447 protein-coding genes, 9 tRNA genes and 3 pseudogenes (2 of these 459 cut by a window edge) are annotated in these 449,958 nt (G+C 64.0%); 216 read left to right on the forward strand and 243 right to left on the reverse strand.

Annotation, left to right across the window (positions count from 1 at the left end):
* The 4 genes from mrdA to EGM87_RS06570 form a co-directional block, all read left to right on the forward strand.
* Positions 1–408, forward strand: partial view of a penicillin-binding protein 2 gene (gene mrdA, locus EGM87_RS06555; RefSeq protein ID WP_044662415.1) — the 3' portion only. It extends 1,662 nt beyond the left edge of the window; 408 of the gene's 2,070 nt are visible here — the last part of the coding sequence; its start codon lies beyond the left edge, outside the window; the stop codon is at positions 406–408.
* A complete protein-coding gene (gene rodA / locus EGM87_RS06560; protein WP_044662416.1) occupies positions 405–1,517 on the forward strand; it encodes a rod shape-determining protein RodA in 1,113 nt (370 codons plus the stop codon). Before mrdA ends, rodA begins: the two co-directional genes overlap by 4 nt.
* Before the next feature lie 124 nt (positions 1,518–1,641).
* Positions 1,642–1,717, forward strand: a tRNA-Lys gene (locus EGM87_RS06565).
* A 38-nt stretch (positions 1,718–1,755) separates the two neighbouring features.
* Positions 1,756–1,831 (forward strand) — tRNA-Lys (locus tag EGM87_RS06570).
* A gap of 566 nt (positions 1,832–2,397) precedes the next feature.
* Here EGM87_RS06570 and EGM87_RS06575 read toward each other — a convergent pair.
* Together EGM87_RS06575 and EGM87_RS06580 are read right to left on the reverse strand one after the other, a co-directional pair.
* A pseudogene (locus EGM87_RS06575) lies at positions 2,398–2,842 on the reverse strand (IS21 family transposase); the annotation flags it as partial.
* 136 nt (positions 2,843–2,978) lie between these two features.
* On the reverse strand, positions 2,979–3,248 hold the full coding sequence (locus tag EGM87_RS06580) for a hypothetical protein (RefSeq protein WP_137710443.1): 270 nt from the start codon (positions 3,246–3,248) through the stop codon (positions 2,979–2,981).
* Positions 3,249–3,634: 386 nt separating this feature from the next.
* Here EGM87_RS06580 and EGM87_RS06585 point away from each other — a divergent pair, with 386 nt between their 5' ends.
* The 4 genes from EGM87_RS06585 to EGM87_RS06600 all read left to right on the forward strand — a co-directional run bounded on the left by EGM87_RS06585 (position 3,635) and on the right by EGM87_RS06600 (position 6,938).
* Entirely contained in the window at positions 3,635–3,964 is a 330-nt protein-coding gene (locus EGM87_RS06585) for a hypothetical protein (protein ID WP_137710442.1), read from the forward strand.
* 10 nt (positions 3,965–3,974) lie between these two features.
* Positions 3,975–5,366, forward strand: coding sequence for an SEL1-like repeat protein (locus EGM87_RS06590; protein WP_171010085.1), 1,392 nt, complete (start codon positions 3,975–3,977; stop codon positions 5,364–5,366).
* Between the two features lie 109 nt (positions 5,367–5,475).
* Positions 5,476–6,432, forward strand: coding sequence for a hypothetical protein (locus EGM87_RS06595; protein ID WP_137710440.1), 957 nt, complete (start codon positions 5,476–5,478; stop codon positions 6,430–6,432).
* A 62-nt stretch (positions 6,433–6,494) separates the two neighbouring features.
* Positions 6,495–6,938, forward strand: a complete 444-nt coding sequence (locus tag EGM87_RS06600) for a hypothetical protein (RefSeq protein ID WP_137710439.1) — start codon at positions 6,495–6,497, stop codon at positions 6,936–6,938.
* A 231-nt stretch (positions 6,939–7,169) separates the two neighbouring features.
* On the opposite strand, the gene EGM87_RS06605 is transcribed toward EGM87_RS06600, so the two are convergent.
* The 4 genes from EGM87_RS06605 to EGM87_RS06620 form a co-directional block, all read right to left on the reverse strand.
* On the reverse strand, positions 7,170–7,664 hold the full coding sequence (locus EGM87_RS06605) for a hypothetical protein (RefSeq protein WP_216614577.1): 495 nt from the start codon (positions 7,662–7,664) through the stop codon (positions 7,170–7,172).
* Positions 7,665–7,837: 173 nt separating this feature from the next.
* Complete coding sequence (locus EGM87_RS06610) at positions 7,838–8,587, reverse strand: hypothetical protein (RefSeq protein WP_137710438.1); 750 nt, start codon at positions 8,585–8,587, stop codon at positions 7,838–7,840.
* A gap of 155 nt (positions 8,588–8,742) precedes the next feature.
* A complete protein-coding gene (locus EGM87_RS06615; protein ID WP_137710437.1) occupies positions 8,743–9,396 on the reverse strand; it encodes a response regulator transcription factor in 654 nt (217 codons plus the stop codon).
* The gene (locus EGM87_RS06620) at positions 9,393–11,510 is read right to left on the reverse strand and encodes a sensor histidine kinase (RefSeq protein WP_253719149.1); all 2,118 of its coding nucleotides are present in this window, start codon (positions 11,508–11,510) and stop codon (positions 9,393–9,395) included. The genes EGM87_RS06615 and EGM87_RS06620 overlap by 4 nt, the downstream gene beginning before the upstream one ends.
* A gap of 140 nt (positions 11,511–11,650) precedes the next feature.
* On the opposite strand from EGM87_RS06620, the pseudogene EGM87_RS06625 reads away from it, so the two are divergent.
* A pseudogene (locus EGM87_RS06625) lies at positions 11,651–11,893 on the forward strand (catalase/peroxidase HPI); the annotation flags it as partial.
* Positions 11,894–12,004: 111 nt separating this feature from the next.
* On the opposite strand, the gene EGM87_RS06630 reads toward EGM87_RS06625, so the two are convergent.
* From EGM87_RS06630 to EGM87_RS06655, 6 genes are all read right to left on the reverse strand, one after another.
* A complete protein-coding gene (locus tag EGM87_RS06630; RefSeq protein ID WP_137710434.1) occupies positions 12,005–13,093 on the reverse strand; it encodes an IS5 family transposase in 1,089 nt (362 codons plus the stop codon).
* Between the two features lie 626 nt (positions 13,094–13,719).
* Positions 13,720–13,956: a hypothetical protein gene (locus tag EGM87_RS06635; RefSeq protein ID WP_006952103.1), complete on the reverse strand. Its 237-nt coding sequence runs from the start codon at positions 13,954–13,956 to the stop codon at positions 13,720–13,722.
* A gap of 30 nt (positions 13,957–13,986) precedes the next feature.
* Positions 13,987–14,388 carry a DUF302 domain-containing protein gene (locus tag EGM87_RS06640; protein ID WP_137710433.1) on the reverse strand — a complete coding sequence of 134 codons (402 nt, stop codon included), beginning with the start codon at positions 14,386–14,388 and terminating at the stop codon, positions 13,987–13,989.
* Positions 14,389–14,421: 33 nt separating this feature from the next.
* A complete protein-coding gene (locus EGM87_RS06645) occupies positions 14,422–14,847 on the reverse strand; it encodes an OsmC family protein (protein ID WP_137710432.1) in 426 nt (141 codons plus the stop codon).
* Positions 14,848–14,958: 111 nt separating this feature from the next.
* Positions 14,959–15,615, reverse strand: a complete 657-nt coding sequence (locus EGM87_RS06650) for a DUF924 family protein (RefSeq protein ID WP_137710431.1) — start codon at positions 15,613–15,615, stop codon at positions 14,959–14,961.
* Positions 15,616–15,635: 20 nt separating this feature from the next.
* Positions 15,636–15,962 (reverse strand): TraR/DksA family transcriptional regulator, encoded by a 327-nt coding sequence (locus EGM87_RS06655; RefSeq protein ID WP_137710430.1) that lies wholly within the window; start codon positions 15,960–15,962, stop codon positions 15,636–15,638.
* Between the two features lie 259 nt (positions 15,963–16,221).
* Here EGM87_RS06655 and EGM87_RS06660 point away from each other — a divergent pair, with 259 nt between their 5' ends.
* The gene (locus EGM87_RS06660) at positions 16,222–16,464 is read left to right on the forward strand and encodes an HP1242/YdcH family protein (RefSeq protein ID WP_137710429.1); all 243 of its coding nucleotides are present in this window, start codon (positions 16,222–16,224) and stop codon (positions 16,462–16,464) included.
* Between the two features lie 147 nt (positions 16,465–16,611).
* On the opposite strand, the gene EGM87_RS06665 is transcribed toward EGM87_RS06660, so the two are convergent.
* Positions 16,612–17,202, reverse strand: coding sequence for a DUF4126 domain-containing protein (locus EGM87_RS06665; protein WP_137710428.1), 591 nt, complete (start codon positions 17,200–17,202; stop codon positions 16,612–16,614).
* Positions 17,203–17,432: 230 nt separating this feature from the next.
* A complete protein-coding gene (locus EGM87_RS06670) occupies positions 17,433–17,771 on the reverse strand; it encodes a hypothetical protein (protein WP_137710427.1) in 339 nt (112 codons plus the stop codon).
* 397 nt (positions 17,772–18,168) lie between these two features.
* Here EGM87_RS06670 and sciP point away from each other — a divergent pair, with 397 nt between their 5' ends.
* The 3 genes from sciP to EGM87_RS06685 all read left to right on the forward strand — a co-directional run bounded on the left by sciP (position 18,169) and on the right by EGM87_RS06685 (position 19,303).
* The gene (gene sciP / locus EGM87_RS06675; protein WP_137710426.1) at positions 18,169–18,468 is read left to right on the forward strand and encodes a CtrA inhibitor SciP; all 300 of its coding nucleotides are present in this window, start codon (positions 18,169–18,171) and stop codon (positions 18,466–18,468) included.
* A gap of 78 nt (positions 18,469–18,546) precedes the next feature.
* On the forward strand, positions 18,547–18,954 hold the full coding sequence (locus EGM87_RS06680) for a DUF4332 domain-containing protein (RefSeq protein ID WP_137710425.1): 408 nt from the start codon (positions 18,547–18,549) through the stop codon (positions 18,952–18,954).
* Positions 18,955–18,997: 43 nt separating this feature from the next.
* On the forward strand, positions 18,998–19,303 hold the full coding sequence (locus EGM87_RS06685; protein WP_137710424.1) for a hypothetical protein: 306 nt from the start codon (positions 18,998–19,000) through the stop codon (positions 19,301–19,303).
* A 134-nt stretch (positions 19,304–19,437) separates the two neighbouring features.
* On the opposite strand, the gene EGM87_RS06690 is transcribed toward EGM87_RS06685, so the two are convergent.
* On the reverse strand, positions 19,438–19,638 hold the full coding sequence (locus tag EGM87_RS06690; RefSeq protein WP_006952117.1) for a dodecin family protein: 201 nt from the start codon (positions 19,636–19,638) through the stop codon (positions 19,438–19,440).
* 48 nt (positions 19,639–19,686) lie between these two features.
* A complete protein-coding gene (locus EGM87_RS06695; protein WP_137710423.1) occupies positions 19,687–20,070 on the reverse strand; it encodes a DUF3597 domain-containing protein in 384 nt (127 codons plus the stop codon).
* A 131-nt stretch (positions 20,071–20,201) separates the two neighbouring features.
* Here EGM87_RS06695 and EGM87_RS06700 point away from each other — a divergent pair, with 131 nt between their 5' ends.
* The 3 genes from EGM87_RS06700 to EGM87_RS06710 are packed head-to-tail and all read left to right on the forward strand — an operon-like array spanning position 20,202 to position 21,900.
* Positions 20,202–20,807 (forward strand): DUF937 domain-containing protein, encoded by a 606-nt coding sequence (locus EGM87_RS06700; protein ID WP_137710422.1) that lies wholly within the window; start codon positions 20,202–20,204, stop codon positions 20,805–20,807.
* Between the two features lie 57 nt (positions 20,808–20,864).
* Positions 20,865–21,620 carry an aquaporin Z gene (aqpZ, locus tag EGM87_RS06705; RefSeq protein ID WP_137710421.1) on the forward strand — a complete coding sequence of 252 codons (756 nt, stop codon included), beginning with the start codon at positions 20,865–20,867 and terminating at the stop codon, positions 21,618–21,620.
* A 13-nt stretch (positions 21,621–21,633) separates the two neighbouring features.
* The gene (locus EGM87_RS06710) at positions 21,634–21,900 is read left to right on the forward strand and encodes a GlsB/YeaQ/YmgE family stress response membrane protein (RefSeq protein WP_006952121.1); all 267 of its coding nucleotides are present in this window, start codon (positions 21,634–21,636) and stop codon (positions 21,898–21,900) included.
* Positions 21,901–22,007: 107 nt separating this feature from the next.
* Here EGM87_RS06710 and rnk read toward each other — a convergent pair whose 3' ends face one another.
* The 4 genes from rnk to EGM87_RS06730 form a co-directional block, all read right to left on the reverse strand.
* Positions 22,008–22,412, reverse strand: a complete 405-nt coding sequence (gene rnk, locus EGM87_RS06715; RefSeq protein WP_137710420.1) for a nucleoside diphosphate kinase regulator — start codon at positions 22,410–22,412, stop codon at positions 22,008–22,010.
* Positions 22,413–22,647: 235 nt separating this feature from the next.
* Positions 22,648–23,652, reverse strand: a complete 1,005-nt coding sequence (locus tag EGM87_RS06720; RefSeq protein WP_137710419.1) for a rod shape-determining protein — start codon at positions 23,650–23,652, stop codon at positions 22,648–22,650.
* A 153-nt stretch (positions 23,653–23,805) separates the two neighbouring features.
* On the reverse strand, positions 23,806–25,401 hold the full coding sequence (locus EGM87_RS06725) for an FMN-binding glutamate synthase family protein (RefSeq protein WP_137710418.1): 1,596 nt from the start codon (positions 25,399–25,401) through the stop codon (positions 23,806–23,808).
* 544 nt (positions 25,402–25,945) lie between these two features.
* A complete protein-coding gene (locus EGM87_RS06730) occupies positions 25,946–26,557 on the reverse strand; it encodes a S24 family peptidase (RefSeq protein WP_137710417.1) in 612 nt (203 codons plus the stop codon).
* Between the two features lie 120 nt (positions 26,558–26,677).
* On the opposite strand from EGM87_RS06730, the gene EGM87_RS06735 reads away from it, so the two are divergent.
* Complete coding sequence (locus EGM87_RS06735; RefSeq protein WP_137710416.1) at positions 26,678–27,790, forward strand: IS110 family RNA-guided transposase; 1,113 nt, start codon at positions 26,678–26,680, stop codon at positions 27,788–27,790.
* A gap of 193 nt (positions 27,791–27,983) precedes the next feature.
* Here the strand turns inward: EGM87_RS06735 and EGM87_RS06740 are convergent, their stop codons facing one another.
* The 5 genes from EGM87_RS06740 to EGM87_RS06760 all read right to left on the reverse strand — a co-directional run bounded on the left by EGM87_RS06740 (position 27,984) and on the right by EGM87_RS06760 (position 34,422).
* Entirely contained in the window at positions 27,984–29,447 is a 1,464-nt protein-coding gene (locus EGM87_RS06740; RefSeq protein WP_137710415.1) for an ADP-ribosylglycohydrolase family protein, read from the reverse strand.
* 92 nt (positions 29,448–29,539) lie between these two features.
* Positions 29,540–30,316: an NYN domain-containing protein gene (locus EGM87_RS06745; protein WP_137710414.1), complete on the reverse strand. Its 777-nt coding sequence runs from the start codon at positions 30,314–30,316 to the stop codon at positions 29,540–29,542.
* Positions 30,317–30,344: 28 nt separating this feature from the next.
* On the reverse strand, positions 30,345–30,842 hold the full coding sequence (locus tag EGM87_RS06750) for a hypothetical protein (protein WP_216614578.1): 498 nt from the start codon (positions 30,840–30,842) through the stop codon (positions 30,345–30,347).
* Positions 30,843–31,126: 284 nt separating this feature from the next.
* Positions 31,127–33,697: a DEAD/DEAH box helicase family protein gene (locus EGM87_RS06755; RefSeq protein ID WP_137710413.1), complete on the reverse strand. Its 2,571-nt coding sequence runs from the start codon at positions 33,695–33,697 to the stop codon at positions 31,127–31,129.
* Positions 33,694–34,422 (reverse strand): hypothetical protein, encoded by a 729-nt coding sequence (locus EGM87_RS06760; RefSeq protein ID WP_171407194.1) that lies wholly within the window; start codon positions 34,420–34,422, stop codon positions 33,694–33,696. Before EGM87_RS06760 ends, EGM87_RS06755 begins: the two co-directional genes overlap by 4 nt.
* A 147-nt stretch (positions 34,423–34,569) precedes the next feature.
* Here EGM87_RS06760 and EGM87_RS06765 point away from each other — a divergent pair.
* Positions 34,570–35,327 (forward strand): IS5 family transposase gene (locus EGM87_RS06765; protein WP_137708757.1). Its coding sequence is split into 2 segments (ribosomal slippage): positions 34,570–34,903 and positions 34,903–35,327, totalling 759 coding nucleotides; the frame shifts between segments, so codons are not numbered across the junction.
* Here the strand turns inward: EGM87_RS06765 and EGM87_RS06770 are convergent.
* From EGM87_RS06770 to EGM87_RS06790, 5 genes are all read right to left on the reverse strand, one after another.
* Complete coding sequence (locus EGM87_RS06770; protein WP_137710411.1) at positions 35,258–36,373, reverse strand: phospholipase D-like domain-containing protein; 1,116 nt, start codon at positions 36,371–36,373, stop codon at positions 35,258–35,260. The two genes, EGM87_RS06765 and EGM87_RS06770, sit on opposite strands and share 70 nt — an antisense overlap.
* Positions 36,374–37,411, reverse strand: a complete 1,038-nt coding sequence (locus EGM87_RS06775; protein WP_137710410.1) for a hypothetical protein — start codon at positions 37,409–37,411, stop codon at positions 36,374–36,376.
* Between the two features lie 131 nt (positions 37,412–37,542).
* Positions 37,543–40,755 (reverse strand): UvrD-helicase domain-containing protein, encoded by a 3,213-nt coding sequence (locus EGM87_RS06780; protein ID WP_137710409.1) that lies wholly within the window; start codon positions 40,753–40,755, stop codon positions 37,543–37,545.
* On the reverse strand, positions 40,748–43,411 hold the full coding sequence (locus tag EGM87_RS06785; RefSeq protein WP_171010083.1) for a PD-(D/E)XK nuclease family protein: 2,664 nt from the start codon (positions 43,409–43,411) through the stop codon (positions 40,748–40,750). Before EGM87_RS06785 ends, EGM87_RS06780 begins: the two co-directional genes overlap by 8 nt.
* A 109-nt stretch (positions 43,412–43,520) precedes the next feature.
* Positions 43,521–44,513: a helix-turn-helix transcriptional regulator gene (locus tag EGM87_RS06790; protein ID WP_137710407.1), complete on the reverse strand. Its 993-nt coding sequence runs from the start codon at positions 44,511–44,513 to the stop codon at positions 43,521–43,523.
* A gap of 104 nt (positions 44,514–44,617) precedes the next feature.
* Between EGM87_RS06790 and EGM87_RS06795 the strand changes: the two genes are divergently transcribed.
* Positions 44,618–46,693, forward strand: a complete 2,076-nt coding sequence (locus EGM87_RS06795) for an AAA family ATPase (RefSeq protein ID WP_137710406.1) — start codon at positions 44,618–44,620, stop codon at positions 46,691–46,693.
* Between the two features lie 21 nt (positions 46,694–46,714).
* Here EGM87_RS06795 and EGM87_RS06800 read toward each other — a convergent pair whose 3' ends face one another.
* From EGM87_RS06800 to EGM87_RS06810, 3 genes are read right to left on the reverse strand one after another with little or no spacing between them, the layout of a single operon-like run.
* Positions 46,715–47,407 (reverse strand): HEPN domain-containing protein, encoded by a 693-nt coding sequence (locus tag EGM87_RS06800; protein ID WP_137710405.1) that lies wholly within the window; start codon positions 47,405–47,407, stop codon positions 46,715–46,717.
* A gap of 48 nt (positions 47,408–47,455) precedes the next feature.
* Positions 47,456–47,695 carry an AlpA family phage regulatory protein gene (locus tag EGM87_RS06805; RefSeq protein WP_410483109.1) on the reverse strand — a complete coding sequence of 80 codons (240 nt, stop codon included), beginning with the start codon at positions 47,693–47,695 and terminating at the stop codon, positions 47,456–47,458.
* A gap of 45 nt (positions 47,696–47,740) precedes the next feature.
* Positions 47,741–48,202 (reverse strand): transcriptional regulator, encoded by a 462-nt coding sequence (locus tag EGM87_RS06810; protein WP_137710404.1) that lies wholly within the window; start codon positions 48,200–48,202, stop codon positions 47,741–47,743.
* A gap of 350 nt (positions 48,203–48,552) precedes the next feature.
* Between EGM87_RS06810 and EGM87_RS06815 the strand changes: the two genes are divergently transcribed.
* Genes EGM87_RS06815 through EGM87_RS06900 form a run of 18 tightly spaced genes read left to right on the forward strand, consistent with a single transcriptional unit; the run spans position 48,553 to position 66,627 of the window.
* Positions 48,553–48,882 (forward strand): hypothetical protein, encoded by a 330-nt coding sequence (locus EGM87_RS06815; protein ID WP_054587209.1) that lies wholly within the window; start codon positions 48,553–48,555, stop codon positions 48,880–48,882.
* Between the two features lie 26 nt (positions 48,883–48,908).
* Complete coding sequence (gene traL / locus EGM87_RS06820) at positions 48,909–49,196, forward strand: type IV conjugative transfer system protein TraL (protein WP_020819170.1); 288 nt, start codon at positions 48,909–48,911, stop codon at positions 49,194–49,196.
* Between the two features lie 11 nt (positions 49,197–49,207).
* Complete coding sequence (locus EGM87_RS06825; RefSeq protein ID WP_137710403.1) at positions 49,208–49,780, forward strand: type IV conjugative transfer system protein TraE; 573 nt, start codon at positions 49,208–49,210, stop codon at positions 49,778–49,780.
* Positions 49,780–50,535, forward strand: a complete 756-nt coding sequence (locus tag EGM87_RS06830) for a type-F conjugative transfer system secretin TraK (protein ID WP_137710402.1) — start codon at positions 49,780–49,782, stop codon at positions 50,533–50,535. Before EGM87_RS06825 ends, EGM87_RS06830 begins: the two co-directional genes overlap by 1 nt.
* Entirely contained in the window at positions 50,528–51,868 is a 1,341-nt protein-coding gene (locus tag EGM87_RS06835; protein WP_137710401.1) for a TraB/TrbI/VirB10 family type IV secretion system protein, read from the forward strand. Before EGM87_RS06830 ends, EGM87_RS06835 begins: the two co-directional genes overlap by 8 nt.
* The gene (locus EGM87_RS06840) at positions 51,865–52,779 is read left to right on the forward strand and encodes a DsbC family protein (RefSeq protein ID WP_137710400.1); all 915 of its coding nucleotides are present in this window, start codon (positions 51,865–51,867) and stop codon (positions 52,777–52,779) included. Before EGM87_RS06835 ends, EGM87_RS06840 begins: the two co-directional genes overlap by 4 nt.
* Positions 52,780–52,783: 4 nt before the next feature.
* Positions 52,784–53,593 carry a conjugal transfer protein TraV gene (locus EGM87_RS06845; RefSeq protein ID WP_137710399.1) on the forward strand — a complete coding sequence of 270 codons (810 nt, stop codon included), beginning with the start codon at positions 52,784–52,786 and terminating at the stop codon, positions 53,591–53,593.
* Complete coding sequence (traC, locus tag EGM87_RS06850; RefSeq protein WP_137710398.1) at positions 53,593–56,136, forward strand: type IV secretion system protein TraC; 2,544 nt, start codon at positions 53,593–53,595, stop codon at positions 56,134–56,136. The genes EGM87_RS06845 and traC overlap by 1 nt, the downstream gene beginning before the upstream one ends.
* Before the next feature lie 29 nt (positions 56,137–56,165).
* Complete coding sequence (locus EGM87_RS06855; RefSeq protein WP_137710397.1) at positions 56,166–56,558, forward strand: hypothetical protein; 393 nt, start codon at positions 56,166–56,168, stop codon at positions 56,556–56,558.
* On the forward strand, positions 56,555–56,962 hold the full coding sequence (locus EGM87_RS06860; RefSeq protein ID WP_137710396.1) for a type-F conjugative transfer system protein TrbI: 408 nt from the start codon (positions 56,555–56,557) through the stop codon (positions 56,960–56,962). The genes EGM87_RS06855 and EGM87_RS06860 overlap by 4 nt, the downstream gene beginning before the upstream one ends.
* Positions 56,949–57,473: a S26 family signal peptidase gene (locus EGM87_RS06865; protein WP_137710395.1), complete on the forward strand. Its 525-nt coding sequence runs from the start codon at positions 56,949–56,951 to the stop codon at positions 57,471–57,473. The genes EGM87_RS06860 and EGM87_RS06865 overlap by 14 nt, the downstream gene beginning before the upstream one ends.
* Positions 57,470–58,117 (forward strand): type-F conjugative transfer system protein TraW, encoded by a 648-nt coding sequence (gene traW, locus EGM87_RS06870; protein ID WP_216614579.1) that lies wholly within the window; start codon positions 57,470–57,472, stop codon positions 58,115–58,117. Before EGM87_RS06865 ends, traW begins: the two co-directional genes overlap by 4 nt.
* Positions 58,114–59,142, forward strand: a complete 1,029-nt coding sequence (gene traU / locus EGM87_RS06875) for a conjugal transfer pilus assembly protein TraU (RefSeq protein ID WP_137710394.1) — start codon at positions 58,114–58,116, stop codon at positions 59,140–59,142. Before traW ends, traU begins: the two co-directional genes overlap by 4 nt.
* Positions 59,139–59,903, forward strand: coding sequence for a type-F conjugative transfer system pilin assembly protein TrbC (gene trbC, locus EGM87_RS06880; RefSeq protein ID WP_137710393.1), 765 nt, complete (start codon positions 59,139–59,141; stop codon positions 59,901–59,903). The genes traU and trbC overlap by 4 nt, the downstream gene beginning before the upstream one ends.
* Positions 59,900–61,627, forward strand: a complete 1,728-nt coding sequence (locus EGM87_RS06885; protein WP_137710392.1) for a conjugal transfer protein TraN — start codon at positions 59,900–59,902, stop codon at positions 61,625–61,627. Before trbC ends, EGM87_RS06885 begins: the two co-directional genes overlap by 4 nt.
* A complete protein-coding gene (locus tag EGM87_RS06890; RefSeq protein WP_137710391.1) occupies positions 61,608–62,453 on the forward strand; it encodes a conjugal transfer protein TraF in 846 nt (281 codons plus the stop codon). Before EGM87_RS06885 ends, EGM87_RS06890 begins: the two co-directional genes overlap by 20 nt.
* 1 nt (position 62,454) lies before the next feature.
* Positions 62,455–63,891, forward strand: a complete 1,437-nt coding sequence (locus tag EGM87_RS06895) for a conjugal transfer protein TraH (protein WP_137710390.1) — start codon at positions 62,455–62,457, stop codon at positions 63,889–63,891.
* A gap of 33 nt (positions 63,892–63,924) precedes the next feature.
* Entirely contained in the window at positions 63,925–66,627 is a 2,703-nt protein-coding gene (locus tag EGM87_RS06900; RefSeq protein WP_137710389.1) for a conjugal transfer protein TraG N-terminal domain-containing protein, read from the forward strand.
* Positions 66,628–66,637: 10 nt separating this feature from the next.
* Here EGM87_RS06900 and EGM87_RS06905 read toward each other — a convergent pair whose 3' ends face one another.
* Positions 66,638–66,868, reverse strand: a complete 231-nt coding sequence (locus EGM87_RS06905) for a hypothetical protein (protein WP_137710388.1) — start codon at positions 66,866–66,868, stop codon at positions 66,638–66,640.
* A gap of 265 nt (positions 66,869–67,133) precedes the next feature.
* Complete coding sequence (locus EGM87_RS06910; RefSeq protein WP_137710387.1) at positions 67,134–68,300, reverse strand: cysteine desulfurase family protein; 1,167 nt, start codon at positions 68,298–68,300, stop codon at positions 67,134–67,136.
* A gap of 95 nt (positions 68,301–68,395) precedes the next feature.
* Here EGM87_RS06910 and EGM87_RS06915 point away from each other — a divergent pair, with 95 nt between their 5' ends.
* The 3 genes from EGM87_RS06915 to EGM87_RS06925 are packed head-to-tail and all read left to right on the forward strand — an operon-like array spanning position 68,396 to position 73,565.
* Positions 68,396–69,391, forward strand: a complete 996-nt coding sequence (locus tag EGM87_RS06915) for a DUF4007 family protein (protein ID WP_137710386.1) — start codon at positions 68,396–68,398, stop codon at positions 69,389–69,391.
* Positions 69,388–72,741, forward strand: a complete 3,354-nt coding sequence (locus tag EGM87_RS06920) for an ATP-binding protein (RefSeq protein WP_137710385.1) — start codon at positions 69,388–69,390, stop codon at positions 72,739–72,741. The genes EGM87_RS06915 and EGM87_RS06920 overlap by 4 nt, the downstream gene beginning before the upstream one ends.
* Positions 72,738–73,565 (forward strand): phosphoadenosine phosphosulfate reductase family protein, encoded by an 828-nt coding sequence (locus EGM87_RS06925; protein WP_137710384.1) that lies wholly within the window; start codon positions 72,738–72,740, stop codon positions 73,563–73,565. The genes EGM87_RS06920 and EGM87_RS06925 overlap by 4 nt, the downstream gene beginning before the upstream one ends.
* A gap of 22 nt (positions 73,566–73,587) precedes the next feature.
* Here the strand turns inward: EGM87_RS06925 and EGM87_RS06930 are convergent.
* The 5 genes from EGM87_RS06930 to EGM87_RS06950 form a co-directional block, all read right to left on the reverse strand.
* Positions 73,588–74,729 (reverse strand): IS3 family transposase gene (locus tag EGM87_RS06930; RefSeq protein ID WP_137710383.1). Its coding sequence is split into 2 segments (ribosomal slippage): positions 73,588–74,489 and positions 74,489–74,729, totalling 1,143 coding nucleotides; the frame shifts between segments, so codons are not numbered across the junction.
* 127 nt (positions 74,730–74,856) lie between these two features.
* On the reverse strand, positions 74,857–77,022 hold the full coding sequence (locus EGM87_RS06935) for a DEAD/DEAH box helicase family protein (RefSeq protein WP_137710382.1): 2,166 nt from the start codon (positions 77,020–77,022) through the stop codon (positions 74,857–74,859).
* Positions 77,022–77,483 carry a DNA phosphorothioation-associated 4-like protein gene (locus EGM87_RS06940; RefSeq protein WP_137710381.1) on the reverse strand — a complete coding sequence of 154 codons (462 nt, stop codon included), beginning with the start codon at positions 77,481–77,483 and terminating at the stop codon, positions 77,022–77,024. Before EGM87_RS06940 ends, EGM87_RS06935 begins: the two co-directional genes overlap by 1 nt.
* A 1-nt stretch (position 77,484) precedes the next feature.
* Entirely contained in the window at positions 77,485–79,515 is a 2,031-nt protein-coding gene (locus EGM87_RS06945) for an AAA family ATPase (protein ID WP_137710380.1), read from the reverse strand.
* 2 nt (positions 79,516–79,517) lie between these two features.
* Positions 79,518–79,703: a hypothetical protein gene (locus EGM87_RS06950; RefSeq protein ID WP_137710379.1), complete on the reverse strand. Its 186-nt coding sequence runs from the start codon at positions 79,701–79,703 to the stop codon at positions 79,518–79,520.
* Positions 79,704–80,463: 760 nt separating this feature from the next.
* Here EGM87_RS06950 and EGM87_RS06955 point away from each other — a divergent pair.
* From EGM87_RS06955 to EGM87_RS06970, 4 genes are read left to right on the forward strand one after another with little or no spacing between them, the layout of a single operon-like run.
* A complete protein-coding gene (locus tag EGM87_RS06955; RefSeq protein WP_137710377.1) occupies positions 80,464–81,105 on the forward strand; it encodes a S24 family peptidase in 642 nt (213 codons plus the stop codon).
* A gap of 11 nt (positions 81,106–81,116) precedes the next feature.
* Entirely contained in the window at positions 81,117–81,542 is a 426-nt protein-coding gene (locus EGM87_RS06960; protein ID WP_137710376.1) for a thermonuclease family protein, read from the forward strand.
* The gene (locus EGM87_RS06965; RefSeq protein WP_253719152.1) at positions 81,533–81,841 is read left to right on the forward strand and encodes a DUF5818 domain-containing protein; all 309 of its coding nucleotides are present in this window, start codon (positions 81,533–81,535) and stop codon (positions 81,839–81,841) included. The genes EGM87_RS06960 and EGM87_RS06965 overlap by 10 nt, the downstream gene beginning before the upstream one ends.
* Positions 81,841–82,038, forward strand: a complete 198-nt coding sequence (locus tag EGM87_RS06970) for a DUF6961 family protein (RefSeq protein WP_137710483.1) — start codon at positions 81,841–81,843, stop codon at positions 82,036–82,038. The genes EGM87_RS06965 and EGM87_RS06970 overlap by 1 nt, the downstream gene beginning before the upstream one ends.
* Positions 82,039–82,062: 24 nt before the next feature.
* Here EGM87_RS06970 and EGM87_RS06975 read toward each other — a convergent pair whose 3' ends face one another.
* From EGM87_RS06975 to EGM87_RS06990, 4 genes are all read right to left on the reverse strand, one after another.
* Positions 82,063–82,302 (reverse strand): hypothetical protein, encoded by a 240-nt coding sequence (locus EGM87_RS06975; RefSeq protein WP_137710374.1) that lies wholly within the window; start codon positions 82,300–82,302, stop codon positions 82,063–82,065.
* Between the two features lie 70 nt (positions 82,303–82,372).
* On the reverse strand, positions 82,373–85,300 hold the full coding sequence (mobF, locus tag EGM87_RS06980) for a MobF family relaxase (RefSeq protein ID WP_137710373.1): 2,928 nt from the start codon (positions 85,298–85,300) through the stop codon (positions 82,373–82,375).
* Positions 85,301–85,337: 37 nt separating this feature from the next.
* Positions 85,338–87,734 (reverse strand): type IV secretion system DNA-binding domain-containing protein, encoded by a 2,397-nt coding sequence (locus EGM87_RS06985; protein ID WP_137710372.1) that lies wholly within the window; start codon positions 87,732–87,734, stop codon positions 85,338–85,340.
* The gene (locus tag EGM87_RS06990; protein WP_137710371.1) at positions 87,724–88,056 is read right to left on the reverse strand and encodes a YlcI/YnfO family protein; all 333 of its coding nucleotides are present in this window, start codon (positions 88,054–88,056) and stop codon (positions 87,724–87,726) included. Before EGM87_RS06990 ends, EGM87_RS06985 begins: the two co-directional genes overlap by 11 nt.
* Positions 88,057–88,495: 439 nt before the next feature.
* Between EGM87_RS06990 and EGM87_RS06995 the strand changes: the two genes are divergently transcribed.
* Complete coding sequence (locus tag EGM87_RS06995; protein ID WP_064566923.1) at positions 88,496–88,690, forward strand: hypothetical protein; 195 nt, start codon at positions 88,496–88,498, stop codon at positions 88,688–88,690.
* Positions 88,691–88,792: 102 nt separating this feature from the next.
* Here the strand turns inward: EGM87_RS06995 and EGM87_RS07000 are convergent, their stop codons facing one another.
* Entirely contained in the window at positions 88,793–89,029 is a 237-nt protein-coding gene (locus EGM87_RS07000; protein ID WP_007688359.1) for a hypothetical protein, read from the reverse strand.
* Between the two features lie 322 nt (positions 89,030–89,351).
* Here EGM87_RS07000 and EGM87_RS07005 point away from each other — a divergent pair, with 322 nt between their 5' ends.
* Positions 89,352–89,582: a DUF6437 family protein gene (locus EGM87_RS07005; RefSeq protein WP_007688360.1), complete on the forward strand. Its 231-nt coding sequence runs from the start codon at positions 89,352–89,354 to the stop codon at positions 89,580–89,582.
* Between the two features lie 114 nt (positions 89,583–89,696).
* Here EGM87_RS07005 and EGM87_RS07010 read toward each other — a convergent pair whose 3' ends face one another.
* The 7 genes from EGM87_RS07010 to EGM87_RS07040 all read right to left on the reverse strand — a co-directional run bounded on the left by EGM87_RS07010 (position 89,697) and on the right by EGM87_RS07040 (position 96,195).
* A complete protein-coding gene (locus EGM87_RS07010; protein ID WP_006966186.1) occupies positions 89,697–90,086 on the reverse strand; it encodes a single-stranded DNA-binding protein in 390 nt (129 codons plus the stop codon).
* Positions 90,087–90,387: 301 nt separating this feature from the next.
* Positions 90,388–90,816, reverse strand: a complete 429-nt coding sequence (locus EGM87_RS07015; RefSeq protein WP_137710370.1) for a DUF6915 family protein — start codon at positions 90,814–90,816, stop codon at positions 90,388–90,390.
* A 10-nt stretch (positions 90,817–90,826) separates the two neighbouring features.
* Positions 90,827–91,288: a DUF6878 family protein gene (locus tag EGM87_RS07020; RefSeq protein WP_137710369.1), complete on the reverse strand. Its 462-nt coding sequence runs from the start codon at positions 91,286–91,288 to the stop codon at positions 90,827–90,829.
* A 121-nt stretch (positions 91,289–91,409) separates the two neighbouring features.
* Complete coding sequence (locus tag EGM87_RS07025; protein ID WP_137710368.1) at positions 91,410–92,363, reverse strand: DUF2493 domain-containing protein; 954 nt, start codon at positions 92,361–92,363, stop codon at positions 91,410–91,412.
* Between the two features lie 300 nt (positions 92,364–92,663).
* Positions 92,664–93,086 carry a hypothetical protein gene (locus EGM87_RS07030; RefSeq protein ID WP_137710367.1) on the reverse strand — a complete coding sequence of 141 codons (423 nt, stop codon included), beginning with the start codon at positions 93,084–93,086 and terminating at the stop codon, positions 92,664–92,666.
* An 11-nt stretch (positions 93,087–93,097) separates the two neighbouring features.
* Positions 93,098–94,039 (reverse strand): ArdC family protein, encoded by a 942-nt coding sequence (locus tag EGM87_RS07035; protein ID WP_137710366.1) that lies wholly within the window; start codon positions 94,037–94,039, stop codon positions 93,098–93,100.
* A gap of 167 nt (positions 94,040–94,206) precedes the next feature.
* Positions 94,207–96,195 (reverse strand): ParB/RepB/Spo0J family partition protein, encoded by a 1,989-nt coding sequence (locus tag EGM87_RS07040; protein WP_137710365.1) that lies wholly within the window; start codon positions 96,193–96,195, stop codon positions 94,207–94,209.
* A 302-nt stretch (positions 96,196–96,497) separates the two neighbouring features.
* On the opposite strand from EGM87_RS07040, the gene EGM87_RS07045 reads away from it, so the two are divergent.
* From EGM87_RS07045 to EGM87_RS07065, 5 genes are all read left to right on the forward strand, one after another.
* The gene (locus tag EGM87_RS07045; protein ID WP_216614580.1) at positions 96,498–97,574 is read left to right on the forward strand and encodes an SMODS domain-containing nucleotidyltransferase; all 1,077 of its coding nucleotides are present in this window, start codon (positions 96,498–96,500) and stop codon (positions 97,572–97,574) included.
* Positions 97,571–99,259, forward strand: coding sequence for a ThiF family adenylyltransferase (locus tag EGM87_RS07050; protein WP_137710364.1), 1,689 nt, complete (start codon positions 97,571–97,573; stop codon positions 99,257–99,259). The genes EGM87_RS07045 and EGM87_RS07050 overlap by 4 nt, the downstream gene beginning before the upstream one ends.
* Positions 99,237–99,701 (forward strand): M67 family metallopeptidase, encoded by a 465-nt coding sequence (locus tag EGM87_RS07055; RefSeq protein ID WP_137710363.1) that lies wholly within the window; start codon positions 99,237–99,239, stop codon positions 99,699–99,701. The genes EGM87_RS07050 and EGM87_RS07055 overlap by 23 nt, the downstream gene beginning before the upstream one ends.
* Positions 99,691–101,115 (forward strand): SAVED domain-containing protein, encoded by a 1,425-nt coding sequence (locus EGM87_RS07060; protein WP_137710362.1) that lies wholly within the window; start codon positions 99,691–99,693, stop codon positions 101,113–101,115. The genes EGM87_RS07055 and EGM87_RS07060 overlap by 11 nt, the downstream gene beginning before the upstream one ends.
* 121 nt (positions 101,116–101,236) lie before the next feature.
* The gene (locus EGM87_RS07065) at positions 101,237–101,851 is read left to right on the forward strand and encodes a DUF6933 domain-containing protein (protein ID WP_262857330.1); all 615 of its coding nucleotides are present in this window, start codon (positions 101,237–101,239) and stop codon (positions 101,849–101,851) included.
* A 65-nt stretch (positions 101,852–101,916) separates the two neighbouring features.
* On the opposite strand, the gene EGM87_RS07070 is transcribed toward EGM87_RS07065, so the two are convergent.
* On the reverse strand, positions 101,917–102,636 hold the full coding sequence (locus tag EGM87_RS07070) for an RES family NAD+ phosphorylase (RefSeq protein ID WP_137710361.1): 720 nt from the start codon (positions 102,634–102,636) through the stop codon (positions 101,917–101,919).
* A 41-nt stretch (positions 102,637–102,677) separates the two neighbouring features.
* Here EGM87_RS07070 and EGM87_RS07075 point away from each other — a divergent pair.
* Positions 102,678–103,429 (forward strand): IS5 family transposase gene (locus EGM87_RS07075; RefSeq protein WP_148564693.1). Its coding sequence is split into 2 segments (ribosomal slippage): positions 102,678–103,008 and positions 103,008–103,429, totalling 753 coding nucleotides; the frame shifts between segments, so codons are not numbered across the junction.
* A 41-nt stretch (positions 103,430–103,470) separates the two neighbouring features.
* On the opposite strand, the gene EGM87_RS07080 is transcribed toward EGM87_RS07075, so the two are convergent.
* Genes EGM87_RS07080 through EGM87_RS07090 form a run of 3 tightly spaced genes read right to left on the reverse strand, consistent with a single transcriptional unit; the run spans position 103,471 to position 109,149 of the window.
* Complete coding sequence (locus EGM87_RS07080) at positions 103,471–103,884, reverse strand: MbcA/ParS/Xre antitoxin family protein (protein WP_137710360.1); 414 nt, start codon at positions 103,882–103,884, stop codon at positions 103,471–103,473.
* A 53-nt stretch (positions 103,885–103,937) separates the two neighbouring features.
* Positions 103,938–108,179: a strawberry notch-like NTP hydrolase domain-containing protein gene (locus EGM87_RS07085; RefSeq protein WP_137710359.1), complete on the reverse strand. Its 4,242-nt coding sequence runs from the start codon at positions 108,177–108,179 to the stop codon at positions 103,938–103,940.
* Positions 108,180–108,219: 40 nt separating this feature from the next.
* Entirely contained in the window at positions 108,220–109,149 is a 930-nt protein-coding gene (locus tag EGM87_RS07090; RefSeq protein ID WP_137710358.1) for a DUF7146 domain-containing protein, read from the reverse strand.
* 124 nt (positions 109,150–109,273) lie between these two features.
* Here EGM87_RS07090 and EGM87_RS07095 point away from each other — a divergent pair, with 124 nt between their 5' ends.
* Complete coding sequence (locus EGM87_RS07095) at positions 109,274–109,933, forward strand: lytic transglycosylase domain-containing protein (protein ID WP_137710357.1); 660 nt, start codon at positions 109,274–109,276, stop codon at positions 109,931–109,933.
* 87 nt (positions 109,934–110,020) lie between these two features.
* Here the strand turns inward: EGM87_RS07095 and EGM87_RS07100 are convergent, their stop codons facing one another.
* Both EGM87_RS07100 and EGM87_RS07105 read right to left on the reverse strand, forming a co-directional pair.
* Positions 110,021–111,292, reverse strand: coding sequence for a tyrosine-type recombinase/integrase (locus tag EGM87_RS07100; protein ID WP_137710356.1), 1,272 nt, complete (start codon positions 111,290–111,292; stop codon positions 110,021–110,023).
* A 247-nt stretch (positions 111,293–111,539) separates the two neighbouring features.
* Positions 111,540–112,010, reverse strand: a complete 471-nt coding sequence (locus tag EGM87_RS07105; protein ID WP_044663163.1) for an Lrp/AsnC family transcriptional regulator — start codon at positions 112,008–112,010, stop codon at positions 111,540–111,542.
* A 161-nt stretch (positions 112,011–112,171) separates the two neighbouring features.
* Here EGM87_RS07105 and EGM87_RS07110 point away from each other — a divergent pair, with 161 nt between their 5' ends.
* The 17 genes from EGM87_RS07110 to EGM87_RS07190 all read left to right on the forward strand — a co-directional run bounded on the left by EGM87_RS07110 (position 112,172) and on the right by EGM87_RS07190 (position 130,012).
* On the forward strand, positions 112,172–112,405 hold the full coding sequence (locus tag EGM87_RS07110) for a hypothetical protein (RefSeq protein ID WP_025548787.1): 234 nt from the start codon (positions 112,172–112,174) through the stop codon (positions 112,403–112,405).
* A 281-nt stretch (positions 112,406–112,686) separates the two neighbouring features.
* Positions 112,687–114,078, forward strand: a complete 1,392-nt coding sequence (locus EGM87_RS07115) for a sugar transferase (protein WP_025548789.1) — start codon at positions 112,687–112,689, stop codon at positions 114,076–114,078.
* A gap of 269 nt (positions 114,079–114,347) precedes the next feature.
* Complete coding sequence (locus tag EGM87_RS07120; protein ID WP_130029976.1) at positions 114,348–114,545, forward strand: hypothetical protein; 198 nt, start codon at positions 114,348–114,350, stop codon at positions 114,543–114,545.
* Between the two features lie 301 nt (positions 114,546–114,846).
* Entirely contained in the window at positions 114,847–116,022 is a 1,176-nt protein-coding gene (locus EGM87_RS07125; protein ID WP_044662417.1) for a hypothetical protein, read from the forward strand.
* Positions 116,023–116,049: 27 nt separating this feature from the next.
* Positions 116,050–116,865, forward strand: a complete 816-nt coding sequence (locus EGM87_RS07130) for a polysaccharide biosynthesis/export family protein (RefSeq protein ID WP_025548792.1) — start codon at positions 116,050–116,052, stop codon at positions 116,863–116,865.
* Positions 116,862–118,289, forward strand: coding sequence for an ATP-binding protein (locus EGM87_RS07135; RefSeq protein WP_044662418.1), 1,428 nt, complete (start codon positions 116,862–116,864; stop codon positions 118,287–118,289). Before EGM87_RS07130 ends, EGM87_RS07135 begins: the two co-directional genes overlap by 4 nt.
* Complete coding sequence (locus EGM87_RS07140) at positions 118,286–119,644, forward strand: GNVR domain-containing protein (RefSeq protein WP_007685675.1); 1,359 nt, start codon at positions 118,286–118,288, stop codon at positions 119,642–119,644. The genes EGM87_RS07135 and EGM87_RS07140 overlap by 4 nt, the downstream gene beginning before the upstream one ends.
* Positions 119,641–120,558 (forward strand): P-loop NTPase family protein, encoded by a 918-nt coding sequence (locus EGM87_RS07145; protein WP_037511814.1) that lies wholly within the window; start codon positions 119,641–119,643, stop codon positions 120,556–120,558. Before EGM87_RS07140 ends, EGM87_RS07145 begins: the two co-directional genes overlap by 4 nt.
* The gene (locus tag EGM87_RS07150; RefSeq protein WP_025548798.1) at positions 120,555–121,379 is read left to right on the forward strand and encodes a WecB/TagA/CpsF family glycosyltransferase; all 825 of its coding nucleotides are present in this window, start codon (positions 120,555–120,557) and stop codon (positions 121,377–121,379) included. Before EGM87_RS07145 ends, EGM87_RS07150 begins: the two co-directional genes overlap by 4 nt.
* The gene (locus tag EGM87_RS07155) at positions 121,372–122,661 is read left to right on the forward strand and encodes a polysaccharide biosynthesis protein (protein ID WP_044662419.1); all 1,290 of its coding nucleotides are present in this window, start codon (positions 121,372–121,374) and stop codon (positions 122,659–122,661) included. Before EGM87_RS07150 ends, EGM87_RS07155 begins: the two co-directional genes overlap by 8 nt.
* On the forward strand, positions 122,631–124,028 hold the full coding sequence (locus EGM87_RS07160; RefSeq protein ID WP_044662420.1) for an O-antigen ligase family protein: 1,398 nt from the start codon (positions 122,631–122,633) through the stop codon (positions 124,026–124,028). The genes EGM87_RS07155 and EGM87_RS07160 overlap by 31 nt, the downstream gene beginning before the upstream one ends.
* Complete coding sequence (locus EGM87_RS07165) at positions 124,021–124,950, forward strand: glycosyltransferase family 2 protein (protein WP_044662421.1); 930 nt, start codon at positions 124,021–124,023, stop codon at positions 124,948–124,950. Before EGM87_RS07160 ends, EGM87_RS07165 begins: the two co-directional genes overlap by 8 nt.
* Positions 124,947–125,903, forward strand: a complete 957-nt coding sequence (locus EGM87_RS07170) for a glycosyltransferase family 2 protein (protein ID WP_044662422.1) — start codon at positions 124,947–124,949, stop codon at positions 125,901–125,903. Before EGM87_RS07165 ends, EGM87_RS07170 begins: the two co-directional genes overlap by 4 nt.
* Entirely contained in the window at positions 125,903–126,871 is a 969-nt protein-coding gene (locus EGM87_RS07175; protein WP_025548804.1) for a glycosyltransferase family 2 protein, read from the forward strand. Before EGM87_RS07170 ends, EGM87_RS07175 begins: the two co-directional genes overlap by 1 nt.
* Entirely contained in the window at positions 126,868–127,995 is a 1,128-nt protein-coding gene (locus tag EGM87_RS07180) for an endo-1,4-beta-xylanase (protein WP_044662423.1), read from the forward strand. The genes EGM87_RS07175 and EGM87_RS07180 overlap by 4 nt, the downstream gene beginning before the upstream one ends.
* Entirely contained in the window at positions 127,992–129,077 is a 1,086-nt protein-coding gene (locus EGM87_RS07185; protein WP_044662424.1) for an acyltransferase family protein, read from the forward strand. Before EGM87_RS07180 ends, EGM87_RS07185 begins: the two co-directional genes overlap by 4 nt.
* Positions 129,077–130,012: a glycosyltransferase family 2 protein gene (locus EGM87_RS07190; protein WP_044662425.1), complete on the forward strand. Its 936-nt coding sequence runs from the start codon at positions 129,077–129,079 to the stop codon at positions 130,010–130,012. The genes EGM87_RS07185 and EGM87_RS07190 overlap by 1 nt, the downstream gene beginning before the upstream one ends.
* Here EGM87_RS07190 and EGM87_RS07195 read toward each other — a convergent pair.
* Positions 129,997–131,142 carry a glycoside hydrolase family 16 protein gene (locus EGM87_RS07195; RefSeq protein WP_044663164.1) on the reverse strand — a complete coding sequence of 382 codons (1,146 nt, stop codon included), beginning with the start codon at positions 131,140–131,142 and terminating at the stop codon, positions 129,997–129,999. The genes EGM87_RS07190 and EGM87_RS07195 overlap by 16 nt on opposite strands.
* A gap of 43 nt (positions 131,143–131,185) precedes the next feature.
* Between EGM87_RS07195 and EGM87_RS07200 the strand changes: the two genes are divergently transcribed.
* Positions 131,186–131,434 (forward strand): hypothetical protein, encoded by a 249-nt coding sequence (locus tag EGM87_RS07200; protein WP_130029977.1) that lies wholly within the window; start codon positions 131,186–131,188, stop codon positions 131,432–131,434.
* Between the two features lie 213 nt (positions 131,435–131,647).
* On the opposite strand, the gene EGM87_RS07205 is transcribed toward EGM87_RS07200, so the two are convergent.
* Positions 131,648–132,991 carry a UDP-glucose dehydrogenase family protein gene (locus EGM87_RS07205; protein ID WP_025548811.1) on the reverse strand — a complete coding sequence of 448 codons (1,344 nt, stop codon included), beginning with the start codon at positions 132,989–132,991 and terminating at the stop codon, positions 131,648–131,650.
* A gap of 318 nt (positions 132,992–133,309) precedes the next feature.
* Complete coding sequence (locus tag EGM87_RS07210) at positions 133,310–136,363, reverse strand: TonB-dependent receptor domain-containing protein (RefSeq protein WP_044662426.1); 3,054 nt, start codon at positions 136,361–136,363, stop codon at positions 133,310–133,312.
* A 390-nt stretch (positions 136,364–136,753) separates the two neighbouring features.
* Here EGM87_RS07210 and EGM87_RS07215 point away from each other — a divergent pair, with 390 nt between their 5' ends.
* Entirely contained in the window at positions 136,754–138,139 is a 1,386-nt protein-coding gene (locus tag EGM87_RS07215) for an MFS transporter (protein WP_044663165.1), read from the forward strand.
* 10 nt (positions 138,140–138,149) lie between these two features.
* Positions 138,150–139,625 carry an aldehyde dehydrogenase family protein gene (locus EGM87_RS07220; protein ID WP_044663166.1) on the forward strand — a complete coding sequence of 492 codons (1,476 nt, stop codon included), beginning with the start codon at positions 138,150–138,152 and terminating at the stop codon, positions 139,623–139,625.
* Between the two features lie 122 nt (positions 139,626–139,747).
* Here the strand turns inward: EGM87_RS07220 and EGM87_RS07225 are convergent, their stop codons facing one another.
* Together EGM87_RS07225 and EGM87_RS07230 are read right to left on the reverse strand one after the other, a co-directional pair.
* A complete protein-coding gene (locus EGM87_RS07225) occupies positions 139,748–139,939 on the reverse strand; it encodes a ferredoxin (protein WP_025548817.1) in 192 nt (63 codons plus the stop codon).
* 13 nt (positions 139,940–139,952) lie between these two features.
* Entirely contained in the window at positions 139,953–141,179 is a 1,227-nt protein-coding gene (locus EGM87_RS07230; RefSeq protein ID WP_044662427.1) for a cytochrome P450, read from the reverse strand.
* Positions 141,180–141,446: 267 nt separating this feature from the next.
* Between EGM87_RS07230 and EGM87_RS07235 the strand changes: the two genes are divergently transcribed.
* From EGM87_RS07235 to EGM87_RS07265, 7 genes are read left to right on the forward strand one after another with little or no spacing between them, the layout of a single operon-like run.
* Positions 141,447–142,628, forward strand: coding sequence for an acyl-CoA dehydrogenase family protein (locus tag EGM87_RS07235; protein ID WP_044662428.1), 1,182 nt, complete (start codon positions 141,447–141,449; stop codon positions 142,626–142,628).
* A 32-nt stretch (positions 142,629–142,660) separates the two neighbouring features.
* On the forward strand, positions 142,661–143,806 hold the full coding sequence (locus EGM87_RS07240; protein WP_044662429.1) for an acyl-CoA dehydrogenase family protein: 1,146 nt from the start codon (positions 142,661–142,663) through the stop codon (positions 143,804–143,806).
* Positions 143,807–143,816: 10 nt separating this feature from the next.
* Positions 143,817–144,833 carry an NADP-dependent oxidoreductase gene (locus tag EGM87_RS07245; RefSeq protein WP_044662430.1) on the forward strand — a complete coding sequence of 339 codons (1,017 nt, stop codon included), beginning with the start codon at positions 143,817–143,819 and terminating at the stop codon, positions 144,831–144,833.
* Between the two features lie 6 nt (positions 144,834–144,839).
* Positions 144,840–146,048, forward strand: a complete 1,209-nt coding sequence (locus tag EGM87_RS07250) for a CoA transferase (RefSeq protein ID WP_044662431.1) — start codon at positions 144,840–144,842, stop codon at positions 146,046–146,048.
* Positions 146,045–146,869, forward strand: a complete 825-nt coding sequence (locus tag EGM87_RS07255) for an HTD2 family dehydratase (RefSeq protein ID WP_044662432.1) — start codon at positions 146,045–146,047, stop codon at positions 146,867–146,869. Before EGM87_RS07250 ends, EGM87_RS07255 begins: the two co-directional genes overlap by 4 nt.
* A gap of 25 nt (positions 146,870–146,894) precedes the next feature.
* On the forward strand, positions 146,895–148,049 hold the full coding sequence (locus EGM87_RS07260; RefSeq protein WP_044662433.1) for an acyl-CoA dehydrogenase family protein: 1,155 nt from the start codon (positions 146,895–146,897) through the stop codon (positions 148,047–148,049).
* Between the two features lie 25 nt (positions 148,050–148,074).
* Positions 148,075–149,271 carry an acetyl-CoA C-acetyltransferase gene (locus EGM87_RS07265; RefSeq protein WP_044662434.1) on the forward strand — a complete coding sequence of 399 codons (1,197 nt, stop codon included), beginning with the start codon at positions 148,075–148,077 and terminating at the stop codon, positions 149,269–149,271.
* Between the two features lie 71 nt (positions 149,272–149,342).
* Here EGM87_RS07265 and EGM87_RS07270 read toward each other — a convergent pair whose 3' ends face one another.
* Positions 149,343–150,104: a competence/damage-inducible protein A gene (locus tag EGM87_RS07270; RefSeq protein ID WP_025548830.1), complete on the reverse strand. Its 762-nt coding sequence runs from the start codon at positions 150,102–150,104 to the stop codon at positions 149,343–149,345.
* 80 nt (positions 150,105–150,184) lie between these two features.
* On the opposite strand from EGM87_RS07270, the gene map reads away from it, so the two are divergent.
* The 4 genes from map (at position 150,185) to EGM87_RS07290 (ending at position 154,453) form a co-directional block, all read left to right on the forward strand.
* Complete coding sequence (gene map, locus EGM87_RS07275) at positions 150,185–151,015, forward strand: type I methionyl aminopeptidase (RefSeq protein WP_025548831.1); 831 nt, start codon at positions 150,185–150,187, stop codon at positions 151,013–151,015.
* Between the two features lie 242 nt (positions 151,016–151,257).
* The gene (locus tag EGM87_RS07280) at positions 151,258–151,596 is read left to right on the forward strand and encodes a P-II family nitrogen regulator (protein WP_007685085.1); all 339 of its coding nucleotides are present in this window, start codon (positions 151,258–151,260) and stop codon (positions 151,594–151,596) included.
* 96 nt (positions 151,597–151,692) lie between these two features.
* Entirely contained in the window at positions 151,693–153,105 is a 1,413-nt protein-coding gene (glnA, locus tag EGM87_RS07285; protein WP_025548834.1) for a type I glutamate--ammonia ligase, read from the forward strand.
* Positions 153,106–153,400: 295 nt separating this feature from the next.
* Positions 153,401–154,453: an NAD(P)H-dependent flavin oxidoreductase gene (locus EGM87_RS07290; protein WP_044662435.1), complete on the forward strand. Its 1,053-nt coding sequence runs from the start codon at positions 153,401–153,403 to the stop codon at positions 154,451–154,453.
* Here EGM87_RS07290 and EGM87_RS07295 read toward each other — a convergent pair.
* Both EGM87_RS07295 and EGM87_RS07300 read right to left on the reverse strand, forming a co-directional pair.
* On the reverse strand, positions 154,450–155,103 hold the full coding sequence (locus EGM87_RS07295; protein ID WP_044662436.1) for a histidine phosphotransferase family protein: 654 nt from the start codon (positions 155,101–155,103) through the stop codon (positions 154,450–154,452). The two genes, EGM87_RS07290 and EGM87_RS07295, sit on opposite strands and share 4 nt — an antisense overlap.
* An 81-nt stretch (positions 155,104–155,184) precedes the next feature.
* The gene (locus tag EGM87_RS07300) at positions 155,185–155,586 is read right to left on the reverse strand and encodes a M67 family metallopeptidase (protein WP_044662437.1); all 402 of its coding nucleotides are present in this window, start codon (positions 155,584–155,586) and stop codon (positions 155,185–155,187) included.
* A 17-nt stretch (positions 155,587–155,603) separates the two neighbouring features.
* On the opposite strand from EGM87_RS07300, the gene EGM87_RS07305 reads away from it, so the two are divergent.
* The 3 genes from EGM87_RS07305 to mtgA all read left to right on the forward strand — a co-directional run bounded on the left by EGM87_RS07305 (position 155,604) and on the right by mtgA (position 158,458).
* The gene (locus EGM87_RS07305; protein ID WP_044662438.1) at positions 155,604–156,569 is read left to right on the forward strand and encodes an RluA family pseudouridine synthase; all 966 of its coding nucleotides are present in this window, start codon (positions 155,604–155,606) and stop codon (positions 156,567–156,569) included.
* A gap of 75 nt (positions 156,570–156,644) precedes the next feature.
* Positions 156,645–157,559, forward strand: coding sequence for an RNA polymerase sigma factor RpoH (rpoH, locus tag EGM87_RS07310; RefSeq protein ID WP_044662439.1), 915 nt, complete (start codon positions 156,645–156,647; stop codon positions 157,557–157,559).
* 203 nt (positions 157,560–157,762) lie between these two features.
* Positions 157,763–158,458 carry a monofunctional biosynthetic peptidoglycan transglycosylase gene (mtgA, locus tag EGM87_RS07315; protein WP_044662440.1) on the forward strand — a complete coding sequence of 232 codons (696 nt, stop codon included), beginning with the start codon at positions 157,763–157,765 and terminating at the stop codon, positions 158,456–158,458.
* Between the two features lie 48 nt (positions 158,459–158,506).
* Here the strand turns inward: mtgA and EGM87_RS07320 are convergent, their stop codons facing one another.
* From EGM87_RS07320 to EGM87_RS07345, 6 genes are all read right to left on the reverse strand, one after another.
* On the reverse strand, positions 158,507–160,993 hold the full coding sequence (locus tag EGM87_RS07320) for a TonB-dependent receptor (protein ID WP_044662441.1): 2,487 nt from the start codon (positions 160,991–160,993) through the stop codon (positions 158,507–158,509).
* Between the two features lie 364 nt (positions 160,994–161,357).
* Complete coding sequence (gene clpX, locus EGM87_RS07325) at positions 161,358–162,626, reverse strand: ATP-dependent Clp protease ATP-binding subunit ClpX (RefSeq protein WP_007685071.1); 1,269 nt, start codon at positions 162,624–162,626, stop codon at positions 161,358–161,360.
* A gap of 135 nt (positions 162,627–162,761) precedes the next feature.
* Positions 162,762–163,397 (reverse strand): ATP-dependent Clp endopeptidase proteolytic subunit ClpP, encoded by a 636-nt coding sequence (clpP, locus tag EGM87_RS07330; RefSeq protein ID WP_007685070.1) that lies wholly within the window; start codon positions 163,395–163,397, stop codon positions 162,762–162,764.
* Positions 163,398–163,510: 113 nt separating this feature from the next.
* On the reverse strand, positions 163,511–164,488 hold the full coding sequence (locus EGM87_RS07335; RefSeq protein ID WP_044662442.1) for a glycosyltransferase family 2 protein: 978 nt from the start codon (positions 164,486–164,488) through the stop codon (positions 163,511–163,513).
* Positions 164,489–164,735: 247 nt separating this feature from the next.
* A complete protein-coding gene (gene tig, locus EGM87_RS07340) occupies positions 164,736–166,349 on the reverse strand; it encodes a trigger factor (protein ID WP_044662443.1) in 1,614 nt (537 codons plus the stop codon).
* A gap of 69 nt (positions 166,350–166,418) precedes the next feature.
* Positions 166,419–166,503, reverse strand: a tRNA-Leu gene (locus EGM87_RS07345).
* A 145-nt stretch (positions 166,504–166,648) separates the two neighbouring features.
* Between EGM87_RS07345 and EGM87_RS07350 the strand changes: the two genes are divergently transcribed.
* From EGM87_RS07350 to EGM87_RS07360, 3 genes are all read left to right on the forward strand, one after another.
* On the forward strand, positions 166,649–166,840 hold the full coding sequence (locus EGM87_RS07350) for a hypothetical protein (protein WP_044662444.1): 192 nt from the start codon (positions 166,649–166,651) through the stop codon (positions 166,838–166,840).
* Positions 166,841–166,986: 146 nt separating this feature from the next.
* Positions 166,987–167,592, forward strand: a complete 606-nt coding sequence (locus EGM87_RS07355) for a sigma-70 family RNA polymerase sigma factor (protein WP_048575718.1) — start codon at positions 166,987–166,989, stop codon at positions 167,590–167,592.
* A complete protein-coding gene (locus EGM87_RS07360) occupies positions 167,510–168,535 on the forward strand; it encodes a FecR family protein (RefSeq protein WP_044662446.1) in 1,026 nt (341 codons plus the stop codon). Before EGM87_RS07355 ends, EGM87_RS07360 begins: the two co-directional genes overlap by 83 nt.
* A 168-nt stretch (positions 168,536–168,703) precedes the next feature.
* Here the strand turns inward: EGM87_RS07360 and EGM87_RS07365 are convergent, their stop codons facing one another.
* Positions 168,704–169,402, reverse strand: coding sequence for an NAD-dependent deacylase (locus EGM87_RS07365; protein WP_044663167.1), 699 nt, complete (start codon positions 169,400–169,402; stop codon positions 168,704–168,706).
* A 187-nt stretch (positions 169,403–169,589) separates the two neighbouring features.
* Here EGM87_RS07365 and dapB point away from each other — a divergent pair, with 187 nt between their 5' ends.
* The 4 genes from dapB to EGM87_RS07385 all read left to right on the forward strand — a co-directional run bounded on the left by dapB (position 169,590) and on the right by EGM87_RS07385 (position 171,641).
* A complete protein-coding gene (gene dapB / locus EGM87_RS07370) occupies positions 169,590–170,354 on the forward strand; it encodes a 4-hydroxy-tetrahydrodipicolinate reductase (RefSeq protein ID WP_044662447.1) in 765 nt (254 codons plus the stop codon).
* Positions 170,355–170,360: 6 nt separating this feature from the next.
* The gene (nth, locus tag EGM87_RS07375; protein ID WP_044662448.1) at positions 170,361–171,011 is read left to right on the forward strand and encodes an endonuclease III; all 651 of its coding nucleotides are present in this window, start codon (positions 170,361–170,363) and stop codon (positions 171,009–171,011) included.
* A 95-nt stretch (positions 171,012–171,106) separates the two neighbouring features.
* Positions 171,107–171,490 carry a hypothetical protein gene (locus tag EGM87_RS07380; protein ID WP_371873082.1) on the forward strand — a complete coding sequence of 128 codons (384 nt, stop codon included), beginning with the start codon at positions 171,107–171,109 and terminating at the stop codon, positions 171,488–171,490.
* A 74-nt stretch (positions 171,491–171,564) separates the two neighbouring features.
* Positions 171,565–171,641, forward strand: a tRNA-Arg gene (locus EGM87_RS07385).
* Between the two features lie 14 nt (positions 171,642–171,655).
* On the opposite strand, the gene EGM87_RS07390 is transcribed toward EGM87_RS07385, so the two are convergent.
* The 4 genes from EGM87_RS07390 to EGM87_RS07405 all read right to left on the reverse strand — a co-directional run bounded on the left by EGM87_RS07390 (position 171,656) and on the right by EGM87_RS07405 (position 177,969).
* On the reverse strand, positions 171,656–172,141 hold the full coding sequence (locus EGM87_RS07390) for a methylated-DNA--[protein]-cysteine S-methyltransferase (protein WP_044663168.1): 486 nt from the start codon (positions 172,139–172,141) through the stop codon (positions 171,656–171,658).
* Positions 172,142–172,222: 81 nt separating this feature from the next.
* Positions 172,223–173,623: an efflux transporter outer membrane subunit gene (locus EGM87_RS07395; protein WP_044662450.1), complete on the reverse strand. Its 1,401-nt coding sequence runs from the start codon at positions 173,621–173,623 to the stop codon at positions 172,223–172,225.
* A 5-nt stretch (positions 173,624–173,628) separates the two neighbouring features.
* Positions 173,629–176,805: an efflux RND transporter permease subunit gene (locus tag EGM87_RS07400; RefSeq protein WP_044662451.1), complete on the reverse strand. Its 3,177-nt coding sequence runs from the start codon at positions 176,803–176,805 to the stop codon at positions 173,629–173,631.
* Positions 176,806–176,808: 3 nt separating this feature from the next.
* Positions 176,809–177,969, reverse strand: coding sequence for an efflux RND transporter periplasmic adaptor subunit (locus tag EGM87_RS07405; protein ID WP_044662452.1), 1,161 nt, complete (start codon positions 177,967–177,969; stop codon positions 176,809–176,811).
* Positions 177,970–178,087: 118 nt separating this feature from the next.
* Between EGM87_RS07405 and EGM87_RS07410 the strand changes: the two genes are divergently transcribed.
* The gene (locus tag EGM87_RS07410) at positions 178,088–178,675 is read left to right on the forward strand and encodes a TetR/AcrR family transcriptional regulator (protein WP_025549192.1); all 588 of its coding nucleotides are present in this window, start codon (positions 178,088–178,090) and stop codon (positions 178,673–178,675) included.
* A 131-nt stretch (positions 178,676–178,806) separates the two neighbouring features.
* Complete coding sequence (locus EGM87_RS07415) at positions 178,807–178,971, forward strand: hypothetical protein (protein WP_165363355.1); 165 nt, start codon at positions 178,807–178,809, stop codon at positions 178,969–178,971.
* A 13-nt stretch (positions 178,972–178,984) separates the two neighbouring features.
* On the opposite strand, the gene EGM87_RS07420 is transcribed toward EGM87_RS07415, so the two are convergent.
* The 3 genes from EGM87_RS07420 to EGM87_RS07430 form a co-directional block, all read right to left on the reverse strand.
* Positions 178,985–181,876, reverse strand: coding sequence for a M16 family metallopeptidase (locus EGM87_RS07420; RefSeq protein ID WP_044662453.1), 2,892 nt, complete (start codon positions 181,874–181,876; stop codon positions 178,985–178,987).
* A gap of 136 nt (positions 181,877–182,012) precedes the next feature.
* The gene (locus EGM87_RS07425) at positions 182,013–183,398 is read right to left on the reverse strand and encodes a DEAD/DEAH box helicase (RefSeq protein WP_025549191.1); all 1,386 of its coding nucleotides are present in this window, start codon (positions 183,396–183,398) and stop codon (positions 182,013–182,015) included.
* A 249-nt stretch (positions 183,399–183,647) separates the two neighbouring features.
* Positions 183,648–184,118 carry a pyridoxamine 5'-phosphate oxidase family protein gene (locus EGM87_RS07430; RefSeq protein WP_025549190.1) on the reverse strand — a complete coding sequence of 157 codons (471 nt, stop codon included), beginning with the start codon at positions 184,116–184,118 and terminating at the stop codon, positions 183,648–183,650.
* 114 nt (positions 184,119–184,232) lie between these two features.
* Between EGM87_RS07430 and EGM87_RS07435 the strand changes: the two genes are divergently transcribed.
* The 10 genes from EGM87_RS07435 (at position 184,233) to EGM87_RS07480 (ending at position 192,038) form a co-directional block, all read left to right on the forward strand.
* On the forward strand, positions 184,233–184,805 hold the full coding sequence (locus EGM87_RS07435) for a NifU family protein (protein WP_025549188.1): 573 nt from the start codon (positions 184,233–184,235) through the stop codon (positions 184,803–184,805).
* Between the two features lie 100 nt (positions 184,806–184,905).
* Positions 184,906–185,535, forward strand: coding sequence for a tRNA (adenosine(37)-N6)-threonylcarbamoyltransferase complex dimerization subunit type 1 TsaB (gene tsaB / locus EGM87_RS07440; protein ID WP_044662454.1), 630 nt, complete (start codon positions 184,906–184,908; stop codon positions 185,533–185,535).
* Positions 185,532–186,011 (forward strand): GNAT family N-acetyltransferase, encoded by a 480-nt coding sequence (locus EGM87_RS07445; protein ID WP_025549186.1) that lies wholly within the window; start codon positions 185,532–185,534, stop codon positions 186,009–186,011. The genes tsaB and EGM87_RS07445 overlap by 4 nt, the downstream gene beginning before the upstream one ends.
* A gap of 112 nt (positions 186,012–186,123) precedes the next feature.
* A complete protein-coding gene (locus EGM87_RS07450) occupies positions 186,124–186,549 on the forward strand; it encodes a Ros/MucR family transcriptional regulator (protein ID WP_025549185.1) in 426 nt (141 codons plus the stop codon).
* Between the two features lie 123 nt (positions 186,550–186,672).
* The gene (locus EGM87_RS07455) at positions 186,673–187,095 is read left to right on the forward strand and encodes a Fur family transcriptional regulator (RefSeq protein WP_025549184.1); all 423 of its coding nucleotides are present in this window, start codon (positions 186,673–186,675) and stop codon (positions 187,093–187,095) included.
* A gap of 6 nt (positions 187,096–187,101) precedes the next feature.
* Positions 187,102–187,860, forward strand: coding sequence for a lysophospholipid acyltransferase family protein (locus EGM87_RS07460; RefSeq protein WP_044662455.1), 759 nt, complete (start codon positions 187,102–187,104; stop codon positions 187,858–187,860).
* Positions 187,861–187,869: 9 nt separating this feature from the next.
* A complete protein-coding gene (miaB, locus tag EGM87_RS07465) occupies positions 187,870–189,219 on the forward strand; it encodes a tRNA (N6-isopentenyl adenosine(37)-C2)-methylthiotransferase MiaB (protein WP_025549182.1) in 1,350 nt (449 codons plus the stop codon).
* Positions 189,220–189,341: 122 nt separating this feature from the next.
* A complete protein-coding gene (locus EGM87_RS07470) occupies positions 189,342–190,346 on the forward strand; it encodes a PhoH family protein (protein WP_025549180.1) in 1,005 nt (334 codons plus the stop codon).
* Positions 190,347–190,486: 140 nt separating this feature from the next.
* A complete protein-coding gene (ybeY, locus tag EGM87_RS07475; protein ID WP_044662456.1) occupies positions 190,487–190,987 on the forward strand; it encodes an rRNA maturation RNase YbeY in 501 nt (166 codons plus the stop codon).
* Between the two features lie 103 nt (positions 190,988–191,090).
* Complete coding sequence (locus EGM87_RS07480; protein ID WP_044662457.1) at positions 191,091–192,038, forward strand: hemolysin family protein; 948 nt, start codon at positions 191,091–191,093, stop codon at positions 192,036–192,038.
* A gap of 72 nt (positions 192,039–192,110) precedes the next feature.
* Here the strand turns inward: EGM87_RS07480 and EGM87_RS07485 are convergent, their stop codons facing one another.
* The gene (locus tag EGM87_RS07485) at positions 192,111–192,485 is read right to left on the reverse strand and encodes a hypothetical protein (RefSeq protein ID WP_025549176.1); all 375 of its coding nucleotides are present in this window, start codon (positions 192,483–192,485) and stop codon (positions 192,111–192,113) included.
* 389 nt (positions 192,486–192,874) lie between these two features.
* Here EGM87_RS07485 and EGM87_RS07490 point away from each other — a divergent pair, with 389 nt between their 5' ends.
* Positions 192,875–194,362 carry a DUF2142 domain-containing protein gene (locus EGM87_RS07490; RefSeq protein WP_044662458.1) on the forward strand — a complete coding sequence of 496 codons (1,488 nt, stop codon included), beginning with the start codon at positions 192,875–192,877 and terminating at the stop codon, positions 194,360–194,362.
* 51 nt (positions 194,363–194,413) lie between these two features.
* Here the strand turns inward: EGM87_RS07490 and EGM87_RS07495 are convergent.
* From EGM87_RS07495 to EGM87_RS07510, 4 genes and pseudogenes are all read right to left on the reverse strand, one after another.
* Positions 194,414–194,995 (reverse strand): annotated as a pseudogene (locus EGM87_RS07495) (phosphatase PAP2 family protein); the annotation flags it as partial.
* Positions 194,952–196,349: a dihydrolipoyl dehydrogenase gene (gene lpdA, locus EGM87_RS07500; RefSeq protein ID WP_044662459.1), complete on the reverse strand. Its 1,398-nt coding sequence runs from the start codon at positions 196,347–196,349 to the stop codon at positions 194,952–194,954. The gene lpdA and the pseudogene EGM87_RS07495, both read right to left, overlap by 44 nt.
* 10 nt (positions 196,350–196,359) lie before the next feature.
* Positions 196,360–196,764: an acyl-CoA thioesterase gene (locus tag EGM87_RS07505; protein WP_025549171.1), complete on the reverse strand. Its 405-nt coding sequence runs from the start codon at positions 196,762–196,764 to the stop codon at positions 196,360–196,362.
* Positions 196,764–198,062 (reverse strand): pyruvate dehydrogenase complex dihydrolipoamide acetyltransferase, encoded by a 1,299-nt coding sequence (locus tag EGM87_RS07510; RefSeq protein WP_044662460.1) that lies wholly within the window; start codon positions 198,060–198,062, stop codon positions 196,764–196,766. Before EGM87_RS07510 ends, EGM87_RS07505 begins: the two co-directional genes overlap by 1 nt.
* 204 nt (positions 198,063–198,266) lie before the next feature.
* Between EGM87_RS07510 and EGM87_RS07515 the strand changes: the two genes are divergently transcribed.
* Positions 198,267–198,722 carry a universal stress protein gene (locus EGM87_RS07515; protein ID WP_025549169.1) on the forward strand — a complete coding sequence of 152 codons (456 nt, stop codon included), beginning with the start codon at positions 198,267–198,269 and terminating at the stop codon, positions 198,720–198,722.
* A 200-nt stretch (positions 198,723–198,922) separates the two neighbouring features.
* Here EGM87_RS07515 and EGM87_RS07520 read toward each other — a convergent pair whose 3' ends face one another.
* The 4 genes from EGM87_RS07520 to EGM87_RS07535 form a co-directional block, all read right to left on the reverse strand.
* Positions 198,923–199,693, reverse strand: coding sequence for an ABC transporter permease (locus EGM87_RS07520; protein ID WP_044662461.1), 771 nt, complete (start codon positions 199,691–199,693; stop codon positions 198,923–198,925).
* Positions 199,690–200,622, reverse strand: coding sequence for an ABC transporter ATP-binding protein (locus EGM87_RS07525; RefSeq protein WP_061938889.1), 933 nt, complete (start codon positions 200,620–200,622; stop codon positions 199,690–199,692). Before EGM87_RS07525 ends, EGM87_RS07520 begins: the two co-directional genes overlap by 4 nt.
* 67 nt (positions 200,623–200,689) lie before the next feature.
* The gene (locus tag EGM87_RS07530; RefSeq protein ID WP_044662463.1) at positions 200,690–201,319 is read right to left on the reverse strand and encodes a class I SAM-dependent methyltransferase; all 630 of its coding nucleotides are present in this window, start codon (positions 201,317–201,319) and stop codon (positions 200,690–200,692) included.
* A 70-nt stretch (positions 201,320–201,389) separates the two neighbouring features.
* Positions 201,390–202,304 (reverse strand): LysR family transcriptional regulator, encoded by a 915-nt coding sequence (locus EGM87_RS07535; RefSeq protein WP_044662464.1) that lies wholly within the window; start codon positions 202,302–202,304, stop codon positions 201,390–201,392.
* A 111-nt stretch (positions 202,305–202,415) separates the two neighbouring features.
* Here EGM87_RS07535 and EGM87_RS07540 point away from each other — a divergent pair, with 111 nt between their 5' ends.
* From EGM87_RS07540 to mmsB, 3 genes are all read left to right on the forward strand, one after another.
* A complete protein-coding gene (locus EGM87_RS07540; RefSeq protein ID WP_137710352.1) occupies positions 202,416–203,558 on the forward strand; it encodes an acyl-CoA dehydrogenase family protein in 1,143 nt (380 codons plus the stop codon).
* Between the two features lie 28 nt (positions 203,559–203,586).
* Positions 203,587–204,645, forward strand: coding sequence for an enoyl-CoA hydratase/isomerase family protein (locus tag EGM87_RS07545; protein ID WP_044662465.1), 1,059 nt, complete (start codon positions 203,587–203,589; stop codon positions 204,643–204,645).
* Positions 204,646–204,722: 77 nt separating this feature from the next.
* On the forward strand, positions 204,723–205,607 hold the full coding sequence (mmsB, locus tag EGM87_RS07550) for a 3-hydroxyisobutyrate dehydrogenase (protein WP_044662466.1): 885 nt from the start codon (positions 204,723–204,725) through the stop codon (positions 205,605–205,607).
* Positions 205,608–205,825: 218 nt separating this feature from the next.
* On the opposite strand, the gene EGM87_RS07555 is transcribed toward mmsB, so the two are convergent.
* The 3 genes from EGM87_RS07555 to folE all read right to left on the reverse strand — a co-directional run bounded on the left by EGM87_RS07555 (position 205,826) and on the right by folE (position 208,139).
* On the reverse strand, positions 205,826–206,602 hold the full coding sequence (locus tag EGM87_RS07555; protein ID WP_044662467.1) for an enoyl-CoA hydratase-related protein: 777 nt from the start codon (positions 206,600–206,602) through the stop codon (positions 205,826–205,828).
* A gap of 89 nt (positions 206,603–206,691) precedes the next feature.
* Positions 206,692–207,534: an SDR family oxidoreductase gene (locus EGM87_RS07560; protein WP_025550996.1), complete on the reverse strand. Its 843-nt coding sequence runs from the start codon at positions 207,532–207,534 to the stop codon at positions 206,692–206,694.
* Positions 207,531–208,139 (reverse strand): GTP cyclohydrolase I FolE, encoded by a 609-nt coding sequence (gene folE, locus EGM87_RS07565; RefSeq protein WP_025550994.1) that lies wholly within the window; start codon positions 208,137–208,139, stop codon positions 207,531–207,533. The genes EGM87_RS07560 and folE overlap by 4 nt, the downstream gene beginning before the upstream one ends.
* 152 nt (positions 208,140–208,291) lie before the next feature.
* Between folE and EGM87_RS07570 the strand changes: the two genes are divergently transcribed.
* On the forward strand, positions 208,292–208,882 hold the full coding sequence (locus tag EGM87_RS07570) for a nucleotidyltransferase family protein (RefSeq protein WP_025550993.1): 591 nt from the start codon (positions 208,292–208,294) through the stop codon (positions 208,880–208,882).
* A 4-nt stretch (positions 208,883–208,886) separates the two neighbouring features.
* Here the strand turns inward: EGM87_RS07570 and EGM87_RS07575 are convergent, their stop codons facing one another.
* Positions 208,887–210,557: an MFS transporter gene (locus EGM87_RS07575; RefSeq protein ID WP_044663170.1), complete on the reverse strand. Its 1,671-nt coding sequence runs from the start codon at positions 210,555–210,557 to the stop codon at positions 208,887–208,889.
* Positions 210,558–210,762: 205 nt separating this feature from the next.
* Between EGM87_RS07575 and EGM87_RS07580 the strand changes: the two genes are divergently transcribed.
* From EGM87_RS07580 to pgl, 5 genes are all read left to right on the forward strand, one after another.
* Positions 210,763–211,971, forward strand: coding sequence for an acetyl-CoA C-acetyltransferase (locus EGM87_RS07580; RefSeq protein ID WP_137710351.1), 1,209 nt, complete (start codon positions 210,763–210,765; stop codon positions 211,969–211,971).
* Between the two features lie 134 nt (positions 211,972–212,105).
* Positions 212,106–214,283, forward strand: a complete 2,178-nt coding sequence (locus EGM87_RS07585) for a 3-hydroxyacyl-CoA dehydrogenase NAD-binding domain-containing protein (RefSeq protein ID WP_044662469.1) — start codon at positions 212,106–212,108, stop codon at positions 214,281–214,283.
* 202 nt (positions 214,284–214,485) lie between these two features.
* The gene (gene galE / locus EGM87_RS07590; protein WP_044662470.1) at positions 214,486–215,505 is read left to right on the forward strand and encodes a UDP-glucose 4-epimerase GalE; all 1,020 of its coding nucleotides are present in this window, start codon (positions 214,486–214,488) and stop codon (positions 215,503–215,505) included.
* A complete protein-coding gene (locus tag EGM87_RS07595) occupies positions 215,502–215,990 on the forward strand; it encodes a YbaK/EbsC family protein (RefSeq protein ID WP_044662471.1) in 489 nt (162 codons plus the stop codon). The genes galE and EGM87_RS07595 overlap by 4 nt, the downstream gene beginning before the upstream one ends.
* 5 nt (positions 215,991–215,995) lie before the next feature.
* The gene (gene pgl, locus EGM87_RS07600; RefSeq protein WP_044662472.1) at positions 215,996–216,685 is read left to right on the forward strand and encodes a 6-phosphogluconolactonase; all 690 of its coding nucleotides are present in this window, start codon (positions 215,996–215,998) and stop codon (positions 216,683–216,685) included.
* 2 nt (positions 216,686–216,687) lie between these two features.
* On the opposite strand, the gene EGM87_RS07605 is transcribed toward pgl, so the two are convergent.
* On the reverse strand, positions 216,688–216,951 hold the full coding sequence (locus EGM87_RS07605; protein ID WP_025550982.1) for a hypothetical protein: 264 nt from the start codon (positions 216,949–216,951) through the stop codon (positions 216,688–216,690).
* Positions 216,952–217,005: 54 nt separating this feature from the next.
* Here EGM87_RS07605 and EGM87_RS07610 point away from each other — a divergent pair, with 54 nt between their 5' ends.
* Positions 217,006–218,151, forward strand: coding sequence for an aminotransferase class I/II-fold pyridoxal phosphate-dependent enzyme (locus EGM87_RS07610; RefSeq protein WP_044662473.1), 1,146 nt, complete (start codon positions 217,006–217,008; stop codon positions 218,149–218,151).
* A gap of 262 nt (positions 218,152–218,413) precedes the next feature.
* On the opposite strand, the gene EGM87_RS07615 is transcribed toward EGM87_RS07610, so the two are convergent.
* Positions 218,414–218,498: transfer RNA gene (locus tag EGM87_RS07615), tRNA-Leu, on the reverse strand.
* Between the two features lie 233 nt (positions 218,499–218,731).
* Between EGM87_RS07615 and zwf the strand changes: the two genes are divergently transcribed.
* The 5 genes from zwf (at position 218,732) to EGM87_RS07640 (ending at position 224,260) form a co-directional block, all read left to right on the forward strand.
* Complete coding sequence (gene zwf, locus EGM87_RS07620) at positions 218,732–220,192, forward strand: glucose-6-phosphate dehydrogenase (protein ID WP_044662474.1); 1,461 nt, start codon at positions 218,732–218,734, stop codon at positions 220,190–220,192.
* Positions 220,185–222,026 (forward strand): phosphogluconate dehydratase, encoded by a 1,842-nt coding sequence (gene edd, locus EGM87_RS07625; RefSeq protein ID WP_044662475.1) that lies wholly within the window; start codon positions 220,185–220,187, stop codon positions 222,024–222,026. The genes zwf and edd overlap by 8 nt, the downstream gene beginning before the upstream one ends.
* Before the next feature lie 101 nt (positions 222,027–222,127).
* On the forward strand, positions 222,128–223,093 hold the full coding sequence (glk, locus tag EGM87_RS07630; RefSeq protein ID WP_044662476.1) for a glucokinase: 966 nt from the start codon (positions 222,128–222,130) through the stop codon (positions 223,091–223,093).
* Positions 223,093–223,710, forward strand: a complete 618-nt coding sequence (gene eda / locus EGM87_RS07635) for a bifunctional 4-hydroxy-2-oxoglutarate aldolase/2-dehydro-3-deoxy-phosphogluconate aldolase (protein WP_044662477.1) — start codon at positions 223,093–223,095, stop codon at positions 223,708–223,710. Before glk ends, eda begins: the two co-directional genes overlap by 1 nt.
* Positions 223,711–223,747: 37 nt before the next feature.
* Complete coding sequence (locus tag EGM87_RS07640) at positions 223,748–224,260, forward strand: hypothetical protein (RefSeq protein WP_025551382.1); 513 nt, start codon at positions 223,748–223,750, stop codon at positions 224,258–224,260.
* 21 nt (positions 224,261–224,281) lie between these two features.
* On the opposite strand, the gene EGM87_RS07645 is transcribed toward EGM87_RS07640, so the two are convergent.
* Genes EGM87_RS07645 through EGM87_RS07655 form a run of 3 tightly spaced genes read right to left on the reverse strand, consistent with a single transcriptional unit; the run spans position 224,282 to position 227,494 of the window.
* Complete coding sequence (locus EGM87_RS07645; protein ID WP_025551384.1) at positions 224,282–224,866, reverse strand: gamma carbonic anhydrase family protein; 585 nt, start codon at positions 224,864–224,866, stop codon at positions 224,282–224,284.
* Between the two features lie 2 nt (positions 224,867–224,868).
* Positions 224,869–225,864 carry a porphobilinogen synthase gene (hemB, locus tag EGM87_RS07650; RefSeq protein WP_025551386.1) on the reverse strand — a complete coding sequence of 332 codons (996 nt, stop codon included), beginning with the start codon at positions 225,862–225,864 and terminating at the stop codon, positions 224,869–224,871.
* Between the two features lie 49 nt (positions 225,865–225,913).
* The gene (locus EGM87_RS07655) at positions 225,914–227,494 is read right to left on the reverse strand and encodes a M28 family metallopeptidase (protein ID WP_044663171.1); all 1,581 of its coding nucleotides are present in this window, start codon (positions 227,492–227,494) and stop codon (positions 225,914–225,916) included.
* A gap of 119 nt (positions 227,495–227,613) precedes the next feature.
* On the opposite strand from EGM87_RS07655, the gene EGM87_RS07660 reads away from it, so the two are divergent.
* From EGM87_RS07660 to EGM87_RS07670, 3 genes are all read left to right on the forward strand, one after another.
* Positions 227,614–228,315, forward strand: coding sequence for a GIN domain-containing protein (locus tag EGM87_RS07660; protein ID WP_044662478.1), 702 nt, complete (start codon positions 227,614–227,616; stop codon positions 228,313–228,315).
* Between the two features lie 392 nt (positions 228,316–228,707).
* Entirely contained in the window at positions 228,708–229,976 is a 1,269-nt protein-coding gene (locus EGM87_RS07665) for an ammonium transporter (protein WP_044662479.1), read from the forward strand.
* Positions 229,977–229,978: 2 nt separating this feature from the next.
* Positions 229,979–230,833: a glycosyltransferase family 2 protein gene (locus tag EGM87_RS07670; protein ID WP_044662480.1), complete on the forward strand. Its 855-nt coding sequence runs from the start codon at positions 229,979–229,981 to the stop codon at positions 230,831–230,833.
* A gap of 110 nt (positions 230,834–230,943) precedes the next feature.
* Here EGM87_RS07670 and EGM87_RS07675 read toward each other — a convergent pair whose 3' ends face one another.
* Entirely contained in the window at positions 230,944–232,275 is a 1,332-nt protein-coding gene (locus tag EGM87_RS07675) for an MFS transporter (RefSeq protein ID WP_044662481.1), read from the reverse strand.
* 187 nt (positions 232,276–232,462) lie between these two features.
* Here EGM87_RS07675 and cyoA point away from each other — a divergent pair, with 187 nt between their 5' ends.
* From cyoA to EGM87_RS07715, 8 genes are read left to right on the forward strand one after another with little or no spacing between them, the layout of a single operon-like run.
* Positions 232,463–233,596, forward strand: a complete 1,134-nt coding sequence (gene cyoA / locus EGM87_RS07680; RefSeq protein WP_044662482.1) for a ubiquinol oxidase subunit II — start codon at positions 232,463–232,465, stop codon at positions 233,594–233,596.
* A gap of 5 nt (positions 233,597–233,601) precedes the next feature.
* Positions 233,602–235,605, forward strand: a complete 2,004-nt coding sequence (gene cyoB, locus EGM87_RS07685; protein ID WP_044662483.1) for a cytochrome o ubiquinol oxidase subunit I — start codon at positions 233,602–233,604, stop codon at positions 235,603–235,605.
* 5 nt (positions 235,606–235,610) lie between these two features.
* Entirely contained in the window at positions 235,611–236,234 is a 624-nt protein-coding gene (gene cyoC, locus EGM87_RS07690) for a cytochrome o ubiquinol oxidase subunit III (RefSeq protein WP_025551291.1), read from the forward strand.
* Complete coding sequence (gene cyoD / locus EGM87_RS07695) at positions 236,231–236,668, forward strand: cytochrome o ubiquinol oxidase subunit IV (protein ID WP_025551292.1); 438 nt, start codon at positions 236,231–236,233, stop codon at positions 236,666–236,668. The genes cyoC and cyoD overlap by 4 nt, the downstream gene beginning before the upstream one ends.
* On the forward strand, positions 236,665–237,390 hold the full coding sequence (locus tag EGM87_RS07700) for an SURF1 family protein (protein WP_044662484.1): 726 nt from the start codon (positions 236,665–236,667) through the stop codon (positions 237,388–237,390). The genes cyoD and EGM87_RS07700 overlap by 4 nt, the downstream gene beginning before the upstream one ends.
* The gene (locus tag EGM87_RS07705) at positions 237,387–238,709 is read left to right on the forward strand and encodes an ATP-binding protein (RefSeq protein WP_044662485.1); all 1,323 of its coding nucleotides are present in this window, start codon (positions 237,387–237,389) and stop codon (positions 238,707–238,709) included. Before EGM87_RS07700 ends, EGM87_RS07705 begins: the two co-directional genes overlap by 4 nt.
* Complete coding sequence (locus EGM87_RS07710) at positions 238,706–239,236, forward strand: response regulator transcription factor (RefSeq protein WP_044662486.1); 531 nt, start codon at positions 238,706–238,708, stop codon at positions 239,234–239,236. Before EGM87_RS07705 ends, EGM87_RS07710 begins: the two co-directional genes overlap by 4 nt.
* Before the next feature lie 51 nt (positions 239,237–239,287).
* Positions 239,288–239,413 (forward strand): hypothetical protein, encoded by a 126-nt coding sequence (locus tag EGM87_RS07715; RefSeq protein WP_262857361.1) that lies wholly within the window; start codon positions 239,288–239,290, stop codon positions 239,411–239,413.
* Here the strand turns inward: EGM87_RS07715 and EGM87_RS07720 are convergent.
* A tRNA-Gly gene (locus EGM87_RS07720) sits at positions 239,402–239,475 on the reverse strand. The two genes, EGM87_RS07715 and EGM87_RS07720, sit on opposite strands and share 12 nt — an antisense overlap.
* A gap of 62 nt (positions 239,476–239,537) precedes the next feature.
* The gene (locus EGM87_RS07725; protein ID WP_044662487.1) at positions 239,538–240,500 is read right to left on the reverse strand and encodes a sugar kinase; all 963 of its coding nucleotides are present in this window, start codon (positions 240,498–240,500) and stop codon (positions 239,538–239,540) included.
* Between the two features lie 174 nt (positions 240,501–240,674).
* On the opposite strand from EGM87_RS07725, the gene EGM87_RS07730 reads away from it, so the two are divergent.
* The 3 genes from EGM87_RS07730 to EGM87_RS07740 all read left to right on the forward strand — a co-directional run bounded on the left by EGM87_RS07730 (position 240,675) and on the right by EGM87_RS07740 (position 244,815).
* Positions 240,675–242,636, forward strand: coding sequence for a hybrid sensor histidine kinase/response regulator (locus EGM87_RS07730; protein WP_044662488.1), 1,962 nt, complete (start codon positions 240,675–240,677; stop codon positions 242,634–242,636).
* Between the two features lie 138 nt (positions 242,637–242,774).
* Positions 242,775–243,647 (forward strand): alpha/beta fold hydrolase, encoded by an 873-nt coding sequence (locus EGM87_RS07735; RefSeq protein ID WP_044662489.1) that lies wholly within the window; start codon positions 242,775–242,777, stop codon positions 243,645–243,647.
* A 407-nt stretch (positions 243,648–244,054) separates the two neighbouring features.
* Positions 244,055–244,815 (forward strand): IS5 family transposase gene (locus EGM87_RS07740; protein ID WP_099185988.1). Its coding sequence is split into 2 segments (ribosomal slippage): positions 244,055–244,379 and positions 244,379–244,815, totalling 762 coding nucleotides; the frame shifts between segments, so codons are not numbered across the junction.
* 18 nt (positions 244,816–244,833) lie between these two features.
* On the opposite strand, the gene EGM87_RS07745 is transcribed toward EGM87_RS07740, so the two are convergent.
* From EGM87_RS07745 to epsC, 3 genes are all read right to left on the reverse strand, one after another.
* Positions 244,834–245,766, reverse strand: coding sequence for an NAD(P)H-dependent flavin oxidoreductase (locus EGM87_RS07745; RefSeq protein WP_044662490.1), 933 nt, complete (start codon positions 245,764–245,766; stop codon positions 244,834–244,836).
* Positions 245,767–246,059: 293 nt separating this feature from the next.
* Complete coding sequence (locus EGM87_RS07750; protein ID WP_044662491.1) at positions 246,060–246,419, reverse strand: DUF2794 domain-containing protein; 360 nt, start codon at positions 246,417–246,419, stop codon at positions 246,060–246,062.
* Positions 246,419–247,129, reverse strand: coding sequence for a serine O-acetyltransferase EpsC (gene epsC / locus EGM87_RS07755; protein WP_044662492.1), 711 nt, complete (start codon positions 247,127–247,129; stop codon positions 246,419–246,421). Before epsC ends, EGM87_RS07750 begins: the two co-directional genes overlap by 1 nt.
* A 160-nt stretch (positions 247,130–247,289) precedes the next feature.
* Between epsC and EGM87_RS07760 the strand changes: the two genes are divergently transcribed.
* Positions 247,290–248,063 carry a sulfite exporter TauE/SafE family protein gene (locus tag EGM87_RS07760; protein ID WP_044662493.1) on the forward strand — a complete coding sequence of 258 codons (774 nt, stop codon included), beginning with the start codon at positions 247,290–247,292 and terminating at the stop codon, positions 248,061–248,063.
* Between the two features lie 39 nt (positions 248,064–248,102).
* Positions 248,103–249,029: a hydrogen peroxide-inducible genes activator gene (locus tag EGM87_RS07765; protein WP_025550038.1), complete on the forward strand. Its 927-nt coding sequence runs from the start codon at positions 248,103–248,105 to the stop codon at positions 249,027–249,029.
* Positions 249,030–249,107: 78 nt separating this feature from the next.
* Here the strand turns inward: EGM87_RS07765 and EGM87_RS07770 are convergent, their stop codons facing one another.
* From EGM87_RS07770 to pgsA, 3 genes are read right to left on the reverse strand one after another with little or no spacing between them, the layout of a single operon-like run.
* Entirely contained in the window at positions 249,108–249,548 is a 441-nt protein-coding gene (locus tag EGM87_RS07770; protein ID WP_044662494.1) for a molybdenum cofactor biosynthesis protein MoaE, read from the reverse strand.
* Positions 249,545–249,805 carry a molybdopterin converting factor subunit 1 gene (moaD, locus tag EGM87_RS07775; protein WP_044662495.1) on the reverse strand — a complete coding sequence of 87 codons (261 nt, stop codon included), beginning with the start codon at positions 249,803–249,805 and terminating at the stop codon, positions 249,545–249,547. Before moaD ends, EGM87_RS07770 begins: the two co-directional genes overlap by 4 nt.
* 3 nt (positions 249,806–249,808) lie before the next feature.
* Positions 249,809–250,372, reverse strand: a complete 564-nt coding sequence (gene pgsA, locus EGM87_RS07780) for a CDP-diacylglycerol--glycerol-3-phosphate 3-phosphatidyltransferase (RefSeq protein ID WP_025550041.1) — start codon at positions 250,370–250,372, stop codon at positions 249,809–249,811.
* A 155-nt stretch (positions 250,373–250,527) separates the two neighbouring features.
* Between pgsA and EGM87_RS07785 the strand changes: the two genes are divergently transcribed.
* Positions 250,528–251,823 (forward strand): MFS transporter, encoded by a 1,296-nt coding sequence (locus EGM87_RS07785; protein WP_044662496.1) that lies wholly within the window; start codon positions 250,528–250,530, stop codon positions 251,821–251,823.
* 24 nt (positions 251,824–251,847) lie between these two features.
* Here EGM87_RS07785 and EGM87_RS07790 read toward each other — a convergent pair whose 3' ends face one another.
* Positions 251,848–252,048 (reverse strand): hypothetical protein, encoded by a 201-nt coding sequence (locus tag EGM87_RS07790; RefSeq protein WP_025550043.1) that lies wholly within the window; start codon positions 252,046–252,048, stop codon positions 251,848–251,850.
* A 109-nt stretch (positions 252,049–252,157) separates the two neighbouring features.
* On the opposite strand from EGM87_RS07790, the gene EGM87_RS07795 reads away from it, so the two are divergent.
* The 8 genes from EGM87_RS07795 to EGM87_RS07830 all read left to right on the forward strand — a co-directional run bounded on the left by EGM87_RS07795 (position 252,158) and on the right by EGM87_RS07830 (position 260,333).
* On the forward strand, positions 252,158–254,248 hold the full coding sequence (locus tag EGM87_RS07795; protein ID WP_044662497.1) for a transglycosylase domain-containing protein: 2,091 nt from the start codon (positions 252,158–252,160) through the stop codon (positions 254,246–254,248).
* A 118-nt stretch (positions 254,249–254,366) separates the two neighbouring features.
* Positions 254,367–254,789 (forward strand): iron-sulfur cluster assembly scaffold protein, encoded by a 423-nt coding sequence (locus EGM87_RS07800; protein WP_025550045.1) that lies wholly within the window; start codon positions 254,367–254,369, stop codon positions 254,787–254,789.
* Complete coding sequence (locus tag EGM87_RS07805; protein WP_044662498.1) at positions 254,789–256,609, forward strand: monovalent cation:proton antiporter-2 (CPA2) family protein; 1,821 nt, start codon at positions 254,789–254,791, stop codon at positions 256,607–256,609. The genes EGM87_RS07800 and EGM87_RS07805 overlap by 1 nt, the downstream gene beginning before the upstream one ends.
* A complete protein-coding gene (locus EGM87_RS07810) occupies positions 256,606–256,932 on the forward strand; it encodes a DUF423 domain-containing protein (protein WP_025550047.1) in 327 nt (108 codons plus the stop codon). The genes EGM87_RS07805 and EGM87_RS07810 overlap by 4 nt, the downstream gene beginning before the upstream one ends.
* A gap of 52 nt (positions 256,933–256,984) precedes the next feature.
* Positions 256,985–257,455, forward strand: coding sequence for a Fur family transcriptional regulator (locus EGM87_RS07815; RefSeq protein WP_025550048.1), 471 nt, complete (start codon positions 256,985–256,987; stop codon positions 257,453–257,455).
* A 106-nt stretch (positions 257,456–257,561) separates the two neighbouring features.
* Positions 257,562–259,496 (forward strand): 1-deoxy-D-xylulose-5-phosphate synthase, encoded by a 1,935-nt coding sequence (gene dxs, locus EGM87_RS07820; protein ID WP_170825588.1) that lies wholly within the window; start codon positions 257,562–257,564, stop codon positions 259,494–259,496.
* A 65-nt stretch (positions 259,497–259,561) separates the two neighbouring features.
* Entirely contained in the window at positions 259,562–260,017 is a 456-nt protein-coding gene (locus EGM87_RS07825) for an SRPBCC family protein (protein WP_044663173.1), read from the forward strand.
* Positions 260,004–260,333 carry an ArsR/SmtB family transcription factor gene (locus EGM87_RS07830; protein WP_044662499.1) on the forward strand — a complete coding sequence of 110 codons (330 nt, stop codon included), beginning with the start codon at positions 260,004–260,006 and terminating at the stop codon, positions 260,331–260,333. Before EGM87_RS07825 ends, EGM87_RS07830 begins: the two co-directional genes overlap by 14 nt.
* A gap of 16 nt (positions 260,334–260,349) precedes the next feature.
* On the opposite strand, the gene EGM87_RS07835 is transcribed toward EGM87_RS07830, so the two are convergent.
* The 8 genes from EGM87_RS07835 to gpmA all read right to left on the reverse strand — a co-directional run bounded on the left by EGM87_RS07835 (position 260,350) and on the right by gpmA (position 268,329).
* Positions 260,350–260,760 (reverse strand): DUF3035 domain-containing protein, encoded by a 411-nt coding sequence (locus tag EGM87_RS07835; protein WP_025550052.1) that lies wholly within the window; start codon positions 260,758–260,760, stop codon positions 260,350–260,352.
* Positions 260,760–261,278 (reverse strand): signal peptidase II, encoded by a 519-nt coding sequence (gene lspA, locus EGM87_RS07840; protein WP_044662500.1) that lies wholly within the window; start codon positions 261,276–261,278, stop codon positions 260,760–260,762. Before lspA ends, EGM87_RS07835 begins: the two co-directional genes overlap by 1 nt.
* A gap of 58 nt (positions 261,279–261,336) precedes the next feature.
* The gene (ileS, locus tag EGM87_RS07845; RefSeq protein WP_044662501.1) at positions 261,337–264,246 is read right to left on the reverse strand and encodes an isoleucine--tRNA ligase; all 2,910 of its coding nucleotides are present in this window, start codon (positions 264,244–264,246) and stop codon (positions 261,337–261,339) included.
* A 122-nt stretch (positions 264,247–264,368) separates the two neighbouring features.
* Positions 264,369–265,307, reverse strand: a complete 939-nt coding sequence (locus EGM87_RS07850) for a bifunctional riboflavin kinase/FAD synthetase (RefSeq protein WP_044662502.1) — start codon at positions 265,305–265,307, stop codon at positions 264,369–264,371.
* A gap of 8 nt (positions 265,308–265,315) precedes the next feature.
* Positions 265,316–265,843 (reverse strand): dihydrofolate reductase, encoded by a 528-nt coding sequence (locus EGM87_RS07855; RefSeq protein ID WP_044662503.1) that lies wholly within the window; start codon positions 265,841–265,843, stop codon positions 265,316–265,318.
* A 131-nt stretch (positions 265,844–265,974) separates the two neighbouring features.
* Entirely contained in the window at positions 265,975–267,045 is a 1,071-nt protein-coding gene (locus tag EGM87_RS07860; RefSeq protein WP_044662504.1) for a 5-(carboxyamino)imidazole ribonucleotide synthase, read from the reverse strand.
* A 1-nt stretch (position 267,046) separates the two neighbouring features.
* Complete coding sequence (gene purE / locus EGM87_RS07865; RefSeq protein ID WP_044662505.1) at positions 267,047–267,541, reverse strand: 5-(carboxyamino)imidazole ribonucleotide mutase; 495 nt, start codon at positions 267,539–267,541, stop codon at positions 267,047–267,049.
* Positions 267,542–267,642: 101 nt separating this feature from the next.
* Entirely contained in the window at positions 267,643–268,329 is a 687-nt protein-coding gene (gpmA, locus tag EGM87_RS07870; protein ID WP_044662506.1) for a 2,3-diphosphoglycerate-dependent phosphoglycerate mutase, read from the reverse strand.
* A 155-nt stretch (positions 268,330–268,484) separates the two neighbouring features.
* Between gpmA and sppA the strand changes: the two genes are divergently transcribed.
* A complete protein-coding gene (sppA, locus tag EGM87_RS07875) occupies positions 268,485–270,386 on the forward strand; it encodes a signal peptide peptidase SppA (protein WP_044662507.1) in 1,902 nt (633 codons plus the stop codon).
* A gap of 364 nt (positions 270,387–270,750) precedes the next feature.
* Complete coding sequence (rnr, locus tag EGM87_RS07880; protein ID WP_025551393.1) at positions 270,751–273,060, forward strand: ribonuclease R; 2,310 nt, start codon at positions 270,751–270,753, stop codon at positions 273,058–273,060.
* Between the two features lie 156 nt (positions 273,061–273,216).
* Here rnr and EGM87_RS07885 read toward each other — a convergent pair whose 3' ends face one another.
* The 5 genes from EGM87_RS07885 to EGM87_RS07905 form a co-directional block, all read right to left on the reverse strand.
* Positions 273,217–273,537: a hypothetical protein gene (locus EGM87_RS07885; RefSeq protein WP_025551395.1), complete on the reverse strand. Its 321-nt coding sequence runs from the start codon at positions 273,535–273,537 to the stop codon at positions 273,217–273,219.
* Between the two features lie 101 nt (positions 273,538–273,638).
* A complete protein-coding gene (locus EGM87_RS07890; protein WP_044662508.1) occupies positions 273,639–275,015 on the reverse strand; it encodes an MATE family efflux transporter in 1,377 nt (458 codons plus the stop codon).
* 3 nt (positions 275,016–275,018) lie between these two features.
* A complete protein-coding gene (locus EGM87_RS07895) occupies positions 275,019–275,948 on the reverse strand; it encodes a DUF808 domain-containing protein (protein ID WP_025551398.1) in 930 nt (309 codons plus the stop codon).
* 118 nt (positions 275,949–276,066) lie between these two features.
* On the reverse strand, positions 276,067–276,315 hold the full coding sequence (locus EGM87_RS07900) for a tellurite resistance TerB family protein (protein WP_044662509.1): 249 nt from the start codon (positions 276,313–276,315) through the stop codon (positions 276,067–276,069).
* Entirely contained in the window at positions 276,312–276,653 is a 342-nt protein-coding gene (locus EGM87_RS07905; protein WP_025551401.1) for a hypothetical protein, read from the reverse strand. Before EGM87_RS07905 ends, EGM87_RS07900 begins: the two co-directional genes overlap by 4 nt.
* 131 nt (positions 276,654–276,784) lie before the next feature.
* Between EGM87_RS07905 and EGM87_RS07910 the strand changes: the two genes are divergently transcribed.
* Positions 276,785–277,090: a hypothetical protein gene (locus EGM87_RS07910; protein ID WP_044662510.1), complete on the forward strand. Its 306-nt coding sequence runs from the start codon at positions 276,785–276,787 to the stop codon at positions 277,088–277,090.
* A gap of 27 nt (positions 277,091–277,117) precedes the next feature.
* On the opposite strand, the gene EGM87_RS07915 is transcribed toward EGM87_RS07910, so the two are convergent.
* The 4 genes from EGM87_RS07915 to EGM87_RS07930 are packed head-to-tail and all read right to left on the reverse strand — an operon-like array spanning position 277,118 to position 280,905.
* Positions 277,118–277,750 carry a trimeric intracellular cation channel family protein gene (locus EGM87_RS07915; RefSeq protein ID WP_044662511.1) on the reverse strand — a complete coding sequence of 211 codons (633 nt, stop codon included), beginning with the start codon at positions 277,748–277,750 and terminating at the stop codon, positions 277,118–277,120.
* A 16-nt stretch (positions 277,751–277,766) separates the two neighbouring features.
* Positions 277,767–278,306: a glutathione peroxidase gene (locus EGM87_RS07920; RefSeq protein WP_044662512.1), complete on the reverse strand. Its 540-nt coding sequence runs from the start codon at positions 278,304–278,306 to the stop codon at positions 277,767–277,769.
* 35 nt (positions 278,307–278,341) lie between these two features.
* A complete protein-coding gene (locus EGM87_RS07925) occupies positions 278,342–279,067 on the reverse strand; it encodes a VIT1/CCC1 transporter family protein (protein ID WP_044662513.1) in 726 nt (241 codons plus the stop codon).
* A gap of 59 nt (positions 279,068–279,126) precedes the next feature.
* On the reverse strand, positions 279,127–280,905 hold the full coding sequence (locus EGM87_RS07930) for an ABC-F family ATP-binding cassette domain-containing protein (protein ID WP_044662514.1): 1,779 nt from the start codon (positions 280,903–280,905) through the stop codon (positions 279,127–279,129).
* Between the two features lie 138 nt (positions 280,906–281,043).
* Here EGM87_RS07930 and EGM87_RS07935 point away from each other — a divergent pair, with 138 nt between their 5' ends.
* Both EGM87_RS07935 and EGM87_RS07940 read left to right on the forward strand, forming a co-directional pair.
* Complete coding sequence (locus EGM87_RS07935; protein ID WP_044662515.1) at positions 281,044–281,784, forward strand: SIMPL domain-containing protein; 741 nt, start codon at positions 281,044–281,046, stop codon at positions 281,782–281,784.
* 100 nt (positions 281,785–281,884) lie between these two features.
* The gene (locus EGM87_RS07940; RefSeq protein ID WP_044662516.1) at positions 281,885–283,150 is read left to right on the forward strand and encodes a DUF445 domain-containing protein; all 1,266 of its coding nucleotides are present in this window, start codon (positions 281,885–281,887) and stop codon (positions 283,148–283,150) included.
* A 226-nt stretch (positions 283,151–283,376) separates the two neighbouring features.
* Here the strand turns inward: EGM87_RS07940 and EGM87_RS07945 are convergent, their stop codons facing one another.
* From EGM87_RS07945 to acnA, 5 genes are all read right to left on the reverse strand, one after another.
* Positions 283,377–283,730: a YbaN family protein gene (locus tag EGM87_RS07945; RefSeq protein ID WP_044662517.1), complete on the reverse strand. Its 354-nt coding sequence runs from the start codon at positions 283,728–283,730 to the stop codon at positions 283,377–283,379.
* Positions 283,730–285,034: a sensor histidine kinase gene (locus EGM87_RS07950; protein ID WP_044662518.1), complete on the reverse strand. Its 1,305-nt coding sequence runs from the start codon at positions 285,032–285,034 to the stop codon at positions 283,730–283,732. The genes EGM87_RS07945 and EGM87_RS07950 overlap by 1 nt, the downstream gene beginning before the upstream one ends.
* 102 nt (positions 285,035–285,136) lie before the next feature.
* On the reverse strand, positions 285,137–285,802 hold the full coding sequence (locus EGM87_RS07955) for a response regulator transcription factor (RefSeq protein ID WP_044662519.1): 666 nt from the start codon (positions 285,800–285,802) through the stop codon (positions 285,137–285,139).
* 38 nt (positions 285,803–285,840) lie between these two features.
* The gene (locus EGM87_RS07960) at positions 285,841–286,179 is read right to left on the reverse strand and encodes a hypothetical protein (RefSeq protein ID WP_025551820.1); all 339 of its coding nucleotides are present in this window, start codon (positions 286,177–286,179) and stop codon (positions 285,841–285,843) included.
* Positions 286,180–286,408: 229 nt separating this feature from the next.
* Positions 286,409–289,078 carry an aconitate hydratase AcnA gene (gene acnA, locus EGM87_RS07965; protein WP_025551821.1) on the reverse strand — a complete coding sequence of 890 codons (2,670 nt, stop codon included), beginning with the start codon at positions 289,076–289,078 and terminating at the stop codon, positions 286,409–286,411.
* A 415-nt stretch (positions 289,079–289,493) separates the two neighbouring features.
* On the opposite strand from acnA, the gene EGM87_RS07970 reads away from it, so the two are divergent.
* The gene (locus tag EGM87_RS07970) at positions 289,494–289,760 is read left to right on the forward strand and encodes a hypothetical protein (RefSeq protein WP_044662520.1); all 267 of its coding nucleotides are present in this window, start codon (positions 289,494–289,496) and stop codon (positions 289,758–289,760) included.
* 21 nt (positions 289,761–289,781) lie between these two features.
* Here the strand turns inward: EGM87_RS07970 and EGM87_RS07975 are convergent, their stop codons facing one another.
* From EGM87_RS07975 to EGM87_RS08005, 7 genes are all read right to left on the reverse strand, one after another.
* Positions 289,782–289,985 carry a DUF5818 domain-containing protein gene (locus EGM87_RS07975; RefSeq protein WP_044662521.1) on the reverse strand — a complete coding sequence of 68 codons (204 nt, stop codon included), beginning with the start codon at positions 289,983–289,985 and terminating at the stop codon, positions 289,782–289,784.
* Between the two features lie 3 nt (positions 289,986–289,988).
* Positions 289,989–290,177, reverse strand: a complete 189-nt coding sequence (locus tag EGM87_RS07980; RefSeq protein WP_025551823.1) for a DUF1328 domain-containing protein — start codon at positions 290,175–290,177, stop codon at positions 289,989–289,991.
* A 77-nt stretch (positions 290,178–290,254) separates the two neighbouring features.
* The gene (locus EGM87_RS07985) at positions 290,255–291,169 is read right to left on the reverse strand and encodes a copper resistance protein B (protein WP_044662522.1); all 915 of its coding nucleotides are present in this window, start codon (positions 291,167–291,169) and stop codon (positions 290,255–290,257) included.
* Entirely contained in the window at positions 291,166–292,932 is a 1,767-nt protein-coding gene (locus EGM87_RS07990; protein WP_044662523.1) for a copper resistance system multicopper oxidase, read from the reverse strand. The genes EGM87_RS07985 and EGM87_RS07990 overlap by 4 nt, the downstream gene beginning before the upstream one ends.
* Before the next feature lie 30 nt (positions 292,933–292,962).
* The gene (locus EGM87_RS07995; protein ID WP_025551829.1) at positions 292,963–293,544 is read right to left on the reverse strand and encodes an RNA polymerase sigma factor; all 582 of its coding nucleotides are present in this window, start codon (positions 293,542–293,544) and stop codon (positions 292,963–292,965) included.
* On the reverse strand, positions 293,541–293,996 hold the full coding sequence (locus EGM87_RS08000) for a periplasmic heavy metal sensor (RefSeq protein ID WP_025551831.1): 456 nt from the start codon (positions 293,994–293,996) through the stop codon (positions 293,541–293,543). The genes EGM87_RS07995 and EGM87_RS08000 overlap by 4 nt, the downstream gene beginning before the upstream one ends.
* A gap of 20 nt (positions 293,997–294,016) precedes the next feature.
* Positions 294,017–294,295, reverse strand: coding sequence for a hypothetical protein (locus EGM87_RS08005; protein WP_044663174.1), 279 nt, complete (start codon positions 294,293–294,295; stop codon positions 294,017–294,019).
* A 201-nt stretch (positions 294,296–294,496) separates the two neighbouring features.
* Here EGM87_RS08005 and copC point away from each other — a divergent pair, with 201 nt between their 5' ends.
* Together copC and copD are read left to right on the forward strand one after the other, a co-directional pair.
* The gene (gene copC, locus EGM87_RS08010) at positions 294,497–294,889 is read left to right on the forward strand and encodes a copper homeostasis periplasmic binding protein CopC (RefSeq protein ID WP_044662524.1); all 393 of its coding nucleotides are present in this window, start codon (positions 294,497–294,499) and stop codon (positions 294,887–294,889) included.
* Between the two features lie 5 nt (positions 294,890–294,894).
* Positions 294,895–295,743, forward strand: a complete 849-nt coding sequence (gene copD / locus EGM87_RS08015) for a copper homeostasis membrane protein CopD (RefSeq protein ID WP_044662525.1) — start codon at positions 294,895–294,897, stop codon at positions 295,741–295,743.
* Between the two features lie 274 nt (positions 295,744–296,017).
* On the opposite strand, the gene EGM87_RS08020 is transcribed toward copD, so the two are convergent.
* Positions 296,018–297,016, reverse strand: coding sequence for a 2-hydroxyacid dehydrogenase (locus EGM87_RS08020; RefSeq protein ID WP_044662526.1), 999 nt, complete (start codon positions 297,014–297,016; stop codon positions 296,018–296,020).
* 118 nt (positions 297,017–297,134) lie between these two features.
* On the opposite strand from EGM87_RS08020, the gene EGM87_RS08025 reads away from it, so the two are divergent.
* A complete protein-coding gene (locus EGM87_RS08025) occupies positions 297,135–297,605 on the forward strand; it encodes an SH3 domain-containing protein (protein WP_044663175.1) in 471 nt (156 codons plus the stop codon).
* 6 nt (positions 297,606–297,611) lie between these two features.
* Here EGM87_RS08025 and EGM87_RS08030 read toward each other — a convergent pair whose 3' ends face one another.
* Positions 297,612–299,132 carry a peptide MFS transporter gene (locus EGM87_RS08030; RefSeq protein ID WP_044662527.1) on the reverse strand — a complete coding sequence of 507 codons (1,521 nt, stop codon included), beginning with the start codon at positions 299,130–299,132 and terminating at the stop codon, positions 297,612–297,614.
* Between the two features lie 138 nt (positions 299,133–299,270).
* Between EGM87_RS08030 and EGM87_RS08035 the strand changes: the two genes are divergently transcribed.
* Together EGM87_RS08035 and EGM87_RS08040 are read left to right on the forward strand one after the other, a co-directional pair.
* Positions 299,271–299,849 carry a nitroreductase family protein gene (locus tag EGM87_RS08035; protein ID WP_044663176.1) on the forward strand — a complete coding sequence of 193 codons (579 nt, stop codon included), beginning with the start codon at positions 299,271–299,273 and terminating at the stop codon, positions 299,847–299,849.
* 72 nt (positions 299,850–299,921) lie between these two features.
* Complete coding sequence (locus EGM87_RS08040) at positions 299,922–300,266, forward strand: GntR family transcriptional regulator (protein WP_044662528.1); 345 nt, start codon at positions 299,922–299,924, stop codon at positions 300,264–300,266.
* A 290-nt stretch (positions 300,267–300,556) separates the two neighbouring features.
* Here the strand turns inward: EGM87_RS08040 and prsR are convergent, their stop codons facing one another.
* From prsR to EGM87_RS08075, 7 genes are all read right to left on the reverse strand, one after another.
* On the reverse strand, positions 300,557–301,921 hold the full coding sequence (gene prsR / locus EGM87_RS08045; RefSeq protein ID WP_044662529.1) for a PEP-CTERM-box response regulator transcription factor: 1,365 nt from the start codon (positions 301,919–301,921) through the stop codon (positions 300,557–300,559).
* A complete protein-coding gene (gene prsK, locus EGM87_RS08050; protein ID WP_044662530.1) occupies positions 301,921–303,990 on the reverse strand; it encodes an XrtA/PEP-CTERM system histidine kinase PrsK in 2,070 nt (689 codons plus the stop codon). The genes prsR and prsK overlap by 1 nt, the downstream gene beginning before the upstream one ends.
* Positions 303,987–305,375: a TIGR03013 family XrtA/PEP-CTERM system glycosyltransferase gene (locus EGM87_RS08055; RefSeq protein ID WP_044662531.1), complete on the reverse strand. Its 1,389-nt coding sequence runs from the start codon at positions 305,373–305,375 to the stop codon at positions 303,987–303,989. Before EGM87_RS08055 ends, prsK begins: the two co-directional genes overlap by 4 nt.
* Before the next feature lie 156 nt (positions 305,376–305,531).
* Positions 305,532–305,783 carry a hypothetical protein gene (locus tag EGM87_RS08060; RefSeq protein WP_044662532.1) on the reverse strand — a complete coding sequence of 84 codons (252 nt, stop codon included), beginning with the start codon at positions 305,781–305,783 and terminating at the stop codon, positions 305,532–305,534.
* Between the two features lie 48 nt (positions 305,784–305,831).
* Complete coding sequence (locus EGM87_RS08065) at positions 305,832–306,488, reverse strand: sigma-70 family RNA polymerase sigma factor (RefSeq protein WP_025549519.1); 657 nt, start codon at positions 306,486–306,488, stop codon at positions 305,832–305,834.
* Positions 306,489–306,604: 116 nt separating this feature from the next.
* Positions 306,605–306,739 carry a hypothetical protein gene (locus tag EGM87_RS08070; RefSeq protein ID WP_025549520.1) on the reverse strand — a complete coding sequence of 45 codons (135 nt, stop codon included), beginning with the start codon at positions 306,737–306,739 and terminating at the stop codon, positions 306,605–306,607.
* A 92-nt stretch (positions 306,740–306,831) separates the two neighbouring features.
* Entirely contained in the window at positions 306,832–307,626 is a 795-nt protein-coding gene (locus EGM87_RS08075; RefSeq protein WP_025549521.1) for a response regulator, read from the reverse strand.
* A 95-nt stretch (positions 307,627–307,721) separates the two neighbouring features.
* On the opposite strand from EGM87_RS08075, the gene EGM87_RS08080 reads away from it, so the two are divergent.
* The 3 genes from EGM87_RS08080 (at position 307,722) to EGM87_RS08090 (ending at position 309,973) form a co-directional block, all read left to right on the forward strand.
* Positions 307,722–307,943: a hypothetical protein gene (locus tag EGM87_RS08080; protein ID WP_130030177.1), complete on the forward strand. Its 222-nt coding sequence runs from the start codon at positions 307,722–307,724 to the stop codon at positions 307,941–307,943.
* A 36-nt stretch (positions 307,944–307,979) separates the two neighbouring features.
* Complete coding sequence (locus EGM87_RS08085) at positions 307,980–308,234, forward strand: NepR family anti-sigma factor (RefSeq protein ID WP_044662533.1); 255 nt, start codon at positions 307,980–307,982, stop codon at positions 308,232–308,234.
* A gap of 230 nt (positions 308,235–308,464) precedes the next feature.
* Positions 308,465–309,973, forward strand: coding sequence for a sensor histidine kinase (locus tag EGM87_RS08090; protein WP_025549522.1), 1,509 nt, complete (start codon positions 308,465–308,467; stop codon positions 309,971–309,973).
* Positions 309,974–309,994: 21 nt separating this feature from the next.
* Here EGM87_RS08090 and tgt read toward each other — a convergent pair whose 3' ends face one another.
* Together tgt and EGM87_RS08100 are read right to left on the reverse strand one after the other, a co-directional pair.
* Positions 309,995–311,125, reverse strand: coding sequence for a tRNA guanosine(34) transglycosylase Tgt (tgt, locus tag EGM87_RS08095; protein ID WP_025549523.1), 1,131 nt, complete (start codon positions 311,123–311,125; stop codon positions 309,995–309,997).
* A gap of 53 nt (positions 311,126–311,178) precedes the next feature.
* The gene (locus tag EGM87_RS08100) at positions 311,179–311,358 is read right to left on the reverse strand and encodes a hypothetical protein (protein ID WP_025549524.1); all 180 of its coding nucleotides are present in this window, start codon (positions 311,356–311,358) and stop codon (positions 311,179–311,181) included.
* Positions 311,359–311,596: 238 nt separating this feature from the next.
* Here EGM87_RS08100 and EGM87_RS08105 point away from each other — a divergent pair, with 238 nt between their 5' ends.
* Complete coding sequence (locus EGM87_RS08105) at positions 311,597–312,553, forward strand: crotonase/enoyl-CoA hydratase family protein (protein WP_025549525.1); 957 nt, start codon at positions 311,597–311,599, stop codon at positions 312,551–312,553.
* Between the two features lie 2 nt (positions 312,554–312,555).
* Here EGM87_RS08105 and EGM87_RS08110 read toward each other — a convergent pair whose 3' ends face one another.
* Positions 312,556–314,499, reverse strand: a complete 1,944-nt coding sequence (locus EGM87_RS08110) for a putative bifunctional diguanylate cyclase/phosphodiesterase (protein ID WP_025549526.1) — start codon at positions 314,497–314,499, stop codon at positions 312,556–312,558.
* Between the two features lie 215 nt (positions 314,500–314,714).
* On the opposite strand from EGM87_RS08110, the gene EGM87_RS08115 reads away from it, so the two are divergent.
* Positions 314,715–315,395 (forward strand): GNAT family N-acetyltransferase, encoded by a 681-nt coding sequence (locus tag EGM87_RS08115; protein ID WP_044662534.1) that lies wholly within the window; start codon positions 314,715–314,717, stop codon positions 315,393–315,395.
* A 259-nt stretch (positions 315,396–315,654) separates the two neighbouring features.
* Here EGM87_RS08115 and EGM87_RS08120 read toward each other — a convergent pair whose 3' ends face one another.
* The 23 genes from EGM87_RS08120 to thiE form a co-directional block, all read right to left on the reverse strand.
* A complete protein-coding gene (locus EGM87_RS08120; RefSeq protein WP_044662535.1) occupies positions 315,655–315,915 on the reverse strand; it encodes a DUF1467 family protein in 261 nt (86 codons plus the stop codon).
* A gap of 11 nt (positions 315,916–315,926) precedes the next feature.
* Positions 315,927–317,564, reverse strand: a complete 1,638-nt coding sequence (locus tag EGM87_RS08125; protein WP_044662536.1) for a ribonuclease J — start codon at positions 317,562–317,564, stop codon at positions 315,927–315,929.
* Complete coding sequence (locus EGM87_RS08130; RefSeq protein ID WP_044662537.1) at positions 317,561–318,343, reverse strand: type III pantothenate kinase; 783 nt, start codon at positions 318,341–318,343, stop codon at positions 317,561–317,563. Before EGM87_RS08130 ends, EGM87_RS08125 begins: the two co-directional genes overlap by 4 nt.
* A gap of 15 nt (positions 318,344–318,358) precedes the next feature.
* Positions 318,359–319,066, reverse strand: a complete 708-nt coding sequence (locus EGM87_RS08135) for a biotin--[acetyl-CoA-carboxylase] ligase (protein WP_262857406.1) — start codon at positions 319,064–319,066, stop codon at positions 318,359–318,361.
* Complete coding sequence (gene nuoN, locus EGM87_RS08140; RefSeq protein ID WP_044662539.1) at positions 319,063–320,499, reverse strand: NADH-quinone oxidoreductase subunit NuoN; 1,437 nt, start codon at positions 320,497–320,499, stop codon at positions 319,063–319,065. Before nuoN ends, EGM87_RS08135 begins: the two co-directional genes overlap by 4 nt.
* Positions 320,499–322,055, reverse strand: a complete 1,557-nt coding sequence (locus tag EGM87_RS08145) for an NADH-quinone oxidoreductase subunit M (RefSeq protein WP_044662540.1) — start codon at positions 322,053–322,055, stop codon at positions 320,499–320,501. The genes nuoN and EGM87_RS08145 overlap by 1 nt, the downstream gene beginning before the upstream one ends.
* Positions 322,055–324,154, reverse strand: a complete 2,100-nt coding sequence (nuoL, locus tag EGM87_RS08150) for an NADH-quinone oxidoreductase subunit L (RefSeq protein WP_044662541.1) — start codon at positions 324,152–324,154, stop codon at positions 322,055–322,057. Before nuoL ends, EGM87_RS08145 begins: the two co-directional genes overlap by 1 nt.
* A 6-nt stretch (positions 324,155–324,160) precedes the next feature.
* Positions 324,161–324,466 carry an NADH-quinone oxidoreductase subunit NuoK gene (gene nuoK / locus EGM87_RS08155; protein WP_004211745.1) on the reverse strand — a complete coding sequence of 102 codons (306 nt, stop codon included), beginning with the start codon at positions 324,464–324,466 and terminating at the stop codon, positions 324,161–324,163.
* Positions 324,463–325,074: an NADH-quinone oxidoreductase subunit J gene (locus tag EGM87_RS08160; protein WP_044662542.1), complete on the reverse strand. Its 612-nt coding sequence runs from the start codon at positions 325,072–325,074 to the stop codon at positions 324,463–324,465. The genes nuoK and EGM87_RS08160 overlap by 4 nt, the downstream gene beginning before the upstream one ends.
* Positions 325,075–325,104: 30 nt before the next feature.
* On the reverse strand, positions 325,105–325,590 hold the full coding sequence (gene nuoI / locus EGM87_RS08165) for an NADH-quinone oxidoreductase subunit NuoI (protein WP_007684868.1): 486 nt from the start codon (positions 325,588–325,590) through the stop codon (positions 325,105–325,107).
* Positions 325,587–326,636 (reverse strand): NADH-quinone oxidoreductase subunit NuoH, encoded by a 1,050-nt coding sequence (gene nuoH, locus EGM87_RS08170; RefSeq protein WP_025549536.1) that lies wholly within the window; start codon positions 326,634–326,636, stop codon positions 325,587–325,589. The genes nuoI and nuoH overlap by 4 nt, the downstream gene beginning before the upstream one ends.
* Positions 326,633–328,639: an NADH-quinone oxidoreductase subunit NuoG gene (nuoG, locus tag EGM87_RS08175; RefSeq protein WP_044662543.1), complete on the reverse strand. Its 2,007-nt coding sequence runs from the start codon at positions 328,637–328,639 to the stop codon at positions 326,633–326,635. Before nuoG ends, nuoH begins: the two co-directional genes overlap by 4 nt.
* Positions 328,640–328,641: 2 nt before the next feature.
* On the reverse strand, positions 328,642–329,958 hold the full coding sequence (nuoF, locus tag EGM87_RS08180) for an NADH-quinone oxidoreductase subunit NuoF (protein ID WP_025549538.1): 1,317 nt from the start codon (positions 329,956–329,958) through the stop codon (positions 328,642–328,644).
* Complete coding sequence (gene nuoE, locus EGM87_RS08185; RefSeq protein ID WP_025549539.1) at positions 329,955–330,623, reverse strand: NADH-quinone oxidoreductase subunit NuoE; 669 nt, start codon at positions 330,621–330,623, stop codon at positions 329,955–329,957. Before nuoE ends, nuoF begins: the two co-directional genes overlap by 4 nt.
* On the reverse strand, positions 330,623–331,858 hold the full coding sequence (locus tag EGM87_RS08190) for an NADH-quinone oxidoreductase subunit D (protein ID WP_025549540.1): 1,236 nt from the start codon (positions 331,856–331,858) through the stop codon (positions 330,623–330,625). The genes nuoE and EGM87_RS08190 overlap by 1 nt, the downstream gene beginning before the upstream one ends.
* Positions 331,858–332,694: an NADH-quinone oxidoreductase subunit C gene (locus EGM87_RS08195; RefSeq protein WP_025549541.1), complete on the reverse strand. Its 837-nt coding sequence runs from the start codon at positions 332,692–332,694 to the stop codon at positions 331,858–331,860. The genes EGM87_RS08190 and EGM87_RS08195 overlap by 1 nt, the downstream gene beginning before the upstream one ends.
* Position 332,695: 1 nt before the next feature.
* Complete coding sequence (locus EGM87_RS08200) at positions 332,696–333,250, reverse strand: NuoB/complex I 20 kDa subunit family protein (RefSeq protein ID WP_013847137.1); 555 nt, start codon at positions 333,248–333,250, stop codon at positions 332,696–332,698.
* Positions 333,241–333,615 carry an NADH-quinone oxidoreductase subunit A gene (locus EGM87_RS08205; RefSeq protein WP_025549542.1) on the reverse strand — a complete coding sequence of 125 codons (375 nt, stop codon included), beginning with the start codon at positions 333,613–333,615 and terminating at the stop codon, positions 333,241–333,243. The genes EGM87_RS08200 and EGM87_RS08205 overlap by 10 nt, the downstream gene beginning before the upstream one ends.
* 130 nt (positions 333,616–333,745) lie before the next feature.
* On the reverse strand, positions 333,746–334,558 hold the full coding sequence (locus EGM87_RS08210) for an inositol monophosphatase family protein (RefSeq protein ID WP_025549543.1): 813 nt from the start codon (positions 334,556–334,558) through the stop codon (positions 333,746–333,748).
* Between the two features lie 151 nt (positions 334,559–334,709).
* Entirely contained in the window at positions 334,710–335,273 is a 564-nt protein-coding gene (efp, locus tag EGM87_RS08215; protein WP_025549544.1) for an elongation factor P, read from the reverse strand.
* 99 nt (positions 335,274–335,372) lie between these two features.
* A complete protein-coding gene (locus EGM87_RS08220; RefSeq protein WP_044662544.1) occupies positions 335,373–335,933 on the reverse strand; it encodes a M23 family metallopeptidase in 561 nt (186 codons plus the stop codon).
* On the reverse strand, positions 335,930–337,009 hold the full coding sequence (locus EGM87_RS08225; RefSeq protein WP_044662545.1) for a L,D-transpeptidase family protein: 1,080 nt from the start codon (positions 337,007–337,009) through the stop codon (positions 335,930–335,932). The genes EGM87_RS08220 and EGM87_RS08225 overlap by 4 nt, the downstream gene beginning before the upstream one ends.
* A gap of 70 nt (positions 337,010–337,079) precedes the next feature.
* Positions 337,080–337,775 carry a thiamine phosphate synthase gene (thiE, locus tag EGM87_RS08230; protein ID WP_044662546.1) on the reverse strand — a complete coding sequence of 232 codons (696 nt, stop codon included), beginning with the start codon at positions 337,773–337,775 and terminating at the stop codon, positions 337,080–337,082.
* Positions 337,776–337,850: 75 nt separating this feature from the next.
* On the opposite strand from thiE, the gene EGM87_RS08235 reads away from it, so the two are divergent.
* Positions 337,851–338,573, forward strand: coding sequence for a DUF72 domain-containing protein (locus EGM87_RS08235; protein ID WP_044662547.1), 723 nt, complete (start codon positions 337,851–337,853; stop codon positions 338,571–338,573).
* Between the two features lie 70 nt (positions 338,574–338,643).
* Positions 338,644–339,404 (forward strand): IS5 family transposase gene (locus tag EGM87_RS08240; RefSeq protein WP_099185988.1). Its coding sequence is split into 2 segments (ribosomal slippage): positions 338,644–338,968 and positions 338,968–339,404, totalling 762 coding nucleotides; the frame shifts between segments, so codons are not numbered across the junction.
* A 119-nt stretch (positions 339,405–339,523) separates the two neighbouring features.
* Here the strand turns inward: EGM87_RS08240 and EGM87_RS08245 are convergent.
* From EGM87_RS08245 to tkt, 4 genes are all read right to left on the reverse strand, one after another.
* The gene (locus tag EGM87_RS08245) at positions 339,524–340,420 is read right to left on the reverse strand and encodes a fructose bisphosphate aldolase (RefSeq protein ID WP_044662548.1); all 897 of its coding nucleotides are present in this window, start codon (positions 340,418–340,420) and stop codon (positions 339,524–339,526) included.
* A 125-nt stretch (positions 340,421–340,545) separates the two neighbouring features.
* The gene (locus EGM87_RS08250; protein WP_044662549.1) at positions 340,546–341,748 is read right to left on the reverse strand and encodes a phosphoglycerate kinase; all 1,203 of its coding nucleotides are present in this window, start codon (positions 341,746–341,748) and stop codon (positions 340,546–340,548) included.
* A gap of 74 nt (positions 341,749–341,822) precedes the next feature.
* Complete coding sequence (gap, locus tag EGM87_RS08255) at positions 341,823–342,833, reverse strand: type I glyceraldehyde-3-phosphate dehydrogenase (protein ID WP_025552063.1); 1,011 nt, start codon at positions 342,831–342,833, stop codon at positions 341,823–341,825.
* 28 nt (positions 342,834–342,861) lie between these two features.
* Positions 342,862–344,829 (reverse strand): transketolase, encoded by a 1,968-nt coding sequence (gene tkt / locus EGM87_RS08260; RefSeq protein ID WP_044662550.1) that lies wholly within the window; start codon positions 344,827–344,829, stop codon positions 342,862–342,864.
* Positions 344,830–345,002: 173 nt separating this feature from the next.
* Between tkt and EGM87_RS08265 the strand changes: the two genes are divergently transcribed.
* From EGM87_RS08265 to EGM87_RS08280, 4 genes are all read left to right on the forward strand, one after another.
* On the forward strand, positions 345,003–345,209 hold the full coding sequence (locus EGM87_RS08265) for a hypothetical protein (protein ID WP_229742433.1): 207 nt from the start codon (positions 345,003–345,005) through the stop codon (positions 345,207–345,209).
* Complete coding sequence (locus EGM87_RS08270; RefSeq protein WP_044662552.1) at positions 345,202–345,537, forward strand: cell division protein ZapA; 336 nt, start codon at positions 345,202–345,204, stop codon at positions 345,535–345,537. Before EGM87_RS08265 ends, EGM87_RS08270 begins: the two co-directional genes overlap by 8 nt.
* Before the next feature lie 197 nt (positions 345,538–345,734).
* Positions 345,735–346,313 (forward strand): 5-formyltetrahydrofolate cyclo-ligase, encoded by a 579-nt coding sequence (locus EGM87_RS08275; protein ID WP_025552056.1) that lies wholly within the window; start codon positions 345,735–345,737, stop codon positions 346,311–346,313.
* Complete coding sequence (locus tag EGM87_RS08280; RefSeq protein ID WP_025552055.1) at positions 346,310–346,552, forward strand: DUF2842 domain-containing protein; 243 nt, start codon at positions 346,310–346,312, stop codon at positions 346,550–346,552. The genes EGM87_RS08275 and EGM87_RS08280 overlap by 4 nt, the downstream gene beginning before the upstream one ends.
* 201 nt (positions 346,553–346,753) lie before the next feature.
* Here EGM87_RS08280 and EGM87_RS08285 read toward each other — a convergent pair.
* The 3 genes from EGM87_RS08285 to EGM87_RS08295 all read right to left on the reverse strand — a co-directional run bounded on the left by EGM87_RS08285 (position 346,754) and on the right by EGM87_RS08295 (position 348,185).
* A tRNA-Asp gene (locus EGM87_RS08285) sits at positions 346,754–346,830 on the reverse strand.
* 82 nt (positions 346,831–346,912) lie between these two features.
* Positions 346,913–346,989, reverse strand: a tRNA-Asp gene (locus tag EGM87_RS08290).
* Between the two features lie 41 nt (positions 346,990–347,030).
* Complete coding sequence (locus tag EGM87_RS08295; protein ID WP_044662553.1) at positions 347,031–348,185, reverse strand: AI-2E family transporter; 1,155 nt, start codon at positions 348,183–348,185, stop codon at positions 347,031–347,033.
* Positions 348,186–348,358: 173 nt separating this feature from the next.
* On the opposite strand from EGM87_RS08295, the gene EGM87_RS08300 reads away from it, so the two are divergent.
* Positions 348,359–348,826, forward strand: a complete 468-nt coding sequence (locus EGM87_RS08300; protein WP_044662554.1) for a hypothetical protein — start codon at positions 348,359–348,361, stop codon at positions 348,824–348,826.
* Between the two features lie 75 nt (positions 348,827–348,901).
* On the opposite strand, the gene EGM87_RS08305 is transcribed toward EGM87_RS08300, so the two are convergent.
* Both EGM87_RS08305 and ygfZ read right to left on the reverse strand, forming a co-directional pair.
* Entirely contained in the window at positions 348,902–349,648 is a 747-nt protein-coding gene (locus EGM87_RS08305) for a glutaminyl-peptide cyclotransferase (RefSeq protein WP_044662555.1), read from the reverse strand.
* A complete protein-coding gene (gene ygfZ / locus EGM87_RS08310) occupies positions 349,645–350,382 on the reverse strand; it encodes a CAF17-like 4Fe-4S cluster assembly/insertion protein YgfZ (protein ID WP_044662556.1) in 738 nt (245 codons plus the stop codon). Before ygfZ ends, EGM87_RS08305 begins: the two co-directional genes overlap by 4 nt.
* 62 nt (positions 350,383–350,444) lie before the next feature.
* Between ygfZ and EGM87_RS08315 the strand changes: the two genes are divergently transcribed.
* Positions 350,445–351,770 carry a dihydroorotase gene (locus EGM87_RS08315; RefSeq protein WP_044662557.1) on the forward strand — a complete coding sequence of 442 codons (1,326 nt, stop codon included), beginning with the start codon at positions 350,445–350,447 and terminating at the stop codon, positions 351,768–351,770.
* Here the strand turns inward: EGM87_RS08315 and rarD are convergent.
* Together rarD and EGM87_RS08325 are read right to left on the reverse strand one after the other, a co-directional pair.
* Positions 351,767–352,633: an EamA family transporter RarD gene (rarD, locus tag EGM87_RS08320; RefSeq protein WP_076605722.1), complete on the reverse strand. Its 867-nt coding sequence runs from the start codon at positions 352,631–352,633 to the stop codon at positions 351,767–351,769. The genes EGM87_RS08315 and rarD overlap by 4 nt on opposite strands.
* 41 nt (positions 352,634–352,674) lie before the next feature.
* Positions 352,675–352,896, reverse strand: coding sequence for a hypothetical protein (locus EGM87_RS08325; protein ID WP_044662558.1), 222 nt, complete (start codon positions 352,894–352,896; stop codon positions 352,675–352,677).
* A 160-nt stretch (positions 352,897–353,056) separates the two neighbouring features.
* Here EGM87_RS08325 and EGM87_RS08330 point away from each other — a divergent pair, with 160 nt between their 5' ends.
* Entirely contained in the window at positions 353,057–353,752 is a 696-nt protein-coding gene (locus EGM87_RS08330; RefSeq protein WP_044662559.1) for a hypothetical protein, read from the forward strand.
* Between the two features lie 57 nt (positions 353,753–353,809).
* Here EGM87_RS08330 and EGM87_RS08335 read toward each other — a convergent pair whose 3' ends face one another.
* From EGM87_RS08335 to thyA, 4 genes are all read right to left on the reverse strand, one after another.
* Positions 353,810–355,096: a dihydrolipoamide acetyltransferase family protein gene (locus EGM87_RS08335; RefSeq protein WP_044662560.1), complete on the reverse strand. Its 1,287-nt coding sequence runs from the start codon at positions 355,094–355,096 to the stop codon at positions 353,810–353,812.
* 9 nt (positions 355,097–355,105) lie between these two features.
* Positions 355,106–356,110, reverse strand: a complete 1,005-nt coding sequence (locus tag EGM87_RS08340; RefSeq protein ID WP_025550931.1) for an alpha-ketoacid dehydrogenase subunit beta — start codon at positions 356,108–356,110, stop codon at positions 355,106–355,108.
* A gap of 50 nt (positions 356,111–356,160) precedes the next feature.
* Entirely contained in the window at positions 356,161–357,456 is a 1,296-nt protein-coding gene (locus EGM87_RS08345; RefSeq protein WP_044662561.1) for a 3-methyl-2-oxobutanoate dehydrogenase (2-methylpropanoyl-transferring) subunit alpha, read from the reverse strand.
* 107 nt (positions 357,457–357,563) lie between these two features.
* Positions 357,564–358,499 carry a thymidylate synthase gene (gene thyA, locus EGM87_RS08350; RefSeq protein ID WP_044662562.1) on the reverse strand — a complete coding sequence of 312 codons (936 nt, stop codon included), beginning with the start codon at positions 358,497–358,499 and terminating at the stop codon, positions 357,564–357,566.
* Positions 358,500–358,655: 156 nt separating this feature from the next.
* Here thyA and EGM87_RS08355 point away from each other — a divergent pair, with 156 nt between their 5' ends.
* From EGM87_RS08355 to EGM87_RS08370, 4 genes are all read left to right on the forward strand, one after another.
* Positions 358,656–358,949 carry a JAB domain-containing protein gene (locus tag EGM87_RS08355; protein ID WP_044662563.1) on the forward strand — a complete coding sequence of 98 codons (294 nt, stop codon included), beginning with the start codon at positions 358,656–358,658 and terminating at the stop codon, positions 358,947–358,949.
* A 104-nt stretch (positions 358,950–359,053) separates the two neighbouring features.
* Positions 359,054–359,130: transfer RNA gene (locus EGM87_RS08360), tRNA-Pro, on the forward strand.
* A gap of 58 nt (positions 359,131–359,188) precedes the next feature.
* Positions 359,189–359,683, forward strand: coding sequence for an Lrp/AsnC family transcriptional regulator (locus tag EGM87_RS08365; RefSeq protein WP_025550938.1), 495 nt, complete (start codon positions 359,189–359,191; stop codon positions 359,681–359,683).
* 66 nt (positions 359,684–359,749) lie between these two features.
* Complete coding sequence (locus EGM87_RS08370) at positions 359,750–360,796, forward strand: LacI family DNA-binding transcriptional regulator (protein WP_025550940.1); 1,047 nt, start codon at positions 359,750–359,752, stop codon at positions 360,794–360,796.
* Positions 360,797–360,921: 125 nt separating this feature from the next.
* Here the strand turns inward: EGM87_RS08370 and purB are convergent, their stop codons facing one another.
* Complete coding sequence (gene purB, locus EGM87_RS08375; protein WP_044662564.1) at positions 360,922–362,235, reverse strand: adenylosuccinate lyase; 1,314 nt, start codon at positions 362,233–362,235, stop codon at positions 360,922–360,924.
* A gap of 255 nt (positions 362,236–362,490) precedes the next feature.
* Between purB and EGM87_RS08380 the strand changes: the two genes are divergently transcribed.
* Positions 362,491–362,880, forward strand: coding sequence for an EF-hand domain-containing protein (locus EGM87_RS08380; protein ID WP_044663177.1), 390 nt, complete (start codon positions 362,491–362,493; stop codon positions 362,878–362,880).
* A 109-nt stretch (positions 362,881–362,989) separates the two neighbouring features.
* On the opposite strand, the gene EGM87_RS08385 is transcribed toward EGM87_RS08380, so the two are convergent.
* From EGM87_RS08385 to ku, 3 genes are all read right to left on the reverse strand, one after another.
* Positions 362,990–363,178 carry a hypothetical protein gene (locus tag EGM87_RS08385; RefSeq protein ID WP_044662565.1) on the reverse strand — a complete coding sequence of 63 codons (189 nt, stop codon included), beginning with the start codon at positions 363,176–363,178 and terminating at the stop codon, positions 362,990–362,992.
* Positions 363,179–363,338: 160 nt separating this feature from the next.
* The gene (ligD, locus tag EGM87_RS08390) at positions 363,339–365,834 is read right to left on the reverse strand and encodes a DNA ligase D (protein ID WP_044662566.1); all 2,496 of its coding nucleotides are present in this window, start codon (positions 365,832–365,834) and stop codon (positions 363,339–363,341) included.
* Between the two features lie 3 nt (positions 365,835–365,837).
* A complete protein-coding gene (gene ku, locus EGM87_RS08395) occupies positions 365,838–366,740 on the reverse strand; it encodes a non-homologous end joining protein Ku (protein ID WP_025548903.1) in 903 nt (300 codons plus the stop codon).
* A gap of 138 nt (positions 366,741–366,878) precedes the next feature.
* On the opposite strand from ku, the gene EGM87_RS08400 reads away from it, so the two are divergent.
* The 7 genes from EGM87_RS08400 to pyrF are packed head-to-tail and all read left to right on the forward strand — an operon-like array spanning position 366,879 to position 372,994.
* Entirely contained in the window at positions 366,879–368,003 is a 1,125-nt protein-coding gene (locus EGM87_RS08400) for a fumarylacetoacetate hydrolase family protein (RefSeq protein ID WP_044663178.1), read from the forward strand.
* Positions 368,000–368,758: a D-xylose 1-dehydrogenase gene (gene xylB / locus EGM87_RS08405; RefSeq protein ID WP_044662567.1), complete on the forward strand. Its 759-nt coding sequence runs from the start codon at positions 368,000–368,002 to the stop codon at positions 368,756–368,758. The genes EGM87_RS08400 and xylB overlap by 4 nt, the downstream gene beginning before the upstream one ends.
* 4 nt (positions 368,759–368,762) lie before the next feature.
* Complete coding sequence (locus tag EGM87_RS08410; protein ID WP_044662568.1) at positions 368,763–369,635, forward strand: SMP-30/gluconolactonase/LRE family protein; 873 nt, start codon at positions 368,763–368,765, stop codon at positions 369,633–369,635.
* A 22-nt stretch (positions 369,636–369,657) separates the two neighbouring features.
* Positions 369,658–371,070 (forward strand): sugar porter family MFS transporter, encoded by a 1,413-nt coding sequence (locus EGM87_RS08415; protein WP_025548897.1) that lies wholly within the window; start codon positions 369,658–369,660, stop codon positions 371,068–371,070.
* A 14-nt stretch (positions 371,071–371,084) separates the two neighbouring features.
* Positions 371,085–371,957 carry an aldose 1-epimerase gene (locus tag EGM87_RS08420; RefSeq protein ID WP_044662569.1) on the forward strand — a complete coding sequence of 291 codons (873 nt, stop codon included), beginning with the start codon at positions 371,085–371,087 and terminating at the stop codon, positions 371,955–371,957.
* 30 nt (positions 371,958–371,987) lie between these two features.
* On the forward strand, positions 371,988–372,323 hold the full coding sequence (locus tag EGM87_RS08425) for a lipopolysaccharide assembly protein LapA domain-containing protein (protein WP_044662570.1): 336 nt from the start codon (positions 371,988–371,990) through the stop codon (positions 372,321–372,323).
* Positions 372,320–372,994 carry an orotidine-5'-phosphate decarboxylase gene (gene pyrF / locus EGM87_RS08430; RefSeq protein WP_044662571.1) on the forward strand — a complete coding sequence of 225 codons (675 nt, stop codon included), beginning with the start codon at positions 372,320–372,322 and terminating at the stop codon, positions 372,992–372,994. Before EGM87_RS08425 ends, pyrF begins: the two co-directional genes overlap by 4 nt.
* A 23-nt stretch (positions 372,995–373,017) precedes the next feature.
* Here pyrF and EGM87_RS08435 read toward each other — a convergent pair whose 3' ends face one another.
* The 7 genes from EGM87_RS08435 to EGM87_RS08465 all read right to left on the reverse strand — a co-directional run bounded on the left by EGM87_RS08435 (position 373,018) and on the right by EGM87_RS08465 (position 382,898).
* On the reverse strand, positions 373,018–373,437 hold the full coding sequence (locus tag EGM87_RS08435; RefSeq protein WP_443216141.1) for an acyl-CoA thioesterase: 420 nt from the start codon (positions 373,435–373,437) through the stop codon (positions 373,018–373,020).
* An 81-nt stretch (positions 373,438–373,518) separates the two neighbouring features.
* Positions 373,519–374,172, reverse strand: a complete 654-nt coding sequence (locus tag EGM87_RS08440; protein ID WP_025548890.1) for an outer membrane protein — start codon at positions 374,170–374,172, stop codon at positions 373,519–373,521.
* 172 nt (positions 374,173–374,344) lie between these two features.
* On the reverse strand, positions 374,345–375,739 hold the full coding sequence (locus EGM87_RS08445; protein WP_044662572.1) for an L-serine ammonia-lyase: 1,395 nt from the start codon (positions 375,737–375,739) through the stop codon (positions 374,345–374,347).
* Between the two features lie 2 nt (positions 375,740–375,741).
* Positions 375,742–379,923: a translocation/assembly module TamB domain-containing protein gene (locus EGM87_RS08450; protein ID WP_044662573.1), complete on the reverse strand. Its 4,182-nt coding sequence runs from the start codon at positions 379,921–379,923 to the stop codon at positions 375,742–375,744.
* On the reverse strand, positions 379,923–381,986 hold the full coding sequence (locus EGM87_RS08455; protein ID WP_083199128.1) for an autotransporter assembly complex protein TamA: 2,064 nt from the start codon (positions 381,984–381,986) through the stop codon (positions 379,923–379,925). The genes EGM87_RS08450 and EGM87_RS08455 overlap by 1 nt, the downstream gene beginning before the upstream one ends.
* Before the next feature lie 146 nt (positions 381,987–382,132).
* On the reverse strand, positions 382,133–382,603 hold the full coding sequence (locus EGM87_RS08460) for a DUF1465 family protein (protein ID WP_025548883.1): 471 nt from the start codon (positions 382,601–382,603) through the stop codon (positions 382,133–382,135).
* Positions 382,604–382,718: 115 nt separating this feature from the next.
* Positions 382,719–382,898 (reverse strand): YdcH family protein, encoded by a 180-nt coding sequence (locus EGM87_RS08465; RefSeq protein ID WP_037482328.1) that lies wholly within the window; start codon positions 382,896–382,898, stop codon positions 382,719–382,721.
* Positions 382,899–383,089: 191 nt separating this feature from the next.
* Here EGM87_RS08465 and EGM87_RS08470 point away from each other — a divergent pair, with 191 nt between their 5' ends.
* Positions 383,090–383,248: a YdcH family protein gene (locus EGM87_RS08470; protein ID WP_007684009.1), complete on the forward strand. Its 159-nt coding sequence runs from the start codon at positions 383,090–383,092 to the stop codon at positions 383,246–383,248.
* Between the two features lie 146 nt (positions 383,249–383,394).
* Here the strand turns inward: EGM87_RS08470 and EGM87_RS08475 are convergent, their stop codons facing one another.
* Together EGM87_RS08475 and dksA are read right to left on the reverse strand one after the other, a co-directional pair.
* The gene (locus tag EGM87_RS08475) at positions 383,395–383,760 is read right to left on the reverse strand and encodes a PilZ domain-containing protein (RefSeq protein WP_025548880.1); all 366 of its coding nucleotides are present in this window, start codon (positions 383,758–383,760) and stop codon (positions 383,395–383,397) included.
* Between the two features lie 65 nt (positions 383,761–383,825).
* Positions 383,826–384,290: an RNA polymerase-binding protein DksA gene (dksA, locus tag EGM87_RS08480; RefSeq protein ID WP_025160963.1), complete on the reverse strand. Its 465-nt coding sequence runs from the start codon at positions 384,288–384,290 to the stop codon at positions 383,826–383,828.
* Between the two features lie 429 nt (positions 384,291–384,719).
* On the opposite strand from dksA, the gene EGM87_RS08485 reads away from it, so the two are divergent.
* A complete protein-coding gene (locus EGM87_RS08485; RefSeq protein WP_044662574.1) occupies positions 384,720–385,550 on the forward strand; it encodes a hypothetical protein in 831 nt (276 codons plus the stop codon).
* Positions 385,551–385,603: 53 nt separating this feature from the next.
* Here the strand turns inward: EGM87_RS08485 and EGM87_RS08490 are convergent, their stop codons facing one another.
* Complete coding sequence (locus tag EGM87_RS08490) at positions 385,604–386,044, reverse strand: host attachment family protein (protein WP_025548877.1); 441 nt, start codon at positions 386,042–386,044, stop codon at positions 385,604–385,606.
* Between the two features lie 97 nt (positions 386,045–386,141).
* Between EGM87_RS08490 and serS the strand changes: the two genes are divergently transcribed.
* The 4 genes from serS (at position 386,142) to rimO (ending at position 390,873) form a co-directional block, all read left to right on the forward strand.
* Entirely contained in the window at positions 386,142–387,419 is a 1,278-nt protein-coding gene (gene serS / locus EGM87_RS08495) for a serine--tRNA ligase (RefSeq protein WP_044662575.1), read from the forward strand.
* A gap of 34 nt (positions 387,420–387,453) precedes the next feature.
* On the forward strand, positions 387,454–388,227 hold the full coding sequence (gene surE, locus EGM87_RS08500; protein WP_044662576.1) for a 5'/3'-nucleotidase SurE: 774 nt from the start codon (positions 387,454–387,456) through the stop codon (positions 388,225–388,227).
* Between the two features lie 168 nt (positions 388,228–388,395).
* Positions 388,396–389,454 (forward strand): potassium channel family protein, encoded by a 1,059-nt coding sequence (locus EGM87_RS08505; RefSeq protein WP_044662577.1) that lies wholly within the window; start codon positions 388,396–388,398, stop codon positions 389,452–389,454.
* A gap of 36 nt (positions 389,455–389,490) precedes the next feature.
* On the forward strand, positions 389,491–390,873 hold the full coding sequence (gene rimO, locus EGM87_RS08510; protein ID WP_171010080.1) for a 30S ribosomal protein S12 methylthiotransferase RimO: 1,383 nt from the start codon (positions 389,491–389,493) through the stop codon (positions 390,871–390,873).
* A gap of 95 nt (positions 390,874–390,968) precedes the next feature.
* Here the strand turns inward: rimO and EGM87_RS08515 are convergent, their stop codons facing one another.
* Together EGM87_RS08515 and EGM87_RS08520 are read right to left on the reverse strand one after the other, a co-directional pair.
* Positions 390,969–391,823: a DUF4163 domain-containing protein gene (locus EGM87_RS08515; protein WP_044662578.1), complete on the reverse strand. Its 855-nt coding sequence runs from the start codon at positions 391,821–391,823 to the stop codon at positions 390,969–390,971.
* The gene (locus EGM87_RS08520; RefSeq protein WP_007684028.1) at positions 391,823–392,026 is read right to left on the reverse strand and encodes a hypothetical protein; all 204 of its coding nucleotides are present in this window, start codon (positions 392,024–392,026) and stop codon (positions 391,823–391,825) included. The genes EGM87_RS08515 and EGM87_RS08520 overlap by 1 nt, the downstream gene beginning before the upstream one ends.
* 139 nt (positions 392,027–392,165) lie before the next feature.
* Here EGM87_RS08520 and EGM87_RS08525 point away from each other — a divergent pair, with 139 nt between their 5' ends.
* The 4 genes from EGM87_RS08525 (at position 392,166) to argC (ending at position 395,841) form a co-directional block, all read left to right on the forward strand.
* Complete coding sequence (locus tag EGM87_RS08525) at positions 392,166–393,563, forward strand: leucyl aminopeptidase family protein (protein ID WP_044662579.1); 1,398 nt, start codon at positions 392,166–392,168, stop codon at positions 393,561–393,563.
* Positions 393,564–393,624: 61 nt separating this feature from the next.
* Positions 393,625–394,032: a MarR family winged helix-turn-helix transcriptional regulator gene (locus EGM87_RS08530; protein WP_025548865.1), complete on the forward strand. Its 408-nt coding sequence runs from the start codon at positions 393,625–393,627 to the stop codon at positions 394,030–394,032.
* The gene (locus EGM87_RS08535) at positions 393,992–394,900 is read left to right on the forward strand and encodes a C40 family peptidase (protein ID WP_044662580.1); all 909 of its coding nucleotides are present in this window, start codon (positions 393,992–393,994) and stop codon (positions 394,898–394,900) included. Before EGM87_RS08530 ends, EGM87_RS08535 begins: the two co-directional genes overlap by 41 nt.
* A complete protein-coding gene (gene argC / locus EGM87_RS08540) occupies positions 394,897–395,841 on the forward strand; it encodes an N-acetyl-gamma-glutamyl-phosphate reductase (protein ID WP_025548862.1) in 945 nt (314 codons plus the stop codon). The genes EGM87_RS08535 and argC overlap by 4 nt, the downstream gene beginning before the upstream one ends.
* Positions 395,842–395,935: 94 nt before the next feature.
* Here argC and EGM87_RS08545 read toward each other — a convergent pair whose 3' ends face one another.
* Positions 395,936–396,139 (reverse strand): hypothetical protein, encoded by a 204-nt coding sequence (locus EGM87_RS08545; protein WP_037482318.1) that lies wholly within the window; start codon positions 396,137–396,139, stop codon positions 395,936–395,938.
* A 227-nt stretch (positions 396,140–396,366) separates the two neighbouring features.
* On the opposite strand from EGM87_RS08545, the gene EGM87_RS08550 reads away from it, so the two are divergent.
* Together EGM87_RS08550 and EGM87_RS08555 are read left to right on the forward strand one after the other, a co-directional pair.
* Complete coding sequence (locus tag EGM87_RS08550; RefSeq protein ID WP_165363299.1) at positions 396,367–396,540, forward strand: hypothetical protein; 174 nt, start codon at positions 396,367–396,369, stop codon at positions 396,538–396,540.
* A gap of 60 nt (positions 396,541–396,600) precedes the next feature.
* Positions 396,601–397,929, forward strand: a complete 1,329-nt coding sequence (locus EGM87_RS08555) for a PQQ-dependent sugar dehydrogenase (RefSeq protein WP_044662581.1) — start codon at positions 396,601–396,603, stop codon at positions 397,927–397,929.
* Positions 397,930–398,157: 228 nt separating this feature from the next.
* On the opposite strand, the gene EGM87_RS08560 is transcribed toward EGM87_RS08555, so the two are convergent.
* Positions 398,158–398,976, reverse strand: a complete 819-nt coding sequence (locus EGM87_RS08560) for an ATP-binding protein (protein ID WP_025548859.1) — start codon at positions 398,974–398,976, stop codon at positions 398,158–398,160.
* Between the two features lie 111 nt (positions 398,977–399,087).
* On the opposite strand from EGM87_RS08560, the gene EGM87_RS08565 reads away from it, so the two are divergent.
* Positions 399,088–400,044 carry an L-threonylcarbamoyladenylate synthase gene (locus tag EGM87_RS08565; RefSeq protein WP_044663182.1) on the forward strand — a complete coding sequence of 319 codons (957 nt, stop codon included), beginning with the start codon at positions 399,088–399,090 and terminating at the stop codon, positions 400,042–400,044.
* A 97-nt stretch (positions 400,045–400,141) separates the two neighbouring features.
* Here EGM87_RS08565 and EGM87_RS08570 read toward each other — a convergent pair whose 3' ends face one another.
* The 7 genes from EGM87_RS08570 to EGM87_RS08600 form a co-directional block, all read right to left on the reverse strand.
* On the reverse strand, positions 400,142–400,408 hold the full coding sequence (locus EGM87_RS08570; RefSeq protein ID WP_025548857.1) for a hypothetical protein: 267 nt from the start codon (positions 400,406–400,408) through the stop codon (positions 400,142–400,144).
* A 74-nt stretch (positions 400,409–400,482) separates the two neighbouring features.
* Positions 400,483–401,019 (reverse strand): peptide-methionine (S)-S-oxide reductase MsrA, encoded by a 537-nt coding sequence (msrA, locus tag EGM87_RS08575; RefSeq protein WP_025548856.1) that lies wholly within the window; start codon positions 401,017–401,019, stop codon positions 400,483–400,485.
* A gap of 43 nt (positions 401,020–401,062) precedes the next feature.
* Positions 401,063–402,769, reverse strand: a complete 1,707-nt coding sequence (locus EGM87_RS08580) for a long-chain-fatty-acid--CoA ligase (protein ID WP_044662582.1) — start codon at positions 402,767–402,769, stop codon at positions 401,063–401,065.
* A gap of 137 nt (positions 402,770–402,906) precedes the next feature.
* A complete protein-coding gene (locus tag EGM87_RS08585) occupies positions 402,907–403,590 on the reverse strand; it encodes a DUF1013 domain-containing protein (RefSeq protein ID WP_025548854.1) in 684 nt (227 codons plus the stop codon).
* 126 nt (positions 403,591–403,716) lie between these two features.
* Positions 403,717–404,745, reverse strand: a complete 1,029-nt coding sequence (locus tag EGM87_RS08590; RefSeq protein WP_044662583.1) for a glycosyltransferase family 4 protein — start codon at positions 404,743–404,745, stop codon at positions 403,717–403,719.
* A gap of 14 nt (positions 404,746–404,759) precedes the next feature.
* The gene (locus EGM87_RS08595; RefSeq protein WP_025548852.1) at positions 404,760–405,623 is read right to left on the reverse strand and encodes a UDP-2,3-diacylglucosamine diphosphatase; all 864 of its coding nucleotides are present in this window, start codon (positions 405,621–405,623) and stop codon (positions 404,760–404,762) included.
* A 333-nt stretch (positions 405,624–405,956) separates the two neighbouring features.
* Positions 405,957–406,973: an NAD(P)H-quinone oxidoreductase gene (locus EGM87_RS08600; protein ID WP_044663183.1), complete on the reverse strand. Its 1,017-nt coding sequence runs from the start codon at positions 406,971–406,973 to the stop codon at positions 405,957–405,959.
* Positions 406,974–407,070: 97 nt separating this feature from the next.
* Here EGM87_RS08600 and EGM87_RS08605 point away from each other — a divergent pair, with 97 nt between their 5' ends.
* From EGM87_RS08605 to EGM87_RS08615, 3 genes are all read left to right on the forward strand, one after another.
* Entirely contained in the window at positions 407,071–407,268 is a 198-nt protein-coding gene (locus EGM87_RS08605; protein WP_044662584.1) for a DUF1192 domain-containing protein, read from the forward strand.
* Between the two features lie 157 nt (positions 407,269–407,425).
* The gene (gene clpA / locus EGM87_RS08610) at positions 407,426–409,744 is read left to right on the forward strand and encodes an ATP-dependent Clp protease ATP-binding subunit ClpA (RefSeq protein WP_044662585.1); all 2,319 of its coding nucleotides are present in this window, start codon (positions 407,426–407,428) and stop codon (positions 409,742–409,744) included.
* Between the two features lie 216 nt (positions 409,745–409,960).
* Positions 409,961–410,590, forward strand: coding sequence for a glutathione S-transferase family protein (locus EGM87_RS08615; protein ID WP_044662586.1), 630 nt, complete (start codon positions 409,961–409,963; stop codon positions 410,588–410,590).
* Between the two features lie 70 nt (positions 410,591–410,660).
* Here the strand turns inward: EGM87_RS08615 and EGM87_RS08620 are convergent, their stop codons facing one another.
* On the reverse strand, positions 410,661–411,398 hold the full coding sequence (locus tag EGM87_RS08620) for a Bax inhibitor-1/YccA family protein (RefSeq protein WP_025548846.1): 738 nt from the start codon (positions 411,396–411,398) through the stop codon (positions 410,661–410,663).
* Positions 411,399–411,518: 120 nt separating this feature from the next.
* On the opposite strand from EGM87_RS08620, the gene thpR reads away from it, so the two are divergent.
* Positions 411,519–412,067, forward strand: a complete 549-nt coding sequence (gene thpR, locus EGM87_RS08625) for an RNA 2',3'-cyclic phosphodiesterase (RefSeq protein WP_044662587.1) — start codon at positions 411,519–411,521, stop codon at positions 412,065–412,067.
* Between the two features lie 31 nt (positions 412,068–412,098).
* Here the strand turns inward: thpR and EGM87_RS08630 are convergent, their stop codons facing one another.
* The 11 genes from EGM87_RS08630 to EGM87_RS08680 form a co-directional block, all read right to left on the reverse strand.
* The gene (locus EGM87_RS08630; RefSeq protein WP_044662588.1) at positions 412,099–412,647 is read right to left on the reverse strand and encodes a superoxide dismutase family protein; all 549 of its coding nucleotides are present in this window, start codon (positions 412,645–412,647) and stop codon (positions 412,099–412,101) included.
* Between the two features lie 363 nt (positions 412,648–413,010).
* Positions 413,011–414,087, reverse strand: coding sequence for an OmpA family protein (locus EGM87_RS08635; RefSeq protein WP_044662589.1), 1,077 nt, complete (start codon positions 414,085–414,087; stop codon positions 413,011–413,013).
* A 190-nt stretch (positions 414,088–414,277) separates the two neighbouring features.
* A complete protein-coding gene (locus EGM87_RS08640) occupies positions 414,278–414,781 on the reverse strand; it encodes a DUF2793 domain-containing protein (protein ID WP_044662590.1) in 504 nt (167 codons plus the stop codon).
* A gap of 33 nt (positions 414,782–414,814) precedes the next feature.
* Complete coding sequence (locus EGM87_RS08645; protein ID WP_137710349.1) at positions 414,815–417,010, reverse strand: phage tail protein; 2,196 nt, start codon at positions 417,008–417,010, stop codon at positions 414,815–414,817.
* An 8-nt stretch (positions 417,011–417,018) separates the two neighbouring features.
* On the reverse strand, positions 417,019–417,378 hold the full coding sequence (locus tag EGM87_RS08650) for a hypothetical protein (RefSeq protein ID WP_013039658.1): 360 nt from the start codon (positions 417,376–417,378) through the stop codon (positions 417,019–417,021).
* Positions 417,379–417,386: 8 nt separating this feature from the next.
* Positions 417,387–418,205 (reverse strand): phage/gene transfer agent baseplate hub protein, encoded by an 819-nt coding sequence (locus EGM87_RS08655; protein ID WP_044662592.1) that lies wholly within the window; start codon positions 418,203–418,205, stop codon positions 417,387–417,389.
* On the reverse strand, positions 418,202–420,529 hold the full coding sequence (locus EGM87_RS08660) for a DUF2460 domain-containing protein (RefSeq protein WP_044662593.1): 2,328 nt from the start codon (positions 420,527–420,529) through the stop codon (positions 418,202–418,204). Before EGM87_RS08660 ends, EGM87_RS08655 begins: the two co-directional genes overlap by 4 nt.
* Positions 420,526–421,068: a hypothetical protein gene (locus EGM87_RS08665; RefSeq protein ID WP_044662594.1), complete on the reverse strand. Its 543-nt coding sequence runs from the start codon at positions 421,066–421,068 to the stop codon at positions 420,526–420,528. Before EGM87_RS08665 ends, EGM87_RS08660 begins: the two co-directional genes overlap by 4 nt.
* An 82-nt stretch (positions 421,069–421,150) precedes the next feature.
* On the reverse strand, positions 421,151–421,348 hold the full coding sequence (locus tag EGM87_RS08670; protein ID WP_044662595.1) for a phage tail assembly chaperone: 198 nt from the start codon (positions 421,346–421,348) through the stop codon (positions 421,151–421,153).
* The gene (locus EGM87_RS08675) at positions 421,345–421,671 is read right to left on the reverse strand and encodes a gene transfer agent family protein (protein WP_229742428.1); all 327 of its coding nucleotides are present in this window, start codon (positions 421,669–421,671) and stop codon (positions 421,345–421,347) included. Before EGM87_RS08675 ends, EGM87_RS08670 begins: the two co-directional genes overlap by 4 nt.
* The gene (locus tag EGM87_RS08680) at positions 421,668–422,075 is read right to left on the reverse strand and encodes a phage tail tube protein (protein WP_025552304.1); all 408 of its coding nucleotides are present in this window, start codon (positions 422,073–422,075) and stop codon (positions 421,668–421,670) included. Before EGM87_RS08680 ends, EGM87_RS08675 begins: the two co-directional genes overlap by 4 nt.
* 58 nt (positions 422,076–422,133) lie before the next feature.
* On the opposite strand from EGM87_RS08680, the gene EGM87_RS08685 reads away from it, so the two are divergent.
* On the forward strand, positions 422,134–422,463 hold the full coding sequence (locus tag EGM87_RS08685) for a hypothetical protein (RefSeq protein WP_025552306.1): 330 nt from the start codon (positions 422,134–422,136) through the stop codon (positions 422,461–422,463).
* Here the strand turns inward: EGM87_RS08685 and gp17 are convergent.
* From gp17 to EGM87_RS08730, 9 genes are all read right to left on the reverse strand, one after another.
* On the reverse strand, positions 422,460–422,855 hold the full coding sequence (gene gp17 / locus EGM87_RS08690; protein ID WP_044662596.1) for a tail completion protein gp17: 396 nt from the start codon (positions 422,853–422,855) through the stop codon (positions 422,460–422,462). The genes EGM87_RS08685 and gp17 overlap by 4 nt on opposite strands.
* On the reverse strand, positions 422,852–423,055 hold the full coding sequence (locus EGM87_RS08695; protein WP_044662597.1) for a hypothetical protein: 204 nt from the start codon (positions 423,053–423,055) through the stop codon (positions 422,852–422,854). Before EGM87_RS08695 ends, gp17 begins: the two co-directional genes overlap by 4 nt.
* Before the next feature lie 19 nt (positions 423,056–423,074).
* The gene (locus EGM87_RS08700) at positions 423,075–423,560 is read right to left on the reverse strand and encodes a head-tail connector protein (protein WP_044662598.1); all 486 of its coding nucleotides are present in this window, start codon (positions 423,558–423,560) and stop codon (positions 423,075–423,077) included.
* A 124-nt stretch (positions 423,561–423,684) separates the two neighbouring features.
* Entirely contained in the window at positions 423,685–424,797 is a 1,113-nt protein-coding gene (locus EGM87_RS08705; RefSeq protein ID WP_044662599.1) for a phage major capsid protein, read from the reverse strand.
* Positions 424,798–424,925: 128 nt separating this feature from the next.
* Positions 424,926–425,318 (reverse strand): HK97 family phage prohead protease, encoded by a 393-nt coding sequence (locus tag EGM87_RS08710; RefSeq protein ID WP_044662600.1) that lies wholly within the window; start codon positions 425,316–425,318, stop codon positions 424,926–424,928.
* Positions 425,311–425,631 carry a DUF6127 family protein gene (locus EGM87_RS08715; RefSeq protein WP_025552246.1) on the reverse strand — a complete coding sequence of 107 codons (321 nt, stop codon included), beginning with the start codon at positions 425,629–425,631 and terminating at the stop codon, positions 425,311–425,313. Before EGM87_RS08715 ends, EGM87_RS08710 begins: the two co-directional genes overlap by 8 nt.
* Positions 425,632–425,654: 23 nt before the next feature.
* On the reverse strand, positions 425,655–426,785 hold the full coding sequence (locus tag EGM87_RS08720; protein ID WP_044662601.1) for a phage portal protein: 1,131 nt from the start codon (positions 426,783–426,785) through the stop codon (positions 425,655–425,657).
* Positions 426,786–426,899: 114 nt separating this feature from the next.
* Positions 426,900–427,238 carry a hypothetical protein gene (locus EGM87_RS08725; RefSeq protein WP_044662602.1) on the reverse strand — a complete coding sequence of 113 codons (339 nt, stop codon included), beginning with the start codon at positions 427,236–427,238 and terminating at the stop codon, positions 426,900–426,902.
* Positions 427,239–427,399: 161 nt separating this feature from the next.
* Positions 427,400–428,725: a DNA-packaging protein gene (locus tag EGM87_RS08730; protein WP_025552161.1), complete on the reverse strand. Its 1,326-nt coding sequence runs from the start codon at positions 428,723–428,725 to the stop codon at positions 427,400–427,402.
* A gap of 65 nt (positions 428,726–428,790) precedes the next feature.
* Between EGM87_RS08730 and EGM87_RS08735 the strand changes: the two genes are divergently transcribed.
* Complete coding sequence (locus EGM87_RS08735) at positions 428,791–429,237, forward strand: acetyltransferase (protein ID WP_044662603.1); 447 nt, start codon at positions 428,791–428,793, stop codon at positions 429,235–429,237.
* 89 nt (positions 429,238–429,326) lie between these two features.
* Here the strand turns inward: EGM87_RS08735 and EGM87_RS08740 are convergent, their stop codons facing one another.
* Both EGM87_RS08740 and EGM87_RS08745 read right to left on the reverse strand, forming a co-directional pair.
* Complete coding sequence (locus EGM87_RS08740; RefSeq protein WP_083199221.1) at positions 429,327–430,436, reverse strand: GGDEF domain-containing protein; 1,110 nt, start codon at positions 430,434–430,436, stop codon at positions 429,327–429,329.
* A gap of 37 nt (positions 430,437–430,473) precedes the next feature.
* Complete coding sequence (locus tag EGM87_RS08745; RefSeq protein ID WP_139111520.1) at positions 430,474–431,361, reverse strand: helix-turn-helix domain-containing protein; 888 nt, start codon at positions 431,359–431,361, stop codon at positions 430,474–430,476.
* Between the two features lie 103 nt (positions 431,362–431,464).
* On the opposite strand from EGM87_RS08745, the gene EGM87_RS08750 reads away from it, so the two are divergent.
* Positions 431,465–432,688: an IS256 family transposase gene (locus tag EGM87_RS08750; protein ID WP_044660505.1), complete on the forward strand. Its 1,224-nt coding sequence runs from the start codon at positions 431,465–431,467 to the stop codon at positions 432,686–432,688.
* A 106-nt stretch (positions 432,689–432,794) separates the two neighbouring features.
* Here EGM87_RS08750 and EGM87_RS08755 read toward each other — a convergent pair whose 3' ends face one another.
* The 3 genes from EGM87_RS08755 to EGM87_RS08765 form a co-directional block, all read right to left on the reverse strand.
* Entirely contained in the window at positions 432,795–433,358 is a 564-nt protein-coding gene (locus tag EGM87_RS08755) for a hypothetical protein (RefSeq protein WP_044663186.1), read from the reverse strand.
* Between the two features lie 161 nt (positions 433,359–433,519).
* Positions 433,520–434,305 carry a hypothetical protein gene (locus EGM87_RS08760; protein WP_170825667.1) on the reverse strand — a complete coding sequence of 262 codons (786 nt, stop codon included), beginning with the start codon at positions 434,303–434,305 and terminating at the stop codon, positions 433,520–433,522.
* A gap of 44 nt (positions 434,306–434,349) precedes the next feature.
* Complete coding sequence (locus tag EGM87_RS08765) at positions 434,350–434,592, reverse strand: reeler domain-containing protein (protein WP_025551538.1); 243 nt, start codon at positions 434,590–434,592, stop codon at positions 434,350–434,352.
* Between the two features lie 90 nt (positions 434,593–434,682).
* Here EGM87_RS08765 and EGM87_RS08770 point away from each other — a divergent pair, with 90 nt between their 5' ends.
* The 8 genes from EGM87_RS08770 (at position 434,683) to EGM87_RS08805 (ending at position 442,750) form a co-directional block, all read left to right on the forward strand.
* On the forward strand, positions 434,683–435,204 hold the full coding sequence (locus EGM87_RS08770; RefSeq protein ID WP_044662605.1) for a GNAT family N-acetyltransferase: 522 nt from the start codon (positions 434,683–434,685) through the stop codon (positions 435,202–435,204).
* A 12-nt stretch (positions 435,205–435,216) separates the two neighbouring features.
* Positions 435,217–435,852 carry a YqaA family protein gene (locus EGM87_RS08775; protein WP_044662606.1) on the forward strand — a complete coding sequence of 212 codons (636 nt, stop codon included), beginning with the start codon at positions 435,217–435,219 and terminating at the stop codon, positions 435,850–435,852.
* An 11-nt stretch (positions 435,853–435,863) separates the two neighbouring features.
* Positions 435,864–437,507: an apolipoprotein N-acyltransferase gene (gene lnt, locus EGM87_RS08780; RefSeq protein ID WP_044663188.1), complete on the forward strand. Its 1,644-nt coding sequence runs from the start codon at positions 435,864–435,866 to the stop codon at positions 437,505–437,507.
* 60 nt (positions 437,508–437,567) lie between these two features.
* On the forward strand, positions 437,568–438,773 hold the full coding sequence (metK, locus tag EGM87_RS08785; protein ID WP_044662607.1) for a methionine adenosyltransferase: 1,206 nt from the start codon (positions 437,568–437,570) through the stop codon (positions 438,771–438,773).
* Between the two features lie 246 nt (positions 438,774–439,019).
* Positions 439,020–439,730 (forward strand): methyl-accepting chemotaxis protein, encoded by a 711-nt coding sequence (locus tag EGM87_RS08790; RefSeq protein WP_044662608.1) that lies wholly within the window; start codon positions 439,020–439,022, stop codon positions 439,728–439,730.
* Between the two features lie 126 nt (positions 439,731–439,856).
* The gene (locus EGM87_RS08795; protein ID WP_025551528.1) at positions 439,857–440,036 is read left to right on the forward strand and encodes a hypothetical protein; all 180 of its coding nucleotides are present in this window, start codon (positions 439,857–439,859) and stop codon (positions 440,034–440,036) included.
* Between the two features lie 219 nt (positions 440,037–440,255).
* On the forward strand, positions 440,256–440,951 hold the full coding sequence (trmB, locus tag EGM87_RS08800; RefSeq protein WP_044662609.1) for a tRNA (guanine(46)-N(7))-methyltransferase TrmB: 696 nt from the start codon (positions 440,256–440,258) through the stop codon (positions 440,949–440,951).
* Between the two features lie 257 nt (positions 440,952–441,208).
* On the forward strand, positions 441,209–442,750 hold the full coding sequence (locus tag EGM87_RS08805; RefSeq protein ID WP_229742426.1) for a right-handed parallel beta-helix repeat-containing protein: 1,542 nt from the start codon (positions 441,209–441,211) through the stop codon (positions 442,748–442,750).
* A 266-nt stretch (positions 442,751–443,016) separates the two neighbouring features.
* Here the strand turns inward: EGM87_RS08805 and EGM87_RS08810 are convergent, their stop codons facing one another.
* From EGM87_RS08810 to EGM87_RS08820, 3 genes are all read right to left on the reverse strand, one after another.
* Entirely contained in the window at positions 443,017–443,565 is a 549-nt protein-coding gene (locus EGM87_RS08810) for a hypothetical protein (RefSeq protein ID WP_025551523.1), read from the reverse strand.
* A gap of 502 nt (positions 443,566–444,067) precedes the next feature.
* Positions 444,068–444,319, reverse strand: coding sequence for a hypothetical protein (locus EGM87_RS08815; protein ID WP_044662611.1), 252 nt, complete (start codon positions 444,317–444,319; stop codon positions 444,068–444,070).
* A 79-nt stretch (positions 444,320–444,398) separates the two neighbouring features.
* A complete protein-coding gene (locus tag EGM87_RS08820; protein ID WP_229742423.1) occupies positions 444,399–444,644 on the reverse strand; it encodes a hypothetical protein in 246 nt (81 codons plus the stop codon).
* 161 nt (positions 444,645–444,805) lie between these two features.
* On the opposite strand from EGM87_RS08820, the gene EGM87_RS08825 reads away from it, so the two are divergent.
* Together EGM87_RS08825 and EGM87_RS08830 are read left to right on the forward strand one after the other, a co-directional pair.
* Entirely contained in the window at positions 444,806–445,915 is a 1,110-nt protein-coding gene (locus EGM87_RS08825) for a sensor histidine kinase (RefSeq protein ID WP_044662612.1), read from the forward strand.
* A 272-nt stretch (positions 445,916–446,187) separates the two neighbouring features.
* The gene (locus EGM87_RS08830; RefSeq protein WP_025552126.1) at positions 446,188–446,931 is read left to right on the forward strand and encodes a LytR/AlgR family response regulator transcription factor; all 744 of its coding nucleotides are present in this window, start codon (positions 446,188–446,190) and stop codon (positions 446,929–446,931) included.
* Positions 446,932–447,113: 182 nt separating this feature from the next.
* Here the strand turns inward: EGM87_RS08830 and EGM87_RS08835 are convergent, their stop codons facing one another.
* Together EGM87_RS08835 and EGM87_RS08840 are read right to left on the reverse strand one after the other, a co-directional pair.
* Positions 447,114–447,434 (reverse strand): UrcA family protein, encoded by a 321-nt coding sequence (locus tag EGM87_RS08835; RefSeq protein WP_044662613.1) that lies wholly within the window; start codon positions 447,432–447,434, stop codon positions 447,114–447,116.
* Between the two features lie 545 nt (positions 447,435–447,979).
* Positions 447,980–448,552 carry a septal ring lytic transglycosylase RlpA family protein gene (locus tag EGM87_RS08840; RefSeq protein ID WP_044662614.1) on the reverse strand — a complete coding sequence of 191 codons (573 nt, stop codon included), beginning with the start codon at positions 448,550–448,552 and terminating at the stop codon, positions 447,980–447,982.
* Between the two features lie 163 nt (positions 448,553–448,715).
* Here EGM87_RS08840 and uvrA point away from each other — a divergent pair, with 163 nt between their 5' ends.
* A protein-coding gene (gene uvrA / locus EGM87_RS08845; protein ID WP_044662615.1) for an excinuclease ABC subunit UvrA crosses the window boundary here: on the forward strand, positions 448,716–449,958 show its 5' end (the start). The gene runs 1,670 nt beyond the window's last position; only the first 1,243 of its 2,913 coding nucleotides appear in the window; the start codon lies at positions 448,716–448,718; its stop codon lies off the right edge, out of view.

Genomic DNA, 449,958 nt, shown 5'->3' on the forward strand with positions numbered 1-449,958 from the left:
CCGTTCAAGCTGCGCGACCATGCGCTGTTCCAGGGCTTCGCGCCGTTCGACAATCCCCGCTATGCCATTGCCTGCATCATCGAGCATGGCGGCCACGTCAACCGCATCGAGGACGCGCCCATGATCGCGGCGGACACCATGACTTTCCTGTTCGACCAGGCGAAGGCGATCGAGAAGCTGGAGACCATCGAAAAGGACTGGGGCGGTCCGCCGGCCGAACGGCTGGCGCGGCAGATGGCGGCCTACAGGCTGGCGAAGGCGATCGAGAAGGGCGAGGCGCCTCTTCCCGAAGCGGCCAATGCGATGAACGCATCCGCCGGCAATGGCGCGACCGCGACCGCCGCCCCGCCTCCGGCACCGGCTGCCGAAGCGGACGACGCCCCGCCCCCGGCGGACAGCGCGCCATGAGCATCGTTCCCGAACCCCTGACCGAATTCCCCTGGCGCGTGCTGGGCATATTGCTCGCCATCGCCGGGTTCGGGACCTTGGTGCTCTACAGCGCCGCCGGCGGCAGCATCACCCCCTGGGCGATCAACCAGGGCGTTCGCTTCGTAATCTTTTCGGGCATGGCGCTGGTGCTGAGCCGGATACCGCTGGAGACCTTCGCGCGCCTTGCCTTCCCGGCCTATGGCGTCGTGCTGACCGCTCTGTTCCTGGTCGAACTGATCGGCGGGGTGGCGGGTGGCAGCCAGCGATGGATCAACCTGGGCTTCATGCAGTTGCAGCCTTCCGAGTTCATGAAGCCGGTGATCGTGCTGGCGGTCGCGCGCTTCTACGCGCTGCTTCCGGTGGGGGAGATCAGGCGCTGGAACGCGATCTGGCCGGCGCTGGTGCTGATCGGCATTCCCTGGGCGCTGGTGCTGGTGCAGCCCGACCTCGGCACCGCGACCATGATCGCCGCGGGCGGGGTGACGGTGATGTTCCTCGCCGGTCTGCCGCTGCGGCTGTTCGTGGGATCGGGACTGACGCTGGCCGCCATCGTGCCCATCGCCTTCAGCTTCCTGCACGATTATCAGAAGAACCGCGTCCTCATCTTCCTGGACCCGGAAAGCGATCCGCTGGGCGCCGGCTATCATATCAGCCAATCGAAGATCGCCATCGGGTCCGGAGGCATTTTCGGCAAGGGATTCCTCAAGGGGACGCAGAGCCATCTGGACTATCTGCCGGAGGGGCATACCGATTTCGTCTTCGCCACCATGGCGGAGGAATGGGGGCTGATGGGCGGCGTGCTGCTGATCGGGGCCTTCATGCTGCTGTTCCGCTGGGGCATCGGCGTGTCTCTCCGCGCGCAGGACAAATATGCGCGGCTGGTGGCGGCGGGGCTGACCACGACGATCTTCTTCTATGTCGCGATCAACCTGATGATGGTCATGGGACTGGCGCCGGTGGTCGGCATTCCCCTGCCCTTCATGTCCTATGGCGGGTCGTCCATGCTGACGGTCATGCTGTGCGTCGGAATCATCATGGCCATTGAGCGTTCGGGCCGGCGGCGCAGCAGGCCGGGAAACTGGGGATGAAACAGGCCTGAGCGCAAAAATTTGCCGGCAGACGCGATTTCCTGTTTGCAAAGTCCGATGCGGCTGCTAACAGCCCGCCCACGCCAAAGCGACGGCCCATCCGGGACTAGCCGAAAGCGGATGTGGACGCATAGCTCAGTTGGTAGAGCAGCTGACTCTTAATCAGCGGGTCCTAGGTTCGAGCCCTAGTGCGTCCACCAAATTCCTGGCGATCGAGGCGCAAGCCGAAAGCGGGCGTGGACGCATAGCTCAGTTGGTAGAGCAGCTGACTCTTAATCAGCGGGTCCTAGGTTCGAGCCCTAGTGCGTCCACCATTTTCACCAGTAAATTCAGTCACTTACAACACTGCCTTCAGCGGGCCCTAGTGGCGTCATTTGCGCTAGGTAGCTATCTAGGTAGCACGCCCTTTATCAACCGATTATCCCCCATCGATTGAGTCCTGGGTGGACTACCGGGAATATTTGGAGAGGTGTCGTATTTCCCGGACGGACCAACCTGCGGTCGAACCGTAGCCGGAAAGCGACTCCTCTCGGTTTCGTTGCGGCGATGAGCAACGTTACTGCCATTATGAATTCGGCCACTGAACATCCGATCCAGAAGATCACCTTTGAGCGCATGCCCATCGCGCCGGCCTCGATCCGGACGACGACGCGGCGCTGGCAGTTGACCAGGTTCTCTGCCTGACCGCGAGCGCAGTAGAGCGTATCATAGATGTGCTCTCAATCTTGCATCTGGAGAACATGTCACGGCTGACCGCGTGCATGAGCGCCTTGAGCGGCGATAGAACGAGTCAGTTGCCGTCAAGGCGCACTTGGGGCCACTCTCCCTGCCGGGTAAGGGCCGTCACCTGCTCGATCGCGGTGTCTGGGCTGGCGCGGCGTCCGGCGATCGAAACTGCCAGATCGTCCATGCACGTAAAATCGGACAGACCGAGCCGCCCCGCCTCGTGCACTTGCCGGAAAATGACTTCGCGATCCTGCCCGTTCATGGCGCGCCAGTCGCGAATGCGCCTCTCCAGCGTTCGCCGGGAGCCGAACACCGTCTCGGGATATCGACGCCGCAGTTCCTCGAAGATCGCTATGGGCCGAAGGCCCGGAGCAGCCTCCAACATCGGCACGACCAATTCATCGAAGATACCGGCAAGGGGATCGGGCCGGCGCCGGCTGCGGTGTTTGCCGCTGGGATGGCAACCGGGCGTCCTGCAGAATCCGATAGCCCGTCGCCGGGCCGAACCCGGCCTTCGCCGCCGCCAAAGCGACGGGGTCATTACGTCTGTTGGTCATGAAAAGTCTCACCTGATGATCGTTGATGTGTCGGCCGGCCACACGCCAGGTCCTCCTCCCGGAAAACCCGATGCATAGCGCCCACCACGACCATCATAGGCACCCCGCAAAGAGCGCCTCCGGTGTGTCGGGAACGGCTACGGGCTACGCCCTCCGCCGTTCCCGACACACCGGGTTCTCATCTTGTTTGTCGCGCTTTCACACCCTGATCGTCGCGCGACACGGTGGGGTAGATCACTGGCCAATCTGTGCGACGGCTAATCCCATACTGCTTTAAATCAGCATGGCACCTTTGGATGCGGGACTTGCGGCCATCGTCCCTGCGCCCATAGACGAAGTCGTAAGACCACACATCGCGGGATATTCCGGTCGCAGGCGGGTAACCACGCTCGGTGATCTGGGGTACCGCACCGCGATTGAACTCATCGCTGAAATTGGGCTTCCCCATGGTCGCCTCCTGTCCTCAAGATTAGGATCGAAGGCGTCCAGAAATCTAGGGGCTACTCACCCCCCTGACGCATCCTCACCTCCGTCAGCAGCGCTGAATCAAATCAAACCGCCATTGGCGAAGGGCTGTTGTAGTGCCCAGATAGCGCCCGATGCGTCGGAGATTATCTTTGCCCTCCCCCGTTCGGGGGGTGTGCGGCGATCAGCGGACAGCTCATAAGGAAGGGGCGACCCGGCCTCCAAGTCGCTCCGGTAATGGAGTTTCTTGAAGGTAACTCTGGCGGTGGGAGTCCGTCTCACCGCCATTTTTTACTTTCGTGTGGCTTTTTCATGTCGGCAAACCCCGGTCTGAAGGGCCACGTAGCATCGCTGATTGGGAGAACTCAAATGCGCGTCCTACTAGCCGCCGCCACCTTCGCGATCGCGCTCGCGGCAACCCCTGCCCAGGCCCGGTCGGGCTACGCCGCGTGCGTGGCGATCCAGCCGAGCAAGAACCGCCTTCTGTGGACGAATCCGGTTGCCGCCGAAGACTCGTCGATGGCGACGCTTGCCGCGAAATTCGCCGCGACGCTGCGAGACAAGAGCTATGCATCCGACCCCGAATTGTCCGAATATTGCAAATTCTTTGTGCAGCAGAAGGACGCGATGGAGTTCATCACGAGTATCCGTCGGAACCACAACGGCCCGGTAGGCCCAGGAGTGCCCTTCAGTGGCTAGCAGTCGATTTTTGCATGCGCTGCTGACAGTCGGCCTACTCGCCGTGTCGCAGGCCGCGCAGGCGCAGTGGAGCGCCGCCAACGACGAGGCCAACCGCCAGCGCATGATGGCATCGATGCGGGCGCAAGATGCTGCCAATGATCGCGCCGCAGCCGACCGGGCCTTCCAGGCCGGGCTGGAGCAGCAGAGTTCGCTGGGCAGCGGCTCGTCCTCCTCGTCTTCCTCGTCAGGATCGGGGGGCATGGGCACCCCATTGGACGGGCTGGCGGCTGCGCTTGGCAGCGGCAGTCAGTCACGCGGGGGACCGCAGTCCGTGGTCGATCGCCGCACGTACATCATCTATCAGCAGGAAACGTCCAAACAAGTGGTGGCTCGGCTGATCGCCGAGGCTGAAGGCGGCAATCCCGTAAGTGCGTGGAACCTCGGCCGACTCTATTACACCGGATATGCCGGCGTCCCACGGGACGATGCCCAGGCGCGCCGATGGTTTGCCACCGCGGGCGAACGCGGCCATGCCGAGGCGCTGGCCAACCTAGGCTACTTTGCGCACGAGGGGATCGCAGGTCCGCAGGACCCGGCGCTGGCACTTGACGCCACGGCCCGGGCTGCGGCTGCAGGCAGCACTTACGGCGCAGGGCTGAACGGGCTCTATCGGCTGAGCGGCCTGGCCGACGGGCAGTTGGATCCTGTTGCCGTCGCCAACCTGGAGCGGGCAGCCGATGCGGGCGAACTGTTTGCTCAGGCAGCTCTCGGTACCATTGTCTACGCACTGGGAGTAGGCACGGCGGAGAACTGGGAACGCGCGGCACACTACGCCCGCCTCGCCGCTGAACAGGGCCACGGTCCGTCGATGACCGAACTGGCGCGGATGATGTTCGTCGGCCGGGGCGTGGCGCAGGACCAGCGGGGGGCCGTTGCCATGTTCCGTCGTGCGGCCGAAGCCGGCGATCCGGGAGGCATGTCGTTCCTGGGGCAACTATACATGACCGGCCAAGGAGTGCCCAACGACATAGCAGCGGGCCTCGAATTATTTCGCCGCGCGGCCGATCTGGGCCATCCCGGAGCGCAGGGCGTGTATGGCCTCTCCCTGATGCTGGGTCAGGGCGTGGCAAAAAACGTCCCCGAAGGTCTGCGTTACATCCGCTTGGGAGCCGCGCGGAACGATCCGCAAGCCTTGACCGTGCTGGGCAAGATGACCTTCGTCGGCGAAGGCGGCATTACCAGCGATGAGCGGCGAGGGATCGAGCTGCTCCAGGCGGCCGCGGCGCTGGGCGACCAGGACGCCATCGAAACTTTAGCCATGGACGAGGTACAGCAGGCCATGCGCCGTCTGGGCATCGCGCAGACGGTTACGCCAGCGTCCGGACCTAAAGTGCGCATGGGCAGCAAGCCCAAGAGGTGACGAACCGATCAGTTGACAATATGGCTGCGGGGGCATCACCCACCCCAGAAACAGACGCGTGTTTAAGGGGATGACGAACTCAATGGTCTTAGGCGTACCGGGAAGGGTTGTGTTCGCAGGCCTCTGGCTTGCCCTGACCCCGGTCGGCGTTCTTTCGCAAGAACCCCCACCCGGCCTCGTTTGGTATGTTCTGGACGAACTGAACCATACCGGCTTCGATATCGAGGACCCCACCAACCGTCCCATCCCGTTGTCGGAACCGCCTGCCGGGGTGCTCCTGCCAGTTGACGTCAGCCGGGACGGGGTCGTGGACTGGCTGATTCGATGGCCGGAAGACCAACGGCTATGCGGAACCGGAGGTTGTCGTCTCAGCCTGTACGTGAGCGACGGCGATCACTACCTGCGCGTGTTCGACCGACAGGCTTGGGATCCGGACATCCGAACAGTTGGCGACGAGGTCCGGGTCGAGGCTTCGTTTCACCACCTGAACTGCTTGCCCCCCCGGGAAGTTTGTCGCCTCGCCTGGGCCTGGGACCCGACAACCCGCAGCCTTTCCGAGCGCCCGAGTTCCGATGGCGAAGCTGTCGTAAGCGGCTTTGGCGAGGGGACCGTGGATCTCGGCGAGGTCGATGGAAGGCCGAAGTTGCCGGATGATATTCCGGCGGCTGTCTTTGACAGGTATCTCGCCGGGCGTCGCGCCTGTGGCAACCCGGATGACGCCGATGCATTCACCGTCTCCTACCCAGCCGTCGCTTCGACACCGGATCTGAACGGCGACGGCCAGCGGGACTGGGTTATCGAGGCGCCCGGCGCCTGTGCGGAGCAGGCGGCTGCCGATTATGGCTACGAAGTCTGGATCTCCGACGAGACGGACGGTGCTTCCCGCGCTTTCGTCGCGGCGCCCGGTCGCTGGCCGGCATTTCAGGTAGACCGCACTCCTGCAGGGCTGCTCGACGCTCGGCCCTGTCTTACTGGCGAGATGTGCGAAACCGCCCCCCTCGAATGGAACCGCGCCGCCCGTGTATTCAGGCCGGCCTCAACGGAGAGCTTGTCGTCCCGCCCTTGACGCCTGTGAAACATGGCTACAGCCGCCCTCGGCGGTCCCGGAGCCGCAGCGTGGAGTGATTTATGAGCCCGGCGGTAGTTCTTGCGACGGCCCTCCTGATTTCCCCCGGGCTGCAGTCGGCGCCGCTCGACGGGCGGGTATTCGTCAGCCAGGATTACCGCTGGGGAGCTTATCTCTCAGCGCCAGACCAGACCGCGCTGAACGTCAGTACGGCTTGGTCATGGTCTGTCTGGTTGACGCTGGACGGTTCCCTGCTGATCGACGCCTTTCTCAATGAGTATGATTGCGATAGGTCGCAATTCCGGAGGCTTCGGCAGGAGCGCTTTCGGGAGGGCGACCTATTCGACACGCGGGACTCTGAAGCAGGGCTCCGGTCCCCACACTGGCTCGAGATGGACGGCCTGGTAATGGAAGAGGTCTGTCGAGATACCTACCTCACCCTGTCCCAGGCGGAAAACTTTCCCGCTGCTGCGGATGAATTGACCTCCGGACGTACTTTATCATGAAGTGTTTGCTCGGAATACTGTCCGTCATTATCGGAATGGAAGGTTTTTGTTCGGCGCTCCGGAACAGGCACCTGCGCGATAAGTCGGGATGGATATACGTCCGAGCGGAAAGACAGCCCCTCTACTTCTGGGTGATGACAGGGGTGTTTGCCTTGATGGTCGTGACGGGCGGTTTTCTCCTGTACTTGGCCATAATGGAAATCTGGTGATTGTTTGGGAGGGTGCTGTCAGTCAAGTCGAGCAAATCATCGCAGGTTGTATACATTCATGCGTAGGCCGCGGCATCAGCCAGGCCGATAGCGCGCTGTAACCCGCAGATAAAAACAGGCGCAGTGAATTCCAACTTTGCCGCCACGCACCTCCCGGCCCGTCTTCGACATCGTGGATCAGGAAATCTGCCTTGGCGCGGTAGAGGTAGTAGCCCAGCGACAACCCCATCTGGCCGCCGCCGATAATGACAATGCCCTGGGTCTCCACGCCCTCATTCCTTGAGCCAGCGCTTGAGATGGCCACGCCATTGGCGGCCAACCATGCCGCAACCGTTTGCGCGTTGGCGCCAGTCCAGCGCACGGCATGGGATTCGTTGATCACAAACGTGCCGATAGGCTGTCCGGGAACAAGAGCTTCACCGACAATCACGCTGCCGTCAGCATTCACCCCGTTTGCGACGGAAGAGACCTGGTTCGTCAGCTTTGGCGGGCGACCATACCGCTCGCCTGGGTCCATTTGCTGGCGATCTGGTTATCGTTCTTGAACAGGTCGTTGCTCATGACGCCGCTCTGTTGCGACCAGCCGACGATCGTTCCGCCATCCGCCGAAAGGTCGTTCGCCCAACTGCTCGCGCCGGCGGCGGAATGGCTGGCAAGAACGCCCAGTTCGACAAAGCCCGTGGCGCGGGTTCACCGCAGCGCCTGGACGTTTGGCCCGACGATGGTTCCATTTGCGCCCCACTGCTGGCCGCGCCCGCCGATAGCGGCGATGACCGAGCCATCCCGCGAGATGCCGGTGATTTCCGCGTTGAAGGTCACGCCGTTCTGCACCGGACTGGTCTTGCCGGCTTGCAGCAGTTGTTCGGGGGCAGCAGTTCCTGTCCACAGAAACGGGATATTAAAGCCCGATATGATTGCCAGACCACCGATCACATTGCCGTCACCGCTGACAGCGACTGTCTTGTAGTTTCCAGCGCCGGTAGGTTGTGCCAGGATCGTGGGCGTGCCGTTCAGCCATTTTACGCCCACCATGCCGGTGAAATCCGTGCGTGCGGTCGGCTTGGCCTCGCCGACGATCACTGAGGCATCATCGGATATGCCATAGCCAACGTAGTGAAGGTAGCCGGTCGGCGCTGCGAGTTTCGTCGCGCCGGTCGGGGTGAATACCCAGGCTTCGAGAACAGACTTGTTGCCGACCACCTTGTTGTGAAAGCCGATGATCGACGTGCCGTCGCCGGAGATGTCCACGAATTCGACGGAAGTGCCGTCGGAGTTCGACCCGTTCTCGGCGCCGTCCGGACTTCCCGGTATCTGCTCCGAACCGGTGACTTGTCCGAACGCAGGTTCAGGCAATCCCACCAGCAGGGCAACAGAACCCAGCGTGCCCACAATGACGGTCGTGGTCTTCAATACAGCGTTGGTCGCAAACGTGCCAGTCATCTCTGAAACTGTCCCCGTTAAACGCCCGCGCGCGCAGTACCGCGAGCGATCCCCGCCTAACTGGCCTTCGGGACATCATGCACCCCCTGTTCAGGGGGCTAACGCGGCGGAGACAATTCCTTGAAAATACATGACACCTGCGATCTTCGAGGCAGTCACTTCCCTTCTTTTCCGCCATAGGACAAACCAAGCTGCGCGGCATGCCACGACGCTTCGGCCCGGCTGGAAATCCCCAGTTTGCGGTAGATCGCCTTGATATAGCCCGAGACCGTATTCTCACTGAGCATGAGCTGCGCGGCGACTTCGGCATTGCGCATGCCGCGTCCGATCAGGGTGAGCACTTCCAGCTCGCGCGCTGTCAGGTTGCCGGTTTCGCCTGCTGCCGGCCCGGTCCGCCGGAAATGCTCCATGATCCGCCGGGCAATCGAGGGCGACAGCGCCGGCACCCCTTCCTTGATCTGCTGCAAATGGCGGATGATCCCTTCGCGCATCTGCTCCTTCAACAGGTAGCCCGAGGCGCCAGCCGAAAGCGCGCCGACGATCGAGCTGTCATCGGCCATCGCGGTGGTGACGACGCAGATCGTATCGGGAGAATTTACTCGTAACTGGCGCAGCACATCCAGCCCCGATCCGTCGGGCAGGCGCAGGTCGATCAAGGCAAGGTCAAACACGTGCCAGTCCATTGCGGCCAGCGCATCGCGCACGGTGGAGGCACCCGTCACCCCGCAACCCGGAAATGCCTCGGCCGCGATCTCGCCCAGCCACTGCAGCGTTTCCGATACATCTTCGAGGATCAGCACGGATTTCACGCCGCGACGCCTTCGCGCGGAAAGCGAACCTCGATCACCGTTCCGCGCATCCCCATGGCAGCGCCCCGCGAAACCGTCATCGTGCCGTGGAGCGCCGTGGCCCGTGAGCGCATGTTGCGCAGGCCGTTGCCCGCTGGCGCGGTTTCGGGATCGAAGCCGTTGCCGTCATCGGCAACCATCAGGACAAGGCCGCTCGCCACGTCACCCAGCCGTATGCCGACCGTGGTGGCCTCCGCATGGCGCAGGGCATTGCCCACGGCCTCGCGCAGGATCGAGCGCATGGCGGCTACCGCTTGCGGCGGAAGTTCGGCCTGGGTGTCCACCTGCCAGACCAGCCCAATACCGACCGATGACAGCAGGTCGGCGATCTCCACCCTGAGATCAGCCATCAGTTCGGCCAGGGTCAGCCGCTCGCCAGCGCTGTTGTTGATGATCTCGCGCAAGTCGGCGAGCGTGTCGCGGATCAGCTCGTCCTTGCGGACCGGGTCGCGGCTGTGCAGCGCGCCGAGCAGTTGCACCCCGATATTGTCGTGCATGTCGCTGGTGATGCGCTGGCGCTCTTCGGCCGCGCCTTGTTCGTGGGCGAAGCGGCTGGCGATGGCTTGGGACAGCATCGCACACAACTCGCTCGCCCTGGCCTGTTCGCGCGAACCGAACAGGCGCCGGCCGTGCATGGCATGTTCCAGGCGCAGCGGTGGCAGCGGTCCGGTAGCGGGGATCGCCAGGGCTGCGCCGTCTTCAATCACCGTAGATGCTTCAACCGCTTGACCGGCTACGATCTTCAGCGGCTGGAACACCCGCTCGAGCAAGCCGCGCCAGCGGTCCATGCGCTCGACCTCGCCCTCTGCAAGCGCAATGGCGAGTATGTCCTGAAAACTTGCCTCGATCTCTCCGTCACGCCGGAACAGCTTGCGCGCGATGATGTCGCGCAGCGGCAGGTAAAGGAAGCCGACCATTACAAGCGCCAGCCCGAAAGCCGGCGCACGCTCAAGCGCGATCCACGAAATCAGCGCCGCGTCCACCGCGATCAGCAGTGCGGCGCCGGTCATGTAGAACAGGATGCGGAAGGCCCAGCGATCGAGATCGAACAGCCGGTAACGCGCGACCCCGATGGCCATGCCGATGTGGATCAGGAGGAAGAAGGCAAAGGCATAACCCTGCGGCAAGCCCGGCGTCAGCCCGACCAGGCTGGGCGCAATGACCGTGAAGACGAATGCCCCTGCCCCGACCGCGACCGACAGGCCAAACCAGCGCACTACCGCCCGCGCCGCCGGATCACCGCGCGAGCGCCAATATTGTCCCGCCGCTGCAAAAAAGATGCCGAGCATCTCCAGCATCGTTGGCAGGTGCGAACCGGCAGGGGGGCCATCGAACACCTGCAGGCTGTCACCCAGCCACCATGCCCCGAACAACGCGAACGGCGCCCATAGCCAACGGGCCGGAACCAGAGGCCTTGGATAACGCAGCAGCAGGGCAATCATCGCTGCGCCGAACAGCAACGCGCCGCCGTGGTTCATCACCGAAAGGGCGCGGAACAGGTCGCCGTCGATGGCGAGTTCGCGGGTGCTGTAAAGCGCGGCGGGAAAGGTGAAAACAAGAATGCCAAGGCTGGCAAGAGCGAACAGGCGCGCCGCCGTATCGCTGCGCCGCAGCGCCCAGACCCAGCCGCCGATGAGGAAACTTGCCAGTCCAACCAGCATCTGCACCCAGAAGGCGGCAGGAAGATTGCTGATGGGCCGCATTCGCGCCGGTGCAAGGGTCGTCTGCTGCGCGGGCCTGGCACCTGCCGTTTCGATCGAAACACTCGGGCCGCTCACCACCCCCGCAAGCATCGACTGTCGCGCAAAGAAGCGCCGCATTTCGGCATAGGTCGCCAGCGTGTCCGGCTCTTCGATCAGATCGCCAGCCTCGATCGCAACTCTTCTGCCGTCGCTCCCGCGGATGGCAGCGATCGGCCCGGAAACGATCGCGGAGCCATCAGCGCCGGGTGCCGGCGCGACATGGATGACGCTGGAATCATCTACGGCAAAGGCAAGGCCAAGCCATGGCCGACTGAGTGCCACTTGAATCAGGACAGCCCCGGCCAGAAGTCCGGCGAGAACCAGCCCGATCATTACAGTCGCTGGCGACAGTCGCGATCTCATGTAAGTTATCTGGCCCCGTATTACTGCCTAGCAAGCAAGACTTAACGCTGGCAAGGATTCGCGCCACCCCCCTGAACAGGGCATTTTCACAAGCCACAATCCCCTGGCATCGTCCTGGCCAACTGACCACCGACTTCTTCGTCAACCTGCTCGACATGACTCATGCCTGGAAGTCGGTCGAAGGCAGCGACGAGGAAGAGTTTGTTGCCACCGATCGCAGCAACGGCGGTGAGAGCTGGCGCGCCACCCGGGCAGACCTAGTTTTCGGCTCCAACTCAGAATTGCGAGCCGTCGCCGAGGTCTATGCCGAGCGCGGCTGCGAAGAGAAATGGACGGTTCGAAGAACCGTCTGATTTCGGCATGATAGGGACGTGATGGCCCGCGAGGGGATGGTGAGCCTCGGTGCTGGTTGGCTGATCCGCTGATTTCCTTGTTGGATCCGACTTCCGACCGAGGTTTTCGCGTTATGCAGGCGCACTACGCCCCTCAAGCCAGGCGAGCCTCTGGAAGTTATAGGCAAGGTTGGCCATGCCGATCTTGATGCGGGCGCGGGCAATGCCAATGGTGCGTACGATCAGGCCCATGCGGTGCTTTTGCCCGGCAAAGACGTGTTCGACTGCCGAGCGGATGGCTGAGCGCTTCGCATTGGCTCTGGCGACACGCTCGGGCATGGCACGGCGGTTCGGCTTGCGCTGGTGGATGTGGCTCTTGAACATGCCCTTCTCAAGGAAGGCCTCGTTCTTCTTCGAACGGTAGGCGGTATCGGCCCAGACGCCCGAGCCGGTGTTGCTCGTGCTGATCAGATTCGGCAACCGGGCACCGTCATGGGCATTGGCGGCGCTGGCATCCCAGGTCCGGATCAACCCGTGAGCCCGGTCGATGCCCACGTGGTTCTTGTAACCGAACATCGGGATGGCGAGATCGACCGGCTTGAAGGCCTTGGGATCGGCACCCTCCTTCACCTTGGCCTTGGTGTACTTCACGCTCCAGCGGGCATCGCGATCCTTCTGACGGAGCCGGGCTGGCTTTGCCTTCCATGCTTCCGGGATCCGGCCGTCCTTGATCGCTGCCTTTTCCTCCTCGGTGTTCCGCTGCTTGGGGGCAGGCACAACGGTAGCATCGATGATCTGGCCGCCCATGGCGAGATAGCCCCGGTCGGTCAGTGCGGCATCGAAGCGGGCGAAGAGCTTGTCGATTGCCTTGGCTTGCACCAGGCGCTCGCGGAACAGCCACACCGTCGTTGCATCCGGCACCGTGCCATCGAGCCCAAGGCCCAGGAAGCGCTGGAACGACAAGCGATCCTTGATCTGGAATTCCGTCGCTTCGTCCGACAGCGAATAGAGCGCCTGCAGCACCAGAATTTTGAACATCATCACCGGGTCAAACGGCGGCCGCCCGCCTTTGCCACGAACACTGCGGCGCAGAGCGGCAATCAATGGCCCCCGGAAAACCTCAAAGTCGACCACCCCGGACAGACGCTCCAACGGATCACCCGCTGCGCTCAAGGCCTCGTACCGGTTCGAAAGATCAAAGAAACCGGGCTGTCCCGCCATCATCGCCTCCGCTCATCCGCAAGGGCAGTGAATCAGGTCAGATCACCAAACTCCAGAGTTTTTCGAACCGTCCAAATTCGTCCGCGACTTCGTCAGGGCCTGGACCAAGGTGATGACCGCCGACCGGTTTGACGTGGCCAAGGGCATCCACGCCTGAACGGGTCTACAATGGCACAAGGCTCCGTCTCCGACACCAGCCGGGGATGAATTTATGTAATAGAGTGGTTTCCGCTCATTCCTGTAATGGCCACATGATTTTAAGTAGTTGGTGCATCCGCCGCACTGGACGATATCGACAAGCCTATGGTCAGCACGGCTGGGCAAGAGTGAGCAATTTTCGCATGGTCTACGCCTATCGTGCTGGAGCGGGCGCCAGTCAATATTGGCGTTCGCGCAGAAAGGATGCATCGATCGCAATCGTCGAAAACAATTAGGGAAAGCCCCAGCACTGATCCTCACGACAAAGAACCGAAAAGGATCAGCCAATAAATTGAAAATTAGCCAATTCCGCCTCGCCAGCGTCTGAGGCACCCTCCTTGGTTCGCGAACGGATCGCCGACGCGTCTGCCGTCTCGGTGCACATAGGCCCGACTTGGCAAGGATCTGTCTATACGTTGAATTGAAACTCAGAGCGCCTTCTTCAGCCGCTCGTAGGACGCACGCAGTTCGTCGCCAAGAATCTCCAGGGCAGACTTGATGTTCTGCCCGCTGTCGTGAAGGCGCGATTCGGCCACGAAATGGTTCCATTTGGCTTCCGCCGCCTCCCATTCCTGCTGGGCTTCCATGCTGCCCAGATGGGCTTGCACCTTGGCCTCATCGCGCAACGCAGCGAGTTCCGACTTCAGGTTTTCCAATGCGCTCATCCTCTTCCTCCTGTGCTGATTTTCGCTGGTCTACATTTCGGATTGCCGCAGCCGGTCGATCGCGCGAGCGAGCTTGTCTCGGACTACCCCGGCCGCCTTTACCAATTCAGGATTGCTGATGGCCTGCATGGACGCCACCGGGTCGATCGCTGCGACTTCGACTTCACCGGAATCAGACTGCTGCACGATGACATTGCAGGGCAGCATCAGGCCAACCTTGTCTTCCAGCTGCAGCGCCTCATGAGCCAATTTCGGATTGCAGGCCCCAAGGATCGTATAGGGGCGGAAGTCGACGTCGATCTTGGATTTGAGGGTCTGCTGGATGTCGATCCGGCTGATCACGCCGAACCCTTCAGTCTTGAGCGCTGCCTCCGTGCGCGCGATGGCGTCATCGAAGGGGACCTTCAACCTGGCGGAAATATAGTAGCTCATCGCCTGCCTTCTCCTGTCGGGGTGCGGGTTTCGTCAGCTTGCCGCAACCGTAGTGATCACCGGTGTGCCCTCCAGCGTGCGCTGCACCGGACAGCGGGCCGCGACCGCAATGAGCTTTTCCCGCTGCTCATCGGACAGATCCTGGCCGATGACACGGATTGTTTTGGCAAAATGATCCGTCTTTGCCGACTTCCCCTCGACCGTGCCCTTGGCGTGGGTCAGGGTGACTTCCACGCGTTCGAGCGGCCAGTTTTGCTGACGGGCATACCAGCGCACCGTCATGGCCGTGCATTCGCCCAGTGCTGCCAGCAACAGGTCATAGGGCGCCGGTCCCAAGTCCCCGCCACCCTGTTCGGCGGGCTCATCGCCGATGAGGTGATGGCCGGACACGTCGATGCTGACGGCAAAAGCACTTTCACCGGTCTCGACGATGTGCGCTGTGGTCGTGCCTGTACTCAAAGAAAGTCTCCCTATGCTGTGACCATAGCAGGTCGTTTCTCGAGCTGTCTGACAAAATGCCACTCGATTGCCGTTAAGGTTGCACCGGTCGATTTCAGCCTCGGCTTGCCGTCACTGGCGTGTGGGCCTGAATGCGCGCAGGTGCGGGAAATCGCCCTTTTCAAGGTATTCCTTTTCCGCAGGCGTCGATTGCCTGCCAAGGCTCTCATTGCGGTGCGGGTGGCGGCCAAAGATGGCAATGACCTGGCGGACGTCTTCGGCCTGCTTCACCAAGGATCGATAAATTGGGCCCAACTGATCCTGCGCAGATGAAGCGATTTCCTGGCGAAGGCGGATGAGGAGGTCGATACGCTCGAGGAGATCGGGGCCCTCGCAGTGACCGAGTGGCTGGGTGTGGGCGATCTTGAACCAGGGTGTCACAAGGGCCTGAAAGTGCCCGTTCTTCAGACCTTCCATGGCCAGCGCCAAGGCCGCGGCATCCTGCGCAAATGCCCGGGGCGTGCCTCGCCAGAGTGACCTCGAAAACTGATCCAGCACGACAATGAGCGAGAGCCGGCCCTCTGGTTCGTCTGCCCAATGATCGAGCGCGCCTTCTGCCCCGCGCACCGTCAGTTCCGCAAACCTGGCGACGATCGCCTGGTCTGCACCGCCCTGCATGCGCCAGACCCAATGCTTGCGATGAGTCTCTGCGTCCACAACAGCAGTGGGCCCTTCCGGAAACCAGAAATCCAGAACGTCACGCCATGGCTGAGCAGGACTTGCGATCATGTGGTTTCAATCGGATCGGGTCATTGTTCCCTGCTTGCGCAGGAAATGCAGAGCGCCGCTTCTGGACGCGCTTCAAGGCGCTTGGGGGTGATGGCATCGCCGCAGCGAACGCATTCGCCGTAGGTGCCATTCTCAATGCGCAACAAGGCCCGGTTTATCGACGCGATTTCGCGGGCGACCAGCGCGGCCTGCGCTTCGAGAGAGGCGTCATCCTCCATCTCGACCGCCTGTTCGGACGAATCCGGGTTCAAGGGTTCTGAAAGATCCTGAGCCAGGCGCTGCTGCCGGCCTTCGAGTTCGGTGAGTTGTTGCGAAAGGCGTGCTCGGGCGGCGTCGGCATTCGGCATGGACAATTATCCTTTCAAGTCTCCTGCCCTTTGGTAGCAAGTGCCGCCGCTGTCTGACAACGAGAAGTCCTTCGGCGCAAAACCGGCATGCAAGGATTCGTTGTCTATGCCGGCCTGCAGGATTTCTTCCGGCGTTCAAGCGACGTCGACAGTTGTGCTCGCCATCCCTAGGGTTAGGGAACGGCCAGCTCCGGCGCGGCGCGAGGGATTCATCTTGCCGCATTTGAAACCGGGCCGTGATTGCGATTGGAGAATTTGAATGTCGAATACCCCCCACACTCTGGGCGATGAATTTCCTGATCAGATGGACCAGATCCACGCTCTGAAGGTGTCGAACACCCGGTTCGCCAAGCTTCTGGCGGACTATGACGCAGTTAACGACGAGATCCATCGCGCAGAAACCAACATCGCGCCGGTGTCGCAGGATCGCGAAACCGAACTGCGCAAGCAGCGCCTCGCGCTCAAGGATCAGATTGCCCAGGCTCTGGCCGACGCCGCCTGATCCGGGTTTGAAAGTTCGCCTCCCGCACGGCCACGGGCATGATGCAGGAGGCGAACCACTCCCTTTTGCTTTCGGCATGCGTCACGGGATGCCTGAAAGTCTCGCTTCAGAAAAATCTGCGGTAATCAGCTCACGACCATGGGCGCTTCAAGACGCCGGCCGACCAGATCCGCTTCTCAGCAAGCGGCGCAGCCAGACCAGGATGAGAATCGTGCTTGCCAGCAACGCGATTGCAATGATGCCCGCAGCCATCGGGCTGGCCAAAGTTGCGATCAAGGCGCCGCCTGTCACGACATCCTCCCCGCTCGAAACAACGATATTGCTGACCGGCTCGGGGCTCGTATTGACGAGCGCCCTGGTCCCCGCCTTGGCTCCATGCCCAAGCAGGGTGGCTCCTCCGCCAAGGAGCAGGATGACGATCTGCCAGACCGGATTTCCGGCATCGACAATCGCGAGGGCAAGCAAGGCTCCGCCCACGGGACGAACAAGCGTGTGGACCATATCCCAGGCGCTATCGAGCCAGCTGATCTTGTCCGCGAAGAATTCGACGATTGCGCCGGCTCCGGCAATTCCGAGGACCCAATAGCTGGCCAGTGCATCGAGAGACTGGAGGTGCCCCGGCATGGCGATCCACCCGAGTCGCATGCCCAGTCCCACGGCGAAAATGCAGAGATAGAGCCGCCAACCGGCAAGCAGGCAGATGCTTGCGGCAATGCTGATGATTTCTACTGCACTCATCCCGGTCATCCCTGCTTGGGCTCGAAGAGAGGGATCAGCCCGCCATTGCTAGATTAAGGTTCATGCCCGTTTTCAGAACAGGATCGCAGAGAAATACGATGGCAATCGCAAGGTGATGAGGCGATTCAGTATCGTCACCGCAGGACGATTATCTCAAAGCCATCATCCAGTCTTCGCGCTCGGGCGGCGCGGAGACTGGTATGCGGCAAGCCAGCGCGTGCAGCCCTGCATCACATTGCTGATGCGAGAGGCCCTTTGCCGTCCTCGGTATAAATCCGGTAAGTTTCACCTCCGGTGCAGTTGGCGACGATTGTACCATCGCTGGCCTGACGTTCAGCCTTCGCTATGCCGTCGCACTTCTGGCCGCTAGCCGTGATGACTTCACGCGCGATGCGCGAGGGCAATCCTTCCGGAGCCGGCTTCATCGCCGCAGCGGGCGCTGCAGGTGCGGTCACGTTGGCTGTCGTTTGTGCCGTTTCTGTCGAAGCATCTGCAGGCTCTTCCGGTTTGGAGTTGCAGGCAGCCAACATCAGGCTGAGGGCAAGCACAGTTGTGGCTGGTGCTTTCATGACGTTCTCCTGTTCTTTTTGTCTTATGGGACCGCCAGCGTAGATCGTCGGGGATGCAGGTCAACTGCCGATGAACCGTCGAGCCACTACGCCAGGGTTCGTGTGTGACGACGGCCATCAAGAGTCTGCACCATGGAATGGCGGCACCGTTGTTGACCTTGGTTATGCCGCTCTTGTTCGCGCAGCTGAGGATCACGGGATTGTCAGCAGGCCCGTTTACCTCGCGCCCTCCCAACAGCCCACAGCTTCTTCCGGCATCCGGGACAGCGGGCGCATGATGTTCCCAAAGCCCCCTTCTCTCACGCAATGTTAACCTCCACCGGCCATGGATCATCGATCGCGCATAGCTGACAAAGGAGGCGGCGCCGGCATAGGTGGCAGGCGATCGATATGCTCAATGATTGAAAACCAGAAAATCCGTCCCGCTGCGGTCATCGGGCCGCTCGGCGAACCGCTCACCCTCGATTCCCTGCCGCCAAGAGACACCCGACGCTGGGTCGTCCGGCGCAAGGCCGAAGTTGTTGCTGCCGTCAACGGCGGATTGCTGACCATCGACGAAGCCTGCGAGCGCTATGACCTGACCATCGAGGAGTTTGCCGCTTGGCAGCGCGCCGTCGACCGGTCTGGTATGCAGGGGCTGCGGGTCACGAGGCTGCAACACTACCGTGACCTCTATGAGCGCCAGCAGAAATATTGACCGGCGTTTGCATGGCCTGATCTGTCCGGTTAGGCTGTCAGTCGCAGAATAGACAAGGCGTAATGCAAGGAGTGGATGATGGCGTACAAGATCGATGAAATCGAAGGCATTGGAGCGAAGTACGCCGAACGCCTGCAGGAAGCGGGCATCAAGACCACGGACGATTTGCTCAGCGCCTGCAGCAGCCGCAAAGGCCGCGACGACGTTGCCACGCAAACCGGATTTTCTGCCAGCCAGCTGCTCAAGTGGGCCAACATGGCCGACCTGATGCGGATTTCAGGCGTAGGCGAAGAGTACTCCGAACTGCTCGAGGCCGCCGGCGTTGACACGGTCAAGGAACTGGCCACCCGCAATGCCGAGAATCTGGCAGCGAAGATGAAAGAGGTGAACGAGGCGAAGAAGCTCACCCGAGCAGTGCCTGCTGCATCGCAGGTCCAGAAATGGGTCGATCAGGCCAAGACCATGGATCCCGCGATCAGCCATTGATCGAGGGGCATTGCATCCGGACACCAGGAAATCGGGAGAGGCCATGAGCGAGAATCCGGCTCAAAAGCAAAGTGTCGAACGCCTGCCTGACCAGCGGTCCTCGTTGATCACGGACGAACTGAACAAGATCCTTGCCATGCTGCAGGGCGCATGCCCCGAAGGCGCGATCATCAGCTTCGATTTCGATGGCAGGCTACATGTTCATGTCGACGTGCACAGCTTCGAAGACCTGCTCAAAGTCGAGGGGATCCTGCCGATCCTGGGCGGCGGCACCTTTCACGACCTCACGCGCGGGGAAACCCCGCACCGCCCCTTCTACCATCGGCTGAGCGCGATCGTCGATCGTTGAAGGCGAACTCCGGCTCGCCCTTACGCAGACAAGCCGGCAAGATATGAACAAAGCCGAGGGCCTGAAGGGCAGATCCTCGGCTTTATCGTGCATCATCGGCAACCGTCGTCAGCGGCGACAGTATCCAAGGTGCGTCATTTGACGATGAAGGTGATCGAGAGGATCACCCGCCATTCGCTGACTTTGCCATCGTTGACGGTGACCTTGGTGTCCTTGACCCAGGCGCCTTCGATGTTATCGATGGTCTCTGCCGCCTTGGCGATGCCGCTGGAAACCGCATCCTCAAACCCTGTCGTCGAACTGGAAATCACTTCGATTACTTTGGCGATAGCCATGGTGCTTCTCCTGCAAATCCCCTGTTTGGGTCGCCCCCAGCCTGACGATCAATCCAGAAGTTCGGCCGGAACCTTGCCGCCATTGGCCGCCAGTTCCCGCATGACCTGCTTGTGCAGCCAGATGTTCATTTCAGCGCTACCGTCGAGGGCGCCGGTGTAACCGAGTTCCTGGGCGAGGCCCTTGCGCTCAGTGAGGCTGGAATCGAGGCCGAGCAGCTTCATCAGGTCGACAATCGAGTTTCGCCAGTTGAGTTTCTGGTCCGACTTTGCCGCAAGGCCACTGAGGATGGCTTCCACGTCGACTTCGGAAACCGGCTGCGGTGCGACTGGTGTCGGTGCCGCGGGAGCCGCCGTGGTCTGTGCAGGAGCAGCCGGAGCCGCCTGCGCCTTCTTGCCGAAAATGGCGTCCTTGATCTTACCGAAAAAACTCATCGCGCTTCTCCTTGCTCTCTGACATCATCCCGAAACGAGTGTGTGGGAGCCATGTTGCTTTGGCAAGTCATGCGCGATGATCATGACGCCTGTCGGACACGTCTGGCGTTGTTTTAAACAAGGAGACCGCAGTGAACATCGCAGACATCATGAAGCAGACAGGCGCACTCGATTCAATTTCGCGTGAACTGGGCGTTGATTCTGCGACCGCGCGCACCGGAGCAGAGGCGCTGCTTCCCGCAATCCTCGGCGGCTTCAAGAAGCAGGCGCAGCCCGCGCCGGGCGGTCTTGGCGGACTGATCGACATGCTGGGCGGTGCCGGTGGCGGCGGCCTGCTGGAGGTAGTGACCGGCAGTGCTCCGACCCCCGCAGCACCTGGCAATGAAATCCTGGGCCAGATCTTTGGCTCGAAGGAGGTCAGCCGGACTGTTGCTGGCCAGGCCTCGCAATCGACCGGCATCGATCCTACGCTGCTCAAGAAGATGCTGCCGCTGCTGGCCATGGCCGTCACCGGGTATCTGGCCAGCCAGAAAGCGGGCGGCGGGGCCAGTGACACCGGACAGGGCGGCGGCCTTGGCGGCATGCTGGGCCAGGTTCTCGGCGGCGTGATGGGCGGCGGTCAAGGCGGAGCGGCGCAAAGCGGCGGTCTTGGCGGTCTTGCCTCGCTGATCGACCTCGACGGCGATGGCAATCCACTCGACGACATCCTGGGCATGGCGGGACGCCTGGGCCGCTGACACCCGCGGCATAGCCAACTGATCTGGAGGGCCAGGCAAACGCAAAGGGGAAATATGATGATACGCAAATTGTCTGCCGAACTTTTCGGCACATTCTGGCTGGTATTCGGAGGCTGCGGTTCGGCCGTCCTGGCCGCCGGATTTCCGGAGCTCGGCATCGGTTTCACCGGTGTCTCGCTGGCCTTCGGCCTGACGGTTCTGACGATGGCCTATGCAGTCGGCGGGATTTCCGGCGGTCATTTCAATCCCGCAGTTTCGCTCGGGCTGGCGCTGGCCAATCGGTTCTCGTGGAAGGAGCTGATCCCGTACTGGATCGCCCAGGTGGTAGGCGCGGTTGCCGCCGCAGTCGTGCTCTACGCCATTGCCTCGGGCAAGACCGGGTGGAGCGCCGGCGGTTTTGCATCGAACGGCTTTGGCGACCTGTCCCCCGGCGGCTACTCGATGCAAGCAGCCCTGCTGATCGAGATCGTGCTGACGGCAGGGTTCCTGATCGTCATCTTGGGGGCGACATCAAAGGCAGCCCCTTCAGGCTTTGCGCCGATCGCGATCGGGCTGGCGCTGACCCTGATCCACCTGATCTCGATTCCCGTCACCAATACCTCGGTCAATCCGGCCCGGTCCACAGGCGTCGCCCTCTTCGCCGACACCGCGGCGCTGGGACAATTGTGGCTGTTCTGGGTTGCCCCGCTCGCGGGTGCGGCGATCGGCGCCTTGATCTGGCGGGTCATGCTGTCACCTGGCGAAGCGCCGGAAAACATCGGCAACGATCAATTCGTGGACGTCAGCGTGACGCACCTGGAAATCCGCAACTGAGGAGGAAGAGACTATGGGTTGGATCATTGCACTGATCGTGGGCGGCATCGCCGGCTGGCTCGCCAGCAAGGTGATGAACCGTGATGCGTCGATGGGCATTTTCTGGAATATCGTTGTCGGCTGCATCGGCTCGTTGATCGGCAATGCGGTTGCCGGGCCACTGCTCGGCATCAGCGGCAGTGTGCAGGAGTTTTCGCTGACCGGGCTGATCATTGCCTTCGTCGGCGCCGTGATCCTGCTCGGGATCGTCAACATGGTGCAGCGCAGGAATATCCGCTGAGCCAAGCGGACTTTCGGGTGGGGTGCGCCTCACCCGAAAACTGTCACGTTTTCCGGCTGAGCCCGAATGCCTGCGATTGTGCGGGTGGGCGATGTGCCGCCCTTACCTTATTCCTGATTTACTTCGATGATCCGCAAGGCCCGCTGCTTTCCGGCACGATCGGGCCATGAAATTGACTGCCCCGGTCTCAGGCCGAGCAATCCAGCCCCAACCAGCGAAAGGATCGAAATGCGTCCCGCTTCGATGTCGGCAGCTTGAGGGTAGACAAGTTGCAGCGTACGCTCGGCGCCACTCGCCTCGTCAACAAACTTTACCGTCGATTGCATGGCGACGACATCCCCCGGCAGCCGGGAATCCTGCACAATCCTGGCGCGGTTGATCTCGGCGAGGAGCAGTTCGGCCACCTGCGGCAGCCGTTCCTCCGCCTCGATGGCAAGATTTCCGATCCGTTCCGCGTCGGTTTCACGAATCTGGATCGGTGGCCGGGCCCGGGCCTTGCGATGGGTGGTCATGGTGTTCTCCGTCAGCGCCGGTTATGCAGGCGCGGTGCGCTGGAAAAGCGCGATGTAAAGGCTGATGGTCGGTTTTGCCCCGGACTGCGCCGGACGTGGCTCTCGCTGTCCGGGGCTATTGGCCCACGAGAAGCGAACTCGCATGGCAGCGCTGACGCTGACGTGTGGCAATCCGGAACATGACACGATGATGGCCGCAAGCGATCCTCAAGTCAAACCAGGTGTCACGCCCCGATCAGTGCAGGAGCGCCTTTTGCAGGCCGCTTGCCACGCAATAAGCGCTGTTCGAAGCAAGGGCGACATGCAGCCCGGTGGCCTGGGCCAATGCCGGCCGGACAAGATTGATGGCTGCACTGCCGCCGGTCAGGACAATGCCGTCATCGTGGATATCGCGGCTCAGTTCGGGCGATATCTGGCCCAGCAGGTTCACAACCATCCTGGTGATGCCTGCAATATGTTTGTCCACCACCGGAAGCAGATCACCGATGGGCAGTTCCAGGGCTGCGGGCAATCCGTTCACGAGGTCGCGCCCCTTGAACTGGATCCTGGCGGCGGGGGCCGCCCGATCCTGGAGCATCCTGACGATGTCGCGCTTCGCATTCTCAGCAGTGTTCATGCCGATGAGAAACTTGTGCTGAAAATGGAGATGATCGGCAATCGCGGCATCAAACGCATCGCCTCCGCCGCGTACGGATGCAGTCGCGCAGATCCCGCCCAGCGACAGGACGGCCGCCTCCGTCGTGCCGGCACCGCATTCCACGATCATGGAGCCGCGGGGATGATCGACCTGGAGGCCCGCTCCCCATGCGGCAGCTAATGGTTCCGTCAACAGTTCGACAGCCCCCAGACCAGCATCGTTTGCCGCGGTGAGCAGCGCGCCACGCTCTGCGTTGGTAGCGTCAGCTGGCACTCCGATGATTGCGCGAAAGGAGCGGAGCCTGCGCTGGCCGACACTCGATCGCACGGCATAGGCCAGATAGTCGCGGGCCGCCGCGATATCGCAAAGCACCCCGCGATGCAGAGGGCGCACGATCCGCAGGTCTCCGGATGCACGCTCCTGCATGGGGCCGACGGCAGCTCCGGCGGCAACCAGTTCACCGGCATCGACGCGCCCCGCGAAGCAGCACAGGGACGGCTCATCGAACAGGACACCGCCATCCGCCGACACCACCCGCGTATTAGCCGTGCCAAAATCAATCGCGAAATCGGCCTTGCCAGCGCCGTGAAAGAGTCTTCTCATCACGGCGCGATAGCAGTTGCCACAGGGGAAGTCTCCAGAGGAGCTTAAACCTCCTGTCGCGGGCCCACTCCTATCCCTGCCTTCGTCCTCCTCCACGCCGCTGCAAAGTCGGACTATCAGTTCCCAAGGCTTTGCACCGCGCCGGAAGGAATGTCACAACAGCTCGAAGCTGTCGGCACGGGCTATGTCCCACATGGTCTTGTAGAAGCTGAAGTGACAGCTTCCACCGAGCAATTCTCCTTCAGCCAGGAAGGTATGAAGTTGCGAAAACAGGCGGATCTCAGTCTGACTGACCCGGCGCACGAGATGATGCGGGCCGATCTGGCTGGGGTGATCGAGACCTGCGGCGGCCAGCATTTCCGCCAGCGCATGAAGGGTATTCCTGTGAAAATTGAACACGCGCTCGGCCTTTTCCGGCACCACAAGGGCACGCTGGAGCAGTGGATCCTGCGTCGCGACGCCTACGGGACACCGGTTGGTGTTGCAGGACAGTGATTGAATGCACCCCAGGGCGAACATGAACCCTCTCGCGGCATTCACCCAGTCGGCGCCCAGGGCGAGCGTCGCAGCGATGTCGAAGGCGCTGACTATCTTTCCCGCAGCGCCGATCCTGATCCTGTCGCGCAGGCCCGTGCCGACCAAGGTGTTGTGCACAAAGAGCAGGCCTTCCCGCATGGGCATGCCGAGATGATCTGAAAACTCGAGAGGCGACGCGCCTGTCCCGCCTTCTGCGCCATCGACCACGACGAAATCAGGCAGGATGCCTGTGTCCATCATGGCCTTGACCATACCCATGAATTCCCACGGCTGGCCAATGCACAGCTTGAACCCGACAGGCTTGCCGCCGGAAAGCTGCCTGAGCTCCGCGATGAAGGCCATCAACTCGTTCGGCGTGGAAAAGGCACTGTGCCGGGCAGGAGAAACGCAGTCCTGGCCCATTGGCACACCGCGGGTCTGGGCGATTTCTTCGGTGATCTTGCTGGCCGGCAGAATTCCGCCGTGGCCAGGTTTGGCGCCCTGGCTGAGCTTGATCTCGATCATCCTGACCTGCGGATCTGTGGCTTTCTCCTGAAAGGCCCGTGAGTCAAAACCACCATCGGCGTTCCTGCAGCCAAAATACCCGCTGCCGATTTCCCAGATCAGATCGCCGCCATGGTGCCTGTGGTGCGGACTGATACTCCCCTCGCCGGTGTCATGGGCAAAGCCCCCCAGCTTTGCGCCCTGGTTCAAGGCTAGGATGGCGTTAGCACTCAGCGATCCGAAGCTCATCGCCGAGATGTTCAGGATGGATGCTCGGTAGGGTTGCCTGCAATCGCCGCCACCAATGTCGATGCGGAACGTAGCGGGATCACCGGGGGGCACCGGGCGGTTCGAATGCCCGATAAATTCATAGCCGCTTTCATAGACATCGAGCTGGGTGCCAAATGCGCGCTCGCTGCTTTCGTTCTTCGACCTCGCGTAGACCAGTGACCGCTGACTGCGGGAAAAGGGCAGCTGCTCATGGTCATCCTCGATCAGATACTGGCGTATCTCCGGACGAATATCCTCGAAAAACCAGCGCATACGACCAATGATCGGGTAATTGCGTCGGATCGAATGGACCGGCTGTGCGAGGTCAAACAGACCGATCAGCGCCAAGACCCCCGAAATTGCGAAGACGGAGACGGCCCAAGCCGCAGGGAGAAAAGCACCAGAGACAACAGCCGCAAGAAGGGCGCAGCCAAAGACCGAGAAACGTTTCAAAAACAATGCATAGCTCCGTCAGCACGATCACAATTGGCAGCACGGTAGCACGTCTATCGAAAAGTCGGTCACTCTCGCTTATGCACGACGCAAGCAGACGCCCGCCCCAGCGTCGGGTTCAGGAAATTTCGATGCCAAGGTTCACGAAAAGCTTGAACCTATCCATATGATAACGGACACATGCACACGCATATGGACGAAAGAGTCCTCTTAATCAGCGGGTCCTAGGTTCGAGCCCTAGTGCGTCCACCACTTTCCCTTTACTTTTCAGTCAGATACGAAGATCGCCTGATCGGGCGGTTGAGAGCGTTTTTGTGCTAGGTAGCTCTCTAGGTAGCAGCGCGCTAATTCGGCGCTGCGGCTGCTCAGCCTCCACACATCAGCGTTCACGGTGAACGATTCATGGCCTGTGCTTTGTCCGACTGCGCTTGAACGAGTCGTCGTTTCACCTCCCAGCCAGCGCGACTGCTAATCCCATCTTGCTCCGCTCCAGCATCGCACGCTGGGATGGCCGCTTAGAGCCTCAGGCAGCGCGGTGTCATAATGACAGCTAGGCCACCCGAGCTCCGATCCAGATCACCCGGCCGACAATATCGACGCCCTTGCGCTGGATGCCCTGCCAACTCGGATATGCGGGGTGGTCGGTAAGAACGGTCAGACGGTTCCTCGTTGGGTCGATCGCTATCCGCCTCACGAAGATTTCAGAAGACCCACGGATGGCATAAAGGCCTTCGTGCACGCTCTCCTGGGTGCGAACTCGGCTAATCATAACCTCGTCGCCATTGCAGAGGGTCGGCTCCATCGCCTCACCAACAATTGGCAAGATTGCGACACTGGCGGGCTGATCACACAGCCGACCTAGCCAAGCCGCATCAACCAGCCGCCATTGTGAGCGTGAATCGTTACCTGTCCCGTTCAGTAGGGGCACTTTGACTATCGAACGCTGCCCGACTGTCGGCCCCTCCTTTCCACCCAGCACCTCTACGGGAACGTCAAAATGCAATGCCAGCAGCGCTATGTCGCTTTGGTCAAGGCGGGCTGGAGAACCTCGTTTAATGAACTGCTGGATGTATGCCGAGTTTCTCCCAAGGAGGCGCGAGATCGATGCGTAGGTCTCTCCTCGCTCGCTGATTAGGCCATCCAACGCCTCCCGCGGCTCCATCCTATCATCTCCTTCGATTTCCTACCCGTCTATCACATGCCTGAGGACGAATCCTAGTCGGACAGACCCCACAAGGTCAGTAGGGCAAGCGAAGGAAGCAAACGCCGCACGGGAGCATAAATGCCACGGCACCAGCGCTATTGGGTCGGCCTCGACGCCGGCCACCTGGAGACTGCGGTCTGCCTCGTCGATGCCGAAGGCCACGCATTCTTCGAAGCCATGACTGAGACCCGTGCCGCTCCGATCAGAGACATCCTTCGACGGTTCGGCGTTGAGCCAGTCCAGTCCGTTACGATCGAGGCCGGTGTCGGCACTCAAATGGTTCGGGATCTCCGTTCGTTCGGGCTTCCCGTTCAAGTCGTCGACGTTCGCAAATCAAGCAAATTCCTGGCGATCCGACGTCAAAAGACCGATGCAAACGATGCCAAAGGTCTCGCTGAGCTTGGCCGACTGGCGCAGTCCTTCGGTCCCCATGTTTTCATCAAACCGGTGGAGCACCAGGACATCCGGATAATGATCAACATCCGTCGAACCCTGCTAAAGCATCGAGCCAGGACAGATGCGCTGCTCCAGTCCATTTTCAGATTGCACGGTGCCAGCATCAAGCTCCTGAATGGGCGAGGATCGCTCGCGGCTGAAGTCGCGAACCAACTCCGGCTTTTGAGCACCAACGGCGTGACGATCCGCGTCGATTTGGATCCTCTGGTCAGGATGGGAGAAGATCTGCGCTCTCATATCTTGGATATGGACCGAAAGATGCGCACAATGGCTGCCAGCATCCCGGTTTGCGCCAGATTTCAGACGATTCCTGGCGTTGGGACGATCACGGCGCTGTCATTTTACAGCGCCGTCGGAGACCCGTACCGCTTTAGAAGCAATCGAGATGTCGGGCCTTATCTCGGCTTAACGCCCAATCTGTATCAATCCGGCGTCACTGCGCGCCGTGGCCGAATCAGCCGATACGGAAACAAGCTGACCAGGTCGCACCTAATCACAGCAGCCACCGTGCTGCTTCGCACAATCAAAACCGAAAGTACGTTGCGCACTTGGGGCCTGCAACTGGCAACCAAGGTCGGATTTCTCAAGGCTCGCGTTGCCGTCGCAAGGAAGCTCTCTGTGATCATGATGGCAATGTGGAAGACGGGCGCATCGTTTGATCCGGGCAAATCGAAACCGCGGTTCCTCCAGACGGAGGAGGCAGGCTTGGACCCCGTACGTATTTCTGGGACCTAGATCCCGTTGTAGGTAATTGGGCCAAGCCTGCCGTCTGATCCCGCTGCCGGCGGCCTTCCGTAAAGCGTCAAAGCTGACCCATTATCCGCCAATTCGGCCTTAGGGCATCAAGAATGACACCTTAGGCGCCCACGGGATTCAATGCGGACCGGGCAGCAACGCTTCCGATCGATGCCGTGTCCCGGCCGCGACGCTAGCTTGATGGCGCGACTGCCGGGAACGCCAGATTACGCGCGAGATTCTCAATTTTGTCGCGCCATGCCAGCTTTTCTAGCCATGATCGGCGGATCGACGACGCGCCGTAAATTGCGCCGGCCAACTGCCCCGCAATTGCGGCAGTAGTGTCGGCATCGTCACCGAGGTTGGCTGCCAACAGCACTGCGTCATCGAAGCTCGTCGTGTTTGCCACGGACCAGATCGCTGCTTCGAGGCTGTGCGCTACGAATCCGCTGCTCGCAATCTGATCGCGTGCTTTCCCGCGCCAGCTACCAGCCATGATTGGACCGACCTCAGGTCCATATTCGCCCAAGGGAACCGCCAGTGCATCCTCAAAGCTGGCACCTAGGATAGCCGCCCGCAAGACCAGTGCATATGCTTCACAGGCATCGAGGCACGCATCTGCAGCGTGCGTGGTCATGCTCTGTCGCCGGGCTACTCGTGTCACTACTGCGGGATCTTGCTGTATCCCCCAGATCGCGACTGGCGCGAGCCTCATTAGTGAGCCGTTGCCTGCTGAGTACGGATCGGTCGAGCCGGCAATCGGGTCGCTCGTTTCCTCGAACCGAGAAAGGGCCTGCCGGGTTGCGATCCCGATATCGAAACAACTGCCCGTGGGACTGAAGGCGCCGTTCCTCCACCAATCGACAAAGCGCCGTTGTGCTTCTTCCGGCTCAAAAGCCGAGCCCTTCGCCGCGCTGGCGAGCAGAGCTTCTCCCAGCGCCAGGGCCATGGAGGTGTCATCGGTCCAGGTCCCGGCATCCAAGCCGAATGGCCCTCCCCCGACCATGTCCGTAATGTGGGCATAGCTGTCGCGCGGCTTGAACTCGAGCGTCGTCCCCACAGCATCTCCGACCGCCAGTCCAACCAAACAGCCATATGACCGATCATAGATACGCTCGATCTCTCGCAAGTGATCTTCTTGTGCCTTCGTCTCAATGGCGCCAGGCCTGACGCGGCGAACGTGAGCGATTGCACCGCTAGCGTCAGCAAGGCCAAGTTCGACTAGCAGCCTCGCTGCCACAGTACCGGCCCGACCGAGCCCGCCGCGGCAGTGGATGAAAATGCCGTTCCCGTTGATGAGCAAGCCGCGCAGCCGCGCTCCGGCCGTCCGCCATCTTTGCTCGAAATCTTCGCCCGGAGCCGTAACGTCTGGGATCGGCAGATGAAGCCATTCCATCCCTCGCGCAACAACCGCAGCTTCTAGATCCGCGACTCCCAGCAGACCCATCTCGTGCTTTTCAATCAAAGAGACGACGGCAGCAGCCCCCCACCCACGCACCGCGTCTAGATCGGTCGCAAGATCACGCTTCCAGGTAAAGCCAGCGAGCGCAGGCCCTTGCTTCCCTGGACAGAAGGATATGCCGATGCGTCCTGATGCGGCCGGAAGTGTAGGGATCTGGATCGGATCAGTGGTGCTTGTTCGAAGATTTCTGCTCATCGCGCTTTGATATGACCCATGTACGACATTATCGGTCGTATATACCTAAGGCACCTGACAGGTATTGGTGGCGCCGGGGCGAAGCCCGGCTTTCATCCGGCTGTTGCCTTTTTGGGTTTAGGTTGGCCCGCCTTCCCAGACGGAGAGACCCGGATTTGCAAATGCCCGGTCTCGGTTCTGCGAGATTCAAAGCTGCCTGCCTTCTCGACCAGATCGCTCAGCTTGCTTTCACCATAGGTTCGGGGGTCAAAGTCTGAAGCGAGCGCTGCAAGGCGTTGGCCCACCCGCCCAAGAGGCACCCAGCCCCCTTCATCATCGAGCTGTGAGATGGCAGTTCGGATCAAAGGGGCAGCAGCAGTGGGCGACTTCTTTGCACTAGCCGGACGGGCATCCTGTCGGCCTGGCTCATCTGACGTTGGCGCCTCTGGCAGCAGGTTCTCAGTGTAGATGAAGCGGCGACAAGCTTGTCGAAAGCTCTCTGGAGTTTTCTGCTCTCCGAAGCCGTAGACATCTATGCCCTGCTCACGGATACGCGACGCCAAGCCGGTAAAATCACTGTCGGAGGAGACAAGGCAAAACCCGTCAAAACGACCGGTGTGCAAAAGATCCATCGCGTCGATGACCAAAGCAATATCCGAGGCATTCTTTCCGCTGGTGTACGCAAAGTTCTGGTGGGCCTTGATCGCATGAGTGGCGAGAACGTCGGCCCAGGATTTAAGCCTGGTTCCGGAGAAATCGCCATAAATGCGGCGGACACTTGCCTCACCGATCTTTGCAATCTCTTCGAAGAGGCGCGGTGCGATCCGGGAAGATGCATTGTCTGCGTCAATCAAGACAGCAAGACGTGGGGTGCGAGGTTCATTGGCCATTCTGCACCATTGCCTTGATATTCATTAATCAGCCTATAAAACTTTGAAGGCGCCGGCTAACAACGGCCTGGTCTTCAGGGATCCTGAGCAAGCGCTTGGCTCTATCATGTGCGAATTCATCCACCTCGAGAACTACTAAACTGTAGCCATGCCTCGGCAGAAAATCGGCGCGCCGCTCATCATATAGTCGGCGCTGTTCGCCTCGAGGCACCCCGGAAACCGTTGGTTTATCGTCGAAGAATCCGACACGTTCACGGTGTTGGCGCTCATGATATTCCACTACAAGGCCAAGAGCAGGATAAAAGCCATCGACAGGCAATGGCTTCCGGTGACCGCGCCGATCTGGATCTCCGGTCAGAAACGGGAAGCAATGCTGTCGCACGGCCTTCAGCCCGAGAACTGCGTCGCAAAGATCGAGCACGTAATGCTCGTCACGAATTCCGGCATCGGCAGTGCCTTGTACAGCCTTTGGAGTCGATCGGAGCCTGACACTCCCTTCACTTAGCTGCGCCATGACCCGTTCCATGTCTTGGTGCTCATCGCTCCCTCGCACGACCTCCCAACGTCCGTTGTTCGGATGCCAATCGAGACTTGCGGCTCGAAGGGCAGCTCGAAAGCGCTTCGGATCTATTCCACTCGCAATGGCCATATCGACAGCGGTGATTAGCTGGCCTTGAGCCCTCACGCCGGATGCTCCTTCATCCAGATCCTCGCATCATTCATTCCCCGCCGCCTGTCAAAGTCGATGAAGGTCCGCTACCAGACGCCCAAGCAGACCGGTTTAGGAGGTTGATCGCGATAGTAGCATTCTCACAATCTCCTTTGGCAGTTCGCCAGCGGAGGTGGTGCGAAGGTAGGCGTTGCAGCTCTGATCTTGTCAAACAGTACCTGTCGCTCTGGTTCCGATGAATCAGCATCTGCCTCAGGTATGATATCACCGTTAAGCTGGGCTCTCATGCTATCCCATCTTCGCTTGAGCACGGACCAATGGTAGTCGTCGTAGGAGCCGGAAATGATGACCGGGCGAACGACAATCCTGGGGGGTGAGCTTGAAACGTCCCCCGCGCCCAAATATGCCTCCGCCTCGCACGCCCACTTACTGTCGATCCGGTCGACTCGGCCAATTTGCTGCTCGACGTGGGCCGGGTTCCATTCGAGGTGAAGCAGCACAACCATTCGGCACGACTTATGGAGATTTAGCCCTTCTCGTCCTACCAGTGATTGTGCCACCAGAACTTGCGGCCAGCTTCCTTCGCGATTGAATGCTGCCTGCAAGAGCCGCCGCGTTTGTGGTGCCGTACTGCCATACATTAAACGGGCGAAGTGCCCTTCACGGCCCGCGAAGTCGAACAGATGCTCAGCGAGACGCGCCTTCACGTCAAGGTCAGAATCGTCCGCTGGGTCCCCACTCGTGACTTCGTTAACGAGAGAACGAAAAGCCGCCAACATGGCTTTTTTGGTCCAAGGCTGATGTCGTTCGGAGAAGCTGCGCTGGTCTTCAAGCGCAGCTAGAAGCCCTGAGTTGCCATCATGTCGTCTGCCGTCTGCCAGCCAGAACTCTCTGAGGTCGGCTGTTGCCGGGTCATCGGCAAGTTCGCGGCGCATAGCTTCAAGATTGGCTCGGCGCGCTGTCTCAAAGCGGCTGGCGCGCTTGCGAAGGGCCTTATCCACCGCATCACGATCGAGCCCGCGCGTGTTCACGGCCGGGTCACTCAGCGCCACCTTCAGCGCAGCTTCTCGTTCGCTGTCGAGCTCGCCAAGTCCAGCCTGAGGCCATCTGTTTTCGACTTTGTCTTCGGCGCAGAGGCGTCGAACCATCTCACGCGCATCGAGCAAGAACGTTAGCGCGCGCATCGGTTTGATGAACCTGCCAAATACGAGAACCTTGTGCCCCGCGCGTACGGCGAGCTCGATTTCCTCAACAGTACGGATTACCGCTGGGTGATCGAACAGACTGATGCCATCCTCACCAAGCAGTTCGCGGCTAAGGCGTTGCCAGGGACCAATCGGCTCGCCTGGTGAATCTAACTGCGTTATCTCGTCATCGCATGCCTGCAATCGAACCATTTCCTCAGCCCCGTCCAGCAGAGAGCGACCGCTGGGCAACGACAGCCGCATCCGCCGATCTTGAGGACTCAGGCGCTCTTCGTGCAGTTGGGAGAGCGCTTCGCTGGTTAGGAAGATCCGTCGCCATGCGAGGGGCATATTTGAGATTGGCACTTCGATCGGAACAATCTCGCGATGCGAGCCACAGGCTTTTTGGAAGCGCTTGAGAAGGTCATCCTCTCGCTTGTCTCGCCGCAACACCCATGGCGCAAGTGCAGAATGTAAAATGCGGGAAGCTTCAGCATATCGGTTGACCAAATCCCAAGTAAGGGCCTCGTCAACCTGAATGTTCAGAACCTCGCGATCGTAACGCTGGATCGCAACAGCCATTTCCGTCAGATATTCACTTCGAACACTCAACCGAGCGAGCGTGTGCGTCCATTGATCAGGGTCGAGTTCAACCGGCGTGGCCGTCATGCCAAGGTGGAACGCGGTCTCTGACTTCCAAACCAGTGTGTCCAGCACGCGTGACAAAGAGCTCTCGGCACCGCGAGTCTTATGCGCTTCGTCAATGACAATCAGATCAAACTTGCCCAGAGCACGTCCCATGGCAAGGCAGATAGCCTTGCGAAGGTCGGGCGTTCGATGCGTGAGGCCTTCGCAAAGCTGCCGCTGCTCGCGAGAGGAGAGCCCGGCGAGGATACGTTCAGCGGCTGCTCGAGCAACGTTCTGATAGGCTGCTTTGGCCGGATCGCGGCGATAAGCGCGCGTCCCTGCGTGCACCTTCAAGATAGCGTCAAGTAGCGCCTGATACTCGGTCTGAGTACCCTCCGTTTGCACGAGACGGCCAAGGGTGTGCGACAGCAAGAGCAGAGGCTCCTGTGCCCAGGTCCCGGAAGGCAGCTGCAGTTGCAGGCGCCGATCCGCCAACTCTCGCTCACGCCGTTCGCGCAAAAGCTGTCGATCTGAAAGGTGTTCTGCGCGGGCATATGCCTGAATGAAGCCCCAATAGGACCGTAGCGGAGATAACGTGTGATCGGCTGTGTCAAATCGTCTCAGCTCAGCCTGCCACTGAGCTCCAAGGCCTGGCGGGATGATGATCGCGGCTCGCCCGCCGCTGCGTTGCACAGCTTTGATCAGCGCAGCAGCGATGAGAGTTTTGCCCATGCCCACTTCGTCGGCGAGTAATAGCGCCCGTTGACCACCGCGCAGTCGCTCGCAGATGGCCAGGAGCGCCGCGCGCTGACCATCCTGCAGTCTCGTTCCATCGGCTAAGGTATCACCAAGGGCGGTCTCCTCGAGGCGATCGGCAACGTCAGTCCATTGTAGCTTCATGTAGCTCCGCCTTGGCCCGGTACGAGCGATGCGCATTGATCCAGCTCCCAGAGCTTGCGGATTCGCGCGATGACCGGGATGAGCCGGTTTCGCTGCTCTGCGGACAGGTCGGCCGGCTGGAACATGGGCTCAAGCAGCGCGGAAAGGGGGTCAATGCCGCACAGACGCAGGGCAGCGATCATTTCGCTTTCAGGTTCGGTCACCGCTTCGAGGAGCTCATCCAGCCGGTTGGCCCATCGCTCCCACTCAGCAGGAGTTCGCACGCCTTGATATTCGGTGAGCTTAACGACCAGCCTCATGGCGCGCCTTAGCGGGTAGTCTGTCGCTGCATTCTCAGGACTGGGATCATCCTCATCACCCGCATCGTCGGGTGCGAGGTCACGATCGCGCTCACGGGGTGTTTTTTGCGGGAAAATCGCAAGTTCGTGCAGGACATCCTCAATTCGTTTCGGCGCCGGGGGAGGAAGAATGAAGCCTCCGTCGGTGAGGATCGGCACCTCTGCACCCGAAGGGCCAAGCACTGCCGTTACGAGAGGTTCAGGCATCGCGAGTGGCAGGGGAAGCCATTCGCTCCCCATGCGAACGGTAACGGCGATGTCGCTCGGCGCCCCATCGGGCAGCTGTAAAGTGGCATCGCGCCACACGAGATAACTAACCGGTGGGGGAGTGATGGCAGGTGCTGGCGCCTCATAGGGATCGCCGTCTGAAAGCTCGGTGACCGCCACAGTGCTGCTCAAATCGATCGGCAATCGGCGAGACAATGCGGCCTTGTCATCCCCGTGCCAGGTTAGGGTCCAAACCCAATCAGCCTATTGAAAATCTGCGTTCACTTTGATTCAGGGGGTCTCCGCTGAAGCTGGAGGCTGTTTGGAATGTCGCGTTCGTTGTTCTGGTTGTCGGATGAAGCGTGGACAGCGATTGAGCCGCACTTGCCGAAGAACCAGCCCGGAGCGCGAAGGGTCGATGATCGCAGGGTGATCTCGGGCATCATTCACATGCTCAAGTGCGGTGGCCGCTGGGCGGATTGCCCTTCTGAATACGGCCCTTCGACGACGGTCTACAATCGCTGGAACCGGTGGAGCCGCCGGGGCATCTGGACCCGTATCCTGGCGGCGCTGACCGAGGAAGGCTGGATCGCGGAGACTGGCCAGATCGACAGCAGCTACATCAAGGCCCACCGCTCTGCCGGTGGTGCAAAAGGGGGGCGCGGGCCAATGCCATTGGCATTTCGCGTGGCGGCAGGACAACGAAGATCCACGCGCTCGTCGATGTCCTCGGGCGACCACTCCGCCTCGTCCTGACGCCCGGCAACACGTCGGATGTGAAGGGCGCAGACCTACTGATTGGCGAGACCATCGGCATGAAGCGGGTGATCGCCGACCGGGGCTACGACGCCAACCGCATCCGGGCCGCCTTGCGCGAACAGGGCACAATCCCCGTGATCCCCGGTCGACGCAACCGCAAGCGCCCGATCCAGTATGACGAACGCCGTTACAAGGACCGTTGGAGGGTCGAGGCCATGTTCTGCCGCCTCAAGGATTTTCGCCGTATCGCAACCCGCTACGACAAGCTCGCCAGAAACTTCCTGTCAGCCGTAAGCCTCGCAGCCGCCGTGGCCTTCTGGCTGTGATTGAGTCTCAACCCTAGATGTTCCTCAGGAAAGAAGAGGACACCTGCTTCCAAATTGCCGCCGTTCCGGACGCTGCGCGTGAACCCAATGCGACTAAGATTTCCCGATCCGATGTAGCACCAGGGATTTGAGCAGTTCTGGGACCCTCCCGCGCTAAAAATGAACTTAGCGTGGAGTTTAGCTCCCGGCAGCTCGCGACTGAACGGGCGCCTGAACTGCCACTCAAGCTTCTCCAATTCCGGACGCTGCGCGGCGAGCCCCTGACAGGCGTCGTGGTTCAATATGACGTCGACGCGCGGTCTAACGGTGGCAAATCCGCGCTCCGAGAGCTGTCGAACAAACTCGGACAGCACTCCGCTATCGGCGTGCTCTCCAGTTTCGAAATAGCCCGATCCCATGAGTACGCGGTTGCGCTTGTGTGGCGCTTGGGCGAGCCCCTGCAAAACTTGCTCCTGCAACGACCCCTTGCGCGAGTCTAAAAAGCGGCTGGGAGGGAGGCGTTTAGCGGGAAGGAGTTCGACAGCCCGTCGCAGTCCGTTTTCAGGAGTTCCATGGCCCCAATCGGCCTCGAGGACCGAGGTATCAAACAGCTGCCTAAGCCATACAAACATCGCCGCTGCGGCTCTGATGTCAGAGGCAGCTTGGCGATCGGGAGTAGCTTCATCCCATTCGACGATCCAGAACAGGTCGAGGCTGGTCGACATCGGATCGTAGGTCCAATTCCCGGTAGAAACGACTAGGCGCAGCCGAGAGCCATGCGGACCCACAAAATGGAGCAGGGCCACCTTTGCGTGAAGCAGGTTGAATGACCAGTCGGCACTCGAGCGCCTGAAGGGAACTGAGACACCGCGCAGGACCGGATAGTGGAAAGATGTGGGATGCAAAAAGGCGGCGAGTGACGGACGCGGCCGCCGCACGCCGGAGGTGAACCGATCGGCCATTTCCTCCAAGACTGTTGCATTCGCGGTGAAGCCGCAAACCCAGCCGAAATTGCCCTCAAACCCTTCGGGCGGCGTGAAGCAACTGATTATGGTTGTCCGTTCCACTCAATGATCCGCCATGCTCAGCTGCAGGTCGCGCTTGAGCGCGTACAGGTTATGGATCCTGGGAAGCTCAGGAATGACCGTGGCGGTCTCCCCAAGACCTTCTTGGTCCGCCTCGTCGTCCATTCCCGTAGCGAGCTGTCCTCCGGCTGGGCCGAGGCCCACCTGCCCATTCGGCAACAGCCTGATCACGGTTCCGTCGCGCCTGGCGAGCTCAGCGATGACGACCTCCGCCGATGATCGGCAGACTCGGGCGAATTCGTGGGCTAGCTGGCCCGGGCTGGTATCGTCGCGAGCGAGCATTGTACTCGCCAGTACCGCAGTTTGCTCCAGCTTGCTGCCAGCCGCCTCCGCTGCTTGGTGCACGGTCAGCCCAGCTCGTCCGCTTGACGTAAGCTGTTCCTCGATTAGGGTAATTGCGTCGAGTGCAGCCTTGCGAAGCTGAATCAGAGCCACACCGCTACGCATGTCATTCCAGTGGGCCTGCTCGATGCCTGTAGGCGGCTCGGCGCTCGTCATGTTTGCCTCGCGCAGAACCTCTTCTGGAAGATCAAGAAGGGCTCTGCGCCGATGGGCGTCACCATAATCACGCAGTTGACGTTCGAGGAGCTTGGCGGAAGCTGCCGGCAAGGGGGAGTCCGGAGCCAAGCGCCCGATTCGCGTCAGGCTTGAGCCAGTGGCCCAAGCTCTCAATTTGTTCTGTTCCGCCTTCAGGTTTTGGAGGATGCGTTCGCCTGGCGGCGCTAGGCGATACAGATTAAACCGCTGGCTCGCGCCAACAACGAGCCCCAGCCGCAGCAGCGGCTCGACTGTTCCCATCCGGTAGGGCTGTGTCACATAAGCCCCGCGTCCGCTCAAAGCTTTGAAGCTTGTATCAGAAACACCGGCAAGCTTGCGGTGGCCGCGCGCTCGTTTGCGCCGTTCTTTCAGCGCCTGGACCATAACTGAAGCTTCGATCGCATTGGCGCACGAGAGCGGCCGAACCTGATTGCCAATCTCCTCAGCTAACCAGACGCCGAGTAACGACCACGCGATGGGCATGCCGAAGCTCAGCCCACCAAGCCCTGGGACGGATCGGTCGTTATAGTGCCGGATTGCGACCGTCAGTCCGAGCGTCTGCAGGCGACGGTATGACGGAGCTGAGTCGGGAGCAAACGTACCCCACTGGACGCTCATCGCATCCCCCAGTCAGGCGTAGTAAGATTGCTGCGTTCGTTAGTGCCACACAATACTTGTCCTAATGTCAACTCGCCAGTCTCGGTCCAGAACACAGCAGCGCTTCGGACGGCCTTGCCAGCCTTAAACTCAACTGCATCGATGTAGGCTGCTAGCTGCGGCCAATAGCTCTCGAAGCGGGCTGCGTGATCAGCAACCGGGCCACTCTTGTGGTCCACGATCATGAAGCCATCCGTTCCCTCGGCGATGAGATCGACAATGATGCTCTGACGTCCTCCGTCGGCCAGTTCGAGCTCGATTGGCTGTTCGATATGCAGGCGCGTATAGCCAAGCTCCGCGAGGGTCTGGCGAAGTGCTTGCGCCTGTTGCTCGAGAAGCTGGACCTCAGCGTCGGAGACCCGGCAATGCTGGCCTACCCTGTCCCGCAGATCTGGCCTGGACAGCAAAATCCGCAATGCCTCGTGGACTGCAGTTCCCTTATCGGTTGCCTGGGCAAGATCCGATCCAGAGAGCCGGACACCTGCGGCAATCGCCCGGGTCTCGATTTGACGAGGCAGTGGCCGCGCGGTGGCGACGGCCTGCGAGGGACTGACCACCAAAACCAGCGAGCCGACCGCTCGCTTTTCAATGGCAAATCTGGGTTCGCGGTTGCTGCTCGCCAAGCAGACGCGGCCTTCCGTATCGAACGATGCCGGGATCTCCTTGTCACAGATCGTCATGCGCGACGGGAAGTTCGCCGAACCGACAGTGATCTGATTGCCCTGCAATTTGATGCCACAGACGTCGTTCAAAAGACGACGCGCCGTGATCGGCAAGGGCGGCTCAACCTTGTCGTCATCCTGCGGCCATTCGATTATCAGACGATCACGCGCACGGGTCAGAGCGACGTAAAGCAATCGGCGCGCTGTTTCTTCACTCTCGGGATAGAGCTCGTGGAGAAAGCGCGCCGTCGCCTCTGGAGCAGCAAAATCAGGAGCATAGGCAAGTGTCGCCTCTTCGATCACATGATCGAGATCGTCGAAGCCGGGAAACTTTGTGCTGAATGTTCCAGCACGAGGATCAAGCTTATGGTCCAGACCGCATACGACCACGACCGGCCACTCGCGCCCCTTCGATGCGTGCCAGGTCACGATCTCGATGCCATCGGCCTCGGCGCCGGCAGGATTGGGGCGCAAATCCTCGCCCTTCAATCCCACCTTGTTCTCAAGCCAGCCAAGGAAAACGTTGGCGCTTTGACCATAGAAACCGGAGGCTTCCCGCATATCGCGGTGTGCCTCCATGAAAGCCGCCGCTTCAGCCTCGAAGCGAAGGAGATCCGCTCTCATCTGGGCAGGGTCGTCAAGCCGGTCGCACCAGTCCCGCAGTCCGGCGACCTGGATCACCTGGTGGACCAGTCTGTCCACGGGCGTCGCAAGGGAGTCCGGCCAAAGTCCCTGCAAAGCCGCTAGCTCGGGCGTCTCGAGTCGGCCATTGCGGGCAAGCGCGCCGAGGGCTTCTGTGAGAGGTGTCGCACCAGGCCCGAGCGTGGCGGTGCAGATAGCTGCGTGATTGTCTGCAGGATCGACGGCGAAGCGGAGAGCAAAGCAAGCTGCTTGGACGATCTTGCTTTGCCACCAGCCACCTTCTGCGACGCGGACTGGCAAACCCAGTGCACGCAGCGCAGCCGCGTAGTTCGCGCAGTGGTTGTGCGTCGGACACAGGATTGCGACGTCCCGCGGCTCCAGATCGCGCAGGGCCTTGGAATGCCTGTCGATGATGGTGACTTGATCATCCGTCAGCAAAGACAGGAGCCGATCAGCGATGAAATGCTGGGGCTTTCCGCCAGAGCGTGCGCCGCGTTTGTTGGGCAGCTCGATGACCTCCAGGGCGGTGTCGTGTCCGGCGGCGTTCTGCGCGGCAAGTGCAGTATAATCCTCTCCGAATAGGCACGGGCCCAGCGCGTTCACGAAATCCATGATGCGCGGATCGGAGCGCCAGTTCCGGTCGAGTGGGCTGGTTTCAAATTGCTGTGTAAGCGCGACGGTTAGCCGTGGATCCGCGCCCTGGAAGCCCATGATCGCCTGCTTGGTGTCCCCAACGATCAGCGCCCGTTTGGCCCTGCGCGCAAGTGCCCACAGAAAGGTGAACTGGATTGGGTTGGTGTCCTGGAACTCGTCGACAATGACGCAGTCGACCTCGTCCATGATGGCGCCAAGCACGGCTGGCTTTTCATCAAGGATCCGGGCGGCGTTCGTCACCATGTCGCTAAAGTCGATGACGCCCAGCTCACGCTTGCGGGTCTCGTAGTCCGTCATCGCTGACTGTGCGCCTTCCACCAAAGCGCGCGCATGCGAGACCGCATCCTCAAGCGGTCCGGGATGAGAAATCAGGCTGTCGGCCGCCAGCATCACCGCCGTTGCAAGATCATCGTAGCCATCAGGGGTCGGACTGCCGCGCTTCGACAGACGGAGGTCGCGCAGCCTTTGCCACAGCCGCCAGTCCTTACCATTAGCGGCGAGGAGCTGCTGCGCCTGCTTCAGAGCACGAAAATTCTCGCGGAATGCAGTCTTGGCGGCGGCACCGCCTGCCTCGTCAGCGAGCGATCGCGGAAAGGCGGTAAGCAAGGCATCGACAGCCTTCTTCAGCCCTGCTGCCAGGGTATCGGATTTGCCGATCGGCGCTCCGTACCCGGCTCGGATGGATGCCTCGACAAAGTCCGCCATGGCCGGATCGCTGCCCCGCGGTCCAAGCGTTCGCAACAAGGCTATGACGCCGAGCAACCTCTTGCGGAAGCTGTCCTCGGCGGTTTCGTCGGAGGAGAAGCTTCCTTGATAGCCAAGAGCGGCCAGGTTCCGGGTGAGCTCGCTCAGTCCTGGATTTTCTTCGATCGAGCGGCGGATCAGCAAGTCTTGCTCGTCTTCGGCGATCAGGCGCTGCTGCGGGGATGACCCCGATGCGAAGGCATGCTCGATCAGCAAACGGCGGCCCAGCCCGTGGATGGTAGAGACATAGGCTCGCTCGACAGCCAGCGCTGCTGCAAGATTGCTGTCCGCAAGCAGCGCGACCCTGATCCGCTGCCGCAGTTCCCCGGCGGCGGCTTCGGTAAAGGTAACCGCGAGGATCTTCTCGGGCCGCACCTTGCCGTCCCTGACCCATTGGGTGAGGGTTTCCTGGATATGGTGGGTTTTGCCCGCCCCTGCCCCTGCGGGTACAATCGAAAGTTCAGTCATCGTGATCGTCCAGAAGGGTTACGGAGGGAGCGGTGTCGTCGCGCATGAAGGCGGTGATCAACGGACTGTCCTCCAAGGCGTAGGTGTTAAGGGATGCTGCCTTCTGGAAGAATTTGGCATCGGCCGTGGTGTTTGTTTCCAGTCGGCCAGCCTTGAGAGCCTCGAACCGAGCCGAAATCAGCGCAAGTGCATTCGCAGCGATGTCGCCGGCAACGAGTTCGACCTCCGTGCTATCGAAGACCTCAATACCGTTGAGGAGGACGTTCCCGTCGTTCAGCGTATGATAGGCAACGGCCGGGAGCTTGGACCAACCGCTCAGAGTCTCACCAATTCGGACAACGCCTTCATGGCTGCGCTCATCGATCCGCACGGTCATGCGTCGATAGAGGTCAACCTGCAGATCCCAGCCTTTTTGAAGGCGCTGACGCCGTGTTCCCGAGCTGCTCTTCTTGTAATCGACGACAATCGGCTGACCATCGGGAAGGCGAAGCAGGCAGTCAGCTTTGCCGTGCACGGGATGGCCGAACAGGGTGCCTGAGAGCCAGAATTCGTTGCCCACGATCTCGGCATCGAGGGATCTGAGGACCATCGACCAGTTCTTGGCCGCCTTGGTAATCTCCGCCTCGAGCGTATTGCGTTCGACAGCCCAGACCGACGTCTGCAGAAACGGCGCAATCGCACGAATCCGTTCCAGCAGCAGCTCAGGCACCTTCTCTTCGATGACTTCGTTCGAAGGGTGATCCTTGCCTGGTGGGAACAAGCGCTCAAACACCTCGTGCGCGAGCGAGCCACGCAGCATGACGTCAAGCGCCTCCGGCTGCCACGAAACATGCTCGGCGCCGAGTTCGGCCAAAACCCAGGCCAATGGGCTGATAAGCAGCTTCTCGAGACGGCTCGGGCTCTGCGCCCTCGGGCTGCCATCATCCTTCTTGCGCAGACCAAGGAGATCGAGATCGAACTCGTAATGGCTCGGCACCTCAAGCGGCTGGAGCGGTTCCATCACGGGACGTGGTTTCCAGGCCACCAGCCTGTCCCAGATCGTTCCTTCGCTATGCGTCAGCGGCACGACCAGTGATTCTGGGTCTTCCAAGCCTGCGACGAGACGCGCGATGAGAGGCAAGCTCGACGAGACGGAAAGAAAGCTGCCGCCACGATCGCGTTCTGACAGGAGAAAGATCACCTGTTCACTGGCAGCTCCAATCTGGTGCGCGAACAGCTCGAGCGCAGCATCAAGCTGCTTAGCCTGCGATGGTAGCTGCAAGCCAGTAGCCCCGGCAATCGCCACAACCTCGCTATCGAGGAAGAACGGATTGCCCGACGGAGACGGCGGATAAGCACCATCGTTGAAGCCCAGGACGAGAAGCTTGCGGAACTGCCGCTTGGGCGATTCATGGGCCAGAATCACCGAAATTCCGCCAAGGAAGTAGTCCCCCCGTGGGCAAGGCGGCGCCTGATAAGCAGCGGCCACTTGAATGGCCTTTTCCAGTTCTGCTTCGGCGGCATCATTGGCATTGCCGAGAGCAGCCAGGAGGCGCGATGCCAGCTGCTTCGCCTCGGCTACATCTGGCGCGAAGAGTTCGTCATCACTGAGCAGCCTTCGGAAGGAGCGTATCTGCTCCTTGAGCTGACCGTTCGTAGCAGGTGATGCTGACCGAATGAGCGAGAAGAGCGCTGCCTGTTTCCCGCTAAAGCTCTGCACCAGCATCGGCTGAAAATCGCCGGCCATGACAGCACTGGCCAGGGCCGTTCCTACGTCCGGGGCCCAGCAAAGGATCGGGGAGCAATAGAGCGAGGCGAGCGCCATGGCAGGCGCTGGGCGCCGCCGGCATTGCAGAAAATGCAGGAGCGTCTCACCCCCAACATTTCTGCGGTCCGGCACACCGGGCAAGGACGATGTCGTAAGGCCGGCCTGCCCGAAAGCTTCGGAGAGGTAGTGACTGTATTCCGGACCGAATGGCAAAATGATGCAGATCTCACTGGCGACCAGAGTCTGATCTTCGGCAAGCCAGCGCTGGACGATGGCTGCGGCCGCTTCGCATTCAGTCAATGCGTCCCGGACGGAGAGAACCGCGAGGCTGTCGTCCATGGGCGCGACAGGTGCCGACGGGTCCAGAAGATGCCGTTGGACATGACCGGCGAGGAGCGAGGCAGGCGCGCGGCAAATCTTGCGATCCGAGATCAACCGCACGTGGTCAATGTCGGCCTCGTCGAGCTTGCCGTGGTGACTTTCAAGGTGCTCAAGCACAGCGCGCTCGAGAGAGGTCAGCTGGGTGAAGTTCCGATCCCAAATGACTTGAAGCGGCTGCAATGCCTCGCCCGCTTCACAGGCCAGGAATGCCTTCAGAGTTGCCAGGTCGGATGGCACAATGGCGGTATTACCAAGCCAAAGATCCCGTAGCGCATCGATGTGTATACGCGCCCGCCCATCCGACGGCAAAGCATCGGTCGTTATGGCCCCTGGCTCTAGGTCTCGCGTGGCCATCAACAGATGGCGCAGCATGGTCGCAATGGCCGAGGCAGTCTGTTCGGGCGCGACCGCGAAGCTTTCCGCCCAGGGCACATTGTCGCCCAGCGTTTCCAGGACCTCGCGCAGGGGCTCCTCGGTACAGTGAGGCAAGGCATAGAGGCTCGCCAGAAGCTGCGGGCTGAGCGGCATGCAGCTCGCAAATGGCGCGTCGCCGATCCGAAGATGGCAATTCTCAAACATTCAAACGAATCCCCCCGACAATCGTCGCACTATGCCCTGCCCTATCCCTGCCAAACCATTACGACATATTCGGTCGCAGCATTTCCTGAGCAGCGGAGAGACGCTTCTCCATCGTTTCCTTCAATGCAGCGGGCCCTTCGATGACCAAGTCGCCCGCCCATCCGAACAGATGATTGGCGAGTTCGAACAGGCCGCCAGAACGAAACCGCACCAGCAGCTCCTCGCCATCATCTTCGAACTGCTGATGCGGGTGGAATCGCCATGCGCGCGCACGCTCCACCGCATGCGGGAGGACTCTCAGCACAATGTCATGGTCTTCTTCTTGCCAGATGCCGAAACTCCGGGCCATCCAGGCGTCGAGATCCCAATCATCCGGTGGGCAGCCGACGATCCCGCTGTCTCGAACGTTGCTCATACGGTCGAGCCGAAAGGTGAATGGCGGATCATCCCGATCCGGCATCTTGCCCAGAAGATAGGTGATCGGGCCGTGGATCAATCCATACGGGATGACGCGCCGCCAAGAAGGCTCAGCCGCCCAATCGGGCTGATAGTCGAAATCGACACAGTGGGCGGCAAGGATCGCGGACTGCATCGTTGTCAGATCCTCGGGCGAAGCGATGACCGCCGGCCCCGCGGCAACTCGCGATCGCTGCAGCCGGGTGAGCAGATCGAGATCATTGTCGAGCCGACGCCGCTCGGCGCTGTCGAAGGCGATCTTGATCTTCGACAGCAGCTTCTCAAGTGCTTCTGTGTTGGCCGTGCCTTCAATGCGTCCGGCTTCAACCACGGCCTGGAGGGCGGCGACTTCGGCAGCGTTTGGCCTTGCATAGGCCCTGCCGGGGCTATCTTTGATCCTGAACCGTTTGATGCGGCCATCAATTGTTTCTTCCAGATCGAAGTGAATGAGTATGACGTTGCGCAGACGCTCAACAGTTCTGCGGTTCACCTCAAGCAATGCAGCCATCTCATCGAGCGACAAGCCTTCGATGCTTTGCGTCAACGCATGCACGAGTTTTAGCGTGCGATCGAGATTACTGAGGCGCTTGGTCATTAGAGCCATTGCTAACTGCCTGCTCTTCAAGCGCAAGTCGGATCACGCGTAACCCCCACATTATACGACCATTATTGTCGCACTCGTATGTTTGAAGGCTCCTCATGGAACTCGAGCTTAGGGAGATTGCGCACAACATGGCACGTCAAAGGGCAGCACAAGCGGAGTTCGGCCAGAACGAGCAGGGCGAAACAGCGCATTTCGCGCATGCTGCTGCGCGCGTATTGCAGGGGTTGAGCGTCAACCAGGTGAAGCGGTGCGGTGAGGATCTGATTGATCTCATTGACCGGGAGGTGCCGGTTGCTGCGCTGCAAAAGCTCGCCAATCGGGAAAAGCCCTCCGTGGTCGAAATCCGAGCGGTAGCTCGGCAATTGGCAGCGAAGCGTGCCGAGCAAGCCCAGTTGGACACTGTCTTTGCATGGGTTGGCGAACTGTTCGGTCTCGATCCCGCTGAAATCACCATCCTGACAATTTTCGCTCGTTGGGGAAAATTTGAGTGCTGGCGGGAGCTCGTACGCCGTGCGCCCCTGTCATGCAGCAACCTCACCCCCAGTGCCGTTGCTCAGCTATCTGGCCTTGCCAACAATACCGTCGAGCAGAAATTGATGCCCGGCGCCCCGCTCTTCGCGTCCCGTCTCCTTCATGATGACCGCGATGGGGAATACAGCCTGAGCCCGCTGCTCAGGCGCCTCATTCGGGTTCATGCGGAAACCCGGGAGGACATGTTGCGCTGGCTCATGCCTGAACCGGAGCAAGGGGGATTGCTATGGGATGATTTCGAGCACCTCGATCCTTTGCGGAGCGTCGCACTCAAGGTCCTTGTGAGCAAGGAACCCGTCAGCATTCTGTTGTTCGGCGAGCCCGGCACGGGAAAGACCGAGTTTGCCCGCTCACTCGCGAGCGAGGCCGGCAGCGGCGCGATCTTTGCCGGCTTGAGCGACGACTTCGGCAACGAGCCCGATCGCTCCGAGCGTCTCGATCATCTCATGATCCTGCGCGCCATGTGCCGCCATCACCGGGACCGGGTTATCGTCGTCGACGAAGCCGACGATGTTCTGATGATGAGCGAGCGTAAGGGCAGTTCCAAGCAATGGATCAACCGCCTCGTTGAGGCTCCCCAGGTTTCCACGATCTGGATCGTCAATCAGCGTTCGCGACTGGACCCTGCCGTCTTGCGGCGCATGACCCTCGCGATTGGCTTCGATAGGCCGCGCTTTGCAGTGCGAGAGCGGGTTGCCCAAAGGTCCGCTCAGACAGCATCGGTTTCCCTCAGCACGGCTGAACTGCGTGAGATCGCGAGTCTGAAGGCGCCGCCTGCAGTCGTTGCGGCCGGCCTGAAGGCCGCCCATCTCGCCAGCGGCGGGGCCGACGTTGCGACGACCGCCATCCACAGCGTGATGCGTGCTCTTGGCCAGTCCTGCGCCCCCGATGCACCAGGCAGTTCGATTTATGATCCGAATCTGTCGCGGGCGGACACTGATTTGTCTCGTCTCGCTGAACGTCTGGCCGCGACCCCAGACCGGGGCTGGAGCCTGTTGCTGTCGGGCCCTTCAGGTACAGGTAAATCCGCCTTTGCGCGGCACCTCGCCGAGACCATGGGATTGGAGATTGAAGAGCGGCGGTGCTCGGACCTGATGAGTCCCTATGTAGGCGAGACTGAACAGAACATCGCTGAAGCCTTTGCCAAGGCTGCCGAACGCGGCGCGCTGCTATTGATCGATGAGGTCGACAGCTTCCTTTACCGCCGGGAAGCCGGTCAACGGAGCTGGGAGGTCAGCCAGGTCAACGAGATGCTGGTACAGCTCGAGCACCTCCGCACTCCCTTCATCGCAACGACCAATCTGGCAGACAATCTCGATCCAGCCACCCAGCGTCGCTTCACGATCCGCGCTGTATTCGATGCCATGACGCCAGCTCAGGCAGGCAAGCTTTTCAAAGCCCGGTTTGGCCTCGACTGGCCATCAGAGTGGCCCGTCCACCATGGCCAAACGCCAGGTGACTTTGCGGTCGTTGCGCACCGAGCAAATCTGCTGGCGGAAAAGGATCCAGCTGTCCTGGTGAGGTGGCTGCGTGACGAGATCGATGCGCGTGGCGACCAGGTACGGGGTACGATGGGCTTTCACATCCATTCGCCCCCTGCGCCACGTCAACGCGCAGAAGACTTGCACGAGGCTGCGTGAACTCACCCCGGAACAGCCGAGCTAGTCGACCACAGGGTAATTCGGCATCGGCCAAGCGTGGTCCGGGTTATCCATCATCAGATCGACGAAGATGGGCAGCAGGCACCCCAGAAGAGATGCGCCATCCCTGACTTGGTCACGGTTGACGTCGCTGTTCCAGGTTGCGCCGCCATGCACCAACTGGTTCCTCAGAACGTACAGCCGATCAAACAGGATGGAGAGGATCCGGGCTGTATCATGCTCGCGCAACGCATGATTGATCGCAGTCCGACTCCGCTCAAGCTTTTGCTCCCAATCCGCATAGCCCGGGACCCCGTTCTGGTGCTGCCAGAACGGGTGATAGACATACCTATTTTCCAGTAGCAGCCGGATTTCCTGGCTGAACCGTTGCCAGACGGCATCGTAGACCCGGTGGCGGGCGTCGAACTTCACCAAGGTCGAGAAAAACGCCTGGAAGAGGCCGCGCTCCCCCTCCGGCGCTGAGCTGCTGGCCGATGCCTCGACATCACCGGCATAGGCCGCGTTAAATCCAATCCAGAGAAGAATGAAGCGGACATCATGGTCTTCATCCTCAGCTTCGGCTCGTCGAAGCCAAGACAGCGCACGGTGCACCCGAAGTCCCAAAGGCTTCTGGAATCCGTCCCGCAGCGAACGCTGCTTCTCCTTCAGGGCTTCGGGATGGAGAGTATTGCCCAGCGGATATCGATAAACCATGCGCGCAGCTTAGCGCGAGGAATCCTAACGGAATAGATCACGGCGCAATCAGTTTGGAATTCGCGATACTTCGCGGATCCACTCGTCGATTTCGGCTTCAACCCAAACTGCGCATTTCGGCCCCAGCGATCGCGATCTTGGGAACCGCCCCTCGCTCATACGCTGATAGATGGCGGAACGGCGCAGTCCGACGCGGGCGATCACTTCCGGCAGGCGCAAAAGCCTCGCCGGCGGCGCAGCTTCGGGCGGTTGCGGCGTTTGCATTTCATCTGGCATTGCATGTGGCATTGTTGATCTCATTTGCTTGGGTTCGGTCCCCTCCGAACTCTCAGGCTACCGTGGCAGTGACATCGTGATGTCTCGGCCCACGAAATCATCGATGTGCTTGGCAAGCATTCGTGCCACGAGCTGTGAGGTGCCGTTGGCCCACCGAGGCCGCAGATCCTCAATCCGCCGTCCCAGGGTCCGCTGAAGATGGACTGGGAGGCTGGTGAAGAACTCTTCGAGAAATTCGCCCATCTCGCCATGCATCCAATCGCAGGCGAGGTCTTCCTGCCCTGCAAGAGCAAGGATCATGGTCGCGCGGGGGTGCGCACCACAGGCGGCGAGCACAAGTGCCGCTTCGTCGAGCCCGATAGGCCGCTCGCCACGCGCTACGCGAAGCAGGGTCTCGCGGTGCATCCCGCATTCACTGGCAATCCTATGGCGGGGCTTGCCGGCGGCATCGATCGCATGGGCAAGCACGCGCGCCAGACTTTGATTGGCCGGTCTGGCCGCGGCGGTTGGATGGTGCATGGTTGTCTCCTTGCATCTGCACTGGTTCGAGTCGCAGGCATATCGCGAAGCATCCCATGTAGGAAAATGAAAAGAACATACATGGAACATCTCGTTTAGAGGCGAATCAGTTCCTCTATCCGAGTCGTCGCCAAATCCCGGCTGCCGTGACGGCGTTCACCGACACACAAATACTGAATTTACGTCCTTATCGTCGATTTTATGCGTTGAGCTGGAAAAGATGCGTCCGCATCCTTCCACCTCCAGACGGTATTGCCGCTGAACACTTTCCTACGAACATTTCCTAGATGCATGTGGAACACACAGCGAACGCAAGAACGCTGTGACCACCCCTCCAACCGGAGCTTCACATGCAGTCTCTCACCCTCCCCCGGCGCGCCAGCGTCAATGGTCTCGGCAAGACCCTCAACATTGCCATCCCGGTCGCAATCGCGGCGCTTGCAGCGAGCGCCGCCTATGCCGGCGCTGACACGACCTTCACCCCTGCCCTCACGAAGTTCACCGACTTTCTGGAAGGCTCGGGCGGCAAGATCATCACGGTTCTCAGCCTCGCTGGCGGCCTGATCGGTCTGGCATCCGGGCGTTTTTCGCTCGGCCAGGTCGCCGTTCCGGTGGGTGTCGGCATCGGTGTCGGCACGGGTGTTCCGATCGTCACCTCGGTTGTGACCGCGGTCATCTGAGCGCGACAAGGGAAGGCGGCGTCGCCATGGCAGACCCATACATCATTCCTCGACGGCTCGATGACCCGGAGCTTATCGGCTTCTGGACCATCGACGAGTTCGCGGGAATGCTGGCCCCCTTCACCTGGGGGATCCTCACCCAGCATATCTTTATCGGCATCATAGTCGCCTTCGGCGCCTGGTTCGCATTGCGAAAGGCAAAAGCAGGACGCGCCAGCTCCTGGGTAGCCCACGCCGCATACTGGTATCTGCCTGCAGGATTTCTGGGCCTAAAGGCAACGCCGCCTTCCCACTGCCGACTACTCGCCGGTTGAGGGGCACTTCCATGTATTCCGACATATCCCACGAACGGCAGCAATCGCTGCTGCGCCAGCGGAACCTCTTTGCGCTCACCAGCGCCGGCCTTGGCCTTGCACTGGTCGTCGCCGGGAGCCTTGCCGCCACCCGCGACCGCGAAGTGGTGCTGGTTCCGACTGTTCCCAAAGCGCTCACCGTGAGCAGTGCCGGGGTCGAGGCCGATTACCTCGAGCTCGTCACCCGCGATGCGGCCCTTGTTCTTCTCAATCGCAGTCCGGAAGGCCTCGATTACTGGATGAACGAAATCCTGAAGCTGGCAGATCCCGCAAGCTATGGCCGCCTCAAGGCCGAGCTCGTCCGGATCGTCGAAGAGCAGCGGGGCTCGGATGTCACCCAGGCATTCGTGATCCGGTCGATGACGGTCGATCCCAAGGGTCTGACATCGGATGTGACCGGCACGCTCAAGACCTTCGTCGGCGCGCAGGTGATCGCGAGTGACGAACGCCGCTTCCGTTTCAGCTGGACTTACCGCGGCCTGCGCCTGGCGCTCGCCGGGTTTGCCCAGCTCCCCCCGCAGGACAAATCGAAGGAGGCCAAGTGATGGCTTACCGAAAAGGGACCCATACACGGGGTCTATTTCTGAGCGCGGCCGCTCTGCTCACCGCAGCATCCCCCGCTCATGCCGCCGACCAGTTCAAGCAAACGGCTGACGGCGCCGGAATCGAGTGCAGCGTTTCAGCGCGCGAGCTGACCCGCTTCGCATTGGTCGACGACCAGTTCGCCAGCGTCTCGAAGATCTCGACCGGCACACCCTACAACGACTTTGCAGTGACCAACGAGCCGGTGCGCGGCGACATCTATGTGTCGGTGCCGGAAACTTACGCGGCACGGTCGATCAGCTTCTTCACCACCACCAAGAAGGGCTTCGTCTACAAGGTCGCGTGCCGGGTTGAGCAGATTCCGGCGACCCAGGTATTCATCACCAACCCCGCCACCGCCAAGAACCGGGCGGCGGATTGGGAAAGCCAGACCCCGATCGAGACAAGCGCCGTCAGGCTCATCCAGGCGATGGCCAATGACCGGACGGTCGACGGTTTCGAGGTCCGCCAATCGACTGCCATACCCGCACGGGTCGGCGATCTCGAAGTCCAGCTCATCGCTGATTATCGCGGCGCCAGCCTCACTGGGAAGGTCGTCCGCATCCACAATCGCGGAGCGAAGAGCGTGACGCTCGCCGAACGCGATCTCGCACCGCGCGACACGCTCGCCGTCTCGATCGCCGAGCCAAAGCTCGAACCCGGGGCCAGCACCACGGCCTTTGTTGTCGGCGCAAGCGGGGAGACCGGCCATGACTGATCCAGTCAATGCGAACGGCACGCCCCCTCTTCAGGCCGAGAGCGCGACACATTCCGAACTTTCCGGGCTCAACGCCCGCACCGCGCGCCGTCAGAAGCTGCTGCTGGGGTCGCTGGGAGCACTCGCCCTCATCGGCGGAAGCTGGTTCATCCTTGGCGGCGACGACAAGGACAAGACCGGCGATCCCAATGCGGCGCAGACGATCGACACGGCAGGACTGGTCAACCGCGACCTGTCGCAGCGCGAGTTCGTCGCGACCTACGGCAACAGGCTCGATGCGGTCACCCGCGAGCAGAAGGCGCTGAAGGATGGGAGCGTACCGCGGACGGAGATCGAGGCGCAGCTCGCGGCTCTCAAGGCCGAAAACCAGGCCATGCGGGTCGATGGACAGGCCGCGATCGATGCCATCTCGGCAGAGAACGCCGAGCTCAAGACCCGGCTTGCCGCGCAGCCTGCATCACCGGCACCGGCTGTTCTGCCACCGGCTTATGGGCCGCAGGCAGGCGGCTACGACGCGCGAGCCCGCTCGTCCCAGTCAGGAGCTGCGCCCACAGGGGGTGATCCGCAGGGCGGCATGATCTCGTCGCCTGGCGAGGTGAAGCTGATGAGCTTCAGCTCCGACAAGGCAGCGACCAATGGCCTCCGTGTGGGCCGGCCCGATGCGCCACCGGTCGTCGTCGAGGATTCACCCGATTATCTGCCGCCCAATTCCTACGCTCCGGCACGCGTAATCGTCGGCGTCGATGCCTCGGCAGGCGTCGCCAGCCAGACCGATCCGCTGCCTGTGGTGCTTCGGATTACCGGCCCTGCTCGTTCGGTCATGCAGAACGGAAGGGTTCTGACCACCCGGGTCCAGGGCTGCGTTGTCAACGGCGCTGCACGCGGGGATCTCAGCAGCGAGAAGGTCTATGTGAAGCTCGCCCGCATGACCTGCGATCAACCTGGGGGCAGGGTCGCGGTGAGTGAGGTCAAAGGCTTCATCAGCTTCGCTGGCAAGTCCGGGGTCCGCGGCCGCGTCGTAAGCCGCGAAGGCAGCCTCGTCAGCCAGGCGCTGCTCGCAGGAATTGTCGGCGGCTTCGGGCGCGGCTTCTCGGCCAATGCCAACAGCGTCTTTTCCGGCGTCACGACCAACCCCGACGGCAGTCGCTCCAAGCTATCGGCGGGCGACATTCTCGGCGGCGGGCTTGGCCAGGGCGCCGCCGATGCGGCCGACACGGTCAGCAAATACCTGATCGAGCGCGCCGAACAGTACCAACCCGTCGTCGAGATGCCGACCGGCATCGATGTCGAGATCGTGTTCCTCGACGGCGTCTACGTGAGGAACTCCCAATGATCGAAAACACTCTCCTCGAGCAGGACAATCGTCGGCGCCGCTGGTTGCGCACGGCGGCCGGACTGGCGGCCATCATCGCCGTGTCGGCTGCGACGGGATGGGGTGTGGCAAGCCTTGCTGCCCCCGCTGCCGCTCCGGACACGGCGAAAGTTCGGGAGGCGCTCAAGCTGCGCCTGCCCAAGACGCCGATCGACGCAATCAACTGCAAGGGCCTTGGCGGCCTGTGCGAGGTCGCGTCCAAATCGACGCTCTTCTACGTCGACCGGGCCGCAAAATATCTGGTAATCGGCCGGGTCTACGACATGGAAGCCCGTCAGGATCTGACGGCTGCGCGGCTGCTCGCCCTCAATCCGGATTTGCTGGCAGCAGGCGCAGCGCGGCGCAGCAATCCTGAAACACAAGCGGAAGGCAGTCCGAGCGCAGCCGCAGCGTCAGCCCGGAACACCCCGCCGCGCCATGTCCCGCTCGGCAAGCTTCCCGCCAAAGGCGCGATCACCTGGGGACCGGCCGATGGTCCACGTGTCGTCGTCTTTTCGGACTTCCACTGCGGCTATTGCAAGAAGCTCGAGGCCGAATTGAAGGCGATCGGGGCGCGGGTTGAAGAGCGGCCGATCTCGATCTTCGGGGCGGAAAGCCGGCGCGATGCCGAACGGGTTCTGTGCTCGCCGCGGCCTGAGCTGGCGCTACATATGGCCTATTCGGGTCTGGCGCTCGCTAATCCCAAACCCTGCGACACAAGCGGTCTCGATGCCAACGAGGCCTTCGCGCGGGCTCACGGTTTTGGCGGCACCCCTGTGATCGTGCGCCCCGCCGATGGCGCCGTTCTCGAAGGCTTCCGGCCTGCCGCTGTGCTCCGGGACTTCCTGCGCGCTGGCTCCACATCGGCCCCCACCCCTGCTCCCAAAGGATAGACCCATGCGGTTTCCAACACGTCTCCTTGCTTGCGCCTGTCTGGCCGGTCTTGCCAGTGGCTGCGCCACGTTCGGCACCAACGTAGAGGGCGATTTCACCTGCCGCGCGCCGAAGGGCGACTGCGCACCGGCTCACATCATCGATGCCAAGGCGACGGACAATATGTCGAACGGCGCGCTGTTCCATGCTGACGCGCGGCAGAGGTCAGGCGTCGTGGATGCCGACACCAGCCGCACAGCGGAACGCACCTTGCGCGTCGTCTTCCCCGCCCATGTCGATGAAGCTGGAACGCTGCATGACGAAGCGGTCGCCTGGACCGTCGTCGAAAATCCGCGCTGGGCCACCGAGCTGCGCCGCAAGGTGGGCGAGGGCCAGGGCGGATCCCTGATGCGCCAGGTCCATCGGCAGCTGAAAGCCGCCCAGAGAGCCCCAGCACCGGACGGTGCGGAAGGAGACCCGAACGTAGCTGACGAGGCGTCGCCCTTCTCGTCTGCACGCGACGACGCGGGTCAGGCTGGCGGCATCTGGGGCGCCGATGCCCCCAGTCCCTTCAACGAAACTTCGGATGCCTCGCCGCTGGTCCTCCCCTCCACGGCGCGCGAGGCCGTTGCCGGTGCCAAGGCACCGGCGGTCGAGGGGTTCGAAACGTCGCCTCCCCCGCGTGATCGAGCCCCTCGGCCTGAGGCGGAGCACAGCGCCCCGGTGTTCCCGAGCGCGGCGGCGATTGAAGCCGCGAAAGCTGCAATCCGCCCGGCAATCCGGACCAGCGCTCAGCCGACAGACACCACCTCGCAGTCGAAGGAACCCAAGTGATGGCCGAGCAACTCAAGTCCGTCGTTGATCGGTTGCTCAGCGGATTGCTGGGGGATGCCGAGCACGCCGAAAAGGCCCGTCCCCAGCTCATGGTCGACATGCTCTCAGACTGGCTGCCCTACCGTGTCTATGACCCGGCGACCCGGCTGTACTTCAATGCACGCTCGAAGGGCTTTGTCCTCTCGGTCACGCCGCTGATCGGCGCGGACGAGCGCACCGGCGAAATCCTCGGGCAATTCTTTTCGGAAGGCTTGCCAGCCGGCGCGTGCCTTCAGGTGCTCCACCTTGCAAGCCCGCGCATCAGCAGAATCATCGCCCCGTGGTTTGCGCCACGGTACATTCAGGGCGGGGTGTACGAGGCGATTGCCCGTCACCGGGCGCGGCGGCTCTATTCACTCGTCTGGGAGTCCGGCTCTGCGGACGCGCCGTTCCACGCCCGTCACCACCAGGTCATCGTCTCGGTCGGCGTGCCGACATCGAAGGCGGTCAGCAACGAGGATCTGAAGCAGACCCGCGAGGGGCTGATGGCGATGCTCAAGTCGCTAAACCTCGGCGTGGTCGAAGTCGGGCCCGAAGCGCTGATCGCGGTCATCGATGATCTGACTTCACCCACCACCGCGCCGCAGGACGACGCGATGCCCTACAACCCCAACGATCCGATCGCCTCCCAGGCGATCCGCCACGACATCGAACTGGTCGTGGCAGAAGACCGCATGCGCCTGGTGACCGAGCGGTTCCGTCCCACCGGCAAGGTCAATGACGGGGTGCCCGAGATTGGCGCCGTCTACCCCGACGCTTTTGATGTGCGGCACTTTGCCGTCCGCAACATGCCGTCGCGCTGGGCCCCGTGGGAATGCGCGCGGCTGATCGGCGACCTGTTCACCGACAAGCTGCGCTTCCCCTGCCCGGCCGCAACCATGCTCTGCCTTGTCTATCCAGACCAGGAGGCGGCATCGGCCAAAGCCGGCTTCAAGTTCATGCGCACGACCAGCCTCGCCGGAACCCGCAGCGCCCGGTTCCTGCCGCAGATCGGGGAGCAGGCCGCCGAGTGGCAACATGTACAGGCCGAGCTCCAGGAAGGCCGCCGCCTCGTGCGGGTATTCTACGGCGTGACGACCTATTCGCCGCTGGGCCAAGGCGACCGCCACGAACGCGCGATCAAGTCGATCTACAAGGCAGCAGGCTGGGATCTCACCGACGAGCGCTATCTGCAAATCCAGGGGCTTCTCGCGGCGATGCCGCTGACGCTCGCCGACGGGCTCGGTGCCGACATGGAGCGGCTGAAGCGGTTCAAGACCGTGTTGTCGACGACCGCCGCCAATATCGCGCCCATGCAGGGCGAATATCTCGGAAGCGCCCACCCTCACCTGCTGTTCGTCGGTCGGCGCGGCCAGCCGTTCTTCTGGTCGCCGTTCGAGAACGAGGCGGGCAACCACAACGTCGCGATCTGCGGCAAGTCGGGATCGGGCAAGTCGGTGCTGCTCCAGGAGATGTGCGCAGCCCTGCGCGGCGCCGGCGCGCAGGTGGTCGTGATCGACGATGGCCGCAGCTTCGAGCACTCGGTCAAGCTGCAGGGCGGCCGTTTTGTCGAGTTCACGATTAAAGCGGGCTTCTGCCTCAACCCCTTCTCGATGATCGATTCTGAACGCGCGGCCGAGGACGAGGATTATCGCTTGGACTGCTTCGGGATGATCAAGGCGATCGTCGGGCAAATGGCCCGCCACAGCGCGAAGCTGACCGACACCGAACGCGGGCTGATCGACCGGGCGGTCAACATGGTCTGGGCGGGACATGGCGCGGCTGCGACGGTCACCACCGTCGGCGAGATGCTGGCCAGTCTTGGCCATGACACCGCCGCCGATATCGCGACCGCGCTTGCCCCCTACATGGCTGGCGGAACCTACGGCGCCTTCTTCGAAGGCCAGGCCAGTCTCGACCTCGATGCGGACTTCACGGTCTTCGAGATGTCCGACCTCGCGAGCCGGGAAGACCTGCGCAGCGTGGTGCTCTCCGCGATCATGTTCATGACCAGCCAGGCGATGACGCGCAGCCCGCGGTCGCTGCGCAAACTCCTGCTGATCGATGAAGCCTGGTCGATGCTGAAGGGCGGTTCGATGGGTGAATTCGTCGAAACCTATGCCCGCACTTGCCGGAAATATGGCGGCGCCCTCGCGACCGCCACCCAGTCGCTCAACGACTATTACAAGTCCGACGGGGCGACAGCGGCGCTGGAGAATAGCGACTGGATGCTGATCCTGCAGCAGAAGCCGGAGACGATCGCCGATTTCAAGGCGAGCAAGCGCCTCGATATGGACGATCGCACCGAAACGCTGATCCGCAGCCTCAAGCGCTCCGGGAGCGACTATTCCGAGGTGTTCATCAAGGGGCCGGAGACCGAGGCGATCGGGCGGCTCGTGCTCGACGACTACTCGGCAACGCTCTTCTCGAGTTCGCCCCAGACCTTCGCCGCGATCGATGCGGAGATCGCGCGCGGCCACCAGCTCGCCGATGCCATCGAGCGCATCGCTCATCCCAACCGCTGACACCCCATCACCAAAGGATCCCTATCTCCATGCCTCTCCATCTCGTCACCCCTTTCGACCGGACCGCCCCGTCCGAAGTCGAGCAGCCCGCCAGCCATCGAGTGCCCACCTGGCGCTCGCGCATGGCCGATGGCTGCTACATCGTGCTTCGCGGCAGCCTGTTTCTGGGCTCGTCCTATCTGATGGCCCTGGGCCTGCCGCTGCTCTTCTTTCTCGCCCTGTCGGGCGGCAATCCCGATGCCTTCTTTGCCCATGTCGCCAATCTCGCAGACCGCTTCCTGGCGGCCGACCTCGCGCGGCGCGTGACGTTCCTCGGCGAATTCAAGTTCGTTGCTGTCGCTCTCGCGACGCTGATCGTGATGGCACGCATGCCGCGCTTCATCCGTGATCTCGACCGCGAACTCTCCGGAGAAAAGCTGTGAAGAACATTCTGGCAACATCGAGCCTGCGCGGACGGCTTGCATCGATTAATCTCACCGCTGTTGCTGTCGGCGTCGGCATGGTTGGTCAGGTGCTGTGGGGTGTCTGGGCGACCGACAAGCTGCTCACCCTGGAGAAGCGTGAGGTCGTCACGGTCCAGCTGAGCCGGATCATGGGCGACTTCATCGAAGCCGAAGCGCGTGGCGGCCGGCCGCCCGAAGAGACCAGGCTGCGCGTCCAGGCCTACCTCAAGGCCGTGGAAGCCTCGGTACAGAAGCTCGGACGCGAAGGCCGCACGGTCCTCGTTGCCGAAGCCGTGGTCGCCGGGAGCACACCGGACCTGACGCAATCTGTGCGCGCCGATGTTGTGCGCCGGATGGGAGCCATTCCCGATGCAGCCCGCTGATCGCCTGATCCGCTCTGCGCCCGCACGCCGGCTCGCGCTCTGGGGCGGGCTTGGCGCCGGGGCGCTGGCCCTCTCCTCGCTTGCTGCCTTCGCGCAGGGCCATGCGCTCATGATCAACGTGAGCCCCAGCCTGCCCTACTGGGCCCTCTGGGTGACGCGCGGGGCGGCCGTGCACCGCGGGGATATCATCTTGTTTGACCCGCCTGCCTCGCCGTTGCTGGTGAAGCATTTCGGGGCGAAGCCGAAACCGTTCGGCAAGCGGGTGAGCGGTGTGCCGGGCGACATCGTCACCGAGCGTGACCGCACCTACTTCGTCAACGGGCAGGCTGTCGCCCAGGCCAAGCTTAGGAGCCGCCTCGGTGAACCCCTCGCGCTCGGCCCGACGGGGCGCGTTCCGCAAGGCTGCTACTTCGTCACCAGCGAACACAAGGACGGTTTCGACAGCCGCTATGCCGCGATCGGTTGGATCTGCGGCCCACGCATTCTCGGGGTCGGGAGGCCAATCCTGTGAGGCTCATCACCTTGCCCGTTTGCGCGACTGCGCTTGCGCTGGCCATAGCACCCCAGGCAATGGCTCGCGACTACGGCCAGCACGGCACGGTTTGGCCAGTGGTCGAGCCGGACCTGCTCCAGCAGATCCATGCCAGGCTTACGCAACTCGAGAAGAGCGGCGAGACCGCCCGTCTCAATGAAGAGCTGAAGCGGCGAACGATCGCCCGGGTCAACCGGCCTGAGCCTGTCGCAGGCATCTCCCCCGCCTCGGCAATACGCAGCTGGCGTTTCGATCCGACGATCACCGTCGAGCGCGACATTGCTGACGATAAGGGCCGGCTCATCATTGCCGCAGGCACACGCGTCAATCCGCTCGAAACCGTGCCGCTGCGGGCTCCGCTCGTCTTCCTCGATGGCGACGACCCGGCACAGCTTGCCTGGGCCACCCGTCGCTATGCCAGCACGAAAGCCAAGCTCATCCTCGTGCGGGGTGCGCCGCTCGAACTCATGAAAGCCCGCCAGCGGCGCTTCTACTTCGATCAGGGCGGCACGCTGGTGAAGCACTTCGGCATTCGTGCGGTGCCCGCAACCGTCGAGCAGCAGGGCCGCGCGCTCCTGATCACCGAACAGCCGGTTACTCCCAAAGAGCGGGCGCCATCATGAGCAGAAAAAATCGCCTTTTCTCATGGCTTTGCGGAGCACTTCTGCTCACCAGCCTGAGCGTCATCTCCAGCGCCCCCGCCCAGGCTGCGGCCGGTCCGGGCCGCTGCACCGGCAAGTTCGTCAATCCCATCACGGACATCTGCTGGTCGTGCCTTTTCCCGATTTCGATCGGAGGCCTGAAGATCTGGCCGTCCAGCCGGCCCGACACCAACAACCCCGCTCTGCCGGTGTGCCTGTGCGGGCTGCGGCCCGGGATTGCCATGGGGTTCTGGGAGCCGGTCCGGCTTGCCGATGTCAGCATGAAGCCGTGGTGTTTCGTCAATCTGGGCGGGATGAAGCTCGATCCGGGCTTCGACATCGGCTTCAAGTCGATGGCCGGGCCATCGGCGGTCGGCGGCAACACCCAGTACAACTCGCAGTGGCATGTCCACTGGTATGCCTATCCGCTGATCTACTGGATGGAGATCGTTGCCGATTTTCTCTGCCTCGAATCCGGCTCGATCGACATTCTCTACATCACCGAGATTGATCCGCTCTGGCAGGACAGCGAACTCACCGCGATCATCAATCCCGAGGCGGTCCTGTTCGCCAATCCCTTGGCGCTTGCAGCCTGCGCGGCCGACTGCGTGGCGGCAACGGCCAAACTGCCGACCGATGAACTGTTCTGGTGCGCAGGCTGCCAGGGCACGATGTATCCGCTCAACGGCAACGTCTCGGCGACCATTGGCCATGTCCAGGCCTCGCGGCTCGCGCTCGCCCGCTTCTCCTACAAGCTCCACCGCGAGCTCGTCGCCTGGGGGACGATGGGCAGCAAGGGGCTTTGCGGCAAGTACCTGATGCCGGTGATGCGTAAGCAGCAGTACCGCTTCCAGGCCACCAATCCCAATCCGCAAACCAAGGGCCGCTACGCCTGCGCGCCCATTGGTGCCTCCACCACCTTCATGTCGGCAGGCCAGGTCTATCCCGCCATTGGCGAGGATATGGGCTACCTGGTCTGGCGCAAGCGGAACTGCTGTGCGCTATGAAAACCCTTCCTCATCTCATTGTAGTCGCTTCGCTTTCGAGCCTTGCCGCTCTGGCTGGCGCGTCCGCACAGACAGCCGAGCCAGGCCTTGATCTGGCGGCCATCCGGGCACGAGCCAGCGCTGGCGCCAGCGATGCCGACGCGCTCTCTGCCAACGCTCGCGCAAGGGCCGAGGCTCTCGCGCGGGAAGCCAGAACAAGCGCCGACGAGGCTGAGGCGCATGGCCGCCGCTACACCCGCGAGGCCGCCGCAAGTGCGAAGCCCGATGCGGCTAGCACGTTCGATTTTGACCGGATGGTTGCCGATGCTGGCACCATGACCAGCGAAGGCATGGGCGAGGCCCCAAGGTTCATCGCCTTCGCTTCGCTTTCGATGCCGCCAGCGGCGCTGCGCGCGATGATCGACGACGTGGCCAAGGCGGGCGGCATCGTCGCCCTGCGCGGGTTGCCTGGTAACAGCGCCAAGGCTCTCACGGACGCATTGGCCAAAGTGGCAAAGCCGGGCGAGCAGCTGGACGGCGTTGGCATCGACCCGCGCCTGTTCCGCGCCTTCGGAATTGAGGCGGTTCCTGCCTACGTCGTGACCAGCAGCGACTTTGACCTCTGCGATGGTTTCGACTGCCACACGCAAGTTCCGCCCCACGACCGGATGAGCGGCAATGTCAGCGCAGCTTACGCGCTTGAGACCTTCGCGCGCGGCGGCGGCCCCGGAGCCTTGCTCGCAGCCCAGCACCTTGCCCGTCTCGAAAGGCAGGTTCCATGAAACGACCAGTCCTCTCTCTCACTGGCGTGTGTGCGCTCCTGCTCACCCTGACCGGACCGCTTCACGCCCAGACCACAACCGATGCTGCCAAGGCCGACGGCAAGGCGTTCGGGCGAGACAAGGCGGCCTCGGCGCAAAGCGCGGCGACGACAAACCCTGACGCCAGCCGCATCCCCAATTTCGGCGGCACGCCAAGTCAGTCGGGTTATTTCGACGATCCGGACCGGATGAGCCGCGAAGCGGCAAGCCAGGCCACGACCAATACCGGCTACAAGGCCATGCGGGACTCCATGGACAGGAGGGCCCGGTTTGCGCCGCAGGATCTCGATGCGACGATCGCGCGAAGCAATGTGATCAGCGAAGACCCGCTCGCCTACACGAGCGGGACGGCCATTAGCGGCTCGCAGGGGCGCTGCGTGCCCTTGCCGCCGGCCAGCGGAACCGCGGCCCGCTACATGGCGACCTGCAATGTCGGCTACACCGCGACACAGGAAACACGAACCTGTCCTGTATCATTGACCGCGCGGGTCGAGCAGCGTCAGGTCTACGGCTACTATTGCGTTGGCGGCAGCGGGGTTGACCCGGCTTCGGTCTACAACTGCAACCGCTACCCCGCCCCCCAATGCACGGTCACGCAGTCCTATCCGATCAACCTGTGCGATCCCTATTTCGGGATCTACTGGGGCTGCAACTCCGGCGATCTCAGGGTTGATCTCGTCAGTTGCACGTCGCCAGTTGATGGCGCCACGCCCTATACGGTGACCGGCGAGAACGTCGTCACGACCACGCGCGACGAGAGCCAATGTGCAAGTCTCGCGGCCGACAGCTCCTGCCAGCAGGACACCGAGACGTGCACCGACAGCGATCCGGTGACCCGCATTGTCGATGGCATCGCCGTGACGCAGCCTTGCTGGGCATGGAGCCGCAGTTACAGCTGCGCACAGTTCACCGAAGCTCAGGACTGCCAGACGCTTGAAGCCAACCCAGGCTGCAAGCTGGTGCGCGAAGACTGTCTCGCTGGCGAACCCTGTCGCACATGGGAGCGGGTCTTTGATTGCCCGGTCCCGGACCAGCCCGCGAGCACCAACCAGTTCATCTGCGACGGCGACGTCTACTGCATCGATGGCTCGTGCGAGACCATCCAGCGAGAAGCCAACGACGAGTTCAAGGACGCGGCTGTCGCCTTGAATGCGATGAACCAGGCGCGCCGCGAATTCGATCCGGACAATCTCACCCTGTTCAAGGGCACGCGCAACACTTGCTCGTCCAAGGTCTTCGGTGTGCTCAACTGCTGCAAGGGCAAGGGCTTCCCGCTCATCCCCGGCATCCAGCTGCTCGTCGCGCTCGGCTGCAGCCGCGAGGAGATGCTACTCCACCAGCGCGATGCGCAGGGCCTGTGCGCCTATGTCGGCACCTATTGCTCGGACAGCTTCCTTGGCGTCTGCCTGACCAAGAAGAAAGTCTACTGCTGCTTCGAATCCAAGCTTTCCCGGATCCTGCAGGAGCAGGGCCGCCAGCAGCTGAAAAAGCCTTGGGGCAAGCCCAAGACCGAGCAATGCCAGGGCTTCACCATCGACGAGTTCGCCCGGCTTGATCTGAGCCGAATGGACTTCAGCGAAGTCTATGCCGAGTTCACCGACGCCGCCCGTCTGCCTGACGAACTGCAGGCCACCCAGGACATCCAACAGAAGATCGAGGACTACTATGCCCGCGCACGCCAGTAAGGCCGCGTGGCGGCTGCTCGCCGCCTGCGTGATCGCCAATGCCGCCTGTTTCCTTTCGCCAGCGACCGCGCAGACGACCACCACCCAAACCGATGCGCTGCCACGCGCGGAGACGAGCGAGCGGCAGGACAGCTTCTACTGCGAGGAGCGCCGGCTTGGGTACTGGTTCTACTGCACCCGGCCCAAACCGCCGGAACAGCAGGCACCCGCGCCGGCGGCGAGCGCCACGAGCCAGCTTGACGCGATCACGGCGACATTGCGGGAGCTCAAGGCCAAGGCGATCCTCGAGCCCACGCCTGCCAATGTGACGGCCTACATCCGGTTCCAGCGGGCCCAGCTCGACCGGGCGTCGCTCTTCAGCGACGTCTGGCAACGGGCCATCTGGCAGGATCCCGAGCTCGACTACACGCTGCAGCGCCCGGTCTCGACGCTCGGCAAGCGCCAGTGGCAGGATGCGCGCAGCGCGGAACGGAACGCGGCAATGGCCCAGCTCTCCGAGCGCTACGGCCTCTTCTACTTCTTCGCCCAGAGCTGCGGCGCCTGTGAGGTCATGTCGCCAATCGTGCAGAGCGTTGCCTCGACCTGGCACATCGCCGTGCGCGCAATTTCGACCGATGGCGGCCCATCGCGCCATTTCCCGAACTACACGGTCGAGACCAACCAGCGCAGCCGCATGGGCCTGGAGCCCAAGATCACGCCAGCGGTCGTGCTCTGGGACGCCCTGACCGGCCGCCCCATTCCGATCGGCTACGGCGTCATGAGCGCCGACGAGCTTCAGGACCGGATTTACCTCCTCACATCGAAGGAAGCTGGACGTGACTACTAGGATGAAAAGAGTCGTCGCTGCGATCCTTGCAGCCACCCTCCCCCTCACCCTCCCGCTATCTGGCGCATCGGCGGACGTCGGCAGTTCGATGGACTCGTTCCTGAACGACGTCGGCGGCGCAGCCAACGTCAACGGGCCAACCGCGTTCCAGGGGCAGTCGGCCGGCTATTACAGCCTCGGCAATGTCTGGACGCGCTTCCCACAGAAGACCACCAACATCGCCAACCTACAGCTGCCGCGCGCCCGCGCTGGATGCGGCGGCATCGACATCTTCGCCGGCTCGTTCAGCTTCATCAACGCGAGTGAGATCGTGGCGATGCTGAAGGCAGTCGCCAACAATGCCGTCGGCTTCGCCTTCAGCCTCGCGATCGACACGGTCTGCCCGGAATGCTCGAAGATCATGCAGGAGTTCAGCCAGAAGGCTCAGCTCATGAACAACCTTAACATCAACTCCTGCGAGATGGCGCAGGGGTTGGTGGGCGGGATCTGGCCGAAGGGCGACCTTGCCGACAAGGCGATCTGCGAAGCCATCGGCAACTCCGAAGGCATCTTCACCGATTATGCCGCAGCCAAGCACGGCTGCGGCACCAAGGGGCAGCGTTCGAGCACGACCGCACAGGGTTCGGGCAAATACGATGACGTCAATCCCGGCGTGCCGCGAAACTACACCTGGACGATCCTCAAGAAGTCGGCGTTCTTCTCGCCCGGCGGCCAGTTCGACGAGGAGCTCGCCGAATATGCGATGACGCTGCTGGGCACGATCATCTACGTGCCGCCCAAGGACAATGAGCCGGGCAAGTTCGTGCCGATCGTCGGCGAAGCCTCGTCGACGCTCGTCACCTCGCTGCTGGATGGCACCACCAATGGCAATGTCCTGATCTTCGACTGCGACGAAACCGAAAAGTGCCTCGATCCGGGCTTCAAGTCGCTGAGCCTGCCGGCATCGAAAGCCCTGCGGCCACGCGTGGCGGCGCTCATTGGCGGGATGGTTCAGGCCATCCGCGACGACACTGCGATCAGCGAGGAGCAGAAGGAACTGCTGCAGGTCGCCTCGATCCCGCTTTACAAGATCCTGACCGTCCAGGCGGCCTATGGCCGCGGCATGCCGACCGACGACCGGGAGACCCTGGCCGAGATCGCCAGTGTCGATCTGCTGTTTGCCGTGCTCGACCGCATTGTCAGCGAGGCGGGCCGCTCAATGTCGAGCTTCATCGGGGCCGACGAAGCGAAGATCGCGATGTGGCAGAGCCAGGTCAATGTCGTGCGTCAAGCGCTCGCTGACCGGCAGGCCAACACGCATCTCAAGGTCAATGCGGTGCTGCAGATCATCGAGAAGACGGCGTTCATCGAGAACGTGCTGGCGGCTTCGATGTCACCCGGAATGGCCGCATCGCTCGACTGGTCGCGCGGCGTCCAGAGCCGCGCCCTCACCCACTGACCGGCCCAACCACATCCAGGCGGGACAATAGACATGGTCGAGATTTTCACGGTCGGCGGCGGCGACTATCTGGTCAACGTCTTCCAGGCAGTCGCTGCCTGGACCGGTAACGGCGGCTATAAAAGCCTGCTCCAGGTGGTCATGGTTATGGGCCTTGGCCTGTCCGCCCTGACCCTGGCGTTCAATCAGGACTGGCGGGCGTGGATCAACTGGTTCCTGGGCGCCACGCTCATCTACTCCTGCCTGATGGTGCCGCGGCTCGATGTCCATGTGACCGACCGGCTCAACCCCAGCCTTGCGCCTGCCAATGTCAGCAATGTGCCACTGGGCCTGGCACTCATGGCGAGCTTTACCAGCCAGGTGGGCGACTATCTGACGGGCTCGGCCGAAGTGGTTTTCGGCCTGCCGGGCGATCTCAACTATTCAAAGAACGGCATGATCTATGGCGCGCGGCTCTACGATGCGACCCGGTCCTTGCGGATTTCCGATCCCGAGTTCGCCGCCAATCTCGATGAGCATTTCCGGCAATGTGTGTTCTACGACGTCTTGCTCGGCCGCTACTCGATGAAGGAGCTGGCGGAGACAGGCGACATCTGGGCGACGATCGCGCCGGGAAGCCAAGCTCGGGCGCAACGGTTCCTGACCCGTGATGCGACAACTGGTCAGGTGAGCTCGAACATCGTGACCTGCCGCGACGCCTACGACACGCTCAATGCGCAATGGGCCGGGCTTGTTGACGCGATGGGTTCGGTGTTTGGCCGCCAGCTCTACCCCAACCAGACCGCCGCCCTCGCCAAGGCCAAGCTCTTCGCCGACCTGCCGGTGGCCTACCAGTACCTGACCGGGGTCTCAGCGAATGCGACCGAGATCTTCAAGCAGACGCTGACGATCAATGCGATGAGCCAGGCCATGCACTCGATGTCCGGCAGCAGCGGCGCTGGCAATGTCGACGTCTATGCCCAGACCCGCGCCGACATCCAGACCGAGCGGACTTATGGTTCGATCGCGAGCAACGCGATGAAGTGGGTCCCGCTCCTGAACGTAGTGCTGACCGTGCTGTTCTACGCCCTCTTCCCGGTGCTTTTCCCGCTGTTCCTGCTTCCCAAGACGGGGCCGGTCGCACTCAAGGGCTATGTGACGGGCTTCTTCTATCTCGCGGCCTGGGGACCGCTGTTCGTAATCCTCCACATGATGCTGATGTACAAGGGCGCGGCTGACATGAGCGCGGTCACGGGCAGCAACGGCCTCAGCCTTGCAAGCTTCACCGGCATGGCTGACGTGAACAGCGATATTGGCCTGCTGGCAGGCTACCTCATCGCCTCGGTGCCGTTCCTCGCAGGGGGTGTGGCCAAGGGCGCCATGGCAATCTCGCACCACGCGACGAGCTACCTCAACCCGAGCCAGAACGCGGCGGAAGAAGCGGCCCGAGAGGCGAGCACCGGCAATGTCTCGCTCGGCAACACCAGCTTCGAAAACTCTAGCGTCCTCACACGTCAGTTCGCCCAAGGCACGATTGCTCCGAGCTTTACCTACGGCGCGCCGCAGACGCGGACTTTCAGCGACACCGGCTCGATGACCACAAGCTTCCCGGATGGCAGCTACGACCAGATCCCGAACTCCAGCTACCCCTTCACGCCGACGCTGGGCCAGGAGTTCACGGCGCGCCTTTCAACCATGGCATCGCAGGCCCGCGCCAACAGTGAGACCTATGCCAATGTCGCGACGGAATCGACGACCAGCGCCGTCACCAAGTTCCGCGAGCTCAGGGACCAATTCAGCCAAGGCGCATACTTCGAGAGCGCGACCGGCACTTCGAACTCCGACAGCATCCAGACGGCATTCAGCGAGGTCGATCAGGCATCGACCAGTCTGCAGCGGCAATTCGGGCTTTCGCGCAGAGCGGCCGATGACATCTCGACGGCCTGGTTCCTCGGTGGTGAAGCCGGGGCAAAAGCCGGAATTTCAAATGGCGTGCTCTCTGGGAGCATCGGAGCGAAGGGCGGTGGGACACGCACGTGGACCGACAGCGACATCGGCATCGCTTCGGAAGATCGTTCACGAATCTTTGGGAGCCTATCCCAGATGTCGGATAGCCGAAACTGGTCGAGCACCCGCGATGGATTCATGCGCTCGGTCAGTACCTCTTCAAGCTCTTCGATCTCGAGCACGGCAAGCGGCATGAATGCCTCTCTGACAGAAGCCCAGAGCTACACGATGGAGGCACGGCGAGCTGAAGAGCTCGCCAATCGGCTCGAGAGCCAGGCGTCATTCTTCGAGGGCAACAGCGCTGCAGGCAGCCTCAATCTATCGCAAGCATACCGCGAATGGGGATTGGCCGAGATCGAGAGCAATCGTGACTTCTATGGAAATGCCCGGTTCGATGACGTGTCCTTCCAGCTCAGCCCGGAAGGTCAGGCAATGCAGGCTAAGTTCATTGAAAGTTATGCCGAGGAGCTTCGTGACGGCATCGAAGATCGCCTAGTCCTGGCCCCCGGACAGTCCGTATCCCGTCCGTCCATCTCTGGCGCAGGGCCAGTGCGCCGGAACGCACAGACCGGCGGAAGCGGCTCCGGTTCAGTGCCCCAAGTGGGCGCCGGCGATCTCCATGAAGAGGTTCAGAGGGCTCAGGCTTCCGGTCGCCAAAGGATCAGCGGCTCCAGGGGACGTCTGGACGCGATAACCAAGGGAGCGCAAGGTGCCAGCGCCGAGGCAGCGGATGATGTGAAGGAGTGGTGACCTGCAACGGTCACCACAGTCCGAATGACGCTCCAGCTAGGAATGCGAAAACTGCGCCAATTAAGATGAAGCCGACTATCGTCAGCTTCCGTCCCCAGGGGTCAGCCCATGACTTCTTGATGCGATACTCCATCAGGCGATTCTCGTGGAGCGCCTGATCAAGCTCCGACAGCCCATCCCAATTTCGGGATGCAGGTCGGTTGCCAGTATCGATGTCAAAGTTGCTCATGATTGCATTCATCTCGCCGCTCCTTAGAACATAGCAGAAACGAGGATGGTAACCAGCAAAACATGCCCTGCATCGGAGAGTGCGCAGCCTCTTCTCCAACTCGGTCTAGGCCGTCACGTATCGGCGTCTTGATCCGGCAAGAGCATCATCTCGCTTCGGATGCCTTACCCAAGCCGATGTCCTGACCGTAGTTCTGGCGCTGACTGGTATCGGCAGCGTGGTGTTCCGGAAGACGGCCAAGGCGCGGATTGTGTGATTCTCAGATCTGGTCTTTGATCTATCTGCGCCTCTCCGTTGGGCTGGAATGCCTGATATCTTCGACTGCAGCTTTGATACGCTCTGCCGCCTCTTGGACCTGGTCAATCGTTGTGAAGCGGCCAACCGACAGTCGAAGGCCTTCACGAGCTTCGTGAAAGCCCTTGCCAATAGCTCTGAGAACATGTGAGTAGTTCGCTTGACTACTCGTGCATGCGGAACCTGTCGCGGCAGCAACGTGAGGCTGTAATCTGTCAAGCAAGTCGCCCGCATCGACCCCGCTGAAGCTAACGTGCAAGTTGCCAGGATGACACTGCGCGGGATTCGCAGTTAGATGGCAGCCTGAAATTTGCATTTCAAGTGTACTAAAGAAAAGGTCCCTCAACCTTTTAAGGTGTTTACGTTCGGACTCACCCTCTTCTGCGATAATAGAAAACGCTTTTGCAAAGCCAACGCACAGGTGGGTCGGCAGTGTTCCTGGCCTTAAGCCGTTCTCTTGACCGCCTCCGAACATTACTGGCTGAGGGCGCCAAGGGGCGGCTGAGGACAGGTAGAGGGCACCTACACCTTTAGGGCCGTAAATTTTATGGCTGGAGAAGCTCGCTGCATCGACGCCGAGCTCTAACATGTCCAGATCAACGGCAGTAGGCGCTTGGGTGGCGTCTGTATGCACAAAGGCGCCAAATTTGGCAGATATTTCCGCGATGCGCTTGATCGGATGGATTGTGCCAATCTCGTTGTTTGCCAGCATAAGCGAAACTACAGCGACATCATTGCCGAGGTGGCTCTCTAGTAAACTAAGGCTAATAGATCCATTTTCATCGACGGGGATATATTCTACTGTAAAACCATAGCGCTCCGCGGCTTGTGCGGGCTCAATTACAGCCTTGTGTTCAGTCGATCCGATCAAAATGCGCCGGCGCTCTTCGGGAGCGCCGAGAGCTGCGCCAAGCACGCCAATGTTGTCGGCCTCAGTTGCGCCGGAAGTGAAGATAATTTCGGTTGCGTCACAGCCAAGCATCTGCGCGATGGTGGCTCGCGAATCCTCGACCCGCTTACGTGCTGCCCAACCTGCGCTGTGGCTTGCCGAGCTCGGGTTTGCAAAATCCTCCTCTAACGCATCGAGCATCTCCGTCTTTACCCGTGGATCGATTGGCGTGGAGGCTTGATAGTCGAGATAGATTGTCATTACGCCCTTCTTCGGCCTGGCTTGTGAGACCAGGCGGTTGACTTACCCCCCCTCCGCGGGGCAATCAACTGGAACAGCGTTCCAGTGAGGATTCAATGGCAAAAAGCATCATCGACAGCAGCGAGGAAAAGCTGCATTTCGCTGGGCACGAGACTTTCCCTCTGCGTTATGGCTGGCTGAAAAAGGCATATGATGCAGTAGTCGAAGAGGAAAAATCCGGGATATCTCCCGGATCTATTTTTAACGACGAAAAGTCAATTGCCACATTCGGTGTTGGCCGCAACATGGTTTTGTCCATGAAGCATTGGGCGATTGCGACTAGCGTTCTTATTTCACGAGAGATTCCCGGCGAAAGAAATTCGAGAATTTCGACTGGAATGTTGGGGGATATTTTATTCGGCGAGGGTTTGGATCCCTACCTCGAGCATCCGGGGTCTCTGTGGCTCTTGCACTGGATGCTTGCGTCAAGGCCTGGACGGGCGACCGCCTGGCATTGGGCGTTCAATGAGTTTCATGAGCCTAGTTTTGATAGGGAGTTGCTGCGTCGGAGGCTGACGCAGCGCTGTGAGGAGCTCGTCGAAGCCGGGCGCATGGGTAAAGGTCGTTCGGTCAGTACGTCGACTATTAAGCGGGACATCGATTGCCTAATTCGCACGTATTATGCCGGGTCTAAGGGCTCGCGTCGTGCGCCAGAAGATAGCATTGAGTGCCCCCTTGCTGAGCTTGGTTTGATCCAAGCGGCCGGCGTGGGCGAGCTCTTCCGATTTCGTCGTGGCCCTAAGGCTTCTCTCCCGGATGCAGTATTCCTGTTCTCTGTGTTGGACTTTTGGGAAAACATTTATCCCGATAGGCGTTCTTTCTCGGTTGAATTTTTGACCTTTGAAAGGGGGGCGCCGGGGCAGGTCTTCCTGATGGACGAGGAGGCGGTCGCTGATCGGTTGGCGCGTCTTGAGTCATTATCTGGAGAGCGGCTCAGGTGGGATGAGTCCTCGGGGATGCGCCAGCTCTACATGCATGATGCGGTGAATGTGGATCGCTGGGAGATCCTTCGTGAGATGTACAAGCAAGATTTGCAGGCCATCGCAGCATGACCAAAAAATTATCTGATATCGTTCATGTCTCGCGGCGGTTTACGCGCTCTGTCAGAGTGGACACGGACATTGGCGATCCGGCGGCATTGCAGGGTTATATTTGCCCCCAGTCAGCTGTTGATACGCTGCATGCCATGGCTCGCCACCGAATGGTTACTGGTCACAGCGCCTTCACATGGACAGGCCCTTATGGAAGCGGCAAATCGAGCTTAGCCGTTGCACTCGCCGCCTTGCTGCAAGGTGATCCAGCGCAACTGGACAAGACATTTGATCGCCAAGCCGCACACGACGAGGTGGATGAGATTAAATCTCATTTTCGGCCGAATTCAGATCCTTGGAAAGTCTGTGCTGTTGTAGGCCTGCGCGCTAACGCGGAAGCTGTGATTGGCGACGCGATTAAGGCGACCATCGATCGACCTCTGCGCCGTCCGAAGGACGAGCCGTTCGCAAGCTGGGTGGGTCGCATAGCCGCCTCGATAGAAGGACCTGGGCTTGCGATCATAATCGACGAAATGGGTAAGTTCCTTGAGAACGCCGCGCTTGAGCAAGGTGATATCCACGTCTTCCAAGAGCTAGCAGAAATTTCGTCGCGAAGTGGCGGGCGGCTGCTGATAGTCGGCATTCTGCACCAAGCATTTGATGAGTATGCGCAACGGCTTTCTCGTGAAGGGAGGGACGAGTGGCTTAAAATCCAAGGCCGCTACCTCGACCTCCCCATAAACCTTGCTTCCGATGAGCAGATCGAACTGATTGCCCGCGCCATTGAAGGGCCTGGCGGTGATGTTGCCTCGCATGAGGGTGAATTGCTCGTAGCCTCTGCAATGCGAGGTGGACGTGCAAGTGACGCCGAGCGCTTGGCCGCAAAGCTCAATAACTGCTGGCCACTGCATCCTCTGACAGCAGCTTTGCTGGGTCCCATTTCGCGGCGGCGATTTGGGCAAAGCCAGAGGAGCATTTTTGGCTTCCTTACATCGGCCGAACCATACGGATTCCAGGATTATCTCTCTGCAACTAGCGCCGATGGTTCGAGGTTTGGGGCGGATCAGTTGTGGGATTACCTGCGAGCTAACCTGGAATCGGCTATTTTGGCTTCACCAGACGGGCATCGTTGGTCGACAGCTGTCGATGCCATAGAGCGTTGCGAAACGCGTGGCGGAACCGACACGCATTTAGCCGCAATTAAAACTATCGCCTTGCTCGATCTCTTTAAGGACCGATCGGGACTACAGCCAACGCCTGAGATAATAAGGCATGGAATTGGGAATATTCCCTCATCTCACTGGCAGATAATTGCAGATGACCTGATAAAATGGTCGGTTATCGTATTTAGAAAGCATACTGGGTCGTTCGCTATCTACGCGGGTAGCGATTTCGACATTGAGAAGGCTCTTGATGACGCTCGGGCGCGAGGAGTTGGAACCGACTTCAAGCGCCTTGAAGAGCAGCCGGCTCTCAGTCCAGTTCTCGCAAAAAGGCATTATGAATCAACCGGTGCTCTCCGCTGGTTTGAGGTAGGCATTGCTCCTCTGCATGAGGCCGAAGAGCGAGTTCGAAGCTATGTCCCTGCGCCAGGTTCGGCAGGCCTCTTCCTGATTTTGGTGAGTGCGAACCAAGAGACAAAACAGACCGCAAAGCGCGTTGCGCGCTCGGCTGCGGCCTTGGCTCAAAAGCATCTAGTCATGGTGGGGTGGACGAGAGACAGCTTTAGATTGCGCGAGCTTACTTCAGACTTGGCAGCGCTCGAGTATGTGCGGGCTCAGCAGCCCGCGCTCGAGGGCGATGCTGTTGCTAGACGTGAAATTGATGCGCGTTTGGCGCGTTTATCGGCCGATTTAGATGATCGGTTGCGCGACGCAATCGACCAGGTCGATTGGTATGGCCCGAGTGATGATCTTGCTCGCGACCTTCGCGGGAATACAGGCCCAGCGGGCCTGAGCTTGCTGGCTTCACGGTTGGCTGATCTGAGATTTCCCAGCACACCCAAGCTTCATAACGAACTGATCAACCGCACAAAACCGTCCTCAAACGCAGCAGGTGCAACTCGTCTGCTTCTGCATGCTATGGTCGAAAACCGCGGTCAGGAACGGCTTGGTTTTCAAGGCTATCCTCCAGAGGCGGGGCTGTTTTTCAGTTTGTTGGTTGGAACCGGCCTCTATGGAGATACAGGAGGCGGTGAGTTCGGATTTTTGCCGCCCGGCGAAGGCGATACTCACTGCCTGTATCCTATGTGGCACGCAGCAGACACCGCTCTAGAGTCCTCGGTCTCTGGCCTCAGTCTCGCAGAGATTTACGACTTGTGGCGGCAGCCTCCATTCGGAGTTCGTGATGGCCTTTTGCCGGTCCTCGGGCTGGCCTATCTACTCGCGCGGGCCGCACGAACATCGCTTTATCTAGATGGGATTTTCCGGCCTCAGCTTGATACGTATCTCGTGGATCGGCTGCTGCAGGATCCTCGCGCCATCCAGGCCCGCCATGTCGAACTTACAACGCAGCATGCAGCCCTAGTCATTGAACTCGCCAGAACACTGCAAAATGAGAGCAGCATCGATCCAACCGCTCTGGAGGTCGCGAAGGTCGTTGTAGGGCGGGTTCGATCACTGCCCAATTGGGTTCAACGGACAGCGATGCTTTCGCCTGAAGCCCTTGCACTGAGGCAGCTCGGATTGAAATCTCACGACCCGAACAAGTTGCTTTTCGAAGACATACCTAGCTCCTTCGGTGAGAATCCGATAAAAGCTGGTGCTGCGACTGCTGAAGCGCTCTTCGAGCTCGAGGTGGCGTATCCCAACATGTTGCGCGATCTTGCCTCGACCCTTCTGCGCGAGCTTCGCTGTAAAGACGATGTGACAGGAAACCATGAGAAGTTGCATGAGAGGTGTGCAACTGTTCGTGGCCTTTCAGGCAATTTTCGACTGGATGCCCTTGCAACAAGGCTAAGCTCATTCAGTGGTACAATTGCTGAAATCGAAGGCATTGCTAGTCTTGCCGCTAACAAACCTGCTCGAGATTGGGTGGACAGGGATATCGATGCCGCGAAAATTGAGCTTGCGGCGCTTGCGCAGCAGTTTCTGCGCGCTGAGGGGCTTGCACACCTCAAAGGGCGTGGGGATCGTCGGACTAGCATGGCGGTCTACATTAGCGACCCCAACTTCCCTTCGCCGGCATCCCCCTCTGTGGAATTAAGTGATGAAGAGCGTGAGAGTGCAGATCTATTGGCGGCCCGCATCGAGGAATTGATCAGGCAATCGCAGGCTAGCCCGAACATCGCTTTTGGGGCCATTGCCCGCTTGGGAATGTCGCTTTCTAGCGATCTTGCTGATCATGGATTGATTTCCGAGGAAACGATATGAACGAGCGGCATGTTCTCGGTATTTCTGGAGGAAAAGACAGTGCTGCCTTAGCAGTATATATGCGGCAGACGGCTCCAGAGCTCGATATCGAGTATTTCTTCACTGACACTGGGAAAGAGCTCCCGGAAGTATATGAATTTTTGGGCCGTCTAGAGGGATTCCTCGGGAAACCGATCTTGAGGCTCAACCCTGATCGTGATTTTGATTTTTGGCTTCAGGAGTATAATAACTTTCTTCCATCGCCTCAAACACGCTGGTGCACGCGGCAGCTCAAAATCAAGCCATTTGAAGAGTGGTTGCGGCCCGCACTAGCGGCTGGCGACATCATCAACAGCTACGTAGCCATCCGGTCCGACGAGGACTACCGCGAAGGTTATGTGTCAGGGCAGGAAAACCTGAAGGTTCATCTACCCTTCCGCCAGGCCGGGATCGACAAAGCGGGAGTTCACGAAATTCTCGATGCGGCGGGCTTGGGCTTGCCCGATTATTATCGATGGCGTTCCAGAAGTGGGTGCACGTTCTGTTTTTATCAGCAGAAAATTGAATGGGCGCGTCTTTTGGAGGAGCATCCTGAGGCTTTTGATGAAGCAAAACGTTACGAAAAGAACGCATTGGAGCATGGCTCCCCATTCACATGGAGTCACGGAGAGTCTTTGGATCAGCTCTCGGAGCCAGAACGTCTCGCTCAGATTCGGCGAGATCATGCTAAGCGGGTTGAGCGCCTGAGAGCCCGCAAACCTGTAAACATCCTTGCCGGCGAAATTGCGGAGGATTTAGACGAGGTTTATGGCACGTCCAAACTTTGCGTAACTTGTCATAAATAGCCCTTGAGTAGCCCCTAGTTTTCTAGACGCCTTCCGCTTTCAAAATCTGCTGTCGTTCGAACTCTACGGGCGACAGCATCCCGTTCCTGACCTGCTTGCGCACCGGGTTGTAGAACATCTCGACGTAATCGAACACGTCTTGCCGGGCTTCCTCGCGGGTTTTGTAGGTTCGGCACCGGATGCGCTCGCGTTTGAGCGAGGAGAAGAAGCTCTCGGCAACAGCGTTATCATGGCAGTTGCCGCGCCGGCTCATTGAGTGCTCGAGATTGTGAGCCCGGATGAAGGCCGCCCAGTCCATGCTGGTGAACTGCGAGCCCTGATCCGAGTGGATCAGCACCCGGTGCTTCGGTTTGCGCCGCCATACCGCCATGTGCAGAGCCTGCAGCACCACATCGGTAGTCTGCCGGCTCTGCATCGACCAACCCACCACGCGGCGGGAATACAGGTCGATCACGACAGCCAGATAGGCAAAGCCTTCCAAGGTGCGGATGTAGGTGATGTCTGTCACCCAGGCCCGATCGGGCGCCGCTACGTTGAACTGGCGATCCAGAGTGTTGTCGATCGCCAGGGACGGCTTGCCGCCATAGCTGCCCGGCCGCCGCTTGTAGCCGATCTGCGCCCTGATGCCCGCCAGCCTGGTCAGCCGAGCGACGCGGTTGGGGCAGCAGGTCTCGCCGTGATCCAGCAGATCATCGTGCAGCTTGCGGTAGCCATAGACCTTGCCGCTGTCCTTCCAGGCCCGCCGGATCAACTCCGTCTGCCGAGCATCTTCCCGAGCCCGCTCACTCAGCGGGCTCTTCTGCCAGGCATAGAAACCGCTGGGCTGGATGCGCAGGCACCGACACATCGACCGAACCGGGAACTCGCCACGATGCTCGGCAACAAACGCGTATCTCACTTTGCATCCCTGGCGAAATACGCGGTGGCTTTTTTTAGAATGTCGCGCTCCTCCGTCACCCGGGCCAGCTCGCGCTTCAACTGACGGATCTCGGCATCCTTGCCGGCATCGCCGGACACGATCTTCGCCAGTTGCCGCTTCCACGCATAAAGCGAGTGCGGGCTGACCCCGAGCCGCTGGGAGACCTCGGCTACCGGATACCCTCGCTCGGTGATCTGGGCCACTGCATCACGCTTGAACTCATCGCTGAAATTGGGCTTCCCCATCGTCGCCTCCTGTCCTCAAAATTAGGATCGAAGGCGTCCAGAAATCTAGGGGCTACTCACCTCCCGTAATCACTAGGAGGAAATTAGGCGCCCGAGATCCATTTACGTGGACCCGGGCGGCTGAAAATTAGACTGCCAGATGCTCCAATCGATAGCGACGAAGCCATGGCATTAGTGGCTGAACCGAGCTGCTCGGATATAGAGAATTTCGGGCAAAATCGGCGACTCTTCCAAGCTCGTTCCTGAGAAAGTCACTCGCGTCTTGTGAAGACGAAACGTAATTTTCCGGGAGGACAACGACAAAGTCGAATATCTTTGCGTAATCCTTTTCTTCGGATTTTCGCAAAATGCGGCCGCGCCTTTGAACGAATTGACGAGGGTTTCTAGAGCTCGCCAACAGATAGGCCGTCCTGCAAGCGGGAACATCAATGCCCTCGTCTAAACATCTTATCGCCACCAGGGCTTCAGTTTCTCCGTCCTTGAACCTTCGAAGGATTTCGCGTCTTTGTGAGCGATTTTCCTCCGACGTGAAAGGAGAAACCCTAACACCTCGCGCAGCAAGTATCTGTGAAACGGCGTGGCGCTGTTTGACTAAAAAATTGTCAGCATCATCCGACGCATCATCGATATCATCAAATTCAATCTGTGTTCGGCCATCCCCGCAATAAAAAAGCGAATAGGGTTCAACCTTACCATGATTATCCAGCAAATCATTCAACGCAGGAAGCTTGTTTGCAGCTGACCCAATCAGCCGAGACCGCCGCATCAAGAGTGCGGTCATTTTTTGGTTGCTCTGCTTGTCCTTTGTGCCTTTCGACTGGGCAAAAAGTCGAGCAATCTGATCACTGAGTTCTAGATATTCAGTTGCCTCTGACAATGTGAGTTCTACGGGAATGGGGTGATATTCGTAGGGCGTCAGGACGCCATCACGAACGGCATCAGCTAAGGTGTAAGTGAATACGGATTTATCATAGATGGCTCGCAACCTCTCATTCCGCTCCTCATCGAGGTAGTGAAAAGGCGTTGCAGATAGGCCAATTCTGAATTTTGCACCCGGCAGCATCTTCCCAGCAAAGCCCTCAGCGCTATGGTGATGGCATTCATCACCAATGAAGATGAGTCTCGATGGGTCAAGCTGCGTGGCCAGAGTTTGAAAGTGCTCTGTTTTCAGGGTCTTATTGACCACTACGATAGCTAAAAACTCTTTTTGCTGCCCTCTGTTACGATTGAGGTACGCCTTAAACTCATCTTCCCATTCAGAGCGGGATCCATAGCATTGCAATGCGCGAATATTGAATATTGCAAGCTCTTTACACCATTGATCTGCTAAGTCCTGATAAGGAACTGCGACTACGAGCGCCATTCCATCATTCTGCTCGATCAAGCGTGTAGCTGCGTACAAGGCAGTCACAGTCTTACCAGCACCGGTCGCGAGTTCTAGGATGCCGTTGTATGAGTTCGCCGCCCAAGAACGTATCGCGGCCATCTGGTGCGGACGCATCTCGAAAGGCTTGCCATTGAATTGCTCTGGAACGCGCGGGCGCGAGCGCAGCACGCCCGAACGACGCGCAAAAAAGTCCTTCACCTTTTCGTCTTCGGACTTAATGGTCGGCTTTTCAGGAAATTGCTCCGAAACAAAATTTAACCCTGCTTCTATAGCCTCGGGTATAGACGTTATTATAGTGGAGCTTTCAGTCTGCCCCGACCAGAGCTTATCAAAAATTCTCTGATGATTTTCGACGTACTCTCGTTGTCCATCCTTCCACGACTTAAATACAGTTATCTCCTCGGAATTATACCGAGGGTCTAGTGCACTCATCGTTTCATTCATGGAACCACTGAAGCTAACAGCGTCGCCGAAGCGATCACGAAGAATGCCAATCTTCTGATGGAAAAGTCCTTCTGGACGTATGGCAACCTTCATTTCCAGCTTCCCAGCCTTGAACAGCCAGGCAAGCAAGCGAACACGGTATTCTAGAAGGCTTCCTTTGTGATCATCGATTATGGCTGCAAACGAGGGAAGCTCTGCATCTTCCCAGGGATCCATCGCACTGTCTCGGATGGCCTCAAAATCAGAAGGCGATACCAGCTTTCCAAATATGAGTTCAACCTTCCCATCGCTCTCAATGATTTGAGATAGGGCTGTCGGTGCATTGAGCAGCACAGCGAGTGAGAAATACCCCACAGCTCTTTGGTAGCTAACGCACGCGGACAACGAAGGTACGAAAAAGTCGGCGTAAATATCGTCGACTTCCGATGTGTAGCTCGTTTTTAATTGAACTTTTCTGAGCATCAGAAGTCTGGGACTACGACTTCGGGGGTAGAGCTTTTGTCATGTGGCCTGACCCCAATGGACTGGAGGCCTCGCCAAACTGCGTCCTCAACGTCAATGTTGGCATGGCGGTCAATCCATGATTGCACGAGCTCGAGGCCGCCGTTTGCGTACTCTTCATAAATTTTGACGCAATCGGCCTCTCTGTCGGGGCGAAGAATATCGGAGTTGCCTGCGTCGGCCAATGCAAGTGCAAACATCAAATCCACGGCATCATTGGTCTGATATTGCGCGCCCGCGATGTCCTCCGTCCCGATCGAGCTGCTCAGAGGTTTCTTTCTCCGCTCTTTAAAGCCAAGGACCGCGCAAAAAGTAAGCGCCTCCCTCAAGGTCGGAAACATGGTGGCATCTTTTCCGCCAAGCTTTTGAAGGGTCTCCTCAAATTCCCGGCTTCGCTTTACTGGCGTTTGAATAAGACGCATTTCACATAACCTCGGTTATTTTTGTTCCGTCGATATCACTATTATAAATAGTAAGGTCGTACGTCTTTCCGTTTATCACGATGTCTTCGCGAGGTTTTCCTGCGCCATCAATCTGGTTATGCCGCGTCAAAACATACTCGTGCTGTATCTTCGGACCGAGCATTTCCATCACCACATCTGAAGCCTGCGATGTTGAGACAAACAAGATCACCTGCGACGCAAGCTTCGGTAGGAACTCAGCTACGCCGCGCCGATAGACCGGATCGAGGTGACCAAACGGGGAGTCGACCACTAGCGGGGCCACAGTGCCTGGAAGGAGGATGTCATCGACTAAATCCGCCCTTTCCTTGGCGTATTTCGCAATTGCCCCAGTAAAGGCCAGTCCTAGAAGCTGATTTTCGCCCGTACTCTTCGCAGCTTCAGTGCCGCGCTCATCGGTCAGTTTAAGCTGATAATTCTTATCCAGTGTAACCTTGACCGATTTGCGCATGACGCTTTGAACGATCCCGTCGATCTCTTTTTCGATGCTAGCTCGCGCTGCTTCCTCTTCCTGCTGCAGGCGCCCTTGCAGGCGAGTGGTTAATGCTGCCGCTAGTTGTGCGCGCCTAACATACCTTTTGGCGGCTTCCGATTTTTGAACAAGTTGATCTCGCTGAGATTCAAAATCCTTCTTCTGCCTTTCAAAGGCGATGATTGATCCCTGGCAGTCATTGCGCTGGCGTTCCGCTTGCCGCTTTTGCTCTTTTGCCCTCTCTCGAGAAGCTTCCTTGGCCGCGATGTCGTCGATGGGATTGCTTGCCAGCTCTTTCGATATCTCTTGGAGATCTGCATCAAGTCTCTGAATCTCACCCTCGAGTCGGCGCAAGTCTTCCTGATTTCGTTCAAAGTCGCTCCATGCGCGCTTACTTTTCTCGACAAGGGTTCCGAGGGCCGTGCTGGTGGTCATCACGCGTGACATGACCACCTGGTCCCCGGCGGTTTCAAGGAGTGCCTTGATCTTCTCGTATTCAGGGCTGCCCTGAGCGATTGGACGACCGCACACGCACATTTCATCTTCTAAAAGTTCATCCACGAACTTCTGATCATAAGGTGCAGGTAGCCGTCCGCGCGTGTCTTCGTTTCGGATGACATTGCCGGCTTCCGCGACGAGCTCCTCAGCCAGTACTGAGGTCGCGAAGGTACGCATCCAGCTGTCAGCTCGCTGTGCAGCCTTCGCCTTTTCGGCCTCTTTCTGTCGAATGTCGGCCTCAATGCGGGCTCTGCGCGCTTGGGCCTCTTTCGCAGGTTTAGCCCCTGCAAGTTCTTGATTGAGGCGCTGAATGCGGTCTTCTGCAGTCTCAATCTCTTGTTCAAACTTTGTGATCTGCTCTCGGTATTGAGAGATCCTTGCGTCGGTCTTTTCAATGGCTGCTTCGGCGGCTTGCGCATCTTCACTAGTGTTATCAGATGCTTGTCGCTTATAGTCGCCCATTACCTTGGACAAGTCATCGAGGGCCATTCTGGCAACCGTCGAGCCAAGGATGCCCTTCACTGCCTCACCAAATTTTTTGGCCCCGGAGGCACCGGTGTATCGACTAGTGGCCTCTCCGTAGAAAAAGAAATGTGGGGCCATCTCTTTAGGAATGACCGAGTTGATAAAGCGATCAGGCCGGTCTTTGGCGCTCGGAACCTCGGCGCCGTTATCGATTTCACTCAGGCGAAGCGGCTTGGTTTCTCTACGTGGCTGATCGTAGGTTCTGGAGGCGCGATAAGTTCTCCCCTCGTGCCTGAAATCTATCTCAACGGTCGTTGTGGTAGCGCCGTCTTTTTGCGCTGCAAATTTGTTGACCAGCCGTTCGGGGTCCTCAAATTCGCTTGGGGCTGGTAAAATGTCGAAAAAGCACCAATTGATGGCTGCTAATAGACTCGTTTTGCCTACACCGTTTTCAGCCCTAATGAGCGTAACGTTCCTCTCAGGGTCGGTGGAGACGAGAAACGAGTTCTCGCCGTAAAAGCTACGCCAATTTTCGATACGAATATATTCTATTTGCATGATCAGAGGCGGTCCACATTATTGTCTATGATCTTCTTTACTTCCCCAGGAATCCCTCGCGCGGTTTCCCCATTGAGGAAGTAATTTCCTCTGACTTTATCGACGATTTGACGAATGAGCTTGTCTAACTCCCTGACATCAAATCCTTCTTTTCCGCCGGGGCTATCCTCATCGCCTGTTCCGTTCATGCCCACTCCGCTCATCAGCCTTGATTGCAGCTCATCCTAGATAGAAACCTTGCCCGCTTACAAGGGCGAACTGTCCCACCATATGTTGGTCTCAGTTACCAATTTGTGATGGGCGAAGTGTTGTGTCTGAGGGCTTTGATCGGCGGCGGTGCATTTGAACCGATTTGAGCCCTGCAATCTGAGGTTGACGGCTTCGTACATTGAGGCGTCACGGACGCTGAGGCGGAGAGTTAGGACCGTTCGCTCATAGGTTCCCTCCCACCGCCACTATCTTATTGCCAATCAATTAGACGGCCCTTCTTAGGGATGAAAAATCCCCAGCTTCGGCGAGACGACGAGACCAACAATCCGCTAATTTACGCCACGAGTTGTGCCGAATATTCTGACAACGGACAGTCTTCAATCACCCGTTCATCCTACTAACCTCACGCGATCCCATTGGGCTGCGAACGCTATGGCCAGTTCGGCAAATTTCAGCAATTGCTCCGACTTCATTCATATAACCGCGCAAACGCTCTTCGGTCCGTCGACGCGGCCGCCTGCCGGACTTCAGATCGGCGACCAGCCGTGGGTCTCCAACTGCCAACCTGCCGAAGGTGCTTGGCGACGTCTGGGTTCGCGCTAGATATTCCTCGATCTGCTCCAGAAGCTCCATAGTCCAGACTCGTTTTGCACTTGTGTTCCTGTTATGTTCTTACTAGGAAGGCTTCCTAGAGTCTAGGATCGATTTTCCTAGGAACCCGCGATAGGACTGGCAGTCATGGATGACGCACGCAGAGCCCTGGACGAACTGATCCAGCAACGAGGCTGCAATTATTCCTCGGTTTCGCGACTGCTCGGGCGCAACGCAGCCTATATCCAGCAGTACATTCGCCGCGGCAGCCCGAGACACCTGGATGAGCAGGATCGCTCGGTGCTCGCCCGCTTTTTCGGGGTAGACGAGAAGGTGCTTGGTGCCCCTGCCCGTCGCTCAGGTCCGGTCGTCGAACTGGTCCATGTGCCCGTTCTCGATGTCGAGGCATCGGCTGGCCACGGCGCTCTGGCCGAAATGGAATCCAAATCCGCGCAATTCGGCTTCGATGAGAAGTGGCTGCGCCGGCTGACCGCCAGCAAGGCATCGAGCCTGTCGATCATCGCCGTGCATGGCGACTCGATGGAGCCCACCCTCCACGATGGCGACGAGGTCATGGTCGATCTTGCCGATGGCCAGGCGCGCCTGAGAGACGGGATCTATGTCCTGCGGATGGATGACATGCTGAGCGTCAAGCGGATTGCCCTCGAACCGCAGGGTAAGCGCGCTTCGGTTTTGAGCGACAACCCGGCCTATCCGAGCTGGCGCGGCCTGGAAAAGCGGACGCTCAACATCGTCGGACGGGTTCTCTGGTTCGGACGGGCGCTTTAAGGAGTCATCTTATGCTTGCCCTCCTTGCCGCCTCGATCGTCGCCTCCAGTCAGACCTTCACATGCACACCAACCCATGTCTGGGATGGCGATGGCCTGGTCTGGTGTGCGGAAGGGCCCCGCATTCGCATCGCTGGCATCGCTGCCCGAGAAATGGATGGCAGCTGCCGCACCAATCAGCCCTGCCCCGATGCCACGGCGATTGAGGCACGCGATGCGCTCGTCCAGCTGATGGGCGGCGCGCGCGGAACGATTTCGACGGGTCACATTGTGGTTCGAGGTCCGCGGCTGTCGTGCCGCTCGGAGGGTTCTGCAGGCGGAAGCCGCACGGCCGCCTGGTGCCGCCTGCCCTCCGGCGCAGATCTCTCCTGCGCAATGATCCGTACGCGAACGGTGCTGCGATGGGACCGTTACTGGAAAGGGCCAGCGTGCCGGTAAGCCCCGACCTACACCTTCGTGGCGAGCTCGTCGAAGGGCCGTTTGGCCTCGTGCTCCAGGCAGGCGGCGGCCACTGGGAACTGGATGCGCCGAGGTCAGCTCGGCGCCTTGTCGGCCGCGAGGTCGAGGTCACTGGCCAGCGTGCGGGCTTCAACGGCTTGATCTGCAAGCAGGTCTGGCCGGCAGGGACAGCCCAACCTCGCCGAATGCAGCTTCCAATCGAACGCCTGCTGGCTGGTGGCTTCGTGATCTACGGACTTCTGGCGACCCTGGCCGGGCTTGCCGGACAGCTTTCTTGATGCTCAGCGATTGGGAACTCTGGGCCTGTGCCAACCATGTCCTGGAAACCCATGGCGACAAGGCACCGTTCCACGTCGCCGAACAGATTGGCGCACTCGCTCTCGCGGGTGATCACGCAGGAATTCGGGCGTGGCAGGCCATCGCTGAGCGGATTGTCCAGCTGACCTCCAACCGTGATGGCGCCCGGCTGCAGTAGCCGTCTTCGACGCTGCCGTCTCGTTCATCCGATCGGCGATAGATCGCCCGGAAACAGACATGCCTGCGCGCTGGATGGGCCACTGGCATTGCCTTCAATCCTGAAACCGCGCATGCGCTCGACAAGATGACGAGCCAGATCGACCCTGGCGCTGCGCTGGGCGCGCGGATCATCCGCATTGAGACGAATGAGCGTGTGCTCTGGCGCAACGGCCAGCGCGACTTCGAGATGGGTAAGGAGGATATCGTCGGAGATTCGGGGCATGGGTCAATGAGAACAAATAAAGAACTTCGCGTCAACCGGCCATGTGCGGACGCATGGGGACAGTGGGACGCTAGATGCCGATCTCGAACGGCTTCGTGATCGAACGGTCAAGCTCTGGCGGCTTGCGTTCCGGCGCAGGAGCCACACGATCCTTGGCCTGCCCTTTGGCTGCCGCATCGCGGAGGAGATCGACCGTTTCAAGCGCCGAACGCTTCATGCCGGCATTGCGCTCGACCGCCGCCTTGAGCTTGCCAGCATTATCGACATACAGGGTGAGGCCATCGCGCAGCCGCGTGACTGTCACCAGGAACGTCTGCTGGTTGGCCAGATTGCGCTCGCGGCTGTCCATCACCGCAATGCCGCGATCGGAGGTCAGGCCCTGAGCCATATGGGCGTTGAGCGCATAGGCAAGATCGAGACGGCGGAGCATCGGATCGCCCTGCTCCAACCTGTGCTCTGCGCCCAAGGATGTCTTCACCACGACAGCCTCGTGGTCGATAGCAACAATCCGGGCCTGGTCGGCATTGAGCAGGCCCCGTTGGTGATCGGTCTCGGTCCACCGGATCTTGTCGCCGGTGTAAATGTCGAGGCCGCGGACTTCAAAAAGGCGCAGCGGATCCTGCTCACCTTGCGGCCTGATCTGACCGGGACGAAACTCGAACTGGCGGCCACGCTCGTTCTCCAGCGTGACCCGCTCGCGCGCCACATCGGTTCCGACCACCCGGTATTCGCCTGCTGCAAGACCCTGGCTGCGCTGACGCCGCGCCACATCGACCACCATGCCGGGGGCGTAGGTGCTCGCATAGCGCATCTCCTCGCGGGTCACATTGACGCGCGACAGGGTCTGGAGCCGCATGGTTTCAGGACCAAGCTCGCCGCTCGCTTTTAGGCCGGTCTGCACCGCATCGTTCACCGCGGTGCGCAGGTCTCGGCCTGAGGCATAGATTGCGTTTGCCTCGCGCTCGACTGACGAGAGCGACAGCCAGGCTGCGGCGGCTTCGACAGCCGCGTCATTCCCCACCTCGATCACTTGGGGTGCCAGATGGCGCATGGCATCCTCGATGCGCCCCTCTTGCGCTGCCTGCTGTGCAGCTCGAAGGCCCTCTGTCCGTGCGCGGAGATTGGTGCTCATGACGGCCGTCTCAATGCCGGCTTGCTGCATCACATCGAACGGCTTTCCGGCATCGACGGCACCCAGCTGCTTGCGGTCACCAATGCTCGCAAAGCGGCCGAGCTCGAGCAGGTTTGCGAGCCGCACCAGCTTTTCCTTGTCGGCATTGCCGACCATTGATGCCTCATCGAGCAGCACGACAGTGCCGCGCATGTCGGCCCGCGCCTCGGCGAGACGGTCCGCATCGGCCCCTTCCAGGAGATCGCGGTGCCGCGCGAGAAACCGCGACACCGTCATCGATGGAATACCCGTATCGCGCTCGAGCATCTGGACCAGCGTGTTCTGTACCGCGAGACCGAGCACAGCTCTGCCCTCCTCGCGCAGGATATCAGCGACGGGTTTGAGGACCGTGCTCTTGCCTGCGCCCGCAACGCCCTGAATTGCGACGATGCGGTTGTTCGAGCCAAGCAGCAGGCGCCCTGCCCCTTCCTGTCCCGCGTTCAAGGTCAGGCCGTATTTGATCTGGGACAGGGCTTGCAGACGGGTCCCGGCAAGGTCGGGAGCGACTATCGCCGGGGCGACGCCGCGCCCCTCTTCAACCCCGGCGATGATGCGCTGTTCGAGGCTTATGGCGTCGCGTGTCGTCAGCAGTTCCCGGTCAGCACCCCGGCCCTTCTCCAGATGTCCCTGGCGGAGCAGCTGGTCGACGCGCTGCTCGATGTCAGCGAGCGAGGTTGGGAGCGCAAAGCTAAGCGCTGCAAGGTAGATGTCGGCCCGGGTGAAAGCCGCCTCCCGCTCGCCCAGATGCCGCACAGCCGAGGCGACTGCATGAATTGCGGCGACCTGCTCGACACTGCGGTTGGTCAGCCGGGAAGGTATCAGCGGGTCACCTTCGCGCAGGCCAAGGCGCTCGGCAAAGGTGGTTGCGAGGGCCTGAACATTGCGGACGAGCGCGCGCATGGTTGGTCCCAAGCCGGTCACATTGCCAAGATCCTGCGCACTGCGAGAATTGGCTCTGGCAATCACCGTGGCGGGATCAAAGCCCAGCCTCGCAGACGCTTCCTGCCACTGCTGCGTAAGCGCATCGCGATCTTCGATGCGCCCTTTGTCGGCCCGGGTCATCAAGGTTGCAGCATCGAGCACGCCTGGCCCTGAGAAGTTCATCTGGGCGGCCGCTTCCAGGATTTCCGCTCGCCGGGAACTGAAGGCATCGCGGACCACCTTGGGCACACCTACGGCCTCAAAATTACCGTGCTTGCCGAACTCACCGACCTCATAGCCAAGCTTTTCGACGCTCAGACGAAATCGCGCCATCGTCATGGCATTGAGCAAGGTATTGTGCTGCCAGAGCTTGTCATTGCGTAGCGCCCGCCATTTGCCGTCGCCCCCTCGCGTCACATTGGCAATGACGGCATGAAAGTGCGCGTTGGGCTCCTGGTTGCGATTGGTGTCGTGCTGGAACAGCGCGATCGCAAGGTTGCCGGTCTGGACGGTACGCTCCTTTCCGCGAACCTCCATCCGGGTTTCGGCTAGGTTCTTTTCGGCCCAACGCAGGGTTTCCCGGACGGCCGACCCGTAGGCATCGAGGATCCGTTTGTCGCCGCCCACCAGAGCCAGGACCGACCAGCTTTTCGGCATCGAAAAGGTGAGGTCGGTCCCCGCCCGGTGCGCCCGGTTGTCACTGCCCACGCGGCTACCATCGGGCAGCAGTCCCTTAAGGACCGCCTCGAATTGCCGTGCGTCTACGGAACCAGTAAGCCCGAGCGCGGCAGCGCCCTTCCCCAGCCATTCACCCGAGCGATCGGCATCCGCCCGCGTGTAGTAATTGTCGGCAGCGAAGTAGTTGGCCGCGCCGCCGGCGGTGCGGACATTGGCTACCGACAGCATCGATCGGTGCCCAACGCCAAGGCAGTTGGCGACATGCTCACATCTCCATGTCGCCAAGATCGGGACCAGTGATCGGCGGAGGCTCGTGCTCCCGCAAACCATCCTCGATCATCAGCTTGCGCGCGGTAGCATCACTCGAGCTTTGGCTCTTCGGGTTATCTGGCTTGCCCTGTTGCAGCCCTTCCGTTCCGGGCGTGCTGGCCTGAGGCGTGCCCTTAGGCGAAACCGACTGATCCCGCGCCGCTGCGGCTTCGCCTGTCGGGAGAAGTGGGCGGGCGGAAGGTCCAGCCTTTCGCGGCGGAGCATCAGTTCTGGTATTCGACCGGTCCGTCTTGGCCTTGCCCGCCTTGTCTTGCCCGGAACGAGTTGCCGGTTCTCGCTCCTTCGACGTCTTGCCGGGTGTGCGTTCCACTGCTCGCCCAAGATCCTTGGCAGGCGCGTGAGGCTCCTGTCTCGGCGCGGCTTTCGGTCCCTGATCCAGGGCCAGTTCTCCCTGCTTTGGAACGACCGGCTTGCCCGCTCCGTCATCGTTGGACGAGGGATGCTCGCTACCTGTTGGCGCTGCCTTCTGCTCGGCCTGCTCCGCCGCAGAATGGGGCACCGTGACCCTTGCCTTCGGGCTTTCCTTGACCCTGGCAATGAATGTCTCCGCCCGCTTGGGTCGGTCGACGGGCTTCAGCTTGATCGGTGCGGCGGGAAAGCCGTCGGGGAACTTGATGTACCCTGACAGGCGCGGCAGGTTCATCAGCTGGTCGGGCAGCAAGAGCGGCTCGATGTGCTTGCGCGGGGTGAGGCTGACCGCATCGCGCGCATTGTTGTAGCCGTAGGTGTAGCCCTCCTCCATGTCCCTGACCTGGCGATGGCCGATGAAGTCGGAACACCAGGTGGCCGTTTCGCGGTCGGCGGTTCCAAGGATCAGCTTGGTCCGGGCAAGCGATGCCAGCGTCATCGCCATGTTCTCGCCGTAGACCTCCTTGAGCTTGGCATAAGCGTGAAGGCCAAGGACAATCGCGCCGCCGAAATTGCGCGCGGTCTGCAAGCCTTTCTCGAGGGCCGGCAGGCGGTGCAATGCGCCGAGCTCATCGACGAAGAACCAGCACTTGAGATCGCGGGTACGGGGCATCGTCATCAACGTGTTCATGGCCGTGTCGAGCCAGAGCGTGAGCAACTGCGCGCAGACACTCATGTCGACATAGCGGGCCGAAATGAACAGGATCGAGCCTTCGCTTCGGACGCAATCGGACCCGTTCTCGATCCACTGGCGTACTGAGAAACGAGGACCGGCAGCCGGCAGCAGCTTGAGCGCCTTGGCGTTGACGTTGAACACGGCCCGGATCGATTCCGCCATCCGCGCGGCTTCCGGCGCGGTCAGTGGATCGGCGATCGTGCCGCGCATCATGGCATGAACGCGCGACAGGTCCGCGGTCATCAGCTCACGCGCGAGAGCGTCATTGGTCGCCCTGCCCTCGGCCACGAGTTTGAGGCAGAATTCGACGAACAGGGCGCGGGCAGCGATCACCCAGAACTGGGCTTCACCGCCGCCATCATGAGGGACGAGGGCGTCCGCGGCGGCCCAGAACTCGCCTTCGGAACGGCATTCATCGAAGAGGCTCCACTGGGGGCAGCGCGCATCGAGTGGGTTCAGAATGATGTCGCAATGGGCAGCATGGAAGTGCTCGATAAAGGCGCCGGTCAGATCGAAGACCACGCAGCGCTGGCCCTTGGCTCTGGCTTCCGCAATCATGTCGGAGATCGCTACGGTCTTGCCCATACCGGTGGTGCCAATGAGCATTGCGTGGCTCTGTTCGAGCCGCCAAGGATAGGCCACCGTGGCGATATGCGATGGCCGATAGGGAAAGACCCGGGCGATCTCTCGCGGCAGGCTGAGCCGCCATTTCCATCCCAGCGCGGAATCGAGCTCGCGGGTTCGTTCGCGCCGGTTGTGGGTGGTCAGTTCATCAACCAGCTCAGGAAGCGCAACCAGCATCGCGCCGCGCTCGTGTTTGCGCTCCTTGGAACGACCGCCGAACCGCTCGGCGAACCAGTAGAAGGCGGCAAAAGCGGGGACCAGCAGGAACCCCGATCGCCACAAGGCGCTGGTCAGAAGCGCGATCAGCTTCTCCCACGCATGGACCACCGGTGGGTAGTGGTCGAGCTGGGCAATCGGAAACTGGATGGTCGCGCCAAAGGCGGTTTGAAGAGTGATACGCTTGGCGGGATCGAACTCCATGAAGCCGTAGATGGCGGCATAGATCCGCATCCAGACAAGGTAGACTTCATGATCGGTGAGGCCTGCCGAAATGGTCCACCATGAGGTCCATGAGATCACGAGCGCGGCAACGATCAACGGGCCCTTGAGACCCGCCGCGAACATGAAGCTGAAGTGTCCGAGCAGCTGGCTGCCGCGCGTGAAGTTGACGAGATTACGCTTCATCGGAGCCTCCATCGCCAACAGCTGTGGAAAGACCGAGCTCCTTGCATTTGCGGACGTAAGCCTGGTGCGCGCGACCGCGCAGCGCGTGGTCGGGGTGCCCTGCCAGCAACGCATCCACACCGACCATCAGGAACACCGAGCGGCGAGAAATTCGTTCAATGGAGGCGTCGAGCCGAGAGGCAAGCTCGTCCTCGGTGCAGGCATTGGCGAGCAAGGCGCGAACCCACTCGCTCATGCTGATCCCCTTGGCCTTGGCAGCCTTGCGGATCAGCGAGCTGAGCTCACTGGAGATGTAAACCTGGAGACAGATTGGCCGTGTCATGCACGGACTCCTTGTGGTCAGGAGCCCGGTTCACACTGCGAAAGGCGAGAGCGAAGCTAAGTCAGATTTAAGAACATGTCAAGAACATCGAGCGCTGCGGAATTCCGCCATTTCCGACCTGGCCTTGGTCAAATCCACGTAACTCCGCTTGCTCCCGTCACTTTTGACGGAGAAGCTGCCATTTCACAAAGTTCGGTCTATACCACTGTGATTAACAGATTTTTTCGCCTCCTTTCCTGCGACCCGTCGCGTAGGGTGTGCTCAACCGTCCCTAACTGCGAGGACAGGAACCAGTTATTGAGCTTGTAACGGATGATGCGGTTTGCAAACCCCAATCTCTGGGGCGCTGGGCAGGTTGCCGCCCCTCGGATCGCGATAGGCACAGACGGGATCGATGCCTATGATGGGGGCATTATTGAGGGCAGCAAGGAAGCGCGGCATGGGCCAAGTCACATTGAGTGCGACACCGAAGGGCAACGGCTTCCAGGCGACAGTCACTTACCCGAACGGGGTGTCGATCAGTTCTTCCGAGGCTTTCCCGACGCAGGCAGAGGCAATCGAGGCGGCGGCATTGAAGGTCCTGGATATGCCAGAGCGGCTCACCGATCTCGACCGTCCCGATACCCCCGACTGACGCTTGCGACCCGCCTTCCCGTCCCGGCTGAGTGATGCCGAAACGGTCTGCGAGCAAAAAGAAAGGAGGACGCCCTGACGGACTTCCTCCCAAGCCGACGGATCAGAATTCATCGCTGAGACGGCCCGGCACGGTGTCGATGACACGGTCCAGCATGGCCTTGGGCAAGGCACCGTAATCTCCTTCATCGACCGCGATGTATCCTGCCTCGTCATCGGTCAGGACGTACTGCGTGAAGTAGCTGTGAAAGGACCGGGCATGGGCCTGATCCAGGGCTGCAACGAAGGCTGCCTGATCGGCGGCGGGACCAGCAGCGGCAATGTTCAGTGAAGCGTACATGATCTTTCCTCCTGATGTTTGATGCGTCGCATCAGGAGCTGCGAAGGATGTGGGTGACGGGCTGGGTCAGGGACCGCGATAGCGGCCGCGAAGCGGCGATGGGGGCAACGATTTTTGCCGGGCTTGCCCGGTAAAAATGGTGGGGCCCCGTCGTCCTTGACGCAGCCCCAAAGCCCGCATCAGACTTGGACTTTCTGCGAGAGAGACCTCTCCAACGCCTGCGCAGAAGCGCGACGCGTGCCCACAAACCATTTTCCTACACGCCCCCGCAGTGCCAAGATCGGGAGCGGAGGGGACCAACGGCCAGCAAGAAGGAAGCACTATGGCCAGGTCCAAACCTACTGCACGAGATGCGCTGAAGAAGCTGCGTGAACAGCGTGCCCAACTCGAGAACGAGGAAGCTCGTCTCCGCGAAGAGGCAGCGACCGAACTCGGAAAGCTGCTGATCGAGTGCGGCGCGGAGACGATCGAACCAGCACAGTTGCGCCAGATCGTACGCGCATCGATGGCCCTCGGGATCGAGGAAACGCTGAAGCGGATTGCTCCGGCGTAAAGTCCACTCCGCGGCGGCAAGGGGTTCGATGCCCCGTGCCGCCGCATCGCTGGCGTACAAAAGAAAGGCCCCGATGGCGTCTGCCACCGGGGCCTTGTCGTAGGGTGAGGACATTCAGTCCTCGTCGATATCGGGAGCGCCTTCGTTGCTGCCCGAGCGGCCCTTGGTGAGGAAGTCGACCTTGTCGGCGATGATCTCGCAGCCGTAGCGCTTGGCGCCGCTCTGGTCCTCCCACTGGGTGTAGTGGATGCGCCCTTCGACCGTCACGAGCTGGCCCTTGGTGCAGTACTTGGCGACGTTTTGGCCGAGGCCGTTGAAGCAGGTGATCCGGTGGAATTCGCTGTCCTTGGCGGTGTAGCCGTTTTCGTCCTTGTAGGTTTTGCCGTCCTTGCGGGCGGGACGGTCGGTCACGACCGAGATCGAGGTGATGCTGGTTCCACCCTGGGTGGTGCGGGTTTCGGGGTCGCGAGCGATGCGGCCAACGAGGATAACGAGATTGGTCATGGGCTTTCTCCTGATCGAGCATTCCGGGACCATCCCGGCTGCAAACCCGAGCAGAAGCGCCCCATGGCGAAGCGCACCGAAGGGGAACCCGGAACTGGTTCGGGTGGTGCGGGCAGCCGGGCACAGCCCGGCAACTCGGCCGGACCTGATCCGGGTTGCGCGTCTCGACGGGGGGTGATTCAGGGACAGGTTTGCATCGAAGCCGGGTGGAGCTGGATGCCTTGAACAGGTTTGCCCTGACTCGTTTCCCTCCGGTCCTGGCCGGATCATCCCTCCCGACTTGCCACCGGAGAACTCCTTCCTAGATCACGGTACTGACCGGTCCTCCAACCGGTGGCTCATTCCTGAACGAAACTGCTTCGCCGGGGAGAGGCGTATCGATCGTCACCCCTTCAGTGCCGTCCAGAGGGTTGCCTCGCAGCATCCAGGCCTGCGGCGTGATCAAGCGCGCCCAGTCAGCAAACGACGGGATCGAGCCCAAGTCTTCGCGCACGTGCTGCTCGCCGACCAGACGCACCGGAACGACCCGACCATCGGCATTGACGAGGGTCTCGCCGAAGAGTGTTTCGAGCATGAATATCCCTTCGGCATGGTGCCGCAGCGCGCGGTGCCTTGGGTCTGCCAGGATTGCCTTCGACTGGTCGAACCACTGGTGGAGCGGCAGATAGTCATCGACCGTGCCGCCCCATTTCCGGACCGACGAGAGGGCGTGGTAGTAGCAGTGGGCCATGCCAATTCTCCTAGAGCTCGACCCTGTGATCATCGGTCGCGATGAAGCGCAGACTGCAATCGAGCACGAAGGTCGCTTCAGCCACATCGATCACCAGTTCGCCGCAGGCACCGTCGTTGATCTCCCAGCCAGGATGGTGACGTTCGAGCGCGAGATAGGTCAGCTGCTCGAGAGCTTGCCCGAGTGAGTGCAGCTCCGCGGAACCGTCACCATCCGAGTGGCCTGCTTCGTCTTCCAGAATGGTGACATCGGGGCACGCGATCGCGGCACCAGCGGTATCGAGGCACGCGCATTCCTCAACAGCACCGCTGTCGCCGCAGCCGTCAAAGCGGATCTCGACGCGGGCGATGCCGGCTTCCTGCAAGCGCGGGAGAATGACGGTCTTGAGCTGCTGAATCTCTTCGGCCACCTGGGTCTGCCGCTCGGCCTGGCGAACGGCAAAATCGGCCATTACAGCCTCGATATCGATCATGAACTGCCTCCTGTAGAAAGGAGCCAACGACCTCCGCTGGCTCAAACTGACAGGCGCGCGCCTTTCCTCTGATGGGCGACGCCAGCGCCGATCGGGCGCTGGCGCGAAGACCGACAGGGCCTTAGTCGGTCCTGACCGAAGTGTTCTTCGGATTGGTACCGAGGGGCCCGCGGCGATCGACAACGGTGATCCGCCGAGCCTTGGCCTCGATGACCAGGCGTTCGAGTACGCCATTGCCCGGAAAGGCAATGACGTAGCGCGGATCGAGGGAGAGCATCCGCTCGTTGCGCTTGAAGCCAGCACGGGCGCCCAGGCGCATATCCAGCGAGAATGTCACTTGCGGGATGCCTCGACGTTCAGCCCAGCTCGAAGCCAGACGATCGACGCCCTTGGTGTCGCCGCCATGGATCAAGACCATATCCGGCACGCGGTTGCGGACCTTGTCGAGCGTGGCCCAGACATTGTTGCCGAAGGTCAGCGCATCGTCTTCGGTAGCATGACGTGTGCGCCCTCCGGCGAACACGACCGGGGTTCCTTCGGGCACGGTCGCACGGCGTTTGGCCTCGGCGCGGGCGCGCAGGAAGTCGCGACCTTCGACGAGCGCCGAGGTCAGCATTGCACTGTGATTGAAGCGAGAACTGGAGACTGGCTTCCACGATGAACCGAACTCGTTGAGGTATAGGCCTGCTGCGACTTCGCGCATCTCTTCGAGTGCCAGCATCGCACTTTCGGCACATTGTGCCCGCTCGACCTGGGTCTCGAGGTCATGGGTGTGGACCTCCGATCCGTCAGCCGTAGCAATCAGCGCGCGGACCTCGTCGGTCGCCCGGTCGAGGGCGGTCGATTTGCGTTCGGCCGAGCGGTGGAAGATGTTGACGAATGCCCAGCCAAGATCCTCGGCATCGGCTTCAAGAGCGGTCCCGGACACCATGGCGAAAAGATCGGACCAGACCGCCTCGAGGGTTTGGACGACCGCCTCCCGGACCGGGAAATCGCTTGTCGATACGGGAGCAGGACCGATCGAGAAGCCGGCGAGATCGAGCCCGGCGAGTTGGTCGGCAAATGACGTGTGCATGGGATTTCCTCCTGACTGACGTGAGGCCGGCGCATCCGTTCATGGCTGCGCCAGCGAGAGCCCGTCAGGGCCAGCATTCAGGCAGGATTGCGCACCCGCGAGGGGAAACCCGGCTTGGCGGGCTGGCGCGGGCAGGCCGTGAGCCCGAAGGGCGAAGGCCAACACGGGCCCGCCCAAGCCGGGTTGCGCAAGACTGGCGGCTGGCCCAGGGCCTCTCTCGCATGGCGACAGACCGTGAACGGCGGGCAATGCTCAGTCAGGGAAGGCAATCCAGCGCCGCGACCAACCAACTCGCGGAGCTCAAGCTGCGCGCTTGGTGTAGACCCCCTCGCCATTCGACATGTGCCCGAGGCAATCGTAGTCGCCGAACAAGGCATCGAAGCGGGATGCAATCTGGGACAGCCAGCGTTGTGCCCGCGGTGACCGGGCCGTGCGCCAATCGGCGTCCCAATAGGCCCCGTCATCGCGTTCGGCGATCCAGACGGCCACCAGCCCGCCGTAGACCGACACGCCGAAATCCGCATAGGCATTGCGCATGAGGATCCGGTCCTCCCGGCCGCGCCATCCGTCATGCGGGATAAGGGACGGGAAAGCATTGGCCGCCCGCTCGCGCAAGTCTTCGCGCAGCCATTCGTACTCGAATTCCCAGTCGTCGTCGCACTCCACGTCGAGCACAGTGAAGGCGACGATTGCGCCGCTGGGATAGCTGACCGATCGGCCCATGGCATCCTCCCTCAGGCCGCAAGCGCAGCTTCGTCTGACGCGTCGTCAAACTGTTCGGGAATGCCCCTTCCGCCAAGCTTCAGCAGCAGGGTCGACGCCTCCTCAGCCTTGGCGGCAGCGGTCAGGATGGCGCGATCGTCATCCTTCAGAAGCTTGAGCCAATGCTCGATGTAGCTCGCGTGGCTGTCGAGATGTGTGACCGGCAATCCCAGCTCAGCCCCCAGCATGGCGCTGGAGAGTTCGGCGACGAGTTCCTCGGCGGCGTAGGCGGAAGTGCCGAAGCGGTTCTTGAGATCACGTCCCAGACGGCTCGCATGGCCGGTCCAGTGCGACAGCTCATGGGCGAGCGTGGCGTAATAGTGATCGAACCCGCTAAACAGGCTGACCGGCGGCATCGTGACGCGATCCGCCGTCGGTTCGTAGTAGGCTTCGCAGCCCTGGTGACGCAGGTTGACGGGGATGGCGGCGAAAAAGGTGTCGAGCTCGACCTCGCGCCCTTCTGGCTCGACCAGCTCCAGCGTTGCAGCCGGATGAAAGCGTTCCGGCAGACCTTCAACCTGATCGGCATTGAAGACTGGATAGGCCTTGAGCACCCGGCGTGCTTCATCGGTCTTTTCACCGGTATCGGGGGCTTCCACCTCCTTGGTGTAGCTCTTGTAGAAGATCGCGATGGTCGACTTCTCGCCCTTGCGGACCTGGGCTCCGAGCGATTTTGCCTGGTTGTAGGTCATCCAGAACGGCGAGGCGTAGCCGCACATGTCGGCAACCATCCAGAGCCAGAACACGTTCATGCCCCGGTACGGAATCCCGCAGGCCCGCAAGGGCCGCGAGACCGGGACACCGCGCCACGGCTTGATCCACGGCTTGGTGCCCGCTTCCAGACGAGCGATGATTTCCTGGGTGATGCGGGTAGCGGGCGACAAGCCGCCGCTCTGCCCCTTGCGATATGCCATGATGGTTCTCCTGATTGAGGCATCCGGACAGTCGGCGACAGGCTCGCCGGTCAGTGCCTGAGGTTCGCGAGCCCCCTCTGCTCTCCTTCCAAAAGAGAAGCGGCCCTCCGGCATGAGCCGAAGGACCGCTTCTCGAGTTGCGAGTGACCTAGCCTGTCAGGAGGAGGTCAGGCGGCCAGCTCGCGGGGGGTATGAATTTCGTCTTCGACACCAGGCGCAGCGTCGCTTGCGTCGATCTCGGCTTCGCCAGCCTCCGGGGCAGCGGAGGCAAACCGCATGACCTCAGGCACCCAGGCCAGAGCCTTTTCGCGGACCTCGACCTCGGTGATGTAGGTGCCGGCGAAGACGCGCTCGGCGCTCATCGCGAGGTCACCCTTCTTGACCGAGGCAAAGCGCGAAGAGAGTTCGAGACCGCCGACATCGGTCAGCGCATCGAGGATCACCTGCTTCGACACCCGGTCAAAGTAGTTGGCGGTTGTCGGACGCCACCACTGCGCCATGTCGATGCCGATCAGGCTGCCAAGGTGATCCTGGAACGGAAGCTGGCGCTCACCGGACATGTTGAGGCTTGCCTCGAGCGACCGGGCAACGACAAAGCCAAGCCATGCGGCTCGGCTTTCATCGGGCAGCGCCCGAAACAGATCGAAGCGGGCAGTCACATCGGTGCCCGCGCGCCAGCTTTCGTCGAGATTGGACCTGAGCTCAGCGAGCGCGCTGCTGGCCGGAGCGTCCTTGGCTTCGAAGCCAATGATCGGCCCTGCCGGAAGTGGCGCACGCAGTGTGGTTGCGGCCCGCGCCCGCCAGTCGTGCGTATCGGCATCAGCCAGCGTGAAGACCATGACGTCGAGCGCAAGCCCCGGGTCAGAGGCAACATGGAGCGCAAGGACGTCGCGACGCTGCATGGCGAGCTCATCGACCAGGCGCTTGGACAAGGTGGTCCTGCGGTTGTCCGAACCCTCCTCGCCAGCAATGACTTCGATTCCGCTGTCGCCTTCAGCGGGTTCAGCCTGACGCTCGCCGTAGAACACCGGCTGGAGAACCGGCGTGCCATCGCGCGAGAGCACCAGCACCATACCTGCTTCGGCCTTGAGCTCGGGTGCGATGACGGGCGGGCGAACTCGGATTTCCTGGCATTCGCGTTCGATCGCCTCGATCGCCGCTTCGGCGGCTGCCACAGCTTCCTTGGCGCTATCCTCATCCTCGAGGATCGCCGCATGCTCGTCATAGGAGGCATCGAGTTCGTCGAGCCTCGCCAATTCTGCGTCGGTCAATGGCGCCGGTTCGGCAGGAAGCCTGACGAGCCCTGCGACCAGATCGTGGCTGGCATAGGGATCGAGCGTGGGCTTGACCCAGGCAAGACCCTGCTCGGCGGCGAGAGCTTTGGCCTGCTCTTCCATCTTCGCGGCGGCAAGGCTTTCGAGCAGCGCAACATCGACCCAGGATTCGCTGTCGTCGTTGTCGAACAGCTCACGCTCGATCCGGCCGCCGGCGGCAATGTAGGCATCGCGGCCAACGAGACGGGCGCGCGGATCGCTGCCCCGGACTGTGCCGGAAAGAACCATGCGCCGGATGCTGTCGGGAGTGGGGGCATAGTAGGCCGAGGACACTTGCTCGAAGACGCGGGTCTGAATGTCCTGATCCGAGGTCGCGCCGAAGGCCTTGGCGATGTCGAGCGTGATTTGGCCCGAGGCCAGTGCCTCGAACACGACAGGCGCGAGCGTCGCGAGACGCAGACGCCCCTCGACGAAACGGACGGTCAGACCGAAGCGGCGCGCAACATCCTCCACAGTCGCACCGCCAGTCACAAGCGCGGCAAAGGCCTGGGCTTCATCGGCAGGGTTCATGGCCAATCGATGGAAGTTTTCCGCGAGGCTGGTCTCGACCGCGGCTTCGGCGCTGTCTTCGAGCACGAGGCACGTGACTTCATGATCACGCTCGAGGATTTTGTCGTCCGCGAGCGCCAGCATCGCGCGGCGGCGGCGCTCGCCGGCTTCGACCTCGAACTTGCCCTTGGCAGCAGGTCTGACGATGAGGTTCTGCAGCAGGCCGCGGGCGGCGATGCTGGCCTTGAGCTCAGCATCTGCTGCCGGGTCATTGTGGCGACGGACATTGCGGGGAGACTGGACAAGCTTGTTCAGCGGGATCGACTTGATCATGGGACACACTCCTGACTGAGAGCCTTGTGCATCGACCTTCGACGCCCAACTGGCTCGATCAGGGCAAAGCCCACTCCACTCTTAATACGTTCGCAGCAAACCTGCCGATGGCAGCGGGCAATGACGAATGATCATGGTTGCGGACTCTGGAACATTGTAGGTTTTTCGCGCCAATCGTTCAGCTGACCTAATTTCGTCGATGCGCGACTGCTCCGTCGGGCGATGCCGCAAATCAAAATCTTGAGCCGAAACTTCTACCCCATTGTGCACGACAGCTTTCCACCAAGCTTGAAGCGTGCATCTTGCGCGACCAAAGGAGCACTCCCATATTGAAACGAATAGGGAACACCTTGGGGGGATTCATGCCCGTTCCGAATACGCGATTCAGCGAACTGCTGCAGGATATAGAGCCGAGCACGACGACCAAAACGCGTGCGTCCGGCGGCCACACCGGCATCCGCGACCATCTGCGCACGCAGGCGAAGTTCAAGGACCGATATGTGACCAGCTTCCTTTCAGGAAGCTATGCTCGCGACTCTGCCATCCGCCCGCGCTCGACGTCGAATGGGCAGGAGCGGCCCGATGTCGACATCATCATCGTGACGAACTTTTCGACCGACGACCATCCCGACACGGTGCTGAAGGAGGTCTGCAAGGCCCTCGAAGACGGCGGCGACGGCTATGAGGTCGAGCGAATCAACAAACGCTCGGTGCGGGTCGAGACCTGGCAGGCGGAGATGGACATCGTTCCGGTCGCATCGACATGGAACGGCTACATGATTCCCGACCGCGACACGGGCACTTGGAAGTTTACCAATCCCCCGGTCCACACCAGCTGGAGTTCGGCGCAGAACACGCGGTTCGGTGGCCGGTTCAAGCCGCTCGTGAAGCTGTTCAAATGGTGGCGGCGAATCAACCCGCTAACCGGTCGGCGCCCCAAGGGTTTCGTCCTCGAAGTGCTCGTCGGGCTGCACGCGCCCACCGGCGAGACGCATTACGGCGAGGCATTCGCTCAACTGCTTGAGAATATCTACGACGCCTATGGCTATCATGCCTCGATCGGCCAGAAGCCATTCATCGCCGACCCCGCGGATGGCTCGAACGACATCTTGGGAAAGGTGTCGGTCGCCCAGTGGACGGAATTCATCGAGAAGGTTCGCGTCTATGCCGGCATCGCCCGCCGGGCGCAGGACGCCGACGATATCGAGGAAGCAACACGGCAGTGGCGCCGGGTGTTCGGCGATCGCTTCAAGGCCACTGCGACGCCAGCCAAGGCCTCGACCTATGGCGGGTTCGCCGCAGCGGCGCCGGTGGCCGCCGGATACACCTTCCCCGATGCGATGGCTGCGCCTCCTGCCAAGCCGCGCGGCTTCGCTTGAGGTTCTGGTGGCTCACCGACTCTGCCCGGCTCGCTGCCGAGCGCGCGGCGGTCGAAGCGCTGGCGCGCGACGAGGACTGGCTGGAGTTCACCCGATGGAAGTTCGACGACGCGCGGTTCGCTGCCGAAGCCATCATCTCGGCCCACGGGCGGCGCTATCCGGTCCAGCTGATCTATCCTGACCAGTTTCCGCAGGTCCCGCCCTGGGTCGAGCCGCAGGATGAGGTGCGCTGGTCCACTCATCAATATGGCAAGGGCGTGCTCTGCCTTGAGCTGCGACCGGACAATTGGACGGCAGAAGCGACCGGGTCCGATGTGCTACGTAGCGCACACAATTTGCTAGTGACCGAGGACCCGCTGGGCGAAGGCGGCGAACGCGCGCCTTCGGATCATCGGATTGGACAGGTCCAGGCCTATGACTGGGGCCTCAATCCCGTCCTGATCGGCCAACGGTGCGCCGAGCGGATAGAAGCGGGGATCGCCTCGGACTTGGTGGGACTGCGCTGGATGGCGGCTGACGAAGTCTGGCCGATTCTCGTCCATGACGCCGAGGACCGGCTCTTGCTTCGCCGGCCGCCAGGCGCAGACATCCACAACTGGCGCTTCGATATTCCGGTATTTGTCTCTGCCCGGTCTGCGCCCGCAGGCGTGCCAGATCGGGCCGCGCTGGTGGCAGCTGCCGACCTGCAGCCGGATATGGCCAGCTTGGCCCTCGAAACGAACGCTGCCATTATTCTCTTCACGGGCGAGGCGGACATTGCCGGGTTCCACCTGATGGCGGATGGCGCCACACACCGTCGCCGGATTCTTGTGCTTCCGGACGAGAGCGGTGCGCGGTCCGCGAGATCGACAGCGGCTGAGTGCAAGCGCGTCGCGATCGTTGGCGCGGGTTCTATCGGTTCCAAGCTCGCCGAATCGCTGGTCCGATCCGGCCTCGGCCTCCTGACGCTAATCGACGGCGACGTACTCCTCCCTGACAATCTCGAGCGGCACGCGCTCGAGTGGCGCGACGTAGGGTTCCGCAAAGTCAATGGCCTCAAGCGCCGCCTTCTTGCCATCGCGCCCGGCGCCGACATCCGCGTGGTCGACAACAATCTCAACTGGCAGCGATCGGCCAAATCACACGCTTGGCAGGTCGAGGCCGTTGCCGACTGCAGTGTCATCGTCGACGCCACCGGCGATCCGGCAACTGCGCTCTTCCTCGGTGCTCTTGCCGACGCGAACGAGCGCCCGTTCGTGTCGGTCGAGGTCTTCGAGGGCGGGCTTGGCGCGCTTGTGGCGACGGCGCTGCCCGAACGAGATCCGCCGTTCGTCGATGGGCGGGCGACCTTTCTTGCCTGGTGTGATGAGCAAGGCGTGGCCCCGCCAGAGCCCGGTCCCCGGCGCTACGAGATGCTCGCCGGCGACGGTGCGCCGATCGTTGCGGACGATGCCGCAGTCACCATGACCGCCGGACATGCGGCGCGCGTCGTCCTAGACATCGTCGACGGAACGCCCGCTCCGTCGGACTCCGCTTGGCTCCTTCTCGGTTACAGCAGGCACTGGCTGTTCGACGGCCATGGTCACACGATCCGGCTGAGCGTCGGCGAACGGTGTCCGGGCACCAGCGGAGAGGATGTCGAGGCCCGGGCCTTCGCACTCGATTTATTCAAGGAATGGCTCGATGCGGCTAAGGCTGGCGGTTGATCAGACCGCCAGGCTCGTCGCGGCGCTGGAGAAGGCCGGCAAGCGCGAGATCGGCGGACAGCTGTTTGGTGAGCAGCTTGCGCCGTCCGATTTCGACGTGACCGAGCTCACCATCCAGGCGCGTCGCGGGAGCTTCGCGCGCTTTATGGTCGATCTGCTGCAGGCCGCACGCGATGCGATGCACTTTTTCGATCGCACCGAGCATCGCTACACACGCTACAATTACATTGGCGAATGGCACAGCCATCCGAGCTTCGCGGTGCATCCAAGCGGCACGGACATCGCGACGATGCGGGCGCTGGTGGGTGATGCCCGCTTCGCCGGCAGCTTCGCGGTGCTAATGATCGTTCGGCTTGACGGCGGCACACTTTCGGCGGCCAGCTGGGTGTTTGATCCTCAGGGCAATGAATTCGAGGCCAATCTGGAGATGGATGTTGTCTGATAAACCTCCCGCGTCGGCCCTGACCGATGCCCGCGGCATGGGGGGCGTGATCGCCCAAGGCGGTTTCGACTATCAGCTTTGGGACGGCCTCGCGCGGTTACCCGCATGGCTCGCCAACCCGGCCTTCGAGGAAATAATCTTCGAAGGACTTGAAGATCTGGAAGCCCGCTTCTTCGCACCCCAGTCTCCCCGCCATCGTCTGCTCGAACGCTATCAGGCTAAGGCCGGCGCGCTTTCGCCAGGCGAGGTCCGCGACGTACTCAAGACCTTCCACGGCTTTGAAGAGCAATTTCCCAACGCGACGCGCATCCACGCGTTGGTCACGCCGCGGTTGCCGCCAACACTCGCTTGGCTCGCTCGGGACCCGCTTCGCGTACGCCGTGCACGGCCCTTCTATGCGCCTTTCGCGGACATCATGGCGGCGAGCGATGCAGCACTACGTCATAGTCTTGTCGAAACTTATGGCCTGGAACTCGGTGAATTCGTCGCGTCCGCGGTCGAAGTGAGTGAGCGGAGCCTGCCCGACGCCGCCACCGCGCTCGCCACCTTCGGCGCCGCGCTTGACCAAGCCTTCCCGGCACTGGAAGCACCGTCCCGCAAAGTTGCCGACACGTTCGAGGTGCTATCCTCCCTCGCACGCCATTCGCTTGGCACCCCGCTCGGCCGTTCAGACCTAAGAAGAGCGATGGAGCAGACGTTGGGCAAACCGCTTCCACTCGGGCAAGTTTGTGCGCTCCACATCCGATCCGATCGCAACGAAGCCGATGAGACCGCGCTGGAATTGGACGCGAGCCAGTTCTCGGGCGGCGACGGCGGCTTCCCGCCCCCGGACATCTGGGCCGAGCAGCTGCTTGGTCCGCTTGACCGCACGGCGCGATGGCTGCGCGCACATACTATGTCGAGAGTCGCGTTGAGTGGTTCCTACCGGCTCAGCACAGCGTTAGCGGTCGGCTGGTCGTTACGGTCCGCTCATGGTTTCGAGCTCGAAATCCAGACACGCGCTGGCAGCTGGTGGACCGACGATCGCCCTACGACTGGCGAGCCTGCTCCACCGTGGCGTATCCATCAGCCCTCTCGACTGGAAGGCGACGCTCTCATCGTCACGGTCGGGGTACTGCGCGACCCGTCTGCCGACCTTGAGGCCTCAGCGGGAATTGCGGCGGAGGCGGTGCTAGGCCTTCATTTACCAGAGGCGATAGCCTCGGGGAGAGCGGCGCAGGCGAGTGTTTCGCTAGTCAAGCGGACGGTAGATATGGCGGTCGCGCGGCTCGGTGCACGACAAATACGGCTCTATCTGGCCGGCCCCGCAGCCTTCGCCGTCGCGCTTGGCCACCGCTGGAACGCGATGCCGCCCACCCAGCTTCACGAATATGTGACGAGCGAAAGGCACTATGAGCCAACTGCGCTCTTGTGATCAGGAGTGGCGGACGAGATCTTGACCCATGCCATAAGCTCGCTTGCCCACTCGGTCCGCTGCGAACGCCCGGGGGCCGAGGTGCGAATGAAAGACGGGAAGGTTTCACACGACCCAAAAAATGTGGCTGAGCAACCGCTACTGTCGCGGGGATTGCCATCCACATGGCAAGGCCATTAGCGTCGATGGACTCACTGATCGCCGAAAACTATCGTCTGCCGTGATGTTCCACCTCCATTGCACGAAAAAGCTACTCGATCGGATCAAACCGGAAGTCGCTGTGCCTGGGCAAAACGACACAGCGCTGGGCAACTGGTACGCCACCGTCCTGTTCTGGAAGCCGCAATTAGCTTTGCTGGTTTCTGAGCGCACGCTTCTTCCCGTGCTAATGCCGCTGGCTCCAGCGGCCACGCTTGCTCGACGCTTCCCGGCGCAGCTGGCGCTTGTCCTGAAAGAGCACGGTGCCCCAAGCGAATTCATCGCGCAAGAAGTCTGGCGAATGGACAAGGTCCAGTACGCCAAGACGGCGAACCGGAGCGTCGTAGGCATCCTAAATGAGTTCGTTAAGCAGGCCGAATTCTGGCTGGCCGCCTATGCCTATGAAAAGGGTGATGACGACGACCTTCTGGCGATTTCCGCCAAGCTAGCAGAGACACCGTGTAGCCCGCTCTACAAGGGCCCGGTCTCACCAGACAGAGCCCTTCATGAACTCGTGAGGGCTGGTGCGCAGGCATGAACCCTCTGGCCGTCAACTGCGCTCGGAGACCCTACAGCACTCTGCCGGAAACCCAGTCTATGCGGTCAGACAGGGTCGAGCGGCAAATCGACGATACGGAAAACCGCCCCTGATCCGGCATCACGCACGAGGTCAACTCGCTGGCCATCCCAGTGATAATCGAGGTGGCGCCCCTGCAAGGGGTTTGACGCGCAGTCCGGGTAGAAGAGTGCGACGCACTCCCCACCGGGATGCCGGATGCTCGGGTAGATAATTCCGTCGGATTCTGCGCCCCTGAGATTCGCAGCGAGAGCTTGAGATGCCGCGTAGCTGTCAGGGTCCAGCATCGGGGCCGGTTCCGCAGCTGCGGATCTAAGATCATGTAGGTCTGCATCGACCGCCATGACGATCTCCCGGAACTGCGAAGTCCAGCCAGCCGCTTCCTTTGTCCGTGCCATGAAGCGGGCATGGTGGTGGATCGTCTCGAACAGCGCGGTTTCAAACCGGTCGCCAACGTAGAGCACGCCAAAGCTGCCATCGGTAAAGCGGCTTGGCCGGTCAGTGCTGACGTGGGTGAATGCCGCCATGAGGTAGGAGGCCCCGTTGCCGCCGACGCGCCGGCCGACAGGAACGAGGTCGAGATTGCCGATCGTGGCCATGATGCGGGGATTGCTTTTCTGCTCCGCCGAAATCAGCAGCGGCCAGTCGGCTGGATCAGCGATGTCTTCGAACAGGTCAATCGGCGGGAAGGCGCTGCGGATGATCCTGACAGCACCCTTCCAATCAACTCTAGGGGTTGTGGGGATTTAGGATTCCCATTTGTTGGGAGATGTGATTCACGCTCTGGATGGACCGTTTCGTACTGACCGACGCCCAATGGGCAAAGATGGAGCCACATTGTCTGGGTAAGCCGACTGACCCTGGGCGGAGCGGAAGGGACAACCGGCTATTCATGGAGGCGGTGCTGTGGATTGTTCGCACGGGCAGTCCATGGCGTGATCTGCCCGCCATGTTCGGCAACTGGAGTACGGCGTTCAGGCGGTTTCGCGATTGGCGGGAAGCCGATATTTTCAAGCGTATTTTCGATGTGCTGTCGGAGGAACCCGACATGGAATACGCCATGGTCGATGCGACCATCGTCAAGGTTCACCGGCATGGCCAGGGCGCAAAAGGGGGACTCAGGGCCAGGCCATTGGTCGCTCAAAAGGCGGCATGACGACCAAGATTCTGGCGCTGACCGATGCCTTGGGCAATCTGGTGCGCTTCGAGTTGCTGCCGGGCAACCGCTACGACACCATAGGCGTCGCACCGTTGATCGACGGTATTGAGTTCGGTGCCCTGCTGGGCGACAAGGCCTTCGATTCCAACTGGATTGTACAGGATCTTGATCAGCGTGGGGCGAAGGTTGTCATTTCACAACATCCCGGCCGCGCCCAAAAGCTCAAGATCGACGTCGAGATGTACAAATGGCGTCACCTGATCGAAAACTTCTTCTCCAAACTTAAGGAATTCAAACGCATCGCTATGCGTGCCTGCAAAACCGACCAGAGCTTCTCTGCAATGATCTATCTCGCCGCAGCCATCATCAACTCACGATGAATCCCCACACACCCTAGAGATTGGGATGTCCGCCGCTTCGCTCACCAGCCACTGCGCTCGGCGTCGAGGTAGCGGCGCACCCGCATGATGTCGGTGATTTCGCCTCCAAGCATCACGTCGAGCGCACTCGCTCCGCCGAACGCATCGTTGGCCGCCCTGATCCAGGCAACACCACGGGTCGCCTCCGAGAAGATGATCCGGAGCGCCTTGTGGATGCCCATGAGGTTGGATAGGCGCGCACGCCCATCGCGCGAGACGCGCCCGGGGCCTTCCGCCTTCCAGCGCCGATAGGTGCGAACCGGCATGTCGAGCAAGGTTGCCGCCTGCTCGTCGGTCAGTTCCCATTTGCCGAACAGGTTGAGGACTGCCCGGAACATGGCAGCTGCCTCGTCTTGGGTGATGGGATCGGGCCGGAAGGCGGCAACGGCGGTATCAACAGGTTGCAAAGCCAGCATAGCACTTCTCCATATGGCATCATATATGGGGTTCAATGCCATTTGGCAAGGAGCTATGCCGATGATATCAGTCGGGCAATCACGCTCGCCGCGCCCTCGATCGGCACGAAGAGCCGGGTCTGATAGCGGATGATCTCGGTAAAGCAGCCTTGGGCTTTGTACCAGTCGAGGCGGGCTACGCTCCAACCGGTGAGCTCAATTCGCTGTGAGCCATTTACCAGGCTGCGCTTGACCATGAGCTGCTCGCGGCCGGCGAATTCCATGGCCCGTCCCGTTGCCAGGACGGTCTGGACAATGTCATCGGCGGACAGCGCCTGCTCGCGCTCGAAACCAAGGGCCCGGCACAACTCCGGAACGCAATGGACGGGAACCTCACGGCCAAGGAGCGAGCGACCATCCGCCGCCGAGATGCGGCTGACCCTCACGAAATCCGAAGGGAGCTTGTCCCAGACCGGCAGTAGGAGGCCCGTCGCAAGATAGAGGCGCTCGCACTTGTGGCTAGTCCGCGCTTCCTCGACCTCGGCTGCCCAGGCTTCGCGAAAAGCGTCGATGGAGATATCCTCCCAGCTGCTCTCAGCGAGCTGGTCCTCGGTGATATGGCTGCGCTTCAGCGGGCGCAGTAATTCGAAGCGGGCCACGCGCGTACCGTCATCGGCAAGGATGCTTCGGGCGGGCACCAGCAAAGCGACCCGACTTGAGCGGGCGTTCCGAACGGGCCGCTGTCGCTGCCCAGTGATGCCGTGAAGCTCCTCGAGCCGTTTCAGCGTGAGCGGCTTCAGGGCTCTGGCAATTTCCAGTTCCAGCAGATGGGTAGTCGCGCCCGAGGCCGGATCTGTGCGCAGCAGCGTGTCAGACAGGACCGCGAAGTGCTCGACTGCGATCGTCTCTAGGCCGAGATCAAGTGTACCGGCTAGCCGGGCGGCATCGATGCGGGCTTCGACCAGCCCCATGAACTCATCGAAGATCGCGTTCTGCAGCGCGATGGGAAGCGCCAGGATGCGATTGAGCCAGCGCTGGATTGAAGGCAGGTCATCGACCATTGAACCATCGGGCGCTTCGATCCGGAGGCCCGTCAGTTCCTGAAAGCGCCCCACGCTAACCGCTTCAAGCTTGCCGGTGAACAACAACCCGAACCAGCGATGGAGCGCTTCCTTGGCGTAGATGCTTTCGAGATTGTCGGCCGGATCAAACAGGTTCTGCCCGCCAGTCTGGCGCTGCCCGCGCGTCAGAGCGCCAAGACTGTCTAGACGCCGCGCGATCGTCGATATGAACCGGCGCTCGCCGCGCACATCGGTGGTCACTGGTCTGAACAGCGGAGCCGATGCCTGGTTGGTACGATTGGTCCGGCCAAGCCCCTGGATTGCGGCGTCAGCCCGCCAGCCCGGCTCAAGAAGAAAGTGGACGCGGCGGGCCTGGTTTCTCGCTGCCAGATCGGCATGGTAGCTGCGCCCGGTTCCCCCAGCGTCGGAAAAGACGAGGATGCGCTTGGCGCCGTCCATGAAGGCCTGGGTTTCAGCGACATTGGCGCGCGGCGACCGCGATTGGAGCTTCTGACGACCATCGCGGCCGACGATGAGCCGACGCGTGCGACCGGTGACTTCGGCCACTTGGTCAACGCCGAAGCGTTCGATGATGGCATCAAGCGCGGTCGCGATCGGCGGCAGGGCACAAAGCTGCTCGATCATCCGGTCGCGTGCGGCGAGTGCGGAGCGGCACAGTACCGGTGCGCCTTGCTCGTCGCTCATCGGCTCGGAGCGCGGATTGCCGTTTTCGTCGGTGAACAGCGCCATCAGGCGAACAGGAAAGCTCTTGGCGAGATAGTCGATCACATATTCCCGCGGGGACAGGTCGATCTCCAGAGTTTCGCGCTCCTCGTCTGACAGGTCGGCAAGTCGGCGGTCGAGCATGGCTTCTGCCGTCGAGACCAGCTGGACGACAACAGCGTGACCGTCGGCAATCGCCGTATCGATCGCAGGCAGCAGGCTCGGGAGCTTCATAGACAGAAGCAGCTGTGCGAAGAAGCGCTGCTTGGTTCCCTCGAAGATCGACAGCGCTGCAGACTTGGCGCCCGAGTTGAGAGTGCCGCCGGTCTCGCTGTCGACGATCCGCGTGGCCTCCAGCGCTTCGTGCAGGTTGGCGTGAATGATCGCCCAGGCCTCGGCATAGGCATCATAGACGGCGATCTGATCCTCGCTCAGGCAATGCTCGAGAATCTCGTATTCGACGCCGGCGAAGGACAATGCTCGCGCGGTGTAGAGGCCGAGCGACTTGAGGTCCCGGGCGACCAGCTCCATCGCTGCGATTCCGCCGTCACGAATGTCGGCAACGAAAGCCTCGCGATTGGCAAAGGCGGTCTCCGGACCCCAGAGCCCAAGGCGCGTGGCATAGGCCAGGTTGTTAACGTCGGATGCGCCAGTGGCCGAGGCGTAGAGCACCCTTGCCCGGGGCAGGAGGTTCTGCAGGCGCACCCCGGCAATGCCTTGCTCCGATCCCTTGACCTTGCCTCGTGATCCTTCACCGCCGGCGGCGTTGGCCATGGCGTGCGCTTCGTCGAATACGATCACGCCATCGAACTCCTCACCGGCCCAGGCGAGGATCTGGTCAAGCCGCGTTGCGTCGCTTCGGCCCGAACGCAGTGTCGGATAGGTGACGAAGAGGATTCCGTCGCGCATCGCGATGGGGGTGCCCAGCTTCCAGGACGCCAGAGGCTGGATGTCGATCGGGAGGCCGCCAAGCGCAGCCCAGTCGCGCCGCGCATCTTCCAGCAGTGCCTCATTCTTCGAGATCCAGATATGGCGTCGTTCGCCGCGCACCCAGCGGTCGAGAATGACGCTCGCAACCTGTCGGCCCTTGCCGGCGCCCGTTCCATCACCCAGGAAATAGCCCTGCCGGTACACCTGACCTTCCGCCGAGGCCTTGAGCGAACAGCCCTTGTCCTCGGGTTCGAACCTGCCCGGCAAATCGCGCGCATGGGCACTTGCGGCGTAGATCAGGGTTTCTGCCTGCGCAGCAGACAGCAGTCCCTTGGCGATAAGCCCGTCAGGCAGCTGCGGCACCGCGTCGGGCTTGGGTGCCGAAATCGACCCCATGGCAACGGACTCGACGAGCGGCGTCGGATGCCCTGATGCACCATCAATGACGATCCTGCTCGGACGATAGGGAAGATAGTGGCCGACCTGATGGTCAAGCGGCGCAGGGGCTTCGAGCGACTGGTAGGTGAGCGACCCAATGGCGGAGGCTGCAGGAGTGATCCTTGCTGGTGTCGGCAGCGGCCTGCGCGGCGCGGCGACCAGAAGGAACGGGGCACGAGCCGGAAGGCTCAACTTCTGGGGAGCAGCCTCCGGGCTGGCGCGAGCCGGCAAGGCATCAACAAGATCGACCAGCTGGCGGAACTCGTTCGTGCGAATAGCGATGGGCTCGTTGGCACCTTCCACCTTATCGAGAACCAGCAGCCGCGTGGTGATCCCGGTGCCATTCTTGATAAAGGCACGTTCAACCGCGGCATTGAGCCGCATCGACACTGGCCCCTTCGCCCCGGCCAGAAACCGCGCGCAATCGAACCATTCAGGCATGATCGCGACCAGCCGCCCGCCGGGGGCAAGCCGGTTCCAGGCCGAGCGCAGATGCCTCGCTCCGGTGCGGCTATCGTGGCCCCGCTCGATCCCATGAGAATATGGCGGGTTCATCAGCACGACGCTCGGTGCGATGACCGGATCGAGCAATTCGTCGATGAGCTCGGCATCATGCCCGGTCACGCGGGCAGCCGGGAACGCAGCAGTCAGGCAGTCGCGGCGCAGCGGCGAGATTTCGTTCAAGGCAAGGTGCGTGCCGGCTTTGGTAGCCCAGACTGCGAGCATACCGGTACCGGCCGAGGGTTCGAGCACGAGTTCGTCGGCGACCAGCGAGCAAGCCCGGGCAGCGAGCCAAGCAAGGCGCGGCGGCGTTGCGAATTGTTGCCATTCGATCTGCTCGTCGCTGCGATTGGTCTGGGTCGGAATTCGGTCATCGAGGGAGAAGAAGAACTGTTCCGCCTCGTCGATCGGGCTCGAGAGCTGGATCTGATCGAACGCTTGCAGGTATTGAACCTGTGCCAGCTCTAGAGCTGCGTGGGCGTCACGCACCGACCAACGCCCGAGAGCATCGCTGCCCTCGAAGTGGTCCGTCATAATGCGGTTGATGTCGCTACGCGAAAGCGCGCGGCCTGCTGCAAGCTCTGAAGCGATGATCTGGGCCGCCGTCGCAACAGCGGGCGGTGATGGTTCATCGAATGCAAAAGCGAGGGCAGAATTGGACATGGGAACCTCCTGACGAGGTCCTGCGGCGGGCAGGCCTCAATCAGCCAAAGGCCCCCTCCCCTCTGCCCAACGGATCAGGTTTACGGGCAAGCCGAGACATCAGCTCATCGTTCCAGTCAAAGCCGGGCGAGGCCGGTGCTCGTGAGTGGATGACACGATTAGGCGCAGCGTAAGCCTTCAGCGCTCGCTGTTCCGCGAGAGCGCCTCCGGCATCATTGTCGATGAACAGATGGAGTTCACCCACGCTCTCCGGGATCGCAACAAGGCCGAAGCGCTCATTCCCGAGCGTTGCCCAGCAAGGGATGTCGAACAGCTGCATGGCTGAGAGGGCGTTCTCGATACCTTCGGCAAGTCCAAGACGCCCTTGTACCGGCGGCGCCAGTCTGACGGCACCACAACCAAGGGTGCCAAGCGCACGCTTGGGCCGCTCGAAAGCGGCGAGCTTGCCGCTCGCCAAGTCGAGAAACGTTCGGTGTACCGCGATTATGCCAATGTCGGTTGTTACTGCGGCCAGCATCGCGGGCAGAAATTGAACAGCGCCGCGCGGCCCAAGCGGCGTGCGCGCCAGGTAGCGGAGTTGATCGGATCCGCGCAGAAGACCGCGCTGCGCAAGGTATTGTACGGCAGGGCTGTCGGAGATCGCCGTCGCCGATTGCCACAAGCGCCGCGCATTGGGACTGAAGTCGCCATATCTATGCTTTTCGATGGTCTCAGCGTCTGAAGCGTTGAAAAGGTCGCGGCTGCGAACGCCCTGGCGATCCAACGCCGCGATGACGTCCTCATTCAGGCATCCCGCAAAGCAGTGAAACAGGATAGCTTTGCGCCCCAAGGTCACACTCAGCGACGGAGTTCGGTCGTCATGCGCCGGGCAGCAGCACATTCCTTTGCCCCGGCTCCATGTACCTTGAAGGCTTTCAACGATGGTGCGGGCGCGGCGTTCGAGTTGATGAGCTTTGTCTAACGGGGGCATCGACCTACTCCGGTTGAGGTGCCCTCCCCGCGCAGCCTCCGCTCTGCACTCGCGCCAAACCAATTTCCTACGTCGTTTGTTCTTTATATGTTCTGACTCGATTCGGCTAGACAAGGATCGAGAAATGACAATCAAAACTCTCTTGATCGCAGGCATCGCGATCACCTCTGCTATCCCCGCCACTGCCCAGGAGTTGCCAACGCCAGCAACAATCGAAGCACCCGCCAGCCACTCCGACGGCATTCGGATTGCTGAAACATCGAACGGCTTCCAGCTGGTCGAGCATGGGCTGTGGCGGTCCACCCAGGAAGGCCCGGCATCTGTTCTTACTGTGCAGCAAACTGGGCGGGTCTACCTGCCCTACAGTTACGACCCCAAGGCCAAAAAACGTGGCCCGTCCGACTTCAGGCGAACAAGCTACCTGCCCCACATCTATGCGGCGGAAGCGAAGTACTCATTGCCCGAGGGCCTGCTCGATGCTCTCGTATGGACGGAATCTCGCTACAACCCTTTGGCCGTCAGTCCGGCGGGTGCCGCGGGCCTTGGGCAGCTGATGCCCGCAACAGCAAAGGAACTCGGGGTCTTCAACCGTTTTGACCCGATGGCCAACATCTTCGGCGCGGCGCGGTACCTAAGGCAGATGCTCGACAGGTTCGGCGTGGTTCACCTCGCAGTGGCTGCCTACAATGCCGGTCCAGGGGCGGTCGAGCGCGCAGGCGGCATTCCCCGCAATGGCGAGACGCCCGGATATGTCCGAGAGGTCCTTCGACATTGGCGTTTCTAGAGATCGATCCACGATGGCCAGAGCAGAGTCCATCATCCAGCGGCTTCTGGCTGGGCTGATTTGTAGCGGATTCGATCCCCTCTGAAATTAGCCGTCTTTGGCCTCGGATGGGTACTTGGCTGCGATCTGCATTACCTCCTTTCCCCACAACGCCAACGCCTCTCGTTTCTCGTTGGTATATTGGTGACGGTGATAGACCCCAGCGACGCCAGCCATAGCTGATCCTGACTGGTGATTGAGGACCGCCTCAGAAACCACCAGGGGTATGCCAAGACGCTGGAGACCGGTTGCCACCGTCCGTCGAATATCATGCATTGTGAAGTGACCGGCCTCATAGCCGAGCTTCTCGTCCACGCTTGCTCTGATCCGCTTCCAGGCCTTCGATAGTCCGCTGACGCTGTTCGTATTGGTGACCTTCGATGCCAACAGGATCTGGGATTGCTTGTGGGCCTCGTCGGGGTCGATGCCAGCCGCCATGAATATCTCGGTGATGACTGCCAGGGCCTGCGCGGATAGCGGCACCACATTCGCCTTGCCGTTTTTTGCTCGGTCGCCCGGAACTGTCCAGACTTTCGCCTTGAAATCGAACTCGTCGCACGCTGCATCGAGCACCTCGCCCCGGCGCTGAGCCGTAAGGATAAGCATCTGCACGAGATGACCGAACGGATAGCCATCCTCGACCGCAGATTGCCACAGTGCAGCAAGCTCACGGTCGCTGAGTACACGGTCGCGAGGTTCATTCCGCTTCGGGCGCCACGCATCCCGGCAAGGATTGGCGGGCATATGCTCAAGTCTGGTGAGCGCCCACGTGTAGAAGGTCGAAAGATGGCGATATACGATCCGCGCCATCGTCAGGGTTTCCTTGCCCCTCTCGAACGCAATTTTCTCAACGAAGCGGCTCACGTCACTTCGGGTTATGGAGTCTGCGAGCCGGTCTCCAATCTCGGGCTCAATGTACTTTCGGAAGACCCGATCGAACTCCCTCGCGCTCCGCTTTTTGCCCTCGATCTGCTGAGCAAGGTACGTCTCGTAGAGCTCCGCGACTGTCCCTACGCCTTTTGACACCTTCCTCTTTGCGCCCGCTTTTCTGGCGATGCTCTTGCCCTGCTCGACATCGACAAGCAGATCGCGCGCCTTCTTGCGGGCATGGGCCAGTGTAAAGCTCGGCCCATGGCGTCCGATTGTCACATTCAACCATTTGCCCTGAGCCCGCTTGCGCAGAATGTACGTCTTGATACCACTGGCACCCATGCGGAGCCTAAGGCCGGGTACGATACCATCGGCGAGCTCAATCTGACCCGCAGTCGGCGCCTTCAGCCCTGCGATCTTTGCGTCCGTCAAACCTACTTTGTTCGCCATATGTACCTGCTACCTTAGGTAGCTTTTTGTAGTGGATACTGGCGAACATTTCAAGAACAATGCGGACTATGAATCGTAGTTTTCCGCCATTTTTGGACACATGCGGACGTGCTAGGACCCTCTGATCATGGCTCTTAATCAGCGGGTCCTAGGTTCGAGCCCTAGTGCGTCCACCAAAAAACTGCGTCCACCAGATCCTCCCCACCCTTGATGCATCGCCGCACGGCTTCTCCCGTCGCCCTCAAGGTCAGACCGGCAGGGCGGTGGTGAACTTCGTCATGGACAGGGCGAAGTGCGACGCAGCACCGGCGACCGAGGGATGCCCCAAAAGGGTCATCATCAGGAAGCGATTGTAGTCCGCGACATCCGCGACCACGATGCGCATCAGATAGTCCCATTCCCCCGACATCGAAAAGCATTCGACGATTTCCGGGCGACCCTCGACAAACTGCTCGAAGGCGCGGCGGGCCTCCTGCGCGTGGCTTCGCATGCGGATGTTGCAAAGGACGTTGACGCCCCGCCCGACCCTTTCCGGATCGACCAGCCTGACCGTCCCGGCGAGGACGCCCGCAGCCTCCAGCGCCTTGATCCGACGCCAGCAGGAAGCGCTGGAAGCCCCGACCCGCTCCGCCAGCTCGGCATGGCTGAGCGTCGCATCCTCCTGCAGGGCTGCGATGATCTTTCGGTCGACGGCATCGATCTGTCGGTCCTGTTTCATGAGGAGCAGGATAATCGCCGCATCCCTTTCATCCAAGGGTCCAGTTGAACGATCCGACGCGGATGATTTTGCCGAAACGAAAAGCCTGAATCCGCTTTCCTTTTCGGCCAGCCGGGCTATTCTGTCGACAGGTCGCATCAGGGATGGTTGGGACTGCGGACATGATCGACCTTTCTCCCCAACCACAGGACAAGGGCAGCGGCGCAAAAGCCGCTCCTGCCGCGCCTCAGCATGATCCTGTGCAGACGAACAGCCGGGAGGATGGAAATCCCGCTTCATGGTGGCATGTTCCGCAAGAGCAGATGGAGGGCGCGATCCAGCGCCTGTCGCGCTGGGCAGGCCCCTTCGCGCTGCTCGCCACGCTGTTTTTGCTGGGGTGGTGGATAATAGGCTGATCCTGCTGGTGATTCGGATCGGGCGGCGTTCTGCGCGCCCCGGAAGCGCCGCATGGCAACGCTCGCCATTTCAGGTCGTCGCAAATCTGGGGCAGAGCATCTTCCAGGACAAACGGATCATCGGAAAAGCGGGTCCGCGCACCCCAAGCCCGATTGTCAGTCCACGGCATTTATGCCCTGCTGCTGCGCAACATAAATCAAAACGCTGCGGATGTCTGATGGTTAACACACTGCCGCGCGGCGGTGCCCGGCTTGACGTCAAGACATAAAAAGGGTTGCAGATGTCGAAAATTGATCTGGCGATCGAAGGTGTTCCCAGTCGCCAGCCCGCTACGGCCTCAGGGCAGCGGAATGCGCGGCTTTGGCTGTGCCTGCTCCTGCTGGTTGCCGATATGGCCGCGCTTGCCACGGGCTTCGCCTTCGGGCTGCGCGCCGCCGGCCTGCAATGGCTGGCGGACGGGCAGTGGCAGCCGCTGGCGGGCGGCATGATCGTTTACGCGGTCCTGGCTTTCCATAACCAGGCCTATAATCCCCATTGCCTGATGCGCATGACGCAGTCCTGCCGCAGCGCCACCATGGCTTTCGCAGGAACATTGCTGATCTTCCTGCTGGTTGTCTTTTCGCTGAAGGCGACAGGACAATTGTCGCGGCTTGGCATTTCGGCCGGTATCTTGTGTAGCGGCACTTTGCTCGTCCTACAGCGGCTGATGATCGTGCATATGGTGCGCCGCAACTTTGCCGACGGCCTGTTCGCCCAGCTCCTGATCATCGATGACGGCGCCATTCCCGACGACGTCAGCGGCATGGTGATCGTCGATGCGGCGGCCATCGGGCTGAAGGCCGATCTGGACGATCCCTATATGCTGCATCGCCTGGGCACCCTGCTCCGCGACTATGATCGCGCGGTGATCTCCTGCCCAGCCGAACGCAAGGCGGATTGGGCCCAGATGCTGAAAGGCGGCAACATATTGGGCGAGATCATCGTGCCCGAACTGGACCCGATGGCGCCGCTGGCGGTCCAGTCTTACCGCGGCACGCCCACGCTGGTGGTGTCGCGCGGGCCGTTGAACCTCGCCAACCGAGCCAAGAAGCGCCTGCTGGACATCGCTTTGACCGTACCGGTGCTGATCCTTCTCGCGCCGCTGATGGCGGTGGTGGCGATCCTCATCAAGCTGGACTCCCCGGGCCCCGTCTTCTTCAAGCAGGAACGGATCGGACGCGGCAACATGCTGTTCCATATCCTGAAATTCCGCAGCATGAAGGTGGAGCAGTGCGACAGCGCGGGCGCGACTTCGACGCAGCGGGACGACAATCGCATCACGCGCGTCGGCGCATTCATCCGCAAGACCAGCATCGATGAACTGCCGCAGCTCATCAACGTATTGCTGGGAGAGATGAGCCTGGTCGGCCCCCGCCCCCACGCCCTGGGATCGACGGCGGAGGAACAGCTATTCTGGCAGGTGGACCGGCAATATTGGCACCGCCATGCACTGAAGCCGGGGATCACCGGCCTGGCGCAGATCCGCGGCTTCCGGGGTGCGACGGAAACGCGCCGCGACATATTGAACCGGGTCGAGGCGGATCTGGAATATCTGCATGGCTGGAGCCTGACCCGCGACATTGCGATCCTGTTCGGAACGCTGAACGTGCTGGTCCACAAGAACGCTTATTAGCGCCCGCCGAATGCCAAATCTGGAGCGCGAATCGGCGGAGCGGCCAAGACGCGGGAAAGCGAAAAAGGTTCCGCCGAGAAAATGATATTTGCGACGAAATGTTGCTGAAAACGCTTCGTCGCAAAAGATCTTATCCCAGATTAAGAATTGAGCGCCGTCGCATGGTCATATGCGACGAATCGATGTCAGTAGGCCTTCCTTCCCAACTATTTGTTAACCGCAAAATCGGATATTAACGCCATCACCAATCGGGCGGCGGGAACATCGACGTGGCGGAAGAATTTGCAGCAGTTGCGACGGCACCCTCTTTGATCGAAACGGCGGAGGTGCGCCGTGAGCTTCCCGCTCGCATCGACGGCATGACGTTTGCCGATCACGCCGAAAGCGGCGTACAGCTCCTGTCGCGTTGGGCCGGCATCGTGGCCTTTGTCGGCGCGGTCGCGGCCATCGCCTGGCTGATCTTCTGACCGGACTCGCAAGGCTCAAGCTTTCTCCCAGATTAACAGCTGCAGGGTGCGCCGGGACTGGTCCCGCCGCGCCCTGTTTGCGATGAACCGAGCCGTTGTTTTGACGCGACAAGCTGCTTTTCGGGCAGTGGTTTTACGTAGAAATACTTCTAGCATGCCCTGATTGCTGCAATGCAATAAGGGTCGATTGGTTTTGAACAAATATAATAATCCGCGATTGCGGGGCCGCATTTCTGCGCCCTGCGATCGACAGACTTCATGGTCGCGCACCTGTTTTGCGGCAGCGCTAAGTGGTGCCGCAATGGTCGCGGCCATGCCGACAGTTTCGCAGGCGCAGGATAATGACGGTACGACTGAGCCAAAGCGCATCAACAATGCCATGGAGCAGAAGCGGATCAGGGATTACGGTCTTCATCTGACGGCCGGCCTCGATCTACTCTATGACGACAACGTCTATCGCGTGGACGACCGCGTCGAAAACCCCACCGACGACCTGATCGTCACGCCCTCTCTGGAGGCGACCTATGGCATGCCGGTGGGCCGTCACGACATCCTGCTGCGGGGGAAGATCGGCTATGACCGTTTCATTTCCGAAGGACAGCGGAGCAAGTTGCGTCTGGATACGGAGGCGAAGGCCAATATCCGCTTCGGCGCGACCTGCCTGATCACCCCCCGCGCCTCCTATCGCCAACAGCGCGCTGATTATGGCGACATCAATTCCGCGACCGAAAACCTCCAGAAGTTCGCCACGGTCGGCGCGGATTTCACCTGCGAGCGCCCGGGGCTGTTCCCTGTGGCGAGCTATGAGCATGACAGGACGCGCAATGCCGACCAGTTCGACTATGCCGACCAGACCAGCGATATGTTCATGGGCGGGATCGGCTATGCCATGCCCAGCCTGGGCACGCTGACCGTTTATTATGAGCGGGTGAACAGCAAACGCGACACGCTGGGCATAGAGAACCGCATCAACAGCTACGGGCTGCGGTTCCAGCGCGCGGTGACGCCGATCACGCAGATCGACGCGGATGTCCGTTGGCTCGACGTCAGCAGCGACAGCGCGGCGGTGGGCGGCTATGACGGGCTGGGCTGGAAAGTCAGCCTGTCGACGCAAGCCATTCCGCGCCTGAAGCTGACGGCCATGACAGAGCGCGCCATCGTTAACGACAGCCTGATCGCCAGTGGTTTCGCCATCGATACCAGCTACCGCATCCAGGGCGAATTTTCGATCTCCGAACTGACGTCCGCCGGCCTTTATGCGGAATGGGACCGCAGAAAGTTCCGTCAGGATGCGGCGCTTCGTCCCTATTCGATAACGGCCGACCGCAATCGTCGCTTTGGCGGGCTGTTGACCAGGAAACTTTCGGATCGTTTCGATCTTACGCTGGATGCCCAGCATTACACCCGCAGAACGGACACCAGCGTCTCCAACTATAGCGGCACGCAAGTAACGTTGGGCGCTGCCCTGCATTTCTAGACCCTCAATATATTGGGAGCATGAGCTGTGAAAGCCGATACTCTCCTGAAATCCATCTCGACCCTGCTCATCATTGCAGGTCCGATGGCCGCGACTGCCCAGACCGCCGCCGGAAACGCGGCGGCGACTGCAACTGCCGCGCAGGCGGCAAGCGCAGGCTATCAGCTCGGTCCGAATGACGAGCTGAAAATCTCCGTCTTCGGACAGCCCGACCTGTCGACGACCACGCGCATCAAGGAGGACGGCACCGTCCTGCTTGCGCTGGTCGGGCCGGTTTCCGCCAAGGGGAAGACGACCTCGCAACTGGCGCAGGACATTGCGGCCGGCTATGCCAGCGGCGGCTATCTGACCAAGCCGTCCGTCAGCGTGGAGGTCAGCAATTATGTCAGCCGGTTCGTCACCGTGCTCGGCAATGTGCCGGAAGCGGGCAATTATCCGCTCGACCGGGATTATACGGTGGCGTCGATGCTCGCCAAGGCCGGCGGTTCGACCAAGGACGGCGCCAATGCCGTCATCCTGACGCCTGCGGACGGCAGCGGGCCAGTACGCATTTCGCTGGCCGATATGGGCGCGGGCGCGATGCGGCCGCTGAAGGCGGGCGACACACTGTTCGTGCCGCCCGCGGAAAAAGTCTATGTCTACGGCCAGGTCCAGCAGCCCGGCGCCTTCTCCTATGTGCCGGGGCAAAGCTTCCGGCAGGCATTGGCGTTGGCGGGCGGACCGACGCTGGCGGGTTCGACCAAAAGGATAAAAGTCCGGCGGGAGGGGAAGGAAATACAGGCCAAGCTGGACGATCCGGTCAAGCCTGAAGACGTCCTCATCATCCGGGAGAAGCTGTTTTGACGACACTCGATCAAGGCTTCGCGCACTCACGCTCCAGCCAGAAATCCGGTATTTTCGACAGGTTTCTGTCCCTTACGCGCAGCGGCGAAAAGCGCAACGAGCGCGTCATACCCGACGACGTGCCGTTGCATCTGGACGTGCCCGCCCTGCCCGGCTTCCGGCATGACGCGCCGGAAGCGCAGCCGGAGGAAGCGGCGCACCGGCCGCTCTCCATGAGCGCCATGGCCGCGCCGATCAAACCCATCAGCCTGCGCCGCGACAGCATCTATGCGGCGTTCAACACCGCCATGCCGGTGACCGACCGCCATGGACTGGCAGGGCGCAACAGCGAACTGGAAAAGCTGGTCGAGGCGATCGTCGTGCAACGCAAGCATGCCGTGATCTTCGGCACGCGCGGATCGGGCAAGACCTCGCTCGCCCGCGTGTTCGGGGATCTGGCGGACGAGGCGGGATGCGTCGCGCTTTATGCATCCGCCAATGGCGAAGCGGATTTCGACTCCCTCTTCCGTCCCTTCCTGACCGAATTGCCGATGAGCAGCGCGGGACAGGAACGGGCGCGCAAGATGATGAGCGAGCCGCTGGACGTGTCCCGCCTCTCCGCCCTGCTGGTGGAGGAAGTGCGGGAGCGTTCCATCCTCATCATCGACGAATATGACCGGGTGCAGTCGGAAACGGCCAAGCAGGACGTCGCGACGCTGCTGAAGCTGCTGACCGACATCCACTCGCCGGTACAGGTCGTGCTGGTCGGCATCGCCAGCGACATTGACGGGCTGATTGCCGCCCACCCCTCGCTGCGCCGCCATCTGGTGCCGCAGCGGGTCGCGCCGATCCCCAAGCCGGAGCTGGAGCGGCTGCTGCTGTCCTGCGCCTCCAACGCCCGGCTTTCCATCGACGAGGATGCGCTCGACGCATTGTCGAGCGCGGCCATGGGATCGCCCTATCATGCGCGGCTGTTCGGCATGTCGGCCGCGCTGGTGACGGAATCGGCCGCGCGCGACCGGATGCTGCTGTCCGATGTCGAGCAGGGGCTGCTCTCCGCGCTGGAGGATTGGCAGGAAATGAGCGGCCAGACCCATGCGCTGTTCCGCCGCATCCTGTGGGAAGCGGGTTCCACGCGGCGGATGATCGCTCTTGCCGCCGTCGTCGCCTCCCAAATGTCCGCCATCAGCTATGAGCGGCTCGTGAAGCTCGGCCATGAGGTGCTGGGTGGCGGGTCGGTGAACGAAGGCCAGGCACGCGACGCGATGATGCGGCTGCAGCCCGCGCTGGTGGCGACGCCCAATGGCGAGCTCTGGATGTTCGAGGATACGCTGGCGCCGCAATTTCTGCTGCTGATGGCGAAGCAGCCGGTGCAGAGCGCACCGCCTGTGCAATCGCCCGCGGAGGAGATGCGCGCGCTGCTCAAGGGAGTGGACGGGCTATGACCATGAACCCGATGGATTTGCTGGCCGCGCTTCAGGCGCGCTGGCGCACGGCGGCGATGATCGGGGGCATATTGTTCCTGCTCGTCGCGATCACCGCTTTTCTGCAACCGCGGCAATATATGGGCACGGCGTCGCTGCTGCTCGACCTTTCGCAGACCGATCCGACCGACACCAATACGGCGCAGGGGCCCAAGCCCGACACGGATTCCATCCTGGGCACGCAGACGGACATCATCCGCAGCGGCAAGGTGATGAACGCCGTGGCAAGGGAAGCGGGCTTCGTCAATGCGATGCCGACGGACATGCCCGCCGATGCACGGGTGCAGGCGGCAGCCGCCACGGTCGCGAAGAACATGACCATCACCACCGGCCGGCAGAGCAACGTGCTCCAGATCCAGTATCTGGACGCCGATCCGCAGGTCGCCGCAAAGGTCGCCAACCTGATCGCCCGGATCTACATGCGCGAACAGGTGGAACTGCGCGCCTCCCCGGCGCGCGGATCGGCCAAATGGTTCGACGAGCAGACGGAGGAAGTGCGCCGTCGCTATGAGATCGCGCAAAAGAAGCTGTCGGACTTCCAGCGGGCGCACGACATCATCGGCATCAACCGCATGGACCTTGAGGCGGAGAAGCTGAAGAACCTGTCCTATCAGCTTACCCAGGCGCAGGCGGAAGCGGCGGCCGCACGGTCCAAGGCCGGTGCGGGCAGCGTTTCCGACATCGAAGGATCGCTGATCGTCCAGAATTTGCAGGAACAGGTGGCGGCGCAGTCCGCCAGGGTATCCGAACTGCAAAAGACCCTGGGCCCCAATCATCCGACCATGGCGGCGGCGGCCGCCCAACTGTCCGAACTCCAGTCCAAGCTGGCGGCGGCGCGCGCCAGCCAGGCCGGCGCGGTCAGCGCCAACAGCGTGGCGGCCAGCCGGCGGGAGGGCGACCTCAAGTCCAACATGGCGGGGCAGGAGGATCGCATGATCCGCATGTCGGACGTTCAGGATCAGCTCATGGTCCTCCAGCGCGACGTGGATGCCGCGCGGCAGACCTATGACACGGTGCGGCAGCGCTTCAACGAGGCGGTGCTGAAGAGCCAGATATCCCAACCCAATGCCAGTCCGCTGGATGAGGCCACCGTGCCCCTGCTGCCTGCCAAGCCCAATATCATGCTGTGGCTGATCGGCGGGATCGCGCTTGGCCTGGTCGGCGGCGTGGCTGCCGTCATCCTGATGGAGATCGTCCATCCCCGCGTTCGTTCCGCGGCCGGCGTCGCCCGCGCCACCGAGGTCGATGTCATCACCGAACTGGTGCCGGTCCCTGCGCGCCAGGCCAAGTTCTTCAAGCAACAGGAGGCCGCATGAGACTGCGTTCCACGGCGGGCGCCCCGCATCAACTGGCCTCGGGCGGCAGGGCAGGCGGCGGCGCCGCGCTGCGTCCCCGCGCCCGCGACAGCCATAATTTCGCCCGACTGGCGGTGGAGCACGGTTTCCTGGCCGAAGCCGATGTGCACAAGGTCGAGGCGCATGCCCGATCCCAAGGGCTGGCGCTGCATGACGCGGCGGTTGACCTGGGGCTGCTGAACCCGGAGGATGCGGGCATGCTCGCGGCCTTGCAGGGCGGCTTCGCCCTGCTGCCGGAGGGCGACCAGCGGGTCGATCCGCTGGTGGTCGCGGCCTTCGACCCCGCCAATGCCTATGCCGCCAAGGTGCGGACGATCCGCGCCAAGATGCGCGCCGCGGCCAAGGAGGGCGATCCCGCTGCCCTGCGGCTGGCGGTGCTGGCCATAGAGGCAGGCGACGAGGCTGCGATCATGGCGGCGAACCTTGCCGTCGTGCTGGCCCAGATGGACGGGCAGACGATGTTGATCGACGTCGACATGGGCCGGCCTTCGCTCGACCGGCTGTTCCGCATCGCGAACAAGGCAGGACTGGCCGAACAATTAATGGGCAGCGCCGCGCTGCTGCCCGCGGCCAGGACGGCGGTGGAGGGCCTGTGGCTGATGACCGCCGGTCGCGCATCCGGCAGCGCGGCGAGCCTCGTGACGCGCGGCCCGCTGGCGGAAACGGCCAATGGCTGGGGCCTGCGCGACACGTCGATGCTGTTCTACCTTGCGGAGCGGAAGGGCGACCAGACGCCCTATGGCAGCATATTGGCGGGCTTCGACGCCGTCGTGATCGTCGCGCGGCGCGGCGATACCGCCATTGCCGACATGCGCCGGGTCATCGACGATCTGGACCGGCATGGCGTACCGATCGCCGGGACGGTGATTGCATGAGCGCCGAACAAGCGCTGGCGCGTCCCCAGCCCCTTCCTTCTCCCGGAATCGGTCCGGGCATAGGGAATGAAGCCCCCGTCGCGCATGTCGGCGGCCTGCCCGTATCCACCCTGTCGCTGGATGCGCTGATCGCGAAGATGCTGGTGGAAGCGCCCCTGCGCCGTAGCCTGGAACAGCAGCCGTCGCTGGTGTTCGACGCCAACGGCCAGGGCCTGTCGATGAACGCCACCGATCCGGACTTCCGCGCCAATCTGGCGCAGGCGGACCTGATCCATGCCGACGGACAGATCATCGTCGCGGCCTCCCGCTGGTTCGGCGGACCGCAGATCGCGGACCGCTCCAGCACGACGGACATGTTCATCGACAGCCTGAAACCGGCGGCGGAGGCTCAGGTCAGCTATTATCTGCTCGGCGGCGAGGAGAAGGTGAACGCCGCCTGCGCGAAGGAGATCCTTGCGCTGGCGCCGGGTCTTCAGCTCGCCGGACGGCGCAACGGCTTCTGGAAGCCGGAGGAAGAGGATGCGGTGATCGACGCGATCAATGCCGCCGCGCCCGACGTCCTCTGGGTCGGCACCGGCAAGCCGCGCGAGCAGGCCTTTTGCGTGCGCAATCGCGACCGGATCAAGGCCGGCTGGATCGTCACCTGCGGCGGCCTGTTCAACTATATCACCGGCGACTATCCGCGCGCGCCGCTCTGGATGCAGAAGTCCGGTTTCGAATGGCTGCACCGCATGGCGACGCGGCCCAAAGAACTGGCCTGGCGCTACATCACCACCAATCCGCACGCCCTCTGGCTGATCTGGAAACATCGCCATGGCTGAAGCCCAGGTGGCTGAAAATCTTCCGACGGGCCGCGTCCGGCGCCTTGGCAGCCTGTTCGGCCGCTTCGGGCTGGCGAGCCTGTCGTCGGCGATCGTCTCGGTCAGCCATCTGCTGGTCCAGCTCTTTTCCATCCACCATCTGGAAACGGCGGCCATCGGCACGCTGGCATTCCTGCTGGTGATCATCCAGTTCGGCTATGGCCTGTCCAATGCGCTGGTGTCGACGCCCTACACCATCGCGGTGAACCAGGGAGACGATGCCGATGCCCGGAGCTTCGACTTCTTCTTCCCGGTCAACCTGATGCTGGCGGCCAGCCAGGGACTGATCTGCGCCGCCATCGCCTGGGCAACCGCCTCTCCCGCCGCCGCCCTGCTGTTCGGGATGGCGGGCATGCTGTCGCTGATCCGCTGGTTCGGGCGCTCCAATGCCTATGCGCATCATGCTCCGGCAAGGGCTGCACGATCGGACCTCGCCTATGCAGGGACGATCCTCGCCGGACTGCTGATCGCGATGCGGACCGGCGCGGACATGCCCGCCATCGGCGGCATGCTGGTGGCGGCCAGCCTGGTCGGACTGCTCCCCTTCGGTCTCGCCTATCTGCGGCGGCACTTCGCCATGGCGCCCGCCCGCGCGATGGGCGCCTATCGCCCGGTGTGGAAGGAGCAGTCGGCCTGGACGCTGGTCGGCGTGCTGTCGACGGAGGCGACCTCCAATTCGCACAGCTATATCGTGACGCTGCTCGCCGGGCCGACCGCCTTCGCGCCGATCGCCGTGGGGATGCTGTTCTTCCGCCCGGTCAATGTCTGCATCACCGCCCTCACACAGTTGGAGCGGCCCCGCATGACCCGGGCCGTGGCGCGCGGCGATCATGACGCGGCGATCAGGTCGGAACGGGTCTTCATGGCCGCGCTGGTCATGCTGTGGCTGGCGACCTGCGCCGTGGCGGCGATTGCCCTCTATGCCTTTCCAGGCCTGATCCTGAAGCCCACGCTGGACCACCGGCTGGTGATGGTCGCGGTGGGCCTGTGCGCCCTCCTCTCCCTCGTCCAGTGCGTGCAGACGCCGATGAGCGTGATGACCCAGGCGCGCAAGGCCTTCCGCCCACTCGCCGCGCAGAGCATGCGCAGCTGCGGCGTCGGGCTGGTCGCCGTGACGCTGCTGGTGCTGGGCACCGCGCCCGTCTTCTCCATCGGCGGGGTCGTGCTGTCGCAGCTCGTCATGATGCTCGGCATCTGGCAACTCGACCGCAAATGGCGGCGCGATCAGCGGGGAGCCGCCTGACCATGGCGACAAGCTGGCATCGCGGCGGTGTCGCCGCCATCCCCGCACAGACGGGCGGCGGCCAGAGCATGCGCATGATCTGGATCACCCAGATCTTCTATTTCGTCTTCCTGATGATGGTCTTCATCGGCCAGCAACCCTTCGCCTCCCGCACGCAGGACGAGCTGGTGGCGATGGCGCAGGAAAATGACGGGTCGGACCTGTTCAAGCAGATGCTGTTCATCGGCTTCGCCCTGCTGCTGACCGGCGTGCAGATCATCCGCAAGCATCCGCTGCAATATAGATTCACCTTCTGGCCGCTGGCGATCATGCTGGTCTGGTTCTTCATTTCCTGCACCTGGGGCGTGGACCCGTTCGTGTCCTTCAAGCGGGCGATGCAGCAGCTCATCGTGATCTACATCACCTTCTGCGCGCTGTCCCTGATAGGGCCGCAGCGGCTGTTCGACGCGCTGCGCGCGGCGCTGATCGTCTCGCTGATCATCTGCTGGGTGTCGCTGCCGCTGACACCCGCCGCCGTCCATCCACCGACCGAAAGCGACAAGGCGCTGATCGGCGCATGGCGCGGTTTCTTCTTCCACAAGAATATCGCCGGGGCCGTCATGGCGTTGACCTTCATCGTCTGCGGCAATGCATGGATCGACCGGCGCAAATGGTATTATGCGCTGTTCGCGGTCATGGCGTTCGTCTTCGTGATCGGGACTAAGAGCAAGACTTCGCTCGCGCTGTGCGTCGGCATGCTGGCGATCAGCAACATCTATCGGGCGCTGAGCGACAACACGCAGAAGCGCGCGATATTGCTGCTGATGCTGGGTTTCGGCATGGTGGGCTTCCTGGCGCTCTACATCGCCTATCAACCGACCATCGAGCGGCTGTTCGCCGATCCGACCAGCTTCACCGGGCGGGTATCGATCTGGCGGGTGGTGTTCGATTATCTGGCCGATCATCCCTATCTGGGCGCGGGCTTCGGCGGCTTCTGGCAGGTGGGCGTAAACAGCCCCGCGCATGACTATCTGAACCAGCAATTCCAGATGCTGACCGCCCATTCGCATGACGGCTATCTGGAAATCTGGGTGACGACCGGGCCGCTGGGCCTCATCATGCTGCTGGTCAGCTTCCTTGCCTTGCCCGCCTATTGGTTCCTGACCGGCTCGACCAGGGAGAACCAGGCGCTGATGGTGCCCGCCTTCGCCATCTGGGTGTTCGTCATGTACCAGAACCTGCTCGAAACCAGCTTTTTCGACAAGGATCGCCAGGTCTGGGTGATCTTCCTCGCGGCCATCGCGGCCGCCCACGCCACTTTCAAGGCCAAGCCGCGCCCGCAATGGACCCGGCGCCACCATCTCCAGCAGGAGAGCGTCCATGGCTAATATCATCGTCTGCATCGCCACCTGCAACCGGCCACAGGGATTGCGCCGGACCCTGGAATCTCTCGCTGCGCAACAAACGCGGCACCATCTGGAAGTGCTGGTGGCCGACAATGACGCGGCCCATCAGGAAGGGCTCGCCGTGGTCGAGCAGCTCGCTTCCCAAGGCTATCGCTGGCCGATCGAAGCCCTGCTGGTTGCGGAACGCGGCATTCCGCTGGTGCGCAACGCGCTCGTCGCCGCCGCGCTGGCGCGGCCCGGCGCGACCCATGTCGCCATGCTGGACGATGACGAGGCAGCCTCCCCCGGGTGGATCGACGCCATGGCCGATACGGCGCAGCGCTGGGAGGCGGACGTGGTCGGCGGCGCCGTGCTGCGGGAGATGGACAGCGCCATCGCTCCCTGGGCGGCGCGCCATCCCCTGCTCGCCCCCAAGCAACGCGGGCAGTCCGGCCCGGTCGCGCTGGTGGACAGCACCGCCAATGTGCTGATCGCCGCCACGGCCCTGCGCGCCATGGGGGAGCGCCCCTTTGACGAGCGCATGGCGCTGACCGGCGGGTCGGACAAGCAACTGTTCACCCGCATGCAGCGCGCCGGCTTCCGCTTCGCCTGGTCGGAGGAGGCGGTCGTGACCGAACTCATCCCCGCCAGCCGCGTCACCGCCCGATGGCTGCTGATGCGCGGCTATCGCGTCGGTATGACCGACATGATGGTGGAGCGTTTCCACAGGGGCCGGCTGCGCGCCCTGTTGGGCGAAGCGCCGCGCATCGTCGCGGGATTCCTCGTCGGATCGCTGGGCGCTGTCGCGACGTTCGACCGGGGCAAGCGGGTCGAACGGCTCGGCAAGCTTTATCGCGCGGCCGGCAAGATCGCCGGGCTCGCCGGATTCCACTATGAAGAATATCGAAAGGTGCATGGCGCATGAGCGATGCCGCGCTGGGCAAGCAACCCTTTTTCTCCGTCGTCATCCCGCTCTACAACCGGGCGGAAATCGTCGGCGACACCATCCGGTCCGTGCTGGCGCAGGACTGGCAGGATTTCGAGATCGTCGTGATCGACGACGGTTCGCGGGACAATCCCGGCCCCGTGATCGACGCGATAGGCGATCCGCGCGTCCGCTATATCCGGCAGGATAACGCCGGCGGCGGCGCGGCGCGCAATGCCGGCATCATGGCGGCCGACGGGCGCTATATCGCCTTTCTGGACTCCGACGACCTGTTCCTTCCCGGCAAGCTTTCCATCATGGCGAAGGCGCTGGCGGGAGATGACGGGCGAACGGTGCTCTATTCCCGCATGAAGGTGGACCGGGGCGTCGACCGCTACTGGATCAGGCCCGACCGCGGCATTCGCGAGGGCGAGGATGTCGGGGAATATCTGTTCTGCGCCAATCAGTTCATGCAGACCAGCACCATGGTCGTGCCGACCGGCATGGCGCAGCATGTGCTGTTCGACCCGGCTTTGAAGAAGGGACAGGATCTCGACTTCTGCGTCCGGCTCCAGGGCGCGGGGGCCCGGTTCCGGATGATCGACCAGCCGCTGACCATCTGGCTCGACGCGACGGAGGCGGGCCGGACATCCTATGTGAAGGGCTATGAAACCTCGCTCGACTGGCTCGACCGCTGCGGCCACATGCTCACCAACCGGGCGCGGCGGGGCTATCGCGCAACCGTGCTGGCCTATCATATGGCGCCGATCAGGCCGGTGGTGGCGATCAAGGATCTGGCGGTGGGCATGGTGGCGGGCGGCGTTCCTCCCCGCGTGATCGCCCGGCAGGTGCTGCGATCCTATCTGCCCAAGCCGCTCTACCGATCGCTGGTCAACGGCTTCGTCCTGCGCTTCGGCAAGGCCGAGGCCGCCACAAGTGGAGCCGGTTCGTGATGACCGCCTGGCAACCTCCGTCCAGCCTGAAGGCTGCCACCGCCGCGCCGCTGTTTTCCGTGGTGATCCCCACCTATCAGCGGCGCGACGCGGCGGTGGCCGCCGTCATGTCCGCCCTTGAACAGACGGTCGCGATCATCGAGGTGATCGTGGTCGTGGACGGATCGACGGACGGGACGGAAGTTGCCCTGGGCGCGATCAACGATCCGCGTCTCAAGGTCATCGTGCAGGAAAATCGCGGTGCGGCGGCCGCGAGGAACAAGGGCATCGACCATGCCCGCGGACGCTATATCGCCTTTCTCGACTGCGACGACCGGTTCCTGCCGCACCATCTTGCCGACCTGCTGCCCCTGTTGCAGGAGAGCGAGGATGTCGTCGCCTATGGCCAGGTGCTGGCCGACCGTGGCGAAGGACGCAATTTCCTCAAGCCGCCGCGCGCCATCGCCCATGGCGAAACCATGGACCGCTATCTGATGTGCGATCGCGGCTTCATCCAGACCAGCAGCATGGCCCTCAGCCGGACGCTGGCGGAGAAGGTGCGCTATCGCGAGGATGTGAAATTCGGCGACGATACCGACTTCGCCCTGCGCCTGTCGCTGGCCGGGGCGCGCTTCCTGATGACGGAACGGCCCGGCACCATATGGGCCGACCGCGATGCCGACGACCGGCTTTCGCAGGTGCGCGGCAGCATCGGCAGCCTGACCTGGCTGCGGGACCTGCGCCCCCATATCAGCCCGCGCGCCTTTTCCGCCTATATGGGCTGGCACGCCGCGAAAAGCATCTGGCCGACCAGCAGGCGGCAGGCGATGCGCTACTATCTGGGGGCCGTCTGCCGGGGCGCCTTCGGTCCCCGCCTGGCGGCGACCGTGCTGTTGCAGATCGTGATGCCCGACCCGGTCTATCGCCGCATTTCCGACCGCTGGATCGACCTGTCCCACATGCTCGCCGGCAAGGGGCAGAGGCTGTGAGGCGGCGTGAATTCCTGGCGGGCGCGGCGGCGCTTTCCGCCTGCTCCCCCATCCAGCCGAGCGCCGCACAGGTCGGCGGCACGGCAGGGCTTTCAGCCCATGCCCGCAAGTCGGGCCGCTATTTCGGCGCGGCGATCAAGTCGCGCCAGTTGCGCGAAGACCCCGATTTCACCGCCGCCGTCGCCCGGGAGTGCGACATGGTGGTCCAGGAATATGAACTGAAGCGCGGCACGACCGAGCCGAAACCCGGCAAATATGATTTCAGCGGCGCCGACCAGATCATCGCCTTCGCACAGCAGCATGGCATGCGCGCGAGGGGGCATGCGCTGGTCTGGTACGCCGCGCAACCGCCTTGGCTGGAACCGGCGTTGAAGGCCGCCGGCCGTGCCGAACGCGAAACGCTGATGACCAGCTATATCGACACCGCCATGCGCCGTTACGCAGGCAAAATCCGCGAATGGGACGTCGTCAATGAAGCCATCGAGCCCAATGACGGCCGCGCCGACGGCATGCGCGCCAAAAGCATGTGGATGGATGCGCTGGGCGAGGATTATATCGACATCGCCTTCCACCACGCGCGGGAAGTCGATCCCCGGCCCATGCGGTTCCTGACCGATTTCGGGATAGAACATGACTCCCCCCGCTGCGAGCGCCGCCGCACTGCTCTGCTGAAGCTGCTCGACCGGTTGATGGCGCGCAACGTGCCGGTGGACGCGGTCGGCATACAAGGGCATCTGAAGCCCTATAGGGAAGGTTTCAACCAGGCCCTGTTCGCGCGCTTTCTGGAGCAGCTCAGCGGCTATGGGCTGGCCCTCTCCATCACGGAATTCGACGTCGCGGACCGGGGTGGGCCACCCAATCCGGACAAGCGGGACAAGGAGGTCGCCTCCGTCGCCAAGGCCTTTCTGGACGTGGCGCTGGACAATCCGGCGATGCGTTCGGTGCTCTGCTGGGGGCTGTCGGACCGCTATAGCTGGCTGTCCAGTTTCAAGGATTACAAGTGGCCCGACGGCCAGTTGTCGCGCGGCCTGCCTCTGGACGGCGGGATGCGCCGCAAGCCGCTGTGGGACGCCATAGCCGCCGCCTTCGACGCGGCCCCCGCCATGAGGAGCGCAGGCGCATGAGAATTTCCTCGCTGACCGGCCTTCGCGGCGTGGCGGCGGTGTCGGTGCTGCTGTACCACATCCCGCATAATCCGGCGTTCGAGGCGTTTCGCCTGCCGCTTTTTTCCCGCGCCTATCTGGCGGTCGACCTGTTCTTCATCCTGAGCGGCTTCGTCATCTCCTTCGGCTATCACGACCGGGTGGTGAACCATCTGGGGTGGGCGAGCTATGTCGACTTCCTCGTCAACCGCATGGCGCGCGTATGGCCGCTGCACCTGATCGTGACGCTGGTGTTCATGGCGCGCATCGTCCTGAACATCTCCGGCAGCCAGGCGATCGCGCTCGATGCGCCGAACATCCTCACCAACCTGCTGATGGTGCAGAGCTGGGGTTGGGGAACGGAGCCGATCGCGGGCAACAGCTGGTCCGTCAGCACGGAGGTCGCGGCCTATCTCATCTACCCGCTGATCGCCATCATCGCCTTCTCGCGATGGGCATGGGTGCAGGGGTTGCTGTGCGTCGGAATATTGGGCCTGGTGGCGCTGTCGGGCCGGGGTTCCAGCGGTCCGCTGGACGTCAATGACAGCGACAGCGTGCTGACGCTGCTGCGCTGCCTCGCCGGTTTCTCGCTGGGCGTTCTCAGCTATCGCTGCGCAGAGAAGGCGTGGTGCCGGCGGCTCATCGACCGGACGGGCGCATTCGCCATGATCTGCGGGCTCATCGCGCTCGCGCTGCTGCTGCCTGGAAAGGCCGATCTGCTGGTGGTCTGCCTGATGCCGGCGCTGGTGCTGAGCTGCTATTATAACGGCGCGGCGGCGCGGGCGGTGATGGCCAATCCGGTCAGCTTCCATCTGGGCCTGATCAGCTATTCCATCTATCTCTGGCATCCGCTGGTGCGCGACGTGTTCGCCCGCGGCATGGGCGTGGCGCACAGGCATGGAATCACCGGCTTCGACGGACTGATCGTCCTCGCCATGCTGGTGGCGACCTGGCTGCTCTGCTGGGCGAGCTATGCGCTGGTGGAGGTGCGCGGGCACCGCTTCATCAAATGGCTCCAGCGCGGCGGACGGAGCCGCAAGCCCGTGGTCGAGGCGGCCGCCTGATGCCCGCGGTCTGGATCGCCATTCCCACCTTCCGCCGGCCCGAACAGCTCCGCCACCTGTTGGAGGCCCTGCCCGGCGTAACCGACCGCCATGATGTGATGGTGCTGGTGGCGGACAATGATCCGGTCCGGCAGGAGGGAGCAGCCGTGGTCCGGTCCCTGCTGGCGGAGGGATATGGCCTGCCCGTGACGCTGCTGACGGTGACGCAGCCGGGGCTCTGCGCAGTTCGCAATGCCATCGCCGCCGCCGCTCTGGACGACCCGGCGATGCGTTTCCTGGCGATGATCGACGATGATGAGTGGCCGCAACCCGGCTGGCTGGACGCGCTGCTGATCTGTCAGGCGCAGGTGGGCGCGGATGTCGTTGCCGGGCCGGTGGGCAGTTGCTTCGTGGGGCAGCCGCCGCGATGGGCGCGCGAAACGCTGGTCTTCCGCGCGGAGGAACGCCCATGGGGGGCGACCGGCATGCTCTGGGCAAGCAACAACCTGCTGGTCGGCCGGCGCGCCTTTGCAATGATCGGCGCGCCCTTCTTCGATCCGCGCTTCAACCGCAGCGGCGGAGAGGATCTGGATTTCCTGGCCCGGCTGCATGAGGCAGGCGCCCGCTTCGGCTGGTCGCCCGATGCACGGGTCAGCGAATGGGTGCCGGCGGAGCGGGCGCGCCTTTCATGGGTGCTGAAACGCATGTGGCGCATCGGCTGCACTGAAACCATGGCGCGGCGCAAGGCCCTGCCCGGCCGCATCGGCGGCGCGAAGCTGCTGGCCCGGTCGATTGCGATATTGGGACTGCGGACCGCGGGACTGGCGGCCCTGTTGCTGCCCGGCGCGCGTCGGGTGGACATCGCCGGACAGTGGGTCAAGAGCTGGGCGCGCCTCTATGCCCTGGCAGGAGGCGCGCGCAGCTATTACGGGGCGAGCCATTATGGCGCGCTGTAGATTTTGAAGCTCTTGACGACCATGTCGCCCGACCCGTCATCATAAGCGCCATCGGTCTTCACCGCGACGTCCATGATGGGATAGAAGCGGAAGCCCCGGAAGGGATTGACCGACTGATAGGTTTCCACCCCATCCACGAACCAGGTGATGTAATCGCGCTGGATGTCCACGGCGAAACGATGGAAACCCTGGGAATAGCCGCTGAGGCCATAGGCCTGCTGCGTCTGGATCGTGACGCCCCGCTGATCGTAACGGGTGCCGTTGGCCCCGATATGCAGGGTATGGGCGACATGGCGGTCGAAACCCCAATAGCTTTGATAGCCGAACCCTTCATAAATATCGATCTCGGGCGGCCAGCCGCTGGTCGACACCAGCCAGAAGGCAGGCCATGACCCGCGCCGGCTGGGCATTTTGGCTTCCCATTCATATTGGCCATAGCCGATCTGCGTCGCCAGGAAATTGCGCCCGTCGAGCACCGACGACCCATAATACCATGTCTGGCCGCCATAGCTGATCGGCGTCTTCAGCTTTTGCGTATGCAGGACTAGTCCGTTCGTCCCCCAATAGACCGGCCCTTCGATGCCGGGGAAAATGCTGGAATCGAGATAGAGGCCGGTTTCCCCATTGGCGATCTGCGTCCGGCCATGGGCAAGCGAAGTCGCCCAGCGGTCCCAACCGCCATCGGGGGACCGCCTATGCGTGTCCTTGAGCAGTTCGAACTGAAGCGTGCCGGTCGCCGCGAAGCTTCGCGGCTCGCGAAACATACCCGTCGCCCTAGCGGTTGCGATGGCCGTGCTGCTGGCCATGATCGTCGCGGTCGATTGACCCTGAAGGCCGCCCCAGGGCGCCTCCCGCAGCTTGACCTGGAACTGCTGGCCTTCCGTGGCGCCGATGATCGGCACCGCGACGGTCTGCACCAGCGGATCGCCGGGGCGGAAGATCACCACCGTGTCGACCGTCTGGTAATTATAGCCCGACAGTGCGCGATAGGTGCCCGATCCGTTGACCGTGATGATCCGCGCGATCACCGTATTGGGCGTCGGCCGATCCAGCGTCACCGGCACATAGGCCACGCTGCTGCCCGGACGAAAGCTCGCATTGCCCAGCGACAGCGTCGCCTTTGCCGGCAGCTTCGTCCCATTGGCGAAGTCGAAATCGGAAAAATCAGAGACAATGTTCATCGTCGTGGAACCGCTGATCGTCGACGACGTTATCGTTGTGGAGTTCGTGGCGGAAAGAAGCTGCGAACTGGTACTGGTTGCAGTCGACGTCATATTCGATGTCGACCCCCCAGTCATGATCGTAGCGGCTCCCGCTGCGAAAATACAAAGCATTCCGGCTCCAAAAATGGAGCCAGTCATTTTGACAGGCATGGTTGCGACCCCCGCAGTTAACCCCAATAGGGTCCCCCAAGAAGGTTAACAAAAACTTCGGGTCAACGACGACTCGTCGTATCCTTTCGGAATTTGCGACGAGTTGTTGGTGGACATGCTGAAAACTGGCTGAACCTGGCCATGTTTTCAGAATCGATATGACCCGGGATTTCCACGCCGGAAATGAAAAGCGCTCCCGACACAAGGCCGGGAGCGCGCCTGTTCCAGCCCTTACCGCGAGGGAAGGGATTTCGGTCGCGGCTTATTCCGCCGCCTGAACCAACTCTTCTATCTCGGGCGTGGCGCCGCGGCCGACGCTGACATAGGCGAAGCCGGCCGCCTCGGCATCGGCCGGACGATAGATGTTGCGCAGGTCGACCAGACCGTCGCCGCTCATGATGCCCTTGAGGCGCGGCAGATCGAGCGCCCGCAGCGCATCCCATTCCGTGACGATGACGACCGCCGCAGCCCCCTGCGCCGCGACATAGGGATTATCGCAGAATTCGACATTCGCCATCATCGTACGGGCGGCATCCATCCCCTCCGGATCATAGGCCCGCACCTGCGCGCCTCCGTCCTGCAGGGCCTGGATGATGGCGATCGACGGTGCATCGCGCATGTCGTCGGTATTGGGCTTGAAGGTCAAGCCCAGCACGGCGATGGTCTTGCCGCGCACCGACCCGTTGCAGACCGCGACCACCTTCCGCGCCATGGCCCGCTTGCGGCTTTCGTTGATCGCCACGGTCGTTTCGATCAGGCGGATCGGCGCGCCGGCGTCTTCGGCCGTCTTGACCAGCGCCAGCGTATCCTTCGGGAAGCAGGAGCCGCCATAGCCCGGCCCGGCATGAAGGAATTTCGAACCGATCCGGTTATCGAGACCGATGCCGCGCGCCACCTGCTGGACGTCCGCGCCGACATTCTCGCACAGTTCGGCAATTTCGTTGATATAGGTGATCTTCATCGCCAGGAAGGCGTTGGCGGCATATTTGATGAGTTCGCTTGTCCGGCGGCCGGTGAACTGGATCGGCGCCTGGTTGAGGTAGAGGGGGCGATAGACCTCCTCCATCACGGGGCGGGCGCGCTCATCCTCTATGCCGACGACGATGCGGTCAGGGCGCTTGAAATCCTGGATCGCCGCACCCTCGCGGAGGAATTCGGGGTTGGAGGCGACGGCGAACTGCGCATCGGGATTGGTTTCGCGGACAATGCGGTCGACCTCGTCCCCCGTACCGACCGGAACGGTGGACTTGGTGACGATGACGGTGAACCCGCTCAGGTTGGAAGCGATCTCCTGCGCGGCGGCATAGACATAGCTCAGGTCCGCATGCCCATCGCCTCGCCGCGCGGGGGTGCCGACGGCGATGAACACCACATCGGCCTGGCTAACCGATCCGGCAAGATCGGTGGTGAATGTCAGGCGACCCGCCTTCACATTGCGCGCGATCAGATCGGCAAGGCCCGGCTCGTAGATCGGAACGCCGCCGCCCTGCAACAACTCGATCTTGCGCGCGTCCTTGTCCACGCAGATGACATCATGGCCGAAATCCGCGAGACACGCGCCGGATACCAGGCCGACATAGCCCGAGCCGGTCATAACGATCCGCATCACTATTCTCCTTCTTCAAACGGCTTTCGACCGACGGCCAACCGATCATGAAAGGACGCAGGAATCCATTCCGGGAAACCCCGGATGCACGGACCCTCATCCCTCATCATGGGTTGGGCGCCAGGCGACCGAGCCCGATGCCCAATTGGCCGGAACCAGCCGGCGATTGACGCAGCGCAGCATACCGTCCTGCGCGGGCTGGATGCAACGCAGCCTGCCGCTCTTCGCACACATATGGGCGCGGATCAGGCGCTTAGCCCATGGAAAAGGGCGGGAGCATCGCTGCTCCCGCCCCTCGCCCTCGCCCTGAGGAACCGGTCAGAATTTGACGCGCACGCCGGCCGTGAAGGCGCGGCCGACAATATCGTACACCGCGATATTGGTCGGCGGGTTGACGCCCGGCACGGTGCCGGGAATCAGCGGCGGCTTCTTGTCGAACAGGTTGTTGACCGTCGCGAAGAATTCGAAATTGCCGCCATCGCCATGCGGAATGGTGTAGCGCATCGTCAGGTCGGTGTACCAGACCGGCTTCACCTTGGGATTGACGAACTGGATCGGCGTCGCGCCGCCCGGAATATCGAGCCGCATCTTGCCGATATATTGTTCGCCAATGGTGAGGCCGAAGGGGCCATTGGTATAGTCCACCGTCAGGTTGCCGCGCCAGCGCGGAAAACCCTGCGGGTTGCTGGTGACGACGCTGACGCCCGCATAATGGGCGATCGGCGCGCCCGCATATTGCTGGGCATCGAACTTGTCGAGATAGTTGAGGTAGAGCCGCAGGCCCAGCCCGCCATTGCCGACCGCCGTGCGATAGGTGAAGTCGAAATCGATGCCCGCCGTCTTCAGGAAGGCGATGTTCGCAGGGGTCAGACGAATCAGCGACGGGAAGCTGGTCGGGCTGGCGCGCTCGATCAGATTGCATTCCGCAACGCCCGATCCGCCGGCATTGAGGCAGTTGGTCAGGATCTGCTGCGCCGACAGGGAGTCGATCAGCTTGTCGACCTTGATGTTGTAATAGTCGATCGAGGCCGAGAAACCGCGCAGGAAGCTGGGCGAGAACACCGCGCCGAAGGTGTAGGTGTCCGCCACTTCCGGCTTCAGATTGGGATTGCCCGACGTCACCGTGTTGGCATTGACGTTCTGGCCGCTGCCATAGCTCCCGTCCGCACTCCTGACGTCATTGACGATGCCGATGCCGCTCTGCGCGCCGGCATAAAGTTCGAACAGATTGGGCGCGCGGATGTCATGCGAATAGGTGCCGCGCAGCAGCAGGTCGTCCACTGGCTTCCAGGTGCCGCCCACCTTCCAGGTCTTGACCGTGCCGGAGGTGGAGTAATCGGTCACACGGATCGCGCCGTTCACGCTCAATTCGCGGAAGAAGGGCGTGTCCTTCAGGATCGGCACCGCAAGTTCGGCATAGGCTTCCTTGACGTTCAGCTTGCCCGCCGCCGATCCGACATTGGTCAGCCAATAGAAGAGCGTGTTGATCGAGCCGGTGGGATAGGGAACCGTCGCCGATTCCGCCCGAGGGACGCCGCGCAAGCCGGCGAAATAGGCTTCCCGCTCCGCATCCGTGTCCAGCAGCGACGGATCGGCATTGCTGGTTAGGCGCAGGGACTGGCGCCGATATTCCACGCCCACCGCGATGTCGACCGGGCCTGCCGGCAGTTCGAACAGGCTGCCGCTGATATTGGCGGCGATCGCATCCTGCTTGAAGCGCGCCCGATAGCTGGAGGTGCCGGTCGCATAGGCGTAGCCCTCCGGCGTCGATTTCGACGGATCGCCATGCATCACGTCGATCGGCTTGCACCCGGCATATTGGCTGGCATAGGTCGGGTTCAGCAGCACGCGGCAGGTGACCTGCCCGGTCGAGGGATCGCGCACGGCGTCGAGCGCGGCATAGAGCTTCTGGTTGTCGTACAGCCCCACATTGTCCATCGAATGCTTCGAATCGCCGTGGCTGTAGGTCACCTGCCAGTTGAAGTCGTCGAACTTGCCCGCAAGGCCGGTCGTCGCCGTCCAATAATCGGTCTTTTCATAGGCGATCGGCTTGGGCTGGCCTGCATCCTGCTGACCGACGACATAATAATCGTTCGCGCCTGTCAGCGCGCCGTCGAGCGCAGTGGAGAGATAGGGATTGCCCTTGTAGATGCGCGCCGATTGCGTCGCCGGAATCAGCGAATTGCCCTGTGTGAAATAATGATATTTGCTGCGGGCGTAGAGCCCCTGGACGAAGAAATTGATGTCGTCCGTCAGGTCGTAGCTGACCCGGCCGAAACCGTTATAGTTGGTGAGCGGCGAGATCGCATTGGTGTCGTCGGGAATCTTGTAGCCGTCGCCGCCCTGCTGGAAGCCGGTGGTACCGACGACGGTCCCCAGGTTGAACGGGCGGGTGGAGCCGTCATTGTTGATGACCCGTCCGACGAACGGATTGCCGGCCACGCTGGACCCCACGATACGGCCGTTGGCGGCCAGGGCGGAGATGCGGATGTCCGGCGCAACCACATAGGGATTGGCAACCGTGCCCGGCGCCGCCGTGCAGGTGCGCGACTGGCCGTTGGCGGAAAGAGCGCAGGTGGATGTCACGCTGCCGACGAAATTATAGCCCTGCGTCGCGAAGTCGCGGTCCTGCCGCAACATGCCGTCGCTGTTGGAATATTCCGCGCTCAGCAGGACATGGCCGCGGCCGCCGGCGAAATCCGCGCCGAATGCGCCGCCCAGCCGCTGGTTGCCGTTATTGCCGCGCTGGTCCACGCCTGCCTGGGCCACGCCCTTGAAGCCCGTGAACTTCTTGTCGAGGATGAAGTTGACGACACCCGCGACCGCATCGGAACCCCATTGGGCCGAAGCGCCCCCCGTCACCACGTCGACACGCTGCATCAGCAGTTGCGGCAGGACGTTGGTATCGATGGTGCCGACATATTCGGTGGGCGAAACCCGCATCCCGTCGAACAGGATCAGCGTACGCAACGGCCCCTTCGGATTGTTGCTGGGCGTGCCGAGGCCGCGCAGGTTCAGAACATTGCCGTGGATCGGCAGGTTGGAGAAATTATTCGCCGACTTGGATGGGCTCAGCGAATTGTTGAACTGGGGCAGCTTGTTGAGCGCGTCGGCCACGCCCGAGGGCGTCGTCTTGGCCAGTTCCTCCGTCGATGCGACCGTCACCGGAGTCGGCGCGGTATAACCGTCGCGCACGATGCGCGACCCCGTCACGACGATGTCGGCATTGCTCGCCGGCGCCGCGGCCTGGGGCACGGCATCTTCCTGCGCGGGCGCCGCCGCGGCCATTTCCTGCGCCCAGGCGGGCACTGCCATTGCGATGATGCTGGCGCCGACGGCCAGCGACGATATGAACAGCCTGTCCTTCGTCATCTTTCCTTTTCCTCTCCCTGCACGATCTTTGTCCGGCAACGTCACCGGGCGCGATCATTATTATCCCCGTGTGCACTTTTATAGTTATCCCAGCCAACGCCGATGTCAATAAATTTTGCACCAGTGGGAAAAGTTAATTGCAGATATTCCACACTCCCTTCACCGGAATCCCCCGGCATAATTTCCCCGCGCCGCCCCGGCGGTCCGCTGTTTCCGCGCACATGCCACGAACATATATTGACCCACTGTGCAGAAATGTGCGTTATAATGGCTGGAGCGGCAGTGCGCCGGCAGACCGTGCCGGGCGCTACAGGGCCGAGAGATAGGGAGAGTGGCCTTGCCGCATGATCGTCAGTCAGACAGCGCCATTTGCGACGGGGCAGCGCAACCATGACGCAGATTTCCGCGACGATGGCGTCATCGTCAGGATCAGGCGGCGCGCACGGAGATGTCGAAGCCAACATCGCCTCACCTCTCCCCGAACAGGCCGCCTATCCTTCGCCCCTGATGGGCTGGCTGACCGTGGCGATCCTGTTCCTGCTGTACATATTATCACTGACCGACCGAAACATCATGGCCCTCATGGTCGGGCCGATCAAAAAGGACCTGGGCCTGTCGGACCTCCAGATCAGCCTGTTGCAAGGACCGGCCTTCGCCATTCTCTTCTGTCTGTGCGCGATTCCGCTGGGCATGGCGCTGGACCGCTTCAGCCGCCGAGTCGTCCTTTATCTGTCGGTGACGGTGTGGAGTATCGCGGCGGCGAGTTGCGGCCTTGCCGGCAGCTTCGCGGCGCTCGCCATGGCACGGGCAGGCGTCGGCGCGGGCGAGTCGGGCTTCGGCACCGGCAGCTATTCGGTGGTCGGGGACAGCTTCCCGCCGCACAAGGTTTCGCTCGCCATGTCCGTCTTCATCATGGGCGGGGTGATGGGCGCGGGCATCGTGTTCCTGTTCGGCGGCCCGATCGTCGCCGCCGCGATGAAGGCCGGCCCCGCCGATTGGCCGGTCTTCGGGTTGCTGCAACCCTGGCAACAGGTGTTCATCATGACCGGCGCGCCCGGCATAGCGCTCGCCTTCCTGGTCTTCGCCTTTCGCGAACCGCCCCGGCGCAGGGCGATCAGCGCGGGCGCGGGCTATGGCGAGGCATGGGCCTTCATGCGCGAATATATGCCGCTCTATCTGGCGACCTTTGTCGGCTTCGGCCTGGCCTATGCCGCCACCATCGGTTTCCAGCTGTGGACGCCGGTCTATCTTGCGCGGGTTCATGGCTGGGAACCGGGACGGATCGGGCCGGTCATCGGCCTCGCCCAGATCGGGGCGGCGGCGATGATCCCGCTGCATGGCTGGACAGTCGACCGGCTCTATCGCCGGGGGAAGCGCGACGCCCATCTGTTCTGGTGCCTGCTGACGGTGCTGGCCTCGGCGCCCTTCGGCATCGCCGCCTTTCTGGTCAGCAGCCCCTGGACGACCGTCGCCTGCTACTGGTGCTTCATGGCGCTGATCCTCTCCACCTCCAGCATGGGGCCTGCCACGGTGCAGGTGGTGACGCCGCAATATCTGCGCGGGCGCGTGTCGGCGCTCTATGTGCTGGCGTCCGGCCTGATCGCCATGGCGGGCGGGCCTGCCTTCATCGGCCTTGTCACCGACAAGCTGCTGGGCGACGAGATGAAGGTCGGCCTGTCGCTCGTCATCAGCGTGTTCTGCGTGCTGCTGCCCGCCGCGCTTCTTTTCGCCTTCGGTCGCGCCTCGATGCGGCGCGCCCATGAAGCCATTGCTTGAGGATGATCCGATGATAGAGACACGCCGCCCCACCTTCATCGACGGCAAGCCCAAAAAGCTGCTGATCGACGGCAGGCCTGTCGACGCCCTGTCCGGCGAGACGTTCCAGAGTTTCAGCCCATCGACCGGCGAACTGGTGGCCGAACTGGCGCTGGCGGGCGCGGAAGATGTGGACCGCGCCGTCCGCGCCGCCCGCGCCGCCTTTGAAGGGCCATGGAGCCGTTTCAAACCGGCCGAGCGGCAGGCTGTGCTGTTGAAGCTGGCCGATCTGGTGGATGCGGAGTTCGACGATCTCGCTTTGCTCGACTGCATCGAAATGGGCCGCCCGATCACGGCTGCTCGTGGATTGCGGGGCATGCTGCAACGTTCGCTGCGTCATTTTGCGGGGGCCGCAACGGCGATCCATGGGGAGACGTTGTCCAACAGCTTCCCGGTGGACCTGCTGTCCTACACGCTGCGCGAGCCGGTGGGCGTGGTGGGTGCGATCATCCCATGGAACGGCCCGCTGTTCAGCGCGGCGTGGAAGGTCGGGCCTGTACTCGCGACCGGCTGCGCCATCGTCCTGAAACCCGCAGAAGATGCATCGCTCAGCCCGCTCCGCTTCGGGGAACTGTGCCTGGAGGCGGGTGTGCCGCCGGGCGTCGTCAATGTCGTGACCGGCGCGGGCGAAACCGGAGGCGCCCTGTCCGCGCATCCCGATGTGGACAAGATCGCCTTCACCGGCTCCTGCGAGACCGGCCAGAGGATCATCGCCGCTTCCGCCGGGACCGTGAAAAAGGTGACGATGGAACTGGGCGGCAAGTCGCCCAACATCATCTTCGCCGATGCCGATCTCGACATGGCTACGCCAGCAGCGGCGATGGGGGTATTCAACAATTCGGGTCAGGTCTGTGCGGCCGGCACGCGACTGTTCGTGGAACGTCCTGTCTATGAGGACATGGTCCAGCGCATCGCCGCCTTCGCGAAGGCTCTGAAGATCGGCCCCAGCCTCGACACCGACACCCAGATCGGTCCGCTGGTGTCGGCCAGGCAATATGCCCGCGTCTCCTCCTATCTCGAACTGGGGCCGATGGAAGGCGCGCGGCTCGTGACGGGCGGCGAGCGCGTGACGGGCGGCGCCTTCGACAAGGGCCATTGGGTCGCGCCCACCATCTTTGCCGATGTGAAGGATGAGATGCGGATCGCGCGGGAGGAGATTTTCGGCCCTGTCTCCTGCATCATGCCGTTCGACGATTTCGACGAGGTGATCGCTCGCGCCAATGCGACGCGCTTCGGCCTGGCGGGCGGCGTGTGGACGAAGGACATCGGCAAGGCCATGACGGCGGTGAAGCGCATCCGGGCGGGGTCGATCTGGGTCAACCATTATTTCGCGATGGACCCGTCCGTCCCCTTTGGCGGCTACAAGATGAGCGGTTTCGGACGGGAGGGCGGCGCCGAACATATCGACGCCTATTTGCAGACCAAGGGCGTGTGGATCAGGACATAAGCTGGAGCCCCTTCCCGCTCCCGCGAAGGCATTGGAGCGAGATGGGGGGCTCGCGGCAGCCCAGTCCTGTCGCCGGAACCGCCCCCTGCCTCAGCAGGAGCGCCCCCTTCCCTGCCTCCGGTTCACTTGCCGATTTCCAGCGCCCTTTCCGGGCAGGATTTCGCACCCTTCCAGGCAAGCTTCTCATCCGCCTCCGCCACGTCGATGTCGCCGGGCTTGATATAGCCCTCATCGTCCAGCTCGAAGATATTCGGCGCCATGGCCCAGCAACGCGCATGGCCCTGGCATTTGTCATTGTGCACGATGATTTTCATGGAAAGTCCCTCCTCAGGACCAGTCGAGGACCAGATTTTCGATGCCGAACACATGCCCGCCGAAAGTGACCGGCGCCGTGCCTTGCTTGATGCGGAAGGGCGGAATGCGCTTCAGCCATTCCTCCAGCCCGACCACGATCTCCCGCCGGGCGAGATGCGATCCCAGGCAGCGGTGCGGGCCATAGGCGAAGGCGGTGTGGCGATTATCCTCCCGCGCAAGGTCGATCCTTTCGGGATGCGGGAATTCCAGCGGGTCGCGATTGGCGATCATCGTCGCGCAGGACACATAGTCGCCCCGGCGGATCGGCGCGCCTTCGAAATCGATGTCCCGGGTCGCCACGCGGATCATCTGCACGGTGGGATAGGCGCGCAGCAGTTCCTCCGCCGCCAGCACGATCCGTGACGGATCGCTGCGCAGCAATTGCTGGTCGTCCATATGCCGCGCCAGATAGTTGAGGTCGAAGCCTATGGCGGCCGCCACCGTATCCAGCCCTGCGATGAACAGCAGCACGCCGGTACCGCGAATTTCCATGTCGGTCAGCGGCCGGTCATCGATCTTCGACTGCACCAGGAAGGACATGAAGTCATCGACCGGCCGCCTGCGCCGTTCGGCGGACAATTCGTCGATGAAGCCGATGATGGTCCGCGCGGCGGCGGGACGCTGGACATTGTCGCCATGCAGCAGTGCGTTCGCCCAGCGGACGAATTCATCCAGCCGATCGTCGGACAGCCCAAGGAAGCGCAGGAAGATGTTCACCGCGAAGGGAAAGGCGAAATCCTCCATGACATGGCAACTGGTGCCCGCCGCCGCGATCCTGTCGATCAGGAAGATCGCCCGTTCCCGCACGGCGCTTTCAAGTGCCATCACCCGCTTGGGCGAGAGCAGCGGGTTGAGCAGCGAGCGGAACTTGCCATGGTCCGGGGGGTCCAGTTCCAGCGGGATCATCGGCCAGCTTTCCCCCAGGGCGGAGGCGAAGATGCTGCGATGGCTGGAGAAGGTTTCCGGGTCCTGCAACACCTTCCGCTGATCCTGCGCGCGGGTGATGACCCATGTGCCGCGCCCGTCGCGGGTGTTGACCGGCGAATAGAAGATGCGCGGACCCTGATGCACGACGGCGGCGGCCGCCTGCGGATCGCCATTGGGCGTCGGCTGCATGCCGGGCGAGGAAAACAGGCTGAAATCGCCGACCATATCGGGCGGAACATGCGCCGGAATGGGTCGGGCCGCGAAGGTCTCCATATGCGCGCTCTCCTATGTACGAGCCGCCCGCCGCCGAATCGCAAGGCTGCGGCTGATCTTATCAATTTTGCATTTGAGTATAGTTTATGACCTGTGGCAAAGCTGTCAACCATCACGGTCATGATCAATGAAGATGCGACTAATTTTACCCACCTGTGCAATTTATACCTAGCCAGCGGTGCAGAATTGGCATAAGGATTCGGTCATGGAGGCGGGATGCTCCATCGGAAGGCCGCGTGGCTTTTGCGGGAAACAGGGACAGGGTGCATGGCCGAGTGGGATGGAATGGAAGCGCAGTCGTTCCGGCAGGAAGCGCGCGCATGGCTGCGGGCGAATTTCCCGCCTTCGCTGACCAATGCTCCATCCATTCACTTCGTCAGCGACCGGCATGCGGCGGAATCCAATGCCGACTGGCGCCTGTGGCGCGAACGCATGGCGGAAAAGCGGTGGGGCGTGCCCACCTGGGAACCGCGCTATGGAGGCGCCGGCCTTAGCGAGGCGCAGGCCAAGATCATCGGGCAGGAACTGGCTGCGATCGGCGGTTTCAATCCGATCCGCAGCTACGGCACGATGATGCTGGGCCCGACGCTGCTGGAATATGGCAGCGAGGAACAGAAGCTGGAGCATCTGCCCTTCATCGCCACCAATGAACGGCGCTGGTGCCAGGGATTTTCGGAACCGGGCGCAGGGTCCGACCTTGCTTCGCTCCAGACCAAATGCATCGACATGGGCGATCATTGGCTGGTCAACGGGCAGAAGATCTGGACATCGGGCGCCGACCAGGCCGACTGGTGCTTCGCCCTCGTCCGCACCGACACCAGCCGAAAGCAGGGCGGCATCAGCTTCCTGCTGATCGACATGAAATCCGAGGGGATCGAAACCCGCCCTATCGTCCTCATCAGCGGATCGACCCATTTCTGCGAAGTCTTCTTCAACGATGTGAAAGTGCCCAAGGGCAATCTGGTTGGCGAAGTCAATCAGGGCTGGGCTATCGCCAAGCGCCTGCTCCAGTTCGAACGCAACAGCCTGTCGGATGTGAAGGCGGAGATTACGCCGCTGGCGCCGCTAGCTCATGAATATTGCGGCACGGACAGCATGGGACGGATCGACAATCCCGACCTCAGGGTGCGCATGGTCCGCAACGCCATGCGGCACGAAGCCTATCTGGCGACGGTTGCGCGCCTGACGCGGGAGGCGAAAAGCGGCGGTCCCAGCAATGGGGTCTCGGCTCTAAAGAATCTCTGGTCCGGTATCATCCAGGAAAGGGCGGAACTTCTGGTCGAACTGATGGGCGCGAACGGACTCGGCTGGTCGGGCGAACATTATACCGACGCGGAACGGGAAGCGACGCGCGCCTGGCTGCATAGCAAGGCCTTCTCGATCTACGGCGGCAGTTATGAAGTCCAGAACAACATCACGGCGAAGCGCACGCTGGATCTGCCGGCCTGACAAAAGAGACGAATAAGGATGGGATCGGGAGGATGCTGAACGAAGAACAGCAGATGCTGAGGGACATGGCGGCGGAATGGGTGCGTGATCGCCTGCCCGTGACGGCGCTGCGGTCGCTCTATGGCCATGATGGTGGCGGCCGGCCGGATGCGGAGGGTTTCGATCCGGCGGCCTGGACGGAAATGGCCCAGATGGGCTGGACGGGCATTTTGGTGCCGGAGGCGCAGGGCGGCTCCGATTTCGGCTGTCGCAGCATGGGACTGGTGCTGGAAGAACTGGGTCGGACATTAGGCGCTTCGCCGCTGCTGAGTTCGGCGCTGGTGGCGGCATCGGCGCTGCGGCTGGGCGGGACGGAGGCGCAACAGGCGCGCTGGCTGCCGGGCATTGCCGACGGATCGGCCATAGGCACGCTCGCGGCGGAGGAAGGGTCGCAGCATGAGCGCGAGAAGATCGCGCTCGCCGCCATGGCGGTGGGCGACGGGTGGGTGCTGAACGGCATCAAGCGGCCCGTGCAGGATGGCATGGCGGCGACCTTCGCCATCGTCGCGGCGCGCACCCATGGCCTCCCTGGCGACAGGGACGGGATCACCCTGTTCCTGGTGGAAAGCGATACGCCCGGCCTCTCGCGGGAAGCGCTGGACCAGATCGACGCGCGGCGGCCCGCTCTCTTCAGCTTCGACAATGTGACGGTGAGCGCTGACGCCGTATTGGGCGAAGTGGGCAAGGGTATCGACCTGCTCGACAGTTTGTTCGACCGGGCGGCCATCGGCCTAGCGGCGGAAATGCTGGGCAATGCGTCCCAGGCCTTCGACACCACGCTCGATTATCTCAAGACGCGGGTGCAGTTCGGCGCAGTCATCGGCTCCTTCCAGGCCTTGCAGCATCGCGCGGCGGAGATGTTCGGGGAACTGCAGCTCGCCCGATCGGCTGTGGAGGCGGCGCTGGACGCCATGGACGCGAACGATCCCGCCCTCCCCGCCCTCGCCTCCCTGGCCAAGGCGACCGTTGGGGAAACGCTGCACGGTATTTCATCCCAGATGGTCCAGCTTCACGGCGGCATCGGCATGACCCATGAGCATGATGCGGGACTTTATCTGAAGCGGGCGCGGGTGGCGGCGCAATGCTATGGCTCGACCGCCTGGCATCGCGAGCGCTGGGCGCGGCTCAACGGCTATTGAGGCGACCGGCATGCAATCGCGTGAAATCCACCTGAAGCGCCGCCCGATCGGCACGCCGGTCGCGGAAGACTTCGCCATGGTCACGGTCGACGCACCGCCGCCCGGTCCGGGCGAAGTGCAGGTCCGCAACCTGTGGATGGCGGTCGATCCCGCCATGCGCGGGCGGATGAGCGACGCCAAGAGCTATGTCCCGCCCTTCGCGCTCGATGCGCCGATGGAGGGGCCGGCGATCGGAGAGGTCATCGCTTCCAATGATCCGGTCTTCGCGCCGGGCGATCTCGTCTTCTCCCGCCTTGGATGGCGGGAGGTTTTCAACGCCCCTGCCAGTGCGCTTCAGCAGCGGGACAGGAGCGCCCTCCCCACCCAGGCCTGGCTCTGTTTCGCCGGGATGCCGGGCCTGACGGCCTATGCCGGGCTGATGCGGATCGCACGGCTGCAACCTGACGAGGTCGTATTCGTCTCGGCAGCGTCCGGTGCGGTCGGCTCGATAGCCTGCCAGATCGCCCGCAACACCGGATGCAAGGTAATCGGATCGGCGGGCGGCCCGGAAAAGACCGCCTTCCTGCGCGATGTGCTGAAGGTCGACGCCGCCATCGATTACAAGGCGGAGCCGAACCTCACCAAAGCGCTCGCCCGTGAGGTCAAGGCGATCGGCGCGACGGGCATCGACGTTTATTTCGAAAATGTCGGCGGCGATCATTTGCAGGCCGCGCTGTCGCTGGCTCATAATTTCGCCCGTTTCGCGGTGTGCGGGATGATCTCCCAATATAACGTCACCGATGCGCCGACCGTACCGCGCAACCTGACCATGATCATGACCAAGCGCATCCGCATGGAAGGCTTCATCGCACTCGACCATATGGACCTTGAGAGCGAGATGGTGGAGCGGATGACGGCCTGGAACGCCGCGGGGCAAATGGCTTCGGCGGAAACGGTCTATGAAGGGATCGACAAGGCGCTGGATGCCTTTTGGGGTCTGTTCACCGGCGCGAATATCGGTCGGACCCTTGTCGGATTCCTGGGGTGAAACTGCATGTATGATTTGCTGAAAGGCCTGCGCGTCGTCGAAGGCGCCGCCTTCATAGCTGGGCCATCCTGTGGCCTGCACCTCGCTCAGATGGGCGCGGAAGTGATCCGCTTCGACGCCATTGGCGGCGGTCCGGACTACCGCCGCTGGCCGGTCGCGGCCAGTGGGGACAGCCTCTATTGGGAGGGGCTGAACAAGGGCAAGAAATCCATCGCCATCGACCTTGGCCGTCCCGAAGGCCGCGAACTGGCCGTGGCGCTGGCGACGGCGCCGGGCGACAATGCCGGGCTGTTCCTCACCAACTATCCGGTGAAGGGTTTCCTCAGCCACGAAGCGCTGGCGGCGAGGCGCGCCGACATCATCACCGTCCGGGTGATGGGCTGGGCTGACGGATCGCCAGCGGTCGACTATACGATCAACGCGGCGGTCGGCGTGCCGCAGATGACGGGGCCGGCCGATGACGAACGGCCCGTCAACCATGTGCTGCCGGCGTGGGATTTGCTGGGCGGAGCCTATGCCGCCTTCGCGCTGACGTCGGCCCTCCTCCGCCGCAGGACCAGCGGCCAGGGCGCGGAAATCCGCGTTCCCCTGTCCGATCTGGCGGCGTCCAGCCTGTCGCATCTGGGTTCGGTGGCGGAAGTGCTGTCCGCCGGAGACCGCCCCCGCATGGGCAATGACCTGTTCGGCGCCTTCGGACGCGATTTCATCACGGCTGACGGCAAGCGGCTGATCGTCGTCGCCATCACGCCGCGCCAGTGGAGCGGCCTGCTCAAGACGCTGGACCTCAGCGATGCGGTGGCCGCCATCGAAACGGAACTTGGGACCAGCTTCGCCAGGGATGAAGGCGCCCGCTTCACCCACCGCGCCCGCCTCTTCCCGCTGTTCGAGGTTGCCTTCGCAGGCCGCACGGCCGAAGCGCTGAAACCCGCCTTCGACGCGGGCGGCGTCACCTGGGGCGAATATCAGACGCTGCATCGGGCGGTGACGACCGACGCGCGCCTGTTCACCGCCAATCCGCTGTTCGAAACACTGACCCATCCGAGCGGCCTCAGCTATCCGACATCCGGTCCGGCCGGCACGCTGGCGAACGAAGCGCGCGGTCCCGTCGCCATCGCGCCGAAACTGGGGCAACATACCGACGAAGTGCTCGCCACCGTACTGGGCCTGGACAGCGGCGCGATCGGACGGCTGCATGATGAAGGGCTGGTGGCATGACCGTGACCGAAGCCGACATCGCCCATTGGCGCAGCTGGATCGGCAAGACAGAAAGCCGCACTGAAATTCTGGATAGTCAGGCGCTCACCCGCTTTGCAGCCGCCATAGGCGAACCGCTGAACGTCGGGGAAATCCAGCCGTCCCTCGCCCATTGGGCCTTCTTCCTGCCCGTCGCCGCAGCGGACCGGATCGGTCCCGACGGCCACCCCAGACGCGGAGGCTTCCTGCCCCCGGTCAGCCTGCCCCGCCGCATGTTCGCGGCATCGGACATGGCATTCGGTCCCTCTCTGCTGCTCGACAGGGAGGCGACCCGCATCTCCACCGTGCGCGATGTCGCGCATAAATCGGGACGCAGCGGCGAGCTGATCCTGCTGACCGTGGACCATCGCATCGTCCAGGGGGGCGATGAATGCGTGCGCGAGACCCAGACCATCGTCTATCGCGATGCAGGCGGCGCGACTCCCGCCATCGTTCCGGCCCCATTCCCCTCGGAGGAGAAGGACGCTGTCTGGACGCCGTCCACGGTCGATCTGTTCCGCTTTTCCGCCGTGACCTTCAACAGCCATCGCATCCATTACGACCTGCCCTATGCTTGCGCGGACGAAGGTTATCCGGGGCTGGTGATCCACGGTCCCTTCACCGCCGCCAAGCTGTTCGGCCAAGCCCGCAACGGAGGGCGCATGCCCAGCCGCTTCTCCTTCCGCGCCGTCGCCCCGGTCTTTTGCGGCCAGAGCGTGCTGCTGCGCGAGGATGAGGGCGGTCGCTTCCGCGCCATTCGCTGCGACGGCATGGACGCCATGGTGGCGGACGTCGCTTATTGAAGTTCTGAGAGAGGAGTTTTTCGAGATGGACGCCGAGACGTTCGACCTGTTCCGCACCACCGTCCAGCGCTTCGTCGCGGAAAAGCTGATCCCCGCCGAAGATGCGGTCGAGGAGGCCGACGCCGTCCCCGAAAGCATCATCCAGCAGATGCGCGACATGGGCCTGTTCGGCCTTTCCGTGCCGGAGGAATTTGGCGGCCTTGGCTGCACCATGGCGGAGGAAGCGGCGATCATCCGGGAGATCACCCGCGCCTCGGTCGTGTTCCGCTCCGTCATCGGCACCACGGTCGGCATCGGCAGCCAGGGCATCGTCATGGACGGCACCGAGGAGCAGAAGCGCGAATGGCTGCCCAAATTCGCGACCGGCGAAGCCATCGCCAGCTTCGGCCTGACAGAGCCGGAGGCGGGTTCCGACGCGGGTTCGCTGCGCACGGTCGCGATCAGGGACGGCGACAATTACCGCATCAGCGGCACCAAGCGCTACATCACCAATGCCCCCCGCGCGAGCGTCTTCACGCTGATGGCGCGCACGGAGCCCGATGTGAAGGGCGCGGCGGGCATCTCCGCCTTCATCCTGCCCGCCAGCACGCCCGGCATCAGCTTCGGCAAGCCCGAAAAGAAAATGGGGCAGAAGGGGTCGATCACCACGGACGTCATCCTGGACGATGTGGTCGTGCCAGCGAGCGCCATCATCGGCGGCGTTCCCGGGCGCGGCTTCAAGACCGCGATGAAGGTGCTGGATCGCGGACGCATCCATATCGCGGCCGTCTCGCTCGGCATGTGCCAGCGGCTGATCGACATGGCGCTCTCCTATGCGCTGGAGCGCAAGCAGTTCGGCCAGCGCATCGCCGACTTCCAGCTTGTCCAGGGCATGCTGGCCGACATGAAGGTCGACATGCTGACCACCGAAGCGCTGATGCAGTCGGTCGCGGCGCAGTTCGACGCGGGCGAGCCCGTCAGCCTGGAATGCGCCGCGCTCAAATATCATGCATCTGAAGCTGTGGGCCGGATCGCGGACCGCGCCGTGCAAATCTATGGCGGCGCCGGCTATATGGCCGAATATAAGGTGGAGCGCTTCTATCGCGATGTCCGTCTGCTGCGCATCTATGAAGGCACCAGCCAGATCCAGCAGACCATCATCGCCAGGCAGATGATCCGCCAGGCCGAATCCGCCCGCTGATTTTTCATCCGAAGGACTTATCCCCATGCGCAGAGCCGCCATCGTCGCCCCCATCCGCACCGCCGTCGGCAAATATGGCGGGTCGCTCAAGTCGATGACGGCGGGCGATCTGGGCGCCATCATCATCAAGGCGCTGGTGGATCGCACCAGGATCGACCCCGAGCGGATCGACGACGTGGTGTTCAGCCAGGGCTATGGCAATGGCGAGGCGCCCTGCATCGGCCGCTGGTCGGCGCTGGCGGCGGGGCTGCCCGAATCCATTCCCGGCGTGCAGCTCGACCGGCGCTGCGGCTCCGGACTTCAGGCGGTGATCGACGCCGCCATGCGTATCCAGACCGGCGCCGCGGACATGGTGATCGCGGGCGGCGTGGAAAGCATGTCGAACGTCGAATATTATTCGATCGATCATCGCTGGGGCGCCCGGTCCGGCTCGACCCAGTTCCACGACCGCCTGACGCGGGGCCGGGTGATGTCCCAGCCGATCGAACGCTATGGCATCATCAGCGGCATGATCGAGACGGCGAACAATCTCGCCAGGGATTATGACATCTCGCGGGAAGCCTGCGACGAATATGCCGCGATGAGCCACCAGCGCGCCGCCGCCGCATGGGAAGCGGGCAAGTTCGACGACGAACTGGTTCCCGTCCCAGTGCCGCAGCGCAAGGGCGAGCCCCTGATGTTCGTGAAGGATGAGGGCATCCGCGCCGACGCCACGCCGGAATCGCTGGCCCTGCTGAAGCCCATCGAGAAGGACGGCGTCGTCACCGCCGGCAATGCCAGCCAGCAGAATGACGCGGCGGCGGCCTGCCTCGTGGTGGCGGAAGACAAGCTCAGCGAACTCGGCCTGGCGCCCATGGGCTATCTGCATAGCTGGTCGGCGGCGGGCTGCGACCCCTCGCGCATGGGCATCGGGCCGGTTCCGGCGGTCGAACGGCTGTTCGCACGCACCGGCCTCGGGTGGAAAGACATCGATCTGGTCGAACTCAACGAAGCCTTCGCGCCACAGGTGCTCGCCTGCCTCAAGGGCTGGAACTGGGACGACCGGGACAAGCTGAACGTCAATGGCTCGGGCATTTCGCTGGGCCATCCCATCGGGGCTACGGGCGGACGGATTCTCGCCAATCTGCTGCGGGAATTGCAGCGACGCGATGGACGCTATGGACTGGAGACGATGTGCATTGGCGGCGGCCAGGGTCTGGCCGCCATATTCGAGCGAGCCTGACAAAGGAGCATGGCCGCCCAAGGGGGAGCGTCAATGTCCGCTCCCCATCCGAAGCACCTATGGGGCGCGGCTCAAATTCCCCCGGCCACCACCGGCCAGCCGCCCTGCTCCAACCCGGCGCTCAAGTCCGCCACGCACCGATCCAGCCCTTCCGCGTCGACTGAGCGGATCACGAAATTAGCGCCCGTCCTCCCCTCGCGGAAGAAGGGATAGCTGCCGATCTGGCAACCCTCATGCGCCCGTTCCGTCGCGCCGAGAAGGTCGGCGATCTCGCTTTCCGCCACCCAGCAACCGATGGTGGCGGACAGCACCGGCAGCCCCCCCTCCAGCTTCCCCGTCAGGCTATCCAGCATCCCGGCGGTGATATGCGGCACGCCGGCCATGATGAAGATATTGCCATGCCGAATGCCCGGAGCGCCCGACATGCGATTTTCGATCAGGCTTGATCCGGCAGGTGCGCGGGCCATGCGCAGACGCGCCTCGGTCAAGCCTCCGCGCGTTTCATAATAGGCCGACAGCATCGCCTGCGCCTCGGGGTGGATTTCAACGTCGACGCCCAGCGCCGCGGCGATGGCGTCCACGGTAATATCGTCGTGGGTCGGCCCGATGCCGCCGGTCGTGAACAGATAATCGTTGCGTGCGCGAAGCGCATTCACCGCTTCCACGATCGCGTCGCTGTCATCGGCGACCACCCGCACTTCGCGCAGGCGGATGCCCTGCACATTCAGCCATGTCGCAATCTGCGACACATTCTTGTCCTGGGTCCTGCCCGAGAGAATCTCGTCGCCGATCACGATCAGCGCTGCGGTCCATATGCGGGTCGGGTCGGCCATAGGCTGGCCATAGCTTCTGCCGCGCGCCCTGCCTAGCCGCCCTCTCGCATTATGCGGCATCCCCGCCTATAATCACGTCCATGACCGAATATATGACGATGACGGCGGACGCGCCGATTTCCCGCTCGACCGCGATCAAGCTCTATGACGCGGCCGGTTTCGAAGGCATGCGCAAGGCCGGGCGGCTGGCCGCGGAGATACTGGACGCGCTGGTGCCCCACGTCGTGCCGGGCGTCACGACCGGAGAGCTGGACGACATCGTCCGCCGCATGACGCTGGACGGCGGCGGCGTGCCCGCGACTTTGGGCTATCGCGGCTACACCCATAGCTGTTGCATCTCGCTCAACAATGTCATCTGCCACGGCATTCCCGGCGATCAGAAGCTGAAGGAAGGCGACATATTGAATATCGATGTGACGCCGCTGGTCGATGGCTGGCACGGCGACAGCAGCCGTATGTATATTTGCGGCGAAGCCCCGATCAAAGCGCGGCGCCTGGTCGAAGTCACCTATGAATGCCTGATGCTGGGTATTGAGCAGGCTAAGCCCGGCAATATGCTGGGCGACATCGGCCATGCCATCCAGCGCCATGCGGAAAAGCACCGCTATGGCGTCGTGCGCGATTTCTGCGGCCACGGCCTGGGCCGCGTGTTCCATGACAGCCCGGAGGTGGTCCATGTCGGCCGCCCCGGCACCGGCCCGGAACTCAAGCCCGGCATGTTCTTCACCATCGAACCGATGATCAATATCGGCAAGCCGGGCGTGAAGATGCTGGAGGATGGCTGGACGGCGGTCACGCGCGACCGTACCCTGTCCGCGCAGTTCGAACACAGCATCGGCATCACTGAAACCGGTTGCGAGATATTCACCAGGAGCCCTGCGGGTCTCGACGCGCCGCCCTATCAGCGTTGATCATATCAGCCATGCCTAAAAAATGGGCAGCACATCATGATATTGCCCGAAATCCGGGCAATATGGACAAAAGTTGCTGCATCGCAGAAAGCAGTTTCCAGCGATTCGCTATTTGGCACGGTAATTGATTAGGAAGAGAGGCGGCTCTTGCCTTCGGGGGGCATGACGGTCGTCGCTCGATCAGGACGAAGGGCGGGATCATACCCGCCACTTGGCGCGCGTTTGAGTTGGGATATCTAGAGATGAAGAAGATCGAAGCGATCATCAAACCGTTCAAGCTCGACGAAGTGAAGGAAGCGCTGCACGAAGTAGGCGTGTCGGGCATCACCGTCACCGAAGCCAAGGGTTTCGGCCGCCAGAAGGGCCATACGGAACTTTATCGCGGCGCCGAATATGTGGTGGATTTCCTGCCCAAGGTGAAGCTGGAGGTCGTGGTGGACGATTCGCTCGCCGAACGGGTGGTGGAAGCGATCTCTGCCGCGGCGCAGACCGGCCGCATTGGCGACGGCAAGATCTTCATTTCCAATATCGAGGGTGCGGTGCGCATCCGCACCGGCGAGCGCGACAGCGACGCCATCTGATTTTCACCAAACTTCTCGCCGGCTTCAGCGGTCTGGCGGCTGACCACATCAACTTACCCCTTCGGGGGGGTATCATGAAAGAAGGGCAAGGTTCACATGGCTAACACGCCTAAAGACATCCTGAAGATGATCGAGGAAAAGGAGATCGAATGGGTCGATGTCCGTTTCACCGATCCCAAGGGCAAGTGGCAGCACCTGACCATGGTGTCTTCGGTGCTGGGCGAGGATGAACTGACCCAGGGCCTGATGTTCGACGGTTCGTCGATCGAAGGCTGGAAGGCGATCAACGAGTCGGACATGATCCTGAAGCCCGACCTGGACGCCGTCTATGTCGATCCGTTCAGCGCCACGCCGATGCTCATCATCTTCTGCGACATCGTGGAACCCGACACCGGCGAACTCTACAGCCGCGACCCGCGTTCGACCGCGAAGCGCGCCGAAGCCTTCGTCAAGTCGGCCGGTTTCGGCGACACCGTCTATGTCGGCCCGGAAGCCGAATTCTTCATGTTCGACGATGTCCGCTTCAACTCGGACTATAATGAATCCTTCTTCAAGATCGACGATGTCGAGTTGCCGACGAACACCGGCAAGGAATATGAAGGCGGCAACCTTGCCCACCGTCCGCGCGCCAAGGGCGGCTATTTCCCCGTCGCGCCGGTCGATCCCTGCACCGACATCCGCGCCGAGATGGTGTCGACCATGCTGGAAATGGGCCTGCCCTGCGACAAGCACCACCATGAAGTGGCCGCTGCCCAGCACGAACTCGGCCTGACCTTCGGTACGCTGGTCCAGACCGCCGACCGCATGCAGATTTACAAATATGTCGTGCAGATGGTCGCCCAGGCCTATGGCAAGACGGCGACCTTCATGCCGAAGCCGATCGCGCAGGACAACGGTTCCGGCATGCACACCCACATGTCGATCTGGGAAGGCGGCAAGCCGCTCTTCGCGGGCGAAGGCTATGCCGGTCTTTCGGAAACCTGCCTCTACTTCATCGGCGGCGTCATCAAGCACGCCAAGGCCCTGAATGCCTTCACCAACCCGACCACCAACAGCTACAAGCGTCTGGTGCCCGGCTTCGAAGCCCCGGTTCTGCTGGCCTATTCGGCCCGCAACCGCTCGGCCTCCTGCCGTATTCCCTACGGCGCGGGCGCCAAGGCGAAGCGCGTCGAATTCCGCTTCCCCGACGCGATGGCCAACCCCTATCTGTGCTATTCGGCGCTGCTGATGGCCGGCCTTGACGGCATCGAGAACAAGATTCATCCCGGCGCCGCGATGGACAAGAACCTGTACGACCTGCCGCCGGAAGAACTGAGCCAGGTGCCGACCGTTTGCGGTTCGCTGCGTGAAGCGCTGAACTCGCTGGCCGCCGACTACGACTTCCTGCTGAAGGGCGACGTGTTCACCAAGGACCAGATCGAGGCCTATCTCGAACTGAAGTGGCCCGAAGTGTACCGCTGGGAAATGGCTCCCTCGCCGGTGGAATTCGACATGTACTACAGCGCCTGATCCATTCGGGACTGTTGAAAAAGGGGCTCGGTCGCACAGGCGACCGGGCCCTTTTCATTTGGGATGTGGACGGAATCAGAACGCCATTATCCGATCCAACCGGGCCATGCTCCTCCGAAGGCCGACGCACAGCTCAAACGGTGTTCAAGCGCCGGACAGGGCCCTCATGAGCCACTTGCCTCATTCCGCTGCCTTTGCAGAAGCATGATGCGCTTGATGGCGACAATTAGCGAATTCAGCTTCAGCCCAGATCCGCCCATTGCCCGCCCGCCGCAAAACTCCGACAATCGATCCCATGTCGATCATCGAATCGCTGGGCCTGTCCCATCCCATCATCCAGGCGCCGATGGCCGGTGTCTCTACGCCCGCCATGGCGGCAGCCGTCTCCAATGCAGGAGCGCTTGGCTCCATTGCCGTGGGCGCCACCGACGCGGCGGGTGCCCGCGCCATGATAGAAGCCGTCCGCGCCCAGACCAGCGGTCCCTTCAACGTCAACCTTTTCACCCATCGGCCCGCGCGCAGCGACCCCGTCAGGGAAGGGGCCTGGCTCGCTGCACTGACGCCACTGTTCCAGGCCTATGATGCCCAGCCTCCGACCGGCCTGCGCGAAATCTACCGCAGCTTCGTGGAGGACGACGCAATGCTCGCCACCTTGGTCGAACTTGCGCCGCCGGTCGTCAGCTTCCATTTCGGATTGCCCGATCCAACCAGCATCGCAGCGCTCAAGCGAGCCGGATGCCTCCTCCTCGCAACCGCCACCAGTCCGGCCGAAGCGCGGGCTGCGCGGGAAGCAGGAATCGACGCCATAGTCGCACAGGGATATGAGGCAGGAGGCCATCGAGGCGCCTTTAATCCCGAAGCGCCTGACGACCAGCTCGGCACCTTCGCCCTCACTCGCCTGCTTGCAGTCCAATGCGACCTGCCCGTGATCGCAGCGGGCGGCATCATGGACGGGCAAGGCATTCGTGCCGCACTCGCCCTCGGCGCGGTCGCAGCACAACTGGGCACAACCTTCATCGCCTGCACGGAAAGCAGCGCCGACGCAGCCTATCGCGCCGCCCTCACGAGCCCCGCTGCCCATCACACCGCGATGACCCGCGCCATTTCAGGTCGCCTGGCCCGCTGCCTTGCCAATCGCTTCACCGCCTGGGGCGCCGAGGCAGCATTGCAGCCGCCCGCCTACCCCATCGCCTATGATGCGGGCAAAGCGCTGAACGCCGCGGCAAAAGCCAAGGGCGAAGGCGGCTTTGGCGCGCAATGGGCCGGCCAGGGTGCACCGCTGGCTCGCGCCCTGCCCGCCGCCGAGCTGATCAGCCTTCTGGCGAGGGAAATGCAGGAAAGCGCTTAGCGCGCGTCGGGAATGGACGCCCCGAACAGCAGGATCGGCTCGCCAGCAGGCGACAGCGCAATCTCCCCGCCGACGCTCGTCACCAGGGTGCGCACCATCCAAGCCGCCGACGTGCGCGAAGCCAGCCCCTCCGGCGGCAAAGTCCCCGCCAGCGCGGCCCGCAGGTCGGGATCAAGCACCAGTTTCGGCCCTTCCGCCCGCACGACGATCTCCGTCACGCCCGGCCGCTTTTCCGCCCCGATGTCGAGCTGGCCGCCCCGCACGAGCGCATCGCCCGCGATCAGCGCCAGGTTCAGCAACACCTTCACCGGCAGCTTTTCCAGCATGTCGTCCTCGACCAGCCAGCCGATCTTCACCCGGCCCGAAGCCGCGAACATACCCTCGATCGCGACCCGCGCCTCATGCGTCGGCACGGCATCGCCAAAGCCGCCCGCCGAACCGAAGGCCAGGCGGAAGAATTTCAGCTTGTTCGCAGAGGTCTTCGCGCTGTCCGCCAGCAGGTCCAGACAACGCTGCCGCATTTCCGGGTCCGTTTCGTCCGCCATCAGCTCGAGCCCGTTGTTGAGCGCGCCGACCGGGCTCAAAAGGTCATGACAAAGGCGCGAGCAGAGCAGGCTGGCAAAATCGATGCTGTCGATCGGATTGGTCATGAAGGTTCGCTGCCGCCGGAGAAATGAACAGGAAGGAATGAACGGCTAATGCGCTGCCCTGCATCGCGATGCAACCCTCACTCACATGATGTCGAGCAAAGCCTCGACAAATTGCACCTGTCCGTCTCTCCCCGCCTTGGCAAGCCACAGGCGGGCCGCGCCGCCCCCGACGATCAGCCAGAGGCTGCCGTCGGGCGTCGCGCAGGCCGCGTCGGTTTCGGATGGCACCGCCTGACCGCCCGGATGCGAATGATAATGGCCGACGATCGCCGCCCCGCCCGCCCGCGCCGCGCGATGGGCGGCGATCAGTTCGACCGGGTCCAGTTCGAAATGCCGCGCCGGATCGCCGGCGACATTGGCGGCGGGCCGAACCGCCTCGATCCGGCCCGTCTTCCCCAGCAGCAGCCCGCAGACCTCATGCCTGTGCGCCGCCGCTTCGGACATGATTTGTTCCAGTAGCCCTCTTGAAATCCCAACCCTCATTCCTACATTCCTACCCAATGGGTTCGGGGGTTTCCATCATTGAAGCGACAATCGGTGAGGCGCAGGCTGGCATGCGGCTAGACAAGGCGCTTGCCGAGCTGGTTCCCGATCTTTCGCGCGAGCGGCTGAAGGCGCTGATCGTCGAGGGCCAAGTGACGGAAGACCCGGGCAAGGGGGGTGCGCGATCTCCCAATCCTTCCATGAAGGTCGCCGCGGGACAGGCTTTCGCCATCGCCCTTCCGCCACCCGTCGAAGCCGAGGCCGTGGCGCAGGACATCCCGCTGGTCGTGGTGTATGAAGACGCAGACCTGATCGTCATCGACAAGCCGGCGGGCCTGGTCGTCCACCCGGCGGCGGGCAATCTGGACGGCACGCTTGTCAACGCGCTGCTCCATCATTGCCAGGGCCAGCTTTCCGGCATCGGCGGGGTGGCGCGGCCAGGCATCGTCCATCGCATCGACAAGGATACTTCGGGGCTGTTGGTCGTTGCCAAATCCGACCGCGCGCATGAAGGGCTCGCGCAGCAGTTCAAGGCACATTCGATCGATCGGCTCTACGCCGCGATCGTCTATGGCGTGCCGCAGCCGGCGACGGGCACCATCGACACATGGATCGGCCGGTCCGACGCCGATCGAAAGAAGATGGCGGTTCATCGGGAAGGGCGCGGCAAACATGCCGTGACGCATTACCGGACGATGGAAAGGCTGCGCAGCGCGGCCATGGTTGAATGCAGGCTGGAAACCGGACGAACCCATCAGGTCCGCGTCCATATGGCGCATCTGGGACACCCCTTGATCGGCGACCCGGTTTACGGTAGAGAGAGAAAAGGTTTCAAATCGATACTGGAAACGCTGGGTTTCGAAAGGCAGGCATTGCACGCGAAAAGGCTGGGGTTCATACATCCGTTAACGGGTGAGGCGCTCAGCTTCGACAGCAAACTCCCTGTCGATATGCAGGAACTGTTAAGCGAGCTTCACGTATAGTTTTGGACAAGTTTGCGACGGCGCCTTGGACGCCTCTTCTGGGTCCCGCCGCGCATGAAAGGGAAAGGTGACGACATGGCTGATAAAAGCAATGTCCCCGCGGTTCCGGCGCTGGGCGGTGAAGCCAGCCTCAACCGCTATCTGTCGGAAATCCGCAAATTTCCGATTCTGACGCCCGAGCAGGAATATATGCTCGCGAAGCGCTATGCCGAGCATGCGGATTCCGAGGCCGCTGCCCAGCTCGTGACCTCGCATCTGCGTCTCGTGGCGAAGATCGCCATGGGCTATCGCGGCTATGGCCTGCCGGTCAGCGAGCTGATCAGCGAAGGCAATATCGGCTTGATGCAGGGCGTGAAGAAGTTCGAGCCGGATCGCGGCTTCCGTCTGGCGACCTATGCCATGTGGTGGATTCGCGCATCAATCCAGGAATTCATCCTGCGGTCCTGGAGCCTCGTGAAGATGGGCACCACCGCTGCGCAGAAGAAGCTGTTCTTCAACCTGCGCCGGATGAAGAACAATATCGAAGCGTTCGAAGATGGAGACCTACACCCCGACGACGTCAGGAAGATCGCGACCGATCTGGGCGTTACGGAGGAGGATGTCATCTCCATGAACCGCCGCATGGCGATGGGCGGCGACACGTCGCTCAACGTGCCGATGCGCGAGGATGGCGAGGGCCAATGGCAGGATTGGTTGGCTGACACCGATCCGCTCCAGGACGAACGCGTCGCCGACCGGCAGGAGAGCGAACTGCGCCACGACATGCTGGTGGAGGCGATGGACGACCTCAACGATCGGGAGAAGCATATCCTGGCCGAACGGCGCCTGGCGGAGGAACCCAAGACGCTCGAGGAACTCTCGCAGGTCTATGGCGTCAGCCGCGAGCGCGTCCGCCAGATCGAGGTCCGCGCTTTCGAGAAGCTGCAAAAGGCGATGATGCGGATTGCAGGCGACAAGCTGGGCAAAATCTCCCGCCTCGCCGCTGTCTGACCGGATGGCAAAACGCAAAGGAGCCCCGGAGTGAAATCCGGGGCTTTTTTTCGCTTACCCACTCAATAATCATTCGTGATCCGCGCGAAACCGGGATCTCAGGCAGCAAAAGTGCACCTGGCGTCATGAGCCCGGCTTTCGTCGGCACGAAGAGTGGCCTTCTCCCATCTTGAACCGCCCGGCATCCGCGCTACCACGGCAGTATGAACGCCAAGTCCGCTTTCCCTCGCCGCCGCTCCCGCTGGATCGGGATCATCCTCAAGATCATCGGTGGTTTCCTTGCCCTCTCTCTGTTGATGGTGGTGATTTATCGCTTCGTGCCGCCGCCCGTGACATGGACGATGTTGCTGGACCACAACGGCATCACCAAGGATTGGATGAGCCTGGACAAGATGGACCCGGACATGGCGCGCGCCGCCATCGCTGCGGAGGATAGCCGCTTTTGCAGCCATCATGGCTTCGACGCCGTCGCCATCGCTCAGGCCATGCGGCACAATGCGAGCGGCGGCCGCATCCGCGGCGGATCGACCATCAGCCAGCAGACCGCAAAGAATGTTTTCCTGTTCCAGGGCGGCGGTTTCGTCCGCAAGGGGCTGGAGGCCTGGTTCACGCTCCTGATCGAAGCGATCTGGGGCAAGCGCCGGATCATGGAGGTGTATCTGAATGTCGCGGAAACCGGCATCGGCACTTATGGCGCGCAGGCTGGCGCGATCCGCTATTTCCACCACGGCGCCCAGCGACTGACCCGTGCAGAGGCCGCCCGCATCGCCGCAGTCCTGCCTCTTCCCAAGAAGCGCGAAGCCATCGACCCCCATGGCTTCACCCGCCGCTATGGCAACAGCATCACCGCCCGCATCGGTATTGTCCAGCGCGACGGGCTGGATAGCTGCCTGAAATGAAAAGGGCGCGGATCTCTCCGCGCCCTTTCTTCCATAAGGTACCAAACCTTAGAAGCTGACGACCAGCGATCCCACGAAGGTCCGCGGCGCGCCAATCTGCGCGAAGGTGATGCTCGTATTCGACAGGGTGCCATCGAAACCGCCCACATAGAGCTTGTCGAACACATTGGTCACGTTCAACTGAACCGCGACGCCGGGCGCACCGAATTTCTCCAACGAATAGCGCGCGTCGAGATCGACGAGCGTATAGCCGGGCGCCTTGGCACCATAGACCTGCGCTCCGTTCTGGAATACCGGCAGGTTCTGGTCGTTCACATAACGTGAGCCGGTGCGCTTCGCCTGAACACCCAGACGAACTCCTTCGATCTCGCCCTGAATGCGGCCGCCAAGCGTATAGATGGGAGCACCCGATTCACGCTTCCCCGAGGTTTGCGCCTGGGTGGTCGCCGTCAGTTCGACATCATCCTTGATCTTCGACTTTAGGTAGGAACCGAAGACATAGAACATCAGCTCCGGCATCGGCTGATATGTAATGCTGCCATCTATGCCATATTTATCGACACGACCCAGGTTGCGATAGATGGTGGTGTCCAGATCGCGATCATAAGCCGATGCGAGGCGATCCTTATAGATCGTGTACCAACCCGACAGCTGCGCCTGTAGCGTAGCCGTCCGATAACGAATGCCAAGGTCGAAATTGTCCGTTGTTTCAGGCGAAGGATTGGCGTTGGGATTTGCCGGATCGTAATAGAAGGACTGATAGAGGTTGTCGGTCCCCGGGACCTGGAGGCCCTTTGAATAGTTGCCGAAAATGTCCAGCGCCTGGTTGGCGTTGAAAACGAAACCAGCGTTCGGCAGCAGTTTGTCATATTTGAAGATGCGCTGCTGCGGTCCCTGCACTGTTGGGTTCGCAACCGCATAGGCAGCCTCGATCGACGATCCCGGCTCGAAACAGCGAAGGTTGCCCGACGCACTCTGAGTGAAGCAGTAGTTGTTAAGGTCGCGCTTGAAGAAAGGCGCCCGCAACCCGACATTGACAGTGAAGGCATTGAATTTGCCGCGATATTCACCCGAAACCTGATGCAGGATGGCATAGGACAAGCGATTGCGCTTCTCCACCGCCGCACCGTTTACGTCCTTGATCGGATGATTGACGGGAAAAGGTTCGGCGCCGAAGCCGATCGTCTGAAGATAGCCCGCTTCGCCGGTCTGCCGATGCCGGCCACGATCATAGCTGTAGGCCACGCGCAACGTGTTGTTGTCATCCAGATCGTAGCGCAGCGAAGCGATCAACCCATAGCGATGGGTCTGCGTCTGGCTGGGCGAATGAACACGAACGGTGTCGCGCATATCACCATCGCCATTCAGGTCGCGCCCGAAATAATATTGGGTTGAGCTCGACGAACCCTGAATGAAGCCGACCGCGCCTGCAATGCCCGAGCTTGCCGGGGTAAGACCTTCAGAAGCGATGCTGGTACCGCCGCCGTTCGCCTTTGTATATTGGTAGCTGGGATCGACGGTAAGGATCAGTCCGTCCGCCAACGTAAAGCGTGAATTGATGCGGATGTTGCCTGTATTGGACGGGTTGTATCGATACTCATAATCGGAACCACAGGAACTGGCGGTATCGACTGCACCAGTAACTCCGGCCGGAATGGTACAACGAGCGGTTTCGTAAAAGCTTTCATCCTTCGTGATTGGAAAACGGTTGGCGCTCGCGCTGCCAGCCACTCGCCCGCCGTCTACCCGCAAGGGAACTGAGCCAAAAAAATTGTTCCGATTTTCATTATAGTGCCCGGCGAGGGAGATGAAGTCGCCATTGCTGCCGATCGGCTGGTAAATTTTGGCGTTATATTGCTGCTTGTCGATTTCACCTATACCGCCGTAGATGGCATTGTTTGTCGCACGGCTGGCAGAAACGAATGCACGAGTGCCCCACGGCGTGAGATTGCCCGTCTGAACCATGCCAAACAGACGAAAGAAGCTGAAATCCCCAACGGAAGCGACCATCTTCGCGCCAAAATCTTCGCTTGGCGTGATCGAACGGTAATTTACCGTTGAACCGCTGGCAGCAGCCGTTGGGCTGTCCACATCGGTAGAACCTAAGTTCACGTTCACTTGGTCGATGATTTCAGGATCGAGCTGCTGGTTCGAATAGATCGAGTAACCGCCCGTGTCGTTGAGGGGAAGACCGTCGAAGGTTTGGGAAATACGGCTGTCGTCGAAGCCGCGGATTGTCATGGTGCCGCCAGCAGAACCAAAGGGATCGTTATTCTGGAAGCTAACGCCCGGAAGCTGGTTGATCACCTCGTTGATCGACTGGCCGGGTGTCTGGGCTTGGATGAACTCAGCGCCGAGCACGGCCTTGGCCTTGCTGGTATCAGGTACGATTACGCCGCCTAGGCCCTTGTCAACACTAGCGCCAGTCACAACGATTTCATTTTCAAAGTCGATCGACCCCGTCGACTGCGCAAACGCGGCAATGGGCGCAGCCACGGCGACAAGCGCAGCGCTACACATAAGAAGCTGTTTCATCTGATTTTTGTCCCTTTGAAAGTTTGGCGCGTCGCGCCTGCTTTATTTTGCTCTGTGGAGCTGGCGCCGCCTGTGGCGGCCGATGGCGACGGCCCTGTGATGCTCTGATTGCAATTTTACTACAATATAACAGCATTCACGTGACGGCCGCGCATGCAGCATGGACAATGCTTACAAGGGACGTTGCAAGATGATATCAAGCTATTGATTTATATAGACTTATCGAGCTCTCGAAGCAGCTATTTGACAGTGGTGCAATTTTGCAACGCAGCAAGAATTTTTACCGAGCCAATATTAAGACGCGAAAAAGGCCAGCGAAACTCGCTGGCCTCTCCCTGATTTAAGCTGTTGCAGCGCGCGAAAGTCAGGCCGCGTCTTCGGCCCGCTTGTCCTTTTCGCTGAACACGCGAATCGGCTCCTTGCTGCCGGCGACCACATCCTTGTCGACCACCACTTCTCCCACGCCCTCCATCGAAGGCAGGTCGAACATGGTGTCGAGCAGGATGGCCTCCAGGATCGAGCGAAGCCCGCGCGCGCCCGTCTTCCGCTCGATGGCCTTCTTGGCAATGGCGGTCAGGGCATCGTCGGTGAAGCTGAGTTCGACATTCTCCATGTCGAACAGCTTGGCATATTGCTTCACCAGTGCGTTCTTCGGCTCAACCAGGATCTTGACCAGCGCAGCCACGTCCAGATCTTCCAGCGTCGCTATCACCGGCAGACGGCCGACGAACTCAGGAATGAGCCCGAATTTCAGCAGATCCTCCGGCTCGCTCTGGCGCAGCAGTTCGCCGGTCTTTCGCTCCTCGGGCGCGGCGACATGAGCACCGAAGCCGATCGACTTGGCCTCCAGACGGTCGCCGATGATCTTTTCCAGGCCTGCGAACGCGCCACCGCAGATGAAAAGGATGTTGGTCGTATCGACCTGGAGGAACTCCTGCTGCGGATGCTTGCGCCCGCCCTGCGGCGGAACCGAAGCCGTCGTACCTTCCATCAGCTTCAGAAGCGCCTGCTGCACGCCCTCACCCGACACGTCGCGCGTGATCGACGGATTTTCGGCCTTGCGGCTGATCTTGTCGATCTCGTCGATATAGACGATGCCGCGCTGCGCCTTCTCGACATTATAGTCCGACGCCTGGAGCAGCTTGAGGATGATGTTCTCCACATCCTCGCCCACATAACCCGCCTCGGTCAGCGTGGTCGCGTCGGCCATGGTGAAGGGCACGTCGAACGTCTTGGCCAGCGTCTGCGCCAGCAGCGTCTTGCCGCAGCCGGTCGGACCGACCAGCAGGATGTTGGACTTGGCCAGTTCCACCTCGCCCGGCTTGGTGCCGTGGTTGAGGCGCTTGTAATGGTTGTGGACGGCAACCGACAGGACGCGCTTCGCCCGGTTCTGGCCGATCACATAATCGTCCAGCACATCGCAGATTTCCTGCGGGGTCGGCACGCCGCCATCCTTCTTGCCGACGAGACCGCCCTTGGTCTCCTCCCGGATGATGTCGTTGCACAGTTCCACGCACTCGTCGCAGATGAACACGGTCGGCCCCGCGATCAGCTTACGCACCTCATGCTGCGACTTGCCGCAGAAGGAGCAGTAAAGCGTGCTTTTAGAATCGGAGCCCGTAAGCTTAGTCATTCGCCAATCTCTCTTCCCTCTTTTGAGGCGAACAGCCGCCCCATGCCGAGGGATATTCTGGTCCTAGGATCATCCTAGACCGCGACGCGCCCGTTTCACAAGGGGAGAAAAGGGCGCGTGCGGTAAACATAGGTTTTAGCCCTCGGGGGTTTCCGCCATGGCCGGCCGGCGGTCGAACACTTCGTCGACCAGACCGAAGGCCTTGGCTTCCTCCGCCTCCAGGAAGGTATCGCGGTCCATGGCACGCTCCACTTCCTCCAGCGAACGCCCGGTATATTGGACGTAGAGGTTGTTGAGGCGGCTGCGGATGCGCAGGATTTCCTTGGCCTGGATTTCGATGTCCGACGCCATGCCCTGCGCGCCGCCCGATGGCTGGTGCACCATGATGCGCGCGTTGCTGAGCGCGATGCGCTTGCCCGGCTCGCCCGCCGCGAGCAGGAAGCTGCCCATGGAGGCCGCCTGGCCGATGCACACGGTGCCCACCTGTGGACGGATATATTTCATCGTATCGTGGATCGCCATGCCGGACGTCACCACCCCGCCGGGCGAGTTGATGTACATCCAGATGTCCTTCTTCGGATTTTCCGACTCAAGGAACAGCAACTGGGCGACGATCAGCGAGGCCATATGATCCTCGACCTGGCCGGTGACGAAGATGATCCGCTCCCGCAGCAGGCGCGAATAGATGTCGAAGCTGCGCTCGCCCCGGTTCGACTGTTCGATGACGATAGGGACCAGAGCGGCCATGGGATCGGACATGATATCGGTCATTTTGCTCTTTCAGGGTGTGTTGCTTTTGCCCGTTCTCTACATCGGCACAAAAAGCGGACTGTTCAAGGGGTCGCGTGAAACGCGGTCTGTTTGCCCGGCCGAACGGGGCGCAATCAGTCGCGCCGGGCGAAGTCGGATGGCGCCTTGAAGGCGAGATAGGCAAGCCGGCGAACCTCCCGCCGCCCGCGCACCACGGTGTCCAATATAAGGCCGCACATGCCCGAAAGCGTGGCGAGGATCATGAGGCCCGTCACCAATATGGCGGTCGGAAAGCGCGGCACAAGCCCCGTTTTCATATAGGTGAGGATCAGCGGCGCCGCCAGGACCAGTCCCGTCAATGCCAGCAGGGCAGCGATGATGCCGAAGAAGAGGATCGGCCGTTCGATGCGATAAAGGGTGATGATCGTCCGCAGGATGCGCCAGCCGTCGCGATAGGTGCTGAGCTTGCTGACCGATCCTTCCGGCCGCGCGCCATAGGCGGTGACCACCTCCGACACGGGCATGGCGAGTTCCAGCGCGTGGACGCTGATCTCCGTCTCGATCTCGAACCCGGCGGAAAGGACGGGGAAGCTCTTGACGAACCGTCGGGAGAAGACACGGTATCCGGAGAGTATGTCCGTGAAGCTGCGTCCGAACAGCCGCTTGAGCAGGCTGGTCAGCGCCCAATTGCCGAAGCGATGCCCGCGCCGATAGGCCTCCTCAATCTCGCTCCGCCTTGCGCCCACGACCATGTCGAGATTGTCTTCCAGCATTGCCGCCACCATCTTTGGAGCGGCCGCAGCCTCATAGGTCGCATCGCCATCCGCCATGATGTAGATGTCGGCATCCACGTCCGCGAACATGCGGCGCACCACATGACCCTTGCCCTGCTGCGCCACGCGGCGGACGATTGCCCCAGCCCCAGCTGCCAGTTCGCGGCTGCCGTCCGTGCTGTTGTTGTCGAACACGTAAATTTCGGCGGAGGGGAGCGCCCGGCGGAAATCCCCCACCGTCCGAACGATCGCGCCGGCCTCATTATAGCAGGGCAGGATGACGGCGATCCTCGGCGTGGCAACGCCCTCCCCGCTTTCCACTGCCGGAAATTCCTTCATCGACCTGAAACCTTTTTAGCGCCGCCGCATCACCTCGGAAACACGGCATGTTCCTGCGAAGGCAGGACCCAAATTCAAACGGCGGGACTGGAATCCTGCCTTGGCAGGAGTTCGACTCCCCCGATCCTGCCCCCTCTCGACATGAACGGACCTCATTAACATTTCGTCTGCCATGCCGCGCCCGAAATGAAAAGCGCCCGGGCTTCCTTGCGAAGCCGGGCGCTTGTCCAGTCAGACCGAAAAGGCCTTATTCAGCCTTGGCGGCAGCCTTCTTGGCCGGAGCTTTCTTGGCCTTGGGCTTCTCCTCGGCAGCGGCTTCCTCAGCCACGGCCTCATCCTTCTTGGCGGCGGCCTTCTTGGCCGGAGCCTTCTTGGCTGGGGCCTCTTCGGCGGAAGCCTCGGCCGGAGCCGCTTCCTCGGCCTCGGCAGCCTTCTTCTTCGGCGCAGCCTTCTTCGCCTTGGGCTTTTCGTCATGATCATGGTCATGATCATGGCCACAGCCCGGACCATGGACGTGCGGCTTCAGATCGCCGTCCTCAGCCTCGATCGCGGCTTCCAGCTCTTCCCGGCTGACGGCCCGGTCGGTGATCTCCGCCTTCTCGAACAGGAAGTCCACCACCTTGTCCTCATAGAGCGGCGCACGGAGCTGCGCGGCCGCCATCGGGTCCTGACGCACATATTGCACGAAGCGCTCGCGGTCCTGCGGGCTGTACTGCTGGGCTGCCTGCATGATCAGGCGGTTCATTTCCTGATCGCTGACGACAACGCCATTGGCCTGGCCGATTTCCGAAAGCAGCAGGCCCAGGCGGACGCGGCGCACGGCGATGGCGCGATAGTCTTCCTTCTCCGCTTCCATCTCCTTGAGGGCCGCTTCGGGGTCTTCCTCATGGCTGGCTTCGTGCTGGAGCTGCGCCCAGATCTGGTTGAACTCGGCCTCGACCATGCTCGGCGGCACGTCGAAATCGTGGGCAGCGGCGAGCTGGTCGAGCAGCTTGCGCTTCATATGGGTGCGGGTCAGGCCATTATGTTCCTGCTCGATCTGGCCCTTCAGCAGTTCCTTGAGCTTGTCCAGACCCTCCAGGCCCAGCGACTTGGCGAAATCATCGTCCAGCTTGGGCTTGTCGGCATTCAGGATCGCCTTGACGGTGATGTCGAAGGTCGCTTCCTTGCCGGCGAGGTGCGCCGCGCCATAATCTTCCGGGAAGGTCACGGTGATGGTCTTCTCGTCACCCTTCTTGACGCCGGCAAGCTGCTCCTCGAAGCCCGGGATGAACTGGCCCGAGCCGATCTTGAGCTTCACGTCCTCGGCCGAACCGCCCTCAAAGGCCTCGCCGTCGATCTTGCCGACGAAATCGATGGTCAGCGTATCGCCGTCCTTCGCCTTGTGGCTGGCGGCATGCTCTTCCAGCGCGCCCTGCTGGGTCGCGATGCGGCCGGCGGCTTCATCCACCTGCGCATCAGCCACCTCGACGGTCAGACGCTCCAGCTTCAGCCCTTCGATGCTCGGCGCCGCGATCTCGGGCAGCACTTCCAGCTCGACCTTCACCTCGGCGTCCTTGCCGAATTCGAAGGCCTCGTCCAGCTCGACCGAAGGCTGCATCGCGGGGCGCAGCTTCTGGTCAGCGATCAGCTTCTGGATGCTGTCCTGGATCGAGCTGTTGAGCGCATCGCGCTGCAGCGATTCGCCATGCATCTTCTTGACGAGGTTGGCGGGCACCTTGCCGGGGCGGAAGCCGGGCATGCGGACCTGCGGCGCGATGGCGGCCACTTCCTTTTCCACGCGGGCGTCGATGTCCTTCGACGTGATGGTCACGGTGTAGGCGCGCTTCAGGCCCTCGTTCAACGTCTCGACAGTCTGCATCTCTTCTCTCAAACGCTTTCTAAAGCTGAATTTCGTTGGCGCCTGCGCATCCTATAGAGTCTGGCGCACTGGTGCGGGCGAAGGGACTCGAACCCCCACATCTTGCGATACCAGAACCTAAATCTGGCGCGTCTACCAATTTCGCCACGCCCGCATCGGTCGCCGGTCGGCGCGGCATAGAGAAAAGCGACCCATGAAGCAAGGCCCAGAGGTCCAGCCTGTGGATAACCGGTGGATAAGTCCGAACGGAACCCATCCGCCCGGCCGGGCGTAACCCCTCATATCAAGGAGAGACAGCCATGGCCACCCACCCCGACCCGGCGCCCGACGGCGTGCCGCCCCCCGACAGGATCGACCCTCAATCGCCGCCGGAAACCCCTGCACCCCTCACGCCCGACGAAACCCCCGCCGGCGAGCCGCCGGAAATCGTGCCCAATGGTCCCGATTTCGACCAGCCGGACAGCGCGCCGCCCGAACTCCCTCCCGTCTGATCGACATTTTGGTCACAGACCGTGGGTTTTCCACAGAAACGGGAAATAATGCCTGCGCAATCGCTGGACAGGCCCCTGCATCCATGATTGAACTATGACAAACAGATGAATTCGGGAGAGGCGCGGCTGACAGCAAGGGGGTCATCGTGCACAGGGTTCGCGCTAAGCTGGAATGGTTCAAGACAGTGATCCTACCACAGGAAGCTGCTCTCAGAGGGCGCCTCCGGAGGATCCTGCCTGCCAATCAGGAACTGGAAGACATGGTCGCGGAGGTACTCGCCCGCGCCTATGCCACTGAAAATTGGGAAAATGTGACGACCGGTCGGGCTTATCTCTTCACCATAGCCCGCAATCTGGTGATCGACACCGCACGCCGTAACAAGGTGGTGAGTTTCGAAACCATTGCCGACCTGGAACTGCTGCAGGGCGAAAATAATGTGGAGGCTCAGCTTCACGCCCGCGAGGCCCTGCGACAGGTCGAGACGATCGTCGATTCGCTTCCGACACAATGCCGCCGGGTCTTCATTCTCCGCCGTATCCATGAAAAATCCATGCTGGAAATAGCGGAGGAAATGTCCCTGTCCGTTTCTACAGTTGAAAAACATCTGGCCAAAGCGATCGCAATAGTTATGCGGGCCTGGGCGGAACGTGAGGAAACGGATTTCGAACGTGCAGGCGTCGGGACCAGATTCGGGCTACGAAAGCAGGGACAAGATCGAGGCGGAAGCCGCGCGCCTGCTGGCAAGGCTTAATGGCGATCCTCGTCCCGAGGTCGAAGCGGAAATCTGTCGCTGGGTCGAAGCCGATCCCCGTCATGCCGTAGCGTTCGCGCGGGCCGAAGCCGCTTGGGAAGCGGCCGAACGGCTGAAGAGCGCGGCCGCCGAAGTCAACCTGCCCCCGCTGGAAGCCATCGTCAGCGAGGAGCAGCAGCGCCGCCTGTCGCGCAACATCATGATCGCCGCCGCCGTTGCGGTGATGCTGTTCATCGTCGCTGCCATCGTCACGGTCCGCACCTTCAGCGGCGTCGACCATTATGAAACGCGGATCGGCCAGATCAGCGACATCGCGCTGGACGACGGCTCGACCCTGCATCTCAACAGCGACAGCGCCGCCGAGGTCCGCTTCACCGATCATGGCCGCAAGGTCCGCATCCTGAAGGGCGAAGCCTCTTTCGACGTCGCCCACGACCGCTCCCGCCCCTTCGACGTAGAGGCCCGCTCCGCCGTCATCCGCGCCGTCGGCACCGCCTTCAACGTGCGGTTGCGCCCTTCATTGGTCGAACTGACCGTCACGCAGGGCACCGTCACGGTGCATTCCGGCAACGATCTGGCCCAGCAGATCAGCGCCGGCAGCGGCGCCGTCATCCAGCCGCGCAGCGTGTCGCTCACCCATCTCGACTCGCGCCTCATCGGCCAGCGGACCGCCTGGCGCGAACAGATGGTGGAACTGGACGGAGAGACCATCGAACAGGCCGCGAGCGAGTTCAACCGCTACCGTGCGGCGCCGATCCTGATCGGGGACACCCGGGTCTCATCGCTCCGCATCGGCGGCCGCTTCCGTATCACCGACAGCAAGGAATTCCTCTCCGCCCTGCAACTCAGCCTGCCCATCCGGGTGGTCGCCGGACAGGACGGCTCGGTCATGCTGCTCTATCAGGATGAACCGGAGCCAGCGGACAACGCCGCCGGCGAATAGGAGCGGGAAGCAAAACACTCCCCCTCATCCCCAGGCATTATCGCCATGGTCCCCGACCTCTCACCCCGTCATCCGGGCGAACGCCGGGATCTCAGGCGAGATGGCACGAACGGACCGTAGAAGAATCCGCTTTCGGTCCGATGGCCATGCGAAACGGCCCGTTCCGGACTACCCCAATAATTCGCGCACCAATTCCGGCACCAGGATACTCGCCGCCCCAATACGGCTTTCCTCGAAATAGAAGCTGCCCGCCGATGGCTCCAGATTCAACTCCAGCGTCCGGGCGCCCACATGGCGCGCGGTCTGCACGAATCCCGCCGCCGGATACACCGCCCCGGAAGTGCCCACCGAAACGAACAGGTCGGACCGCCGCAAGGCATCGTCGATCAGATTCATCCGATAGGGCATCTCCCCGAAGAAAACGATGTCGGGGCGCAGGGCCGGACGCCCGCACCCGTCGCAGGCCGAGCCGGGGGGCAGAGCCGGCGTCCATGGCACCGCCTTGCCGCAAGCCGCACAGAGCGCCGACCGCAACTCGCCATGCATGTGAACCAGCCGCTTCGCCCCGGCCCGCTCGTGCAGATCGTCCACATTCTGCGTGACGATCAGCAGCTCGCCCGGCCATGCCGCATCCAGCGCCGCCAGCGCCTCATGCGCGGCATTGGGCTTCACCTCATCCAGCCTGGCCCGCCGCTCGTCATAGAAGCGATGCACCAGCGCGGCATTCCGCGCCAGAGCTTCGGGCGTGCACACATCCTCGACCCGATGCCCCTCCCACAGGCCATCGGGCCCGCGAAAGGTGGCAAGGCCGCTTTCCGCCGAAATTCCCGCACCGGTCAGGATCACGATATTGCGAATGTCGTCCATCTCTTCTTCCGGCGCCATGGTTGCATGTCATGGCTATGCCGCATTCGGGATCATCCGGACATCGTTTTTGCAGAACGGATCATTGGCTTGGCCCAACCAGCCATTTATCGTCCATTTCCGTACCGCGGGGATGACAAGCCCGGCCCGTTCTGGCATCGGCCATCCGACCTTCCAGGGAATGAGGCTGATGACAAGGATCGGGATTTTCGGAGCGGCTGGCCGCATGGGACGCGCCATCGCGCAGGTCGCTCAGGAGGCTGGGCTGGAAATCGCCGGAGGCACCGACCGCGGTGGCGCGGGAGAGCTTGCCCCCGGCATCGCCATCACTGCCGATCCGCTTGCCCTGGCCGAGCAAAGCGACGTGCTGATCGACTTTTCCGTGCCCGCCGCCCTGTCGGCCCATCTGGACGCCTGCATTGCGGCAAAGAAGCCGATCCTCATCGGCACCACCGGACTGGAATCCGCGCACCATGCGCTGATCGACGAAGCGTCAAGGCAAGTCCCGATCCTCCAGACCGGCAATACCTCTCTGGGCGTCAACCTGCTGGCGGCGCTGGTGGAACAGGCTGCGGCGCGCCTCAACGACGATTGGGACATAGAGATCGTCGAAATGCACCATCGTCATAAGGTCGATGCGCCTTCCGGCACTGCGCTGTTGCTGGGCGAAGCCGCCGCGCGCGGGCGCGGTATCGCTCTTGCCGACCATAGCGAACGCGGGCGCGACGGCATCACCGGCGCACGGGCCAGGGGTGCGATCGGCTTTGCGGCATTGCGCGGCGGATCGGTGGCGGGCGACCATCAGGTGATCCTCGCGGCCGAGGGCGAGCGAATCGAAATCGGCCATCGCGCCGAAAACCGCGTCATCTTCGCGCGGGGCGCGGTGAAGGGGGCCCAATGGCTGATCGGCCAACCCGTCGGCCGCTACGACATGAAGGGCGTGCTGGGCCTGTAAACGCCGATGAAGAAGGACCAGATCTTCGATTTCTTCAGCCGCCTCGCTGAAGCCAATCCGGCGCCCCGAACGGAGCTGGAATATGGCAATGTCTATCAGTTGCTGGTCGCGGTGGTGCTTTCCGCGCAGGCGACGGACGTGGGCGTCAACAAGGCGACCCGCGCGCTCTTCCGCGATGTCCACACGCCACAGCAGATGGTGGAACTGGGCGAAGAAGGCCTGAAACAGCATATCAAGACCATCGGCCTCTTCAACGCCAAGGCGAAGAACGTCATCGCCCTGTCCGAAATCCTCCTGCGCGATTTCGGCGGAGAGGTGCCGCAGGATCGCGATGTCCTGACCACCCTGCCCGGCGTCGGGCGAAAGACCGCCAATGTCGTGGTCAACACCGCGTTCGGGCAGGAAACGTTCGCGGTCGACACCCACATCTTCCGTGTCGGCAACCGTACCGGCCTAGCGCCGGGCAAGACGCCGCTTGCCGTCGAACTGAAGCTCGAGAAAAACGTTCCCGGCCCCTTCCGCCGCGATGCCCATCACTGGCTGATCCTGCATGGCCGCTATGTCTGCAAGGCGCGCAAGCCCGAATGCTGGCGCTGCATCGTGGCCGACCTCTGCCGCTTCAAGCCCAAGACTCCCGCGCCCGGCACCAGCCCCTGATTATTGCGCGGTTCAGCCGCCGCGCGGTAGAAGGATCGACAGGACGGATGACAGGCTCCCGCGACGTCATCCGGACAGTCAACAGGAGAGACGATATGTCTGCCCCCCTTATCCGCCAATTCGCCCTGTCCGCGGCACTCGCCTGCACGGCTGCCCCCGCCCTCGCCGGGAAGGCTCCGGACAATCTGGTCCCCGCCGGCAAGCCGGTCGATTGCGTTCAACTGAATGCGATCCGCTCCACCGAGGTCCGCGACGACAGGACCATCGATTTCATCATGAACGGTAACAAGGTCTATCGGAATATCCTGCCGATGAGTTGCCCCAGCCTGGGTTTCGAGCGGCGCTTCCTCTACAAGACCAGCCTGTCCCAGCTCTGCTCGGTGGACATCATCACGGTGCTCTATCAGACTGGCGGATTGCAGCGTGGACCGAGCTGCGGCCTCGGGAAATTCCAGCCGATGCAGAAAATGGCGAAATAACTTTGGCCTGAGGCGATTTTGATGCTGGCGCGAGCGATTGGGCTTTGCTAAGCGGCCCTTCGCACCAGCGACACGCACCCATAGCTCAGCTGGATAGAGCGTTGCCCTCCGAAGGCAAAGGCCAGAGGTTCGAATCCTCTTGGGTGCGCCATTTTCGAATGGATGTCAGAGAAATTTTCTCTCCAGACCAAGCAGATAGCTTTTGGCCTTCAAGCCGCCTGCAAAGCCCGTCAGTGCGCCGTTGGCGCCCACTACCCGGTGGCAGGGCGCAATGATGGAAATCGGGTTGCGCCCATTGGCGGCACCCACTGCGCGGCAAGCGGACGGTCTCCCGATCTGACGGGCAATATCGGCATAGCTGCGCGTTTGTCCAAAGGGGATGGTCAGCAGCGCGGTCCAGACGCTTTTCTGAAAATCCGTGCCGTTGAAATGCAGCGGCAGGTCGAACGTCTCCCGCTGCCCGGCGAAATATTCATTCAGTTGCCGTCCCGCTTCCTCCAGCACCGGATGATCGCCCCTTTCGGTCCGCTGCCCCATGGGCACCCGCCGGGGATCGTCATCCTGCCACAGGACCGCCGCCAGCCCCGCCTCGCACGCGACCAGCGTCAGTTCACCGACGGGCGATGCCAGCGTCCGATATGCATAAGTCATGCCCTGTCCTTTCAACCCTTTGCCGACGCCAGCATGGGGCATGACATGCATGGCCGCCTTCCCGCCGCTTGCGGTCAAAGATCATTTCAGGCCGCCACCCATCGCGCGATACAGTTCGACCATGTTCGCGGCGCGCGCCAGCCGTGTCGCCAGCAGGCTCTGTTCGGCATTATAGAGCGTCCGCTGCGCATCCAGCGTGGTCAGGAAGGGATCGACGCCGGCGCGGAACCGCGCTTCCGACAGGCGATAGCTTACCCGCGCCGCATCCCGCAGGGATGTCTGCGCCTCCATTTGCTCCGTCATCGTGCCGCGCCGGGCAAGCGCATCGGCGACTTCGCGGAAACCCGCCTGCACGCTCTTCTCATAGGTGGCGACCATCGCGTCATAGGTGGCCCGCGCATAGCGCAGATTGCCCCTGTTCCGGCCGAAATCGAAGATCGGCAGGCTGGCGGACGGCACCACCGACCATGTGTCGCTGCCCGACTTGAACAGATTGGACAGGCCAAGGCTCAACGTCCCGAACGCCGCAGTCAGGGAGATATTCGGGAAGAAGGCCGCTCGCGCCGCGCCGATATTGGCATTGGCCGCCAGCAACTGATGTTCGGCCGCCATGATGTCCGGGCGTCGCAGCAAAGCCGTGGAAGGCAGGTCGGCCGGCAGGTTGGAGAGGGTGACGTCGCCATCCGGCATCGCCGCCGGCAAGTCCTCCGCCGCCACCGTCATACCGGTAAGCAGGTTCAGCGCATTCTGGTCCTGCGCCACCAGGGTCGTCGCCTCGGCAATGTCGGACCGCGCCCGGTCATGGCTGGTCTGCGCCTGCCGCACTTCCAGTTCCGACGCGATCCCCTTGGCGAAGCGGGCCTTGGTGAGGTCCAGCGTCTGGCCGAAGGCTTTTTCCAGATCGCGCGCAATCCTCAACCGCTCCTGATCCGCCGCCATGGCGAGCCAGGCGTTAGCGACCTCTGCGACCAGCGCGGTCTGCGCCGCATTCCGGTTCTCGACCGATGCGAAATATTGTTCCTGCGCCGCCCTGCTGAGGTTGCGCACCCGGCCGAACAGGTCGATTTCCCAGGCCGACACGCCCACGGACGCCGAATAGATGTCCATCCGGCCCGTCCCGACCTGCGAGAAGGGCGTGTCCTGATAGGTGGCGCTGCCGCTGGCGTTCACAGTGGGAAATATGTCCGCCCGCCGCACGCGATATTGCGCCCGCGCCTGCTCGACATTGGCAAGGGCGACACGCAGGTCGCGATTATTGGCCAGCGACGTCTCGATCACCCGCGCCAGGCGGGGATCGACGAAGAAATCCTTCCAGGCCGTATCCGCCGGAACGATCGCCGGCCCTTGCCCAGCCGGATAGGCCGGCCCCTGCGGGCTCCCCCCCGGCACCGGCAAGGCAGGGCGCACATATTTGGGCGCCATGTCGCAGGCCGCGAGCGTCAGCGCCAGAGCAGCCGCCGAGAACGGCTTCATCTTGTTCATTATCCTCATGCCTCCTGCGGACCCAGCCGGGCGCCGCCCTCATGCCCGCCTTGATCCTTGCCATGATGTTCGCGGAACAGCCGCTTCACGACGGTGAAGAAGACCGGCACGAAGAAGATGGCGAGCACCGTCGCGGACAGCATGCCGCCGACCACGGCCCAGCCTATGGCGTTCTGGCCGCCTGCGCCCGCGCCCTTCGCCACCGCCAGCGGCAGCACGCCGAAGACGAAGGCGAAGCTGGTCATCAGGATCGGCCGCAGGCGCAGCTTGCCCGCCTCCAACGCCGCCCGCGCAGGTGGCAGCCCCTCGCGCATCTTCTCCTCGGCGAATTCGACGATCAGGATGGCGTTCTTGGCCGACACGCCGATGGTCGTGATCAGGCCGACCTGAAGGTAGATGTCGTTGTTGAGGCCGACCAGCATCGCGGCGACCACCGCGCCGAACACGCCCAGCGGCACCACCAGCATCACGGCGATGGGCACGGACCAGCTTTCATAAAGCGCGGCGAGGCACAGGAACACGATCAGCATCGACAACGCATAAAGCGCCGGCGCCTGCCCGCCGGAGGTCTTCTCCTCATAGGAAATGCCGTTCCATTCATAACCGACGCCTGCCGGCAGCTTGGCCGCCATTTCCTCCATCGCCTTCATCGCCTCGCCGGTCGAAACGCCCGGCGCGGGCGCACCCATGATCTGCATCGACGGCACGCCGTTGAACCGCTCCAGCTTCGCCGGGCCATGGGTCCATTCGGTCGTCGCAAAGGAAGAGATCGGCGCCATCGCGCCGCCGCTTCCCCGCACATGCAGCACGCCGATCGAATCCGGCGTGGTCCGGAACGGCGCATCGGCCTGCACATAGACGCGCTTCACCCGGTCGCGGTCGATGAAGTCGTTGACGTAGCTGCTGCCCATCGCCGTGCTGATCGTATCGTTGACGTCGGACTGGGCGATGCCCAGCGCGCCCGCTGCCGCCTGATCGACGTTGAGCTTGAGCTGCGGCGTATCCTCCAGCCCGTTGGGGCGCACCTGCGCCAGCCGCTTGTCGGCCATGGCCATGCCCAGCAACTGGTTGCGCGCCTCCAGCATCCTGTCATGGCCCAGCCCGGCGCGGTCCACGAGCTGAAAGTCGAAGCCGGTGGCATTGCCCAGTTCCTGCACGGCGGGCGGCACGAAGGCGATCGCCATGCCTGCGGAAATCCGCTGGAACGCGCCATTGGCGCGCAAAGCGATGGCGGACACCTTGTTGTCGGCGCCCTCGCGCTGCGACCAGTCCTTCATCCTGACAAAGGCGAGGCCGACATTCTGGCCCTGGCCCACGAAACCGAAGCCGGAGATGGTGAAGACGGCGGCAACATTCCGCTTCTCGTCCGTCATATAGTGATCGCGCACCTTCGCCAGCGTCCGTTCGGTCTCCTCCAGCGTCGACCCGGTCGGGAGCGACACCTGGTTGATGATGATGCCCTGATCTTCATCGGGCAGGAAACCGCCAGGCAGGCGCAGGAAGACCAGCGCCATCCCCGCGACGATCAATGCATAGACCAGCATCGTGCGGCCCCAGCGCCGCTCGACCTTCTCCACGGTCGCGCCGTATCGCACGACATTGCGGTCGAAGGTCCGGTTGAACCAGTCGAAGAAGCGGCCGAAGCGCGACCCCAGCGGGCCGGTCCAGACATGGCTGTGCCCCCGGGGACGCAGGATCGTCGCGCAGAGCGCGGGCGTCAGGATCAACGCGACCAGCACCGACAACACCATGGCGGACACGATGGTGATGGAGAACTGGCGGAAGATCACGCCCGTCGACCCGCCGAAGAACGCCATGGGCAGGAACACCGCCGACAGCACCAGGCCGATGCCGATCAACGCGCCGCTGATCTCGTCCATCGACTTCTTCGCGGCTTCCTTTGGGCTAAGCCCTTCTTCCTGTATGATGCGCTCGACATTCTCGACCACGACGATGGCGTCGTCGACCAGCAGGCCGATCGCCAGCACCATGCCGAACAGCGTCAGCGTGTTGATGGTGAATCCCGCCGCATAGAGGATCGCCAGCGATCCCAACAGCACCACCGGCACCGCAATGGTGGGGATCAGCGTGGCGCGCCAGTTCTGAAGGAACAGGAACATCACCACGAAGACGAGCAGCGTCGCTTCGAACAGCGTGTGGATGACCTGCTCCACCGACAGTTTCACGAAGGTCGAATTGTCTACCGGGAAGTCGTATTTGACCCAGCTCGGGAAGGTTTTCGACAGTTCGTTGACCCGGTTCTTCACGCCTTCCACCGTATCGAGCGCATTGGCGCCCGGCGCCAGCCTTACGCCGAAGCCGGCGGCCGGATGGCCATTGAACCTCGCGCCGAAGCTGTAGCTTTCCGCACCCAACTCGACCCTGGCGACATCCGCCAGATAGACGACCGATCCGTTGCTGTTGCTGCGCAGCCGGATCTGCCGGAACTCTTCGGGGGTCCTGAGGCGCGACTGCGCCGTCACGGTTGCGTTCAGCGCCTGGCCGCGGGGCGACGGCGTGCCGCCGATCTGGCCTGCGGAAACCTGCGCATTCTGGGCGCGTATGGCGGATTTGACGTCGCCGGTGGTGACGCCCAGATTGGCCATCTTATAGGGATCGAGCCAGATGCGCATCGCATATTGCGCGCCCAGCAACTGGGTATCCCCCACGCCGTCGACGCGGCTGATCGGATCCTGCAGGGCGGAAGCGACGAAATCGCCCGCATCCTGCTGATCATGAATGCCGTCATCGGCATAGACGGCCATGATCATCAGGAAGGTCGAGGTGGATTTGGTGACGCGCAGCCCCTGTTGCTGCACTTCCTGCGGCAACAGGGGGGTGGCCTGGGCCAGCTTGTTCTGAACCTGGACCTGCGCGATGTCGGCATCCGTTCCCTGCTCGAAGGTCAGGGTGATGGTGAGGTTGCCCGCCGAATCGCTGCTGGACGAGAAGTAGCGGAGATTGTCGATGCCCTTGAGCTGCTGCTCTATGATCTGCGTCGTCGTGCTTTCCAGCGTTTCCGCATTCGCGCCCGGATAGGTGGTGGCGATCGTCACCGCGGGCGGCGCGATCTCCGGAAACTGCGCCACGGCCAGCGAGCGCAGGGCCAGAATGCCGGCCAGCATGATGACGATGGCGATGACCCATGCGAAGATGGGCCTGTCGATGAAATAGCGGGCCATGACTTAGTTCGCCCCGCCGGCATTCGCCTGCCTGCCCGCCGTCACCTGCTGCGGCGCGCCCGGCTTCACGACCGTTCCGGGCCGCAGGTTCACCAGGCCCTCCACGACCAGCCTGTCTCCCGCCTTCAGCCCCTTGGTGACGATCCACTTGTCGCCAATGGCCCGGTCCGTTTCGACCTGACGCAGTTCGACCTTGTTGTCCGCACCCACCACCATGGCGGTGGCCCGGCCCCGCGCATCACGGGTGATGCCCTGCTGCGGCGCAAGGATCGCCTGGCTGCGTTGGCCCTCGACCAGCCTGGCCCGCACATACATGCCGGGCAGCAACAGGCCGTCCGGATTGGCGAAGGTCGCACGCAGCGTCACCGCGCCCGAACTGGGATCCACCGTCACCTCGGAAAATTGCAGACGCCCCTCGATCGGATAGACGCTGCCATTGGGCAGCAGCAACTGGACCCGCGCGCCGTTAGCGGCACTTACGCCGCCTGCCTTCATCGCCTGTTTGAGGTCGATGATCTGCGCGGCCGACTGGGTCACGTCGACATAGACGACGTCGGTCCGCTGGATCGTCGCCAGCGGGTCGGCCTGTCCTGCCTGCACCAACGCGCCCGGCGTGAACAGGGAACGGCCGATCCGCCCGGAAATGGGGGCCCTTATGCGGGTGAAATCCTGGTTCACCTGCGCGGCCTGCACCGCCGCCCGCTGCGCGGCGACATCGGCGCGCGCCTGCTGCGCCGAGGCGGCGGCATTGTCGGCCTCCTGCCGGCTGACGGCGTTGATGCCGACCAGTTCCTTGTAACGCTGCGCCTGCAGTCCCGTCGCCCGGATCGATGCCTGCGCCCGAGAGAGCGCGCCCTGCGCCTGCCCCAGGGCGGCGCGATAGGGCGCATCCTCGATCTCGTAGAGCAATTGGCCCGCACGCACCACGGCGCCTTCGGTGAACAGCCGGCGGCGGATGACGCCGCTGATCTGGGGCCGGACCTCTGCCGTTTCCACTGCGGCGATGCGGCCGGGAAGCTCGGTCGTCAACGGAGCGTTTTCCACCGTCAATTTCACCACACCGACCGCGGGCGGCGGCGGCGCAGGCTGCTGCTGCTGGCCACAGGCGCCCAGCGCAAGGGCCGACGCGCAGGCGAACAGTCCGACAAAAATCCCCTTTTGCATCGGTCGATGCTCCGTTTCCACTGGTGGCTTCAATTGGAATGAACGTTCATTCCGCTTGCGCGGCAGGTAGGAACATGCCACAATTTGTTCAAGAGTAAAAAAGACGGGACGAAGATTTTTGGCTGCATTGCAACATGAACGGAATGCCAGGGACCGCATATTGGATGCGGCCCGCGATCTGTTCGCCGCCAACGGTTTTCATCAGAGCGCGATGGCCGAACTGGCTGCCGCGGCGCATGTGTCCGTCGGCCAGATCTACCGGCTGTTCAAGGGCAAGGAAGACATTATCGAAGCGATCGTGAATAGCGATACGCGCGAACGCGAAGCGACGATCCTGAGCTTGCAGAACCGTCTCGAGGCAGGGGAGATCAGCATAGAGCGGACCTTCGAACTGCTGCTGCTGGAGGTGATGGACAACCCGCACGAGGCCCTGTCCTTCGATATTCTGGCCGAGGGATTCCGCAACGCGCGGGTCGCGGGCACGATTGCCGACATGTGCAACGGCCTGCGGAAATCCCTGGGGGATTTCGCCTGCGTCGCAAACCCCGGATTGTCAGGCGAAGCGCTGAAAAGCGCCGAAGAAATGATCCTGGCCTGTTTGTTCGGGTTGGGCCATCGCAGCCTGTCGGCACCGACCATCAGCGCTGAGCGTACCGCCAAATGCGCGGCCTTCATGATCGTCGCCGCGCTTCGCGCCATGGACTGAAGGCGCGGGCTTCGGTCCGGCTCGGCTTCCGGTCAGTCTGCCGCGTTGCAGCAGAAATGCCTGAAATCAGCCGCAACTTTCGGCCGCCGGAAACATTCCTGCCCCCAAATCGTTCCCCCGGGAGGCAAGAAATGGGTATCAACATGTCGTTCGACCGCAGCTATTTCGAGGCGCGGCTGGACCGCAATCGCAGGCTGGCCGCCCGCTCCCGCAATCCGGAAATCCGCGCGATCCACATGGAATATGTGCGGCTCTACAGCCAATTGCTGGAACAGACGGAGCGCGTCCCGGCCTGAGCCGCCGGTCCGCCTATTTGGCGGCGACGCCATCGGGCAGCACCACCGCAGACCAGCTCTTGCCGAGCACCAGATATTTGGCCGCCAGCGCCCGAATATCGGTTGGCGTGACGGTCAGCATGTCCTGCGCCATGGTCTGCATCGCCTGTACATAGCGCGGGTCGTGGGTAGCGCCCTCCATCTGGTTCATCCAGAAGGCATTGCCTGTCCCTGCCCGCATCAGCAATTGCCGCATCGGCGCGACGGCGCGCTGCAATTCGTCCTCGCTCACTAGATTTTTGACGAGGTCCGCCGCCGTGTCCTTCACCACGCCGTAGAAATAACGGACGCGATCCGGGCGCACCTGGCTCGTCACCAATATGTAACCGCCGCTTTCATAGGAAAATGGCCAGTTGTTCTGGACGCTGGGCGAATAAGCCGCGCCTTCGGTCGAACGCAGCTTGTCGAACAGCCGATCGTTGAAAATCTGCGTCAGGATCTCAAGCTGCCGCGCTTCCTTCGTCAGTGCGAACCCGCCTGCCGTGGGCCATGCCATGACCGCCGCCGCTTGCTCCTTGTCGCCCTTGTGCCGCAGGATCACCGGGCTTTCGACATGGGCGGGAAAGCGCATCAGCTTGTTGGCGGCGGGAACCGGGACATCCGCCCGCTGCGGCAGCGCACCGAAGGTCGCCGCCACGGCTGCAATGGCATCGTCCGCCTTCACCTGTCCGAAAATCTGTATCTCGACGGGCCCGGATGCCAGCAGCGGTTCCCATGTGGCGCGAAAGGCTTGCGGAGTCAGCGCGTCGATCTCCGCCCGCGAAGGCGTGCGGAACCGCACATCCCTGTCGTGCAGCAACCAGTTGAGGTCCCGCGCCAGCACGGAATCCGGCGCCCGCTCCATCGCGTCATAGGCGACCCCTGCCCCCGTCTTCACGCGCGCGATCGGCGCGGGGTCCCATCCCGGCGCAAACAGCTTGGTCGCGAACAGCAGCAATTGGTCCTTATAATCCGCCGGACGCGTTACGGCCTGCATTTCAAAGGCGTCGTCGTCGATGGCGAAATCCATCCCCATGCGGCGGCCATTGGTCAGGTCATCGAGTTCCCGCTGGCCCAGCTTCCCTATTCCACTCGCCACCAGCGCATAATCCGCCGCCCAGCCCGGCACGGGCCGGGTCGGGGAAAAGGCCTGCTGGCCATGACCGAAGCGGACGTTGATCCGCACCTTCTCCGTTTCCGCATCATTGGCGAACAGGGTCAGCTTGACGCCGTTGGAGAAGACAATGCTTTCCATCCCCGGCAGGCCGATGGGCGTACGCGAAACGACCTTCCCCGGCGCGCCGAGCTTCGGCAGGTCGGCCATGGTCACAACCTTGTCCGCCAGCCGCGCGTTGGTCGCCGCCTTGACCGGCGCGGCGACAGCGGCGGCCAGCTTCGCGTCGACGCCGGGCTGGACCTTGCCAGTGATCAGGTGCGCGCGGAAGACGCCGGCGGAGAAGAGCCGCCGGGTCGAATCCAATATCTTCTGCGGCGTCATGCCCGTCTTGCCGGAGCGGAAGATGTCCAGCGCCGCCTGCGGGCTGACCGTGGTTTCGCGAATGTCGACCGCGCTCACCAGGTCGCTCGCCTGCTTGGCGCCCGCCTCCGTATCGGCATTCTCGACCTGAATCGCGAGTGCGGTGTCCATCTGCGCATATTCGCGGTCGATCTCTATCTGGCTTGGCGGCGCGGCCTTGGCATCCTCTATGATTGCGCGCACGTCGCCCAACGCCTTTTCCCAATTCTCGCCCGTGGGCACGATGGTGACGAAGGTGCCATCGGCGGACCGGCTGACATCCTGCTGATCCACGCTTGCCTGCAGGAAGCTGCCGCCGCTGCGCGCAGCCTGTTCCAGACGGCGGCTGATGATCTGCAGGGCCAGCATGTCGGTCAGCTTGTCCTGATTGTAGACGATGGTGTCGGCATGCGGCTTCCACGGGCGCAGCCAGGCCATGGTAAGGCCGGTGGGCGCGCCGGGCTCCACCGTCACCCTGGTGGCAGGGGCCCTGGGGTCGGGCTCCCCGAAATCGGGTAGCGGCGCGCCCTTTCCGGGGACGGTCCAGGAGCCGAAATTATCCTTGATCAATTGCTCGGCCATGGCCGGGTCGATGTCGCCCGCAATCGAGATCACGGCATTTTCCGGGCGGTACCAGCGCTGGTGAAAAGCTTCCATCTTCGCCGCCGTGACGGCATTCAACGTTGCCACCGTGCCGATGGGGCTATGATCGGCCAGCGGCTGGCCAGCGAAGAAATGCCGTCTGGTCGCATCGGAAATCCGCATCTGCGGCCCGTCGCTCTCCCGCTTTTCCGCAAGGACCACGGCCCGCTCGGCATTCACGGCGCTCTCGACGATATTGGGGTCGGCCATCATGCCGGCGAGTATCTTCATGCTTTCGCCCAGGCTGGCCTGCGTCGCCTGCGGCAGGTCGAGCGCATAGGTGGTCCCGGTCGGCGTCGTCTGCGCATTGCTGTCGCTGCCGAAGGTGACGCCCAGCCGCTGCCAGATGCGCTTGGATTCCCCGTCGGGCACATGGCGGGAGCCGCGGAAGGTCAGATGCTCCATGAAATGGGCATATCCCAGCTCATCGGACTGCTCCATCAGCGAGCCGGCGTCGATCCGCAGCCGGACCGACACCTGACCCGGCGGCACGCCATTGCGGCGGACGGCATAGCGCACGCCATTGGACAGGGTGCCGAAGCGCCAGGCCGGATCGATCGGAACATCGCTGTTCTCGTAGAGCCATGGCCTGACCTGCGCCTTGGTAGAGCCCGGCGCCGTGGACGTGGCAGTCGGGTCCGTCTTCGCCCACAGAGGCGCGGGCGTTCCCGAAAGCAGCAGGGCAAGGACGGACAGCGAAGCGGCGGAACGCCGGAAGGAAAAGCTCATGGCCGCGCAGCCTAAAGAGATTTTCCTGAATGGCCACTGACAAAGAGGAAGGAACCTCATCTTCCCGCGAAGACGGGAATCCGGTCAAACGGCAGGACTGGGCTCCTGCCTTCGCAGGAGCCCATCATATCCAGGATTACCGCCCGCCGGTCTTCTGCACCGCGCCCTTATGCGCGCCGACATTGCTGCCGCCGCGACGGCGCCGGAAATTCTTCTTTGCCGGCTTCGCAGCTTCGCCATCCGGCCGATGCGCCCGTTCGGTATTGCCGCGCTGCTGCTTCTGCTGGTCCTGATAGCGGCGTTGCCCGTCGGCGCGCCGCGTCTTCTGCTCCGGGGTCTGCTCCCGACCCTTGCGCTGCGGCGCGGCCTTGGGAAGATTGCGCACCACCTCGACGAAATTCTCCGGCAGCGGGACGACGTCCAGCTTCACCTTGGTCGTCCGCTCGATGGCCTTCAGATAAGGCCGCTCGTCGTCCGCCACGAAGCTGATCGCAACGCCCTCCGCCCCTGCCCGCGCCGTGCGGCCGATGCGGTGGACATATTGTTCCGGCACATTGGGCAGTTCGAAATTGATGACATGGCTGACGCCCGACACGTCGATGCCGCGCGCGGCGATGTCGGTCGCCACCAGCAGCTTCACATGGCCATGGCGGAAGGCCTGGAGCGCGGTGGTCCGCTGCGCCTGGCTCTTGTTGCCATGGATCGCCACGGCCTGGATGCCCGCGCCCTCCAGAAAGCGCACGACCCGGTCGGCGCCATGCTTGGTCCGGGTGAAGATCAGCGCGCGGTCGATGTCTTCCTTCTGGATCGTCAGGTTGAGCAGCGCCTGCTTCTCCATCTGGTTGACGAAGGTCGCCTGCTGCCGGACCCGCTCCGCCGTGGTCGACTGCGGCGCGACGCTCACCTTGACCGGATCGTGCAGGAACTGGCTGGCCAGCGCCTCGATCTCGCCCGGCATGGTGGCGGAGAAGAAGAGGTTCTGCCGCTCCTTCGGCAGCAGCTTGGCGATGCGCTTCAACGGGTGGATGAAGCCCATGTCCATCATCTGGTCGGCTTCGTCGAGGACGAATATCTCGGTGTCCTTGATGGTGAAGGCGCGCTGGTCGATCAGGTCGAGCAGACGGCCCGGCGTCGCCACGACGATGTCGACGCCGCGCCCCAGCGCCCGGATCTGCCGGTTGATCGGCACGCCGCCGAACACCACCTCCACGGACAGCTTCAGGAAGCGGCCATAGTCGCGGAAGCTCTGCGCGATCTGCGCGGCGAGTTCGCGCGTCGGCGACAGCACCAGCATGCGGCAGCCCTGGAGCGGCGTCGGCTTGGGATTGCGGGCGAAATGGTCAAGGCTGGGCAGCGCGAAGGCAGCGGTCTTGCCGGTGCCGGTCTGCGCGATGCCGCACAGGTCCTTGCCCTTCAGCAGCACGGGAATGGCCTGCGCCTGGATCGGCGTCGGCGAGGCATATTTCTTGGCGGCCAGCGCCTTCAGGATCGGCTCGGCAAGGCCAAGGTCGGTAAATTGCATGGATGATAACTCACGAATGGGCCCCGGCGTCTTCCGGCAGGGCCGGGACGCAAGGCGGGTTACGAAACGACCCGCGTGAAAAGGGAAGCCTCAAAGCTTGGCGCAGACTTTCATTGGCCGGCCCCGATGCCCGTTCGGGCCGAAGCGATCACGCTGCCAATCGCTGGAAGGGGCGTGAAGCCCGCTGCTGCGTTGCAGCGCATATGGCGGGAATGGCGGGAAAAAGCAAGTGGCGGCGTTCGCCTCCCCCTACAACGTCACCTCCACATGCTTGCTCCGCATCTCTTCGCGCACGTCTCCGCCGAACATTTGCCGAAACATGCCGCCAAGCGACATGTCGGCACGCCAGATTTCCGCGCGGCCAAGATCGAAACGGAGCATCGTCAGATGCGGGTCCTGCCGTCCGCCGGGATACCAGCTCGCCACATCATGGGTCCAGTACCGGTCGATCACCGCCGGGTCCGTCTCCTCGACCAGGGTGCCGTCGATGCAGGCGAACAGGAAATGTCCCTTGCCTGCGAACTGGGCCATGGCCGGTCCGCCCCTGGCCAGCCGGTTCTCCCGCGTCGTATAGAACCAGAAGCAATGGTTCGCGCCGGGATCGAGCTGCGCCGTCATGGGCATACTGTGATCGGGCGACCCTCTCAACCCGACCATCAGGAACGGGCTTTGCGACAATTCCGTCCAGAAGCGATGGCGGATGTCGGCCTCATTGCTCATCTTCTCTCTCCCTTCGATCTCAGGCGGGACTCAATCGACGGCGCCAAGCGATTTGCGGGAGTCAATTTAGCACGAAAGCTTGATCTTGCGCAGTCTTCTCTCCACATAGCGCGCATGTTGATCGAGACCGAAGCGACGCCCAATCCGGCAACCGTCAAGTTCATTCCCGGCCGCGTGGTCATGGGCATGGGCACCCGCGATTTCGCCACACCGGAAGAAGCGGAGGCTTCGCCGCTGGCCGATGCGCTGTTCGGCCTGGGCGACGTGACGGGGGTCTTTTTCGGCGGGGACTTCATTTCCGTCACCATCGCGCCCGGCGCACAGTGGAGCGATGTGAAGCCGGACATCCTTTCGATCCTGCTCGAACATTTTTCCGCCAACATGCCGCTGTTCGCGCCCGGCTCGGCAGGCGAAATCTTTGTTCCCGAGGAGGAGGAATTTGCGGACGATCCGGAAGATGAGGAGATCATCGCCCAGATTCGCGAGCTGATCGACACCCGTGTCCGGCCGGCCGTGGCCAATGACGGCGGCGACATCATCTATCGCGGCTTCGACAAGGGAACCGTCTATCTGCGCATGCAGGGCGCCTGTTCCGGCTGCCCCTCCTCCACGGCGACGCTGAAGAACGGGATCGAACAACTGCTCAAACATTATGTGCCCGAAGTGACGGAGGTCCGCGCCGTCTGAGCGGCGAAACAGTTGGCCGGGAACAATTGGCAAACCCGTGCCGATCGATTAACCGCAGAGCCGGGCATCGCATCGGGCGAGCGGTCAACAGGGGTTTTCTTTGCGCATATTGGTCATCGACACCGCGACACAGGCGCTGTCCGTGGCGCTGCTCGATGACGGAGCGCCCCTGGGCCATTTTCATGAAATCGTCGGGCGTGGCCATGCCGAAGCGCTGCTGCCCGCCATCGCTGCCCTGCCCGACGGCGGCCGGGCCGATGCGATCGCCGTCGATGTCGGCCCCGGCAGCTTCACCGGCGTGCGCATCGGGATCGCCGCCGCGCGGGCGCTGGCGCTGGCCTGGAACATTCCGCTGCATGGCTATGGCGCGCTCGCCATGATCGCGGCCAGGGCGGCGGCAGGGGATCATAAGGACGAGACCCTGGCCGTCACCATTACCGGCGGTCATGGCGAGTTGTTCTGGCAGGCCTTCTCCACTGACGGGCTTGCGCCCCTCGGCCCGCCCGCCTCCACGCCGATTGCCGAACTGGCGAAGCAATTGACGCAGCCCACGCTCTACGGCACCGGCGCCGAAGCGCTGGTGACGGCGCGCGGCCATGGCACGGCGGTGAGCCTGTATCCCGATGCCGCGGACTATCCGCTGGTCGCCGGGCTCCCGCCGCTCCCCCCCTCCCCCCTTTATTGCCGTGGCGCGGATGCGCGTCCGATGGCGGAACGGGCAGCGTCATGACGCCGGGCCTGACGCTCCAGACCTATGAGGATGGCGAACGCAACGCGATGAGCGATGCCATGGACGTCATGGTGCGCGCCTTCGACCCGGCCTTTGGCGAAGCATGGACATTGCCGCAGCTCGCCGGGGTGATGACCATGCCGGGAACCTGGCTCACCATCGCCCGGATCGACGCCGCGCCGGTCGGCTTCGCGCTGGTCCGTTCCGTGCTTGACGAATGCGAATTGCTGCTGTTGGCCGTCAGCCCGCTCTGGCGCGGGAGGGGCATTGGCGAGGACCTGCTGCTCGACAGCCTCAGGACGGCGCGCAAGCGGGGCATTACGTCGATGAATCTGGAAGTTCGTGCGTCGAATACGGCAATAAGGCTATATGAAAAAGCCGGGTTCGAATATGTACACCGCCGTCCCGGTTACTATCGCGGCAACGATGGACAACTTCACGACGCGCTAAGCTTTCGTATCGACATGCTTAGATGATTTAAATCCGCCCTTGCAAAACAGAAACCATCGGTATAGCTGACCCATACCGCTCCTGAAATGATTTTCCTCGGGCGGGTCGCGCAACCAATAGCCTTCGCAGGGAAAAGAAATGGAAACTGAATCAGCGCAGAGCGAACTGCTCATTACTTTGACGTCGGATATTGTCGCGGCCCATGTCTCGAACAACAGCGTTGCCGTCTCTGACGTATCTACCCTGATCCAGAATGTGCACGCCGCGCTTTCCGGTCTGGCCACTCCCGCCGCCGCGCCGGAGGTGAAGCCCGAACCCGCCGTCTCGGTCCGCTCGTCGATCAAGCCCGACTACATCATCTGCCTGGAAGACGGCAAGAAGCTGAAGATGCTGAAGCGCCACCTGATGACTCATTATCAGATGACGCCCGAAGATTATCGCGCCAAATGGGGCCTGCCGGCCGATTATCCGATGGTCGCGCCCAACTATGCCGAACAGCGCCGCAGCCTGGCCAAGAAGATCGGCCTCGGCACCAAGCGCCGTCGCGTCCGCGCTCCCAAATAACAGCGCAAACCGCAGGCAAACGCCCATGCAAGGGGTGCGCGTATCGCGCGCCCCTTTTATACTAGGACGAAAGCCGCTAGGCTCTTTTCCGAACTTACGCACATTCCAGCCAAGTGAGCCTGCATGAACCGCAAGATCGACGTCGAAGCCCTTTGCCATGAAAAGGGCCTGCGCATCACCGAACAGCGCCGCGTCATCGCCCAGGTGCTGAGCGACGCCACGGATCACCCGGATGTGGAGGAACTGCACAGGCGCTCCGCTGCCATCGATCCGGGCATTTCCATCGCCACCGTGTACCGCACGGTCCGCCTCTTCGAGGAGGCGGGCATATTGGATCGTCACGATTTCGGTGACGGCCGCGCCCGATATGAGGCGGCGCCCGAATCCCATCACGACCATCTGATCGATGTCGAGACGGGCAATGTCATCGAATTCGTCGATCCCGAACTGGAGCAGCTTCAGAAGCAGATCGCGGAAAAGCTTGGCTTCCGCCTGGTCGACCACCGGATGGAACTTTACGGCGTCGCGCTCGACCGCAAGAGCTGAGACAGCTTGGCCGCACTTCGACGCTTCATGCGCCTGACGGCTTTGGCCGCCAGCCTGCTGCTCTGCCTCATCCCGCATCTGCTCTGGCGCGCGGCCCGGCGCCGGTCGCCCTGGCCGCCGCGTTTTCTGGCGCTGGCGGCGCGTTCCGTCGGCGCCCGGGTGCGGATCGACGGCCATCCCTTTCAAGGGGACAGCTTCATCATCGCCAATCATGTCAGTTGGGTGGACATATTGGCGCTGGGCGGTGCGACGGGTGCGGCCTTCGTCGCGCATGACGGCATCGCGCGCTGGCCCGTCATCGGCTGGCTGGCCGCGCAGAACAATACGCTCTTCGTCGCCCGCGAGCGCCGCGGCGCGCTCTCTTCGCAACTCGACGCCTTGCGCGCCGCGCTGGCGGGGCATCAGCCGGTGGCGCTTTTCCCGGAGGGCACCACCAGCGACGGCACCGGCCTCCTGCCGTTCAAGCCATCCCTGCTCTCGGTCCTGCTGCCTCCTCCGCGCTCGGTGCGGATTCAGCCTGTCCATATCGACTATGGTCCGGCCACCGCCGAAATCAGCTGGCACAGTGCCGAGCCGGCGGGTGCGAACGTCAGGAGGTTGCTGGAACGCAAGGGCAGGCTGGAGGTCACCCTGCGCTTTCTGGAACCGTTCGATCCGGCAATCTGCCCTGATCGCAAGGCCTTGGCCGCGACGGCCCGCGAAAGAATAGCCGCGAGCATCGTCGCGCACCTGCCGCCTTTTACTTGCGGCGCACCCCTTGTATAGCTGGACCGCATGAATCGGTACGACGCCCAAAAGACTCCAGCGACCTTCCACGTCAAATCCTTCGGCTGCCAGATGAACGTCTATGATGGCGAGCGCATGGCCGAAATGCTGGGCGAGCGCGGCATGACCGCCGCGGCCGACGGCGCCGAGGCGGATCTGGTCATCCTCAACACCTGCCACATCCGCGAAAAGGCGGTGGACAAGGTCTATTCCGACATCGGCCGCATGACCCGCGAGGACGGCAGCCGCCCGATGATCGCGGTCGCCGGCTGCGTGGCTCAGGCGGAGGGCGGCGAAATCCAGCGGCGCGCCCGCAATGTCGACATCGTCGTCGGCCCACAGGCCTATCACCGCCTGCCCGACCTGATCGACAAGGCGGGCCGTGGCGAACAGGCCGTCGACACGGACATGCCGCTGGCGTCGAAGTTCGGCGCGCTTCCCGCGCGCACGAAGCAGGCGCGCCCCACCGCCTTCCTGACGATCATGGAAGGCTGCGACAAATTCTGCACCTATTGCGTGGTCCCCTATACACGCGGCGCGGAAATCAGCCGCAGTTGGTCCGCGATCCTGGACGAGGCGAAGGCGCTGGTCGACGGCGGCGTGCGGGAGATCACCCTGCTCGGCCAGAACGTCAATGCCTGGACCGGCGAGGACGACAGGGGCCGGACGCAGGGCATGGACGGGCTGGTCCGCGAACTGGCGAAGATCGACGCCCTCAAGCGCATCCGCTACACCACCAGCCATCCCAACGACATGAGCGACGGGCTGATCGCGGCCCATGGCGACGAACCCAAGCTGATGCCCTTCCTCCACCTGCCGGTGCAGTCGGGGAACGACCGCGTGCTGAAGGCGATGAACCGAAGCCATGACGCCGACAGCTATCTGCGCATCATCGAACGCGTGCGCGAAGCCCGACCGGACATCGCGCTCTCCGGCGACTTCATCGTGGGCTTCCCCGGTGAGACCGACGCCGAGTTCGAGGATACGCTGAAGATCGTGGAGCAGGTCCGCTACGCCCAATGCTACAGCTTCAAATATAGTTCGCGCCCCGGCACGCCCGCCGCCGACATGGACGGACAGATCCCCGCGGAGGTCATGGACGAACGGCTCGCCCGCCTGCAGGCGCTGATCAACCGCCATCAGGTGGAATTCAACGCGGCCACCGTCGGCCGCCGCACCGGCATCCTGCTGGAGCGCAAGGGCCGCCATCCCGGCCAGCTCATCGGCAAGACGCCCTGGCTTCAGTCCGTCCACGTCACCGCGCCGGAACTTTCCATCGGGGACATGGTAGAAGTCGATATCATCAGCGCCGGCCCGAACAGTCTGGCCGGACAACCCAGCAGGAGGAAGGCCGCTTGAACCTAATCACAGTCGTTCCCGTGGCAACGGGAACCCATCTCCAGCCCTGTCCACCAGGCTCAAACGACAGGAGATGGATACTCGCCCGCGCGAGTGTGACTGACGAACAGGGAGGCTGCTGAATGTCCAAGAAACCCAATCATAACCACCGCACCGAGGTCGCAGAACGCGCCCGGCTGGAAGTCACTTTCGACCGTCCGCACCTGCTGGGCGCGCTGTTCGGCCAATATGACCAGAATCTGGTGGCCATCGAAAACCGCCTGGGCGTCTATATCGCGGCGCGCGGCAACAAGCTCCAGATCGAGGGAGACGCCGAGGCGGCCGCCCGCGCGCGCGATGTCATGACAGGCCTCTACAACCGTATCGTCGCCGGCCAGGAAATCGATGCCGGCGCGGTGGAGGCGGTGATCGCCATGTCCGCGGAGCCCACGCTGGACGGCATCATCCGCCATGACGTGGCCGAACCGCCCAAGGTCATGATCCGCACGCGCAAGAAGACCATCGTCCCGCGTTCCGCAACGCAGGTGACCTATATGGAGGCGCTCACCCGCAACGACATCATCTTCGCGCTGGGCCCGGCGGGCACCGGCAAGACCTACCTCGCCGTCGCGCAGGCCGTGAGCCAGCTCATCACCGGCAGCGTCGACCGCCTGATCCTCTCCCGCCCCGCCGTGGAAGCGGGCGAGCGCCTTGGCTTCCTGCCCGGCGACATGAAGGAGAAGGTCGACCCCTATCTCCGCCCGATCTACGACGCGCTCTACGACACGCTCCCCGCAGAGCAGGTCGAACGCCGCATCGCGTCGGGGGAGATCGAGATCGCCCCCCTCGCCTTCATGCGCGGCCGCACCCTGTCCAACGCGTTCATCGTGCTGGACGAAGCGCAGAACACCACCGTCGCCCAGATGAAGATGTTCCTGACCCGCTTCGGTGAAGGCAGCCGCATGGTCATCTGTGGCGACCCGCGTCAGGTGGATCTGCCGCAACCGGGCATTTCCGGTCTGGCGGACGCCGTCGCGCGGCTGGAGGGGGTGGAGGGCATCTCCGTCGTGCCCTTCGGCATCAGCGACGTGGTGCGTCACCCGGTCGTGGGCCGCATCGTCCAGGCTTATGAGGGCCCGGATGCCTGAGATGCACGCCCGGCACCCGGTCGTTTCGAGCCCTTCGACCGCCTGCCAAGGCAGGCGTCCGGGACAGCCCAGGGTCGAGGAACGACATTTCGACCTTCACCATGTCTCGACTACCCCCGGCGCGAACGGAAACCGTCATAATGATTGAAGTCGCCGTTCTCCACGAACAGGGCTGGCCCGATACCGACTGGGAATTACTGGCCCAGCGGGCCGTCGTCGCGGCCATCATGCACAGCCCCTATGCCGCGTTCGCCGCGGACGAAGCCTTGTACGAGGTCGCGGTCAAACTCACCACCGACGAGGAGGTCCACCAGCTCAACCGCGCCTATCGGGACAAGGACAGGCCGACCAACGTCCTGTCCTTCCCGATGGTGCAGTCGGACTTGCTGGAAACCACCGCCAACACCGACGATGGCGAGGTGCTGTTGGGCGACATCGTACTGGCGGAAGGGGTCTGCGCCAGCGAGGCCGCGGAAAAGGGCATCTCCATAGCCGATCATGCCACGCATCTGATCGTCCATGGGACTTTTCATTTGCTGGGATATGATCATATGGAGGACGCCGAGGCCGAAGCGATGGAAGCGCTGGAGACGCAGTCGCTGATCAGCCTGGGCATTTCCGATCCCTATGGGGATCGATAATATTTTGTGGCATCGCTTTTAGCGGAAAGCCGGCGCCCACCGTCAAACGGGTTCAGGACAGGCTTTCTCGGGCGATGCCGTGAACAGGGAAACGGGAACTACGATGGCGGAAGGCAGTCCCAAGGACGGCAACGGTTCGAAGGAATCGGACAGTAGCAGCCATGAGGGCGGTTTATGGAGCGGCCTGAAATCGCTGCTCTTCGGAGATGAGGAAAGCCACAGCCTTCGGCGCGAGCTGGAGGATGCGCTCGACGAATATGATGAGGAGGAGCAGGAGGAAGGCGCGGCGCCCCCTGCCAAGGGCGACCTGTCTGCCATCGAACGCCAGATGGTCCGCAACCTGCTGCACTTTTCCGAACATACGGTCGATGACGTGGCGGTCCCTCGCGCGGACATCATCGCCATAGAGGAAAAGGCCAGCTTTGCCGATCTGGCCGCCCTGTTCGCGGAGGCGGGACACAGCCGCATCCCCGTCTATCGCGAAAATCTGGACACTATCGTCGGCATGATCCACATCCGCGACGCCTTCGCCATATTAGCGGGCAAGGCGCCGGCGCCCGATACGCTGGAACCGCTGATCCGCCAGCCGCTCTATGTTCCCGAAAGCATGGGGGCGCTGGACCTGCTCGCGGAAATGCGCGCCAAGCGCACCCATCTCGCCATCGTGCTCGACGAATATTCGGGTACGGAAGGGCTGCTCACCTTCGAGGATCTGGTCGAGGAAATCGTCGGAGAGGTGGAGGACGAGCATGACGAGGAACCGGAAGCGATGCTGGTTCCGCTGGATGGCGGCCTTTGGGAAGCCGACGCCCGCGCCGAACTGGAGGATGTGGCGAAGGAAATCGACGAAAAGCTGGCGGACATAGAGGAAGATGTCGACACGCTGGGCGGCCTGGCCTTCGTGATCGCGGGCCGCGTTCCCGAGCCCGGCGAGATCGTCGAACATGCGCAAAGCGGCTGGAAACTGGAAATCCTGGACAGCGACGGACGCCGCGTCAGCCGTCTGCGCCTTCACCCTCCGGCGGAACGGGAAATCGAGGAAGAGGGCTGATTTTGCTTTGAGCTGGGTTGAAGCGTAGGAATCTGACCTGAGCAGGTGATGCGAAGGTCTCAGGATGGCCCGCTATAGCCCAGCCACCGCTGCTTCATCCTCCAGCAGCCACTCCAGTGCCGGCTCAGCCCATGGAAATATCCGCAGATAGGATTGGGTCATCACCCGGCGCACCTGCATGCTTGCAATGGCGCTGGGGGTGACGATGGCGATCCGCCTCGCCTTGGGAAAATCGCCGAGATGGCGACCGAAGGATGCGACCGCATCCTGTGTCTGGACAGCGCTGTCGGTCATGTCCATGCGCAGCAGATAGCCCGGCTGGAACCCCTGCTCAACGAACTGGCGCTTCAATATGCGCGCATATTCCGCAATCGCCCCATCGGTGAAGATGCCGCGCCATCGGATGTCGAGCAGGTTCAGATCATGCCGGAAATCAATGATATACATGGGGTTCTCCGCTAGGCTCAGGACCCGTTACTGGAGGGGTCGAGGCATCGAAATGCGCGCCGCGAAGGCTCATTGCCTTTGTCAGCGCATTTCGGTTCGAGATGGAAGCCATTTCGGCGTCCCGCAGAAATTTGACCAAAATGACCCCAGTGCTGCGTCGGCAAGGCTGGAAATATCAACATATTCCTGCGACTTGCCTTCTGGCCCTGAGCCATTTTGCCTCAAACCTCGAACCAGCCAGCATTGGGTCCCGAGCCTGACGACACTGGCGCGGAAATATTACGGAAGACTTACGCGATCCCCACCCGATATGTTGATGCAGATCAGAAATAGGCGCGAAATATTAAGAGCTTGCCGCTAGGTCATCATGCCCAGACAGGGGGCGATCGATGCGACAGGAAAGACGGACATCCGGCCGGGCGAATCCGCCGACGGCGGGCCATATGCCATGGACCAGCCTGGAAAAGCGGCTCTACGCCCTGATCTGCATCGCAACCCTCTTCTTTGCCTGCGTCACGCCGCCCTTTCAGGCTCCCGACGAGAATCAGCATTTTATGAAGGCGCTCCTCCTTTCCGAAGGCGGCATGCTGACCAAGCAGCAGGGCGCGATGATCGGCGCGGAGCTTCCCCGCGCCGCCATCGACCTGCACGACGCCCATTTCCCGACGCGCGCATCACCCGATGCCCGCCTGTTCCGGCCGTCCATGCTGATGACCGCGTGGGATGCCGGGAAATCCCGTGCCGATGAGCGGCGCTTTGCCGATTTCCCCAATGTGGCGAACTATGCGCCCACCCTCTATTTGCCCGGAGCGGCCGGTCTGGCGATCGGCAAGAGCCTGGGCCTGCCGCATCTGGGAGCTTTCTACAGTGGCCGGATCGTCAACGCCCTGTTCGCACTGGCCATGCTGGCCGCGGCGCTCGGCCTTGTTCCGTTCGGCCGCAATGCCCTGCTCGCCACGGCGCTGCTGCCGACCTTCTGCTATCAAAATGCTTCGCTCTCCCCCGATGCGGTCATCAACGGCACGGGCTTTCTCGGCCTTGCCTTGGCGCTGCGGGTCGGCTTCATGGGGTGGACGGCGAAACGCGGCCTGGCGCTCTACCTGATCGCTCCCGTGCTGGCGCTTGCCAAGGGCGTCTATCTGCCGTTGATGGCGGCCGGATTGCGCTGGCCGGAAAGCCGCCGCGATCTTCGACCCCTGCCGCTCCTTGCCGCAATGGTCATCGGCGCTTTCGCCTTTCTTCTGTGGATGAAGCTCTCCGGCGGCACCCAGGCGCTCTACCATATCGTGTCGCGCAAGACGGGCGAGACGGTCATGACCGCGCCTCTCGGTCAGCAATTGGCGGTTATCCTGCACGATCCGCTTGCCTATCTCCATATCCTTGTCACCAGCGTCACCGAACGCACGCCGGTCTATGCGCTCCAGATCGTCGGCCGTTTCGGCTGGAATGCGATTTTGCTGCCTCTTCTCGCCTATCCGCTGGCGCTGGCAATGCTCGGCGCGGCGATTGGCAGCGGATCGGCCATGCGCGTCTCATGGGGGCAAAGGCTCTGGTGGCTCGCCATCGCGGCCGGGGTGGCGCTGCTGATCGAAACCGCCATGTATCTGACGGGCACGCCGCTTGGCGCCGACTATATCCAGGGGACGCAGGGTCGCTATTTCCTGCCCGTTCTGCCACTCGCATTGCTCGCCCTTATGCCGGCGGCCCCGCTGCGCGGCGCCCGGCCCTTGTTCGCCGGATCGGCCCTGCTGCTACTCGCCATTGCCGCCGCCACGGTTTTCGACAGCTTCTGGGTTCATGGCTTCGTCACCGCCGACGGCATGCCCCCGCACCATGACCCTATCCGCCGACTCTTCCTGCCCTCTCCGCGCTGGTAGCCAGGCACCGCACAGCGCCAGCCAGCCCAGTCCTTCGATCCAACCCGCCAGCACGTCGCTCGGCCAATGCACGCCCAGCCAGACCCGGCTGATCCCGATCAGCGCAATCGCCAGTCCCATGGCGACATAGGCGGAGCGCCCCCCGCCCAGCATGGCCAGTGCCCCGAAGAAGACCATGTTTCCCGCCGCATGGCCGCTTGGAAAACTATAGCTGTTCACCAGGTCAAGATGCGGCAACAGATCGGGCCGGGGCGCGGCAAATATCTGCTTGAGCGCCAGGTTGAGCAATGTCCCGCCGAACGCCACCCAGAACAGCCAGAGGGCACGCGCACGCGCCATCCGCCAAAGCGCGACGAAGCAGGCGCCCAGCAGAGCGAAGCGCCCGGCCGTACCGCCCACGGCCGACGCCAGTTGCATGATCCAGGTGACGATGGTTCCGGCGCCGCTGTCCCGCGCGCGCCCCGCCATTCCCATCAACCCGGCATTCAGCCCATCCAGCCATCCCTGCCGCTGGACCAGCGCAATCCCCAGGACGCAAAAAAGCGCGAGGACAAACGCCCCCGCGCCTTTAGCCACGGCTTTGCGCCGATCAGATATGGAGTGCGCGCCCATAAGCGGCGAGCACGCTTTCATGCATCGATTCCGAGATGGTCGGATGCGGGAAGACGGTGTGCATCAGTTCCGCCTCGGTCGTCTCCAGCGTCTTGCCGATGGTATAGCCCTGGATCATCTCGGTCACTTCCGCACCGACCATATGCGCGCCAAGCAACTCGCCGGTCTTGGCATCGAACACCGTCTTGGTGAAGCCTTCCGCCTCGCCCAGCGCGATGGCCTTGCCATTGCCGATGAAGGGGAACATGCCGACCTTCACCTCATAGCCGGCTTCCTTCGCCTTGGCTTCAGTCAGGCCAACGGAGGCGATCTGCGGATGGCAATAGGTGCAGCCCGGAATATTGCGCGGGTCCATGGCATGGGGATGCTTGCCGGCAATGGCTTCCGCCGCGATCACGCCCTCATGGCTCGCCTTGTGCGCCAGCCACGGCGGGGCAGTGATGTCACCGATCGCCCAGAGGCCGTCGACATTGGTGCGGCACATCGCGTCGGTCTTCAGGAAACCGCGCTCGTCCATGGCGACGCCCAGTTCCTTGAGGCCGATATTCTCCGTATTGGGGACGATGCCGATGGCGACGATCATGTGGCTGAATTCGGCGACGCTCTCCTTGCCCGCCTTGTCCTTCAGCTTCGCCTTGACGCCATTGGCGCCGACCTGGATGTCGCTGACGCCGGCACCGGTCAGGATGGTCATGCCCTGCTTCTTCAGCGCCTTTTCGAGAAAGGCGGAAACATCCGCATCCTCGACCGGCACGATGCGGTCCATCATCTCGACCACGGTCACGTCGGCGCCCATGTCATTGTAGAAGCTGGCGAACTCGATGCCGATCGCGCCCGATCCGATGACCAGCAGCTTGCCCGGCATTTCCGGCGGGGTCATGGCGTGGCGATAGGTCCAGACGCGCTTGCCGTCGGCCGGGCTGCCCGGCAGGTCGCGCGCCCGCGCACCGGTGGCGACGATGATGTTCTTCGCCGTCAGTTCCTCCGTCTTGCCGTCCCTGGTGACGCTGAGCCTGCCCTTCCCGGTCAGCTTGCCCTCGCCCATATGAACGGCGATCTTGTTCTTCTTCATCAGGTGCGTGACGCCCTGGTTCAGTTGCTTGGCGACGCCGCGCGAACGCTTCACCACCGCCGCGATGTCGGCGCTGATCTTATCGGCCGCCAGTCCATAGTCCCCGGCATGCTGCATATAATGGTAGATTTCCGCGGAACGCAGCAACGCCTTGGTCGGAATGCAGCCCCAGTTGAGGCAGATGCCGCCCAGATTCTCCCGCTCGACAATGGCGGTCTTCAGGCCCAGTTGGGCGGCGCGGATCGCGGCCACATAGCCGCCGGGGCCGGAGCCCAGAACGATGAGGTCGTAATTCTCAGCCATATCGGTCTCTCTAGTCTTGGTCCGCCAAGGGCGGCACGGAACGGGGCTGGCGATCCTCACCGATCGCCACGAATGTGAAGGTCGCGCGGGTGACGCGATAGCTGCGGTCGTCGTGCCGGGCACGGCGCCATGCTTCCACGTCGATCTTCATGGACGTGCGCCCGACCGATTTCAGCGTCGCAAACACCGACACCTCATCGCCCACAACGACCGGGCGCAGGAAAGTCATGCCCTCCACCGCGATGGTCACGGCACGGCCATGGCTGTGTCTGGCGGCGACGGAACCCGCCGCGGAATCCATCAGGCTCATCAACCAGCCGCCGAAAATATCCCCATAGGGATTGGTGTCGGCGGGCATCGCGATGACGCGCACCGCCGGGTGGTCTGCCGGCGGCTGCTCGTCCATCCGGCTCATCAGGCCAGCAGGCCGATCGGATTTTCGACCAGCTCCCTGAAGACCTGCATCAAGCGGGCGCCGTCGGCGCCGTCAATGGCGCGATGGTCGAAGCTGCCGGTGGCCGACATGACCGTCGCGATCTGGAGGGCGTCGTCGATGACATAGGGCCGCTTCTCGCCCGCGCCGATGGCCATGATCATGCCCTGCGGCGGGTTGATGACGGCCTCGAACTGCTTGATGCCGAACATGCCCATGTTGGAGAGCGAGGCCGTGCCGCCCTGATACTCCTCCGGCTTCAGCTTGCCGTCCTTGGCGCGGCTGGCGAGATCCTTCATCGCGGTCGAGATGGCGGCGACGCCCTTGCTGTCCGCTTCGGTCACGATCGGCGTGATGAGCCCGCCGGGAATCGACACGGCGACCGAAATGTCGGCGCGCTGGAATTTCAGCATCTGGTCGCCGGCGAACTGCACATTGCATTCCGGCACCTGGACCAGCGCGACGCCCAGCGCCTTGATCAGCAGGTCATTCACCGACAGCTTGACGCCTCGCGAACCAAGGCCGGCATTGAGTTCTCCGCGCAGCTTCAACAGCTTGTCGAGCCGAACGTCCACGGTCAGGTAGATATGGGGCACCTGCTGCTTGGATTCGGTCAGGCGGCGCGCGATCGTCTTGCGCATGCCGCTGAGCTTGATGACCTCATGCGGGATGCCGAAGTCCTGCGCCGCAGCCGGAGCGGCGGCGGGTGCGGCCGCAGGCGCGGAGGCAGGCGCCGGAGCAGCGGCCTTGGCGGCCGGCGCAGCACCGTCGAGGTCCGCTTTCACGATGCGGCCATTGGGGCCGGAACCGGTGACGGCGGCAAGATCGAGCCCCTTGGCCTCGGCCAGACGGCGAGCGAGCGGGCTGGCCTTCACCCTGCCATCGGTCCCCTGGGCCGGCGCGGGATCAGCCTTGGCGGCAGGTGCGGGCGCTTTGGCGGGAACGGGGTCGGCCTTGGGCGCAGGACTCTCTGCACTCTCTGCGGGAGCAGCCGCCTTGGGCGCGGCATTTCCAGCAGCGGCCTGCGATACATCCTCGCCCTCCTCCGCGATGATGGCGATGACCGTGCCCACCTTCACGCCCTCCGCCCCTTCGGCCACCAGTATCTTGGCCACTATGCCTTCATCGACGGCTTCGAATTCCATCGTCGCCTTGTCGGTCTCGATCTCTGCGAGCAGGTCGCCGGAGGAGACGGCATCGCCCTCCTTCACCAGCCACTTTGCCAGCGTCCCTTCTTCCATGGTCGGGGAAAGGGCCGGCATCTGGATCGTCTTGCTCATGGGTGGAAGGCCTCTCATCTTTATCGGGCATGGGGCAATGAAGTTCGTTTCGGCGCTTTGGCCGGAACGGTCAAGGCCAAGCCTTGCGCACCCGCCGATAATCGGCCACATTTCACCACTCTGGTTCACGGCTAACCATATGGGTTCAGCCGGCGCCTGTGACGATGAAGACCAAAAGGTCGTTACCCTGTAAGGACGCGGCAGATGCGGACATATCTGGTTGTCGTGGACGAATCGCCGGAGGCGGAGACGGCGCTTCGTTTCGCTGCGCGGCGCGCCGCCAAGACGGCGGGCGCGATCCGCATCCTGGCCCTCATCCCTCCCGCCGAGTTCGTCCAATGGGGCGGCGTGCAGGCGACGATGGAGGATGAAGCCCTGCAACGGGCCGAAGCGCTGGTGACGAGCGCGGCGGGCACGCTGACCGACGAGTCCGGCATCCGCCCCAGCATCACCGTCCGGCAGGGCGATCCGGTGACGGTCGTGCGCCACACGCTGGAGGAGATGGACGATGTCGCGGCATTGGTGCTGGGGGCCGCCGCCAGCGGGCACCCCGGCGTCCTCGTCTCGCACTTCGCGGGCGCCGACGCGGGCAAGCTGCCCTGCCCTATCATGGTCATCCCCGGCGGCCTGGATGCCGAGGCCATCGACCGGTTGAGCTAGCGCTTTTCCAAGCAGATGAAATCAGCTGCTGACTCGGAAAGCGCGACAAAACAAAGACCTAGAGCAGTCGAGCCGATGCAATCGGATCGGAATCTGCTCTAGGGGCATCCTGCGCGGAAAGGAATCCGGTTCGAACGGCAGGACCGGGCCCCTGCCTACACAGGAGCAAGGTTTGTAGCCGGACCCGGACGCCTTGCGCCTTATTTCTTGAGGCGATAGCCCGTCCGGAACATCCAGCCGATGATGGCAAGGCAAAGCGCCAGCATGGCCGCAACGAACAGCAGGCTGAACTCGATGCCCACATCGCCCCGCCCGAAGAAGGTCCAGCGGAAACCGGAGATCAGATAGACGATCGGGTTGAACAGCGTGATCGTCCGCCACGGCTCCGCCAGCATGTGGATCGAATAGAAGGCGCCGCCCAGAAAGGTCATCGGCATGATCAGCAGTAGCGGGATCACCTGCAACTGCTCGAAACTCTGCGCCCATATCCCCAATATGAAGCCGAACAGGCAGAAGCTGACCGCGATCAGCACCATGAAGGCGACCATCGCGAGCGGATGGGCGACCCGGATGTCCACGAACAGATGCGCGGTCACGAAGATGATGGTGCCGACGATCAGGGATTTGGTCGCCGCCGCGCCGACATAGGCGATGATCGTCTCCACCGCCGATACCGGCGCCGACAGCAGTTCATAGATGGTGCCGGTGAATTTGGGCATATAGATGCCGAAGCTGGCGTTGAAGATGCTTTCGGTGAACATCGACATCATGATCAGGCCGGGCACGATGAAGGCCGCATAGGGTATCCCGTCGATCTGCGTCATGCGCGAACCGATCGCGCCGCCGAACACCACGAAATAGAGCGAGGTGGTGATCACCGGCACCAGCAGCCCGGTCAGCAGCGTGCGGCGGAAGCGATGCAGTTCGAACTTATAGATCGCCCATATGGCCCGATAATTGAACCCGCTCATGCCGCCTTCTCCCGATGGACCAGGGAGACGAAAATATCCTCCAGGCTGCTCTGCTCGGTATTGAGGTCCTTATAGCCGATGCCAAGATCGCCCAGCTTGCGCAGCAGCGACGATACGCCGGTCCGTTCCGCCTGGGTGTCGAACACATATTCGATCTCATGGCCGTCCGCCTTCAGCGCGACCTGCCATTCGCCAAGCTCCGGCGGCACGGCGGACAGCGGTTCCGCCAGCACGATGGTCAGCGTCTTCTTGCCGAGCTTCTTCATGAGGGCGGTCTTTTCCTCCACCAGCACCAGTTCGCCCCTGTTGATGACGCCGACCCGGTCGGCCATTTCCTCCGCTTCCTCGATATAATGGGTGGTGAGGATGATGGTGACGCCGGTCTGGCGCAGTTCCCCGATCAGCTTCCACATGTCCCGGCGCAGTTCGACGTCCACCCCGGCGGTCGGCTCGTCCAGGAACAGCACCCGCGGTTCGTGCGACAGCGCCTTGGCGATCATCACACGGCGCTTCATGCCACCCGACAGCTCCAATATCTTGCTGTGGCGCTTGTCCCAGAGCGACAGGTCGCGCAGGATCTTCTCGATATAGGCGTCGTTGCGCGGCTTGCCGAACAATCCGCGAGAGAAGGTGACCGTGTCGATCACCCTTTCGAACGCATCGGTATGCAGTTCCTGCGGCACCAGGCCGATGGCGGAACGCGATCCGCGATAGTCGCGGACGATGTCATGCCCGGCGACGGTGACGCTGCCGCCCGTCGGCCGGACATTGCCGCAAATGATGGAGATCATGGTGGTCTTGCCGGCGCCATTCGGCCCAAGCAGCGCGAATATCTCGCCCTCCTCGATCTCCAGGTCGACGCCCCTGAGCGCCTGGAAACCCGAAGCATAGCTTTTGGTCAGGCCCGAAACGGTGATGATGGACGCCATGCGCGGCAGTGCCCCCTTTTTTCTGAAGCGCAAAGATAGGGTGCCGCCCGCGCGGCGCAACCGCAGTCTATTCGCCCTTGCGGAAAAAGCGGAAGACCGTGGCGGGCGGGAAGTTGCGGACGGTCTGGCCAGCCCTGACGACCTCCAGGCCGAGCGCGTCGAGAATCTCCCGGCTCACGGGCGGACGCATGGAATAAGTGAACTGGATGAAGGCGCCGCCCGGCCGCAGCATGCGGAAGCTTTCGGAAAGAATGTCGGCATGCATCTGCCGATCCATCGCCAGCAGGGGCAAGCCGCTGATGACCGTCTGATATTCCCCGGCCTCTCCGGCGGTTGCGGTGGAAACGATCTGCGCCGGAGTCTCCAGCACCGAAACATGGGGAAAATGACGCCGCAGCCCGCGCGCAAAGGCTGGGTTGATCTCCACCACCTCCAGCTTGTCCGGGGGAAGGCCGGTGCCCAGGATCGCTCGCGTGAAGACGCCCGTGCCGCCGCCCAGTTCGATTACCCGGCCATCCTCCGGATCGATATGCGCGACCATCAACCGCGCGAGATAACGGCTGCTGGGCACCACGGATGCGGTCTGGCGCGGTTTCTTCACCCAGGCGGCCAGGAAATCCAGATATTCGGTCGCCCGGGTACGAAACTCGCTGTTGGGCAGGGCCATCGCCCGGCTGCGCTTGGACTTATGCTGCATGAGCGAACTGCGACCATTTCACTGTCATGCCGACTCCCTTAGCGGCCCCGACGGGCCGCGTCGATATGGCCTAGAGGCGATTTCCCGTCGTCTGGTCGACCTCGGCGGCGCTTTTCAGGGTTTCGATACGCTCCTGCAACCATAGCGCCACGGCCGCGATGCGGGGCAGCTTCTTAAGGTCGCCATGCGTCACCAGCCAGAAACTGCGCATGATCTCCACCTCGCCGGCCATCACCGGCACCAGCGAAGGATCGCCGCCCGCGATGAAATCAGGCAGCACGCCGATCCCCGCCCCTTCCGCGATCATGCGATGCTGCATATTGATGCTGGTGGCGCGCAGACTGGCTTCCAGCCCCGCCTCCACCTCGTCCAGATAGTCGAGTTCGGGCGAGAAGATGAATTCCGGCACATAGCCGATCAGCACATGATCGCGCAGGTCAGCGGTGCCTTCGGGCACGCCCGCCTCCGCCAGATAGTGGGGCGCGGCATAAAGGTGCAGCCGGTAATCGCCCATCCGGCGAACCGACAGCCGCCCCCGCTGCGGCCGGGCCAGCATGACCGCCATGTCGGCCTCCCTCTTGGACGGATTGAGGAAACCGGATGCGGTGATGAGGTCCAGCCTGATGGCGGGATGGCGCCTGGCGAAGTCGGCAAGCCCCGGCGCCAGCACCCAGGTGCCAAAACCCTCGGCCACCGAAAGGCGCACCTGGCCGTTCAGATGATGCTCCCGCCCGGTGGCCTCCTCCATCGCGGCGAGCGCTGCGCTCTCGATGCTTTCGGCATGGCTCAGCAACGCCTGGCCATGGGCGGTCAGCGTGCGCTCCCCCGCCCCCACTTCGAACAGTTCGGGCCCCAGCGCCTTCTCCAGCCGGGCAAGCCGCCGCGCTATGGTCGTCGCATCGATCCCCAGGGCTCGCGCGGCGGGCGCGATCTTTCGCGTGCGCGCCACCGCCAGAAAGACCCTGAGATCGTCCCAATCGAACATTCATCACTCGCCAAATCTGCAAAATCGCTGCAATGCTATGCAGAACTGCGTTGTTGCGTGCAATTCCGCATCGTATCTAGAAGCAACCCAAAGCGAACGTCAGGAGAGTTTGTGAGCCAGTTCGATCTCACCGAGGACCAGTTGGCCATTCAGGAGATGACGCGCCGGTTCACCGCCGATGCGATCACCCCTTTTGCGGCGGAGTGGGACGAAAAGCATATCTTCCCCCGCGACACCATCCGCGCCGCGGCGGAACTGGGCTTCGGCGGCATCTATGTGTCGGAGGAATCGGGCGGCATCGGCCTTGGGCGGCTGGAGGCGGCGCTGGTCATGGAGGCGATGGCCTATGGCTGTCCGTCGACCAGCGCGTTCATCTCGATCCACAATATGGCCGCCTGGATGATCGACCGGTTCGGATCGCAGGCCGTGAAGGACAAATATCTGCCCTCCATGGTGCCGATGGAGCGGATCGGCAGCTATTGCCTGACCGAAGCGGGATCGGGGTCCGACGCGGCGGCGCTCAAGACGCGGGCGATCAGGCAAGGCGATCATTATGTCGTCACCGGCTCCAAGCAGTTCATCTCCGGCGGCGGGGAGAATGAAATCTATGTCGTCATGGTCCGTACCGGCGACGACGGGCCGAAGGGCATATCCTGCCTCGTCATCGAGAAGGACATGCCCGGCGTCAGCTTCGGCGCGCAGGAACGCAAGCTCGGCTGGCATTCGCAGCCGACGGCTCAGGTCAATTTCGACGGCGTGCAGGTTCCGGTCGAGAATCTGGTCGGCGGCGAAGGCGAAGGCTTTCGCATCGCGATGATGGGGCTGGACGGCGGGCGGCTCAACATCGGCGCCTGCTCGCTGGGCGGAGCGCAGCGCTGCATCGACGAAGCGCTCACTTACACCAAGGATCGCAAGCAGTTCGGGCAGAGCATCGCGGATTTCCAGAACACGCAGTTCACGCTGGCGGATATGGAGACAGAGCTTCAGGCCGCCCGTACGCTGCTCTATGCGGCGGCGGTCAAGGTGACGGAGAATGCGCCGGACAAGACGCGCTTCGCCGCCATGGCCAAGCGGCTGGCGACCGACACCGGATCGTCGGTGGTCGACCGGGCGCTGCAACTGCATGGCGGCTATGGCTATCTGATGGACTATCCGATCGAGCGCTTCTGGCGCGATCTGCGCGTGCATTCGATCCTGGAAGGCACCAATCAGGTGATGCGCATGATCATCGCCCGCGACATGCTGCGGCCCTAAGCCCGAGAGAGAATGCGCAGGAGATTTTATGACCGATCAGGTGCTGATTTCCGTCGACAATGGCGTGGGGCGGATAAGGCTGAACCGGCCCAAGGCGATCCATGCGCTGACCACCGAAATGTGCGGCGCGATCATTGATGCGCTGCTGGCCTGGCGGGAGGATGAGAGCGTCGTTGCGGTGATGCTGGATCATGCCGAAGGGCGCGGTTTCTGCGCGGGCGGGGACATCGCCATGATCGCCGACAGCGCCAGGGGCGACTGTTCGGAGGCGGAGCAATTCTTCTTCACCGAATATCGGATGAACCATCTGCTGTTCGTCTATGAAAAGCCGATTATTGCCTTCATCGATGGCATCGTCATGGGCGGGGGCGTGGGGATTTCCGATCCGGCGCGCTATCGCGTGGCGACAGAGCGGACCACCTATGCCATGCCGGAGACGGGCATTGGGCTGTTTCCCGATGTGGGCGGCGGCTGGTTCCTGCCGCGCATGCCGGGGCGAACCGGAGCATGGCTGGCAACGACGGGCGCGCGGATCAAGGGCGCGGATTGCGCCGCCATCGGCATCGCAACCCATTATATGGCGTCGGACAAGCTGGATGCCGTCAAGGCGCGGATCATTGCCGATCCCGACGGATTGGCGGAAATACTGGACGAAATGGCCGATGCGCCGCCGCCATCGGCCTGGCAAGCGCATCGGGAGGAGATCGACCGGCTGTTCGCTTCGGACCGCTTCGAGGATATTCTGGCTGCATTGGAAGCCGACGGATCGGACTGGGCGCGCGAGCAACTGGCGACGCTCGCCACCAAATCGCCGCAGACGATCAAGGTGGCGCTGCGCCAGATGGTCGAGGGCGCTGCCTTCACCGATTTTGCCGACAATATGCGCAACGAATATCGCATCGGCCATCATGTCATCCGCCGTCCCGATTTCGTGGAGGGCGTGCGCGCGGTGATCTTCGACAAGGACAATGCGCCGCGATGGAATCCCGCGCGGCCGGAGGATGTGACGGACGAGCTGGTGGACAGCCTGTTCGCGCCCTTGCCGCCGGAAAGGGAATGGACGCCGCTGCCCGAACTGCGCGGCTGAACATGCTTTGTTTTCCGTGATTTCCAAGCCGTCAGATGGCCTATCTGACATGAAATCGCTCTAGAGGAGTGCCTGAAATGAGCCAGACCATCGCCTTCATCGGCCTGGGCAATATGGGCGGTGGGATGGCCGCAAATCTGCTGAAGAACGGCTTTGCCGTGCGGGCCTTCGACCTTTCGGAAGAGGCGCTGGCCAAGGCGGCCGAAGCGGGCGCCGTGCGCTGCGCCAGCGCGGCGGAGGCGGTCTCAGGCGCCGATGCGGTGGTCACGATGCTGCCAGCGGGAAAGCATGTGGAAGCCGTCTATACAGGCGAGGTCTTCGGAGCGGCCAAGGCGGATGCGCTGTTCCTCGACTGTTCGACCATTGACGTCGCGACGGCGCGCCGGGTGGAGGAAGCCGCTGCGGGCAAGGGCTTCGAGATGGTCGATGCACCCGTTTCAGGCGGCATCGCGGCGGCCAATGGCGGTACGCTGACCTTCATGGTCGGCGGCTCGGACCAGGCTTTCGGCCGGGCCAGGCCGATCCTGTCGGCCATGGGCAAGGCGGTGATCCATGCCGGCGGCGCGGGCAATGGTCAGGCCGCCAAGATCTGCAACAACATGCTGCTGGGCGCGACCATGGTGGCGACCTGCGAGACCTTCGCCATGGCGAAGAAGCTGGGCCTCGACCCGCAGACCTTCTACGATATTTCCAGCGTATCGTCGGGGCAAAGCTGGTCCATGACCAGCTATTGCCCGGTGCCGGGCGTCGGGCCGCAAAGCCCGTCGGACAATGGCTATCAGGGCGGTTTCGCCGTGGGGCTGATGCTGAAGGATTTGAAGCTGGCGACGGAAGCCGCCGCTTCGGTCGGAGCGAGCGTGCCGATGGGAAATGCGGCGGAGTCGCTTTACCAGCTGCTCGCCAATCAGGGTGAAGCGGGGCGCGACTTTTCGCTGATGATCGAGATGTTGGAGGGGAAGTAAGGGGTTTCCATCTCCAAGCGTCTCGTAAATGGGTGGATTGCGGACATTCCCCCTCCCGCAGGCGGGAGGGGGTTAGGGGGTGGGCTGGCGCGGCATCTGCGCTGTTTTGCAACGGCTAAGTCAGAAGCTCGCTACGCTCGCGCCCACCCCTAACCCCTCCCGTTTACGGGAGGGGAATGTCCTGAATCGGCTATCATCAGCCTCCACCCGCTTACCAATCAGCGGCCTTTCCAAACCCCCGGACGCTTGGCGACGAAGGCTTCCATGCCTTCCTTCTTGTCCTCGGTCGCGGTCAGGATCTGGAACAGGCGGCGTTCGGTCAGGATGCCCTGAGCCAGCCCGGTCTCGAAAGCCAGATTGACCATTTCCTTGTTCACCATCGCGGCCATGGGCGGCATCCCCGCTATGGTCGCGGCCGTCTTGAGCGCGTCCTCCAGCAGATCAGCCGCCGGAACGATCCGCGCGACCAGACCGGCGCTTTCCGCTTCTTCGGCGCCCATCATGCGGCCGGTCAGGCACATTTCCATCGCCTTCGCCTTGCCGACGGCGCGGGTCAGGCGTTGCGATCCGCCCATGCCCGGCGCGACGCCCAGCTTTATTTCGGGCTGGCCGAATTTCGCGGTGTCGGCGGCCAGGATGAAATCCGCCATCATCGCCAGCTCGCATCCGCCGCCCAGCGCGAAGCCGGCGACCGCCGCAATCCACGGCTTGCGGGTGGCGACGACCTTGCTCTGCCAGCCGGAGAAGAAATCCTCCAGGAAGAAGTCCGCCGAATCCTTCTCCACCATTTCCTTGATGTCGGCGCCGGCGGCAAAGGCCTTCTCGCTGCCGGTCAGGACCAGGCAACGCTGCGACGGATCGGCATCATAGGCAGCAAAGACCTCGCCCAGATCCCTCAGCACCTGGCTGTTCAGCGCATTCAACGCCTGCGGGCGGTTGAGCGTGACCAGCGTCACCGCATCGCGCTGTTCCACCAGGATCGTTTCATATGCCATTGCCGTCTCCCTTCATTGACCCATTGCGATCCGCTCTATGCAGCGCGACGGCCCTTGGCCAGCCCCGGCAAGCCGCATCTTCGCAGCCGCTATCGGCACAGATGCATGAAGTCCCGGTCATAGCTGCGCAGATGCGCGCCGCCATCGATATAGAGCGTCTGACCCGTCACCGCACTGGCGCCCGCCAGATACAGCACGGCTTCGGCAATCTGCTCCGCCTGCGGCAGACGCGCCAGCGGCATCATCGCGGACAGCCTTTCCATTTGGCCTTCGTCATAATCGGGCGTCGCGATGGTGAGTCCGGGGGCGACCGCATTGACCCTGATCTGCGGCGCCAGGGTGGATGCGGACAGCCGCGTCAGCCCCGCCAGCGCCATCTTCGACAAGGTATAGGCCAATTGGTCGCCATGCGGATGGTCGATCCGCTGATCCAGTATATTGACGATGCACCGGTCGCCTGTGCCGGCCGGAATGGTGGCAAAGGACTTGGTGAGCAAGGTGGGCGCGGCGCAATTGACCGCATAATGGCGCATCAGGTCGTCGGCATTGACGCTGTCGAGCCGATCCTGGCCGAAGATCGCCGCGCTGTTGACCAGGACATCGGGCGGACGGCCGAAACGCTCTGCGACCAGCGCCACCAGTTCCTCCGCCCCTTCCGGATCGCTGAAATCGACGGTGAAGCCGTCCCATTCGGTCCCATTCTCCTCCAGCGTCAGCGCCAGATGGGAATCGAGCCGGGTATCGTGGCTGCCATGGATCGCCAGCGAATAGCCTGCCCGCGCGAAGGCAGCGGCGATGATGCCGCCCAGCCGCCGATGACCGCCCGTCACCAGCGCCAGCCGCTTTTGCGCCAGCGGCCGTGCGCCCGCCTGTTCGGCGCGCTTCCCAGTGCCCCCGAGGGGCCGATAGGCGGGAGCTTCCTCTTCGCTCACGATCCGATCAGCTTCAGCACTTCTTCACGGCTCTTCTCATCGTCGCGGAAGACGCCGAGCATGCGGCTGGTCTTCATGACGACATTGGGCGTGCGCACGCCACGGCCCGTCATGCAGCCATGGGTCGCCTCGACCACGACCGCGACGCCCTGGGGCTTCAGATGTTCCCAGATGCAGTTGGCGACTTCCGAAGTCAGCCGTTCCTGCACCTGAAGCCGGTGGGCGAAGGCGTGCAGCACGCGCGCCAGCTTCGATATGCCGACGACATATTGGCCGGGCAGATAGGCGATGTGCGCGACGCCCACGATGGGCGCCATATGGTGCTCGCAGTGCGACTGGAACGGTATGTCCTTCAACAGCACGATGTCGTCATAGCCGCCGACTTCATGGAAGATGCGCGAAAGATGATAGGCCGGATCGTCGTCATAGCCGCGGCAATATTCCTTCCACGCCCGCGCCACGCGCTGGGGCGTTTCCACCAGCCCTTCCCGTTCCGGATCGTCGCCCGACCAGCGGATCAGCGTACGGATCGCGTCGGCCACGTCCGCCGGAACCGGAATCTTGATCGACTCGCCCGCAGTTTCGGCATCGGGATCATATTCCATGGACGGCACCACTCCTTTGTTGCTTCCGGGCATATGGCGACTGATTTACAGGAACGCCAGCCCCTTCGCCCTGCTGGACAGGACATGCTGGCGGTGGCACATGCAGGGGAAACCGGGTCAACCGGGTCGCCTCAAATCATCACAGCGGAACCATGCGGACCGAACAGATCGCCGCCGTCCTCCTTGCAGCGGGCACATCCTCACGATTCGGGGAAGAAGACAAGCTGATGGCCGATTGGCGGGGCAAGCCCGTCGCGGTGCATGCGCTGGAAACCATCGCCTCCATGATCTTTGCGGAACTGGTTGCGGTGGTGCGTCCTGTCGGCCAGGCGCCGGTCCTGCATCGCCGGCTGGAACGGCGCGGCTATTCGATCCTGGTCAACGATCGTCCGGAAGACGGCATATCGGGCAGCATCATCCGCGCCGTGGAGCATGTCATGCCGATGCGGAAATGCCGCGGCATATTGATCTGCCTGGCCGACATGCCCGACGTGCCGCAGACGCATTACAACCGCATCTGCATGGCGGCGGAGGACATCCGCTCCGTCGTCGCCAGCACCGACGGATTTTCCTCTTCGCCGCCCGCCTTCATCGGGCGGAAGCATTTCCCCGAACTGCTGGCGCTGCGGGGAGACCAGGGGGCGCGGGCGCTGCTCAGCCATGGCGTGCAGATCGAAACCATGGGCGCCAGCCTGCGCGACATCGACACGCCAGAGGATCTTGCCGAACGGCGGCCCGAATAGCGCATCAGCTCGACCGGGTGGGATCGGTCATGGGATCGCCCATCTCGCGCGGGTCGGCCGAGCGGCCCAGCGGCAGAGAACCCGTCTGCCGCTCCAGCATGCGATGCACGACCGGCGGATTGGGGCCGCTGTGCAGCGCGTGGATGGCTTCGCTGTTCGCCATGTCGGCAACGGTCCGGCGGCTGTTGTGGCGGACATAGTCCAGCCAGGTCGACACATGATAGCGCTCCACCCACAATTCCGGATCGCCCAGATCGCGCAGCAGCGACCAGCCATGGGCGCCGTCGCGGCGACGGATGCGGCGGCGTTCGCTCATCGCCGCCAGGAAGGGGACGACAGATCCGGCGGCTATGCGATATTCTATGGTGACGACCACCGGGCCGCTGCGGGGCTCGATCGGAACGGCGGTCTGCGGCTCGCGCCACAGGTTCTGGAGGTCGAGATTCTCCTCGCCCGTCTGCGCCAGCGGACGCGCATAGCCGATCAGGGCCGAGGCGAACTGGACGGCTGCCGCGCCATAGAGGGCGATGACGACGCCATGATCCTCCGCCATGGTGCCGAACAGCCATGCACCCCCGGCCATGCCGCCGAAGGCGACCATCTGATACAGGGCAACGGCCCGCGCCACGACCCAGCGAGGCGCCGACATCTGGACCGAAACGTTGAAGGTCGAGAGGGCGATCACCCAGCCCGCGCCCGCCATCAGCAGCCCCAGCAACGCAACGACCAGCCAGTCGCTGACCGCCATCAGCACCGTCCCGGCCGCAAGCGCCATGGCGGCTGAGCGCACGATGGTCTCGACCGAAAAGCGGCGGCGCAATTGCCCCGTCGACAGCGCCCCCAGCACCGCGCCGATGCCGAAGGCGCCGCTGAGCGCGCCGAATGTCAGCGCGCCGCCGCCCAGCAGGTCGCGCGCCACCAGCGGCATCATCGCTGAAACGGCGCTTGCCCCGATGCCGAATGCCGCGCTTCGGAGCAGCACGACCTGGATGTTGGGCGACATGGCGACGTAACGAACCCCAGCGCGCATCGCGAGGCCTATGCGTTCGCGCGGGAGGAGTTGAGGCGGCCGTTCGGGACGCCAGCGGGCAAGCACGGCGACCAGCCCCACATAGCTGATGGCGTTGACCAGAAAGGCCGTCGCCGCACCGGCGGCCGCGACGATGACGCCGCCCAGCGCCGGGCCGATGCTGCGCGCCATGTTGAAGCCCATGGAATTGAGCGAGACGGCATGGGGCAAGGCGGCGCGCGGCACCATGTCCCCGACCGACGCCTGCCAGGCCGGCCCGTTGATCGCGGTGGCGCAGCCGACCAGGAAGGTGAAGCCCAGCAGGGCCCAGGGCGTCACCCAACCCATCCAGGCGAACAGCGCCAGCAGGGCGGAGACGATGAGCATGAACAGCTGGCAGATCAGCATGACCACCCGCCTGTCGCTATTGTCCGCCACCGCGCCTGCCCAGAGCGACAGCAGCATGATCGGCAGGGTCGTCGCCGCCGGAACCAGCGCGATCATCTGGGGCGAGGCGGAGAGCGAGGTCATCATCCACTGCGCGCCGACGGACTGGATCAGCCCGCCGAAGTTGGAGGCGAGGCTGGCCCACCAGATCGCGCGGAAGATCGGGATCGACAAGGGCGACGGCGCTTGGGAGGGGTCCGACTCTGACACGCTTTCCATGAAGCGGAATAAGGCGGGCGGGTCAAATCCGCGAATCATTAAAAGAATTGAAAAGGGTTGAAACGTCCGCCGGAGGACGAGGCGGGGCCCCTTTGGCGGGATGACGTTACGGTCGGGCGGGCTGACGATTGAGGCTTGCACTTTACGTAAACGTAAATACATTCGCAGCGAACATCCGGCGCCCAGCGGAGAGGAATGGAAAGCAATGGAAGCCTTTATTTACGATGCCGTCAGGACGCCCCGGGGCCGGGGCAAGGCCGACGGGTCACTGCACGAAATCACCCCGATCCAGCTGGCGACGCAGATGCTGCAGGCGGTGCGGGACCGGACGGAGATCGACACCGCCGATGTCGATGACGTCATACTGGGCTGCGTCAGCCCGGTGGGCGAACAGGGCGCGGACATCGCCCGCGTGGCGGTGCTGAACGCCGATTACGCCCAGACCGTGCCCGGCGTGCAGATCAACCGTTTCTGCGCTTCGGGGCTGGAGGCCGTGAACATGGCCGCCGCCAAGGTCTATTCCGGCGAAGCGGGCCTTGCCATCGGCGGCGGCGTCGAGTCGATGAGCCGCGTGCCCATGGCTTCGGACGGCGGCGCGTGGGCGATGGACCCGGCGGTCGCCTACAAGACCTATTTCGCGCCGCAGGGCATCGGCGCCGATGTGATCGCGACCAAGTTCGGGATCAGCCGCGACGATGTCGACGCTTATGCCGTCGAAAGCCAGCGGCGCGCCAAGGCCGCCTGGGACGAGAAGCGCTTCGCCAAATCCATCGTGCCGGTGAAGGACGTCATCGGATCGGTCGTCCTGGACCATGACGAGCATATGCGGCCCGACGCGACGATGCAGTCGCTCGCCAGCCTGAAGCCGAGCTTCGCCGCGCTGGGCGAGGAGATGCCGGGCTTCGACGCCATTGCCCTGCTCCGCTATCCCGAACTGGAGAAGGTCAAGCATGTCCACCATGCCGGCAACAGCAGCGGCATCGTCGACGGCGCCGCCGCGGTGCTGGTCGGCAACAGGGAGATGGGCGAGAAATATGGGTTGAAGCCCCGCGCCCGGATCAAGGCGATGGCGTCCATCGGGTCGGAGCCGCTGATCATGTTGACAGGGCCTGAGTTCGTGGCGGGCAAGCTGCTCAATCGGGCGGGGATGAGCAAGGCCGACATCGACCTGTGGGAACTGAACGAGGCCTTTGCCAGCGTCGTCCTGCGCTACATGCAGGCGATGGACCTCGACCATGGGCAGATCAACGTCAATGGCGGCGCGATCGCCATGGGCCATCCGCTGGGCGCGACCGGGGCGATGGTGCTGGGCACGGCGCTGGACGAGCTGGAACGGACCGGCAAGGGCACCGCGCTCATCAACCTGTGCGTCGGCGCGGGCATGGGCACGGGCATCATCATCGAGCGCGTTTGAACAGTGGACCCGTTCGTCCTGAGTAGCCATTGAGCCCGTCGAAATGGCGTATCGAAGGATCAATGCTTCGATACGGGTCTTCGACAAGCTCAGCCCCTACTCAGCACGAACGGAGGTAGGAAAGGTTGCCCAAAATGCAGACCATCAATTTCGACATCGACGCCGACGGCATCGCCACCCTCACCATTGATGTTCCCGATCAGTCGATGAACGTCATCGGCCCGGATTTCCTGGCCGATCTGGACGCGGCGATCACGCGCATTTCCTCCGAGGAGGCGATCAAGGGCGCGGTCATCGCGTCGGGCAAGAGCAGCGGCTTCATGGCGGGCATGGACCTCAAATATTTCGGGTCGATGCTGGTCAGCGAGAATGGGAAACGCCCCTCCCCCGCCGCGATCTTCGACAAGGTTTTCGTGCTGAACCAGTTGTTCCGGCGGCTGGAGACCTGCGGCAAGCCGGTCGCCTGCGCCATCGAGGGCACCTGCGTCGGCGGCGGGTTCGAACTGGCGCTGGCCTGTCATCGCCGGATCGTCGGGGACAGCCCGAAGACGCAGTTGGGCCTGCCCGAAATCCTGATCGGCCTGTTCCCCGGCGGCGGCGGGTCGCAGCGCCTGCCGCGCATCATGGGGGTGCAGGCGTCGCTGATGTATATGTTGCAGGGCAAGCTGTTCCGTCCCGCCGACGCGGCGATGATGAAGGTGGTCGATCAGGTCGTGCCGCAGGGCACGGCGGTCGAAGCCGCGCGCGAATGGGTGAAGGCCAATCCCAACGCCTTCGTGCAGCCCTGGGACGTCAAGGGCTTCAAATTCCCCGGCGGCGCGGGCGGCTTCAATCCGGCCTTCGTCCAGACCATGGCGGGCGCCCTGCCGATGACGCTCAAGCAGACCCAGCGCAACATGAACGCGCCGATCGCGCTGCTTTCGGCGGTCTATGAGGGGGCTTTCCTGCCCATCGACCGGGCGATCCGGGTGGAGAGCAAATATTTCGCCAAGGTCGCGGCCGACCCGCAGGCGGCGAACATGATCCGCAGCCTGTTCGTCAACAAGCAGGCGGCCGAGCGCGGCGCAAGGCGGCCCAAGGACCAGCCCAAGGCGCCGACGAAGAAGCTGGCCATGCTGGGCGCGGGCATGATGGGCGCAGGGATAGCCACCGTGGCCGCGCAGGCGGGGATCGAGGTGGTGCTGTTCGACCGCGATCAGGCCTATGCCGAAAAGGGCAAGGCGCATGTCGAGGAGGTGCTGAAGAAGCGGCTGGGCCGGGGCATGACGCCGGAGAAGATGGCGGAGACGCTGGCCCGCGTGACGCCGACGACGGATTATGCCGCGCTGGCCGGAGCGGACTTCGTGATCGAGGCGGTGTTCGAGGATGTCGCGATCAAGGCCGAAGTGACCAAGAAGGTCGAGGAGGTGCTGGGCGCGGATACGATCTTCGGGTCGAACACCTCCACTTTGCCGATCACCAAGCTGGCGAAGGCGTGGAGCAAGCCGGAGAATTTCATCGGCATCCACTTCTTCTCGCCGGTCGAGAAGATGCCGCTGGTGGAGATCATCCTGGGCAAGGAAACCGGGCCGGCCGCCATCGCCAAGGCGCTGGATTTCGTGGCCCAGATCAGGAAGACGCCGATCGTCGTCAATGACTCGCGCGGCTTCTATACCTCGCGCTGCTTCGGCACCTATGTGCAGGAGGGCGTGGAGATGGTCGCGGAGGGGATCAATCCCGCGCTGATCGAAAATGCCGGGCGGCAACTGGGCATGCCGGTGGGGCCGCTGGCGGTGGGCGACGAGGTTTCCATCGAGCTGGGCCACAAGATCGTCGTCGCCGCGCAGAAGGAGCTGGGCGACGCCTATGTCGCGCAGCCGTCCGACGCGGTGATGGCGCGGATGGTCGAACTGGGGCGGCTGGGGCGGAAAAGCGCCAAGGGCTGGTATGACTATCCCGAGGGCGGGAAGAAGCATCTCTGGGCCGGTCTGGAGGAGATGTTCCCGCGCGCCGCCGTGCAGCCCGATGTCGAGGAAGTGAAGGAGCGGCTGCTCTACCGCCAGTTGATCGAATGCGCGCGCTGCTTCGAGGAAGGCGTGCTGGAGACGCCGGAGGATGGCGACATCGGGGCGATATTCGGCTGGGGCTTCGCGCCCTATACCGGCGGACCGTTCAGCCATATGGACACGGTCGGCATCGGCCATGTCGTCGCGGTGCTGGAGCGGCTGGCGGCGACGCATGGCGATCGCTTCGCGCCCACGGTCCAGTTGCAGGACATGGCGGCAAGCGGCGCGACTTTCTATCGCCCCGTTTCGTCCCGCGCCGCGGCATGAATGGGGTGGGAATCGTCACGAAGCTGATCTAGTCCTGACAGGCAAAGGGCTGTAACCTTCTCATTCGTCATGCTGGACTTGTTTCAGCATCCGTTTCGCCCTCGGCAAGACCTGAGTCCGGAGGCGCGATGGATGCTGAAACAGGTTCAGCATGACGGGGGAGAATGGCGGCGGCCCTGATCTATCGGGAGACCTTCATCTTATGAGCGAAAAGCCGACGGTTCTGGTCACGGGCGGGGCCGGCTATATTGGCAGCCATGCCGTATTGGCGTTGCACGACGCGGGCTATGGCGTCGTGGTGATCGACAATCTGGTGACGGGGTTCCGTTGGGCGGTGCCGGACGATGTGGCGTTCGTCGAGGGCGATATTTCCGATCAGCCGCTGGTGCAGAAGGCCCTGCGCGATCATGGCGTGAAGGCGGTGATGCACTTTGCCGGATCGGTGGTGGTGCCGGAATCGGTCGAGAACCCGCTCAAATATTATCATAACAACAGCGCCAAGACCCGCGACCTGATCGAGAGCGTCGTCACGGTCGGCGTGCCGCATTTCATCTTCTCCTCGACGGCGGCGACCTACGGCATTCCGGAGGAAAGCCCGGTCAGGGAGACGACGCCGCAGCGGCCGATCAATCCCTATGGCATGTCGAAGCTGATGACCGAATATATGCTGCGCGACGTCAGCGCGGCGCATGCGATGAACTTCTGCGCGCTGCGCTATTTCAACGTGGCGGGCGCCGATCCGGCCGGGCGGACGGGGCAGTCGACGGCGGGGGCGACGCATCTGATCAAGGTCGCGGTCGAGGCGGCCCTGGGCAAGCGGAGCCATGTTTCGGTGTTCGGGACCGATTTCGACACGCCGGACGGGACCGGGGTGCGCGACTATATCCATGTCACCGATCTGGCGGCGGCGCATGTGCTGGCGCTGGAGGCGCTGATGGCCAGGCCGGAGCAGAATTATCTGCTCAACTGCGGCTATGGCCGGGGCTTTTCCGTGCTGGAGGTGCTGGACGCGGTCGACCGGGTGACGAACCTGAAGATCGACCGGCGGATGGAGGGGCGGCGCGCGGGCGATCCGGATGCGCTCATTTCCGACAATCGGGCGATCATGGGGGAATTCCCATGGAAGCCGCTTTATGCCGATCTGGATCAGATCGTCACCCATGCCCTCGCCTGGGAGCGCAAGCTGACCGAGATACAGCAAAGGGGGAATGGAGGGGAATGAGCGCGGAGTCGGTCCGGGCCTTCTTCTCCGCCCATGCGCCGGATGTCGCCATCATCGACCAGGGGGTGAGCACCGCCACGGTCAATGAGGCGGCGGAGGCCCTGGGCGTGGTTCCGGCGCGGATCGCCAAGACGCTGTCGTTGCGGGTCGGGAACGAGGTCGCGCTGGTGGTGGCGCGGGGCGATGCGCGGCTGAACAACGGGAAGGCGAAGGCGGCGCTGGGCGCCAGGCCGCGCATGCTGGGGCTGGAGGAGGTGGAGGGACTGACCGGGCATCCGGTGGGGGGCGTATGTCCCTTTGGGCTGACCTCTCCCCTGCCCGTTTATTGCGATATTTCGCTGCGGGATTTCGAGACGGTGTTTCCGGCGGCGGGATCGCGGACGACTTCGGTGGAGTTGACGCCGGAGCGGCTGGCCGAGCTGACCGCCGCGCGATGGATCGACATCTGCACGATCCCTGAAGACAATCTGGCCGAAGAGAATTGAACGACATGCCTACCGAACATCTTTTCGTCGATGGCGCGCTGGCGGCGGCGGACATGGCGCGGCGGATCGCCACGGTGCTGGGGGATGCCATCGCGGCGCGGGGGGTGGCGACGATCGCGCTGTCGGGCGGGCGGTCGCCAAGGCCCGTGCTGGAGGCTTTGTCGGGGATGGCGCTCGACTGGAGCAAGGTGATCGTGACGCTGGTCGACGAGCGCTGGGTGGCGCCGGACCATGCGGACAGCAATGAGCGGCTGGTGCGCGAGACTTTGTTGCAGGGGAAGGCCGGGGCGGCGCGGTTCGTGCCGATGAAGAATGAGGCGGCGGACGCCTATGCCGGGCAGGCAGAGTGCGAGGCGGCGTTCGCGGCCCTGCCCTGGCCGCTCGACATCGTGCTGTTGGGGATGGGGGAGGATGGGCATACCGCTTCGCTGTTTCCGGGGGCGAAGGAACTGGCGGAGGGGCTTTCCACCCATGCCCTGACGATCGCGGTCACGCCGCCCGCTGCGCCGCATCAGCGCATGTCGATGAGCGCCCGGGCGATCCTTGCGAGCCGGCATATCTTCCTCCAGATCGGCGGGGCGGCGAAGAAGGCGGTCTATGACCGGGCCTTGGCGGGGGGGCCGGTGGAGGAACTGCCCGTCCGGGTGGCGCTGTGCCAGCATGCGGTTTCGGTGGAGGTTTGGATTTCGGAATAGGTTCAGTCGCGCGGCTTGTGCCTGGAGATGAGATAGCGCCAGACGCCGACGAGATTGATCAGGAGCAGCGCGATATTCTGGAAGCCTATGCCTTCGCTGTCTTCCGACAGAAAACCCCAGCCGATCAGGGCGATGGAGGATGTCACGAAGAGGACGAAAGCCCAGCCCGTGATGCGGCGGCCGAGATTGAGGGAGACGATGAAAGCGGCGATGGTGGCGGCGCCTGCGCCATAATATTGCAGCGCGTCGAGCATGGTTTCGTTCATCCATCGCCAACGCGGCAATTGTGACAAGGTTGCGGCGCGGGTAAGAGGCGACGCATGGTTGCCAATATCGATCCTTTTCACGCCATCGCCATCAGCCGGGAAGCCCACAGGCTGGAGGCCGAGGGGCGATCCATCCTGCATATGGAATTCGGGCAACCGTCCACGGGGGCGCCCTCTGCTGCGATTATGGAAGCGCATGCCGTGCTGGATCGCGACCCCATGGGCTATTGGGAAAGTCCGGCGCTGAAGGAGCGGATCGCGCTCCATTATCGGGAGCGCTATGGCGTGGCCGTGGAAGCGGAGCAGATATTGCTCACCTGCGGCGCTTCGCCGGGGCTGGTGCTGGCGCTGACCAGCCTGTTCGCGCCCGGAGCGCGGGTGGCGACGGCGCGGCCGGGCTATGTCGCCTATCGCAATACGTTGAAGGCGCTCTATCTGGAGCCGCTGGAGGTCGATTGCGGGCCGGCGGAGCGTTACCAGATCGGCGCGGCGGCGCTGAAGGCCCTGGAACCCGCGCCGGATGGGGCGATCATCGCCAGCCCGGCCAATCCCACAGGGACCATCATTCCCGCCGAGGAGATGGCGCGCATCGCGGAGGTTTGCCGGGTGCGGGGCATTCGCATCGTCTCCGACGAGATTTACCACGGGCTCAGCTATGGCGAACCGGCGCGGTCGATGCTGGAATTCGCGCCGGACGCCATCGTCGTGAACAGCTTCTCCAAATATTTTTCCATGGCCGGGTGGCGGCTGGGCTGGGTGGTGTTTCCGCCCGGCCTGATCGAAACCGCTCGGGCGCGGATGGGCAATCTGTTCCTGACGCCGCCTTCCCTGGCGCAGCATGCGGGGTTGAAGGCGTTCGACTGCATCGATGAGCTGGAGGGGCATGTCGCCACCTATCGGCGCAACCGGGAGTTGCTGCTGGCCGCCCTGCCCGCGCTGGGGTTGAAGGAGATCGCGCCGCCGGACGGGGCCTTCTACATCTATGCGGATGTGGGGCATCTGACCAATGACAGCCTGTCCTTCTGTCAGAGGCTGCTCCGCGAAACGGGTGTGGCGACGGCGCCGGGGATCGATTTCGATCCGGTCGACGGGCACCGGCATATCCGCTTCAGTTTCGCGGTTTCCACCGATCGGGTGGAGGATGCCATCGCCCGGATGATCCCCTGGTTCAACGCGCAGGGCGGCGGGGCAAGGGATTGATCCATTCCGGCTGGATCGGCAAATTCCTCTGGTATCTTAAATATTTGCGGTTAATCGCTGGGGTGCGACCCGAAGCTTTTACCCTGTAAAAGCTCGCCTGCCCGGCAGCCATGCTGCCGGGCTTTTTAGTGCATGGCCATGTCTGGAAAGAGGGCATCGAACCCGGCGGGGTTCGCAAGGGCGAACCGAACGGCTGCCCGAGCTTATGCGAGGATAGCCAAGGCCGCGGATGCGGCCGCCCGGCGCTTGAGGCAAAATAAGATGGTGCGGGCGGTCGGAATCGAACCGACACTCCTTTCGGAACCGGATTTTGAGTCCGGCGCGTCTACCAGTTTCACCACGCCCGCATGCCCTTCAGCCGCGTTCCGGACGGAGGATGATTCCATCTTCCGCCAAAAACGCCAGGGTGGAGCGCCAATGGCAAAATCGGCGGCCAGCGTCCAGCCAAAAATCGACGCTTTCATCCTCTCGCGGTTGCGGGATGGGCCCCACAGGGATAGCCTGCTTGCGTAACGAGTGCCGCTGGGTATAAGGGCGGCTTCGTGCAGACCTGATAACACTAACGGAAAAGGGACAACCTTTGACCGAACCGTCTGCCACGTTCCTGTTGTTCGGCGCCACCGGCGACCTGGCGCACAGGATGATCTTTCCCTCGCTCTACAATCTGCTGGCCGATGGCCTGCTGCCGGAGGATTTCCTGATCATCGCGTCAGGGCGTTCCGAATTCACCGACGAGCAGTTTCGCGCGGACATCGACAAGGCGCTGCGGAAATTCCTGGCCGCAGACCGTTATGACGCGGACATCGCGGAGCGGCTGCGCGACATCATCGTCTATCAGCCGGTGGAGGCGGGCAACGCCGCCCAGTTCAGGGCGCTGGCGGAACGGCTGGACGGGCGACTCGACAAGGGCGTGTCCGTCTATCTCTCCACGCCCCCTTCCCTCTTCGCGCCGACCGCCCAGGGGCTGGCCGAGGCGGGGCTGATCACGCCGAAGACGCGAATCGCGATGGAAAAGCCGATCGGCAAGGATCTGGCCTCTTCCAAAGAGGTCAATGACGGCATCGGCGCGCTGTTCGCGGAGGAGCAGATTTTCCGCGTCGACCATTATCTGGGCAAGGAAACGGTCCAGAACCTGCTCGCCCTGCGCTTCGGCAATGTGATGTTCGAACCGCTGTGGAACGCCACCGCCATCGATCATGTGCAGATCACCGTGGCCGAGACGGTGGGCCTGGAAGGCCGGGTTTCCTATTATGACGGCGTCGGCGCGCTGCGCGACATGGTGCAGAACCACGTCCTCCAGATCCTGTCGATCATCGCCATGGAGCCGCCCGCGCGGATGGACCCGACCGCCGTGCGCGACGAGAAGGTGAAGGCGCTCCGTTCGCTGCGCCCGATGACGGCCGAGACGGTGAAGACGCATAGCGTGCGCGGGCAATATACGCCCGGCGCGGTCGGCGGGCAGATCGTCACCGGCTATGCCGACGAACTGGGCAGGCCGTCCGACACCGAGACCTTCGTGGCGCTGAAGGCCCATATCGACAACTGGCGCTGGCAGGGCGTGCCCTTCTACCTGCGCACCGGCAAGCGCATGCCGACGCGCCAGTCGGAAATCCTGATCCAGTTCAAGCCGGTGCGCCATTCGATCTTCGGACGCAATGGCGGGTCGGGTCTGGAGCCGAATACGCTCATCATCCGGTTGCAGCCGGAGGAATATATCCGCCTGCTCATCATGAGCAAAAGGCCGGGGCTGGAGCGCGAGGTGCATCTGGAGGAGGTGACGCTGGACGTGTCGCTGACCGCCGCCTTCGCCGGGCAGCGCCGCCGGATCGCCTATGAACGGCTGATCCTGGACCTGCTGGCGGGCGACGCCACCCTGTTCGTGCGCCGGGACGAGGTCGAGGCGCAATGGACCTGGATCGATTCGATCATCGACGGGTGGAAGGAGGCCGGGGTGAAGCCATCCTCCTATTCTTCCGGGAACTGGGGGCCATCCTCAGCCATTGCCCTTATCGAACGAGACGGAGCGAGCTGGAATGACTGACCTTCATCCGGTGATCGAAAAGGTCACCGAACGCATCGTGAAGCGCAGCGCGGCTTCGCGCCTCAAATATCTGAGCCTGATCGAGCGCGGGCGGGACGCGGGCACCAACCGCGCCCAGCTTTCATGCGGGAACCTGGCCCATGGCTTTGCCGCGAGCGGCGAAGACAAGGCTGTCATCCGCACCGGCGCGGCAATGAATTTCGGCATCGTCACCGCCTATAACGACATGCTGTCGGCGCATCAGCCCTATGGCCGCTATCCCGAGCAGATCAAGCTGGCGGCGCGGGAGGTGGGCTGCACCGCTCAGGTCGCGGGCGGCGTTCCGGCGATGTGCGACGGCGTGACCCAGGGGCAGGCGGGCATGGACCTGTCGCTCTTTTCCCGCGACACCATCGCGCTGGGCACCGCCATCGCCCTGTCCCACGCCATGTTCGAGGGCGCGCTGCTGCTGGGCATCTGCGACAAGATCGTGCCGGGGCTGCTGATCGGGGCGCTGCGTTTCGGGCATCTGCCGACCATATTGATCCCCGCCGGGCCGATGCCGTCCGGCCTCGCCAACAAGGAAAAGGTGCGCATCCGCCAGCTCTATGCCGAAGGCAAGGTCGGCCGGGAGGAACTGCTGGAGTCCGAAAGCGCCAGCTATCACGGCGCAGGGACCTGCACCTTCTATGGCACGGCCAATTCGAACCAGATGATGATGGAGATGATGGGGCTCCACATGCCCGCCGCCTCCTTCGTGCATCCGGGCACGAGGCTTCGGCAGGAACTGACGCGGGCGGCGGTGCATCAATTGTCGCGCATCGGCTGGGACAGGGACGGACAACCCAATGACGATTATCGGCCGCTGGGGCATTGCGTGGATGAAAAGGCGATCGTCAACGCCATCATCGGCCTGATGGCGACCGGCGGATCGACCAACCATGCGATCCATCTGCCGGCCATCGCCCGGGCGGCGGGGATCGTCGTCGACTGGACCGATTTCGCGGAAATTTCCGATGTCGTGCCGCTGCTGGCGCGGGTCTATCCCAATGGATCGGGCGATGTGAACAATTTCCATGCGGCAGGCGGCATCAGCTATGTGATCCGCGAACTGCTCGGCAACGGGCTGCTGCATGGCGACATCCTCACCGTCGCGCGGCAGGGACTGGCCGATTATGGCAAGGAACCGGTGCTGGAGAATGACGCGCTGGCCTGGAAGGATGTGCCCGAATCGCGGGACCTGTCGATCCTCCGGCCGGTGTCCGACGCCTTCAATCCCGACGGCGGGATGCGATTGCTGGCCGGCAATCTTGGCCGCTGCGTCATGAAGGTGAGCGCGGTCGACCGGGAGCGCTGGACCATCGAAGCGCCCGCGGCGGTCTTCCACGATCAGGACGATGTGCTGCGCGCCTTCAAGGCCGGCGAACTGGAGCGCGATGTCGTGGTCGTGGTGCGGTTCCAGGGACCAAGGGCGAACGGCATGCCCGAACTGCACAAGCTGACCCCGGCGCTGGGCGTGTTGCAGGATCGCGGCTTCCGCGTCGCGCTGGTGACGGACGGGCGCATGTCCGGCGCATCGGGCAAGGTGCCCGCGGCGATCCACCTGTCGCCGGAAGCGTTGGGAGGCGGCCCCATCGCCAAGCTGCGCGACGGCGACATGGTGCGGGTCTGCGCGGAGACGGGCCTGATCGAAGCGCTGGTCGACGCGGCGGAATGGGACGGCCGCGACACGCCCGCGCCGCCCCCCGCCCCCTATGATACGGGCCGCGAGCTGTTCGCGCTGTTCCGCCATCATAGCGATCTGGCGGAAAGCGGCGCATCGCCCATTCTGGCGGCCATGGAAACCGAAGTTTAGAACCGAAACATTCCCGTCCGCCCAAGATTTTCGGAGGAGCGCTTTTCCTGAGGAAGAGTGAAGGACTTCGACAGGCTCGGCCCGGACGGGAGGAGAGTAGCATGACCGAGATCATCGCAGCCGACATTGGCGGCACAAACGCCCGCTTCGCCCGTGCCAGACTGAATGCGCGCAATGTGCCCACGCTGGGCAAGGTGCGCAAATATAAGGTGGCCGATTATCCGACCCTCCAGGCCTGCTGGGCGGCCTTCGTCAAGGATGAGGGCGGCCATCTGCCCACATCCGCCTCCATCGCCTTTGCCACCGCGATCGGGCGCGAAGTCATCAAGCTCACCAACAGCGCATGGGTCATCCGGCCCGATACGCTGGACGAGGAACTGGGCCTCAGGCATCTGCGGCTGGTCAATGATTTCGAGGCGGTCGCCCATGCCGTGGCGCGCCTGCCGAAGGAGAATCTGCCGCTGCTGTTCGGGGAGGACAGGCCCTTTCCGCGCGACGGCGGGGTGACGATATTGGGACCGGGCACCGGGCTGGGCGTGGCGATGATCGCCTTCGACGATGGCGAGCCGCATGTGATCGCGACGGAGGGGGGGCATCTGGACTTCGCGCCGCTGGACCCGCTGGAAGAGAAGATCCTCGCCTATCTGCGCGACAAATTCCTGCGCGTGTCGACCGAGCGCATCGTATCGGGACCGGGGCTCAACAACATCTACAAGGCGATGGCGACCATCGGCCATGATCGGGTCGTGCTGATGGAGGATGCCGAGCTTTGGCAGGCCGCCATCGACGGGACCGACGAATTTGCGCGCAGGGCGCTGGCGCGGTTCTGCATGTCCTACGGTTCGGTCGCGGGCGACCTGGCGCTGGCGCAGGGACCGCATACGGTGGTGCTGGCGGGCGGCCTGACCCAGCGGATGAAGGACATATTGCCGCAATGCGGTTTCCACCAGCGCTTCACCGCCAAGGGACGGTTCGAAAGCCTGATGAAGTCGGTGCCGATCCGGCTGGCCCTGCATGACGAAATCGGGCTGTACGGCGCCGCCGCGGCCTTTCGGGAGAAGAAATGATGGCGTTGAGCGTTGAACAGGTGGTGGAACTGGCCCCGGTGATCCCGGTACTGGTGGTGGACCGGGTCGAGGATGCGCTGCCGATCGCGCGGGCGCTGGTGAAGGGCGGGCTTCCTGCATTGGAAGTGACGCTTCGGACGCCGGCGGCGCTGGACGTGATCAGGGAGATGGCGAAGGTCGAGGGCGCCGTCGTCGGAGCGGGCACGGTGCTGAACCCGGCGCAACTGGACGCCGCGATGGAGGCGGGGGCGCGCTTCATCGTCAGCCCCGGCCTGACCGAGCCGCTGGGCAGGGCCGCGATCGCCGCGGGCATTCCCTTCCTGCCGGGCACGGCGACGGCGGGCGACATCATGCGCGGGCTGGACATGGGGCTGTCGCACTTCAAATTCTTCCCGGCGGAGACTTCGGGCGGGCTGCCCGCGCTGAAGGCCCTGGCCGCGCCGCTGCACATGGCGCGCTTCTGCCCGACCGGCGGGATCACGGCGGAAAGCGCGCCCAGATGGCTGGCGGAACCCGTCGTCAAATGCGTCGGCGGAAGCTGGGTCGTGCCCAAGGGGCCGGTCGATCCGGCGAAGATAGAGGCGCTTGCACGGGAAGCCGCCGCGCTGCCACGCTGAACTTGCCTCCCGGCGCGGCTCATCCTAGATGCGAAGCATGAATCCGCGTCGGCTGCTTCCTTCCCTGGCCCTGTTCCTGTCCGGTTGCGCCAGCACCTTTCAGGGCTATCCGTCCCTCGCCAAGCGGGCGATCGAGGACGCCCCCATCGCGGAGGCGGCGCCCGCGCCCTCCCCCGTCGCGCCCGAACCGGAGCTGGTCCAGAATGTCGACCGGCTGACGGCGCAGGCTCAGGCGGGCGGCACGGCATTCGACAAGGCCTGGCCGGCGGCGGACAGGGCGACGCGGGCAGCATCCGGCGCGGCGGTCTCCAGCGAGGCCTGGGTGGCGGCGCAGACGGCGCTCAGCGCATTGGAATCGGCGCGCAACGACAGCGTATCGGCGCTGGCGAGCCTGGACGTGCTCTTTGTCGAGCGCAGCAACGCGGCGGCCGAGGGGAAGGCCAGCGGCGGGATCGAGGCGATCGATGCGGCGCGGGCTTCCGCGCTGGCGATTGTCGATGGGCAGAACGACCGGCTGGACGTGCTCAAGGGGCGTCTGGCGCAGCCCTGATCCGCCTGCAGCCCTGCCGATTCAATCGGGCGAAAGCGCCGCCTTCACCGCGCCCTTGTGCGCCTTTCCATTATGGACATAATGGTCGACGCCCTCCCGCATGTCGATCAGCACTTCGTCCGACAGGTCGCGCATATATTTGGCGGGGCGGCCGGCCCAAAGCTGCCTGTGAGGCACCGTCTTCCCCGGAGAAAGCAGGGCCCCGGCCGCGAGCATGGCGTCGCTTTCCACCGTCCCGCCGCTCATGACGATGGCGCCCAGCCCCACGAAGGCGCGGTCCTTCAATATGCAGCCATGGACCATCGCAAGATGTCCGATCAGCACGTCTTCCCCGATGATCGTGGGCCAGCCTTCGGACGGGCGACCGTCGATATGGTCGCCGGGGCTGTCGCAATGCACGATCGAGCCGTCCTGGATATTGGTGCGGGCGCCGATATGGATGAAGTTCACGTCCGCCCGGATCACGCAATTATACCAGATGCTGACGTCCGGGCCGATCTCCACATCCCCGATGATGCGGCATCCCGGCGCGATGAAGGCGCTGGGGTGGATCTTCGGCGTCTTGCCGTTGAAGGGGATGATGGAGACTTCGGGATGATCGGTCATGTTCAGGCTCCCAGCAGCCGCGCCGCATGGAGCGCATGATAGGTGAGGACGCCCGAGCAGCCTGCCCGCTTGAACGCCAGCAGCGTTTCCAGCACCAGCGCGTCGCGCTCCCCCGCCCCCGCGGCGGCGGCGGCCTCCAGCATCGCATATTCGCCCGACACCTGATAGGCGAAGACGGGCACTTCGAACCGGTCCTTCACCCGGGCGATGATGTCGAGATAGGGCAGGCCCGGCTTCACCATCACGCTGTCGGCGCCTTCGGCAATGTCCAGCGCGACTTCGCGCAGCGCTTCCTCGCTGTTGGCGGGGTCCATCTGATAGGTCTTCTTGTTGCCCTTCAGCAGCCCGCTCGATCCGACCGCATCGCGGAACGGGCCGTAGAAGGCGCTCGCATATTTGGCGGCATAGGCCATGATCTGCACATTGGCATGGCCTTCCTGCTCCAGCGCCTCGCGGATGGCGCCGACGCGGCCATCCATCATGTCGCTGGGGGCGATGATGTCCGCGCCCGCCGCCGCCTGGTTCAGGGACTGGCCGATCAGCACGTCGATGGTCGCGTCGTTGACGACATAGCCCGCCTCGTCCAGCAGGCCGTCCTGGCCGTGCGCCGTATAGGGATCGAGCGCCACGTCGGTCAGGATGCCGATGTCGGGCACCGCATCCTTGATGGCGCGGATGGCGCGGCACATCAGGTTATCGGGATTGAGCGCCTCAGCACCGTCATCGCTGCGGCGGTCGGCCTGCGTATTGGGGAAAAGCGCGAGGCAGGGAATGCCCGCCGCCTGCGCTTCCCTCGCACGCTCCACCATCAGGTCCACCGACCAGCGCGACACGCCGGGAAGGGAGCCGATCGGTTCCTCCACTTGCCTGCCCTCCGTGACGAACAGCGGCCAGATGAAGTCGCTGGGCGTGAGGCGGGTTTCGGCGTGCAACGCCCGGCTCCAGGCCGAGGCGCGGGTGCGGCGCAGACGAAGCGCCGGATAGGAGGCATGGGTCATGGCCGGGGGTTTAGGCCCCTGCCCTCGCCGGATCAAGCAGGAGGGGACGCTATTTGGCGAAGCGGCGGAAGAAGCTGTCCTCGTTCCAGGCCGGGCGCTGCGGCGCATTGGCGACGCGCAGCGTGACGGCGGCGACATAGTCGTTGAGCTTCACCGATTCGGCCGGCATCACCGGCTGGTTCGCGTCGTCCCTGGGCGAATGGTAGATGTTGGCGCGCCAGGCCCTTTCGACCGTCGCCTCCGGCGTGCCCGCCTTGAAGCCATATTTGAAGAACAGCGCGGGGATGCCCGCCCGGATGAAGCTGTACTGGTCCGACCGGATGAAGACGTTGCGGTCCGGGAAGGGATCGGGCGTGATCGGCAGGTTCATCGCCGCGCTCACCGCTTCAGCATCCTTGCCAAGGCTGCTCTGGTCATAGCCGATCGGCGTCACGCTGGTCAGCGGGAAGATCGGCAGGGCCATGTCGAAATTGAGGTCGGCCACCATCGCCCTTTGCGGCACGGTCGGACGGCGCGCGAAATAGCTGGACCCGAGCAGCCCCTTCTCCTCCGCCGTGACGATGGCGAAGAGGATCGACCGCCGGGGCTTCACCTTCCCGTTGCGCAGGGTCCGGGCGATTTCCAGCAGGCTCGCCACGCCCGATGCATTATCGAGCGCCCCATTGTAGATCGCGTCCCCGTCGATCGGCGTGCCCACCCCATAGCCGTCGAGATGCGCGGACAGGACGACATATTCCCTGCTGAGCTGCGGGTCCGTCCCGGGCATGAGCGCGATGATGTTGGGCGAGGTCAAATCGGCGCGCCTCGCCGCCACCTTCGCGTCCAGCCGCTGGGCGAGCGGGAAGGACGGCACCGGGCCGGAACTGTCGGCGGCGGCGGCGATCTGCGCGAAATCATGGCCCGATCCGGCAAAGAGCAGCGCGGATTTGGCCGGGTCGAACTGGGCGTTGAGGAAGGGGGTCGCCGTATCCCGCAGGGCGGGGTCGCGGAAGAACAGGGCCGGCTGGCTGGCCAGCGCCATGCGCCGGTCCCACGGAATTTCAACCTGTTTCGGCGTCACGAGCTGGATCAGTCCAAGCGCGCCCTGCTTCGCCAGCCACGCCGCCCGCTCCGATCGGGCATGGGACTTCAGCGCGCCGGAGAGGGTCGCCGGTCCGCCCGAGACGACCACCACGATCCTGCCCTTGAGGTCCAGCCCGGCGAAATCGTCATGCCCCGCCTCCGGCAGGTGCAGGCCGTAGCCGGCGAAGACCAGCGGGGCGCCGACGGTTTCCGGAGCGGGGCCGCCGCCCCCTGAGAAGATGATGTCGGCGGGCGCCGCCAGCGCGGCATGGCCGCCCGGCCCCGTCAGCGAAGCGCTGCTCTGCTGCGACAGGATCACCTGCTCGACGAAGGCGACGGGCTGTTTATAGCCGTCGGTCCCGGCCGGCTTCAGCCCAAGCGCCCGAAGCTGTCCGATCACATAATCAGCCGCCCTGTCATAGCCCGGCTTGCCCGTTCCCCGCCCTTCATAGCCATCGTCGGCAAGGGTGCGGACATGCTTCCACCAGGCTTCGCCCCGGTCGTCGGGCGCAGCCGGGGCCGCGATGCTGATCGAAGCCAGGAGGAGTCCGGAAATCCATTTGCGCATCAGCCACATGCCCCTTTTGAAAACCTGACGATCTTGCCTGATCCGGTGCGACGAACAAGGGGGCTTGGAACCGCTACGGCCCATCCCTATCAGGATCGGCAAAAGACTGGGAGATCGTCATGCCGCTGCCCCGTTCGCTCGCCCTGCCGGTCGCCATCATGCTATGGGCCGCCCCGGCGGCGGCGGCGACGCGCGGGTTCACCATCACCAGTTTCGACGCCATTCGCGTGGATGCGCCGGTGGAGGTGACGATCACCACCGGCGCGGGTGCTTCGGCGCGGGCGGATGGCGATCAGGCGGTGCTGGACCGGCTGAAGGTGGACGTATCCGGCCGCCTGCTTGCGGTGACGGTGGAGCGGGCGCGGCCCGGCGAGAAATCGGGCGGGCGGGCGGTGCTGCGGCTGTCGACCGGCGACCTCAGCCGCGTGGTGCTGACCGGCGGCGGATCGGTGTCGGTCAGCCGGATGAAGGGTCTGCGCGGTGAGATCGTGCTGGGCGGCAATGGCGATGTCAGCGTGGCGGCGGTGGATCTGGACCAGCTGAGCCTGGGAGTGGCCGGAGCCGGACGGGCGAACCTGTCCGGCCGGGCGGGCGTCGCGACCATCCGCGTCACCGGCCCCGGAGCGGTGATGGCGGAAGGCCTGCGGGTGCGGCAGGCCGCGGTGGCGAATGACGGTCCGGGAAATGTGGCGGTGACGGCAGAGGTTTCGGCCCGGGTTTCCGCATCCGGATCGGGCGATGTGACGGTGGCGGGGAAGGCCGCCTGCAGCGTCGACAATCGGGGGACGGGGCGGATCAGTTGCGGTGGGGAAGCCTATTAGGCGATGTGGATGAGTTCGGGATGCCGGGGGGTGGCCAGTGTAAGACCATCCTTCTCCCTTGAGGGAGAAGGATGGGAAGCCCTGGCGGCGGAGGAACCTAAGGCTGATCTGGATGAGGGGGAGCGGGCCTGCGGTCCGCGCGATCCGTTGGATCGCACCCCCTCATCCAGCTACGACTAGGCAGCAAGCTGCCAAGTCTGCGCAGCCCTCTCCCTCAAGGGAGAGGGATGAAGCGAGTGTACGCTTCCCGCCCAAATCAACTGGTCCGGGGAGTCCCGAATTTGTCCGCGCTGCCCAATGCATCGGCTGCGTGGCGGGAAACGATCAGGGTTAGGCAAGTCTTTACTTCGCATGCGTTACGACGGCCCGGATATGGACTGCCGGATTAACTGATGCCTCGCCTCCTTGCCATTCTCCTTCTTTTCCTGTCGGTGGCCCCGCAACCCGCGGCGGCGCAGGTGGCCGTGGCCGACAGCGGCGATACGGCATGGATGATGCTGTGCGGTCTGCTGGTGTTGCTGGCGGCGCTGCCGGGACTCGCGCTGCGTCATGCCGGTCTGGTCCATGTGCGCAACGCCCTGTCGATCGGCGTGCAGGGGCTGGTGGTGGCCGCCGGGGTTTCGCTGCTCTGGGCCCTTGTCGGCTACAGCCTGGCCTATGCGCCGGGGAGCGGGTGGCTGGGCGGCCGGGCGCATCTGTTGCTGGCCGATCTGGGCGCGCTGCGTGACGGGCTGACCGTGCCGGAATCCACCTTCGTGCTGTTCCAGATGGCCCTTGCGATCCTTGCCGCCGGCCTGCTGCCGGGCGCTGTGGCGGAAAGGGTGCGCCTGGGGTGGATGGCGGTGTTTGCGTTGCTCTGGCTGCTGCTGGTCTATGCGCCGGTCGTCCATTGGGTCTGGGGCGGCGGATGGCTCGCCAATCTGGGCGTCATGGATTTCGCGGGCGCGCTGGTCGTTCATTTGAGCGCGGGATTTTCCGCGCTCGCGCTGGTGCTGGTCGTGGGCAGGCGGCGCAGCGTTTCTGCCGGACATGCGCCGGTGCTGGGCGTATCAGGCGGGCTGCTGCTGTGGATCGGCTGGGCAGGCATAGTGGGCGGATGGTCCTTCGGCGCGACGGACAATGCCACGACCGCCATTCTGAACGGCCATTTCGCCGCCTGCGCAGGCCTCTTCGGATGGATGCTGGTGGAACGGATCGACAAGGGGCATGTCACCGCCAATGGGCTGGTTTCGGGCGCATTGGCCGGACTGGTGGCGATCTCCGCCTCCGGCGCTCTGGTGGGGCCGGGCGGCGCGATGGCCATCGGGCTGATCGCCGCCGTCATCTGCCGACTGGCAAAGGGATTATTGGGCGACCGCATCGACGACGCGGCGGATATTTTCGTGATCCACGGACTGGGCGGGCTGACGGGCGCGCTGTTGCTGCTTCCCTTCGTGCTGCCCGCGCTGGGCGGCGTCGGCTTCGCGGCGGGGATCAGCCTTGCCGGCGCCTTCTTGGCGCAGTGCATCGGCATCGCGGCGGTGGCGCTCTGGGCGATGGCGGGAGCGGCGATCATCGCGCTGATGCTGTCGGTCGTGACGCCCGCCCGGATCGGCGCGCGGGAAGAAGCGGAGGGGCTGGACATCGCCCGCCATGGACAGCAGGGCTGGGATTTCCGCTAGGCATGGGCGTCGCGGTCGGCATATTCGCGCATCAGGAGGAACGGCGGATCGGGCGTTGCCTTTCATCGCTGCCGCTAGACCGGGCCGACACCGTCTTCCATGTGCTGGTGAACGGATCGACCGATGCCACGGCAGGACGGGCGCGCGAAGCGGCCGGAGGACGGACGAATGTCATCGTCCACGATCTGGCCGCCGGGGGCAAGGCGCGCACCTGGAACCATTTCGTCCACCGCCTGCTGACCGGCGGAGAAGATGCCGTGATCTTCATGGATGGCGATGCGGAGATCCTTGCCGGGTCGATCGATGCGCTGGTATCGGACCTCGCGGCGCGGCCGGAGGCGAACGCGGCGGCGGGGATGCCGATGAACGGGCGGTCCGCGGACCCCTATCGCCGGACCCTGCGGGAGGAACGGGGATTGTTCGGCGATCTCTACGCCCTGTCGGGGCGCTTCGTGGGAGATATCCGGCTCAGGGGCTTGCGGCTGCCCGAGGACCTGATCGGAGACGACGGTTTGGTGGCGGCATGGGCGCATACCGACCTGGGGCGCGATGCCGACTGGCGGCGGGAGCGGGTCCTGGCCTGCGAGGATGCCGGCTTTCGCTGTGAGGCGGTCAGCCTGTTGCGGCCCACCACCCTGCGCATGCAATATCGGCGGATGATCAATTATTCGGTGCGCTTTTTCCAGAACCGGATCATTTCCGACATCATGGGCCGGGATGGCGTGGACGGGCTGCCGGTGCGGATGGATGCGGTTTATGGGGAATGGTTGCCGCGCTTTGCGCCGCGCGCGCTGCCCGTGGGATGGTTCGACCGGAAGGCGTTGGCGCGCATGCGGGATTTTGCGCGGGGGAAGTAGAGCGTCGCTCCGAGCTTGGCTTAACGTGCTCCTGTGGGCACGTCGGGGACAGAAAAGGGCCGGAGAGGACACCCCCCTCCGGCCCCTTTTCGAAGATGGCGGATGCCCCCTTAACGGTCGCGGGCCGCCAGTTCCTTGTTGATGTAGAGCGCCACCATCGTCGCCACCGCACCCGACAGCAGGTAGATGCCCGAGGCGGCCAGGCCGAATTTCACGGACAGCAACAGGGCCACCAGCGGCGCGAAGCCGGCGCCGACCAGCCAGGCCAGGTCCGACGTCAGGGCCGACCCGGTATAGCGCGCCTCGGTCGCGAAATTCGACGCGACGACGCCGGACGACTGGCCGAAAGCCAGCCCCAGCAGCATGAAGCCCAGGATCATGAAGGCGACCTCTCCCAGATCGCCGCCGTTCAGCAGCAGCGGCGCCATGATGCTGAAGATCGCGATGCCGAGCGCCGACCATGCCAACAGGGAGCGGCGGCCGATCTGGTCCGCGATGAAGCCGGAAACGACGATGGCCAGCAGGCCCACGGACGCGCCGATCATCTCGATGATCAGGAAGCGTTCCAGCGGCTGGTTGGTGAACAGCGCGACCCAGCTCAGCGGGAACACGGTGACCATGTGGAACAGCGCGAAGCTCGCCAGCGGAGCGAAGGCGCCGATGATGATGTTGCGCCCTTCCGCCTTGACCGTCGGCAGGATTTCGGACGGCTGAAGGTCCTTCTGCTCGAACAGGCGTTCGAATTCATGCGTCACCACGATGCGCAGCCGGGCGAACAGCGCGACGACGTTGATCGCGAAGGCCACGAAGAAGGGATAGCGCCAGCCCCAGTCGAGGAAGTCCGCACGCGACAGCGTCAGCAGGAAGAAGGCGAACAGCCCGCTCGCCACCAGCAGGGCCAGCGGCGCGCCGAGTTGCGGCACCATGGCGTACCAGCCGCGCTGATGCTGCGGCGCGTTGAGCGACAGCAGCGACGCCAGCCCGTCCCATGTGCCGCCCAGCGCCATGCCCTGCGCCGCGCGCAAGATGATCAGGACTAACGCAGCATAATGGCCAATCGTCGCATAACCGGGCATGAAGGCGATGGACGCGGTCGAGCCGCCGAGCAGGAACAGCGCGACGGTCAGCTTCGTTCCGCGCCCGTAGCGGCGATCGATGGCCATGAAGATCAGCGAACCGATGGGCCGCGTGATGAAGGCGACGGCGAAGACCGCGAAGGAATAGAGCGTGCCGGTCAGGGCATCCACATAGGGGAACACAAGGCTCGGGAACACGATGACCGAGGCGATGGCGTAAACGAAGAAATCGAAGAATTCGGAGGTGCGACCAATGATCACACCAATGGAAATATCACCCGGCGCGATCTTGTGGTCCCGCGCATTGATCAGGCGCGCATCATCCTCCAGCGATCGGGAGGTGAAGGTCATGGCCTGTGAACTCATAGGCATCCGCTCCTTGGCTAAGCCACCGGAACCCTCTTCTGTTCTGCCGGCGGCCACGGATAGGCAACATAGCAGAAAACCCGCAGAGTCTAAGCAGTATCCCACCGCTGAAGCATTTTTTGCATCTGCGCACAATGGGACAAATTGCCCACTGTTCGACTCCCTGCGGAAGCGGTAGGCGGCCCCCATGCCACACCCCATCCCCCTCGACCGGACCCGGATTTTCCGCTGGTCCGCTCCGATTCTGGCGCTGCCGCTGACGGCCTGCGACTGGGTCGTGATGAACCCGTCGGGCGATATTGCGGTGCAGCAGCGCGACCTGATCCTGATCTCGACCGCGCTGATGCTCCTCATCGTCGTTCCCGTCATGGCGCTCGTCGTCTTCTTCGCCTGGCGCTACCGCGCGGCGAACAAGGCCGCGGACAAGGATTATGACCCGGACTGGGACCATTCCACCAAGCTGGAACTGCTGATCTGGTCCGCGCCGCTGCTGATCATCATCTGCCTTGGCGCGCTGACCTGGGTCAGCACGCACAAGCTCGATCCCTATCGGCCGCTCGACCGCATCGACGCCAGGACGGCGATCGATCCCAGGGTGAAGCCGCTGACGGTCGAGGTCGTGGCGCTCGACTGGAAATGGCTGTTCATCTATCCCGAACTGGGCATCGCGACGGTCAACGAGCTGGCGCTACCGGTCAATGTGCCGGTGCGGTTCGACATCACCGCCTCTACCGTGATGAACAGCTTCTACGTGCCTGAACTCGCCGGCCAGATCTATGCCATGCCCGGCATGAAGACCCAGTTGCACGCCGTCGCCAACCGGCCGGTGGCGGGCACCGGCATTTCCGCCAACTATTCGGGCGCGGGCTTCACCCACATGCGCTTCGCCTACCGGGCGCTGGACAGGGCCGGGTTCGATGCCTGGGCAGCCGGGGTGAAGGCCAGCCGCGCCCATCTCGATCGCGACGTCTATCTGACCCTGGCCAAGCCCAGCGAAAAGGCGCCGGTCGCCTATTTCTCCGCCGTCGATCCCAAGCTGTTCGATGCCGTGGTCAATCTGTGCCCCCGGCCCGGCCAGCGCTGCATGGGCGAGCTGATGCACGTCAACATGATGGGCGGCGCGGGCAAGGAATCGGCGCGCGACACCAAAGGTCTGCGCTACGACTTCCCCGACAGCCATGTGATCGAACAGTCGGACCGGAACAGGGGGCAGGAGACTGCTCCCGACGCACCGGCCGCGGACGGCGCGAAGGGCGCCGCGCAGGCGCCGGGCGATCACTCTTCCCACAGCGGCGCTGACGCGCACGCGCAGCATCGGTAAGGCCCATGACTGGCACAATGACAACCGCACAGATGATCTTCGGTCGTCTGACATGGGACAGCTTCCCATGGCATGAGCCCATCGTCGTCGCGACCTTCGTCGCGGTGGTGCTGGGCGGCGCCGCCCTTGTCGCGGCGCTCACCTGGTTCCGGCTCTGGGGCTATCTCTGGAAGGAATGGTTCACCAGCGTCGATCACAAGAAGATCGGCATCATGTACATGGTGCTGGGCCTCATCATGTTCCTGCGCGGATTTGCCGACGCGATCATGATGCGCATCCAGCAGGCCTGGGCCTTCAACGGTTCCGAAGGCTATCTGAACGCCCATCATTATGACCAGGTGTTCACCGCGCACGGGGTCATCATGATCTTCTTCGTGGCGATGCCGTTCATCACCGGCCTGATGAACTACATCGTGCCGCTCCAGATCGGGGCGCGCGACGTCAGCTTTCCCTTCCTCAACAATTTCTCCTTCTGGATGACGACAGGCGGCGCCGTGCTGGTCATGATGTCGCTGTTCCTGGGCGAGTTCGCGCAGACCGGCTGGCTTGCCTATCCGCCGCTGTCAGGGCTTGCCTACAGTCCCGCGACAGGCGTCGATTATTATATCTGGGCGTTGCAGGTGGCGGGCGTCGGCACGACATTGTCCGGCATCAACCTGATCGCGACCATCGTGAAGATGCGCGCGCCGGGCATGTCGCTCATGAAGATGCCGGTGTTCACCTGGACCTCGCTCTGCGCGAACGTCCTGATCGTCGCCTCCTTCCCGATCCTGACCGCCACGCTCGTCCTGCTGTCGCTCGACCGCTATGCCGGCACCGCCTTCTTCACCAATGATTTCGGCGGCAATCCGATGATGTACGTCAACCTCATCTGGATCTGGGGCCATCCGGAGGTCTATATCCTCATCCTGCCGCTGTTCGGCGTCTTCTCCGAAGTGGTCTCCACCTTCTGCGGCAAGCGCCTGTTCGGCTACACCTCCATGGTCTATGCGACCTGCACCATCATGGTGCTGTCCTACCTGGTGTGGCTGCACCACTTCTTCACCATGGGTTCGGGCGCCAGCGTCAACAGCTTCTTCGGCATCACGACGATGATCATCTCGATCCCGACGGGCGCCAAGCTGTTCAACTGGCTGTTCACCATGTATCGCGGCAAGATCCGTTTCGAGCTGCCGATGATGTGGGCCGTCGCCTTCATGCTGACCTTCACGGTGGGAGGCATGACCGGCGTGCTGCTGGCGGTTCCGCCCGCGGACTTCGTGCTGCACAACTCGCTGTTCCTGATCGCCCATTTCCATAATGTGATCATCGGCGGCGTGCTGTTCGGCCTGTTCGCGGCGATCAACTACTGGTGGCCCAAGGCCTTCGGCTTCAGGCTGAACGTCTTTTGGGGCAAGGTCAGCTTCTGGTGCTGGAACATCGGCTTCTGGCTGGCTTTCGGTCCGCTCTACGTGCTCGGCCTGATGGGCGTCACGCGCCGCCTGCGGGTGCTGGACGATCCGTCGCTGCAACCCTGGTTCGTCATCGCGGCGATCGGCGCCGCCATCATCGCCATCGGCATCGGCGCCATGCTGATCCAGTTCGCGGTGTCCATCTGGAAGCGCGACGAGCTTCGCGATCCGACCGGCGACCCCTGGGACGGCCGTACCCTGGAATGGGCGACCAGCTCGCCCCCGCCGGAGTATAATTTCGCCTTCACCCCCGTGGTGTACGATGGCGACACCTGGGCGGACATGAAGAAGAACGGCTATCAGCGTCCGCTGAGCGGCTACAGGCCGATCCACATGCCGAGCAGCACGGGCGCGGGCGTGATCCTGGCCGGGCTGGCGACGCTGTGCGGCTTTGCGCTCATCTGGTACATCTGGTGGCTTGCGGGGCTGAGCTTCATCGGCATCGTCGCCGTCGCCATCGGCCACACCTTCAACTACAAGCGCGACTTCTACATCCCTGCGGAGGATGTGACGCGCACCGAGGAAGAGCGCACGCAAATCCTCGCGGCGGGAGTCTGACACGCATGAGCAGCGCAACTGCACATAGGGAACCCCGGGCCTATCACCTGCCCGAGGAGCCGCACCTCCACGAAGGCCACAGCACCATGCTGGGCTTCTGGATGTATCTGATGAGCGACTGCCTCATCTTCGCCATCCTCTTCGCCACCTATGCGGTGCTGGGCGGCAGCTATGCCGGCGGGCCGGGGCCAAAGGACCTGTTCGACCTGCCCCTCGTCGCGCTCAACACCGCGATGCTGCTCTTCTCCTCGATCACCTATGGCTTCGCCATGCTGGCGATGGAGAAGAACAGGGTCAGCGCCACGCAGGGCTGGCTGGTCGTCACGCTGCTGTTCGGCGGGGCGTTCCTGTTCATCGAACTCTACGAATTCGCGCACCTCATCCATGAGGGCGCGGGTCCGTGGCGTTCGGCGTTCCTGTCCTCCTTCTTCACGCTGGTCGGAACGCACGGGCTGCACGTCACCTTCGGTTCGATCTGGCTGGTCACGCTGATGGTGCAGGTCGCGAAGAAGGGCCTGATCCCTGCCAACAAGCGGCGGCTGATGTGCCTGTCGATGTTCTGGCACTTCCTGGACGTCATCTGGATCGGCGTCTTCACCTTTGTCTATCTGATGGGAGTGCTCCGGTGAGCGATGCCGTCCATCCGCACGGTGGCCACGACCACCATCATGACGATCATCATGACGCCCATTCGCACGGCAGCTTCGGCAGCTACATGATCGGTTTCGGCCTGTCGGTGATCCTGACGGCCATTCCCTTCTGGCTGGTGATGAGCGGCGCGCTGAACGACCCGCAACTGACGGGCATCGTCATCATGGGCTTCGCCGCGGTCCAGGTCGTCGTCCACATGATCTACTTCCTGCACATGAACACCCGCGTCGAAGGCGGCTGGTCGTTCATGGCGATGATGTTGACGGTGGTGCTGGTCGTCATCGTCCTGTCCGGTTCCCTGTGGGTCATGTATCATCTGAACGCGAATATGATGCCGCACGCGCAGATGGAGATGGACATGGGTCCGACCCAGGAAATGCGCGTCATGCACAATATGAGCGAGATGCCGTGACAACGGGCCAAGACGGGGAGCGCTCCCGGCGCTCCCCGGCCTTTCCGATCGGCCTGACGCTGATCGCCCTCTTCTTTTTTGCCGGATTTTGCGCACTGGGCGCCTGGCAGGTCCAGCGCCTCGCCTGGAAGCGCGACCTGATCGCCCGCGTCGATGCGCGAATCCATGCCGCCCCCGTCCCCGCTCCCCGCATGGCCGCAAAGGCCGACGAATATCGGCGCGTCAGGATTTCGGGGCGTTTCCTCCATGACAAGGCCGCGCTGGTGCAGGCCGTCACGGTGCGCGGCGCCGGTTTCTGGGTGCTGACGCCGCTCGTCACCGATCGGGGCTTCACGGTCATCGTCAATCGCGGCTTCGTGCCGCCCAACAGGCGACGGGACTATATGCGTCCTCCGGGCGAAGCGCGGATTTCGGGACTGCTGCGGCTCAGCGAACCGGGCGGCGGGTTCCTGCGCTCCAACGATCCGGCAGGCGACCGCTGGTTCTCCCGCGATGTGGCCGCCATCGCAGCAGCGCGCGGGATCGGGCGGCCGGTGGCCGATTATTTCATCGACGCCGATGCGGCGGCCGATCCCGGCGCCTTGCCTGTCGGCGGCCTCACCATCGTCGCCTTTCCGAACAATCATCTGCAATATGCGATCACATGGTTCGCACTGGCGGCAATGGTCGCGGGCGCGTACATATTCGTGATGCGCCAGGAGCGGAAAGACCGCCGGGGATGAACCGGAACCTGCCGATCAGCACCCTCTGGCAACCCAGCCAGTGGCCTGCCGACGCCGCGGGCCGCAAGAATCTGGCGCTGCTGGTGCAGTTGCGCTGGCTGGCGATCGCGGGGCAGCTCATCACTATCCTCGCCGTGCATTTCATCATGGGCATCCGCCTGCCCATCGCCCCGATGCTGCTGATCGCGGGCATGGCGATATTGATGAACGGCCTCAGCTTCGGCGCGCTGCGCAAGCGGACCGACGTGTCCCATGCCGAACTGTTCCTGTCGCTGCTGTTCGACGTGCTGCTGCTGACGGCGCAGCTCTATCTTTCAGGGGGGGCGACCAATCCCTTCATCTCGCTCTATCTGGTGCAGGTGGCGCTGGGGGCGGTGCTGCTCGACCGGTGGAGCATCTGGGGCATCGTCTTCGTCTCTGCGCTCTGTGCGGGGCTGCTGGCGCTGCATTACCGGCCGCTGGACCTGAACGGCGCGCTGGAAGGCCATTTGTTCGACCTGCATATCGTCGGCACATGGATATGCCTTACCATGATCGCCGTGCTGCTGGTGCTGTTCGTGCTGCCGGTGACGCGCAACCTCCAGGCGCGGGACGCCTATCTCGCCCGGTTGCGTCAGCAGGCGGCGGAGGAGGAGCATATCGTCCGCATGGGCCTGTTGGCGTCGGGCGCGGCGCATGAACTGGGCACCCCCCTCTCCCAGCTTGCGGTGGTGCTGGGCGACTGGCGGCACATGCCGGAGATCACGGCCCACCCCCCGCTGGTCGAGGAAGTGGCGGAGATGCAGGCGGCGGTCCAGCGCTGCAAGGAGATCGTCACCGGCATCCTCCTGTCCTCCGGCGAGGCGCGGGGCGAGGCGCCGGAAGTGACCAATGTGCGCGATTTCATAGAGGGCATCGCCATGGAGTGGCGCAGGGCGAATCCCGGCATGCCGCTGCGCTGCGATTTCGGGCCGCATGACTATCCCCGCATCGTGGCCGATCCGGTGATCCGGCAGGCGATCGGCAATCTGCTCGACAATGCGCGGGAGGCGGGCGCGACCTATATCGACCTGCTGGCGGGGCGCGACAGCAGTTCGCTCAACATCGCGGTGCGCGACAATGGCAGCGGCTTTTCGGAGGCGATGCTGGAGGATTTCGGCAAGCCCTATCGATCGAGCAAGGGCAAGGAAGGCCATGGCCTGGGCCTGTTCCTTGTGGTCAATGTGGTGCGCAAGCTGGGCGGCAGCGTCAGCGCGAGCAACGGCGCGGACGGCGGGGCGCTGATCCTGCTGCGGCTGCCGCTGGGCACGGTGGCGCTGGAAGAGGAGACGGCCCGATGACTGAGCGCCTGCTGGTGATTGTCGAGGATGACGAGGCGTTCGCCAGAACGCTCAAGCGCTCCTTCGAACGGCGCGGCTATACGGTGCTGGCGGCCGACAGCCATGCGGCGCTGGAAACGGTGCTGGCGGGCAGCAGGCCCGGCTTCGCCGTGGTCGACCTGAAGCTGGGCGCGGAATCCGGCCTCGTCTGCGTGCAGACATTGCATGCCCATGATCCGGCGATGGTGATCGTCGTCCTGACCGGCTTCGCCAGCATCGCGACGGCGGTGGAGGCGATCAAGCTCGGCGCGTCCAACTATCTCGCCAAGCCGTCCAACACCGACGACATAGAGGCGGCCTTCGCGCGTTCCGCCGGCGACCCTTCCACCCCCCTCGCGCCCCGCCCGACGTCGATCAAGACGCTGGAATGGGAACATATCCATGAAGTGCTGAAGGACAGCGACTTCAATATCTCCGAAGCGGCACGGCGATTGGGCATGCACCGGCGCACGCTGGCAAGGAAGCTGGCGAAGCGGCAGGTGGGTTGAAGAGGATATGGGGTGGATGGCGGTCGGCGCGGCCGTTGGCGACAGGAGTTGATGCCCGCCATTGACCGGTTCGCGATTCGCCGGTCGCCACTGGCCGGTTCGCGGCTGGCCCATCAGGAACGCGCCCGGGGCGAACTCGACATAGCCGTCATGATGTCAGGAATCTGGAGCGGGTGAAGGGAATCGAACCCTCGTCGTAAGCTTGGGAAGCTTCTGCTCTGCCATTGAGCTACACCCGCCGGGGTGAAACGCGGCTTAGCCTTTGATCCCAATGCCGTCAACGAGGTCGCAGCGGAGAATTTCAGAGGTCGGCATAGGGCGCATCGCCATCGCGGGCCGGTATCGCGCCCCGGCGGCCGATATTCCAGCCGGCCAGGCGATGACCCGCAAGCGCCGCCTCGCGCGCCGAACGACCGGCGAGGCGGGCATGGAGATAGCCGCCGTTGAACGCATCGCCAGCGCCGCTCGAATCGACGACGGAGAGCCTGGCGGGCGGCGCGACGATCTGCCCATCCACCAGACAGCCGTCGGCGCCCAGTTTCACCACGATCTCGCGGCCTTCGCCAGCGCCCCAGCGGCGGGCCGCATCCTCGACATCGTCCGCCTCGCCCATTTCGACCTCATCGGCCAAAGTGGGCAGACCCATGTCGCTGAGCGCGATGGCACGGTCGCGCCAGTGGCGCGCGGTCGCGGCATCGGGCCAGAGCCGGGCGCGGTAATTGCCGTCGAACGCCACCTTGCCCCCCTTTGCGCGAACCGCCGCGCACAGGGCGAACAGCTTTTCGCGCGCTTCCTCGGACAATATCGCAAGCGTGATCAGGGAAAAATAGAGCAGTTCCGATCCAGCCGCTTCTTCCACCATGGCGGCGCTTTCCGGCAGGTCGAACATGCGCCTGGCGGCCGCCTCTCCCCGCCAATAGTGGAAGCTGCGTTCGCCCTGCGCATCGGTCTCTATCGCGTAAAGGCCCGGCAGCTTTCCCTCGGCGGAGAGCAGCAGCGACGTGTCGACGCCCTCTGCTTCCCAGGCTGCGCGCAGTTCAGCGCTCATCGGATCGGCGCCGATCGCGCTCGCAAAGCGCACATGGTCGCCACAACGGGCGAGATGGATCGCCGTGTTGATGACGTCGCCGCCATAGCGCAGGTTCCAGCCCCCACCCGATCCAACCTGGCCCGATCCAACCTGGCCCGAACCGAACCCGTCCGACGCGCGGCTCAGTTCCAGCATCGCTTCGCCCACGACGGTGATTCCTGCTGTCTTGCCCATATGCGTTCCGTCTTCCTGGCCATCCTTGCCGAAGGCGCCTCCTTGGCGCGGAGGGCACGGCGAAGTCAATGCCGCGCCCGGCCCGGCACGCCGGACAATCGCTTTCGCAAGCGGAACGTCCGGAACGCATGCGCGTTGTGGACGACGAACATGTCAATTCGACGGGAACCCCTCATGAGCACGGCGGCACCGGAAGGATCTGGAAACCGCTTCGAGCTGCTGGTCCAGAACGTCACCGACTATGCCATCTACATGCTCTCCGCCAACGGCATCGTCGTCAGTTGGAATGCCGGCGCGCGGCGCTTCAAGGGCTATGAGGCCGATGAGATCATCGGTGAGCATTTCTCCCGCTTCTACACGCCGGAGGATCAGGCGGCCGGCCTGCCCGCGCTTGCGCTGGACACCGCCGAAAATGCCGGCCGGTTCGAGGCGGAGGGATGGCGCGTGCGCAAGGACGGCTCCCGCTTCTGGGCGCATGTGGTCATCGATCCCATCCGCGAACCCGGCGGCCAGCTTATCGGCTTCGCCAAGGTCACCCGCGACCTGACCGAACGCCGCGCGGCGGAGGAGGAATTGCGCCGCAGCGAGGAACGGTTCCGCCTGCTGGTGCAGGGCGTGACCGACTATGCCATCTACATGCTGGACCCCATTGGGACGATCACGAGCTGGAATCCGGGGGCCGAACGCTTCAAGGGCTATACGACCGAAGAGATATTGGGCCAGAATTTCGCGCGCTTCTATTCGGAAGAGGACCGCATGGCCGGCCTGCCATCCCGGGCGCTGGACACGGCAGCGCGCGAAGGCCGGTTCGAGGCGGAGGGATGGCGCATCCGCAAGGACGGCTCCCGCTTCTGGGCGCATGTCATCATCGATACGATCCGCAGCGCCGCCGGCGAATTGATCGGCTTCGCCAAGATAACGCGCGACCTCACCGAACGGCGGGAGACGCAACTGGCGCTCGAAGAAGCGCGGGAGGCGGTGTTCCAGGCGCAGAAGATGGAGGCCATCGGCAAGCTGACGGGCGGTGTCGCCCATGATTTCAACAATCTGCTGGCCGTGATCGTCGGTAGTCTGGACCTGGCGCGGCAGCGGCTGGCGACCGGGGCGGACGTGTCCCGCTATATCGACAACGCGATGACGGCGGCGGAACGCGGGGCGACGCTGACGCAGCGCATGCTGGCCTTTGCGCGCAAGCAGGAACTGAAGTTGCGGAGCGTCGATTGCGTGGCGCTGGTGCGGGACATGGCCGACCTCCTGAAGACGACGCTGGGCAGCGGGATCGCCATCGAAACCCGCTTTCCCCTGCATCTGAGCGCCGCCCATGCCGATCCGGCCCAGCTTGAACTGGCGCTGCTCAATCTGGCGGTGAACGCCAGGGACGCCATGGCCGGCGACGGACGGATCATCATAGAAGGGGTGGAGGCCACTCTGCCCAAGGCGCAACGCCCCGGACTGGAGGGCGGCCCCTATGTGCGCCTGTCCGTCATCGATGAGGGCGAGGGCATGGACGCAGCGACGCTGGAGCGGGCGCGCGAACCCTTCTTCACGACAAAGGGCGTCGGCAAGGGCACGGGCCTTGGCCTGTCGATGGTGCACGGCTTTGCCGAACAATGCGGCGGTTCCCTGACCATCGTCAGCGAACCGGGCCAGGGAACCACGGTGTCGCTGTGGCTGCCGATGGCGCCCGCCGAACCGGCGGAGGTGGCCGTGGCCGACATTCCCGATGCCCTTGCCCTGGCGCTGACGGAGCCGCTGGTGATCCTGGCCGTCGACGATGACGATCTGGTGCTGACCAACACCGCGGGCATGCTGGAGGAACTGGGGCACACGGTATTCCAGGCGACGTCGGGACCGGATGCGCTGCGCATATTGGAACAGGGCAGCGTCGACCTGGTGATCAGCGACTATGCCATGCCGGGCATGACCGGCACGCAGCTGGCCGACGAGATCGAGCAAAGGCTGCCCGGCCTGCCGGTGGTCATCATCACGGGTTTTGCCGAACTGCCGCCGAACATGACGCAACGGCCCCGACTGGACAAGCCGTTCAAGCAGGCGGAACTGGCGCGCATCGTGACCGCAGTGGCGCAGGACCACCAGAAGCTCGTCAGGCTGGCCGCCCATCCGGACGATCTGTAGAGCGGCGATCTTTACCAAAGCTTGACGAAACAGGCGTAAAACAGGGATTTTCCTGTTCTCGCCCCTTGCATGCGCCGGGGAGTTCGCCAAAGAGACATGAACCTTGTCCCTCCCCTGTCCACCCGCTCGCAGGATCGCATGAACACGCAAGCCGCGCCGACTTCCCATTTCTACACGTCGCTGCGGATGCGCCTGCACTATCTGGACTGGGGCAACAGCGCCGCGCCGACGCTGGTTCTGGTGCATGGCGGCTTCGACCATTCGCGGAGCTGGGACTGGACGGCACGGGCGCTGGCGAAGGATTATCACGTCGTCGCGCCCGACCTGCGCGGCCATGGCGACAGCGCCTGGTCGGCCGAGGGTTCCTACATGATGGCGAACTATGTCTACGACCTGGCGCAGTTGATCGAGCAACTGGGCCGGGAGCCGGTGATATTGGTCGGCCATTCGCTGGGCGGATCGATCGCGCTGCGCTATGCCGGGCTGTTCCCGGAAAAGGTCGCCAGGATCGTCGCCATAGAGGGACTGGGCCTGTCGCCGGGCCGGATCGAGGAACAGTCGCAAAAGGCCGAGCCCGACCTATGGCTGCAATGGATCGAGAAGCGGCGGAACCGGGCGCGTCAGGCACGGCGGCATTATCCGACCCTGGAGGCAGCCGTCGCGCGCATGCGGGAACGCAACGACCATCTGTCGGTCGAACAGGCGATGCACCTCACCATCCACGGCGTCAATCGCAACGAGGATGGCAGCTATCGCTGGAAATTCGATCCCTATCTTCACGATGCGGCGCCCCAGGCCTGGTCGGACATGGACCTGCCGCAATTCTGGAAGCGGATCACATGCCCGACGCTGCTGTGCCTTGGGCTGGATAGCTGGGCGTCCAATCCGGTGAAGGATGGGCGCGCCGCGCATTTCCGGGATGCCCGGCTGGTCGAATTCGCGGATGCCGGTCATTGGCTGCACCATGACCAGTTCGACCGCTTCATCGCGGAACTGCGCGCCTTCCTGTGACCCGGCCATTCGGAATTTCAACCCTCACCCCGGCGAAAGCCGGGATGAGGGTATGAAGGGCGCCGCCTGGAGCCAATCGACATTCAGAAGATGACGAGCCGAGCCGAAGGCCACCGAAGGTAAAATGGTGGTTTTCCGTGACCCGGAGCGCAGCCTACTCAAAGTAGGTGAGCACTGGAAGCTCGGAAAAGCGTCATTTGCAGGCCGTCAGGGCTGAATGTCGATTGGCTCTAGAGCAGATTCCGATCCGATTGCATCGGCTCGACTGCTCTAAGTTTTTGTTTTGTCGCGTTTTCCGAGTCAGCAGATGATTCCATCTGCTTGGAAAACGCTCTAGGCCGTAGTGACATTTTAGGGATTCACGACGGTTTGGATTTGTGATTCAAGGCTGGCTTTTGGAGGCTGGCGTGGAAGGCGAAGTGCTGCGGGATGATCAGTGGGAGCGGCTGCGGGAGTTCGTTCCGGGCGGGCGCAAGGGCAAGCGCGGTCCTCGCAGTGACGGACGGTTGTTTCTTGACGCCTTGCTCTGGCTGGCGCGTTCAGGGGGACGCTGGCGCGATCTACCGGAGAAGTTCGGTCCCTATCAGACCGCCAAGCGGCGTTATTATCGCTGGGTCGAGCAAGGCGTGATCGACCGGATCTTCGAGGCTGTGTCGGATGATCCCGACATCGAATGGCTGGCGATCGATGCGACGGTGATCCGCGCCCAGGCCCAGGCGGCTGGGGCACGGGTAAAAAGGGGGGCGCTCAAGCCCAGGCTCTCGGGCGCTCGCGAGGCGGGTTCGGCACCAAGATCCATGCCGTAGTCGATGCCTTGGGCTTGCCGATCCGCTTCATCCTCGGCCCCGGACAGCAAAACGACATGGCGCCCGCCTGCGATCTGATCCGCGGCATCCCGGCTGGCAAGGTTCTGGCTGATCGGGCCTATGACGCCGACAGTTTGCACGATCTCATCTACGAGCAAGGCGGCGAGCCGGTCATCCCACCTCGCCGCCATCGCAAATATCAGCACCACTATGATCGCATCGCCTACAAACAGCGTTGGGGCATCGAGGGCTTCTTCGCCAAGCTCAAGCAGTGGCGCCGTATCGCAACACGCTATGACAAACTCGCCGCAAACTTCCTCGGCTTCGTCAAACTCGCCAGCATCATGCTATGGCTCAAATGATTAAATCGTCACTACTGCCTAGGCTCCGAAGGCGGCGACGGCTGCCTGATATTCCGATTTCAGTTGCGCGATGAAGGTCGTGGCGGACTGAACCTTGCGGATCGCGCCGATCCCCTGACCCGCGCCCCAGACATCGCGCCACGCCTTCTTGTCGCCGCCCGCGTCGCTGGAGAAATCCATTTCCGACGCCTTGGGCAGCTTGTCGGCGTCCAGACCTGCCGCGGCGATGCTGGGGCGCAGATAATTGCCGAGCACGCCGGTGAAATAATCCGAATAGACGATGTCCGCCGCGCCGCTGTCGACGATCATCTGCTTATAGGCCGGTTCGGCATTGGCCTCCTCCGTCGCGATGAAGGGGGAACCCATATAGGCGAAGTCAGCCCCCATCATCCGCGCGGCCGCGATCGACCGGCCCGTGGCGATCGCGCCCGACAAGGCCAGCGGCCCGTCGAACCAGGCCCGGATTTCCTCCACCAGCGCGAAGGGCGACAGGGTGCCGGCATGCCCGCCCGCCCCCGCCGCGACGGCGATCAGGCCATCCGCGCCTTTCTCGATCGCCTTGCGCGCGAAGACATTGTTGATGACGTCGTGCAGCACGATGCCCCCATAGCTGTGCACCGCCCGGTTCACATCCTCCCGCGCGCCCAGCGACGTGATCACGATGGGCACGCGATATTTGACGCAGAGGGCGAGATCCTCCTCCAGCCGGCTGTTGGTCCTGTGCACGATCAGGTTGACCGCGAAGGGGGCGTCCCTGTCCGTCAGCGCCTCGTTCAATTGCTGGAGCCATTGTTCGAATACCCCGGACGGACGGGCATTGAGCGAGGGAAAGGAACCCACGATCCCGGCACGGCACTGGGCGATCACCAGCGCAGGCTGGGAGATGATGAACATCGGCGAACCGATCAACGGCAGGGACAAACGGCCTTCCAAAAATGCCGGCAAGCTCATGGGCGAAGCCTCTCCTTCATGATTTCCAGGACGGCGCTATCATTTACACGGGCGGCTAAAAAGGCGGAATCTTGGCGCGGTTGGCGGGAGAGCGGCATCTTCCGCAATGCCGTAGGGTCAAGGATGATCGCTCTTCTGATGATTACGGTCCTGCCGAACCGGAAATCGCAGGGTTTGGCGGGAAGGATCAATAAGGGACGTCAGGCACATGATGCTCCCGCGAAGGCAGGAGCCATGGCGGGACCGCCAACGTCCGCCCCCTACCCGCCATGCCCTGGCGGGGCGCGGGGGCGTCAATCCCCCACGATCTTGAGCAGCCGCCGTTCCACCGGCGCGAGTATCCCCTGCAGTTCCGCGCCGCGCTTCAACACGTGCCCGGCCTCCCCGATCAGCGCCCACATGCCCTGGCGGTTGCGCAGGGAGGGGCGTTTTTCGATGCGGAATTCCGGCCGCTCGGCGGAGCGGCGGAAGGCGGAGAAGATCGCGGCTTCGCGCCCCAGGTCGATGGCATAGTCGCGCCAATGGCCCGCCGCGACCATGCGGCCGTAAAGATCCATGATCCGCTGGAGTTCGAGACGATCGAAACCGGTCTGACTGGCCGCCCCCCTTGCACCCTGGGCCGCTTGCGACGGGAACGGCGTCACGTTGCTCATCAGGCGCGGCCACGCTCCTTGACCAGGCGAACGTCATCCACGGGCGCACCGCCCCGTTCGGCAAGCAGTTCGGCCACGCGCTTCTGCAACTGGTCGATTTCAAGCTGGAGCAGTTCCAGCTTCTGCTTTTCCGGATCGACGCAGTCGGAGCATGGCGTGCCATAGGGCAGGAATTCGCGCTGATAGGCCGTCACGTCGACCAGCATGGGCCGCGCGGGAATGCCGACCATGGTCGCGCCTTCCTTCACATCCTTGGTCACCACGGCATTGGCGCCGATGCGGGCGCGGGCGCCGACGCGGACGGGGCCCAGAACCTGAGCGCCGGAACCGACGATCACGCCGTCTTCCAGTGTCGGATGGCGCTTGCCCGCGATGCCGTTGGCGGGATCGGTCCCGCCCAGCGTCACGTTCTGATAGAGGGTGACGTCGTTCCCGATCTCCGCCGTCTCCCCGATCACGGTGAAGCCATGGTCGATGAAGAAGCGCTTGCCGATGCGGGCGCCGGGATGAATGTCGTTGCCGGTCAGGAATCGCGAAAAATGATTCACCGCACGGGCCAGGAAATAGAGCCGCGCGCGGTAGAGGCGGTGCGCCACGCGGTGGAAAGCCAGCGACCAGACGCCCGGATAGAGCAGGATTTCAGCGCGCGAGCGCGGGGCAGGGTCGCGTGATTTGACCGAGTCCAGATAAGCAATAAGATTGCGCAGCATGAAGCGCCCCTGATGAAACCGACCAGACGGTACATAAGCGCAAAAGGATGAATTTTCCAGATGGCGGGCTATTTCGGCTTCGCCCGATAAAACAGAAAGTTTCTTGGCGGCCCGTGATATACCAATCAAGGCGGTAGACAATCATAACAGGAACCAATGAATGATCGACATCTTTATCGCCCATTTCGGCGAAATCCTGCCTTTCATTCTCATCGGTTTCGGCGCCCAGATGATCGACGGCGCTTTGGGCATGGCCTATGGCGTCATTTCCAGCACGCTGCTTCTGGCGCTCGGCGTGCCGCCCAGCAGGGCATCGGCCAGCGTCCATGCGGCGGAAACCTTCACCACCGGGGTGTCGGCCATCAGCCACATCATCCATCGCAATGTCGACTGGCGCCTGTTCGCGCGCCTCATCATTCCGGGCGTGATCGGCGGGGTGGCGGGCGCCTATCTCCTGTCCAATGTGGACGGGGCGATGATCAAGCCGTTCGTCCAGGCCTATCTGACGGCCATCGGCATCTATCTGGTGTGGCGGGGCTTTCATTATCCGCCCCAGGCGCGCAACCCCAAATGGGTGGGGCCCCTGGGCCTGGTCGGCGGCTTCATGGACGCCACCGGCGGCGGCGGCTGGGGGCCCGTGGTGACGTCGAACCTGCTGATCCAGGGGTCTAGCCCCCGGCACACCATCGGCACGGTCAACAGCGTCGAATTCATCCTGACCACCTCCATCAGCATCACATTCCTGCTGCATCTGGGGTGGGAAACCTTCACCACCTACACGGTCGGCCTGCTGATCGGCGGCGTGATCGCGGCCCCGTTCGGCGCGATGCTGGCCCGGCACGTCTCGCCCCGGACGCTGTTCATCGCCGTGGGATCGATCCTGACCCTCACATCCTTGTTCGGCGTGGCCAAATGGCTTGGATATATCGGCTAAGACAATTATATTGGGCTTTCCAATCGAGGAAGGCGATCAATGTCGAGTTACATGCCGACGCTCAAGCAGCTGCAATATCTGGTGGCGCTGAAGGAGCATGGCCATTTCGGCAAGGCGGCGGATAGCTGCTTCGTCACCCAGTCGACGCTGTCGGCCGGCATTCGCGAGCTGGAATCGCTGATCGGCATCACGCTGGTCGAGCGGACGCGCCGGGTGGTGCGGTTCACCGCCCTGGGCGACCGCATCGTGGAAAAGGCGCACCGGGTGCTGCGCGAAGCCGAAGAACTGGCCGCCATTGCCGAAGCGTCGGGAAAGCCGCTGACCGGCGAACTGCGGATGAGCGTCATTCCCACCATCGCGCCCTTCCTGCTCCCTCGCCTGCTGCCCAGGTTGCGGGGCGAACGGCCGGAACTGAAGCTGTACCTGCGGGAGGAAACGACGCAGGCCGCCATCGAATCGCTGCGGCACGGCAATGTGGATTGCGTGCTGCTCGCCCTGCCCTTTCCCACCGGCGAGCTGGACAGCGAATTTCTGTTCCAGGACCGGCTTTATGTCGCCTTTCCCCGGGACGATCCGCGCGATCCGCCCGAATGGATCGCGCCGGAAATGATCGATGAAACCAAGCTGCTGCTGCTGGAGGATGGGCACTGCCTGAAGGATCACGCGCTGGCCGCGTGCAACCGGCCGGAAATCCGGGCGAGCGCCATGATGATGGGCACGTCGTTGCATACGCTGGTGCAGATGGTGGACAATGGCCTGGGCATGACGATCATGCCGGAAATGGCGATTGCGAGCGGCCTGCTCGACCATACGCAGATCACCGCCCGGCCGCTCCGGTCGGAACGGGCCCATCGCGACATCGCCCTGGTGTGGCGCAAGAACAGCCCGCGCGACAAGGAATTCCGGCTGCTGGCGGAATTGCTGCGCGACGCGGCGGACTTGCCGGAGGTCAGCGCGGCGGCCTAGGCTCAGGACCCATTGGCGGGCGATGGCTGGAGAGAAACATGCTGTTCCCGCAAAAGCGGGAACAGGGCAGATTTTTGCTCAACGCTTCCAGCTCTCGGCCTTCGCATCATCCTCGACGCGGGCTTCGACCCATTCCGTCCGGTCCGCGAAATGTTCCTTCTTCCAGAAGGGCGCCCGGGATTTCAGCCAGTCGATGAGGAAGGCGCAAGCCTCCAGCGCGGCGGTGCGGTGGCGCGACGCCGTGCCGACGAACACGATGCGCTCGCCCGGTTCCAGCCGACCGAAGCGATGGATCACCCGAACCCCCAGCAGGGGCCAGCGGTCGCTCGCCTCCGCGACGATGCGTTCGACCTGCGCCATCGTCATCGCCGGATAATGTTCCAGTTCGAGCGCGACCAACCCGCCTTCCCCCCGAACGATGCCGGTGAAGCTGGCTACGCCGCCGCCGCCGCTGGCCTCCAATGCGGCCAGTTCCACCGCCGGATCGAAATCCTCGGCCTGGATGGAGACGCGGTTCATCCGCCCGTGACCGGCGGGAAGATCGCCAGTTCCTTCGCGTCCCCGATCGGGCTGTCCATCGGCACGAAATGCTGGTCCAGCGCCGCGCGCAGCCTGTCCGGCCGGGCGAACGCCTCGGCATAACCGCCGCCCCGCGCGGCCAGCGCGGCGATCAACGTGGCGACGGTGGCATCGGCGGCAGGCCGCTCCACCCGCTCCTCATCCCGGCCGATGGCCTCCCGGACCCAGGCGAAATAGACGAGCGTGAGGTCGGCCATGGTTCAATCCATATGCTTGATGCCGACGCGCAGATAGTCCCAGCCCGTGACCAGCGTCAGTATCGCCGCCGCCCAGAGCGTGGCGATGCCGACCAGTTGCACGAACGGAAATTGCGGTACGGCGCCGGCGAGAATCAGCGCGCCCAGCGCGATGAGCTGGAAGGTCGTCTTCCATTTGGCGAGGCGCGACACCGGCACGGAAACCTGGAGCCCGGCCAGGAATTCGCGCAGGCCCGAAACCGCGATCTCGCGCAGCAGGATGATCATCGCGGCGGCGATATGGATGCCCGAAATGTCGCGCGTGGCCGACAGCATCAGGATCACCGCCCCCACCATGATCTTGTCCGCTATGGGATCGAGGAAGATGCCCAGTTTCGATACGGCGCCCTGAGCGCGGGCGAGGTAGCCGTCGAAATAATCGGTGATCCCCATCAGGCAATATAGCGCGAAGGCCAGCATATAGCCGGTCGTCCAGCGCGCGCCGATCTCCGCCGGCCACAACAGGGCGACCAGCAGCGGCACGGTCAGGATGCGCGAAAGCGTCAGCAGATTGGGCAGCGTCAGCATGGCGGCGGACTGCCACAGTCGGGGCCGGCGCACAAGCGGATGCGCAACATGGGAGAGGACGGACGGCAAGGTTTCGCGCAGAGGGGTTGTGCTGACCCGTCTTCTATCGCTAGACCCCGCCACGCTCATCCACAGCGAAGAAGACCCCCTCGCCCATGCAAGCCTCTCTAAGGCTCCTCAACAAGCGACGTTTTCTGCCGCTTTTCATCACTCAGCTCCTTGGCGCCTTCAACGACAACCTGTTCAAGAACGCGATGGTGCTGTTCGTCGTCTATACCGTCTATAATGACGAGAAGTCGGAAACCTGGTTCAGCGCGCTGGCGACCGGCGTCTTCATCCTGCCCTTCTTCCTGATGTCCGCCCTGTCGGGCCAGCTGGCCGACCAGCGGGACAAGGCGGCGATCATCCGCATCGTCAAGGCCGCCGAAATCGTCATCATGGCGGTCGGCGCGGCCGGGCTGGCGCTGATCTGGAGCGGGATCGCGGTCCACCTGCTCGCCATTCCGCTGCTGCTGGTCGCGCTGTTCGCCATGGGGGTGCATTCGACCTTCTTCGGGCCGATCAAATATGCGATCCTACCCCAGCACCTGCATGACGAGGAAGTGCTGGGCGGAACCGGCCTGGTCGAGGCCGGAACCTATATCGCCATCCTTGCCGGGACCATATTGGCCGGGATTATCCCCGTGCAGGCGGCGGCGGTCTGCATCATCCTGACGGCGGTGATAGGCTGGCTGGCGGGGCGCAACGTGCCCCCCGCGCCGTCGCTGCTGGAGCGGCAACCGATCGATTTCCACATCATCCGATCCTCGATCGCGCTGGTGCGGGGAACGATGCACATCCGGCGGCTCTACCTCGCCATCATGGCGATCAGCTTTTTCTGGGCGGTCGGCACGGTGCTGTTCATCCAGTTCCCGCCGCTGGTCAAGAATGTGCTGAGCGCCGACAAATCCGTCGCCAGCCTGTTCCTGGGCATTTTTTCCATCGGCATCGCCATCGGGTCGGTGGCGATCAACCGGTTGCTGAGCGGCCATGTGTCGGCCCGATATGCGCCCGCCTCCGTCATCGGCATGGGGATCAGCATCGTCGCCTTCCACATCGTTTGCGACCTCTGGATGGCGGGATCGGATGGGAAGATGCTCTCGCTGGCGGGATTCCTCTATCACCCGCTGGCGATCCCGCTGTCGCTCTGCCTGCTCTGCGTGGCGACCTTCGGCGGGATGTTCGTGGTGCCGCTCTACGCCTTCCTCACCACGACGGTCGAAAAATGCGAGGCGGCGCGAACCGTCGCGGCGAACAATATCGTCAATTCAGGGGCGATGGTGCTGGGATCGCTGCTGACCATCAGCCTCAGCATCGCGGGCCTTTCCGTGGTGAACCAGTTGCTGCTGGTGGCGGCGCTGTGCCTGCCCTGCGCATGGATCGCCTGGACGCTGCACAAGGCATGCGATTGACGGTGCGTGGCTGATAAGAAGCGATTAAAAGATAAAGCTGTAGAAGGCCGTGAAGAAGGCACCGAAGCTCAGCACAAACAGTTTCCAGTCATTGTCGTCGGAAACCGGCGGGCGTTCGCGCGCGGCGGGGGCCGGTTCGACGACGCGCAGGACATGGCGCGGCAACCGCTGGCGGAACGGATGGCGCGCCGACTCGCTCGTCAGGACTAGAGGTCTGCTTCTCATGACGCACAGGTTAAGAGATTCTTTACCTTTTGGAATATCGCGATTTAAAGTTAACCCCCGATTGTCCCGCGACGGGACACGCTTGACCGTGTCAGGCAAATAACACAGCATGACCGAAGCGATGAAAGATCCCCTGCCCCTTTCCGACCCTGACGCCCTGCCCCGCGCCTTCGGCGCCGGACCGCCCAGCGCCTTCGCGCCGCCGCGGCCATGGAAGCGCCGGGTGCAGATAGCCGGATGGGTGGTCGCGGCGCTGCTGGCGCTGTTGATGATCCTCATCGCCTGGCTCGCGGTGACGGCGCCCATGTCCCGATCCCTGAAGCCCATCGCGCCCCCCAGCATCAGCCTGATGTCGGCGGACGGCCATCTGATCGCGCGGCGCGGCGCGATCATCGACAAGCCCGTCACCGTCGCGGCCCTGCCCAAGCATGTGCCGCAGGCCTTCATGGCGATCGAGGACCGGCGATTCTATGACCATTGGGGCGTCGATCCACGAGGCATAGCGCGGGCGGCCTGGCACAATCTCTGGTCCAGCGGCTCCTCCCAGGGCGGCAGCACGATCACGCAGCAGCTTGCCAAGGGCGTGTTCCTCTCCAGCGACCGGACCTTCGGGCGCAAGGCGCGGGAGGCGCTGATCGCCTTCTGGCTGGAGGCATGGCTGACCAAGGACCAGATATTGGAGCGCTATCTGTCCAACGTCTATTTCGGGGACAATGTCTATGGCCTGAGGGCCGCGTCCCTGCACTATTTCAACCGCCAGCCGGAACGGTTGACCATCCCCCAGGCGGCGATGCTGGCGGGGTTGCTGAAGGCGCCATCCCGCCTTGCGCCGACCACCAATTTGAAGGGCGCGCGCGACCGCGCCGCCCTGGTGACGCAGGCGATGGTCGAGGCAGGCTACATCACCAAGGCGGAACGCGACGCCCTGCCCCCGGCGCGGCTCAACGTGCATGAAGCGCCCGATCCGACCAGCGGCACCTATTTTGCGGACTGGGTGCTGCCGCAGGCGCGGGACAGGGCCGGCGCGGTCTATGGCGCGCAGAATGTGGCCACCACGCTCGACTGGCGCATCCAGCGGCTGGCGGAGGCCGCGATCCGCCGCGCCCCGCTGGGCAAGGCGCAGGCCGCCCTGGTCGCGATGAAGCCCGATGGCAGCGTGGTCGCGATGGTCGGCGGCAGGAATTACGGCGAAAGCGCCTTCAACCGCGCCGTCCAGGCGAAGCGGCAACCGGGTTCCACCTTCAAGCTGTTCGTCTATCTCGCCGCCTTCCGGGCCGGCATGACGCCCGACGACTTCATCGAGGACACGCCGATCACCACGGGCAGCTATCGCCCGGCCAATCATGGCGGCAAATATCGCGGGCGGATCACATTGCGGCAGGCCTTCGCCGCGTCCAGCAATGTTGCCGCGGTACGGCTGACGCAGAAGGTGGGCGTCGACAATGTCATCAAGGTGGCGCGCGATCTGGGCGTGACGGCCCCCTTGACGGAGGATTTGAGCCTGGCGCTCGGCACGTCGGAAATACCGCTCGTCGAACTGACGGAGGCTTATGCGGCGGTGGCGGCGGGCGCCTATCCGGTGCTGGCGCACGGCCTGCCGCCGGAGGAGCAGGGCTGGTTCGACCGGCTGATGAGCCGCCAGAAGCATTTCAGCGACGACCAGTTGGAGATGATCCGCGACCTCCTGTCCTCCGCCGCCAATCGCGGCACCGGCAGCGCGGCCGCGCTTCGCACCAGCACCTTCGGCAAGACGGGGACGACGCAGGACAGCCGCGACGCGATCTTCGTCGGCTATGCGGGCGGGCTGGTGACGGCGGTGTGGATCGGCAATGACGATAATACGCCCCTGCCCGGCGGCGCGGCGGGCGGCGGCGTGCCCGCCCGCATCTGGCGGACCTTCATGGCGGGCGCGATCAACGAGCCGGTCGAGGATGCGCCGGAGGAAAGCAGGGACAGCGATCTGGTCAACGCCATAGCCAATGTCGCGACGGAGGCCGGGCTCGGCAATATGAGCGTGGGCCTGGATACGGAGGGGGTGACGGTGAATATCGGCGGCGGCCAGCTTCGCCTGCCCATCGACCAGCCGCAGGGGCCGCCGCCCGGCGTGCCCGGACCGCAGCCGGGCGCACCGCAGCCGGGCGCGCCGCCGCCGCGCGTGATCGTTCCGGCCGGTCCCGGGACCACCGATCAACAGCCCTGATGGCGGCGGAATGGATGCGCGCCTGCCTGCGCCGCCACATGCAATATTTTCCCGGCAGCGCCATGCACGACCCCTTCCGCCCTTTCTCCTGAACGCATCCTGCCCTACATGGATCGGAATGAGCGCCCCCCTCTACAACAAGGACATTTTGCGGCTGGCCGCGAACATACCCCATCACAAGCGGCTGCCCGACGCGCAGGCCAGCGTCGAGAAGCGCTCGCCCACTTGCGGGTCGCGCGTGACCGCCGACGTCAGGATGGAAGATGGCCGGCTGGCCGATATGGGGCTGGACGTGAAGGCCTGCGCGCTGGGGCAGGCCTCCGCGGCGCTGATGGCCGCGCAGGCGATCGGCCTCACCGCCGGCGAACTGGCGGAGGCGCGGGACCGGCTGACCGCCTATCTGGCGGGGGAAAGCGATGAGCTGGATTTCTGGCCGGGGCTGGCCGTGCTCGCGCCCGCCCGCGATTATCCGGCCCGCCACGCCTCCATCCGGCTGGGCTTCGAAGCCATTGCCGAAGCCGCGCGCATGGCCGACGCCTGATGCAGGGGCAGACTGGGCCAACTGCTGCGGTACCTGTTTCCGCCACCGATATATTGTTGTCGGAAGGCGTGATCCTGCTGGGCGCGGCAGTGCTGTTCGTCATGCTGTTCCGTCGCCTTGGGCTGGGCGCCGTGCTGGGCTATCTGGTTGCGGGCGCTCTTGTGGGTCCGCAGGGCCTGAGGCTTGTTGGCGGAGCGGAATCGAAGCTCGCCATAGCCGAGATCGGCATCGTGCTGCTGCTGTTCCTGGTGGGCCTCGAACTGCATCCGGCCCGGCTCTGGCGGCTGAAGCGCGACATCTTCGCGCTCGGCATGGCGCAGGTGGTGCTGTGCGGATGCGCGCTGACGGCGATCATCTTCTACACGACCGGCTTCACCTGGGGGGCGGCCATTGCGCTGGGGCTGCCGCTGGCGCTTTCCTCCACGGCGCAGGTGCTGCCCGGCCTCAAGAGCAGCGGCCGGATCAATTCGCCCTTTGGTGAAAGGGTGTTCTCGATCCTGCTGTTCCAGGATCTTTCCATCGTCCCGCTGATCACCATCGTCGCCGCGCTGTCCCGCAACCCGGCCGATGCGGCCGGTCCGCCGGGATGGCTGATGGCGGGCTATACGGTGGCCGCCATCGCCGGGCTGGTCCTGACGGGCCGCTTCATCCTGCGCCCCCTGCTCCATCTGGTCGGGCGGCTGGGGGAGCGGGAGCTGTTCGTCGTCGTCGGCCTGTTCACCGTGCTGGCGGCGGCCGCGCTGATGCACGCGCTGCATCTTTCGACCGCCCTCGGCGCCTTCGTGGCGGGCGTGATGCTGGCCGATTCGCCCTATCGCCATGAGATAGAGGCGGATGTCGAACCCTTTCGCTCGATCCTGCTCGGCCTGTTCTTCCTGGCGGTCGGCATGGTGCTGGACCTGCATGCGGTGGCCGCCAATCCGCTGTTCGTCATCGGCATGGCGGCGATATTGGTGCTGACCAAGGCGGCGCTGATCACCGGCCTTGCCCGATTGTTCGGTATGGAATGGAACCAGGCCATCGGCTCCGGCCTGCTGCTGAGCCAGGGGGGCGAATTCGGCTTCGTGCTGTTCGCGCAGGCGCAGAGCGCCCTGCTGATCGCTCCCCAGGCCGCCAGCCTGTTCAGCGCCATCGTCACCTTCTCCATGGCGACGACGCCCTTCCTGATGCTGTTCGCGCGCAAGCTGGAATTCGCCAGGCCCAAGGCGAAGCCGGACCTGCCCACGCCCGAGGAGGCGCCGCGCGGCACGGCGATCATCGTCGGCTATGGCCGTTTCGGGCAGACCGTCGCGCAGATGCTGATGGGCCATGGCTTCGGCGTCGTGCTGATCGACAAGAAGCCGTCGCAGATCGAAGTGTCCAGCCGCTTCGACATGAAGGTCTATTATGGCGACGGCACGCGCATCGACCTGCTGCGCCGTTCTGGCGCGGAAGAGGCGCGGCTGATCGCCTTCTGCATCGACGATCCTTCGCTCGACGGGCGGGTGCTGGAACCGATAGCCGAGGCTTTTCCGCAGGCGGCGCTGGTGGTACGCGCCTTCGACCGGCGGCAGTTGCTGGCGCTCAAGGACATGGATCTGGCCGGCGTCGTGCGCGAAGTGTTCGAATCCGCCATCTGCATGGGCGTTCTGGCGATGCAGGCGCTTGGCGTTCCGCCGGAAGAGGTCGAGGAAGTGGAGCGTCAATATCGCCGCAATGACGAACAGCGCATGGCGCTCCAGATGGAGCATGGCAATCTGATGGCGGCGAAGGAGCTGATGTATCGGCCCGGCAGGCAAATGCGCCTGCTGGCGCGCGGCGATGGGGAGGAAGAGGCATGATCGCGGTTCTGGCTGCATTATCGGCGGCCGTGGCGATAGCGGCGGGTGCCTTCGGCGCGCATGGCGCGGCCAGCCCGCAGGCGGCGGAGTGGCTGCGCACCGGCGGGCTCTATCAGCTCGTCCATGCGGTGGGCGCGCTCGCCATCATGGGGGTGGCGCGGGGTCCGGCGGCGCTGCATCTTGGCGGAGCGGCGATCTTCGCCTTCACCCTCTACGCCATGGCCCTGGGCGCTCCCAAATGGCTGGGCGCGGTCACGCCCGTCGGAGGGACGCTGATGATCGCCGGCTGGATATGGGCGGCGTGGATCTACTGGCGCGGCTGACGGACCGCGCCCGCCACTTGCCCCCGCATTAACCCAGGCTTAGATTGAACCCATGGCCGACCATCATCATCACGACCATCACGAACCGTCGAGCGACAGTCTCGCGGATGCCGCCCGCGCCACGCTGGAGGCGAGCCAGGAACAATGGACGCCGATGCGCGCGGCCATTTTCGATGCGCTGGCGGCGGAGGAAACCCCCGCATCCGCCTATGACATAGCCGACAGCGTATCCAAAGCGCGGGGCAAGCGGGTGGCGCCCAACAGCGTCTATCGCATCCTCGACCTGTTCGTGAACAACAACATCGCGATGCGGGTGGAAAGCGCCAATGCCTATATCGCCAATGTGCATCCGGGCTGCCATCACGACTGCATCTTCCTGGTATGCACCCGCTGCAGGCAGGCGACGCATGTCGACGACGACAAGGTGACCGACAAGGTCCGCGCAGTGGCCCGGGGCGAGGGTTTTCAGCCGGATCGCCCCGTCATTGAGATATTGGGCATCTGCGCCAAATGCGCCGCGTGATGGCGTTGCGCTTTCGCCCGGAACGGCCCAGAGCATTTTCGAAGCGGATGCGATCTGCTGACTCGGAAAATGCGGCAAGCAGGGAACTTCCTGCGTTCGGGAGTCTATGTCTTTCATGAACGATCGTCCTTCCACCCCGCTGCTCGACCAGGTCGTCTGGCCGGCGGACCTGCGCAAGCTGCAACCGGGCCAGCTTCGGCAACTGGCCGACGAGCTGCGGCAGGAGGTGATTTCCGCCGTCGGCGTGACCGGCGGTCATCTGGGTTCCGGCCTGGGCGTGGTGGAACTGACGACCGCCATCCATTATGTGTTCGATACGCCGAACGACAGGCTGGTCTGGGACGTCGGCCATCAATGCTATCCGCACAAGATCCTGACCGGACGGCGCGACCGCATCCGCACGCTGCGTCAGGGCGGCGGCCTCAGCGGCTTCACCAAGCGGGCGGAGAGCGAGTTCGATCCCTTTGGCGCGGCGCATAGCTCGACCTCGATCAGCGCGGCTCTCGGCTTTGCCGTGGCGAACAGGATGAAGGGTCAGCCCGGCAAGGCGATCGCCGTCATTGGCGACGGCTCCATGTCGGCGGGCATGGCCTATGAGGCGATGAACAATGCGCGGGAGGCCGGAAACCGGCTGATCGTGATCCTGAACGACAACGACATGTCGATCGCGCCGCCGGTCGGCGGGCTGTCGGCCTATCTGGCGCGGCTGGTGTCGAGCCGGGAGTTCCTTGGCCTGCGCGACCTTGCCAAGCGGCTGGCCCGGCGGCTGCCCCGCCCCCTTCACAATGCGGCGCGCAAGACCGACGAGTTCGCGCGCGGCATGGCGATGGGCGGCACGCTGTTCGAGGAACTGGGCTTCTATTATGTCGGCCCCATCGATGGGCATAATCTCGACCAGTTGATCCCGGTGCTGGAGAATGTCCGCGATGCGGCGGAGGGGCCATGCCTCGTCCATGTCGTGACGCAGAAGGGCAAGGGCTATGCCCCGGCGGAGGCGGCGGCGGACAAATATCATGGCGTGCAGAAGTTCGACGTCATCACCGGCGCGCAGGCCAAGGCGCCTCCCGGTCCGCCCAGCTATACCGGCGTCTTCGCCCAGGCGCTGATCGCGGAGGCGGAACGCGACCCGGCGGTATGCGCGATCACCGCCGCCATGCCGTCGGGAACGGGGCTGGACAAGTTCGGCGCCGCCTTTCCCGACCGGACGTTCGACGTCGGCATTGCGGAACAGCATGCCGTGACCTTTGCCGCGGGGCTTGCCGCGCAGGGCATGCGCCCCTTCTGCGCCATCTATTCGACCTTCCTGCAACGCGCCTATGATCAGGTCGTCCATGACGTGGCGATCCAGAATCTGCCGGTGCGCTTCGCCATAGACCGGGCCGGGCTCGTCGGTGCCGACGGATCGACCCATGCGGGCAGTTTCGATGTGACCTATCTTGCCAGCCTGCCCAATTTCGTCGTCATGGCGGCAGCGGACGAGGCGGAACTGGTCCATATGGTCCACACCTGCGCCCTGCACGACGATGGGCCGATTGCGGTGCGCTACCCGCGCGGCAACGGCACGGGCGTCGCCCTGCCCGCCACGCCGGAAAGGCTGGAAATCGGCAAGGGCAGGATCGTGCGGGAAGGACGGCAGGTCGCGATCCTGTCTCTCGGAACCCGGCTGGAGGAGGCGCTGAAGGCGGCGGAAACGCTGGAGGCCAAGGGACTGTCCACGACCGTGGCCGACCTGCGCTTCGCCAAGCCGCTGGACGAAGCGCTGATCCGCAGGTTGCTGACCACGCATGAGGTTGCCGTCACCATAGAGGAAGGCTCGGTCGGCGGGCTGGGCGCGCATGTGCTGACATTGGCAAGCGATCAGGGGTTGATCGACAACGGTCTCAAGCTGCGCACCATGCGCCTGCCCGACATCTTCCAGGATCAGGACAAGCCGGAAAAGCAATATGCCGACGCCCGCCTGGACGCGAGCGCCATAGTCGACACGGTGCTGACGGCCCTGCGTCATAACAGCGCCGGGATCGGAACCGAAGTCCGGGCATAATAAGCAACCAAAAGGTTGCATGATGGAAGTTATGAGTGCATATGGGCAATCCGGAGGTTGCCTATATGCCTGATTCCATCGCCAAGACCATCGAGATCGCCGCCCCTGTCGAAAGGGTGTGGGACGCGCTGATCGATCATGAGAAGTTCGGAAGCTGGTTCCGGGTCGCTCTCGATCACCCCTTTGCCGTGGGGGCGGCTTCGACCGGATATATGACCTATCCGGGATATGAGGATTATCGCTGGGAAGCGCGGGTCGTGGCGATCGAGCCGATGACGCGCTTCGCCTATGAATGGCCGGCGACCGGCGGCGACAAGGAATTGATGGAAAGCGGTGTGGCCGTATCCGAATGGACGCTGGTCGAATTCATGCTGGAGCCGACCGCCCTGGGCACCCGGCTGACGGTCACGGAAAGCGGCTTCGACAAGGTTCCCGAACCCCGGCGAAGCAATGTCATGCGGGATAATGAAGGCGGCTGGGCGGAGCAGGTGAAGAATATTCGCGACTATGCCGAGCATTGACGCTGCCCCAGCCCGACTTTTCGCGGCCTTGGGAGATGCGACGCGGCTGGGCATGATCGGGCGGCTTGCCGATGGCGGAGAGCGTTCGATCGGTCAGTTGGGCCATGGGTTGCCGATCAGCCGCCAGGCGGTGGCCAAGCATCTGGATGTGCTGCTTGGCGCCGGACTCGTCACGCGGACCAGGGCCGGGCGCGAGGCGCTGTTCAGCCTGCGGCCCGAGGGTGTCGCAGAGGCCAGGGACTGGCTCGCCAAGGTCGGCAGTCAATGGGATGGGACTTTGGGCCGGCTCAAGGATTTCGTCGAAAGCCAGCCCTGAATTCCGGTTTTTCCGATTATTGCGGAGTGGCCGCGCGGGCGTCCTGACCGTCGCCTTCGGGGGCGGCGATGATGTCGCGGGTGGTTGCGCCCTTTTCGACCACTTCGGTCGCCGGATCGCCGGCGGAGGAACGAATGCCCGCGGCGGCATTGGCGCGGCCGGCCGCGTTCAGAGTGGCGCTTTCGCCCGGGCTGCGGGCAGCGGGGCCGCCGAACATGGCGTCCATTGCAGCCTTGCTCGAATCGACCGACGCGGCGGCAGGCGTGCCGGGCGCGGGCGGAACCAGCGCGAAATCAGGCGGGATCACGAGCGGAGCCTGGCGCGAAACGGCAAATTCGTCGGGACGCGACCGGTTGAAAAGGCCGCCGCCACCGCCGCAAGCGGACAGCATGGAAATCAGGCCAGCGGCGAGGATCAGTTTACGCATCAGTTCATTGACTCCGTCTTTGCGCCCTTCTCGCGCAGCAGAAGCGCCCGCGCAAGCAGGATCAGCACGCCGAAAGTGATGGCTGCATCGGCCAGGTTGAAAATCAGGAAAGGCCGCCACTCCCCGAAATGCAGGTCGGCATAGTCGACCACATAGCCCAGGCGCATGCGGTCGATGATGTTGCCGATGGCGCCACCCAGGACGAGGCCGAGCGCCGCGACGTCCTGACGCGCCTTTTCGCGCCACATCCACACGGCCACGAAACCCGCGATCAGCATGGTCATGCCGACCAGTATCCAGCGCATCATGTTCGTGTCAGCGTGGAAGAAGCCCATGGAAACGCCGCGATTTTCCAGCCAGCGCAGGCGGAAGATCGGCAGGATTTCAATGCCGTCGTCCATCCGGCTTTTCAGCGCGAGGGGATAGGTGACGGTATATTTGACGAGCTGATCCAGCACGAGCGTGACGGTCGCGACAATCAGGCCCAGAGGGCGATGGTGGTTGACGGGATTTGGCATCAATTAGTGCTCAACCTGCATAACTTGGTCCCCCCGTGCACTGGCAAGCGCTTCATGCTCATGCCGACAAAACCTCGTCGCAGCGGTTGCAGAGCGCGCCGTCTTCCTCGACCTCCGGCAGCAGGCGCCAGCAGCGGCCGCATTTGTGCCAGTCGCTGGGCTTGACGACGATGCCGTCGCCCTTGCCCATTTCGATGCGGGCGACGATGGCGATTTCAGCGAAGTTCACACCGTCACTGGGGACCAGTTCACCCATGGTGACATCGGCTTCCAGGCTGGAGCGGATGACCTTTTCGCGGCGGAGCGGTTCGATGGCTTCGTTGACCTGATCGCGCCGGTTGCGGATCTCCGCCCATTTGTCGTCCAGGCTCTGGTCGAGCCAGGCCGCATCGACGGTCGGCCATTCCAGGAAATGCACGCTTTCTTCGGCATTTGGATAGCGGCTTTGCCACACTTCCTCAGCGGTGAAGGGGATGATCGGCGCGGCGTAGCGGACCAGCGCGTGGAACAGCGTGTCGAGCACGGTGCGGTAGGCGCGGCGCTTCGGGTCCGACTTCGCATCGCAATAGAGGCAGTCCTTGCGGATGTCGAAGAAGAAGGCCGAAAGGTCGCTGTTCGCGAAATCCATCAGTGCGCGGGTGTAGCGGCTGAATTCCAGCCAGTTCTCACTGCCGGCCGCCTTGTCGACCACGCTGCGGAGATCGGCGTCCAGCCTTGCCAGCAGATGGAGCATGTAGCGCTCCAGTTCCGGCATTTCAGCGACGGGCAGCCTTTCCTCTTCGGAAAAGTCGGAAAGCGCGCCCAGCAAGTAACGGAAAGTGTTACGGAGTTTGCGATAGGCGTCGGACGAACCGGCCAGCACTTCCTTGCCGATGCGGACGTCGTCGAAATAGTCGGTGCTGGCGACCCAGACGCGCAGGATGTCGGAGCCGCTTTCGGCAATGACCTTCAGCGGATCGACGACATTGCCGAGGCTCTTCGACATTTTGCGGCCCTGCCCGTCCAGCGCGAAGCCGTGGGTGAGGACGGCGTCATAGGGCGCGCGGCCGCGCGTGCCGCTGCTTTCCAGCAGCGAGGACTGGAACCAGCCGCGATGCTGGTCGGAGCCTTCCAGATAGAGGTCGGCGCGGACGCCTTCGCCGTAACGGCCCTCCACCACGAAGCTGTGGGTCGAGCCGCTGTCGAACCAGACGTCGAGAATGTCGTTCACCACCTCATAGTCGTTGAGGTCGTAATCGGGGCCGAGCAGCGCCTGGTGGTCGGCGCCGAACCACGCATCGGCTCCCGCACCCCTGAACGCTTTGAGGATGCGGGAATTAACTGATTTATCAACCAGATAGTCGCCGGTCTTGCGATGGACGTAGAGGGCGATCGGGACGCCCCATGCGCGCTGGCGGCTGATCACCCAATCCGGGCGGCCCTCCACCATCGAGCGGATGCGGTTGATCGAGCGTTCCGGCACCCAGCGGGTGTGTTCGATGGAGTTGAGGGCGAGTTCGCGCAGGGTAGCGGCGTTGTCGCCCTCACCCTTCCCACTCGCTTGCGTGAGGGGGGCCCTTCCCTCTCCCGCAAGGGGAGAGGGATTCTGGTCCATGGGGATGAACCATTGCGGGGTGCAGCGGAAGATGATCTTCGCCTTGGAGCGCCAGCTATGGGGATAGCTGTGTTTGAAGTCATCGGACGCAGCCAGAAGCCCGCCTGCTTCGCGCAGGTCGGTGCAGATGGGCCCTTCCCTGCCGACGAATTTCGGGTTGATGACGCTGCCCTGGCCGCCCAGCCAGAGCCAGTCTTCGCGATATTTGCCGTCATTTTCGACGGCGAAGACCGGGTTGATGCCGTTCGCCTTGCAGAGCGCGAAGTCGTCCTCGCCATGGTCGGGGGCCATGTGGACGAGGCCGGTGCCCGCGTCGGTGGTAACGAAATCGCCCGCGAGGAACGGGCGGGGCTTGGCGAAAAAGCCACCGAGATGGTGCATCGGGTGGCGGGCGATGGCTCCGGCGAGGTCGGTGCCACGCAGGCTCGCCCAATCTTCTTCGGGATAAGCGAGAACGCCAGGAACGTTACCCTGATCGCCACACCGAGTTAAGAATATGGCAGCAAGTTCCTTTGCTACCAGATAGACGTTTTTGCTCCCGCCCTCCGGCACCAAGACATATTCAATGGCCTCACCATATGCCAGCGCCTGGTTCACTGGAATGGTCCATGGCGTGGTAGTCCAGATAACAGCACTAACCTTGAAGGCGTTATCAATTAAGGTCTGGATTTCCGGCGCATTCGGCGCTTCGACGATCTCGAACGCCACGTCGATCTGGGTCGATACGATGTCCTCATATTCCACTTCCGCCTCGGCCAGCGCGGTCTTTTCGACCGGGGACCACATGACGGGCTTCGCGCCGCGATAGAGTTGGCCGCTTTCCGCGAATTTCAGCAGTTCGCCGGCGATGGTCGCCTCCGCGTCGAACTTCATGGTGAGATAGGGATCGTCCCAGTCGCCCATGACGCCAAGGCGCTTGAACTGTTCCTTCTGCACGCCGACCCACTTGTCGGCATAGGCGCGGCATTCGGCGCGGAATTCCTGGGCCGGAACCTCGTCCTTGTTCTGCTTCTTCTTGCGATATTCCTCCTCGATCTTCCATTCGATGGGAAGGCCGTGGCAGTCCCAGCCGGGGATATAGGGCGCGTCATAGCCCAGCAGCGACTGGCTGCGGACGATGATGTCCTTCAGCACCTTGTTCATCGCATGGCCCATATGAATGTCGCCATTGGCATAGGGCGGGCCGTCGTGGAGGATGAAGCGCCGGCGGCCCTTCCGCCGTTCCCGCAGCTTGCCGTAGAGGTCCATTTCCTCCCAGCGGGCCAGGATCGCCGGTTCCTTCTGCGCGAGGCCCGCCTTCATCGGGAAGTCGGTGACGGGCAGGAAGACGGTGCTCTTGTAATCCTGGGTTTCTTGGCGAGGCTGATCGGTCATTTTGGGTCCGGCGGTGAAATAATCCGTTCGTTCCGGCCTGCCGAACGATCGCGCTCTTCCTCAAGGAAAGAAAAGGGCTTCGACAGGCTCAGCCCGAACGGGTGAGAAATATGCCCGGTGCATTAGGCGAGGTGCGGCGTTCCCGCAAGGATTTGCCGCGCATCGTCGCAATCCTTCGCGATGGCGGCCATCAACGCGTCGAGGCCGTCATATTTCGCTTCAGGACGAAGATAGTGGATCAGTTGAACCTCGATCCGCTGGTCGTAGAGATTTTCGGCGAAGTCGAGGAAATGTGGCTCCAACAATTCCTTGGGCGGATCGAAGCTGGGACGGATGCCGAGATTGGCCGCACCGTCCAGCACGCGCCCGTCGGCCAGCAGCCCGCGCACGGCGTAGATCCCATAGGCCGGGCGCAGATAATGGCCAAGATCGATATTGGCCGTTGGAAAGCCGATGGTGCGGCCGAGCTTGTCGCCATGCTGGACCACGCCTTCAATGGCGAAGGGGCGGGTCAGCAGGCGGGTGGCGGTCGCGCAGTCGCCGGACTGGAGCGCCTTGCGGATGCGGGTGGAGGAGATGATCTCCCCATCCGCGCCGGTGACCGGGGGTACGGCTTCGGCGGCAAGGCCGAGCGGCGCGCCCAGTTGCGCAAGGCTCCGCGTGGAGCCCGCGCGGTCCTTGCCGAAGGTGAAATCCTCCCCCGTCACGACTCCGGCTACGCCCCAGTCGACCAGCAGGCGAACGAAGGAGAGCGGGTCCAGCGCGGCCAGTTCGCGGGTGAAATCGAACACCAGCATCGCGTCGGCGCCCGCGCGGGCGAAGAGGCGTTCCCGCTGGTCGAGGGTGGTCAGGCGGAACCAGGGGGTTTCCGGGCGAAAGAGCCGCATCGGATGCGGGTCGAATGTGGCGATGACAGCGGGCCTGCCCTGCGCGCGGGCAAGCTCTATGGCCCGGCGGGCCACGGCCTGATGCCCGGCATGAAATCCGTCGAAATTCCCCAGCGCCATGATGCTGCCGCGCAGATGCGCGGGCATCGGGGCGCCGCTGTGCAGCCGCTCCATGAGGGGCGCTATAGGGATGCGTCCGGCCGCTGGCAATGCGCGGCGGCGCGGAGGAAAGTGACGAAGCTGTAGGCGGGGCGGCCATTTTCGGCGGGATGGTCCTGCCGGGCGACTTCCCGCCAGTCGGCGGGATCGGGATAGGCGATACGGGTGTCGCCTTCCGCATCCACATGGACCTCTGTGAGTTCGATGCGATGGGCGAAAGGCAGGAAGAGGCTGTAGATTTCCGCGCCGCCGATGACGGTGACGGTGGGCGATGCGGCCGTGGCTATGGCGTCCCGCGGGCTGTGGGCGGTTTCGGCGCCCTCCCCCCTCCATGCGCTGTCGCGGGTCAGGACGATATGGCGGCGGCCGGGCAGCAGGCCGGGAAGGCTGTCGAAGGTCTTGCGGCCCATGATCATCGGGTGGCCGAGGGTAAGCGCCTTGAAATGCCGGAGGTCGGCGGGCAGGCGCCAGGGCAGGTCGCCGTCCCGGCCGATCACGCCATTGTCGGCGCGGGCCAGGATGAGGAGGATTTCGGCGGTGGGACTGGTCATGCGGTTCGGGCCAATATTTGATCGATCACGACACCCATCCTGCGTTCGGTCGGAGCCTTTCGAAGCCCCCATCGCCTCCCCTTTAAAGAGAAGTGAAGCCCTTCGACAAGCTCAGGGCGAACGATGAGAGGTTAGAGGGTCAGGCGGGTGACATGACCCATCTTGCGCCCGGGGCGGGCTTCATGCTTGCCGTAGAGGTGCAGGTGATTGGCCGGATCGGACAGGATCTGCAGCCAGTCATTGGCCTCGACGCCGATCAGGTTGCGCATCTCCACCTTCGTCGCGGCGAGGCCGGTGTCGCCCAGCGGCAGGCCGCAGATCGCGCGGACATGATTTTCGAACTGGCTCGTCACCGCTCCTTCGATGGTCCAGTGGCCGCTATTGTGGACGCGCGGGGCCATTTCGTTGAAGACCGGGCCATCGGCGCTGGCGAAATATTCCAGCGTCAGGACGCCGACATAGTCGAGCGCGTCTGCGACTTTCGACGCCAGGGCGCGGGCTTCGGCAAGCTGGCCTTCGATCCGCGCGCCGGCGGGAACCGTCGAACTGTCGAGAATGCCGTCCCTGTGGACGTTGGCGGCGCTGTCCCAGAAGCGGATGTCGCCATGGGCGCCGCGCACGAGGATGACGGAGAATTCCTCCGCAAAGGTGACGAAGCCTTCGAGGATGGCGCTCTGGCGGCCAATGGCGTTCCACGCGCCGACCGCATCGCCGGGATCGGAGAGGCGCGCCTGCCCCTTTCCGTCATAGCCCATGCGGTTGGTCTTGAGGATCGCCCTGCTGCCGATCTGGTCCAGCGCCTCTTCGAGATCGTCCAGGCTTTCGACCGGGGCGAAGGGCGCGGTGAGGCCGCCCAGGTCGCAGACGAAGCGCTTTTCCGCGAGGCGGTCCTGCGCCACGCGGAGCGCCTCCGCGCCGGGGCGGACGAGACCGTGGGTGGCGAGGACTTCGACCGCCGAGGGGTCGATATTCTCGAACTCATAGGTGACGACGTCGACGCTGTCTGCGAAGGCCGCCAGTGCGTCGGCATCCTCATAGGCGCCCTGCGTCCAGCGGGGAGAGACGTCGGCGGCGGGGCCGCTCGATTCCGGGGCGTAGATGTGCGTGCGATAGCCAAGCTGCGCGGCGGCGATGGCGATCATCCGGCCCAACTGGCCGCCGCCTAATATGCCGATGGTGGAGCCGGGCGGGATGATGGTCATCTTATTCGGGGGTGTCCGCTACGTCGTTGGTCTGCTTTTCCCGCCAGGCGTCGAGGCGCTGCGCCAGCGCTTCGTCGGTGGTGGCGAGGATCGAGGCGGCGAAGAGCGCGGCGTTGATCGCGCCGGGCTTGCCGATGGCAAGCGTGCCGACCGGAACGCCGCCGGGCATCTGGACGATGGAAAGCAGGCTGTCCATGCCCTTCAGCGCCTTGGACTCCACAGGCACGCCCAGCACTGGCAGGCGCGTCATGGAGGCGGCCATGCCGGGAAGGTGCGCGGCGCCACCGGCTCCGGCGATGATGACTTTCAGGCCCCGGCCGACCGCGCCGGTGGCATAGTCGTAGAGGCGCTGAGGAGTGCGGTGGGCGGAGACGACCTTGCATTCATGGGCGACGCCGAGGGCCTCCAGCGTGTCCGCCGCGTGGCGCATCGTTTCCCAGTCGGATCGGCTGCCCATGATGATGCCGACTTGCACGGCTTCGAGTGCCCCGGTCATTTCGCTTCGCACTTTCCCTGATATGCGGAAAGCAAAGCCCCTTAGCGGGAGGTTCGCGGAGGGGCAATGCTTCTTTCTTCCCCCTGCGGGAAGGGAACTTTCTAGCGTTCCGACAGGTAGTAGCGGTCCCTGGCGGTCAGGTCGTCGGCGAGTTCATAGACGATGGGCTGACCGGTCGGGATTTCCAGTTCGGTGATCTCGTCGTCGGGAATGTTCGAGAGATGCTTCACCAGCGCGCGGAGGGAATTGCCGTGGGCGGAGATGACGACGCGCTTGCCGGCCTTGAGGTCGGGGGCGATCCGCTCTTCCCAATAGGGCAGCACGCGGGCGATCGTGTCCTTCAGCGATTCCGTCGAGGGGATCGGAATGCCGGCATAGCGGCGGTCCTTCGACAGGTCGAACTCGCTGCCCGCCTCCAGCGGCGGCGGGGGCGTATCGAAGCTGCGGCGCCAGATCTTCACCTGCGCGTCGCCATGCTTCGCCGCCGTCTCCGCCTTGTTGAGGCCGGTAAGGCCGCCATAATGGCGTTCGTTCAGGCGCCAGTCCTTTTCGACCGGCAGCCACAGGCGGCCCATTTCCTCCAGCACCAGGTTCAGCGTCTTGATCGCGCGGGTCTGGACGGAGGTGTAGCACTGGTCGAAGTCCAGCCCCTTTTCCCTGAGCAGGCGGCCGGCGGCGCGGGCTTCCTCCGCGCCCTTTTCGGTCACGTCGACGTCCCACCAGCCGGTGAAGCGGTTTTCGAGGTTCCAGGCCGACTGGCCGTGGCGGATGAGGACGAGCGTGGGCATGAAGCGTGTCTCCTGCACGAGAAACCAAGAATTGCGCCCTCCCATAGCGCGGGAAATATCCGACGCAAGCTTGCGCGGCCCCGGCCTGCCCCCACATTGCAGTCGGTCCGTCGATGGGATAGCCCACGCAGAAGCTGAAGGAAGGAACCGGCAACTTGGCATTTGTGAAGGGCGTGTGGCGCATATTGGTGGCCATCAAGGACGGGCTGGTGCTGTTGTTCCTGCTGATGTTCTTCGGGGCGCTCTATGCCGCCCTGTCCTGGTCGCCCAAGCCAGCGCAGAGCGTCGGCAGCGGCGCGCTGCTGCTGAAACTGAACGGGACCATCGTCGAACAGCCGTCGGAAATCGATCCGATGGCGCTGCTGTCGGGCGGGAGCGACCGGGCGAAGGAATATGGGCTGGCCGACATCGTTGCCGCGCTGGATGCCGCCAGGGACGACAGGAAGGTGAAGGCCGTCGTGCTGAACCTGGACGGTTTCATGGGCGGCGGTCAGGTGGCGCTGGCGCGGGTGGGCAAGGCGCTGGACGCAGTGCGCGCGGCGAAGAAGCCGGTCTTCGCCTATGCGGCCATCTATAGCGACGACAGCTATCAACTGGCCGCGCATGCGAGCGAAAGCTGGGTGGACCCGCTGGGCGGCGTGGCGATCACCGGGCGCGGCGGATCGGGGCTTTATTACAAGGGGCTGATCGACAAGCTGGGGGTCAACACCCATGTCTATCGCGTCGGCACCTACAAGAGCTTCGTCGAGCCCTTCACGCGGACCGGCCAGTCGCCGGAAGCGAAGCAGGCCAATCAGGCGCTCGCCGATGCGCTGTGGGAGGATTGGCGGCAGGAAGTGGCCAAGGCGCGGCCCAGGGCGCGGCTGGCGGCCTATGTCGGCAATCCGGCGGCTCTGGCGGAGGCGGCTGGCGGCAATCTGGCGAAGGCGGCCTTGGGCGCCGGGCTGGTCGACCGGGTGGGCGACGAAGCCGCCTTCGGCGCGCGGGTGGCAGAGGTTGCGGGCGATGCGCCGGACGACAGGGCCGGGAATTTCGCCGCCATCGATCTTAAAAACTATATGAGGGCGCACAAGCCCGCCAATGACGGCGAGATCGGCGTGCTGACCATTGCGGGCGACATCGTCGATGGCGAGGCCGGGCCGGGCACGGCGGCGGGCGACACGATTTCGGCGCTGCTGCGCAAGGCGTTGGCGGACAAGGACCTGAAGGCGCTGGTGGTCCGGGTCGATTCGCCGGGCGGATCGGTGATGGCGTCGGAGAAGATCCGCAGCGCCATCATGGAAGCGAAGTCCGAAGGTCTGCCGGTGGTGGTGTCCATGGGCAATGTGGCGGCCAGCGGCGGCTATTGGGTGTCGACGCCGGCCGATGTGATCTTCGCGGAGCCGGATACGATCACCGGTTCGATCGGCGTGTTCGGCATCATACCCAGCTTCGAGGGCACTCTGGCGAAGATGGGCGTCACCACCGACGGCGTGAAGACGACGCCGCTGTCGGGCCAGCCGGACATTGCCGGGGGCACCACGCCGGAGTTCGACCGGATCATGCAGATGGGGGTCGAGGATATTTACGGCCGATTCGTCGGGCTGGTCGCGCAATCGCGCCGCAAGACCCCCCAGCAGATCGATGCCATTGCGCAGGGCCGCGTCTGGGACGGCGGCACGGCGCGGCAGATCGGCCTGGTGGATCGCTTCGGCGGGCTGGAAGAGGCGATTGCCGAAGCGGCGAGGCTGGCGAAGATCGATCCGGCCAAGGCCAGGCCCTATCGCATTGCCAAGGAACCGGACAAGTTCGCCGAATTCGTCCAGTCGGTCATGGATCGGGAGGATGAGGACGATGCCGGGGCCCCGTCAGCCATGGTCGGGCGCGACCTGCTCGGGCGGCAGGCGATCGTGCAGCGGAACTGGGCTTTGCAGGCCGTCGCCGATGTGCGCGCGCTGGTGAGCGGCGCGGGCGTGCGGGCCGATTGCCTGGAGTGCCGGGGCTATGGCGCGCCGCGGGTGGCGACGGCGGCGGATGACCGGGGGATGGTGGCGCTGCTGCTTGGGCTGTGGCGGTGATGTGCGGTGCTGCTTGATGTGGCATGGGGATTGATGGGCAGTGCAGGACATTCCTTTCTTCCTTGAGGGAGGGGGATGGGAAGCCCTGGCGGCGAAGGAGCGTGGGCGGGGTTGGATGAGGAAGGGGCGGGCCTGCGGCCCGCGCGATCCGTTGGATCGCAACCCCCTCACCCAGCTACGACTAGGCAGCAAGCTGCCAAGTCTGCGCAGCCCTCTCCCTCGAGGGAGAGGGATAAAATGGGTGTCCGCTTATTCACCCAGCCCAGACGCCACAAAGGCCCTTCCCTGCAGCCGCTATCTTTTCGCATCGACCCTCCGCCATGGAACACTGGCGCGGGGGAGCCCCTCTCCCTATAGCTGGTCCATGGCATCCACCGAAAAGAAGAAGAAATCCGACTCCGCCCGGACCAAGGTGCGGCCCGCAGGTTTCCCGACGCGCGAGCAGGTGATGGATTTCATCGCCACGTCCGACCAGCCGGCCGGAAAGCGGGAGATCGCGAAGGCCTTCGGTCTCAAGGGGCAGGAGAAGATCGCGCTCAAGGCGCTGCTCAAGGACATGGCGGACGAAGGGCTGATCGACATCGGCCCGGCGCGGGCCTTCCACAAGATGGGCGGCGTGCCCAAGGTCACGGTGCTGCGGATCGTGGATGTCGACGACACCACCCTGATCGCCACGCCGGAACGCTGGGAGGCGGAGGGACAGCCCGCGCCCCGGCTGCGCGTCATGGAGCGGGGCAAGCGCGGCGCGCTGACGATCGGCGACCGCATATTGGCGCGGACGGAGGAAGCGGGGCGCGGCTGGGTCGCGCATCCGATGAAGAAGCTTGCCAAGGCGAGCGAGGAATTGCTGGGCGTGGTCGAGGAAGCGGATGGCGGCAAGTTGTGGCTGCGCCCGGTCGACAAGCGCATCCGGCGGGACACCCCGATTTCGGACGCCGGCACGGCGAAGAAGGGCGATCTGGTGCTGGCCGAGCCGGTGGGGCGCCCGCCCCGGATCACGGCGCGGGTGACGGACATATTGGGCGATCCCTTCGCGCCGCGCAGTTTCAGCCTGATCGCCATCCACAAGCATGGCATTCCCCACGTCTTTTCCGAGCGGGTCGAGGAGGAGGCGGTGACGGCTTCCAGCCTCGCCTTGCATGAGGAGAAGCGGGAGGATTTGCGGCACCTGCCCATCGTCGCCATCGATCCGGTCGATGCGCGGGACCATGACGATGCGGTCTGGGCCGCGCCGGATGATGATCCGGCCAATGAGGGCGGCTACAAGGCGATCGTCGCGATCGCGGACGTCAGCTATTATGTGCGTCCGGGCAGCGCGCTGGACCGCGAGGCGAGGAAGCGCGGGAACAGCGTCTATTTCCCCGATCTGGTCGTGCCGATGCTGCCCCACCAGCTTTCTTCCGACATGTGTTCGCTGCGGGCGGGCGAGGATCGTGCGGCCATGGCCTGTCACCTCGTGCTGGATGCGGCGGGCAAGGTGAAGAGCTGGCGCTTTTCCCGCGCGGTGATCCGGGTGGCGGCGGTGCTGGCCTATGAGGATGCGCAGGCGGCAATCGACGGCGAAAAGCCCCTCGACCTGTTGGAACCGGCATTAAAGCCCCTCTGGGCCTGCTGGGCGCTGCTGCGCAAGGCGCGGGACAAGCGGGAGCCGCTGGCGCTGGACCTGCCGGAGCGGCGGGTGGTGCTGGACGAATATGGCAAGATCGTCAGCGTGGCGGTGCGCGAGCGGCTGGACGCGCATATGCTGATCGAGGATTATATGATCGCCGCCAATGTCGCGGCGGCAAAGGCGCTGGAGGCCAAGAAGGCGCCGGTCATGTACCGTGTCCATGAGCCGCCGAGTCGGGACAAGCTGGTGGCGCTGAAGGATTATCTGGCGACCTTCGACATCGAATTCGCCCTGGGGCAGGTGGTGAAGCCCGCCACCTTCAACCGGCTGATCGCGCGGATCGGGGAAGCGGAGGAGAAGCCCCAGATCATGGAGCAGATCCTGCGCAGCCAGACACAGGCCTATTATGCGCCGTCCAATATGGGGCATTTCGGGCTGGCGCTGGGGTCCTATGCGCATTTCACGTCGCCGATCCGGCGCTATGCGGACCTGCTGGTGCATCGGGCGCTGGTGGGCGCCTATGGGCTGGAACTGCCGGCGCCCAAGGGGGATATTCCCGACCGATCATCGCTGAGCGGCGAGGATATGGAGAATATGGGCCGCGTGGGCGAGATGATCAGCCAGCATGAGCGCCGCGCCATGGAGGCGGAGCGGGAGACCATCGACCGCTATGTCGCGGCGTTCCTGGCGGCGCATGTGGGCGATCTGGTGGAGGCGCGGATCACCGGGGTGCAGAGCTTCGGCTTCTTCGCCACGGTCGAGGGGCTGGGCGGCGACGGGCTGGTGCCGGTGTCGACGCTGGGCGACGAGCGTTTCTTCTTCGACGAAGCCGGGCGGGCGCTGGAAGGCGTGGAGAGCGGGGACCGCTATACGGTCGGGCAGCGGCTGCAATTGCGGCTGGCCGAAGCGGACCCGATCAACGGCTCGTTGCGCTTCGAACTGCCCGACGCCCTGCCCCAGCGGCCGAGCTTCAAGAAGGACCGCGTGCGGCCCGGCAGCGTCAGGCGCGGGCGGCCGACCAATATCCGCCACATCGGATCGAAGCGGGGCAAGCATCGGCGGTGAGAGCCCCTTTGCGATGAAGCTTCCACGGCGCAGGTTGACGCGAGTTCCTGTCCTTGCAGGAGCAGATGGCGCTGCAACCTCCACGGCGTCACCGTGAACGAAAAAGGGCGGCCCCGCAGGACCGCCCCTTTTTCCTCTTCAACCGTCAATGCGGTTTCAGGCTGCCGCGCTCTCCGGCTCGACCGCGAACAGGGTCACGCCCTTATATTTGCTGTCGCCCTGATCATAGAGGCCGTGCATCGCCTCGAACTTTTCATCGACCAGGCTGACGTCGTTCAGTCCCGCCAGCTTGAAGGTGCCGAGCTTCAGCTCCCGCGGCGGGCGGCCGTCGCGCTCTATCGTCACCGCGTCGATGAACATTTCGTCATGGCGCGTGTAGAGGATGTGCGGCGCGAGCTTCACGACCATCTTGTTGTAGGTCGCCATCAGACATTTCTGAAGCGCTATCGCCTCGAAGAACATGGTAGGAGCGTTCATAATGCGTTTTTCATTACCGATTTGACGCGCCGGTTCAATTGCTTTGTGCGTCGCACCATCGCACGGCGACGCAACCCGGCCCATGCCCGCGACAAATGGATTCAGGCGTTTCGCCTGCGCGATAGAAGATGCAGCCGCTCACGCAAGGCCCAGCGCGCCACCAGCAGCAGCGCGACGACGCCCAGCCCGCTCGCGAGTCCCAGCCAGATGCCAAGGCCCTGCAACCCCAGCGGAAAGGCCAGGACGATGCCGATTCCGATGCCGATCACCCAATAGCCGATCAGGGCGAAGATCATCGGCACGCGGGTATCCTGTATGCCCCTCAATACCCCTGCCCCCACCGCCTGCGCGGCGTCCACCAACTGGAACAGCGCCGCGACGCCCAGGAAACCGACCGCCAGCATCGCGGTCCGCGCATTGGCGGGATCGGCAAGGTTCAGGAAAGCGGAGATCAGCATGCGCGGAAAGGCGATGAGCATCGTCGCGGCGATCAGCGCGAATCCGGTCCCGATCGCCAGCGCCAGCCAGCCCGCACGGCCGACCGCTGCCAGATCGCCCTTTCCATAGGCGAGACCCACGCGCACGGTCGCCGCCTGGCCGATGCCCATCGGCACCATGAAGACGAGCGCGGCGATCTGAATCGCGACGGCGTGCGCCGCCAGCGAGTCGCGGTCGATCAGCCCCATCAGGAAGGCGGAGGCGTTGAACACGGTGGTTTCCAGCCCCAGGGTGATCGCGATCGGCAGGCCCAGCGCCCAGACGGCCCGGTGCCGTTCGCGATCATGGGTCCAGAATCGCCCCAGCAGGCGATAGCGACGGAACCGCCGGTCGATCAGGATGACCGACAGCAGCCCGAGGAACAGGAAGGAGGAGGACAGCGTGCTGGCGATGCCCGCGCCGAAAATCCCCAGCGCGGGAAAACCCAGATGCCCGAAGATCAGGGTCCAGCCCGCCAGCAGGTTGAACGGGATGGCGCAGACCATGATGATCAGGCCCCAGACCGGCCGTTCCAGCGCGGAAATGAAGTTGCGCAGCGTGGTGAAGCCCAGAAAGGGCAGCAGCGCCCATTGCAGGCCGCGCATCAGTTCGCCCGCCTGCGCCGCCAGGTCCGCCTCCTGCTCCATAAGCAGCAGGATGGATTCGCTTTCCCAGAGCAGCGCCCAGGCGGGCAGTACGAACAGGGTCGCCGCGCGCAGCGTCTGGTGCACCGTCCGCCTGACGTCGCGCACCGAATGCCGCCGACGCCCCCGTTCCGTGGCGATCAGCGGCGCGGCGGCAGTGACAAGCCCCATGCCGAAGATCAGCAGCGCGTTGAACAGGTTGATCGCCAGCGCCCCCGAAGCCACCGCGCCCGCGCCGAGCCGGCCCAGCAGCAGCAGGTCGGTCGCCGCGATGCCGGCCCAGGCGATATTGCCCGCGATCATCGGCAGCGCGAGCGCGGTCAGCGCCCCGGCCTCCAGACGCCAGGGTGAACGCATCGATCAGTGCTTTTTAAAGAGGTGCAGCACCGCCACGACGATGCCGCCGACGACCAGCCCGACGATAGCCGCGCCCGCCGCGTTCACGACCCATTCCACCGCCGGCGCGATGGCGGGCAGCCCCCGGCCCGCCGCTTCCGCGACATGATGGATGGCGCCGGGGATGAGATCCCAGTGAAATTCGTGCAGCCCGTGGACGATCAGGCCCCCGCCGACCCAGAGCATGGCCGCCGTGCCGACGACGCCCAATATCCGCATCAGCACCGGCATGGCCTTCACCATCGCCCGGCCCAGCACCCGTGCGCCGGCCGAACGCCGTTCCGCCAGATGCAGGCCGATATCGTCCATCTTCACGATGAAGCCGACGACGCCATAGACGCCGGCGGTGATCAGGAAGGCGACGACGATCAGGACGATCGCCTGCTCCCAGATCGGTTCCGCCGCCACGGTGCCGAGCGCGATCGCCATGATCTCGCCCGAGAGGATGAAGTCGGTGCGGATCGCGCCGGAGACCTTCTGGTCCTCCAGCTCCTTCGAACTGTGCGTTTCCAGCGCCTCCTCCGCCAGATCATGGCCGCCCTGCACTGCCTCCAGCAGCTTTTCGGCCGCTTCGAAACAGAGAAAGGCGCCGCCCAGCATCAGCAAGGGGGGCAGAAGCCAGGGTGCGAGGGCGCTCAGAACCAGCGCGGCAGGGAGCAGGAACAGCAGCTTGTTGCGCAGCGATCCCTTGGCGATCTTCCAGATGATGGGGAGTTCGCGGTCCGGCGTCAGGCCCATGACATAGCGCGGCGTGACGGCGGTGTCGTCGATCACGACGCCCGCCGCCTTCGAGCCCGCCTTGCCCGCGGCGGCGGCGACATCGTCCAGCGAACTGGCGGTAAGCTTGGCAATCCCCGCCACGTCGTCGAGCAGCGCGATCAGACCCGAAGGCATTGATATTATTCCCCTGTTGGCCCCGGCATGGGACCGGCAGCCGCCTCAATAGAGGCGGGGCGCAAGCGGTGCAATGGATTGGGAAGCGATCGGATCGATAAGGGGGCGAGCCGGCGGCTCAATGCAGGCCGCGATAATTGCCCGGCGGGTCGCTGGCAGGGAAGCTTTCATCGACCTGCTCGTCCACCATGTCCCATTCGCGCGCGTCGATATGCTGCTCGTCCGGCCCGGCATCGCGCACCGGGCCGGAGGAGAAGCCGGTCCCGCGATAGTCGCCCGCGTCGCGCTGCGCCTGCCACTCCTTCCATCCCCTCCACGCCACGGCGCCCAGTCCGGTGAGGAATGCGAGTTTCAACAACCCCTTCATTTCGGCTTCTCCTGTGCTTGGTGCAGATGGACCCATTCGGCCCGGTTGCCGCTGACGGTGTCCGGCGTCAGCGGGATGTCGCCTTCCTCGTCGGTGCCGCCCGGCGGTTCCACGGACGGCGCGGAGGCGACGGCCCAGCGCTGGCGCAGCGCGGCGTCGATCATCGCCTGCCAGACCCGTTCGTCACCCGCCTGCCGCATGGCATCGTCAGGGTCCTTGATGATGGCGAGCAGGCCTGCCGCGGTTTCCACCTGTTCCTGCCAGCGATCCGGACCCAGGTCGGGATTGCCGGCGGCCAGATGCCGCGCCAGCCGTTCGAGAAGAATGCGCTGCTCCATGCGCTGGTGAACGCGGGCCGGACCGCCCTGTTCCCCCGTCGTTCGGTTCCCGCGTCGTAACGCCTGTGCAGCGATGTGAACGGCCCGCCAGTTCGATCGTTAGCCTGGAATGCAAGGAAAAGGAGACGATCATGCCCCAGGGCGACAAGAGCAGCTACACCGACAAGCAGAAGCGCAAGGCGGAGCATATCGAGCAGGGTTATGAGGATCGCGGCGTGTCCCGCAAGGAAGCGGAACGGCGCGCCTGGGCGACCGTCAACAAGGAATCGGGCGGCGGCAACAAATCCGGCTCCGGCCGGGGCAAGCCGGACAGCCATGCCTCCTCGCGCAAGGGCGGGAAGGAGGGCGGCGCGGCGTCAGCCCGGCGTCCGGCCGCCGATCGGTCCGCCGCCGCCAGAAAGGGTTGGGAAACCCGGCGGAAAAAGGCGCATGGGTGATGGCGGACGCTATCCGCGGACGCCGGTTCAGTCTTCCGTCTGGTAGTGCGGCAGCCCGAGCCCTTTCCGCATCGCGACGGCCCGCAGCAGGAAACCGAGCAGCGCGGCGATGACGCCCGCGACGGGGACGTCCAGCCCGATCCAGCGCAGGACGACGAACAGGCCCGCCGCGAGCGCCGCCGCCGTCACGTACAGTTCCGGCCGCAACAATATGGACGGCTCCCCCGCCAGCAGGTCGCGCATGATGCCGCCGACGCAGCCGGTGACGACGCCCATCATCGCCGCCACCAGCGGCGGCACGCCATAGCTCATCGCCTTGGCCGCGCCATAGACGGCGAAGGCGGCGAGCCCCACCGCATCCAGCCAGTCGAGAGCGCTGTCGCTCCACAAACGGCGCGGGGTGAACCAGACGAGCAGCGCCGCCATCATGCAGGCGATGGCGGGCACGGCGTCGCGGACCCAGAAGACCGGCGCGCCGATCAGCAGGTCTCGGACAGTCCCGCCCCCTACCCCCGTCACCAGCGCGAAGAAGGCGAAGGTGACGAGCGTCTGGCGCAGGCGCGCGGCCGCCAGCGCCCCGGACGCGGCGAAGACGAAGGTGCCGACGATGCCGAGCGTCTCCAGCACCGGGCCGATTTGCGGCAGCAGCGTCTGGTTCATGGGGCGGCGCTGGGCGCTATTTCGCCAGTTCCGCCTCTATGGCCGCGATAAGCCCGGCATCGTCGGGCGCGGTCGAGGGCGCGAAGCGGGCGGCCACGCTGCCATCCTTCGCGATCAGGAACTTCTCGAAATTCCAGAGCACTTCGGGTTCGGGATTGGGCGTGATGCCATAGCCGATCAGCTTTTCGCGGAACTCGGCCCCCTCCCCCTGCGAACTCGGCTGCGCGCCGGTCAGCGCTGCGTAGAGCGGGTGCTTTTCCGGCCCGGTGACGACGATCTTCTCGAACATCGGGAAATCGACGCCGAAATTGGTCGTGCAGAAGGTCGCGATCTCTTCATTGCTGCCCGGTTCCTGCGCACCGAAGTCATTGGCGGGGAAGCCGGCGACGACCAGCCCCTTGTCCCTATAGTCGCGATAGAGCTTTTCCAGCCCCTCATATTGCGGAGTCAGGCCGCATCGGGAGGCGACGTTGACCACCAGAACCACCTTGCCCGCATAGTCGGCCAGGCTGGCGTCGGCACCCTTGATGGTCTTGAGCGGGATTTGCTGGATCATGGCATGCTCTCCTTGCGAATGGACGGCTTCCCCCATCATATGGCGGCGCCGAAGAGCTTGCCTACCCCGGAGGTCGCAAGCATCGCGAAAACGCCCCAGAAGACGACGCGAGCCACCGCCCGCGCTACCCCGCCGCCACCCAGGCGGGCGCCGACATAGCCAAGCACCGCAAGGCACAGCAGCGACGTGACGGCGACGGCCGCGATGGCGTGCGACGGATTGGCGACGGCGGCCAGCACAGGGGCGACCGCGCCTGCGGAGAAGGTCGCGGCGGAGGTCAGCGCCGCCTGGACGGGCCGCGCGGTGCTGATGTCGGAAATGCCCAGTTCGTCCCGCGCATGGGCGGCGAGCGCGTCGACATTCATCAACTGCGTCGCCACCTGGCCCGCGAGGTCAGCCGTCAGGCCGCGATCGACGTAGATGTCGCGCAATTCCTCCCATTCCACATGGGGCTGTTGGGCGAGCGCCTTCTTTTCCTTGGCCAGATCGGCGCGTTCCGTATCGGACTGGGCGCTGACGGACACATATTCGCCCGCGGCCATCGACATGGCGCCCGCCACCAGCGCGGCGATGCCCGACAGAAGGATGGTATCCCGCGACGCCCCCGACGCAGCGATGCCGGTGAGCAGGCTGGCGGTGGAGACGATGCCGTCATTGGCGCCGAGAACGGCCGCGCGCAGCCAGCCGACGCGGTTGACATAATGGACCGCATGATGGCCGTCGATCATGTCATTGTCCTGCATCGTCGCGGATTGTTCCATGCGCCTGTCCCCTTTTTCCGCTATCTGGCTACCAGATGAGGAGGATGGCGCAAGGCATTCTAGGTACCCAGCCCTTCCGCCTTTTCCGCCAGTTCCAGCCAGCGTTCCTCTGCGGCTTCCTTTTCGGCGCGAGCCTTTTCGATCGCCTTGCTGAGCAGGTCGAACCTGCCGGGATCGCGGCTGTAGAGATCGGGATCGGCCAGCGCTTGCTCATCGCGGGCAATGGCCGCCTCCATCTCCTCTATCCGCTTGGGCAGCAGGTCGAAATCGCGCTGGTCCTTGTAGCTGAGCTTGGTCGACGCGCTTTTCGGCGGGGGCGGCGCCGCAGCCTTCTTCTCTTGCCTGGGCGCGTTCTTCGGCTGGCGCTTGGCGGCCCAGTCCGCATAGCCGCCAACGATCACGTCGACGGTGCCGGAGCCGTCCAAGCCAAGCGTGACCGTCACCGTGCGGTCGAGGAAGTCGCGGTCGTGGCTGACGATCAGGACGGTGCCCTCATAATCGGCAATGACTTCCTGAAGCAGGTCGAGCGTTTCGAGGTCCAGGTCGTTGGTCGGTTCGTCCAGCACCAGCAGGTTCGATTCGCGGGCGAATTCGCGGGCGAACAGCAGCCGTGAGCGCTCGCCGCCCGACAGGGTGCCGACGCGCGCCTCCGCCAGCGAGGGGTCGAAGAGGAATTCCTTCAGATAGCCATGGACATGCTTGCGCGTGCCGCGCACGTCGATCCAGTCGCCGCCTTCGGCCAGAACGTCGCGCACGCGCCTGTCGGCCTGCATCAGGCTGCGCTGCTGGTCGATGAAGATCATGTCGAGCGATTTGGCCTGACGGACCTGTCCGCTGTCGGGCGCGAGTTCACCGGTCAGCAGTTTGAGGAGCGTGGTCTTGCCCGCGCCATTGCCGCCGACGATGCCGATCCGGTCGCCGCGCTGGATGCGCAGCGAGAAATCCCTGATGACGGTGCGGTCGCCGAAATTCTTCGTGACATGCTCAGCGGTGATGACGCTTTTCGTCTTGTTGTCGTCGCTGGCGACGGCGATTTTCGCGACACCCTGCGGTCCCACCATGGCGGCGCGCTGGGCCCGCATTTCGTGGAGCTTGGCAAGGCGGCCCTGGTTGCGCTTGCGCCGGGCGGTGACGCCGCGTTCCAGCCAGTGCGCCTCGATCTTGAGCCGGGCGTCGAGCTTCTCTGCGGCGCGGGCTTCCTCGGCATAGACCGCTTCCATCCACTGCTCGAAACCCCCGAAGCCGATCTCGTTGCGGCGGATGCCGCCACGGTCCAGCCACAGCGTCTGGCGCGTGAGGCGCGTCAGGAAGGCGCGGTCGTGGCTGATGACGATGAACGCGCCATTATAGCGGCCGAGCCAGCCCTCCAGCCAGTCGATGGCGTCGATGTCGAGATGGTTGGTCGGTTCGTCCAGCAGCAGCAGATCGGGTTCGCTGGCGAGGGCGCGGGCGATGGCGGCGCGGCGGCGTTCGCCTCCCGAAGCGGTCGCGGCCTCTCGGTTGAGGTCCGTACCGAGCTGGCTGGCGATGGCGTCCACCTCATGCGCGGGCGGCGCGAACTGGCCCGCCAGCGCGAAGTCGCGCAGCGTGGCGAAGCCGGAAACGTCAGGGTCCTGCTCCAGCATGATGACGCGGGCGCCCGGACGGACGGAGCGCGTGCCCTCGTCCGGTTCGATCTGGCCGGCGATCAGTTTCAGCAGCGTGGTCTTTCCCGCGCCGTTGCGGCCGATCAGCGCCAGCCGATCCCGATCCCCGACGAAAATGTCGAGATTGCGGAAAAGCCAATGGGTGCCCTGGGACAGGCCAAGATTTTCGAAGGAGAGAATGGGAGCCGCCATGGCCGTGCAGCTAGGGCTTTGGCGCGCCTGGGGCAAGGGGGGGAACCGGAAGCTGTCTGACGGCTTTCAACGCATGTCAGCGTCCATTCATCGCAGCCGTCACAATGTCGCTGCATCGCTTCTTGAGGAGAAAGCCCTGTGAAATCCACGTTCGCCCTGATGGCATCCGCTGTCGTTGCCGCCGCCGCCCTGCCCGTCGCGGCCGCTGCGCAGACCAGCGTGACCATCGCAGAAACCGCGCCGGTCGTGACGTTGAACGTCACCGAGACCGTGGAGGCGGCGCCCGATATGGCGACGGTGGGTACCGGGGTCCAGACGCGCGCCCAGACCGCCGCGCAGGCGATGCGCGACAATGCGGTGCAGATGGACAGGCTGGTCGCCGCGCTGGTGAAGGCGGGCATTCCGAAGAAGGACATCCAGACCAGCGGCATCAATCTGAGCGCGCAATATGACTATAGCAACCGCGACGGCCAGCCCGCCGGGCCGCGTTTCATCGGCTATGAGGCTTCGAACCAGCTATCGGTGAAGCTGCGCGACATCAGGAAGGTGGGAACCCTGCTCGACACGATGGTGGAGGCCGGAGCGACCAATGTGAACGGGCCGAGCTTCTCGATCAGCGATCCCGCGCCGATGCTGGCGCAGGCCCGGGCGGCGGCGTTGAAGACCGCCAGGGCGCAGGCCGATTTCTATGCCCAGGCGGCAGGTTATCGCTCGGCAAGGCTCGTCTCGCTGGCGGAGAGCAACAGCGGCGGGCAGCCGCCCATGCTGGTGATGGCAGCGGCCCGGTTCAAGGCGGACTCAGCGCCTGCGACGCCGGTGGAGCCGGGACAGGTTGGGTCCTCGGTGACGCTGACGGTGCAATATGCGCTGGAAAGATAAGGTGGCGGGGCGCCCTTCGGCCAATTGCCGGCCGTCCATCCCCTTCCCCGGAAAAGAAGCGCTTGCCTGAACGAAACGGCGGCGTAACCGTTAGCTGGTCATGAAGATGCTTGCTCCGCCCCGGCCCGCCGTCGCCAGCCCTGTCCATCCGGCGCGGCGCATGCGGACGGTGGCGACGGGCATGCTGCTGGTCATGGCGGCGCTGTTCCTGGCGGCGCGGGCGACGGCGCACCTCCACCCCGCCATCGGCTTCGTCCAGGCCTTTGCCGAGGCGGCGATGGTCGGCGGACTGGCCGACTGGTTCGCCGTCACGGCCCTGTTCCGCCACCCGCTGGGCCTGCCGATCCCGCATACCGCGATCATCCCGCGCAACAAGGATCGAATCGGGGATACGCTCGCTTTGTTCCTGCGCGACAATTTCCTTACGCCCGCCGTGGTGGCGCGGCGGATGCAGCGGCTGGACATGGCGGCCGCCGCGGGACGCTTCCTGTCGAGTCCCTCCAGCGGCGACGGCAGGCTGCGCGAGGGCGCGTCCCGGCTCGCCGCCGATATATTGGAAGCGCTGGACCAGGAACGGCTGGGCGGCATGGTGAAGGGCGCCATCGCCCAGCGCCTGCGCGCCATGAACCTTGCCCCCCTGATCGGGCAAGCGCTGGAAGCCGCGATGCGGGACGGGCGCCACGCCCCGGTGATGGACGGCATCATCCTATGGGCGGATCGCACGCTGGAGGCGAACGACCATTTGATCCGGCAGATGGTGCATGACCGGTCGGGCAAGATAATGCGCTGGACCGGCCTTGACGAAAATCTGTCCAACGCGATCATCGACGGGCTGCGCAAGCTGCTGGCCGACATGGCGCAGGACCCGGCCCACAGCCTGCGCCTGAAGGCCGAGGAGGGCCTGACGAAGCTCGCCGCCGACCTGCAATTCGATCTGGAGATGCAGGCGCGCGTGGCGCGCATCCGTGACGAGGTTGTCGACAATCCGGCAATGCAGCGCTGGATCGATGGCCTGTGGGAACAGGCGCGCGGCGGGCTGTTGCGCGCGGTGCGCGATCCCGGCAAGGCGATGGCGGGGCGTCTAGGCGAAGCGCTCCATCAGCTTGGCGCGACCTTGCAACAGGACGCGCGGCTACGGTTCCTTATCAACCGCTTCGTGCGGCGTGCCGCCGTGGGGGCGACGGCAGCCTATGGCGATGCCATCGTCAAGCTGGTCAGCGAGACGGTGCGCGGATGGGATGCGGGGACCGTCACCAGCCGGCTTGAGCATGCGGTCGGCCGCGACCTGCAATATATCCGGGTCAACGGCACGCTGGTGGGCGGGCTGGTGGGACTTGCCATCCATAGCATCGATACGCTGCTGTAGAAAATGCGGGATTGGCGGATGAGGGCCAGGGACGGACATAAGAGCACGGTTCGGGGCGAGCCCTGTCGAAGCCCTTCGCCTTTCTCCTGAAATGACCTCTCTCAAGAAGAGCTGAAGCGCCCTTCGACTGCGTGCAAGGCCGGCGCTCAGGACAGGTTTGACGGGCTCAGGGCGAACGGGGGAAGAAAAACGGCCTGCCCGCTTTCTGCGCGGATAAGGTCGCGCTTCAAGCTTCGGGCCGCGTCCATATCCATGTCCCGCCGATCGCAGCGGCCGCCGCAGGGACCAAGAACCACGGAAATGGCGAAAATATGAGCGCCAGCACCATGCTGAAAGCAAAAGCCGCCAGCGCCGCCTTCTTTCCTCGCCGGCTGATCGCGCCCTTTTCCCGCCAATGCCGGATATGCGGGCCGAAATGGCGGTGCTCCAGCAGGCGCGCCTCCAGCGCCGGGCTCGACCGCGCGAAGCAGAAGGCCGCCAGGATCATGAACGGCACTGTCGGCAGGAGCGGCAGGAAGGCTCCGACCGCCCCTACCCCAAGCGACAGGAAACCGCAGGCAAGATAGAGATGCCGCCGCATCAGGCCGCGGGCAGCCGCAGCCGGACCAGCACTCCGCCCAGATCGTCGCTTTCCTCCAGCGCGACGGACCCGCCATAGATTTCCGCGACGTCCCGCACGATGGCGAGGCCAAGGCCTGTTCCCGGCTTCCCCGAATCCAGCCTTACGCCCCGGTCGAAAATGCGCGTGCGGTCTGCCTGCGGAATGCCCGTGCCGTCATCCTCCACCAGGATTTCGACCATCGCCCCCTTGCGCCCTACGGTCGCGAACACGCTGCCCCCGCCATATTTGGCGGCGTTCTCGATCAGGTTGCCCAGCATCTCGTCCAGGTCCTGCCGTTCGACCCGCACGGCGGCTTCCTTGTCGCCATCCATGTCGATGCGGACTTCGGGATAGAGCCGCTGGACGGCCCTTTCCACCGCATCCAGGCTGGCCCATACTTCCGCCCGGCTCTGCGCCGCGCCGCGCCGTCCGACCGCGCGCGCCCGCGCCAGATGGTGGTCGACCTGCCGTCGCATCGTCGTCGCTTCCCGGATGACCGTATCGCCCAGATCGGGCGATTGCGCGGTCGCGGCGTTCATGATCACGGTCAGCGGCGTCTTGAGTGCATGGGCGAGATTGCCCGCATGGGTCCGCGCTTCCTCCGCCTGCCGCTCATTATGAGCGAGCAGGGCATTCAGTTCCTCGACCATGGGCAGCACCTCGGCGGGCATCGGCTCGGTCACGCGATTCTTCTCGCCCGCGCGCATCCGCACGATTTCATGCCGCACCTTGCGCAGCGGCCGCAGCCCGTAAATGGTCTGCAACGTCGCCAGCACGATCAGCCCCAGCGCCAGCAGGGCAAAGCTCTCGAACAGGGTCGATCGCAGCGTCTTGATCTGCGCGTCCAGTCCCTCGCGCGCCTGCGCCACCATGAACATCCAGCGCGTGTCCGATCCGGGCAGGATGATGCTGCGTTCCATCACGCGCAGGTCTTCGCCCGGAAACTGGTTGCTGTCATAGATGTGCGGGGCGTCGTCATGATGCTCCGGATTGACCTTCAGCGCCCGGTCCCACAGCGAACGCGACCGCCAATCCTCATGCCCCTTGCCGCTGATCTGGTAATAGATGCCGCTATTGGGCTCCAGGAAACGCTGGTCGGCAGGCTCGCGGTTGAACAGCACCTCTCCGTCCGGCCCGATCTCGGCCGACGCGATCATGGCGGTCAGGACATAGTTCATGCCGTCGTCGAAATTGCGCGTGATCGCGTCGGACAGCACCCGATCCAGTGCCAGCCCGCCGCCCAGCAGCAGCAGGCTGATCCACAGCGCCGCGATGCCGATCATGCGGCGGCTGAGCGATCCGGTCGAGCTAACTTGCGGCTGGTCAGTCAAAGACGCAAAAGCCTTTGTTTCCGTTCGCCCGAAGCCCGAACGGAAGATGAGCGATTACCGCCCCGGTTCATCCAGGCTGTAGCCCAGGCCCCGGATCGTCGTGATGACGTCCGCGCCCAGCTTCTTGCGGATGCGGGTCACGAACACTTCGATCGTATTGGAATCGCGGTCGAAATCCTGATCGTAGATATGCTCGATCAATTCGGTGCGGCTCACCACCTTGCCCTTGTGGTGGAGGAGGTAGGACAGCAGCTTATATTCCTGCGCGGTGAGCTTCACCGGCTCGCCCTTCAGCGTCACCTTGCCCGAGCGCGTATCCAGCCTTACGTCGCCCGCCGTCAGTTCGCTCGACGCATTGCCCGATGCGCGGCGGATCAGCGCGCGCAGGCGGGCGATCAGTTCCTCGCTCTGGAAAGGCTTGGCAAGATAATCGTCGGCGCCCGCGTCCAGCCCGGCCACCTTGTCTGACCAGCTGTCGCGCGCCGTCAGCACCAGCACCGGGAAGCTGCGTCCCTCCTTGCGCCAGCGGTCCAGCACGGTAAGGCCGTCGATGGTGGGCAGGCCGAGATCCAGGACGACCGCGTCATAGCTTTCGGTCGCACCCAGAAAATGCCCGTCCTCGCCATCGTCGGCCAGATCCACGGCATAGCCCGCGCCTTCCAGCGTGTTGCGGAGCTGTTGCCCAAGGCTAGGTTCATCTTCGACGATCAGCAGACGCATATGGCCCCGTTTCTGTTGTTATGCCCGACGCGCGCCTGTCAGCGCGCCCAGCCGATTATATCGCCCGTGCGACCGTCCGCATCAACCCATAGCACCTTGCCGTCCTTCACATATTTCAGGCGGTATCGATTGGTGGACGGGTTGAATTCGCTGCCCAGATAGGTGGCGCCGCCCATGGCGGCATCCACCCGGCGCTTGATGACGGAAAATGGCATGACCTGCCCGTCCAGCATCGCGCGGCGCGCGGCATCCTGCTCATCGCGCTGGCTGCTGGCATAAGCGGAAGGATTCGCGGCGAAAAGCACCGCCATGGCCCCCAGGCCTGCTATCAGTCTGAACCGCTTCATTTCCATGACCTTGGCATAGCCGGGAGCCATTGAACAGGTGGTGAATGACGATGAAGGGTGGGTAGCGCGCGTTCCGCCTGCCGCCCTCTTCCTGGGGCGCACCCTGCCCTGCCCGCGCAGGAGCCCGACACGGTCGATGATGGGGATTGACCTGAAAGCGGCCATGCGGCGGCTCTTGCGATCTCGGCCTTGCCTCCAAAGGAAAAGGGCTCCCTCCTTATGGAGAGAGCCCTTTTCATCATCCTTATGCGTTGGCCGGTCAGGCGGCGAGCTTGCGCAGCACATATTGGAGGATGCCGCCGTTCAGGAAATAATCCAGTTCGTTGACGGTATCGATGCGGCAAAGCGCGGTGAAGGTGAAGGTGGAACCGTCCGCGCGCTTCACGATCACTTCGACATCCTGGCGCGGCTTCAGGCCGGCGACATTCTGGATGGTGAAGGTTTCGTCGCCGGTCAGACCGAACGTGTCCTTGTTCTGGCCGTCCTTGAACTGGAGCGGCAGCACGCCCATGCCGACCAGGTTCGAACGGTGGATACGTTCGAAGCTCTCTACGATGACGGCGCGCACGCCCAGCAGGTTGGTGCCCTTCGCCGCCCAGTCGCGCGACGAACCGGTGCCATATTCCTTGCCGCCGATGACGACCAGCGGGGTGCCGTCGGCCTTGTGCTTCATCGCCGCGTCGTAGATCGGCATGACTTCGCCTTCATAGCGGGTCATGCCGCCCTCGACGCCGTCCAGCATCAGGTTCTTGATGCGGATATTGGCGAAGGTGCCGCGCATCATGACCTCGTGATGGCCGCGGCGCGCGCCGTAGCTGTTGAAGTCGGCCTGCGCCACCTGACGCTCCTGCAGCCACTTGCCCGCCGGGCTGGTCGCCTTGATCGAACCGGCCGGGGAGATGTGGTCGGTGGTGATCGAGTCGCCGAAGATCGCCAGCGGCTTGGCCTCCACGATGTCGGTGACCGGCTTCGGGGTCATGGTCAGGCCCTCGAAATAGGGCGGGTTGGCGACATAGGTAGAGCCGGCGCGCCAGCTATAGGTGTCCGAACCGGTGACGTCGATCGCCTGCCAGTGGGCGTCGCCCTTGTAGACATTGGCATAGCGCGCCTGGAACATCTGGCGGTCCATGCAGCCCGCCATGGTCGAGGCCACTTCGTCGTTGGTCGGCCAGATGTCCTTCAGGAACACCTGCTGACCGTCCTTGCCAGTCCCGATCGGCGTGGTGATGAAGTCTTCGACCACCGTGCCCTTCAGCGCATAGGCGACGACCAGCGGCGGCGAGGCCAGGAAGTTGGCGCGCACGTCGGGCGACACGCGGCCCTCGAAATTGCGGTTACCGGAGATGACGGCGGCGGCGACCAGGCCGTTTTCGTTGATCGCCTTGCTGATCGGCTCGGCCAGCGGGCCGGAGTTGCCGATGCAGGTGGTGCAGCCATAGCCGACGAGGTTGAAGCCGACGGCGTCGAGATGCGACTGGAGCCCTGCCTTTTCCAGATAGTCGGTGACCACCTGCGAGCCAGGCGCCAGCGAGGTCTTGACCCAGGGCTTGGGCTTCAGGCCCAGTTCGTTCGCCTTCTTGGCGACGAGGCCCGCGGCGACCAGGACGCCGGGGTTCGAGGTGTTGGTGCAGCTGGTGATCGCGGCGATGGTGACGTCGCCGTCGCCAATGTCGAAATCCTTGCCCTCGACCGGAACGCGCGCCTGGGCCTTCTTGTAGACCTTTTCCATGTCGGCGTTGAACACATCGTCCACTTCCGGCAGAGAAACGCGGTCCTGCGGGCGCTTCGGCCCTGCGAGGCTGGGGACGACGGTGCCGAGGTCCAGTTCCAGCGTGTCGGTGAAGACCGGTTCGACCGATGGATCGATCCAGAAGCCCTGCTCCTTGGCATAGGCTTCGACCAGGGCGATATTCTCTTCGGTGCGGCCGGTCAGGCGCATATAGTCGAGCGTCTTGTCGTCAATGCCGAAAAAGCCGCAGGTCGCGCCATATTCCGGCGCCATGTTGGCCAGCGTCGCACGGTCGGCCAGCGACAGGGTGGCAAGGCCGGGGCCGAAATATTCGACGAAGCGGCCGACCACGCCACGGGCGCGCAGCATCTGGGTGCAGGTGAGGACAAGGTCGGTGGCGGTGACGCCTTCCTTCAGTTCGCCGGTGAAGCGGAAGCCGACGACTTCGGGAATGAGCATGGAGACGGGCTGGCCCAGCATCGCGGCCTCAGCCTCGATGCCGCCCACGCCCCAGCCCAGCACGCCCAGGCCGTTGATCATGGTGGTGTGGCTGTCGGTGCCGACGCAGGTGTCGGGATAGGCGACGGTGACGCCGTCGGGGCCTTCGCTCGACCAGACGGCCTGCGCGATATTTTCCAGGTTCACCTGATGGCAGATGCCGGTGCCCGGCGGCACGGCGTAGAAGTTGGCGAGCGACTTCGAACCCCATTTCAGGAAGTCGTAGCGCTCCATATTGCGCTGATATTCGATTTCCACATTCTGTTCGAACGCCTTGGGCGTGCCGAATTCATCGACCATGACCGAGTGGTCGATGACGAGGTGGACGGGAACCTGCGGGTTGATCTTGCCGGCGTCGGCGCCCAGCGCGGTCATCGCGTCGCGCATGGCGGCCAGGTCGACCACGCAGGGGACGCCAGTGAAGTCCTGCATCAGCACGCGGGCGGGGCGATACTGGATCTCCCGCTCCGCCTTGCCCTTGTCATTCTGCCAGTCGACGATCGCCTGGATGTCGTCGGTGGTGACGGTGACGCCGTCCTCGAAACGGAGCAGGTTCTCCAGCAGCACCTTCATCGAGAAGGGCAGGCGCGAAACGTCTCCAAGCTTCGCGGCCGCCTTCTTCAGCGAATAATAGGCGATGTCCTTGCCGCCGACCTTCAAAGTGTCGCGCGTGCCGAGTGTGTCCTGTCCGATGGCGGTCATGAGTCGTGCGTCTCCTCGCAGTTGCCCGGCCAGGAGCAGGCAGGATGACGCTATTCCACCAGAGGCTCGCCGGACGGCGAAAAAAGACCGGACGGCAAGGTGGCGGGATGCGCCCCAACTCACGGCCGAAGCGGATATGTCCCGATGCGCGCCGCCATAGCGCCTGCGCGCCTCAAGTCAAATGCGAAGGCGCGAAAATGGGACGGTCCTCGATAATCTTTCTTGTAGACGCGGTCCTCCGGGGCGGGATACATTGGGTTGCAGCCGCGTTCTGGTGCAAGGAGCGGGCTTTGCAGAGATGATAAAGGGTCGCTCGCTCTGACGTTCGTCGTTGCATCAATGCTGATGTGAAGCTCGGGGGAAATTTCCGAATTTTACGTCGATGCCGAGATATATGTCTGAGGAGGAAGAGACGATGCGCCCAGTTTCCAGCCTCGCGACCGGCAAGTCTTTCGACCCGGCCTTAAGGGGTTACATCATCCACTATCATCCGGGGGAAGCCAATCACTGCCCCAGTTGCGGCCGCAGCCAGTGGATGGTCGGCCGGCTGATGGCCGAATGCGCCTATTGCGAAACCGCCCTGCCCCTGGAGAACAACCGTGGTTTCGGAGCCTGCGCCCGTTTCGTCAGCACGCATGACGTCATGGCGTCCGGCGATCCGCGCGACTCGATCAATCCCTGATCGGAGGAGGGCTGCGCGCCGTCAGGCCGCGGCCACCCCCTCCACCTCCACTATGCCGTCGCCGGCATAATAGCCCTGAACCCGCACCCGCTTTTCCACATGGTCGACGGGCACCCGCAGCAACACCAGGCGGAAACTGCCGCCCAGATCGCGCTGGAGCAGAAAACCCGCCTCGTCGCGGACCAGCCGCCCGGTTTCATCCACTCCAGCACCGATCTCCGTCATGGGTCATCGGTCTATCGCGTTCTTGATCCCCTTGCCAGCCATCAGGCCAAGGACGAGGAAGATGACGAACAGTGCGATCGCCAGCACGAACAGGAACTTCGCGATACCCACGAAGGCGCCCGCCGCGCCGCCGAAGCCCAATATGGCCAGCACGGCGGCGATCACGAGCGAAATAATGGCCAGACGGATCATGCGACACTCCTTCCGGTGAAAGACCTGCTCCTTCCAACGGATGGCGGGACCGCCGGTTCCTGACCGCGGTCAGGCGATCAGAACCAGAAGCGCACGCCCATCACCAGGCTCGTCGTTGCAGCCCGCTCTCCATCCCGCCGGGTGAAGCGGGCGGTGTCGCCCAGCTTGCGTTCCCAGTTGACCCCGACATAGGGCGCGAATTCACGCGCGAATTCATAGCGCAGGCGCAATCCCAACTCGATGTCGGAAAGACCCGAACCGATGCCGAGTTCCGGCACGTCCTGCGCCGCGAGGTTGATCTCCACCGCCGGTTGCAGGATCAGGCGCTGGGTAATGCGCTGGTCGTAGCTGCCCTCCAGCCGCAGATGCGCGTCGCCCTTGTCGGACAGAAAGGCCTGCGCGCCGACCTCGAACCAATAGGGGGCGAGGCCCTCTATCCCCACCACCGCATAAGTCCGCTGCGGATCGGGGCGAATGTCGTGGCGGACGCCGGCTTCCAGGTTGAACCAGGGATCGATGGCGCGGCTGTAAAGCGCCTGCACCTCCGCGCTTTCCAGCGGGCCGCCGAATTCGCCCTCTCCTTCGGTCTTGAAGGCGAAACGGTCGATGTCGCCGCCTATCCAGCCCTCCCCTTCCCAATGATAGCCGTCGGCGCCCCTGCCCATGCGATATTCGAGCCGGTCGAGCATCAGCCGGGAGAAGGTCATGCCGCCGCTTTCCTTGAGCATGGCGGCACGGGCGCGCGCCATTTCGGCGGGGTTGTAAAAGGCTTCCGAGGCATGATCGGACGGCATGGGAGGGGCTACCCCCTCGGGCGCGCCGTCATCGGGCGCGGGCTGGCCGTGACCGGCATGGGCGTCCCCGGCAGGCGGATGGTCGGAATGATCCTCCTGCTGCATGGCGCCGTGGTCCATCCCGCCATGATCCTGCGCCCAGGCCGGCAAGGCGCCGGAAGCGAGCAGCAGCGCGGCCAGGCAAACCGGCGCCTTCATGCCGCGTCCCCCGCGTGCCGCACGGTCACGACGCGCATCATCCCCGTGTGCATGTGCATCAGCATATGGCAGTGAAAGGCCCAATCGCCCAGCGCGTCGGCGGTAAGGTCGAAACTCACCTTTCCCCCCGGCAGCACGTTCACCGTGTGCTTGAGCGGATTATGGTCGCCCGCGCCAGTCACCAGTTCGAAGAAATGGCCATGCAGATGGATCGGGTGCGGCATCATCGTGTCGTTGATCAGGTTGACGCGCACCCGCTCCCCATGGCGGAAGGGAATGGGGTCCGCCCCATCCGACAGCTTCACCCCGTCGAAGGACCACATATAGCGCTCCATGTTCGCGGTCAGGTGGATGTCGAGCGTCCGGGTCGGCGGACGCCTGTCCGCATGGGGAGTCAGCGATTTGAGATCGGCATAGGTCAGCACGCGATGGTCGACGGTCTCCAGCCCCGTCGGGCGGTCGGCGGTCCTGTCGGCCGGCATGGGCGAGAGCGTCGCGACGCCGGGCCCCATCTTCACCTGCGGCGCCACCGACCTGTCGCGCATCTTCATCGAATGGCCGGCCATGCCTTCATTGGCGGGCTGGCTGAGATCGATGACTCCGCCCTGCCCCATGTCCATTCCGGACATGTCCATGCCCATGTCCTTCATGCCCAGCAGCGGTCGGGCGCGCAGCGGCGGCACCTCCGCCGCAAGGCCCATGCGCGGCGCCAGGGTCGCCCGAACGAGGCCCGATCGGTCTATCGCTTCCGCGATCAGGGCGTAGGGCTTCGCTTCCCCGGGCTGCACCACCACATCATAGGTTTCCGCGATGCCGATCTGGAACTCGTCGGTCTCGACCGGCTGCACATGCTGGCCGTCGCACTGCACCACCGTCATCGGCAGGCCCGGCAGCCGCAGGTTGAAGTTGGTCATGGCCGCCGCATTGATGATGCGCAGCCGCACCCGCTCGCCCGGCGTGAAGAGGCCGGTCCAGTTCTCCGCCGTGCCATGGCCGTTCACCAGAAAGCTGTAGGTCGATCCGGTGATGTCGGATATGTCGGTCGGGTCCATCCGCATGGCGCCCCATTCCATGCGCTCCTTCGCGTTCTGGTCCTTCCCGGCCAGCAGCCCCGCCAAGGTCTGCTTCTGCATGTTGAAATAGCCGCCCATCTGTTTGAGGCGCTTCAGCAGGACGTGCGGGTGGACCGGGCTCCAGTCGGACAGGATGAGGACATGCTCGCGCGTGGCTTCCACCGGATCGGTTCCCGCCGGATCGATCACGATCGGCCCATAATGGCCGACGGCCTCCTGCATGCCGGAATGGCTGTGATACCAGTAGGTGCCGGACTGCCGGATGGGGAATTCATAGGTGAAGGTCTCGCCGGGGCGGATGCCGGGAAAGCTGATCCCCGGCACCCCGTCCATCTGGAAGGGCACGATCAGGCCGTGCCAGTGGATCGACGTATCCTCCCGCAGCCGGTTGGTGACGGACAGGCGGACATTCTGCCCTTCCTTGAGGCGGATGAGCGGCGCGGGCAGCGTGCCGTTGATCATCACCGCGTGCGCCGAACGCCCGCCGGTCGAAAAATGCCCCTCCGCCACGGTCAGGGCGATGGCCTCGCCGCTCAGCACTTCCGGGGCTGGGGCCGGGGCCGGGGTCAGGCCGGCCGTTCCGCTCCGCGCCCAGGCGGGGAAAACCCGGCTCAGCGCCAGCGCGCCGCCCAGTCCGCCAAGATTGCGGACGAGGGTGCGGCGATCGACATCGGGAAGGGTGAAGGCCATGGACAGCTCTGCAATAAGGACGGTTTCCCCCTATACGCGGCCCGTCGCCCCATCCCTCAATCCTTCGGCCAATTTGTTGCGCGCCCTGTAGAGGCGTGTTTCGACGGCTTTCTCGCTGATGCCCAATATCTGCGCCGCCTCCGCCTGGCTCATTCCCTCGATGGCGCGCAGAACCAGCACGTCCTTGAGATTGCCGGGCAATGCGGCGATGGCTGCATGGATATGCGCCAGCTCCGCCCGGGACTGGACAGCCTCCTCCGGCGTCGGCATGCCGTCCGCCACGGCGCCTGCTTCCTCGATCGGCCGGGCGAAGGTGAAGAAGCGCCGCACCGCCCGCCGCCGCGCCCAGTCACGGCATTTATTCACCGCGATCCGCGCGATCCACAGCCGGAAGGGCCGCGCGCCATCATAGCGGCCAAGCGCGGCGAAGGCGGAGATGAACGTCTCCTGCGTGATGTCGAGCGCCTCCGTCGCATCGCCCGCATGTCCCCGCGCCAGACGGAACACGGCGTCGCGATGGCGGCGCATCAGCTCGCCATAGGCGCTCTGCTGCCCGGCGAGCGCCAGCGCGGCCAGCTCTGCATCGCCGCGTTCGGTGAGCGACGGGCTCACCGCTCCGGCGGGACGGGGGCTGGCCGGGTCAGCGCCTTGACGATGGCGGCGTCGAACTGCGCCGCCTGATCCGGCCGCAGCACGGCGCGCATCGCGAAGATATGCTTCAGCGTCTCCTTCTGAAGCATGCCCATGACGTGATGCGACCGGTCGACGGCCTCGGCCACTTTCGGGCCATAGCCATGCTCCGCCGCGATCGCCTGCGCCAGTCGCGCATTGTCGGCGCGCATCTCCGCCTCCATGGCCTCGCGCCGCCTCGCGAAATCAGCCTCCAGCGCGTGAATGCGCCGTTCCTGCGCCGCATCCAGTTCCAGCTTCTGGTGGATCAGGGCATGAACCTCGCTTTCGACGCGCGGTTCCGGCGCGATCCAGGCCCGCGCCACCAGCACCGCCGCCAGCGCCGCTGCAAAGGCGACCAGCGCGACCAGCCCATAGCGTGCGGTTCCCCTCATGCCCTTACCCCCCGCATGACTCACTGCCCCAGCAGGCGGGAGGGTGCGTAATCCGACATGCCGATGATGGCGGGCCGGGACGCCGCCTGCGCCGGGCTGCCGGGCACCACGCTGCCGATCCACCCGATGCCGACCGCGACGATCCCCGCCAGCGCGAGGCTGCGCCGCGCCACGGCCCGTTCGCGGCGCGAGACGACGCCTGCCATCACCGCGTCCTCCAGCCTTTCCAGACGCGGATCGGCGGGGGCGTTCCGCATCTGGGCGGCCACCTGGCCCAATAGCTGATCGAGGTCGCTCATCACTTTCACTCCACATAGCGGCTTCAAGCCGGCGGGCATCATCCGCCACGCCGGAAATCACCACAAACACCATGTCCTGTCGCCTGCAATACGCAGGGCGCTTACCGACCCCTCATGCAAAAATTCCTGCGCTCCAGTCGAGGGGTCGGAAAGCGCAATGCGTAATGGTCCGTAACCGCAATCTATCGGGAGCCTATCATCATGCGTCGCAACCTGTTCACCCCCGCCATGCTGGCCGCCGCCTTCGGCCTTGCCGCCCTCCCCTCCGCAGCGCTGGCGCATCCGAAGCTGCTTTCCTCCAGCCCGGCGGCGGACGCCACCGTCTCCAAACCCACCCGGCTGACGCTCAGCTTTTCCGAAAAGCTGCTCGCGCCCTTGAGCGGCGTGGACCTCACCATGACCGGCATGCCGGGCATGGCCGATCATGCGCCGATGCCGATCAAGGGCTTCAAGACAGCGGTCGACGGGGACGGGAAGACCATGATCGTCACCCTGCCCCGGGCGCTGCCGGCCGGCAGCTACGACCTCAACTGGCACATCGTCGGCGCCGACCAGCACAAGATCGCGGGCAAATACAGCTTCTCGGTCAAATAAGGTCGATGGACTGGCTTCTCGTCACTGCCCGTTTCGCCCTGTACGCCGATCTTGCAGCGCTTGCCGGCCTGCCGCTGTTCTGGTGGAGCATGGGCGGAAGCGCGCGGCGCGGGGCGATCGGCGCGCTGGCGGTGGCCGGGCTTGCGCTCTCCGCCCTGTGGCTGCTCGCCAGCGCGGCGGCCATGGCGGGAACCCCGTTCCTGCCCCCCGACTGGGGCGTCGTCGGGATATTGCTCAAGGAAACGCCGCTTGGCATGGTGCTGGCGGTGCGGGCCGTCGCGCTGCTGTCGATCCTGCCGCTGCTGCTCCGGCAGGGCGCCGGATGGAACGCCGCCCTGGCCCTGCCCGCCGCCATCGCCGCCGCAACCCTGGCCTGGTCGGGCCATGCCGCCGCCAGCGAAGGCCTTGCCGGCAGCGCCCACCGCATCGCGGACGCGCTGCATATGCTGGCCGCCGCCGGATGGTTCGGTGCGCTGCTGGCCTTGCTGCATGCCGTGCTGTCGGGAAGGGAGAGCGGACGAACCGCCCATATGCTGGAGCGTTTCTCCCTGTTCGGCACGATCTTCGTCGCGACGCTGATCCTGACCGGCGCATTCAACGCAGTGATGATCGTCGGTATAGCCCAACTGCCCGCGCTTCTGCATGGCCTTTATGGCTGGCTGCTTCTCACCAAGCTGGCGCTGTTCGCCGGCATGCTGCTGCTCGCCGCCGCCAATCGCTGGTGGTTGACGCCGATGCTGGAGAGGAACGGAGGCGTTGCCCATCTGCGCCTGTCGCTGCTGGCGGAAACCAGCCTGGCGGTCCTCATCCTGGGACTGGTCGCGGCGCTTGGGACCCTGGATCCACTGGCTTGAAATGTGGGTGATGAGGGGAGGATTGGGATTGGCGATTTCAAGACCTTCCTTCTCCTTGAGGGAGAAGGATGGAAGCCTTGGCGACGAAGGAGCCTGGGCTGATTTAGAGGAGGGAAGCGGGCTTGCGGTCCGCGCGATCCGTTGGATCGCGCTCCCCTCACCCAGCTACGACCAGGCAGCAAGCTGCCAAGTCTGCGCAGCCCTCTCCCTCAAGGGAGAGGGATAAGGTGGGCGTCAGATTACCACCCATTTCCCCGTCGCACCGGCGGTTGCTTCAGACCCAACCTTCCAGCACCTGATTGGGCGGCCGGTGGCCGTCGACCCAACTGCGGATATTGGCGATCACCCGTGCCCCGGTGGCGTCGCGCCCTTCGATTGTCGCGGACCCCATATGCGGCAGCAGCACCACATTGGAGAGGTCCAGCAACCGGGCGTCGACCGCCGGTTCATGCGTATAGACGTCCAGCCCCGCCCCTGCGATCCGTCCTTCCGCAAGCGCCCCGATCAAGGCCGGTTCATCCGTGATCTCGGCTCGCGAGGTGTTGATCAGATAGGCGTCGGACCGCATCAGCGCGATCCGCCGGGCGTCGATCATCCCGCGGCTGTCGGCGTTGAGCGGGCAGTGGATCGACACGATGTCGCTGCCCGCCAGCAGAGACTCCAGATCGCCATGCCAGTGCGCCTGCAATTCCTGCTCCACTTCGAAGGGAAGGCGGTGGCGGTTGTGATAGGCGATGGAAAGGCCGAAGGCCGCCGCCCGGCGCGCGACCGCACGGCCGATGCGGCCCATGCCGATGATGCCCAGCTTCTTGCCGCCGATGCGGTGCCCCAGCATGCCCGACGGGCTCCAGCCGGTCCACGCGCCAGAGCGCACCAGCTTCTCCCCCTCCGCCAGACGGCGCGGCACCGACAGGATCAACGCCATCGTCATGTCGGCGGTGTCTTCGGTCAGCACGCCGGGCGTGTTGGTGACGATGATCCCCTTCTGCCGCGCGGCATTGAGGTCGATATGGTCGACGCCGCTGCCGAAGCTGGCGATGAGTTGCAGCCTCTCCGGCGCGGCCTCGATCAGCGCGGCGTCGATCTGGTCGGTGACGGACGGCACCAGCACGTCGCATTGCGCCATGGCGCGGGTCAGCGCGGCGCGATCCATCGGCACGTCACCGATGTTGAAGACCGTATCGAACAGATCGGCCATGCGCGCCTCGACATTGGGAGGCAGGCGGCGCGTAACGATGACGCGCGGCGTGGCGGGGCGCGGTTTCTTGGCCATGTCTGGCCGCTATTCCCCGTGAGGACGATGGTCAAGCGCTTATCCATATCCGCAAGAGAGCGGTTGTCGGTCATGGCTGCGAGCGGCTATGGTCCGGCAGTCAGGCAACGGGGACGATATGGGCATGAAGGGCTATCTGGGCGCGGGCATGATCGCGGCGCTGTGCTGGGCGGGCGGGGCATGGGCCGCGCCTGCGAAGCCGGTGCCCTATTGGGCGTCGCTGACCCAGGCCGAGGCGCGCATGCGCGTGGGCCCCAGCCTCGATTACCCGTCCAACTGGGTCTATCGCCGCCGCGACCTGCCGGTGAAGGTGGTGCAGGTGCTGGGCCTGTGGCGCAAGGTGGAGGATTCGACCGGCACGCAGGGGTGGATGCATGTCCGCCTGCTGAGCGACACCCCCACCGCCATCGTCACGGCGGACATCGCTCCGATGCGCGATTCCCCCAGCGAGGACGCCCGCGCCCTGTTCCGCGCGCAGAAGGGCGTGGTGGGGCGGCTTTCCTCCTGCGGCAAGGGCTGGTGCGCCTTCGACGTAGGGGGGCAGAAGGGCTTCATCCGCGCCAGCGACATATGGGGCGCGACGGGGTAGCGCCGCTCACTCGCCCTCTTCGTCGAACCGGTCGGCGTGCATCAGCCGCTTCACCAGCGGCGCCAGCGCCATGACGACCAGCCCCGCACCGACCGACCACCAGCCGATCCTGCCATAGACCGCCAGCACATCGCCGCGGGAGGCCGCGCCGCCCTCTCCGCCCGTCGCCGCCGCAATCAGCCCGGCGGCATATTCGCCCAGCGCCATGGCCAGGAACCAGATGCCCATCATCAGGCCGATCATCCGCGACGGCGCCAGTTTCGACATGGCGGACAGGCCGACAGGGGACAGGCAGAGTTCGCCCAGCGTGTGGCAAAGATAGAGCAGGAAGATGAACAGCACCGGCGTCAGCGTGCCGGGCGCGCCGGTCCCCGCCACCAGGATCAGGAAGCCCGCGCCCACCAGCGCCAGCGCAATGCCGAACTTGGCAGGAGTGGAGGGTTCCCACCCCCGCTTCGCCAGCCAGATCCACAAGCCCGCCATCACCGGTCCGAACATCAATATATAGGCGGCGTTGACGGACTGGAACATCGAGGCAGGCACGTTGAAGCCCCAGATGTTCCGGTCCGTATAGCGATCCGTGAACAGGCTGAGCGACGATCCCGTCTGTTCGTACAGGCCCCAGAAGAGCGGGTTGATGACCAGCAGGAACAGCGCCGCCAGCATCCGGTCGCGGCCGATCCGCTCCATCCGGCCGAACGCTTCCCAGAGGATGTACAGCACGACGGCGACGCTTGCCGCCGCCAGCATCCAGCCGACGATCACATGATTCTGGATCAGGAACCAGCACAGCGCGATGAACGCCAGGCTGGAGAGATAGACCAGCCATTCGCGGCTGAGGATGCCGCCGACACGCTGCCTGAGGCGCTCGGGATCGCGCGGCTCGCCCTTGCCCTGAAGCAGCGGCCTGCACAGCATGAAGCCGATCACGCCCGCGATCATGCCGACCGACGCCGCGCCGAAGCCCCAGTGCCAGCCCCATGTCTGGCCCAGATAGCCGCAGATGACCGGGCCTATTGTCGCACCCAGGTTGATGCCCATGTAGAAGATCGTATAGGCCGGGTCGCGTCGCATGTCGTCGCGCGGATAGAGCTGCCCCACCAGTGCCGAAACGCTGGATTTGAGGAAGCCCGTACCCGTGATCACCGTCGCCAGGCCGAGCCAGAACAGGCCAAGGCCCATGGCCCCCGCATCGTCGCTTTCCATGCCCAGGATGATGTGCCCGGCGGCGATGACGACACCGCCGAACAGCACGGCCTTGCGCTGGCCGAGATAGCGGTCCGCCAGATAGCCGCCCATCAGCGGCGAGATGTAGATCAGCGACATATAGGCGCCATAGGCGTAGCTGGCGTCGCGATCGGAAAAGAGGAAATGCTGCGTCAGATAGAAGATCAGCAGCGCACGCATGCCGTAGAAGGAGAAGCGTTCCCACATCTCCACGAAGAACAGCAGGAACAGCCCACGCGGATGGCCGAGCCAGGTCCTGCCCGCTCCTGCCCCGGCGGGCGTTGAAATGGAGGTCGCCATCCGGCCCCTTATCCTATCTTGTTGCGGGCCCTGCGAAACGCATCCCTTGTCGCCGCCAGCCTAGAACCGAAATTATTCGTCTGTCAAAGAGCGGCCCTGCCCTTGCGTCCTGCCCGCCGCCGGGCCATCTGGACGGCCATGTTCAACGACCGCAGTTCTCCGCTCTCGCTTCTCCAGACCCGCCGATCGGGCAAGCCGCGCGACCTGATCGCGCCGGGACCGGACGAAGGCCAGCTCCGCAAGATATTGGAGGTGGCGCAGCGCACGCCCGATCATGGCAAGCTGGCGCCCTGGCGCTTCGTGATCGTGCCGCTGGAGAAGCGGGACGCTCTCGCGGCATTGCTCGAGACGGCGTATCGCGCCGAAAAGCCCGATGCCGGGCGGCTGGAGATGGAGTCAATGCGCCAGTTCGCGCATCAGGCGCCCACGCTGGTCGTCGCGCTGTCCGCGCCGGTAGAGGGTAGCAAGATCCCTGTGTGGGAACAGGAACTGTCGGCGGGCGCGGCGATCATGAATCTGCTCCATGCAGCGCATGCGCTGGGCTTTGCGGCGGGCTGGCTGACGGGCTGGGCCAGCTATAATGAGGATGTGCGCGCCGCCTTTGCGAAGGCCGGGGAGCGGATCGCGGGCTTCGTCTTCATCGGCACTGCGGGACGGGAACAGGAAGAGCGTCCTCGGCCAGAATATGACAATATAGTTTCTGTCTGGGACAGATAGTTACATGTTCAGCCGGATATGGCGCAAGGGCGTCGCTTGACCTGCCACGCTGTATTATGGCACTGATGCACCATGGCCGACGACTCAAAACCCGTCTATCTCCGCCTTCGGGAGATCATCGCCGCTTCTATTCTGGACGGGGAGTTTCGCGATGGGGACATGCTGCCTTCGGTGCGTGCCCTGGCCGCGCAGCAGGGCGCCAATCCGCTGACGGTAGCGAAGGCCTATCAATGCTTTCAGGACGATGGGCTGATCGTGGTGAAGCGCGGCGTCGGCATGTTCGTCGCCGACGGCGCGACGCGGCGGTTGCGGGAAATGGAACGGGCGCGCTTCATGGAGACCGTATGGCCGCCTGTGGCGGAGCAGATCAGGAGGCTGGGAATCAGCGCGGCGGATCTGGATTTGCAACGAGCCTAGGATCGCGCTGCGTTTTTCCATGAGTGCAGTGGGTGCGGGTGACGTGATAAGTTCGTGAGCCGCCGGGCTGGCTGATTTGGGTGGTTTCCTGCCATCCCCCCTCCCGCAAGCGGGAGGGGGCTAGGGGGTGGGCTGGCGCGACATCAGCGGGAATTTGCAACGGCTAAGCTGGAAGCTCGCTGCGCTCGCACCCACCCCTAACCCCTCCCGCCTGCGGGAGGGGAATGTCTTGGATTGGCCATTTCCCCGCACTCCAATGGACGCGGCGCGCTTTGGTACAATCAGGGCCTTCAATTCTGCATCCGATATTGCTTCAGCAGATCGTAGAGCGTCGGCCGGCTGATCCCCAGCATCTTCGCCGCGCCGGAGATATTCCCGTCCGTCCGCGCAATCGCCCGGCGGATCGCGCGGCGGTCGGCCATTTCCCGCGCCGCCTTCAGGTTCACCACATCACCGCCTTCGGCGCGATCTCCGTCCAGATCGAGATCGGCCGCGGTCACATGCTTGCCGTCGGCCATGATGACGGCGCGCTTCATGCGGTTTTCCAGCTCTCGCACATTGCCCGGCCAGCCCCAGGCGTCGAGCGCCGCCAGCGCATCGGGCGCGAGCCCCTTGACCTGCGGATTCATCTCCTTGGCGAAGCGGTGGAGGAAATGCCGCGCCAGCAGCGCCGGATCGCCCGGCCGCTCCCGGAGAGCGGGAATGCGCACGACGATCTCCGCCAGGCGATAATAGAGGTCCTCCCGGAAAGTGCCCGCCGCGATCATGGCTTCCAGATCCTGATGCGTGGCGCAGACGATCCGCGTGTTGACCGATATGGGCTGGCGTCCGCCGATCCGTTCGATCACCCGCTCCTGCAGGAAGCGCAGCAGCTTCACCTGCAAGGCCAGCGGTATGTCGCCCACTTCGTCCAGGAAGAGCGTGCCGCCCTGCGCCTGCTCGATCTTGCCGGGCGTGGTCTTGATCGCCCCGGTGAAGGCGCCCTTCTCATGGCCGAACAGTTCGGCCTCCAGCAATGTTTCGGGAATCGCCGCGCAGTTGATCGCGACGAAGGCCCCGTCCCGGCGCGGGCTGGCATCGTGCAGGCCCTGCGCCAGCAATTCCTTGCCGGTGCCGCTTGCGCCCAGCAGCAGGACGGAGACGTCCGCGGCCGCCACCCGTTCTATGGTGCGGGCGACCTTCATCATTTCCGGCGCGGCGGTGATCAGCCGGCCCAGCACGCGCCCGCCCTCCGGCGCGGTTTCGGCCAGCCGGGCATTTTCCCGCTCCAGCGCATGAACGTGGAAGGCGCGGCGGACGATCAGCCCCAGCTCATCGATGTCGACCGGCTTCTGGTAGAAATCATAGGCGCCGCCGGAAATGGCCTGCAGCGCGCTTTCCCGCGCCCCATGGCCGGACGCGACGATGACCTTCGTGTCCGGCTTGATCCGCAGCATTTCCGCCAGCGTCGCGAACCCTTCGCTGGTGCCGTCGGGATCGGGCGGCAGGCCCAGGTCCAGCGTCACCACATCGGGCGCCTGCTCGCGCAGCATCTCTATCGCTTCCTCCCGGTCGCCCGCGATGAAGAGCTGATATTCCTCATAGGCCCAGCGCAATTGCCGTTGCAGGCCCGGATCGTCCTCGACGATCAGCAGTTTCGGTCGCATGTCGCTCATCAGGCGGCCTTCCCCCTAAGATCCTGTTGCGCCAAAGGCAGGCGCAGCGTGAACCGGCTCCCCACGCCGGGCTTGCTTTCCACATCGATCCGCCCGCCCATCGCCTGGGCCAGGGCCCGCGCCTCGAACGCACCGATGCCAAAGCCCCCCGCCTTGCTGGAGGAGAAGGGCTTGAACAATTCGCGGCGGATGAATTCCGCGGTCATCCCCCGGCCCTGATCGACGACATCCAGCAGGGCGCAGCCACCATCGGCGGACAAGCGCAATTCCACGGGGCTGTCCGGCCGGCTGGCGTCGATGGCGTTCTGGAGCAGGTGGGTGACGATCTGCTCGACCCTGGCGGGATCGGCCAGCACGGGCGGCGCGTCGCCGGTCACGCCTATTTCGTGCTGGCGCGAGCGGGTGCGCGCGACCTGCTCCGCCACTTCGCGCAGCGCCATGGGCCGGGGTTCCTCCGCCCGGCCCTTGTTATGCTGCGACAGGCGGGCGAGCATGTCGTTCATCTTGCCCACCGATTCCTTCAGCGTCAGCACCATGTCGGTGCGGAAATCCGGATTGTCGGCGTGCCGCTCCGCATTGCGGGCGAGCAGCGAAAGCTGGCTCACCAGATTCTTGACGTCATGGATGATGAAGGCGAAGCGGCGGTTGAACTCCTCGAAGCGCTGGGCGTCGTCCAGCGCCTGCTGGCCCTGCGCCTCGCTCAGATAGCTGGCCGCCTGCCGTCCGGCGGCGCGCAGCATGTCGAAATCCTCCCAGTCGAGCCGGCGGTCGATCGGCGGGCGGGCAAGCAGGATCGCGCCGATCAGCCGGCCGAAATGGATCAGCGGCACCAGCGCCCAGGCGCGGCGGTCCAGGCTCATCCAGCCCGGCGCACTGATTTCCCCGGCCCCGGAAGGCGGGCGGTCGATGTCGATGATCCAGCCGCTCTGTTCGATGAGGGCGGCGAGCGGGGCGGGCACGACCGATCCGTCCGGCCTGTCCCCCTGCCAGTTCCAGTGCGTTTCGAACGCCAGCGCGCCGTCGTCCGCACGCAGCATCAGCAGGGCGGCGGGAGAATCGGTGATGTCGGCCACCGCCTTCGCCACGCGCTCCCCCAAAGGCAGGGCATTGTCGCCGGGGCGGCCTATGGTGTCGCCGAAGCGCATCCATTCGGTGCGATAGTCATAGCGGTGCTGGAAGAAATGCTTGGCCACCTGCACCTTCCAGAAGGCGCGGAGCCGGCGGGAAGGCAGCAGCACGAGCGCGCTTACCGCCAGGAAGAAGACGCAGCCGATCTCGACCGCGCGGGCATAGGGCCCGGCGACCAGTTCCACCAGCACCGCCGCCGCCGCCAGCACCACGATGTAGAGCGCGATGGCCGCGAGGGAGAGCGACTGGAATGTCAGGGCGCGGGACAGTTGCAGCCGTCCGGCCATGTCGGCGCGCATTCCCGCCGCGATCACCGGGGCCAGCAGCGCCATCATCGGCCCGCGCAGCGCGTAGAGATCGCTTGCCCGGTCGATGGCGAAGGTGGCGATGGCATAGAGATTGAGGTCATATGTCCACATCGCCGCCAGCGCCCCCAGCAGCAGCGCCACCCGCTCCCGTTCCCGCACCGGCCAACTGATATAGAGATGATGGACCAGCATCAGGCTGCCGATGGCGGTCATCAGGTGCAGCACCAGCGAGGCATGAAGAAGCGCGCGGTGCAGGTCGCTAGGCTCCGGCAATTGCCGCCAGATGAGGTCGGTGAAGGTCTGAAGCAGGATGATTCCCGCCACGGCGGCATAGACCGATCCGATCGCCAGCAGGGATTCTCCCCGCACCGCGCCGTTCCGCCGCAGCATCGCGAACAGCAGCAGCAGCCAGGCCGCGTTTCGGATATTTTCTCCGATGCCGGTCAGCGGCTTGCCCACCCCGCCGAAGGAGACATAGAGCGACCAGCAGGCGGTCAGCAGCAGCGCCGCGGCCAGCAGGCGCTGTTCGGCGGCTTCTTCCCGGCGGCGCAGGACGAAAATGCCGAGCGCCGCGAACAGCACGGCGGCCAGCGCATGGCCCCAGTCCCCGACGAATTGCAGCAGGCCGCTCACCGCGCCCCCTCCGGCCAGAGGATGACGCGCAGCGTCTGGATGAGGATCAGCAGATCGAGGAAAGGCGTGTAGTTCTTGGCGTAATAAAGATCATATTCCAGCTTGTTCCGGGCATCCTCTATCGACGCGCCATAGGGATAGTTGATCTGCGCCCAGCCGGTGATGCCGGGCTTCACCATGTGCCGCTCCGCATAATAGCGCAGATGCTGTTCCAGATCCTCGACGAACTGACGGCGTTCGGGGCGCGGGCCGACGAAGCTCATCTCGCCCTTCAGCACCGTCCATGTCTGCGGCAGTTCGTCGATGCGCAGCTTGCGCAGCCAGTAGCCAAGGCGGGTGATGCGCGGATCGTCCTTTTCCGCCCAGACCGCCTGGCCGGACAGTTCCGCGTCCTGCCGCATGGTGCGCAGCTTCACGATCCAGAATTCCTCGCCATAAAGGCCGACGCGCTGCTGGCGGTAGAATGCGGGGCCCTTGCTGTCGAGCTTCACCAACAGGGCGGCCAGCAGGATGATGGGGCCGGTCAGCAGCAGCAGGATCGAACTGGCGAGGACGTCGAACAGCCGCTTGGCGATGCTGGACAGGCGGCGGCCCGCCGAAAAGCCGTCGGAGAAGATCAGCCAGCTCGGATTCACGCTGTCCAGGTCGACACGGCCGGTTTCCCGCTCCAGGAAGGTGGAGATCTCGTTCACATGGACGCCGGTGGTCTTGATGCGCAGCAGGTCGCTCAGCGGCAAGGCGTTGCGCCGTTCCTCCAGCGCCAGCACCACCTCGCTCGCGGCCAGGCGGACGACGAAATCGGCGAGATTGTAGATGGCGCTGCGGTTGATCGCCTCCGGGATCACCTGCGCGCCGTCATTCATCGCGATGTAGCCGACGACGAGGAAGCCCGATCCCTTGCGCTGCTCGATCTCCCGGATGCGGTCGGCGCGATTGCCCGCGCCCAGCACGACCAGCCGCCGCTTGAACGCTTCGCCGCCGAGCATCGATCCCAAAAGGACGCGGATCGCCAGCAGCAGGGCAATGGCGAGTCCCATGGCGTAAAGCGAATTGGACCGCCAGAGCGTGATGTCCGGCAGCAGGAAATGCATGACCGACAGGAACAGCACGCCCAGCGAAATCGCGACCAGCAGCCGCGCCAGCGCGTAGCGGATCGATTGCAGCGCCTCCGGCCCATAGACGCCGACCGCGATCATCGCTGTCTGTATGGCCAGGCCGAAGCTGAGCAGCGGCGCGATGCGGGTCGACACATGATCGACCTCCATGCCGATCTGGCGGGCGCGCAGAATCCACCCGCCTTCAGCCGCCGCCATCAGCAGCATGAAGTCCAGAAGGCCGAGCAGCAGGACCGCATGCGGCACATAATGTTTGAACAATCTTATCATTCGTCGCGCGTTCCCGCTGCGCCCGGCGGGCAGGTGACAGCCGGATCAGCTTACAGGCGCTGTAAGGAAATCCGACACTGTCAGGGACAATGCACGACAATCACAAAGATTTTCTGAACGGGACCACCGACCATGCCGACGAAGCGGCAGGGGCGATCAATTCTGGTTGCGAAGCGCATCCGCGGCGTTCTTCGCCGCGTGCCCCACCACATGGGCGGCGCTGTCGACGGAACCGGCTGCCTTCATAAGGGCGTCGGCACGGCTATCGTCGCGTTCCTTCGTCATGTAGAAAAAGCCGATCGCCAGCACCAGCGCCAGGGCGACCAGAAGGAATATGATCAGGCTTCCCCGCGACCGGCCCGGCAAGGAAGCCGGTTCGAAGGGTTCGTCCTTACGACCTTCGTCCATTCTCCTTCTCCCGATCCTCGCATACCGAGGCGGAGAGTATAGCACAGATCACTCCACGTCGGAGTCGGTATCTTCACCTGTTTCCCGGGATTCCCGGCCCCGGCTCAACCGGTCGACATCGTCCATGATCTCGTCCAGCACCGCGGCGTCGCTGCTTTCCTGGCTGCGGCGGGATGGCAGTTCGCCATTTTCCAATATCTGCTCCAGCGCGGCGCGGCCGCGGGCGACGCGGCTCTTGATGGTGCCCACGGCGACGCCGCAGATTTCGGCGGCTTCCTCATAGGCGAAGCCGCCCGCGCCGACCAGGATCAGCGCCTCTCGCTGGGGCTGCGGCAATTGCAGCAAGGCGCGCTGCATGTCGGACAGTTCGACATGCTTGTCCTGCCCGGCGGGCGCGGCAAGCAGGCGGTCGGCCGCCAGATCGTCCCAATCGCCCCGGAAGCGGGAACGGCGCATCTGCGACAGATAATGATTGCGCAGGATGATGAAGGTCCAGGCACGCATGTTGGTGCCCGCCTGGAAGCGGCTGCGCGCGGCCCAGGCCTTCAGCAGCGTTTCCTGCACCAGATCGTCCGCGACATCGCGATTGCCGGACAGGGACCGTCCAAAGGCGCGCAGATGGGGGATGACCGCCGCCAGTTCCCGCTTGAAATCGGTGTCTGAAAGCGTTTCGCGCTCAACATCCTGGCCCACGCCGTCGCTCATGGTAACAACCCCTTCACCGGCTGTCGCCCTCGCTGCATGAACGGAAGTCGTCAAAGCCATATGTGCGTCCGCATCCCAATCTTTTTCTTCTCAAGGACCAATTGCCGCAACCGCGTTCAATGGCCCCACAATATCACAATCATCACGATGATCGCGAGTGTCAGTGAAACGCCGAGCACGTAACGCACGATATGCGGCGTCGAGCCCGCCCTGGCTTCTTCCGTCGCAATATGCTGCTCCTGTTCGACCATGGGTCGCTCCCGATCGTTACGCATCAATAACGCGGGTCGTGGACCGGGGTTCCCCTTCTTTCCAGCCTAATTTCAGAAAGCCGCGCGCGACGTCAGGCCGGCGCGGTCGCTTCGTCGAAGAACAGCGCCTGAGAAATCGCGGCCTTGACGGTCGAACGCTGGAAAGGCTTGGTGATGAGGAAGGTCGGCTCCGGCCGTTCGCCCGTCAGCAGGCGTTCGGGGAAGGCGGTGATGAAGATCACCGGAACGGAGAATTCGGCGAGGATGTCCTTCACCGCATCGATGCCGCTCGAATCGTCGGCAAGCTGGATGTCCGCCAGCACCAGCCCGGGCCGTTCCGCCATGGCTTCGCGCACCGCATCCTCGCGCGTGACGGCGATGGCGGTGACTTCATGCCCCAGGTCGCGAACGATGGTCTCTATATCCATCGCGATGATCGGCTCATCCTCGATGATCAGCACCTTGGCGCGGGTCTGCGCCTCGATCTCGCTCAGCGCTTCCTTGACCAGCGCTTCCACGTCGTCGCTGTCCAGGCCGATCAGATAGCCGACGTCATCGACGGTAAATCCCTCCAGCGCCGTCAGCAGCAGCGCCTGGCGCGGCAGCGGCGTCAGGCGGGCGAGTCGTGCCTGCGCGATCGCCTCCTGCCCGTCGGCGCCGGTCAGCACCGGCCCGTCTTCCAGATGGGACGAGGACCAGATCGCATGGAAAGTCTTGTAGAGGCCAAGGCGCGGATCGACATTCGACGGGAATTCGTCGGGCGCCGCCACGATCGCCTCCAGCGTGGCGCGCACATAGGCATCGCCGTGCGCCTGGCTGCCCGTCAACGCACGCGCGTAGCGCCGCAGGAAAGGAAGGTGGGGGTGCAGTTGCTGACCAAGCGACATCTGTAAAAATTCTCCCAGCCCATCGGGCGCCTTGTCCTATGTTAAAGCCACGCCTTAACCAAAATGCCGAAACATTCGCCGGAATGGGAGGATGGATGGACGATGCCGATGTGGCAAGCCCCCTTACCCCCTTTCAGAATGGAAATGCTTCGGGCATGACCGCCCGCGTCGCCTTCCATTCTCGCCACCGACCTCGTGCGGCGGGCAAAAAATGCTTCGCCAAGGGAACCAACGACCAACGGATTTGTTTCACTGCCGTTCGGTTTTTTCGAAAATCTTTGGAATTTTGTGTTTTGATTTCCCTGACGCCGAATTGACGTCATAGGGGAAAGCCGCAAAAAGAGCAGGCTGGCATGACATTGATGGCTGCAGAGGGGCGTGTTTTGGTTGCTTCAACGACGGAACGGGATGTGACGGGAGGGGACAAGAAAGATGTCGGCACCAACACTCCGGATTCTGGCGTGAAGGGCAGTGTCGCCCGCAAGAAACGCACATCGGCCGCGAAGGACGACGGCCAGGTCGCTAATGCCCTGCGATCCGTCTATCAGCGCGCGGTTGACGAGGATATTCCCGCGGAAATGCTTGACCTTCTCAGCAAGCTCGACTGACTCTCCCTGATCGGCCGGACCGGGGGGAGCCGGAAACAAGCGGAGGGGACATGGCGCATCTGGTAAAATCCGGCCGGCGAGCGACGCTCTCCCCGAAGAATCGGCGTTCGATGTTCAGCGTCAGGTAAATGGACAGAATATCCCCACCGCCGCCGGCCGAAGGCATGCCTCCCCCGGCCGCTTCCTTCATTCAGAGATTGAACGCGGTTTCCCATTCCACCGGCGTCAAGATGTTCCTCATCCTGACGCTGGCCCTGCTGCCGCTAGGCCTGATCGCCTTGGTCGCTTCGCTTCAGGCGATCCGCACCACCGACCTGGAAAAGGAAGCGCTGCTGCGCGTGGCGGTAACGCAAAGTGCGCGCAAATTGTCCGCCGATCTCGCGTCCGACCGAACGGCGCTGATGCTGACGGCCAATGCCTTTGCGACATCCGGCCCCGATCCGGCGATGTGCGCGCGCCTTTCGGCCTTCCTGACCTCTCACGACCGTGGCGGCGGCCGCTATTATATCTACGACCGCTCGGGCCGGCGGCTTTGCGGTTCCACCCTGCCTGAACCGCCGGGCCTTCCCCGGTCGGAACGTTTCGGCGATGCCGCCGCGCAGTTGTTGACGGATTCGCCCTATCTCATCAGCCGGGCGCGGAGCGCCAACGGCGCGGTGGTCGCCATCGCTTATTATCCGCGCGGCTATCTGGAGGCGATGACCAACCCGGCGGGCACGTTGCAGAACCGGCAGATCACCTTGAATGAGGGCGGCCGCAGCCTGCTCATCACCCGTCCGGCCGGCCTTTCGGGCGGGCATAGCACCACGCTTTCCGCCCGGCTCGACCCGCCTGACATCGTCCTCACCATGACGGTGCGCGATCCCCCGGTCACGATCGCGCGCATGTTGTCGCTGTTCCTGCCGCTGGTCATGTGGTTCGCCGCGGCGGCCATTGGCTGGTTCGTCGTCAACCGCCTTCTGATCCGGCCGCTGGTGCTGCTGCGCCGCACGGTGGCGGCCTATGAACCCGGTCAGGTGCTGGAACCGATGCGCCGCATCCGCACCCCGGCGCAGGAGATCGTGGCGCTGGGCGACACCTTCCGCGAAATCAGCGAGGATGTCGCCACCCATGAAGCGGAGATGGCGGAGGGCCTGGAAACCCAGCGAAAGCTGACGCGGGAGGTCCATCACCGGGTCAAGAACAACCTCCAGATCATTGCGAGCCTGATCAACCTGCACGCGCGATCCGCCCATGACGCCGAAGCGGTCGAGGCCTATGCGACTATCCAGCGGCGGGTCGATGCGCTGTCGGTCGTCCACCGCAACCATTATGCCGAGTTGGAGGAACATCGCGGCGTCGGCGTGCGGTCGCTGATCAGCGAACTGTCGGCCAGCCTGCGCGGCACCGCCCCGGCCGAGGCGCGCCGCTTCGGCATTCAGATCGACAGCGACAATCTGCACATCAGCCAGGACGTCGCCGTGCCCATCGCCTTCCTGCTGACCGAGCTGGTGGAACTTGCCATGCTGTCCAATCCGCGCACGGCGATGCGGATCTCCGTGCAACTGGAACCGGGCCGCACCGACCGGGCGGTGCTCCACATCCTCTCGCCGGCGCTGCGCGGATCGCCGGACATGACTGCCCGGCTGGAGGAGCGCTACGGACGGGTGCTCACCGGCCTGTCACGCCAGTTGCGCGCACCGCTGGACCATGATCCGGAGACGGGCGACTATGCGATCGTCATTACGGTGCTGGAATAGGCGTTCGGGGAGCTTACCCCCTCAGGCCCGCTGATAATCCCGCCGGAAATCCGCTGCGAAACCTTGAAAGCGCCCGATGGCGATGCTGTCCCGAATCCCCTGCATCAGCGCCTGGTAGAAATGGATATTATGCTGCGTCATCAGCATCGCGCCCAGCATCTCGCCGGCCTTGACCAGATGGTGCAGATAGGCGCGGCTCCAGGTCGTGCAGACCGGGCAACCGCAGCGCGGATCGAGCGGCCCCTTGTCCTCCGCAAAGCGCGCATTGCGGATATTGAGCGGCCCGGCCCAGGTGAAGGCCTGACCGTTGCGCCCGCTGCGGGTGGGCAATACGCAGTCGAACATGTCGATCCCCCGTTCCACCGCGCCGACAATGTCGTCCGGCTTGCCCACTCCCATCAGGTAGCGCGGCTTGTCGGCCGGCAGCATGCCGGGCGCGAAATCGAGCGTGGCGAACATCGCCTCCTGCCCCTCGCCCACGGCCAGCCCGCCGACGGCATAGCCGTCGAAGCCGATGTCGATCAGCTTTTCCGCCGAAATCCGCCGCAGGCCCTCGTCCAGCGATCCCTGTTGGATACCGAACAGCGCCGCCCGCTCCGCATGTTCCGCCCCTGCATCGAACCCGTCTCTGGAGCGTTTCGCCCAGCGCATGGAACGCTCCATGGACTTCGCCGCCTCGTCATGGGTGCAGCCGTTCCTGGTGCACTCGTCGAAAGCCATGACGATGTCGCTGTCCAGCAACCGCTGGATCTCCATCGAACGCTCGGGCGTCAGCATATGCCTGGAGCCGTCGATATGGCTGGAAAAGGCGACCCCCTCCTCGCTCATCTTCGTCAGCGCGCTGAGGCTCATCACCTGATAACCGCCGCTATCGGTCAGGATCGGCCTGTCCCAGCCCATGAAGGCGTGCAGGCCGCCCAGTCGCGCGACGCGCTCCGCCCCCGGACGAAGCATCAGATGATAGGTGTTGCCAAGAATGATGTCTGCGCCGGCTGCACGCACTTCGGCCGGACGCATCGCCTTCACCGTGGCGGCGGTGCCGACCGGCATGAAGGCAGGCGTGCGAATCTCGCCCCGGCGCATCTGGATGGCGCCCGTGCGGGCCTTGCCGTCGGTCGCGGCGATCGAAAAGGAGAAGCGGGGATTTGTCACAGCGCGCGCTGTACGGTCGAAAGAGGCGCCAGACAAGGCCGCAAAGCCGCGCTTCAGCCCTTCTTGCGCAGCCCGTCAAGCGCAACGATCGCGTCGACATCGAACCCTTCGACCCGGCGGTAATTGCCGATGAAACAAAGGCAATCCGCAGCCAGGCTGAGCTGCCATGACTCACCTTGCAGGTCGTGCAGCAGCAGGGTCACAAGCTGCCTGTCGGTTCGGGGCGTGTTCATGGCGATGATCGTAATTAATAAAGGTTAACAAAGGCCTGCGCCCGATTTGCGACAAGTTTTCAAAGAAGCTATTTGTTGCATAAATACAACAAAACTCCGCGATTGGCCAGTTTTTAGGCGACATCCCTGCAACAGTTGCTGTTAAAAATGGTTAATTGCGGGGCAATAGCTTTCGGCGCGATTGCATAAGCGCGGCAACCCTGTTCTGCTTAACATCTGTTGCAGTTTGGGGGCTCAGATGGTTGATTCCGGACGATTTAATTCCGGCCGTGAACATATGGACGATCTGACTCCCGCCCCTCTTCCGGCGGAGGAGGATGTCGTGGCTGCCGTTACGGAAAGCATGGCCTCGACGCCGGACGTCGGCACCTCGACCATGTTCGACCTCGGCCAGATCGACATAAGCTGGGAGGCGGATGCCGCTACGCTCTGGGCGTTCATGACGCCATCGAATCGACCGAATTTCAGCCCCGCCATGTTGCGTGACGTCCGCTATTGGTATGTGGAGACCAAGCGACTGTTCGATGCGGGCAAGCTGCCGGTCAAATATATGGTGGCCGGATCGCGTTTTCCCGGCGTTTTCAACCTGGGCGGCGATCTGGAACTGTTCGCCGGCTGCATCGAGCGTGGCGACCTGCCCGGTCTTGTCGACTATGGCCATGCCTGTATCGACGTGGTTCATCGCACCTGGCGCAATGGCGACCTTCCCGTTATTTCCATTGCGCTGGCACAGGGCGATGCGTTGGGTGGCGGCTTCGAAGCCTTGCTCTGCTTCGATGTCGTGATTGCCGAACGCAGTGCGCGCTTCGGTCTGCCCGAAATGCTGTTCGGCCTTTTCCCCGGCATGGGGGCTTATTCCATCCTCGCGCGCAAGCTGGGTCGGCTGGCGGCCGAACGGATGATCCTGTCCGGCAAGGTCTATACCGCGCAGGAGATGCACGACATGGGCATTATCCACACGCTGGTGGAGGATGGCGAGGGTGAGCAGGCCGTCCGCGACTATATCGCGGCCAGCCTGCCCCATCATGCCGGTCATGTCGGGGTGTTCCAGGCAGGCCGACGCGTCGATCCGCTGGAGTATGAGGAACTGAAGGACATCGTCGAGAATTGGGCGGCCACTGCACTCAAGCTCGATCTGAAGGACGTGCGGATGATGCGCCGCCTGGCCTCGGCCCAAACCCGCCTGCATAGATAGGATCAGGCGCGCCGCCGGTCCTGGAGCATGGCGACGCTGCCGCTATCGTCATCCATCTGCCGCATCATCTCCAACACCTGCACCGCAGGGACTGGCCGGCTAAGCACGAAACCCTGCACATTGGTGAAGCCCATTTCGCGGGCGCAACGCAGTTGATCGTCGGTTTCAATCCCCTCCGCCACGGTTTCGACATCCAGGGCGTGGGCCAGATAGGCGACCGACTGGGCAATCGCCCTGTGGCGTGAATTCTCCTCGACGCCACGCATGAAGCTCTGGTCGACCTTGATCGTGTCGAAGGCATAGTCGCGCAGATAACCCAGCGAGGAATAGCCGGTCCCGAAATCGTCCAGCGCCAGTCGCAGGCCGATCCGCTGGAGATCGGACAGGATCAGGTTGGTCCGGCCGCTATCCTCCAGGAAGATCGACTCGGTCACCTCCAGTTCCAGCCGACGCGCCCTCAGTCCTGATTGCATCAGCGCCGCGATGACCGCGCGGGGAAGGCTGTCGCTCTTGATCAACACCGGGGAGATATTGACCGCGACGCGGACATTCTCATCCCATTCCATCGCATCCTGGCAGGCCTGCTCCAGCGCCCAGGCCGTGATCGGTTCGATCATCGAGCAGCTCTCCGCGATGGGGATGAACTCCGCAGGGGAAATGCGGCCGAGCGTCGGATGATCCCATCGCATCAGGGCCTCGCAAATCGTGATCTTGCCGGTTTTCGTGTCGAAGATCGGCTGGTAGTGCAGCACCAGCTCATTATTCGCCATGGCGCCGCGCAGGCCCATTTCCAGATCGTAGGTGCGGTTCTGCCGCTCCTTCATCGACCAGGCGAATTGCGCATGGCGGTTTCGGCCCGCATGCTTCGCCTGATACAGCGCCATGTCGGCATGCTGGAGCAGTTCGTCGCTGTCCTGTCCGTCCCCCGGCGCAACCGCGATCCCCATGGACGCGGTCACGCCGAGACTATAGCCGCCGACGTCGAAATCATGCGTGAATTCGGCCATTACATCGTCCGCGATCCGCTCCGCTTCGGCCCGGCTGGCGCCGGGGCAGATCAGCACGAACTCATCTCCTCCGAATCGCGCGACATGGCCGCGCCCATCCAGCGCGCGAGACAGCCTTTCAGCGACCCTGCATAGAAGCTGGTCGCCGATCATATGTCCCAGGGAGTCGTTGATTTCCTTGAAGCGGTCCAGATCCATCCAGAACACCGCCATCGGATCCTGATCGGATCGTCGTCCATCGAACATCTCGCGCAGCCGCATCTGCATCGCCATGCGGTTTTCGACACCCGTCAGGCTGTCGAAGCGGGCCAAACGCTCAAACTTGGTGGCGAGCTGCGTCTTTTCATATTTGCCCTGCAATGCCTCCAGAACGATGCGATGCGTCGTCTTGGTAATGTCCGCCATGGCGAAGATCATCAGGAAGCAGAGAATTCCCAGAACCGTATAACTCAGTCCACCCGCGAGGACGAGGCCCAGCGAGGTAGGCAGCAGGGATAGACATGTCTGTCCCACCGCGACGTGAATGCGGCCAGCATTACGACCTGAAATACCGCCGGAATAGGACGCCACCAGGCAAACGGCCAATACGTGGAGCGTCGCGTCCTCCGAAAGCAGGAGAGTCGCGAAGGTCAATATTCCGAGGAGCGCGGCATAGGCCCAGGCACCCAATTCATAAGCCAGTCCCCAAATAGGCTGGGTTACACCGTTCTGATGGGCAAGCTGCCGCTCGAAATAAACGGCCGAGATCGACCGGCTGAGCCCGACGAGACAGATCAGGACCGCAATCGCGGTGATGGCGGGTAGCCGCGCATGCCATGCGATCACCAGCCCCAGCGCGCCGCCGGCAACCGCACCGATCATCAGCGAGGCGGGAGAGGCATAAAGGGATTTGACGAGATTCGCCTGCACTTCAGCGCTTTGCTGGGTGTCCGGCGTCATGCGCCCTCGCAGGGATGCGAGCAAGTTTCGTTCAGGGCGTGACACGTCATCGCCACCATTGCCGAAACATGATTTCCATTTGGTAAATCGCGCCGTCCAAAAGAAGCGGGAATTAGCGGATTGTTACGGAATCGACCGGCCATCGCGACCTATGCTCGCAAGGCAGGGCAAGAGGGGCTTGCTTTCCCCGATCGTAGCCGGAAAATAGCGTCATCGTGTCATATCATCCTCTGCATCGCCCGGTCTGGAACGCCCTCAACAGCGGCTGGAAGCCCTTGGCCGAAGGGGATGCGCTCGCGCTGCGGATCGATCCTCGCTACGGGCCCTTTGCCGCTGCGGCGGACGGCAGTCCGGCGGCGCGATCGGCGTTGGCTGCGCTTGTGCCCGAACAGGGGGAGCTGTGGATCGTCGAACCCGATGCGCAAACGCCGCCGGCCGGCACGCGCCTGGTCCGCGAAGCGATGCTGGCGCAGATGGTGGCGGAGGAGATTCCGGGCGATGCGCCGTCCTTGGAACCCGTCGTGCTGACAGATGATGATGCGACGGAAATGCGTGCTCTTGCATTGATGACGAAGCCTGGTCCCTTCCTGCCGCTGACCCATCGGCTCGGTCGCTTCATCGGCATCAAGGAGCGGGGCAGGCTGATCGCCATGGCGGGAGAGCGGATGCGTATGCCGGGCTTTGCCGAGGTCAGCGGCGTCTGCACTCATCCCGACCATCGCGGGCGGGGCTATGCGAAGGGTCTGATGCAGATCGTTGCCAGGGCCATGCTGGAACGCGGAGAAATGCCGTTCCTGCATGCCTATGCCGCACATGAGGCGACGGTGGCGCTCTACGAAACGCTCGGCTTTCGGATAAGGGCGCGGATGCACATGATGGTGGTCGCCCGGATCTGAGCCATCTCGCTGCGGAGCCTGCCCGAGGGCTCGCCCGCCCAGAATATGCGGGGATTCGGCCCATGACGGGCTGCAAATGGCGGCTTTCTGCGCCTCCGGTGCCCACATATTGAAGTACGCTGCGTCGAAACGAGTCGCGCGCCTCGTTCGAGTGCCTTCGCAGGAGCATGATGCGGCCTGGGGCGAACGTCAAAACTCTGTCGTGAAGCCCCTACTCAAGCTTACGCAACAGCGTTGCCCGTCGGTTCCGGCCAGACACTCAGCCGATATGCGTCAACCGCTCCAGCGTGATCCAGCCTTCCACATAATTGGCATAATAGAGGCCGAACAGAACCGCCGACAGGACCGTCGCCCGAAGGGCAACGACGCCCGGACGAAAATTGCTGGGCGCGCTGTCCGCCTGCCCCGGCCGCAGCGCCTCGCCCGTTTCATCGGGCGTGCGAATGCCGAAGGGCAGCACGATGAAGGCGCTGATCACCCAGAACAGCACGTAAATGGCAAAGATCGCATACCAATTCATGCGCAAAGGGCTTAGGCGCGAATGAGCAGCACGTCCACCACCGGCTTCTTGCCCGTCCAGCGGGTGGCCGTGCGCCGTACCGCCAGCCTGACCCGTTCACGCAGCGCCTCTTCCTCCTGCGATCCTTTGGGTACAGCGCCCGCAGCCTCCTCGGCCGCCTCCTCCAGAAAGGCGGCCTTGTCCTCTTCCACCGGCACGCCCTGGGTGCGCAAGGCGGGGGAACCGATCACCCTGCCCTTGCCGTCCAGCGCCACCGCGACGCTGATCTGGCCATGCAGCGCAACCTTGCGCCGCTCGTTCATCGTCGCTCCGTCAGCGGGCAGGATGACGTCGCCATCCAGCACCAGCCGTCCCGTCGTTTCGTTGCCGATGACCTCCGGCCCGTTGGGCGCCAGCCGCAGCACATCGCCATTGGACTGCACCACCGCATGGGGAACGCCGCTCGCCAGACCCAGCCGCGCCTGCTCGGCCATATGCCGCCGCTCGCCATGGACCGGCAGCAGGATTTGCGGCCGTACCCAGCGATACATGGCTTCCAACTCGGGACGACCCGGATGGCCGGAAACATGCACCTCCGCCTGACGATCCGTCACCATCAGCACGCCCTTGGCCGCCAGTGCGTTCTGGATGCGGCCGATGGCGATCTCATTGCCCGGAATCTGCTTCGAGGAGAAGACGACCAGATCGCCCTCGTCCAACTTGATGGGGTGGCTGTCGAAGGCGATGCGCGACAAGGCGGCCCGCGCCTCCCCCTGCCCGCCAGTGGCGATGATCATCACCTCATTATGCGGCAAGGCCATCGCATCGTCCCAATCGACGGTCGGCGGGAAATCCCTGAGATAACCCGCCGTCCGCGCCGTCGAGATGATCCGGTCGAGCGACCGCCCCGCCACGCAGAGCTTGCGCCCCATGGCATTGGCAACCTCCCCCAAGGTCTGCAACCGCGCGGCATTGGACGCGAAGGTCGTGACCAGCACGCGCCCTTTAGCGCCCTCGATGGTCTGCATAAGCCCCACGCGCACATCGCCTTCGGAGCCGCTGGCTTCGGGATTGAAGACGTTGGTGCTGTCGCACACCAGCGCCAGCACCCCCTCGTCGCCAATGGCCGCCAGTTCCTCGGGCGTGGAGGGCTGGCCCAGCAGCGGCGTTTCGTCCAGCTTCCAGTCGCCGGTATGGAAGATTTTGCCATAGGGCGTGTCGATCAGCACCGCATTGCCTTCGGGAATCGAATGCGCCAGCGGCACATAGCGGAAACCGAAGGGCCCCAGGGCGAAGCTGCCCTCATTGTCGATCACGTTGAGCTCGACATCCTGGGTCAGCCCCTCTTCCTCCAGCTTCAGCCGGATCAGCCCCGCGGTGAAGGGCGTCGCATAGAGCGGCACGCCCAGATCGGCCGCGAGATAGGGAATGGCGCCGATATGGTCCTCATGCCCGTGGGTCAGCACGATGCCCAGCAGATCGTCCTTGCGATCCTCGATGAAGCTCAGGTCCGGCAGCACCAGCTCCACGCCGGGATAGGCGGGATCGGCAAAGGTCAGGCCCAAGTCGACCATCACCCATTTGCCCTGGCAACCGTAGAGATTGACATTCATGCCGATCTCCCCCGAGCCGCCAAGGGCCAGGAAGATCAGCTCATTTCCGGGTATCATTCTGTTTTCAAACTCCGTTCATACAGCAATGCGAGGCCCTGGATCGTGAGATCGGGCGCGATCGCATCGAAAATATCGCTATTGTCGTCGAAGAGGACCGCCAGGCCCCCCGTTGCAATCACCTTGGCGGGACGGCCGATTTCCGCACGTATGCGGGCGACCAGCCCCTCCATCATCGCCACATAGCCCCAGAAGACGCCGATATGCATCTGCGCTTCGGTGGTGCGGCCGATAACCGACCGGTTCTCCGGCGGCGCAATCGCGATCTTGGGCAGCTTCGCCGCCGCCGCGACCAGCGCATCCAGCGACAGGTTGATGCCCGGCGCGATGATGCCGCCCTTGTAAGCGCCGTGATAGTCGATGACGTCGAAGGTCGTCGCCGTACCAAAATCGATGACGATCAAATCCTCGCGATAGAGATGGTGCGCGCCGATGGCGTTTACAACCCGGTCCGCTCCGACCGAGGCCGGTTCGGCCACGTCGAGTTCGATGCCCCACTCCACCGGCGCCTGACCGGCGATGAGCGCGGTCGTCCTGAAATATTTATCGGCCAGCACCTGAAGATTGTGCAGCGCGCGCGGCACGACGGTCGCGATGATGACCGCCTCCACATCGGCAATCTTATAGCCCTCCAGCATCAGGAGCTGGTTCAGCCATACCGCATATTCGTCGGCGGTGCGCCGCGGATCGGTCGCGATCCGCCAGCGGGCGCGAATCTCCCGCCCTTCGAGCAGCGCAAAAACCACATTGGTGTTACCCGCGTCGATCGCGAGAAGCATGGCCGATCCCCGATGTCAGATGAGAAGGATGTCGCCGGCATGAATGGCACGGCTCTCGCCATTCGCCAAGCGCAGGATCAGCATCCCATGGCGGTCGAGCGTGTCGAATGTGCCTTCCACCGTGTCGCCATCGGGCTGCACCACGCGCATCGGCGTGCCGGCAGGATGGGCATTGAGCAGCCAATGCGTCCGCACCGGCTCCAGCCCCTGCGCGCGCCAGATCGCCAGCCAATGGGCGAACAATTCCGCAAGCCGCACCTGCAGAGCAGCCGCGTCGGCCTCTGGCGCGCCCTGCGCGAATAGGCTCGTCACCGGCCGGTCGAACCCGGTCGGATGCCCGGCCACGTTGACGCCGATCCCCGCAACAATGGCATCGCCCGCCCGCTCCAGGAGGATGCCGGCGATCTTCGCGCCGTCCACCAGCACGTCATTGGGCCATTTGATCCGCGCCTGCCCCTTGCAAAGCGGCGCCACCAACGCATGCACGGCGTTGCCCGCGACCAGCGCCAGCGTATGCGGCAACGGGTCGCCCCCCCGCAACCGGATCAGCGTCGAACAATAGAGATTGCCGTCGGGACTTTCCCAGCTGCGCCCCATGCGCCCGCGTCCGCCGGTCTGCCGCCCCGCGCGCAACCAGCAGCCTTCAGAAACGCCTTGCTCCACCAACGCCAGCATGTCGGCATTGGTGGAGCCAGTCTCCTCGACGAAGCGAAGCTCGGTCAGAACAGCGACGCCGCGGCCGCCGCGCTCGCCTTGTCGAGGACGGGATTGAGGAAATAGCCGAAGACGATCACCACGGCGCAGGCCGTCAGGATGATATTCTCAACCGCACCGCCACGCGCTTCATAGGGCGCCGCCGGCTCGTCGAAATACATCGTCTTGATGATCTTCAGATAATAGAAGGCGCCGATCACCGACATGGCGATACCGAAGGCCGCCAGCGCCGTCAGGCCCGCCGCGACGGCCGCGTCGAACACCAGGAACTTCGCCCAGAAGCCGAAGAGCGGCGGAATGCCGGCCATGGAGAACATGAAGATCGCCAGCGCCGCCGCCAGACCCTGGCGCGAGCGCGAAAGGCCCGCAAGGCTGGCGATGGTCTCGACCGGACGCCCCTCCGCATCGCGCATCTGCAGGATGCAGGCGAAACCGCCGATGGTCATGACGACATAGATCGCCATGTAGCTCATCGTCGCCGCCGCGCCCGCGGGCGTGCCGGTGGCAAGGCCGATCAACGCGAAGCCGACATTGTTGATCGACGAATAGGCCATCAGCCGCTTGATGTTGGTCTGGCCGATGGCCGCCACCGCACCGAAGAGGATCGAGGCGAGCGCAACGAAGATCACGACCTGCTGCCAGTCGAGGCCCGCCGGCCCCAGCGCCTCTATCGCGACGCGGACGGTAAGGCCGATGGCCGCCACCTTGGGCGCGCTGGCGAAGAAAGTCGTGACCGGGGTGGGCGCACCTTCATAGACGTCCGGCGTCCACATGTGGAACGGCACGGCGCTGATCTTGAAGGCGAGACCGGCAAGCACGAACACCAGGCCGAAAAGCTCGCCCTTCGACACACCGTCGCTCAGCGCGACCGCGATGCCGTCGAAGCTGGTGCCGCCGGTAAAGCCATAGAGCAGCGCCGAACCATAGAGCAGGATGCCGCTCGCCAGCGAACCCAGGACGAAATATTTAAGGCCCGCTTCGGACGACCGCTCGTCCTGCCGCATGAAGCTCGCCAGCACATAGGCGGCAAGGCTCTGCATTTCGAGGCCGACATAGAGCGTCAGCAGGTCGCCCGCCGACACCATCATGCCCATGCCGATCGAGGAGAAGAGGATCAGCACCGGATATTCGGCCCGCAGCGCGCCACCCACCAGGAAGTAGCGCGGCGCAAGCAGGATGGCCGCCGCCCCCGCGCCATAAATTAGCGCCTTGGCGAAGACGGAGAAGGCATCGGCGCGCACCAGCCCGTCAAAGGCATCGGGCCCATGCGCCAGCGAAGTGGACAGCGCCAGGCCTGCGATAGCCAGCGTCAGCACCGACAGCCAGTTCACCAGCCGCGCCGTCGCATCGCCGCCATAAGCTGCGATCAGCATCAGGATCAGGCCGCCGGCCGTCAGGATCAGTTCCGGCAAGACCGCCAGAAGGGAAGCGGAATCAATCATCAGTGCGCCTCCCCGTGCGCAGGGGCTTCTTCATGATGGGCAGCCTCGGCAGCCGGAACGGCCGCCCCCATCTTGATCTGGGAATCGCCCGCCGGCCTGGCGGAGGCGACGCGCGCTTCGAGCGCGCGGATATCGGAACGCATGGGCGCCAGGAAGCTCTCCGGATAGACGCCCATCCACAGCACCGCCGCCGCGATCGGCGCCAGCAGCCAGATTTCGCGCGCGGACAGGTCCGGCATCGCGGCCGCATCGGCATTCTTCTGCTCGCCATAGGCGATCCGGCGGTAGAGATAGAGCATATAGGCCGCGCCCAGGATGATGCCGGTGGTGCAGACCAGCGCCACCCAGCTCGACGCCTGGTAGATGCCCATCAGCGACAGGAATTCACCCACGAAGTTGCTGGTGCCCGGCAGGCCGACCGACGCCATGGTGAACAGCATGAACAGCACCGCATATTTCGGCATGTTGATGCTGAGGCCGCCATAACGGCTGATCTCGCGGGTATGGAGCCGATCATAGATGACGCCGACGCAGAGGAAGAGAGCGCCCGACACCAGGCCATGGCCCAGCATCACCATCATCGCGCCTTCGATGCCCGCCTGGTTGAAGGCGAACAGGCCGACGGTGACGATGGCCATGTGCGCCACTGATGAATAGGCGATCAGCTTCTTCATGTCCGACTGAACCAGCGCGACGAGGCTGGTATAGACCACCGCGACCATCGACAGGCCCCAGACCAGCGGCGCCAGTTGCGCGGACGCCTCCGGGAACATCGGCAGCGAGAAGCGGATGAAGCCGTAGCCGCCCATTTTCAGCAGCACGCCCGCCAGGATGACCGAACCGGCGGTCGGCGCCTGAACGTGCGCGTCGGGAAGCCAGGTGTGGACCGGCCACATCGGCATCTTGACGGCAAAGCTGGCGAAGAAGGCAAGCCACAGCCATGTCTGGATATGCGGATCGAAATGATAGGCCATCAATGTCGGGATGTCGGTCGTGCCCGCTTCATGCACCATCCACATCATCGCGATCAGCATCAGCACCGAGCCGAGCAGCGTGTAGAGGAAGAATTTGTACGAAGCGTAGATGCGATCCGCGCCGCCCCAGATGCCGATGATCAGGTACATCGGGATCAGGCCGGCTTCGAACATGATGTAGAAGAGGTAGAGATCCTGCGCCGTGAAGACGCCGATCATCAGCACCTCCATGAACAGGAAGGCCGCCATATATTCCGGCACGCGCTTCTCGATCGCGATCCAACTCGCGCCGATGCAGATCGGCATCAGGAATACGGTGAGCGCGATCAGCAGCAGCGCGATGCCGTCGATCCCGAGCGCCCAGGCGAAACGGCCGAAGATCGGCGCATATTCCTGGAACTGCCATTGGGCGGCGGTCCCCGACTGGTCGAAATTCATCCAGAGGATGACGCCCAGCACGAGATCGACCAGCGTTGCGACCAACGCGATCCAGCGGGCCTGATTGGCGCCTGCGAACAGACAGGCGATGGCCCCCGCCATCGGCACTGCCATCATCAGGGAAAGGATGGGGAAGCCGCTCATTATCGTGTCATCGCCCAGGTTGCAGCCGCGGCGAGGCCGATCAGCATCACCAGCGCGTAAGTGTAGAGGTAGCCGGACTGAAGCCGACGGGTGACTTTGTTGCCCTGCACGACCAGCGCAGCCAGGCCGTTAGGCCCGAAGCGGTCGATCAAGCCCACGTCACCGAACTTCCAGAAGAAGCGGCCGATGGCGAAGGCAGGCTTGACGAAGATGAAATGATACAGCTCGTCGAAATACCATTTGTTGAGCAGGAACTGGTACAGCACGCCGAAGGTGGCGACGAAGCGCCGCGGCCAGTCGGTGTGCTTGATATAGGCCAGCCGGGCTATGACCAAGCCGGTCAGCATCACCGTGAACGGTCCGAACTTGACCCAGGTCGGCACTTCATGCGCGGCGTGCATCAGATGACTGTCGAACGCCAGCGCGCCCTTCCAGAACTCTATGCCGCCTTCCGGCCCGATGAACTGGTCATGGAAGAGGAAGCCCGCAAACACCGCACCCAGGCTCAGCACCACCAGCGGGATCAGCATCACCCAGCCGCTTTCATGCGGATGATAGCCGCCGGTGCCGGTCGGCAGGGCATGGGCATCGGTTTCATGCCCGTGCGGATCGTGACCCGCATGCTCCTGCGCCGGTGCGTTGTCGTCCTCCGCGCCATGACCGTGGGTGGCATGTTCGTCATGACCATGGCCATGTGCGTCGTGGACGGCATGCTGGATATGCTCCGATGCGGCCCAGCGGGGCTTGCCGAAGAAGGTCAGGAACACCAGGCGCCAGCTGTAGAAGCTGGTGAGCAGCGCCGCAAACACGCCGACCAGATAGGCGCCGACGCCCGCACCGCCAGACGCATAGGCTGCTTCGAGAATGCCGTCCTTCGAATAGAAGCCTGCAAAGCCATAGCCGACCAGCGGAATGCCGACGCCGGTGATCGCCAGCGTGCCCAGCGTCATCGTCCAGAAGGTGATCGGGATCTCCTTCCGGAGCGCGCCATAGTAGCGCATGTCCTGTTCATGGTGCATCGCGTGGATGACCGAGCCCGCGCCAAGGAACAGCAGCGCCTTGAAGAAGGCGTGGGTGAAGAGGTGGAACATCGCCGCGCCATAGGCGCCGACGCCCGCCGCGAAGAACATGTAGCCGAGCTGCGAGCAGGTCGAATAGGCGATGACGCGCTTGATGTCGTTCTGCACCGTGCCCACGGTCGCCGCGAAAAGGCAGGTGGCCGCGCCGGTGAAGGTCACGAAGCCAAGCGCCGTCGGCGAGGTTTCGAACATCGGCGACAGGCGGCACACCATGAACACGCCCGCGGTCACCATGGTCGCCGCGTGGATCAGCGCCGACACCGGGGTCGGGCCCTCCATCGCGTCCGGCAGCCAGGTGTGGAGGCCAAGCTGCGCCGACTTGCCCATCGCGCCGATGAACAGCAGCAGGCAGAGCACGGTCATGGTGTCGAAACGATGGCCCAGGAAGCCGATGGTCGAACCGGCCATCGATGGCGCGGCCGCCAGGATTTCCGGGATCGAGATGGTGTTGAACACCAGATAGGTGCCGAAAATGCCCATCATGAAACCGAGGTCGCCGACGCGGTTGACGACGAAGGCCTTGATCGCGGCCGCATTTGCGGAGGGTTTACGGAACCAGAAGCCGATCAGCAGATAGGAAGCAAGGCCGACGCCTTCCCAGCCGAAGAACATCTGCAGCAGGTTGTTCGCCGTCACGAGCATCAGCATCGCGAAGGTGAAGAGCGACAGATAGGCGAAGAAGCGCGGCTGGTCCGGCTCCTCCTCCATATAGCCCCAGCTATAGAGATGGACGAGGCTCGACACGCTGGTGATGACCACCAGCATGACCGCCGTCATGGTGTCGACGCGCAGCGCCCATTGCGCATCGAAGCTGCCCGACTGGATCCAGGTGAAGGCCGGGACCACATAGGGCTCGGCATGGCCGGTCAGGAAGCCGATGAAGATCGGCCAGCTCATCGCACAGGATGCGAACAGCGCGCCGGTGGTGACGATCTTCGCGGGCAGCTTGCCAAGGGCCTTGTTGCCAAGACCGGCGATGGCAGCAGCCAGCAACGGGAGAAGGACGATAAGCTGGATCATCGAGCTTTAGCCCTTCATCCGGTTGACATCGTCGACGGCGATGGTGCCGCGACCGCGGAAGTAGATGACGAGGATGGCAAGGCCGATGGCCGCCTCACCCGCCGCGACGGTCAGCACGAACATGCTGAACACCTGTCCCACCAGATCGCCCAGGAAGGCGCTGAAGGCGACAAGGTTGATGTTCACGCTGAGCAGGATCAGCTCGATCGCCATCAGGATGATGATGACGTTCTTGCGATTGATGAAGATGCCCAGCACGCCCATCACGAAGAGGATCGCGCTGACCACCATATAATGCTGAAGGCCGATCACAGCTCCACCCCCTGCCCGACGGGCTGATTGACGTTGCGCACCGCGTCTTCGGGACGGCGGCGGTTCTGGCGGGCGATGTTCTGGCCGCGCACGCCGCTACGGGCGCGATGGGTCAGCACGATGGCGCCGATCATCGCGACCAGCAGGACGATGCCCGCCGCTTCGAACAGGAAGATGTAGCGGGTGTAGAGCAGCGCGCCGATCGCCTGGATATTGCTGAGTTCCGGGTTCACCGGAGCCGCGCGTTGCGCCAGTTCTATGGGGCCCGCGCTCCACAGGCCGATGCCCAGCACGATCTCCGCCAGCAGCACCAGCGCAATCAGCAGCCCGAAGGGAAGGTAATCGACGAAACCGGCGCGCAGTTCGGCGAAATCGATGTCGAGCATCATCACGACGAACAGGAACAGCACGGCAACGGCGCCGACATAGACGATGACAAGGAGCATCGCGATGAATTCGGCGCCCAGCAGGACCATCAGCCCCGCCGCGTTGAAAAAGGCAAGGATCAGCCACAGCACCGAATGAACCGGATTGCGCGACAGGATCGTAAGCGCGCCGCTGCACACCACGATCGCGGCGAACAGGTAAAAGGCAAGCACGTGAATCACAGGATCATGTTCCCCTTCGGCGGCTGCGGCTTAACGGTAGGGCGCATCGGCGGCAAGGTTCGCGGCAATCGCCCGCTCCCACTTGTCCCCATTTTCAAGGAGCTTGGCCTTGTCGTAGATCAGCTCCTCGCGCGTTTCGGTGGAGAACTCGAAATTCGGGCCCTCGACGATGGCGTCCACCGGGCACGCTTCCTGGCAGAAGCCGCAATAGATGCACTTCGTCATGTCGATGTCGTAGCGCGTCGTGCGGCGGCTGCCGTCATCGCGCGGCTGCGCTTCGATGGTGATCGCCTGGGCGGGGCAGATCGCCTCGCACAGCTTGCACGCGATGCAGCGTTCTTCCCCATTGGGATAGCGGCGCAACGCATGCTCCCCCCGGAACCGCGGCGAAATCGGGTTCTTCTCATAGGGGTAGTTGATCGTCGCCTTGGGCTTGAAGAAATATTTCAAGGTCAGGGCGTGCGCCTTCACAAACTCCCAGAGGGTGAAGGATTTGACATAATAGCCGAGGCTCATTGAGCGCCTCCGTAACGCGTGAACATGAGGAAGCCCGACACCAGGAAGACGAACAGCAGCGAGGTCGGCAGGAATATCTTCCAGCCCAGCCGCATAAGCTGGTCATAGCGGTAACGGGGCACCGTCGCCTTCACCCAGGAAAAGACGAAGAAGAAGAAGAATATCTTGGCGAACAGCCAGATGATGCCGGGCACATAATAAAGCGGCGCCCAGTCGATCGGCGGCAGATAGCCGCCCCAGAACAGGATGGCGTTCAGGGCGCACATCAGGATCACGTTCGCATATTCGCCTAGCCAGAACAGCGCGAAGGCCATGGACGAATATTCGGTCTGATATCCCGCGACCAGTTCCGATTCCGCTTCGGTCAGGTCGAAGGGCGCACGCGCCGTTTCCGCCATGGCCGAGATCAGGAACATGATCGCCATCGGGAAGAGCAGCGGGTTGAAGCCGTTGCCGTTCAGGAAGCCATAATAGCCCTTCTGGCTCTCGACGATGGCCGAGATATTGAAGCTGCCGGCCCAAAGCACGACGGTGATCAGGATGAAGCCGATGGAGACTTCATAGCTGATCATCTGCGCGCTGGCGCGGATCGCCGAATAGAAGGGATATTTGGAATTGGACGCCCAGCCCGACAGCACCACGCCATAGACGCCGAGCGACGAGATGGCGAGGATGTAGAGCAGGCCGACATTGATGTTGGCCAGCACCACGCCCACCTGGAACGGAATCACCGCCCAGGCCATCAGAGCGACGGTGAAGGTGATGATCGGGGCGATCAGGAAAAGCGTGCGGTTGGCCGCCGAAGGGATGATGGTTTCCTGCAGGAAGACCTTGGCGCCGTCCGCGAAGGACTGGAGCAGACCGAAGGGACCGACGACGTTCGGGCCGCGGCGCAGCGCCATCGCCGCCCAGATCTTGCGGTCGGCGTAGATGATCATCGCCACCGCCAGCATCAGCGGCAACGCAATCACCAGAATGCCGATGATCGTCGAAAGCAGCCAGGCGCCCTCGAACGGCAGGCCGAGATTTTGGAAGAAAGCGGTCACTCTGCGGCCTCCGCATACGTCTCGCCGTGGATCAGTTCGGCCGAACATTGCTGCATCGTCGGACTGGCGCGGCAGATGGCGTTGGTCAGGTAGAAATCCTTGATCGGAAAGCCGAACTCACCGCTGGCGCCGGTCGGCAGCGACGGAACGGACCAGCCATAATCGGCCAGACCCTCAACGCCCAGCGCCGGAACCGCCCTGGCCATTTCGGCGCGAAGCTGCTCGAAGCTGTCGAAGGGGAGCGTCGCGCCCAGCACTTCCGACAGGGCGCGCAGGATCGACCAATCCTCGCGGGCGTCGCCCGGCGCGAATACGGCCTTTTCGCCGCGCTGCACCCGGCCTTCCAGATTGACGTAGGTGCCGGCCTTCTCGGCATAGCTCGCGCCCGGCAGGATCACGTCCGCCGCATGCGCGCCCTTGTCGCCATGGTGGCCGACATAGACCTTGAAGCTATCCTGGAAGGCCGAATAATCGACCTCGTCCGCGCCCAGCGAGAAGAGCAGCTTGGGCTTCGCCGCAGCCACCGCCTTGATGCCGCCCTGCGCCGCATAGCCGAGCATCAGCCCGCCCATGCGCGCCGCCGCGAAATGCAGGACATTATAGCCGTTCCAGCCTTCTTTCACGAGGCCCAGCGTCTCGACCAGCGCCAGCGTATCGCCATGGGCGCCGTCCTTCGCCAGCACGCCGCCGCCGACGATCATCGCCGGACGCGCGGCCTTGCCGAAGGCTTCCACCACCGCTTCGGGCAGACGGCCAAGCAGCGACGCGTCATTGCCCAGCCACTCGACCTTGTAGGTGAGGTCGACCTGCGGACCGAGCGCAAAGACCTTCGCGCCCTTCTTGATCGCCTTGCGGATGCGGGTGTTCACCAGCGGCGCTTCCCAGCGCAGATTGGTGCCCACCAGCAGGATCACGTCAGCGGTTTCAAGACCGTTGAGCGTGGTGTTGAAGTTGACCGCGCTCAGGCTCGACACGTCATAGGCGAGCCCGGTCTGACGGCCTTCGAGCAGCGAGCCACCCAGCCTCTCGACCAGCACCTTGCCCGCGAACATCGTCTCGCAATCGAGCAGATCACCGGCCAGCGCAGCCACCGACCCGCCATGCTTGACGGCGGCAATCGTCGCGAACGCCTCGTTCCAGGTTGCCGGAACCAGCTTGCCGTCCTTGCGGACATAAGGTTTGTCGAGCCGCTTGCGGACCAGACCATCGACATTGTGCCGGGTCTTGTCGCTGGCCCATTCCTCATTCACGTCGTCATTGATGCGCGGCACGGCGCGCAGCACCTGACGGCCGCGGCTGTCGAGGCGGATGTTGGTGCCGACCGCGTCCATCACGTCGATCGCGTGGGTCTTCTTGAGTTCCCAGGGACGCGCTTCGAACGCATAGGGCTTGGACGTCAGCGCGCCGACCGGGCAAAGATCGACCACATTGCCCGAAAGCTCGCTCTTGGCGGCATGTTCGAGATAGGTGGTGATCTGCATGTTCTCGCCGCGATAGATGGCGCCGATTTCCGGCACGCCCGCGACTTCCTCGGCAAAGCGCACGCAGCGGGTGCACTGGATGCAGCGGGTCATGACCGTCTTGACGATCGGGCCCATATATTTCTCGGTGACGGCGCGCTTATTCTCGTCGAAGCGGCTGCTGCCCTTGCCGTAGGCGACCGACTGGTCCTGAAGGTCGCATTCGCCGCCCTGGTCGCAGATCGGGCAGTCGAGCGGGTGGTTGATGAGCAGGAACTCCATCACTCCTTCGCGCGCCTTCTTGACCATCTCGGTCTGGGTGAAGATTTCCTGATTCTCCGCGGCCGGCAGCGCACAGGAAGCCTGCGGCTTGGGCGGTCCGGGCTTCACCTCGACCAGGCACATGCGGCAATTGCCCGCGATGCTGAGGCGCTCATGATAGCAGAAACGCGGGATTTCCTTCCCCGCCAGTTCGCAGGCCTGGAGGACCGTGGCGCCCGCCGGGACTTCGAGTTCTACGCCGTCTACTTTGACCTTCGGCATGGTTACTCCGCTGCCTCCATGACCGGGGCGCTACCCTTGTTTTCGTTGATCCGGCGCTCGATTTCCGGACGGAAGTGCCGGATCAGGCCCTGGATCGGCCAAGCCGCCGCGTCGCCAAGCGCGCAGATGGTGTGGCCTTCGACCTGCTTGGTCACCTGGAACAGCATGTCGATCTCGCTCTGGTCGGCATCGCCGGTGCGCAGCCGCTCCATTACGCGCCACATCCAGCCGGTGCCTTCGCGGCAGGGCGTGCACTGGCCGCAGCTCTCATGCTTGTAGAAATAGCTGAGCCGCGAAATGGCGCGGACGATGTCGGTCGACTTGTCCATGACGATGACGGCGGCGGTGCCAAGGCCCGAGCCGAGCGCACGCAGCCCATCGAAATCCATGGGCGCGTCCATGATCTCCTTCGCCGGGACCAAAGGCACCGACGAACCGCCGGGGATGACCGCCAACAGATTGTCCCAGCCGCCGCGAATGCCGCCGCAATGCCGGTCGATCAGTTCCTTGAAGCTGATGCCCATCGATTCTTCGACGACGCAGGGCTTGTTCACATGGCCGCTGATCTGGAAGAGCTTCGTGCCCTTGTTGTTCTCCCGGCCGAAGCTGGAGAACCATTCGGACCCGCGCCGCAGGATCGTCGGCGCGACCGCGATCGATTCCACATTGTTCACCGTGGTGGGGCAGCCATAAAGGCCCGCGCCCGCCGGGAAAGGCGGCTTCAGGCGCGGCTGGCCCTTCTTGCCCTCCAGGCTTTCGATCTGGGCGGTTTCCTCTCCGCAGATATAGGCGCCCGCGCCGCGATGGACGAAGACGTCGAAATCATAGCCGGACCCGCAGGCATTCTTGCCGAGGAAGCCCTTTTCATAGGCCTGCTCGACGGCGGCGAAGAGCACCTTCGCCTCATAGATGAACTCGCCGCGAATATAGATGTAGGCGGCGCGCGCCCGCATCGCGAAACCGGCGACCAGCGCGCCCTCGATCAGCTTGTGCGGATCGTGGCGGATGATCTCGCGGTCCTTGCACGAGCCCGGCTCGGATTCATCGGCGTTGATGACGAGGAAGCTCGGACGGCCGTCCCTGCTCTCCTTGGGCATGAAGCTCCACTTCATGCCGGTCGGGAAGCCGGCGCCGCCACGGCCGCGCAGGCCGCTGGCCTTGATGCGCTCTATGATGTCGTCCTGGCCGATTTCCAGCAGGGCCTTGGTATTGTCCCAATCGCCGCGTTTCATCGCCGCGTCGATGCCCCAATCCTGGAAGCCATAGACGTTGGTGAAGATGCGATCCTTGTCGCTGAGAGGCGCGATCACGTCGCTCATGCCCATTCGCCCCGATAGTCGTGATTTTCGTTGACCATATCCTTGAGCGTGGTCGGACCACCCTCCGGACAGCTGGTCTGACGATCGATCTGCGGCCCGATCTTGGGCTGCTTGCCAGCGGCGAGATCGTCGAGGATCGCGCTCATGCTGTCATAGGTCAGGTCTTCGAAATTATCGTCGTTGATCTGGACCATCGGCGCGTTGGCGCAGGCGCCCAGACACTCGACCTCGGTCAGCGTGAACAGGCCGTCGGGCGTCGTCCCGCCCTTCACCAGCCCCTTGTTCTTGCAGGCGGAGAACACATCGTCGGAGCCGCGCAGCATGCAGGGCGTCGTGCCGCAGACCTGCACATGATAGCGGCCCACGGGCGCGAGGTTGTACATGGTGTAGAAGGTCGCGACCTCGTACACGCGCATATACGGCATTTCCAGTTGGTCGGCGATATATTCCATCACCGGCACCGGCAGCCAGCCCTGGGTCTGCGTTTCCGCACCGACCTGGCGCTGGGCGAGGTCCAGCAGCGGCATCACCGCCGACTGCTGACGCCCGGCGGGATAACGGGCAATGACCTTCTTCGCCTGCTCGGCATTTTCGGCCGTCCAGGCGAACGCGCCCCAGCGCGCGCGCGTTTCGGCCTCGTCCGGGATATGAACTGCGTCAGCCATTAGCGGTCACATTCTCCAAACACGATGTCCATGGCGCCCAGGACAGCGGTGGTGTCGGCCAGCATGTGGCCTTTCATCATGAAATCCATCGCCTGAAGGTGGCTAAAGGCGGTCGGGCGAATCTTGCAGCGGTAAGGCTTGTTGGAGCCGTCCGCGACCAGATAGACGCCGAATTCGCCCTTGGGGCTTTCGGTCGCGACATAGACTTCGCCCGCCGGGACATGGAAGCCCTCGGTATAAAGCTTGAAGTGGTGGATCAGCGCTTCCATCGAGCGCTTCATCTCGCCGCGCTTGGGCGGCACCACCTTGCGGTCGAAGCTCGCCACCGGGCCTTCCGGCATTTCGCTGAGGCACTGCTTCATGATCCGCGCGGACTGGCGGACTTCCTCGACCCGGACCATGAAGCGGTCATAGCAGTCGAAATTGGTGCCCACCGGAACGTCGAATTCCATCCGGTCATAGACGTCATAGGGCTGCGCCTTGCGGATGTCCCAGGGGATGCCCGATCCCCGGATCATGGGGCCGGAGAAGCCCCATTTCAGCGCGTCTTCCTTGCTGACGACCGCGATGTCCACATTGCGCTGCTTGAAGATGCGGTTGTCGACCACCAGGCTCATCGCGTCCTCGAACAGGCGCGGCAAACGGGTGTCGAGCCAGTCGCCAATGTCGGTCAACAGCTTCAGCGGCACATCCTGATGCACGCCGCCCGGCCGGAACCAGGCCGCATGCATGCGGGCGCCCGATGCCCGTTCGAAGAAGTTGAGGCAATCCTCCCGGATTTCGAACAGCCACAGGTTCGGCGTCATCGCACCCACGTCCATCACGTGCGAGCCGAGATTCAGCATGTGATTGCAGATGCGCGTCAGTTCCGCAAAGAACACCCGCAGATATTGCGCGCGCAACGGCACTTCCAGGTTCAGCAGCTTCTCGATGGCGAGGACATAGCTGTGCTCCATGCCGAGCGGCGAGCAATAGTCCAGCCGGTCGAAATAGGGCAGCGCCTGCAAATAGGTCTTGTGCTCGATCAGCTTCTCGGTGCCGCGATGCAGCAGGCCGACATGCGGGTCGCAGCGCTCGACGATCTCGCCGTCCAGTTCCATGACCAGGCGCAGAACGCCGTGCGCGGCAGGGTGCTGCGGACCGAAGTTGATCGTGTAGTTCTGGATTTCCGTGTCGCCGTAGGACGGGTCCGCCGCGTCGGTCACATGGTCCAGCTTTTCCAGATAGTCGGACATCAGGCCTTATCCTCAGGCTTGGCAGCGCCTTTGCCTTCATCTGTGTGCTCTTCGGGCTTTACCGGAGCGTTGGGCGACTTTTCCGCACCCTTGCTGTTGGCGGGTTCACCTGCACCGGTATCCTCGGACTTTTCGGTGACCTTGGGCGTGGCACCGGCCGGTTCGCCCTTGGGAGCCGCAGCGGCCGGCAACGGGGCTGTGACAGGTGTCGGCGCTCCCGGCGCCTGCGGCGCCTTTTCGTCGCCCGGCAGCACATATTGCGCGCCTTCCCACGGGCTCATGAAGTCGAACTGCCGGAAATCCTGCGCCAGCTTCACCGGCTTGTAGACGACGCGCTTGTCCTCTTCGGAATACCACATCTCGACATAGCCGGTCAGCGGGAAGTCCTTGCGCTGCGGATGGCCCTTGAAACCATAGTCGGTCAGGATGCGGCGCAGATCGGCGTTCCCCTCGAAGATGACGCCGTACATGTCGAACACCTCCCGCTCCAGCCAACCGGCGACCGGCCAGATGTGCGTGACGGTGGGAACGGGCATGTCCTCGTCGGTCTGCACCTTCACGCGGACGCGGTGGTTCCGCGTGACGCTGAGCAGATGGTAGCAGACCTCGAAGCGCTCCGGACGATCCGGATAATCGACGCCTGCAATTTCCATGAGCTGCTGATATTGCGCGCGATCCCGCAGCAGCACCATCGCGTCGGCCAGCTTTTCCCGGACGACGGTGAAGCTCAGTTCATCGGCATGGTCGACGGTTTCGACCAGCATCGGTCCCAGCAGACCGGCGATTTCCTGCGCGATCCCATCGATGGCCGCGATCCTAGGAGCAGAATGACCCATATCAGCGCTCAACCGTTCCGATGCGGCGGATCTTCCGCTGCAACTGCATCACGCCATAAAGCAGGGCTTCCGCTGTCGGCGGGCAACCCGGCACATAGATGTCGACCGGCACGATGCGGTCGCAGCCACGCACGACCGAATAGCTGTAGTGATAATAGCCACCGCCATTCGCGCAGCTGCCCATAGAAATCACATATTTCGGATTGGACATCTGGTCGTAAACCTTGCGCAACGCCGGAGCCATCTTGTTGCACAGCGTCCCCGCGACGATCATCACGTCGGACTGGCGCGGCGAGGCGCGCGGCGCGGCGCCGAAGCGTTCCATGTCGTAACGGGGCATGTTGACGTGGATCATCTCCACCGCGCAGCAGGCCAGGCCGAAGGTCATCCACCAGAGCGAGCCGGTGCGGGCCCACTGGAACAGTTCCTCCGTCGAGGTGACGAGGAAGCCCTTGTCACTGACCTCGCTGTTCAGCGCGTTGAAGAAATCCTGGTCGGGCTGGGTCCCCGCGGGCAACAAGGTGCCGGGCGCGGGCCGCTCAAGTTCTACTCCCAATCGAGTGCTCCCTTCTTCCACGCATAGACGAGGCCGAGCACCAGCTCCGCTATGAAGATCATCATCGTCGCCCAGCCGGCCCAGCCGATCTGGTCGAGGCTGACCGCCCAAGGGTAGAGGAACGCCGCTTCCAGGTCGAAGATGATGAACAGGATCGCGACGAGGTAGAATCGCACGTCGAACTGGCTGCGCGGTTCTTCGAACGCAGGAAAGCCGCATTCATATTCGCTGAGCTTGGCCGGATCGGGCTGATGCGCGCCGGTCAGGCGCCCCACCAGCATCGGCAGGAACACGAATGCGCTCGAAAGCAGCAAGGCGATCCCGAGAAAGATCAGGATCGGCAGATATTGGGCTAGATCGACCAACGGAATCCCCTGGGCGAAAATGATTTACGGGCGCGCTTTAGGCCCGCTGCATATGCGAAGCAAGGCCCGGAGGCATGAGAATGATTCGCAACAATGGCGGCGACCTGATCACGCTACCAAAAGCAAGCCGTCAGCGCAGCGCTCCTGCCACCAACTTATGTAATTTGCTGTGGATCGCATCATTGCCCGCGATGACTTCCTTGCGCTCGATCGGCTGGTCGCCGCCGCGGAAATCCGACACGAAGCCGCCCGCTTCCCGCACCATCAGCAGGCCCGCCGCCACGTCCCAGGGTTGCAGGCCGCTTTCCCAAAAGCCGTCATAGCGGCCGGAGGCGACATGGGCGAGGTCCAGCGAGGCCGCGCCGAAGCGCCGGATTCCGGCCACCGAGGGCCCTACGGCCCCGAAGATGCGCGTCCATTGCGCGAAATCGCCATGCCCCAGGAAGGGGATGCCCGTGGCGATCAGGCAGTCGCCCAGATCGCGCCGCGCCGAAACGCGCAGCCGCTGGTCATGCCGCCAGGCGCCCCGGCTCTTTTCCGCCCAATAGCTTTCGTCGGTCACCGGCTGGTAGATGAGGCCGGTCGTCACCTCCCGCTTGCCGCCGTAGAGTGGCTCCTCGACCGCGATGGAGATCGCGAAGTGCGGGATGCCGTGCAGGAAATTGCTGGTGCCGTCGAGCGGATCGATGATCCAGCGCGGCTTGCCCGGATCGCCCGCGATCTCGCCGCCTTCCTCCAGCAGGAAACCCCAATCGGGCCGCGCCTTCTGCAATTCCTCGACCAGCGTCTTTTCCGCCTGCTGGTCGGCCTTGGACACGAAGTCCGCCGGCCCCTTTCGGGACACCTGCAGATGTTCGACCTCGCCAAAGTCGCGGCGCAGCTTGGAGCCAGCCTTGCGCGCGGCGCGTTCCATGACGGTCAAAAGGCCCGAGTGCGATACCATTTTTCTTGTCTCCCCCCTCCCGCAAACGGGAGGGACCGGGGGTGGGCATGCCGCAATAGCGGCACTCTAAAAAGGGAAAGGGCAGGAAGCTCGCTCATGCTCGCCACCCACCCCCTGACCCCCTTCCGCCTGCGGGAGGGGGTATCGAATATCAATCCGCGCGCTTCACATATTCGCGCTCATACACGTCGACGACGATGCGCGTGCCGGTGACGATGTGCGGCGGCACCATGACGCGCACGCCATTGTCGAGGATGGCGGGCTTGTAGCTCGCCGAAGCGGTCTGGCCCTTCACCACGGCGTCGGCTTCCACCACGGTCGCCTCGACCGTTTCGGGAAGCTGCACGGAGATCGGGCGTTCCTCATACATTTCCAGCATGACCATCATGCCGTCCTGCAGGAAGGCCGACGCATCGCCCACCAGATCCTGCGGCAGATTGATCTGCTCATAGGTTTCCGTGTCCATGAAGACGAGCATGTCGCCCTCTGCATAGAGATATTGGAAATCCTTGGTGTCGAGGCGGATGCGCTCCACCGTCTCGGCCGACCGGAAGCGGACGTTGTTCTTGCGCCCGTCGATCAGGTTCTTCAGTTCCACCTGCATATAGGCGCCGCCCTTGCCGGGCTGGGTATGCTGGATCTTCACGGCGCGCCACAGGCTGCCGTCATATTCGATGTTGTTGCCGGGACGAATCTCGACGCCGCTGATCTTCATGGGAAGAGCCTGCCTATATGTCTGAAGGTGAAAAGAGCCGGCCTCTGGAGGCTGGCCGCGCCCTTACATGGATGAGGGCGAAAGGGCAAGAGGCGGCGCCTATCGCGGTTTCGCCAGCAAAGGATAGGGATTGATCGCCCGCCCGCCATGCCAGGGCTCTCCCGGACGCAGTTCATGCACCGCGAAGTGCAGGTGCGGCGCTGCCGGATCGGCATTGCCGGTGCTGCCGACGGTCGCGATGCGCTGTCCGCGCCGAACCGCCTGCCCTTCCGCAAGGCCCGGCGCATAGCCGTCCAGATGCGCATAATAATAGATGCGCCGTCCGTCGGGCGAGCGTTCATAGATCGTGCGCCCGCCTTCCTCGCTCCAGAACAGCTTTTCGATCCGTCCGTCCGCCGCCGCCAGCACCGCCCTGCCCCGCGCCGCCATGATGTCGATGGCGTCATGGGCGCGCGCGCCGCTCGCCCGCGCCTGGGCGAATGTATCGCTCAGCGCGGAGGGCGGCACGCCCTCGACCGGGATCAGCAGGGCACCGGCTTCCGCCGCCGCAGGCCGGGAAGGCTCAGGCGCGTCCGCCGGCACGATCCGCACGAAGGTGCGCAGGAGGGCCGCGCCGATCAGGACGGCCAGGCCGATGCCGGCCCAACCGCGCGCCCTCATGGCTGGAACACCGCCTTCACGCCGGACTTCACCATCTGGGCGAGCCGCGCCGCGTCCCAATTGGTGAGCCGGATGCAACCATGGCTTTCCGTCCGGCCAATGGTCTGCGGCTCCGGCGTGCCGTGAATGCCGTAATGCGGCTTCGACAGGTCGATCCACACCACGCCGACCGGGCCGTTGGGACCGGGCTTCAGCACCGCCTTCTGGTCGGTGGAGGACGCATCCCAGAACAGGTCCGGATTATAGTGGAAGTCGGGATTGCGGCTCAACCCCTTGATTTCCCACGTTCCGATCGGCAGGGGATCATGCTGCGACCCCATGGTGGCTGGAAATTGCGCGATCAGCCGGTTCTGCGCGTCATAGGCCCGGAGCACCCCGTCCGACTTGTCCACGACGATATGGTCGGCCTGCGGCTGTTCCTTGGCCACGCCCAGGCCGGCAAGCGTCTCGCCCCAGCCGCGCTCGTCGCCTTCGATCCGGGCAACCGGCTGGTTGGCGATGGCAGGTACGCGGATCGTGGCTCCCGCGCCGAGCTTCGTGTTCGGAGGGTTGAGCGCGAGCAGCGCCTCCGGCCGGGTGTGGAAACGTTCGGCCAGCTTCTCCAGCAGGTTGCGATAACCAAGGGCGGGCAGCTTCGCCTGATCGTTGAGTTCCCTGGGCACCGCAAAGAACGGTCCCCTGGCGAAATCCGCCGGTATCTTCACCAGCCAGGTCGCGGGCTGCGGCCGGTCGCCCAGCAGCGCCTTGGCCGTCGCCTCATCATATTCCCCGGTGGTCGGCAGGCCCTTCGCCTCCTGGAAACCCCTGAGCGCGGTGGTGAAGGACATGCCTTCCTTCCCGTCCAATACGCCGGGCGAGAAGCCGGCCCGGTCCAGCGCCACCTGCGCCTGCAGCACCGATTCCACCCGCGCAGGCGCGCCTGTCGGCTCGGGCACCACGGTGAAGGCGTAGGGATCGCCGGCAGGCCGCGCAGCCTGGCCGGTCGCCTGGTTCGACGGTGCGCTCTCATTGGCTTCCGTCACCGTCATGTTGCAGGCCGCACAGAGCAGCGTCAGGATCAGCGGATTGGTTTTCAAGGCGATACTCTCCCATTTGTGGAAGGGAAAACGCCTGAAGTGCAGGAAAGCTGCCTGCCGCCTTATACCGTTATTCCTGCGCCAACACCGCCCGGAATGCCGCCACGCCGGCTTGCGGCCCATCCGAATGGCCCCATACCGCCCCGCTCACCGCCAGGAAATCCGCCCCGGCCTTCACCAGCGGCGCGGCATTGCCGGGCGTTATCCCGCCAATCGCCACGCAGGGCAGTTCGAACAATGCCGTCCACCAGCCCAGGATCGATGGGTCGGGGCGATGAATCGTTTCCTTGGTGGTCGTAGGATAGAAGGCCCCGAACGCGACATAGTCCGCCCCTGCTTCCCCGGCTTCCATCGCCAGATGGCGGCTGTCATGGCAGGTGACGCCGATCTGCACCGAAGGACCGAGCAGCTTGCGCGCCTCGCGAGGGTCGCCGTCGCCCTGCCCCAGATGAACGCCGTCGGCCCCCAGGCGCTTCGCCAGGCTCATGCTGTCGTTGATGATGAACGCGACATCCCGTTCCGCGCAGAGCTTTTGCAGCGGCGCGGCGGCTTGGGCGATGGCGTCGTCACCCACGCCCTTCAACCGCAATTGGAACGCCGCGACATCGCCCCCATCGAAGGCGGCGGCGAGACTGTCGACAAAGCCCGCATCGATCGCCGGCGGGGAGATCAGGTAGAGCTGACAGGGCGGCCGCCGGTCATCGCTGTCGAACCGGGCTGCGAAATTCGGGTCGAGAGCCAATTCTTCATCGGTAAATTCGGTCATGTGTCCCGCCTTAGCCGCTTTTGATGGCGTTGGAAAAGGGCGGAGCCGATCGGCCCTCACCCGCGTTCTCCCTGCATGATCAGGATCGGATGTTCGGGATGGAATTACCGGGATTGGCGCGGGCGCTTCTATCCGGAGAAGCTGGCGGCGAAAAACTGGTTCGCTTACTATGCCCAGCAGTTCGACACGGTAGAGATCAACAACAGCTTCTATCGCCTGCCCCGGCCGGAAACCGTCGACAAATGGCGCGAACAGGCGCCCGGGGCCTTTTGCTATGCGGCCAAGGCGAACCGCTATCTGACGCAGATGAAGAAGCTCAAGGATTGCGAGGAACCGCTGGCAAGGATGATGGAGTCCTTCGCGCATTTCGGCCCGACGCTGGGGCCGGTCCTCTATCAACTCCCGCCGCATTTCTCGCTCGACCTGCCAAGGCTGGAGGCATTCCTCCGCATCGCGCCGCGCGATCCCGTGCCGGTCTTCGAATTCCGCCATTCAAGCTGGTATGTGGATGAACTTTTTGCGCTGCTGGAGCGGTACGGAGCGGCTCTCTGCGTGCATGACATGCCCGGCTCGGCCAGTCCCCGGCTGGGTGTCGGCTCGACCGCCTATGTCCGCTTCCACGGCACGACGGGGAAATATCGCGGCGGCTATTCGCGTGAAAGGCTGGCGGACTGGGCCGAATGGATGAAGGCGCAGAGCAGCGACGGCCGGACCGTCTGGGCCTATTTCAACAATGACTATGACGCGCAGGCAATTGCCGACGCCCGGATATTGAAGGCGCTGACGGAGAAAGGCTAGGCAGTAGTGACATTTTAGGGATTCACGACGGTTTGGATTTGTGATTCAAGGCTGGCTTTTGGAGGCTGGCGTGGAAGGCGAAGTGCTGCGGGATGATCAGTGGGAGCGGCTGCGGGAGTTCGTTCCGGGCGGGCGCAAGGGCAAGCGCGGTCCTCGCAGTGACGGACGGTTGTTTCTTGACGCCTTGCTCTGGCTGGCGCGTTCAGGGGGACGCTGGCGCGATCTACCGGAGAAGTTCGGTCCCTATCAGACCGCCAAGCGGCGTTATTATCGCTGGGTCGAGCAAGGCGTGATCGACCGGATCTTCGAGGCTGTGTCGGATGATCCCGACATCGAATGGCTGGCGATCGATGCGACGGTGATCCGCGCCCAGGCCCAGGCGGCTGGGGCACGGGTAAAAAGGGGGGCGCTCAAGCCCAGGCTCTCGGGCGCTCGCGAGGCGGGTTCGGCACCAAGATCCATGCCGTAGTCGATGCCTTGGGCTTGCCGATCCGCTTCATCCTCGGCCCCGGACAGCAAAACGACATGGCGCCCGCCTGCGATCTGATCCGCGGCATCCCGGCTGGCAAGGTTCTGGCTGATCGGGCCTATGACGCCGACAGTTTGCACGATCTCATCTACGAGCAAGGCGGCGAGCCGGTCATCCCACCTCGCCGCCATCGCAAATATCAGCACCACTATGATCGCATCGCCTACAAACAGCGTTGGGGCATCGAGGGCTTCTTCGCCAAGCTCAAGCAGTGGCGCCGTATCGCAACACGCTATGACAAACTCGCCGCAAACTTCCTCGGCTTCGTCAAACTCGCCAGCATCATGCTATGGCTCAAATGATTAAATCGTCACTACGGCCTAGTTTCACCCCGTCAGAACCGAACCGTGCTCCTGCGAAGGCGGGAGCACGGCGGACCGGCCGCGAGCGCCTTCCGGGCGCTCACGACCGTCACCGCAGATCAGGCCGCCTTGCTGGTGGAAGCGCCGTGAATCTCGTCGATCGCTTCGCCCAGCGAGGCGTTGAACTCCTCGTCGCTCATCTGGTGGCGCAGGTCGTTCAGCAGCGCGCGGCTGAAGCTGGCGATGATGCCGCGATTCCTGGCCAGCTCGACGCAGGCTTCGGAACGCGAGAAACCGCCGGACAAGGCGACGACGCGCAGCACGCGGGGATGGTCGACCAGCGGATCGAACAGACCGGCCTTGGTCGGCAGCGACAGCTTCAGCATCACCTTGTCGTCTCCCGGCAGCGCGTCGAGATTCTTGAGGATTTCCTCCAGCAGGATCTGGTCGGCCTCTGCGCGTTCCGGGCTCTTGATGTTGACTTCCGGCTCGATGATCGGAACGAGCCCTGCGGCCAGCACCTGCCGACCGACCTCGAACTGCTGCCTGACGACGGCGGCGATGCCCTCGCGATTGGCGAGGTTGATGACCGAACGCTCCTTGGTGCCGAACACGCCCAGCGCCTTGGCGCGGTGCAGCAAGGTGTCGAGGCCGGGGTTCGGCTTCATCAACTGAACGCCGTTCGCTTCATCCTCCAGCCCCTTGTCGATCTTGATGAAGGGCACGACGCCGCGCTCGATCAGCGCCTGCGGAACCGATTTGCCGCCCGCTTCGCCGTCCATGGTGCGCTCGAACAGGATCGCGCCCAGCACCTTCTCGCCCGAAAAGACAGGCGAGGTGATGATGCGGCTGCGCATATCGTGGATCAGCGCGAACATTTCCTCTTCGGTGGACCAGGCGTCTTCCTCGATGCCATAGCCCTTCAGCGCCTTGGGCGTCGAACCGCCGCTCTGGTCGAGCGCCGCGATGAAGCCGTTGCCGCCCTCGATCTTCGCCTTCATGTCCTCGAACTGCATCTGCACATACCTCTTGGTTGGATGCGCCGCCCTCCCGGCAGCGCGTCTAGGGGGCGGACGCCATTGCACGGCGTCCATGGTCGAGCGGAGCGCGCCACTCTCCAAGGCGCGCGCCGCAATCTGAATCAGGCCATCAGCGCCTTGACGCCGGGCAGCTCCTTGCCTTCCATCCACTCCAGGAACGCGCCGCCAGCGGTGGAGACGAAGCTGAAATCGCCCGCCACGCCCGCATGGTTGAGCGCCGCGACGGTATCGCCGCCACCCGCGACGGACGTCAGCCCGCCTTCCTTGGTGAGCGCCGCCGCGGTCTTGGCCAGCGCCACGGTCGCCTTGTCGAAGGGCGCGATCTCGAATGCGCCCAGCGGGCCGTTCCATACCAAAGTCCGGCAATTCTTCAGCGCATCGCCCAACGCCTCGACCGCCGCTGGGCCGACGTCGAGGATCATCTCATCCTCTGCCACCTCATGCACGTTGCATGTGCGCAAGGAGGGCGGGTTGGCGGCAAATTCCTTCGCCACGACGACGTCATAGGGCAGATGGATGGTGCAGCCCGCCGCTTCCGCCTTGTCGAAGATCGCCTCCGCGGTCTCCGCCAGATCCTTCTCGCACAGCGACTTGCCGACATCCACGCCGCGCGCGAACAGGAAGGTATTGGCCATGCCGCCGCCGATGATCAGATGATCGACCTTGGCGACGAGGTTGTTGAGCACGTCGAGCTTGGTCGACACCTTCGCCCCGCCGACGACCGCCGCGACCGGCTTCACCGGTTCGCCCAGCGCGGCCTGCAGCGCGTCCAGTTCCTTCTCCATCGATCGGCCGGCAAAGGCGGGCAGCTTGTGCGCCAGCCCCTCGGTCGAGGCATGGGCGCGATGCGCGGCGGAAAAGGCGTCGTTGACATACAGGTCGCCAATCGCCGCCATCGCCTCCACCAGCGCGGGATCGTTCTTTTCCTCGCCGGCATGGAAGCGGGTGTTCTCCAGGATCGCGATGTCGCCGTTGCGCATCACCTTGATGCCGTCGACAGCCGCCTCGCCCTGACAGTCGGGGATGAACTGCACGTCGCGGCCCAGCACGGCGGTCAGCGGGCGAGTGATCTTGGAGAGCGAGAATTCGGGGTTCTTCTGGCCCTTGGGACGGCCGAAATGGGCAAGGATCAGAACCTTGGCGCCCCGATCGGCCAGTTCCAGCACGGTGGGCATCGCCGCGCGCAGGCGGGTGTCGTCGGAGACGGAACCATCCTGCATCGGCACGTTCAGATCCTCGCGCACCAGCACCACCTTGCCCGTGATGTCTTCCATGTCGTCGAGTGTCTTGAACGGCTTTGCCATGATCGCTCCCTGCTGCGAAAATAAGGATGGTGATGAAAAACCCCGCCGGACGGTCCGGCGGGGCTGATGGTCTTTTAGAGGAACTTCGCCACGACCCCGGTGGTGTCGATCATGCGGTTCGAGAAGCCCCATTCATTGTCGTACCAGCTCAGCACGCGGACCAGCGTGCCGTCGATCACCGCCGTTTCCAGGCTGTCGACGGTCGAGCTGCGCGGATCGCCATTATAGTCGATGGACACCAGCGGCTCCTCCGAATAGCCAAGAATGCCCTTCAGCGGGCCGGATTCCGAAGCGGCCTTCAGCAGTTCGTTGACTTCCTGGACGGTGGTGGCGCGCTTGGCGATGAACTTCAGGTCGACGACCGAAACGTTCGGGGTCGGCACGCGCACCGACGAACCGTCCAGCTTGCCCTTCAGTTCCGGCATCACCTCCCCGACAGCGCGAGCGGCGCCGGTGGTGGTCGGGATCATCGACAGGGCGGCGGCGCGGGCGCGGCGCATGTCCTTGTGAAGCTGATCCAGCGTGTTCTGGTCGTTGGTGTAGCTGTGGATCGTGGTCATGAAGCCCTTTTCGATGCCGATGGCGTCATGCAGGACCTTCGCCAGCGGCGCGAGGCAGTTGGTGGTGCAGCTCGCATTCGAGATGACGACGTCGCCGGCGCTCAGCGTCTCATGATTGACGCCGAAAACCACGGTCTTGTCGACGCCGGTGGCGGGAGCGGAGATGACGACGCGCTTGGCGCCCGCGGTCAGGTGCGCGCTGGCCTTTTCCTTGTCCGCGAAAATGCCGGTGCACTCCAGCGCGACGTCCACGCCCTGGGCGGCATGGGGCAGCTTGGCGGGGTCGCGTTCGGCGGTCACGGCGATACGCTTGCCGTCGATGACCAGGAAATTGCCGTCGACGCTCACTTCGCCGGCCCAGTTGCCGTGCACGGAATCACGCTTGAACAGCAGGGCATTCGACTTGGCGTCGCCCAGGTCGTTGATGCTCACCAGTTCCAGATCATGGTCGGTGCGCGAGAGAATCGCACGGGCGACCAGACGACCGATGCGGCCGAAACCGTTGATTGCTACCTTCGTTGCCACTGCACTTGTCTCCCGGTTGGTTTGAATTTCAGTCGAGCGCGGCCACGATCTGCGGCGCGATCTTGGCGGCGGTCAGGCCGAAATGATCGTAGAGCACTTCCGCCGGAGCCGAGGCGCCGAACGTATCGATGCCGAAACGCAGGCCGGCGATGCCGACATAACGCTCCCACCCGAAAGTGGTGCCTGCCTCAATCGAGGCGCGCAGGACATGGTGCGGAAGGAGATCATCCTTATACGCCTGCGGCTGCGCATCGAAATGCGCCCAGCTCGGCATGGAGACGACGTCCGCGCCGATGCCCTGCTCTTCCAGCAGCGCGGCGGTAGCGACGGCGATCTCGACCTCGGACCCGGTGGCGACCAGCACCACCTTGCGCTCGGCCGTGGCCGCCTTCAGGCGATAGGCGCCCTTGGCCGACAGGTTTTCACCCGCCTTCTCGGTGCGAAGCTGCGGCAGGTTCTGGCGGGTCAGCGCCAGCACCGACGGGCCGTCGGCATCCTTCAGCGCCAGTTCCCAGCACTCAGCCGTCTCGACAATGTCGGCCGGGCGATAGACGTCCAGGTTCGGGATCATGCGCAGCGACATGACATGCTCGATCGGCTGGTGGGTCGGGCCGTCCTCGCCCAGACCGATGGAGTCATGGGTCAGCACATGGATGGCGCGGATCTGCTGGAGCGCCGCCAGACGGATGCCCGCGCGCATATAGTCGGAAAAGACCAGGAAGGTGCCGCCATAGGGAATGACGCCGCCATGAAGCGCCATGCCGTTCATGGCGCAGGCCATGCCGAACTCGCGAATGCCGTAATAGACGTAACGGCCCGAATAATCGTCTTTGGTGAGCGGCCCGGTCGACTTGGTCTTGGTGTTGTTGGAGCCGGTGAGGTCCGCCGAGCCGCCCAGCGTCTCCGGCAGCAGGTCGTTGATCGCGCCCAGCGTCAGTTCGCTCGCCTTGCGGGTGGCGACCTTCTGCGGATTGGCGATCAGCGTGTCGATATAGGCGTCAAGCGAGAAACCGGCGGGCAGGTCGCCGGCCATGCGGCGCTCGAATTCGGCCCTTTGCGCGTTGGAACCAAGACGATCCGCCCAGGCCACATGGGCGTCGCCGCCCTTTGCGCCGATGGCGTGCCAGGCGGCGGCAATGTCTTCCGGGATCACGAAAGGTTCGGCCGACCAGCCAAGGAATTCACGAGCGGCAGCGACTTCGGCTTCACCAAGGGCGGAGCCGTGGACGCCCGAAGTGCCCGCCTTGTTGGGTGCGCCATAACCGATCTTGGTGGCGCAGGCGATCAGCGAGGGGCGCGGATCGGCCAGCGCCTCGTCGATGGCGCGGCGCACATCGGCCATGTCATGACCGTCGCAGGACACGACATGCCAGCCGGTCGCGGCATAGCGGGCGCGCACATCCTCGCTGCTCGAAAGGTCGACCGCGCCGTCGATGGTGATCTTGTTATCGTCCCACAGCACGATCAGGCGGCCCAGGTTCAGATGCCCGGCAAGGCCGATGGCCTCATGGTTGATGCCCTCCATCAGGCAGCCGTCGCCGGCCAGCACCCAGGTGCGGTGATCGACCAGATCGTCGCCGAACTGCGCATTCAGATGCCGCTCGGCAATCGCCATGCCCACCGCGGTGGCAAGGCCGGAACCCAGGGGCCCGGTGGTCGCCTCCACCCCCGCCAGCTCGAAATTCTCCGGATGGCCGGCGCAGGGGCTGCCCAGCTGGCGGAAATTCGCGATGTCTTCGATGGTCGGACGCGCATAGCCGGTCAGGTGCAGCAGCGAGTAGATCAGCATCGATCCATGGCCCGCGGACAGCACGAAGCGGTCGCGGTCCGCCCATTTCGGCGCCTTGGGATCGAACTTCAGATAATCCTTGAACAGCACGGTGGCGACGTCGGCCATGCCCATCGGCATGCCTGGATGGCCGCTGTTAGCGGCCTGCACCGCGTCCATGGAAAGCGCCCGGATGGCATTGGCGAGGGACTTTTCGGAAACGGTCATCGAAGCGGCGTCTTTCCTGGCTTGTCTATGGCCCCCTGTTAAGGCCAGCGAATCGAAATTGCGCCCCCTTTGTCGCCTCAGGGACAAGGCGTCAACTACGGGTGGCCCCCAGGGTGCGCCAAGCCGCCGAATGACGGCTTTTGCGCGGTGAAAACTTTGTCTATGCGTGGAGCATGGCAAGTGACCGAATGATGCAGGCGATCCGCGCTCTGGAACGCGCGATCGACCGGCTCGAACAGGATGTGGAAGGCCTTGCGTCGGCCGCCTCCGGCCCCTCCCCAGGCATCGACGCCGCCGCCGCCCGCACGGCGCTGCGGTCGCTGGACAGTCTCATCACCGAATTGAAGGGGCAGGATGTGAAGGAACAGGCCGGTGGCTGAAACCACATTGCACATTGCCGGGCGCGTCTATGACCTGCGTTGCCGCGACGGGGAGGAGGCCCATCTGGCGCATCTCGCCAACCTGATCGAGCGCAAGGCGCGACTGGCGCAGCAGAACACCCCGGGCCTGACCGAGGTGCGCACGCTGCTGTTCGCCGCGCTGTTCCTGGCCGACGAACTCAACGACCTGAAGCGCGAGGCGATAGGGCGGCAACAGACCCTGGCGCTGGAGCCGGAGGACGAGCCTGCCATCCGCGCGCTCGAATCCCTTGCCACCCGCATAGAAAAGCTGCGCGAGAGACTTGTCGCCGCCGCTCCTCAGGCCTAAATAGAGAGGCGACGGGCACTGCGCGGTATCGAGCTTTAGCGAACATCCCTGAGGCGATAATCACATCCACGGGGACTGTCCCTGGGCGGGCTCTGGCCCGATCTACATGGTTCCCACCTGACGTTGAGGCGTCAGAGGATTTTCCAGCACACGGCCGAGGCGGTCCCGTCACCCCCTCCCGCAATTCAAGGCCCCCGATGAGCGACGACACTGACAAGGCGACCCTGCGTGCCATCGCCCGGCAGAGGCGACGCGCCTTCGTGGCTTCGCTCGATCCGCTGGCGCACCGGCTGGCGTTCAAGGTGGTCCCTTCCCCCCTTGCGCATCGGCTGGCGGACGCTGAGGTGGTGGCTCTCTATATGGGCCTGGACGATGAAGCCCCCGCGCAAAGGCTGGCCGCGCCCTTGCAGGCCATGGGCAAGACACTGGCCCTGCCCCGCGTACTGGATCGGCTTGGCAGCATGGATTTCGTGCGCTGGAACCCGGAGGAACAGCTTTTCCCCGGCCTGTTCGGCACCAGCCATCCCGAACCGGTGGGCGATCCGGCTACCCCCGACGTCATCATCGCGCCGCTGATCGGCTTCGACCGGGCGATGAACCGGCTGGGGCAAGGGGGCGGCTATTATGACCGGGTGTTCGCACGCTATCCGGATGCCTTGAGGATCGGCCTCGGCTGGTCGGTGCAGGAACATGACGATCTGCCCGCGGACCCATGGGATCTGCCGCTGCACCTGATCCTGACCGAAGTCGAACTGATCGAAGGATATGAAGCATGAGCACGGACCCCCGGCCAGCCTACAAGCCGAGCTGGCGCAAGCCGGTGGGCATGTTCGTGATCCTGGGCCTGATCGCGCTCTGGGCCGTGCTTGTGGGCAGCCTGTCGGCGCTGATCGGACGGCTGCCGATGATGGTGCAGGTGCCGGTCTATGTCTTTCTGGGCCTGATATGGATCTGGGTGCTCCCGTTGAAGCGCCTGCTTGCCTGGATGGAGACGGGACGCTGGCGGGGATTTTGAAGGCGGGATGGATGGATTGCGGACATTCCCCCTCCCGCAGGCGGGAGGGGGTTAGGGGGTGGGCTGGCGCGGCATCTGCGCTGTTTTGCAACGGCTAAGTCAGAAGCTCGCTACGCTCGCGCCCACCCCTAACCCCTCCCGTTTACGGGAGGGGAATGTCCTGAATCGGCCATTTCCAGCCATATCCATTATAAAGGAAAGTGGCGCGAGTGACGGGGCTCGAACCCGCGACCTCCGGCGTGACAGGCCGGCGCTCTAACCAACTGAGCTACACCCGCGCAGGGCGGCATCTTGGCATGACCTCAATGGCCACCAGACGATGCTGATCTGGAAAACCTTCCACTTCCCCCTTGAGGAAAGTGGCGCGAGTGACGGGGCTCGAACCCGCGACCTCCGGCGTGACAGGCCGGCGCTCTAACCAACTGAGCTACACCCGCGTTCGGTGTGGGCGGGCATCTATGCGGCCCCGTTCCCCCTGTCAACTGCCTGCAACATCAGTTTCACGGCTTTCGTCATTTTCTTTGCGCGGGTCGACCGTCAGCGTGCCGCGCTCGAACAGGAAACCGGCGATATCCGGTGTTCCGGCCGCCGACACGACTGTCTGGATGATGATCAGCAACGGCACGCCCAGCAAGGCGCCCGGGGTTCCCCACACCCACCCCCAGAAGGTCAGCGACACCAGAATCAGCAGGGGGTTCATGGTGAGCCGCCGTCCCAATATCGTCGGCGTGATGACATTGGCCTCCACCAGATGGAATCCGACCTGCAAGGCCGCGGGCAGCAGCGCCTTCCACACATCGTCGAACACCATGAGCCCGCCGAGCGCCAGCAAGGCGGCCGCCAGCATCGGCCCGAAATAGGGAACGAAATTCAGCAGCGCGACAATTCCGCCCCACATCAGCGGCGAAGGCATGCCGATCAGCCACAACGCCAACGCCACCGCCAAGCCAAGGCACAGGTTGATCGTCGCGATGGTGAGGACATAGGCGGATGTCGCGTCGACCACATTCTGGATCACCCGCGCCACCGCCATTGCGCCATCGAAACTGCCCCGGCTGTTGATCGTCCGCCGCCGCAGTCGCGTCCAGCCGGCAAGGAAGAAATAGATGATGAGCAACGCGAACACCATCTGGATGATCGCCGCGGGGGCGGAGGTAGCCGCGAACTGCAGGAGCGATCGGGGCGCATCCACCGCCGCCGTCTGCGCCGCCGCCACCGGCCCGGTCGCCAGCATCTGCACCGTTTCGTCGACGAAGCGCTGAAGCTGCGAATAGAAATCGATCAACGGGGCGAGATTATTCTGTATCTGGGGAAGGCGCTCGGGCAACAGCCGGAACCAGTCGGCCGCCGGGACGACGATCAGCACGAGGGCGGTATTCGCCACCAGCAGGAAGGCGATCACCGCCATCAGCGCCGCCAGTGCGGAAGGGACGCGCCGCCGCTCCATCCATTCCAGGAACGGAACCAGCGCAATGGCGATCACCAGCGCGGCGGTCAGCGGCAGGAAGAACTCCGCCCCCTCCCTCAAGGCGAAGGGTAGCGCCAGGACGAGCCCGATCCCGGTCGTCAGCGCGATCGACGCCAGCAGGCGGTCCCGCCGCCGGTTGATCTCCTGCTGTTCCTGGGGTGTCACGCCTGAAATGTCCTTGCCCGCCGCCCTTTTTCTGCACCGGCGGCACCGGTCCGTCAATTTAGGCCCGACGATTTACATCAGCGAAACAGGCGGATAGCAAGGGAAACAAGGTCTTAACCAAATCTTCGGCACCTGCTGCCACATTCGGCCGGGAAACAGCATGGGGGACTGGGATGAAATTGGGGGCTTGGCTCGTCGCTCTCGCCTGCACGGCGGCGCCGCAGCTTGCGTCGGCACGGCAGGAGATCCGTTTGGAGCGGCAGATGTTCGTGGAGCGGGTCAGCACCGACGTCAACGGCCGCGCCCGCCGCGTGCTGGAAAGCGCCGACCGTGCAGGATCGGGCGACCAGCTTATCTTCGTCGTCAACTGGCGCAATGAGGGCAACCGTCCGGTGCGCGGCCTGGCCGTCACCAATGCCGTGCCGCGCGGTACGCAACTCGACCTCAGCGATCCGGCCATGCAGGTTTCGGTGGATGGGGGTGCTCATTGGGGGCGCCTTGCCGACCTCTGGCTGCCAACTCCGCTGGGCGGAACCCGTCGGGCCGTGCCTGCCGACATCACCCATGTCCGCTGGACCGTGCTGGACGAGATTTCACCGGGGGAGAGCGGCCGGCTGAGCTATCGGGCTACTGTTCGTTAAGCGGTACGGCGATCCGGGTGTAATTGGCCAATAGGCGCCCTTACCGCCCCGCTCCCAATACGCCCGCCACCCAATTCATTTCCCGATCCTGATCTCGAAAAGCCTGGCCCAGTTCTTGCCTGTCACGAACAGCCGGTCGGCCTTCGCGTCATAGGCGATGCCGTTCGCCACCGCCTCGCTGTCCTTCGCGCCGCTCGCCTTCAGGAGCGGCGCGATGTCGAGCCAGCCGATCACCGCGCCCGTGCGCGGATCGATCCGGACGATATGGGTGTCGTACCAGATATTGGCCCAGATCTCGCCCTTCACATATTCCAGTTCATTGAGCCGCTCCACCGGGCGGCCGTTCCATGTCACCGTGATCCGGCGCTCTTCGGTCAGCCCTTCGGGGTCCAGGAACCGCAATTGCGCGGTGCCGTCACTCATGATGAGGCTGCGCCCATCCTGCGTCAGCCCCCAGCCTTCCCCTTCATAACGGAACTGGGAAACCGGCGAAAAATCATCGAGCTTCCAGACGAAACCCTGCCGATGCCGCCAGGTCAGGCTGATCAGCCGATCCTTCCAGTTGACGATGCCTTCCCCGAAATAAGGGCGGGGAACGATCCGGCGGTTCAGCACCTTGCCGCTTTTGGGATCGACCTTCCGAATCTCCGACTCGCCTTCCAGACCCGTGCTCTCGTACAGGGCGCCGTCATGGTAGAAGAGCCCCTCGGTAAAGGCGCCGGGATCGTGCGGATAGCTTCGGACGAGCGTCCAGCGCGTTTCCGCCTGAGCGGGAACGATCAGCAGCCACGCGCCCAGCAGCGCGAAAAGCGCGCGCTTCATCCGGCGGCCTGGTCCGCCACGGCCCCAGCGAGCCAGCCGGGCAGGAACGCGGGATCGACATCCTCCACCCGCCGCAATTCGATGGAGAGGCCAAGATCGGCCAGCGCGGCCTTCTGCCGTTTCTCGTCGGCCTGGGCCAGCGGCACCGCGACCAGGCGCCGGTTCACCTTGTTGCGATAATGCATGCGGGCGGTGTTTTCCTGCCCGACATAGCATCCCTTGTCATAATCGACCCCGCCCAGTTCGCCGGCATTGGTTTCCAGCCATAGGATCTGGTCCTGTCCCAGTTCGCCCACCCCCTCGAATATGCCGAGCGACAGCCGGTGCGCCCGAAATGCCGCCGAAGCATCGCCCTCATCCGGCGGCGCGATCCAGCGATGGCCGAGTTGCGACAGACGTGGGTCGAAAGGCTTGCCAGAAGCCTCCAGCGCCCAATGCACCGCCAGTTCATCGGCCCGCGCAATGGCGACCTTGCGCCGCAGCCGGTAAATCGTCAGACGCTTCGCCAAGGCTTCCGCCTGACTCGCCTCGCAATCGATCAGCACATCCTCGCCATCCGCCCACAGGATGAAGTCGAACAGCGCCTTGCCCTGTGGCGTCAGCAGCGCGGTCCAGCGCGGTTCGCCCTCCTTCAGCCCCAGCACATCGCGGGTGAGCAGGCCCTGAAGGAAGCTTTTCGCCTCCTCGCCGGAAATTCTGAGGAGAGCGCGGTCGGTAAGGGTGGTGCCGGTCATCGGCTTTAGGTAGGACAATCGCCCATCATATCCAAGCCCACCCCCAAGCTGGCGAGACCGACATGACTTTCGACCTTCTCCTCAAGAACGGCACCGTGCACACCCCCGGCGGGGCGGAAAGCGTGGATGTGGGCGTGCGCGGCGGCAGGATCGTCGCCATCGGCACGGCGCTGGGCGACGCGGGAGAGGCGATCGACTGCACCGGCCTGGACGTGCTGCCCGGCTGCATCGACAGCCAGGTCCATTTTCGCGAACCGGGGCTGGAGCATAAGGAAGACCTGGAATCGGGCAGCCGCGCCGCGGTGCTGGGCGGCGTCACCGCCGTGTTCGAAATGCCGAACACCAACCCCAATACCGACACCGCCGATCGCGTGCACGACAAGCTGAAGCGCGCCCATCACCGCATGTGGTGCGACCATGCCTTCTATGTCGGCGCCACCGCCGACAATGCCGAGCGGTTGAAGGAGCTGGAGCGGATTCCCGGCACATCGGGGGTCAAGATCTTCATGGGCGCCTCGACCGGCAGCCTGCTGGTCGACGATGACGACGCCCTGTCGCGCGTGCTGGCCAGCGGCACCCGCCGCGTCGCCATCCATGCCGAGGATGAGGCGCGGATGAACGCCCGCAAGGATCATCGCGTGGAGGGCGACCCGTCCTCCCACCCCGTCTGGCGCGACGATGAAAGCGCGATGATCGCGACGAAGCGGATCATCGACCTTGCCCGCAAGGCCCGCCGCCGCATCCATATCCTGCATGTGACGACGCCCGCCGAACTGGAATATATCGCCCGTCACAAGGACATAGCGACCTGCGAGGTGACGCCCCAGCATCTGACCCTGGCGGCGGAGGACGCCTATCCCCGCCTTGGCACCTATGCGCAGATGAACCCGCCGATCCGGTCCGGCGCGCATCGCGACGGTCTGTGGCACTGGCTGAACCAGGGCGTGCCCGACGTGCTGGGCAGCGACCATGCCCCCCACACGATCGAGGAGAAGGCGAAACCCTATCCCGGCTCGCCCAGCGGCATGCCCGGCGTCCAGACGCTGGTCCCGCTGCTGCTCAACCATGTGGCGGAGGGACGGCTGTCGCTGCGCCGCTTCATCGAACTGACCTCCTCCGGTCCCCAGCGCGTCTTCGGCCTGGTGGGCAAGGGCCGCATCGCCCTGGGCTATGATGCCGACTTCACCGTGGTGGACCTGAAGAAGCGCTGGACCATCGGCAGCGACTGGCTGGCTTCGCGCTGCGGCTGGTCGCCCTTCGAGGGCATGGAACTGACGGGCAAGGCCATCGGCACCATCATCCGCGGGCATCGCGTGATGTGGGAGGACGCACTGGCCAACCAGGCGGTGGGCGAGCCTGTCCGGTTCGAAGCGACCGAGTTCGCCTAAACCGTAGCCAGGCGATTGCGGCGGGCAGCGGTCAGGCCGTCCGCCGCGAACAGGATGAGGCTGAGCCAGATCAGCGCAAAGCTCGCCATCTGGCCCGCCGTCAGCTTTTCCCCGAACAGCAATATGCCGCACAGGAACTGCAGGGAAGGCGCCAGATATTGCAGCAGGCCGAGCGTCGCCATGGGCAGCCGGTGGGCGGCGGTCGCGAACAGCAGCAGCGGCGCTGTCGTTACCGCGCCGGCGGCAATCAGCAGGATGGTGGTCGGCATGTCCTGCCCGAAGCCGACGCCGCCATGCCCCGACAGCCAGAACAGATAGGCCATGGCCGGCGGCATCAACAGCAATGTCTCGACACCCAGCCCCACCATCGGCGCCACCGGCGTCAATTTCCGGATCAGCGCGTAAAAGGCGAAGGTCAGCGCCAGCGCCACGCTGATCCAAAGCGTCGTGAGGGCGGTCGCCGCCATGATGGCGACGCCGACCGCGGCTATTCCCACCGCCGCCAACTGCCCTCGCCGCAGTCTTTCGTGGAGCAGCAGCACGCCCAGCCCGACGGTGACCAGCGGATTGAGGAAATAGCCCAGGCTGGCGGCGAGCACATGCCCGGCGTTCACCGCCCAGACATAGGTCAGCCAGTTCATGCCGATCAGGACGGCCGATGCGGCGAGGGCCGAAAGAAGCCGCCGGTCGCGCAATATCGTAACCAACTCGACAAGGTTGCGCCGCATCAGCAATAGCGCCAGGATCAACAGCAGCGACCAGAGCACGCGCTGGCTGACGATCTCCACTGCATTCACATGATGCAGCAGCTTGAAATAGATCGGCAGCAGCCCCCAAGCGCAGTAGGCGGCCACCGCCGCGATGAGGCCGCGGCGAGCCGCCTGTTCCGATGGCGGGGAGGAATTCAGAGGATGCCTCCGCCCAGGAACAGCCGCAGCGCACCGAAGGCCGCCACGACCAGACAGAAATTGCGCCCGCCATTTTTGGTCGAGAACATGCCGACAAAAGCGCCCAGCAGCGCGACCGGCACCAGCAGCCAGTTGAGCGCCCCCAGCAGCGGAAAGACCGCTGGGATCATCAGGATCAGGGTGACGAGGCCGATCAGAGCTGCCAGGATATTGAGCATGGTTGCACAAATGGCGTGTCGGCAGGCCCAGGGCAAGGCGGACAGCCGGGCCAGTTGGCAGAGACTGGCCCGCCCCAGGATTGAATTTCCGGATTCACCAATATCCCTAACGGAAAATTAACCTTTGCTCTTCATCCCCTGTTTACGAAGGAGTGAAGCCATGCCGCCTGTTCGGTCTTTCTATGTTCTGGCGATACTTGTCGCCCTGCCGCTGGCGGGTTGCGGCAAGAAGGAGGATGATCTGAACGCGCTCGACGCCCAGCTCACCAATAATGCGGTGGACGCGCTCGCCAATCAGATCGTGGTCGATCCGCAGCTCGCCGGCCAGCCGCAGCGTACCGCCAAACTCCCTGCGCTGAAGGGCGAGGCCGCCGCTGCGCTGGCGGCATCCGTCAAGCTCGCCGGCGGCACGCTGCTCGCCACGCCTGCGCCGGACGAGGGGGAGGCCAAGGAATCCGAATCGTCGCTCGCCGCCGTCGCCAGCGAGCAGAAGAAGCCGGGCGGCAACGCCTTCTGCCGCGAGCGGCTCATCCATGGTGCGCAATGGGCCAGCCGTCTGCCGGAACCATTCACCGTCTATCCGGGCGCGCAGCTGACGGAAGCGGCGGGTGCGGAAAAGGACGGATGCACGCTGCGCGCGGCGACATTCGTGACCCCTGTCCCATGGCAGAGCGTGATGGACTTCTACTATACCCAGGCGCGCCGCGCGGGTTTCGATGCCGAACACAAGGTTATGGGCGGCGACCATGTACTGGGCGGCTCGCGCAAGGATGACGGCAGCGCCTTCCTGCTCCTGTTCGCGCAAGCGGCCGACGGCACGACCAGCGTGGACGTGCTGGCGGACAACGGCCGATAAGGGGGCCGGCAGCCCGGAGAAGGCCGCGTTCCGCCATCCCTCACCACCACCAATAGCCTAATCCGCGAACAGCAGGACAGGCGTTTCCAGCAACTTCCGCACCGCCTGGACGAAGCTCGCCGCGTCCCAACCGTCGACCACCCGATGGTCGCAACTGATCGACAGGTTCATGAGCTTGGCAGGCACCACTTCACGGCCCCGGAAGACCGGCCGCTCGATAATGCGATTCGGTCCGATGATCGCCACTTCCGGCCGGTTGATGACCGGCGTCGTCGCCACCCCGCCCAGCGGCCCCAGCGAGGTGAGGGTCAGCGTCGAGCCGGACAGTTCCTCCGACTTCGCCTTGCCCGTGCGGGCCGCGTCGGCCAGCCTTTTTATCTCCGCCGCGAGCTGCCAGACATTGCGGTCCTGCGCATCGCGGATCACCGGCACCATCAGTCCAGCGTCGGTCTGGGTCGCAATCCCCATATGCACGGCGCCATAGCGCGTCACCACGCCCGCCTCATCGTCATAGCGCGCGTTCAGCATGGGAAATTCGGGCAGAGCACGGCAGATCGCCACGATCAGCAGCGGCAGCAGAGTGAGCTTCGGCTTGTCGCCGCGATGGGCATTCAGTTGCTCGCGGGTTTCCTCCAGCGCAGTGACGTCGATCTCCTCGACATAGGAGAAATGCGGGATGGCGCGTTTGGAGGCGGCCATGTTCTCCGCGATGCGGCGGCGCAGGCCGATGACCTTGACCTCCTCGTCGGCGCGCCTTCCTGAGCGCCCGGCCGGCCGATAGCCCTGCCCCGATCCGTAAAGGAGAAAGGCGTCGAGATCGGAATGGCGGATATGATCGCCGCCCGGCTTCACCTGGGAAAGGTCGATGCCCAGTTCCCTGGCGCGGGCCCGAACGGCGGGCGAAGCCAGCACATCGGCCTTCGCAGCCGTCCTCCCCTGCTGGGAGACGTTAGCGGAGGGCATGGGCGCGGCCGGCCTTTCCTCAGCAACGGCTGGGGCAGGATCGCCCCGCTCGCCGCCCTCCCCCGCCGCTTCAGGCAGGGGCGCCGTGATCGCGGGCGGCGGAGCTGCCTCGACGTTGGGAGCAGAGGCTTCGCCCTCTCCTTCCGTCTCGATCTCCACCAGCATGGAACCGATGGCGATCTGCTGTCCCGGCTCCCCGGCCAGCCGGACCACCGTGCCGGCAACCGGCGATTCCATTTCCACCGTCGCCTTGTCGGTCATCATGTCGGCGATCGGCTGGTCTTCCTCGACCCGGTCGCCGACCTTCACATGCCAGCCGACGATCTCCGCTTCCGCAATGCCTTCACCGATGTCCGGCAACCTGAACGTAAAAAGCGCCATGACAGCCCCTCAATCCTTCAAAATCTTGTTGATGGCCTCGCGAATTCGCACCGGGCCGGGGAAATAGGCCCATTCCAGACTGTGCGGATAAGGCGTGTCGAAGCCGGTGACGCGCTCGATCGGCGCTTCGAGGTGGTAGAAGCACCGCTCCTGCACCTGCGCCATCAATTCCGCGCCAAAGCCGCTTGTCCGCGTGGCTTCATGCACGATCAGGCAACGCCCGGTTTTCCGCACCGACCGCTCGATCGCCTGGATGTCCAGCGGCACCAGCGTGCGCAGGTCGAGGATTTCAGCATCCACGCCCATTTCGGCAACCATATTCTCGACCACATGAACCATCGTGCCATAGCAGATTATGGTCAGCGCCTCGCCCGCCCGCGCCACCCGCGCCTCGCCCAGGCTTATGCGATAATAGCCCGTCGGCACCTGCGCCTGCGCATGTCCCGCCCAGCTCTTGGCCGGCGCGTCGTAATGCCCGTTGAACGGCCCGTTGTAGATGCGTTTGGGTTCGAAGAAGATCGTGGGATCGTTATCCTCTATGGCCGCGATCAACAGGCCCTTGGCGTCATAGGGCGTCGACGGGATCACCGTCTTCACGCCCGACACATGGGTGAAGATGCCTTCGGGCGACTGGCTGTGCGTCTGCCCGCCGAATATGCCGCCGCCAAAGGGCGAGCGCACCGTCATGGGCGAGATGAACTCCCCCGCCGAGCGGTAGCGGAGCCGCGCCGCTTCCGACACAAGCTGGTCCAGCGCGGGATAGATATAGTCGGCAAACTGGATCTCCGGCACTGGCCTCAGGCCATAGGCGCCCATGCCCACCGCGACGCCGATAATGCCGCATTCGGTGATCGGCGTATCGAACACGCGATTCTTGCCATATTTCTGCTGCAAGCCCGCCGTTGCGCGGAAGACGCCGCCGAAATAGCCGACATCCTCGCCCATCACGACCACGTCGGGGTCGCGCTCCATCATCACGTCCAGAGCGCTGTTGATCGCCTGGATCATGTTCATCTGGACCGTATCACCGTGGGTTTCCGTAACCGCTTCGCTCATCATGTCGCTCACAGGCCGGCTGCCTTCCATTCGTCGAGCATCTGCTGCTGCTGCTCGCGCAGGTGCCAGGGCATTTCCTCGAACACATCCTCGAACATCGATTCCATCGGGTGGTGCAGGCCGTGGCCGAGGATGCCGTTCTTCTCTGCCTCCCGCGCCGCGTCGCGGACCGTTTCGGCCAGTTCCCTGTCCATCGCCGCATGCTGCTCCTCGTCCCAGATGCCGAGCGCGATGCAATGTTTCCGCAGCCGTGCGATGGGGTCGCCCAGCGGCCAGTGGCTCGCCTCGTCGGCGGAACGATAGGCGCTGGGATCGTCCGACGTGCTGTGCCCCTCGACGCGATAGGTGAAATGTTCGATCAGGGTCGGGCCCGCATTGGCCCGTGCCCTGTCGGCGGCCCAGCGCGTCGCAGCATAGACCGCCAGCGCATCGTTGCCGTCGACCCTGAGGCCGGCAATGCCATAGCCGATGGCCCGCGCCGCGAAGGTCGTCGCTTCGGCGCCCGCAAAGCCCGAAAAGCTGCTGATCGCCCACTGGTTGTTCACGACATTCATGATCACAGGCGCGCGATAGACGCTGGCAAAGGTGCAGGCGGAATGGAAGTCGCCCTCCGCCGTGGACCCTTCCCCGCACCAGGTCGCCGCGATCCGCGTGTCGCCCCGCGCCGCGCTGGCCATGGCCCAGCCCACCGCCTGCGGATATTGGGTCGTGAGGTTGCCGGAAATGGAGAAGAACCCCGCCTCCCGCGCCGAATACATGATGGGAAGCTGGCGCCCCTTCAGCCTGTCGCCCTTGTTCGAATAGATCTGGTTCATCATGTCGACGATGGGCCAGCCACGCGCGATCAATATGCCCTGCTGGCGATAGCTGGGGAAGCACATGTCGTCGCTGGCCAGCGCAGCCGCGGCGCCGATCGACACGGCTTCCTCACCCGTCGACTTCATGTAGAAGCTGGTCTTGCCCTGCCGCTGCGCGCGGAACATGCGCGCGTCGAACGCCCGGGTCAGCGCCATGGCCCGCAGCATCTTCAGCAGCGTTTCGGGCGGCAGCTTCGGATCCCAGGGGCCGACCGCCGCCCCTTCCTCGTCCAGCACCCGGACCAGTCCATAGGCAAGGTCGCGCATGTCGCCCGGCTGCGCGGTCTCGTCCGGCCTTGGCTGCGCACCCGCGGGCGGAATGTCGAAATCGCTGAAATCGGCGGTGTCGCCCGGCCTGAATTTCGGCTCCGGCACATGCAGCCGAAGCGGCGGCAGATTACGCCCCGCCCCTTCCATTCCGGCGTCCGAATCGATCCGGTCGCTCATCCTGCCTCCTTTTGTGCATTGCAATAATATTGCTCAGTGCAATTATTATATTACAACACCCGCAAAGGCAAGCCTTACTGACCCATTTGGCCGCGCCTCGTCCTCCGCTAGACGGCGACGGGGGCGGCGATATGCCTTTGCGGCGCATAATCGACCACTTCGAAATCCTCGATCCGATAGTCGAAAATGCTCGAAGGCCGACGGTTGATCCGCAATTTGGGGCTGCCCGCTGGAATTCGCTCGATCTGCTCCTCCACCAGCGCGGCATGGTTGAGGTAGAGATGCACGTCCCCGCCCTGCCAGACGATCTCGCCTGCCTCCAGATCGCATTGCTGCGCCAGCATCCGGGTGATCATCGACAGGCCGAAGATATTGAAGGCGAATCCCAGCCCCAGATCGCAGCTCCGCTGGAACAGCAGCCCGTTCAGGCGCCCGTTCGCCACCTGGAACTGATAGGTCATATGGCAGGGCGGCAGCGCCATGCGCGATACTTCCGCCACGTTCCAGCCAGTGAACAGCAAACGCCGCGATCCGGGACTGGTCCGGATCGCCTCGACCAGATCGGCAATCTGGTTATGTCCCTGCGCGGCCCGGCGGTAGAGCCCGTCCCCGACCTCCTCATAGCGCGGCCAATTCACCCATTGCGCGCCATAGACCGGCCCCAGATCGCCCCAACGCGCCGCGAAGGCCTCATCCTCGACGATCCGCGCCTCGAACGCATCGCGGTCGATCTCCTCGCCCGTGGCCCGGCGATAGCTGTCGAGCGGCCAGTCGGTCCAGATATGCACGCCCTGCCGCACCAGTTCGCGAATGTTGGTGTCGCCGGTCAGGAACCAGAGCATCTCCCGCGCCGCGACTTTCCAGTAGACCCGCTTGGTGGTGAGCAGCGGCACCGCATCGTCGGCCAGGGAGAAGCGCATCGTCGCGCCCAATATCGACCGCGTGCCCACGCCCGTCCGGTCGATCCGCTCATCCCCATGCCGCCAGATCTGCCGCATCAAGTCCAGATATTGCTGCTCATAATGGGGCGGGAAGGATGCCATGCGGACACTTTCATGATTCTGGCGAATGTCCCCTCCTGTAGCGAAGCGGCCCGCCGACGCCAAATGCTGCGAAACGGATCAAATTGTCCGCCATCCGGTCGGAAAGGGATCAGCCTTCCCCTACCGCTCACGCGGCGCAAGCCCATTCTGCCGCGCATGTGTGAATGCGTTTCCCTAAACCTCCTCGTCCTGGACGAGGAATGGCGCCCACTCCACCGGCTGCGCGCCGATCAGGACTGGCACTGCACCGTGGGCGCGCTGCTGCGATGGGAAAGCCATTGGCTGGCGATCGAACAGCAACGGCCGGGCAGCCCCCTTCCCCGCTGGGCCGACATCCGGCTGACCCGGACCCTGTCGAAACGCCTGCGGCCGATCGAGATCGCGCTGGCGGACCATGTGATCCACACCGGAAAAGGCCGTTTCAGCTTCCGCCAGGCGGGGCTTTTATAGGCTGCCCAAAAAAAACCGCATCGGCCGCTTGCCAGCCGGAAAAGCCGCCTCTATAGGCTGCGGCCTGCCCAGCGGGATCGCCTCGAAACGGACCCGCTATCGGTCGGGGAGTAGCTCAGCCTGGTAGAGCACTGTCTTCGGGAGGCAGGGGCCGGAGGTTCGAATCCTCTCTCCCCGACCATCATCCTTGTCGGAAAATGCGTGGCTTTTCGCGACAACCTGCTCCCACGGCGCAATCCATGAAAAATCAGCCGACGACGATCGAAATGGACGAGTTCGATCGGAAGATCGTCGCCGCCCTGGTCGAGGATGGCCGCATGACAGTCACCGATCTTGCCCAGACGGTGGGCCTGTCCAAGACGCCCTGTCAGGTTCGCCTGCGTCGCCTCATCGACACCGGGGTGATCCGCGGGTTTCGCGCCATCGTCGATCCCGCGAAGCTGGGCATGGACCATGTCGCCTTTGCGGAGGTGAAGCTGTCCGACACGCGCGAAAAGGCGCTGGATGAGTTCAATGCCGCCGTCCGCCGCATTCCCGAGGTCGAGGAATGCCATATGATCGCCAGCAGCTTCGATTATCTGCTGAAGGTGAGGACCGCCGACATCCGCCGTTACCGCGCCGTGCTGGGCGAGAAGATCTCCAGCCTGCCCCATGTCGCCAGCACCTCCACCTATGTCGCGATGGAAACCGTGCTGGATGCGGGCGGCCATCCCCGGAACAGGGGCCGCGCCTGACCGGTCCGGAAGCGGGTTGGAGGATTTTGCTTAGTATCGGGCGAGCTTCCCGTTACCATTACGCCCATGGAACCGAGAAGCTCTAGGCGGCAGCGCAACGCCCCTACCATCAATGATGTTGCGAAACATGCGGGTGTGTCGCCCATGACGGTGTCCCGCGTCATCAACGGCGAACAGATCGTGAGAAGCGCCACCAAGGAAAAGGTGGAAGCGGCCATCGCCGCGCTCAACTATTCGCCCAGCGCCGCCGCGCGCAGTCTGGCGGGCGGGGACGAAACCCGTATCGGCCTGCTCTACAGCAACCCGTCGGCCTCCTATCTGAGCGAATTCCTGGTCGGCAGCCTGGACCAGGCGAGCCGCAGCGGGGTCGATCTGGTGGTGGAGAAATGGGATGAGGAAACCGCCATCGACACGGTGGTCGACCATCTGTTGCGCGGCCGGATCAACGGAGTCATCCTTCCGCCCCCATTGTGCGATCATCAGGCCATGAAGGATGCGCTGAAGGCGGCGGACATCGTCGCGGTCGCGGTCGCCACCGGGGAAGCGCCCGCAGACATGTCGGCCGTCAGCATCGACGACCATGCCGCGGCGCTGGCGATGACGCGCCATCTGATCGCGCTGGGCCACCGCCGCATCGGCTTCATCAAGGGCCACCCGAACCAGAGCGCCAGCCAACGCCGGTTCGAAGGCTATGGCGATGCGCTGGCGGAGGCGGGTATCGAGCCGGACGAGACGCTGGTCGAGCAGGGTTATTTCACCTATCGCTCCGGACTGGATGCGGCGGAACGCATTCTGGCGCTGCCCGAGCCGCCGACCGCGATATTCGCCAGCAATGACGACATGGCGGCGGCGGCCGTCGCCATCGCCCATCGCAGCGGACTGGACGTGCCGGGCGACCTGACCGTCTGCGGCTTCGACGATACGTCGCTGGCGACCACGATCTGGCCTGAACTGACGACGATCCGCCAGCCGATCAGCGCCATGTCACGTGCCGCCGTCGAATTGCTGGTGCGGCAGATCAAGGCGCGCAAGGGCAAGTCGGGGGAAAAGCCTTCGCATCTGCTGCTCGATTATGAGCTGATCCGGCGGCAGTCGGACGCCGTTCCGCATTGACGGCTTTTCCGTCATGAGGGCCGGGTTCTAGCGCGGCAGCGATCCACCAGGGCTGCACCGTGCTCCTGCTTTCACAGGATCACGGAACCGGCAGGCCCGGCACGGCTTGCCGGGCCTGTTCGATCCTATTCCCCGAATACCCGGCGGAAGATCGTGTCGACCTGGCGGAAGTGATAGTCGAGGTTGAACTTCTCTTCGATCTGCTCCGCCGTGAGGGCGGCCGCGACGTCGGGGTCGGCCTTCAGCAATTCCATCAGCGATAGCTGGCCGTCCGATTCCCAGACCTTCATCGCGTTGCGCTGGACATAGCGGTAGCTGTCCTCCCGCGAGACGCCCGCCTGCGTCAGCGCCAGCAGCACCCGCTGCGAGTGGACCAGGCCGCCCATCTTGTCGAGATTCTTCATCATCCGCTCAGGGTAGACGAGCAGCTTGTCGATGACGCCCGTCAGCCGGCCCAGCGCGAAGTCGAGCGTGATGGTGGCGTCGGGACCGATATAGCGCTCGACCGACGAGTGCGAAATGTCGCGCTCATGCCATAGCGCCACATTCTCCATCGCCGGCAAGGCATAGCTGCGCACCATGCGGGCAAGGCCGGTCAAATTCTCGGTCAGCACCGGATTGCGCTTGTGCGGCATGGCGGAACTGCCCTTCTGGCCGGGCGAGAAATATTCCTCCGCCTCCAGCACCTCGGTGCGCTGAAGGTGGCGGACCTCGACGGCGAGCCGCTCGATGGAGGAGGCGATCACGCCCAGCGTGGCGAAGAACATCGCATGGCGGTCGCGCGGGATGACCTGCGTCGACACCGGCTCGATGGCAAGGCCCAGCTTTTCCGCGACATGTTCCTCGACGCGGGGGTCGATATTGGCGAAGGTGCCGACCGCGCCGGAAATGGCGCAGGTCGCGACTTCGGCACGGGCGGCGATCAGGCGCGCCTTGCAGCGGCTGAACTCCGCATAGGCCTCTGCCATTTTAAGGCCGAAGGTCACCGGCTCCGCATGGATGCCATGGCTGCGGCCGATGGTCGGGGTCAGCTTATGCTCATAGGCCCGGCGCTTGATGACCTCCAGCAGCTTGTCGAGATCCTCGATCAACAGGTCGGCGGCGCGGCTCAACTGCACGGCCAGGCAGGTATCGAGCACATCGCTGGACGTCATGCCCTGGTGCATGAAGCGGGCTTCGTCGCCCACCTGCTCCGCAACCCAGGTCAGGAAGGCGATGACGTCATGCTTGGTCACGGCCTCGATCGCGTCGATGGCCGGCACGTCGATCGCGGGGTTGGTCGCCCACCAGTCCCAGAGCGCCTTGGCCGCGGATGCCGGCACGACGCCCAGTTCGCCCAGCTTTTCGGTCGCATGCGCCTCAATCTCGAACCAGATTTTGAAGCGGGCTTCCGGCTCCCAAAGGGCGGTCATTTGCGGGCGGGCGTAACGGGGGACCATCGGGCGAATCCTGCGTGCATGAGTTGAATGTCGCTGCGCCGCCTAGCAGCACCGCCTTTCCGGGGCAAATCGACCGCAAGGACAGGGCAGGAAGCACCGCTTTCCCGTACTTCATCCCATTAATGGCAGGATCGGGCGGCGAAACGACGCGAATCGGAAGATGAGTGGAGCGGCATGAACAAAAAGTCAGGAACCACATGTTTTATCTGGCTATTACTCCATGTGAAATACGGACGATCGGTTCTGGAGCAGATGATGATCCGCGCATTTCTTCTGACGGGCGCCCTCCTGGCCGCAACGCCCGCCCTTGCGCAGGCGGGGGCAGCCGCGCCGCAGGAAGCCGCTCCGGCCTCGCCGCAGGGGAATGAGGCCCAGCCCGCGACGCCGGGCGATGCGGTCGCATCCATCGTCGATACGGAATTTCCGGCCTATGACCAGAATCATGACGGGCAGCTCGACAAGGCGGAATTTTCGCGCTGGATGGTGGCGCTCAAGGATCAGGAGCTGAAGGCGACGGGCCAGTCCCTTCCGCCCGCCGAAGTGACCGCCTGGGCCGACGGCGCCTTCGTCACCGCCGACGCGGACAAGAGCATGTCGGTCAGCAAGCCGGAACTGATCGCCTATCTGAGCGGCAGCGCGGCATAGGATAATTCCCCGTCCGAGCGGGGACAGAGCCCTGGAAGGGTCGCATCATGAGGCGGCATGGAGCGAAGGCCATGCCGCCTCCTTTTTTTCCGCTTTGCCGGAGGGAGCTTCAGCCCCGTTTCTTGTTCGCGTAGAGCAGCGCCGCGACGATGGCGGCCGATCCTATGCCGACGGCCGTTCCCATCCAGACCGCCTTGCCCGCCGATTTACGCGCTGCGGAGGCCATGTCGGACGTCTCGGCGGTGGAGGCAGGGGCGGCGGCGGCGCTATCGGGCGCTTCTTCGGTCGGCTTCGTCATGGTGATTCCCGATATGCAACAAAGCACAGGCGCAGAAAAGGCGAATGCGGCAAAAATCCGCCCAAGCGCCGTGTGGGACGCGGGAACCGACTCTCCCTTCGCACCGATGCGACAGCAAAAATCCGGAGCGTGCGGCCCCCGTCGGATGACGCAGGCCGCCCTAATGCGCCGGCAGCGGCTGATGCGCCTCGCCCCAGCCGCGCAGGTCCCGCGAAGAGGCGCGGTCCAGCAGGACGGCGGCATCCTTCACCGTGAAGTGCGCGGCGCTGTCGATCCCGTCCAGCTCTTCCCAGGTGACGGGGGCGGCGACGGAAGCCGGCTCGCGGGCGCGCACCACATAGGGCAGCACAGCCGTCGCGCCGCGCTGGTTGCGCAGCCAGTCGATGAAGATGCGGCCCTTGCGCTTCGCCTTGCTCATCGTCGCGGTGAAGCGGTCCGGTTCCTGGGTGGCGAGGGCGCGGGCGAAGCGGTCCGCGAAATCCTTGACCTCCGGCCATTGCGCCTGCGGCGTCAGCGGCACGACGACGTGGATGCCCTTGCCGCCGGACAGCATGGCGAAGCTGGTGAGGCCCAGATCCTCCAGCGCCCGCCGGATGTCCCGCGCGGCCTTCTTCACATCCTCAAAGTCCAGCCCCTCGTCGGGATCGAGGTCGAAGATCATGCGATCCGGCCGCTCCACATCCGCGACACTGGACCCCCAGCCATGAAATTCGATCGCGCCCATCTGGACGCAGGCCAACAATCCCTCGCTATCCTCGATATAGAGATAATCCTCCTCATTCCCTTCCTTCTCGCGGATCGGGACATGTTTGACATGATCGCCGAAGCTGCCGCTGTCATGCTTCTGGAAGAAGCATTTTTTCGCCCGGCCCTGCGGACAGCGGACCAGGCTGATCGGCCGGCGGACGATCCAGGGCAGCATCGCCGCGCCCATGCGGGCGTAATAATCGGCCAGCTCGCCCTTGGTGATCTTCGCCTCCGGAAAGATCAGCCGGTCGGGATTGCTGATCCGGATCGAGCTATGGGCTTCGGGCGTCGGCATGGCTTCCTCGCGTCGAACGTCGCCGGCTGCCTTGTCCTCGCGCAGGCCAAGGAAGCTGGCATGGCGGACGATATGCTCCGCCGTGAATTCGGCAAAGGCGATTTCAGCGACCAGATCGGGGCGGACCCATTGGGCGCCTTTGCTTTCGCTGCGCGGCACGCTGAGCGCGGCGGCCTTGCGCCCGCGCTTGCCCAGGGCGGCGATCAGTCCGGCGCTGTTGGCCGCGTTGAAGCCCGTGCCGACCTTTCCCGCATAGACCAGGCCATCCCCTTCCCGTTGGCCAAGCAGCAGGTTGCGGATGGACCGGCCGCTGGCGCTGCTGGGAGTCCAGCCGACGATGACGAATTCCTGACGGCGGGTGCATTTGACCTTCAGCCAGTTCTTCGTGCGCGCGCCGCGATAGGCGGCGTCGGCGCGCTTGGAAATAATCCCCTCCTGCCCGGCGCCGCACATGGCGTGGAACAGCTTTTCCCCGGCGCCGACGACATGATCGCCGACATGGACATGGGCGGAACCCTCCCCCAACAGGCCGGCCAGCTTTTCCTTGCGGCCGATATTGGGCATGGCGGTCAGATCCTGCCCGTCCAGATGCAGCAGGTCGAAGGCGAACAGGTGCAGCGCCGCCTTTCCCTCTCCCTTCAACACCTGTTGAAGCGTGGAGAAATCCGGATTCCCATCGCTGCCGGGGGCGACGATTTCGCCATCGATCAGGGCGGCGGGCAGGTTCATCGCCCCGATTTCCGCCGGCAACGGCGCAAACCGATCCGTCCAGTCGAGGCCCGACCGCGTAAAGATCTTGACCTTCCCGCCCGATACGGAAACCAGACAGCGATACCCGTCATATTTGATCTCGTGCATCCAGCCATTGCCCGTGGGCACGGCATCGACCAGCGTCGCCAGTTGCGGCGGCCGGAAGGCCGGCATGCGGCCCGTCCCTGCCTTGGCGCGCCTTTTCGCCGGGACGGCGCGGTCGGCCTGCGCCATCGCCGCGTCAAAGGCTTTTCCCCTCTTCCCCTTCAGCGACATGGGCGGCGTGCCGGCGGCGATTTCCGCCATGGTGCGACCGCTCCTGATGCTCGTCAGCTCGCGCGCGGTCAGTTCGTCCGCGCTGCCGGCATGGGCATCCTCGATCTTGCGCAGCAGCCAGTTTTCTCCCTTTTCCCTGCCCCGCGGCTTCAGTCGGATCAGCAGCCATTCGCCCCGCATCCGCTGCCCGTGCAGGATGAAATGGAGATGCCCTTTTTCGATGTCGCTCGCGCTCTTGCCCGGAACGGGTTCCCATGTGCCCTCGTCCCAGAGCATCACGGTGCCGCCGCCATATTCCCCCTTGGGAATGGTCCCCTCGAACGTCGCATAGGACAGCGGATGATCCTCCGTGCGGACGGCCAGCCGCTTGTCCGCGGGATCGATGCTGGGGCCGCGCGTCACTGCCCAGCTCTTGAGCACGCCATCCATTTCCAGGCGGAAGTCGTAATGCAGGCGGGTCGCATCGTGCTTCTGCACGATGAAGCCGTTGCCATTGCCGTGGCTGCGTCCGCGCTTGCCCGCCGGCTCGCGGGTGCGGGTGAAATCGCGCTTGCGGTTATAGGTGCTGAGCGGATCGGCATCGGCCATGGGTCAGGCCCGTTTTCGGCTGGCCGGCTTGGCGGGGGTCTTTCGCGTCGTGGCCTTGGCGGGCGCCTTGGCGGCAGGCGCCTTCTTCGCCGCCGGTTTCGCGGCGGAAGAAGCCGCGCCGGAACCGACCGACTTCTTGAGCGCCGCCATCAGGTCGATCACATTGCTGCCGCGCGGAGCCGCGCCCTCCTCTTCCTCCTCTATGACGCGGCGGCCCTTCGACTTCTTCTTCTTTTCGATCAGCCTTTCCAGCGCGTCCACATAGCGGTCGTGGAAGCTGTCGGGCTTGAAGGGCGCGGTCTTCTTCTCGATCAGCGTCTCGGCAAGGTCGAGCAGCTCCGCATCGGGCTTCGCATCCTCTATGTCGCGGAAATAGCTCTGGGCGCGGTTCACCTCATCGGCATAGCGCAGCGTTTCCAGAACCATGCCCCGGCCGCAAGGCTTCAGCGAGACGATATATTCCCGGCCCCGCATGGCAAGCTGGCCCAGCCCGACCTTCTTCGTCCGCCGCAGCGCCTCCCGCAGGACGATGAAGGCTTCCTCCGCCAGATCGTCGGCGGGCACGACATAATAGGGCCGCTCATAATAGAGGACATCGATCTCGCTGGCGTCGACGAACTGGGTGAGTTCGAGCGTCTTCTTGCTCTCCAGCTTCACCGCGTCGATCTCGTCGGGCTGGAGCAGCACATAGTCGCCCTTGGACAGCTCATAGCCCTTGACGATGTCCTCCGGATCGACCGGGCCCAGGCCGGGAACGGTCTTTTCATAACGGACGCGCTTGCCGCTGGGCTGGTGTATCTGGTGGAAGGCGATCTGCGCGCCGGACTTGGTGGCGGCATAGATCTCCACCGGAATGGATACCAGCGCCAGACGAATCTGCCCCTGCCAATATGCGCGAGCGGCCATGAGCGTGCTGCCTCCTTTTTCAGGAGGAAATGCGCGGGCGATGGGGCGGTTCCGCGGCTACGACTCCCAGCACCCTTGACTTCGACCGCCAGTCGTGGTGGTAGCGCTATCAATAACGGACGTTCTTAGGAGTCGATGATGCCGGGGGTCTCCACTTTGCTCGATTGCCTTCCCGCCGACTGGCGGTCTGGCCTGTTCCTTGGCCGCATGGAAACGGCGGAGGGCCCAACCCCCATATTGGTCGAAGGCGGCGTCGCCTATGACATGAGCCGCGTCGCCCCCACTGTCGCGCAACTGGTCGAAATGCTGCCTGCCGCCAGGACAGCCAATGGTGTAGCGCTGGGCGCGCTGAATAGGCTGAACCTGCCGCTGCTGAGCCCGGTCGACCTGCAATGCGTCAAGGCCTGCGGCGTGACCTTCGCCTTTTCCGCCATCGAACGGGTGATCGAGGAACAGGCGCGCGGCGAAGCAGGCGCGGCGGCGGAAATCCGGGCGCGGCTTGAGGAGCGGGTCGGCGGGTCGATCCGCGCCGTCGTGCCGGGTTCGGCCGAGGCGGCGGCGCTCAAGCAGGCGCTGATCGAAGACGGGCTCTGGTCGCAATATCTGGAGGTCGCCATTGGCCCGGATGCGGAGGTGTTCACCAAGGCGCCGGTGCTCTCGACGGTGGGCGCGGGCGCGGAGATCGGCATCCGTTCCGATTCCAACTGGAACAATCCGGAGCCGGAGATCGTGCTGATCGTCGATGCCGGCGGCCGGACCGTCGGCGCGACGTTGGGCAACGACGTCAATCTGCGCGATCTGGAGGGTCGTTCCGCCCTGCTGCTGGGCAAGGCCAAGGACAATAATGCATCCTGTTCGCTGGGGCCGCTCGTCCGGCTGTTCGACAATGATTTCACCATCGATGACGTGCGCAACGCTGTGGTCGAACTCACCATCGACGGCCCGGAAGGCTACAGGCTGGAAGGCACCAGCAGCATGAACCAGATCAGCCGCGATCCGCTGGAACTGGTGCGTCAGACGCTTTCCGAGCATCAATATCCCGACGGTCTGGCCCTGTTCCTGGGCACGCTGTTCGCACCCGTCCAGGATCGCGACGAACCGGGACGCGGCTTCACCCACAAGGTGGGCGACATCGTCGCCATCTCCACCCCGCGCCTGGGACGGCTGGTGAACCGGGTCGTGACGTCGAAGCAGGCGGCGCCGTGGAAATTCGGACTTGCCGCGCTGATGGCCAATCTCGCCAAGCGGGGCCTGCTCGCATGAGCGGCGCCATCTATCCCAGCCTGAAGGGCAAGCGCGTCTTCATCAGCGGCGGCGGCAGCGGAATCGGTGAAGGGCTGGTCGAAGCCTTTGCCGCGCAGGGAGCCAGGGTCGCCTTTTGCGACATTGCGCAGGAAGAAGGCCGGGCCGTCGCGGAACGGCTGAAGGACGCGGATTTCGCGCCCGTCTTCCACCCCTGCGACCTAAGGGACATCGAAGCCGTGCAGGCCATGATCGCCACGGTGGAAGCGCAGCTTGGCGGCGTCGACATATTGATCAACAATGCGGCCAATGACGACCGCCACGGCATCGAGGATGTCACGCCCGCCTATTGGGACGAGCGCATGGCGGTGAACCTGCGCCACCTCTTCTTCGCGGCGCAGGCGGTGGCCCCGGCGATGAAGCGCGCGGGCGGCGGGGTGATCCTGAACTTCGGGTCGATAAGCTGGCACCTCGCCCTGCCCGATCTGGTGCTGTACCAGACCGCCAAGGCGGCGATCGAGGGGCTGACGCGCAGTCTGGCCCGCGATCTGGGGCGCGACAATATCCGCGTCAACACCATCATTCCCGGCAATGTGAAGACGCCGCGCCAGATGAAATGGTACACGCCCGAAGGCGAGGCGGAGATCGTCGCCGCGCAATGCCTGGACGGGCGGATCATGCCGGCGGACGTGGCCGCGCTGGCCATGTTCCTGGCGTCCGACGACGCGCGCATGTGCACGGGGCATGATTATTTCATCGATGCGGGCTGGCGCTGAGGCTATGGCCCCGGTTCCGGAAAGCGTCCTCAGCGTCGGCGCGACCCTGGGCGAAGGGCCCGTCTGGGTGGCGCGGGATGCAGCGCTCTGGTTCGTCGACATCAAGGAGAAGCGCATCCACCGCTTCGACCCCGATCTGGGCGTCGCGCGCAGTTGGGACGCGCCGGGCCAGGTCGGCTGGATCGTTCCGGCGCAGGACGGATCGTTCGCCGTCGGGCTCCAGTCCGGCGTGCACCGCTTCGATCCCGATGCCGCCGGCTTCACGCTGCTGCACGCGCCGGAGGCCGACCGGCCCGGCAACCGGTTGAACGACGCCACGGTCGATCCGGCGGGCGGTCTCTGGTTCGGATCGATGGACGATGGGGAGGAGGCCGATAGCGGGCGCTTCTACAGGCTGCACCAGGGCCGGCTGACTGAAAGCGGTCTGCCTCCGGTCTCGATCACCAATGGTCCTGCTGTCTCGCCGGACGGCACGCTGCTCTATCACACCGACACGCTGGGCAGGCGGATCTGGCGGACGCGGATCGCGGCGGACGGCACGCTGCACGATACGGCGCTGTTCGCGGAGATCGAGGATGGCGCCGGCTATCCCGATGGACCGACCGTCGATGCGGAAGGCTGCCTGTGGACCGGGCTGTTCGCCGGCTGGGCCGTGCGGCGGTACGATCCGGCGGGCGGGCTGATGGCGGAGGTCCGCTTTCCCGTCGCCAATGTCACCAAGATCGCCTTTGGCGGACCGGACCTGTCGACCGCCTATGCCACCACCGCACGCAAGGGCTTGACGAGGGACCAGCTTCTCGCGCAGCCCTGTGCCGGTGATCTTTTCGCTTTCGATCCCGGCGCGCGCGGGCAAACATCCTATATTGCAGCCATCTAGAATATAAATCGGAGGAGCAGGAATGTCCGAAGGGAGTGCCGATAAGGTCAATATGGCCTTCATCGCCGCCATCGTCGCCGTGGCGACCATCGGCGGGTTCATGTTCGGTTATGACAGCGGCGTCATCAACGGCACGCAAAAGGGGCTGGAAAGCGCCTTCGACCTCGGCAAGCTGGGCATCGGCGTCAATGTCGGCGCCATCCTGGTGGGCTCCTCCATCGGCGCGTTCCTGGCCGGGCGCATGGCCGACCTGATCGGACGGCGCGGGGTGATGATGCTGTCGGCTGCGCTGTTCCTCGTCAGCGCGATATTGGCGGGGGCGGCGGGATCGTCCGTCATCTTCATCGTCGCGCGCATCGTCGGCGGCCTGGGGGTCGGCGCGGCGAGCGTGATCTCCCCGGTCTATATTTCCGAAGTCACTCCGGCGGCGGTGCGCGGCCGTCTCTCCAGCGTACAGCAGGTGATGATCATCTCCGGCCTGACCGGCGCGTTCGTCGCCAATTTCGTGCTGGCGCGCTATGCCGGCGGATCGACGGCGCAGCTGTGGCTGGGCTTTCCCGCCTGGCGCTGGATGTTCTGGCTCCAGGCCATTCCGGCCGCGATCTACTTCCTGGCGCTGCTGGTGATCCCGGAAAGCCCCCGCTATCTGGTGGCGCGCGGGCAGGAGGAGCGCGCCCAGGCCGTGCTCACCCGCCTGTTCGGCGCCGAAGCCGCATCGCGCAAGGTGGTCGAAATCCGCAACAGTCTGGCCGCCGATCATCACCGGCCCAAGCTCAGCGACCTGATCGACAAGGCCAGCGGCAAGATCCGGCCCATCGTCTGGACCGGCATCGGCCTGGCCGTATTCCAGCAGCTGGTCGGCATCAACGTCGTCTTCTATTATGGCGCTACCCTGTGGGAAGCGGTCGGCTTTTCGGAGGATTATGCGCTCCAGACCAACATCCTGTCGGGCGTGCTGTCGATCGGCGCCTGCCTTGCCACCATCGCGCTGGTCGACCGGATCGGGCGCAAACCGCTGCTGCTGATCGGATCGGCGGGCATGGCGGTGACGCTGGCGACCGTCGCCTATGCCTTCTCCACGGCGGTCACGGCGGCCGACGGCGCCGTATCGCTGCCCGGCAATAACGGCGTGATCGCGCTGGTGGCCGCCAATCTCTACGTGATCTTCTTCAACATGAGCTGGGGTCCGATCATGTGGGTGATGCTGGGCGAGATGTTCCCGAACCAGATCCGGGGATCGGGGCTTGCCGTGTCCGGCTTCGCGCAGTGGATCGCCAATGCGCTGATCTCCGTCAGCTTCCCGGCGCTGGCGGTCTCGCCCGGCCTGGCGATCACCTATACCGGCTATGCCTTCTTCGCCGCCGTCTCCTTCTTCTTCGTTCGCGCCCTTGTGCATGAGACGAAAGGCCGCGAGCTTGAGGACATGGTCGGCTGAGCGGCCTGATCGCCCTGAAGGCGGGCGCGGTGGAGGCCGTGCTCGCCCCCGCCGTCGGCGGATCGCTGGCGGCGCTTCGCTTCGCGGGGACGGACATATTGCGGACCGCTCCGGTCGACAGCAGCGATCCGTTGCAGATGGCGAGCTTCCCGTTGGTGCCCTATACCAACCGGATCGCCCATGGCCGCTTTCGTTTCGCCGGGCGCGACGTGCGGATGCCGCTCAACTTCGGGGACCATCCGCACAGCCTCCACGGCATCGGCTGGACCTCGGCATGGAGCGTCGCGGCGGCGGCGCAGGACAGCGCGCACCTCACGCACCGATATGACGGCGATGGCGGCTGGCCATGGGCCTATGAAGCGCAGCAGCATTTCACCCTGTCCGACCATGCCATCGAAATGAGGCTGACGCTGCGCAACATCAGCGATGAGGCCATGCCGGCGGGCCTTGGCTTCCACCCCTATTTCCAGGCGGACGAAGACACGTCGCTCCAGTTCCGGGCGGACCGGCTGTGGCTTGCGACAGCCGACATGCTGCCCGTGCGGCAGGTGGCGGCGGACGCGCTGGGCGACTGGTCGGCGGGCGCGCGGGTGCGGGGAAACAGCCTGATCGACAATGCCTATGGCGGCTGGGACGGCAGCGCCACCGTCCGGCGAGGGGATGGGACGCGGGTCGTGCTCAGCGCCGTGGGCGCGTCATGGTTCCATGTCTATCGCCCGCCCCTTTCCCCGGATTTCTGCCTGGAACCTGTCACCCACATGCCCGATGCCGTCAATCGTCCGGGGGGCATGGACAGCATCGAACCAGGCGCGGAAAAGACGCTTTCCCTTCGCATCGCCTTCCCTCCGTCCGACGAAGCGCTTCCGCAGCGCGACAAAATCGCCTAAGCTGCCCGCTCAGCAGCTATAGGAGCGTTGATGCAATTTCTGCGGACTGCCTTCTGGGTCGTCATCGCCGTCGCCCTCGCGCTATTCTGCGTCGCCAATTACACGCGCGTAGAAGTGAATCTCTGGGGCGACCTGGTCATGGAAACGAAACTGCCGGTCCTGCTGATCGGCGCCTATTTGCTGGGTGCGCTGCCCTTCTGGATCATGGCGCGGGCAACCCGCTGGCGCATGAAGCGCAAGCTGGAGAGTACCGAGCGCGCGCTCGTCGCGGCGACCGCCGCCCCCTCGTCTTCCACCCCTCCATCCCTCGCCGTCGCGGACAACAAGGCCGCGACCCCTACCCTCTCCACCACAGGACCAGCATGACCAGCCCCATCTATGTCGCCATCGATACGCCCGACCTGCGCAAGGCCCAGGACCTTGCGCAGCAGGTGCGTCATCATGTGGGCGGGCTGAAGCTGGGCCTCGAATTCTTCTGCGCCCACGGCCATCATGGCGTGCATGAGATGATGAAGTTCGGGCTGCCGGTCTTCCTCGATCTGAAGCTGCACGACATTCCCAACACGGTCGCCAAGGCGGTGCAGGCGCTGCATGTGCTGGAGCCTGCGATCCTGACCGTCCATGCCGCCGGCGGGCGCGCCATGCTGGAGGACGCGAAGGCGGCGGCAGGGGCCAAGACCCGGGTGGTCGCCGTGACCGTGCTGACCAGCCTGGACGATGGAGACCTGCTCGACATCGGCGTGGGCGGCAAGGCCGAGGATCAGGTGGCGCGACTGGCCGATCTGGCGCGCAGCGCGGGGCTGGACGGGATCGTCTGCTCCGGCGAGGAGGTCGCGCTGGCGAAGAAGGCGTGGCCTGACGGGTTCTTCGTGGTTCCGGGCGTGCGGCCGGCAGGCGGCGCGATGGGCGACCAGAAGCGCGCGGTGACGCCGCGCGAGGCGCTGGACCGGGGCGCCTCGATCCTGGTGGTCGGACGGCCGATCAGCCTGGCGGAAAAGCCGGATATTGCAGCGCGGGAGATAGAGGCGACGCTTTAGGCGGCCCGTTCAGGGTCGAAACGTCACGTTCCGTCCGGCGCGAAGAAATGCTGGATCACCTCCCGCGCCAGGCGCGCCGGACGCAGCGTGGAGGCGTCGAGGCAGCACCAGCTCGACTTCACCTCCGCCAGCACTTCCTCGCCAGGGCGGATCACCGTTTCGTAGAAGGCGCGCGCGCCCTGCACCTTTTCCAGCAGGACGGTCGCGATGACGTCGTCGTTGAGGAAGGTCGGCTTGCGATAGGTGATCTCATGCTTGAGCGCGACCCATAGATGCTGGGCAACCGCCTCGGTGGGAGCGAGCGCCCGCCAATGGTCGAGTACGGCCGCCTGAACCCATTTCAGATAGCTCGCATTGTTGACATGACCCATGAAGTCGATGTCGTCCGGCTCTATGCCGACGGGATAAAGATGGGGAATGGCGTTGTGCACGGGCAGCGTCATAGCAGGTTCGAAGGCAGGGCGACAGGACGGCGCGGCATGCCTTGGGGCGAAGGGGCCGGAACGACCGGCCCCTCCCTCCCGTCAGAAGCGCCAGCCCAGGCTCGCGACGATCTGGTGCCGGTCGGTGTCGATGCCGAATTCGTCCGTCGTCGTGCCGTTGGCGAAGTCGATATGCGCATCCTCATATTTGGAATAGCGATATTCGAGCTTGGCGAAGGTATTGGCGTTGATGGCGCGCTCCACGCCCGCACCGATGCGCCAGCCGTCCAGCTTGAAATTGGTGTCGGTTTCGACATTGGTGTTGCCGGCCAGCACGTCCAGCTTCGTGTTGGTGTAGCCGCCCTTCACATAGACCAGCGTGTTCGGGCTGGCCAATATGCCCGCCCGCGCACCGATATAGAGGTCGCGGCCCTGCTTGACGCGGCCGAAGCCGAACTGGTCGGTGGGGTCCGATCGGCCGCTCTTCGAGGTGGAGTCGGTATATTCGCCCTCGACGCCGACCACCGCGCTGCCAAGGTTCACGTCATAGCCGGCGCCCACGCCGTAGAGCAGGCCGTCGATCGACTGGTCGTCGCGGCCATTGTCATTGTCCACGCTGCTGCCGGCGCCAGTATGGTCGTAGCCCAGTATCGCCTCGACGCGCGGGCCGGTGAAGGTAGGATTGACGTCCTGCGCCAGAGCGGGGCTTGCGACCGCTGCGCCGGTCAGGAGGGTTGCGGCCAGGATCTTACGCATATTCGGGTACTCCACTTTATCTTCTCAATCCCCTGTCAGCCGGGGAGACGGTGAAGTCATGGAAGTCCCTGGAGGTTGCATGAACCTCAGATAAACAACTGAATTTGTGTCCTTTATGCCACAAAACCAGCTCGGTTCGCCGCGTAGCTGAGGCGTGCAGGCGGTGAGTTGATCAACATTCCACGACATTGACGGCCAGTCCGCCAAGGCTCGTTTCCTTGTAGCGGCTCGCCATGTCCTCGCCGGTCTGCCGCATGGTTTCTATGACCGCGTCCAGGCTGACGATGTGGCGGCCATCGCCCTGGAGCGCGAGATAGGCCGCGTTGATCGCCTTCACGGCGCCCATGGTGTTGCGCTCGATACAAGGGATCTGCACCAGCCCGCCGATGGGATCGCAGGTGAGGCCGAGATTATGCTCCATGCCGATCTCCGCGGCATTTTCGACCTGCTGGTTGGTGCCGCCCAACACGGCGGCAAGACCTGCGGCAGCCATGGAGCAGGCGACGCCCACCTCCCCCTGGCAGCCCATTTCGGCGGCTGAGATGGAGGCGCGCTTCTTGTAGAGGAAGCCCATGGCCGCCGCGGTCAACAGGAAGCGGCGCTCCCCCTCCCGGTCGGCGCCGGGGACGAAGCGGCGATAATAATGCAATACGGCGGGGATGACGCCCGCCGCCCCGTTGGTCGGAGCGGTGACGACGCGCCCGCCGGCGGCATTTTCCTCATTCACCGCCAGCGCGAAGAGGCTGACCCATTCGAAGATCTGCGCCGGGCCGAGGGCATTTTGCTGGAGCACCAGCCGGTTATGGATGGCGCGGGCGCGGCGCCGGACCTTCAGCCCGCCGGGCAGCAACCCCTCTTCCTTCAGGCCGCGATCGATGGATGCGCTCATCGCGTCGATCACGCTGTCGAGGAAGGCTTCGGTTTCCCGCGGCGCGCGCCAGGCCCCCTCGTTGCGCAGGACCAGCGTGGCGATGCTGAGGCCGGTACTCTCCCCCAGCGCCAGCATTTCCGCGCCGGAGGAGAAGGGATAGGGCTGGACGACATTATGGCCGAGCGGCGCGTCGGCGGCGATCGCCTCCGCGCCCGGCAGGACCGCGCCGCCGCCGACCGAATAATAATCGCGGACCAGCGGCTCCTCCTGCCCGTCTAACCAGGCTGAAAAGCGCATGCCGTTGCTATGCGCCTCCAGAAACTCTCCCATGCGGAAGAGGAGGTCGGTCGTTTCTTCGAAGGGAACGAAGCGGTCCTCCACGCTGCCCGCACGGATGCGGCGCTCGCTGCGGATGGTGGCGAGGATGTCGGCAATGGCGTCGGGATCGACGCTGTCGGGACGCTGGCCGGACAGGCCGAGCAGGATCGCCATGTCGGTAGCGTGGCCCCTGCCCGTGAGGGCGAGCGATCCATAGAGTTCGCATTGCACGCGGGCCGGGATGGCGGGCAGCGAGTCCATGAACATCAGCGCGGCGCGCATCGGCCCGACCGTGTGCGAACTGGACGGCCCGATGCCGATGGTGAACAGGTCCATCACGCTGATCGCGGCGGCCGCATTGATGCGGGATTTGGTCACGTTCAATAATCCTTTGAGACACGGACGTTGGCGCTTTCGCGGCCAAGGGTGGAGATAGCGCCGAGCAGCGAGAGCCAGCGCGTGACCTGATATTCGATGCGGGTCGCGGAATAGCCCTGCCCGTCGGTGATCAGTTCCACATAGGTCTTGCGGGTCAGATATTTGCCCGCCGCGATGGAGGTGCCCTGCCCCTGCGTCGGATCGGCGGCGATGATGCGCAGCCGGTCGAGCCCAGCCGCCTTGCGCACGGCGTTGATCGGGTCGAGGCCGCCCTGCCCCTGAAGCGAACCCACGGCCGAGGCGAGTTGCAGCGCTTCGGGCGCGGACAGGTTGGTGATCGACGTGCCGAAGAGGATGCGGGACAGCAGTTCGTCCTGCGGCAGCGCGGGCACGCTGGTGAAGCTGATCACGGGCTTGAGGCCCGTGCCGCCGACATGAATGGTGGCGGTGAGGTCGCTGACATCCGCCTCCGCATCGATGTCGAGCGTCGGGTTGACGGGGGTGCGGCCGTCGAACTGGATCTTGCCTTCCTTGAGGTCGAAGCGGCGGCCGGCAAAGTCATAGGTGCCGCGGACGAGATCGGCGGTGCCCGCAATGGCCGGGCTCGTGACCGTGCCGCCGATGTCCAGATTGGCGCGCCACTCGCTCTCAAGGCCAAGGCCCGTGACGGTCAGGCGGTTGCGGGCGCGCGCCTTGATCGCAAGGTCCCAGGGAATGCTGGTGCGGGGCCGCTCTATCTCGTCGCCGCGACGGTTGATCTCGATCACGCGCAGTTCGGGAATCTGCGCCACGGCGGCGGCGCGCCCCATGGTGAAGCGGCTGCGGTTGAGGATCAGGTCGCCGCCGATGGTGCCGCCTTTGCCGGTGGAGGCGATGGTGATCGGGCCGGTGACGGTGGCGGCGATGTCGTCCCGTTCGAGGAGCGCGGCATTCTCCGCCTGGAGACGCAGGTCCATGCCGACCCCCGCTATGCCGTTGAAGGTGAAGCTGCCCGTCCCGGTGACCGTGCCGCCATTTTGCGCGGCGGCGCTGAAGCCGGTCATGACGAGTTGCGCGCCGGAGAAGCGGCCCCGCGCCTTGACGCCGTGCAGCCGCATGCCCGTGACGGGGCTGTTGATCGCGGCATTGTCCGTCGCGAGAGACCCCGCGATGACGGGGTCGCCCAGCGTGCCGCGCGCGTCGGCGGTGACGTTGACCGGGCCGGATATGTCCACGATCTCCACCCCCGTCAGGCGCCAGAGCGTGTCGGCGGTGCCATTGTAGCGAAGCTGCGCGAACAGGGACGCGCGGTTGAGCCGCTCCACCAGAGTGCCTTCGGTGCCGAGCGGCATGAGCAGCGCCTGCGCCCGGCCGATGGTCTGGCCGTTCGCGACGAAGATCATGCGGGTGGCCAGACGGTCATGGCTGAGGACCGCGTTGACGCCCGCATCCACGGGACGGGAACTCAGCGACAGGCCGGAGCGGGAAAGGCCGCGCACGCGCAGTTCGGCCTTCCCCGTCGGCATGCCGCCGCGCGTATGCACATAGCTGAGCGAGCCGGTCGCCGTGCCGCCAAGGCCCAGATCGTCATAGGCGATGTCCAGCAGCGAAAGCGGCAGTTTCTGCAGCCGCGCCTCTATGCTGGTGGTCTGGCCGCTGAGTTCGCCGCCAAGCTGGAGCGATCCGCCCGCAAAGCCTATAGATGCGGGGTCCAGGCGCCAGCCGTCCTGGGTGCGGGTGAATATGGCGGGGCGATTGAGCTTGATCGGCCGCTTGTCGATGGTGCCGCCCGCCTGAAGCTGGATGCGGTCGGGCGTGACCTGCGCCTCGCCGCTGAGGTCGAAGAGGCGGCCGCGCTGGCCGGAGAGGCTGGCCGTCACCTTGCCGCTGCCGTCGACCAGATCGGCATTGGCCGCAAGGCGGCCGATCTGGATCGCACCGATGCGCAGGCCCCGCGCCTGCGCCGTGGCGCCGATCGTCGTGCCGGAAGGGTCGAGCAGGATCGTGGCATCCAGCCTGCCCCGGCGCACGGCGATGCTGGTCGGGCCGTCGAAACTGGCGTCGGTGGCGGTGAGGGCGAGCTTCAGCTGCTGAACGCCGTTTACAGGGGCAAAGGCGACGGTGCCGGTCACAGGGCCGCTGACGTTCAGCACGCCGTCCAGCCCGCCGGTCACCGGGCGCAGGTCGCCGCTGGCGCTGACGCCCGATGCGGCCACGCGGGCAATGCGGACGATCGCCTGGCCGCCGGGCGGCAGCAGGATCGCGCCGTTGCCGGTGAAGGGACCGAGCGTCGATCCCCCCTCCGCCGTGAAGGCGTAACCCGCCGCATCGGGGACCAGATGGGCGTGCATGTCCGTGACGCCAAGCGCCTTCAGCGGGCTTTGCAGCACGACATCGACGGTCGGACGGTCGATCCTGCCATCCAGGATCAGGCGCAGCGGACCATAGCTTCCATGCTGGCCATTGCCTTCGAAATGGAACGTGCCGTCGCGGCGGCGATAGCCCTTGGCCGACAGCGTCAGCAGCGGCGCCTCCAGGCGGAGGCCGGTGAACTGAAGCTGCCCGTCCGGTCCGAGCGACAGACCGCTGCGCAACACCGGAAGGCCGCCGCCCAGGGACCGCAGGAAGCTGTTGTCCAGCCGCCGCATCCGCGCCATCGCATTGCCGCTCAAGGTGAAGGCGCCACGGGGGCCGGGCACGGCGCGCAGCTTCGACGTCAGGTCGACGATGCCGAGGCCGCGAATGGCCAAGCCGCTGATCTGGCCGTCCAGGCCGATGTCGTAACGCCCCGATTTCAGGTCGGCGAGGAAAAGCAGCCTGCCGCGCAGCTTGTCGGACCGCACCGTCATCGGATTGCTGACGACCTGCTGGTTCCTGAGCTGCAACACGCCGTTCAGGTCGAAATTGCGGATGATCCCCTCTACCAGCGGGCCCTGGCCGTCGAGACGCCGGGCGCGCAGATGGACGGGGATCAGCGCCGGGCCGCCTTTCGCCCTGCGTCCCTTGCCGTCGGCGCGCACATCGTGGATCACGGTCTTGCCGAAGGCGAGTTGCCTGGCAGTGAGCAGATATTCATAGCCGAAGCCCGAGAGCGAGCCATCCAGCCGGATGCGCGCCGCAATATCCCGGCCGCCCATCGACTTGAGCAAAGCCTGCGGGCGGGCGAGCTTCACATCGACCAGCAGATTGTCGAGCGCATTGTTGCGCAGGTCGATGGCGCCGTCCGCGTTGAGGTCGATCGCGGCGGAGCGAAGCGACAGCTTGCCGTCGACCACCCGGTCGGCCATCGATCCGCTCGCCTGGATGGCGAGGCGCGGCGCGGAAAGGCGCTGGACAAGGCCCTGTCCCGCCATGGCGGCTCCCTCGACGGTGCCGGCGGCCGTATAGGTGCCGCTGCGGGCCGCCAGCTTCAGGTCTATGGCGGGTTCGCTGTCCAGCGTGCCCGCCAGGCGACCGTTCCAGCCTGTCCAGCTTCCCTGCCCCTGGATGCGGAGATTGGCGTCCTGCTTCAACCCGGCCATGATTCCCAGGACGCCGCCCCTGGGTGCGTTCACCGTGACGTCGAGGTCGAACTTGTCATCGTCGGGCCGGCTGTCGAGCGCGATGTTGAGCGCATCCTCTCCGTTCAACACCCGGGCGGAAAGATCGATAATGGCGCGGCCGCCGCGAATGTCCGCATCGCCGGAAAGCGTCGCCTGCTGCACCTTGCCCGTGATGCCCCGCTCCATGATGAGGCGCCCGACCGAAAATTGCATCAGCCGGATGTCGAAGCCGGGAAGGATCGGCCCCTCCCGCTCGCTGGGGTTGAGCTTGGGCAGCTTGTGCAGAGTCGCCTGCGGAATGACCAGGCGGTCTATATCAAGCCGGTTGGAGAGCCAGGCGAAGGGCCACCAGTCCAGTTCCACGCGCGGGGCGTCAAGGAACGCGCCCTTGGGATCGGACAGGGTCAGGCCATGGAGAACGGCCTTGCGGTAGATGCTGCCATCGATCCGGTCGACATGGATGCGCAGGCCCGAAGGCGGGCTGATCTTCGCAATGCGGGACACGAGGAAGCGATGGCCCGGCACGGTGTCGAGCCAGGCCAGCGCGCCGGCGGCGATCAGCAGCAGCGTGGCGAGAATGCCGGCGACCCAACGCTGCCAGCGACCGTCCCAGGCGCGGCGGCGGCGCGGCGGCGGCGGCGCGGCGGGCGTCTCCCCGGCCATCAGAAGGCCTGCCCCAGCGAGACATAGACGGCGATCTTCGGATCGCCCGACTGCGGATTGAGCGGCGTGCCGACATCGATGCGGATCGGGCCGAAGCTGCTGTAATAGCGCACGCCCAGCCCCGCACCAATGCGCAGGTCGCGGAAGCGCGGCAGGAAACTGGTCGAGATGTTGCCGGCGTCGACAAAGGGCACGACGCCGAAATTGCCGAAGCGGATGCGGGATTCCAGCGAGAATTCCGCCAGGCTCTTGCCGCCGACCGGATCGTCGTTCGGGCCGTAGCGCGGGCCGATCGCCTGATAGCCATAGCCGCGCACCGAAGCGCCGCCGCCGGCATAGAAGCGCCGCGAGGGCGCGATCCGGTCGACCGTGGACCCCAATATGGTGCCGAAACGCGCACGGGCCGCGAGCACGATCCGGTCGTTCATCGGCTGATAGACGCTGCCGTCAAGCTGCACGCGGGCATAGCCGAAGGTGCTGTTCTGGAAGGACAGTTCGGGGCTGAGCCGGCCGCCCAGGCGGAACCCCCGGCTGGGGTTCAGCAGGTCGTCGCTGCCGTCATAGGTGAGGCTCAATGGAATGGCGCCGATCAGGAAGGTGCGCCGGCTGCCGTTGCTGAACGCATCCGCTTCGTCCGACGCGATCAGTTCGCCGCCGATGCGCCAGACCCATTTCTTCTGGAACAATATGTTGGTCTGCCGCTCCAGCGCGCCCGACAGGGTTATGGTGCGCGCGTCATAGGCGTCCCGCTTGATGTTGCTGACGGAGAGCAGGCCCGTCAGCACATTGTCGCGACGGCGGAAATTGTTGCGGCGATAGGTGAAGGACGCCGTCTGCTCCTGCGTGCCGATCACCCCGCGCACAGTCACCGCCCCTTCCGGCGGGAAGAAATTGCGGTGCGCCCAGCTCACCTCTGCGCGATAACCCTCCCCGGTGCCATAGCCCAGTTCGCCCGCTATGGTGCGCAGCGGCGCCGGCCGGGCGTCGATGGCCAGGTCGACATGCTCGCCGTCTCCCGCATCCCTGGGGGTCATGGTCAGCGATGAAACGAGCCCGGTGGCGATCAGCGCCTGCCGCAGGTCTTCGACATCGGATGCCATATAGGTGTCGCCGGGACGGAAGCGGGCGATGCGCTGGACATGGCGGGCGCTGAACAGCGCATCATTGGCCATGACGATCCTGCCGAAGGTGCGGTAGGCGCCGGGATTGACGACGATGTCCAGATCGCCCTTGCGCTCCTCATGGTCGATGCGGACTTCCGGTTCCTCGACCTTGCCGAAGGGAAATCCGTTCTCGAGCAGCGCGACGGCCAGGGACTGCTGGCCGGCGAGGATGGCGTCGGAATCGACCGGATCGCCCGCCCTGGGCGGAAAGGCGGACCGTAATTCCGGTTCGCGCTCGCCGGTGTTCTCCAGGCCCTTCAGGTCGACGGACGACAGCAGATAGCGCGCGCCCGGCACGATCCGGAAGGTGACCGCCAGCCTGTCGCTGCCCGCCGGCGGCGGCGTCACGGCGCCGCGAATGCGCGCGGCATAATAGCCCTTGGCGCGCAGCAACCGGTCGAGCAGGTCGCTGTCCTCCTTGATCCGGCGGTTGATCTGGGCGAGATTTGCGGGCTTCCCCTCGCCCTGATGCAGCACCGACAGTTCGTTGAAGCGGGTGGTGAACTGGGCGTCGGCAATCTCCTCCACGCCGGTCAGCGCGACGGTGTAGCGGCGCTCCTCACCCGTATCCGCGCCCGTGTCCGCAAAGGTGACGGCCTCCTCAGCCTGTTCCTCGGCCGCTTCGGGCGCGACCGCCTGCTGCGGCACGTCGGAAGACTGGGGCGGCAGTTCGACCATGGGCGTGACGATGTCGGGCTGTCCCATGTCCGGCCAGTCGACGCCGATGTCGGGCATGGGGGCCAGATTGGGATCCAGATCGGGCTGATCGGGAACCGGCTGGGCGCCGGCCTGCGCCGCCGCCTGCGCATGAGCGACAGGCGCGAGCAGAAGCAGCGGCACGAGAAGAGCAGCTTGCGGCAGGCCTGAAATGCGGCGGCAGGTCCGCAAACCGGTATTCATAGCGCTGATCTAGACCAGAAATCGGGCGGATGGCCAGCCCCCAAGATGATGGCGGGACAGGCTGTGCGGGGATTTGGGCTGAAAGGCTGGATGGCGTGGAGATGTGTAACCCCGCTCCTGCCGACATGCCCCAGCGAACCCGCCTGTCAGAAGGCGGCGTTGAGCCGATCCATCAATGCCCGGGCCGGATTGGGTTCCGCCTGCGCCCGCGGACGCGCCATGCGATCCTGAAGGCGCGCGACCCTTTCGTAAAGGTCCTGGCTTGCCTCTATCAATGCGCGGGCGGCGAAGGGGAAGTTGCCGGCCACCGAAGGATCGGTGGTCGCGGCATGGCCGAGGCGGTATTTCTCGTCCAGCATTTCCGCATCGCTGAGTTCCCCCCGTTGCCAGGCGCGCTGGCTCAGCAACCAGGCGATGATGTGCATGAGGCGCGTCGTGACCTTGAGCGATTCGCAGGCGAAGGCGACGCGGCGAAGCGGATCGTCCGTCTCCGGATCGCCTCCCTCCCGCACGTCGAAATAGGCGCGCGCTTCATCCGCCATCACCATGGCTTCGACATAGAGACCGTCGACAAGGCGGCGATGCAGGCCCTGTTCAAGAGAAGCGGCGAGTTTCATGGCCGATATGTGCCATAGAGCGGGCGCCTTGTCAGTCCCGATGCGGGCCCGTTAACCCCGAATTGTGTCATTCGGGATCAGTCGGGACCGCACTGGCCATAATCCGTTCAACCGTTCAAGCGATGATGTCGGGGACGAGCTGATCCTCCAGCAGGGCCATTTCGTCGCGCAGGCGCAATTTCCGCTTCTTGAGGCGCGCGACCTGCATCTGGTCGCCCGAACCGGAGTCCACCAGCGCGCTGATGGCGCTGTCCAGGTCGCGATGCTCGATTCGCAACAATTCCAGCCGACGCATGATGTCTTCGCGGCTCACCATACACCTACTTTCGCACCCATTGCCGTCCCATCGCCCCTTGATAGCCCGGCGGGCCGGCACGAACCATCGCAAATTTCAAAGCGGCCCGTCGCAAAGCGCGAATCGCCCGAAGACACGGCCAGCGAATCGTGATCTACTCGTTCATCCATTGCCCTCGTAAGGAGAATGTCATGGAAAACAGCCACATTTCAGCTCTTTCGGCCAAGCATGCCGGGCTTGAGGCTCGAATCAAGGCGGAGACGAGTCGTCCCATGCCTGACGCGATCCTGGTGGCCTCGCTCAAGAAGCAGAAGCTTCGGCTGAAGGAGGAAATGGAGGCGCAACACTGACAGCGGTGACGCCTGTGTGAAAGGCATGGATCGGCGGTCCCTTGCCGCTGATCCTGCCCTTCCGGGAGAAGCTCCGGGGCCATGCCTTGCGGGGCTTTTTTGTTGGCGGCGGCAATCCGAGCCACCCTGTAATCCGCTTTGGATGCTCAGCGCATGAAGCGGCGCTGGCGCAGATAATCGGGCACCGCAAGCTGTCCTTCCGGCGCGGAAACCCGGCGGCGCGCGAGTTGGGGATCGATCGGCACGTCGAACGCGATGCCGATGCGATCCTCCCGTGACCAGACGACCGAACCGTGGACCTGACCGATGCCGCGCAGGTCGAAGCGAATGCGGATGCCGTTGGGCACGGCGCGCTCACAATCGGCCATGAGGCCGGTGGCGGAAAGATTGCGGACGCGGGCGCGGCCGAGCGGAACCCCGTCGGCCGAGCTTAGATTGGTGAGCAGGAAAAGGCTGTCGCGCGGGCCGGAACGCGCCGGACCACGATCACCATCATCCTGATTGCTATCCATCGACAACGCCCTGCAAGATCACTGGAATTTCCCGGCGACCCTGCCATGGCGGCATGGATAAAAGGTTAATCGTCGCGAGAGACTTTTTCCTGCCGCTCGTGCCGTTCCTGCGCTTCGACCGTCATGGTCGCGATCGGGCGGGCTTCCAGGCGGCCCAGCGAAATCGGTTCGCCAGTCACTTCGCAATAGCCATATTCGCCCTCGTCGATGCGGCGGAGCGCGGCGTCGATCTTGGAGATGAGCTTGCGCTGGCGGTCGCGGGTGCGCAGCTCGATCGACCAGTCGGTCTCGCTCGATGCGCGGTCGTTGAGGTCGGGTTCGCGGAGCGGTTCGTTCTGCAGGACGGCCAATGTCCCTTCCGCTTCGGCCAGGATCTGCTTCTTCCAGTCCCACAGGCGCTGCCGGAAATATTCCAACTGGAGCGGGTTCATGAACTCTTCGTCTGCGGAAGGACGATAGTCGGGTGGGAGTGTTACAGCCGATTTCGGCGGATTTTGGCCGTCTTTATCGGAATTCAGGACCGATGCCATCTGGCTCTCCGACTCGCGGGACCCCCGATGCTGAAAGTGCCGGGGTATCCGTGACTTGTGGTTGACGGCGCCTAATAGCCAGCGCCAAGGCCTGAGACAAGCGGGCAATCGGTCGTCCGGCGCGCCGGCCGCGCATTGCGGCGCGCTTATCCCCAGAAAATTCGCGATTCCCGGCCATCGGCAGATCATAAAAGAAAATAGACCAGCCGTATCGCCCAAGCGGCCGGCCGCCGTATCACAATGGGACGTTAACCATATGAGTTCATAATTTGTTAGTTTTTTCCTCGACTTGACCCCGATATTCAGAGTTAACGCCATTGAAGTTAACGCTTTGTTTTGCGTTGTTAGCAATAGGGAACGGCCCCGCATCCGTTACTGCGCAACGCGGTGACGAGATCGTCAGGCCGAAGACAAACAAGAGTGGAACCTATGTCGGTACGGATGGCATTGGCTAAATTATGCGCTTGCGCCGCCGGCGGCGCGATCATCGGCGGCGGCGCCGTCCATGTCGCGGAAAGCGCGCGTCCGGCAGGGGTTCAGAGCACGAAGAGCGTCAAGGCGGCGCCCCGCAAGCATTATGCGGTGCGCAAGGTGCAGCGCGTGGTGAAGACGGTTTCCTGCGCCCCGCAGACGGTGACGGTGACCACCCAGGCGGCGCCCATCCCCCTGCCGGCGCCGGTCGCGGCCGCGGAAATGCCGGTCATGTCCGGCGGTGGCGGCGGCGCGCCGGTGGTGCTGGCGGGTGGCCCCGGCTTTGGCGGCGGCGGGTTTTTCGGCGGCTTCTTCGGCGGCAGCAGCGGCGGTTCGGGCGGATCGGTAGTGATCTCCTCCACCAGCAGCTCGACCGGCGGCATCACCAGTTCCACCAGTTCGACCACGGGCGGCGTGTCCACCTCGACCGGCGGGGTTTCGACGTCCACGGGCGGGGTTTCCACCTCATCCGGCAATGTGTCGACATCCTCCGGTAATGTGTCGACCTCTTCGGGCAACGTCTCGACCTCCAGCGGCAATGTGACCAGCAGCTCCTCGACGTCGAGCTCCACGTCCAGCTCCTCTTCGACCAGTTCCTCGACCAGCAGCTCGACGTCGTCTTCGTCCTCGACGTCCTCTTCATCCAGTTCGTCGGGCGGCGACCATCATCATCCGCCGCCGCCGACCGACGTGCCGGCGCCGCCGATGGTGCTGCTGTTCGGGGCGGGCGCGGCGGCCCTGCTGGCGCGCAAGCGTTTCGCGCGCGCCAAGGCGGGCACCGAGGGTTAACCGCGGGGCGACCCGGCCGGCGCATCCGGGGGGAGCGCCGGCCGGGTCGGGTCTCAACTCGTCGCGATGATCCGCTCGATTTCCGGCACCGGGTGGTTCGACAGGTCCTTGGCGATCTCACCCACCAGCCGGCTCTGCACTTCCTTGTGATAATGTTTGCGCATTTCGCCCAGAGCGGCGGGCGGCGCGACGACGATCAGCTTTTCGAAATCATTGGCGAGCGCGCGGCGCTTCAGCAATTCTGCCGCTTCCGCGGCGAAGCGCGCTTCCTCCAGATCGTGGAAATTGGTCTGCTCGACGGAGCCGCGATGGCTCGCGACCGAATTGGGCCCGCGTCCCGTGCCGTCGGAGGCCTGCTCGCGATCGGGGGGATTATCCTGCTCCTTCACCTCCTCCGTTTCCAGATTGGGAAAGGCCGGGCTGCCCTTGTTGCGAAAGAACAGCATCTTGCGCCCATCGGCCACCAGCACCATCGCGTCATGGTCTATCTGCATCGTCCCGTTCCTCTTTTCTCAACGCCTGATTTTACCACCAACGGACGGCGGTGTGCAGGGTTGCGCGGCTGGTCGCAGAACGGCATAGGGCTGACCCATGCACGACATTCGTTTCATTCGCGAAAATCCCGCCGCTTTCGACGCGGGGCTGGCCCGGCGCGGGCTTGAACCGCTGAGCGCGGAGTTGCTGGCGCTGGACGAACGGAGCCGCGCGATCAAGACCGCGCTGCAACAGGGTCAGGCGCGCCGCAATGAAGCGAGCAAGGCCATCGGCCAGGCGATGGCGCAGAAGGACATGGCGACGGCCGACGCGCTGAAGACCGAAGTCGCGGCGCTCAAGGAGAGTCTGCCCGCCCTGGAGGCGGAGGATCGCGAGATTGGCGAAGCATTGGCGGCGCGGCTGGCGGCGATCCCCAACCTGCCGGCGGACGACGTGCCGACGGGGGAGGACGAGGTCCAGAATGTCGAGGTGGCACGGTGGGGCGAACCGCGGAGCTTCCCCTTCACGCCGAAGGATCATGCCGATTTCGGCCCGGCGCTGGGGCTGGATTTCGAAGGCGGCGCGGCGCTTTCCGGGGCGCGCTTTACCGCGCTGCGCGGGCAGATGGCGCGGCTGCACCGCGCGCTGGCGCAGTTCATGCTGGACCGCCAGTCGGGCGAAAACGGCTATGAGGAGGTCAACCCGCCGCTGCTGGTGAAGGATGAGGCCCTGTTCGGCACGGGACAGTTGCCGAAATTCGCGGAGGACCTGTTCAGGACCACCGATGGGCGCTGGCTGATTCCCACGGCGGAGGTTTCCCTCACTAATCTGGTGCGCGAACAGATCGTGGCGGTGGAAAGCCTGCCGCTGCGGCTGACGGCGCTGACACCTTGTTTCCGGTCGGAAGCCGGATCGGCCGGGCGCGACACGCGCGGCTTCATCCGCCAGCACCAGTTCGAGAAGGTCGAACTGGTGGCGATCTGCAGGCCCGAGGAATCCGAGGCCGAGCATGAGCGCATGTGCGCCGCGGCTGAGGGGGTTTTGCAGGCGCTTGGCCTGCCCTATCGGAAGGTGCTGCTGTGCACCGGCGACATGGGCTTTGGCGCGCGGAAGACATGGGATCTGGAAGTCTGGCTGCCTAGCCAGCAGACCTATCGCGAGATCAGTTCCGTCTCCAATTGCGGCGATTTCCAGGCGCGGCGGATGAACGCGCGCTACAAGCCGGAGGGGGAGAAGCAGACGCGCTTCCTCCATACGCTGAACGGGTCGGGACTGGCCGTGGGACGGACGCTGGTGGCGGTTCTGGAAAATTACCAGCAGGAGGACGGCAGCGTGATCGTGCCGGAAGTGCTGGCCCCCTATATGGGCGGGGTGACGCGGTTGCGGCCCCGATAGGCTGCCGACCCCCAAGCGAAGGGATTCCAGATATATGCGCATCCTGCTCACCAATGACGACGGGGTCCATGCGCCGGGCCTGACCGTGCTGGAGGAGATCGCCCGGACGCTGTCGGACGACATCTGGATCGTCGCGCCGAGCGAGGAGCAGTCCGGCGCCGGCCACAGCCTGACGCTGACGCGGCCGTTGCGCGTCCGGCAGCATGGCGAGAAGCATTTCAGCGTATCGGGAACGCCGACCGACGCGGTGATGATGGCGGTCGGCCATCTGATGAAGGATGCGAAGCCCGATCTGGTGCTGTCAGGCGTCAATCGCGGCGCCAACCTGGCGGAGGACGTGACCTATTCGGGCACGGTATCGGCCGCGATGGAGGGCGCGATCTCGGGCATCAGATCGATCGCGCTCAGCCAGGTCTATGTGCGGGAGGGGATGGGCGACGCCGTGCCCTTCGCGGCGGCGCGGGCCTGGGGCGAGCGGGTGCTGCGCCCGCTGATCGCCATGCCGGCCAGCCCCCGGCTGCTGTTCAACGTGAACTTCCCGGCCGTCGAACCCGAAGCCGTCAAGGGCATCAGCGTGGTGCGGCAGGGCTTTCACGATGTGGACCGGACGAAGATCATCCATGGCACCGATCCGCGCGGCTATGATTATTACTGGTTCGGCCTGGGCAAGAGCGACTCCGTGCCGGAGGGCAGCGATCTGGCCGCCATTGCCGAAGGCTATGTGACGGTGACGCCGCTGCATTACGACCTGACGCAGGACAGCGCGATCGCGGCGACGGCGCAGGCCTTCGGAGGGCAGGTCGGCTGACGGCATGTTCCTGCCCAGGCGGGGATATGGTTTTGCAGTCGGCCGGAACGGAATCTGGCCATGGCGCGGCCAGAGCGTTAAAGACATGGCGATGTCGCGCGCATTCCTTCTTCCTGCCTTCACCATTCCCACGATGCTTCCCGTCCGTATCATCGAAGAAAAGGTCCGATGAGGATCGTTCCGGTAAGGCCGCCGTCCAGCGCGGCGGGCTTTCTGCGGCGGCGGTCTTCGCTGCCGATCTGGGCCGATCTCACCTGGCGCGTGGGACTGGTGTTCGGCCTGATCGGGCTGGTGTTGCTGATCCACTGGGTCGGCCGGGATGGATTGAAGGACAATCTCGACGACAGGATCAGCTTCGTCGACGTGCTCTATTTCACCACCGTCACCGTGACGACGGTCGGCTATGGCGACATCGTGCCGGTCAGCCCGGAAGCCCGGCTGTTCGAGGCATTGCTGGTGACGCCGATCCGCCTGTTCGTCTGGCTGATCTTCCTCGGCACGGCCTATAATCTCTTTTTCCGCAACATCCTCTACAGGTGGCGCATGGCTCGCATTCAGGCCGATCTGCACAATCATATCGTCGTGACCGGCTTCGGCACCAGCGGGGCCGAGGCGGTGCGCGAGCTACTGGCGCGGGGCGTCGATCCGCGCGAGATCGTGGTGGTCGACCCGGTAGAGAAGGCGCTGGCCGAGGCCGAAGCGCTGGGCTGCAACATATTGTGCGGCGATTCGACGCGGGACCGGACGCTGAACGATGTCGCGATCCACCGGGCGCGGACGCTGATCGTGTCGGCGGGGCGGGACGACACCTCGATCCTCATCACCCTGACGGCGCGGCATCTGGCCCCTCGCCTGCCCATCAGCATCGTCGTGCGCAACGAGGATAACGAACTGCCCGCGCGGCAGGCGGGCGCGACCACCGTGATCAACCCGGTCAGCTTCGCCGGGCTGCTGCTGGCGGGCAGCACCAGCGGCCAGCATATTGCCGACTATATGTCGGACCTTGCCGCTTCGGGCGGTCAGGTGAAGCTGAACGAACGCTTCGTTCTGCCGGAGGAGATCGGGCAACCGCTTTCCGCCATCGCCACTGGTCTGGGGGTACGCATCTACCGCGACGGGCGGGCCATCGGCTTCTGGGAAGAGGGCGCGGCCCGGCTCCAGACCGGCGACCTGATCATAGAGATCGTGCAGGGCGCGGCCGCCGGGGAAGCCCGGTCCCTGCCCTGATTTCCTGCCCCCGTGACATTGCGCGCAAAAATCCCTATGTGCGCGCCGATCATGGCAACCAAAATTCCCGAAGCGCCGAAGGTCGGCATGGTGTCGCTGGGCTGTCCCAAGGCGCTGGTCGACAGCGAGCGCATCCTGACCAAGCTGCGTTCCGACGGCTATCAGATGTCCGCCGACTATGCCGGCGCCGACGTCGTGCTGGTCAACACCTGCGGTTTCCTCGATTCGGCCAAGGAAGAATCGCTGGAAGCCATTGGAGAGGCGATTGCGGAGAATGGCCGGGTCATCGTCACCGGCTGCATGGGCAATGAAGCGGAACTGATCCGTCAGAAATTCCCGCAGGTGCTGGCCGTCACCGGCGCGCATCAATATGAGGCGGTGGTGAACGCGGTGCATGAGGCGTCGCCGCCCATCCCCAACGCCTTCGTCGATCTGGTGCCGGAGGGTGGGCTCAAGCTGACCCCGCGCCACTACAGCTATCTGAAGATTTCGGAGGGCTGCAACCATCGCTGCTCCTTCTGCATCATCCCCTCGCTGCGCGGCGATCTGGTCAGCCGGCGCATAGACGCTGTGCTGCGCGAGGCGGAAAAGCTGGTGCATGCCGGAACCCGGGAACTGCTGATCATCAGCCAGGACACCTCCGCTTACGGGGTCGACACCCGGCATGAGGCGCGCCAGTGGAAGGGGCGCGAGGTTCGCGCGCACATGACCGATCTGGCGCGCGAACTGGGGCAGCTTCGCACCGCCGATGGCACGCCGCCCTGGGTCCGTCTGCACTATGTCTATCCCTATCCCCATGTGGATCAGGTGATCCCGCTGATGGCCGATGGGCTGCTGACCCCCTATCTCGACAATCCCTTCCAGCACGCCGCGCCTTCTGTCCTCAAGGCCATGAAGCGCCCGGCGAACGAAGCGAAGGTGCTGGACCGCATCCGCAAATGGCGGGACATCTGCCCGGACATCGCGATCCGTTCCTCCTTCGTCGTCGGCTTTCCCGGCGAGACGGAGGCGGATTTCGACTATCTTCTCCAGTGGCTGGACGAGGCGCAGCTCGACCGCGTGGGAGCCTTCCGCTTCGAACCTGTGGAGGGCGCGGCGGCCAACGACCTGCCCGGCGCCGTGCCGGAAGAGGTCAAGGAAGAACGCTATCAGCGGATCATGGAGAAGACCGCCGCCATTTCCGCCGCACGGTTACAGGCGAAGGTCGGCCGCGTGCTGCCCGTCATCATCGACGAGGTGGGCGAAGCGGACGAGGACGGCTCCATCGGCGCGACCGCGCGCAGCCAAGCCGACGCACCGGAAATCGACGGCAATGTCTTCCTGCGCGACGTGGGCGAAGGCTTGCAGCCGGGCAGCATCCTGAACGTGCTGATCGAGGATGCCGACGAGCATGACCTTTACGGAGTGCCGTCGGTTTAGGGCACCATGTTCCTGCGAGGGCATGAACCCAGTTCCGACGTCAGAACGGAACGCCCGCCTTCGCAGGGGCACGGCGCATTGTGGGGGGGGCAGCGTCATTCTGCCGCCGCAAAGGCGTCCTGATATTCCGTCCTGATCGCCTTGCGCATGGCCCCGTCCACAGGCAGCGCGATCTCATAGCTTCCCTCGGCATAGGGCCCGGCGCTGTAGGGACCGACGACCACGGTGACGCCGTCGATCAGCTTGCCGTCCTTCGACGTCGGCACCAGCACCTGCTGCATCGGATCGATGCATTTGGTGAAGTCGTCGTCATCGCTCCGCTTCACCGGCTCGCCGCGCTTTTCGGCGCGAGCCTTGTCCAGTGCGTCGCAGAAGCGGTCATGGATGGCGGCCGCGAAGGCGGCAGGCGAAGTCATCAACGCCGTGACCGCCGTCTCCCGCTTGCGCGCCTTGTCCCACAGCAATGCGTCATAGCCGGTCATGCCATGCGCCCCGCCGGTATAGACATAGCTTTCCGATTGGAGCGCAAGGAAGCGTGGCGTATCGGCGGCGACCGTCCAATGGACGTCAAGCGCATGGGCGCGGAAGGGATAGCCGGACGCGCTGGCGGCCTTCTGGTCTTCGCGCGCCATTTTCAACGCATCCGCCTTGCCGACCTTCAGCGCGTTGCCGAACTTCTCCGCCAGGGCGGGTATCTGCGCGGCCTGGGCAGGGTAGCCATAGGCGAATTCGAGCAGATCGGTCTTCTCCTTCTGCTCGAAGGGTTGGGCGGGCGGCGGCGGCTCCGGCTGGCCGGACATGCGGTTCGCGAAATTGCTGGCCGCGACATCGTTGCCCGGCAGAGCCGCTTCGCCCGCATTCCGGGCATCTTTCGACGGCGAACAGGCGCAAAGCAGCAGGACCGCCCCCAGGGGCAGTCCCGCCAGTCCCCTCCCCTTTATCCGGCGCATCAATGGGCCTTGGCTGCCGCCATGCACCGTTCGCTGATCGCCTTGCGCGCATAGCTGCTCTGGAGCGCCGCGCCGGCATTGGGCCAGCCTTCCGCGATCAATGCCTGCTCCACCGCATGCGCTCCGTCGAAACGCCCGCTTTCCGCCAGCGCATAGGCACGGGCGCGCAGGGCCTGAAGGCGGCCATCGTCGCTGTGCATCATCATGTCTCTCCTTCTTTTAACTTCGTTCAATCTATGCCTGCGCTCCGCCCGACGCAAATGATAGCGCGGTCGAAGGAGGCGCGCGGACGACGAAAGATTGGGCTTTTCTTACCCGCCGCCTTTCTCCAGAACATAGGGCATGAGCGATTTTTCCGACCTGCTGAAAGCCGACAACAATCAACCTGCCCGTTCGATCCTGATCGTGGAGGCGCCAGGGCTGGAAAGCTGGCTGGGAAGCCAGCCGGAGCGTGTGCGCGCGCTGGCCGCCGCGCAGAAATTCAAGGGCAAGGCGCATGAATTCGCCATTCTGCCTGGCGAAGATCCGGCGGACTGGTCGGTAGTGGCGGGCGTCGCTTCCGCCACGAAGCTGGGACCATGGTGCCTTGCCAGGCTGGCCGAGGCCTTGCCCGAGGGGACTTATCGGTTGGTCGAAGGCGCGGCCGGCGCGGCGATGCTGGGATGGCTGACCGCGCAATATCGCTTTGACCGCTATCGCAGCGAAGAAAATGGATCGGGAGCGCGCGTCCTGCTGACCGCGGAAGTGGCGCAGATCGATGCGGCCACGCGCCTGGCGGAGGCGGTGGCGCTGGTGCGCGATCTGGTCAACACGCCCGCCGCCGACATGGGGCCGGCCGAACTGGAAGCTGCAACCCGCAAGGTGGCGGAACGCTTCGGCGCCGACTGCAAGGTGACGAAGGGGGATGCGCTGGAACATGGCTTCCCGATGATCCATGCCGTGGGCAAGGCCGCGGACAAGGGCTTCGCGCCGCGCCTCATCGAATTGCGCTGGGGCGATCCCGGGCACCCGAAGGTCGCGGTCGTCGGCAAGGGCATTTGCTTCGACAGCGGCGGCCTGGACATCAAGCCGTCTTCCGCCATGCGCCTGATGAAGAAGGACATGGGCGGCGCGGCCCATGCCCTGGCGCTGGCGCAGCTTGTCATGGACGCGGGCCTGCCGGTTAGGCTTCACCTGCTGATCCCGGCGGCGGAGAATGCGGTGTCCGGCAATGCCTTCCGGCCCGGCGACATATTGCGGTCGCGCAAGGGGCTGACGGTCGAGATCGGCAATACCGATGCCGAGGGGCGGCTGGTGCTGGGCGACGCGCTGACGCTGGCGGGAGAGGACAAGCCGGACCTGATCATCGACTATGCTACGCTCACCGGCGCGGCGCGGGTGGCCGTGGGGCCGGACCTCCCCGCCCTGTTCGCCAATGACGAGGCGCTCGCCGCAGACATGGATGCGGCCGGGACCGCCGTCGACGATCCGACCTGGCGCCTGCCCCTGTGGGACGGCTATGCGGAAATGCTGAAGTCCGATGTGGCCGACATCAACAATGCGGGCGAAGGCGGCTTTGCCGGGGCGATCACCGCCGCGCTGTTCCTCAGGCGGTTCGTGCCCGACGCCGTGCCCTGGCTGCATCTCGACACCTTTGCCTGGCGTCCCGCCTCCCGGCCGGGGCGGCCCAAGGGGGGCGAGGCGCTGGGACTGCGCGCCGTCTTCCATATGCTGCAAGCGCGCTACGGCCGTAAAAAGTAAAAAGAAAGCGATTGTCCGAGGCCGTTACGCAACCGGATTGGCTATCGTGCGTTACGGGGTCATGGATGCCCATTCCGCACAGACTGAAGCCGCAGAGCTGAACCGTCCCGGCCTGAAGCCGCTCAGCCAATGGATGCGCACATTGGTCGATTATGTGCGGTCCGGCAAACCCGACCTCACCAACCGGCAGATGGCGCTGATGCTGACCGTCTACATCGGCGCGGGGCCGCATACGGTGCGGGGACTCGCGGAGGCGCTGAACGTCTCCAAGCCGGTCATCACCCGCGCACTCAACAAATTATCGGCGCTCGGCTATCTGCGGCGGGAACGGGACTCCACCGACCGACGCAATATTTTCATCACCCGAACCCCAAAAGGGGCGGAATTTCTTGACGCCTTTCACCATTTCATCGCAGGAACCGGCCGCGATGAACGCCTCAACTTCTCCCCTGCGGAACGCACCGCCTGAACGCATCCGATTCAAGCTGGACGGCCGATCGGTCAGGCTCGACACGCGCGTCCACGCGGCGCGCGGCGACCTGGCCGACCTGGCGCTGGCCGGCGTGCTGTTTTCCGCCCATTATGCCCGCGCCGTCGAACTGACCTGCGTCGCCGCCGGCGCGCCGGTGCTGGCATCCGACACGCCCAAGGCGCAGGCGGTCAGCGAATTGCTGCGCGGCGAGAGCTTCCACGCGCTGGACGTGACGGCGGACTGGGCCTGGGGCTTTTGCGGGCATGACGGCTATGTCGGCTATGTCCGGCGGGAAGCGCTGGACGTGCGGGAGGTGGTGAACAGCCGCGTGATCACCGGCACGGCGCCGCTCTTCAGCGCCGCCGACATCAAGTCGCCCATTGCCGATTACTGGCCGCGCGGCGCGCAGTTCGCGGCAGAGGCGCGGGGCGATTTCTTCGCCTGTGCGGAAGGCTTCGTGCATCGGCGCCATGTCGCGGAGATCGACGCGCTGGAAAGCGACTGGGTTTCGGTGGCGGAGCGTTATCTGGGCCAGCCCTATGTCTGGGGCGGGCGCGGGCATCGCGGCGTCGACTGTTCCGGCCTGGTGCAGGTATCGCTCGGCCAGTGCGGGATCAAGGCGCCCCGCGACACCGATCTGCAGCGGGAGGGGATCGGTTCCCTCATCGCGCCGGATGCGCCGCTCCGACGAGGGGACTTTGTCTTCTTCCCCGGCCATGTCGGCATCATGACCGACGAGCGCAACATGATACATGCCAACGCCCATTGGATGAGCGTGGTGATCGAGCCACTGGCCGACGTCGTCGGACGGTTGGCGGCGGACCATGCGGAACCCGTGACGGCGAGGCGGAGAATCGGCACATGACACATCGGATATTCATCGACGGCGGCGTCGGCACCACGGGTCTGGAAATCAACGAGCGGCTGGCGGGTCGTCCCGAACTGTCGATCATCACGCTCGACGAGGACAGGCGCAAGGACGCGTCGGCGCGCAGGGAGGCGCTGAACGCGGCGGACATCGTCATCCTCTGCCTGCCCGACGATGCAGCGCGGGAGGCGGTGGCCCTGATCGACAATGGCCGGACGCGGGTGATCGACGCGTCGACGGCCCATCGGGTGGCGGACGGCTGGACCTATGGCTTTGCCGAACTGGAACCGGGGCATCGGGACAGGCTTGCAAATTCGCGGTTCGTCGCCAATCCGGGCTGCTGGCCGACAGGCTTCCTGGCGCTGGTGAGACCGCTGGTGCTCGCCGGTCTGCTGCCGGGCGACTGGCCGGTGACGGTATCCGGCGCATCCGGCTATTCGGGCGGCGGCAAGTCGATGATCGCGGAATATGAAGGCGCGGAGGGCGCGCCGAGCGCGTTCCGGCCCTATGGACTGGGGCTGGCCCACAAGCATGTGCCGGAAATGCTGCGCTATTCCGGCTTGCAGCACCCGCCCCTGTTCGCCCCGGCCGTCGCCAATGCCTATCGCGGCATGATCGTGGAGGTGCCGTTGCAGTTGCGCGCCCTGCCCGGGGCGCCTTCGGTGGCCGATGTGCATGGCGTGTTGGCCGCCGCCTATGCGGGATCGCCCATCGTCAGCGTGGAAGCGCTGGAGGACAGCGCGGCGATGACTCAGGTCCGGCTGGAGCATGTCGGCGCGACCGACCGGCTGGCGCTGTTCGTCTTCGGCAATGAGGCGGCCGGTCAGGCGCGGCTGGTGGCGGCGCTCGACAATCTCGGCAAGGGCGCGGCCGGAGCCGCCGTGCAGAACCTCAACATATTGGCGGGACTGCCGGAAACGGCTGGCCTGCGGCTATAGGCCGACATTCGATCTGCTCCATCCGTCATGCCGGACTCGTTTCAGCATGACGGATGGGAAGTCGGGGCGAGCGAAGCTTCGGAGATGCGCTGGATCAATGGATCGTGCCCAGCGGCCCTTCATGGGTCAGCAGCACGATCAGCCGCTCGATCTGCCGCCAATGGCAGAAGCGGATATGGTTGCCCAGATCGCGGCTTCGGTCGGCGCGCGCCGCGGCTTCATAGCCTGCATTGTCGCCAAACAGCGACATCAGCTCAGCTGCGTCCTCATAGCTCTTTCGATTGGAAAGATATGGCATGTTCATGACGAAGCCCCCCAAAGTCCCCACCCTGACGGTAAGGATCATGGTTCAATCCCCATGCCAACCATGGTCATCGACGGAGCAGCGCGGCCTGGAAGGGTGAACGGCCGGTTAGCCAAGTCCCGCCATGGCACAAACATCCCGTTGCGGCACAGACCTGTCCTGAAAAGGCGCAGGCGGGAAAGCGCTGGCCATGCATCCCCGCGCGTGGCAAGGACCGGGAAATGACCAATGCCAGAAAAGAACCGATCGGCGCAGGCGCCATTTTGGCGCTCACCATTTTGGGCGGAACAATCGTCGGCGGCCTGATGGGCCAGCCAAGTGCAGGCCTGCTGGGCGGCACCGCGCTGGGCATCGTGATCGCGGTGCTGCTATGGGTGCGGGATCGGGGAAAATAGCTCCGCACCCGGCACTTGCGCGCCTTGCCACCATCTGTGGGCCAGCATAAACGGATAGCCATGAAGAAGCATCTGATCGCGCTCACCCTCCTCACGCTGGCCGTTCTCATCGGCCTTTTCTTCTATTTCGCGCGGGGAGATACGGCGCGGCTTCCGGCCGGCGCGGATGTGGGCAAGGAGCCGGTTTTCACCAGCCCCCGCAGCGAAATGATCCCGACGATGAACGTCGCGGATGCCGTGCCGTGGAAGGGTGGGGAAAAGCCGGTTCCCGCAAAGGGGCTGAACGTCGATCGCTTCGCGGATGGGCTGGACCATCCCCGCTCGCTGCTGCGCCTGCCCAATGGCGATGTGCTGGTGGCCGAAACCAACAGTCCGACACGCCCGACGGGCGGCATCGTCAACCGGGTGATGAACTATCTGATGAACAAGGCAGGCGCCGGCGTGCCGTCCGCCAACCGCATCACCCTGCTGCGCGACGCCGATGGCGACGGGCGGGCGGAAACCAAGACCGCTTTCCTCAGCGGGCTCAACTCCCCCTATGGCATGGCGCTGGTGGGGAACACGCTCTACGTCGCCAATACGGATGCCTTGATGGCCTTTCCCTACAAGGAAGGGGACAGCAGGATCACGGCCAGGGGGCGCAAGATCCTGAACCTTCCCGCGCAGGCGCCCAACATGCACTGGACGCGCAGCCTGGCCGCAAGCCCGCAGGGGCTGCTTTATGTGGGCGTCGGCTCCAACAGCAATATCGGGGAAAATGACCTGGAGACGGAGGCCAATCGCGCCGCCGTGCTGGAGGTCAATCCCGATACGGGCGCCTATCGCATCTACGCTTCGGGCCTGCGCAACCCCGTGGGGCTGGCTTTCGAGCCCAGGAGCGGCGCCTTGTGGGGCGTGGTGAACGAGCGCGACATGCTGGGCAGCGATCTGGTGCCCGATTATCTGACGCGGGTGGAATTCGGCGCCTTCTATGGCTGGCCGTGGAATTATTGGGGCGGTTATGAGGATCGCCGTGTCCAGCCGCAACGGCCGGAGGTTCGCGAATATACCAAGCGGCCGGACTATGCGCTGGGCAATCATGTGGCGCCGCTGGGCCTCAGCTTCGCCGACAAGGTGACGCTGGGCGCGCCCTATGCCAACGGCGCCTTTGTCGGGCTGCACGGCAGCTGGAATCGCAAGCCTGCCGCGGGCTACAAGGTCGTGTTCGTGCCCTTTGGCGACAATGGGGAGGCGGGCAAGGCCAAGCCGGTCGATGTGCTGACGGGCTTCCTGGGAAGCAAGGGCGAGGCGCATGGGCGCCCGGTCGATGTGACGGCGGACGCCAGGGGCGCGTTGCTGGTCAGCGACGATGTCGGCGGTGTCGTCTGGCGGGTGACGGCGGCGAAGTGAGGTGATGGGTTCTTGCCGGGGTGTGCCCTTGATCCTCTCCCGTCGAGGGCCGGCAGAGAGGGACACTCCCCAAAATGCCCCGGCCGCAAACCCATGAATGGCGCGCTCAGGATTTGAGGCAAAGGGCCCGGCACAAGGAGAGAGGGCGCGGGAATATGTTTCAAGCCCTGCCGACGCCGTGATGGGCCTTTCTGGTCGAACCGCAGGACGCCCGGATGGGTTTACGGCCTAGATATTGAGGCCATGCCGCCCGGCCAGTTCCACCACATATTGCCAGGCCACGCGGCCTGAGCGGCTACCCCGCTGCGTCGCCCACTGGATCGCGTCCAGCGGCTGGAAGCTGAGGCCGAGGCTGGCCGCATAGCCGCTGACAATAGCGACATAGGCATCCTGGTCGATCGCGTGGAAACCCAGGGACAGCCCGAAGCGGTCCGAAAGCGCCATCTTGTCGTCCACCACGTCGCGGGGATTGACGGGGTCGTCCTGCTCCGACAGGTGGCGGGGCACGATGTGACGGCGGTTGGACGTCACATAGAGGCGAACATTGGCCGGGCGGGCGGCGGTTCCGCCCTGGAGCAGCGATCGAAGCGCACGGGCGTCGCCCACCCCATTTTCATCGAAGCCAAGATCGTCGAGGAACAGGATGAAGGGCCGGCGCGTGTCGCGCAACAGGGTGAAGAGTTGCGGCAGGCTGGCCAGTTCATCGATCGCGCATTGCAGCAGGGCGATGTCCTGCCCCTCCGCCTGAAGCTTGCCGATGACGGCGGCAACGACGGCGGACTTTCCGGTTCCGCGTGCGCCCCACAGCAGCACGTCATGCGCCGCATGTCCGGCAGCATGGCGGCGGCTGTTTTCAAGCAGCGCCTGCTTCTGCGCATCAATGCCGGTCAACAGGGCGTAATCCACCGGCGCGAAGGCCTCCACAGCCCGGATCGTGGCGCCGTTCCACACATAGGCGGGCGCGGCGGCCAGATCGGCGGAAGAAGCGGGCGGCGGAGCGATCCGTTCCAGCGCTTCGGCAATGCGGGTCAGCAGGGCATCGTTCATGGCGCCCTCGCTTAGCCCGCATCCGCATGACGGGCAAGCGCGGCGCCCATGTCATTCTTCTGTAGCAATGGCCTTTTACTCCCGGAAATCGGGGCTTATATCGCTGGGGTCGTGACCATCCCAAATCCAGTCTTTTCCACCCGAATAAGCCGCTATGGCAGCGAAGCGCTGCGCGAGGCGGCGCTGCTGATCCGTGCGGGCGAACCGGTCGCCGTGCCGACGGAGACGGTCTATGGCCTGGCGGCGGACGCCACGGACTCCAACGCGGTGGCGGCGATCTACACCGCCAAGGGACGGCCAAGCTTCAATCCGCTGATCGTCCATGTCGCCGATCGGGAGATGGCCGGGCGTCTGGCCGATTTTTCGCCCGTGGCCGACAAGCTGGCGGAGCGGTTCTGGCCCGGCGCGCTGACCATGGTCCTGCCGGTGCGCCCGGATAGTGGGCTGTCCCCGCTGGTCATGGCGGGACTGCCGACCGTGGCGCTGCGCCTGCCCGCCCATCCGGCGATGCGGGCGCTGATCCGGGAAAGCGGGCGTCCGCTCGCCGCGCCTTCGGCCAATCGCAGCGGCGCGATCAGCCCGACGCGCGCCGAACATGTGCTGGCGAGCCTCAACGGCAAGATCCGCATGATCCTGGATGAGGGGCCGACCAGCGAAGGGCTGGAATCGACCATCGTCGCGCCGGAAAGCGACTGCATCCGCCTGCTGCGACCGGGCCCGATCACGGCGGCCATGCTGGAGGAGGCAAGCAGGCTGCCGGTGGTGACGGGCGCTGACAATGCGAAGATCGAGGCGCCGGGGCAGTTGGAAAGCCATTATGCGCCGTCCAAGCCGGTGCGGCTGAACGCGCTGAAGGCGGAGAAGGACGAATATCTGATCGGCTTCGGCCTGATGCCGTGTCATGTGAATCTCAGCCCCGACGCCGAGATGCGGGAAGCGGCGGCGCATCTGTTCGCGGCCCTGCACATCGCGGATGCCAGCGCGGCGGAGCGGATCGCGGTGGCGCCGATACCCAATGAAGGGATCGGTGTAGCCATCAATGACCGGTTGCGGCGGGCGGCGGCTTAACATTCGCATTCATGCGGACCGCCTATGAATATGGTCATGCTGAACTTATTTCAGCATGACGCGTGGGGATGGGCCGGATAAAAGGGCGAGAAATCACTCACCCGCAATTATCATAACCCGCATCGCGGCATTCGCGGCGACGGCGTTCTTCCTCCTTCTTCCGCTCGCGGGCTTCGCGCGCCTCCTGCTTGCGCATCTTGCGGCCGTAATTGCGGTCGGCCTCTTCCTGGCTGGTGGTGCTCCAGTCGACCACCTGGCTGCCAGCGCGCACCGGCGCCGTCACGATATTCGCCGCCGTCCGCGCGATGCAGCCCGGCAGGAACAGCAACAAAGCCGGCGCGGCCACCCATGCGATCTTGTTCATATCTCTTCCCCGGCTTGTCATGTCCGCCAGCTTAAAGACGCTGGCGGCCAGGGCAAGCCGTGGGCGACGAACCGTTAGGGCGCTTCGATCCGCTCGGCAAAGCCCTTGCGCAGCTTGGCGAGCTTGGGCGGGATCACCGCCATGCAATAGGGGTTCCGGTCCCCCACCCGCTCCCAATATTTCTGGTGATAATCCTCCGCCGGATACCAGGGCGCGTCGGGCTCTATGGCGGTGACGATCGGGTTCGCCTGATCCGCCTGAGCGCGCTCGATCCCGGCCTTCGCCTCCGCCGCCTGTTCGGGCGAATGGGGGAAGATGGCCGACCGATACTGGGTGCCGATGTCGTTGCCCTGCCGGTTGAGCGTCGTCGGATCATGGGTGGCGAAGAAAATGTCCAGCAGGTCGCCATAGCCGATCGCCGCCGGATCATAGGTGATGCGGATAGCCTCGGCATGGCCGGTCGCGCCGGAGCAGACCTGCTCATAGCTGGGGTTCGGCAGCGTGCCGCCGATATAGCCGCTTTCCACGGCCTTCACGCCCTTCAGATTCTGATACACCGCTTCCGTGCACCAGAAGCAGCCGCCAGCCAGGGTTGCGATCTCTTCGGCCATATAGGGAGTCCTTATCCTGAATTGGCCGCCGAGATAGGAAGGATCAGCCCGCGGTTCCAGTCTGCCGCATCGCCGCCTCCGCCTTGGCGCGTTCCTCGGCCACCAGTTCCTTGCGGGACAGCTTGCCGACCAGCGTCTTGGGCAGGTTGAGGCGCACCTCCACCTCGCACACCTTCTCATGCTTGCCCAGTTGCGGGTTCAGCCAGTCCTTGAGCGCGGCCCCGTCGATCCCGGAGCCCTCCTGAAGAGTGACGAAGGCCTTCGGGCATTCGCCGCGATAATGGTCGGGAATGCCGATCACCAGCGCTTCCTTGACCGCCGGATGGTGGTAGAGGACCTTCTCGACCTCGCTGGGGAAGACCTTGAACCCGCCGACGGCGATCATGTCCTTCAGCCGGTCGACGATCTTCACATAGCCGTCCTCGTCGATCAGCCCGACATCGCCTGTGCGCAGCCAGCCGTCGACGAAAACCTCCTCGTCGGCGTCCGGCCGCTGCCAATAGCCCTTCATGATCTGCGGCCCGGAAAAGACCAGTTCGCCCGGTTCGCCCTCGGGCGGCGGACGGGTCGGGTCCTCGCGGTCGACCAGCTTGACGCGGGTGCCGGGCACCGGCTGCCCCACCGTGCCGGACTTGTTGAGGCCCTCATAGGGGTTGGAGCAGACGACCGGGCTGCTTTCGGTGAGGCCATAGCCCTCGACCAGCTTGGAGCCCGTCATCGCCTCGAACCGCTGCTTGACCTCCAGCGGCAGCGGCGCGCCGCCGGAAATGCAGAGGCGCAGGGAGGAGAAGTCGATATTGGGCGTCGCGGGATGATCCAGCAGCGCCTGGTACATGGTGGGCACGCCGGGCAGCGAGGTCGCCCTGGTCCGCTGCAACGCGGCCAGAACCTGCGTGCCGTCGAAACGGGGCAGCATCACCATCTCGCCGCCGTTCAGCACCGTCCGGTTGAGCACGCATGTATTGGCGAAGACATGGAAGAAGGGCAGCACCGCCAATATGCGGTCGGGCGCTTCGGGATGCGGATCGATCAGGCGGACCTGCCGCGCATTGGCGGTCAGGTTCTGATGGGTCAGCATTGCGCCCTTGGGCCGGCCGGTGGTGCCGCCGGTATATTGCAGTAGGGCGATGTCCTGCTCCGGATCGATGGCGACCGGCACGGGGTCTTCGCCATGGCGCAGCAGGTCCGCATAATGGGTAAGGCGCGGATCGTGCGGTACCGCGACCGTCTCCTTGCGCTTGAACAGCCGGAACAGCACCGACTTGGCAGGCGGCAGGACTTCCGCGACGCAGCCGACGACCAGCCGTTCCAGGCTGCTGTTGTCCAGCACTTCCAGCGCGGTGGGCAGCAATGCCTTGGCCGACAGGGTGAAGAGGATCTTCGTCCCGCTATCCTCGACCTGATGTTCCAGTTCGGCGGCCGTGTAGAGGGGGGAATAGTTGACGACCGTCGCCCCGGCCATCATCGCGCCATAATAGGCCGCGACATAATGAGGGACATTGGGCAGGAAAAGACCGACCCGGTCCCCCTTTTCTATGCCCATGTCCTGCAATCCCCTGGCGACCCGCCGGATGCTGTGGAGCATTTCGCCATAGCTCGTCTTGCGGCCCATGAAGTCGATCATCACCGCTTGCGGATTGGCCGCGGCGCTGTTCGCCACCATCTCCACCATCGACAGGGGCGGGAATGTCTGCTCCCAGGCAGAGGGATGATTATAGCGGGTTTTCCAGATTTTTTCGCTGCTCTCCATTTGTACAGGTGTAAGTTACGCCTTCCCTTTACGCAAGCGTAAAGCACGGCAAAAGGGCCGCGGCCCTTGGCAAGGCGCGGCCCTTTTCCCGGTCTCTGCCGTCGTCGCTCCGCACGGGGCGGATTGACGTTACGGCATCAGACGTGACCCTTGTTGTCGCTGAACGGATCGAGGATTTTCGCGGCGCCCGAAATCAGGTCGGACTCGCTCTTCAGCGCTTCTTCCGCGCGGCGGGTGGCGTCCTCGCGCTCCCGGCGCAGCTCGTTGATCAGCGCCTCGCGATCGCCGTCCAGGCGCGAATCGGTGGGGGCCTCGATGCCCGCCTTCTTCGCCGCCTTCGTCACCAGCGCGTCCAGTTCCCGCTGCGAGCAGAGGCCCAGCGTCACCGGGTCCTTGGGCACGATGTTGGAGATATTCCAGTGCGTGCGGTCGCGGATCGCGGCGATGGTGGTGCGCGTGGTGCCGATCAGCTTGCCGATGGCGCCGTCCGAAATTTCCGGATGGTTGCGCAGGATCCAGGCGATGCCGTCGGGCTTGTCCTGACGCTTGCTGACCGGCGTATAACGCGGTCCCTTGGTGCGGCGGACCGGCTCGGGGCCCTTCAGCATCTTCAGGCGATAGTCCGGATTGGCCTCGCCCTTGTGGATTTCCTCCATCGTGATTTCATGGGCGCGCACCGGATCGCGGCCGGTATATTTGGTGCCGGCGGTATCGTCGGCAATCGCCTGCACTTCCAGGATATGCAGCCCGCAAAACTCCGCAATCTGGTCGAAGCTCAGCGCGGTATTGTCGACCAGCCAACTGGCTGTCGCATGGGGCATGAGAGGCTGGGACACGGGAATTCTCCGGCATAGAAACGGCGCTTAAAAACGACAAGGGCCGCCCAAGCAGGGCGGCCACGCCCGACCCGAGATAGTGCATCCGGCCGCGCCGGGCAAGGAAAAGCGTCAGGCCGCGCTGCCGAGCGCCTGGGGATCGATATTGTGCAGGCCGGTGAGGAATTCCCGCGCGCTGCGTTCCCAACTGAAGCTCTTGCCATAGGCGGCGCATGCCTGACGGTCGCAGAGGAGCGCTGCGGCGATGGCATCCTCCAGCCGGTCCGACAAGGCGCCGCTTTCCGGGGTGACGATGTCGACCGGGCCGGTGACGGGATAGGCCGCCACCGGCGTGCCGCAGGCCAGCGCCTCTATCATGACCAGGCCGAAGGTGTCGGTGCGGCTGGGAAAGACGAAGACGTCGGCGCCGGCATAGGCGCCGGCCAGTTCCGCCCCGAACATGGGGCCCAGGAAATGCGCCTGCGGATAGGTTCTTTCCAGCATGGCGCGGGCGGGACCGTCCCCGACGACGACCTTCGTGCCCGGATGGCCGCTGGCCAGGAAGGCTTCCAGATTCTTCTCGACCGCGACACGGCCGACATAGAGCTGGATCGGACGCGGCAGATCGGCAAAGAGGATGGGCGGCGTCGCCATGGGCGTGAAGGCGGCCAGGTCCACTCCCCTGCCCCAGGCACGCACCTGCGCCAGCCCATGGGCGCGCAATTGCCGCCGCACGGACCGGGTCGACACCAGCACCGCCTCGGCCGGTCCATGGAACCAGCGGATATAGCGCCAGAACCACGCCGCCGGCAGCCCGGTGCGCTGCGCCACATAATCCGGAAAATGCGTATGATAGGCAGTGGTGAAGCGGATGCCGCTGCGCAGGCACCAGCGCCGTGCGGCCAGGCAAAGCGGCCCCTCCGTCGCCAGATGGATCGCGTCGGGACGGAAAGCCGCGATCATCTGCCCCACAACGCTCGAACGGGCGAAGGCCAGCCGGATTTCCGGATAGGTCGGACAGGGGATGGAGCCGAAGAGATCGGGCGAGACCAGCTTCACCTCATGCCCCATCTTCTCCAGTTCCGCCTGCATGGTCTGGAGCGTGCGGACGACGCCGTTCACCTGCGGGCTCCAGGCGTCGGTGACTATGGCGACACGCATCGTTCGCCCTCCCGTCAGGCCGCGATCCGGGAAGGTTCTTCGGCGGCGCGCCCGGCGATCTCGTCGGCCCAGTGCAGCACCTCCATGCGCCCGTCGAAATGCTCGACCAGCGCCGTGCATCCCTCCACCCAATCGCCGTCATTATAATATTCGACGCCCGCGATCTCGCGGATTTCCGCATTGTGGATATGCCCGCAAACGACCCCGTCGACGCCGCGGGAACCGGCCTCATGCGCCACCACCTCCTCGAAGCGGGAGATGAACTCGACGGCGTTCTTGACCTTGTGCTTCGCCATCTTGCTGAGCGACCAATAGGGCAGCCCCATGCGTTGCCGCACCGCGTTCACCACGACATTGACGCGCATCAGCATGGTATAGGCGGCGTCGCCCACAAAGGCCAGCCAGCGGTGCGCGAGCATGATCGTGTCGAACTCGTCGCCGTGCAGCACCAGCAGCTTGCGGCCGTCGGCGGTCTCATGGATCGCCTTGCGCCGGATCTCGACGCCGCCGAAGCTGAGGCCGGTGAACTGGCGGAACATCTCGTCATGATTGCCGGGGATGTAGACGACGCGGGTGCCGCGCTTGGCCCGCTTCATCACCCGCCAGACCACATCGTTATGCGCGGCGGGCCAATAGAAGCGCTTCTTCAGCCGCCAGCCGTCGATAATGTCGCCCACCAGATACATGGTGTCGCTGTCGACGCTGTCGAGGAAGTCGATCAGCATGCTCGCATTGCAGCCGCGCGTGCCGAGGTGAATGTCCGAAATCCAGATCGTGCGATAGCGGCGACGCTTCCCTTCCCGTTCGGGAATGGCGAACTTGTCGTCGGCGCCATCGTCCAACTCCGCCAGGAAAGGCAGGCGAGTGATGGCGTTCATGATGCGACCCCTGAGCTGTTTCCCTCAGGAGCGAATCCATAGCCGCCCTATGTTACAACTCCGCAGCGAATATGACGGAAATGCTACGGTCTTTGCCAGTGCAGGACATTCCTTCTCCCTCGAGGGAGAAGGATAGGAAGCCTTGGCGACGAAGGAGCCTAGGCTGATTTGGATGAGGGGGAAGCGGGCCTGCGGCCCGCGCGATCCCATGGATCGCAACCCCCTCACCCAGCTGCGACTAGGCAGCAAGCTGCCAAGTCTGCGCAGCCCTCTCCCTCAGGGAGAGGGATAAAGCGGGTGTTCGATTACCCCCCAATCAGACCCACCCCCTCGTCAAACCGTCAGCACGATCTTCCCGAAATGCTCCCCCGCATCCATGCGCGCATGCGCGGCGGCCGCCTCCGCGAGCGGAAAGCGCATGTCCATCGCCGGCCGCAGCCTGCCCTGCTCGATGAAAGCCCACACCACCCGCATCAACTCGTCCGCCACCAGACTCTTGAAGGCCACAGAGCGCGGGCGCAGCGTCGATCCGGTCAGCGTCAGCCGCTTGCCCATGATCGCGGGAATGAAGACCTCCGCCTTGGGCCCGCCCATGACCGCGATGGACACATGGCGCCCGTCCTCCGCCAGGCACTGGATGTTGCGCGGCAGATAATCCCCGCCGACCATGTCCAGCACCGCCTGCACGCCCCGCCCGCCGGTGATCCGCTTCACTTCCTCGACGAAATCCTGGCTGCGATAATTGATCGCATGATCGGCGCCCCAGGCCTTCGCCTGCTCGCATTTCTCATCGCTGCCACAGGTCACGATGACGCCGATGTCGAACAGCTTGCAGAGCGAGATCGCCATGGTGCCGATGCCGCTCGTGCCGCCATGGACCAGCACCACATCGCCCTCCACCACATAGGCGCGCTCGAACAGGTTGCTCCACACGGTGAACAGGGTTTCCGGCAGGGCCGCCGCCTCGACCAGATCATAATCGTCCGGCACCGGCAGGCACTGGCCGGCGGGCGCCACCGCATATTCGGCATAGCCCCCGCCGGGCAGAAGCGCGCAGACGCGCCGGCCGATCAACAGTTCCGCGCTACCGCCCGCGGCGACGATGATGCCGGAAACCTCCAGCCCCGGAATGTCCGGCGCACCGGGCGGCGGCGGATATTTCCCCTGCCGCTGCATCATGTCGGGCCGGTTGACGCCGGCCGCCGCCACCTTGATCAGCACCTCGTCCGGCCCCGGCACGGGAACCGGCCGCCGCTGCGGCACCAGGGCCTCAGGCCCACCGGGAACCGCTATGCCGATCACCGTCATTTCCGTCGGCAGGTCGTTCGGCTTCACGCCCTCTATCGCCATTGCGGCCCCTCGCGGCAGATGTTGCACCGCACCTAAATCGACGGGCGGAATGCAGGCCTTATTGACAGACTGGCCCGCAGGGTCAACATTGCGATTCATGGACATGGAAGACGATCTGCCCCGAAAGGCCGATGATCCTCTGGCCCAGCTGATCCGGCAGGATCTGGGTCCGCTGTCCGTTGCCGATCTCGAAGCGCGCATCGCGGCGCTGCAGGGCGAAATCGCCCGCACCCGATCCAGGATTGAAAACGCCGTTAACCACAAAGCAAGCGCCGAGGCGTTATTCAAGCGATGAACCCGCGCCCCGCCCCACGCGACTCCGACAAGGGTCTCACCGGGCATGGGCAGTCTGGCAATTCCGGCGGTCAGGATGCCCATCTTGATCCGCCGTCGAGCAATGCCGACATATGGTTCAAGACAGCCCCTCATTGGGGGTCAGGAGTATAAGAGACATGCCATCTTTCGCACCCGCCCTTGAAACCACCCTGCATAATGCGCTGACCCACGCATCGGAGCGTCGTCACGAATATGCGACGCTGGAGCATCTGCTGCTCGCGCTGATCGACGACGAACATGCGTCGAAGGTGATGCAGGCCTGCGGCGTGGAGCTTGGCGAATTGTCCGACGCGGTGACGCAATATCTGGATACCGAACTCGACAGCCTGAAGGTGGAGGGGGCAAGCGACCCCTCCCCCACCAGCGGCTTCCAGCGGGTGGTCCAGCGCGCGATCCTGCATGTCCAATCCTCCGGAAAGGATGAAGTGACGGGAGCCAATGTGCTCGTCGCGCTTTTCTCCGAGCGGGAAAGTTATGCCGTCTACTTCCTCCAGCAGCAGGATATGAGCCGCCTGGATGCCGTCAGCTACATCAGCCACGGCGTCGGCAAGGGCACGGCCGCCCCTGAACCGCGCGAAACCAAGGGCGCTCAGGAGGAGGAGAAGAAGGCGCAGGACAGCAAGGGCAAGAAGGACAGTGCCTTGGAGCAGTTCACCGTCAACCTCAACGAGAAGGCGGCGCGGGGCAAGGTTGACCCGCTGATCGGCCGCGCTTCCGAAGTCGACCGGACCATCCAGATCCTGTGCCGGCGGTCGAAGAACAACCCGCTCTATGTGGGCGACCCGGGCGTGGGCAAGACCGCCATCGCGGAAGGCTTGGCGCGCAAGATCGTGGAGGGCGAGGTTCCCGACGTCCTCAAGGAAGCGGTGATCTACTCGCTCGACATGGGCGCGCTGCTTGCCGGAACCCGCTATCGCGGCGATTTCGAGGAGCGGCTGAAGGCGGTCGTCACCGAGCTGGAGAAGATGCCGCACGCGGTCCTCTTCATCGACGAGATCCACACGGTGATCGGCGCGGGCGCGACCAGCGGCGGCGCGATGGATGCGTCCAACCTGCTGAAGCCTGCCCTGTCGGGCGGCACGATCCGCTGCATCGGCTCCACCACCTACAAGGAGTTCCGCAACCATTTCGAGAAGGACCGCGCCCTGCTGCGCCGGTTCCAGAAGATCGACGTCAACGAACCCACGGTCGAGGACACGATCAAGATTCTCGCCGGGCTGCGCAGCGCCTTTGAGGAGCATCACAACGTCAAATACACCCCCGACGCGATCAAGGCGGCGGTGGAGCTGTCGGCGCGCTACATCAACGACCGCAAGCTGCCGGACAAGGCGATCGACGTGATCGATGAGGTCGGCGCGATGCAGATGCTGGTCGTGCCGTCCAAGCGCAAGAAGACGATCACCCCCAGGGAGATCGAGCAGGTCATCGCAACCATGGCCCGCATCCCTCCCAAGACCGTCTCGGCGGACGACAAGTCGGTTCTCGAAACGCTCGACACCGACCTCAAGCGCGTCGTCTTCGGCCAGAACCGGGCGATCGAGGTGCTGTCCTCCGCGATCAAGCTGTCGCGGGCGGGCCTGCGCGATCCCGACAAGCCGATCGGCAACTATCTCTTCTCCGGCCCCACCGGCGTCGGCAAGACGGAGGTCGCCCGGCAACTCGCCCATCTGCTCGGCATTCCGCTCCAGCGGTTCGACATGTCCGAATATATGGAACGCCATTCGGTCAGCCGCCTGATCGGCGCTCCTCCGGGCTATGTCGGCTATGACCAGGGCGGCCTGCTGACCGATGCAGTGGACCAGAATCCGCATAGCGTGCTGCTGCTGGACGAGATCGAGAAGGCCCATCCGGACCTGTTCAACATCCTGCTCCAGGTGATGGACAATGGCCGCCTCACCGATCACCACGGCAAGACGGTGGATTTCCGCAACACCATCCTCATCATGACCACCAATGCCGGTGCGTCGGACATGGCGAAGGAAAGCATCGGCTTTGGCGAACTGACCCGCGAGGATGCGCAGGAGGACGCGGTGAAGAAGCTCTTCACCCCCGAATTCCGCAATCGCCTCGATGCCATCGTACCCTTCGGCTATCTGCCGCCGGAGATCGTGGCGCGGGTCATCGACAAGTTCGTGCTGCAACTGGAACTGCAACTGGCCGACCGCGACGTCCACATCACCCTGGACGACGAGGCGAAGGCCTGGCTCACCAAGCGCGGCTATGACAAGCTCTATGGCGCCCGCCCGATGGGCCGCCTGATGCAGGAGAAGATCAAGCAGCCGCTGGCCGAGGAACTGCTGTTCGGCAAGCTGGTGCATGGCGGCGAAGTCCATGTCCGGCTGAAGGACGACGCCCTCGCCTTCGAAATCACCCCCGCCGCCCCCAAGAAGGGGAAGAAGGGTGGCAAGTCGAAGCCTGCGGAACGGGCGAAATAAGACAGCGCCATCATCGGCAATCATGACAAGGGCTGCCCCTCGGGGTCGCCCTTGATCATTCGGGCGCGCCGAAGAAACCGGCCACGGATCAGCACGGCCGATCCTCCCTCCGGCATCAAGCCTCCCGAACCGCTGGACCGCCTGCCGAAGCGAGAACTTGCGGATTGCTCTCCATCGGGCACAAGGATGGCTCAAGCCAGATGCGGGAGAGTCGCGATGTCGAACGAAATCACCCTCTACACCAATCCGATGTCGCGCGGGCAGATCGCCCGCTGGATGCTGGAGGAAGTGGGAGAGCCCTACGACATGGTCGTGCTGGATTATGACGTCGGCATGAAGTCGGCCGATTACCTCGCGATCAACCCGATGGGCAAGGTTCCCGCCATCGTCCACGCAGGCAAGGTGGTGACCGAATGCGCCGCCATCTGCGCCTATCTGGCCGATGCCTTTCCCGCCGCCGGCCTGGCGCCCGCCACCGATGGTCGCGCCGACTATTATCGCTGGCTCTTCTTCGCCGCCGGCCCGGTGGAGGCCGCCATCACCAACAAGGCGCTCGGTTTTGCCGTTCCCGAAGGCCGCGAGCGTCTGGCCGGCTATGGCACGTTCGACCATGCGATCGATGCCCTGGAACGCGCCGTCTCCGGACCAGCCTGGATTTGCGGCGACCGGTTCACCGCCGCCGACGTCTATGTGGGAGCGCAGGTCGATTGGGGCCTCAGCTTCGGTTCGATCCCCAGCCGCCCCGTCTTCGAAGCCTATGCGGCGCGCCTGCGCGAGCGCCCGGCCTATAAGCGGCAAAAGGAACTGGACAACGCCCTGATCGCAAAGATGCAGAAGCCCGCCTGAAGCACCCCCAAAGCAAAAGGCCCGGCGAACCACTTCGCCGGGCCTTCCCTTATTTCAGCTAAAGCCGTCTTCAGTTGCGCTGATTGCCCATGAAGCGCAGCAGGAACAGGAACATGTTGATGAAGTCGAGATAGAGGTTCAGCGCCCCCATCACCACCGACTTGCCCATCATGTCCGTGCCGGCGACATAGGCATAGATGCTCTTGATCTTCTGCGTGTCATAAGCGGTCAGACCCGCAAACAGCAGCACGCCGACGAAGCTGATCACCAGATTCATGGCGCTCGACCGCAGGAACAGGTTGATGAGGCTGGCGACCAGCAGACCGACAACACCCATGATGAGGAAGGTGCCGAAACCCGAAAGGTCGCGCTTCGTCGTATAGCCCCAGAGGCTAAGCCCCGCAAAGGCAGCCGCCGTCGCGAAGAAGGTCTGGGCAACGGACGTGCCGGTATAGACGAGCAGGATGGACGAGAGCGACAGGCCCATCACCGCGGCATAGGCCCAGAACATCGCCTGCATCGCGAAGGTCGACAGACGGTTGATGCCAAAGCTCATCGTCATCACGAACAGCAGCGGCGCGAACATGATGACATATTTCAATATGCCGGGTCCGGCCAGGATCTGGTAAGCAAACCCGCTGGAGGCGAACAGCATGGCGACGACGCCCGTCAGCAGCACGCCGCTCGCCATATAATTGTAAACCGACAGCATATAGCTGCGCAGGCCAGCGTCATACGCCTCCCCGCGCGCAACGGTCGTGCCGCCAAAACCCGCAACGTCGGAACGCGGATCGGACCAATTGGCCATGAGATATTCTCCTTCACCGGCATCCATGCGGCCGGTTCCCTCATTATCGGCTTATCGCGCTTCCAATTCAAGCCGCGAGCGCAATCTGACTTATCGCCGCGAAACAGCTATAGGAAGGCGATGCACCGCCTGTTCGTCGCCATACGCCCGCCCGCCGACATCCGCGCCGGCCTCATCGCCCTGATGAACGGGATCAATGGAGCGCGCTGGCAGGACGACGACCAGTTGCACATCACCCTGCGCTTCATTGGAGAGGTCGACCGCCACCAGGCCAATGACATCGCCGACGCACTGGCGAATATCCGCTTTTCGCCCTTCCGGACCGCACTGTCCGGCGTGGGCTGCTTCGACCGCAAGGGCCATGTCAACGCGCTCTGGGCAGGCATGGAGCCACGCGCACCCCTCGCCCGGCTTCATCGGAAAGTGGACCGCGCCTGCATCGCCGCGGGCCTGTCACCGGACGATCGCAGCTATCTGCCGCACATCACCCTCGCCCGCTTCGGACGCACGGCCGGCCCGATGGACGCCTTCATCGCCCTTCATGCCGGCCTGGCAAGCGCCCCATTCACCGTCGATGAGTTCGCCCTCTATGAAAGCCATCTCAGCCAGAACGGCTCGACCTATCATTTGATCGAACGCTATAGGGCGGACAGGGACGAGCCCGAATAAGACGCGATTGCCGCAAGCGTTCCTGGCGAATTCAGGTCGACAGCGCGCCGCAGGCCACCCGTCCACCCGCATTGCCGGCAGGATCGGTCTTGTTGTCGTCCGCCTGCGCATGGATCACCAACGCCGCGCCGTCGCCGTCCAGCAGCGGCGTCGCGCCTCCGCTGATGGTCCCGCCGGGGATGACATATTCCATTTCGCCCGAACCGTCGGCGCCGGCGATCATGTTCGGCATATCGCCCATGTGCATGCCCGCAGGATTATCCTTGCCATGCTTGTGACCCGTGGGATTCCAGTGTCCGCCAGCGCTCGTGAAATCGGGCGGCGTACAGGTTCCGGTGCCGTGGATATGCACGGCATGCATGCCCGGCGTCAGCCCTTGCGCGCGCACCAGCACATGCAGGCCATCGGTCGCCTGCGTCACCGTCGCATCTCCGCGCGGCGATCCGTCCGCGGCCAGCAGCTTCGCATGGGCCACGGGCGCGGCGGCGTCGCTTGCAGGGGCCGTCCCCGACGACCCGGTCGCACAGGCCGATGCCAGGGCAGCCATCGGCAATGCCAGAAGAATTGCGGCAATTTTCATGATGAACCAACTCCGAGAAGAACGCTGCTAGGCGAACGCAACATGACGGTCTTTGTTGCCTAAGCGATCCGAAATGTCACCGCTTTTCATCCCGATCATGCTTTGGGCCGGAGGGCACAAGCCGCTCCTCCAAGGGCGCTCGAGCAAGACAGGGGTTCGCCAGGGGCCAATCCATTGCACGCAACTTCCGCATTGCCATTGGCAGCACCAGAGGCTGGCCGGGCCTGAACAGCATCTTCCCCGATTTGGTCCGAAGCCCGCTACAGGCGAGTTCGCAGCCCTCCCTGTACAAACCGCATGGAAAAAGGGGCCGGTCTTTCGACCAGCCCCTCAATCCCTTCCCATCCCGAAGGATGGAAAATCTTACTGACCCGAACCCGGACCGTAGGTGATTTCCACGCGACGGTTCTGCAGTTCGCGGACGCCGTCGGCGGTTTCGACGCGAGGGTTCGATTCACCGAACGCCTGGGTCGTGATCACGCCGTCAGGAATGCCCTTCGACGAGATATATGCCTTGACGGCATCGGCGCGACGCTGGGACAGGCCGACGTTGTACGAGGCCGAACCCGAACGGTCCGCATAACCCGCCAGCATGACCTGCGCGCTGCCGCAGTTGCTGTAGGCCGAAACCGCATTGTCCAGAATGGTGGCGGCGTCAGGCGTGATGTCCGACTTGTCCCATTCGAAGAAGACGATGTACGGCCCAGGGCTGCACTCAGCCACCGGCGGCGGAGGCGGCGGGGGCGGAGGCGGCGGGGGCGGCGGAGGCGGCGGGGGCGGCGGCGGAGCAGCCGGTTCACCACCGAAGTTGTAGGTCAGGCCCAGCAGCAGGCTGTGGGTGCGCAGCTTGGTGTCGACCGACGAGCCGGCGGGGCCACCGATGGTGGTGTAGGCCGGGATCAGCTTGATGTCGTCCTGGTTGAAGAAGCGATACTTCAGCGAGACGTCGACATTGTTGGTCAGCGGATAGCGAACGCCAGCCAGCGCCTGCCAGGCGAAGCCGGTGTCGGAATCGTTCACCAGATCGTTGGCCAGCTTGCCGCGCGAAACGCCGACACCGCCGCCGACGAAGCCCTGCAGGCCGTCATCGGGACCGAAGTCCAGCAAGCCGTTCAGCATGAACGACAGAGCCGAAGCCGAACCGCCGAAGCCGCTCTTGTCCAGATCCACCTTGGCGCGCTTGTAAGCGGCCTCGGCCTCCAGACGGAAACCGCCGAAGTCATAACCGATATTGGCGTCACCGTCGAAGCCCTTGTGGTAGTCCACGCCGGCAACCGTGTTGCTGGCAGCGCCGCCATTGCCGGGGGTGAAGGTGATGTCCTGATCTTCGACGAGAACAACGCCGGAATCGATACCGATATACCAGCTATTGTCACGCGCCAGGGCCGGGGTGGCCAGGGCGCTGGTCGCAAGCACAGCCGCGAGGGCAAGCTTCCGCATCTGAATTCCCCTTTCAAAAGTGTCACGAAGGACTGCTGAAACCCTGTATCGGGTAGAAAGTTTCATGGCAAGTCCACAATTGGCAAAACTGTTGCAAAAATAACGCAGTTAACCCTGTCGCCTTCCGTTGGCTCCTAATTCGAAAGGGCAATTCTGGTAAAAGGCGGACACAGCGAAAGTCACAGCAGGATCAGCTTGCGATCAGTCCATGTGTCCGCAGCGCGCCCAGAATTGCGGCAAGGGCCGAACGCGCCTCCACGTCGACTATGGCGCCGCCCGCCGGATTGGCGACGGCCGCCACGGCCGCGCCCACGACCCGCTGCCCACCGACATAGAAGCCATCTGCCCGCACGGCGGAATCCTCCCAGCGCGCGCCGTCATGCCGCATGACATGCCCCCGGTCCGCGACCCATAGCGAAAGGCCCGCACGGGGCGCGGCGAAACGCCATCCCCCTTCCGTCCAGCAGGCCAGGGCCCCATCCTGCCCTTCCCAGGCGCCACCTGCCCCGGCGGCCACGATCCAGCAGGCGCCAGCCGTCGGCGACGCGGGCGGCTCATCCCGGTCGGCGCTTTCCACCGCGCCATGCAGCAGCATGTCGATCCGCGCCAGCGCCTCGTTGTGAAACAGCTCCTTCTGCGCCTGCCCGGCGAAAAGCTGGGGCAAGGCCCAACGGAGCGTCGAGTCCATCACCATGATTCGATTGTCCTTTTCTTCAGAAAATGCCCATCAGCCGACCAGAACGATCCGCGCCGCACGCCCCAGCGCATAGGTGCCGATCTGACGGATCTCGACCGCCAGCCCGCCCGAATGGCCCATATCCTCCGCCACCGCGGCCGCGTCATAGGTCCAGGGCGATCGGTCGGTGACGATCCTGCGCAGTTCCGTCGACCCGGCCCACAGGCGCAGTTCATAGCTCTCCCGATCCTCGCCCAGGGGCACGTCGGCCCCGCCGGTCCAGCGCCACCCGCTCCTGCTGCGCCTGGTCCAGCCGACGATCCAGCCGCCATCCCCGTCCGCACGCGCCGTGACATGCACCGGGGAAGGCGGCGCCAGGGCCTCCCCCCTTATCGTCAACAGCGCATCGGCCGGCTCGCTGTCGCCGACCCCGATCGCGGAGACATGGAGGCTGCCGCCAATCTCCACCCCGCCATAAGCGGCAAGCTCGACCAGCCGGTCCTCCTCCAGCAACAGGAAGGCCTCGCCCTCGCCATGGGAATCCATCGCCCATTCGGTTCCGAACAATCCCCGCCGCAGCCCTTCCAGCCGGAAACTGGCGGCCCCGGTCTGCACCACATGGCTGAACTGGACCAGTTCCCGCCCGACAAGGCACAGATTGCGCCCCAGCCCCAGCGCCGCCTCGTCCGCCCCCGCCAATTCCATGTCCGCCGACAGCAGAGTGACATGGAGGGCATTGATCCGGTCGATCATCGTCACGCTCCCCGCGGCCAGTCCATTGTCCGTTCGCCCCATCACGGCGCGGCCGGCCGTCCGCCCGGCAGGCGAAGCCTCCCCCGTCGCACCGACCACGAAAAGCGCCGCGCCGCGCCACGCCTCGCCACCGCTCGCCGCCGCCACGATCAGGGGAGCGGCCGCCGCCCCTTCCCTGATCATGGGCAAATCGGCCAGCATCAGCGTGGTCGGGCCATGCGGCGTGTCGGCCTGCCGCACCATCGCGCCGGAGGACGCCCCCGGCGGCATCGCGGCGCCCGCCCCCGGCAAGCGCCTCAAGGCGAGGCGCACGGCCATCGCCTCCCATTCGCGCTCCTCTATCCGCCACCGGCCCGGCACGCCTTCCACCGCGACGACATCGCCCGGCGCATGGCGCAGCGCATCCCACCCGCAGCGCAGCGTCATGGTCGATCGCCCCGCCCAGGCCATCCCCAGCTTCCGCGCCGCCAGCGACCGCGCCTCCTCGCCCGACAGCACCATCGGCAGGTCCACCCCCTGCTCCAGCCGTCCCGGCCCCGGCCGTCCGATACGCTGCACACCCGCCTGATAGTCGCGCGCCGGATCATGATAACGGACCGACAAGGCCGCCGGCACGCTGTCCGCCGCGCCGCCCGCATGCTCGAACCCGTCCAGCGCCCGCCCATTGACCGACCGGCACAGCGCCCCCGCCGCGATCCCCGCCGTCCCTTCCCCCTCCGCGGCCCGCAGGCGCAACCCCGCTTCTTCCGCCACGAAGGCCAGGCCGAACGCCTCCACCAGCGGCGCCAGCGCATCGCCCACATCGGCGCCGCGCGCCGCCATGCCGGCGACCGCGCCCAGCCCATCGCCGGTCAACATCCCCCCGCTCAACGCCGCCGCCAGACCGGCAATCGCGACCGGCCCCTCGTCCGCCTCCACCTCGAAGGTCAGTGAAGGAATGCGGTTGCCATAATCCGCCAGCGCCAGATCCTCGAACACGGCATAGGCGATCCCCCGATGCGCCGGCGTCGCTCCCACGCCCTCCGCTGCCGCGATCAGCGGATCGACCGCCTGATCCTCGCCTCCGCCATGCAGCCTGAACGCCCCCAGCTCGGTCTTGAAGTCCCCCGCCGCCCCGCGCAGCAGGTTGCCGTCCGCCCAGATGCGCCGCACCGACCGCACGGCCCGCGCCGACAGCGCCACGGCAAAGCTCGCCGAATAGCTGTAGCTGGTGACGCTGGGCCGCCCCTTGCCTCCGCCGCTCCTGTGCCTCGTCTCCTTGAGGTCCGTCGCCCAGATCACGGTTCCCGCCACCCGCAGCGTACCGAACAGCCTCGGCACCTGCGACCCATAGGTCGACGTCTGGACCTGAACCTCGTTCAGCCGCCGCCCCTCCACGCCCTTGGGCCTGAACAGCACCGCATGGTCGAAGGCGTTGCCGATCAGCCCGCCGATGGCGCCCCCCAGCGGCCCGCCAATGGCCGTGCCAAGGGCGGTCAACACGATCGTCGCCATAGATTCTCCTATTCCGCCCGCCAGTAACCCAGCACCGGCCAGGGCGAAGGCCCCGGCATCTCCACGACGCGCCCCACGCCCGCATGGGCATGGACATGTCCGCCCGGCACGACGATCATCAGGTGCAGTTGCAACGGCCCCGGCCGCACCAGCGCCAGATCGCCCTCGCGCGCCGCATCGACCCGCCGCAGCCCCGCCGCGCGCAGCCAGTCCGCCGCCCGGCCCTCATCCCCGGACCGCAGCCCATATCCCTCCGGCGCCGCCCGCCCCAGCACCAGCGCCGCCAGCCCGACGCAATCCAACCCCCGCTCGGGCAGCCGCCCGTGCAGGCGGAACCGCACGCCCACCAAGGCGCGGGCCGCCGCCACGACCCCGCTCACGCCGCCCCCGGATAGCGCGTCAGCAAATCCGTCCCCGGCAGATAGGGCTCCCCCCGAAAATTCACCGCATTGCCGAACCGGCCGACGCACGTCGCCAACCGCCGGTCGCACCCCTCGGTCAGCAGCGCCAGCGCGCCCGCCTCCACCGCAAAGGGCGGCGGATCGGCCAGGCCGACATCCTCGGCGCCATTGTCGATCACCCCCTGCACTATCCCGCCATTGGCCCCGGTCAGCCAGCGCAGCGTCCCGAAGGCGTAGGCCCCCGGCTCCAGCCCGGCCACGCTCGCCACCGCATCCTCCACCGCGCCGACGGCCACCACGCGCCGCCGCCCGGCCAGATCGACCCGGCACTGCCTGTCCCCCAGCGCAGCCCGGCAGTCCGGCGAAGTGGACGGCGCGACAGAAGCCTTCAGCGCCGCCATCGCGCCCACCAGCTCTGCTGAAAAAGCCCCCGCCTTGCGCGTCACGGCCCCGATCTCCCCCCGCGCCAGCAGCAGCCACAGATCGCCCGGCGCCTCCCACTCGGTCAGCCGCAACTCCAGCCCGGCCCCGTCCCAGCGCCCCGCTATCAGGTCCGCCTCGCTGATCGCATCCGCCACCAGCGCGCCTTCGACATCGCTGTCCGCGCCCTCCACCCCGATGCCGCTGCGCACGGCGGAAGGCGTCATCCCCGGCGCCGCGCGATAGAGCAGATGGCCGATCTCCAGATCGCGATCATGGCTCGTCAGCCCGATCGTCACCCCGTCCCGCCGCTCGATCCGCCAGCAAAAGGCCAGCGTCGCCAGCGGCTTCTCCAACGCTTCCAGCCCGCTCATTCCCTGATCTCCACCAATGGCACCGACGGCGCCTCGCCCGCCGCGAAGGTCGCCCGGTTGATGTCCAGCCGGTCCTCGGCAAAGCGCACCGGCACGTCGAAGCGGAAACCGGCCGTCAGCACCGCTCCCTCGGCGGGCGCGACATCGAAGGCGATCATGCCCAGCCCGGCATGGCTCCAGCCGCCCACCATCTCCACGCCGTCCACGGCCACCCGGATGGTCCCCGCCACCGGCCGCGTGATCCGCCGCGCCTGCGCCTCCTCGCCCGCGCCGTAGAAGCGCTGCAAGGGAAACTCCGCCCGCACCCCGTCGCCCAGCCCCAGCCGCTGGTCCAGCGGCCCCGGCGCCTCCCCCATGCCGCAACTGCGGTCATCGAAGGGATCGCTGAACCGGAACCCCCGCGCCGCGCCCCGCCGCGCCCGGAAGAAGGCGATCAGCGCCGCCATGTCCGCCTCCGACCGCACGCCCGGCCCGGCATCGAAGGACAGGCGCGCATTCGCCCAGTCGCTGCTGCGCCGCTCATGCCCCGAAACGCTCTCCACGACCTGCGTCGAAAAGGCCGGCGCGACACTCGCCTCCCGTCCGACGCCCAAAGGAAAGGACACATCGTCAAAGGCTTGCACATCTTCCTCCCCATTCAATCTGAAGCAGGTGAAGCCGTCCCGCGCCACCTGCGGCAGCGCCCAGATGAAGGTCGCGGCCGTCCCCCGCCGCACCGCCGCATCCGCCGCCGCCGCGATCTCCCGCCATTGCGCGGCATCCTCCCCGCGCAGCACGAAGCCCGAAAGATAATGCTGCGCCTCGACCGGATAGCCGAGCCGCTCCACCGCCAGTTCGACGCCCCGCGCCGTCAGCCGCTCGCGTCCCTGCGTCACCCAGTCATAATCTTCCAGTTGCAGCACATCGAAGGCGGGCGACGCCCATCCCAACGGCATGTTCGCCCGCTTGGCTTCCGGCGCCAGCGGATCGAGCACCGTGGGCAGATAGGCGAGCAGATGCGTCACCGCCCCCGGCGCCACCCCCTTCACCCAGGCGCAGAGCGCCGCCGTCGATGCCGCCAGCACTTCGCCCGCCCGGTTCAGCAACGCCTTCTGCCCGGCGCTCAGCGTCCCCCGCACATCCGGGATCGACACCAGCGCCGTCCCGAACGCCGCCCGCGCCGCATCGTCATACAGGCAGATGCGCCCGTCGGCAGGCATCACCCACCACCAGGGCTCGCCCACCTGAAATCCGATCTCCAGTCCAGCCGCCAACCCGATGAAAACAAAGGCCCCTGCCACCAGCCGCAAATAGCTCATCGCCCCGTCATGCGCAGGGGAAAGCAGGGTGGAGGGCGGCGACCAGCCCGTCAGCGCGGGAGAACCATCCTCCGCCCGCTGCTTCCAGTCGTTCCAGCAGTGCTCGTCGAACAATTCATAGGAAAGCGACCAGATCACCCCCAGCCCCAGCGCCTTCGCCCGCCGCGCGAAATCGGCATGCCAGGCGGCGCAGGGCGCGTTCAGCACCCCGCCGGCCAGGCTGATGTAAAATCCGCCGCCCAGCGGTTCCAGCCGGAAATAATGGCTCATCCCGACATAATGGTTGATGTCCCCGCGATAGCCCAGCGCATGGATCGACGCGACGATCCGCTCCGGCGTCTGGTTGAAGCAGTCGTCATAGCCGGTCGCCATCGACAGCCCATGTTCGGGCAGCACCGCATCGCCCACGCGCAGCACCGACCCGGCCCCGTCGCAGCCCATGTCGGAAAGCTCGCACCACCCCTCGACCCCGCCGGCAAAGGCGGCGCTCCCCGCATCGTAACCGGGCGCGGCGAGGGAGATGAACATCCGGTCCACATCGCCTGCCCAGACCTCTTCCCCTTCGCTCAACAGGAATCCGCTCCTGATCGCGGAAAAATCCAGTGTGATCACAGCATCTTCCGGCCCGCCGCTCGCATAGTTCCACAAGCGCACATACCAGGCCCGCGCATGCCCCGCCGCGTCCCTCCCCTCGATGGTCAGCGTCGGCCCATGCGTCTGGTCCAGCCGCCGCAGCCCTCCGCTCCGCCAGCGGAAGCGCAGCACGCAATCGCGAAAATCCCGATCCGTCTCATAGGCCAGCAGGGCATGGCTCCACTTGTCCTCCGCCTCCCAGATCAGCCCCGCCAGATCCCCGGACCCGTAAAAGACGGCATCCACCCGAAGCGCGTCCGGCGCGGTGGTGACGACACTCGCCATCATCGGCCGGGGAAAATTGACGGTCCAGTGCGTCGGCGCGAACCGCTTCATGAACCGCGCCTCCTGCCCCCGCCGCGCATCGGCCAGCCAGTAAGCCAGTCTGCTCATCCGCTTATCGCCCCCCTGACCGCCCGGGCCACCTGCCGCGCGCTGCGCGCCAGCAATCGGGCGCTATCCGCCCCCTGCCCCTGCACCGCGATGCTCACCCGCACATCCCGCGCGCCACCACCGCCATGGGGAACAACCTGCCCGCTCGCGGTGGGCACAAAGACCTCGGGCCCCCGCTCTCCCACGACATAGGCCCGCCCCGGCGCCACCGGCCCGCCGGTTGCCCGCCCCGGCAAGCCCAAGGCGGACGCCGCCAGCCCGATCAGCCCGCCATCGCCGCCGATGCCGTTCATCCCGGCCCGCAAGGCGCTGGCCGCAATGTCGTCCAGCACCCGCAGCGCAATGGCCTTCAGCTCCTCGAAACCGAACCGCCCGGTCCGCACTGCCCGCAACAACCCCTGCTCGATCCGCCGCCCGGCCCGCTCCGCTCCCGTCGCAAGAGGCCCTTCCAGCTCCCCCCGCATCGCCTCGACATCCCGCGCAAAACCCTGCCTGTCCGCCCGCACCCGCACGACCAGATTGTCGATCTCCTCGTCCATCCCTCTCACCTCGCAACCGAAAAGAAAAAGCCCCTCCCTTCAGGGAGGGGTTTGGGGGAGGGGAAAGCCCCACATTCCAACCTCAATCCGGCATCCCAGCCCGCAACCTCTCCAACTCCCCGCGATCCATCCCCACGCGCGCCTCGTCCTCATCCCCATGAGCCGCCCGCAACACGCTCTCCAGTTCCGCGGGCGTCGACCGCCAGAACTCCTCCGGCCGCCACCCCAGCAACCACCCCGCGACCCCTGCCAGCCGCGCCGCCGCTTTGAAAAAGCTCATCGTCCCCCCAAAATCTGCCCGAGTATCCCGCGCAGAACCGGCGTCAGCTTCGCCAGCCCCGCCGCCACGATCGCCTCGCCCAAAGCCTCTCGCGTCAATCCCGCCGGCGGCTCCGCCAGGCAATGCCAGAACAGCCCGGCCATCTCGCCCAGCGACAGCTTCCCGTCCGCCGCCCGCTCCACCAGCGCGAACAACGGTCCCAATTCCTCCTCAGCCGCCACCAAAGCCGCGAAACTGGGCCGCAGCACAAGGCGCTCCCCACCCAGTTCCAGCGCAGCCTCCCCCCGGGCACCGTTAGCCGGGGCGCCATTGCCCCCGCTCACAGCGACACCACCGGCCCGGAACTTTCCAGGCTCAGCGCATAGTTGCGCTCGCCATTATAATCCCCGGCATAGTCCAGCCGCGTCACCAGAAAGCGCCCGCGCATCTTCTCGCCGCTTTCGAAGCTCAGCTCATAATCCTCGATGGTCCCGGCCAGCGCATGGTTGCGCAGCCGCACCTCCGCCGCCGATCCGGTGAATATGCCCGCCGCCGACACGCTGACGGATCGCACGCCCGCACCCGACAGCAGCTCGCGCCAGCCGCCCGATCCCTTGTGCGTGACGTTCACCGCCTCGCCGTTGACGGACAGTTGCGTGGTCCGCATCCCGGCCACGGTCGCATAGGCCGCAGGCGCCCCGCCATCGCCTATTTTCAACAGAAACGCGCTTCCTTTTTCCACGCCCATGGCGCATTCTCCTCTACGATAAACCGTGCAAGATTCGGGATTTGGAGAGAGGCCCCCTATGTTCGTCACCGCCCCCCTGATGCTGTTGCTGGCCGCCGCTCCGCAGGGCGGCGTCGATGTCGGCACTGGCCGCAAGGACTATTCGCAGTGCCTGTCGAAACAGATTCAGCCCGCCATCGACAAGAAACTGTCGCTCGGCGATTTCCAGTCCGCGCTGAAGAGCGAATGCGGCGCCAAGGAAGCCGCCTTCCGCGCCGCCATCGTCGCCGACGACAAGTCGAGCGGCATGTCGGACAAGGACGCGCAATCGGACGCCGACGACCAGATCAGCGAATATCGGGACAAGATCGTCGGAGAATATGAAGACTATTCGAAGCCGGGCAGCTAAGCCCGCACCACCCGCACCCGATAATCCACCAGGGCCTGCCACCCGTCCCGCGCCGCCGTCCGCGCCACGCGGGACCGCACCAGCCCCGCGCCAACGACCCGCCAGCCCTCCACCGGCCCCATCGCCCGCATCGCCGCATCCACGCGCTCCAGCAGGCCGCCCAGCCGCGCAGGCGCTTCCCCCACGTCGAACAGGCTGACCGCCACGGTCAGTTCCCACCCCTCCACATCCTTCGCGCCCCAATCCAGCGCGATGCAGTCCCCCACCACCCCATAGGGCGCGCTGGCCCGTCCCGGCGCGCCGTCGAACAGCCCGTTCACCCCCGCCATCAAGACGGCATCCCCACGCAGGGCCGCAACCACGGCTCCACGCACCGCCACCTCCGCGCTCATCGCCGCCCCTTTCCCGAATGCCGCACCGCTTCCCGCAGCGCCAGATCGCCCATCCACCGCGCCTTGAGCCCGCGCCCGGACAGCCGCACCGCCTCACCCTCGACCTGCGCCTCCACGCCGGTCGCCGCCAGAGCCGCGGCAATCCCCCGCCGCCGCGCCTCCATCCGCGCCTCGACCAGCGCGCCCAGCCATCCCCTCATGCCCACCGCCCCCTCATGCTCATGCCAGCCGCATCCGCCGCCATGGCCGCCACAGCGCGCTCACCACGGCGGGCGGCGTCGCCACGTCCCCGCCCCGCGCCGCGAAATGCTCCGCCGCCAGCCGCACGATCCCCTGCCGGATCGCTTCGGGCAGCGCATCCTCATCGACCGCCAGCCCCGCGCGATAGCGCACCACGACCTCCCCCGGCCCATCGACCGGCCGCGCCCGCACCCAGCCATCGCCGGAAGCATCGATGTCGATCGCATGGGCCTCCGGCGCCAGCGCCACGCCGGCCGCCTCCACCCCCTCGATCGCCACCACCGGCCGCGCCGTCAGCCTCTGCCAGCTCCCGTCCGCGACGACCGTCTCCGACGCCTCCCGCACCACCAGCCACTGCCCGATAAACTGCTCGCAAAGCCCCGAAGCGCTTCCCAAAAGCCGCTCCAGCACGCCATCCTCATCATCCGACCCGATCCGCAACCAGGCCTTGAGATCCGCCAACATGGCCCCTCCCACCAAAAAAGGGGACGCCCCGCAGGACGCCCCCAGTCTTTCCTTCTCCCCTTGTGGGAGAAGGATGCGCAGCCTTAGCGGCAAGGCCGCTTAGGCGAAGTTGGATGAGGGGTGATCAGGAAGCCGCGAACTTCATCAGCTTGATCGCCTCCGAATTGGCCACGGCCCCGCCGATCCGCTTCACCGCATAGAAATGCACGAACGGCTTGTTGCTGAACGGATCGCGCAGGATGCTGGTCTCGCTGCGTTCGGAAATCACATAGCCCGCCTGGAAATTGCCGAACGCGATCGACAGCGAACCCGCCGCAATGTCCGGCATGTCCTCGGCCTCGACCACCGGATAGCCCAGCAGCGTCGCCGGCTGCCCCGCGCTCAGCGAAGGCTGCCAGATGAACGCCCCGTCGCTGGTCTTCATCTTGCGGATGACCGACAGCGTGGCCGAATTCATCACGAAGCAGGCCCCCTGGCGATAGGGCGCGCGCAACGCCTGCACCAGGTCGATCAGCCTGTCCTGCCCCGAAGCGGCAAAGGCCCCCGAAGCCCCCGACGCCACATATTGCAGCGACCCGAAGGCGCGCACGCTGTCCGCCTCATTGGTCGTCGTATAGGTCAGGAAGCCCTTGGGCTTGTTCGTCCCATTGCCGTTGACGAAGGCCGCGCCCTCCGCCGCCGCGAACTCGCGGGCGATCTCCCCGGCCAGCCAGCCCTCGACGTCGAACTGCGCATCGTCCAGCATCGCCTGGCTCGCCGCCGGATTGGCGTAGAGCTCGCCCGAAGGCGGCACGATCTCGTTGAAGCTCGGCGTCGCCGTCTCCGCCCGCGCGCCCGTTTCGCTGGCCCAGCCGGACACGATGCCGCCCGACGTCACCAGCTTGCGATAGCCCGCCGTACCCGTCCGCACGACATTGGCGATCGACCGGATGGGCGAAATCGCCTTCAGCGTCGCGCCGATGATCTGGTCGATCTCCCGCGGCACCGCATAGCCGCCCGCCGCGCCCGAAGCGCCGGAAAAGCTCTTGAGCTCGACCCCGGCCTCCAGCCCCTGCCGCACATAGCGCTCGACGAAGGCGGCCCGATGCGGATCGACCGCCCCGCCCTTCACGCCATCCAGCGCGGGCCTCTGCTGAACCAGCAGCGCCCCCCTCAACGCCGCGACCTCACTTTCCAGCCCGGCAATACGCTCACCCTGCGCCATCACGTCAAAGCTCGCTTCCAATTGATCCGTCATCCACCACTCCCACGAAAAAGGGCGGCCCACCGGACCGCCCGAACAGCTCCTTCTCCCCTTGTGGGAGAAGGATACGAAGCCTTGGCGGCAAAGCCGCCCAGGCGAAGTTGGATGAGGGGTAAGGCCCCCTATTCCACCGCAATCACCCGAGCCAGATCCTGCATCGGATGCGTGACGACGCTCACCTCCACCACCTCCAGCTCCAGCAATTCCCGGGGCGAAACCCCTCTCGCCTCCCGCACCCGATAGCCAAAGGACAACCCGTCCACCGCCTTCTCCCGAAGCGCGCGACCCGCCTCCCGCCCCGCCGCCGTCCGCCCGGAAACCCGCCCGATCACGCGCAGGCCCCGCGCATCCTCCTCGACCTTCTCGACCGTCCCGATCACCTCGCCGGGCCGATGCTGCCACAGCAGCGGCACCCCCGCCGCCACCCCGGCAAAGGCCCCCGCCCGCACCACATCGCCGCCCCGGTCCACCCGGTCGAACACCGCCGCATAGCCGGCGAACCGCACGTCACTCATGCGCCAGCCCCAACAGACCCAGCTTCACCGCCATCCCCAGCAGCATCAGCGCGGTGACGATCCGCACGACCCAGGCGACGACCGCGCCCCGCGCCGCCTTCTTCGCGTCGCGCCAGCCGCCCAGCAGTTCGCGCAGCTCCCGCACATCCGCCTCCGCCCCGCGATCCGCCAGCCCCAGCCGCTCCAGCGCCCGCCCCGCGCCCAGTTCGCTCGCCTCCTCGACCAGCGCGCGGATCATCAGCATGTCCGCCCCCGCCGGCTGCGCCTCGGCCTGCGCCACCAGCCGCGCCAGCATCTCCCCATCATATTTCATCACCTGCCTCCGCGCCCGTCGCCTCACCCCATGCCCAGCATCGCCTTCTTCTCCTCCGCCGACAGGAAGTCCGCGGCCGCCACCCGGTCCCACAGCGCGCTCCTCTCCTCGAACAGCGCGGGCACCGCATCCAGGTCGGCGCCCAGACACAGCGCCGGCCACCAGCCCTGCAGACCCTGCGCCAACCCACCCCAGATCTTCGCCAGCAGCGGCAGGATCGTCTGCCGCCACAACGCCCGATTGGCCTCGCGATAATTGGCGTAGCTATTGTCCCCCGGCAGCCCCATCAGCATCGGCGGCACGCCGAAGGCGAGCGCGATCTCCCGCGCCGCCGCCGCCTTCAGCCCCACGAAATCCATCTCGGCGGGCGTCAGGCTCATCGCCTTCCAGTCCAGCCCGCCCTCCAGCAGCATCGGCCGCCCGGCATTGGCCGCGCCGGAAAAGGCGACCTCCATCTCCCGCTTGACCCGCTCGAACTGCTCGGGGCTCATCACCGACCCGTCGCCCGGATCGTAGACCATCGCGCCCGAAGGCCGCGCCGCATTGTCCAGCAGCGCCTTGTTCCACACCGTCGCCGCATTGTGGATCGCCACCGCCCCGGCGGCCGCCCCGACGCAGCCCAGCCCATAATGATCGTCCAGCGGATGCAGCGCCTTCAGGTGCACGATCCCGGTCCTTCCGGCGCCATCCTCGGGCGACAGCCGCGTCACGCTTTCCCCGACGCGATAGAGATAGGCCGCCGGCCATCCCCGCGCATCCGCCTCCACGCTCACCCGCTCGGGCCGCAGCGCATACAGCTCGCCCGGCATCCCGTCCGCCCCCAGGATGATCTGCACATAGGCATTGCCATGCAGCAGCAGATGGCCGGCCACCGTCTCCACCAGCGACTGTCCGGACGAACAGCGCGCCACCAGCGCCTTCACCCGCGCCCGAACCTCCTCCGCGACGCCCCCGACGACCAGCGCGGTCCCGCCAGCCCCCTCCGACACCAGCCGCAGCGCCCTCTGCGCCACCGGATTGCCGATCACCCCGGCCCGCACCTGCTGCTCATAGCTGGCCGGCCACTCGCCCAGCGCGACCCCGCCCGATCCCCAGGCACGCGCCAACACCGGCCGCGCCCCGCCGCGCGCCGCCTTCACCCCGAACAATTTCATGGACCCACCCACCGACAAAAAATCCTCCCCCCGGGAACGGAGGGAGGATCGTGAAGGTCTGCGGCGCTCAGCCGCCTACCGAAAACCGGACGGGTCTGCCCCGTCCCCGAACTCTCAGGGATTGCGGGCCAAAACCCGATCGCAGGCGGAATTGGTCCCCTCGCTCTTCCCGATCACGCGCCCCGCCACGGCGCCCGCCGCGCCGGCCAGCAGGGATTCGCCCAGACTGCCGCCGGCCAGCGCGCCGACGCCGGCCCCGCCCGCCGCACCGATCACCGTGCCCTTGTCCCGCCCCTTCTTCGCCTGGAGCAGGCAATAGCGCACATCATCCCGATCGCGCGGCGCGGCCCGCGCCACCCGCGCCCGCTCCTTGCCGTTCAGCGAAGCCGCCAGCACCGGCGAACCCACCAGAGCCAGCCCCGCCGCAGCCATCGTCCATCCGGCCAGTTTCATGACCAATCTCCTTGCAAATCAGACGAAAGGACTACGCAAACACCAGGTCATTGTTCCCCCATTACGAACAGGCCCTCCATTACGAACAGGCCCCCATTACGAACCGGCAATGTCCGTCGATCATGACCATAGCGCTCCTGCGAAGGCAGGACCGCGCAGGATCAGGCATCCCCCCAAATCCCCCGCACCCGCGCATCCCCGCGCCGCCCCAGCATCAACTCGGTCAACCCCCACACCAGGGCGTCGGCCCGATCCGGCGACCGCCCCGGCCCCTCATAGCCGCCGCCCAGCATCATCCCGCACATCTGGTCCTCCAGCGCGGGAAAGCCGCCCCGATGCGCCACCCGCCCGGCCTCATAAAGGGCCGCCACCGGCTCGGCCCGCGCCACCTTCCCCCGGCTCGCATGCACCAGCCGCACGGGCAGCCCGGCCTCGGCGGCGCGCAGCACGCTCTCGACCATCGCCCCGCCATTATTCGCCTCGGCCACCACCCGGTCCGCGCCATGCACCAGCGCCGCCGCCGCCACCGCCCGCGCCCAGCCCTCCGGCGTCGCGCCCTCCACCGTCGCATCGGCAATCACATAGGCGCGCCGATCCGCCCCCAGCCCGACGACCACGATCCCGCAGGCGTCGCCATGCGCGGAGGCGGGCGGATCGACCGCCACCACCACCCGCGCCAGCCCGCCGCGTACATGCGCCACCCGGCACCGCTCCAGCAGATCGCGGGTCCACAGCGCGCCCTCGACTTCCTCGATCAGCTCGCCCTCCAGCTCCTGCCGCCCCAGCCGCGTCCCGCCATAGCTCCGCTCCATCGCCGCCAGGAACCCTTCCGCGAGATGCGCGACATTGTCCGCCGTCCGCCCCCGCGTCACCACCACGTCGCCGCCGTTGCGCGCCACCAGCCCCCGCACCAGGGCGACGGGCCGCGGCGTCGTCGTCGCCAGCACGCGCGGCGCGCCGCCCAGCCGCATCCCCATCATCAGATTGTCCCACACCGCCTCGCCGCCCGCCCATTTGGCGATCTCGTCGGCCCAGCCATGGCTGAACTGCGGCCCGCGCAGCCCCTCCGCCTCCGCCGCGCCGTAAAGCGTGGCGATCGCGCCATTGGGCCAGACCAGCTTGCGCAGCGCCGGCGCGAAGACCGGCCGGTTCCACCAGGGCGCGATGGACAACAGGCCCGACGCCCCCTCCACCATCACCGCCCGCGCCTCGCCCAGCGTCGCGCCGACCAGCGCGATGCGCGCCGCCGGATCGCTCTCCGCGACCGAGCGCACCCACTCCGCCCCGGCCCGCGTCTTGCCGAACCCGCGCCCCGCCATCATCAGCCAGATGCGCCAGTCCCCTTCGGGCGCCAGTTGCTCCGGCCGCGCCAGCCAGCGCCAGTCATGCGCCAGCGCATCGGCCGCCGCCGCGCCCAGCCCGGCCAGCACCCGCTCGCGCGCCGCCTCCGGCAGATGCGCCAGCCGTTCGAAATCCGAAAGGGCCATGCGCCCGCCTCCATTCATCGATTTTCCACGGCGGCCGATTTGGCCGATCAGCCCCACATCCCTATATGCCCGCCATGAGTTCCATCCGCCCCGCCCGCGCCGCCGACGGCGCCTGCCTGCTCGACATCTGGCGCAAGGCCGTCGACGCGACCCATGATTTCCTGACGCCGGCAGACCGCACCGCGATAGAGGCGGAGGTCGCCGCCTTCCTCCCCCACGCGCCCGCCTGGCTCGCCACCGACCCGGACGACCACGCCATCGGCTTCATGCTGATCGACGGCACGCATATGGAGGCGCTGTTCATCGACCCCGCATGGCGCGGCCAGGGGGTCGGGCGCCGCCTGATCGACCACGCCCTGTCGCTCCACCCCACGCTCACCACGGACGTCAACGAACAGAATGCGCAGGCGATCGGCTTCTACGAAGCCATGCGCTTCGCCCGCACCGGCCGCTCCGACCAGGACGGCCAGGGCCGTCCCTACCCCCTGATCCACCTCCGCTACGCCCCCTGACGAGATAGCTGAAACGACCAGTTTTTGCCGTCTAAGATGAAATCTTTTGTCTCAAAAGCGGTCATCGCTTTCCTGATAGCAAGCGCCTATTAAAGATTCCGGGCTACATGAATTTGGTTCCTGCCAGCCTCCTTGGCGGCGTAGAGGGCTTCGTCAGCGGCTTTCATTGCAGCACGCGGGTCCGGATAATCGAATATGTCGGCGATGCCGGCGGAAAAGGTGACCCGCCCGACGGGCTGGTCTGTCTTCCGGTTGATCAGGCGCCGGTCGGCCATGCTTTCCCGCACATCGTCAAGCTGATTCTTCACTTCGGAGACTGGCAGTCCTCGGAAGAGCATGACGAATTCCTCGCCACCATGGCGCGCGACATGGCACTTGTCGTCACTGATCCTGGCGAGTGTCTCCGCTATCAACCGGATAACGCGGTCGCCGGTGTCGTGGCCGTGCGTGTCATTGACGCGCTTGAAATGATCGATGTCGCAAAATGCGACGGCCAGCGGTTCCATCGCGCCGCGCGCTTCGCGATATTCGCGTTCCAACACGGCTTCAAAGGCACGCCTGTTAGGGAGGCCGGTCAGATGATCGACCTCCGCCTCCCGCTTGGCCTTTTCCAGGCTCCGGCGCAATGATTCCGCTTCCTCCTCGCTGCGGTGCATATCGCTTTCGAGTTGCCGGGTCCGCTCCAACATGGCGGTAGCCATTTTCGTGAAGTGCGAAATGATCTGCCCCGTTTCCGAACTGGCGGCGAGTTCGGCGACATGGCCCTCCAGCTCGACGGAATATTCCGAGGTGGCGCTGCGCGCCGCATTGGTATTTCTGGAGAATATTTCGATGCTGTTCTCCATCTGGCCGATCAGCAACTCGACGCCGTTGTGCTGCTTGTCGGATTGATCGATCCCTGCCACTTCATCCAGCCACTCCTGCGTGATCTCAAGGCCAGCCGCATGGCGCTTTGCAATTTTGCGGGCCAGGACTGGATTGCCTCCGGAGAATATTCCATGCGTGGTGACGAGATTGGTCGATGTCACGTCAAGGCGATGACTGACCAGGAAAGTCGCAATTTCATCGAGCAGGTGCCGCCGCACCGCCTGGATCAAGTCGCCGCTTCCCTTGGCATATTGTTGCTCTGCCGGTTCACGAACGCCGCGCCGACCGAGCCAGCCCAGAAATCTGTTCGATGCATTGTCAAAGTCGCTCATATATCCCGCCCCCACGAGAAGATTTAATTGCCGATTTTCAGCGCTGCTGCCTGCGATATTGTTTCGGCGTCGTGCCCGCAAACTGTTGAAACACACGACGAAATGCGCCGGCGCTCGCGAAGCCGACCGCCTGTGCAATGGATTCGACCGATTGATCCGGAACGGCGCGCAGCATCTCTTGCGCGCGGCGAACGCGCCAGTCGCTGACGAAACGATATGGTCCGACGCCCGTCGTCGCCTTGAACGCGCGGGAGAAGTGAGAGCGACTGAGATCGACCACGTCTGCAAGCTCATCAAGGCCGATGGCGCGATGCTGATTGGCGAAGATAAAATCCTGAATGCGTGCAAGTTGCGCCTTGCTCAAGGGCGCGGCCTCCCGTGACGGCCGCATTCCCAGCAATTCGATTGTCGCGCTCAGGCAAAGAGCTTCGGCGTAGAGGGGGTCATCGTCACCACGTACGGCCAGGTCGCGCAGCTTGATCATCGTCGATGCCAGGCCGGCATTGCGAACATATGCAAAAGGTGCCGCATTGGCGCAGGCATATCGTTCTCCCAATTCTTCGGAAACGATATCGGGTTCGAAATAGAGAGCCGTGTAGCTGTTTTCTCCGCGAGCAGGCTTTGCCCACCCCTCAATGGCGCATCCTTCGGGCGCGAAGGTGAGCGTGTCGCGAAGCTGCGTCTTGGCCAAGGTCGGCAAACCCTCCATCTTCAGCTCACCGTCGGTCAGCATCAGCTCATGATAGGCGAGATAGCAACTGTCGCCCTTTGCGCGGAAATCATAGCCTTCATCTGTCGTGAGGAGCACATGTTCGACCCTGAACCCGCGCCAGGCGAGCGGGGATTTTTTTGCTCCGACTTGCGAGGCGTCTTGGAACTGGAGTTCGAGCGTAGGCAGTATTTCCATGGCGGCGATATACGGCAATTTTTGCTATATGCTACAATTATTGCTGCAAATGATCGTGCTCTTTGGGACTGTCAGGAATTTCGTGTGTGGCGAGGCATAATGGGTAACAAGGAGACCCAATATGTCACGACGCAAAGAACCCTCGATACCGAACGACATTCTCGATCAGCTGCTTGCCGGCACTGACGCGGCGGCAGCGCTCAGCCAGGGCGGCCTGCTTGATTCCCTGAAGAAGGCTTTTGCCGAACGTGCGCTCAATGCGGAGATGGATCACCATCTTGGCCAGGAGGAGCAAGGGAACAACAGCCGGAACGGCTATGGCCGCAAGACAGTGACGACCGACGGAGGACGGATCGAGATCGAGGTGCCACGCGATCGGGCTGGCAGCTTCGATCCGCAGTTGATTGCCAAATACCAGCGACGCTTCCCCGGCTTCGACGACAAAATCATTTCGATGTACGCGCGCGGCATGAGCACCCGGGAGATCACCGGGCATCTGCGCGAACTGTATGGCATCGAGGCCTCGCCCGACCTGATCAGCACGATCACGGACGCGGTGTTGGAGGAGGTCACAGCCTGGCAGCAACGCCCGCTGGACCCAGCCTATCCGCTGGTTTTCTTCGATGCGATCCGGGTCAAGATCCGCGACGAAGGCATGGTCCGCAACAAGGCGATCCATATTGCCCTGGGCGTCATGGCCGACGGCACCAAGGTGGTCCTGGGGTTATGGCTGGAGCAGAATGAAGGCGCCAAGTTCTGGCTGCGCGTCATGAACGAACTGCGCAACCGCGGTGTCGAGGATATCATGCTGGCCGTCGTCGATGGCCTGAAGGGTTTTCCCGACGCCATCACCGCCGTCTTCCCCGAAGCGATGGTTCAAACATGCATCGTCCATCTGCTGCGGAACTCGATGGATTTCGTGGCATGGAAAGACCGTAAGGCGCTTGGGGCAGCTCTGAAGGCCATCTACCGCGCCGTCGATGCCGTAGCCGCCGAGGAAGCGCTGACGGCCTTCGAAGCGGGCTTCTGGGGGCAACGCTATCCGGCTATCGGCCAGAGCTGGCGCAGGGCGTGGCCCGAAGTCATCCCATTTTTCGCGTTTCCTGAAGAAGTCAGGCGGATCGTCTACACGACAAACTCGATAGAGGCCCTCAATTCAAAGCTCCGCCGCGCCGTTCGTGCGCGAGGTCATTTCCCCAACGATGAGGCCGCCACCAAGCTGCTCTATCTGATCTTGAACCGATCGGAAAAAGAGTGGAAAATGCCGCCGCGCGAGTGGAACATGGCGAAGGCTCAATTTGCCGTTCTCTTCGGCGAACGCTTCATCAGGGCCATGACGGCCTGATGGTCAACCGCCTCGCCGCACACGAAATTCCTGACAGTCCCTGCTCTTTGTCAGCTTTCGCGATGCGCGAACCAGCAGTTGCCAGTCCGCAACCACCCAAAATCCCCTACCCCCCACTCCGCTTCCGCACCTCATCCAGCGCCACCCGCAACCGCTCCACCGCATCCTCGCCATCGGGCCGCTCCACGCTCTCCAGCCGCTGCATCTCCTCCACCTCCTTCTCATGCGCCCTGAACAGCAGCGCCTGGATCATGTGCGGATGCCCCCGCCTGATCTTCCGGCTCTTGACCGCCCCTTCCCCGTCCAGCACGATCTCCTCATCCTCCGTGCCGAACAGCGCCTGCCGCAGCATCAGCGCCCGCAATTCCTCATGCCCGATGCTCAGCGCCTGCTTCCACGCCCGCGCAAATGCCGGATCGCGCCGCTTCAGATAATAGACGGTCGACAAGTTCCGCCCGACGACCCGCGCCGCCTCGCTGACGTTGCAGGTCAGCGCCAGCGTCTCCAGGAACTTCTGCCGCAGCGCCGGCGTCCAGCCATTCCGGCGGACCGCGCGCATCTGCGGCGCGACGCCCAACGCCCCCTGCGGCCCATTCTCCAGCGCCAGCACCCGCTCGGGCGCATCGGCCCGCCCGCCGAACCGGCTCCTCTTCCCTTCTCCGTCCGCCACAGCCAATCCCCCGCATGCAAAGCAAAGGGGCCGGCCCTGACGAGGACCAGCCCTTCACCGCCTCATCGGCGACTCACATTTTCCCAATGTCGACCTATGTGCCAGAACAGCGTGACGATGTCAACAAAAATGTTCCATATGGGTTAAAAACTCCTCCCGGTTCACCGCCCCGCATCGTCCCCGCCGGCCACGCTGCGCGTATAGTCTATCCTGATCCGAACCCAGCTTCCGACCATCACCTTGCCATTCACCCGCGGCGGCAGCACCAGAAATTGCCACGCCGCCAGCCGAACCGCCTTGGCAAAGCCGGACCCCATGGGCGATTCCCCCAGCGCCTGGCAGTTCTCGACATGGTAATGATCCACCGTCTTGCACGCGACCAGACCCCAGCCGCTTGTCGGCGCATCGGCGGGCAGATAGCCGGCCAGTTCCGCATGGCTCGGCCGCCGGTACCATTCCGCATCGAACAATTGCACGCCCCCCGGCCCCTCGCCCGGCCCCGCCGCCGCCGCGCTGTTGCCCTGCCCCGTCGCGCCGTCGGCCGCGCCCTTCTTCGCCATCTTGCCGATGTCGGCGGACGCCATCTGCTGGCTGTCCAGCACCAGGAACGGCAGCGGCGAGGGCTGCTGCTCGGTCGGCTTCACCACGGGACGGTCGCGCCTGACCACCGGCTGCTGCACCTGCCGCCGCGCCGATTTCTCCTGCTTCTTCTTCTCGCTCTTCTCGGCCTTGCTCTGCGCCTTCTCCGCCTTGGGCGCGGGCGCCATCTCGAACGTCACCGGATTGCGCAGGTCGGGCAGCCGGATCACCGGATCGGGCGCCAGCGTCAGCAACGCCAGCAGCAGCGCGTTGAACAGCAGCGCCAGCAGCAATCCGCCGCCGCGCTCGCGCCATTGGGAGGGAAGGGATAAGGTCAAATTCACTCGGATGCGCCGGGCCGGACTCATAAGGGGTCATGCCCAGACGCCGCCGCGCCGTCAACGCCGTGGCGTCAACAGATATCCTCCTCCCGGACGACAGGACGGCTTTCCCGGGTCGCCCGCATCCGGCTGGCCTTGTCGTCCGGGTCCGACGTCAGCACGACATGATCCTCATGCACCTCCAGCAGCACGCCGGCAAAGGGCATGCCCTCCAGACTGCCCGTCACCCGGTAGCTGACCGAATCCCCGACCTTGAACGTCGCGGGATCGGTATTGAACTCAAAGGGACAGGCGCCCTCTCCCATGCCAAGCATATGCGTCTCCTACACGGCAAAGCTAGCGTGGCGACGCCGCACCGATCAAGACCCCTGTCGCTTCCATCACAAGGGCGTTACAGGCCGGCCATGGACATACGCCTCGCCCGCCCGTCGGACCTCCCCCGTCTCCACCCGATCATAGAGCGCGCCTATCGCGGCGACACCGCCCGGCAAAGCTGGGCCATAGAGACCGCCCCGCCCGCCACCCCCCGCACCAGCATCGCGGCGCTGGAGGCGATCCTCGCCGACCCCGCCGAACGCCTGCTGGTCGCGCCAGACCCGGACGACGCCCCCATCGGCTGCGTCCAGATCTCCGACCGGGGCGACGGCCGCGCCTGTCTCGGCCTGCTCTGCGTCGATCCCGCGCTCCAGTCGGGGGGCCTCGGCCACCGCCTCATCGCCGCCGCCGAACAGCTCGCCGCGACCGCCTTCGGTACCCGGCGGATGGAAATGACCGTCATCTCCACCCACGACAATCTCATCCGATATTATCGAAGACGCGGCTACCGACCGACGGGAGAGACGCGCCCCTATCCCGTACCGCTCGATCCGCCGCAGCAGATGGTCGTCCTGGCAAAAGCACTGGCGGCCCGAAAGCAGTTGGGCTAGGGCCTCGACCCGATGCTCACCAAGCTCTACCAATGGACGCTGGCGAAAGCCGCCCACGCCCACGCCGAACGCTGGCTCTTCGCCATCAGCTTCATGGAAAGCAGCTTCTTCCCCATCCCGCCGCACCCGCTGCTGGGCCTGATGTGCCTCGCCCGCCCGGAACGCGCGATCCGCTTCGGGCTGATCTGCACCATCGCCTCGGTGCTGGGCGGGCTGTTCGGCTATGCCATCGGCCATTTCCTCTATGAAACGGTGGGGCAGCAGATATTGCACGCCCTCGGCCTCGCCGCGAAATTCCCCGTCGCCGCCTGCTATTTGCGCGATTACGGGGCGGAGATCATCCTGATCAAGGGCGCGACGCCGATCCCGTTCAAGCTCATCACCATCACGGCGGGCTTCATCGGCCTCTCCCTCTTCACCTTCCTCTGGGCGAGCGTCCTCAGCCGCGCCTTCCAGTTCATGCTGGTGGGTTTCCTGTTCTGGAAGTTCGGCCGCCCGATCAAGGCGTTCATCGAGAAATATCTCGGCCTGCTCTCCGCCGCCTTCCTGGTGCTGCTGGTCGGCGGCTTCATCGCGGCCTCCGCCCTGTCCGGCGGCGGGGACAAGAGCGACAAGTGCAGCCACGCCACCATGGCCACGCTGCACTGATCCGCACCGGCATGAAGGACATTCCGGCCCGCTTCCCGAAGCTCACCGCCCTGCTCGCCGGATTCGCGGCGGCCACCGGCTTCGAACCGCTGAAGCTCTGGCCTGTCACCCTGGCCTGCTTCGCGCTCCTCATCCTCCTGATCGAACAGGCTCCCGACCGCCGCAGCGCTTTCCTGCGCGGCTGGCTGTTCGGCGTCGGCCATTTCACCCTCGGCCTCAACTGGATCGCCCACGCCTTCACCTTTCAGGACGCGATGCCCCACTGGTTCGGCTATGGCGCGGTGGTCCTCCTGTCCCTCTACCTCGCCGTCTATCCCGGCCTGGCCACGCTGGCGGCGCGGTGGCTGTACCATCTACAGAACAACGTGTTCCTGCGAAGGCACTGGAACGAGACAAGCGACTCGCGACAGCCCAGTCCCGCCGTCAGAACTGGACTCCTGCCTCCGCAGGAGCACGCCACACTTCCTTTCACCCTCCTCTTCGCCGCCTGCTGGCTGGCCTCGGAATATCTCCGCGCCACCGTCTTCACCGGCTTCGCCTGGAACCCGCTGGGCGTCACCCTCCTCCCCACCGGCATGGCGATCGCCTCCACCCTGATCGGCACCTACGGCCTCGGCGCGCTCGCCATACTGGCGTCGGGCGCGCTCCTCCTCGCCCTCCGCCGCCAGTTCCGCCCCGCCGCCGCCCTCATTACACCCCTCATCGCCCTGACCCTGTGGGGCAATCTCTCCCCCGCCCCGCCCACTCCCACAGGCGCCCCCAAAATCCGCGTGGTCCAGCCCAATATTGGCCAGGACGAAAAATATTCTCCCGAACTCGAACAGGCCCATTTCCAGACCCTCGCCGCCCTCTCCGGCACGCGGCGCCCGGCCCCGCGCCTGATCTTCTGGCCCGAAGCCGCCATCCCCGCCTATCTCGACATGGAGCCCGACTGGCGCGCCCGCCTCGCTGCATTGCTGGGCCCCGGCGACCTCCTCATGACCGGCGCGACCAAGGTCTATTTCAAACAGGTCGGGAAAGAAGGCGTCCCGGAAAACGCGCTGGCCGGCGCGAACAACAGCCTGTTCGTCGTGAACGCACAGGCCCGCCTGCTCGGCCGCTACGACAAGTCCCATCTCGTCCCCTATGGCGAATATCTGCCGATGCGCCAGATTCTCCAGCCGCTCGGCCTGTCCCGCCTCGTCCCCGGCGCCGTCGACTTCTGGCCCGGCCCCGGCCCGCAAAGCCTGGCCCTGCCCGCCACGCTGGGCCGCCCGCCGCTCAGGATGGGCGTGCAGATCTGCTACGAGATCATCTTCTCCGGCCAGGTTGTGGACGAAGCCAACCGCCCCAACTTCCTGTTCAACCCCTCCAACGACGCCTGGTTCGGCAGTTGGGGCCCGGTCCAGCATCTGGCGCAGGCCCGCCTCCGCGCGCTGGAGGAGGGCATCCCCATCATCCGCTCCACCCCCACCGGAATCTCCGCGGTGGTCGACGCCCGCGGCCATATCCTCGGCAGCATCGGCCACCACCGCGCCGGTTTTCTCGACACCGCGCTCCCCCCCGCGCTGCCGCCGACGATCTTCGCGCGATTCGGCAATCTTCTCCCCTTCGCCTTTGCAGCGCTGCTCGTCCTCGCCTGCATCCCACTTGCCCGGTTGCGCGGCAGCCGCTAAGGCATCCACTGCACATAAAGATTTCTTTATACGCAGACACAGCATCAGACTGGAGCAACCATGCGTTCGAACTACCTCTTCACCTCGGAATCCGTTTCCGAAGGCCATCCCGACAAGGTCGCGGACCAGATTTCCGACGCCATCGTCGACCTCTTCCTGTCGAAGGACTCCGAAGCCCGCATCGCCTGCGAGACGCTGACCACGACGCAGCTCGTCGTCCTCGCCGGGGAAATCCGCTGCAAAGGCGTCTATGAAAATGGCGAATGGGCGCCGGGCGCGCAGGAAGAGATCGAACGCACCGTCCGCGACACGGTAAAGCGCATCGGCTACGAACAGGACGGCTTCCACTGGGAAACTTTCCGCTTCGAAAACAACCTCCACGCCCAGTCGGCGCACATCGCGCAGGGCGTCGACGCCGCCGGGAACAAGGATGAAGGCGCGGGCGACCAGGGCATCATGTTCGGCTTCGCCTGCGACGAAACGCCCGACCTCATGCCCGCCACGCTGGACTACAGCCACAAGATCCTGGCGAAGATGGCCGCAGACCGCCACAGCGGCCGCGCCCCCTTCCTGGAGCCGGACGCGAAGAGCCAGGTGACGCTGCGCTTCGAAAACGGCAAGCCCGCCGCCGCCACCGCCATCGTCGTCTCGACCCAGCACGCGCCGGGCTATGACGCGGGCGAAAAGGAAGCCGAACTCAAAAATTACGTGAAGGGCGTCGTCGCGGAAATCCTGCCCGGCGAACTGCTCTCGGACGAGACCGTCTATCACATCAACCCGACCGGCAGCTTCGAAATCGGCGGCCCGGACGGCGACGCCGGCCTTACCGGCCGCAAGATCATCGTCGACACCTATGGCGGCGCCTCGCCCCATGGCGGCGGCGCGTTCAGCGGCAAGGACCCGACCAAGGTCGACCGCTCGGCCGCCTATATCACCCGCTATCTCGCCAAGAACATCGTCGCCGCCGGCCTCGCCCGCCGCTGCACGATCCAGCTCGCCTACGCCATCGGCGTTTCCGAACCGCTGTCGCTCTATGTCGACACCCACGGCACCGGGACGGTCGGGGACGACAGGATCGAACAGGCGATCAAGAACATCAAGGAACTGGGCGGCCTCACCCCGCGCGGCATCCGCACCCATCTCGGCCTCAACAAGCCGATCTACCAGCCCTCGGCCGCCTATGGCCATTTCGGACGCAAGGCGGAGGGCGACTTCTTCCCCTGGGAACGCACCGACCTGGTGGAAAAGCTCAAGGCCGCCCTTTAAGGCGCGCTGGGATTCCGTTCAGGGCAAGGCGAAAAAAAGCTCGAAGCGCAGTTCGGCAGGTAAGCGCCGGAAGCGCGGAAAGCCGCCATTTGCAGCCGCCATGGGCTGAATCCCACACACCCGATCCGGGTCGGGAAAGCAAATCGCATCAGGGGTTGCCGGTCGCCCGGCAGCCCCTTTTCCATGGCCCCTTACCCTTCCTTAACCATGCTCCGCCTAGCGCCGGATGGATCAAGGAGACATGGTTTGGCCTCTTCCCTCTCTTACGGCACCCACGGCGCCGAAGCCGCGTGGACAGCCCTCAACCGCAGCCAGGCGGTGATCGAATTCGCGCTGGACGGCACGATCCTGACGGCCAACGCCAATTTCCTGGCCCTGATGGGCTATGGGCTGGAAGAGATTGCGGGCAAGCACCACCGGATCTTCTGCACGCCGGACCATGCCGCATCCCAGGAATATGCCGATTTCTGGCAGAAGCTGGGTTCCGGCGCCTTCGACGCCGGCGCCTATGAGCGCCGCGACCGCAACGGCCGCGAAATCTGGTTGCAGGCCACCTATAATCCCGTCTTCGAAGCCGACGGCACATTGCGCAAGGTCGTGAAGATCGCCACCGACATCACCCGCCAGGTCCGGCAGGAACGGGAGGCGCGTCATCGCCTGGCCGACAGCCATCGCCTCCAGCACGATCTGGAGCGACAGAAGAATGCGCTGGAAAAGACGATGACCCAATTGGCCGACATCGTCTCGACCATCCGCGGCATCGCCGCCCAGACCAACATGCTCGCCCTCAACGCCCGGATAGAGGCGGCCCGCGCCGGGGAGGCCGGCCGCGGCTTCGCCGTCGTCGCGGGCGAGGTCAAGAAACTGGCCGACGACACCCGCATCGCCACCGAACGCGCCGCGGCCATGATGCAGCAGGAACGGATCGGCCTGACGGACCGGCAATCGGCGGCCTGACAGGCCCCCCGCATGGCGGCAACATGACGAAAAGTTCATTGGCATGCCGCCCGCAAAACGCCCATAAGCAGGGCGTCGGACCCGCACCCCTGTCGGGTCCGGCAACCTCTTTCCAAGGGGAATGCGATGACCAGGCCACTGACTTCCGCCCTCCTCGGCCTAGCCCTCATGACCGGCAGCGTAGCCCCAGCGTTGGCCGCGCCATGCAAGGACGCCAAGGGCAAGTTCGTCAAATGTCCGCCCAAGCCGGTCGCCAAGAAGGGACCGTGCAAGGACGCCAAGGGCCGCTTCGCCAAGTGCAAATGACCTGACGGGTTCGCATCGGCCCTGACCCACCGCCTCCCAAAGGAACAAGCCCGACGCCGCCCACGGCGTCGGGCCTGAGCCTCCTGTCCCCGGCATCATCTCCTCAACAACGGGGACAGGAGGCGCCCCATGACGCTTCCCTCCTTACCATCCCCTTCCCGCATTTTTCGATCCGGCAGGTGATTTCACTCGCACCGAAAATGCTCTATCCGCCCGCGCATGACAGCGCATAAATCCGGCGATCCCACCACGCTCAACCGCCTCTACGGCCGCCAGTCCGGGCACAAGCTCCGCAAGGGGCAACAGGAACTGGTCGATTCCCTGCTGCCCGCCCTCTCCGTGCCTGAGGAAGGGGATGTCACCGCCGCGGGCCTGTTCGGCTACGACCGTCCCCTGCATTTCGAAATCGGCTTCGGCGGCGGCGAACATCTCGCCTATCGCGCCGACCTGCTGCCCGATCACGGCTTCATCGGCTGCGAACCGTTCCTGAACGGCGTCGTCACCGCGCTCGGCCATATCCGCGACAGGGCGCTGGGCAATGTCCGCCTCCACATGGGCGACGCCCTCTCCGTGCTCAGCCGGATTCCGGACGGCTCGCTCAGCTTCGTCTATCTGCTCCACCCCGACCCCTGGCCCAAGGCCCGCCACGCCAAGCGCCGCATGATGAACCCCGGCCCGGTCGCGATGATCGCGCGCAAGCTGAAGCCGGGCGGCGAATTCCGCTTCGGCACGGACCATCCCGTCTATCTGCGCTGGGCGCTGATGGTGATGAACGGCCATCCCGATTTCGAATGGCTGGCGGGCTCTCCCACGGATTTCCAGCGCCGCCCCGGCGGCTGGCCCGAAACCCGCTACGAAGCGAAAGCGCGCAGCCTGGGCCATGAAGTCTGGTACTTCCGCTACCGCCGCCACTGATCGCCGCCCCGGCCCTCTCCAAAAAGAAACCCCGCCGGAGCAAGCTCCACGGCGGGGCCAAGGTTCAGGGAGGTGTCACTCCAAGGGGGAAGAGTGACCACATCAATCTAGGGCTCCCATCCGGCAATTCAAGGGCTTGCCGGCCCTCCTTTCCCCGCGACACGCCATCGTCCCCGCAATCGCCACATCTTCATTGACCGTTCAGCGCCCCTCCATCAATCTCACGGCCAGATCGCAACGCCGTGAAAGACCGACAGGTGCCGAAGCCATATTGGGCGTTTCTTCTTCCGACGCTCCTGTTTCCCGCCCCCCTCGTCACCGCCGCCCACGCCGAAACCTATTATGTCGATTCCCGCCAGGGCGACGACAATGCGGACGGCACGGCCGGCAACCGGGCCTGGCGCTCGCTTGCGCGGGTCAATGGCTGGCCGCTCCGGCCCGGCGACCGTGTCCTGCTGGCCGCCGGATCGGTCTGGCGGGAACCGCTGACGATCGCCCGCTCGGGCAGGGCGGGATCGCCCATCACGGTCGGCGCGACCGGCTCCGGCCCGCGCCCGCGCATCGATGCGGGCGGCGTTTCGGAATATGCCGTCGGCGTGATCGACGCCGATCACGTCACGATCAGCGGGCTGGAAGTCACCAACGCCGCCCCCTCGCCGGCCCCGCGCATCGGCATATTGGTGCGCGCCGAAAACCGGGGGGTGACGCGGGGCATCCGCATCAGCGACAATTATGTCCACGATGTCCGCGGCACCAACGACCGCAAGGACAATGGCGGCATCCTGTTCCGCGCCACCGGCCGGCAGGTCGCCACCCGCTTCCAGGACCTGGCGATCGAGCGGAACATCCTGTGGCGCGTCGACCGCTCCGGCATCGCCGGGATCAGCGACCGGGTGTCCTTCCTCGACTGGTTCCCCAGCAGGAAGGTGGTGATCCGCGACAATTATCTGGAGGACATCGGCGGCGACGGCATCGTCCCCCGCGGCACGGACGGCGCCCTGATCGAACATAATATCGTCCTCCACGCCGGCAGCCGCGCGCCCGGCTACAATGCCGGCATCTGGCAGTGGAGCACCGACAACAGCCTGATCCAGCTCAACGAGGCGGCCCATACCCGCACCCGCTATGATGGCCAGGGCTTCGATTCCGACTTCAACTCGCGCCGGACGACCTTCCTCTACAATTACAGCCACGACAATGCCGGCGGCTTCCTGCTGATCTGCTCGCCCCGCCGCAACGACAAGGACAATCTGGGCAATCGCGGCACGCTGGCGCGCTTCAACGTCAGCCGCAACGACGGCGCCCGCATCTTCCAGCTTTCCGGCAATGTGTCGGACGCCCGGATCGAAAGGAACGTCATCCATGTCGGCCCGGCGATGGACGTGCAGATGATCGTCGCCACCGAATGGCAGGGCTGGGCGCGCGGAGTCCGCTTCGCGCGCAATGTCTTCAAGGTGGCGGGCACCGCCCGCTACGGCAGCGAGAGCGGGCGCAGCGGCCCCGACTATCTGATCCGGGCCGGCTTCGCCCCGGCCGAATCGATCCGCTTCCGGCGGAACAGCTATTTCGGCAGCCATATCGACCTGCCGGACGATGGCGCCGGCCAGACCATCCAGCCCTATCAGGAAATCGCGTCGGACTGGGACGTGCCCAGGTTCGACCCCGCCAGCCCCGACGCTTTCCCCGAATTCATCGACCGCCACCGGAACTGGATGCTGGCGATGCTGGGGCGCGAACTGGGAACCCCCGTCCGGCTCCGGCAACCACGGGCCAGTTCCGCCTTCGAAACCCGCCGCTGAGCCGATCCCCCTCCGCCAAAGGCAAAGGAGCCCCGCCCCTTGCGAAGGAAGGCGGGGCTTCAGTTGGGTCGCACACAGGCCAATGCCTGCGGACGGCAATAGGACATAGTTCCGCCGGGAAGTCGATTGCGATAATCTAGACCTGGATCAAGCGCATGGAGGGTCATGACGGCGGAAAAAGGCAACGGCGCGCCGGGTCCGGCCCGCCGCGCCGTCATCGCCGCGTCCCTCGCGCCCCTCCCCCCGGACGGGCCCGGACCGCTCGCTCAGTTCGCCTTGCTCAGATCCACCTTCTCGACCCATTCGGGATAGAAGGTCGGCTCCCGGTTCGACCATCCGACCGCCGTCGCCGCCGCTTCGCTGATCGACTGGAGCAGCGCCCGGCGCTTTTCGGGGTGGAGGTGCGGCAGGCTGGCCGCCGCGCAGAAGGCCCCCGGCAGCCATGGCCGCGATCCCGCACCCAACAGCCGCTCGTACAGGAAGCGATAGGCGGAAAAGCTGCACAACCGGTCCTGCCCCAGGTCGAAGGCGGAAACCGTCACCAGCGGCGCCATGAAGGGCTCCATCTGGTCCAGGCCGCTGTCATCGGGCACCCGCGCCTTGATCTCCTCCAGCCGCCCGTAGATCCGCGCCTGCGCGCGAATGCTGGCTTCCTCCACCATATCGCGCGACCACAGCTTCATGGCGTCGCGCCGATGAAGTCCGATGTCCAGCGATCTTCGGATGTAACGCTGCGTGGCGGCCGGGAAACTGGCGAATTCACGCAACTCCGCCAGGGTAATCGCCCCGTCCGCAGGTCTTGCACTCGTGCCCATGCTTTTGCCCTCCGACTTCAAGTCGTAAGCAGAACATGCGCCCCCGATGGTTACTGCAAGCTTAAGCGCCGGTTCTGCCGACAGACACAGGGAATCATTTTTCCTTGTGCAGCGCAACATGTAATTTTTATGAATGCGCCCAATCGAGTAGCATCAGCCGGTTCGCCGCCCAGCCGCCGCCGGCATTGTCCGGCGGCAGCCGCTTTCCTCCAAACGGGCTTCATTCCTGCGAGGCGCTCGAATGCGGCGAATGGCTCATGCGCGCACAACCAAGCTGCCCGATAATCCGCCAGGGCGGAGGCCCGGCTCCCGATCCCTGCAAGCAGGACAGGCCGATCGGCAAGGGCAACCCAAACCCGGCCGCCGCCATGGAGCGCCGCGTTAAACCGGATGCAGGGCGCGCGCTCGAATTTTCCGCTGTCGCATCGTTTTCAGCCGCATCCTTTTCAGCGCAAAACACCCACCCACGACCGGCTCAGGACAGGCGTTTCTGCGCGATGCCCTACCCGGCCCTGCGCTCCAACACCGCGCCGATCATGCTGCGCCAAACGGCCACGTCGCCCGCCTGCGCCATTTGCGCATCGGGCTCCCGCAGCGTGTGCAGGATCGCATAGGCATCGTCGACATGGTCCTGCCAACTGGCATCGACTGCGCTCGCCGCATGCGGATCGTTGCCCTCGCCGTTCAGGCTGAGCTGGCGCCCGGCCAGCACGCGGGCAATGCGTTCGATCACGGGAGTGGCGGAAGTCGGCATATGAAGTGGCTCCTCTCACCTGCGGAGGGCAACGCGCGGCTGCCCTCCCGACCGATCATATCACGATTTCCCCTATCGTCTATCGCCCGTCCTTCCGATCCTCGCCGTCCGGCCGATCCCTGCCTTCCGGAAAACCGGAAGACGGCACCGGATCGCCATGATCGCCCGGCGCGGTCGCCGATGGCGGATCGGACGCATCCATGCTGTCCATCAATCCCTCGTCCAGCTTCTCCTCCGTCGTCACCGCATGGTCCTGCGCGTCGGTAGGCCGCCTGTCGTCGGCTTCCTCGCGGCTGTTGGGCCGAATATCGGTCTTGTCGCTCATCATGCTCTCCTTTTTTGGCGCGCCGGCGCCTCGAACCATGAAACGGACGGCGGCAAGGGCGGGTTCCGCCCGCCGCCCCTATCGACCAACGCATGGAACCCTTCGACCAGCTTCGCCGCCAAGGGGCGACAGACGCCGCGCCTTGTCCTAGACTTTCGCCCATGAGCATAAAAAACGAGGACGGCGAGCCTGGCGTGCCGCCGACGGTCGCACTGTATTCGATATTGGGTTTCTGGTTCTTCTACGCGGTGCTGGTGACGCTGCGCGCCTCCGTCATGGGGTTCGAGGCGCAGGGGGCCATGGCCGCGCGCCGCGCGGTGGTGACGGTGATCGGCATCGTCGTCACCTGGGTCCTCTATCTCTGCCTGCGCCGCTTCGACCGCCAGCCGCTGACGACGCGCATCGTCGCCGCCTTCTCGCTCGCCGCGCCCTTCGCGCTGGCGACGGCGGCGGCCAATTTCTACGTCTTCAACATCTACGACCCGGCCTCACTGTTTCCTGACGCCGATTATCAGAAATATGCGAGCGAACAGGGCTTCGCCCTGATGCAGATCGTGGAGGACGCGATCAGCCGCTATTTCTTCCTCGCCGCCTGGGCCGGCCTGTACCTCGCCCTCTCCTACGCCAGCGAGGCGCATCGCGTCGAACGCCGCGCCGACCGGCTGGAACGCGCCGCCCAGCAGGCCGAACTGCGCTCCCTGCGCTATCAGGTGAACCCCCATTTCCTGTTCAACACGCTGAACTCGCTCTCTTCGCTGGTCATGAAGGACCGGCGCGACGAGGCGGAACAGATGATCCTCTCCCTCTCCAATTTCTACCGCACCAGCCTGACCGGCGACCCGCTGGAGGACGTCTCGCTGGAGGAGGAAGTGCATCTCCAGAAACTCTATCTGGACATCGAAGCGGTGCGCTTCCCGGATCGCCTGTCGACCAGCATCCGCATCCCGGACACCCTGCTCAATGCCTGCGTTCCCGGCCTGATCCTGCAACCGCTGGTGGAAAATGCGATCAAATATGGCGTGTCGCGCACCTCCAGCCCGGTGACCATCGCCATCGAAGCGCGGGAGGAGGAGGGCATGCTCCACATCAGCGTCACCGACAATGGCGACAAGCCGCCCAGCGAAGCGGACGCGGGCAGCGGCATCGGCCTCGCCAATGTGCGCGACCGCCTGACCGCCCGCTTCGGCGAACAGGGCCGGATCGACTATGGCCCGCGCCCCGGCGGCGGCTTCGCGGTGGACCTCACCCTCCCCATCATCCGCCGGAGCTAGGCCGTATCGACATTCAACTTGAAAATATAAGCGACGTCATGCTGAACTTGCTTCAGCATCCATTTCTCCCCAGCAACCGCAGGTGGGTAGAGGCACAATGGATGCTGTCGCCGCAGCCTGGAGCGTTTTCCAAGCAGATGGAATCATCTGCCGACTCGGAAAACGCGAGAAAACAAAAACCTAGAGCAGTCGAGCCGATGCAATCGGATCGGAATCTGCTCTAGGGTACGGAATTTCCCCATCCTTGGCGCAATCCGTGAAAGGTCGAACCCATGCCCATCCGAACGCTGATCGTCGACGACGAACCATTGGCGGTCGAACGCCTCCAGATGCTGTGCGCCCGCGAACCGCGCATCGCGCTGGTCGGCACCGCCAGCGACGGGGAGGCGGCGCTGCGCCTGATCGAGGGGCTGGAACCGGACCTGGTGATGCTCGACATCGCCATGCCGCTGCTCGACGGCATCGGGGTGGCGCGGGCGACCTCGCGCATGGGCATCTGCCCGGCAGTGATCTTCGTCACCGCTTTCGAAGGTTTCGCGGTGGAGGCCTTCGACCTTGCCGCCGTGGACTATCTGCTGAAGCCGGTGGCCCATGAACGCCTGTCCCGCGCCATCGACCGCGTCGAACAGGCGCTGGGCAACCGCACCGTCCCCTCCCCCGCCACCAGCACGCAGGACGAACCCGAATGGGCGGAGGAATTCTGGGTGCCGCACCGTTCCGAACTGATCCGCATCGGCGCGGTCCAGATCGACCGGATCGAGGCGGAACGCGACTATATGCGGCTGCATGTGGGGGCCAACAGCTATCTGCTGCACCAGACGATCAGTTCGCTGGAAAACCGGCTGGACCCGCAGCAGTTCGTCCGCCTGCACCGCTCCCACATCGTGCGCCGCGACCATATCTCCCGGCTGCGCCACGACGGCAGCGGCGTCTGGTCAGCCTGCCTCGCGGACGGCACGGAAATCCGCATCGGCCGCACCTATCTCACCAACGCCCGCGCCATGGCAGGCCGCTGACCCCTTCAGTCCTCCCGTCGCAGATGGGAAGGGAAACCGCCAAAGACGATGGAGGGCAACGCCCGCGGGACGCCGCAAGGGCAGCCGCAACGCTCCGCGCCCACAAAAGGAAAGGCCCGGTGAATTCCGGGCCCTTTTCTAAAAACCGATTGAATAACTCAGGCGCCTGCGCTGACTGGCTTTTACTTGCCCAGATCGGCAAAGCGCTCCCCATTCTGAGCCTTGGCGACGGCAAGGTCCACAGCGCCGCGAACATGCGCGGCTGCAACCTGCTGGCACTTCTCGATCGCGGCCGTGGTATCGTTGAGCGGGCAGACCTTTGCCGCGGCACGCCGTATACGGGCATTCAGGACGCGTTGGTCGCTCGTCTTCGACAGGTCCAGATCATGATAGCTGACCTCGACACTCTTTCCGTTGGACTCGAATTCGATGGCGGAAGCCGTGCCAGCGGCGCCCATGGCGGCCATGGCGGCGAGAGCAGCGGTGAACTTGATGGCGATCATGGCAATTGTCTCCTCAACGCTATGCTTTTGTCGGCCTGGCCGCGTGGCGCGCAGTGCAGACCTCAAGCGAAGAGAAGAGAAGGCCTCAACAGATCATCGTCTCTGTCTTCGCCCATTTTGTTTAGGCGCATTGCAAATGCATCGCTTTTCGCTTTCGACCGGCGCCTGTCCCTGTCGGCCAACGGCGCTCCCGTCGACCAAATACAGTCTCACGGGGACGAACGACAATTTTACGACAGAAAAACAACCGTTCCGTAGCGTAAAATTACAATCGTTCAACAATTCGCGCACATAAAAACACCCCCGGCGCAAGGGAAAGGCCGGGGGTGCATCCAGGAAGCTGTCGGGCTCTCCGGGATCTCTTTCAATCATCTTGCGGCGATACGGCCCGGGGCCGGTCGATCCATAGCCAGATCGTCGCCATGTCGAACCGCATCATAGCGCGGGTGCGCAACGACCGTTTTCCCCATTCGATGATCCGCCCATCCATCACGCCCGGCAACATCAGCCGTGGACGAACGGACGACATTCTTCCACGAACGACATCACCGCCCCTGCGCGGCGAGCTGCGCCCGCAAATTGGCGAGCGTCCGCGCATCGACGACCGGCCGCTCCGGCGCCTCCTTCCCTTCGCGCAGCTTGCTGCGGTCCTTCTCCGGCGGCTCCACGACGCGCACCCTGACCGGCGCATGGCCCGTCGCCCTGATCCCCAGCTGCTCCGCCGCCCCGCGCGACAGGTCGATGATCCGCCCCCGCCCGGCGAAGGGCCCGCGATCGTTGATCCGCACCAGGATCGTCCGCCCCGTCTCCAGCGCCGTCACCTCGACATAGCTCGGCAGGGGCAGCGTCGCGTGCGCCGCCGTCACCGCCTTCGGCCGAAAGCGCTCGCCATTGGCCGTCCGGTTCCCGCTCTCCCCGCCATACCAGCTCGCATAGCCCAGATAATCATAGCCCGGATCGGCGGCAGGCACATAGGTCACGCCCCTGACGCTATAGGGCTTTCCCACCCGCACCGGCACGTCGCTCACGGGCCGATAGCGCACCCCCCCGCCACAGGCCGCCAGCGCCATCGCGACGCCCAGCGCGCCGAACCGCATCCGAACAAAAGTCCCGCTCATCCCCGCCCTTTACCCCAGCCCGGCGCGGGGGCAAAGCCGCCGCCTTTTCCTTTCGCCGCACAGTCCCTATCTTGCGCCCGACCGGCCCTTGCCTCCCAAGAACAAATCTGGAACAACACGCCCCCATGAGTCTCACGCAAATTTCTCAGCAGAGGTCTGCCGAATGCTGACCACCATAAGCGTCCGCGGCGCACGCGAGCATAATCTCAAGGGCGTCGACGTCGACCTTCCGCGCGACAGCCTGATCGTCATCACCGGCCTTTCCGGCTCGGGCAAGTCCTCCCTCGCCTTCGACACTATCTATGCCGAGGGTCAGCGCCGCTATGTCGAATCCCTCTCCGCCTATGCGCGCCAGTTCCTGGAGATGATGCAGAAGCCGGACGTCGAACATATAGACGGCCTCTCCCCCGCCATCTCCATCGAGCAGAAGACGACCAGCCGCAACCCGCGCTCCACGGTCGCCACCGTGACGGAGATCTACGACTATATGCGCCTCCTCTGGGCGCGCGTCGGCATCCCCTATTCGCCCGCCACGGGCCTCCCCATCAGCGCCCAGACGGTCAGCCAGATGGTCGACCGCGTGATGCAGCTGCCCGAAGGGACGCGCTTCTACCTCCTCGCCCCCGTGGTCCGCGGCCGCAAGGGCGAATATCGCAAGGAACTGGCGGAGTGGCAGAAGGCCGGCTTCACCCGCGTCCGCATCGACGGCGAACTCTACGCGATAGAGGACGCCCCCGCCCTCGACAAGAAATACAAGCATGACATCGAAGTGGTGGTCGACCGCCTCGCCGTCAGCGACGACATGGCCACCCGCCTCGCCGACAGCTTCGAACAAGCCCTGAAACTCGCCGACGGCCTCGCCTATGTCGACCTCGCGGACGGCGCCGTCCCCGGCCGCGAGGTCGAAGCGGAATCCACCGGCAACCTCAAGGGCGCAGGCATCCCCGCCAACCGCATCGTCTTCAGCGAGAAGTTCGCCTGCCCCGTCAGCGGCTTCACCATAGCGGAGATCGAACCGCGCCTCTTCTCCTTCAACGCCCCGCAGGGCGCCTGCCCCGCCTGCGACGGCCTGGGCGAACGGCAGGAGTTCGACCCCGAACTCGTCGTCCCCAACGAAGCCCTCAGCCTCAAGAAGGGCGCGGTCGTCCCCTGGGCCAAGTCCAACCCGCCCAGCCCCTATTATATGCAGGTCCTCGGCTCCCTCGCGAAGGAGTTCGGCTTCTCCCTCGACACCCCCTGGGCCGACCTGCCGGGGGAGGTGAAGCTCATCATCCTCCACGGCACCGCCGGCCGGCCCGTCACCCTGCGCTTCGTCGACGGCAAGAAAAGCTATGAGGTGAAAAAGCCCTTCGAAGGCGTCATCGGCAATCTCAACCGCCGCCTCCTCCAGACCGAATCCGCCTGGA

Source organism: Sphingobium sp. RSMS (genome assembly GCF_005406185.4).
GTDB classification, from domain to species: domain Bacteria; phylum Pseudomonadota; class Alphaproteobacteria; order Sphingomonadales; family Sphingomonadaceae; genus Sphingobium; species Sphingobium fuliginis.

Coding starts and splice junctions, on each gene's coding strand:
- EGM87_RS07140 (WP_007685675.1), top strand. CDS start 118,286: ATGACCATGAACCCGATGGATTTGCTGGCCGCGCTTCAGGCGCGCTGG.
- miaB (WP_025549182.1), top strand. CDS start 187,870: ATGAATCGGTACGACGCCCAAAAGACTCCAGCGACCTTCCACGTCAAA.
- nuoF (WP_025549538.1), bottom strand. CDS start 329,958: ATGAGCGACGTGATCGCGCCTCTCAGCGACAAGGATCGCATCTTCACC.
- EGM87_RS06585 (WP_137710442.1), top strand. CDS start 3,635: ATGCGCGTCCTACTAGCCGCCGCCACCTTCGCGATCGCGCTCGCGGCA.
- EGM87_RS08345 (WP_044662561.1), bottom strand. CDS start 357,456: ATGAGCGACCGGATCGATTCGGACGCCGGAATGGAAGGGGCGGGGCGT.
- EGM87_RS07025 (WP_137710368.1), bottom strand. CDS start 92,363: ATGCACACGTCATTTGCCGACCAACTCGCCGGGCTCGATCTCGCCGGC.
- EGM87_RS07575 (WP_044663170.1), bottom strand. CDS start 210,557: ATGGAAAGCGTGTCAGAGTCGGACCCCTCCCAAGCGCCGTCGCCCTTG.
- argC (WP_025548862.1), top strand. CDS start 394,897: ATGACACATCGGATATTCATCGACGGCGGCGTCGGCACCACGGGTCTG.
- EGM87_RS06975 (WP_137710374.1), bottom strand. CDS start 82,302: ATGCCCCGAATCTCCGACGATATCCTCCTTACCCATCTCGAAGTCGCG.
- EGM87_RS07515 (WP_025549169.1), top strand. CDS start 198,267: ATGCGGACATATCTGGTTGTCGTGGACGAATCGCCGGAGGCGGAGACG.
- EGM87_RS08195 (WP_025549541.1), bottom strand. CDS start 332,694: ATGGGTCATTCTGCTCCTAGGATCGCGGCCATCGATGGGATCGCGCAG.
- msrA (WP_025548856.1), bottom strand. CDS start 401,019: ATGGCCGAAGAGATCGCAACCCTGGCTGGCGGCTGCTTCTGGTGCACG.
- EGM87_RS08120 (WP_044662535.1), bottom strand. CDS start 315,915: ATGAATTGGTATGCGATCTTTGCCATTTACGTGCTGTTCTGGGTGATC.
- EGM87_RS08465 (WP_037482328.1), bottom strand. CDS start 382,898: ATGCGTCGGCTGGAATTGTTGCGAATCGAGCATCGCGACCTGGACAGC.
- EGM87_RS07245 (WP_044662430.1), top strand. CDS start 143,817: ATGCAATCGCGTGAAATCCACCTGAAGCGCCGCCCGATCGGCACGCCG.
- EGM87_RS07990 (WP_044662523.1), bottom strand. CDS start 292,932: ATGGCCTTCACCCTTCCCGATGTCGATCGCCGCACCCTCGTCCGCAAT.
- EGM87_RS08525 (WP_044662579.1), top strand. CDS start 392,166: ATGAGCGATTTTTCCGACCTGCTGAAAGCCGACAACAATCAACCTGCC.
- EGM87_RS07005 (WP_007688360.1), top strand. CDS start 89,352: ATGGCCAGGTCCAAACCTACTGCACGAGATGCGCTGAAGAAGCTGCGT.
- EGM87_RS08085 (WP_044662533.1), top strand. CDS start 307,980: ATGACATTGATGGCTGCAGAGGGGCGTGTTTTGGTTGCTTCAACGACG.
- EGM87_RS07205 (WP_025548811.1), bottom strand. CDS start 132,991: ATGCGGATCGTTATGACCGGCTCGGGCTATGTCGGCCTGGTATCCGGC.
- EGM87_RS06790 (WP_137710407.1), bottom strand. CDS start 44,513: ATGACCAAGCGCCTCAGTAATCTCGATCGCACGCTAAAACTCGTGCAT.
- EGM87_RS07915 (WP_044662511.1), bottom strand. CDS start 277,750: ATGAACCAGACGCTGCTGCCGCAAATCGGCCCGGTGCTGGAGACGCTC.
- EGM87_RS07605 (WP_025550982.1), bottom strand. CDS start 216,951: ATGAACGAAACCATGCTCGACGCGCTGCAATATTATGGCGCAGGCGCC.
- EGM87_RS06600 (WP_137710439.1), top strand. CDS start 6,495: ATGAGCCCGGCGGTAGTTCTTGCGACGGCCCTCCTGATTTCCCCCGGG.
- clpA (WP_044662585.1), top strand. CDS start 407,426: ATGCCATCTTTCGCACCCGCCCTTGAAACCACCCTGCATAATGCGCTG.
- EGM87_RS07825 (WP_044663173.1), top strand. CDS start 259,562: ATGCCTGATTCCATCGCCAAGACCATCGAGATCGCCGCCCCTGTCGAA.
- EGM87_RS06670 (WP_137710427.1), bottom strand. CDS start 17,771: ATGAAAGCACCAGCCACAACTGTGCTTGCCCTCAGCCTGATGTTGGCT.
- EGM87_RS07570 (WP_025550993.1), top strand. CDS start 208,292: ATGCGGACCGAACAGATCGCCGCCGTCCTCCTTGCAGCGGGCACATCC.
- EGM87_RS07530 (WP_044662463.1), bottom strand. CDS start 201,319: ATGCAGCATAAGTCCAAGCGCAGCCGGGCGATGGCCCTGCCCAACAGC.
- EGM87_RS06840 (WP_137710400.1), top strand. CDS start 51,865: ATGATCGAAAACACTCTCCTCGAGCAGGACAATCGTCGGCGCCGCTGG.
- EGM87_RS07190 (WP_044662425.1), top strand. CDS start 129,077: ATGCCCGCGGTCTGGATCGCCATTCCCACCTTCCGCCGGCCCGAACAG.
- EGM87_RS08365 (WP_025550938.1), top strand. CDS start 359,189: ATGAAAAATCAGCCGACGACGATCGAAATGGACGAGTTCGATCGGAAG.
- serS (WP_044662575.1), top strand. CDS start 386,142: ATGCACGACATTCGTTTCATTCGCGAAAATCCCGCCGCTTTCGACGCG.
- EGM87_RS06970 (WP_137710483.1), top strand. CDS start 81,841: ATGCTCAGCGATTGGGAACTCTGGGCCTGTGCCAACCATGTCCTGGAA.
- EGM87_RS06835 (WP_137710401.1), top strand. CDS start 50,528: ATGACTGATCCAGTCAATGCGAACGGCACGCCCCCTCTTCAGGCCGAG.
- EGM87_RS08545 (WP_037482318.1), bottom strand. CDS start 396,139: ATGCCATATCTTTCCAATCGAAAGAGCTATGAGGACGCAGCTGAGCTG.
- EGM87_RS07270 (WP_025548830.1), bottom strand. CDS start 150,104: ATGGCCGACCCGACCCGCATATGGACCGCAGCGCTGATCGTGATCGGC.
- epsC (WP_044662492.1), bottom strand. CDS start 247,129: ATGCTGCGCAATCTTATTGCTTATCTGGACTCGGTCAAATCACGCGAC.
- EGM87_RS08725 (WP_044662602.1), bottom strand. CDS start 427,238: ATGAAACTGGCCGGATGGACGATGGCTGCGGCGGGGCTGGCTCTGGTG.
- EGM87_RS07080 (WP_137710360.1), bottom strand. CDS start 103,884: ATGCTGGCTTTGCAACCTGTTGATACCGCCGTTGCCGCCTTCCGGCCC.
- EGM87_RS08775 (WP_044662606.1), top strand. CDS start 435,217: ATGCTCACCAAGCTCTACCAATGGACGCTGGCGAAAGCCGCCCACGCC.
- EGM87_RS08025 (WP_044663175.1), top strand. CDS start 297,135: ATGGGCATGAAGGGCTATCTGGGCGCGGGCATGATCGCGGCGCTGTGC.
- EGM87_RS07905 (WP_025551401.1), bottom strand. CDS start 276,653: ATGGAGCAGCGCATTCTTCTCGAACGGCTGGCGCGGCATCTGGCCGCC.
- EGM87_RS06940 (WP_137710381.1), bottom strand. CDS start 77,483: ATGCGTCTTATTCAAACGCCAGTAAAGCGAAGCCGGGAATTTGAGGAG.
- EGM87_RS08665 (WP_044662594.1), bottom strand. CDS start 421,068: ATGGACGAGGAGATCGACAATCTGGTCGTGCGGGTGCGGGCGGACAGG.
- EGM87_RS07980 (WP_025551823.1), bottom strand. CDS start 290,177: ATGATCCGTCTGGCCATTATTTCGCTCGTGATCGCCGCCGTGCTGGCC.
- EGM87_RS06690 (WP_006952117.1), bottom strand. CDS start 19,638: ATGGCTATCGCCAAAGTAATCGAAGTGATTTCCAGTTCGACGACAGGG.
- EGM87_RS06950 (WP_137710379.1), bottom strand. CDS start 79,703: ATGAACGGAACAGGCGATGAGGATAGCCCCGGCGGAAAAGAAGGATTT.
- trbC (WP_137710393.1), top strand. CDS start 59,139: ATGAAAACCCTTCCTCATCTCATTGTAGTCGCTTCGCTTTCGAGCCTT.
- EGM87_RS07815 (WP_025550048.1), top strand. CDS start 256,985: ATGGCCGACCATCATCATCACGACCATCACGAACCGTCGAGCGACAGT.
- EGM87_RS07305 (WP_044662438.1), top strand. CDS start 155,604: ATGGGTTCGGGGGTTTCCATCATTGAAGCGACAATCGGTGAGGCGCAG.
- EGM87_RS07420 (WP_044662453.1), bottom strand. CDS start 181,876: ATGAGCTTTTCCTTCCGGCGTTCCGCCGCTTCGCTGTCCGTCCTTGCC.
- EGM87_RS07850 (WP_044662502.1), bottom strand. CDS start 265,307: ATGGAGCGGCTGCACAGCGGCGCCCCGATGCCCGCGCATCTGCGCGGC.
- EGM87_RS07165 (WP_044662421.1), top strand. CDS start 124,021: ATGGCTAATATCATCGTCTGCATCGCCACCTGCAACCGGCCACAGGGA.
- EGM87_RS08235 (WP_044662547.1), top strand. CDS start 337,851: ATGATCAGGATCGGATGTTCGGGATGGAATTACCGGGATTGGCGCGGG.
- EGM87_RS08455 (WP_083199128.1), bottom strand. CDS start 381,986: ATGAATACCGGTTTGCGGACCTGCCGCCGCATTTCAGGCCTGCCGCAA.
- EGM87_RS07160 (WP_044662420.1), top strand. CDS start 122,631: ATGGCGGCGCGATCAGCGGGGAGCCGCCTGACCATGGCGACAAGCTGG.
- EGM87_RS06695 (WP_137710423.1), bottom strand. CDS start 20,070: ATGAGTTTTTTCGGTAAGATCAAGGACGCCATTTTCGGCAAGAAGGCG.
- EGM87_RS06740 (WP_137710415.1), bottom strand. CDS start 29,447: ATGAGCAGAAATCTTCGAACAAGCACCACTGATCCGATCCAGATCCCT.
- EGM87_RS06655 (WP_137710430.1), bottom strand. CDS start 15,962: ATGCCGAATGCCGACGCCGCCCGAGCACGCCTTTCGCAACAACTCACC.
- EGM87_RS06710 (WP_006952121.1), top strand. CDS start 21,634: ATGGGTTGGATCATTGCACTGATCGTGGGCGGCATCGCCGGCTGGCTC.
- tig (WP_044662443.1), bottom strand. CDS start 166,349: ATGCAGACTGTCGAGACGTTGAACGAGGGCCTGAAGCGCGCCTACACC.
- EGM87_RS07350 (WP_044662444.1), top strand. CDS start 166,649: ATGGCCACCCACCCCGACCCGGCGCCCGACGGCGTGCCGCCCCCCGAC.
- purB (WP_044662564.1), bottom strand. CDS start 362,235: ATGGTCCCCCGTTACGCCCGCCCGCAAATGACCGCCCTTTGGGAGCCG.
- EGM87_RS07250 (WP_044662431.1), top strand. CDS start 144,840: ATGTATGATTTGCTGAAAGGCCTGCGCGTCGTCGAAGGCGCCGCCTTC.
- EGM87_RS07525 (WP_061938889.1), bottom strand. CDS start 200,622: ATGGCGTCCATCATCACCGTTTCGGGCCTGACCAAAAGCTATGCTTCG.
- EGM87_RS06795 (WP_137710406.1), top strand. CDS start 44,618: ATGGAACTCGAGCTTAGGGAGATTGCGCACAACATGGCACGTCAAAGG.
- EGM87_RS08590 (WP_044662583.1), bottom strand. CDS start 404,745: ATGCGTGTCGCCATAGTCACCGACGCCTGGAGCCCGCAGGTGAACGGC.
- EGM87_RS06915 (WP_137710386.1), top strand. CDS start 68,396: ATGGCAAAAAGCATCATCGACAGCAGCGAGGAAAAGCTGCATTTCGCT.
- edd (WP_044662475.1), top strand. CDS start 220,185: ATGACTGACCTTCATCCGGTGATCGAAAAGGTCACCGAACGCATCGTG.
- EGM87_RS07010 (WP_006966186.1), bottom strand. CDS start 90,086: ATGACCAATCTCGTTATCCTCGTTGGCCGCATCGCTCGCGACCCCGAA.
- EGM87_RS08760 (WP_170825667.1), bottom strand. CDS start 434,305: ATGAGTCCGGCCCGGCGCATCCGAGTGAATTTGACCTTATCCCTTCCC.
- EGM87_RS06910 (WP_137710387.1), bottom strand. CDS start 68,300: ATGACAATCTATCTCGACTATCAAGCCTCCACGCCAATCGATCCACGG.
- EGM87_RS08550 (WP_165363299.1), top strand. CDS start 396,367: ATGACCAATGCCAGAAAAGAACCGATCGGCGCAGGCGCCATTTTGGCG.
- EGM87_RS06745 (WP_137710414.1), bottom strand. CDS start 30,316: ATGGCCAATGAACCTCGCACCCCACGTCTTGCTGTCTTGATTGACGCA.
- EGM87_RS08585 (WP_025548854.1), bottom strand. CDS start 403,590: ATGCCCCATGCGACAGCCAGTTGGCTGGTCGACAATACCGCGCTGAGC.
- EGM87_RS08475 (WP_025548880.1), bottom strand. CDS start 383,760: ATGGATAGCAATCAGGATGATGGTGATCGTGGTCCGGCGCGTTCCGGC.
- EGM87_RS06665 (WP_137710428.1), bottom strand. CDS start 17,202: ATGAGTGCAGTAGAAATCATCAGCATTGCCGCAAGCATCTGCCTGCTT.
- EGM87_RS08070 (WP_025549520.1), bottom strand. CDS start 306,739: ATGGTCGAACAGGAGCAGCATATTGCGACGGAAGAAGCCAGGGCGGGC.
- EGM87_RS08655 (WP_044662592.1), bottom strand. CDS start 418,205: ATGAGCGGGCTGGAAGCGTTGGAGAAGCCGCTGGCGACGCTGGCCTTT.
- nuoL (WP_044662541.1), bottom strand. CDS start 324,154: ATGATCCAGCTTATCGTCCTTCTCCCGTTGCTGGCTGCTGCCATCGCC.
- EGM87_RS07155 (WP_044662419.1), top strand. CDS start 121,372: ATGGCTGAAGCCCAGGTGGCTGAAAATCTTCCGACGGGCCGCGTCCGG.
- rimO (WP_171010080.1), top strand. CDS start 389,491: ATGTGCGCGCCGATCATGGCAACCAAAATTCCCGAAGCGCCGAAGGTC.
- purE (WP_044662505.1), bottom strand. CDS start 267,541: ATGACCGGGGCACTCGAAGCCGTGCAAGTCGGCATCATCATGGGCAGC.
- EGM87_RS07030 (WP_137710367.1), bottom strand. CDS start 93,086: ATGGGCCGATCGGTCAGCTATCCCAGCGGCGCAATCGTCGCCTTCACT.
- EGM87_RS07545 (WP_044662465.1), top strand. CDS start 203,587: ATGACCGATCAGGTGCTGATTTCCGTCGACAATGGCGTGGGGCGGATA.
- EGM87_RS06845 (WP_137710399.1), top strand. CDS start 52,784: ATGCGGTTTCCAACACGTCTCCTTGCTTGCGCCTGTCTGGCCGGTCTT.
- EGM87_RS07715 (WP_262857361.1), top strand. CDS start 239,288: ATGCCCGCCATTGACCGGTTCGCGATTCGCCGGTCGCCACTGGCCGGT.
- lpdA (WP_044662459.1), bottom strand. CDS start 196,349: ATGGCTGAGAATTACGACCTCATCGTTCTGGGCTCCGGCCCCGGCGGC.
- EGM87_RS07950 (WP_044662518.1), bottom strand. CDS start 285,034: ATGATCGGCATCGCGGCGCTGTGGATCAGCCTGCTGCTGCTGGGCGGC.
- EGM87_RS08000 (WP_025551831.1), bottom strand. CDS start 293,996: ATGAGGGGAACCGCACGCTATGGGCTGGTCGCGCTGGTCGCCTTTGCA.
- thyA (WP_044662562.1), bottom strand. CDS start 358,499: ATGGCATCCTTCCCGCCCCATTATGAGCAGCAATATCTGGACTTGATG.
- sciP (WP_137710426.1), top strand. CDS start 18,169: ATGATTGAAAACCAGAAAATCCGTCCCGCTGCGGTCATCGGGCCGCTC.
- EGM87_RS07175 (WP_025548804.1), top strand. CDS start 125,903: ATGACCGCCTGGCAACCTCCGTCCAGCCTGAAGGCTGCCACCGCCGCG.
- EGM87_RS07860 (WP_044662504.1), bottom strand. CDS start 267,045: ATGACCATCATCCCGCCCGGCTCCACCATCGGCATATTAGGCGGCGGC.
- EGM87_RS08125 (WP_044662536.1), bottom strand. CDS start 317,564: ATGATACCCGGAAATGAGCTGATCTTCCTGGCCCTTGGCGGCTCGGGG.
- EGM87_RS08075 (WP_025549521.1), bottom strand. CDS start 307,626: ATGTCGCTTGGTCAGCAACTGCACCCCCACCTTCCTTTCCTGCGGCGC.
- nuoG (WP_044662543.1), bottom strand. CDS start 328,639: ATGCCGAAGGTCAAAGTAGACGGCGTAGAACTCGAAGTCCCGGCGGGC.
- EGM87_RS07985 (WP_044662522.1), bottom strand. CDS start 291,169: ATGAAGGCGCCGGTTTGCCTGGCCGCGCTGCTGCTCGCTTCCGGCGCC.
- EGM87_RS08370 (WP_025550940.1), top strand. CDS start 359,750: ATGGAACCGAGAAGCTCTAGGCGGCAGCGCAACGCCCCTACCATCAAT.
- EGM87_RS08460 (WP_025548883.1), bottom strand. CDS start 382,603: ATGAAACTCGCCGCTTCTCTTGAACAGGGCCTGCATCGCCGCCTTGTC.
- EGM87_RS08730 (WP_025552161.1), bottom strand. CDS start 428,725: ATGGCCCTTTCGGATTTCGAACGGCTGGCGCATCTGCCGGAGGCGGCG.
- EGM87_RS07975 (WP_044662521.1), bottom strand. CDS start 289,985: ATGACGGAGATCGGTGCTGGAGTGGATGAAACCGGGCGGCTGGTCCGC.
- ybeY (WP_044662456.1), top strand. CDS start 190,487: ATGATTGAAGTCGCCGTTCTCCACGAACAGGGCTGGCCCGATACCGAC.
- traC (WP_137710398.1), top strand. CDS start 53,593: ATGGCCGAGCAACTCAAGTCCGTCGTTGATCGGTTGCTCAGCGGATTG.
- EGM87_RS07090 (WP_137710358.1), bottom strand. CDS start 109,149: ATGCCCCCGTTAGACAAAGCTCATCAACTCGAACGCCGCGCCCGCACC.
- EGM87_RS07890 (WP_044662508.1), bottom strand. CDS start 275,015: ATGCGTTCACCCTGGCGTCTGGAGGCCGGGGCGCTGACCGCGCTCGCG.
- hemB (WP_025551386.1), bottom strand. CDS start 225,864: ATGACCCATGCCTCCTATCCGGCGCTTCGTCTGCGCCGCACCCGCGCC.
- EGM87_RS07265 (WP_044662434.1), top strand. CDS start 148,075: ATGCGCAGAGCCGCCATCGTCGCCCCCATCCGCACCGCCGTCGGCAAA.
- folE (WP_025550994.1), bottom strand. CDS start 208,139: ATGGAATATGATCCCGATGCCGAAACTGCGGGCGAGTCGATCAAGATT.
- EGM87_RS07235 (WP_044662428.1), top strand. CDS start 141,447: ATGGCCGAGTGGGATGGAATGGAAGCGCAGTCGTTCCGGCAGGAAGCG.
- EGM87_RS07710 (WP_044662486.1), top strand. CDS start 238,706: ATGACTGAGCGCCTGCTGGTGATTGTCGAGGATGACGAGGCGTTCGCC.
- prsR (WP_044662529.1), bottom strand. CDS start 301,921: ATGAGCGACATGCGACCGAAACTGCTGATCGTCGAGGACGATCCGGGC.
- EGM87_RS07580 (WP_137710351.1), top strand. CDS start 210,763: ATGGAAGCCTTTATTTACGATGCCGTCAGGACGCCCCGGGGCCGGGGC.
- EGM87_RS08090 (WP_025549522.1), top strand. CDS start 308,465: ATGTTCCTCATCCTGACGCTGGCCCTGCTGCCGCTAGGCCTGATCGCC.
- EGM87_RS08750 (WP_044660505.1), top strand. CDS start 431,465: ATGTCACGACGCAAAGAACCCTCGATACCGAACGACATTCTCGATCAG.
- nuoE (WP_025549539.1), bottom strand. CDS start 330,623: ATGGCTGACGCAGTTCATATCCCGGACGAGGCCGAAACGCGCGCGCGC.
- EGM87_RS07225 (WP_025548817.1), bottom strand. CDS start 139,939: ATGAAAATCATCGTGCACAATGACAAATGCCAGGGCCATGCGCGTTGC.
- EGM87_RS08735 (WP_044662603.1), top strand. CDS start 428,791: ATGCCCGCCATGAGTTCCATCCGCCCCGCCCGCGCCGCCGACGGCGCC.
- mmsB (WP_044662466.1), top strand. CDS start 204,723: ATGAGCCAGACCATCGCCTTCATCGGCCTGGGCAATATGGGCGGTGGG.
- EGM87_RS08645 (WP_137710349.1), bottom strand. CDS start 417,010: ATGGCGACGATCGTGTTGACCGCCCTTGGCACGGCCATTGGCGGGCCG.
- EGM87_RS06750 (WP_216614578.1), bottom strand. CDS start 30,842: ATGGAACGGGTCATGGCGCAGCTAAGTGAAGGGAGTGTCAGGCTCCGA.
- EGM87_RS06815 (WP_054587209.1), top strand. CDS start 48,553: ATGCAGTCTCTCACCCTCCCCCGGCGCGCCAGCGTCAATGGTCTCGGC.
- EGM87_RS07105 (WP_044663163.1), bottom strand. CDS start 112,010: ATGAAACAGGACCGACAGATCGATGCCGTCGACCGAAAGATCATCGCA.
- EGM87_RS06855 (WP_137710397.1), top strand. CDS start 56,166: ATGCCTCTCCATCTCGTCACCCCTTTCGACCGGACCGCCCCGTCCGAA.
- EGM87_RS08040 (WP_044662528.1), top strand. CDS start 299,922: ATGGCCGACGACTCAAAACCCGTCTATCTCCGCCTTCGGGAGATCATC.
- ligD (WP_044662566.1), bottom strand. CDS start 365,834: ATGGCCGATGCCGATCCGCTCAGCACCTATAACCGCAAGCGCGATTTC.
- efp (WP_025549544.1), bottom strand. CDS start 335,273: ATGAAGATCAGCGGCGTCGAGATTCGTCCCGGCAACAACATCGAATAT.
- EGM87_RS07790 (WP_025550043.1), bottom strand. CDS start 252,048: ATGAGAAGCAGACCTCTAGTCCTGACGAGCGAGTCGGCGCGCCATCCG.
- EGM87_RS07945 (WP_044662517.1), bottom strand. CDS start 283,730: ATGCGGCGGCATCTCTATCTTGCCTGCGGTTTCCTGTCGCTTGGGGTA.
- EGM87_RS06830 (WP_137710402.1), top strand. CDS start 49,780: ATGGCTTACCGAAAAGGGACCCATACACGGGGTCTATTTCTGAGCGCG.
- EGM87_RS07520 (WP_044662461.1), bottom strand. CDS start 199,693: ATGAGCGGGTTCAATTATCGGGCCATATGGGCGATCTATAAGTTCGAA.
- EGM87_RS08435 (WP_443216141.1), bottom strand. CDS start 373,437: ATGACGCTGCCCGTGCACAACGCCATTCCCCATCTTTATCCCGTCGGC.
- EGM87_RS06680 (WP_137710425.1), top strand. CDS start 18,547: ATGGCGTACAAGATCGATGAAATCGAAGGCATTGGAGCGAAGTACGCC.
- EGM87_RS07555 (WP_044662467.1), bottom strand. CDS start 206,602: ATGGCATATGAAACGATCCTGGTGGAACAGCGCGATGCGGTGACGCTG.
- EGM87_RS08210 (WP_025549543.1), bottom strand. CDS start 334,558: ATGGTATCGCACTCGGGCCTTTTGACCGTCATGGAACGCGCCGCGCGC.
- EGM87_RS07970 (WP_044662520.1), top strand. CDS start 289,494: ATGCGCCCAGTTTCCAGCCTCGCGACCGGCAAGTCTTTCGACCCGGCC.
- EGM87_RS08035 (WP_044663176.1), top strand. CDS start 299,271: ATGTTCAACGACCGCAGTTCTCCGCTCTCGCTTCTCCAGACCCGCCGA.
- EGM87_RS07855 (WP_044662503.1), bottom strand. CDS start 265,843: ATGACCAGTCCCACCGCCGAAATCCTCCTCATCCTGGCCCGCGCCGAC.
- cyoA (WP_044662482.1), top strand. CDS start 232,463: ATGCCACACCCCATCCCCCTCGACCGGACCCGGATTTTCCGCTGGTCC.
- EGM87_RS08605 (WP_044662584.1), top strand. CDS start 407,071: ATGGACATGGAAGACGATCTGCCCCGAAAGGCCGATGATCCTCTGGCC.
- EGM87_RS07920 (WP_044662512.1), bottom strand. CDS start 278,306: ATGATCCAGCAAATCCCGCTCAAGACCATCAAGGGTGCCGACGCCAGC.
- EGM87_RS07785 (WP_044662496.1), top strand. CDS start 250,528: ATGCAAGCCTCTCTAAGGCTCCTCAACAAGCGACGTTTTCTGCCGCTT.
- EGM87_RS06720 (WP_137710419.1), bottom strand. CDS start 23,652: ATGAGAAGACTCTTTCACGGCGCTGGCAAGGCCGATTTCGCGATTGAT.
- EGM87_RS06810 (WP_137710404.1), bottom strand. CDS start 48,202: ATGCACCATCCAACCGCCGCGGCCAGACCGGCCAATCAAAGTCTGGCG.
- EGM87_RS08300 (WP_044662554.1), top strand. CDS start 348,359: ATGAAATTGGGGGCTTGGCTCGTCGCTCTCGCCTGCACGGCGGCGCCG.
- EGM87_RS07485 (WP_025549176.1), bottom strand. CDS start 192,485: ATGTATATCATTGATTTCCGGCATGATCTGAACCTGCTCGACATCCGA.
- EGM87_RS07020 (WP_137710369.1), bottom strand. CDS start 91,288: ATGATCGATATCGAGGCTGTAATGGCCGATTTTGCCGTTCGCCAGGCC.
- EGM87_RS08145 (WP_044662540.1), bottom strand. CDS start 322,055: ATGAGCGGCTTCCCCATCCTTTCCCTGATGATGGCAGTGCCGATGGCG.
- EGM87_RS07675 (WP_044662481.1), bottom strand. CDS start 232,275: ATGAGTTCACAGGCCATGACCTTCACCTCCCGATCGCTGGAGGATGAT.
- EGM87_RS06635 (WP_006952103.1), bottom strand. CDS start 13,956: ATGAGCGCATTGGAAAACCTGAAGTCGGAACTCGCTGCGTTGCGCGAT.
- EGM87_RS06620 (WP_253719149.1), bottom strand. CDS start 11,510: ATGATCGGGCTGGTTCTCGCCGGACTTCTGGCCGGGGCTGTCCTGATT.
- EGM87_RS08450 (WP_044662573.1), bottom strand. CDS start 379,923: ATGGCCGGGGAGACGCCCGCCGCGCCGCCGCCGCCGCGCCGCCGCCGC.
- EGM87_RS06735 (WP_137710416.1), top strand. CDS start 26,678: ATGCCACGGCACCAGCGCTATTGGGTCGGCCTCGACGCCGGCCACCTG.
- EGM87_RS07750 (WP_044662491.1), bottom strand. CDS start 246,419: ATGAGCAACGTGACGCCGTTCCCGTCGCAAGCGGCCCAGGGTGCAAGG.
- EGM87_RS08005 (WP_044663174.1), bottom strand. CDS start 294,295: ATGAGCGACCTCGATCAGCTATTGGGCCAGGTGGCCGCCCAGATGCGG.
- EGM87_RS08415 (WP_025548897.1), top strand. CDS start 369,658: ATGTCCGAAGGGAGTGCCGATAAGGTCAATATGGCCTTCATCGCCGCC.
- EGM87_RS07660 (WP_044662478.1), top strand. CDS start 227,614: ATGCCGCTGCCCCGTTCGCTCGCCCTGCCGGTCGCCATCATGCTATGG.
- EGM87_RS08670 (WP_044662595.1), bottom strand. CDS start 421,348: ATGAGCTTTTTCAAAGCGGCGGCGCGGCTGGCAGGGGTCGCGGGGTGG.
- EGM87_RS08380 (WP_044663177.1), top strand. CDS start 362,491: ATGATCCGCGCATTTCTTCTGACGGGCGCCCTCCTGGCCGCAACGCCC.
- EGM87_RS08600 (WP_044663183.1), bottom strand. CDS start 406,973: ATGGCGATAGAGGGCGTGAAGCCGAACGACCTGCCGACGGAAATGACG.
- trmB (WP_044662609.1), top strand. CDS start 440,256: ATGACAGCGCATAAATCCGGCGATCCCACCACGCTCAACCGCCTCTAC.
- EGM87_RS06605 (WP_216614577.1), bottom strand. CDS start 7,664: ATGGACCCAGGCGAGCGGTATGGTCGCCCGCCAAAGCTGACGAACCAG.
- EGM87_RS08490 (WP_025548877.1), bottom strand. CDS start 386,044: ATGCAGATAGACCATGACGCGATGGTGCTGGTGGCCGATGGGCGCAAG.
- EGM87_RS07380 (WP_371873082.1), top strand. CDS start 171,107: ATGTCTGCCCCCCTTATCCGCCAATTCGCCCTGTCCGCGGCACTCGCC.
- EGM87_RS07150 (WP_025548798.1), top strand. CDS start 120,555: ATGAGCGCCGAACAAGCGCTGGCGCGTCCCCAGCCCCTTCCTTCTCCC.
- EGM87_RS08595 (WP_025548852.1), bottom strand. CDS start 405,623: ATGAACGCCATCACTCGCCTGCCTTTCCTGGCGGAGTTGGACGATGGC.
- EGM87_RS08840 (WP_044662614.1), bottom strand. CDS start 448,552: ATGAGCGGGACTTTTGTTCGGATGCGGTTCGGCGCGCTGGGCGTCGCG.
- EGM87_RS08615 (WP_044662586.1), top strand. CDS start 409,961: ATGTCGAACGAAATCACCCTCTACACCAATCCGATGTCGCGCGGGCAG.
- EGM87_RS08810 (WP_025551523.1), bottom strand. CDS start 443,565: ATGGGCACGAGTGCAAGACCTGCGGACGGGGCGATTACCCTGGCGGAG.
- EGM87_RS07365 (WP_044663167.1), bottom strand. CDS start 169,402: ATGGACGACATTCGCAATATCGTGATCCTGACCGGTGCGGGAATTTCG.
- ileS (WP_044662501.1), bottom strand. CDS start 264,246: ATGACCGATCAGCCTCGCCAAGAAACCCAGGATTACAAGAGCACCGTC.
- EGM87_RS08245 (WP_044662548.1), bottom strand. CDS start 340,420: ATGCAGTTCGAGGACATGAAGGCGAAGATCGAGGGCGGCAACGGCTTC.
- thpR (WP_044662587.1), top strand. CDS start 411,519: ATGCACCGCCTGTTCGTCGCCATACGCCCGCCCGCCGACATCCGCGCC.
- EGM87_RS07910 (WP_044662510.1), top strand. CDS start 276,785: ATGCCCCAGGGCGACAAGAGCAGCTACACCGACAAGCAGAAGCGCAAG.
- EGM87_RS06780 (WP_137710409.1), bottom strand. CDS start 40,755: ATGACTGAACTTTCGATTGTACCCGCAGGGGCAGGGGCGGGCAAAACC.
- EGM87_RS07505 (WP_025549171.1), bottom strand. CDS start 196,764: ATGAGCCGGATGGACGAGCAGCCGCCGGCAGACCACCCGGCGGTGCGC.
- EGM87_RS06730 (WP_137710417.1), bottom strand. CDS start 26,557: ATGGAGCCGCGGGAGGCGTTGGATGGCCTAATCAGCGAGCGAGGAGAG.
- EGM87_RS08570 (WP_025548857.1), bottom strand. CDS start 400,408: ATGAACAAGATCGCATGGGTGGCCGCGCCGGCTTTGTTGCTGTTCCTG.
- EGM87_RS07390 (WP_044663168.1), bottom strand. CDS start 172,141: ATGACTTATGCATATCGGACGCTGGCATCGCCCGTCGGTGAACTGACG.
- EGM87_RS07765 (WP_025550038.1), top strand. CDS start 248,103: ATGTCGAGTTACATGCCGACGCTCAAGCAGCTGCAATATCTGGTGGCG.
- EGM87_RS07960 (WP_025551820.1), bottom strand. CDS start 286,179: ATGGCTCCCGGCTATGCCAAGGTCATGGAAATGAAGCGGTTCAGACTG.
- EGM87_RS08315 (WP_044662557.1), top strand. CDS start 350,445: ATGACTTTCGACCTTCTCCTCAAGAACGGCACCGTGCACACCCCCGGC.
- mobF (WP_137710373.1), bottom strand. CDS start 85,300: ATGCTGTCGGTAGCCAATGTCCGCACCGCCGGCGGCGCGGCCAACTAC.
- galE (WP_044662470.1), top strand. CDS start 214,486: ATGAGCGAAAAGCCGACGGTTCTGGTCACGGGCGGGGCCGGCTATATT.
- EGM87_RS08020 (WP_044662526.1), bottom strand. CDS start 297,016: ATGGCCAAGAAACCGCGCCCCGCCACGCCGCGCGTCATCGTTACGCGC.
- EGM87_RS06935 (WP_137710382.1), bottom strand. CDS start 77,022: ATGCTCAGAAAAGTTCAATTAAAAACGAGCTACACATCGGAAGTCGAC.
- EGM87_RS06985 (WP_137710372.1), bottom strand. CDS start 87,734: ATGAAGCGTAATCTCGTCAACTTCACGCGCGGCAGCCAGCTGCTCGGA.
- lspA (WP_044662500.1), bottom strand. CDS start 261,278: ATGCCAAATCCCGTCAACCACCATCGCCCTCTGGGCCTGATTGTCGCG.
- clpX (WP_007685071.1), bottom strand. CDS start 162,626: ATGACTAAGCTTACGGGCTCCGATTCTAAAAGCACGCTTTACTGCTCC.
- EGM87_RS07645 (WP_025551384.1), bottom strand. CDS start 224,866: ATGACCGATCATCCCGAAGTCTCCATCATCCCCTTCAACGGCAAGACG.
- EGM87_RS07705 (WP_044662485.1), top strand. CDS start 237,387: ATGAACCGGAACCTGCCGATCAGCACCCTCTGGCAACCCAGCCAGTGG.
- EGM87_RS08385 (WP_044662565.1), bottom strand. CDS start 363,178: ATGACGAAGCCGACCGAAGAAGCGCCCGATAGCGCCGCCGCCGCCCCT.
- rpoH (WP_044662439.1), top strand. CDS start 156,645: ATGGCTGATAAAAGCAATGTCCCCGCGGTTCCGGCGCTGGGCGGTGAA.
- EGM87_RS08685 (WP_025552306.1), top strand. CDS start 422,134: ATGTTCGTCACCGCCCCCCTGATGCTGTTGCTGGCCGCCGCTCCGCAG.
- EGM87_RS08250 (WP_044662549.1), bottom strand. CDS start 341,748: ATGGCAAAGCCGTTCAAGACACTCGACGACATGGAAGACATCACGGGC.
- EGM87_RS06610 (WP_137710438.1), bottom strand. CDS start 8,587: ATGACTGGCACGTTTGCGACCAACGCTGTATTGAAGACCACGACCGTC.
- EGM87_RS08440 (WP_025548890.1), bottom strand. CDS start 374,172: ATGCGTAAGATCCTGGCCGCAACCCTCCTGACCGGCGCAGCGGTCGCA.
- map (WP_025548831.1), top strand. CDS start 150,185: ATGACCGAATATATGACGATGACGGCGGACGCGCCGATTTCCCGCTCG.
- EGM87_RS08630 (WP_044662588.1), bottom strand. CDS start 412,647: ATGAAAATTGCCGCAATTCTTCTGGCATTGCCGATGGCTGCCCTGGCA.
- EGM87_RS07425 (WP_025549191.1), bottom strand. CDS start 183,398: ATGCAATTTACCGACCTTGGCCTTGCCGAGCCGATCCTGAAGGCGCTG.
- EGM87_RS08030 (WP_044662527.1), bottom strand. CDS start 299,132: ATGGCGACCTCCATTTCAACGCCCGCCGGGGCAGGAGCGGGCAGGACC.
- EGM87_RS07230 (WP_044662427.1), bottom strand. CDS start 141,179: ATGGAGACCTTCGCGGCCCGACCCATTCCGGCGCATGTTCCGCCCGAT.
- EGM87_RS07735 (WP_044662489.1), top strand. CDS start 242,775: ATGAACACGCAAGCCGCGCCGACTTCCCATTTCTACACGTCGCTGCGG.
- EGM87_RS06640 (WP_137710433.1), bottom strand. CDS start 14,388: ATGAGCTACTATATTTCCGCCAGGTTGAAGGTCCCCTTCGATGACGCC.
- pyrF (WP_044662571.1), top strand. CDS start 372,320: ATGACCAGCCCCATCTATGTCGCCATCGATACGCCCGACCTGCGCAAG.
- EGM87_RS08700 (WP_044662598.1), bottom strand. CDS start 423,560: ATGTTGGCGGATCTCAAGGCCTGGTTGCGGATCGGGTCGGATGATGAG.
- EGM87_RS08060 (WP_044662532.1), bottom strand. CDS start 305,783: ATGGACGAAGGTCGTAAGGACGAACCCTTCGAACCGGCTTCCTTGCCG.
- EGM87_RS06865 (WP_137710395.1), top strand. CDS start 56,949: ATGCAGCCCGCTGATCGCCTGATCCGCTCTGCGCCCGCACGCCGGCTC.
- EGM87_RS07430 (WP_025549190.1), bottom strand. CDS start 184,118: ATGAGCAATGAGGCCGACATCCGCCATCGCTTCTGGACGGAATTGTCG.
- EGM87_RS06630 (WP_137710434.1), bottom strand. CDS start 13,093: ATGGCGGGACAGCCCGGTTTCTTTGATCTTTCGAACCGGTACGAGGCC.
- EGM87_RS08335 (WP_044662560.1), bottom strand. CDS start 355,096: ATGGCGCTTTTTACGTTCAGGTTGCCGGACATCGGTGAAGGCATTGCG.
- EGM87_RS06885 (WP_137710392.1), top strand. CDS start 59,900: ATGAAACGACCAGTCCTCTCTCTCACTGGCGTGTGTGCGCTCCTGCTC.
- glk (WP_044662476.1), top strand. CDS start 222,128: ATGACCGAGATCATCGCAGCCGACATTGGCGGCACAAACGCCCGCTTC.
- EGM87_RS08820 (WP_229742423.1), bottom strand. CDS start 444,644: ATGAGCGACAAGACCGATATTCGGCCCAACAGCCGCGAGGAAGCCGAC.
- gp17 (WP_044662596.1), bottom strand. CDS start 422,855: ATGAGCGCGGAGGTGGCGGTGCGTGGAGCCGTGGTTGCGGCCCTGCGT.
- EGM87_RS07595 (WP_044662471.1), top strand. CDS start 215,502: ATGAGCGCGGAGTCGGTCCGGGCCTTCTTCTCCGCCCATGCGCCGGAT.
- EGM87_RS08770 (WP_044662605.1), top strand. CDS start 434,683: ATGGACATACGCCTCGCCCGCCCGTCGGACCTCCCCCGTCTCCACCCG.
- EGM87_RS07095 (WP_137710357.1), top strand. CDS start 109,274: ATGACAATCAAAACTCTCTTGATCGCAGGCATCGCGATCACCTCTGCT.
- EGM87_RS07260 (WP_044662433.1), top strand. CDS start 146,895: ATGGACGCCGAGACGTTCGACCTGTTCCGCACCACCGTCCAGCGCTTC.
- rnk (WP_137710420.1), bottom strand. CDS start 22,412: ATGACCACCCATCGCAAGGCCCGGGCCCGGCCACCGATCCAGATTCGT.
- EGM87_RS07730 (WP_044662488.1), top strand. CDS start 240,675: ATGAGCACGGCGGCACCGGAAGGATCTGGAAACCGCTTCGAGCTGCTG.
- EGM87_RS06685 (WP_137710424.1), top strand. CDS start 18,998: ATGAGCGAGAATCCGGCTCAAAAGCAAAGTGTCGAACGCCTGCCTGAC.
- surE (WP_044662576.1), top strand. CDS start 387,454: ATGCGCATCCTGCTCACCAATGACGACGGGGTCCATGCGCCGGGCCTG.
- EGM87_RS07445 (WP_025549186.1), top strand. CDS start 185,532: ATGACGCCGGGCCTGACGCTCCAGACCTATGAGGATGGCGAACGCAAC.
- EGM87_RS07955 (WP_044662519.1), bottom strand. CDS start 285,802: ATGCGTCTGCTGATCGTCGAAGATGAACCTAGCCTTGGGCAACAGCTC.
- EGM87_RS06805 (WP_410483109.1), bottom strand. CDS start 47,695: ATGCCACATGCAATGCCAGATGAAATGCAAACGCCGCAACCGCCCGAA.
- EGM87_RS08695 (WP_044662597.1), bottom strand. CDS start 423,055: ATGAGGGGATGGCTGGGCGCGCTGGTCGAGGCGCGGATGGAGGCGCGG.
- eda (WP_044662477.1), top strand. CDS start 223,093: ATGGCGTTGAGCGTTGAACAGGTGGTGGAACTGGCCCCGGTGATCCCG.
- nth (WP_044662448.1), top strand. CDS start 170,361: ATGAAGAAGGACCAGATCTTCGATTTCTTCAGCCGCCTCGCTGAAGCC.
- EGM87_RS07795 (WP_044662497.1), top strand. CDS start 252,158: ATGACCGAAGCGATGAAAGATCCCCTGCCCCTTTCCGACCCTGACGCC.
- EGM87_RS07200 (WP_130029977.1), top strand. CDS start 131,186: ATGTTCATCGTCGTGGAACCGCTGATCGTCGACGACGTTATCGTTGTG.
- ygfZ (WP_044662556.1), bottom strand. CDS start 350,382: ATGACCGGCACCACCCTTACCGACCGCGCTCTCCTCAGAATTTCCGGC.
- EGM87_RS07670 (WP_044662480.1), top strand. CDS start 229,979: ATGGGCGTCGCGGTCGGCATATTCGCGCATCAGGAGGAACGGCGGATC.
- EGM87_RS07830 (WP_044662499.1), top strand. CDS start 260,004: ATGCCGAGCATTGACGCTGCCCCAGCCCGACTTTTCGCGGCCTTGGGA.
- lnt (WP_044663188.1), top strand. CDS start 435,864: ATGAAGGACATTCCGGCCCGCTTCCCGAAGCTCACCGCCCTGCTCGCC.
- EGM87_RS08305 (WP_044662555.1), bottom strand. CDS start 349,648: ATGAAGCGCGCGCTTTTCGCGCTGCTGGGCGCGTGGCTGCTGATCGTT.
- EGM87_RS07170 (WP_044662422.1), top strand. CDS start 124,947: ATGAGCGATGCCGCGCTGGGCAAGCAACCCTTTTTCTCCGTCGTCATC.
- EGM87_RS06660 (WP_137710429.1), top strand. CDS start 16,222: ATGTCGAATACCCCCCACACTCTGGGCGATGAATTTCCTGATCAGATG.
- EGM87_RS06960 (WP_137710376.1), top strand. CDS start 81,117: ATGCTTGCCCTCCTTGCCGCCTCGATCGTCGCCTCCAGTCAGACCTTC.
- traU (WP_137710394.1), top strand. CDS start 58,114: ATGAGCAGAAAAAATCGCCTTTTCTCATGGCTTTGCGGAGCACTTCTG.
- EGM87_RS08400 (WP_044663178.1), top strand. CDS start 366,879: ATGCCGGGGGTCTCCACTTTGCTCGATTGCCTTCCCGCCGACTGGCGG.
- EGM87_RS08515 (WP_044662578.1), bottom strand. CDS start 391,823: ATGCGCCGGATAAAGGGGAGGGGACTGGCGGGACTGCCCCTGGGGGCG.
- dxs (WP_170825588.1), top strand. CDS start 257,562: ATGTCTTTCATGAACGATCGTCCTTCCACCCCGCTGCTCGACCAGGTC.
- traL (WP_020819170.1), top strand. CDS start 48,909: ATGGCAGACCCATACATCATTCCTCGACGGCTCGATGACCCGGAGCTT.
- EGM87_RS08110 (WP_025549526.1), bottom strand. CDS start 314,499: ATGACGCCGGACACCCAGCAAAGCGCTGAAGTGCAGGCGAATCTCGTC.
- dapB (WP_044662447.1), top strand. CDS start 169,590: ATGACAAGGATCGGGATTTTCGGAGCGGCTGGCCGCATGGGACGCGCC.
- moaD (WP_044662495.1), bottom strand. CDS start 249,805: ATGGCCGACCTCACGCTCGTCTATTTCGCCTGGGTCCGGGAGGCCATC.
- EGM87_RS08560 (WP_025548859.1), bottom strand. CDS start 398,976: ATGAACGATGCCCTGCTGACCCGCATTGCCGAAGCGCTGGAACGGATC.
- EGM87_RS07610 (WP_044662473.1), top strand. CDS start 217,006: ATGGTTGCCAATATCGATCCTTTTCACGCCATCGCCATCAGCCGGGAA.
- cyoB (WP_044662483.1), top strand. CDS start 233,602: ATGACTGGCACAATGACAACCGCACAGATGATCTTCGGTCGTCTGACA.
- EGM87_RS07655 (WP_044663171.1), bottom strand. CDS start 227,494: ATGCGCAAATGGATTTCCGGACTCCTCCTGGCTTCGATCAGCATCGCG.
- EGM87_RS07760 (WP_044662493.1), top strand. CDS start 247,290: ATGATCGACATCTTTATCGCCCATTTCGGCGAAATCCTGCCTTTCATT.
- EGM87_RS07510 (WP_044662460.1), bottom strand. CDS start 198,062: ATGAGCAAGACGATCCAGATGCCGGCCCTTTCCCCGACCATGGAAGAA.
- EGM87_RS06580 (WP_137710443.1), bottom strand. CDS start 3,248: ATGGGGAAGCCCAATTTCAGCGATGAGTTCAATCGCGGTGCGGTACCC.
- EGM87_RS07110 (WP_025548787.1), top strand. CDS start 112,172: ATGATCGACCTTTCTCCCCAACCACAGGACAAGGGCAGCGGCGCAAAA.
- EGM87_RS08765 (WP_025551538.1), bottom strand. CDS start 434,592: ATGCTTGGCATGGGAGAGGGCGCCTGTCCCTTTGAGTTCAATACCGAT.
- EGM87_RS07805 (WP_044662498.1), top strand. CDS start 254,789: ATGCAGGGGCAGACTGGGCCAACTGCTGCGGTACCTGTTTCCGCCACC.
- EGM87_RS07015 (WP_137710370.1), bottom strand. CDS start 90,816: ATGGCCCACTGCTACTACCACGCCCTCTCGTCGGTCCGGAAATGGGGC.
- EGM87_RS07300 (WP_044662437.1), bottom strand. CDS start 155,586: ATGAGGGTTGGGATTTCAAGAGGGCTACTGGAACAAATCATGTCCGAA.
- rnr (WP_025551393.1), top strand. CDS start 270,751: ATGGCATCCACCGAAAAGAAGAAGAAATCCGACTCCGCCCGGACCAAG.
- EGM87_RS08740 (WP_083199221.1), bottom strand. CDS start 430,436: ATGAGCGACTTTGACAATGCATCGAACAGATTTCTGGGCTGGCTCGGT.
- EGM87_RS07455 (WP_025549184.1), top strand. CDS start 186,673: ATGAACCGCAAGATCGACGTCGAAGCCCTTTGCCATGAAAAGGGCCTG.
- EGM87_RS08130 (WP_044662537.1), bottom strand. CDS start 318,343: ATGCTTCTCGCGATCGACGCGGGTAACACCAATGTGGTTTTTGCGCTG.
- EGM87_RS08505 (WP_044662577.1), top strand. CDS start 388,396: ATGAGGATCGTTCCGGTAAGGCCGCCGTCCAGCGCGGCGGGCTTTCTG.
- EGM87_RS07470 (WP_025549180.1), top strand. CDS start 189,342: ATGTCCAAGAAACCCAATCATAACCACCGCACCGAGGTCGCAGAACGC.
- EGM87_RS07405 (WP_044662452.1), bottom strand. CDS start 177,969: ATGCAAAAGGGGATTTTTGTCGGACTGTTCGCCTGCGCGTCGGCCCTT.
- EGM87_RS08660 (WP_044662593.1), bottom strand. CDS start 420,529: ATGAGCAGACTGGCTTACTGGCTGGCCGATGCGCGGCGGGGGCAGGAG.
- EGM87_RS06925 (WP_137710384.1), top strand. CDS start 72,738: ATGAACGAGCGGCATGTTCTCGGTATTTCTGGAGGAAAAGACAGTGCT.
- EGM87_RS07290 (WP_044662435.1), top strand. CDS start 153,401: ATGTCGATCATCGAATCGCTGGGCCTGTCCCATCCCATCATCCAGGCG.
- rodA (WP_044662416.1), top strand. CDS start 405: ATGAGCATCGTTCCCGAACCCCTGACCGAATTCCCCTGGCGCGTGCTG.
- EGM87_RS07450 (WP_025549185.1), top strand. CDS start 186,124: ATGGAAACTGAATCAGCGCAGAGCGAACTGCTCATTACTTTGACGTCG.
- EGM87_RS08275 (WP_025552056.1), top strand. CDS start 345,735: ATGAGCGACGACACTGACAAGGCGACCCTGCGTGCCATCGCCCGGCAG.
- EGM87_RS06905 (WP_137710388.1), bottom strand. CDS start 66,868: ATGAATGCAATCATGAGCAACTTTGACATCGATACTGGCAACCGACCT.
- EGM87_RS07435 (WP_025549188.1), top strand. CDS start 184,233: ATGTTGATCGAGACCGAAGCGACGCCCAATCCGGCAACCGTCAAGTTC.
- EGM87_RS07215 (WP_044663165.1), top strand. CDS start 136,754: ATGACGCAGATTTCCGCGACGATGGCGTCATCGTCAGGATCAGGCGGC.
- xylB (WP_044662567.1), top strand. CDS start 368,000: ATGAGCGGCGCCATCTATCCCAGCCTGAAGGGCAAGCGCGTCTTCATC.
- EGM87_RS06895 (WP_137710390.1), top strand. CDS start 62,455: ATGAAAAGAGTCGTCGCTGCGATCCTTGCAGCCACCCTCCCCCTCACC.
- EGM87_RS08815 (WP_044662611.1), bottom strand. CDS start 444,319: ATGCCGACTTCCGCCACTCCCGTGATCGAACGCATTGCCCGCGTGCTG.
- EGM87_RS06955 (WP_137710377.1), top strand. CDS start 80,464: ATGGATGACGCACGCAGAGCCCTGGACGAACTGATCCAGCAACGAGGC.
- EGM87_RS08825 (WP_044662612.1), top strand. CDS start 444,806: ATGAGCATAAAAAACGAGGACGGCGAGCCTGGCGTGCCGCCGACGGTC.
- EGM87_RS07930 (WP_044662514.1), bottom strand. CDS start 280,905: ATGGCGGCTCCCATTCTCTCCTTCGAAAATCTTGGCCTGTCCCAGGGC.
- EGM87_RS07490 (WP_044662458.1), top strand. CDS start 192,875: ATGCGACAGGAAAGACGGACATCCGGCCGGGCGAATCCGCCGACGGCG.
- EGM87_RS06995 (WP_064566923.1), top strand. CDS start 88,496: ATGGGCCAAGTCACATTGAGTGCGACACCGAAGGGCAACGGCTTCCAG.
- EGM87_RS08080 (WP_130030177.1), top strand. CDS start 307,722: ATGGACGATGCCGATGTGGCAAGCCCCCTTACCCCCTTTCAGAATGGA.
- EGM87_RS07210 (WP_044662426.1), bottom strand. CDS start 136,363: ATGACGAAGGACAGGCTGTTCATATCGTCGCTGGCCGTCGGCGCCAGC.
- EGM87_RS08280 (WP_025552055.1), top strand. CDS start 346,310: ATGAGCACGGACCCCCGGCCAGCCTACAAGCCGAGCTGGCGCAAGCCG.
- EGM87_RS07055 (WP_137710363.1), top strand. CDS start 99,237: ATGCGGCTAAGGCTGGCGGTTGATCAGACCGCCAGGCTCGTCGCGGCG.
- EGM87_RS06990 (WP_137710371.1), bottom strand. CDS start 88,056: ATGACACGGCCAATCTGTCTCCAGGTTTACATCTCCAGTGAGCTCAGC.
- EGM87_RS08330 (WP_044662559.1), top strand. CDS start 353,057: ATGCCGCCTGTTCGGTCTTTCTATGTTCTGGCGATACTTGTCGCCCTG.
- EGM87_RS07835 (WP_025550052.1), bottom strand. CDS start 260,760: ATGCGTAAACTGATCCTCGCCGCTGGCCTGATTTCCATGCTGTCCGCT.
- tkt (WP_044662550.1), bottom strand. CDS start 344,829: ATGACCGTTTCCGAAAAGTCCCTCGCCAATGCCATCCGGGCGCTTTCC.
- EGM87_RS08640 (WP_044662590.1), bottom strand. CDS start 414,781: ATGGTGATGGACTCGACGCTCCGTTGGGCCTTGCCCCAGCTTTTCGCC.
- gpmA (WP_044662506.1), bottom strand. CDS start 268,329: ATGCCCACGCTCGTCCTCATCCGCCACGGCCAGTCGGCCTGGAACCTC.
- EGM87_RS06755 (WP_137710413.1), bottom strand. CDS start 33,697: ATGAAGCTACAATGGACTGACGTTGCCGATCGCCTCGAGGAGACCGCC.
- EGM87_RS08355 (WP_044662563.1), top strand. CDS start 358,656: ATGTGTGAATGCGTTTCCCTAAACCTCCTCGTCCTGGACGAGGAATGG.
- EGM87_RS07745 (WP_044662490.1), bottom strand. CDS start 245,766: ATGAGCTTGCCGGCATTTTTGGAAGGCCGTTTGTCCCTGCCGTTGATC.
- EGM87_RS08835 (WP_044662613.1), bottom strand. CDS start 447,434: ATGATCGCCATCAAGTTCACCGCTGCTCTCGCCGCCATGGCCGCCATG.
- ku (WP_025548903.1), bottom strand. CDS start 366,740: ATGGCCGCTCGCGCATATTGGCAGGGGCAGATTCGTCTGGCGCTGGTA.
- EGM87_RS08710 (WP_044662600.1), bottom strand. CDS start 425,318: ATGAGTGACGTGCGGTTCGCCGGCTATGCGGCGGTGTTCGACCGGGTG.
- EGM87_RS07035 (WP_137710366.1), bottom strand. CDS start 94,039: ATGGCATATCGCAAGGGGCAGAGCGGCGGCTTGTCGCCCGCTACCCGC.
- pgl (WP_044662472.1), top strand. CDS start 215,996: ATGCCTACCGAACATCTTTTCGTCGATGGCGCGCTGGCGGCGGCGGAC.
- EGM87_RS07900 (WP_044662509.1), bottom strand. CDS start 276,315: ATGAAGGGGTTGTTGAAACTCGCATTCCTCACCGGACTGGGCGCCGTG.
- EGM87_RS07100 (WP_137710356.1), bottom strand. CDS start 111,292: ATGGCGAACAAAGTAGGTTTGACGGACGCAAAGATCGCAGGGCTGAAG.
- EGM87_RS07065 (WP_262857330.1), top strand. CDS start 101,237: ATGTGGCTGAGCAACCGCTACTGTCGCGGGGATTGCCATCCACATGGC.
- EGM87_RS08530 (WP_025548865.1), top strand. CDS start 393,625: ATGGATGCCCATTCCGCACAGACTGAAGCCGCAGAGCTGAACCGTCCC.
- EGM87_RS06825 (WP_137710403.1), top strand. CDS start 49,208: ATGTATTCCGACATATCCCACGAACGGCAGCAATCGCTGCTGCGCCAG.
- EGM87_RS08535 (WP_044662580.1), top strand. CDS start 393,992: ATGAACGCCTCAACTTCTCCCCTGCGGAACGCACCGCCTGAACGCATC.
- EGM87_RS07415 (WP_165363355.1), top strand. CDS start 178,807: ATGGGTATCAACATGTCGTTCGACCGCAGCTATTTCGAGGCGCGGCTG.
- EGM87_RS07240 (WP_044662429.1), top strand. CDS start 142,661: ATGCTGAACGAAGAACAGCAGATGCTGAGGGACATGGCGGCGGAATGG.
- EGM87_RS08055 (WP_044662531.1), bottom strand. CDS start 305,375: ATGATAAGATTGTTCAAACATTATGTGCCGCATGCGGTCCTGCTGCTC.
- EGM87_RS08555 (WP_044662581.1), top strand. CDS start 396,601: ATGAAGAAGCATCTGATCGCGCTCACCCTCCTCACGCTGGCCGTTCTC.
- EGM87_RS08485 (WP_044662574.1), top strand. CDS start 384,720: ATGTCGGTACGGATGGCATTGGCTAAATTATGCGCTTGCGCCGCCGGC.
- EGM87_RS08580 (WP_044662582.1), bottom strand. CDS start 402,769: ATGGAGAGCAGCGAAAAAATCTGGAAAACCCGCTATAATCATCCCTCT.
- EGM87_RS07145 (WP_037511814.1), top strand. CDS start 119,641: ATGAGACTGCGTTCCACGGCGGGCGCCCCGCATCAACTGGCCTCGGGC.
- clpP (WP_007685070.1), bottom strand. CDS start 163,397: ATGACCGATATCATGTCCGATCCCATGGCCGCTCTGGTCCCTATCGTC.
- EGM87_RS08620 (WP_025548846.1), bottom strand. CDS start 411,398: ATGGCCAATTGGTCCGATCCGCGTTCCGACGTTGCGGGTTTTGGCGGC.
- EGM87_RS08720 (WP_044662601.1), bottom strand. CDS start 426,785: ATGAAATTGTTCGGGGTGAAGGCGGCGCGCGGCGGGGCGCGGCCGGTG.
- EGM87_RS06785 (WP_171010083.1), bottom strand. CDS start 43,411: ATGCCGCTCAGCCCGCAGCTTCTGGCGAGCCTCTATGCCTTGCCTCAC.
- EGM87_RS08705 (WP_044662599.1), bottom strand. CDS start 424,797: ATGACGGATCAATTGGAAGCGAGCTTTGACGTGATGGCGCAGGGTGAG.
- EGM87_RS08190 (WP_025549540.1), bottom strand. CDS start 331,858: ATGTCCGACTATCTGGAAAAGCTGGACCATGTGACCGACGCGGCGGAC.
- EGM87_RS07885 (WP_025551395.1), bottom strand. CDS start 273,537: ATGAACGCTCCTACCATGTTCTTCGAGGCGATAGCGCTTCAGAAATGT.
- EGM87_RS08325 (WP_044662558.1), bottom strand. CDS start 352,896: ATGCTCAATATCCTGGCAGCTCTGATCGGCCTCGTCACCCTGATCCTG.
- EGM87_RS08100 (WP_025549524.1), bottom strand. CDS start 311,358: ATGAACACGCCCCGAACCGACAGGCAGCTTGTGACCCTGCTGCTGCAC.
- EGM87_RS07125 (WP_044662417.1), top strand. CDS start 114,847: ATGGTCGCGGCCATGCCGACAGTTTCGCAGGCGCAGGATAATGACGGT.
- EGM87_RS07585 (WP_044662469.1), top strand. CDS start 212,106: ATGCAGACCATCAATTTCGACATCGACGCCGACGGCATCGCCACCCTC.
- pgsA (WP_025550041.1), bottom strand. CDS start 250,372: ATGCTGACGCTGCCCAATCTGCTGACGCTTTCGCGCATCCTGACCGTG.
- EGM87_RS07295 (WP_044662436.1), bottom strand. CDS start 155,103: ATGACCAATCCGATCGACAGCATCGATTTTGCCAGCCTGCTCTGCTCG.
- EGM87_RS06800 (WP_137710405.1), bottom strand. CDS start 47,407: ATGGTTTATCGATATCCGCTGGGCAATACTCTCCATCCCGAAGCCCTG.
- EGM87_RS07925 (WP_044662513.1), bottom strand. CDS start 279,067: ATGGAACAATCCGCGACGATGCAGGACAATGACATGATCGACGGCCAT.
- EGM87_RS06890 (WP_137710391.1), top strand. CDS start 61,608: ATGCCCGCGCACGCCAGTAAGGCCGCGTGGCGGCTGCTCGCCGCCTGC.
- EGM87_RS08065 (WP_025549519.1), bottom strand. CDS start 306,488: ATGAGCGACGGCGTGGGCCAGGATGTTGAGCGCGAAACGCTTTCAGAC.
- EGM87_RS08795 (WP_025551528.1), top strand. CDS start 439,857: ATGACCAGGCCACTGACTTCCGCCCTCCTCGGCCTAGCCCTCATGACC.
- copD (WP_044662525.1), top strand. CDS start 294,895: ATGGACTGGCTTCTCGTCACTGCCCGTTTCGCCCTGTACGCCGATCTT.
- cyoC (WP_025551291.1), top strand. CDS start 235,611: ATGAGCAGCGCAACTGCACATAGGGAACCCCGGGCCTATCACCTGCCC.
- EGM87_RS07535 (WP_044662464.1), bottom strand. CDS start 202,304: ATGTTCGATTGGGACGATCTCAGGGTCTTTCTGGCGGTGGCGCGCACG.
- EGM87_RS07895 (WP_025551398.1), bottom strand. CDS start 275,948: ATGCCTTCGGGTCTGATCGCGCTGCTCGACGACGTGGCGGGGATTGCC.
- EGM87_RS07040 (WP_137710365.1), bottom strand. CDS start 96,195: ATGATCAAGTCGATCCCGCTGAACAAGCTTGTCCAGTCTCCCCGCAAT.
- EGM87_RS07640 (WP_025551382.1), top strand. CDS start 223,748: ATGAATCCGCGTCGGCTGCTTCCTTCCCTGGCCCTGTTCCTGTCCGGT.
- EGM87_RS07335 (WP_044662442.1), bottom strand. CDS start 164,488: ATGAAGGAATTTCCGGCAGTGGAAAGCGGGGAGGGCGTTGCCACGCCG.
- EGM87_RS07220 (WP_044663166.1), top strand. CDS start 138,150: ATGATAGAGACACGCCGCCCCACCTTCATCGACGGCAAGCCCAAAAAG.
- EGM87_RS08470 (WP_007684009.1), top strand. CDS start 383,090: ATGGAAAACAGCCACATTTCAGCTCTTTCGGCCAAGCATGCCGGGCTT.
- EGM87_RS08425 (WP_044662570.1), top strand. CDS start 371,988: ATGCAATTTCTGCGGACTGCCTTCTGGGTCGTCATCGCCGTCGCCCTC.
- EGM87_RS07395 (WP_044662450.1), bottom strand. CDS start 173,623: ATGAACAAGATGAAGCCGTTCTCGGCGGCTGCTCTGGCGCTGACGCTC.
- EGM87_RS07400 (WP_044662451.1), bottom strand. CDS start 176,805: ATGGCCCGCTATTTCATCGACAGGCCCATCTTCGCATGGGTCATCGCC.
- thiE (WP_044662546.1), bottom strand. CDS start 337,775: ATGACCGAATTTACCGATGAAGAATTGGCTCTCGACCCGAATTTCGCA.
- EGM87_RS07940 (WP_044662516.1), top strand. CDS start 281,885: ATGAAGATGCTTGCTCCGCCCCGGCCCGCCGTCGCCAGCCCTGTCCAT.
- EGM87_RS06920 (WP_137710385.1), top strand. CDS start 69,388: ATGACCAAAAAATTATCTGATATCGTTCATGTCTCGCGGCGGTTTACG.
- EGM87_RS08265 (WP_229742433.1), top strand. CDS start 345,003: ATGGCAAGTGACCGAATGATGCAGGCGATCCGCGCTCTGGAACGCGCG.
- EGM87_RS08105 (WP_025549525.1), top strand. CDS start 311,597: ATGGTTGATTCCGGACGATTTAATTCCGGCCGTGAACATATGGACGAT.
- EGM87_RS07725 (WP_044662487.1), bottom strand. CDS start 240,500: ATGGGCAAGACAGCAGGAATCACCGTCGTGGGCGAAGCGATGCTGGAA.
- nuoI (WP_007684868.1), bottom strand. CDS start 325,590: ATGAGCCTCGGCTATTATGTCAAATCCTTCACCCTCTGGGAGTTTGTG.
- EGM87_RS08520 (WP_007684028.1), bottom strand. CDS start 392,026: ATGATGCACAGCGACGATGGCCGCCTTCAGGCCCTGCGCGCCCGTGCC.
- EGM87_RS07185 (WP_044662424.1), top strand. CDS start 127,992: ATGAGAATTTCCTCGCTGACCGGCCTTCGCGGCGTGGCGGCGGTGTCG.
- EGM87_RS07800 (WP_025550045.1), top strand. CDS start 254,367: ATGAGCGCCCCCCTCTACAACAAGGACATTTTGCGGCTGGCCGCGAAC.
- dksA (WP_025160963.1), bottom strand. CDS start 384,290: ATGGCATCGGTCCTGAATTCCGATAAAGACGGCCAAAATCCGCCGAAA.
- acnA (WP_025551821.1), bottom strand. CDS start 289,078: ATGACCGCCATCGGACAGGACACACTCGGCACGCGCGACACTTTGAAG.
- EGM87_RS06945 (WP_137710380.1), bottom strand. CDS start 79,515: ATGCAAATAGAATATATTCGTATCGAAAATTGGCGTAGCTTTTACGGC.
- EGM87_RS08220 (WP_044662544.1), bottom strand. CDS start 335,933: ATGAGGGCGCGCGGTTGGGCCGGCATCGGCCTGGCCGTCCTGATCGGC.
- EGM87_RS08680 (WP_025552304.1), bottom strand. CDS start 422,075: ATGGGCGTGGAAAAAGGAAGCGCGTTTCTGTTGAAAATAGGCGATGGC.
- EGM87_RS06650 (WP_137710431.1), bottom strand. CDS start 15,615: ATGATCGCAAGTCCTGCTCAGCCATGGCGTGACGTTCTGGATTTCTGG.
- EGM87_RS08830 (WP_025552126.1), top strand. CDS start 446,188: ATGCCCATCCGAACGCTGATCGTCGACGACGAACCATTGGCGGTCGAA.
- EGM87_RS06775 (WP_137710410.1), bottom strand. CDS start 37,411: ATGCCCATCGCGTGGTCGTTACTCGGCGTCTGGTTAGCTGAGGAGATT.
- EGM87_RS07810 (WP_025550047.1), top strand. CDS start 256,606: ATGATCGCGGTTCTGGCTGCATTATCGGCGGCCGTGGCGATAGCGGCG.
- EGM87_RS07280 (WP_007685085.1), top strand. CDS start 151,258: ATGAAGAAGATCGAAGCGATCATCAAACCGTTCAAGCTCGACGAAGTG.
- EGM87_RS08635 (WP_044662589.1), bottom strand. CDS start 414,087: ATGCGGAAGCTTGCCCTCGCGGCTGTGCTTGCGACCAGCGCCCTGGCC.
- EGM87_RS08410 (WP_044662568.1), top strand. CDS start 368,763: ATGGCCCCGGTTCCGGAAAGCGTCCTCAGCGTCGGCGCGACCCTGGGC.
- mtgA (WP_044662440.1), top strand. CDS start 157,763: ATGAACGCCAAGTCCGCTTTCCCTCGCCGCCGCTCCCGCTGGATCGGG.
- EGM87_RS07255 (WP_044662432.1), top strand. CDS start 146,045: ATGACCGTGACCGAAGCCGACATCGCCCATTGGCGCAGCTGGATCGGC.
- EGM87_RS06900 (WP_137710389.1), top strand. CDS start 63,925: ATGGTCGAGATTTTCACGGTCGGCGGCGGCGACTATCTGGTCAACGTC.
- EGM87_RS08340 (WP_025550931.1), bottom strand. CDS start 356,110: ATGAACATGATCCAGGCGATCAACAGCGCTCTGGACGTGATGATGGAG.
- metK (WP_044662607.1), top strand. CDS start 437,568: ATGCGTTCGAACTACCTCTTCACCTCGGAATCCGTTTCCGAAGGCCAT.
- EGM87_RS07320 (WP_044662441.1), bottom strand. CDS start 160,993: ATGAAACAGCTTCTTATGTGTAGCGCTGCGCTTGTCGCCGTGGCTGCG.
- nuoN (WP_044662539.1), bottom strand. CDS start 320,499: ATGATTGATTCCGCTTCCCTTCTGGCGGTCTTGCCGGAACTGATCCTG.
- EGM87_RS07115 (WP_025548789.1), top strand. CDS start 112,687: ATGTCGAAAATTGATCTGGCGATCGAAGGTGTTCCCAGTCGCCAGCCC.
- EGM87_RS07060 (WP_137710362.1), top strand. CDS start 99,691: ATGTTGTCTGATAAACCTCCCGCGTCGGCCCTGACCGATGCCCGCGGC.
- EGM87_RS07665 (WP_044662479.1), top strand. CDS start 228,708: ATGCCTCGCCTCCTTGCCATTCTCCTTCTTTTCCTGTCGGTGGCCCCG.
- copC (WP_044662524.1), top strand. CDS start 294,497: ATGCGTCGCAACCTGTTCACCCCCGCCATGCTGGCCGCCGCCTTCGGC.
- EGM87_RS07770 (WP_044662494.1), bottom strand. CDS start 249,548: ATGAACCGCGTCTCCATCCAGGCCGAGGATTTCGATCCGGCGGTGGAA.
- EGM87_RS08715 (WP_025552246.1), bottom strand. CDS start 425,631: ATGAAATATGATGGGGAGATGCTGGCGCGGCTGGTGGCGCAGGCCGAG.
- glnA (WP_025548834.1), top strand. CDS start 151,693: ATGGCTAACACGCCTAAAGACATCCTGAAGATGATCGAGGAAAAGGAG.
- EGM87_RS07000 (WP_007688359.1), bottom strand. CDS start 89,029: ATGTACGCTTCACTGAACATTGCCGCTGCTGGTCCCGCCGCCGATCAG.
- EGM87_RS07085 (WP_137710359.1), bottom strand. CDS start 108,179: ATGTCCAATTCTGCCCTCGCTTTTGCATTCGATGAACCATCACCGCCC.
- aqpZ (WP_137710421.1), top strand. CDS start 20,865: ATGATACGCAAATTGTCTGCCGAACTTTTCGGCACATTCTGGCTGGTA.
- EGM87_RS07480 (WP_044662457.1), top strand. CDS start 191,091: ATGGCGGAAGGCAGTCCCAAGGACGGCAACGGTTCGAAGGAATCGGAC.